Raw genomic sequence first — 459,249 nt, 5'->3', positions numbered from 1 at the left:
TTTTTCATGTGTCGAATTTTATCGAAAAATCAGGGTAAGCGACAACATTAAAATATCCCGTATTTACAGCGCATTACGATAATGTGTCGGGAATGGCATAAGCATTCAACAATTGAGTATTTGGGGTGAGGGTGCTGAATCTTTAATATTTTTCATGTTTTGATCCGAGTCACTGATCCCCGCACATGAAAATCGCTTTCCTTCCCGCCAGCCTCGCATTGTCCGCGGCCACGCTGATCGCTTCCGTTCCCGCCTTCGCGCAATCCGCGCCGCAGACGATCCTGATCGGTCTCGCCGCGCCGCTCACCGGCCCGTCCGCGCGGATCGGCAAGGACCTGCAGAACGGCGCGCAGCTCGCGATCGACGACGCGAACGCGAAGCATCCGAGCATCGGCGGCAAGCCGGTCGTCTACAAGCTCGTCGCGGCCGACGATCAATCCGACCCGCGCACGGCCGTCGCGGTCGCGCAGCAACTGGTCGACCAGCACGTGATCGGCGTCGTCGGTCACTGGAACACGGGCTGCAGCGTGCCGGCGTCGCGCGTCTATCGCGATGCGGGCATCCCGCAGATCGCACCGGCATCCACCGGCCACCAATACACGCAGCAGGGCTATGCGACGGCGTTTCGCATCATGGGTCACGACGATGCGGGCGGCAACTTCACCGGCGCCTACGCGGTGAAGACGCTGAAGGCGAAGCGCATCGCGGTGATCGACGATCGCACGTCGTTCGGCGCGGGGCTGGCCGACCAGTTCATCAAGGGCGTGCAGGCGAACGGCGGCGCGATCGTCGACCGCCAGTACGTGAACGACAAGACGACCGACTTCAGCGGCGTGCTGACCGCGATCAAGGGCAAGCGCGCGGATCTCGTGTTCTTCGGCGGGCTCGACGCGCAGGCCGCACCGATCGCGCGCCGGATGCGCCAGCTCGGCGTGAACGCGCCGCTGCTCGGCGCGGGCGGCTTCGTGAGCCAGACCTTCCTGTCGCTCGCGGGCAAGGACGGCGACGGCGTGACGGCGCTCGAACCGGGCCTGCCGCTCGACCGGATGCCGGGCGGCAAGGCGTTCGATACGCAGTACCGCACGCGCTTTCACGCGCCGATCGAACTGCACGCGCCGTTCGCGTACGACGCGGCCGCCACGCTGATCGCGGCCGCGCAGAAAGCCGGCACGACGCAGCCGGCCAAGCTGGTCGCGGCCGTGCGCGCGATCGACCGGCCCGGCGTGACCGGCAAGATCGCGTTCGACAACGAAGGCAACCTGAAGGACCCGGCGTTCACGATCTACCAGGTGCGCGGCGGCAAGTGGAGCGTCGTCGACGTACTTGGCGGCGCGCACGCCGCAACCAAATAAACGACGGAGACGAACCCCATGACCGACACGACCCATGCATCCGCCGCGGCACCCGAGGACACGCGCCTCGGCATCCTCGCGCGGCGCCGCATCGAAGCGGAAATCATCAAGCCCATCTACGAGATCATGAAGCGCGAATTCGGCGTCGAACGCGCGCAGGCCGTGATCGCGGAAGCCGTGCGCGGCGCGGCCGTCGACGCGGGCCGCACGTTCGCCGCGCAGGAGCCGGACGGCACGAGCGTGCAGTCGTTCATCGCGCTGCAGGTGCTGTGGGAGAAGGACGATGCGCTCGACGTCGAGGTGCGGCGCGCGGACGACGCGCACTACGACTACGACGTGCACCGCTGCAGCTACGCGGAGATGTATCACGCGATGGGGCTCGGCGAAATCGGCCACCTGCTGAGCTGCGCGCGCGACAGCTACTTCATCGAGGGCTACGACCCGCGCATCGCACTGACGCGCACGAGCACGATCATGCGGGGCGGCAAGCGCTGCGATTTTCGTTATGCGCTGCAGGCTGCGCCGCGCGACGACGCCCCGGAGGCCGGCCATGCGTGAGGACCTCGCGGTTGCGCCGCGCGTCGACGGCGCACGCCTGTGGGCGTCGCTCGAACGGATGGCGCTGATCGGCGCGACGCCGAAGGGCGGCGTCTGCCGTCTCGCGCTGACCGACCTCGACCGCGAGTCGCGCGACCTGTTCGTGCAGTGGGCGCGCGACGCCGGCTGCACGGTGCGCGTGGATCAAATGGGCAACGTGTTCGCGCGCCGCGCGGGCCGCAATCCCGATGCCGCGCCGGTGATGACGGGCTCGCACGCCGATTCGCAACCGACGGGCGGCCGTTACGACGGCATCTACGGCGTGCTCGGCGGCCTCGAAGTCGTGCGCGCGCTGAACGACGCCGGCATCGAGACCGAACGCCCGATCGACGTCGTGATCTGGACCAACGAGGAAGGTTCGCGTTTTGCGCCGGCGATGATCTCGGCCGGCGTGTTCTCCGGCGTCTATACGCTCGAATACGGGCTGTCGCGTACTGACGGCGCAGGCAGGACGATCGGCGAGGAACTCGCGCGGATCGGCTACGCGGGCGCCGAGCCGGTCGGCGGCTATCCGGTGCATGCCGCGTACGAGCTGCATATCGAGCAGGGTGCGATTCTCGAACGCGCGGGCAAGACGATCGGCGTCGTGACGGCCGGGCAGGGGCAGCGCTGGTACGAGGTGACGCTGACGGGCGTCGACGCGCACGCGGGCACGACGCCGATGGAATTCCGGCGCGACACGTTGGTCGGCGCCGCGCGGATGATCGAATTCGTCGACGCGCTCGGTCGTCGCCATGCACCGCACGCACGCGCGACGGTCGGGATGATCGAGGCGCGGCCGAATTCGCGCAACACGGTGCCGGGCGGCTGCTTCTTCACGGTCGAATTCCGCCATCCCGACGATGCGGTGCTCGACGAACTCGATGCGGCGCTGCGTGCGGAACTGGCGCGCGTGGCGGCCGACGCCGGCCTCGGCGCGCAGATCGAGCAGATCTTCAAGTATCCGCCGGTGCCGTTCGCGCCGGGCTGCATCGACGCGGTGCGCGACGCGGCGCAGGCACTCGGGCTATCGCACATGGACATCGTGTCCGGCGCGGGCCACGACGCGTGCTACGTCGCGCGCGTCGCGCCGGCCGGCATGATCTTCGTGCCGTGCGTCGACGGGCTGAGCCACAACGAGGCCGAGGCGATCACGCCGGAATGGTCGGCGGCGGGTGCCGACGTCCTGCTGCGCGCGGTGCTGCAAAGCGCGCAGGAGCCGGGCGCGTGACGGGCGCGGCTTACTTGCCGGCCTTGCGCCGCGCCATGTAAGCGAGGTAGGCGACGATCTGGTCGAGTTCCCGGTCGCTCAGTTGATCGGACGGGAACGCAGGCATCACGCGGCCCGGCCAGTCGCGCACCGATGCCGGGTTGCGGATGTAGCGGCGCAGCGCGGCGGGCTGGAAGTAGTCGACCGGATTCATCGGCGTGTTCAGGTCGGGCCCGGTCTGGCTGCTGCCCGCGCCGTCGATGCGGTGGCACGCGAGGCATTGCGTGACGAACAGCCGCTGGCCAGCGCGGGCCGGATCGTGCGCGGGCAGTGCCGGATCGACGCCGAGCGACGGCCAGCGCGCGAGCGGCGACGATTCGATCGTGATGCGCACGATCTGATACGGCCACTGCTCGCCGCGCACCGACGACGCGTCCGGCCCGAGCCACACCAGGTAGAACGGCCCCGCGCTGACCTGCTTGCCCGGCAGCGTCGGCCACGGGTGCGCGGGATCCTCGATCGCGAGCCACGCGACGGCGCCGGCCGGTGCGCGACGGCGCGCGAGATTCAGCGGCAGTTGCGCGGCGAAGCCGTCGGCCGCGCGGGTTTCGAGCACGCCGTCCGCCGGCAGAGGCGTGTCGCCGAGCAGGGCGGCGAACGGCACCGCGCGGAACGTCATCGGCCGGCCGTACGCGATGTCGCGCGGCACGTGGATGTCCGTCGCATCGGGGCGCGCGAGCAGCGCCTGGCGCGTCAGGACCCGTGGCGTGCCGTCAGTCTCGAGTGCGAGCGAGCCCTGCGCGGACGCACGCGTTGCGATCAGGCACACCGTCAGCAGCAACAGCGAAAACCACGGGCGCTTCAGCATTCGTTCTCCGGGAAGGGGTGTTGGATGGGGCGTTCCAGCGGCGGCCACGCGCGAGCGCCGCGGCCGATGGAACGAATCGGGCGACAGTCTATCCGGTACGCGCGGTGCTGGCGACTTCGGTACGGGGCAGGGGCGGCCGCGCGCGTGGCGGGCCTGCGACAGCCGGCCCGGTTACGACACGGCCGAAGGGATGCGAAATCGCATTGCGCGATTCGGGCCGTGGCGCAAACGTACGGGTTGATCGCGTTGATCCGGATCGATCTGCGTCGTCGTCAATGCGCTGAACACTGCGCGTCGGCCTTCGGTAAAGGCGTTTCGCGCGCCGTGTCGAAATCGGCTTCGCGCGTCCCGGACGGTGTCAGCGACACGAAATGCATCGTCCCGCTGCGTGCCGGGAATCCGGCGATACCGGTCGAACCCCACGGAATCGGCGAGCGCTGCACGGCGCTCACCGACATTCCGGTTGGCGAAAGCGCGAGCGTCAGCAGGCGCCCGTCGCGGGTCGGCACATACGCATGCGTGCCGTCGACGCCGATTCCGGACTCGCGCACCGACGCCGGCAGGCAGTCGAGCGTGGCGAGGCGACGGCCGTCCGGGTCGAGCAGCATCGCGACGCCGCGATTGTCCGCCGTGGTCGTGACGACGATGAAGCGGTCGATCTCCGGCACGTAGGCGGACGAATACACGTAGTACTGGATCGCGTCGTTCAGCGGCCCGAGCTTCTCCAGTTTCGCCGTGACCGGATCGAACATCGCGTACTCGAGCCCCGCGTCCGTGCTGCCTTCGATGTATTTCTGCCAGACCAGCAGCGCGCGGTGCGGCGAGCCCGCGACCACGGGCCACCACTCGCGGCGGTGCGGCGCGACCGACACATGGTTCAACACGCGCCCCTCGGCATCGTAGGTCTTCAGGTAGACGCCGTTGCCGGTGCCGAGGTTGTCGACGCCGCCGCCGTCGATCCAGTCGGCGGAGTAGAACACGACGAACCGTTCGCCGACCGCGGCGACGTGCCCCGAGTGACCGCCCGCTTCGACGTCGTTCGGGTAGGGCTTGACCGGTTTCAGGTCGCGCCGATAGATGCCGTATCGCTGGCTGACCACTTGCGGCGTGTTCCAGCCGTCCTCGAACGTGACGAAGATGTCGCCGCGCGGGTTCTGCGCGATCGACACGGGTTCCTGCGCCTCCGGGCGGCTGATGAACGTATGGACGCGCAGCAGCCGCGGCTTGCCCGGCAGCCATTCGCCGACGTACACGTCATGCGGCCAGTTGCCGTTGCGCAGCGCGCCGCGCGGCACGATGCCCGAGCTGCTGAAGAAGACCCAGCGCCGGCCGTTGCCGGTGTCGGCCACGCCGATCCCGTGCATGAAGCGCCGCGGATCGCCGCTTTCCTGCGGCGACGCGGGCGCCTGCACGGTGACGGTATGCACGACCGGCGCGCCGCCGAACGTGCGCGACGGCGCCGCGACGGCGCAGCACGCGCCGCAGAGCGCGGACGCGACGCGCCACGCGGCGGCGCGCCGGACCGCGTTCGAGCGCATGGCGGCGGCTTGCGCCACCAACGGCTGCCGCATCACTCGACGGTGACCGATTTCGCGAGGTTGCGCGGCTTGTCGACGTCGGCGCCGCGCGCACAGCCGACGTGATAGGCCAGCAGCTGCAGCGGGATCACGTTGACGATCGGCGCCAGCGCGTCGCCGGATTCGCGCACGCGGATCAGGTGCGTGTCGCGGTCGGCGTCGATCTCGAGATGGTGGCCCGCGAGCACGTAAAGCCGCCCGCCGCGTGCGCGCACCTCGGCCATGTTGGACTTCAGCTTCTGGAACAGGCGATCGTCCGGCGCGATCGTGACGACCGGCATCGCGCTCGTGACGAGTGCGAGCGGCCCATGCTTCAGTTCGCCGGCCGGATAGCCTTCCGCGTGGATGTACGACACCTCCTTGAGCTTCAGTGCGCCTTCGAGCGCGATCGGGTAATGAATGCCACGCCCGAGGAACAGCGCGTTCTCGGTACGCGCGAACTTCGTGGCCCAGCCCATGATCTGCGTTTCCAGCGCGAGCGCGTGGCCGATGCGGTCCGGCAGTTCGTGCAGCTTCTTCAGGTGCATCGCGACGTGCGCGGGATCGAGCCGGCCGCGCTGTTGCGCGAGCGTCAGCGTCAGCAGGAACAGCGCGACGAGCTGCGTCGTGAACGCCTTGGTCGACGCGACGCCGAGCTCGATGCCGGCGCGCGTCAGGAAGCAGAGCGGTGCGGTGCGTGCGATCGTGCTGGTCGCCACATTGCAGATTGCCATCGACAGTTCCTGGCCCATCCCGCGCGCGCGTTCGATCGCGCCGATCGTATCGGCGGTTTCGCCGGACTGCGAAATGCCGACGACCAGCGTGCGCGGATCGGGCACGGTGTCGCGATAGCGGTATTCGCTCGCGATCTCGACCTGCGCGGGGATGCCCGCGATGCCCTCGAGCCAGTATTTCGCAGTCAGGCCCGCGTAATAGCTGGTGCCGCAACCGAGCAGCAGCACGCTCCGGGTCTTCGACAGCATCGCGCGCGTGCTGTCGTTGCCGCCGAACAGCGCGGGTGAGATCGTGTCGATCCCGTCGATCGTGCTGGCGATCGCCTTCGGCTGCTCGAAGATCTCCTTCTGCATGAAGTGCTGGTACGGGCCGAGCGCGGCATCGCCGTCGCGCGCCTTCACTTCGCACAGCGGGCGCTGCGCTTCGCGCCCGAGCGCGTCGACCACGCCGATGCGTTCCGGCGTGATCAGCGCGACGTCGCCGTCCTCCAGGTAGACGAAGCGGTCGGTCAGGTCGCCGAGCGCCGCGCAGTCGGACGCGAGATAGTTCTGGTCCGCGCCGATGCCGATCACGAGCGGCGAGCCGGCGCGCGCGGCGACCAGCCGCTGCGGCTCGCGCGCGCTGAGCACGGCGATCGCATACGCGCCGCGCAGCCGCTTGACCGCGCGAATGACCGCGTCGAACAGGTCGTCGCGATACACGCTGTGGATCAGGTGCGCGATCACCTCGGTATCGGTCTCGCCACGAAACGCATAGCCGCGCTGCTGCAGCTCGGCTCGCAATTCGTCATGGTTCTCGATGATCCCGTTGTGCACGACCGCGATCGTGTCGCCCGACATGATCGGGTGCGCGTTCCGTTCCGACGGTGCACCGTGCGTCGCCCAGCGCGTGTGCGCGATGCAGGTCTGCGCTTCGAGACCGAGCGTCAGCACGCGGTCCTGCAGGTCGGCCACGCGTCGCAGCGTGCGTTCGCTGCGCAGGCGGCCGTCGCGCTGCACCGCGATGCCGCACGAATCGTAGCCGCGATACTCGAGCCGGCTCAGTGCATTGACCAGTTGCGGCACCTGATTGTTCAGGCCGCTTGCTCCGACGATTCCGCACATGATTCACCTCGTTGACGGGAAGTTGCCGGCCGGCGCGCAACGCGCGCCAGCGCGATTTCAGGAGCGGCGCCGCGTCGCGCGGCATGCATCCCGCGCGACGCGGCCCGTCTCCGGTGACCTACTCGCGGGGCTGCGGCCCCGCATGCGCGACCCATTCGATGCCCGAAATCGAGCCGTTCGCATCGTGCGATGCGACGAGGATGCGGGTCGTGCGCCGCGCGCCGCGGCGGCGGGCGCCCGACAGCGCGTTCGGTGGCACCGAGCGCATCTTCACGCTGGCCGAGCGTCGCAGCATCTTCGATGCGCGCAGCCGGTACGCGAGCGGATGCACGACACGCCCCGCGATCAGCCAGGTGACGATGGTGCCGGCGATCAGCGCGATGCTCGTCACGTAGAACACGATCTGTTCGATCGGCATCTCGGCCTGGTTGAACGGCAGCAGGTAGCGGTAGGTGTAAATGCAGATCGATGCCCACACACCGCCGACCAGCGCGGGCCGCACGAGGCGGAACCAGACGACCAGCACGGACCCGACGATGACGCCGCGCTCGGCGATCATGTCGCGCGGCGCGCGCAGGGAAAGGTCAATAATCGGCGCGTTCTTCATGTTGAATGCCTCGGTCGGGGCTGACCCATACGGCGCGCTTGCCGCGGCCCCGCAGTACGACAGCGGGCAGGGCGACGACGGTGGTGATCATGCTGATCAGCCAGAAGGCGACGGGGTACCAGACGGTGTCAAGGAAATACATCAGGAGTTTTTCGTCGTAACGACGATCGATCATGCTGCCGATGATCAGCTGCAGGATGCAGGTTGCGACCAGCAGCATCCCGTGCCAGTGCGGCACCACGGACACATGCCAGTCGGGCGGAAGCGGGTAGACGACGTCCACGAGCGCGAGCAGCAGGATGAACGACATCGAGTACGCCCACGCGATGCCGATCAGGTACTCGGCGAACAGCGGCCACATCATCATCTGGGTCGGCCGCGCGAGCGTGCCCGCGTACTTGAGCAGCACCTGGATGCCGCCCTTCGCCCAGCGCAGCCGCTGCCGGTAGAGGCCCTTCAGCGTCTCGGGCATCAGGATCCAGCTGAGCGCGTGCGGCTCGTACACCACGCGCCAGTCGCGGCACTGCAGCTTCCAGCTGATGTCGATGTCCTCGGTCAGCATGTCCGAGCTCCAGTAGCCGACGTCGGCAAGCGCGGTCTTGCGGAACATCGTGACGACGCCCGACACCGTGAAGATGCGGCCGTACACCTGCTGCGTGCGCTTGATCAGCCCGACGATCGACGAGAACTCGCCGACCTGCATGCGGCCGAGCAGCGACGTGCGCGTGCGGATGCGCGGGTTGCCGGTGACCGCGCCGACGCCCGGGTCGGTCAGGAAATGCTCGAGCATCCAGCCGATCGCGTCGTGCGCGAGCAGCGAATCGCCGTCGATGCACAGCAGGTATTCCGCATTCGATACCGCTGCGGCCGTGGTGAGCCCGACCGCCTTGCCTTCGTTGCGCGCGTGATGGATCACGAGCAGCCGCGGGATCTCGACGGCCAGCGCGTTGAGGATCTCGCCGGTGCGGTCCTTGCTGCCGTCGTTGACCGCGATGATGTCGTAGTTGGGGTAGTTCATCGCGTTTAGGTGGCTGATCACGCTGCGCGCGTTCGCCGCTTCGTTGAAGCACGGCACGACGATCGAGATCTTCGGGATGCCGCTCGACGCGATGGTGCGCGTCGACAGCTCGCGGCCTTCCTCGAGCAGGAAGTAGTGCACGACGCCGCCGATCATCCACAGATACGACATGAAGAACGGATAGTAGAAGACGAAGTCCTGCAGGCGCTGGATGATGCTGTGGGTGGTCATGGCGTCTTGGTCCCTTGTGCATGTTGCATCTGCATCAGCGCGTTGATCGAGGTCGGGTCGAGGCGGGACTTCAGCGACATCACGTCGCGCATCGCGTCGAGATCCGGCTGGCCGTTCAGGAAGTTGTCCGGGTAGTAGCCGAAATTCACCGCGCCCTTGCTGCGCAGCCGGCGCATCTGCGCGAGCAGCGTGCTGGCGGGCACGTCCTTGTGCGCGTGCCAGTCGTACGACTGCAGCTCGAACACGGTGCGCTGCATTCCGCGCTGCTTCGCGCTGACGGCACGCACGAGCTGGTCCAGCCATCCGTCGGGATCCTTCGCCTGCTCCATGTACGGCATCGCCATCAGCGCGACGTAGTCGTAGGTGGTGAGGAAATCGTCGTAGTTCTGCGCGTACCATGCTTCCGACTCGGGCTTCAGCACCGGCAGCGCGAAGATGTTGCGCGCGGTCAGCACGTCGCCCACGTTCTGGTGGGCCAGCACGATCTGTTCGAGCTGGCGGGTCAGGTCGATCAGGTAGCGCGACTTCTGGCGCGTCCAGCGCTTCATCAGGTCGGGACTCTCGCGGATCTTGCCGACGTCGGCCGGCAGCCCCCACTGCGAATAGGTGCGCAGCGCATGCTGGCTCGCGTCCTCGTAGTCGTCGAGCACCGCGTCGTCGCTGAACAGGATGCCGCTGAACGACGCGTGCTTGCTGAGATCCTCGTAGATCTGCTGGATCATCAGCCGCGCATCCGGATCGAACGGGCTCAGCCGGAACACGCGCGTGCCGTTCTCGCGGGCCGGCGCGCCGCCGTAGGCGCTCACCGCCTCGAGCCCGCGATGCTTGTCGGCCGGCGGGCGGAACGCGAGCACGGGCATCCACGCATACACCTGCACGTTGGAGCGCGTGTTGAGCTGCCACGCGGCGCGCGAGAACAGGTCGGCGCGCATCGGCAGGTGCCGGTTCGGGAAATACACCGATTCGGCGACGCCGGTGCCTTTCGGGTCCGCATACGCCTGCAGGTACACCGATTTCGGCTGCATCCGGTAGATGCGCTCGATCAGCTTGCCGAGATTCGCCTCCTGCCGCGCGGGATCCGGATCGTAGACCTGGTCGAGGTCGACCTGCACGGTGCGCTCGGGCACGTCGACGTCGCCGCGGTTGGAGGCCGGCTCGCGCATCGAGCGCTCGAACCCGCCGATGTCGACGTCGTACATCATCAGAATCCGCCGCAGCCGGTCCAGCGGCACGTCCGGCGTATTCGGGCCGGCATCGAGGCTGAACTGGATGTCCATGCCGAGCGACGTCGATATCTTGCGCACGGGCTGGTTTTCCGCGCCGTATGGCCACACCATTGAGCGTGCGACGATGCCGGTGCGTTCGCGGATCTGCCGCACGCATGTCTGCAGGTCGTTGTGCACGCGCGTTTCGAATTCGGCGTCGGTTTCATAGCGCTTCTCGTCCTGCAGGTAGAGGTGCGACGTGGTCGCCGGCAACTCGTTGCCTTGCGGATTCGCGACCGCGCCGTGATGGAGGTTGTGGGTGTGGCACCCGAGCTCGACGAGGTGCGACTGGCCGAGCTTCTGTACCTCGTCCCACGACATGAAGTAGTCGCGCGGCACCTGAATCTTGTCGCTGATGCGGATCGGCGCATCCAGCGGCGCATCGATCCACGCGGTGACGATGCCCATCACGGCCGGATACTTGAAGCGCTCGAGCAGCGGCAGCACTTTCGTGTAGTGGCTGCGGTAGCCGTCATCGAACGTGAGGAGCACTGAGCGCGGCGGCAGCGGCTTGCCGCCGTGCCGCGACTCCTCGATCTGCTTGACCGTGATGGTGTGGTAGTTGTTGGTCTGCAGCCACGAGAAGATCGCGGTCAGCGTGCCGGTATCGACCGCGAACGGGTCGACCATTGCCGCCGCGGACGCGAACGACGCCATCAGGTTGTCGCGCACGTCGTGCATGCAGATCACGCGAAACGTCTTGCCGTCGGCTGGATCGGACGGCGGCAGCAGGTCGATCATCTTGGCATTGGTCACGCCCGGGAACAGCGAGCAGGCGGCAAACGTGCCGAGGCATCCGCACATGAAGGTCCGTCTGTTTTGCATGGCCCGATCTCCTTGCTAGAAAGGCAGGTTGACCGACAGGAAGCCGGTTTCGGAGCGCTCGCGCTGGCCGTCGTAAGCGTGGCTGCTCACCTCGACGCCATAGCTCAGCGTGATGTCGTGCTTGAATGTCCATGCATGCTCGAGGCGCGCGCTCCACAGCGGGCTGGAGCCGAAGCCGCGCTCGTTGTACACGCCGCCGGACACCGACACGCGCTGTTGCAGCGACATGTCGCCCTTCTTCCACAGCGTCAGCTGGTGCATGACCGTTGCCGCGGCCGCGTAGTCGCGCCCCGGGCTGAAGTACGGCGCATTCTGCCGCGTGTTGCTGTCGGTGCCGAGTTCCAGCGATACGTTGACGAGCTGCTTGGCTGACGTGTACACGCGCTGCGTGGCGGTCGCCGCGATCTCCTGGTGCAGGTTCGAATCGCTGTAGCGGCTCACGCCATAGCTCAGCTTGATCTCGCGACGGTCGTTCTGGCGATACACGACCGAGACGTTCGCGGAGCGGCCCCAGATGTGCGCGGCATACGCCTTCCACGGCAGCGAGTTGTCGTTGCTGTCGACCGCGCCGGTGACCGTCCAGTAGTCGTTCAGTGCATACGCGATCGACCCGCGGCCGCCGGTTCGGCCGTCCGTGCCGAGCGAGCGCGTGACTTCGCCCTGCACCGTGAGCGGCCCGTGCCGGTAGTCGCCGCCGATGCCCGTGCGGGTGCGGCTGATGTTGCCGGCGTCGGTTTGCGCATAGCCGAAGAACGTATGCGAGAACACGCGCCAGTTGTCGCCGAACGGTTGCGAATACACATAGCTGTCCGACGTGAAGCTGTTGTCGGCCAGTGCGCTGTTGCCGTGCTCGTAGCTCAGGTCGGTCGTGAACACCGGGCTGCGGTACGCCTTGTAGTCGCGCTTGAAGCTGCGCACCGCGCCGCTGTCGGGGAACGTGTTGTCCAGGGTCTGGTCGACGTTCTTCGCGGTTGCATAGTCGTCTGCCGTGAGCGATGCGCGGCCGAGCCCGGCGAGCATCTCGACGCTGTCCGGGTGGTCGGTCAGCGACGCGTGATACATGGCGATCGCCTGGCGTGGATGCGACTGACCCGACACCGCGTCGGCGTGCGCCGCACGGACCTCCGCGTTGAACGGCACCTCTTTCTCGAGCTGTTCGAGCGCGGTGATCCCTTCGTCGACGTGACCCGTGAGGATCAGGTACTGCGCGCGCAGCCGGTAGTAGCGCAGATAGTCGCTTTGTTCCGGGCCCCAGGTACTCACCTGTTGCGCCGGCGGCAGCGACTTGCCCATCTCGTCGAGCACCTGCTTCGCTTCCGGTGCGCGTCCCTGGTCGACGTACGACCAGAACAGTCCTTCGCGCAGTTCGATCGGCCGCGTGCGCGCGCCATACTGGAAGCCGCGGGTCGCGCGGTCCGACGGCGACGCGGTCGCCTGCGTCAGCGCGCGCTGGTACACAGTGTTCGCCTTGCCCGGTTCGCTCAGGTACAGGTACGCGTCACCGACGGCCGCCAGCGCGTCGATCGAGATTTCCGCGTCGGGCGGAATCGTCTCGAACGTCGCGACGGCCTTCTTCATGTCGCCGCGTGCCGCGTAGGCGACCGTCCGGTCGCCCGCAAGCGCCGTCCTGACCGGCGAATACTCGGGCGTCACCGGCATCCGCTTGTCGAGGTCGTCGGCCGCGAGCAGTGCGCTGTCGATCCCGTCGAAGCGGTCGGCACTCGTCATCGAGCGCGACTTGTCGCGCCCGCCGCGCACCTGCTGCCGAATCGACAGTTCTTCCAGTTGCGCGATGTCGACGGCCGAGAACGCGTCGGGTCGCGCCTTCGCTTCGTCGAGCGCCTTGATCGCACCGCCGCTCGCGGCGAGGCCGAACACGTCGTTGCGCACGGTCGCGACGTCGGCGGTACGGAGGTTCGGTGCCTGGGCATTCGGCGTCTCGACGTCAGGCGTTTGTGAGGTTTGCGTCGGCGCGCCGGGCGTCTGCGCATTCGGCGTCGGGGTGGGCGGTGGTTGCGCGCCCGGCGCCTGGGTCACGGGCGCTGCCGGGTTCGGCATCGGCGTGCCCGATGCCTGCGCGGTTTGCGTCCGGCTGCTCGGTGGCGCGGTAGTCTCGGCCTGGGCGGCTTGCGGCGGGGTGGACGATGACGGTGCGACCGGCGTTGATGCGTGTGATGGCTGCGGGTCCGAGCGCTGGGCAGTCTGCATCGGAGCGGCTGAAGCCGTTGCGGCGGGTGTCGACGTTTCTGGAGCGGCGATGTCCGACGCCAGGGCAATCTGTATCGGCGCGTTCGAAGTCTGCGCGACCGGCGTCGGTGTATTCAGCGATTGAGCAGCGGCAGCCTGATCGTTCGGTTGAGGCGGGTCCGGCTCCACTACCACCGTCGTCGGCAGATTCGGCGGCTGCGGGTTCGAAGCCTGGGCGATCTGCATCGACGCATCCGAAGCCCGCGCGATCGGCGTCGGCGCATTGGGCGGCCCGGTGGTGGCGTTCTGGGCGATCTGCATCGATGCGCCCGTTGGCTGCATGCCGGGCGGCAGCGCATTCGTCGCACCGTTGGTCCCGGCGATTTCGCTGGCGCCGCCCGGTTCCGCATCGCCTTCGACGGAGAAGCACGGGCCGGACGCGACGAGCAGCAACAGCAGTGGCGCATGCAGGAGGATCCGCCGATTGGGCGGAGCGACGGTGGTGCATTGTTGTTTCCGATTGTTGGCCACGGTGTGTCCTCACTCTGAAACGATCACAACGGTTGCACGCCCGACGACGCTCGCTGCTGACCGCCGCTGCGCAGGGCCGCGAGGCCCGGATGCATCCGGCTGGCTCAAAGGCGATTGCGGATCGCTTGTCCAAGCAATGCGCGCGATTCGCTGTTCTTCGGGTCGATGGCGAGCGCTCGGCTCGCGTTATGCTCCACGCAGTGCCACTCGTCGATCTGGGCACACGAGCGCGCCTTGGCGAGTGCGCGCGCACCTTCCAGGTCGTTGCGCGTGACGCTGGCGGCCTGCAAGTGCGCCGTACCGGCGAGATACGACTGCGGCCGCAGCGTCGGCGCGGAGGCCGGATGGTTTCTCGTGCGTGCCAGCGCCTGTGTGCGTGACGACCGGTGCGCGTCGCCCGGACGCGCAGCGCGCCCGTGGGCCGGTGCGGCATGCGCGCTGGCCGCGAGCGTCGTGGACGGCACTTGCGCGGGGCGCGTGCGTGTCGCGGCGGCGCGGGCGGTCGGCGGGGGCGGTGCGTCAGGCTCGGCCGCGGCCGAGACGGCGGGCGTTGCCGACGCAGCCGATGTAACCGGCGCGACCTGCATGACCGGAGCGACCGGAGCCACTTGCGCCACCTGCGCGACTGTCGTCGCCGCCTCGGCAGACGCCGATGCGCCGAATGTGTCAGCGGTCGCGGTCACGATCGCCTTGTGGTATTTCCCGACGGCGGTGCGGATCACACCCGCAATGTCGTGCGTCACGCTTGCATGACCGACTCCCGGGGCGCGCTCGACGTACGCGAAGGCACCGAAGATCACGGCAAATGCAATGATGCTGAGTGCCGCGCTCTTTCCCGGGCCCCAGGAGGGTTTCGGCTGACGGATGGGCGAGCCGTCCGGTCGTTCTGCACGAGTCATTCAATCCTCCTGGATGAGTTGGATTGCTGCGCATAACGCGTTCCCGCACGCCGTCGGCACGCGGATTCGACTGACGTTCACCACCGCAACTGCGTGGTGAGTGCACCTGTTTCGACGACCGCGAACTGGGTGGCCCCCTGATAGGTCCCTTCGACCCGGTAACTCGCATCGGGCACGCTGAACAGACAGCGCGGCCCCGTTGCCTTGAATTCGACGAGCACGCGGCCATGCCGTCGCAGCCGCACCTGCACGTTCGACAGCGGTTGCCCGTTCGCGCCCGATACGAACGAGACGCCGAGGTTGTACGGGCGGCCGTCGGGGGGAAGTGGCGCCGTGCCGTCGATCCGCGCGTCGCCGCAGATGTACGAAATTACGTATCGCCCAGGGCTGGCGTCGGACGCAGGCGGCTGGGTCGGGTTCTGGGGCTGGGCTCCGGCATTGAAACAGAGCGCGGATACGGCGATGCCGAGGAGCGGGCGAGCGTGCTGCTTGAACGAGGAAGACATTGCAACCTCCATCCGGAATCAATGACAGCGCATTTATTCCGAGTCGAAATTCGCGGTGTTTTTTTGCGACACGCTATTGATACACGAGGGGTTTTGAACAAACAACCACGTGTGGACGGAATGGAACGGAATTTAAAGGTCTTATTTAAGTAGGATTTGGACGTATTCGTATGATTCGGTTAGCGCTGAACAAAGTCGATATTGCCGAATATGAAGATTGTTCAGCGGTAGTGATGACCCACGGAGATTTTACAACGTAAGAGGTCGCGAAATTCGTACCGAAAAATAACGACTGTTAAAAGGAAGTTTTGCCTCTGGATGCGAGGAATTACGATGGGGTTCGGCGTATGGGTTGGAGAAATCGAAAAACAGGGTGCGACGTTTTTGGCGTCGATCGGCATCGAATGAAAATCGAAACTTTTAATTTGTTCTGTAACAGGGTATTTCTGCCGTCTGAATCGGCAGATTATTCAGGGCCGTGCTGGATTCGGCAGAAAAATACGGCGCGGACTCGCAAACGTTTGGCAGTTGCTTGCGATTGATCGAGCGTGCGATACACGAATCGATTATGGAGCGGAAGCGAAGAATGCGCTTTTGCAGAAAAGCATCGAGTGCCGGCGCGACTGCGGTTTCATCCGCATCGCGCGCCGGGGGATCGTAGGTGAGCAGGTGATGCGTGAGGCCGCGTTACCGGCTGCCGCCGACGCTGCGGCGCGCGATGCGCACGGCCGGCGCGATCGGCTGGTCGGTTGCGATCGTGCCGTCGGCGGCGGCGCGCGGCCGGTTCATGATGTAGGTCCACAGCTGTTCGGCCGCGAGCCCGCGCTTGCGTGCCGACCGGTAAAGACGAATCTCGAGTTCGGTGATCCAGTCCGCCGAGCCCGCGCGGACCAGCGCACCGTCCGCGAGCTCCTTCGCGACACAGCTTTCCGGCAGCCAGCCGATCCCGTGTCCGGCCACGACCATGCCCTTCAGCGCCTCGGACATGTGGGTCTCGAAGCACCGGTGCAGCGCATACGATTCGGACGCGTTCAGCAGCAGCATCTCGACCACGTTGCCGAGGAATGCCCCCGACGAATACGCGAGCAACGGCAGCGGCGCGTCCGGCGTGCCCGGCAGTGCGAATGCCGGCTTGCCGTGCGCATCGGGGGTCGACACCGGCAGGATCCGTTCGACGCCGAGCGTGACGAACGGGAAGTGATTCGGGTCGAGCACGATCGGCAGCTGCGGATGGTGATAGCCGAGCAGCAGGTCGCATTCACCTTCGACGAGCTGCTGCACGCCTTCGGGCACGTTCACCGCATTGACGCGCGCGGTCACGTGGCCGACCTCGCCGTTCAGTTGCTTGAGCCATTCGGGAAACAGCGTGAACACGAGCGTATGCGCGACCGCGAAGCGCACGACCTGGTCGCTGGCCGCGAACTGGTCGTAACCGTTCACGAGGTTGCGTGCCGCATACATGCTGCGCAGGATGTCCGCGGCCAGCCCGCGGAACATCTGCCCGGCGGGCGTCAGCGCGATCGGGTTGATGCTGCGGTCGACCAGCTTCGCGTCCATCCACGTTTCGAGCGCGGCGATTCGTCTGCTGAATGCCGACTGCGTGAGGTGCCGGTGCCGCGCGGCCCGGGAAAAGCTCTTGGTATCCGCCAGGCTCAGGAAATCTTCCAGCCACTTTGCTTCCATGTCGATCTTCGCTTTTTATAGTCGGGCGCCACCGGTGCGGCGGCGCCGTTTCGCTGCACGAACCTTCTAGCCTACCGTGCCTCGTGCGCGCGCAGCCGATGTTTTTTTTCGATCGGTGTCAGTCGAAATATGCATGAGCATTGTCGGCGGCATTACGGCTGCATAAGTTTGAGGCGCCGGACCCGGCTAACCGGTTAGTTCATCGCGTCGAACGACGGTGTGCCGCAGACGGTACTTCCCCAGGGCCGGCCGCGCGGTTGGCGTGGCTGGCCCGCCTTTCCCTGTCGCGCGGTGCGACGGTCCGGGGTGGTGCCATCCCGGCCCGGAAACGCCAGGCGGCAGCCCGGACGACCCGTGCGGGGGCACGGTTCGACGTCACGCGCGGGGCCGGCGCGGGCACGCATTTGGTGCGGTGCAGATTGCACATGCGTGACACGCGGGAGAACTATGTTGGACAGGTGCGGCATCGATGCCGCGTGACGGGCCGTCGCTGCACCGTCGTGGTGCGGCATGGCGCGCGGGTGTGCGTCGTATCGCACAAAAAGGGGGGAATCGAGCGGATACGGCAAGGCACGTTCCTTGCGAAGCAGTGATTACGCCGGTCCGGCATGCGCAATGCCGGGGAGAACGATGGAGAACAATTCGATGAAACCGTTCGATGAAATGTTGCAATCCGGCGACATGGTCAGAGCGCCTTATGCGCGCCTGAAGCAGTGGCTCGACACGCAGAACCCCGCGAGCCTCGCCCAGAAGGCCCACGATGCGGAGGGCGTGTTCCGCAAGACGGGCATCACGTTCGCCGTTTACGGCGACGCGCAGGCCGCCGAGCGGCTGATTCCGTTCGATATCGTGCCGCGCATCATCTCGGGCGCCGAATGGAGCCGGCTGTCGCTCGGCATCGAGCAGCGGGTGATGGCGCTCAACGCGTTCCTCGACGACATCTACCACCGCCAGGAAATCGTGCGCGCGGGCATCGTGCCGAAGCACCTGATCGCGCACAACGAAGCGTTTATCCCGGAGATGATCGATTTCCGGCCGCCCGGTAACGTTTACACGCACATCATCGGCGTCGACATCGTGCGCACCGGCGAAAACGAGTTCTACGTGCTGGAGGACAACGCGCGCACGCCGTCGGGCGTGTCGTACATGCTGGAAAACCGCGAGACGATGATGCAGCTCTTTCCGGAGCTGTTCCAGAAGGTCAAGGTGCGCCCGGTCGAGACCTATCCGCAGATGCTGCGGCAGTCGCTCGCGGCCGTGTGCCCGCCGGGCGGCAACGCCGACAACCCGACGATCGCCGTGCTCACGCCGGGCATCCACAATTCCGCGTACTACGAACATTCGTTCCTGGCCGACCAGATGGGCGTGCACCTCGTCGAGGGCAGCGACCTGCAGGTGATCGACGGCCGCGTCGCGATGCGCACCACCGAAGGCTTCCGGGCGATCGACGTGCTGTACCGCCGCGTCGACGACGCGTTCCTCGATCCGCTCACGTTCCGGCCCGATTCGGTGCTCGGCGTGGCCGGGATCATGGACGTCTACCGCGCGGGCAACATCACGATTGCGAACGCGCCGGGCACCGGCATCGCCGACGACAAGGCGATCTACTCGTACATGCCGGAGATCGTCGAGTTCTACACGGGCCGCAAGGCGCTGCTGGAGAACGTGCCGACCTGGCGCTGCGGCGAGGCCGACAGCCTGAAATACGTGCTCGACCATCTCGACGAACTGGTCGTGAAGGAAGTGCACGGCTCGGGCGGCTACGGGATGCTGGTCGGGCCGTGCGCATCGAAGGCGGAACTCGAGGCGTTCGCCGCGAAGCTGCGCGCGCGGCCCGCGAACTACATCGCGCAACCCACGCTGGCGTTGTCCACGACGCCGATCCTGACCGAAGCCGGCCTGGCGCCGCGCCACGTCGACCTGCGGCCGTTCGTGCTGGTGTCGGACCGGATCCGCATCACGCCGGGCGGGCTCACGCGCGTCGCGCTGAAGGAAGGATCGCTCGTCGTCAACTCGAGCCAGGGCGGCGGCACCAAGGACACCTGGGTGCTGGCCGACTGAGCCGGACACGACCGCGCGCGCCGCAGCCGGTGCGCGAACCGAACGAAGACGGAGTGGACACGAGATGCTTCTGGGACGAACTGCGAGCGGTCTCTACTGGATGTACCGCTATATCGAGCGCGCGGAGAACATCGCGCGCATCGTCGATGCCGGGCTGCGGATGGCGCTCACGCGCACGTCCGACGCACCGGCCGAATGGTCGTCGGTGCTGGTCAGCTCGGGCGCGGACGAAGGCTATCGTCAGAAGTACGACGCGTATGCCGCCGATACCGTGACCGACTACCTGCTGCGCGACCGCGACAACCCGTCGAGCGTGCTGTCGTGCATCGAGGCCGCACGCTCGAATGCGCGGATGGTGCGCACGGCCCTCACGCGCGAGGCGTGGGAGAGCGTGAACGGCGCGTGGCTCGCGCTGTGCCGCGCGTTCGCGCAGCCGGTGCCGGAGAGTGCGCTGCCGGCGGTGCTCGACGAGGTGAAGCGCGAAACCGCGCTGATCCTCGGCAGCTTCTACAGCACGATGCTGCGCAACGAGATCTTCGATTTCGCGCAGATCGGCGCGTTCGTCGAGCGGGCCGACAACACCGCGCGCATCATCGACGTGAAATACCACCTGCTGCTGCCGTCGGTGTCGCACGTCGGCACCATCCTCGACAACTACCAGTGGGAAACGATCCTGCGCTGCGTGGCCGCGCACCGGTCGTATCGCTGGGTGTACGACGTGCAGTACAAGCCGATGAACATCGCCGACTACCTGATCCTGAACGGCCGCATGCCGCGTTCGCTGCGCTATTGCTACGGGCGGGTCGTGTCGAGCCTGAACCTGCTCGCGAAGGATTACGGCGTGACACATCCGTGTCACGACACGGCCACGAAGATCCTGCAGATGCTGTCCGACACCTCGGTCGAGCGGATCTTCAAGAGCGGCCTGCACGAGTTCCTGACCGACTTCATCGGCCGCAACAACAGCCTCGGGATCGACATCGCCCAGGCCTACAACTTCGACTGAGACTTGCCATGCGACTCGCCATCCGACACATTTCGCGTTATCAGTTCGACGATCAAGCAACCCATGCGCTGCAACGGCTGCGGCTGCGCCCGCAATCGGGCCCCGGGCAGACGGTGCGCGCATGGCAGGTCACGATCGACGGCGTCGAGCCGACGCTGTCGTATGCGGACGGGTTCGGCAACCGGATCGACCTCGTGCGCCACGACCGCGGCGCGAAGCACGAGATCGTCGTCGTCGCGGCCGGCGTCGTCGAGACGCAGGACCGCGCGGGCATTCTCGGCAACCCCGAGGGCTATGCGCCGCCGTGGATCTTCGAACGCGAGACCGAGCTCACCAAAGCCGGCGACACCGTGCGCGAACTCACGCAGGCGCTGCCGATCGAGCCGCACAGCCTCGATGCGCTGCACTGGCTGATGACGGAGGTGCACGGCCGCATCGCGTACGCACCGAACCTGGCCGATGCGCCGGTCGATGCCGAAACCGCGCTGCAAAGCGGCGAGGGCACGAGCCGCGACCATGCGCATGCGTTCATCGCGGCCGCGCGTGCGCTGAAGGTTCCGGCGCGCTACATCTCGGGCTACGTGCTCGCCGACAGCGCGATGCAGCGCATCGCCGACGCGAAGCAGAGCGCAAGCGGCGGCGACGAGGAGGAAGCGCTGGCGCTGCAAAGCGGCGACGGCATGCAGCAGGCGCTCGGCGCGTCGCATGCCGCGCAGTCGCAGGGCTTGCCGCAAGCGGCGCTCGGCGTGCAGCCGCAGGCCATCGCGCTGATGCAGCAGCCGGCCGGCCACGCGTGGGCCGAGGCGTATGTCGAAGGGCTCGGCTGGGTCGGCTTCGATCCGTTCATGAACCGCTGCCCGGACGAGCGCTACGTGCGCATCGCGGTCGGTCTCGACCATCGCGACGCGCAGCCGGTGACGGGGCTCGGCGCGCGCGCCGTGGGCGTCGAGATCAGCGTCGTGCAGTCGCCGGAACTCGTCTGACCCGACCCTTCGCCGAACCCGCCGTGCCGTGCCGCCGCATCGACGGCGACGCGGCGCGCGGCCGGCCCAACCCGAACCGAGCGGCTCTCCCATGCCCATCCACGTCGCGCTGCATCACACCACCCGCTACCGCTACGACCGGCCGGTCAACCTCGGCCCGCAGATCGTGCGGTTGCGGCCTGCGCCGCACTGCCGGACGCCGATCGTCGCGTATTCGATGACGGTCGAGCCCGCGCAGCACTTCATCAACTGGCAGCAGGACCCGTTCTCGAACTATCTCGCGCGGCTCGTGTTTCCCGAGCGTACCGAGCACTTCGAGATCACGATCGATCTGGTCGCCGAAATGTCGGTGTACAACCCGTTCGACTTCTTTCTCGAAGCCAGCGCGGAGCAATACCCGTTCAGCTATGACGATGCGCTGAAGACCGAACTCGCGCCGTATCTCGTGTGCGATCCGCAGACGAGCGCGGCGCCGCGCTTTCGCGCGTATGTCGACGGCGTCGATCGCACGCCGGCCGGTACCGTGAATTTCCTGGTCGCGCTGAACCAGCAGCTGCAGCGCGACATCGGCTATCTCGTGCGGATGGAGCCCGGCGTGCAAACGCCCGAGCAGACGCTCGAGCTTGCGTCCGGGTCGTGCCGCGACAGCGCATGGCTGCTCGTGCAGCTGTGTCGGCATCTCGGCATCGCCGCGCGCTTCGTGTCCGGCTACCTGATCCAGCTCACGCCCGACGTGAAGGCGCTAGACGGGCCGAGCGGCACGGCGGTCGACTTCACCGACCTGCATGCGTGGTGCGAGGTCTACCTGCCGGGCGCGGGCTGGATCGGCTTCGACCCGACGTCGGGCTTGCTGGCCGGCGAAGGGCATATCCCGCTCGCGTGCACGCCGCAGCCGACCAGCGCCGCGCCGGTCGAAGGGCTGATCGACGAGTGCGAAGTCACGTTCGAGCACGAGATGGCGGTGACGCGCGTGTACGAATCGCCGCGCGTGACGAAGCCGTATACCGAGTTGCAATGGGATGCCGTGCGCTCGCTCGGCGCGCAGGTCGACGGCGCGCTGACGGCCGGCGACGTGCGGCTGACCCAGGGCGGCGAGCCGACCTTCGTGTCGATCGACGATCGCGATGGCGCCGAGTGGAACACCGATGCGCTCGGCCCGACCAAGCGCGGCTACGCGACCGAACTCGTGCAGCGGCTGCGCGCCGAATACGGCGAGGGCGGCTTCCTGCATTTCGGGCAGGGCAAGTGGTATCCCGGCGAGCAGTTGCCGCGCTGGGCACTGTCGATCTTCTGGCGCGCCGACGGCCAGCCCGTGTGGCACGACCCGTCGCTGTTTGCCGACGAGCGCGAGCCGTCCGCCTTCACGACCGACGACGCGAAGCGCTTCATCGACGCGCTGGCCGCGCGCCTCGGCCTGACCGATGAATTCGTGCGGCCCGGCTACGAGGACGTGTGGTACTACCTGTGGCGCGAGCGCCGGCTGCCCGTCAACGTCGATCCGTTCGACTCGCGGCTCGACGACGAGCTCGAACGCGCGCGGCTGCGCAAGGTGTTCGACCAGCAGCTCGACAGCGTGGTCGGCTACGTGCTGCCGATCAAGCGCACGGACGACGTGCCGGGCCGCGATCGGCCGGGCCTCGACGGCCCGCGCTGGCAGACGGGCCCGTGGTTCTTCCGCGACGAACGGATGTACCTCGTGCCCGGCGATTCGCCGATGGGCTATCGGCTGCCGCTCGATTCGCTGCCGTGGGTTGGCAGCGCCGACTTTCCGTTCCTGGTCGAACGCGATCCGTTCGCGCCGCGCGACGCGCTGCCGGACGCGGCCGCGTTCCGTGCGCGCCATGCGGGCCCCGCCGACGCGCCGCGCTATCTGGCCGGCGTGCATCGCGAAGCGCCCGCGCATACGGTCATGCAGTTGCGCAACGACGGCGCGACCGCCGGCGGGCCGCATACGCACGCCGCTCAGGACCCGCACCGCCGCCCAGAGCGCTTCGAATCGGCCGCGTGGATCACGCGCACCGCGCTGTGTGCCGAAGTGCGCAACGGCATCCTGTACCTGTTCATGCCGCCGCTGGCCGCGCTCGAAGATTATCTCGACCTGCTCGCCGCGATCGAGCTGACCGCGCGTTCGCTCGGCGTGAAGCTCGTCCTCGAAGGCTATCCGCCGCCGCGCGACGCGCGCCTCAAGCTGCTGCAGGTCACGCCCGATCCGGGCGTGATCGAGGTGAACATCCATCCGGCCAGAAGCTTCGACGAACTCGTCGACCAGACCGAATTCCTGTACGACGCCGCGTGGCAGTCGCGGCTTTCCAGCGAAAAGTTCATGGTCGACGGCCGGCACGTCGGCACGGGCGGCGGCAACCACTTCGTGCTCGGCGGCGCGACACCGGCCGACAGCCCGTTCCTGCGTCGCCCGGACCTGCTCGCGAGCCTGATCGCTTACTGGCACAACCATCCGTCACTCTCGTATCTGTTCTCCGGGCTGTTCATCGGTCCGACCAGCCAGGCACCGCGCGTCGACGAGGCGCGCAACGACCAGCTCTACGAACTCGACATCGCGTTCGCGGAAATCCAGCGCAACAAGCTGCTGTACGGGCAGGACATGCCGCCGTGGCTCGTCGACCGCGTGCTGCGCAACCTGCTGATCGACGTGTCCGGTAACACGCACCGCAGCGAATTCTGCATCGACAAGCTGTATTCGCCCGATTCGCCGACCGGGCGGCTCGGCCTGCTCGAGCTGCGCGCGTTCGAGATGCCGCCGCATGCGCGAATGAGCGTCGTGCAACAACTGCTGCTGCGCGCGCTGGTCGCCCGCTTCTGGGCCGCGCCGTACACGACGCCGCTCACGCGCTGGGGCACTGCGCTGCACGATCGCTTCATGCTGCCCGCGTTCCTGAAGATGGATTTCGATGACGTGCTGGCCGAGCTGTGCGACGCCGGTTTCGGGTTCGAGCCGGCCTGGTTCGCACCGCACTTCGAATTCCGCTTCCCGCTGTTCGGCCAGATCGCGGTGAACGGGATGCAGCTGTCGCTGCGCGGCGCGCTGGAGCCGTGGCACGTGATGGGCGAGGAGGGCGCGCCCGGCGGCACGGTGCGCTACGTCGATTCGTCGCTCGAACGGCTCGAAGTGCGCGTGACCGGGCTGAACGACAACCGGCACGTCGTGACCGTCAACGGCCGCGCGCTGCCGCTGCAGCCGACCGGCACCGTCGGCGAATACGTGGCGGGCGTGCGCTACAAGGCGTGGGCGCCGCCGTCGGCGCTGCATCCGACCATCGGCGTGCATGCGCCGCTCACGTTCGACATCGTCGATACGTGGCTGCAGCGCTCGCTCGGCGGTTGCCGGTATCACGTCGCGCATCCGGGCGGGCGCAACTATGCGACGTTTCCGGTCAATGCCTACGAAGCCGAGAGCCGCCGGCTCGCGCGCTTCGTCGCGATGGGGCATACCCCGGGGCGGATGGCGGTATCGGCCGCCGCGCCGAGCCGCGAGTTCCCGTTCACGCTCGACCTGCGGCGGCCCTGATCTCCGGATGAAAGGACGGAACACGATGCGCGGTTCTCGACCTCCCGGCGGGTCGGCCGAAGGCGGCCTCGCCGGAATGCTAGGATGCGGGCAGATCGCGGCTGCCCGCCGCGCGCGCCGCAACCGGCCGCCGGTGCGGCGGCGCGCGTGCGCTGCCGCACCCTGACGACGGAACGATATCGACCGTGCCGCCCATTCACCCCGACGATCTCGCCGACGCCGACGCGATGCCCACGCTCTTCGATACCGGCGCGCAGCCGGACGCCGCGGAACTGGCCGCCGCGCTCGCGGCGCCGGCCGCCGCCGGCCGCTACGACGAACTGCGCGGCAGCGCCGCCGGCCTGAACGCGCCGCCGCTCGCAGCTGCGTGGCGCAGCTTCTTCACGTCGATCGGCAGCGACGGCGTGGCCGACCTCGATCGCCGCGCCGACGCGCTGCAGCGGCGCATGCGCGAGAACGGCCTGTTCTACCAGCTGCACGAGCAACGCGCGGGCGACGGCGCGGCCGGGCCATGGTCGCTCGACCTGCTGCCGCTGATCGTCACGCCCGAGGACTGGGTCGCGATCGAGCGCGGCGTGCTGCAGCGCGTGCGGCTGCTGAACGCGACGATGGCCGACCTGTACGGGCCGCAGACGATCCTGCAGCGCGGGCTGCTGCCGCCTGCGCTCGTCACCGGGCACCCGGGCTACCTGCGCGCGATGCGCGGCGCACGCGTGCCGGGCGATACGTGGCTGCATGTCGTCGCGTTCGATCTCGCACGCGGTCCCGACGGCCAATGGCGGATCGTGGCGCAGCACACGCAGGGCGCGGCCGGCCTGGGCTACCTGCTCGAAAACCGCCTGATCGTCTCGCGGCTCTTTCCGCGCGGCTTCCGCGGGCTGCGCGTGCAGCGGCTCGCGTCCGCGTACCGGTCGCTGCTGCAGAGCATGCAGGCGTTGAGCCCGGCCCGCAAGAACTCGCGGATCGTGCTGCTGACGCCGGGGCCGCACAGCGCGACGTACTTCGAGCATGCGTATCTCGCACGCTACCTTGGCCTCACGCTGGTCGAGGGCGGTGACCTCACCGCGCGCGACAACCGCGTTTTCCTGAAGACGCTGCGCGGGCTCGAACCCGTGCACGGCATCCTGCGGCGCGTCGACGATGCGTGGCTCGATCCGCTCGAACTGCGGCCCGATTCGCTGCTCGGCGTGCCGGGGCTGCTGCAGGCCGTGCGCGCGGGCAACGTGCTGCTCGCGAACGCGCCGGGCTCGGGCTTCCTCGAATCGCCGGGCGTGCTCGCCTTCATGCCGCGCCTCGCGGAAGGGTTGCTCGGCGAAACACTGACGCTGCCCGCCGTGCATTCGTGGTGGTGCGGCGAGGCGGCCGCGTGCGACGACGCGCTGCCGCAGCTCGCGCGCAGCATCGTGAAGCCGTCGTATCCGCCCGACGTGCAGGCCGGCGGCGCGTTCGACCCGGTGATCGGCGCGCGGCTCACGCCGGCACAGCTGGCCGAGTGGCGCGCGCGGATTCTGGCGCGGCCCGAGCATTACACGGTGCAAGCCGACCTGCCGCTGTCGCAGGCGCCTACCTGGCCGGGGAACGGCGCCCCCGACGGCCACGGCGGCGCGCGCATCGTGCCGAAGCCGCTGCTGCTGCGCGTGTTCGCGCTCGCCGACGGCGCGCAGCGCTGGCGGCTCCTGCCGGGCGGCCTGTCGCGGGTCGGCACGCGCGACACGCTGTTCAACGCACCGATGCCGCGCGGTGGCAGCACCGTCGATACGTGGGTGATGACCGAAGGCATCGTCGATTCGACGACGCTGCTGCAGACCCATCTCGGCCCCGACGATCTCGTCGAGCGCCCGCGCGCGATCGCGAGCCGCGCGGCCGAGAACCTGTTCTGGCTCGGCCGCTACACCGAGCGCGCGACCAACCTGATGCGTCTCGCGCGCGCCGCACTCGAACGGCTGCGTGGCGAGGACGATGTCGACAGCCCCGCGCACCTGGAGCTGATCGACACGCTGTGCCGCGACACCGGGCTGATCGCGCCCGACGCGCCGAACGCCGTCGATGCGCCGCGTGCGTTCCAGCATGCGCTCGCGACGTCGCTGACGCGCGGCGCGGACCGCACGTCGGGCATCGCGTCCTGCCTGTTCGGGATGCGCGGCGCCGCCGCCGCGATCCGCGAGCGGCTGTCGAGCGAGCAGTGGCGGCTGATCGACGACGCGACGCAACTGTTTGCCGACAGCGCCGACCATCCGGAAGCCGAGGAGCAGATCGGCAACGAGGCGCTGCAGCTGCTCGAGCGTCTGGGGTTGCTGCTCGGCGCGATCACCGGCGCGCAGACCGACAACATGACGCGCGACGACGGCTGGCGGCTACTGTCGATCGGCCGGCAGATCGACCGGCTGGACTTCCTGTGCAGCGTGCTGAAGTTCGCGTTCGAGGAGGGCGCCGTGCAGCGCCAGGACGGCTTCGAGCTCGTGCTGGAGCTGTTCGACAGCACGATCACGTTCCGCTCGCGGTTCCAGCGCGGCTTCGACGTCGCGCCGCTGCTGTCGCTCACCGTGCTCGATACCGACAACCCGCGCTCGCTCGGCTGGGTCGTGCAGGCGCTGCGCGGCCGGCTGACGAAGGTCGAGCGCAGCGAAGGCTATGCGCTGTCCGAGCTGGCCGAGACGATTCCGGACGTCCCGGCGTGGTCGCTGCACGAACTGTGCGAAACCGACGACGACGGCCGGCACGACAAGCTGCTCGACGCGCTCGACGCGACCGAGAAGGCCGTGTGGGATCTGTCGAACCGGATCGGCGAGCGCTATTTCAGCCACGTGCGCGAGGCGGGCAGGACGCTATGGTGACGACGAAAAACGCGGCGAAGACGCGGCCCGCGCCCGGTCCGGGCAGCGCGAAGCCGGCAGCGCCGACCACGCCTGCGACACCGGCCACGTCGACCGCGCCGACTACGTCTGCGGCACCAGCCGCGCCGACCATGCCGACCACGCCCGGGACACCGACCACGCTGACTACGCCGGCTGCCGTCGCGCCCGGCCGCCTGCTGCGCGTCACGCACGACACCGAATACCGTTACGCAGCGCGCGTCGAATCCGCGCAGCACCAGGCGCGACTGCAGCCGCTCGCGACGCCGCGCCAGCAGGTGCTGTCGTTCGCGCTCGACATCGAGCCCGCGCCGGCCGCGGTCGGTACCGAGATCGATGCGTTCGGCAACGCGCGCGCGTCGTTCGCGCTGAATCAGCCACACGACGCGTTGCTCGTGCGCAGCCGCAGCACGGTGCGCGTGAGTCCGCCCGTGTGGTCGCAGGGTGCCCGCGGCGCGCCGCCGCCCGCGATCGCGAACCCCGACGTGCAGCACGCAACGGCGTGGGAAGCGGTGCGCGACCGCCTGCGGTTTCGCGCGGGGCAGCCGTACGATGCGGCGAGCGAATTCGTGTTCGCGTCGCAGCATGTGGCGTGCGATCCCGAGCTGGCCGCCTATGCGGCCGCGAGCTTCACGCCGCAGCGGCCGCTCGTGCAGGCCGCGTGGGACCTGATGCGGCGGATCCACGCCGATTTCGCATACACACCGAACAGCACCGACATCTCGACGACGGCGCTCGATGCGTTGCGGTTGCGCAAGGGCGTCTGCCAGGATTTCGCGCACGTGATGATCGGCGCGCTGCGCTCGCTCGGGCTGGCCGCGCGCTACGTGAGCGGCTATCTGCTGACACAGCCGCCGCCCGGCCAGCCGCGGCTGATCGGCGCGGACGCGTCGCATGCATGGGTCGACGTGTACGACCCCGCATGGCCGGAAGACGGCGGCTGGCTGCAGCTCGACCCGACCAACGACCGCGCCCCGGGCGACGACTACGTGATGTTGTCGATCGGCCGCGACTATGCGGACGTGACGCCGCTGCGCGGCGTGATCCGCGGCGGCGGTGCGGATCAGGAATTGAAGGTCGGCGTGACGGTGGAGCCGCTCGATGCGCCGTCAGGTAGCGCGGCGTGATCGGGCCGGGGGCCGGTCCGTTCGCCGGCCGTTTAAGTCTTCGTTAATTCTGCCTGCCTAGCATGGTGATGCCGGCGAACGGACCGGATCCCGGCCCGGCGCCGGCGGCATGCGCGGGTGCGTCGACGTCACGGCGCCGCGTCGTCGCGCGTCGCCATCCCCTTGCAACGGCGGCAGACATGATCAAGCACTTCGACTACACGCTCGGCAACGAGACGATTGCGCTTTGCGCGAGCTTCGGCGCGGGCCCGGCGCTTCGCCGCGTGCTCGTGAGCCGCGCCGATTCGATGGAGACGCTGGTGGTGCTCGACGCGCGCGGCCTGTCGGGCCTGCTGAAGGTGGCGACCGAACAGCCGGAAGGATTGCTCGACGATGCGATCCGCAAGGTCGGCGACGAACAGCTCGTCGAACGGGCGATCCGCGGCCGGACGATCGTCGAAGCCGCGCTTTGAGCGGGCGGCGCGTGCCGGCCGGCAGGGCCGGTTGCAGCGAGCTGCGGTGCGTCGTGTTGCGTAGGGTTGCTTACGCGGCGAACCGGTCCGTCGCGGCGAGCAGCGCTTTCAGGATGCCCGGTTCGTTGTACGCGTGGCCGGCGTCCGCCACGATCTCGAACGTCGCGTCGGGCCATGCTTGCGCGAGATCCCACGCGGTGCGTGCAGGCGTCGCGACGTCGTAGCGGCCCTGCACGATCACGCCCGGAATGCCCGCGAGGCGATGTGCGTCGCGCAGTAGCTGGCCTTCGTCGACGAACCCGCGATTCACGAAGTAGTGGTTTTCGATCCGCGCGAACGCGAGCGCGTAGTGGCCGTCGGCGAAGCGCGCGGCCAGTGCCGGATCGGGCAGCAGCGTGATCGTGCGGCCTTCCCAGATGCTCCATGCGCGCGCGGCTTCGAGCTTCGCGGCTTCGTCGTCGCCCGTCAGCCGGCGATGGTACGCGGCCATCAGGTCGCCGCGCTCGGCTTGCGGAATCGGCGCGAGGAATTCCTCCCACAGGTCCGGGAACAGCCACGACGCGCCTTCCTGGTAGTACCACAGCAATTCCGCGCGACGCATCGTGAAGATGCCGCGCACGACGAGCGCGCTTACGCGTTGCGGGTGTGTCTCCGCGTAGGCGAGCGCGAGTGCGCTGCCCCACGAGCCGCCGAATACGAGCCATTGTTGCGCGCCCACCATCTCGCGCAACCGCTCGATGTCGGCCACCAGGTCCCATGTCGTGTTGTTGTCGAGGCTCGCATGCGGCGTCGAGCGCCCGCAGCCGCGCTGGTCGAACAGCAGGATGTCGTAACGCTCGGGATCGAACAGGCGGCGATGGTCGGGGCTGCAGCCCGCGCCCGGGCCGCCGTGCAGGAACACCGCGGGCTTGCCGGACGGGTTGCCGCAGCGCTCCCAGTAGATGCGATGGCCGTCGCCGGTATCGAGGTGGCCGTGGGCGTAGGGTTCGATCGATGGGTACACAGGCAGGCTCCGGGTGAGGGTCGGCAGGAGGGCGGACGAGGCACGGGCCGGTGCGCGGGCGGAATACGGCAGCGCCGGTATCGCGGATATTGCGGCGCCGCAAAATTCGTTGTGTTGGCATCGGACCGGCCGCCGCCGGACAAGGCTTGTCATTATGCCCATTCAATCCGCTCATTGCGCGCCGATCAGCGCGGGCGGCGCGGCCCGGTGTTCCGGGGCGCATGGGCAGCGGAATTTTTTAAGCAATTTCATTTCGATATTTTTCAGACAAAATCCCGGCGGCATATCGGTGCGCCGTTCGCGGGCGCCGGCCATCGCATCGTCCCTCCACCGTGCCAACGGAATCCAGATGATGAACCATCGCGTCACGCAGTTGACCGGGTTGCGCGCCGTCGCGGTCACGATGGTCGTCGTCGGCCATGCGGAGCATGTGCTGCCGGGCGGCTATACCGGCTGGTTCGCGCCGCTGCGGCTGATCGCCGACGGCCGGCTCGGCGTGCTGATCTTCTTCGTCCTCAGCGGCTTCCTGATCACCAACGTGCTGCGCGCGGAGTTCGCGCGCACCGGCGGCATTGCGCTGACGTCGTTCTACGTGCGTCGCGCGCTGCGGATCTGGCCGGCCTGCTACGTGTATCTCGCGACCGTCGGCATCCTTGCCGTCGCCGGCTGGCTCGACGTCGAGCGCCGCCAGTGGCTGTATGCGGCGCTGCATCTGTGGAACTACTCGGCGTGGTTCGGGCTGGCCGGCGACAACGTGCTGCATCCGGACGGCGCGTGGTATCTCGGCCATTTCTGGTCGCTCGCGCTCGAGGAGCAGTTCTATTGGTTCTGGCCGCTGCTGTTCGTGTACGGCGCCCGCCGTCGCGGCACGCGCTGGCTGGCCGCACTGATCCTGGGCGTGCCGCTGGTACGCGCGCTCACGTATTTCGTCGCACCGGCGCTGCGCGGGCAGCTCGGGATGATGCTGCACACGGGTGTCGATCCGATCCTGATCGGCTGCTACGCGGCGCTCAACCGCGAACGGCTCGAAGCCTGGATCCGCTCGTGGCGCGGCGAGACGCGCATCGTGACGGTGCTCGTCTTCATCGTGCTGTTCGGGATGCCGCTTGCCGAACATCGGCTCGGCGGCTTCTGGAATGCAACCTACGGTGTGACGCTCGAGGCTGCGCTGATCGCGATCGTGATCGTCGTGCTGAATTTCCGCGCGGACTTCTGGTGCGCGCGCTGGCTGCGGGCCACGCCGGTCGTGTTCGTCGGCACGATCTCGTTCAGCCTCTATCTGTGGCAGCAGCCGTTCGCAAACCCGGCGCTGCCGGTCGCGCATGCGTTCCCGCTCGGCATCGTGTGGGCGCTGCTGGCCGCGACAGCCAGCTACTTCCTGATTGAAAAACCGTTCCTGCGGCTGAAGGATCGCTACACCGCGCGCGAGGCGCGACGCGTCCGTGATGACGCGCTGCGCGGGCCGGCGACGCCGGAGTACCTCGAGACCAACGCGGTCAAATAGGATGGACTCGAGAACCGTCCGACCGGACTACCGTCGCCGTGCACATCGGCTATCATCCCCAGGCCGAATTATTTGAAATTGCCGGATGACCCGGGCTGCATCGCGACGCCGGCGACCGACTGGATCGATTCGATAAGGGAGACACGTTTCATGCTGAAAAACTGGCGGCAGTTCTTGCCGAAGATCGGGCAAAGCATGAAGGACATCAAGGAACTGAGTCCGTTGACGATCGACGGCTACCGGATGCTGCACCAGGCCGGCGCGGAAACCGGCAACCTGGATGCGAAGACGCGTGAGCTGATTGCGCTGGCCGTTGCAGTCACGACGCGATGCGACAGTTGCATCGCGAATCACGTGAAGAAGGCGATCGAGCTGGGCGTATCGAAAGCGGAGTTGACGGAGGCGCTGGGCGTTGCGGTGGCGATGAATGCCGGCGCGGCGCTGGCGTTTTCCGGGCGGGTGATGGATGCGTACAACGACTTGTCGGACGCGCGCTGACGCAACACGTTATTTCATCGCCGAACGCGGATACCAGAAGGTCCGGAACATATCGATCCCGTACGACTTGCCGTCGTACCTGACGATCGTGCGTGCGGTTCGCTTGCCCGTGTCCGAATAGTTGCCGTCCTCGCGCTGCGTCTGCGTGATGTGGGCCGCGATCGACAGGTCGGCGAAGCCATGGCTCGAGGTTTTCTCGACCGCGATCGTCATCTTCGCCTCTTCGCTGCGCGCATCGCCCGCGCCGGCGCCGCAGGCCGCGCCCTCGACACTGACCCAGCCGTACAGGTTGGTGCCGAACACCGGGCGGATGCGATTGCCTTCACGGACCCACAGCGTCAGCGCTTCGCTGGCGTCGGCATCGGGACAGCTCGCCCCGCGCGCGCTGCTCGTGAACACCACGCCGAACGCGCGCACGTCGGGAGACAGCCGGTACGGCGCCGTGTCGATGCGATAGCTATGCTCGCCGATTTCCGTCGCCGCATCCTCTTCGACCACCGAACGTTCGGCCGCAACGACCTTGCTGCCCTCGACCAGCGCGACGACCTGCAGCTTTTTGCTGTCGTCCGGGTTCTTGCTCCTGGGCAGCGAATCGAACGCGGCAGCCACGATCGTCGTCTCCGGCGCGTTCGGCATCGCCTTGCACGCCGATGCGATGACGAGCCGGTTCGTGTCGCGCGCGGCGAGGCGCGCGTTCGCGATGCCGGCCCAGCGGGCGATCGCGACGACGGTCGCGTCGCCGCACGGCTGAGCGTCGGCGGCATGAACGACGGGCGCGGCGGCCAGCGCCAGAAGCGCAACGAAGCGGAGGAGGGGCATGGTCATGATGGAAAAAAAGGCCCTTGCGGGCCTTTGTCGACGAAGCGGCGAGCTTACCGCGTCAGCGCCGTAAAACCGTCCAGCAAGCGCTCGACGTCGGCCGCTTCAATCGCGCCCATCGTCGAGATGCGGAACAGCTCCTTCGACAGCCCGCCTTGCCCCGCGTAGATCACGAAGCCACGGGCCTTCAGGCCGTCATGCAGCGTCTCGTACGTGGTGCCCTGCGGCAGCCGGTACGCGCGCAGCACGACCGACGACGCGCCTTCCGGCAGCACGAGCGGCATCCCGCGCGCGGCGAGGCCGGCCTGGGCCTGATCGGCGAGCGCCTTGTAGTGCGCATGGCGCGCACGCCAGCCGCCGGCTTCGTCGAACTCGCGCAGCGCCTCGACGAGCGCGTAGTACGCGTGCACGGACGGCGTGAACGGCGTGTTGCGCTGGTCCTGCAGCTTCGCGAGACGGCCGAGGTCGAGGTAGTACGTGCGGCTCGCGGCCTTCGCGAGCGCGCTGCGGCGCACGATCACGAACGCGGCACCCGGCACGCCGTGCAGGCACTTGTTCGCGGTCGCGGCAACCGCGTCGATCACGCCGCCGGCGAAGTCGATCGCTTCCGCGCCGAAGCTGCTGACGCCGTCGACGAGCAGCTTCACGCCGCGTGCGCGGCACACCTCGGCGATCGCGCCGAGGTCGTTCAGGCGGCCCGTCGTCGTTTCATGATGAATCACCGCGACGTGCGAATAACCGCCCGCGTCGAGGCGCGCGGCGAGCTGGGCGAGATCGGGTGCCTGCATCCATTCGTGCTTCAGCACGTCGTGCGCGATCCCGTACTGCGTCGCGATCTGCGCGATGCGCTCGCCGTACACGCCGTTCTCGATCACGAGCAGCTTGCCGTCCTGCGGCACGAGCGCCGCGATCATGCTTTCGACAGCGGCGGTGCCCGAGCCCGTCATCAGCACGGCGGCCCATTCGGCGGGGTCGAGCTCGTACGCGGCGACGAGGCGCGCACGCGCTTCATCCTGCAGATCGAAGAATTCGCTTTCGCGATGGCACAGGTCGGTTTGCAGCAGGCTACGGCGCACGCGTTCGGTCAGCGTTACCGGGCCGGGGTTCAGCAGCAGCATCAAAGCGCTCCTTCGGCGTGGGCTTGTGCCTGCGCGGCGCCGATATGCCGCATCAGGCGAGTCTTGACCTCGACCGGCGTGACGGTCGGGCGGGGCAGGCCGTCGGGCACGCCCGTACGGATCGCGAGCCGCACGAACCGCGTGCCGTCGGCCGGTTGCGGCGCGTCGAGCGCCGCATCGAGCACGTCGAGCGTGTCGCCTTCGACGGCCGACGCATAGCCGCACGCGGCGGCGACGCCCGCGAACGACACATGCTGCGACACGGTCGCCTGGCCGCCCGTCGATTCGTGCGCGCCGTTGTCGAGCAGCACGTGCGTGAGGTTGGCCGGGCCGTAGGTGCCGAGCGTCGCGAACACGCCCATTCGCATCAGCGCGGCGCCGTCGCCGTCGACGGCCACCACGTGCAGGTCGGGGCGCGCGAGCGCGAGGCCGAGCGCGAGCGGCGTCACGCAGCCCATCGAGCCGACCATGTACAGCTGGTTCGGGCGGTCGTCGAGCGCATAGAGTTCGCGGCCGCAGAAGCCGGTGGACGCGAGCACGACGGTCGAGTCGACCGGTGTGTGCGCGATCACGCGCTGCAGCGCGTCGTGGCGGGTCGGCCACGCGGCGGGCGCTTCGGCACGCGCCGCCGACTGCGCGGCGACATGCGCGCGCGGCGTCGCCGCCGGGTTCGCCTTCAGCTCATACGGCGCGACGCTGCCTTTCTGCATCACGAGCGCGTACGGGCGGCCCGTTGCGTCCATGTGCGCGATCGCGCGGTCGAGCGCCGGGCCGACCTGTTCGGGGTCGGTCGGGAACGTCTCCCACGGGATCTCCATCGTGTCGAGCATCGCCGGCGTGATCGGCCCCATCAGTGCGTGCTGCGGCTCGTCGGATACGCCCGGCTGGCCGCGCCACGTGACGATCAGCAGCTGCGGCAGCCGGAACGTCCAGGTCAGCGACGTGAGCGGGCTCACCGCGTTACCGAGCCCGGAGTTCTGCATCATCGCGATCCCGCGCTTGCCGCCGAGCGTCGCGCCCGCGATCAGCGCGACCGCGTCGCCTTCGTTGGCGGCCGACAGGTAGTGCAGCGTCGGGTCCTGCAGCACGTAGTTGATGAACGGCGTCAGGTACGAGCAGGGCACGCCGGCGTACCAGTCGAAGCCGCGTTCGCGTGCGGCCTCGACGAACTGGGCCGCTTCGATCATCGTGCGCTCCCGTTGCCGGCGCCCGGCTCGGACAGCGGCGTCTGGCCGTGCGCGAAGTCGCCTGCGCGGCGGAAGTCTTCCAGGTCGTTGACGCCGCGCCAGTGGCCGTGCACGTACTGCACCTCGATCTTCTCGCCGGCGGCGATCAGTTCGTTGAGCAGCGACGGGATGTCGAGCGTGTCGAAATCGGGGCGCGCCTGCAGCGTCGCAAGCATGGCCTTCAGGCGGTCGACGCCTGCACCGCGCACGTTCAGCAGGCCGATCCAGCGGCCGTGCGGCGTGCCCGCGGCGACGTCGCTCGACACGCGTTGCAGGTAGGTTTTCTGGCCGAACAGGCCGCGATCGTCCGCCGCCGAGCACAGCGCGAAATCGCGTACGCTCTGGTTGGTTTCCGTCAGCGACGAATCGACCACCACGCTGAACTCGGCCTCGCTCTCCGCGAGGTCGCGCACGATGTAGCTGCGGAACAGCAGGTCGCCGTACGAGATCACGGTGTCGCCGGTCAGGCGTTCGGCCGCGCATGCGAGCGACGCGAGTTCGCCCGTCTGCGCATGACGTTCGTTGACCACGAGCTTGATGCCCGACGTGTCGATCGCGTCGGCGCGATAGCCGCCAACCACGGTGATGTCGTTCACGCCGTGCGTCTTGAAGCCGTCGACGAGCCAGCGCAGCAGCGGCTTGCCGGCGACCGGCAGCATGACCTTCGGCTTGTCTTCGGTCACGGCTTCGAGGCCCTTGCCGCGGCTCGCGGCGAGCACGATCGCGGCGTTCGACGCGCGCGACGACGACGACAGGTAGATACGCTCGGCGGCCGAGTACTCGTCGGCGTCCTGCAGGCGGAAGATCTCGTTGACCGATGCAACGCGGTCCTCGACGTTGATCAGCGTTTCGCTCTCGTGGATCTCGCGCGCGGTCGCCTGCATCGCGGATGCCGATGCGCGGATCAGGTGGTTCGCCCAGATCACGGTGCTGATGCCGGCCTGGCGGAACACGTCGGTCGGCGTGCTGTAGTACTTGGTCGGCACGATTACGAGCGGCGCCTTGCCGCTCCATTCGCGCGCGAACTGCAGGATCTCGTCCGGGCGCGACAGCTTGCTGTGGATCAGGATCGCGTCGGCGCCGGCTTCCGCGTACGCGTTCGCGCGGCGCAGCGCCTCGTCCATCCCCCAGCCCGCGATCAGCGCTTCGACACGCGCGACGATCGAGAAGTCGGGATCGGTCTGCGAATCCTTGCCGGCCTTGATCTTGCCGCAGAACTCGTCGATTTCCGCGAGCGGCTGGCGCTCGCCGCCGATGAAGCTGTTGGTCTTCGGGAACTGCTTGTCCTCGATACAGACGCCGGCGATGCCGCGCTGTTCGAGCTTCTTCACGAGGCGGCGCACGTTGTTGAAGTTGCCGTAGCCGGTGTCGCCGTCGAGCAGGATGGGCAGGTCGCTTGCGTCGGCCATGAACTCGAGCACGTCGACGACCTGGGTCCAGCTCGCTTCGTTGTTGTCGCGTACGCCGAACTGCGCGGAGATCGCGAGGCCCGAGGCCCAGATCCCCTTGAAGCCGGCTTCGCGGACGATCCGCGCGGACAGGCCGTTGTGCGCTTCCATCAGGAATTCGAGGTCGCTGCTGACGAGCATGCGGCGCAGGCGTGCGCTGCGCGATTCGGTGAAGTTGGGTTCGCGTGCGTTCATCGTGCGGCTCCTGCGGTCATACGTTGAATCAGGGGAAGAATCTCTTGCGTGGCGCGTGCCACGTCGTTCGGGAAGTCGATCTCGATCCACGGCGAACCCGTGACATCGGCGACGTCGAACGAATGGCCGCCTTCGAGCAGCAGGTCGCGCACGGCTTCCTCGTGCGGCATGTTCGCGCGGCCGCTGTCGACGTAGCCCGCGACGATCGTCGCGAGGCGGCGCGCGGTGCCTTCGGTGAAGCGGAAGAAGCCGACCGATTCGCCGATCGTGTCGTAGTCGAGGTCGACCGCGAGCTGCTTGCGCAGCTCGACCGGCACGCCGTTCTTCAGGCACAGCTTGACAGGCTCGTCGCCGGCTTCGAAGTCGCGATCGATCAGCAGGCGGTCGACCGCGCGATCGGCATCGGCCACCAGCGCGTGCAGGATGTTCTCGTCGTACAGCACGTCGGCGTCCATCAGCAGCACGTCGCCGCCGCGCGTCATCGCCTCGGCGACGGTGTGCACGGTCAGCACGCTGCCGAGGTCGTAGCGGTCGTTGATCACGATCTCGGCCTGGCGGCCGAGGCGCTTCAGTTCCTGCTCGACCTTCTCGTGCTGGAAGCCGAGCCCGAGCACGATTTCGTCGACGCCCGCGGCATCGAGCACGCGCAGATGGCGCTCGAGCAGCGACACGTCGTCGAAGCGCAGCAGGCACTTCGGGAATTGCGCCTCGGGCGGTTGTTGCAGGCGCAAGCCGAGGCCTGCCGCAAGAATGATGGCTCGCATGGGTTCTCCAACCAAAAAGCCGGCGGATCTGAACGATCAGTCGGCGAGCGGCTGCGGCGCACGGCGCCGCTGCCAGTTTCTTTCACTGAAATGCAGATAGAGCAGGCCGGGCAGGCCGAGCGCGAGTTCGCGCGCGCGCTTCGCGAGCGACAGCGCGAGCGCCGCGTCGGGCGGCAGGCCGACCAGCGGCGCGAGCAGCAGGTAACCGCCTTCCTGTGCACCGAGCGAGCCCGGGATCGCGAACGCCGCACCGCGGATCGCCTGGCCGACGCTCTCGAGCAGCAGCGCGTCGAGCCAGCTGACCGGGTGCCCGAGGAAGTGCAGCGCGAGCCACACTTCGGCGGTGCCGACGATCCAGCCGATAAGGCTCAATGCGAAGGTCTTCGCGACCTTCGCGCGATCGCGGTACAGCGCGCCGACCGCGTCGTCGATCGCGTCCGCGCGGGTCGCCAGCGACGACCAGTCGCGCGGGCCGAGCAGCTTCGACGCGAGACGCATCCCGCGGCCGAACAGCCCGCGCCGCTGCGCCGCGTAGAACGCCACGGCGAGGGCGCCGAGCACGCCGGTGGCGATCAGCGCCGGCGTGCGCAGGTGAGCGACCGACTCGTGCGTCGCATAGAGACTGAACGTGGCGATGCCGATCAGCGCGAACGCCATCTGCGCGAGCGCCTGCATCGTCGTGCTGACGGTGACCGCGGCGGCCGCATCGGCCATCCGCGTGCCGCGCTGCGCGAGGTGGCGCACCATCAGCACGGGGCCGCCGATCTGCCCGGCGGGCAGCAGGCTGTTCACCGATTCGCCGACCCAGCGCGCGCGCAGCGCGTTGCCGAACTCGGCGCCCGGCTGGCCGCGGCGGAACATCACGGAGATCGCCAGCGCGTCGATCACGAGCGGCACGACGTGGAATGCCGCGACGAGCGCGAGGCCCCAGCCGGCCGCGAGGAACGTCGACGCGACCGCGCCAACGCCCTGCCAAGCGAGCAGGGCGACGAAGAGTGCCGTTCCGAGTGACAGCAGGATCAGGCCGGCGCGTGTCATGACCCGGTCGACCGCCGCGTGGCCAGCTGCTTGAACACCTGGCGGAAACCGAAATAGGCGATCGCGTCCTTCATGTTCGAGATGAAGCGCTTCCACGGTCGCATGCCGGGGTTGGTCACGTATTCGAACGTGAGCGACACGCGCGTCTCGTTCTGGCGGAGCGGCGTGATGCGATGGCGCAGCTTGTCGCCGTCGAACAGCACGATGCCGCCGTCGGCGATCTGCACGGAGCCCGGTTCGTCGGGCACGTCCGGGTTGCGCGTATGCAGCTCGTAGTCGAGCCGGCACGACGATTCGTCGATCACGCCGATCAGCAGCGTGTAGCGGCGGCCGTCGTAGTACGACGTGTCGTAGTGCCAGCCGATGTGGTCGCCCGGCTTGGTGTAGTAGTACAGCGCGTACGCGTGCGGATCGTCGTCCGGCGACAGCATCAGCTTGTCGCCCGTGACCTTCTCGAGGAAGCTGAGCAGCGCCTTCGAGCGGTACAGTTCCGCGATGTACGGCGCCTGCTCGTCGATCGTGTGCCGGCTCACGCTGCCGCCCTGCTTGTGGCCGGGCAGGTAATTGCGGTTCAGGCCGGGCTGCATCGCGCGCGCGGCAGCTGCGAGTTTCGCGTGTGCGTCGGACGGCAGGAACGTGTCCAGATACAGGAACGAACCCTGGCGCGTGTAGTCGCCGCGCAGGTGGTCGAGGTCGAGACGGCCGACACAGTCGGCCACGGTGCGATCGGGATCGGCCGCTGCGCGTGCAGGCGCGGGGCGTGCCGGGCTCAGCACGGAGTCGTCGCGCGTGCTAGAAGTCATTTGGAAGCCTGGATTTCGGTTGAATTCTGCGGAAGGTTGCCGCGGCGCACGATGCGCCACCAGTCGATCACGACCCATGCGGCGAACAGCGGGGCGCCGATCGATGCCGCGAGCAGGAACGGCTGGACGCCGTCGACGAGCGTCACGATCGGCAGCAGGTACAGCACGTCTTCCGTTTCAAAGCCGCCGGCGAATGCCTGCTTGGTGCCGGCCTTGCCGGCGAACGATTCGATCCGCATGCGCAGGAAGAAGATCAGCGCGACGGCCGCGCCGGCCACCGCACCGAGCAGCACCGGCGACGCGGCCATCTGGCCGCCCTGGGCGACGATGCCGAGCCCCATGCTGACGAACAGCGCGATCGTGACGAGCGCGTCGGCCGCGAGGTCGTAAAAGTGGCCGATCTTGCTGGACTTGCCGCTGATGCGCGCGAGCTCGCCGTCGGTGTGGTCGACGAAGTTCGACAGCACGATCAGGAATGCGCCTGCATTGCTCCAGCCGAAGCCGCCTTGCGCGAGGCACCAGGCACCGGCGAGGCCAATCAGCAGACGAACGGTAGTGAGGTGATTCGGGGTGACCGGCGTGTCGACGAGCGGTCGGACGAGCGAACGCGCCAGCCGTGCATCCCAGGTGCGTGGCAGGGGTGGCTCCGAACGTGTGGCAGTTTTTCTTTGGTCCATCGGCGAAATATATACGGAATTGTAATTTGTTGCTTTTTATTCGATCAATGTCCTGACATACGAGAGTGTTACCGCGTAATCCTGACATCGGCCGGTTGCGAACCGGATGCGCGAAACGGCGCGCGCGCATGCGGGCCATACCTGATCCAGTGTGGTTCGCGTGGCGCGACTGTCAAGGACGGATGGGCCTGTGACGCGCGCTCGGCGGCGATTCGCACTTGCATGGGCGGCGGCGGCGAACGTGCGCGGCTTGATATGCATCAGGCCTGAAAAAGCGGCGTCGGGCGACAATTGGCCGCGGCGATTACGCGACGGCCATCGCCGCTCGATTGCACGTCGTCAGGCGTTCAATCCGGAAAGCTATCGGTCGATTGATTGTCAGTCGGTTGTAATTAATGGTCGCAAAATCGGCCGTTTTCTTTCGCGTGCCTTTCGGGTGCATTCGGTTCGTTCACATTGCGACTCGCGCAACGGGGCCAAAACCGATGCGTCGATCGATGCACGCGCGGCTCGGCACCACGCATTGCCTGTCACAGAACGGTCGTTCGATACGCGTGCATTCAGCAAGTATCTTTTGCATTCAGCGGACATTTCGCGGTGGTGGCCTCTGCGATACTCCGATCGTGCCTGTGGTGCCGGCCGCTCCTCGCGGCCCCAAGGGCTTCTCGTCGCTCAGGAGACACCCCCCGCGACGTCAACGACAGATCAAAGCGTCAGATATACAGCCATGTCTTCTTCACGCATCCTTGCTCCCGCCCTGCGTTCGCTCGTCCGCACCGCCGACGAAGCCGCCGCGCTGATCCGTCCCGGCATGACCGTCGCCATGAGCGGCTTCACCGGCTCGGGCTACCCGAAGGCCGTGCCGTCCGCGCTCGCCGCCCACATCGACGCGGCCCACGCGCGCGGCGAAGACTTCCGGATCAACGTGCTGACCGGTGCGTCGACCGCGCCGGAACTCGACGGCGCGCTCGCGCGCACCAACGGCATCTCGATGCGCCTGCCGTACCAGTCCGACCCGACGCTGCGCGACAAGATCAACGCCGGCGAAGTCGACTACCAGGACGTCCACCTGAGTCACGTCGCGCAATACGCATGGTTCGGCCTGTACGGCGAGCTCGACGTCGCGATCGTCGAAGTCGCGGGCATCCGCGAGGACGGGCTGCTGATTCCGTCCGCGTCGATCGGCAACAACAAGACGTGGCTCGAGCAGGCGAAGCACGTGATCCTCGAGGTCAACTCGCGCCAGCCGCTCGGCCTCGACGGGATGCACGACGTTTATTACGGCACCGCGCTGCCGCCGCACCGCAAGCCGATTCCGCTGACGAAAAGCGACGACCGGATCGGCGAGCCGTACCTGCGCTGCCCGGCCGACAAGATCGTCGCGATCGTCGAGACCGACGCGCCGGATCGCAGCAACGCGTTCTCCGCGCCGGACGCCACGTCGAAGCAGATCGCGCTGCAACTGATCGACTTCCTGCGCCACGAAGTCAAGCGCGGCCGCCTGCCGGAAAACCTGCTGCCGCTGCAGTCGGGCGTTGGCAACATCACGAACGCGGTGCTCGCGGAACTGAGCTCGGCCGGCTTCTCGAACCTGACCGCGTACACCGAAGTGATCCAGGACGGCATGCTCGACCTGCTCGACGACGGCACGCTGAGCTTCGCGTCGGCCACGGCGCTGTCGCTGAGCCCGGCCGCCGTGCAGCGTTTCGCCGACGAGATTGCGACGTTCCGCGAGAAGATCCTGCTGCGTCCGCAGGAGATCAGCAACCATCCGGAACTCGTGCGCCGCCTCGGCTGCATCGCGATGAACGGGATGATCGAGGCCGACATCTACGGCAACGTGAACTCCACGCACGTGATGGGCACGAAGATCCAGAACGGCATCGGCGGCTCGGGCGACTTCGCGCGCAACGGCTACCTGTCGTGCTTCATGTCGGCCAGCACCGCGAAGGGCGGGGCGATTTCGCGGATCGTGCCGATGGCGAGCCACGTCGACCATACCGAGCACGACGTCGCGGTGGTCGTCACCGAGCAGGGTCTCGCCGACCTGCGCGGCCTGTCGCCGAAGCAGCGCGCGCGCAAGGTCATCGCGACCTGCGCGCACCCCGATTACCGGCCGATGCTCGAGGATTACTTCGAGCGCGCGTCGCGCGAGAGCTTCGGCAAGCACACGCCGCACCTGCTCGCCGAAGCGCTGTCGTGGCACGAACGCTACGTGCGCACCGGGACGATGAAGGCCTGACGAGTCGGCCTGCGACGGGCGCGCGCCGCGCGTGCGCCCGTCGTGTCGTCAATCCAGCGCCGCGTGCGCGACGTCGACGCTCGCCGTTTTCTGCGGCGGGCGGATCAGCAGCAACAGCGGGATCATCAGCAGCGTCGCGACGAACATCAGCTTGAAGTCGTTCAGGTAAGCGATCATCGTGGCCTGCTGGTTGATCGTGCGGTCGAGCAGCGCAATGTCGAGATGGCTGCCGGCCATCGCCTGCACGGCCGGGTTGAACGGCGTGATGTGGGTCGCGAGGTCGGCATGCGCGACCTGCGTGTTGCGCGTCATCAGCGTCTGCACGATCGAGATGCCGATGCTGCTGCCGATGTTGCGCATCAGGCTGTAGGTGGCCGTGCCGTCCGCGCGCAGCTCGGGCTGCAGCGTCGAGAACGACAGCGCGCTTAGCGGCACGAACACGAGCCCCAGCCCGAAGCCCTGGACCACGCCCGGCCACACGATGTCCGCCTCGGACAGCACGATCGTGTACTGCATCATCTGCCATAGCGCGAGCGCGGAAATCGCCAGCCCCGCGAGCAACAGCATCCGCGCATCCACGTATTTCAGCAATCGTCCTACGAACAGCATCGCGATCATCGTGCCCGCGCCGCTCGGCGCGGTGACGAGGCCCGTCGTCGCGACGGGATAGCCCATCAGGTTCTGCAGCATCGGCGGCAACAGCGCGCGCGTCGCATACAGCACCGCGCCGACGACGAAGATGAACAGCGTGCCGGTCGCGAAGTTCGGGTCGCGCAGCAGCTCCGACTTGAAGAACGACGCCTTGCCGACGGTCGCCGTATGCACGAGGAAGAACGCGAAGCTGAGCGCCGCGACGAGCGCTTCGATGCGGATCTCGTACGAGCCGAACCAGTCGAGCTGTTCGCCGCGGTCGAGCATCGCCTGGAATGCGCCGATCGCGAGTGCCAGCGTCGCGAAGCCGAACGCGTCGAATTTCACGTGCGGGCGCGGCGCGCGCGCGGGCAGGAAGGTCAGCACGCCGGCGAGCGCGAACGCGCCGATCGGCACGTTGATGAAGAACACCCAGCGCCAGTTGTAGCTGTCGGTCAGCCAGCCGCCGAGCGTCGGGCCGAGGATCGGGCCGACCATCACGCCCATCCCCCAGATCGCCATCGCCTGGCCCTGCTTCTCGCGCGGGTTGATGTCGAGCAGGATCGATTGCGACAGCGGCACCAGCGCGGCGCCGAACACGCCCTGCAGCAGCCGCGCGCCGACGATCTGCACGAGCGACTCGGACAGCCCGCACAGCGCGGACGCGACCGTGAAGCCCGCGATCGAGATCGTCAGCAGCCGCTTCATGCTGAGGCGGTCGGACAGCCAGCCGGTCAGCGGCGTCGCGATCGCCGCGGCGACGATGTAGGAGGTCAGCACCCAGGTGATCTCGTCCTGCGACGCGGACAGCGTGCCCTGCATGTGCGGCAGCGCGACGTTCGCGATCGTGCTGTCGAGCGTCTGGATCAGCGTCGCGAGCATGATCGACAGGGTCAGCATCGGCCGATTGAGGGCGGGCGGCGAGGCGGGGGCGTCGGCGGCGGGATTCAAGCGGGTGTCTCCGTGAGGCGGTCGCCGTGGGCGGCGATCCGGTATGCGTCGAATTATGAGCACGCTTATTATATCCGTGCTCATTGCCTCGTCGAGCGGCGGGCCGATGGCGGCTTGACCCTATAATCGGCGCATGGACAAGACTTACGAGAACCGGATCGGCTACCTGATTTCCGATGTAGCCCGCCTGCAAGGACGCCTGTTCGACCGGCGCGCGAAGCGCCTCGGGCTGACGCGCGCGCAAAGTCGCGTGCTCGCGTACCTGACGTGGAAGGGCGAGATGAATCAGGCGCGGCTCGCGGAATGGCTCGAGATCACGCCGATCTCGCTGACCCGGTTGCTCGACCGGATGGAAAGCTGCGGCTGGATCGAACGGATCGCGAATGACGACGATCGCCGCGCGTTCGTGATCCGGCTGACCGACAAGTCGCGCGACATCTTTCCGCAGATGCTGGAAGTGGGCGACACCGTCACCGACGACGGGCTGCGGGGCTTCACGCGCGACGAGCGCGATATGCTGGTGCACCTGCTCGGGCGCGTGCGCCAGAACCTGATCGACAGCGGTGGCGAATGATGCGGGCACCGGTGCGGGCCGCGGAATCGACTCGAATCGGCCGAGTGGCCGTGGCGACGACGAGGTGACCCCGCGGCCCGATTCGGCGCGATTCCGTGGGCCCGACGCTGCCAGCGTCGATGCGCAGCGCTAGCGGCCCGACATCGCCAGCGCGAACGCCGCCAGATAAAGCCCCGCCCCGAACACCAGATGCGTGACGATGCTGCGCCGGCGCGCGACGCCCGGCTGCGGCGTACGCGATGCGGCGACGCCGAACCCGAACGCCGGCTGCATCACGAAGAACGGCGCGGCGACGCTCGCGAGGCCCGCGACGAGCGCGGGCACGGGCGTCGGCGCGCCGATCCATTCCGTTCCCGCAATCGCGACAGGCAGCGCGGCGAACGCGATGCCGATCGCGTAATGCGCGGCCCAGCCGAGCAACCGCTCGCCCGGCACCGCCGATGCGCTGACGATCGACGCATGCCGGAACCGCCCACGCGTCATGTGGCCGAGCCAGCGGCCGACCAGCGCGTAGTCGAGCGACGGAATCCCGAATACCCTGCGCCGCAGCAGCGCCCACAGGTCCAGCATGAGCGTCGCGCCCGTGCCGATCAGCACGATGCGCAACAGAAAGTCGAGTGAGGTCATTGCGCGTCTCCGGGGCGAACGGCCGCGGCGGCGCGGCGTAACGGGGCGGGGGCGCGAGTCTGGATGCAGGGCGGTATCGGCGGGGTCATGGCGGTCAGGGCTTGTCTCGAAGGATGCGAACGGCTATCTTGCAACTTCAAGTTCACTTTAGGTCAAGCATGAGCCGTCTGGACATCGCCGACGTCGCGCGTCGCTCGGGATTGCCCGCATCGACGCTGCGCTATTACGAAGAGAAGGGATTGATCGTGCCGAACGGCCGTCACGGGCTGCGGCGTCAATACGACGAGGCGGTGCTGGAGCGCCTCGCGCTGATCGCGCTCGGCCGCGAGGCCGGGTTTTCGCTCGACGACATCCTCGCGATGTTCGGCGCGGACGGCCGTCCCGCGATCGATCGCGCGAAGCTCGACGACAAGGCCGACGAGCTCGACCGCACGATCCGCCGGCTCGGCGCGGTGCGCGATGCGTTGCGGCACGCGGCTGCATGCCCGGCGCCGAGCCATCTCGAGTGTCCGTCGTTCCGCAAGCTGCTGCGCATCGCGGCGCACCGGCATCCGGCGCGCCGCACGAAGACGGAAGGCGCATAGGCGGCGTGCGGGCCACGCCGCTCGAGCGTGCGCCGCTGGCTGGCCGCGCCGCAGCGGCCTAACGACCCGAACGCATCATCCCGCGTAATACACGCGGCATTCCATCTCGCGGCCGCGCACGATGCGCTTGCCGACGAGCGCGCCGAGCGTTTCGGTGACGACGGTCCGCTGGTGCTCGCATTGCAACGCATCGTAGAAGTAGAGCGTGACCCAGTCCGCCGTGCGGCAGGATTCCTGCGGGCGGATAGGATACGGACACAGCGCGGTGAAATGCCAGCCGCCTTTCGTCATGTGCATCACGGGCGGCGACACGCTGACGTCCGCGTTCAGGCGGCGCGTCACGAGCATCGGCAGGATGCCGGCGGCCGCCTTGTTGCGGTACAGGCGGTCGATGTAGAGCAGCAGCTCGACAGGCGGTTCCGTGCCGGGGGCAGCATTGCGCGCGTGGCCTTGCCAGCGTCGGCGCCGGCTCAGCACGTCGTCGAGCGCCGCGCGGATGCCGGCCGCGCGACGCGGGCCGACGCCTCCAATCGCTTCGAGCTGGCCGCTGCGGGCCGCGCGTTCGAGATCCTCGAGCGTATCGATATGCAACTGGTCGTGGATCCGCAGCGCGAGCGCGTGACCGATGCCCGGCACGGCTTCGAACGCGGACGCGCGTTCGGCGTCGCCGCGCAGCCGATCGAGGAGGCGCCAGCGCCCGGTCACCAGCAGTTCGGCGATCGCCTGCGCGACGCCCGTGCCGACCTCGGGCAGCGCGCCGAGCGCATCGACGCCGCCCGTGTCGAACCGTGTGCGGATGTCGCCGTCGATCGACTCGATCGTGTCGGCCGACGTGCGATAGGCGGCCACCCGGTACGGATTCGCACCCTGGTCGGCAAGCAGCTGCGCGGCTTCGCGCAGGCAGGCCGCGATCTGCCGGTTTTCCTCGTGCGTCTGGCTAACGGTCGTCTGCATGGTGCGGGACCCGGGGAAGCGCAAACGGAATGGACACGGCGGGCAACGCGCCGGTCGACGTTTCATTTCAGCACATTGTCGCGGCAAGCGACGAACAAAACTTGATGCGCATCAATGGCAAACGTTGTACATGCGGGAACCGGGCCGCGCGCGTTCGTGCCGGGATGCGGCACGAACGCGCGACGGGTCATGCTTCGAGGAACGACTGTGCGCCCTCGGCCTCGGCGGCCGTGCGCAGCGTGGCGAGCGCGCGTTTCTCGATCTGCCGCACGCGTTCGCGCGACATCCCCGCATCCTGCGCGATCGCGTCGTAGGTATCGGGCTCGGTGCCGCCGAGACCGAAGCGCCGGCGCAGCACGTCGGCCTCGGCCGGCGTGACCGACCGGAGCAGCGACGTCACGCATTCACGCATGCGCGTGTCTGCCAGACGCTCGAACGGGCTCGCCGAAGCCTGATCCTCGATCAGGTCGACGAGGCCGGTGTCCGTGTCGGGCAGCGGCGTGTCGAGCGACAGCGGCTCGGCAGGCAGCGCGAGCACCGCACGCAGCTTGTCCTCGGCCAGCCCGGTTTCGGCCGCGAGTTCGGCCGGCGTCGCGCGGCGGCCCGTGCGCTGGCGGAAGCGCAATGCATGCCGCTGCACGCGCTGGTACTGGTCGCCGACGTGCACGGGCACGCGGATCGTGCGCGAGCGGTCGGCGACCGCGCGCGTGACCGCCTGCCGGATCCACCAGGTCGCGTAGGTCGAGAACTTGAAGCCGCGCCGGTATTCGAACTTCTCGATCGCGCGCATCAGGCCGAGGCAGCCGTCCTGGACCAGGTCGGGCAGGTCGACGCCGCGGTTCATGTATTTGCGCGCGATCGACAGCACGAGCCGCAGGTTCGCCTCGAGCATCGCACGCGTGCCGCCATGCACTTTCTGCTGGCCGTCGCTCAGCGCGGCGCCGAGCGCACGCCGCGCAACCGTGTCGAAGCATGCGGCGTCGGTGCCGGCGGCTGCATCCGCGGCGGCGTTGACCGGCGCGGTTGCGAGCGCGCGCGCGACGCGGGTCGCGTCGTCGACGGCCGGTGCAACCCACGCGAGCGAACCGAGCAGCGCGGCCAGGTGATTGCGCGCGTCGCGGTAGTCCGCCGAGCGGCAGCCCTGCGCGTGCAATGCGCCGCGCACGGCCGCGACCGCATCCTGCAGCGTGTCGTAGCGGACCGGCACGGGCGTATCGCGTTCGCGATCGTCGACGTCATCGCCTGCGTCGTCGGCCGCGCCGGTTGCACCCGTTCCGCCATGGCGCGCGAGCAGCGCATCGACGGCCGCCGGATAGCCGGCGAGCGCATGCAGGATCTGATGGCGGCCCGTTTCGATTTCGCGGGCGAGCACGATTTCGTCTTCGCGCTTGAGCAGCGGCACCGCCTGGATGCGCCGCGTGTAGAGCGCGAGCGGATCGGTCGATGCGCTCGCGCCGCGGGCGAGTTCGCCGAGCAGCGCGCGGCCCTCGTCGAGCGCGTCGCGATCGACGTCGACCGGTGCCGCGCCCGCGAACGGCGCCGGCGCGGCCGGCTCGTCGAGCACGGCGATGCCGATGTCCGCGAGCGCGGCGCGCACGACGTCCAGCGCGTCGGGGCTGTCGCTTTCCGGCGGCAGCGCGTCGACGAGGTCGGCGTGCGTCAGATAACCCTGTTCGCCGGCAAGCGCCAGCAGCTGGATGATCGGATCGAGGGGCGTGTCCGCCCGAAGCGTGGGGCGTGGCGTAGTCATGTCGGTGGCGGCGCGAGCCGCGTTCCTGTGTGAGCGGGCCGAGGTCCGCGGGTTTCAGGCCGCCGGGGGCCGCGAACGCCCGTCCGCGCCGGCCAGCCTGACTAGGTTCAAGTTGAGGGCATTTGCGCCAACTTCAACGCCGGTGCGGCGAACGCTCAAGCACGCGGCATGCCCGCAGCGGATCCGGCACCCTTTTCGAGGCCGGAAACAAAAAGTAACCGATCAAACCCGCGGAAATATGCGGGGGACGTAAGCTAGAGTCAGGCGCGCGCCCATGCGGCGATGCGCGGATTCCTGCGGAGTATGAAATGAACCCGATTCCCGCCGCGAAGCCTGCCGTCATGGCGCTGGCCGTGCTCGCGCTGAGCGGCTGCTATTACTACCCGGGCCCTTACGGCTATGCGCCGTATTACGCACCCGTGCCGGCTACGGTGACGCAGCGCGAGACGCCGGTTGCACCGGCAAGCGCCGCGCCGGCCGTTCCGCCGCCGGCGGACGACTACTACGCACCGGACCCGGTGTACGTCGCGCCGGCCTACGTGCCGTACCCGGCCTACTATCCCGCGTACTACCCGGGCTGGTACGGGCCGCCCGTCACGATCGGCCTCGGCTTCTGGGGGCATTGGGGTGGCGGATACCGGGGCGGATACGGGGGGCGCCGTCCGTGGGGCGGCGGACATTGGGGCGGTGGCCATCGACATTGACCGGCGCGCGGCGGCACCGCGCGGGAGAGCATCATGAGCAACACGATCATTCGAAGTTTGTGCGTCGTCCTGTTCGGCATCGCTGCCGTGCCGAGCATCGCCGACGCGCAGAGCAGCGCTTACACGAACTCGGGCGCCGAGCTCTTTGCCGGGCCGGCACCCGATTATCCGGTCGTCGCGCAGCTTCCGCCCGGCACCGCGCTGGAGGTGTTCGGCTGCCTGAGCGACTACTCGTGGTGCGACGTTGCGCTGCCGGGCGTGCGCGGCTGGATCGACGCGGAGCAACTCGACTATCCGTATCAGGGCAATTACGTGCCGATGCTCGAATACGGCGCGATCATCGGCGTGCCGATCACCGGGTTCGCGATCGGTGCTTACTGGGATCGCCACTACCGCAACCGGCCGTGGTTTCATGATCGCGATCGCTGGGAACATCGTCCGGAGCCAAGGGTAGGCCCCGGCGGGAGGCCGCCCGGACAGTGGCATCCGCAGCCGGGCGGGCCGGTTCAGCGCGCACCGGGTGGCGCGCCGCCGGCCGAGCATGATGCACGACCGTCGGCCACGCGCGGTGGCTGGAACGGCCCGAACCGCGCGCCGGCGCCGCAGGCCGCACCCGCGCCGATGCCCGGAGCGGTCGGCAATGCCCGTCAGCCGGCGCCACAGCAGCCCGCGCCGAACGGTGCGGCCCGGATGATGGAGCCGCCGATGCATCAGGGCGGCGGCGGTTACGGCGCACGGCCGCAAGGCGGCGGAAACGGCGGCGGGGACCACGGCGGGAGCCATGGCGGCGGCGGTGGCGGGGGTGGTGGCAACGACGAATTCCGCCGTTGACTGACGGCGACGACGGCGCAGCCGCGACCCCGGCCGGCGCCGGACGAAAAAAAAGCCGCTCCGGAGAGCGGCTTCGCGTGCCGGGGGGGCTGCGTCAGTCGTCGAGCAGTGACAGGTCGCGCACGGCACCCTTGTCGGCCGACATCACCAGCTTCGCATAGGCCTTCAGCGCCGCTGACACTTTGCGCGGACGCGGTTGCGCCGGCTTCCAGCCCTTCGCGTTCTGCTCTTCGCGGCGGCGTGCCAGTTCGTCGTCCGACACCAGCACGTCGATCGTGCGGTTCGGGATGTCGATGCGGATCTTGTCGCCGTCGCGCACGAGGCCGATCGCGCCGCCCGCTGCCGCTTCCGGCGAGCAGTGACCGATCGAGAGGCCCGACGTGCCGCCCGAGAAGCGACCGTCGGTCAGCAGCGCGCATGCCTTGCCGAGGCCCTTCGACTTGATGTAGCTCGTCGGGTACAGCATTTCCTGCATGCCCGGGCCGCCCTTCGGGCCTTCGTAGCGCACGATCACCACGTCGCCGGCCTTGACCTTGTCGTTCAGGATGTTCTCGACTGCTTCGTCCTGCGATTCGGTCACGTGGGCCGAGCCTTCGAACACGAGGATGCTTTCATCGACGCCGGCCGTCTTCACCACACAGCCGTCGAGCGCGATGTTGCCGGTCAGCACGGCCAGGCCGCCTTCTTTCGAAAACGCATGCTCGTACGAGCGGATGCAGCCTTCGGCGCGGTCCAGGTCGAGGCTCGGCCAGCGCGTGTCCTGGCTGAACGCGACCTGCGTCGGGATCCCGGCCGGGCCGGCCAGGTAGAACTGGCGGACCGCTTCGTCTTCGGTGCGGACGATGTCCCACTGTTCGAGCGCGTCCTTCAGCGTCGGCGCGTGCACGGTCGGCACGTCGGTATGCAGCTTGCCGGCGCGCTCGAGTTCGCCGAGGATCGCCATGATGCCGCCGGCGCGGTGCACATCCTCGATGTGGTACTTGTTCGTGTTCGGCGCGACCTTGCACAGCTGCGGCACGATGCGCGACATGCGATCGATGTCCTTCATCGTGAAGTCGATGCCGGCTTCCTGCGCGATCGCCAGCAGGTGCAGGATCGTGTTGGTCGAGCCGCCCATCGCGATGTCGAGCGTCATCGCATTCTCGAACGCCTTGAAGCCGACCGAGCGCGGCAGCACGCGCATGTCGTCCTGTTCGTAGTGCTGGCGGGTCAGCTCGACGATGCGGCGGCCGGCGCGCTTGAACAGCTGCTCGCGATCGGCGTGGGTCGCGACGACCGTGCCGTTGCCGGGCAGCGACAGGCCGAGCGCTTCGGTCAGGCAGTTCATCGAGTTCGCGGTGAACATGCCCGAGCACGAACCGCAGGTCGGGCAGGCCGAGCGTTCGACTTCGGCGACGTCGGCATCCGAATACGACTGGTCGGCCGCGATCACCATCGCGTCGACGAGGTCGAGCTTCTTCAGTTCGACGGTCTTGGTGACCGGGTTCGCGAGACGCGTCTTGCCGGCTTCCATCGGGCCGCCCGACACGAAGATCACCGGAATGTTGAGGCGCATCGCGGCCATCAGCATCCCCGGCGTGATCTTGTCGCAGTTCGAGATGCAGACCATCGCGTCCGCGCAGTGCGCGTTCACCATGTATTCGACCGAGTCGGCGATGATGTCGCGGCTCGGCAGCGAATAGAGCATGCCGTCATGGCCCATCGCGATGCCGTCGTCGACCGCGATCGTGTTGAATTCCTTCGCGACGCCGCCGGCGGCTTCGATCTCGCGCGCGACGAGCTGGCCGAGATCCTTCAGGTGCACGTGCCCGGGCACGAACTGCGTGAACGAGTTGACGACCGCGATGATCGGCTTCGAGAAATCGTCGTCTTTCATGCCGGTGGCGCGCCACAGCGAGCGCGCACCTGCCATGTTGCGGCCGGCGGTGGAGGTTTTGGAACGGTATGTGGGCATTGTGATGGCTGAAGAAATATCGCGGAAAAGGGTGGAGGCACGGGAATAAAGGCCTCTCGCGCGCCCGTGCGAACAACCTCTTGAGCTGCGCCCTGGGCAAACTGGGCGATTATCCCACAGCCGATGGGCGTGCGGCGCCCGCGGGAGCGGGCGCGCGGCGCAGGCGGTGCGCCGGGCGGGGGAGCGGAGGCGGGCGCAGGACCTCGCCGGCCGAACCGGACGGCGGCTTCATCGTCAGTCCTGCCGGCGATGACGTCGCGTCCGGTGATCGCGCGTCAGTCGAGCAGCGTCAGGATTTCGTCGTACAGCGCCTTCGGAATCCGCACGCCGTGCGCGATGCTGCGCGCGCGGGCGTCGAAGCGTCGCTGCGACGGCAGCCGCGCGCCTTGCCCGGTGATCGACGCGAACATCCGCTCGCCGCGCGCGAGGCCCGCGTCGAGCTCGTCGCCGAGGAACACCTTCGGATCGAACGCGATCACGAGTTCGCCATGGCACGGCGTCGCGCCGACGCCTTCGTCGAAGTCCATCGACTCCTGGCTCGTCAGGTCGCCGATCAGCGCGCCGCCGAGCAGCTCGACCATCGCCGCGAGCGCCGAGCCCTTGTGGCCGCCGAACGTGCGCATCGCGCCCTGCAGCGCGGCCTTCGGATCGGTGGTGGGCTGACCGTCGGCATCGATCGCCCAGTGCGGCGGAATCGCCTTGCCCTGTTTCGCGTGCAGCTCGATGTCGCCGCGCGCGATCGCGCTCGTCGCGAAGTCGAACACGAACGACACGCCGCCCGGGCGCGGCCACGCGAACGCGATCGGGTTGGTGCCGAACACCGGCTCGCGACCGCCTTCCGGCGCGACCCAGCTGTGGCTCGGGTTCATCGCGATGCCGACGAGCCCCTCGGCGGCAATTGCCTCGACCTCGGGCCACAGCGCCGAGAAGTGGTAGCAGTGGTTGATCGCCATCGCGGCGATCCCGTGCTGCTTCGCCATCTCGACGAGCACCGGCAGGCCGGTTTCGAAGCTCAGCAGCGAGAAGCCGCGATGCGCGTCGACCGCGACGATCGACGACGACAGCCGGCGCAGCGTCGGCACGGCCTGCGGATCGACCTTGCCTTGCTTCAGCGAGCGCACGCACACGAGCAACCGGTACACGCCGTGCGAATGGCACTCGTCGCGCTGGCCCTGTGTGATCACGCGGGCGATCGCCTGCGCGTGCGCATCGGACATCCCGTGGTGCGTCAGCACCCGCAGCGCGAGCGCGTGGACTTCATCGAGCGACAGGACGACTTCGGCGAGCGGCTCAGACATCGCGCGCTTCCCGCGGCGCGGGCACGCCGTCGATGCGCTGCGGCACGTTCAACGGGTTGCCGTTGCGGATCGCGTCGGGCAGCAGTGCGTCCGGCACGTCCTGGTACGACACGGGGCGCAGGAAACGCTCGATCGCGCGTGCGCCGACCGAGGTCGTGCGCGTGTCGGACGTGGCCGGGAACGGGCCGCCGTGGACCATCGCATGACCGACCTCGACACCGGTGCCGAAGCCGTTGACGAGAATGCGGCCGGCCTTGCGCTCCAGCGTCGGGCGCAGCGCGGCGAACAGCGTCGCGTCGCCGTCGGCGAGATGCGCGGCGATCGTCAGCTGGCCTTCGAGCGACTTCAGCACGCGATGCAGCGTGTCGGCGTCCGGGCAGCGCACGATCAGCGACGCGGGGCCGAACACTTCGTCGCGCAGTTCGGGATGCGCGATGAACGCATCCGCGGACGTCGCGAACAGCGCCGCGCGCGCCTGGTAGCGGCCGCCTTCGACGCCTTCGGCCAGCAGTTCGACCGCACCGTGTGCACGCAGTGCGGCAACGCCTTGCGCATAGCTCGCGTGGATGTGCGGCGTCAGCATCGTCTGGGCGGCGGTGGCGCGCACGGCCGTGGCCGCCGCGGCTTCGAACGCGCGCAGCGCGGGGCCGTCGATCGCGAGCACGAGGCCCGGGTTCGTGCAGAACTGGCCGGCGCCGAGCGCGAGCGAGGCGACGAACTGCGGCGCGATCGTGTCGTGGCGCGCGTCGAGCGCGGCCGGGAACAGCAGCACCGGGTTGATCGAGCTCATTTCCGCATAGACCGGAATCGGCTCGTGGCGCGCGGCCGCGATGTTCATCAGCGCGACGCCGCCGCGGCGCGAGCCGGTGAAGCCGACGGCCTTGATGCGCGCATCAGCGACGAGCGCCTGGCCGATTTCGCGCGACGCGTCGAACAGCAGCGAGAACACGCCGGCCGGCAGCCCGCATTCACGCACGGCCTGCTGGATCGCGCGGCCGACGAGCTCGGACGTGCCCGGGTGCGCGGAGTGCGCCTTGACGATCACCGGGCAGCCGGCCGCGAGTGCCGATGCGGTATCGCCGCCCGCGACCGAGAACGCGAGCGGGAAGTTCGATGCGCCGAACACGGCGACCGGCCCGATCGCGACGTTGCGCAGCCGCAGGTCGACGCGCGGCAGCGGCTTGCGGTCCGGGCGTGCCGGGTCGATGCGCGCATCGACGTAACCGCCGTCGCGCACGAGCGACGCGAACAGTGCAAGCTGGCCGACCGTGCGGCCGCGTTCGCCTTCGACGCGTGCGCGCGGCAGGCCGGTTTCGGTGACGCAGCGCTCGATGAGAGCGTCGCCGAGCGCCATGATGTTGCGGCCGATCGCATCGAGAAACGCGGCGCGTTGCTCGGGACTCGTTTCGCGGTACGTATCGAATGCTTCGTCGGCGAGCGCGCAGGCCGTCTCCAGGTCGTGCAGGCTCGCGCCGCCGAACGCGGGTTCGAGCGGTTCGCCGGTCGCGGCGGCGATCGCGTGAAGGGTGCCGTTTTGTCCGGCGCTGGCCGACTGGCCGATCAGGAGCTGACCTGTGAGTTGCATGGTTTCTTCCTCGGAAAATGCGGGGCCGGGCGTGGTGCGCCCGGCCGGAGTGGCAAGGGGAAAACGGGGGCGTCAGCCTTCGTCGTCTTCGAGCTGCAGCTTGTCGGAACGGATGCCGGTGTTGGCGCCCCAGTAGTAGATGACGAGCGCGACGGCCGCGACGACGACCGTGTCGTACGGATGGGCGAGCTGGCCCGTGCCGCCGAAGCCGCCGAAATACGACAGCACGATCATGGCCGCGTAGAACGCGATCAGCCACGCGGACGAACGCACCTGCTCGGCGAGGCTCAGGTGCGCGGTCGGCACCCAGCGGCGGCAGGCGAGATAGATCACGAACATCACGATCTGCAGGCCGAGCAGCCAGGACACCGTGCTCCAGCCCGACCAGTAGACGATCAGCGCGGCAATCACGAACGACGCGGGGCCGGTGATGCCGAACGCAACCGCGCGGAACGGCCGCGGCAGGTCGGGCGCGGTGCGGCGCAGCGCGGCGACCGACACGGGCGCGACCGCATAGCTCAGCACGAGCGCGGCCGACACGATGTTGATCAGTGCCTCCCACGACGGGAACGGCATCGTCCAGAAGATCGCGAGGCCGAACGTGAGCCACAGGCCCGCGCGCGGGATGCCCGACGCTTCGTCGACGCGCGTGAAGACCTTGAAGAACGTGCCCGTCTTCGCCCAGCCGTAGACGACACGCGGCGTCGCGTTCATGTAGATGTTGCCGCAGCCGCTCGGCGAGATCATCGCGTCGGCGACGACCATCACCGCGAGCCAGCCCACCCCGAGCGCGAGCGCGATGTCGCGGTACGGCAGCGAGAATGCCTTGCTGACGTCATGCCAGCCGGCGGCCAGCATGTCGGTCGGGATGCTGCCGATGAACGCGAGCTGCAGCAGCACGTAGATCAGCGTCGACAGCAGGATCGACAGGATCAGTGCGATCGGGATCGTGCGCTGCGGATTGCGCACTTCGCTCGCGACCGACACGATCGGCGTGAGGCCGAGGTACGCGAAGATGATGCCGCCCGCGGACACGGCCATCTCGATGCCCGGCATGCCGAACGGCGCGAAGCCGTGCGCGGTCAGATTGGCGGGCTTGAAGAACGTGAACAGCACCGCGATCACCGACAGCGGCACGATGAACTTGAAGACGCTGATGATGTTGTTCGCCTTCGCGAACGTCTTCACGCTCGAATAGTTCAGGTAAAAGAAGAAGCACAGCAGCGCGGCCTGCAGGAGCCAGCCGATCGTCGTCGGGTCGCTCGATCCGGCCTTGGTCAGGCTGGGGAACCAGGCGGCCGCGTACTGGCGCGCGGCGACCACTTCGATCGCGATCAGGCTCGAGAACGCGATTAGCGTGATGAAGCCCATCAGGTAGCCGAGCAGCGGGCCGTGCGAGAACACCGGGTAGCGGACCACGCCGCCCGCGCGCGGCAGCGCGGCGCCGAGCTCGCAATAGACGATGCCGAGCAGCAGCACCGAGAAGCCGCCGAGCAGCCACGAGAAGATGCCGGCCGGGCCGGCGATCGTCGACACGTGACTCGCGGCGAACAGCCACCCGGAACCGAAAATCGCACCGAGACCGATGAACGTCAGGTCGGTCAGCGACAGCTGTTTCTTGAATTTGCCGTGACCGCCGTCAGCGGGCACGGAACGGGAAAGCGGGACGGACGGGTGTGTGTTGCCTTGACCTGGCATGGGTTTGTCTCCTGGGAAATATCGGGGCAGGTGTGGCTTGCGCCGCGCTCCGACGGAGCAGCGGCGCACACCTGCCGGCCGGCGTGCGTCCGGTTCGAACGCCCGGGGCGGGCCGGGTACCGTTCATGCGCAGCGCGGGCTGGCGTTGCAGCGAACGGACCCGTGCGGGCCATGCCGGACCGGAAGTGGCGACACGACGGGGGGAAGCCGCTGCATCGCCGGGGGGAAACCGGTCAGCGGTTCACCCGGTTCGGTTCGGCGCGGTGCGCGGCGTCGAAGGCGATGGCAGCGCCCGGTGCGAACCGGTTGCTGATGGCGGGAAAAACTCCGCTCCGCTGGATGGCGTTTCGGCTCACTGCAATCTCCTGCTTCGTATCGGCCGACGACAGGCGCGTCGAGGTGCAACCAGTATCGCCGTGCAAACACCCATCACGCTTGAGCCGTATCGCGGAGCAAAATGACGAAATCGGCACAGTGCCAGGAAGGGCCGCGAACGGCATTCCGCGCTATGCCGATTTCGTCGCCGTCCTCATCGAAAAGCCACAAGCGGACGGACGCGCGACGGAGGAAGCTATGCTCCTTTCCCCACTTCGGACGGCTCATGATGAAGCGCATCCAGATCATCGATTCGCACACGGGCGGCGAACCCACGCGGCTCGTCGTGTCCGGTTTCCCCTCGCTCGGCAACGGCACGATGGCCGAGCGCCGTGACGTGCTCGCACGCGAGCACGATCGCTACCGCACCGCGTGCATTCTCGAGCCGCGCGGCAGCGACGTGCTGGTCGGCGCGCTGCTGTGCGAGCCGGTGTCGCCGGAAGCCGCGGCGGGCGTGATCTTCTTCAACAACAGCGGTTATCTCGGGATGTGCGGGCACGGCACGATCGGCCTCGTGCGCACGCTGCATCACATGGGCCGCATCGAGCCGGGCGTGCACCTGATCGAAACGCCGGTCGGCACCGTCGAGGCGACGCTGCATGACGACCTGTCGGTCAGCGTGCGCAACGTGCTCGCATATCGCCATGCGCAGGCCGTCGCCGTCGACGTGCCGGGTTACGGCCCGGTGAAGGGCGACATCGCGTGGGGCGGCAACTGGTTTTTCCTGATCAGCGACCACGGCCAGCGCGTGGCCGGCGACAACGTCGCGGCGCTGACCGCCTATTCATCCGCGGTGCGCGAAGGGCTCGAACGCGCGGGCATCACCGGCGCGAACGGCGGCGAGATCGACCATATCGAACTGTTCGCGGACGATCCCGAACACGACAGCCGCAGCTTCGTGCTGTGCCCGGGGCATGCCTACGACCGTTCGCCGTGCGGCACCGGCACGAGCGCGAAGCTCGCGTGCCTCGCGGCCGACGGCAAGCTCGAGCCGGGTGTCGTGTGGCGGCAGGCCAGTGTGATCGGCAGCGTGTTCCAGGCGAGCTATGCGCAAGTCGACGGCGGCATCGTGCCGACGATCCGCGGCAGCGCGCACCTGAGCGCGGAAGCGACGCTGTTGATCGAGGAAGACGATCCGTTCGGCTGGGGCATCGTGTCGTGAGCGAGACCAGGACCGACGTCGTCGTGATCGGCGCCGGCATCGTCGGCGCGGCATGTGCGCATGAACTCGCGCAGCGCGGGCTGCGCGTGCTCGTCGTCGACGACGCGAGCGGCGGCGCGACCGGCGCCGGCATGGGGCACCTCGTCGCGATGGACGACAACGCGGCGGAGCTCGCGTTGAGCCATTACTCGATCGAGCTGTGGCGCGCGCTCTCCGGCGAGATGCCGGAAGGCTGCGCGTACCGCAACTGCGGCACGCTGTGGCTCGCGGCGGATGCCCACGAGATGGACCTCGCGCGCACCAAGCAGGCGACGCTTGCCGCGCACGGCGTCGCGGGCGAGCTGATCGACGCGACAACGCTCGCGCAGCTGGAACCGATGCTGCGCGCCGGTCTCGGCGGCGCGCTGAAGATTCCCGGCGATTCGATTCTCTATGCGCCCGTCGCCGCGAGCTGGCTGTTGCAGCGCGCGCCGGGCATTACGTTGCGGCGCGATCGCGCGGTGGCGGTCGACGGCCCGAGCGTGACGCTCGCGAGCGGCGACACGCTGCGCGCGGAACGCGTCGTCGTCGCGAACGGCATCGCCGCGCGCACGCTGTTGCCCGAACTGCCGCTGCGCCCGAAGAAGGGCCATTTGCTGATCACCGACCGTTATCCGGGCCAGGTGTCGCACCAGCTCGTCGAGCTCGGCTATGCGGCGAGCGCGCATGCGAGCGACGGCACGTCGGTCGCGTTCAACGTGCAACCGCGGCCCACGGGCCAGTTGCTGATCGGCTCGTCGCGCCAGTTCGACACCGAGGACGCGCGCATCGAGCCGCCGGTGCTCGCGCGCATGCTGCGCCGCGCGGTCGCCTATCTGCCCGATTTGGCCGAGCTGAACGGGATTCGTTCGTGGACGGGATTCCGTTCCGCGAGCCCCGACGGCCTGCCGCTGCTCGGCGAACACCCGGCGCGGCCGGGCGTATGGCTCGCGGTCGGGCACGAAGGGCTCGGCGTGACGACTGCGCCGGGCAGCGCGCGGCTCGTTGCCGCGCTGATGACCGGCGAACGGCCGCCCATCGACATCGAACCGTATTTGCCGGGACGTTTCCTGACGACGTCCCCCGTAGCCGGAGCGCTGACATGAAACGACCCCCACGCTCACTTTGTTCGCTGCCCCCCGCGGGGGCGGTCAGCCCCCTTGGGGCGGCCCGGCGGAGGCTGACATGATCATTCATCTGGACGGCCGCGCGCTGACGGTGGCCGACGGTGCAACCGTCGCGGCCGCCGTCGCGGCGAGCGGCGACGACACGACGCGCGTGTCGTGCACGGGTGCGGCGCGCGCGCCGTTTTGCGGTATGGGCATCTGCCAGGAGTGCAGGATGACGATCGACGGCCGCCGTCGTCTGGCATGCCAGACGCTGTGCCGCGACGGGATGCGGGTGGAGCGCACGCGATGAAACAGGAACGACTGAGCGTCGACGTCGCGATCGTCGGCGCGGGCCCGGCCGGGCTGTCGGCTGCACGGGCCGCCGCACGAAGCGGCGCAACGATCGCGATCGTCGACGACAACCCGCGTGCGGGCGGGCAGATCTGGCGCCAGCCGGCGGCCGCGACGCCGGTGCCGGCCGCCGCGGAACGCCTGGCCGTGCTGCGTCAGCCGAACGTCACGCATCTCGCGGCCACGCGCATCGTCGCGGAAACACAGCCGGGCACGCTGCTGCTCGAGGATGACGAGCGCGGGTTCCTGCTGGAATTTCGCACGCTGATCGTGTGCTGCGGCGCCCGCGAGCTGCTATTGCCGTTCCCGGGCTGGACGCTGCCGGGCGTCACCGGCGCGGGCGGCCTGCAGGCGCTGATCAAGTACGGCCTCGACGTGCGTGGGCAGCGCACGGTGATCGCCGGCAGCGGTCCGCTGCTGCTCGCGAGCGCGGCGACGGCCCGCCAGGCCGGCGCGCAGGTGTCGCACGTGCTCGAACAGGCGGCGTGGCGCGATGTCGCCGGCTTCGGCGCGGGGCTGTGGCGCTGGCCGTCGAAGCTCGCGCAGGCCGCGAAGCTCGTCACGACTGCCTACCGGCCCGATGCGCATGTGGTCGAGGCGTTCGGCGACAAGCGGCTCGAACGCGTGCGGATCCGGCAGGGCGAGCGCGAGTTCGAGGTCGACTGCGACCGGCTCGCGTGCGGCTTCGGCCTCGTGCCGAACACCGTGCTGCCGAGCCATCTCGGCTGCCGGATCGAGAACGGCGCGGTGGCGGTCGACGCGCACCAGCGCACGAGCCGCGACGGGTATTTCGCGGCGGGCGAGTGCACCGGTGTCGGCGGCAGCGAACTGGCGATGATCGAAGGCGAAATCGCTGGCTACGCGGCCACCGGACAGACGGCGCCGCTGGCCGCGCTGGTCGCGCTGCGCGCGCACTGGCAGGCATTCGCGGATGCGGTGCGTGAGCGCTTCGCGATCCGCGAGCCGATTCGCCGGCTCGCGCGGCCCGATACGCTGCTGTGCCGTTGCGAGGACGTGCGTTTCGACGCGGTCGCAGACGCGGTCGCGCCGGTGCCGGGCTGGACGGCCGCAAAACTGCAGACGCGCTGCGGGATGGGCGCGTGCCAGGGCCGTGTGTGCGGCGCGGCCGCGCAGGCGCTGTTCGGCTGGACGCCGCCGGTGCCGCGCACGCCGCTGGTGCCCGCGCGGGTCGGCACGCTGATGCTGGACGACACGGCGCCCTGCGACGGCGCCTGACGCGCCGCGCCGAAGCGGCCCGGCCCGGTTCGCGCCGGGCCGCTTCGGCGCTCACTCCACCTTCACTTTCTCCCATCCGCCCACCTGCGGCGCCGCACAGGCTCGCAGACACTCGATCGCGGCGGCCACGGCCGCGCGATTCGCGCTGTCCGGATGCCAGTACATCGACACCGCGCCCTGGCCCTCGACCTGCATCGGCAGGATGCGGATCGCGTTCAATTGCTCGAAGCGCCGCGCGGCACGATGCGACGCGACGCCGAGCAGGTCGGTGTTGTTCAGCAGCGTGAGGTTCAGGATCGACGAATTCGATTCGACGCAGTGCGGCGGCTGCACGCGGCCGGCGGCCGTCAGCGCGACCTGTAGCGCGGTGTGCACCGGCGTGCCGGACGGCCAGACGATCCACGAGTACGCGAGCACCGCGTCCCAGCCGAGGGATGCCGTGCCGACGAGCGGGTGATCGGGCCGCGCGACGAACACCACCGGATCGACATACAGCGCCTCGGCGTGCAGGTGCGGATCGACGGACGCGGACCCCGAGCGGCCGACCACGATGTCCAACTCGCCGCGCGCGAGCTGCGGCATCAGCTGGTTCATCGTGCTTTCGGCGAGCCGCACCTGCGCGCGCGGCATCTGCTTCAGCAGCTGCGACACCGCGAGCGGCACCGTATCGGCGGCCGCGACGCCCGACGTGCCGATCGTCACGAGGCCGCTGCCGCCTTCGCGCAGGGCGGCCATGTCGTCGCGCGCGACGTCGAGCTGCGCCTCCACGCGGCGCGCGTGTTCGATCAGCGCATCGCCGTAGGGCGTCGGCCGCAGGCCGCGCGCGTGCCGCTCGAACAGCGGCAGCCCGACATCCTCCTCCAGTTCCTTCAGCCATTTCGACAGCGCGGGCTGCGTGGTCGCGAGCGCCGCCGCCGACTGGCTCAGGTTGCCCGTGCTGGCAAGGCTCAGCAGCACTTGCAGGTGCCGCAATCGCAGCCGGTGGGTCCAGTCCATCGCATGCTCCGTATCGGATGGTATATCCGAAATCATATGGATTAGATGATTTCGCCATTTTACCGGGTATGCCTGCGTCGAATATAAATTCGTTAACGGACTGAAGCACCCGGTCCCCGACCTGACACAGCGCCGAACGCGATCGGCCGCCCCAAGGAGACATCATGACCAGCCGACACCCGGATACGTCGCGCGCCGCCTACTACGCACGCATCGCTGAACAGCGCCTCGCGCCGCTGTGGGAATCGCTGCACAACCTCGTGCCGAAAACCCCCCAGCCGGCCGCGCAGGCCGCGATCTGGAAATACGCGCAGGTGCGCGACCTGGTCATGCAGGCCGGCAGCGTGATCAGCGCGGAAGAGGCCGTGCGTCGCGTGCTGGTGCTCGAGAACCCGGGGCTGCCCGGCAAGTCGAGCATGACGCCGAGCCTGTACGCGGGCCTGCAACTGATCCTGCCGGGTGAGATCGCGCCGAGCCATCGGCATACGCAGTCGGCACTGCGCTTCATCGTCGAAGGCAAGGGCGCGTGGACCGCGGTGAACGGCGAGCGCACGACGATGCATCCGGGTGACTTCATCATCACGCCGTCGTGGGCGTGGCACGACCACGGCAACCCGTCGGTGGAAGACGGCGGCGAGCCGGTCGTGTGGCTCGATGGGCTCGACATTCCACTGGTCGCGAATCTCGATGCGGGCTTCGCGGAGAACTATCCGGAAGCCGAGCAGCCCGTCAGTCGCGTGGAAGGCGACAGCTTCGCGCGCTTCGGTCACAACATGGTGCCGGTGCGGCATCGCGTGAGCGACCCGACGTCGCCGGTGTTCAGCTATCCGTACGCGCGCACTCGCGAGGCGCTCGACGCGCTGTACCGCAACGGCGAGCTCGACGCATGGGACGGCGTGAAGCTGCGCTACGTGAATCCCACGACGGGCGGCTGGCCGATGCCGACCATTGCCACCTTCATGCAGTTCCTGCCGGCGGGCTTCGATGGCCGCACGTATCGCAGCACCGACGCGACGATCTATTGCGTCGTCGAAGGCAGCGGCACCGCGCACATCGGCGCCGACACGTTCGCGTTCGAGCCGCACGACATCTTCGTCGCGCCGTCGTGGGCGCCGGTACGGCTGTCGGCCTCGTCCGACGCCGTGCTGTTCAGTTATTCCGACCGGCCCGTGCTGTCCGCGCTGAACCTGCTGCGCGAAGCGCGCGACTGACGCCGCCGGTTTCCCCGCTTTCCCCGATTCGTCCGGTGCGCCGTCGCTGCGGCGCGCGTTCCTTCTTTCATGCCTACGCTGGAGCCGTTCATGACTTACGTTTTCCCGCCCGAAGCGCCGGTGGCGCTTTCCGTCGCCGGTAGCGACGCCCGCTTCGCGGTCCGCCGCGTGTACTGCGTCGGCCGCAACTACGCGGCCCATGCGCGCGAAATGGGCTTCGATCCCGATCGCGAACCGCCGTTCTTCTTCTGCAAGCCGGCCGATTCGATCGTGCCGGTCGCATACGGCGAAACGCTCGATCTCGAGTACCCGACGCAGACGCAGAACTACCACTACGAAGCCGAGCTCGTCGCGGTGATCGGCAAGGGCGGCGCGGACATCCCGCTCGAGCGCGCGCTCGAGCACGTGTGGGGCTATGCGGTCGGCCTCGACATGACGCGCCGCGACCTGCAGATGAAGATGCGCGAAATGGGCCGGCCGTGGGAAATCGGCAAGGCATTCGACCGTTCGGCACCGATCGGGCCCGTGCATCCGGCAAGCGAAGTCGGCCATTTCGAGCAGGCCGGCCTGTGGCTGACCGTCAACAACGCGACGAAGCAGAAGAGCGACGTGTCGCACCTGATCTGGTCGGTCGCGGAAACGGTCGCCGACCTGTCGAAGTTCTTCCGCCTCGAACCGGGTGACGTGATCTTCACCGGCACCCCCGAGGGCGTCGGCGCGGTGGTCAAGGGCGACGTGATGAAGGTCGGCGTCGAGCGTCTCGGCGAACTGGCCGTGCGCGTGGTCTGACGCGCGTTCGTCGATTTCCTCGAAAGGTCACATCGTGCAACTGCATAGCTTTTTCAACAGTTCGACATCCTATCGGGTGCGCATCGCGCTCGCGCTGAAAGGACTGCCGTACGACACGCTGCCCGTGAACATCCGCACGGGCGAGCACCGCGAGGCCGGCTACGTCGCACAGGTGAATCCGTCGGCGTCGGTGCCGGCGCTGGTCGACGGCGATTTCCGTCTCGGCCAGTCGCTCGCGATCATCGACTACCTCGACCAGATTCATCCGGAGCCGCGGCTGATTCCGCTCGAACCGCGGCACCGCGCGCGCGTGCTGGAACTTGCGACGCTGATCGCATGCGACATCCACCCGATCAACAACCTGCGCGTGCTGCGCTACCTCGACAGCGAACTGCAGGTCACGCCGCAGCAGAAGAGCGCGTGGTACCGGCACTGGGTCGCGGAAGGGATGGCCGGCGTCGAGCGGCTGCTCGCGCGTGCGGACACCGGTCCGTGGTGCTTCGGCGATGCGCCGACGCTCGCCGACGTGTGCCTCGTGCCGCAGGTCGCGAACGCGCTGCGGATGGATTGCGACCTGAGCGCGTATCCGCGCAGCCTGGCGATTTATGAACATGCTCGGCGCGAGCCGGCATTCGACGCGGCGCAGCCGCAGCGGCAACCGGACTACGTCGCGTAACACGAAGCAGGAGACAGACATGGACGAGACCAACAACACCGGCCGACGCGTACTCGTGATCGGCGGCGGCATCGGCGGGCTGGCGACGGCGCTGGCGCTCGCGCGTCAGGGCATTCGCGTGAAGCTGCTCGAGCAGGCCGCGCAAATCGGCGAGATCGGCGCGGGCATCCAGCTCGCCGCGAACGCGTTCAACGCACTCGACGCGCTGGGCGTCGGCGAGGCCGCGCGCGGCCGGGCGGTGTTCACCGACCGGTTGCAACTGATGGACGCGGTCGATGCGCGGGAAGTCGCGTGCATCGATACGGGCGCTGCGTATCGCGAACGCTTCGGCAACCCGTACGCGGTGATCCATCGCGCGGACATTCATCTGTCGATCTACGAAGCGGTCAAGGGTCATCCGCTGATCGAGTTTCGGACCAGCACGCAGGTGTGCGGGTTCGAGCAGGACGACAACGGCGTGACCGTGATCGACCAGCATGGCGAGCGCTATCGCGCCGACGCGGTGATCGGCTGCGATGGCGTGAAGTCCGCGATCCGGCAGGCGCTGATCGGCGATGCGCATCGCGTGACGGGGCATGTCGTGTACCGCGCGGTCGTCGACGTCGACAACATGCCGAAGGATCTGCAGATCAATGCGCCGGTCGTCTGGGCCGGCCCGCATTGCCATCTCGTCCATTACCCGCTGCGCGGCGGACGGCAATACAACCTCGTCGTCACGTTCCATAGCCGCGAGCAGGAAACGTGGGGCGTGCGCGACGGCAGCAAGGAGGAAGTGCTGTCGTACTTCGACGGCATCCATCCGCTGCCGAAGCAGATGCTCGACCGGCCGACGTCGTGGAAGCGCTGGGCCACCGCCGACCGTGACCCGGTCGAGCGCTGGAGCACGGGCCGCGCGACGGTGCTGGGCGACGCCGCGCATCCGATGACGCAATACATCGCGCAGGGCGCGTGCCAGGCTCTCGAGGACGCGGTGACGCTCGGCGCGGCGGTCGCGCAGACCGATGGCAACTTCGAGGCTGCGTTCGCGCTGTACGAGCGCGTGCGGATTCCGCGCACCGCGCGCGTGCTCTATTCGGCGCGCGAAATGGGGCGCATCTATCACGCGAAGGGCGTCGAGCGTCAGGTGCGCAATGCGCTGTGGGTCGGCCGCACGCAGGCGCAGTTCTACGACGCGCTCGAGTGGCTGCACGGCTGGCGCGCGGAGGATTGCCTGAAGACCGTCGCCTGACGCGCTTCAGCCCGAATCCGGCGGCGCGCATTCCAACGACATCACGCGCGACCGCCTTCATGGAGGAGACACCATCATGACCGACAAGCTTTCCATCGACGTCAGCGAATGGATCGACCGGCATCGCGTTGCGCCGTTTCAGGCCGCGATTGTCGTGCTGTGCTTCCTGATCGTCGCGATCGACGGTTTCGACACGGCATCGATCGGCTTCATCGCGCCCGTCATTCGCGCGGAATGGGGCCTGTCGCCCGCGCAGCTCGCGCCGGTATTCGGCGCGGGGCTCGCCGGGCTGATGGCCGGCGCACTCGTGTTCGGGCCGTTCGGCGACCGGTTCGGCCGCAAGCGCCTGCTGCTCGCCTGTGTCGCGTGCTTCGGCATCGCCAGCGCCGCGTCGGCGAGCGCGGGCGGCCTGACCGAGCTGATCGCGTGGCGCTTCGTGACGGGCCTCGGGCTCGGCGGCGCGATGCCGAACGCGATCACGCTGACGTCGGAGTACTGCCCCGCGCGGCGCCGCTCGCTGCTCGTGACGACGATGTTTTGCGGCTTCACGATCGGCTCCGCGCTCGGCGGGCTCGCGGCCGCGTCGCTGATCGAGCACGACGGCTGGCGCGCGGTGCTCGTCGTCGGCGGGGCCGCGCCGCTGCTGCTCCTGCCCGTGCTGACATGGCGGCTGCCGGAATCGGTGCGCTACCTCGTCAACACCGGCGCGGCGCGCGAGCGGATCGCGGCGATGCTTGCGCGGATCGCACCGGACCCGCATCTCACACACGCGTCGTTCATCGCGCCGCGCGGCAAGCCGGCCGGGTCGCCGCTCGGCCGCCTGTTCGGCGCCGACCTGCTGCGCGGCACGCTGCTGCTGTGGCTCACTTTCTTCATGAGCCTGCTCGTCATCTACCTGCTGTCGAGCTGGCTGCCGACGCTGTTGCGCACGACCGGCGCGACGCTGCAGACGGCCGCGCGTGTGACCGCGATGTTCCAGGTCGGCGGCACGCTCGGCGCGATCGTGCTCGGCTGGCTGATGGACCGTTTCGATCCGCATCGCGTGCTCGCCTGCAGCTATGCGGCGGCGGGCGTGTTCGTCGCGGCGATCGGCGTGCTGGCCGCGTCGCCGGACAGCGCGGCGCTGGCGGTGTTCGCGGCCGGTTTCTGCGTGTCGGGCTCGCAGGTCGGCGCGAATGCGCTGTCGGCCGCGTTCTACCCGACCGAATGCCGGACCACGGGCGTGAGCTGGGCGAACGGGATCGGTCGCGGCGGATCGGTCGTCGGCTCGATGGCGGGCGGGGCGATGCTCTCGATGGGGCTGCCGTTGCCGACCGCGTTTGCGTTCGTCGCGGTGCCGTGCGGGATCGCGGGGATCGCGGTGCTGGTGCTCGGCGTGGTGCGGGCCGCTGCGAAGCGGACGGCGGCAGCCGATGCGATTGCCGGCGAGCAGGCATAGCGGAGGCAGGGATGGGGGCGCCGATGGCGCCTTCTGATGGCACCAGCCGAAAGTTCGAATCGATATTATATAAATTGATATAATATCGATTCGTTAATCGTCTGCCGTCGCCCTCATGAACCCCGATTCTTCCGCCGGGCTGCCCGAGCCCGACCAGATGCGCGCAGCCGCCGAATCGGCGTGCGCGCTGCTCAAGGTGCTGTCCAATCCCGACCGGCTGTTGCTGCTGTGCGAACTGTCGCAGGGTGAACGCTGCGTCAGCGATCTCGAGACGCGGCTGGATATCCGCCAGCCGACGCTGTCGCAACAGCTCGGCGTGTTACGGGACCACGCGCTGGTCCGCACGCGCCGCGACGGCAAGAACATCCACTATTCGCTCGACAGCCCGGCCGCGATCGCGGTGATGGGCGTGCTGTATGAACAGTTCTGCGGCCCGGCCGCGAAGGGGACGCGCGATGCAGCTTGATGCGCTTCATTTCACGCCGTGGCTGTCGCTCGCGGGTGGCGTGCTGATCGGGCTCTCCGCCGCGTGGCTCGTTGCGTTCAACGGACGGATCGCCGGGATCAGCGGCATCGTCGGCGGCCTGTTGACCGCTGGTGCCGCGGAGCGCGACTGGCGTGCCGCATTCGTCGCCGGGTTGATCGCCGCGCCGCTGATGATGCGTATCGCCGGTGGCGGCGTGATGCCGCAGGTCGATGCAGGCTGGGGCGAATTGCTGGCGGCCGGGCTGCTGGTCGGGATCGGCACGCGGTATGCGGGCGGATGCACGAGCGGCCACGGGGTGTGCGGGCTGTCGCGCGGCGCATCGCGGTCGATCGTCGCGACGGCGGTTTTCATGGTCGCGGGCTTCGCGACCGTATTCGTGCGGCGGCACGTGCTGGGAGGCTGACATGCAGGCAGGATTCGCGTTTCTGGCCGGGCTGCTGTTCGGCGTCGGACTCATCGTGTCGGGGATGGCCAACCCGCAGAAGGTGCTCGGTTTTCTCGACCTGGCAGGCCGTTGGGATCCGTCGCTCTCGTTCGTGATGGCCGGCGCGATCGGCGTCGCGGTGTTGGCATTCGCATGGGCGAAGCGCCGGACGCGGTCGTGGCTCGGTCTGCCGATGCAGTGGCCGGCCGCGCGGACGATCACCGTGCGCCTCGTTGTCGGGAGCGCCGTGTTCGGCGTCGGCTGGGGGCTTGCCGGGTTCTGCCCGGGGCCGGCGATCGTGTCGATCGGATTCGGGTCGCTCAAGGGCATCGCGTTCGTCGTGGCGATGCTGGTCGGGATGGCGTTGTTCGAGTGGATCGAGCGTTCGCGACGCGCCCGATAGCCGGCGATGCGCCGTATGCGGCGAAGCGGGATGGCCGCGGCGTCCGGATCGGTGGAAGGCGAACACGGTGACCGGGCCGTGCCGAATGCACCGATCGGCAATAGGGTGAACCCGTCGCGATACCGGAGACGCGGCGAGCGGCCACGTCAGCGTTGCTCGCGCACCTGCCGCTCGCCGAATATCTGCGCGGACAACCGGCGCAGGATCGCGTGCCATCCTGCGAACCGGCCTGAGCGGCCCGCAGGTTCCACAACGGTCGTGCTGACCGCCCCCCCGCAGCTGGCAGACAACACCACGTGACCGGGCATCTCGATCGTCTGGCATTCGCCTTCATCGAGCACGCGGCGAATGAATTGCGGCGCATCAGGCAGCCAGTCGAGCCCGCCGTGACGCAACGTGACTGCGAGCGCGCCGTCCAGCACGATGATCTGGCTGCCCTTGTCGAACCACGCAAAGTGGCTTTGCCCGGCATCGAGCCGGATGTCTTGCGTCCGCATGGCGAGTTCCTTTCCCGGTTGCACGGCCCGCGACGGCGAGGCGACGGCGTGCAATCAGGTTAGGGAAACGCGTGCGGGCACGACAGATTCAGGGGCCGGGAATCTGTTGCGGTGCAGGCGCGGATGTCGCACCGCTGTATCGGTGGGTTTCCCCCGAATCTGTATCTGGCGTGCACCCAGGCGCGCGGGCACGATGGCCCGCATGACGCCCATCACCGACCCGTCCCGCCCGCTTTTGCCGATGGCCGGCGAGCCGCTTTACGAACGGCTCGCCGAGCATTACCGCCGCATCATCGCGGCCGGCACGCTGGCACCCGGCGACCGGATGCCGTCGGTGCGCGCGTTCATGGCGCGGCACGGCGTGAGCCTGTCGACTGCGATCCAGGCGTTCCGGCGGCTCGAGGATACCGGCTGGTGCGAAGCAAAGCCGCGCTCGGGCTATTTCGTGCGGCGGCGCGCAGCGGCCGCGCTTGGCACGCTGCCGGAAAGCGACGGGCCGCCGCTGAGCGTCGAGCCGCCGTTCGCGGGCCTGCACGAACGCGTGTCGCGCGTGATCGATCGCGCGAACGCGACGCCCGAGGCGCTGAATCTTGGCGGCGCGTCCGCGCTGGCGACGCTGTATCCGTCCGAGCGCCTGCAGGCGCTGGCGATCCGGCTGCTGCGGCGCAAGCCGACGCTGCTGACCGACGCGGGGCCGGTCGGCGGTTCGCCCGAATTCCGGCAGACGATGGCCAAGCGCGCGCTGTCTTACGGCGTGACCGTGTCGCCGGACGACGTGGTGTCGACGAGCGGCGGCGTCGATGCCGTGAATCTCGCGCTGCGTGCGGTGGCGCGCCCCGGCGACACGATCGCGATCGAATCGCCGGCTTTTTTCGGCTTGATCCAGCTGCTCGAAAGCCTCGGCCTGCGCGCGCTCGAGATTCCGGCGAGCCCGACGACGGGGCTGTCGATCGAGGCGCTCGACGTGGCGCTGACCGCGTACCCTGACATTCGCGCCGTGGTCGTCGTGCCGAACCTGCAGAACCCGCTCGGCAGCGTGATGCCCGACGAACGCAAGGCCGCGCTGGTCGCGCTGTGCTCGCGCCACGGGGTCGCCGTGATCGAGGACGAGCCGTATCGCGAGCTCGTCGAAGCGCCGCACGCGGTGAAGCCCGTGAAGGCATGGGACCGCGACGGCACGGTGATCTACTGCCCGTCGTTCAACAAGGTGCTGGCGCCCGGGATGCGGCTCGGCTGGATGAGCGCAGGCCGTTGGCATGCGCGCGTGAAGATGCTCAAGTTCGCGCACAGCCGCCACAACGCCGCGTTGCTGCAGGCCGTCGCGGCCGAATTCGTCGGCTCGGGTGCGTTCGATCGCCACCTGCACCGGTTTCGCGAGCAGCTTCGCGTGCAGCGCGATGTAACGATCGACGCGATCGCGCGCCACTTTCCGGCCGGTACACGGATGAACCGGCCGCCGGGCGGCATGCTGCTGTGGATCGCGCTGCCGGACGGCGTGCGCTCCGAAGCGCTGTTCGATGCGGCGCTGGCGCGCGGGGTAAGGATCGCGCCCGGCTCGATCTTCTCGAATTCCGATCGCTTCGACGCGTATATCCGGCTTGCCTGCACGCGGGTGTTCGACACGACGCACGAGGCGGCGATCGAAACGCTCGGCCAGTTGATACGCGACGCGGCAGCCGCAGCGTAAGCGGGCGGGCTGTCAGCCAGGGTGGCGCGATTCCTGCCGGGCCCGGCTGTCGTGACGGGGGCACGGGCCGACCGGTCCGGCAAGTTGCCTTCACGTTGGCCGGCCGCCGTGCCACGATGCGCCGACGATACGATTTCGGCGATTTCATCGGCCGACCGTGTGCGTGGCGAGGTGCTGACGGATCAGCGACAGGTAGCGATCGCCGACCGAGAAGTCGCGTGCGACACGCGGCCGTGCCGCCTGGCGCAGCGTGGCCGGCGCGCTCATGCCCAGGTACCGGCATACCGCCGACGGAAAGGGCTTCCGCGTATGCCCGAGCTGGCGTGCCGCGCGCTCGATGCGGGCGTCGCCGACCTGCGCACGCAGCCATGCCAGCACTTGGCGATCGGTGTCGTTGACGATACGGACCAGATGTTCCATCGCGCACCTCACTGTTCATAAATACAGTACTGTAAATATAACCAGTATGTGAGGCGGCCGCAAGCGGGCGCGCATGCGCCTGGCCGTTCGGCCAGGGTCAGCGCGCCGGCGCGGCGGTCCGGGTGATCCGGGCGGCGGGCACCGCGGGGGCGGCGAGATGCGCGTAGCGCGCGTCGGTCAGCGTGCCGAGGAACGCGACGATGTCGTCGATTTCCGCGTCGGTCAGCGCGGGCGGCGTGCCCGGCCGGCGGTTCATCGGCGTCGAATTGACGTTGATGTTGCCGCGATAGGCGGCCGGCACGTCGTCGAACGTTTTGGCGCCGTGATACCAGTAGCCCGGGTCGGTCGAGCGCGTGTTGTAGAACGCGACTGCGTCGCGCAGCGTCGTGAACACGCCGTTGTGCATGAACGTCTGCTTGACCGCGACGTTGCGCAGCCCCGGCGTGCGCAGGTAGCCGCACCATTGCGTCGGTTCGGGCCAGCGCAGCCGCGTCGCGGTGTCGCACAGGCCGTTGTCGAAATGGCGCGGATCGCGGTTCGCGGGCAGCGCACGGTTGCGCGGCACCGCGATCGCGTCGTAGCCGAAATCGGTGAAGAGCGAGCGCTCCGGCCGGCTCGACGTCTCCGCCAGCGTATGGCAGCTCATGCAGTTGCCCTTGTCGGGATTCCGGAACAGCGCAAGACCGCGCATCTCGGCCGGCGCGAGCGGCTTGCGCGTGCGCAGGAACGCATCGAAGCGCGACGTGAACGGCGCCATTTCGTCGCTCTGCAGATAGGCCTCGACGGCCGAGCCCAGCGCGCGCACCAGTTGCTCGGGATCGCGCCGCACCGCCGCGCCGAAGCGCGCGGCGAGATCGGGTGCGAGTTCGGTCGCGTCGACCTTGCGCAGCAGCGCGGCCGGCGACCGGTTGTTCATCTCGTTCGGATCGAACAGCGGCCCGCGGATCTGCTCGGCGAGCGTATCCGCGCGGCCGTCGCTGAAGAGTCCGCCGAACGGCGACGGCGCGGGCGCGTCGTCGTCCTGGTAGAAGTGGCGGCGCGGCACGTAGCGCACATAGAGCAGCGACGGCGCGTTGCGCTGGCTGAAGCGCCCGGGGCGGCTGCCTTCCGGCACACCGGGCCCGGCGAGCGAGGCCGCCGACAGCGTCGGCGCGAACGCGCGCCCCGGATCGTGGCAGCCCGCGCACGACATCCCGCGCGGCTCGGACAGCCGGGGATCGAAGAAGATCCGGCGGCCGAGCGCGACGAGCGTCGGGTCGGGCGCGAAGCGGGCGGTCGCCGCGTCGACCTTGCCGGTCACCTGCGGCGTGCCGTTGCCGATCGTGTCGACGACGCGCGACGGCGGCGCGCCGGGGAGTAGAGTCGTGGCGGACGGCGCCGCGTGAGCGGTGAGCGCCGCGCCGGCCAGCATGGCCGCGGCAAGGGCGCGTACCGTCCGGCCGCAGCCGGCCACCGAACCCGAAGCGGAAACCAGGCTCGCGGCAGCCGCCGCCACCGAAACCGGCCGCCTCCGCGATCCGGCCATCCGTCGCCGGCGGCCGGTCGAACCCGGCAAGCGCGTCAAACCGTCATTCAATCGAACTTCGTCGCTCACGGCGCGATGAACCCCGTCTTGTCGCATGCGAGCGTCGTGCCCGACTGGTTACACGACGCGAGCAGCTTGCCCGCCGCCGAATACGCATGGAACACCCAGCCCGTCGCCGGCGCCGCGCGCCGCTCCATGATCAGGAACCCGAAGCTGTTGTTGTGCGACAGGCGCTCGATCACGGCGCCCGGGGCGGGCGTCAGGTTGGCCGGGAACGGATCGGGCAGCGCGACGTCGAGGTTGTCGCCGCCGTTGCCGGACACGATTGTCGCCGGATGTCCTGACGAGAAGTTGATCGCCTGGAAGTCGTGCACGTGCCCGTGCAGCGCGACGTGGATGCCGGGCGGGTAGTACGCCTGCGCGTTCAGGCTCGACATCACCGATTGCAGCGCGAGGTTGCCCGGCGCGGGCGTGCTGCCGGCGATCGGCGCGAACGCGAGGATCGGATGGTGGTTCGTGAAGATCGTCGTCGACATGCCGGCCTTCGATGCGAGCAATGCGACCGTCTGAAACTGCTTCTGGTAGATGCGGAATTGCGCGTCGGTCGTCTTCAGCGGATTGCGACCGACCTTCGCGGTGTCGAACACGATCACCTGCGTGCCACCGCCGAGCGACACCGCATAGGGATCCGCGTAGTTCGCGTCGTTGTCGTTGGCCGGATCGTCGCACGAACGGGCCGCCGAATACGGGCGTGTATCGAGGAAGCGGTACCAGCCCTGGCCGGCCCGCGCGCATTCCTCGTGGTTGCCGCGCACGACCACCCAAGGCGCCTTCGCGAACAGCGGTGCGGCCGGGCGGAACAGGTCGGCCTGCCACGTATCCCAGCCGTAGCCCCACGGGCTGTCCTTGCAGCCGGCGATGTCGGGCGGGCACGCGTTCTCGCGGTAGTGATAGTCGCCGACGTGCAGCACCAGGTCCGGCGACAGCTTCGCGACGCTTGCCGCGATCGTGTCGAACGGCCAGACCGTCGCGTCGTTGCACGCCTGCCATGCGTTGTCGGCCTTCTTCATCCGGCAGCCGGTGTCGGCGATGATCGCGATGCGCTGCGGTTGCGCTTTCGGCAACGGCAGTGCGCGACCGGCGACGCTCGCCATCTGCGCATCGGCCGGCAGCGTCGCTTCGCAGACCGATACCGGGAAGCTCGACGGCTTCGAGTCGGCCGGGTCGCTGGCGGTCGGCCGCTGCGCGATGGTTGCAGCGCCGGCTCGCAGCGTCATGCGCGACAGCTTGCCGTCGACGGACAGTTGCGGACACAGTGGATCGCTCGCGGACGCGGGGGTGTAGTTCGTGATCACGCGCGCGATCGCCTGGTTCGCATCGCCGATCTCGACCCACGCGGCCTGGACGTTGATCGCGGCGCTGGCCGGATCGGCGGGCGAATCGATGTGATTCGAACAGGCGGAGAGTGCCGCGAGGGCAACAAGCGGAGCGCAGCGCACGAACCGCGCGCGCAGGAGGAATCGTCGCATGGGAGGCACCGTAGGAAAGCCGTCAACGATACGCAGCACGAATGTAAGAAATATGAAAAGCGGGGTGCGGCAGGCTGCCGGCGCGTGGGGCGTGCCGCGGTCGCGGCCTTGACCTCAAGCCGGCTTGAAGCAGCATAGTCCGGATCACGGTCAACGAGGCAGACAAAAGGGGCATCGGCAATGGAAGGCAAGCTGGCAAACGAAGCGCAGTCCGCGTTGTGGAATGGCCCGTCGGGGCTTGCATGGGTCGATGCGCAGACGCCGCTCGACCGGATGTTCGAACCGTTCGAGACCTTGCTCGCGGAGGCGGCGGTGGCGGCGTCCGCACGCAGCGTGCTCGACGTCGGCTGCGGCACCGGCGCGGTGACGCTCGCGATCGCACGGCGGCTCGGCGAGCACGCGCGCTGCACGGGTGTCGATATCTCGGCGCGGATGATCGCCGCCGCGCAGGCGCGCGCCGAACGCGGCGGCCTTGGGGCCGGTTTCGTGCGTGCCGATGCGCAGACTCATGCATTCGCGCCCGGGCGTTTCGACCTGATCGTTTCGCGTTTCGGCGTGATGTTCTTCGACGAGCCGGTTCGCGCTTTCGCGAACCTGCGGCATGCGGCGCGCGCGAACGCGCAACTGCGATTCGTCGCGTGGCGCGGCGCGGCCGACAATCCGTTCATGACGACGGCCGAGCGTGCCGCGGAGCCATTGCTGCCGAACCTGCCGGCACGGCAGCCGGGTGCGCCCGGGCAATTCGCGTTCGGCGACCGGCAGCGGATCGTGTCGGTGTTGTCGGACAGCGGCTGGGCCGACATCGAGATCGAGCCGATCGACCGGGCGTGTGCGTTGCCGGCGCCCGCACTGGACGACTACATCACGCGCCTGGGGCCGGTCGGGCTCGCGCTTCGGCAGGCCGACGACGCGACGCGTCTGCGCGTGATCGATACGGTTCGCGCCGCGTTCGAGCGCTACGTGCAGGGCACGGACGTGCGTTTCGATGCGGCGTGCTGGCTCGTCACCGCGCGTGCGCCGGCTGCATGACGCTTCGGGAGAAGGGCGGCTGCCCGATCGTCGTCACGCGTGTTGCCGGTCGCGTGCGATGAAGCGGGGCGGTGCAGCGGGCCACTATCAGCGGCGCCTGGCGCGCAACATCAGCCACGCGCAGCCGGCCGCAACGAGCACGAGCCCGAGCAGCACCGCCTCGACGCCGAGCGCGAAACCCCGCGGCATCTCGCCGCTGTTCGGCACGGGCGCCAGGTTGGCGGTTATCACGATGGCGCCGCCGGCCAGCAGCGCGATGCAGACGATCCAGTAGAGCTTGCCGCGCGCCGCGGCAGTGCGAATCCGCCACAGCGCGAGACTGACGCCGCCAAGGTAAAGCACCGCGAGCGTGGCGAGTGCGAAGAGGTCGCCGGTGCGATCGTGCAGGAGGCCGCTCATCGTGCGGCTCCGTCGAGCGTCACGCGCTGGCGTGACGGGGTGAGGACGACGTAGCGTTTCATTTGGACTCTGTCGCGTGTTCCGGCTCGCGACCCGGTAGATCTGCTGTTGTTGAAGCAGTCTGCCGCGATCAGCAGGACAAACACGATCAATGTTGTGACTGCAAGCATGTAGGACCAGTTGAAATACGGAGCGCTCGATCGCCGGCCCGTGGAGAACAGCGTACCAAACACGAACGCGACGCCAATGGCGCCGAATGCTGGCAGAACGATTCGCGGCTTGAATGTCATTCGGAGCAGAAGCCAGGATTCCGGCATGGCTGGCATCCAGTCGTGCGTGCAACGAAGCGAGGCGCTGCCCGGCCGCGTATGTCGTGCGCCGGACCCTGATACGGCGTGCGCCGAGTGTACCGCGGTGTCCGGGGTGCACGCAGGATCATGCGGGGATCAACGTGTCGGATCGGGGTTTTCCCGATCGGCGCGTGCACGCGATGGCTAACGCGACGTACGACGACTGCATGTCGAACGCCCGCTCGACGGGGCTGAGCGGCCGTCGCACGATCGACTGCATCAGGTGGGCCCGGCAGGGGGCGTGACAACCCTGATGAAAATTTATTTTTTTCCTGCCGGTAGATTGTGTAAATTGATTTTCATCTACCTTGCAAAACCATTCGCATGACGCCACTCGTGTCGCACGATGCCAGTCAGGACGAATCCGCGATCGCGGAGCGCATCGCCTCGGCGATGCCGCGGATGACGCCGATCCACCGCCGGATGGGCGAGTTCGTGCTGGCGAACCCGTTTCGCGCGGCGACGATGCGGATCGACGAGCTTGCGCAGGCGGTGAACGCATCGATCGCGACCGCGAACCGCTTCGCGAAGGCGCTCGGCTTCGACGGCTATCCGGCGATGCGCGCGGCGCTCGTGCGCGGCTTCGAGGCGACGCTCGGCCCGGTCGAGCGGCTGCGTTCCGCGCAGGAGCTGGAGCAGGAGCAGGAACAGGGCGTGCGCGGCGCCGCGTGGATCGACGCGGTGTTCGACCAGGCCGTCACGAACATCGAGAACACGCGCGCGCTGCTGGATGCGGCCGACGTCGAGGCGGCCGTCGAGGCGATCGTCGGCGCGCGGCGCGTGCTGATCCTCGGCGCCGGGTCGAGCGCGTTTCTCACCGGGCTGATGGAGCATGGATTGTCGGTATGTCACGACAACGTGCAGTCGCTCGCGCTGCTCGGCGGTCCTTCGCACGCGGCGCGGCGCTTGTATACGGCCGATGCGCGCGATCTCGTGATCGCGCTCGCGTTTCCGCGCTACGTGACGGACACGATCGAGCTCGCCCGCCGTGCGGCGGCGCGTGGCGCGCGCGTGCTCGGCATCACCGACGGGCCCGATTCGCCGCTCGCGCCGATCGCGTCGCTGAAGCTGTACGTGAAGGCTGAACGACGTTTCGCGGCCACGTCGGAAGCGGCCGTGCTGACGATGATCGAGGCGCTGATCGACGCGGTCGCGCTGCGCACGCACCGGTCCGCGAAGTCCGCCGCCGAAATGACCGAATTCCTGTTGCCGTGGCTGATCCAGCCGATCCAGCCGCAAGCGGCGCTGCCGGCCGCCAACCCTTCTTCCCCCGGGCCGAAAAAATCATGACTTCACCCGCGATCGTCGCGATACATGGCGGTGCAGGCACGATCCTGCGCAATGCGATGGATACCGACACCGAACGCCAGTACCGCGCCGAGCTGACCGCGATCCTGCAGGCCGCGCAGCAGGTGCTCGCCGACGGCGGCAGCGCGCTCGACGCCGTCACCGTCGCAGTGCGGATGCTGGAGGACTGTCCGCTGTTCAACGCCGGGCGCGGCGCCGTCTATACGGCCGAAGGCAGGCACGAACTCGACGCGGCGGTGATGGACGGCACGACGCTCGCGGCGGGCGCGATCTGCTGCGCGACGCGGGTGCGCAATCCGGTCCTCGCCGCGCGGCGCGTGATGGAGGCGAGCGAGCACGTGCTGTTCGCCGGCGCGGGCGCCGACGCGTTCGCGGCCGCGCAGGGGCTCGAACTCGCCGAGCCCGGCTACTTCGACACCGAGGCGCGCCATGCGCAGTGGCTCAAGGCGCGCGCGGCGGCCGGCATGATGCTGGATCACGATGCCGCGACCTTCGCGTTCGGCGCCGGGCAGCCGGCCGAGCCGCTCGATCCCGATCGCAAGCACGGCACGGTCGGCGCGGTTGCGTGCGACCTCAATGGCCATGTCGCGGCGGCGACGTCGACCGGCGGCATCACGAACAAGCAGCCCGGGCGCGTCGGCGATTCGCCGATCATCGGTGCCGGCTGCTACGCGGACGACGCGACGTGCGCGGTTTCCGCGACGGGCACCGGCGAGATGTTCATCCGGCTCGCGAGCGCGCATGACGTGGCCGCGCAGATCGCGTATCGCGGCGTGTCGCTCGCCGACGCCGCGCACGACGTCGTGATGAACAAGCTGCCGCGCCTCGCCGGCCGCGGCGGAATCATCGCGGTCGACGCGCACGGCAACGTCGCGATGCCGTTCAACACGGAAGGGATGTATCGCGGCTACGCGCGCGTCGGCGAGACGCCCGTGGTCGGCATCTACCGCGACGATGCGGCCTGATTCCGGATCGCACGAGGAGAGCTTCGCATGACTTCGAGCCGAAACCCGTCCGCGCTGGTGCTGCCGGAACAGCGCGTCGTCGCCGTTGATGACCTGTCGGTGATGTTCCGGCGAGAACACGCGACGTTCGACGCGGTGCGCAACGTGTCGTTTCACGTCGATCGCGGCGAAACGCTCGCGATCGTCGGCGAGTCGGGCTCCGGCAAGTCGGTCACGTCGCTCGCGCTGATGCGACTCGTCGAGCACGGCGGCGGCGAGATCACGAGCGGCCGGATCGCCTTGCGGCGCCGCGGCGGCGCGCTCGTCGACCTCGCGCAGGCGAGCGCGGCGACGATGCGCGGCATCCGCGGCGCGGATATCGCGATGATCTTCCAGGAGCCGATGACGTCGCTGAACCCGGTGTTTACGGTCGGCGACCAGATCAGCGAGGCGATCGCGCTGCACCAGTCGAAGCACGCGGCCGAAGCGCGCGCGGAAGCGTTGCGGCTGCTCGATCTGGTGCGCATCCCGGAGGCGCGCCGCGTGTTCGCGCGCTATCCGCACCAGCTGTCCGGCGGGATGCGGCAGCGCGTGATGATCGCGATGGCGCTGTCGTGCCGGCCCGCGCTGCTGATCGCCGACGAACCGACGACCGCGCTCGACGTGACGATCCAGGCGCAGATCCTGCAGCTGATCCGCGGCCTGCAGGACGAAATGAACATGGGCGTGATCTTCATCACGCACGACATGGGCGTGGTTGCCGAGGTGGCCGACCGCGTGCTCGTGATGTATCGCGGCGAGAAGGTCGAGGAGGGCGCGTCCGAGCGCATTTTCGCGACGCCTGTGCATCCCTACACGCATGCGCTGCTCGCGGCCGTGCCGCGACTCGGGTCGATGCAGGGTACCGATACGCCAGAGAAATTCCCGCTGCTGAAGGTAGACGGCACGAGTGCGCCCGCGCCCGCGCCGGCGGCTGCCGCGAACGACGCGGCCGCAGCCGCAGTCGACAGGCAGCCGCCCGTCGATCCCGCCGCGCCGCCGATTTTGCGCGTGCGCGATCTGGTCACGCGGTTTCCGGTCAAGAGCGGTGTGTTCGGCCGCGTGTCGCAATACGTGCATGCGGTCGAGCGCGTGAGCTTCGAGCTGCGCGCGGGCGAGACGCTCGCACTCGTCGGCGAATCGGGCTGCGGCAAGTCGACGACCGGCCGCTCGCTGCTGCGCCTCGTCGAATCGCAGAGCGGGTCGATCGAATTCGACGGCCGCGACATCAGCGCGCTGAAGGGCGCGGACCTGCAGGCGCTGCGCCGGAACATCCAGTTCATCTTCCAGGATCCCTTCGCGTCGCTGAACCCGCGCCTGACGGTCGGTTTCTCGATCATGGAGCCGCTGCTCGTGCACGGCGTCGCGAGCGGCCGCGAAGCGCAGGCGCGGGTCGACTGGCTGCTCGACAAGGTCAGCCTGCCGCCGGAGGCCGCGCGCCGCTATCCGCACGAATTCTCGGGCGGCCAGCGCCAGCGGATCGCCATCGCGCGCGCGCTCGCGCTGAACCCGAAGGTCGTGATCGCCGATGAATCGGTGTCGGCGCTCGACGTGTCGGTGCAGGCGCAGATCGTCAACCTGATGCTCGACCTGCAGCGCGAGCTCGGCGTCGCGTATCTGTTCATCTCGCACGACATGGCCGTCGTCGAGCGCGTCAGCCATCGCGTCGCGGTGATGTATCTCGGCCAGATCGTCGAGATCGGCCCGCGCCGCGCGGTGTTCGAGGCGCCGCAGCATCCGTACACGAAGAAGCTGATGAGCGCGGTGCCGGTGGCCGACCCCGCGCGCCGGCATGCGCCGCGCCAGCTCGCGGCGGACGAGATCCCGAGCCCGATCCGCGCGGCCGGCGACGAGCCGACGGTCGCGCCGCTCGTCGCGGTCGGCCCCGATCACTACGTCGCGACGCATCGCGTCGGCGGCGCGTATTGACCGGGCGGCGAGGCGCATATGGACTGCAGCTGCGCACGCGCCAGGCAACGGCGTCACTACCCGGAGCGGATGCAGTCGCGCCGCGATTTCCACCACGCGTTACCGAATCATCCACAGGAGCCAGACAAAATGAACAAGCCGCATTCGTTCCCGATGTTCCGTCCGCGCGCGTTGTTCGCTGCGGGGGCAGGCGCGCTCGCGCTGTCGGTCGCGGCGCCCGCGTTCGCGCAGCAGAACGTCGTGGTCGCCGTGTACTCGACCTTCACGACGATGGACCCGTACGACGCGAACGATACGGTGTCGCAAGCCGTCGTCAAGTCGTTTTACGAAGGGCTGTTCGGCTTCGACAAGGACATGAAGCTCGTCAACGTGCTCGCGACGAGCTACCAGGCGTCGCCCGACGCGAAGGTCTATACGGTCAAGCTGCGCGAGGGTGTGAAGTTCCAGGACGGCACCGACTTCAACGCCGCCGCCGTGAAGGCGAACTTCGACCGCGTGACCGACCCGGCGAACAAGCTGAAGCGTTACGGGCTGTTCCGCGTGATCGAGAAGACCGAGGTGGTCGATCCGATGACGGTGAAGTTCACGCTGCGCGAGCCGTTCTCCGCGTTCATCAACACGCTCGCACACCCGTCGGCGGTGATGATTTCGCCGGCCGCGCTGAAGAAGTGGGGGCACGACGTGTCGCTGCATCCGGTCGGCACGGGCCCGTTCGAGTTCGTCGAATGGAAGCAGACCGACGACATGAAGGTGAAGAAGTTTGCCGGCTACTGGAAGAAGGGCTATCCGAAGGTCGATTCGATCGACTGGAAGCCGGTGGTCGACAACAATACGCGCGCCGCGCTGCTCAAGACCGGTGAGGCGGATTTCGCCTTCACCATTCCGTTCGAGCAGGCCGCCGACCTGAAGAGCAACCCGAAGGTCGAGCTGATCGAGCGGTCGTCGATCATCCAGCGCTATATCTCGCTGAACACGCAGAAGAAGCCGTTCGACAATCCGAAGGTGCGCGAAGCGCTGAACTACGCGGTCAACAAGGAAGCGCTCGCGAAGGTCGTGTTCGCCGGCTATGCGACTCCGCAGACGGGCGTCGCGCCGGTCGGCGTCGAGTACGCGACGAAGCTCGGGCCTTGGCCGTACGATCCGGCGAAGGCGCGCGCGTTGCTGAAGGAGGCCGGTTACCCGAACGGCTTCGAATCGACGCTCTGGTCCGCGTACAACCATTCGACGGCGCAGAAGCTGATCCAGTTCGTCCAGCAGCAGCTCGCGCAGGTCGGCGTGAAGGTGCAGGTGCAGGCGCTCGAGGCCGGCGAGCGGGTCGCGAAGGTCGAGAGCGCGCCGGATCCGGCGACGGCACCGGTGCGGATGTACTACAGCGGCTGGTCGGCATCGACGGGTGAGGCGAACTGGGCGCTGACGCCGCTGCTCGCGTCGGCGTCGCTGCCGCCGAAGCTCTACAACACCGCGTACTACAAGAGCGCGGCAGTCGACGACGATCTCGCGAAGGCGCTCGAGACGACCGACAACACGAAGAAAGCCGCGCTGTACGCCGACGCGCAGAAGCAGGTGTGGGCCGACGCGCCGTGGATTTTCCTGGTGCAGGAGAAGATCGTCTATGCGCGCAGCAAGCGCCTGCACGGCATGTACGTGATGCCGGACGGTTCGTTCAACTTCGACGAAATCTCGGTGAAATGACGGCGGTTCGCCCACCACGCGGTGCCGGCGGCGCACGCTGCCGGCACGCTGATTCGATCGGTGCCCCATGCTGAATTTTCTCGTCAAACGCCTGTTCGGCCTGCTGCCCACGCTCGCGATCGTCGCGGTGCTGGTGTTCCTGTTCGTGCACCTGCTGCCGGGCGACCCGGCGCGGCTCGCGGCGGGCCCCGAAGCGGACGATGCGACGGTCGCGCTGGTGCGCGCCGATCTCGGGCTCGACCGGCCGCTGCCCGCGCAGTTCGCGAACTTCTTCGTGAAGATCGCGCACGGCGATTTCGGGACGTCGACGCGCAGCAAGCGGCCGGTGTCGACCGAGATCGGCGAGCGCTTCATGCCGACGCTGCTGCTCACGCTCGTCAGCATGGTGTGGGCGACGCTGTTCGGGATGGCGATCGGGATCGCGTCAGCGGTGTGGCGCAACCGCTGGCCCGACCGCCTCGGGATGACGATCGCGGTGTCGGGCATCTCGTTTCCGGCGTTCGCGCTCGGCATGCTGCTGATGGAAATCTTCTCGGTGAAGCTCGGCTGGTTGCCCGTCGTGCCGGACGGCACGTGGAAGAGTTACGTGCTGCCGTCGCTGACGCTCGGCGCCGCGGTCGCGGCCGTGATGGCGCGCTTCACGCGCGCGTCGTTCGTCGAGGTACTCAACGAGGACTTCGTGCGCACCGCGCGCGCGAAGGGCGTGCACGAGCCGACGGTCGTGCTCAAGCACTGCTTGCGCAACGCGATGATCCCGGTCGTCACGATGATGGGGCTGCAGTTCGGCTTCCTGCTCGGCGGCTCGATCGTCGTCGAGGCCGTGTTCAACTGGCCGGGGCTCGGGCGCCTGCTGGTCGACGCGGTGACGATGCGCGACTACCCGGTGATCCAGGCGATCGTGCTGCTGTTCTCGCTCGAATTCATCCTGATCAACCTGGCCGTCGACGTGCTGTACGCGGTCATCAACCCGACCATCCGGTTCAAGTGAGAGTGAGGCGCGCATGAACGCGACTGTCCAGCCCGCGGCGTCGGCCGCATCGAGCGCGATCCGCACGCCGTGGCGCGAATTCTGGCGCAAGTTCCGCAAGCAGACCGTCGCGCTGGCCGCGGGCGGTTTCGTGCTGGCGCTCGTCGTGCTCGCGTTCGTCGGCCCGCACATCGTGCCGTTCGATCCGGAGAACTATTTCGACTACGACGCGCTGAACTCGGGGCCGTCGGCCGTGCACTGGTTCGGCGTCGACGCGCTCGGTCGCGACATCTTCAGCCGGATCATCGCCGGCACGCGCATCTCGCTCGCGGCCGGCTTCTTCTCGGTCGCGCTCGGCGCGATCATCGGCACCTTCTTCGGGCTGCTCGCCGGCTACTACGAAGGCTGGTGGGACCGCATCACGATGCGCGTGGCCGACGTGCTGTTCGCGTTCCCGGGGATCCTGCTCGCGATCGGCGTGGTCGCCATTCTCGGCAACGGGATGATCAACGTGATCTGCGCGGTTGCGATCTTCAGCATTCCGGCGTTCGCGCGGCTCGTGCGCGGCAACACGCTGATGCTCAAGCACATGACCTACGTCGAGGCCGCGCGCAGCATCGGCGCGTCGGACTGGACGATCATCATGCGGCACATCCTGCCGGGCACCGTGTCGTCGGTCGTCGTCTACTTCACGATGCGGATCGGCACGTCGATCATCACGGCCGCGAGCCTGTCGTTCCTCGGGCTCGGCGCGCAGCCGCCCACGCCGGAGTGGGGCGCGATGCTCAACGAGGCGCGCGCGGACATGGTGACCGCGCCGCACGTCGCCATCTTCCCGAGCCTCGCGATCTTCCTGACGGTGCTCGCGTTCAACCTGCTCGGCGACGGGCTGCGCGACGCGCTCGACCCGAAGCTGGAGCGGCGCTGATGCGTGCCGTACCCACGTGGGCCGCGACGCTGCCGGCCGGGCCGCGCGGCACGATCGCCGACGTGCCGGGCGTGACGGTCGGCCATGCGACGCTCGATGCCGGCAACGTGCAGACGGGCGTCACCGTCGTGAAGCCGCACCCGGGCGACCTGTACCGCAGCAAGGTGCCGGCCGGCGCGGCCGTGATCAACGGCTTCGGCAAGAGCATCGGGCTCGTGCAGGTCGACGAACTCGGCACGCTCGATACGCCGATCGCGCTGACCAATACGTTCGGGGTCGGCGCGGTCGCGCAGGCACAGATTCGCGCGGCGGTCGCGGAGAATCCGCGCATCGGCCGCGACTGGTCGACCGTCAATCCGCTCGTGTTCGAATGCAATGACGGCTATCTGAACGATATCCAGGCGTTCGCGGTGACGGCCGCGCATTACGACGATGCATGCCGCACGGCCGCGCGCGACTTCGCGCGCGGTGCGGTGGGCGCCGGGCGCGGGATGTCGTGTTTCGACCTGAAGGGCGGGATCGGCTCCGCATCGCGCGTGGCCGTCGCAGCGGTCCGGCCGTATACGGTCGGCGCGCTGGTGCTCGCGAATTTCGGCCGGCTGCCGATGCTGACGCTCGGCGGCGTGCCGCTCGGGCGCCTCGTCGCGCAGCGGCGTGCGGACGAGGCCGCGCATGCGACACCCGTAGCGGCGCCCGAGCAAGGCTCGATCATCCTGCTGCTCGCGACCGATGCGCCGCTCGACGCGCGGCAACTGTCGCGGCTCGCACGCCGCGCGGGCGCGGGGCTGGCGCGCACCGGTTCGGTCTACGGGCACGGCAGCGGCGACATCGCGCTCGCGTTCTCGACCGCATACACGATCGCGCACGACGCATCGACCGTCGCAGTGCCGGCCCTCGTGGCCGATGCGGCGCTCGATCCGCTGTTCATGGCCGCGGCCGAAAGCGTCGAGCACGCGATCGCCGATGCGCTGCTGCAGGCCGTGACCGTTGCCGGGCGCGACGGCCACGTGCGGCAGTCGCTGCGCGACGCGGTGCCCGATCTCGAACGCCTGTTCAACGAAGACAACGAAGGACGTTTTACCCAGTCATGAAGATCCTGATCTCGACCGACATCGAAGGCGTCGCCGGCGTGTTTGCCGTCGAGCAGACGCGTGCCGGCAATCCGGAATACGAACGCGCGCGGCGCTGGATGACCGCCGAGGCGAACGCGGCGATCGAAGGCGCGTTCGCGGGCGGCGCGCAGGCCGTCTGGGTCAACGACTCGCACGGCGGCTTTCGCAATCTGCTGCCCGACGGGCTCGACGCGCGCACGCGCGTCGTGCTCGGCAAGCCGCGCACGCTCGGGATGATGGCGGGCCTCGAACAGCACCCCGATCTCGTGTTCATGATCGGCTTTCACGCGAAATCGCAGACGCGCGGCGTGCTCGCGCACACGATCAACAGCTTCGCGTTCACGCAGGTGTGGCTGAACGGCATCGAGCTCGGCGAAGCCGGGCTGTACGGCGCACTGGCGCGCGAATACGGCGCGCATGTCGCGCTGGCGTCGGGTGACGACGTGTTCGCCGCGGAAACGCGGCCGCTGTTTCCGGACGCGCGTTTCGAGACGGTCAAGACGGCCGGCGGCGCATCGAGCGGCGATACGCTCACACCGGCCGCCTCCTGTGCGCGCCTTGCGACCGCCGCACGCGAAACGGTCGCGCACGCGCTGTCGTCCGGCTGGCGTGCCGGCGCGCATCGGCCCGTGCCGGCCGCTTGCACGCTGCGCGTGCAGACGGCCGCGCTCGCCGATCTGTTCTGCGTGCTGCCGTCGCTCGAGCGCGTCGATGCGGTGACGCTGCGCTTCGACGGACCGTCGGTCGAGCACGTGGTGCGCACGCTGAACAGCCTGTCGGCAATGTCCTTCATGCTGCGGTGATGGGTGCCGACCGGATGCCGCCCGTACGCGACGCGTCATGCACGGTTAGCCGCCGTGGCCAGCAGGAACGACTCCAGCGCGGCGACCAGCGCGAGCGGGGTTTCGTTCATCGGGTAGTGGCCGGCGTTGCGCAGCACGTCGACGGTGGCGAGCGGGTAGCGCCGCAGGTAGGTACGCGCCATGAGCGTCGCGTCGAATGCCGGGTCGTGCTCGCCGATCAGCACCTTCACCGGATGGTGGCCCGCGATCTCGTCGCTGAAATCCGTGTCGGCCCACGCGCGGAAGTACGCGCCGAACGCGTGCGGCGACGAACAGGATGCCGAATACGCGGCTTTCCACTCGACCCAGGCGGCCGGCAGCCGGCCGCCGGTGCTGCGATCGATGATGGTCCGGCGATCGGCGAGATGATCGGCGGCGCGTTCGAATAGCGCGCGCCGCGCGGCGTCGAACGGCAGGCCGCCGCACGGTACCGGCGCGACCGGCACCAGCGCGCGCACCCGCTCGGGCGCCACGGCGGCGACTTTCTCGATCGCCATGCCGCCCATCGAGTGGCCGACGAGGCTGAACGTATTCCACCCAAGCGCGTCGGCGAGCGCGAGCGTGTCGGCGGCGATCTCGGCGATTGAGTACGTGCCGTGCGCGTCGCGCATGCGGCCGTAGCCGCGGTAGTCCATGAACACATAGGTGAAGTGCTCGCGCGACAGCCACGCTTCGACGGGCTCGAACGCGCGTGCGTCGCCGAACCAGCCGTGCAGCACGAGAACAGGGTGGGGGCCGTCCCCCACGCGGTGAAACGTATTCGGCATGTCCGCTCCAGGTAAGTCGCAATCCGGCCGATTCGGCCGTCGGGTCGTGCGGCCGTCCGGCCGCGCAAGCATGGAGCGGATCGTAGATCGAGCGAAGGCGACCCGCCTTCGATATCGGGTCATTCACGATGGAATTCGGGCCTTGAGAAATACATTGCTGGATCCGTACGAAAACATTCCCCGTAGCGTGGTCGTGACCGCCAACGACTATGCGGCGGGCACGACGTTTCCCGAACACGCGCACGGGCGCGGGCAGTTCGCGTTCGCGTCGCGCGGCACGATCAGCGTGTCGACGCCGCACGGTCGCTGGCTGGTGCCGCCGCAGCGGGCGTGCTGGGTGCCGGCCGGCGTGCGGCACGAAATGACGATGACCGGGCCGGTCACGATGCTCAACACGTTCGTGTCGGGCGCCGCCGCGCAGGCCGCGGAGCTGCCGGACCAGTGCGGCGTGTACGGGGTATCGCCGCTGCTGCGGCAACTGATCGACGACGCGATCGACCTGCCGGCGCTATACGACGTCGACGGCCGGGCGGGCAAGCTGATGGATCTGCTGGTCGCGGAAATCGCGACGATGCCGCGTCTGTCGCTGCACGCTCCGCTGCCGGCCGACGCGCGCCTCGCGAAGGTCTGCCGGCATCTGTTCGCGTCGCCGTCGATCGCGGCCGACCTCGACCAGGTGGCGACAGATGCGGGCGTGAGCCGGCGCACGTTCACGCGGCTGTTTCGCGCGGAGACCGGCGTGAGTTTTGCCGCATGGCGTCAGCAGGTCTGCATGCTCGCGGCGATTACCCGCCTGAGCGACGGGCAGCCGGTGACGCGCGTCGCGTTCGATCTCGGGTATGCGAGCGCGAGCGCCTTTACCTCCGCGTTTCGCCGCATCCTCGGCGATACGCCGAGCCGCTATCTGGAGGTTCGCCGCTAGCCGAAATGGATGCGACGGAGGGCGTTGCGCTGGTTCGCCGGTCGCAGACGAAAAAAACGCGTCTGCCGGATTCGGTCAGACGCGCTTAAAGGCACTCGGTCAAAAAAATGCGCGAACAGCCGGTCGGCGGTGTCGCGCATGCTCGATGAAATTGTTGCCTCTCCCGATTCAATTCTGGCGGGTCGCTGCGGATAGCAGAGCATACGCCGCATAACGCTCGAACGATATTGCTTGCGCCCGGCAATTCATGTGCTTGCGCAGCATGCGTTTCAATCGCGCGTTCGATGTCGGGGTCGGAAGTCGTCAACCTTGGGCGTCGGCAATCCTGGCCGGACATGCTGCGGGACAGCATCGAATGTTGGCGCCGCCAAACGAAAACCGCCGCATGACGCGATGCCTGTTGGTATCGCGCCACACGGCGGCTCGCGGCGAAGCCGGCCTGCGCCGGCTCAGGCATCACACGTCGAAGAACACGGTTTCGTCCGGCCCCTGCATGCGGATGTCGAAGCGGTACACGACGGGCCGGCCCGGCTGCGCGTCGCGCTTCGCGACGAGCGTCGCGCGGCGCTCGGCCGGCACCACGTTCAGCACCGGATCGGCTGCGTTCGCGGCGGTTTCGTCGTCGAAATACACGCGGGTGAACGCGTGGGTCAGGATCCCGCGCATCATCACGGTCACGTTGATGTGCGGCGCGTCGTCCGCGGCGATGCGGCCTGGCTTCACCGTCTCGACGACAAAGCGGTACTGCGCATCGGTGCCCGTGCCGACGCGCGCGAAGCCCGTGAAGCCGGACTTCGCGATGTCGTCGCGCGACGCGGGATAGCGGCCCGCGCTGTCCACCTGCGTGAATTCGAGCACCGCATCGCTGACGACGTTGCCGTCGCCGTCGAACACCTGCCCGACCAGCAGCACGTGCTCGCCTTCGGCGTCCGGTGCGGCGATCGTCGGCGTGAACAGGCTCTTCAGGTCGTAGTCGTATTGCTGCGGGCACAGGCCGTACGCGAAGTACGGGCCGACCGTCTGCGAAGGGGTTTGCTTCAGCGTCGTCATGGTTCAGCGCTCCATCGGGGTGGCGTCGCGGCCGCGCAGCACGATGTCGAATTCGTAGCCGAGCGCATAGCCTTCTTCGGTGATGTCCATCGAGAAGCGCGAGATCAGGCGATCACGCGCGGCTTCCGGCGTGCCCTGGAAGATCGGGTCGTACGCGAGCAGCGGGTCGCCGGGGAAGTACATCTGCGTGACGAGGCGCGAGCCGAAGTAGTCGCCGAACAGCGAGAAGTGGATGTGATTCGGGCGCCACGCGTTCGGATGGTTGCCCCACGGGTATGCGCCGGGCTTGATCGTCAGGAAGCGGTAGCGGCCTTCGGCGTCGGTCATGCAGCGGCCCGCGCCGAGGAAGTTCGGGTCGAGCGGCGCGTCGTGCTGGTCGACCTTGTGCACGTAGCGGCCGGCGGCGTTCGCCTGCCACACCTCGACGAGCGTGTTGCGCACGGGCTTGCCGCCTTCGTCGAGCACGCGGCCGGTGACGACCATGCGCTCGCCGAGCGGCTCGCCGTTCTTCACGGCGTTCCTGGTCAGGTCGTGGTCGAGCGCGCCGAGATCTTCGGCGCCGTAGACGGGCGCGTACTGGTCGCGCAGCTTTTCCTTCAGCGGGATCAGCGGGCGGGTCGGGCCGCGCTTCACCGACGAACGGTACTCGGGGTGGACATAGGCCGGATGCGACGGCCAATCGCGCGGCGTGAGGATCGTGGGGGAATCCATCGGGCGTCTCCTGGTAGGTATTTCGCGAAGTGGATGGCAGGACTTTAGCTAATCCGGAAAGTTATGCAAAATGACCTTTTTTCGCAAATCGCATAACCGTTCGTTATGTTCGCCCGCGCCAATGGAAATCTGATGGACGCCGCCGCCGCGGAGCGCGGACAGGCGCTGCGGCGGCTCGCCAGCAAGGCGGCGCTGCATGCGGAGTCGTCGCCCGCGTCGCTCGGGCAGAAGCAAGGCACGGCCCCGCTGATCGCGAAACGGATCGGGGAGCCGACCGGATTCGACGTGCCGCGGCGTCATGCGTGATCCCGCGTCGAACGCTTGGGCCTTGCCGGAAAGTTATGCAAAATGGCATTTCATCGACACTCGCATAACTGTCCGTTATGAATAATCGTATCGCCGACGGCCGCGTCAAATTCCGGCATCTGCAATGTTTTCTCGCGGTCGCGCAGCTGGGCGGCGTGCAGAAGGCGGCCGAAAGCCTGTCGATCACGCAGCCGGCCGTGTCGAAGACGATCGCCGAACTGGAGTCGATCCTCGGCGTGAAGCTGTTCGAACGGGGGCGGCACGGCGCGCAGCCGACCCGCGAAGCGCAGTTGTTCATCCCGCATGCGAACGCGTGCGTGCTGGCGCTGCGGCAGGGCGTCGGGCTGCTCGCCCGCGAGGGCGGGGCCGCTGCCGCGACGCTCGAGATCGGCATGCTGCCGACGGTTGCGGCATCACTCGCGCCCGCGCTGATGAAGGCGCTGGCGGCGCGCTGGCCGCGCGTCGTCGTGCGGATCGCAACGGCCGCGAATACCGAACTGCTGGAGCGCCTGAAGGCGGGCACGATCGAATGCGCGATCGGGCGCCTGTCGGAGCCGGAGCGGATGATCGGGCTCGCGTTCGAGCAGTTGTACAACGAGCCGCTGGTCGCAGTCGTGCGCGCCGGGCACCCGCTGCTCGCCAGCGCCGCGCCGGCCGCCGAGCTCGCGCGCTATCCGGTCGTGCTGCCGCCGTTCGGCACGCTGATCCGCCAGTCGGCCGAGCAACTGCTCGGTGCCTGCGGCGCGCCGCCGCTGGATTCGTTCATCGAGGTGCTGTCGGTGTCGGTCGCGCGTGCGCTCGCGCTCGAGAACGACGCCGTGTGGTTCGTGCCGCTCTATGCGGCCGAATACGACCTGTCGGCCGGTGCGCTTGCGCGCCTGCCGCTGCCGTCCGCTGGCACCGACGAGCCGGTCGGACTCGTGCTGCGCACCGATGCGCAACCGTCACCCGTCGCGCGCACGCTGATCGACGCGGTGCGCGAAATTGCGCAGGCGCGGTTCGGCGATGCGCGCGCGCGCCGCGCGCCGCGCGGCACCCGCAAGCCGGCTCGCGGCGATCGTTGAGATGCGGGAAGGGCCGCCGGGCCTGGTGCCGTCCGGCTGCCGCCCGCCTGCCGGCATGGGCCGCCACTTGCTGGCCATTCGGTCAGTAGCCGACGTCGTCTTGCTTGGCATATCGTATCGTTTTTGGTACGATTCATGGCGGAGTGATGGCGAGACAGCAGATTCAGATTACGCTCGGCGTGCGGTTCTTCCGCACGGCGCGCGGCAACGAGCCGGTGCGCGAATGGCTCAAGGCACTCGAGCCGATTGAGCGAAGGGTGATCGGCGAAGAGATCAAGACCGTTCAACTGGGCTGGCCGCTCGGCATGCCGCTGGTCCGGAAGCTGTCGAAGGATCTGTGGGAAATCCGCGTGTCGTTGCCGCGGCGAAGCGCGCGCGTGCTGTTCACGGTCGTCGGCGACACGATGGTCCTGCTGCACGCGTTCTTCAAGCAGTCGCAGGCCACGCCGTCCGATGATCTCGACGTCACTGTCGCGCGGCTGAAAGCGCTGATGCGCACCATCTGAATTCCCCGGTTGCACCGGCGCACACCGTCGCCGATGTCCAGCCGGCAACGCCATGCATTGGAGTACCTCATGACGACCACGAACAACCCGCATATCGGCAGCGACTTCGACACCTTCCTCGAAGACGACGGCCATCTCGAAGCGGCCACCGCCACCGCGATCAAGCGCGTGATCGCGTGGCAGATCGGGCAGGAAATGAAGGCGCAGCACATCACGAAAACCGCGATGGCCGCGCGGATGAAAACCAGCCGCGCCGCGCTCAACCGGCTACTCGACGAAACCGACACGAGCCTCACGCTCGCGACACTCGCGAGCGCGGCCACCGCACTCGGCAAGCGGCTCAGCTTCGAGCTGGTATCGGCCTGACGCACCTGTCGAAACGGTGTGCGGCCGGTTCGCGGTTGGCCGGCCCATCCCGGCGAGCGCGCGCATGTGCGTCCGTGCACGGGTGCCCACGCCGGCACCCGCAACTGCCCTCGATCATGTGCGCTGCCCGGCCATCCGCAGATAAAGCAGCGCCCCGCCCGCGAGCAGCAGCGGGCACAGCAAATACCATCCCGTCGTCAGGAACAGCCCGGCGACGGCCACCAGCGAAATCCACGCGCAGCGATGCGCGATGCCGCCGCGCGGCAGCAGTTTCAGCGCGGCGGCCGCGCCGAGCCCGTACACCATCACGAAGCAACCGGACGTGACCAGCACGAGCGGCTTCGGCCCGACGTCCGAGATCGTCGTCGCGGCCAGTGCGACGGCCGCGAGCACCGCGATCACGCCGAGGCTGCGGCGTGGCACGCCGCCGACCTGGCTGCCTTGCGCGAGCCATGCGGGCAGTGCGCCGTCGCGCCCGAGCGCCGCGCCGAGCTTGGCCGCACCCGCGAAATACGCATTCATCGTGCCGAGCGTGAGTAGCAGCGCGGCCGCGGCTGCCAGCACCTGTGCGTGACCGCCGATGCCGCCCGCGATTAGTTCGGCAAGCGGCGCACCCGACGCGCCGGCCGACGGCCCGAGCACCGTCACGCTCGCGACCGCGACCGACAGATACAGGAGCCCGACGACGACCACCGCGATGCCGGCCGAACGCGGCATGTCGTGCGCGGGCCGGCGGAATTCGGCGGCGAGGTGCGTGATTGCTTCCCAGCCCGCGAAGCTCCAGACGAGCAGCGCCGCAGCCTGACCGACCGCGAGCCAGCCGTGCGGCGCGAACGGATGCAGGTTCGCAGTGCGCGCATGCGGCGCGGACGCGAGCACGGCGGCCAGCAGCAGCGTGACGAGCAGCGCCGACAACACGAGCTGCATGCGGCCCGATACCGTGACGCCGAACGCATTCGCGGCCGACACCGTTGCGATCAGCGCGGCGGCCGTGACGACGATCGTCGTGTGCCCGCCTCCCGTGACCGCCGCGACGTATGCGCCGCCGAACATCGCGGCAGCCGGCGCGCCGGCCGGCACCGCGAAATAGAAACACCAGCCGACGATCGCCGCGGCCTTCGGCCCGAATGCGCGCCGTGCGTAGGTCGATACGCCGCCCGCGTCCGGGTAGCGCGCGCCGAGCGCGGCGAAGGTGGCCGCGAGCGGCCCCGACAGCACGACCAGCGCGGCCCACGCGAGCAGCGAGGCCGGGCCCGCGACCTCGGCGGCGAGCGCGGGCAACGCAATGACGCCGGTGCCGAGCACCGCGCCGATATACAGCGCGGCGCCCTGGAAAATCGTCAGCGAGCCCGCGTGATGAACGGCAGGCGAATCGGCATGCGAGGACATGAAAGGCAGTCTCCGGAAGGAGTGTTCTGCGCGCGGTCGTGCGCGCGATGAATCGGTCGATGCTACCCGAACGCGCGCGCCGATGCCGCGCGGCGTTCAGTAGTCCGCGACGGGCCGCGTGTCAGCCGCTGTCAGTAGCGGCGCGCGAGTCGCAGGCGCGCATCCTCGCGCGCGGCGGGCGGCAGGTCAGCGGCGTAGTGGAACGTGCCCGACACGAGCGACGCGACGGGCACGCCATCGCGGAACAGCACGCGATTGCCCGCCAGCGCGGGCACCTTGTCGCCGGGCAGCAGCGTGCCGGCGAGGTTCAGCGGATCGGCGCCCGTCACGCACACGTACTGGCCGTCGCCCGGTTGGCGACGCAGTTCGCGCAGGATCGGGATCGCTTCCGGCAGCGCGAACTGCTCGCCCGCGAGCCCGGCGACGAAGTGCCCGCCGCGAATCTCGCCGCGCGCTTCGAGGCGCTGCATGACGCGCACGAGTTCGCGCCAGCTCGGCAGCCAGTCGGCTTCGCGTTCGAGCAGCCGCCAGAACACCACCCCATAGCGGCGTAGCAGCGTCCACGCGATATGTTCGAGCGCATCGGGATTGGTCGCGGTCGCACCGCGTTGCGGCGCCGGCGCATCGTCCGGCGGCGCCACGCGTTGCACCAGCGCCCAGCGGCCGGCGTCGTCCATTCCACCGATCAGCGCACCGCCGCGCCGCGTGCGCGGCGCATACGTCGCGCTGCGCTTGACCGCGGGTTTCAGCAGCGCGCGCAGGCCCGCGAAGCTGTCCGCATTCACGAGGCCGGCAGACACGAGTTCGCCGAGCGCCTGTTCGAGCTCGACGGGCAGCATGTGCAGTTCGTCGAGCAGTGCATCGAAGAACATCGCGCCATGTGCGGCGAGTGCATCGCGCACTTGCGTCGCGCGCGCGGACAGCGCCGGTTGGGCGTCCGGGTCGCGCAGCGCCTGCCATGCGCCCAGGTGGCGGCGCGGCAGCAGCACGACCGGCGTCGTTTTCACGGGCGTGCCGGCCGCGCGCGCCGGTGCGCCGATGCGGGTCCAGACGAGCTTGCCCGAGCGGCACAGCTCGTCGAGGCCGCCGGCCGTGTAGTCGGTCAGCCGCGCGGGCAGCAGCGCGTCTTCCCATGCGCTCGCCGCGGCCTCGTAGCCTTCGAGCTGTTCGACGACGGCCGCGAGCGCGTCGCGGCCGGTGCCGCGCGTGTCGGGTGTCAGGTGCTGCCAGTGGAACAGGAAGCGCATGAAATCGGCGCGCTCGACCGGCTCGATCTCGCGGCGCAGCCGCTTCACTGTATAGCGATGAATGCGCGCGAGCAGGTGGCGTTCGCACCATTCGTCGGTCGTCGCGCCCGGCGTGAAGCGGCCACGCATCAGATAGCCTTCGCGTTCCAGTGCAGCGAGCGCCGTCGCGATCGCCGCAGGCGGCAGGCCGAGCGGCTGCGCGATGGCGTCGAGCGTCAGCGGCCCGAAGCCGGTGAGTCGCGCGCGGATCACATCGACGAGCGCGGCGTCGGCTTCCCACGGCTGCGCGCACGCGGCCGGCACCTTCCGCGCGGGGGCCACGCGTGCGTCGGGATGCAGCGCGCGCATGCAGACCAGCCGTTCGACCGGCACCCACAAGGCCGCACCGTCCGGCGTGACGAGTTGCGTCGCGCGGCGGCGTTCGGCCAGTTCCGCGAGCCGTTCGGGCCAGCCTTCGTGCTGGTGCGCTTCGCTGTCGGCGACGCACGCGAGCGTGAGCAGCGCGTCGTGCATTTCGTCGGCATCGCGCACGAGTGGCCACGCTTCGTCGCGCACCGCGTCGATCGCGTCCGCGTCGAGCGCGCCGAGATCGTCGGCCGATTCGGGATCGCTCCAGCGGCGCGATTGCACGGCCTGCGTGCGGCGCTCCTCGAGTGGCGCGTCGTCGAGGAACGCATAGGGTTTCGCGTTCAGGATCTCGGCCGCGAGCGGCGACGGCGCGGGCAGGTCGCGCGCGACGAGTTCGATCGCGCCGCTTTCGATCCGGCGCAGCAGTGCGAGCCAGCCGTCGGTGTCCATCGCGTCGTGCAGGCAATCGTCGAGCGTCTGGTCGACGAGCGGGTGATGCGGTATCTCGCGTTCGCCGACGATGTTCTCGAGGCACGCGACCTGATCCGGGAACACGGTCGCGAGCAGATCCTCGCTCTTCATCCGCTGCAGTTGCGGCGCGGTGCGGCGGCCGCCGGTGAAGCGCGGCAGCGCGAGCGCGGTCGTCGCGTTCCAGCGCCAGCGCACGCCGAACATCGGCGCGTCCAGCAGCGCCTGGATCAGCACGTGCTCGGCACTGGCCGAGCGCAGGTAGCGCCACACGTCGTCGAGCGCGAAGCTGTGCGCGAGCGACAGCGAAAGAATGATGGCGTCGTCAGTCGCGGCGGCCTGCAGCTCGAAATTGAAGTTGCGGCAGAAGCGCTTGCGCAGCGCGAGCCCCCACGCGCGGTTGATGCGGCTGCCGAACGGCGAATGGATCACCAGCTGCGTGCCGCCCGACTCGTCGAAGAAACGCTCCATCACGAGCGTGTCCTGCGTCGGCAGCGCGCCGAGTGCCGCACGCGTGCGCGCGAGGTAGTCGGCGATCTGGCTGGCTGCGTCCGGCGCCAGATGGAGATCGTCGACGAGCCAGCGCAGCGCCGGCGCGAGACGGCTTTCGGTCGGGCCGATCGCGGTGCAGTCGAGATCGCCTCGCGAGTCGGCCACAACTTCGGCCGCCTTTTTCGACTTGCCGCGTGTGCCGGTCGTTCCGGGCGCGTCGCTGCCCGCGCGCGTGCGCCCACCGGCTTCCACCTGCCGGTCGTCATCGGCGAACAGCCCGTCGAGCCGCGCGCGCAGCCGGCCGACCGCCGCCGACAGCTCGTCGCTGCGCCCGGGCGCCTCGCCGAGCCAGAACGGAATGCTCGGCGACTGGCCCTGCGCGTCCTCGACGCGCACGCGGCCCGTTTCCACGCGAATGATCCGGTACGACTGGTTGCCCAGTTGGAACACGTCGCCGGCCAGGCTCTCGATCGCGAAATCCTCGTTGACGGTGCCGACCTGGATGCCCTGCGGTTCGAGCAGCACCGCGTAGTCGGCCATGTCGGGGATCGTGCCGCCCGACGTCGTCGCGGTCATCATCGCGTTGCGGCGCCCGCGCACCGTGCCGCCGACCACGTCGCGATGCAGGTATGCGCCACGCACGCCGCGGCGGCTCGTGAAGCCTTCGGTGAGCATTTTCAGCACGTCGTCGAAGCGTTCGCGCGGCAGGCGTGCGTACGGCGCGGCGTGCGTGAAGCGCGTGTATAACGCGTCCTCCTGCCATTCCTTGCAGGCGACCTCGGCGACGATCTGTTGCGCGAGCACGTCGAGCGGCGCTTCGGGAATCCGCAATGCGTCGAGCTCGCCGCGTTGCACGCAATCGAGCAGCGCCGCGCATTCGACGAGCTCGTCGCGCGACAGCGGGAACAGCCGGCCCTTCGGCACGCCGCCGACGTGGTGCCCCGAACGGCCGACGCGCTGCAGGAACGGTGCGATCCCGCGCGGCGAACCGACCTGGCAGACGAGATCGACGTCGCCGATGTCGATGCCGAGTTCGAGCGACGCGGTCGCGACGAGCAGCTTCAGGTCGCCACGTTTCAGCCGCTGTTCCGCTTCGAAGCGGTGCTCTTTCGCGAGACTGCCGTGGTGCGCGGCGATCGCGTCCTTGCCGAGGCGATCGGCGAGATGGCGCGCCATGCGTTCCGCGGTGCGCCGCGTGTTGACGAACACGAGCGTCGTGCGATGCGCGGCCGCGAGCGCGGCGATCCGGTCGTACACCTGTTCCCACACATCGGTTGCCATCACCGGTTCGAGCGGCACGTTCGGCAGTTCGAGTGCAAGGTCGCGTTCGCGCGTATGGCCGGTGTCGACGATCGTGCAGTCGCGCGGTGCATCGGCCGGGCCGCCGACCAGGAAGCGGGCGACCGCGTCGATCGGCTTTTGCGTCGCCGACAACCCGATGCGCGGCAACGCGCGGCCCGCCAGCGCGTCGAGGCGTTCGAGCGACAGCGCGAGATGGCTGCCGCGCTTGGACGATGCGAGCGCGTGGATCTCGTCGACGATCACCGAACGCACGCTCGACAGCATTTGCCGCCCCGACGTCGACGACAGCAGCACGTACAGCGACTCGGGCGTCGTCACGAGGATGTGCGGCGCGCGCTTGCGCAGCGCGGCACGCTCGGCCTGCGTGGTATCGCCGGTGCGCACGGCGGTGCGGATCGCCGGCACCGGCAGCCCGAGCTGCGCGAGCGATTCGGCGATGCCGGCGAGCGGCGCGTCGAGGTTCACGTGGATGTCGTTCGACAGCGCCTTCAGCGGCGAGACATAGACGACGAGCGTGGCGTCGGGCAGCGCGCCGTCGTGCGCGAGCGCGTCGCGTACGAGTTCGTCGAGCGCGCACAGGAACCCGGTAAGCGTCTTGCCGGAGCCGGTCGGCGCGGCGACGAGCGTCGAGCGGCCGGCCTTGATGTGCGGCCACGCGAGTGCCTGCGCACCGGTCGGTGCGGCGAACGTGCGGCGGAACCACGCGGCGACGGCCGGGTGGAACACGTCGAGTGCACGGGCGGCAGGGCGGGTAGCGGTGACGTCCATCGGAGCGTTGAAATGGGGTGCGAGCGCGCGAACGGAGTGCGTATCGATCGAAGCGTCAGTGTGCCAGACGTCGCGTTTGCGTGCCGGGCATGCGTGGCGACGATTCACCTCGAGATGAGGGCTCGCACCGCACTTTCAACAAACGGAAAGTTGCGTGCGATTCGGCACGCCGATGCCGTGCCGAATCGCAAACAAATGCAACTAAACGCGATGCAGCCAGCCGAGCCAGTGTTCGAGCAGCGGCGCGCGTGAACACAGCGACTGCGCGAGCCACAGCGTGCCGCCCCATGCGGCGCCCACGACGATCAGGTCGCAATGCCCGCTCTTCCACAGATTGAGCGAATGACGCCGCCAGATCCATGGGACGCCGAGCGGGTTCGGCCAGTCGGCCAGCAGGTGCATCACGCCGCCGCATGCGAAGCCGAACAGCGGCGCGGCCCACAGGGGATGCGGATGATGGATGAGCCCGTGCCATCCGAGCGCGAGCAGGGCGACCCAGCCGATACCCCAGTGCGTGATGGTGCGATGCGTGACCCACAGGCGGCGCTTGCGGCGCCACCAGGCGACCTCGAGCCAGTCGGGCGCGGTGCCGCCCGCGACGCCCGCCGCGAATGCGGCGAACAGGCCTGTATGCCACGGCCCGGTGGCGCCGGTTTGTGCGACGAGAACGGCGGCGGCAACGCCGGCTGCGAAGCCGGTCGCATGATGCGCATTGTGTGATGCCATAGGGAGCAAGACGAAGAAACGTGAAGCAGCGTGTGAACGAAACAGTGAGGCTGCGCGAAAGCGGGGCGCTATCTTCGCAGATCGGCCCGTGCCGCGGGAGGGGCGTTTGCAGATTTTTTTGCACGCGCTGCGGGGCATGCCGCGCGGTTTGCAACTTTCGGTTTTTGCGGGGTGCGTGATGACGGGTGGCGAGGGTCATGTCGACCGACCTGCATGCAGGTTGCGGCGCCGCGACGTGACCCGGCGCACGCACTCGGCGCGCCGCGATCGACCACACCCGATTCGGATCGATTCGTAGCTTTCGATGGTTTTGTCCGTCGAATACCGCATTGCACTACGAAACCGCCATATGGCCGGCGCTGCGCGAGCGGCTATAAGCGGATCAGGTGCTTTTCCTGCCTGAAGAAGACCCATATGGGGGACCTGCAATGACTTCACTGAATCGTTTCAAATCATCCGCCGCCGTGCTCGCGACGGTGGCCGGCATCGGCTTCCTGCCGAACGCAACCGCTTATGCGAAAGGGCCGCAGCCGGCGGTCCTGACGAGTTCGGCGGTCGCGGTGGCCGACAAGTACAGCGCGGATGCCGCGGAGCAGATCTTCAAGGCGGGCGGCAACGCGATCGACGCGGCCGTTGCGATCGCGTTCACGCTCGCCGTCACGTACCCGGAAGCCGGCAACATCGGCGGCGGCGGCTTCATGACCATCTACAAGGACGGCAAGCCGTACTTTCTCGATTACCGCGAAAGCGCGCCGCTGGCCGCGACGAAGGACATGTACCTCGACAAGGACGGCAACGTCGTCAAGGACCTGAGCCTGTACGGCCCGCGCGCGGCCGGCGTGCCGGGCACGGTGTCGGGCATGTGGGAAGCGCAGAGGCGCTTCGGCAAGCTGAAGTGGAAGCAGGTGCTCGCGCCGGCGATCCACTATGCGCGCGACGGCTTCGTCGTCGATGAACAGCTTGCGCAGCGCGGCGTCGACGCGTCGAAGGAGTTCGGCGGCAAGACCAACTTCGACAAGTACTTCTCGACGATGAAGGCCGGCGCAAACTTCAGGCAACCCGATCTCGCCGACGTGCTCACGCGGATCGCGAACGACGGCGCGAACGGCTTCTACAAGGGCAAGACGGCCCGGCTGATCGCCGCGTCGATGAAGACCGGTGACGGCAACGGGCTGATCACCACCCAGGATCTCACGCAGTACCGTGCGGTGTGGCGCCAGCCGGTGCAGGCGAAGTGGAACGGTTATGACGTGATCACCGCGCCGCCTCCGAGCTCGGGTGGCATCGGCCTCGTACAGCTGCTGAAGATGAAGGCGGATCTCAAGCAGGAATTCGAAGGCGTGAAGCTCAACTCGCCGCAATACATCCACCTGGTCGCGGAAATCGAGAAGCGCGTGTTCGCCGATCGCGCGCAATATCTCGGCGACCCGGACTTCTACAAGGTGCCGGTCGCGCAGTTGACCGACGACGCGTATATCGCGAAGCGCGCAGCCGAAGTGAGCCCGACGCAGATCGCCGACACGAAGAGCGTGCAGCCAGGCCTCGGCACGTCGATGCCGGAGAAGGCCGAAACGACGCACTTCTCGGTCGTCGACAAGTGGGGCAACGCAGTGTCGAACACGTACACGATCAACGGCTATTTCGGTTCCGGCGTGATCGCCGACGGCACCGGCATCGTGCTGAACGACGAGATGGACGACTTCTCCGCGAAGCCGGGCGTCGCGAACATGTTCGGCGTGGTCGGCAGCGACGCGAACGCGATCGAGCCGAAGAAGCGACCGCTGTCGTCGATGTCGCCGACGATCATGACGAAGGACGGCAAGGTGTCGCTCGTGATCGGCACGCCGGGCGGCTCGCGGATCTTCACGTCGATCTTCCAGGTGATCAACAACATCTACGACTTCAGGATGCCGTTGAAGGAGGCCGTCGGCGCGATGCGTTTCCACCATCAGCTGCTGCCGCCGAACACGATCTTCTGGGAGCCGTACCAGCCGATCGAAGGCGAACTCGCGAAGCAGCTCGAAGCGCGCGGCTACGCGCTGAAGGGGCAGGACTTCAGCGGCGACATCCAGGTGCTCAAGATCGACGGCAGGACGCCGGAAGCGATGGCCGATCCGCGCGGGCGCGGCGTCACGCGGATCATTCGGTGACGTCGGGTGACGCGTGCGCGTTCGCAACTGCGGCTGCGCACGCGGTGCCGCGCTTGGCGCGTGCGATGCAGGGCGCTCGGACGGTGGCCCGGATGAATCCGGCGATCCGGCCCGTCACGGCATCGGGCGCATCCTCGAAGCAATAATGCCCGACGCCCGCCAGCCGCTCGACGCTCGCCGACGGAAACAGCGCAGTGAAGAGCGGCAGGAAATGTCTGGCGCCGAGCGTCCGATCGGCGTCTCCCCAGATCGCCCGGCGGGCTCCTCGGGGCGGGTGCGGACAGCGGCTGCCTGCAGGCGCCGCTGCTGGATCCGACGTGGTTCCATCGGGCCCGGGATGCCGGCGGCGACCTGCTGCTGTCGGGGCGGACCAACGTGTCGGCGAAGGTGAAAAACGTGTGGGAGCCCGTATTTACCGTCGGCGCGAGCTACCAGGTCACACGGCGGTTCTGGATCGCGGGAATGGTCGCCGACATCCCGCTGCGCACGAAGATCACGCTCCACATCAGCCAGCCGAACCGCACGCTGGCGTCGAATAGAATACGTTCGAGACCTATCCGCGAACCCGGTGCTGGCGAGCGTGCTGCTCGGGTTTTGCTTCTGACGGGTCGTTCGGCCCCTTTTTCATCAATTTGACCCGCGACACTGGGATAATGGGGGAGTTTGGCTGCGTCAACCGAAGGAAGGAGGCCCCATGGGCGACAACGATACCCGCACCGAGACCGGCAACCTCACCGATATGGAATCGCTCGAGGCGCGCCAGCGCCGTTTCGAGGAAGATCTTGTCGACGCATACGACGAAGAACTCGAGATGGAGCTGGACGACCGTCGTTTCGACGACGGTGACGATCTGCTGTTCTCGCAGGAACGCCGTGAAGCGCGCAAGCAGTATTTCCGCGAGCTGTTCCGGCTGCAGGGCGAGCTCGTGAAGCTGCAGGACTGGGTCGTGAGCACGGGGCACCGGCTCGTCGTGATTTTCGAAGGTCGCGATGCAGCAGGCAAGGGCGGCGCGATCAAGCGCATCACGCAGCGACTGAACCCGCGCGTGTGCCGCGTGGCGGCATTGCCCGCGCCGAGCAACCGCGAGCGCACGCAATGGTATTTCCAGCGTTATGTCGCGCATCTGCCGGCCGGCGGCGAGATCGTACTGTTCGATCGCAGCTGGTACAACCGCGCGGGTGTCGAGCGCGTGATGAATTTCTGCACCGACGACGAATACGAGGAGTTTTTCCGTTCGGTGCCGGAGTTCGAGAAGATGCTCGCGCGCAGCGGGATCCAGATCGTCAAGTATTGGTTCTCGATCACCGACCATGAGCAGGAGCTGCGCTTCCAGAGCCGGATCGAGGATCCGCTGAAGCAGTGGAAGCTGAGCCCGATGGATCTGGAGAGCCGCCGCCGCTGGGAGGCCTATACGGCCGCGAAGGAGGAGATGCTGCTGCGCACGCATATCCCCGAGGCGCCGTGGTGGGTCGTGCAGGCGGTCGACAAGAAGCGCGCGCGCCTGAACTGCATCCACCATCTGCTGAACCAGGTGCCGTATCACGACGTGCCGCGCCCGACGATCGACTTGCCGCAACGCGAGCATCACGAGGACTACATTCGTCGTCCGACGCCGGACGACATGATCGTGCCGGACGTGTATTGAGCGGTTCAGGTTCGGTTCGGGCCGACCGGCTCGGTCAAACGGGCGCGCCGCGCAACGCGGCGCGCGTCAATCCCGGATCAGGAACGCGGCGCGGTCGCGCCCGGCGATCCATGCGGGCGCGCGGCCACGCCCGCTTCAGGTCGCGCCCGTCGCCGGATCGCGGTATTTCGCGCCGATCGTGAACAGCTTCGCGCGCTCGCTGTAACCCTGCCCGAAGACTTCCCGCGCGGTCAGCGCGTCGTTCGTCACCAACTGGCGTACCTGCACCCGTACCGCATCGCGTTCGCGGCGCCGGGCCACCCGGAGTCGTCGATCGAGTTCTGCAAGCCGGCTTGCAGTTTTTGCAGTTGCATGCGTCCGATATCCCCGTAGCCGAGTGCCGTGTCCTGGTGGCGCATGACGCACTGCGTATGTGTACACCCGGCGCTGGGGTGCCGCCTGCGTCGGCTTTGCCCGGCCTGAACGTTGCGGTGCGCGTCGCCGGGAATGCGGGGAGATTACGAGTCGGCGCGCGGTTTTTCTATGGGACGCATCTGAATTTTCGCAGGAATCCGTGTGAACGCGTGATGCCCGGCGGGCGCGATATCGCGTTTGTCACAGGTCGGGGAAGCCCGAGCGGCCCTGCGTCAGATCGAACAACTCGGCCTTCGCGGCCGCCTCGGCGGTTTCCGGCAGCTTGATCACGAGCTTCACCGTCATCCCGTAAGCACTGTCCACCAGTTCGTAACCCGCCTGTTCGATCCAGCGGCGTACGCGCGCCTCGTCGGGATAGCCGAGTTCAATCGCGAACCGGGTCTGGCGAATGCGTTCGACGCGCTCCGCGTCGAGCAGCGCCGATGCGATCGCATCCGTGTAGGCGCGCACCAGGCCGCCCGCGCCGAGCTTCACGCCGCCGTAGTAGCGGACGACCGCGCCGAGCACGCCGTCGAGGTCGTGATGCCGCAGCACTTCGAGGATCGGCCGGCCGGCGGTGCCTGACGGCTCGCCGTCGTCCGACATCCCCGACTGTCCGCCCGCGAGCAGTGCCCAGCACACGTGGGTGGCCGTCGGATGCTCGTCGCGCAGGCGCTGCAGGGCCTGCATCGCGGCATCGCGGTCGTCGACGGGGATGGCAAACGCGATGAAGCGGCTCTTGCGGATCTCGAGTTCCCGGGTGTAGAGGGTGGCAAGCGAATAAGTCATGTTCCGGGAAACGGTGAATGTATAAAAATCAAGGAGATAGGTTCTCCTGTGCGACGCGCTGTCGATGGTCTGAGGCGCATGCCGGGATCGTGTTCGGCACGGTGCCTGAACGAGACGCGCAGCGGGTCACGACGGAATTTTACAGTGGTGCGCGTCGAGGGATTCGACGCGGTCGTCCCGCCGGCGGCCCCGCCGCGGGTAAACGCGCGCGACGAACGGTTTGCGTGTGCACGTTTCTCACCGCCATGACAGACCTGGCCATCGGGCAGCGAGAGCGGCGGGTCTTCAGTCGATCAGATAGATCCGGTTGACGATGGATCGACGATCGCTGCGTGCGTATTCGGACGTGCGAAGCAAAGCGATGCCGGTACTTCCAGGGCGGACCGATACGGGAATCCGGGGGGGAGGCGGTCCGGGCAAAGCGCGCCGGGCGGCGGGAGCGGAGCGCGCGGCATCGTGCGCAGCGGATGGTGTCGCGATCACATGCGCAATCGATCCCCAACAGGCGCGGATCACGGCGCATCTACCGATGCAACGCACGAGTGTAGGCGATTCGCGATGTGTTGCGTAGCCAAGAGACGCAGAACATTATGTTCTCGCCGGTCGAACGTCGGAGCGTCATTCCATGCGCTAGACTCGTCCGGGTCAATGCATGCCGCCGGTCGCGCGATATGGCTCGATCCGATCGTGAATGACGGACGGCATGCCCGTGCACCCTGTATCGCGCGGGAGCCGCGCAAAGCCCATTCATGTTGATTCGGATGGCGAAGTAATAGAGAAGGTCGTTCATGTTCGGAAAGCGTTTGTTTGTCCCGGGTTTGCTGATGATTGCGCATGTGCCGGTCGCTTGGGCGCAGAGCAGCGTCACGTTGTTCGGCGCGCTCGACGTGGGACTGAGCTACGTCAGCAACGAAGGCGGCCACGGCACGGCGAAGTTCGACGACGGGATCTATACGCCGAGCCTGATCGGCTTGCGCGGCAGCGAAGACATCGGCGCCGGCTCGCGGGTGATTTTCCAGCTGGTCAGCCAGATTTCGCCGGGTACCGGTGCGACGATCGGCAATGGCCTGTTCGCGCGTACTGCGTACGTCGGCCTGCAGAACGACCGGTTGGGCACGCTGACGCTCGGCAATCAGTATGAATTCATGGCCGAGACGCTGTTCTTCAGCGGCACGGATGCGGCGGCCGATGTCGCCGGACTGTACAACCTGCGCAACGGTCCGTTCCAGAAGCTCGCGCTGCCAGGCAACCCGACCGGCGCGTTCGACTGGGACCGGATGGCAGGCAGCCAGCGGGTGGCGAACGCCGTCAAGTATGTGAGTCCTGTCGTCGGCGGATTGAAGGCGGGCGCACTTTATGCGTTCGGCGGCGTACCGGGCTCGATCGGGGCCGGCAATACGGTGAGCGCCAGTCTCGATTATGAGGCCGGGCCGTTCGGCGCCGCCGCCGCATACACCAACGAGAAATACGGCGCACAGCCCGGCTCCGCCGCGACGAGCGTGCGCAACTGGGGCGCGGGTGCGCACTACCGGATCGGGCCGGCGAACCTGAGCGCGCTGGTGACGACCGTTCACAACGCGGCGTCTGGCGGTTCGGTGTGGATGACCGAGTGGGGCGGCACCTGGCAGCTTGCCGGTCCCGTCCGGATCGGCGCGGACTACATCTATATGAAGGGCAATGCGGCGCTCGACAACAACCACGCGCAGCAGGTCACGGCGACGGTGCAATACACGTTGTCGAAGCGCACGATGGTGTACGCGACCAGTGTGTGGCAGCGGGCCAGCAGCGGTGCCCAGGCGCGGATCAACGGCGTGCTGGATCCGGACGGCGCATCGTCCGGCGCGAACCAGGCCATTGCCCGCATCGGCATTCATACGCTTTTCTAGCGATTCTCGACGCGCGCGGGCGGTATCGGCAGTGTTGCTCGTGCAGCGCAAACGCTGCAGGGGGTGATACCGGGATCGGCCGGAACCGGCCGGAACGGCCAACCGGAGGCTTGCTGTTTGATGCAGATGCTCCCTGACCTCGAGGCATGGGCGATTTTCGCGCACGTGCTCGAAACCGGTTCTTTCGCCAGGGCCGCGGAAGCGCTCGACCTCTCGCAGCCGACTGTGTCGAAAGCCATTTCCCGACTCGAGCGGCGGCTCGGCACGCCGCTCCTGTATCGGAACTCGCGCCAGGTTTCGCTCACGCCGGCCGGCGAAATCGCCAAATCGCGCGCGATGCGCATTCTCAGCGAGGGCGCGGCGGCGGAGACCGAGGCGTCGTCGCAAGCGATGGAACCGCGCGGACTGGTGCGCATTGCCGCGCCGATGTCGTTCGCCAGCCGGCATGTCGCGCCGTTGATCCCGGCCTTTCTCGAACGCTATCCGGAGGTGGAGATCGATCTTTCCGTCACCGACCGGATCGTCGATGTCGTGGCCGGCGGGTTCGACGTGGCGGTGCTCATCGCGGAACTCGCCGATTCGTCGTTGCGGGCACGCCGGCTCTGCACGGTGAGCTACCCGCTGGTGGCTTCGCCGGCCTATCTGAAACGATGGGGGCGACCGACGCATCCCCGCGACCTGGCGCGGCATGCGTGTCTCGTCTACACGGGGTTGGCGACCCCCGAACTATGGCAATTCCGTCATGCGAGCGGAGACGCCGTCGCGATCACGGTGCGCGGCACCATTCGCAGCAACAGCGCCGACGTGATCGTGCCCGCGCTGCTGGCCGGCCGGGGCGTCGCGTTGCAACCTGAGTTCGTCGTCCGGGACGCGCTGCAGCGAGGCGAACTGGTGGACGTATTGCCCGATTGGCGGATCGATCGGGTCGCCGTGAATCTCGTGACGCCGCCGAGCAACCTGCGCCCGGTACGCGTGACCGCGTTCCTGGACTATCTGGCGGAGCGTCTCGCAGCCGCGCCGTGGGCGAGGGCCGGCGTCTGACGGGCTGCCGGCGCGCAACGATTGAAAAACGGAATCCATGCGTTGCCGAAAGCCGCGTTGTTCACCGCTGCAGTAGGGGCGACGACGGGGCGAGCGGCGAGATGTCGGCGCGGCGTGCAGGGGCGCATTGCGCGCAGTCGTTGCCGCGCCGCCACAGCGTGTTGGCCGGCCGGCGCGGTCGTGCGGTACGAACGGAAGATCAGGCGAGGCGAGACAGTTTGAAGACTTCCGCGCGCTCGACATTCTTCACGCCATTCGCGTGGAAATTCAGAATGTGTTCGCCTTGTGTGTGATGTTTTTCACGCAGCGCGGGATTCGCCCAATGCTCCACGAAAACGAACCGGCGTGGATCTTCGCTATCGACATGCACCTCATAGCGAAGATTGCCTTCTTCGTTTTGCGACGGGGCAGCAAGGGCGATCAGGTCTTCGCGCAATTGCGCTTCCTGTCCCTCCTTGGCGTACAGCACGGCTACGATATGGAGGTCGTTCATGTTCTGCTCCGGTGATCGGTGTTGCGGGCGGATTCGGTCGAACGAATTATAGTGAGCCGGCTTGATGCGATGCGCGAACATTGCGTTCCGTATCCGGAAACACCCGGCGCCCGGTGTCGCGCGCCGTGCCGACACGCGACCGGCCGCGATGGCGTCGACAGCGTGGCGTCGTTCAGGTCTTCGTCAACGCGCGGGAGTTGCGTGCGTTGCGAAACACGAGTTGCGCGATCGGTTGCAGCGGCGCGAGAGCCGCCTCGCGTGCCTTCACGATCAGGTCGTGATGGGGCGACTTGCTGCACACCGGGTCGGTGAGGCTTGCATCGCCCGTCATCAGGTACGCCTGGCACCGGCATCCGCCGAAATCCTTTTTCTTCTCGTCGCACGACCTGCACGGTTCGGGCATCCAGGCGTCGCCGCGGAAGCGGTTGAAGCCGGACGACTCGTACCAGATGTGTCGCAGGCCATGGTCGCGCACGTTCGGAAATGCGATCGGCAGTTGCCGCGCGCCGTGGCATGGCAACGCGGTGCCGTCCGGCGTGACGATCAGGAACAGGCTGCCCCAGCCGCTCATGCAGGGCTTCGGCCGCTCCTCGTAATAGTCGGGCGTGACGAAGATCAGCCGGCACGGGTTGTTCGCGGCCGCGAGCCTTGCCCGATATTCGTTCGTGATGCGCTCCGCGCGCTCGAGCTGCGCACGGGTGGGCAGCAGCGCCTGACGATTCAGGTAGGCCCAGCCGTAATACTGGCACGTCGCGAGCTCGACGTAATCCGCGTCGAGTGCGATGCACAGCTCGATGATCCGGTCGATGTCGTCGATGTTGTGCCGGTGCGTGACGAAGTTCAGCACCATCGGATAGCCGTGCGCCTTGACCGCGCGCGCCATCGCGAGCTTCTGTGCGAATGCCTTTTCCGATCCGGCCAGCGCGTTGTTGACCGTCGCGTCGCTCGCCTGGAAGCTTATCTGGATGTGATCGAGGCCGGCGCGGCGAAACTCGACGATCCGCTGCTCGGTCAGGCCGATGCCCGACGTGATCAGGTTCGTGTAGTAGCCGAGGCGGCGCGCCTCGCCGATCAGGGCGGCAAGATCCTGACGGACGAGTGGCTCGCCGCCCGAGAAACCGATCTGCACGGCGCCCATCTCGCGCGCTTCGGCCATGACCCTGAACCACTGTTTCGTGTCGAGCTCCGCGCCCTGACGCGAGAAATCGAGCGGGTTCGAGCAGTACGGACACTGCAGCGGGCACCGGTACGTGAGTTCGGCCAGCAGCCACAGCGGCAGGCCGATCGCGGGTTGCGCCGCGTCGGGCGTCACCGGTTCACGCGAGTTCGATCCAGTGTTCGGCACAAGCGGTCTCCATGAAACCTTCGACGTCCACACCAAGTTCGGGCACGCCGGGAAATTGCCGTTCGAGATGCGCAACGATGTTCGCGACGGTGCGGGTGCCATCGATCAGCCCGCCGATCGCACTCGCGCTATCGTTGAATTTGACCATGCCTTCCGGGTACAGCAGCACATGCGCGTTCTGAGCGGGCTCGAACTGAAAGCGAAAGCCCGGCCGCCAGCGCGGCACGCGATTCCGGTCGAAATTCATAGCGCGAGTCCCTTGTGCCAGACGGGCTGGTCGGTGACGGTGTGATAAGGCGGCCGATGCAGTTCGTAGGCCATCGACATCGCGTCGAGCATCGTCCACAGAACGTCGAGCTTGAACTGCAGGATCTCCAGCATCCGCTGCTGGCTGTCGTAGGTCGTGTAATGCTGCAGCGTGATGTCGAGCCCGTGCTCGACGTCGCGGCGCGCCTGGCCGAGGCGCGTGCGGAAATACGCATAGCCGTCCGGATCGATCCACGGGTAATGGCGCGGCCAGGCGTCGAGGCGCGACTGATGGATCTGCGGCGCAAACAACTCGGTGAGCGAACTGCTCGCCGCTTCCTGCCAGCTCGCGCGGCGTGCGAAATTCACGTAGGCATCCACCGCGAAACGCACGCCGGGAAGCACGCGCTCCTGCGAGCGCAACTGCGCGGGGTCGAGCCCGACCGCTTCGCCGAGCCGCAACCATGCTTCGATGCCGCCTGCTTCGCCGGTGGTCCCGTCATGATCGATCAGGCGCTGGACCCATTGGCGGCGCACCTCGCGGTCCGGGCAGTTCGCGAGGATCGCCGCGTCCTTCAGCGGAATGTTGACCTGATAGTAGAAGCGGTTCGCGACCCAGCCCTGGATCTGTTCCCGGGTCGCGCGGCCTTCAGCCATCGCGACGTGGTACGGGTGGTGGATGTGATAAAAGGCGCCCTTGGCGCGCAGCGCCTGCTCGAACTGGGCCGGAGTGAGAGCGGATTGGCTCATCGACGGTTCCATGACGTTGGGGGACGGGCGGCGTAGCGCAGTCGACATCTGCGATCGCGATGCGCGTCGCGGCAGTGTGACGGCGGAGCCATGCGTTTTTTATAGCACGATGTCCATCCCGTCGAATGCGACCTCGATACCGCGCCGCCGCAATTCCGCGCGTTCGGGCGCGCGTTCGTCGAGGATCGGGTTGGTGTTGTTGACGTGAATCAACACCTTGCGCGGCCCCGGCACCCGGGCGAGCACGTCCAGCATGCCGCCGGGACCGTTCAGCGCGAGATGACCCATTTCGCGGCCGGTACGTACGCCGACGCCGCGCCGCCGCATCTCGTCGTCGTCCCACAGCGTGCCGTCCACGAGCACGCAGTCCGCGCCGTTCATTTGTTGCAGCAGCGCGTCATCCACCGTGCCCAGCCCCGGCGCATAGAACAGCGTGCCGCCGCTGCGGCGATCCTCGACGAGCAGGCCGATGTTGTCGCCGGGATGCGGATCGGAACGGTGCGGCGAGTAGGGCGGCGCCGCACTGTGCAACGGCAGCGGCGTGAAGCGCAGGTTCGGGCATGCCGGTACGGTGAAGCTGGCGCCGAGCGCGATGCGATTCCAGACCAGGCCGCCGTTCCAGTGCTGGAGCATGTTGAACAGCGGAAAGCCGGTGGTCAGGTCCTGGTGGACCATGTCGGTGCACCACAGCTGCAGCGGACAGCCTTCGCGCAGGCTGAGCAGGCCGGCGGTATGGTCGATCTGGCTGTCCATCAGCACGACCGCGCCGATACCGGTGTCGCGCGGCGCGCGTCCCGGTTGCAGCGACGGGAAATCCTGCAGTTGGGCACGGATGTCGGGGGACGCGTTGCACAGCACCCAGCTCGTGCCGTCGTCGGACAGTGCGATCGACGACTGGGTACGGGCCCGCGCGTCGACCGTGCCGGCGCGAAAACCCGCGCAGTTCGCGCAGTTGCAGTTCCATTGCGGAAAGCCGCCGCCCGCGGCGGATCCGAGGATATGTATGCGCATGGCTCTCCGGGGTGCGAAGCAAAGAAAAAGCCCCGGCAGACCGAGGCTTTCCTTTCAGGATGGCGTGGCCGAATCAGCGATTCGACACGTACATCGTGATTTCGAAACCGAGACGCAGATCAGTGTAGGCAGGTTTGGTCCACATAGGAGAACTCCTTTGCAATGACGACTGACGACGAAGCGCGCCCACAGTCCTGCCGGGATGTCCTGCTCATGACCATCGACGACGAGACCGCGCTGCGGTTTCACCACGCTATCACTTCGTGCGGGGGGCTGGCACCAGATCCGGTAAATCGCACGCTCCCATCCTACCCGAACGGGCAGGATGAGCAAGTCAAAACGGGAATGGATAGTGTTCCCGATCTTCATTCGCATCCTGGCCGCGCGCGGATTACGGTCGCCTGGTCGGCAATCCGCGTGGCGCGTCCCGATTCGCCGTTCCCGAGTGGGGCCGGCGCCGCATCATTCGTCGCGGGAATCGTCGCCACGCGTGCGGGCGTGCGGGCGTCGGGCGCTGGGCGCTGGGCCGCCCGACGCCCGGCATTGCCGGACCGATCGTTCAGCTACCCTGCAGCCGGATATCGCGCGACGACGCGCCCACATACACCGTCCCGCCCGGCACGACCTGCCAGCCGTTGCGAGACGTATCCCACACGCTCTGCATCCGCGGCGATACGGTCACGTGGACGTGCCGCGCCTCGCCCGGGTTCAGCCGGATCTTCTCCCAGCCGACCAGCCGCTTCGGCGGTTCGTCCTTGTACGGCACGCCGAGATAGACCTGCGGCGTTTCCGCGCCGGCGACGCGGCCGTCATTGCGCACGGTAAACGCGACGCTCAGCGAGCCGTCCCGCTGCCGCGACACCGACAGCCCCGAATACGCGAAGTGCGTGTACGACAGCCCGTAGCCGAACTCGAACATCGGCTTGATGTTGCGCGCGTCGTACCAGCGGTAGCCCATGTTCAGCTGCTCCGCGTAGACGGGATCGTTCAGCATCGGTGTTTCTACCGATACGTACGATTTTTCTTCGACCCGATTGCGCGGCACGGGAAAAAGACGGTCATCGTTCCCGGTTGCATGGATGAAGCGGTGTAAGAAGTACCTGCGCGCGAGCGTTCCGGCGCGGTACAGGCGCCGCTGCGGGTGAAGGGCCGCGCGCCTGCGTGATGCGGCTCGTTGCGCGCGCATCGAAACGGACCTGGCCGGATTCCGGCCGCCGCGGGGGGCGGCCGGGCAGCCTGGCCCGTGCGCTAGCCGCGCCGCGCGACGGGGTTGCCGGGTAGCGGAACGCCGGCGCGATAGACGACGGTCGCGAGCGCGGCGGCGACCGCGGCCTCGGCTACCAGCACGGCGGCGGCCGCGCCGAGTTCGGCGAAGTACTTCGCGAGCACGGGCACCAGCACGATGTTCAGGATGCCGGACGACATCAGGATCCGCGTGAATGCCGACTTCATCCCGAGCGGCAGCATGGTCTGCACGCCGAACAGGTCGGTCATGCCGGCCATGAACGGAATGAATGCCATCCAGCGCAGCACCTGGACCGTGGGCTCGTACGACGGGCCGTACAGGATGCGTACGGCGAGCGGTGCGCCGAAGAAGATCGCGAGCGAGATGCCGAGCACCATCGCGACCTGCACGACGAACAGCTTGCGCAGGAACGAGAACGCGTCGTTGCGCGCATGCCGCATCAGGTAGCTGATGCGCGGATAGGTGGCGGCCTTCAGCGGCTGCAACAGGCTGAGCGCCGCGCGGATCAGCTTGTCGCCGGCGGCGAAGTAGCCGGCCGCGACGTTGCCCGATACGAAGCCGAGCAGCACGGTGTTGGTCGACGCATAGAACGCGATCGACGTCGACGCGAGAAACACCTGCCAGCCGCCTTTCAGCGATTCGGCGATGTCGGCGACACCGACGCGCACGAAGTCGATTTCCCGATTGAAATACAGGTAGACGGCCAGCGCGATCGCGGACAGCGTCGGCACGGCGGCGTTGACGATCATCGCGCGGTCGATGTCCGCCGGGCTGTGCACGAGCGCGAACATCGCGGGCAGGCTCAGGATGCGGCCGATGAACAGGATCACGCTCAGTGCGCGCAGCTTCTCCATGCCCTGGAAGTACCAGCCCGGCGTGAACGCCACGCCGGCCACCATCCCGAAACCGATCAGCAGCAGGTCGCGGTCTTCGCCGAAGCGCTTGACCAGCAAGGTCAGCACGACCAGTACGCCGAAGCAGATCACCGCGATGCCGATCTGCGCGTACAGGGTTGCCCAGAAGATGCGCGAGCGTTCGGTGCGGTTGTCGCGGGCGAGCGCGATGCGCGGCGTCGCGGTCAGGTCGAAGCTGTAGCTCGTGCAGTTGGTGAGGTAGGCGATGACCGCGAGCGAGAACGCGAGCTGCCCGTAGCCTTCCGGCCCCAGTGCGTGCGTCAGCAACGGTGCGATCAGCAGCGGCACCGCGTACATCGAAATCTGCAACGTCAGCAGCAGCAGGAAGTTCTTCTTGAGGTTTGACATTCGCTCGGTCGGCGCCGTGGGTGTCGCATGGCGGCGGCGTGCGGGCCGCCGTGCGCTCGCGCGGCCGGTCGGCGCTGACCCGGCTGCGTGGGTTCGCGGCCCGTTCCGGCGGGCGCCGGTTGCGTCCGGCGATGCCGGGCACGGCCACATCGTATGGCGGCCATGATACGGACCGCGCGCGGCGCCTGTGTTCGCGAGCCTACCGTTCGCGGATTCCGTGCATGCGTGCGGCGCGAATCGCGACACGGCGCGCGTCGTTGTATCGCCGCAGTGACGAATGCATTTGTAAGCTGGCGCACGGAAGGACGCTCGGACCGAATGATCTAATCGAGCGCACTGTTCGGGTTCGGGCGGAAACGGGCTTGACGCAGGCTCGGGCCGGCGACTCTGAGCGGGGGCAGGAGAACGCATGGCGAAGGGCGAGCGGGCCGCGCAGGGGCGCGGCGGAAGTCCGTTGCCGGAAGGCCGTGCGTTCGTCGAGCAGTTGCATGATCGTGGCGTCGCCGATTCCGGTGGGGCCGCCGGGATGCGTGTCCGCATCCGATAACAAATACCGATCCGAGGAGTACCGATTGAAGCCGATAACGTTCGGCAGCTGCGTGGGGTGGCTGCACGAAGGACAGACGACACAAGGCGTGATCCTGTGCGAATCGCTCGGTCACGAGGCTTCGTGGACGCACAAGCTCATGCGGGCGATCGCGGAGCGGCTGGTCCGCGAGGGCATCACGGTACTGCGGTTCAACTATCCGTGCACCGGCGATTCGGCAGGCGACGATCGCGACGCCAATCGGCATGTCGCGTGCATCGCCAGCATTCACGACGCGATCGACCTGCTGCGCGACGAAGTCGGCATAACGGGACTCACGCTCGTCGGGATCCGGGCGGGCGCGCTGTTCGCGATGCTGGCCGCCGCGGGCATGGGGCCGCGCTCGTGGCCGCGCGTCGATGCGCTGGTGGCGCTGGCGCCGGTGGTGCGCGGCCGTGCCTACCTGCGCGAGCTGTCGTTCGTGCATCGCCAGTGGCTTGACACCACGTCGCCCGCGATCCGCATCGCGCATCGCGACGAACCGTGCATGAACGTGCTCGGGCATCGCTTTCCCGCCGATTTCGTCGATGCGCTGAAGGCGGTCGATCTCTGCGACGTCGTGCGCGATGCGCCGACCTTGCCGGGCGCGATGTTGCTGATCCAGCCCGACCCGGGCGACGGGCCGGCGTTGCGCGACGCGCTGCTCGCGCGCGGCGTGGAGGTGACGAGCGATCCGTTCCGAGAATGGCCGGCGACGATGCTGGACGGCACGCGTTCGCGCCTGCCGCTCGCGGCGATCGACACGCTCGCGAACTGGATCGTCGCGCGCGCGCCGCGTACGCCGGCTGGTGCCGAACCGCGGTTGCGGGTGGACCCGGCATGGAACGGCGAATCGGCCGTTGCGCTCGACATGGGCGACATGACCGAGCAGGTCGTCGCGGTCGGTCCGGACCGGCTGGTCGGCGTGCTGTGCCGTCCCGCCGATACGCGGCCGGCGAGTCCGGTCGGCACGGCGGTCGTGATCGCGAACACGTCGACCAATCCGCGCAGCGGCGAAGGGCGCTTCAGCGTGCGCCTCGCCCGCACGCTGGCGCGCGTCGGCGTGACGACGCTGCGGATCGACGTGCATGGCGTCGGCGATAGCGGGCCCGCCGCGCTGGACGACCAGTCGGGCGTCGTGTATTCGGCGCAGTCGAGCGACGACGTGGCGGCCGCCGCGGACTGGCTGCGCGCGCTCGGGCACCCGGAGGTGGTCGCGGCGGGCATCTGTTCCGGTGCGTACGCGGCGCTGCATGCGGCCGTGAAGACGCCGTCGCTCGGCGGCGTGATCGCGATCAATCTCGCGCGCTTCGTGTGGCCGGCCGGACTCACGCTCGAGGCGGTGCAGAGGCAGCGGAACAACTCGGTGCGCGGCTACTGGCTGTCGGTGCGCGACTGGCAGAAGTGGAAGCGGCTCATGCGGGAGCGCCGCGACCTGCGGCCGATCGTGCGCGCGGTGGCCGCGAACGTGATCGCGCGAGTCAGCGTGCCGGTCAAGAACGTCGCCGCGCGCGTCGGCTGGACGCCGCGCATCGACACGCCGCGCGGCGTGATGCACGAACTCGCGCAGCGCAACGTGTGGACGATGCTGGTGTACGGCGCACTCGATCCCGGCATCGACGACGTGCGGCGTCACTTCGGCGCGATCGAGCGCGCGTTCCGGTGCTCGCGTCACGTGCGGCTGCATCTGAAGCCGCAGGTCGACCATGCGGTGTACGGCACGGTCGGCACGGACATCGTGATCGGGCTGTGCATGCAGGCGCTGGGTCGCGACTCGGCCTGGCCGGTCGCGCGCGTCGCCGATCCGGCCACGCCCGACCCGGCCGCGCGATCGTACGCGAAGGTGTCGGTCGGTCGGTCGTGACAGGGGCCGTGTCGCGCGCGCTGGCGCGTCTGGGTGCGGTCCCCGTTTCATATGAAGATCGGCGTTCGGTGGGGTCGCTCACAGACGCGCCGATCGGCGTGGTGTCCAATCCCGTATCGGCGCGTGCACGGTCATGCCGGGGCATGACCGGCCGCACCGTGTCAGTCCGGATCGCCCGGCTGCGCATAGGGCGACTTCGCGTACGGCGACGTGTACAGCATGCCGGCATGCCAAAGGTCGTCCGTGGAGGCATTGGCCACTTGCGGGCGGTGCGGCCGGCTCGGCACGAGCGGCCGGCGCAGCGTGCCTCGGGCGCGCGATTCGAGTGACTCGGGTGATGCGGCGGTGCTCGCGGCGGGCAACGCAGCGGAAGGTGCCGCGACTTCGGATGCAGCCGCGGCTGGCTCCGCGGCCGCACTGGCCACGGCGGTCTGCGCAGAACGTTGGAGCGGCATCGGTGCGAGCGGCGTCGACGACGCGAAGACCGGCGCGCCGGCCGGCGTGGCGGGCCACGTCTGCGCAGCGGCGGCGCCGGCAAGGCCGGCCGACACGATGCAGACGAGCGACGAAAGCGACAAAGGGCAGTTCATGACGAATCGTACGGAGTGACGTGCGGTGAAGAGGGAGGCGCGGCACCGCAATGCGAGCCGCGCCGGCAAGCGTAATGCCGGAATCCGCCGCGTTCGGCGGGTTACCGCACAGTTTCGGAAGGGCACCATGGCAATCACCACGCAACAGGAATCGACGGTCGGGACGCTGCAGCCACGCACGGCCGGCACCGGTCGCGCGCCGTGGCTGTCGCGCATGGCGATCGTGGCGGCCGCGTGCGCGTTGAGCGCATGTGCGCTGTCGCCGGGCATGTCGTACCGGGCGCCGGCCGACCGCGATGCGAATGCGCGCGTGAGCGCCGACGCATCGGGATCGGGCGGCCTCGACGGCGTGCAGAACGTGTCGAGCCAGGATCTGATCGAAATCACGCCGGCGTTCGTCGCGCAGCAGCATGCGGGCCAGCCGGCCAATGTCGACGCGGAACTCCGCCAGTTGTTCGGCAAGCCGAAGCCGTACGCGATCGGCCCCGGCGACGTGCTCGGCATCGTCGTCTGGGATCACCCCGAACTGAACCTGCCGACGACGCAGACGACGGGCGGCGGCGACGGCGTCGGGGCCAGCTCGGTCGCGACGGGCTACACGGTCGACGCGAACGGCAACGTGCAGTTCGCGTATGCGGGCCTCGTGCAGGTGGCGGGGTTGACCGAGGCGCAGGCGCGCGCGCTGCTGACGAAGCGGCTCGGCGAATACGTGCGCAAGCCGCAGATCGCGCTGCGCGTGCAGACCTACCGCAGCAAGCGCGTCTATCTCGACGGCGAGGTGCGCACGCCGGGTCTGCAGATCGTCAACGACATGCCGATGACGCTGCCCGAGGCGATCGACCGCGCGGGCGGTTTCACCACGACGGCCGACCGTTCTCAGGTAGCGGTGACGCGCGGCGACAAGACCGTGAACGTGAGCCTGCCCGCGCTGATCGCCGCGGGCGTGAACCCGTCGAACATCCTGCTGCGCGACGGCGATCTCGTGCGTGTGCGCGCGGCGAGCGACGCGAAGGTGTTCGTGCTCGGCGAGGTTTCGCGGCCGGCGACGCTGACGCTGACCGATGGCCGGATGAGCCTCGGCGAAGCGCTCGGCGACACGGGCGGCGTGAGCCAGTACACGTCGGACGCGCGCCAGGTGTTCGTCGTGCGCCGCGGCCCGGACAACCGTCCGCGGGTGTACCACCTCGACGGCAGCTCGCCCGCGTCGTTCGCGCTGGCCGACCAGTTCCCGCTCGAGCGGCGCGACGTCGTGTTCGTCGATGCGTCGTCGCTGGTGCGCTGGAGCCGCGTCGTCAACCTGCTGATTCCATCGTCCGCGCAGGGTGCGTTGACGGCGAAGGCCATTTCGCCGTGACCCTGATGCCGGATTTCGTGACCGCGACCGCGCGTCGCGCCCTACGGGACTGATGCCGTATGACTTCTTCGACCCTGCCTGACCCGCACGACGCGCGTGCCCTGCGGCCGTCCTATCCGGTGCGCCGCTACTGGGGCATGCTGTACGGTGGAAGGCGCCTGATTCTTTGCACGGCGCTCGCGGGTGCGCTCGCCGGCGCCGTGTATGCGCTGTGCGCGGCCCCCGTCTACCGGACCGACATCCTGTTCCAGGTCGAGCAGAGTCCGACCGATTCGAAGCCGACGTCGCCGCCCGGCGATCCGTCGTCGGTGTTCGACCTGAAGACGGACGCATCGACCGAGATCGAGGTGCTGAAGTCACGCGCGGTGCTGGACCGCGCGATCGACAACACCAATCTCGCTGTCGACGCGCGGCCGCATTACCTGCCGCTGATCGGCTGGCGCTTCGTGAAAGCGGCCGACGGGTTGTCGTCGCCGCTGCCGGGTGGCTACGTGTACGGCGCCGAGCGCATCGACGTGCCGACCTTCGACGTGCCGAAGCGCCTGCTCGGCAAGCGCTTCGCGCTGACCGTCGGCGACGACGGCGCCTATACGCTGCAGCGCACGGGCCTGCTCGGCCGCAGCGGTCCGCCCTGGCAGGGCCGCATCGGCCAGCCGCTGCACGTCGAGACGCCGCAGGGGCCGCTCGACCTGTTCGTGCGCGGCGTGGCCGGCCAGCCCGGCGCACGCTTCGACCTGACGCGCTACAGCGACGAGGAGGCGACCGTCTGGCTGCAGAAGAACGCGCTGATCTCCGAGCGAGGCAAGCAGTCGAACATGATCGGCGTGACGCTCGACGGCATCGATCCGGTGCACGACAGCCGCGTGTTGAACGCGATCGGCGACGCGTACCTGGCGCAGAACACGCAGCGCAAGTCCGAGGCAGCCGACAAGCTGATCCGCTTCATGGATACCCAGCTGCCGCAGCTGAGGGCGCAACTCGAAAAGGCGGAAAACCGCTTCAACGCGTTCCGTGCGTCGCACGGCACGGTCAATACGAGCGACGAGGCGCTGGCGTTGCGCCAGCAGTCGGTCGACATCGAGACGCGCGTGCAGACGCTGCAGCAGCGGCGCGAGGAGTTGCTGACGCGCTTCATGCCGAAGCATCCGGCCGTGGTGGCCGTCGACGCGCAGCTCGCCGACGCGCAGCGTTCGCTCGACTCGACGCGCAAGCAGATCCAGCAGTTGCCGACCGTCGAGCAAGGCGTGCTGCAGCTGCAGCGCGATGTGGCCGTCGATACCGCGCTGTACACGAACCTGCTGAACACGCGCCAGCAGATGATCCTCGCGCGGGCCAGCAAGACCGGCACCGTGCGGATCGTCGATACGGCGAAGGTCGCCGAGCAGCCGATCGGCCCGCACCGCGGGGTTGCGGTGATCGGCCTGCTGCTGATCGGGCTGCTGGCCGGCGTCGCCACCGTAATCGTCCGGCAGCGGGTTGCCGGCACGATCGGCGACGCCGAGCAAATCGAATGGACGACCGGGCTGCCCGTGTTCGCGACGGTGCCGCACAGCCCGGTCGCGGCACAAGCCGAGCCGCGCGCGAAAGCCGGGCGGCCCGACACGCGCAGGCCGATGCCGCCGGTCGCCGCGCAGGACGCCGCGCTCGAGAGCCTGCGCAATTTCCGCGCGGCACTGCAGCTGTCGATGCCGGACGCGTCGAACCCCGTCGTGCTGATCTCCGGGCCGACGACGGGCGTCGGCAAGTCGTTCGTCGCAGCGAATATCGCGTCGCTCGTCGGCGCCGCGAAACGGCGGGTCCTGCTGATCGATGCCGACCTGCGCAAGGGTTCGCTGCACAAGCGGTTCCGCTACAGCCGCGCGCCGGGCCTGTCGGACGTGGTGGCGGGCACCCACGGGCTTGCCGAGGCGATCAAGCGCGGCGTTGCGCCGGGGCTCGATTTCATCGCGATGGGCAGCGTCGTGCCCGATCCGGGCGAACTGCTGCTGCAGCCCGCGCTCGCCGAACTGATCGAGCAGGTCGCGGCGCGCTACGACATGGTCGTGATCGACGGCCCGCCGTTGCTGCCGGTGGCCGATGCGCTGGTGCTCGGGCGCCTGGCGGCAACCGTGTTCCTCGTCGCGCGCAGCGGCGTGACGACGCTGGCGGAACTCGACGAAAGCGCGCGCCGGCTCGAACACGCGCACATCGAGGTGCGCGGCGTGATCCTGAACGACTACCAGGGCGCGCCGGGGCGGTACGACTACGGCTATACCGATGCGAACACGCATCAGGCTGCCTCCGGGTATACGGGGGGGATGGCGCCTCGGCAACGGGTGGAACGCGCGTCATGAAGCGAACAGCGGGCGGCGCCGGGCCCGGGCCGCGGCCGCGCCAGGCGACGGTGCGCGGGATGGGGCGCATGCGCGGTGTCGCGGGCGGTTACGCGGGCTACTGGTGGGAGGACCCGGCACGCCTCGTGCCGATGTTCATCCTGCCGTTGTACGGGATGCTGTCGCTCGGCCTGGTGGGTGGCCAGAAGTCGATTGCGCGGATCTATTTCGACGGGTACTACGCGTTCGCCGGCGCGCTGTTCCTGATGGTGGTGATGGCGGCGGCCTGGCTCGCGACCACCGAAGCGCGCACGCGGCGGGAGCCGCCGGAAAGCCCGGTCGAGGTGCCGCCGCGCGTGCTCGATTTCCTGTTCACGCTTGCGCTGTTCGGCAACCTCGTGATGATGAGCGGGATCATCGCGCATCCGGTGCTGTTGCTCGAGTTCCTGCATGGCCAGGCCAACGCGTACGACATGCTCGAGCAGATCGGCCGCGTCACCGGCTTGAGTTCGTTCACGCAGGCCACCGCGCCGTTCGTCGCGCTCTACTTCTACGTGTTCAGGACGCCGGTGAAGGGCCTGAACCGCTACAAGGTCTACATGGCCGTGCTCGCGGTGCTGACGCTGCTGCGCAGCTTCCTCTTCGCGGAGCGGCTCGCGTTGATCGAGATGGTGATGCCGCTCGCCCTCATGGTCGTGCGGTTCCGGCTGCGCGGTCGGTATGGGTGGCTGCTGACGCTCGGGCCGTACGCGGCGATCCCGCTGTTGTTCGGGCTGTTTATCGCGAACGAGTACAACCGCTCGTGGGAAGCCTATTACGTCAACGTCTACGACAACATCTTCGACTTCGCGCTCGAACGGCTCGGCCTCTACTATTCGACGTCACTGAACAACGGCGCCGGGATGCTGGCCGTGCTCGGCTGGGGCCAGGGCCATCCGATGTTCACGTTCGACTGGCTGATGCGGTTTCCGGTGATCGGTGCGACGTTCCAGCCGTGGTTCGATTCAAGCGACAGTTTCAACCTGTTTCTGAACAGCTATGCGGACCCGGAATTCAACAATCCGTCGGGCATCTTCGTGCACTTCTACGAGTGGGGCTGGTTCGGGTTGTTCAACGCGGCCGTGCTGGGCTGGCTGCTTGGCCGCAGCTATGCGGGCTGGCGCAGCGGAAACGGGTTCTGGTGCTGCGCGCACGCGGTGCTCTACGTGTCGCTGATGGAGATCATGCGCACGCCGAACCTGTTCAGCGGACGCAACTTCCTGCCGATCGTGCTACCGATCATCGTGTTCCAGTGGTTCGCGACGCGCCCGGCAAGCACGGCGCCGTCCGCCGACCGGCCGCGTCCGGCCGCCGGACGTGCGCGGTAGGAACGAGGGCGTGCAACGGCGGGGCTGCCCGACCGACCTTCGACCGACCTCGGCTGACCATGAAACTCACGCGGTGCGTGTTCGCACTGCCGTGGCGCGCCCAGGCCAGGACGGGAAACCCGCCATGCGCGCGAGCCCCGACCGCAACGTGACCCGATAGACGACCATCGGGATCGCGACGCCCGCCAGCGTGCCGAGCACGAGGTGTGCCGCGAGACTGGTGATGCCGACACGCGTCAGCACGATGCGCACGGCAGCCATCGCGAAGATGTGGGTCAGGTAGATCGGCATCGATGCGCAACCGATCGCGGCGAGCCACGCCGCGCGTGCCGGCTGTGACGCGTACCGGTGCGCGAGTTGCAGCGCCAGCGCGATACCGGCGAACGCGGCGGGAAGCGCCCAGACACTCGTCGCGCTACCGAAGCCATGAGCGAACACGACCGCGGCGACGAACGCCGTGGCCGTTGTGGCCAATGCGGTCGGTCCGCTGTTGCGTGCGAGCCAGGCGGGCAACGGCTGCGACGCAATGACGCCGGCCACGAAGAACGGTCCGTTCATCAGCGTGATCGACAGGATGCCAAACTGTGTCACCGAACCGAGCACCAGGCCGAGCGCCGCGCCTCCGGCGAGCCAGGCGCGCGCGCGCGCCGGCATCGGCACATGCGTCGCGTCAGGCATGGCCGTCGCGAATGCGCGGATGCCGAGCATGCAGAGCATCAGTGCATAGAGGAACCAGAACTGCGCGAACGGCCGCCAGCCGATTGCCAGCAAGTCGTTCAGCGTAAACGGATGATTGGTGCCGTGAGACGCCATCGCGATCTGCACGGCGCCCTGCACGATCGACCACAGCAGGTACGGATACACGATCGTCCGCACCTTCGACCACAAGTACCCGTGTGGCGCGCGCCGCAGCGAACTGCAGACGTGCAGGCCGGACAGAAAGAAGAACAACGGCATGTGGAACGTATAGATCACGTAGTCGCTCCACGCGAGCGCGGTATCGGCCGCGCCTGCCGGCACGAGGTCGGCAGAAACGACTCCGCGCAGCACATGCCCGTAGACGACAAGAATGATTCCCGCGCCGCGGGCGACATCGAGGCTGGTTTCGCGTGCAGTCATGACGAAGGGGCGGCGGGCCCGTCAGGAGCCGCACCGCCGAGATAGGGACAGTCGTTCCACTCTATGGAGGGCCGACGCGCAAGACAGTGCGGTGGGGGACAGTTGGCCGCCGGACCGCGCGACGCGATGCGCTACAGCGCGTCGAATATTTCCGTCATCAGTTGCGCGCTTCTGCTCCAGCGAAACTTCTCCGCGTGCACGCTTCCCTTGCGTTTGAGCTCGGCCCTGAGCTCGGCCGAGTCCAGCATGGTCCGCAATTTCTGCGCGATGTCGTCCTGCGAATACGGATCGCAGTACAGCGCGGCATCGGCACAGACTTCCGGCAGTGCCGCGGACTTCCCGACCACCGTCGGGCAGCCATATCGCATCGCCTCGAGCGGCGGGATGCCGAAGCCTTCGTAGATCGACGGGTAAAGGAAGCACGCGGCGTTCTGGTACAGCGCCTTCAATTGCTCGTCGCTGATATAGCCGACGTACTTGACGTTCGGTTCCGCTGCCGACATGGGGGCCTGCTTGCCGAACACGGTGGTGTTCCGCATCCCGACGATGACGAGGTCGACCGACGGATCGTCGATCTGCCGAAACGCGGCGATCAGTCGTCCGAAGTTCTTGGTCGGGTTCATGCTGCTGACGGCGAGCACGAATCGATCCGGCGTCAGCGCATGTTCGTCGAGCACGCTCGCGTCCGGTTCCAGCGCGTCGAGATGATCCGCACCGAGCGGCACGACGCTGATTTTTTCCCGGGACACGCCGCAGTGGTGCGCGAGGCGATCCCGCGAGAAGCAGGAATTGGTCAGCACGCAAACGGAGGTTCGTGCCAGGATCCAGAACATGATCCGATACCAGACCCGAAACGGCCGGGAGAAGTGGGCGGGCGTATCGAACACGGCCGCGTCGTGCATGTAGACGATCTGGCTGCCGATGAAAATGGACGCGGTATTGCTGAGGTTGACGATGCGGCCGCGCCGGGCGAACAGCGGGAGCACCAGCTGCTCCCAGATCACGCCCTTGTAGAAACCGACCTTGACCGTCGTCGCGCCGCTCACCGCAACGCCGGGCTGCGGCGGCACGAGGACGGTCACCGGATCGTGAGGCCGGCACTTGATCAGCGCGGCGATCAGCTCGCGCGCGACGCGTTGCACGCCGGTCGTTTTCTGGGTGGTGAACCGGCCGTTGTATACGAGTTTTTTCGGCTTTTTGAACACTGGCATGTCAATGATCGAGTATCGGGGTGTCGGAATCAGGCCTTGACGTGATCCGCGGTTGCGGGCTCGAAGTCGAGCGCGTCGGCGCGCGGATCGTCGGTATCCAGGCCGTAAAGGGCGTGCCATTGCCGGAAGATCGCGTTCATCGAGAACCGCTGAAGGGCCAGTTGCCGGGCCGCCGCGCCCATTTGCTCCCGAAGCGGCCGATCGTCGCGCAGCAGGGTCAGGTAGCCGGCCATCTCGTCGGCACTCGACGCGACGTATCCGGTCACGCCGTGAATCACTACGTCGCGGTTGCCGACGACATCCGTCACCACGGCGGGTATGCCGGCAACCTGCGCTTCGATCAGCGCGACCGGCATGCCTTCCCAGCGAGAGGTCTGGACGTAGATGTCCAGTTCCGACGTGAGCGTCAGCGCACGTGCGCGTGTCACCCAGCCGCTGCAGACGATGGCCTGACGCTGGCGGGGATCGAGGATCTCGGCGGGGTTGCCGCCGATCCACACGAATTCGATGTCGGCGCCATGGAGCTTGTCGGCCAGCCGCACGAACGCTTCATGGTTCTTCTGGAACGACGCCCGGGCGCTCATCCCGATCACGACCTTGCGATCGTCACGCGTTCGACGGGGCGGGATCTCGGCCACATGAACGCCGTTTTCCACCAGTACCGCCGATCTCGCCCGGACCTTGCCGTTGATCTCGCCGAGTTCGCTGCGCGAGCACGCTACGATGGTTCCTCCGATGCGCGCCGCGATTCGCTCGAAGATCAGGTAGGCGAACTGCTTCATGCGCGATACGTCGCAGCGGAGGAACGACAACCCGTGCGGCGAGTAGAGAACGGTTGCGTTCGGGGCGGCGATCCGCGCGGCGATCCGTCCCAGTACACCCGCCTTCGACGAATGCAGGTGAATCGCGGTCGGTGCGCAGTCGCGCAGGTGCCTGACCAGCGCGAGCAGGCTCCGAAAGTCCTGTTTGACGCTGACCTCGCGAACCATGTCGACGTAGACGAGTTTCACGTCGGGCCGGAACAGCGTCGAAAAACCGGTCGGGGTTTCCGGCCGGATCGAGTGCAGGACCGTCACGTCGACGCCGGTTGCCGCAGCGTGGTTGGCGAGCGGGGTCAGCATCGAAAGCACGCCGCCGCCAAACGCTTCGGCAATATGAACGATCTTTTCCGTGGTCATCATTGGGTCTATCGATTCGATCGCGCCTGTCATCGCCCATCGTGACGATGGGTAGCGGGCGAATCGGGTGGTCGCGACATCCGGTTCATTGAGCTATGCACTCCTAATTGATGAATGAATGCCGGTCGTGACCATTGGATCCCCGCTGTCATGGTCGCGCGTGCGATCCGGCTAGGCAGCCGGTTTGTCGCCGTCGGTGCGATATCGGGTCGACTCTGCAAGAGGCGAAGAACGCGATGCAGCGACCGGAATCGACGCCGCGCGCTACGTGCCGGTTCGACGCTACCGAACCTCAGATGCCGGCGTCCGACCACGACGACTGGAGACCTGGCAACTGCGAAGTCTTGTCAGTGCGCGTGAATCCACTGGTCCGGATCATTGTGCAGCGCCCGCCCGATCCACTGGGTGCGATGGCTTACCGAAGCCGCCGGAAGTCCCGGCGCGACCGGCTATCGAGCGCCGGCTCGCTGTGCGGCTGACTTGCGCATGCGCGCGAGCGGATTGGAGAGATAGCGAATCGCGTGGTTGCTGAGCGTCGACGAGGGCAGCAGGCATGCGAGCGACAGCGCGGCAACGGCCACTTTCTTGGCAGGACGCCAGAACGGATTGCGCAGCACGGTATGCCAGTAGCGTCCGGATTCGTACAGGAACCAGCGCCAGCGCCGTGCGAGCGGCGCGTGATACAGCGTGCTTGCGAAGCGGGCCTTCTCGATCGCGAAGTCGAGCGGCGCGATCGGCAGCGCTTCGTGCAGTCGCGTGCCGGCCAGCATGCGCAGTATCGACCAGCGGCGTTCGGCCTTAAGCGCGCCCGTGGCCGCGTCTTCCGAATTGGTGAGCGCGAGGGCCGGCGCGTTGCCGGCCGAGTCGTCGGCCTCTTTCGCATCCAACTGCTGATGCACGCGATAGCCGCCGAGCGTTGCGTCGATCATGTGCACGGCGCCGAGCAACGCGATCCCGTAGATCGCATAGAAATCGGCACCATGCAGGTTGTCCGGCGTGACGGGCACCGGAAAGATGCGTTTGAGCGCGTCGACCCGATACGCGTTGCCCGATGCGGGCGGAGACGGGTACAGCCAGCCCGCGCGCAACAGCCAGCCGCAATCGGTGTCGACGGCCGACTGCGGCACGCTCGCGCCGGTCAACGCACCGTCCCGCGCGATCACGTCGAGCCGGAAATGGACCTTCACGAAGTCGCCGGACGCGAACGCGGCCAGCACGCGGGCCGCGGCGTCGGCATAGAGCAGGTCGTCCGCGTCGAGCAGGATCACGTAGCGCGTCGCGACATGCTCGAGCGCGCGGTTGTACGCGGCGACCTGGCCGCGATTTTCCTGGAACACCGCCGTCACGCGCTCGCCGTACGAGCGAATGATGTCGCGCGAATCGTCGGTGGAACCGTCGTCGACGATCAGGACCCGCACGCCGTTCGCACGCTGCGCGAGCGCCGATTCGATCGCGTCGCGCAGGTACTCGCCGTGGTTGTAGTTGCAGATTGCGATGGTCAGGTCGGTCATGAACGGGGGCTGGACGAGCGAAGAGCGGGCGATCCGGAGGACCGGCGTCGCGTGTGGTGCGCCGGCCGGTGCGATACACGTCGGCCCGCGGCACTGGACAGGGCGCCGCCGCTGGCTTGCGCCGCTGCCGGAGCACGGCCGCGTCGTATGGTGGCGATGATACGCATCGTCAATCGGCACTCGGTTCGCGAGCGTACCGTTCGGCGATTTGCTCGCGGGCGTGCGACGCGTCGTCGAACGGCACCTCGAACAGCGCCTCGCATCGCGGGGCGCAGGCACGATGCATTGGTCTGCTGACGCACCGAAGCCCCGCCGGATCGAATGATCTAATCGGACGGTTCGCGTCGTTCGCTCCGGCCGCGCCGCGGGCGTGCGCAGACTGGCGCGCGTGATGTCATCCCAGGGAAACGATTCGAGATGCGTAGATCGCAACGCCCGTTCCGCGCGTGCGCGGTGATTGCAGGCATGTGCATGGCAGGCGTGCTGTCGTGGCAGGCGTTCGCCGTGGCAGCGTCCGGCACGCCGGCACCGGGCGCGCTGCATGCGAACGTACCGGACGCGTACGTTCGTCCCGCTCCCGACGCGGCCGACCAGGCCGACGCGCTGCAACGCACGCTGGACGCACTGCAGCCGGGCCAGCGACTGGTATTCGCGCCGGGCCGGTATGTCGTCGGTCGGTCGCTGATCGTGCGGCAGCCGCATGTCGTGCTGTCGGGCTACGGCGCGACGCTGATCGCGACCGTCCCGGACGACCAGACGATCGAGATGCGCGGCGACGGCACGACGATCGTCGGGTTCCGGCTCACGGGAACCGGCACGGCGCGCCTCACGACGCCGGGTTCGACGAAGGTCGAGGTGACGGGGCGCGGCGTGCAGGTGCTCGACAACGTGATCGACGGCGGCGCCGGCGCCGGCATCTTCGTGTTCGGCGGCGCGGATGTCGCGATCGTCGGCAACGACGTGCTGGCGACGCTCGCGGACGGCATTCACATGACCCACGGTGCGCACAACGTGCTCGTGCAGGGCAATGTCGTGCGCGGCACGGGCGACGACATGATTGCCGTCGTGAGCTACCGGTCGGAACGCGTATTGACACGCAATGTGCTGATTACCGGCAACTCGCTCGAAGGCAACCCGTGGGGGCGCGGCATCACGGTGGTCGGCGGCGCGGACGTCACCATCGCGAACAACATCGTGCGCAACGTGCAGGTCAGCTCGGGGATTCTCGTCGCGCAGGAGGACAGCAACGGGACATCCGGCGCGTCCGACATCCGCATCGAGCACAACGTGATCGCGGAGATCCAGACCGCGACGGGCCGGACCGACGTGCGTCCGGTCACGCAGCAGGCGGCGATCGAGGTCAGCACCTGGTCGGGGGCGGTGACGCGCGTGACCGTGACCGGCAACCGCGTGTCGAACGCGCGATTCGACGGCATTCGCTTGTGGGGAAACGTGTCCGGTGTGCGGCTCGCGGACAACCGGCTGTCGGGCATCGGCGGCATGCCGGTGCGGGTCGGTCCCCGGCAGGACTGCACGAGCGGCCGGCCATCGCGGCCATCGGCGGCCCAGTTGAAAGGGGCGTCGTGTACGGCGGCGCGTCAGTCGCTGTCGACCGAGCCCGACGCGGTCGGCGCGGATACGTCGTTGCTGCCGCGCGTGCGCGAGACCGTCAGGCAGGCGCGCTGGTCGCAGCGCGGCATCGATTGAAATGGTGTCACGCGGTGTCGCACGGGCCGCGCGCCGCCTGCGAATCAAGGCGAGCGCACCGCCGCGAGCGGCGCGCACCTATCGAACGACGTCGCGTTGCGCCGCTTCCTGTTGCGGCTCGCCGGGTTCGCGTGGAGCGAGCGGTGCGCCTGACGGCCGCGGTCGCGCTTGCGCCGTCTCGACGACCGGACGTCCGTATTGATCGTCGAACCGGACGATATCGTCTTCGCCGAGATAGTCGCCCGACTGCACCTCGATGATCTCGAGCGGAATCCGGCCGGGGTTCTCGAGACGATGGACCTCGCCGACCGCGATGTAGGTCGATTCGTTCTCGCTGAGCAGGAACGTTTCGTGGCCGCGCGTGACCTTCGCGGTGCCACGCACGACGATCCAGTGCTCGGCACGGTGATAGTGCATCTGCAGAGACAACTGCTTGCCGGGTTCGACGACGATCCGCTTCACCTGGAACCGCTCGCCGAGATCGATCGAGTCGTAATGCCCCCACGGCCGCTGCACCTTGCGGTGCTCGCTCGCCTGCGGCCGACGGTCGGTTTTCAGCCGCGCGACGATGTTCTTCACGCGTTGCACATCGTGCTTGTTCGCGACCAGTACCGCATCGGGCGTCTCGATCACGACGACGTCCTTCATCCCGACGCACGCGATGAGCCGGCCCTCCGAGCGCACCAGGCTGTCCTGCGTATCCTCGAACACGATCGGGCCGCGCGCGACGTTGCCCTGGTCATCCTTCGGCATGATTTCCCAGATCGCATCCCAGGTGCCGACGTCCGACCAGCCGGCAGACAGCGGCACCACGATGCCTTCGATGCCGAGTTCGCTGTGTTGTGCGAGGCGCTCCATCACCGCGTAGTCGATCGAGTCGGACGGACATGCGTCGAAGGCCGTCGCGTCGACCCGGAAGAACGGATCCTCGGCGATACCCGCGCGCCACGCGGTGTCGCAGGCGGCATGGATGTCGGGCGCGAGCGCGCGGATCGCCTTCAGCCAGATCGATGCGCGCGTGACGAAGATCCCGCTGTTCCACCAGTAGTCGCCCGAATGCAGGTAGCGCTCGGCGAGCGCGGCATTCGGCTTCTCGACGAAACGCCCGATCGTGTAGCCGCCCTGGCCGCCGAGGCGGCCCGCGCGCGGTTCGCCGACTTGAATGTAGCCGTAGCCGGTTTCGGCGCGGCGCGGCAGCACGCCGAGCGTGACGATCGCGCCTTCCTGCGCGTAGCGTGCCGCGCGCCCGATTGCTTCCTGGAACGCGGCGATGTCGCCGATCACGTGGTCGGCCGGCATGACCGCGAGCACGGGATCGTCGGTGAGCGCGCTGGCGTCGAGCGCGGCGAGTGTGAGCGCCGGTGCGGTATTGCGTGCAGCCGGTTCGAGCAGGATGCGGGCTGGTGCTGCGCGGCCGACCACTTGTGCGGCGCTCATGATTCGATGCTGTTCGCCGCATACCAGCAGCAGCGTGTCCCCGAGCGACGCGTTCGCGATGCCGTTCAGGCGGCGCGCAGTCGCCGACAGCGGCGATTCGTTCGAGGTCAGCTCGATCAGCTGCTTCGGATACTGCTCGCGCGACAGCGGCCAGAGCCGCGTGCCCGAGCCGCCGGCGAGAATGACGGGCAGGATGCGGGGCAAGTCGGGTTCGGGAACCGGACGAAGGGTGGCGGTCATCGATTGGCTCCGGTATCGGCGGGCAGCCGGGTGTGCATGCGGCCGTCGGCGCGTACGTCGTCGTTTCGCGACCGGGGCGTCGAGACGGCCCGGGACAACAGCTGCCTGAGCGCGCCGGCGGCACGGTCTGTCGGCCGGACGAGCCCGATGAACGGTGCGCCCTGTTCGAGATACGGTCCGTAGGCCTTGCGGAATCCAAAGCGTTTGTAGAAGGCCTGCCGCTGCGCGGGAACGTGCGTGCGCACCGACGTGTCGGGCCAGGCGGCCTGCGCGGCCGTGAGCGCGCGCTCGATCAGCTGCTCGAGGGTGCGGTCGTCGCGGCATGCCTCGCTCGTCAGTACCTTGTCGATCACGATGTCCGGATCGACGTCGTCGCCGGGCAGGACGCGCGCGTATGCGACGACTTCCGCGGTGTCGCCGGTGAGCAATCGTGCGTACACGTGCAGCGCGTGCGCATCCTTGCCGTCGATGTCGAGATGCGTGTGCGCATCCTCGACCACCAGCACGGCGTTGCGCGCGCGCAGGATTGCGTAGAGATCGACGGCGCTCAGATGTGCGAATTCACAACAATGCCATTCCATGATGCGGTCCTCGTGTGAAGCCTTCAGCATGCCGCGCGACACGGACGCGTTCGTTTCGTGCGGTGCGGCGATGATCATGATGCGGATGCGTCGCGCGCCGGTCTGTTCGAAAGCGTACTCACGCTCCGGTTTCGGCTCGTGGTTCGCGCGCCGCGAGCGGCGCAATGTGCGGTAGCACACACCGGCCGCACCCGGGCATTCCCATAATTGACACGTCCCGACGGCCCGCCGCGAAATGTGAAACGCCGGCCACCGGCAGCGCATGAGACTGAACAACGGGGAGCAGCACTTGATGAGCGGGATCGTTCACGACGGGCGGGTCGTGCAGGGCGGTGCCGGGCACGCACGATCGGCCGCGGTTCGCGTGCCGACGTGTGCCGCATCGTCGAGACCACGTGCGGTGCGTGCGTTCTGCATTCGGACGCCATCGTTTCGGCGCAACCGTTAACGCGCGCATAGTTGCTGTGTCGTTGCGTGAGTTCGTTACGGCGTTGTAACGAACGCCCGGCGCGCGTGCGCTCGCATGTGTCATGCTGACGCCGCGCCACGCGGACGATTATCGACCGACGACACGGGCTGCCCGGTGTTTCTGCGGGATTCCGGCGAAAATCGCGTGCAATGGGCGGCACCGATCTTGCGGAAAAGTAGTATTTGCCACTGATTGAACGGGAATGGCCGTGAATAATCAAATCTGAGTCGCTAAACGCGCACCGCCCCGGGCGGGGGGGGACGTAATCGGCTGAATCGATGTTTATCTTTTGGTAACAAGACGGTCTCGAAACGGGATGTAAATTCAGGAGCGGATGAAATGAGGTTGCCATCTCGACAGCGGGTCGGCGGTCATCCGGTTCAGCAGTGGGCGCGACTGTCGGGTACGACGCGACGCAAATGCGAACGGAATGTTCGTTTGCCGACGTGCGTCGCCTGACGGCGCGTCGCATCAAAGCGGGAACGCCGTGGCTCCCGCGGCCGCGCGTTCCCTTCGAGTTCGATGACAACGAGGCCGGATGACATTCGGCTCGACCTCCGGGGGCTCTCGCCATGTGCGGTTTCGATCTTCGCCAAAGCTGCGCGAACGCAGCGCGGACAGGTGGCCATGCGCCGCCGCCCGTGGCGCACGCGAACGGGTCGCGGAGTGGAGAAAGTGATGGTTCGTTATGACTATGCCAATCGCGCGCGATAAGAGCGCCGGCGGGGGGAGGACTGGCGGGCAGCGTCCTCTGATCTACTGGACCCAGTCGCCGTCGGTGATGCTTCGCAAGGAACTCGCGCGACGCGACTGGAAAGTGGCGATCGTCGCGCACGCCAGCGAGCTGCGCGACACCTCCGGCGAAATCACCTGCGGCATTCTCGACCTGAGCGGTGGCCACGCCGACGCGATCGGCAGCATCGCGTCCACCTGCGCGTCGATGCGTGATGTCGTGTGGGTCGCGCTCGTCGAGACCGGCCAGACTGCCTCCCCGAACGTGCGCGCACTGTTGCGCGACTATTGCTTCGACTACATCACGTTGCCCGCGTCGCATCAGCGGATCGCCGATACCGTCGGCCACGCGTACGGCATGGAATGCCTGTTCGCGCGCGATCGCGAACGGCTCGAATCGCAGGAGAACGGCATCGTCGGCACCTGCAGCGCGATGCTGCGGCTGTTCGATACAGTGCGGCGCTTCGCGCGCACCGACGCACCGGTGTTCGTGTTCGGCGAGACGGGAACCGGCAAGGAGCTGACGGCCGTCGCGATCCATCGTCATTCGGAACGGCGCAACGGCCCGTTCGTCGCGGTCAACTGCGGCGCGATTCCGCCACACCTGCTGCAATCGGAACTGTTCGGCTACGAGCGCGGCGCGTTTACTGGCGCGAACGCGCGCAAGATCGGCTACGTCGAGGCCGCGAACGGCGGCACGCTGCTGCTCGATGAAATCGGCGACCTGCCGCACGAGAGCCAGGCGAGCCTGCTGCGCTTCCTGCAGGAGCGCGCGATCCATCGTCTCGGCGGCAGCAATCCGGTGCCGGTCGACGTGCGGATCGTCTCCGCGACGCACGTCGACCTGCGCGAAGCGATGGAAGAAGGGCGGTTTCGCGCGGATCTGTTCCACCGGCTCTGCGTGATGCGCATCGACCAGCCGCCGCTGCGCGCGCGCGGCAAGGACATCGAACTGCTTGCGGACCACATGCTCGAGCGCTTTCGCGGCGACGCGCGCCATCGCGTGCGCGGCTTCTCGACGGACGCGATTACCGCGCTCTACAAGCATGACTGGCCGGGCAATGTGCGCGAACTGATCAACCGTGTGCGCCGCGCCGTCGTGATGACGGAAGGGCGCCTGATTACCGCACAGGACCTCGAACTCGAATATTGTCTCGACGCGGCGTCGCCGTCTGTCGCGGACATCCGCAAGTCGATCGAGCGCGAAGCGATCGAGACTGCGTTGCTGCGCACCCGCGGGCGCGTCGCGGCTTCCGCGCGCGAGCTCGGCGTGTCGCGCGCGACGCTCTATCGCTGGATGGAGGCGTACGGGATCGAGCGGCCGAGAGGGACCGGCTCGTCCGACTGACGCGCGCGGCCTGCGGCCGTGCGTGCCGTATCGGCCGCGTCAGACAGCCGGCGTCGCGCGCACGGTTCGCGCCGCGTTGACCGCGCGGATGTCGACCGTCGGCGGCGTGCCCGCGCCGGAATGTGCGCCCGCGTGTTCCAGCGGCACGAGCGCGACGCGTGCGGGCGTACCGGGCGCGAGATGGAACCAGTCGTCGCGCGGCACGAAGCCCGGCGCGTCGATCTGCACGTGACGCGCGACATGACGCGTGTCGATGTCGACGTGCCAGGTGTCGCCGGTGCGCGACACGCATGCCTCGATCCCGGGTTCGCGGCGCGCGAACACGGCCGGATGCGTGCGGGACGGAAAGTAGAACGCCTGTGACAGCAGCGTGCCGTCCTCGGAGCGCAGCGTCGCGACGACGGTGTCGTGCTCGCACGGCCCGAAGCGATACGCGTAGGTCCAGTCAAAGAAGCGGCCGAGCAATTCGGCCGAGCCGAGCCGCACCGCGTCGTGTGCGGCGATCCGGACCGGACCGCCGGCCCGCGCGACCGGCGTGCGGCCGTCGCGCAGCGCGAGCAGCTCGACGGCGGCCGACAGCGGCACCGCGCGTTCGTTGATCACGTGCACGTCGAGCCCGTTCAGACCTTCGTCGACCACCAGGACCTGCACCGGCTGAAGCACCTGGCGCAGCGCATACCACGCCGATTTCGGCCGATGCGCCGCATCGATCAAGCCCCATCCGGCGCCCGGCATCACGTCCTGGAACTGCCAGACGAGCGCGCCGGCGCAGCGCGAGCCGGCGCGCCGCCATTCGGAGAGGGTGTCCCGCATCAGGTCGGCAATCGCCGCGCGCGACAGCTCGAAATAGCGCGACGGGTCTTCGCGCCGCAAGTGCTCGGGCACCACCTCGTACAGCGTGCGCAGATAGTGGTCGCGAATGTCGTCAAAATCCCACGACGCGCCGGGGTCGCGCGGCACCGCCGCCTTCCAGCGCGGCTCGTGGACACCCGGCCAGCCGAGGTCGGCCAGCGTTGCATCGCACGGCACGTTCGCGAACGCGAGGCATTCGCTCGCGAAACGCACGTCGGCGCGGCGCGCGTCGCCGAGCGGGCGCAGATACGCGCCGACGCCGTAGTAGTGCGACACGCGCTCGCGCGGCGTGAACGGCAGCGTTCCGCCGCCGGGCGAATCGGGGACGTAGGGGACATCCGGCCGTCGGGCCGCCGCGTGGCCAGCGAGCCGGTCTGCCGTCAGTTCGAGGAAGCGCTGCTTTGGCCCGAGCCCCGACATCGCCGCCTGCTGCGCGATCTCGCTGCCGCCGCACAGCACCGCGAGCGACGGCGATGCCCGGTGCCGCGTGAGGAACTGTTCGGCTTCGCGGTCGACGGCGTCCGCGAACGCGCGATCGTCGAGCGCGTAGTCGAAGTTCGCGAACATGAAATCCTGCCAGACCAGCAGCCCGAGCCGGTCGCACCAGGCGTGGAATGCGTCGGCCTCGTAGGTCATCGTGCCGCCGACGCGAATCATGTTGAAGCCGGCGTCGCGCGCCTGCCCGAGCAGGCGGCCATAGGTCGCGTCGTCCGCGTGCAGCGCGAGCGGCGCGGCACTGCTCCAGCATGCACCGCGCGAGAACACCGGCACACCGTTCACGCGCAGCCCGAACCCGTTACCGTCGGCGCCGGTGTCCTGCTCGATCGTGCGGAAACCCGTCACGCCGAGCGGCCGCCGGTCGGCGCCGGTGTGCAGCGCGATCTCGTAGAGCACCGGCTCGCCGTGTGTGTGCGGCCACCAGCGGCGCACGTTGGGCACCGCGACGGTGGCGTGCAGGCGATCGGCGCCGCTGCGTTCGAGCGTCGCGTGGTGCTCGCCGCACGACAGCCGGGCCGCGAACGTGTCGGACAGCGGCGCGGCGAACGCGAGTTCCGCGTCGAGCCAACCGGTGTCGCCGTCGACGCGTGCATGCAGGTCGCAATGAACCAGAACGGGGCCGTCGGCCGGGTCGAGCACGTCGACGGGCCGCCACGGACCGGTCGGCACGCAGCGCGGAAACCAGCCCGGCATGTGTCCGAGCAGCGACGTGCGCACGGTGCGCAGCGTCGCCGGTTCCGCAAGCCGCGTGCGCCAGCGGGCGCGGCGCGGTGCGCGCGCGTCGCGCAGGTGCGGCGCGAGTGCGCGAAAGCAGACGGTCAACCGGTGTGTGCCGTCGAGCGACACGGGAACGTCGTGCGCGACGAACATGCTGTCCGAGTGCAGGATCGGCGTGTCGTCGAGCCAGGCGTCGGCGAGCGTCGCGAGGCCGTGAAACCGCAGCATGCGCGGTCCGTGTCCGTGCAGTTCGACGCGATACCAGTGGTCGCGCTCGTCGAGCGAAGCCGTATCGTCGGGCCGGCCGGCCAGCACGAGCGCCTGCGCGACCGTGCCGGGCACGGGCGCCGCGATCCAGCCGGCAGCGCCGGGGAGCTCGCGCGGCTCGCGCGCGGCGCCCGCCGCCGTTGCGAGCATCGACCACGCGAGCGCCGCGGGCGCGCGCGTCACCGCATCAGCGGCACGGGTGCCGCGTCGATGCGAACGGGGGTCGCGTGCTGCCGCGACGACGTGATCTGCCGTGCGCAGTCGACGAGATCGGAATAAGCCGCTTCGATCGCTTCGAGCGTCCCGTCGCCGCGTTCTTCCTTGCCGCGCGCGCAGGCCCGCGCGAGCCGGAATTCCAGCACCATCGCCTCGGACGCAATGCGATCGCACGCGGTGCGGAGTTCGGCGAACGGGCCGACGCAGCCGCTTGCCTGCAGCCAGCGCGTGTAGTGGCCGAACAGTTCGAAGTTCGCGCCGAGTTGCCGTACCGAATTGAACGAGTACGCGTGGAAGCGTTCGAGCGGTGAATCGGCGAGCGATTTCGCATCGATCTGCAACTGGCGCCGGAACGCCGAGACCGGATTGACGACCGGCAGGCGCCGCAAGTGATGCTGCAGCGCGGCGAGCGACGCTTCGCACAGCGCGCGCTCGTCGAGCGGCGCGAAACGTCGCTTCGCGCACTCCACATAGGGCGGCAGCGGCATCGGCGAGCTGCCGCCGACGAGGCCGTCGTAGTCGAAATCCTCGGCCACGTAATAGCTGCTGTTGTGGAAGTAGCCGATCTGGTGTCGTACCCGATCGATCGCGTCGATGCCGATCGTCGTCTTCGTATGTTGTGTGCGGTAGCTGCTGCCGCGCGTGTCGGGCAGGTACCACGCGTCGACCTCGACGATCATCAGGTGACCGCGCGCGACCTGCGTCTCGATGTGCTGGTCGAGCGATTCGTAGATCGAGTGTTCCTGCACGACGATTCCGTAGAGCCGCTCCAGTTCGTCGTGCGGAAACTTGAAGAACGTGAACTGGTCGCCCTCGAAATCGAGCGCGATCGTAAACGGCAGCGCCGCATACGGATTGAGGCCCCACCACCTGAGCACCTCGAGCCACATGTCGACGTAACAGTTGGTCTGTTTCCAGACCATTTCCTGGCTGTGCAGCGGGTGTGGCCGGTAGTGGCGTGCGCGGTGGCGCACGTCGTCGAACGACACGTCCTCGCCGTCGCGGGACACGAAGTTCATCGCGTGCTCCACAGCACGTCGCGGACTTCGCGCGGCCACGCGTCGATGTCGAGGCCGTGGTGGCGGAACAGCGCGAGCGTCAGCCGTTCGAGGCCGAAGCCGACGCAGCCCGTGTGCGCGACGTCGCCCGTCGCGGTGCGGATGTCCCACAGCAGCCCGAAGTGATCCATGTGGTAGTTGAAGCTCAGGCACGCGGTCTGCCGGTCGTCGTGCTCGATCGGGATCAGCAGCTCGAACTTCAGGTTCTGCTCGCGCTGGCTGTTCGCGACGATCTTGCCGCCGCGCCCGAAGAACGGATCGTTCGCGAGATCGATCGTGTTCGGCAGGCGCAGCGCGTCGATCATCCGCGTGCCGCGCTCCATCCAGGTCTCGCGGAACGCGACGATTTGCTCGGGCGTGCCGATCCGGACGTACTCGCGCATCCGGAACAGCTGCATGCGGGTCGGGTCGAGCGACGGCTCGTGACGGAAGCAGTACGAGAACACGTCGACGATCCGGCCGTCGCCGGGCAGCGCACCCGCGCGCGCGACGACCGGGTAGACCGGATAGCAGGCGGCCGGCGTCATCACGACGTAGGTCGGCTTCTGGTCCTCGGTCCAGTCCTCGCCGCGGTCGAGGCACTGCAGCAGGCGCTGGTGGCGCCGTTCGTCGCCGCCGAACGCATGCACGCTGCCCGCGAGCTGCGGGAAGCTCTTCATGTATTCGCTGCGCTCGAACTCGGTCCGGCTCATCGCCGGCGGGAACCGCAGCACGTCGGCCTGCTGGTCGGCACCGAGCCGCGTGACGAAGGCATCGAGCGCTTCCACGACGCGCTCGAACCGCTCGCTGCGGCCGAACAGGCCCTGGATGCCGGTCGACACCAGCAGGCCCGCATCGATCAGCGCGTCGCGCAGCGGATTGACGCCCGCGCGGTCGAGCGGCGCGTCGGACGGCGCGGGGGCGGTGGAAGCGGTGGAAGGCACGGGCAGGCGATCGTTCACGAGTGTTTCTCCAGCGTCGCGGGACGCAGTGCGAGCAGCAGGCTCGAGGTATTGGCGGCGATGCGGTCGTTGCTGATCATCAGCGGCGCCGCGTGCAGGTCGCGAAGGTGGCGGCCGATGCTGAACGGCGTGCCGTGCTTGTAGCCGGCCATCCCGCAGATCATCATCGCCTGCTGCACGACCTCGAGCGCCGTCGACGACACATAGGTCTTCAGTGTGTTGATTTCGGCGGCCCAGGCCATGCCGGCCGACCACGAACGGGACGACGCGCGCGCGTACAGGCGCAGCACGTTGTCGACGCGTGCCTGCATCGCCTGCATCAGCGCGAGCGATTCGGCGATGCGTCGCGACGCCGGCGACGGCGCACCATCGCTCTGGCGTGCCTGCGCGCGGAAGAACTGATGTGCACGATGGAATGCGTCACCGGCGACCCCGATCCATACCGCGGCCCACAGGATGTGCGAAACCGGCACCATCGTCTGTTCGGCGATCTGCGCGAACGGCACCGGCAGGCATTGCACGGTCGCGCCCTGCGCGTCGAGCACGAAGCCGTTGCTGCACGTGCCGCGCATGCCCAGCGTGTCCCATTCGCCGCGGCGCGTGAGCGTATAGCCGTCGCGCAGCAGCGTGACGAGCACCTGCTCGGACGCGGGCGCGTCGGCGTCGCGGCGCGCGGTCGCGAGGATGCCGTCCGCGTAGTCGCCGTACGAGATCGTCGGTGCGGCCTTGTGCAGCCGGAATTCGCCGCCGTTGCTTTCGAGCGCGCACTGGCTCGCACGCAGGTTGCCGCCGACGCCGTCTTCCGACGTCGCCGACGCGAGCAGCCACTGGTGCCGCACGAGCTGCTGCAGGAACAGCCGGTGCCAGCCCTGGTCGGCCGCGTGATCGACGATGCAGGCAACCTGGATCTGGTGCATCGCGAACACCATTGCCGACGACGCACAGGCCTGGCCGAGGATCGAGCATGCGGAGACGACGTCCGCGAGTGACGCGCCGGCGCCGCCGAGCGGGGTCGGGACCATCGCGCCAAGCAGGCGGCGTGCCCGCATCGCCTCGATCGCCTCGACGGGGCAGCGCGCGTCGCGATCGACCGCGTCCGCGTGCTGCGCGGCGATCTGGGCGACGGCGTGCGCGGCCTCGTCGAGCCGATGCGCTTCGCCGTCGGCCGCGAGTTCGGGAAGCAGCGTGCTCATGCCGAATGCTCGGCGCGTTGCAGGGTGGCGATCGTGTCCGCGAGCGCGTCGATGCTGCGGAACAGGTTGCGGTTCAGCATCTCGTCGGGAATCTCGATGTTGAACTGCTTCTCGATCGCGAGCATCAGCTGGATCGTGTCGAGCGACGAGAGGCCTGCTTCGTAAAGGTCGTCCCCGTCACCGATCGAATCGATCGCTGCTTCGAGATGGGCGACGTGCTTGAGGATGGTTCTGATTGCGTTTTTCACGTGCTGCTCCGGCATGCGTGGTGTCGTCCGCTCGGGCGAACGCGCGCAGCGCGCTGACGTCCCCCCGGCAGTCCGGCATCAGTAGACCATTCGCAGGCACGGCGTTCTGTTCGCCACCCTACAATCTGCTGACCCCGGTCGCACGCGCACGCCGACCTGCCGCGCGAATCACGCACGCGCCGCGGCCGTCACGCCCGAGTCTGTCGCCAGGATGCGCTTCATCTCGTCGCGCACGATCGCGCGGCAGCCGCACGACAGCTTCTCGAGGCCGCCGAGATCGGCCAGCTCGATCGAACTCCGGTACTGGCGGATCAGGCCGAGCTTCTGGATTTCCCCGGCCGCATCCGTGACCGTTTCGCGCCGTACGCCGAGCATCTGCGCGAGCATGCTGTGGGTGACCTGGATCTCGATGCTGCGCGAACGATCGTACGCGAGCAGGAACCATCTGCATAACTGATGTTTGAGCACGTGATGACGACTGCAGAAGGTGATCTGCGATACCTGCGCCATCAGCAGCCGCACGCTGACGAACACCAGATGGCGAATGACGGGTGACGCGTCGAAGGCCGTGGCGAATATGCGCCGGTCGAGCCGATAGACGAAGCCGTCGCGGCATGCGATGGCGCGGCAGGGCATCCGGCCGCTGCCGCCGATCACGTCGTCGCACACGATGCTCTCGCTGCCGATCTGCGCGACTTCCAGCGTCATGCCGGCGGACGACACGTACTGCAGCGAAATCGCGGTCGTGACGGGCAGGTAGACGGCGGCCAGCATTTCGCCGGGTTCGCACAGCACTTGCCCGGATTTCAGGTGAACGAGTTGCAGGTTGGCGATCAGCATCGCGCGTTGGTCGCGGTCGAGGGCCGCGAGAAACCGGTTGGCGTCGAAGCTGTGGGAAAGCTCGATCATGCCGGTCGCGTGGGCGACGGCGTCATTGGCCTGGTGGGTCACGGCGCATCCTCGTAGGGTGGCGATCGCACATCGCGCGACGCGCGTGCGGATTCGTGGTCGTCGGAATTCGTATGCCGATGGCGGGAAACAGGCTAGCACGCAATTGAATTTTAATAATCTCGCATTACGTCACTTCACAAAGTTTGACGATCGGGTGTGAATGAAAACGTTATGTGAATTTGAAGTTCCGGTTTTTTTGTGAATTAAGAACCATGAATGGATTGTGGGGGCGATGATTGGACGTCGATCGGGAATCAATCGGGCGACGCTGATCATCGTGCCGGAAAAATATAGAAGACATTGAACATTATTTGACAATCGAGATATTGAATTTTTATTTATCAATAAAATCAATGTGTTGCATGAGATGTGTGCGGTCGACTACAAATCTGAAAATTAACCTCGCGATTCAGATTTGAGACAGTTCCAAGCGACCATTCGGGATGCGGGGCGCGCGCTGGACGTAATGTGGGACGTCACGGAAACGATTGAAAACAAGTCGTAAGTATTTGAACGATAAGACTGCGCGCGTCGGCGTGGACGGTGCTGCGCGGCATGCGGGCATTGATCTGGTGAATCCCTCGCTGTGACCGCTGCGCCGGGGTGTCCGGAAATGAGACGCTTTTTTCCGTTTTGCGGCCGGTTATTCGGTGATCTAAATCGGATGTGGTTCACATATTAAGGATGAGCGGGTATTGGCACGTAAATCGCTTGTTCGTGCCGGCGTGTCGAAACGGGACGACCGATTCGATCCGGCGGCGAGCAGCCGAAGGTCGATCGGATTCAGGGTTGTGGCCGCAACCCGCGTTGTCGTCCGGATGCGCATCGCGATAACGAGTTCCGCTGACGCGGCTGCACGCGGCAGGGACGATAAAAGGGATACAGACATGCTTCATCTTCACTCGAGCTACTCGGCGAATGCCATCCTCGCTGCCCTCCCGGAGGACAGCATCCGTGCGATCGCACCGCACCTCGAGCTGGTCAGGATCAAGGCTGGCATGCTCGACAGGGTCGGCGAACCGATGCGTCATCTGCACTTCCCGACGACCGCCATGATGTCGGTGCAGCACCTCATGGAGGATGGTGCGATGGTCGAGGTGGCGGTGGTCGGCCGCGAAGGCGTGGTTGGCCTCGCGACGCTGGTCGGCGGCGCCGCGGTGTCGAACCGGGTCGAAGTCCGCATCGGCGGGACGGCCTATCGCGTACCGACCTGCGTGATGCGCTCGGAATTCGAACGATCGCCCGCGACTTACCGGCTGCTGCTGAACTGCTGCCAGGCGACCATGGCGCAGATCTCGCGCAGCGCGCTGTGCAACCGGCATCACTCGGTCAGCGACCAGTTGAGCCGCTGGCTGCTGCTCGCGCATGACCGGATCGACGGCGACGAGCTGGCCGTCACGCAGCAGACGATCGCCAACATGCTCGGCGTGCGCCGCGAGGGCGTGACGGAAGCGGCCGGCCATCTGCAGGACGCCGGGTTGATCCGGCAGCGCCGCGGCCGCATCACCGTGCTCGATCGCGACGGTCTCGAACGGCAGGCGTGCGAATGCTACGACCTGATTCGCGCGGACTATCGCCGGCTGCTCGGTTCGCGCGAGGTCGCGAGGCCGATGCCGGTGCGGCCGCGGCTGCCGGAGATGCATGGCGGGTTCCCCGCGCACGGTGCGTGACGATGCATGCGATGTCGGGTGGAACGAATGCGATGCGACGTGCCGCGCTTGCCGCGACTGACGCCGCGCTCGTGCTGGCGGGCGCGCTCGCGGCACAGGCCGCGATGGGGCTCGCGTGGCATCAATTGTCCGATGCGCAGCGCGGCGCGATCGCATTGCTGTGCGTGCTGACCGTCGCGCTGTTGCCGCGCAGCGCGCGCGTGGTGCGTGGCCGTGCGTCGACGCACGGCGGCGGACCGGCGTTGACGCGCACGGTGGTGGCCGTCATGTGCGCGAGCACGCTGACGGTGGCCGGCACGATGTCGATCATGAACCGCGGCGGCACGGTCACGACGCGCTGGATCGCGCGCACGGTGCTGTCCGGCGATGCGGCGCTGCTGCTCGGCAGGCTGGCGTGGTGCGCGCTCGCGCTGTCGCGCGGCGACCTGCGCGCGCAGCAGCGGCGGGTCGCCGTCGTCGGCGCGACCGCGTACGGACGCGTGGCGATCGAACGGATGCAGCTCGAGCCGGGTGGCGCGTTCGCGGCTGCCTGCGTATTCGACGACGCCGCGCCGGCCGCGGCCGCGGCGGATGGCATCGGCGGCGTGCCGGTGATCGACGATTGGGGCGCGCTGCGGCGCATGATTCGCGGCGGCGAGATCGATGAAGTATGGCTCACGCTGCCGATGTCGCACGAGTGGCGCATCCAGCGCATCGTGCGCGAGTTGCGCGACGAGTTCGTCGAGCTGCGGCTGTTGCCGGACGTGCGGCAGATGGCGGTCGTCGAGCGTTCGGCGACCGACGTGCTCGGCATGCCGGCGATCAACCTCGCGACCACGCCGCGCTCCGCGCCGGAGCTATGGGCGAAGTTCGCGTTCGACCGGCTGTTCGCGGTCGTCGTGCTGATCCCGCTGCTGCCGCTGCTGACGGTGCTGGCGATCGCGGTGAAGCTGTCGTCGCCGGGGCCCGTCTTGTTCAGGCAGCGCCGCAAGGGCGCCGACGGGCGCGAGTTCCAGATCCTCAAGTTCAGGACGATGCGCGCGCATCGCGCACAGCCGGGCGTCGTGCGGCAGGCCTCGCGCAACGATGCGCGCATCACGCCGGTCGGTGCGTTCCTGCGGCGCACGTCGCTCGACGAGCTGCCGCAGTTCTTCAACGTGCTGTTCGGCCAGATGTCGGTGGTCGGGCCACGTCCCCATGCGATCGAGCATGACGACTTCTATCGGCAACTGATCGACTGCTACATGTATCGCTATCGCGTGCGGCCGGGGATCACGGGCTGGGCGCAGGTGAACGGTTATCGCGGCGAGACGCGCAAGGTCGAGGCGATGGCCGCGCGCGTGAAGTTCGACCTGTTCTACATGCAGAACTGGAGCTTCTGGTTCGACATGAAGATCATCCTGATGACGATCGTGCGTGGCTTCATCGGCCGCAACGCATTTTAATGATTAGGAAAACGAAGTATGGCGAGCCGGCGTTTGAAAGGAGCCGGACGCTCGAAACGAATCCGATGCAATTCGCGACGACGGTTCCGATACCGTGCTTCAGCTATCCGCCGGCGGCTGTCCGGCCGCCGGCAACGCAGCGGGCGTGACGGCGGGGTGGACGTCGGGCGCGGCTTGCGCGCTCGAGGGCTGCACGGCGTGCTGGATCGTCGGCACGACCATCGTCGGGAACAGGGCCGCAAGGGCCACCCAGATCACGACGCCGAACACCATGACGTTCTCCCGGAAAGCGGCGAACCTGCCGCACATGGTTTCAATCTATGACGCAACTTTGTGCAGGGGATTGATCGACCTCAACGGCGGCTGCGTCAGACGAAAGCCGGCTGCGTCGCGCTTTCGCGTCCGTCCCCCGTTTTCGCGCGCCCGGTGCGGCCGCTGAAGCCGGTCAACACATGCGTGTTCAATGGGTTTATGCTGCGTCGAATGCGTCCGGCGCTTCTTGCGTCCGGGCGAGCATCCGGGCGTGGCGGGCCGGCTGTGCCGACCCGCCACGCACCGGCGCGACACCCGCGCGCCGCATGCCTCATTGCGTGGGAACCCGGAACAGGAGAGACGGCGATGGCGCTCGACCAACAGCAACGGCAGACGCTGCAGCGGCGGCTGACTGACAGCGAGCAGGCGCTGCGCGCGGATATCCGCACGAGCGAGGACCAGCGCGCGTCGGAGTCCTATGCCGATCTCGCCGGCGCCGCGCCGGACGAGGGTGACGAGGCGAACGCCGATCTGTTCGTCGACATGGATCACGCATTGATCGGAATGAAGCTGGCCGAACTGAGGGCGATCGGGCGCGCGCAGCAGCGCATGCGCGACGGCAGCTACGGCGAGTGCATCGATTGCGATGCGCCGGTCGGCTACGAGCGGCTGCTCGCACGGCCGAGCGCCGAGCGCTGCACGCATTGCCAGTCGATATACGAGCGTCGCTACGCAACGACGCCGCGCGCATCGCTCTGACGTCGGCGCCGGGGCCGCGCCACCGGCACGGCCCGACAGCGCGACGCGGGTAGTCGGCGCAGGATGACCAACGGGCGCCTGTCGCCGTCGACATGCGGTGCCGGGCGGGCAGACGCCGTCGCGCCAGCGCACGGCGCCATCCACGTGGAAGGGAGCCACGCCGATCATGCCGATCCACAATGCCGAGTGCGCGGCCGTGTTCGCCGAAATCGCCGACATGCTTGAGATCCAGGGCGCCAACCCGTTCCGGGTGCGCGCATATCGCAACGCCGCCCGTACCATTGCCGACTACGGGCGCGATATTCCCGCGATGATCGCGAGCGGCGGCGATCCCGGCCAGATTCCGTCGATCGGAACCGATCTCGCGTCGAAGCTGCGCGAGATCGCCGCCACCGGAACCTGCGAACTGCAGCAAACGCTGCGCCACGCATTGCCGGGTGCGATCGTCGAACTGCTCGACGTGCCGGGGCTCGGCGCGAAACGCGTGAAGGCGCTGCACGATGCACTGCACGTCGATTCGCTCGAGCAGCTCCGCGCCGAAGCGAAGAGTGGGCACGTGCGGGCGCTGCCGGGATTCGGCGCGAGAACCGAAGCGCATCTGCTCGATGCGATCGACGACCGCCTGCAGCGTGAGCCGCAGCGCTTCCTGTTGCCGGACGCCGCGCGATCGCTGCTGCCGTTGCTCGAACGGCTGCGTGAGGTCGCTGGTGTCGGCGAAGCGGTGCCGGCCGGGAGCTTTCGCCGCTGCCGCGAGACGGTGGGCGATCTCGACATCCTCGTCACCGCGAAGGATCCGGCCGCGGTGGCCGACGCGTTCGTCGCGTACGACGAGGTCGCGCGCGTGCTCGCGAACGGCAAGACGCGCTCGAGCGTCGTGCTCGGCAACGGGCTGCAGGTCGACCTGCGGGTGGTCGACGCCGACGCGTTCGGCGCGGCGCTCGTCTATTTCACGGGCTCGAAGGCGCACAACATCACGTTGCGCCGGATCGCGCAGGCCGGCGGGCTGAAGATCAACGAATACGGCGTGTTCCGCGGCGACGAGCGGATCGCGGGCGCGACGGAGGCATCCGTCTACGAGGCGATCGGCTTGCACTGGGTGCCGCCCGAACTGCGCGAGGATCGCGGCGAGATCGACGCGTCGCGCGCCGGCACGCTGCCGGCCCTGGTCGAACGCAAGCACGTTCATGGCGACCTGCACGCGCATACCGACGCGTCGGCCGGTCGCGACAGCCTGCGCGCGATGGTGGACGCGGCACGCGCGCGGGGGCTCGCGTACCTGGCCGTCACGGACCGGATGCCGGAGGCAGGCGGCACCGACTGGCTCGTGCGGCAGATCGACGAGATCGACCGCATCAATGCATCGTTTGACAATTTCGTGCTGCTGAAGGGCGTCGAGGCCGGCATTCGCGCGGACGGCAGCCTCGATGTGCCTGACGAGGTGCTCGGCCGGCTCGACCTCGTCGTCGGCGCGGTGCGCGACGGCTTCGACCTGCCGGGCGATGCGCAGACCGAACGGATGCTGCGCGCGATGGACCATCCGTATTTCACGATCCTTGCGCATCCGACCGGCCGGCTGCTCGGCACACGCGACGCATGCGAACTCGACGTGCCGCGCGTGATTGCCCGGGCCGCCGCGCGCCACTGCTTCGTCGAACTCGACGGCGACCCGCGACGGCTCGACCTGCCGGACGTCTGGTGCCGCGCGGCCGCGAAGGCCGGCGTCGCGGTGGCGATCGGCTCGGACGCGCAGTGCGCGAGCGACCTCGACCACCTGACATACGGCATCGGCCAGGCGCGGCGCGGCTGGCTGACGCGGCACGACGTGCTGAACACGCGCACGCTCGCGCAACTGCGGCCGTTGCTCGCGCGCACGATGGGCGCGAGCGGCGCGCCGAAGCGCGGCCGACCGAAGGGGGCGTGACGGCACCCGGCGACGCGCTGCCGAGGCGCTGTGCGGCGGCGTCAGGTCAGCACGTCTTCGGCCGGTACGTACGGCAGGCCGAGCGCCAGCGCGACGGCTTCATACGTGATGTGCCCGTCGCATACGTTCAACCCCGCGCGCAGATGCGGATCGTCGGCCATCGCACGTTTCCAGCCCTTGTCGGCGAGCGCGAGCGCATGCCCGAGCGTCGCGTTGTTCAATGCGAACGTCGACGTGCGCGCGACCGCGCCGGGCATGTTCGCGACGCAGTAGTGCACGACGCCGTCGACGACAAAGGTCGGCTGCGCGTGGGTCGTCGCATGCGATGTCTCGAAGCAGCCACCCTGGTCGATCGCGACGTCGACGACGACGGCGCCCGTGCGCATCGTCGCGATCATGTCGCGCGTGACGAGCCGCGGCGCCGACGCGCCGGGCACGAGCACGGCGCCGATCACGACATCGGCGTCGCGCACGGCTTCGCCGACCGTGTGCGCGTTCGAGCAGACGGTCGCGATCCGGTTCGCGAACACCAGGTCGAGCTGGCGCAGCCGGCCCACGTTGGTGTCGAGCACCGTGACGCGCGCGCCGAGACCGACCGCCATCTGCAGCGCGCCGGTCCCCACGACGCCCGCGCCGAGCACGACGACGTGCGCGGCCGGCACGCCGGGCACGCCGGCCATCAGCAGGCCGCGGCCGCCGCGCGGGCTTTCGAGGTGCGTCGCCGCAACCTGGATCGACATGCGTCCGGCAACTTCGCTCATCGGCGCGAGCAGCGGCAAGCCGCCGCCGGCGCCCGTCACGGTTTCATAGGCGATGCAGACCGCGCCTGACTTCACGAGCGCGGCCGCCTGCTCGGGATCGGGCGCGAGGTGCAGGTAGGTATAGAGGATCTGCCCGCGCCGCAGCATCGCGCACTCGGTCGACTGCGGCTCCTTGACCTTGATGATCATGTCGGCGCGCGCGAAGATCTCGCTCGCGTCGTCGCACAGTGCCGCGCCGGCGGCCGTGTAGTCGTCGTCGAGCAGACCGATCGCGGTGCCCGCGCCGCGCTGCACCAGCACGCGGTGGCCATGCCGCGTGAGTTCGTGTGCGCCGGCCGGCGTGAGCCCGACGCGGTATTCGTGATTCTTGATCTCCTTCGGCACACCGATCAGCATGAGTCGTCTCCATGGGTATTCGTCATCGTTGTCGTGCATGCGCGCGCTGCGATCGTCCGACCGTGCGTGCCGGCGAACGGCACGTGCGCGCCGGTTGCACGTGCACGTATCGATGGCCGTATCGGAATAAAAGGGTAGCGATGCGCGGAGGGAAGTCAAGCGGCGGCCGCGCGCGACGGGCGCGGGCACTGCACCGCAGCATGCGCGATGGCGCATTGCGACCGGACGTCGCAATGCATGTGGCGCGCGGTTTGGGTATCGTCTTGCGTGGCGCGAAACGGGGCCGCGCGCCGGAATCGTTCCGGCAAGACCACGACACGACAACATAACGAGACAAGGAATCTTACCGACATGACCGGCGCGTATTTCAGCGTGCCGACGCTTTGCGCGATCGCACTCGTTCACGTCTACTGGGCGTTCGGCGGGCGGCGCGGCAAGCGTGCGGCCATTCCGGAGCAGAACGGCGTGCCGCTGTTGCGGCCGACCAGGTGCGGCACGCTCGGCGTCGCCGCGGCACTGCTGGCCGGTGCATGTGCGGTGGCGTCGCGCGCCGGCTGGCTGTGGCCGAACCTGTATCCGGCCGCCATCGCGTTCGTGGTCGTTGCGCTCGCATTGATCTTCGCGGTGCGGGCGGTCGGTGATTTCCGCTACGTCGGCTTCTTCAAGCGGGTTCGCGGGTCGCGCTTCGCGCGAATGGACAGCCTGTGCTACTCGCCACTGTGCGCGGCGCTGGCGATATCGATCGCCTCGATGCTGTGGCCGGGCTGAGCGGCAAGCGGGATCCGGCCAGCCGCAGCGCCGGGAGCGGCTCCGGTGCGCGCGTCGCGATGCCGTGACGTAAAGCCCCGACCGGGGCGGCGCGCGGGACGGGACGCTCGCGACGGCAGCGCGAATCCGGGGCGGACGAGCGGCCGCCCCGTGGACCGACGACGCACACGCGCCGCGGCTCTTGCGTATTCCGGGGTGACGCTTTTCCGATTATTGCGGTTTCCGATGCAATGAATTGCATTGAACCCTTTGGAAATGGAACCGGTTCCATCTATAATTCGCGGCACTCGTCGCCAGGCCCCCGAATGAGGGTCGTGCACGTTGCGCTTGCCGTCGGCTGGCGCGGCGTCTAAGTTGAATCAGGGCCATGGCAGTGCTGGGCAGGTGCGGGCCGAAAGGCTGCATTTGTCTGACGATCAGACCCGCGAAGAGGTTGAGCCGCGCAGCGCCGGAACCGGCGCGACCACGGCTGCATGACGGCGCCGGCGCGCAGTGCGCGGCCGGCGCCCGCATCGAGAGTGCTCGCAATACCGCTAGAACAGGACGGCCGGCCGCGTGCGGCATGGCTATCGTGCCGGCCACGCCGCGTCCGGAATGCGCGTGCCCGATCACGCTCCCCAACGATCAACATCCGACCATGTCCACGCCACCCGACAAACCCAATTCGCGTCGCCGCTTCCTGCGCACGTCGGTCGCGCTCGTGCCGATCGCGACGGTCGCCGGTTGCGACCTGCGCTCGTCGTCATCGTCCGCCACCACGGCCGGCAATGCCTCCACCGCGTCGGCCGGCGCCGAACGCGCGCCGTACAAGCCGACCTTCTTCGATGCGAAGGAGTGGGCGTTCGTCCAGGCCGCCGTCGACCGGTTGATCCCGGCCGACGCCGAAGGCCCCGGCGCGCTCGAATCCGGCGTGCCCGAATTCATCGACCGCCAGATGGAAACCCCGTACGCGCATGGCGCGACGTGGTACATGCAGGGGCCGTTCCAGCAGGGCGTGCCCGAGCTGGGCTACCAGCTCAAGCTGGTGCCGCGCGACATCTACCGGCTCGGCATCGCGGCGGTCAACCGCTATTGCGAAAAGGCCCACGGCAAGGCATTCGCCGATCTCGACGCGCCGACCCGCGACACCGTGCTCGGCGCGCTGGAGAAAGGCGCCGCGCAGATCGACGACGTGCCGGACGGCGTGTTCTTCGGCCAGTTGCTGCAGAACACGCGCGAAGGCTATTTCTGCGATCCGGTGCATGGCGGCAATCACGACATGGCCGCGTGGAAGATGATCGGCTTTCCGGGCGCGCGCGCCGACTTCATGGATTTCGTCAACCAGAACGGCAAGCCCTATCCGTATGGCCCCGTCTCGATCAACGGGGAGCGCACCTGATGGCCGCAGAAAAGAAGCCGCATGTCGATGCGGTAATCGTCGGCTTCGGCTGGACCGGCGCGATTCTCGCGAAGGAACTGACCGAAGCGGGCTTGAACGTCGTCGCGCTCGAGCGCGGCGAGTATCGCGACACCTATCCGGACGGCGCGTATCCGAACACGATCGACGAGCTGACCTACAACATCCGCAAGAAGCTGTTCCTCGACCTGTCGAAGACGACCGTGTCGATCCGCCACGGCGTGCAGGACACCGCGCTGCCGTACCGGCAGCTCGCGGCGTTCCTGCCGGGCGAGGGTGTCGGCGGCGCGGGGCTGCACTGGTCGGGCGTGCACTTCCGGATCACGCCGGAAGAGCTGCGCCTGCGCAGCCACTACGAAGAGCGCTACGGCAAGAAGTTCATCCCCGCAGGGATGACGATCCAGGACACGGGCGTCACGTACGACGAGCTCGAGCCGTATTTCGACTTCGCGGAGAAGGTGTTCGGCACGTCGGGCCAGGCGTACAAGGTCGGCGGCAAGGTGGTCGGCGACGGCAACGTGTTCGAGGCGAACCGCAGCGACAACTTCCCGCTGCCCGCGCAGCTCAATACGTATTCGGCGCAGCGCTTCTCCGATGCCGCGAAGTCGCTCGGGCTGCATCCGTACCGGCTGCCGTCGGCGAACACGTCGGGGCCGTACACGAACCCGTACGGCGTGCAGATGGGGCCGTGCAACTTCTGCGGCTACTGCAGCGGCTACGCGTGCTACATGTACTCGAAGGCGTCGCCGAACCTGAACATCCTGCCCGCGCTGAAGCAGGTGCCGAACTTCGAGCTGCGCTCGAAGTGCCACGTGCTGCGCGTGGACCTCGACGACACGAAGAAGCGCGCGACGGGCGTCACCTACGTCGACCCGGCCGGCCGTGAAGTGCACCAGCCGGCCGATCTCGTGATCGTCGCCGCGTTCCAGTATCACAACGTGCACCTGCTGCTGCTGTCGGGCATCGGCAAGCCTTACGACCCGATCTCGGGCGAAGGCGTGGTGGGCCGCAATTTCGCGTACCAGAACCTGTCGACGATCAAGGCGTTCTTCGACAAGGACACGTATACGAACCCGTTCATCGGCGCGGGCGGCAACGGCGTCGCGGTGGACGACTTCAACGCGGACAACTTCGACCACGGCCCGCTCGGCTTCGTCGGCGGCTCGCCGCTGTGGGTGAACCAGGCCGGCGTGAAGCCGATCAGCGGCATCGCGACGCCGCCGGGCACACCGCAGTGGGGCTCGGCGTGGAAGAAGGCCGTGAAGGACAACTACGCGCACACGATCTCGATGGACGCGCACGGCACGAACATGTCATATCGCGACGTATACCTCGACCTCGATCCGACCTATCGCGATTCGTACGGCCAGCCGCTGCTGCGGATGACGTTCGACTGGAAGGACAACGACATCAAGATGGCGCAGTACGTGACCGGGCAGATGAAGAAGATCGCGGAGGCGATGGGGCCGAAGGCGATCGGCGTGTCGACGCGCGAGTTCGGCAAGCACTTCGATTCGCGTGCGTACCAGACGACTCACCTGGTCGGCGGCGCGATCATGGGCACCGATCCGAAGACGAGCGTGCTGAACCGCTACCTGCAGTGCTGGGACGTGCACAACGTGTTCGTGATGGGCGCGTCGGCGCTGCCGCAGGGCATCGGCTACAACCCGACCGGGATCATCGCGGCGCTGGCCTACTGGTCGGCACGTGCGATCCGCGAGCAATACCTGAAAAATCCCGCCCCGCTGGTGACCGTATGAAGAGGACAGTGAACCCCCACAACGCCGCGCGCCGTCTTTCCCCATTGCGGCGCGCACTGGCGACCGGTGCGGCATGGGCCGCGTTCGGCTTCGCGGGCACGGCGGCGTTCGCGCAACCGGCAGCGCCCGCGGCGGTGTCCGCCGCGGCTGCTGCACCCGTCGCCCAATCCGCCGACGCGAACCTGATCAAGCGAGGCGAATACCTTGCGCGGGCAGGCGACTGCATCGCGTGCCACACCGCGAGCGGCGGCAAGCCGTTCGCGGGCGGCCTGAAGTTCGACACGCCGATCGGCGGCATCTACTCGACGAACATCACGCCGGACCCGAAGACGGGCCTCGGCGGCTGGACGTATGAGGACTTCACCCGCGCGGTGCGCGAGGGCGTGCGCAAGAACGGCGACACGATGTATCCGGCGATGCCGTTCCCGTCGTATTCGCGGCTGACCGACGACGACATGAAGGCGCTGTACGCGTACTTCATGCACGGCGTCGCGCCGGTCGAGCACGAGAACCGCAAGGTGGACATCGTGTGGCCGCTGTCGATGCGCTGGCCGCTGACGTTCTGGCGCATGCTGTTCGCACCGTCGCCGAAGCCGTTCGACGCGGCACCGTACACCGATCCGGTGGTCGCGCGCGGCGCGTATCTCGTGCAGGGTCTCGGCCATTGCGGCGCGTGCCACACGCCGCGCGCGGTGACGATGCAGGAGCGCGCGCTGACCGACGCGGGCGGCCTCGACTTCCTGGCCGGCGGCGCGGCGATCGACGGCTGGGTGCCGACCAGCCTGCGCGGCGAGCCGCGCACCGGGTTCGGCACGTGGAACGAAACCGAGATCGTGCAGTTCCTGAAGACCGGCCGCACGCTGCGCACGGCCGCGTTCGGCGGGATGACGGACGTGGTCGGCCACAGCATGCAGCACATGAGCGACGACGATCTCACGGCGATCGCACGCTACCTGAAGACGCTGCCGCCAAAGGTGCAGGGCGAGACACCGTACGCGTACGACGCGACGGCCGCGCACGCGCTGCAGACCGGCGACGCGAGCAAGCCGGGCGCGGCGGTCTATCGCGACAACTGCATGGCCTGCCACCGTAGCGACGGCCACGGCTACACGCGGGTGTTCCCGGCGCTCGCCGGCAACCCGGTCCTGCAGGGCGACGATCCGACTTCGGTGATCCACGTCGTGCTGTCGGGCAGCGCGCTGAAGGGCACGCACACCGCGCCGTCGACCTTCACGATGCCGCCGTTCGGCTGGCGCCTGTCGGACCAGGAAGTCGCGGACGTGTCGAACTTCGTGCGCACGAGCTGGGGCAATACGGGCGCGGCGATCACGGCCGCGCAGGTCGCGAAGGTGCGCAAGAGCGTGCCGTCGACGCGGCCGGAGCCGCCGCCGGGCGCGCGGTTCCCGCAAGCGTCGCGCTGACCCACGCGGCGGGGCATCCGGCCCCGCCCACCTGCTCCGCCTCGCGGCGCCGGTCGGCCCGCGGGGCGCGTTCCGCCCGACCGAGGTTGCACCCCGCAATGGCGCGCCACCCGCGTGAATTTTTCGCGGTGGCGCGCCATTTTTTCGCCTCATCCCTTATCCTTCCATTCTTGAACCTTACTAAATCGTTACAAGAACTCGGGAGGGGGGATGCCTCATGACGTCAGCCTGATTGCGTTGCTCGCGGCCGGTTTCGGTCTCGCGATGATCTTCGGTTACTTCGCGTCGCTGCTGAAAATGCCGCCGCTCGTCGGCTATCTGCTCGCCGGGATCGTGATCGGCCCCGGCACGCCCGGTTTCGTCGGCGACCTGTCGCTCGCGCAGCAGCTCGCCGAAGTCGGCGTGATGTTACTGATGTTCGGCGTCGGCCTGCATTTCTCGCTCGGCGATCTCCTCGCGGTGCGCAAGATCGCGCTGCCGGGCGCCATCGTCCAGATTACCGTCGCGACGCTGCTCGGCGGCGGGCTCGCGCTCACGTGGGGCTGGAGCCTCGGCGCGGCGCTCGTGTTCGGGCTCGCGCTGTCGGTCGCGAGCACGGTCGTGCTGTTGCGGGCGCTCGAGGGGCGCGGGCTCGTCGAGACGGTCAACGGGCGCATCGCGGTCGGCTGGCTGGTCGTCGAGGATCTCGTGATGGTGCTCGTGCTGGTGCTGCTGCCGCCCGTCGCGGGGCTGCTCGGCGGCACGCCGCCCGGCGACGCGCACGCGGCCGGCGGCAGCGTGTGGGGCACGCTCGGCGTCACGATGCTGAAGGTCGCCGCGTTCATCGCGCTGATGCTCGTGGTCGGCAAGCGCGTGTTTCCGCGCATCCTGTGGCTCGTCGCGCGCACCGGCTCGCGCGAGCTGTTCACGCTGTGCATGATCGCGGCGGCGGTCGGCATCGCGTTCGGTGCGGCGAAGCTGTTCGACGTGTCGTTCGCGCTCGGCGCGTTCTTCGCCGGGATGATGATGCGCGAGTCGGAGTTCAGCCGGCGCGCGGCCGACGAGACACTGCCGCTGCGCGACGCGTTCTCGGTGCTGTTCTTCATCTCGGTCGGGATGCTGTTCGACCCGAAGGTGCTGCTCGACGAGCCGCTGCACGTGATCGAGGTCGCGGCGATCGTGCTGGTCGGCAAGACGCTCGCCGCGGTCGCGCTCGTGATCGCGTTCCGATATCCGCTGAATACCGCGCTGACGGTCGGCGCGGGCCTGGCGCAGATCGGCGAGTTCTCGTTCATCCTCGCGGGCCTCGGCCGGGCGCTCGGGCTGCTGTCGGCCGAGGGGCAGAGCCTGATTCTCGCGGTCGCGCTGATCTCGATCGCGATGAACACGCTGCTGTTCGCGATGATCGATCCGGCGCTCGTGTGGATCCGCAAGCATTCGGCGTTCGCGCGCAAGCTCGAGGCGCGCGACGATCCGCTCGCCGCGCTGCCGATGTCGACGCCGCAGACACACCTGACCGGGCAGGTTGTGATCGTCGGCTACGGCAAGGTCGGCACGCGGATCGCGCATGCGCTGGACGAGCGCGGGATCGCGTATGTGGTCGTCGAGCAGAACCGCGAACTCGTCGAGAAGCTGCGCGCGGACGGCATCGCTGCCGTGTCGGGCGACGCGATCGAGCCGGTCGTGCTGGTGCAGGCGCATATCGCGCGCGCCGGGATGCTGGTCGTCACGCTGCCGGACGTGTTCGACGTGCGGCAGATCGTCGAGATTTCGCGCACGCTGAATCCGGCGCTGGAGGTGGTGCTGTGCACGAACAGCGGCGACGAGGCCGCGCTGCTGTCGAGCGAGGGCGTCGGCACCGTGTTCATGGGCGAGAGCGAACTTGCCCGCGGGATGACCGAGCACGTGCTCGGCAGGATGGTGAGGCCGGTGGCGGCTGCGCACGCGCATTGACGGTCGCGCGGCCGGGTTCGCGCGGAGAGCGGGAGTGCGCCGGCCGTCGAAAGGGCGCGTGCGAGGAACGCTATGTAGCGAATAGTCGACCGGTTCGTCGCGCGCAGTGCGCGGTAGTCCCCGGCGGCTTTAGCCTGCCGCCACCTTCGTTTTTACGGCCGCGCCGGATTGCGCGGCCGTTTTCACAGGTGCCGCGGCCGTCTCCGCGGCGGCCGCCTTCGGTTGCACCGCGGCCTTCGGCGCGGCGACCGTCTTCTGCGGCGCCGTCTTGACCGGCGCATTCTGAGCCGGCTCGACCGGTGCGTCGGGCGGCACGCCGAGCAACTGCAGCGAGCCGCTCGTGACCGACGAGAACACCGGGCCGGCCACCGTGCCGCCGTAGTAGCCCTTGCCGCGCGGCTCGTCGATCATCACCGCGACGATCAGGCGCGGGTTGCTCATCGGCGCCATCCCCGCGAACAGCGCGCGGTACTTGCCCTTCGCATAGGTTGCGCCGACCTGCTTGCGCGCCGTGCCCGTCTTGCCGCCGATCCGGTAGCCGTCGACGCGCGCGCGGCGCCCCGTGCCGCCTTCCCCGACCGCCGACTCGAGCATCGCGCGGATCGCCGCCGCGGTTTGCGGCGACGTCACGCGGTGGCCGCGATGCGCGTCGATCGTCTGCTGGTCGGTGCCGTTCTTCAGCAGCGACACCGGGTGCAACGTGCCGTCGCCTGCATAGGCCGTGTAGGTCTGCGCGATCTGCAGCAGCGACATCGACAGCCCGTAGCCGTACGCCATCGTCGCCTGCTCGATCGGCCGCCAGCGCTTGTAGCCGCGCAGCCGGCCCGACGCGACGCCCGGGAACGTCAGTTCCGGCGCGCGGCCGATCCCGTACTCCTGGTATTTGTTCCAGATCGTTTCGGCGGGCAGGTTCAGTGCCAGCTTCGCGAGCGCGACGTTGCTCGACTTCTGCAGGGCCTGCGAGACGGTCAGCGAGCCGTGGTTCGACGTGTCGTGGATCACGGCCGGGCCGATCTTGTAGGTGCCCGGCGACGTGTTGATGATCGTGTTCGGCGTGACCTTGCGCTCGTCGATCGACAGCGCGACGACGAGCGGCTTGATCGTCGAGCCGGGCTCGAACGTGTCGATCACCGCACGGTTGCGCAGCTGCTGGCCGGTGAGGCGCGCACGGTCGTTCGGGTCGAAGGTCGGGTAGTTCGCGAGGGCGAGGATCTCGCCGTTCTGCGCGTCGAGCACGACGACGCTGCCGGCCAGCGCGTTGTTCTCGAGCACGGCGGCCTTGAGCTGGCTGAACGCGAGCTGCTGGATCCGGCGGTCGATCGTCAGCTCGATCGTCGCGCCGTGCTGCGCGGGGACGAGCGGGCGCGTATCGGACACGATGCGCCCGAGCCGGTCGCGGATCACCTCGCGCTGCCCGGACGTGCCCGACAGCCGCGCGTTCGCCGCGAGTTCGACGCCTTCCTGGCCCTTGTCCTCGACGTTGGTGAAACCGACCACGTGCGCGGCCGATTCGCCTTCCGGATAGAAGCGCTTCGAATCGGCGATCTGCGTGATGCCGTCGATCTCGAGCTTGTCGAGCCGGCTCGCGGTCTCGGCGTCGATCTGCCGCTTGAGCAGCACGAACGTACGGTCGTTGCGCAGGCGGCGCTTCACTTCCACGAGCGGCATGTCGAGCAGCTTCGCGAGCTGCGGATAGTCGATCTCGGCGACCTGTTTCGGGTTCGCCCAGATTTCATAGGTCGACAGGCTGACCGCGAGCATCGCGCCGTTGCGATCGACGATGCGCCCGCGCATCGCGTCGAGCTCGATCGTGCGCTGGTAGCGTTTCTGGCCTTGCCCGACATAGAAATCCTGGTTCGCGACCTGCACCCAGAAGGCGCGCCCGATCAGCGCGGCGAAGCCGAGTGACACCATGATCACGACCAGTTTCGAGCGCCACATCGGCAGGCGCGACGTGAGTATCGGATGCTTGGTCGCGGCGGCGTAGGGATCGGCGGGGTGGGTCTTCTTTTTCACGCTCATGCAAGGGCCGGGTCGGGCCGCCGGACGGCGGCAAGTCAGTCTGAATAATGTGATTGTAATAAATGAGTAAACATCATGTGGGGAAAGTGTGTTTCGGCCCTGTAAAAGACGCGCAGGTTCGACCGGGCGGGAGCGGAAAAACGGAAGGGGGCTGGAACGGCGGTGCGGCGTCGTTCGCCGTCGGCGACGGCATCGCGATGGCCGGACGGAGCGTCACCGGCGGCGCGCTGTAATTATCCCGACCCCGATTATTTTCGGGGCCATAAAATGAAAAGCGCCTCGAGAGAGGCGCCCTTATTGCTGAATATCGAAATTAATATCGCTAAAACTGGAATAAACCCGAAAACCGCAGAGGATTACCGTCAAAAAAACCTATCGATCGACGGAAATAAATTCGTGGTATTCCGGCTCCACCGTGCAATCATCGACCGCCTGAAGCCGCCATGCGCCGTCGGGATGCGCGCCGGCGAGCACCGCGTCGCCCTGTTCGCGTCGCGTCGCGTTGAACGACAGGCCCTTCAACTGGCACACGGCGCGACCGCCGTCGGCCGCGCAGAGGGCCATTGCGCCTTCTACGTCCCGGACCTTGCCCCAGGTCGGAAGATCGATGCCCTGGTGTGCCTCGCGTGACCACAGCCCCTCGTCGGTATCGACCCACAGCACCGCGAAGGCGTGGCGGGTTGCCGATTCGCTGCCATTAATCCGAATAGTGAGGCGCATTGGCTCGTCTCCTGAAGAAAATGACACATTCGACCGTTTTGGTTTGAATAGTCTAGATAGACTGGTGTGAAACGCAAGTGATAAACCGCAATAAACCCGGATTGAGTCTATTGGCGTTTCCGATGAAACGACGTCTGATGATACGTAACGATTCTGGCGGCGCGCGCAAACGCAGGCTGCAGCGCGATCCGCTTGTCGCGACCGCGCGTCGACGCGGCCCGGACATGCGATGACTTGCCGAGGGCGCGTCGATCTGTCGCGCCGAAGCGCCGGCCCGACGCGCGCCGGCGGTCCTGCCACGCACGCTCCCGCTGAATGCTGCCGCCCGCATGTTTCAACGATTTGACCGCGGCCCGCACGACACACTCCGACATTCGCGTACAAATTCACACACTTTCACGAAACTTTCGGGACAGACTTGCGGGCGATCGGGCCCCACACTGGGAATTTCCCGATCCTGCGCCGCGGACGCCCGTCCGTGGCGGGCTGCCGCCGCCTCGTGCGAGCGACGCGATCGACGCGATCGCGGGCCGCAAGCCCGATCGGGACCGCCGGGGCCAGCGTCGGCCCCGGCCCGGCCGATAGCCGTGCGCAGCCCCGCAACCGCGGCAGTCGCGCCGTCCGGCCGATTCTTCGAAGGAGACTATCGTGCTGATCTGGAAAACCGCGTTGTCGCTGAACTGGCGCACGAGCCTCGTGTCGCCGGCCAGCGCACCCGTCGCGGCGGCCAACGTCGGGCGGCTGGTGCTGACCGGTGCCACCGGCTTCATCGGCAGCACCGTGCTGACGGCGCTCGTCAACGCAGGATTGCTCGAGCGCATCGTGTGTGTCGTGCGTGCCGAGAATCGCGGCCACGCCGTCGCGCGGCTGCGCGAAGCGGCACTGCGTGCCGGGCTTGCGCCGTACTGGGCGTCGCGCCTCGGCGACGCGAACGTGATCGTCGGCGCGCTCGGCGACGTGTGGCAGGGCGCCGAGGCGCCGCGTCTCGCCGGCGCGACGCACGTGATCCACTGCGCGGGCCATGCGTCGCCGGCCGACGGTGCGCACCTGCAGGCGGACATCGCCGATTCGCTGCGCTTTGCCGAGCGGTTCGCGCACGCGCTGCGGCTGCAACGTTTCGTGTACGTCGGCACCGCGTATGCGCATGCGGGCCGCGGCGGGATCGTGCAGGAAGAGGCGGCCGGGGTGGCGGCGAGCGCGGCGGCACATGACGATGACGGGCTGCCCGGCGCGGTGCTTGCGGCGGGCTACCTGCACGCGAAGGCGGAAACGGAACAGCGCCTGCGCGGACTCGGGCTGCCGCTCGTCGTCGTGCGTCCGTCGCACGTCGTCGGTCACACTGTGCTCGGCACGCGGCCCGCGCCGAACTCGTTCTGGATGTTCCGCCTTGCGCACGCGGCGCGCCGCTTCACTGCGCGGCCGATGACGCGCATCGACATCGTGTCGGTCGACGACGTCGCGCGCGCGACGATGCTGCTGGCCGTGAAGCCGACGCTGATGCACGACGTGTACCACGTGTCGGCGGGCGACGAGGCGCCGCAGGTCGCGCAGATCGTGCGCGCGATGGACGATGCGGCCGGCATGACGGGCGCACCGCGTTACGCGGCATGTGCGCCGGCCGAACTGCCGCTCGTGGTGCGTGACGTGCTCGGGCGGCCCGACCCGGCGCTCGAACGTGTGATCGGCCGGGCGCTGCAGCGTTGCGCGGAGTTCGCGACGGTCGATCGCGTGTTCGACAACCGCCGCGTGCGCGACGAAATCGATTTCGAGCCGCTGCCGTTCGTCGATTACGTCGAGGAATGCATGCGTACCTCGCGCGGCGTCGCAGTGACCGAGCTGATGCGCGGCGCGCTGCACTGACCGCCCGCGCGATCCGGGGCCTGCCGGTTCAGGTTCGCCGCCGCTCGCCGCCGTCCGGCGGCGGCAGGCGCTAGGACGCGCTGCCGAGCTCGATCAGCCGATCGAGCGCGCGGTAGATGTCGTCCAGGCCGTCCTGGCCGAAACGCGCTTCGAGCTGGCGGTACTGCTCGTCGATGCGCGGGCCGATTTCCGTCACCAGCTTCTTGCTTTGCGGCGTCAGGCTCACCAGCAGCCGGCGCTGATCCTCCTGCGCGCGCGTGCGCGTGATCAGGCCGTCGCGTTCCATCCGTTCCAGCACGCCCGTGAGACTCGGGCTCAGGATGCAGCAGCGGCGCGCGATCTGGCCCGCTTCGAGCGCCTGCGCCGGCTCGCCGTCGAGCACGCGGATGATCCGCCATTGCTGTTCGGTCAGCGCGAATTCCTTGAGAATGGGGCGGAACAGGCCCATCAGCGTTTCGCGGGCCTCGAGCAGCAGCATGGCCAGGTTGCGATGGTCGAGCGTACGGTTCATCGGGGTGGGGAATGGACGGGGACGCATCAATCTTAACAGCCGATGGTGATGAATTTCGTGTATCAGGGTAATCGAGGTTGCGAGCGTCCGATTGTTTACTTAAGATGTTAACTATTGACGATGCGCCGCGACGCGCGGCAGGGGAATGACGCATGGAGCTGTCTTGCATGACCGCCGCGGCGCCGCCGTTGCCGGTCGCCATCGGTACCGTGTACGGTGCGCTGCTCAACGAGCGTGCGGCGCTCGACGCGCTCGGCGATGCCGTGAACGCACCGCCTTATGGCCGGCCGCCGCAGGCGCCGATCCTTTATATCAAGCCGGCCAACACGCATGCGGCCGACGGCGCCGCCGTCGTGGTGCCGGCGGGCGTCGACGCGCTGGAGATCGGCGCATCGGTGGCCGTCGTGTTCGCCCGGCGCGCGACCCGCGTGCCGGCCGCGCAGGCGCTCGACTACGTGCACGGCTTCACGCTCGCGAGCGACGTGTCGGTGCCGCATCCCGATTACTACCGTCCGGCCGTGCGCTGCAAGTGCCGCGATGGTTTCTGCCCGCTGGGCCCGGCCATCGTGCCGGCCGCCGCGCTTGGCGATGCCGACACGATCGGCCTGACCGTGCGGATCGACGGCGAGGTGGTGGTGTCCGCGTCAACCGCCACGCTGATTCGCCCGGTACGCGAACTGATCGCCGACGTGACGGCTTTCATGTCGTTCGACGCGGGCGACGTGCTGTTGCTCGGTGTCGCGGGCGGCGCACCGTGCGCCCGTGCGGGCAGCACGATCGAGATTTCGGCCGCCGGCATCGGCACGTTGCGGCATACGCTGATTGCGGAGGAAGCACGATGAAGACGGCGCGCGTGATCTACAACGGCGCACTGCATGCGGCCGAACCGGCCGGCGACGGCATGATCCGTCTCGATACGGGGCGGGTTGTCGCCGAGGACGTGGTGACCTGGCTGCCGCCCGTCGCGCCGCGCACGACGTTCGCGCTCGGCCTCAACTACGCGGACCACGCGAAGGAACTCGCGTTCAAGGCGCCGAGCGAGCCGCTGATCTTCCTGAAGGGGCCGAACACGTTCATCGGCCACCGGTCGCGCACCGTGCGCCCGGCGGATGCGACGCACATGCACTACGAGTGCGAGCTGGCCGTCGTGATCGGCCGCCCCGCGCGCAACGTGAGCCGTGCGCAGGCGCTCGACCACGTGGCCGGCTATACGGTCGCGAACGACTACGCGATCCGCGACTATCTCGAGAACTACTACCGCCCGAACCTGCGCGTGAAGAATCGCGACACCTGCACGCCGCTCGGGCCGTGGTTCGTGAGCCGCGACGAGATCGGCGACGCAGGCGACCTGACGCTGCGCACGACGGTGAACGGCCAGGAGACGCAGCGCGGCAGCACGCGCGACATGATCTTCGACGTGCCGGCGCTGATCGAGCACATCAGCAGCTTCATGACGCTGTCGCCGGGCGACCTGATCTTGACCGGCACGCCCGAAGGGCTGGCGGACACGAAGCCGGGCGACGAGGTCGTGACCGAAATCGAAGGGATCGGCCGGCTCGTGAACACGATCGTCGGCGAAGCAGACTACTATCGCGCCGGCTAAGCCCGTCGCCCAAGGAAGGAGAGCACATGACCATCAAGCACTGGATCGACGGCCGCGAAGTCGAGAGCCGCGAGACCTTCACGACGCTGAACCCCGCGACGGGCGACGTGATCACCGACGTCGCGTCGGCCGGCGAGGCCGAAGTCGACGCGGCCGTGCGTGCGGCGAAGGAAGCGTTCCCGAAATGGGCGAACACGCCCGCGAAGGAGCGCGCGAAGCTGATGCGCAAGCTCGGCGAGCTGATCGAGAAGAACGTGCCGATGCTCGCCGCGCTCGAGACGCAGGACACCGGCTTGCCGATCGCACAGACGAGCAAGCAGCTGATTCCGCGCGCGTCCGAGAACTTCAATTTCTTCGCGGAAGTGTGCGTGCAGATGAACGGCCGCACCTATCCGGTCGACGACCAGATGCTGAACTACACGCTGTACCAGCCGGTCGGCGTGTGCGCGCTGGTGTCGCCGTGGAACGTGCCGTTCATGACCGCGACGTGGAAGACCGCGCCGTGTCTCGCGCTCGGCAACACGGCCGTGCTGAAGATGTCGGAGCTGTCGCCGCTGACGGCCGACCAGCTCGGCCGGCTCGCACTCGAAGCCGGCATCCCGCCGGGCGTGCTGAACGTCGTGCAGGGCTACGGCGCGACCGCCGGCGACGCGCTCGTGCGCCATCCGGACGTGCGCGCGGTGTCGTTCACGGGCGGCACGGTCACGGGCAAGCGGATCATGGAACGCGCTGGCCTGAAGAAGTATTCGATGGAGCTCGGCGGCAAGTCGCCGGTGCTGATTTTCGACGATGCCGATTTCGACCGCGCGCTCGACGCGTCGCTGTTCACGATCTTCTCGATCAACGGCGAGCGTTGTACCGCGGGCTCGCGGATCTTCGTGCAGCGCACGATCTACGATCGCTTCGTGCAGGAATTCGCGCGCCGCGCGAACAACCTGGTGGTCGGCGATCCGGCCGATCCGGGCACGAATCTCGGCGCGATGATCACGCGCCAGCACTGGGAGAAGGTGACGGGCTATATCCGCATCGGCGAGCAGGAGGGCGCGCGCGTGGTCGCGGGTGGCGCGGACAAGCCGGCAGGGCTGCCAGACCATCTGCGCAACGGCAACTTCGTGCGCCCGACCGTGTTTGCCGACGTCGACAACCGGATGCGCATCGCGCAGGAAGAGATTTTCGGGCCGGTCGCGTGCCTGATTCCGTTCGAGGACGAGGAAGAAGGGCTGCGGCTCGCGAACGACACGTCCTACGGGCTCGCGTCGTACATCTGGACGCAGGACGTCGGCAAGGTGCATCGTCTGGCACGCGGCATCGAGGCCGGAATGGTGTTCGTGAACAGCCAGAACGTGCGCGACCTGCGCCAGCCGTTCGGCGGCGTGAAGGAGTCGGGCACCGGACGCGAAGGCGGCGAATACAGCTTCGAGGTGTTCGCGGAGATCAAGAACGTGTGCATCTCGATGGGTTCGCATCACATTCCCCGCTGGGGCGTGTAACGGGCGGGTCGCTTCGCCGCCAGCAAGAACGAACGATACGGAGACTTGAACGATGGGCAAACTGTCCCTCGCCGCGAAGATCACGCACGTGCCGTCGATGTACCTGTCGGAATTGCCCGGCAGGCATCACGGCTGCCGTGAAGCGGCGATCCGCGGCCATCAGCTGATCGGCGAGCGCTGCCGCGCGCTCGGCGTCGACACGATCGTCGTGTCGGACGTGCACTGGCTCGTCAATGCCGGCTATCACGTGAACTGCAATGCGCGGTTCGCGGGCACCTACACGAGCAACGAGCTGCCGCATTTCATCCGCGACATGGAGTACGCGTATCCGGGCAACCCGGCGCTCGGCAGGCTGATCGCCGAGACGGCCAGCGAACGCGGCATTGCGACGCGCGCGCACGAGATCGACAGCCTGGAACTCGAATACGGCACGCTCGTGCCGATGCGCTACATGAACGGCGACCAGCACTTCAAGGTCGTGTCGATCGCGGGCTGGTGCATGTGGCACACGCTCGACGAGAGCCGGCGCTTCGGCGAAGCGCTGCTCGAAGCGATCGAAAAAAGCGATTCGAACGTCGCGTTTCTCGCGAGCGGTTCGCTGTCGCACCGCTTCAACGACAACGGCAGCCCCGAGGAATCGATCCACCAGATCAGCCGCGAATTCTTCCGGCAGGTCGACCTGCGCGTGGTCGAGCTGTGGAAGCAGGGCGATTTCAAGACCTTCTGCGCGATGCTGCCCGAGTACAACACGCATTGTCACGGCGAAGGCGGCATGCACGACACGGCGATGCTGCTCGGCCTGCTCGGCTGGGATCGCTACAACAAGCCGGTCGAGATCGTCACCGATTATTTCGCGAGCTCGGGCACCGGGCAGATCAACGCGATCTTCCCGCTCGCCTGAGCGTCGCATCAACTATCCGGAGCGTTGCCATGCCACACATCGTCGTCGAATACACCGCGAACATCCGCGACGACGCGCGCATTCCCGCGCTGCTGCGCACCATCAACGCGACGCTGATCGCGCAGGGCGGCGTGTTTCCGACGGGCGGCATCCGCTCGCGCGCGATCGAGCTGCAGGATTACTGCGTCGCCGACGGCACGGAGGACGACGCATTCGTCCACGTGACGCTGAAGATCGGCTCGGGCCGCACCGATGCGCAGAAGAAGGCCGCGTGCGACGCGCTGTTCGACGCGATCAAGGCGCATTTCGCCGAGCTTTATGCGAAACGCTACCTTGCGCTGTCGATGGAGCTGACCGAGTTCAGCGAAAGCGGCTCGTACAAGCACAACAACATTCACGCCCGCTACAAGCGGGCCGGCTGAACCCCATTCCCGATCCGACCATGCTCGAACCCGCTCTCATCGACCAGCTCGCGCAGCGTCTGCACGACGCCGAACGCGAGCGCAAGCAGATCCGCCAGATCTCGCTCGACCATCCCGACATCACGATCGACGACGCGTATGCGATCCAGCGCGCGTGGGTGACCCTCAAGCTCGCGGAAGGCCGCACGCTGAAGGGGCACAAGATCGGCCTCACGTCGAAGGCGATGCAGAACACGTCGCAGATCGACGAGCCCGATTACGGCGCGCTGCTCGACGACATGTTCTTTGCCGACGGCGGCACGATCCCGACCGGGCGCTTCATCGTGCCGCGCGTCGAGGTCGAACTCGCGTTCGTGCTCGGCAAGCGGCTCTCGGGCCCGAACTGCACGATCTTCGACGTGTACGACGCGGTCGATTACGTCGTGCCGGCGCTCGAGATCATCGACGCGCGCAGCCAGTCGATCGACCCCGATACGAAACGGCCGCGCAAGGTGTTCGACACGATCGCCGACAACGCGGCGAACGCGGGCGTCGTGATCGGCGGGCGGCCGGTGCGGCCGCAGGACGTCGACCTGCGCTGGGTCGCGGCGATCATGTCGCGCAACGGCGTGGTCGAGGAAACGGGCGTCGCGGCCGGCGTGCTGAACCATCCGGCCAATGGCGTCGCGTGGCTCGCCAACCGGCTGGCGCGTTTCGACGTCGCGCTGGAACCGGGACAGATCGTGCTCGGCGGCTCGTTTACGCGGCCGTGCGCGGCGCGGCCGGGCGACACGTTCAGCGTGGATTACGGCCCGCTCGGGACGATCCAGTGCTACTTCGAGTGAGGTGAGTGAACAATGCAGATTCCGTCGAATGTGTTCAAGGCCGCGCTCGCGCGCGGCGACGCGCAGGTCGGGCTGTGGCTCGGTCTGGCGAATCCGTATAGCGCCGAAGTCGTTGCAGGCGCCGGTTTCGACTGGCTGCTGATCGACGGCGAACATGCGCCGAACACGGTGCCGACGATCCTCGCGCAGTTGCAGGCGATCGCGCCGTATCCGTCGCATCCGGTCGTGCGCGTGCCGTGGAACGACGCGGTGATCGTCAAGCAGGTGCTCGATCTCGGCGTGCAGACGCTGCTCGTGCCGATGGTGCAGAGCGCCGACGAAGCGCGCGCGGCGGTGGCTGCGACGCGTTATCCGCCGCACGGGATGCGCGGCGTTGGCAGTGCGCTGGCGCGTGCATCACGGTGGAATCGGGTGGGCGACTACCTGCATCGTGCGAACGACGAGATGGCCGTGCTCGTGCAGGTCGAGACACGGGCCGGGCTCGATGCGATCGATGCGATTGCGCGCGTGGAAGGTGTTGATGGTGTATTCATCGGGCCGGCTGACCTGGCCGCCGATCTCGGGCATCTCGGCAACCCCGGGCATCCGGACGTGCAGGCTGCGATCGATGGTGCGATCCGCTCGATCAAGGCGGCGGGGAAGGCGCCGGGGATTCTGAGCGCGGACGAAGCGGCCGCGCGGCGCTATCTGGAAGCGGGCGCGCTGTTCGTCGCGGTCGGGGTCGATACGACGCTGCTCGCGAGAAGTGCGGAGCGGCTGGCGGCGCAGTTCAAGGGGAAGGGCGGTGAGGTGGTGAAGAAGGGGGATGGGACGTATTGAACGAACGGACCGCTATATAAAGGGCGATATCAAATTTCGTTTATTGCGATTTTCGTTTGTTTCGAATAAAATCGCGTCATCCAGAACCCCGTTTGGAGCGCGCGATGCCTCACACCACGATGACCGAAACGATCTTGCCCGTCGAGCGCGAGATGCGGGCGGCTGTCGAAGGGCAGCGTGCGCTTGCTGCGTACCTGGCAACGCGAACGGATATACAGCGTATCCAGATCTTCGACGACGAAAATCGCGCGCATCAGGTCGAACTTCCGACCTCCGCGCTGCGTCTGCTGGTCGATATCCTCGCCGAGCTGGCCGATGGCAATGCGGTCAAGGTCGTGCCGGTCCATGCGGAACTGACGACGCAGGAAGCAGCCGATCTGCTCAATGTCTCTCGTCCGCACCTGATTAAGCTGCTGGAATCGAATGCATTGCCTCACCACAAGACTGGCAAGCATCGCCGCATACGATTTTCCGATCTGATGCGCTACAAGACGGAACGCGATCAGGCGAGCGCAGACGCAATGGAAGAATTGAGCCGGCAGGCGCAGAAGCTTGGGATGGGCTACGAATGACGAGTTCGCCATTCACGGCGGTCTATGATGCGTGCGTGCTTTATCCCGCTCCGCTACGCGATTTCCTGATGTGGCTTGCGTTGAGCGGCTGCTTCAGGGCCCGCTGGAGCAGCCGGATTCATGACGAGTGGAAGCGGAATCTGCTGCGAAACCGGGCCGACCTGACCGCTGCGCAACTCGACTGGACAGCAAGCCTGATGGATCGTGCAATACCCGATGCGCTAGTGACCGGATACGAAACGTTGATCGACGGGCTGACGCTGCCGGATCCGGGTGATCGACACGTGCTTGCTGCTGCGATCCGCTGCAACGCCAGTGTGATCGTAACGTTCAATCAAAAAGATTTTCCCGACGAGGTGTTGTCGATCTATGGTGTCGAAGCACAGCACCCGGATGTGTTTGCCGATAATCTTTTCGATCTCGAGCCGGCCGCGGTTGTCACTGCAGCCCGACGACAGCGCGAAACACTGAAGTATCCGCCAATGTTGGTGGATCATTATCTCGAGATCCTGCAGCGTCTGGGCATGGTTCAGACCTGCAAGGCCCTCGAAGCCTATCGGACGATCATCTGATTTGCCCTGGATACGGCAAGCCGGTTCGAGTTTCTTGCCCGGCGCAGGTTGTCACCGCGCATCGTTCTTCGATTTGCTCCCGTCTTCCATATATTTCCCCGGCGTCGTCCCCAACGCTCGCCGAAACATGTCGATGAACGCGCTCACGTTGTCGTACCCGAGATCGAGCGCGATCGTCGTCACCGGTACGTCATCGGCAATTCTCTCCAGCGCCCGTAACAGCCTGGCCTGCTGACGCCACTGCGCGAACGTCCGCCCCGTCTCGGCGACGAAGCGGCGGCTCATCGTCCGCGCACTGATGCCGGCCCATTCGGCCCATTCCTCCAGCCGCCGGTTGTCCGCGAGATCCGCGGCTAGCGCATCGGTGATCTTCACGAGCCGCGGGTCCTGCGGCCGGACCAGCCCCAGCGCCTCGACCTCCGATGCCGCGATTTCATCGAGGATCACGTCGACGATCCGCGTCTGCGCGGCATCCAGTTCCGAATCGCCCCAGCTGGCCGCGCGCTGCACGGCTTCGCGCAGCAGCGGCGTTGTGCGGATCGCGCGCGGGGTATCCGGCAGCGCCGCGCAGCGCGCTTCGGCGACGAACGCCGACCAACCGGAAATCGGCCCGAACGAATGCAACGAATGCCGGCAATGTGGCGGAATCCAGATCGCATGGATCGCCGGCACGACCCAGTCCTGGTCGTCGAGGCCGATCGTCAGCAACCCGCTCAGCGCGCCGACGAGTTGGCCGCGTGCATGCGCATGCGGCGGCGTGATGCGCGGGTCGCGTTGCGACAGCACGGCGGCGACCACGAACGGGCCATCGTCGGACGTAATGAATCGGGTGGGCAGGAGCGGATCGGACATGGCCGGATATCGGTATCGAATGGCAGTTATACCGGATATCGGCCGACTTCGTACGCCTACACTGCGTCTATCGATGACAACCGGAGTACGACGCGATGCGAGCTGAACAGATGCTTCCCGACCATGCCGACCGGATTGAAGCCGACGGAACGACGATCCGCAAGGGCACCGTCGGCGCGTTCCTGGTCAACGCACGGGTGCTGACAGACCCGAACGCAATATCCGCCGACCGGGCGCGCGCGGAGGCCGACGCGATCGACGCGTTGCCCGCGCTGCGGGCGCTCGGCCTGTTCGACGTACTGGAAGTGCGCGATCCGGCACTGCGCGCGTGGCTCGACGCACGCTGATGCGCACCGGAACCGTCGATCGAGATCCCCGAATCAAGGAGTCACCATGAAAGCAGCAGTCGTGACGGGCGCCGGCGAGCGTCCCGTTCATATGGAATTCGATGCGCCGCGCGCAATGCCGGGCCACAGCCTGATCGACGTGACGGCGTCCGCACTGAGCCGGATCGCACAGGCACGTGCGTCCGGCAAGCACTACTCGTCGGACGCACGCTATCCGTTCGTCGTCGGCGTCGACGGCGTTGGCCGCCTCGACGATGGTCAACGTGTCTACTTCTTCGGTGCGCCTGCGCCGTTCGGCGCGATGGCCGAACGCACGATCGCGCCCGATACGCAATGCGTGCCGCTGCCGGATACGCTCGACGACGTCACGGCCGCGGCGATCGCGATTCCCGGGATGTCGTCGTGGGCGGCGCTGAGCGAACGCGCGCGGCTCGTCGCGGGCGAGACGGTGCTCGTCAATGGCGCGACGGGTACGTCGGGGCGGCTGGCGGTGCAGATCGCGAAGCATCTCGGCGCCGCGAAGGTGATCGCGACAGGCCGCAACGCGGCTGCGCTGCAGGCTTTGCTGAATGCCGGTGCGGATGCCGTCGTGTCGTTGCAGCAGGACGATGAGCATCTGGCGCGTGCGCTCGAACCGCATTTCCGCGCGGGCGTGGACGTCGTGCTCGATTATCTGTGGGGCGCCAGCGCGCAGACGCTGCTGGTGGCAGCCGCGAAGGCGACCCCCGATGGCCGTCGGCTGCGTTTCGTGCAGATCGGCTCGATCGGCGGCGCGGACGTGCTGTTGCCGGGGGCCGTGCTGCGGGCGACTGCAATTGAACTGATGGGTAGCGGCATCGGCAGCGTGTCGCTGCCGCGCTTGCTGGCGTCGGTGCGAGGCGTGTTCGACGCGGCCGGGCCGGCGGGTCTTTCGATCGACACGCGCACGGTGCCGTTGTCGAACGTCGGTGAACACTGGAGCGATGCGAACAGTCTCGTGCGTCCGGTGTTCACGATGCACGGCGCGTGAGCGGCGATCGCAATACGGCGGGCCGGATGCGGCGTGACGGTTGAACTGCGCGGCGGCGGTTGGCATGTCTGCCGTCATGCCGCCGCACGTGGCGTGGAAAGGAGGGCGGGCGGTCGACCGACCGCTGCCGCCCGCGGGCTCGGGCATCAGAACCGCTGCTGAATCCCCGCCGTGACACCGACCTGCGTCGTGCCGTAGCCCGCGAAATCGCGCGACACGCCGACCTTCTGGTCGTGCTTCGCGATTGCGAACGCACCGGCCGCGTACAGCACCGTGCGCTTCGACAGCGCGTAGTTCGCGCGCACCGACACCAGCGTCGGATCGGCATCGCTGCCGCCCTTGATGTTCTGGTGATAGACGGCCGCGATCATCGAGAACGTCGGCGTGAACTGGTACGACCCGCCGAGCCAGACCATGTCGCTCAACTGGTTCGCGGCGCTCGTGTGATACGTGCGTCGATAGTTGCGATAGCCGGCCATCGTCTTCAGGTTGCCGAAGTCGTAGCTCAGGCCCGCGTGGATGCCCTGGATATAGTTGACGGTATCGGCCGGCGTGACGCTGTCGGCCGCGCCGTTTTGCCGGTCGAACGTGACAACCGCCGCGAACGGGCCTTTCTCGTAGCCGAGCGCGAAGTCGTACTTCGAGCTGGTCTTGACGCTGCCCGGCACGTTGCCGAAGCCGTACAGCGCGCCGAACTTGAAGCCGCCGAACTCGCCGTCGTAGCGCACGGCGTTCGACGAACGCGTGAAGAGGCCGTCCTTGCGGCCGCCGGTCGCCATCGACGACGTTGCCCACGAGTAGTTCTGCGCGTAACCCATCGGGTCGAACGGCAGCATGTAGTCGTACGTGACGGTGAAGTTGCGGCCGAGCGACAGCTCGCCCCATTTGCCTTTCAGGCCGATCGTCGCGCGGCGCGCGAAGATCGAATCGGGACCGTCGTCGGACGCGCCGTTCGCGAGATCGATCCCGCTTTCGAGACGGAACACGGCCTTCAGCCCGCCGCCGAGATCCTCGACGCCGCGCAAGCCCCAGCGCGACGTGTTCTTGTTGCCGGATTTCAGCTTGAACGAATCGCCACCCTGCGGCGCCGCATGGTTCGTGTATTCGATGCCGGCATCCATGATCCCGTACATCGTGACCGACGACTGCGCGTGCGCGGCGCCTGCCGCAAGGCTGGCGACGGCGGCCGATCCGGTCAGGACGGCGGTGCGAAGGGAACGTTCTGCGCGTGACTTCATTGACGGTGTCTCCATGGTTTTTGTGGATGGGTGAAACGGATACGGATACGCGGCGCGCAGCAGCCCGCGGCGGGCGCCGGGAAGCGCCTGCCGACCGTGGGTCGGAACGGGATGTGCGCGGGACAGGCGCGAACTACGCGCTGGATGCATGCGCGGCGGCGCGTGGGCCGCCGCGCCCGGGTCAGCCCGCTTTCGCGAACGCCCAGCAGTCGATGGTCGGGAATTCGATCCAGTGCTTGCCGGCCGCACGCGGCACGTGGCCGAACGCGCGCAGGCGCATCTCGCCGCAATGGAACAGGTATTCCCAGCGGTCGCCGAGATACATCGACGTGACGAGGTCGGCCTGCAGCCGGTTCGCGCCAGGGCCGTCGGCGACCTGTACGCGTTCGAGGCGGATCACGGCCTGCGCATCCTGCCCCGGCGCGAACGTGTCGCGGGCCAGCGCCTGCAGTTCCCAGCCGTCGCCGGCAAGCGTCACGCGCTCGCCGTCGACGGCCGCGACGCGCGCGTCGATGCGGTTGTTGCTGCCCATGAACTCGGCCGTGTACAGCGAGCGCGGTGCACCGTACAGCTCGGCCGGCGTGCCTTCCTGCTCGATGCGGCCGTTGCGCAGCAGCAGGATGCGGTCGGACATCGCCATCGCCTCGGTCTGGTCATGTGTCACGCACAGGGCCGACAGCCCGAGCGACACGATCAGCTCGCGCAGCCACGCACGCGCTTCCTCGCGCAGCTTCGCGTCGAGGTTCGACAGCGGCTCGTCGAGGAGGATCACCGGCGGGTTGTAGACGAGCGCGCGCGCGATCGCGACACGCTGCTGCTGGCCGCCCGACAGCTGGTGCGGAAAGCGTTCGGCGAGGTGGCCGAGGCCGAGCTGGTCGAGCGCGGTCTGCACGCGGCGCTTCTGTTCGGCCGGCGCGACGCGGCGCAGCTTCAGCCCGTAACCGACGTTGTCGGCGACGGTGCGGTGCGGCCACAGCGCGTACGACTGGAACACGAGGCCGAGCGAACGCTGTTCGACGGGCAGGTCGACGCGCTGCGCGCCGTCGAAGAACACGCGGTCGTCGAGCTGGATGCGCCCGTCGGACGGCTGCTCGAGGCCGGCCACCGCGCGCAGCAGCGTGGTCTTGCCGCTGCCCGACGCGCCGAGCAGGCACACGACTTCGCCGGCCTTCAGTTCGAACGACACGCCCTTGAGGATCGGGTTGGCGCCGTAGCTGAGATGCAGGTCGTCGACGATGAGCTTATCCATGAAGTTTCACTCCGAAGCGCAGGGCCACGCCGAGACCGGCGCCGACCATCGCGATGTTGATGACAGAGAGCGCGGCGACCTGGTCGACGGCGCCGGTCGCCCACAGCGACACGAGCAGCGCGCCGATCACTTCGGTGCCGGGCGACAGCAGATAGACGGCGGTCGAGTATTCGCGCTCGAAGATCATGAAGATCAGGAGCCACGCGGCGAGCAGGCCGAAGCGCACGAGCGGCAGCGTCACGTCGAGCGACACGCGGCTGCGCGTCGCGCCGACGCTGCGGCCGGCTTCCTCGAGCTCCGGGCCGACCTGCAGCAGCGCGCTCTGGATCAGCCGCATCCCGTACGCGAGCCACACGACCGTGTACGCGATCCAGATGCTCCACATCGAGTTCTTCAGCTCGCGCAGGCCCGGCACGAACAGGAAGATCCACAGGAACGCGAGACCGGCGAGCAGGCCCGGCACCGCGCGCGGCAGCAGCACGAGGTAGTCGAGCAGCCTGGTCGCCCAGTCGTGGCGGCGATGGCCGGCGAACGCGACGAGCGAGTAGAAGCCGATCGCGAGCGCGCCGCCGATCACGCCGATGCCGAGCGTGTTGACGATCGCGCGCACCAGGTTGTCCTGCTCGAACAGCTCGATGAAGTTCGACAGCGTCAGTACTTCGGCGAGCGCCACGCCTTCGCCCCAGTTGGTCACGAACGCGCGCAGCACGATGCCCGAGATCGGCACGATCACGGTCAGCATCAGCCACAGCCCGACGATCGCGAGCGCGACCCAGCGCCACACGCCGAGCGGCAGCACCGTCGCGCGGCCGGCCTTGCCCTTCACGGTGACGAAGCGGTTCGCGGTCTTCAGCAGACGCCGCTGCAGCAGCACGAGCGGGAACGTGATCGCGACGATGCACACCGCGACCGCGGCCATCAGGTGGTATGACGGCACGCCGAGCTTGTTGGTCAGCTTGTACAGGTAGGTCGCGAGCACGAGATGGCCTTCCGGATCGCCGAGCACGAGCGGCAGCCCGAACACCTCGAAGCCGAGGAAGAACACGAGCACGCCGGCGAACAGCAGCGCGGGCATCGTCATCGGCAGGCTCACGTCGAGCGCGACTCGGAACGGCCGGGCCCCCGTCACGCGGGCGGCTTCCTCGACGTCCGAGCCGAGGTTGCGCAGCGCGGCCGACGAGTACAGGTACACGTGAGGCACGTGCGTGAGGCCGACGATCAGCGTGATCGCGAAGATCGAGTAGACGTTCCAGGGTACGTTCTGCACCCCGAACAGTCCCTTGAACCACACCGAGTAGAAACCGACCGGGCCGGCCGCGACCACGTAGCCGAACGCGAGCACCATCGGCGACACGAACACGGGCGTGAGCAGCAGCGGCTCGAGCCAGCGGCGGCCGGGCAGGTCGGTGCGCACCATCAGGAACGCGAGGATGCCGCCGAGCGGGATCGAAATGAACAGCATCCCGCCGGCGATGATGAACGAGTTCTTCACGGCCGCCCAGAAGTCCGGGTCGGTGAAGACGAAGCGGAAGCCCTCGATGCCGAGCGTCTTGTTCGCGTCGAAGAACGGCGCGGACAGCAGGCTCTGGAACAGGATGAAGCCGAGCGGCAGCGCGACCGCGACGGTGAGCACCGCGACGACGATCCAGCGCAGCATGCCGGCGAGCGGCTGCAGGCCGTTGGCCGGCAGCGCGGGAATCGCGCCGCCTTGGCCGGTGGTGGGCGGAACGGCCGGCGCCGTTCCGCGTGTGCTGGTTGAAAGCATGAGTTCACCCCTGCGGCCATCCGGATGGCCGCCTCTAGGAAGTCGGTAAGGGGAAGGGGCCGCCCGCGCGACGTGCGGCGGGCGGCCTATGGTCAGCCGATCAGCGACTCAGCGGCTCAGCGCTTGATCGACTGCTGCCATTGCTTCAGGAAAGCGAGGCGCTTCTGCTGGTCGAGATAGACGAGCAGGCCGGTGCCGATCTGGATCGGCTTCAGCGAATCGCCCAGTTCCTTCGTGAGGCTCGCGGCCGACGTTTCGCCCGTCACGTCCGCGCGGATCGCGTACAGGTTCGCCTGGTTCGCGATCAGCGTCTGGCCGCGCTTCGACAGCAGGTAGTCGACCCACAGCTTCGCGGCGTTCGGGTTCTTCGCCTTCTTCGACACGGTGGCGAGGCGGCTCACGACCTGCGTGTAGTCCTTCGGAAACACGTAGCCGATGGACTTGTCCTTCTTGGCCTTTGCGTACGCATACGAACCGATGATGTTGTAGCCGATCAGGTTCTCGCCCGACGAGATCCGCTCCATCATCGCGCCGGTGCTCGACTGCAGCTTCGGGCCGGTCGCGCCGATCGCCTTCACGAGCTCCCACGTGACCTTCTCGTTCACGTGCGCGTCCTGCGTCAGGTAGTTGAAGCCGACACCCGATTTCTCGATGTCGTAGGTCGTGACCTTGCCCTTGAACTTGTCGGCCTGCGTCGTGAGCAGCTTGATCAGGTCGGCGCGCGTCTTCGGCACCTCGTTCTCGGGGATCAGGCGCTTGTTGTAGACGATCGCGAGCGGCTCGAACGTCGTGCCGTACGCCTGCTTCTGGTATTGCGCCCAGTGCGGCACGTTGGCGCTTTCGGGCGAATCGTACGATGCCATCAAGCCGTCGTTGACGAGCTTGACCTGCAGGTCCATCGCCGAGCTCCACAGCACGTCGGCGCTGGTGCTGCTGGCCGCGTTCTCGCTGATGTAGCGGTTGTACAGCTCGGTGCTGTTCATATCGTTGTACTCGACCTTCACGCCGTACAGGCTTTCGAAGTCCTTGATCAGCGGGCGCACGAGGCCCGTGTCGGTCGTCGAGTAGACGATCAGCTTGCCTTCCTGCTTCGCGGCGTCCACCACACCCTGGTAGTTACCCGGATACCCGGCCGGAACCTGCGCGGCGGCGCCGCCGGCTGCGGTGCCCAGGACGATCGCCAGCGCGGCGGCGAGGTGCTTCGGTGCAAACGGCATGTCTTCCTCCAGTTACGCTTCTGTGTTGTTCGAGTGACGCGGATGTTAATTGCGAAGCACTTTCAGCCTGCTTTCATTTCGGTTCACAATAGCGTCCTTTGTGTCATGGATTTCCCGAGGTCCCCATGCGTGTGCTGCTCGTAGAAGACAACCCGAACCTGGCGCAGTCGCTGAACGACGCGCTGAGCGCCGCGCGCTTCGCGGTCGATCACATGGCGGACGGGGAGGCGGCGGATCACGTGCTGCGCACGCAGGACTACGCGCTGGTGATCCTCGATCTCGGGTTGCCGAAGCTCGACGGGCTCGAGGTGCTGCGGCGGCTGCGCGCGCGCCGCAATCCGGTGCCGGTGCTGATCCTCACCGCGCACGGCTCGGTGGAGGACCGCGTGAAGGGGCTCGATCTCGGGGCCGACGATTATCTCGCGAAGCCGTTCGAGCTGACCGAGCTGGAGGCGCGCGCCCGTGCGCTGATCCGGCGCAGCCTCGGCCACGAGCATTCGCTGGTCGAATGCGGGCCGCTGTCGTACGACAGCGTCGACCGCAGCTTCCGTCTCGCCGGCGAACCGCTGTCGCTCACGCCGCGCGAGCGTTCGGTGCTGGAGGTGCTGATCCTGCGCAATGGCCGCGCGATCAACAAGGAGACGCTGTCGGAGAAGATCTTCGGGCTCGACGAGTCGGTCAACGCCGATGCGATCGAGATCTACGTGTACCGGCTGCGCAAGAAGCTGGAGAACACCGGCATCGCGATCGTCACGCTGCGGGGGCTCGGGTATCTGCTCGAAGCGAAGGCGCTGGCATGACCTGCCGCCCGAACCTGCGCACGCAAGTCGCGCTGTGGCTGCTGCTGCCGCTGCTCGGCCTGCTCGCGCTCGACTCGTGGCTCACGTACCAGCGCGCGATGAGCGCCGCGCACGTCGCGTTCGACCGCACGCTGTCGTCGTCGCTGAAGTCGATCCGCGAAGGCGTGCGGCTCAACGAGGGCGAGATCGAGATCGACCTGCCGTATCTCGCGCTCGAGATGTTCGAGTCGGGCGACGGCGGCAAGATCTACTACCTGATCCGCGAGGACAACGGTCACACGATCACGGGCTATCCGGACCTGCCGCTGCCGCAGGGCGACGGCGCGCTATTCGCCACGCGCTACTACGACGTCGTCTATCGCGGCGAGCAACTGCGCATGGCCGCGCTGCGCGTGCCGGTGCACGACGTGCCGACCGCGCAGACGCGCATCGTGTGGGTCATGGTTGGCGAGACGATCGAGGCGCGCCAGGCGCTCGCGCGCGAGATCCTGATGGGCTCGCTGCTGCAGGAGGGGCTGCTGGTCGTGCTCGCGCTCGGGATCGTGTGGCTCGGCGTCGGGCGCGGGCTGCGGCCGCTGAACCGGCTGTCGGCGACGGTCGCCGCGCGCAGCGACGGCGATCCGACGCCGCTCGACACCGGCGGCATGCCGAGCGAGCTTGCGCCGCTCGTCGAGTCGATCAATCAGTACATTGGCCGCACGCAGCGGATGCAGGTCGCGCGGCGGCGCTTCTTCGCGGATGCGGCCCATCAGCTGAAGACGCCGCTCGCTGCCGTGCAGGCCGGCGTCGAGCTGGCATTGCGGCCCGACGAGCAGCCGCGCGTGAACGTGCATCTGCGGCGCGTGAACGGCGCAGTGCGGCAGGCCGCGAAGATCGTCCAGCAGCTGCTGTCGCTGTCGCGGCTCGATTCGGACAGCGGCCATGCGGTCGCGCACCAGCCGGTCGCGCTGCACCGGCTCGCGCGCAGCGTGACGCTCGACTGGTCGCCGGTCGCGCGCTCGCGCGACATCGACCTGGGATTCGAGCACGAGGCCGATGTCGACGTGCTCGGGCAGGCGGACCTGCTCGGCGAAATGATCGGCAACCTGGTCGACAACGCGATCCGCTACGCGGGCGACCGCGCGGTGATCACGGTGCGCGTGTCGCGCGACGGTGAGCATGCGCGGCTCGACGTGATCGACAACGGGCCGGGCATTCCGGCCGGCGAGCGCGACGCGGTGTTCGAGCGCTTCCATCGCGGCAGCAAGACGCAGACGGTCGAAGGCACCGGGCTCGGGCTGTCGATCGTGCGCGAGATCGCGCGCGTGCATCTGGGCAGCGTGGTGCTCGCCGATGCGGCGGGCGGCGGGTTGATCGTGACGGTGACGCTGCCGACCGTGCGGGTGGCGCAGTAGCGCTCGCTCGCGGTGGCGGCAAGCGCGGCAGGCGCCGCGCCCGCCGCGTCGTTCAATCGCCGAATCCGATCTCCGCTTCGACCGCTTGCCCGACCTCGAGCCACGCGCCCGCCCCTTCGACGACGATCGCGTTGATGCCGAACGTCAGCGCGTCTTCGTAGTTCGGGTTCGCACGATAGGTCTGCATCGTGTCGGTCGGCTCGTGCGGCCAGTCCGGGTTCGGCGCGCCGGTCACCTGGTCGATCGTCGGCATCGGGCAGCGCGTGCACAGCTTCACGAGGCGCAGCCGCACGGGCGTCGCGCCTTCGGCGTCGAGATGTTCGACGAAATCCTCTTCGTACGCCTCGAGATCCGACACGACGATGTTCGGGCGGAAGCGGTTCATCGGGATCGCCGGCGCGCCTTTCGCGACGAGCTTCGCATTCAGGTCGTCGAGCGACGACTGGCCGATCACGAGCAACGGATAGCCGTCCGCGAACTGCGTGTGCGTGTCGATGTCGCCGGTCCACTTGCGGTTGCAGCCGCGGCGCGCATCCGCGCCGAAGCGCGCGAGCTTCGTGGGCGTGCCGAGGAATTCGGTGAGCCATGCGGCCGTTTCGGCGCCCGTGTCGATCGCGTCGACGGTGTCGCGCCAGACGGTCGCGGCCATCTTCGGCGTAGCGGGCGTCGCGTCGCCGTCGAGCGGGGTACGGAGCTCGCGCATGCCCGGCGCGTTCAGCACGAGCGCGTCGCTGTCGAGCGCGGTGCGGATCAGCGCGAGGCGCGGGTGCGTGCGCTGCGTGATCATCATCCCGTCGGGGGTGGTGATCAGCCAGTGGCGATCGTACGCGAGGCCCGTTTCGAGCAGCTGCGCGCGCGACAGCGCGATGCCGGCGCAGGACTTGATCGGGTAGACGAAGAGTTCGGAGATGGCTGGCATGACGCTGGCTGCAGGCGGGATGGACGAACCGCGATTGTGCCAGATCATGCGCAAGCCGTTTGGGCGGTTGCGCGCCGCCGCGCGGTCGGTCACGCCAGCGGAAAGCCCAGGTCGAAGGTCGTGCGCACGTCGAGCGGCTGGCGCAGCAGCCCGGCCTTCAGGTAGAAGTCTGCGGTGCGCTGCTGCCCGGCGATCACGGCCGCGTCGATCGGTTGCCAGCGCGTGTTGCGGCGCTCGAACTGCAGCTTCGCGGCCGCTGGCGGGATGCCGATGATGCGCGCGAGCGCCGCGGAATATGCGTCGGCGTGCCGGTACGACCAGACCTGCGCGCGCACGACACGTTGCAGGAAGTCGTGCAGCACGTCGCGCTTCGATGCGAGCGCGGCGTCGGTCGCCGCGACGTAGCTGAGGCCCGACCACAGGCCGCGGCCGTTGACCAGCACGCGCGCGCGGCCGCTCGTTTCCGCGAGTGCGGTATAGGGTTCCCACGTCGCCCATGCGTCGATCGATCCGGTTGCGAGCGCAAGCATCGTGTCGGCCGGCGGCAGGAAGCGGAACGACACGGCGTCCGGCGGCAGGCCGGCCGCGTCGAGTGCCTTCAGCGTGACGAAATGGCCGATCGAGCCGCGCGTGGTGCCGATGCGCTTGCCTTTCAGGTCGGTCGCGTCTTTCAGCGTCGCGTCGGGCCGCACGAGCACGGCGGTGCCGTACGGGTCGGAACGGTTCGCGCCGATCACCTTGATGCGGGCGCCCGACGCGAGCGCGAAGATCACCGGCGCGTCGCCGATCGGCCCGCAATCGACAGCTGCCGCGTTCAGCGCTTCGGCCAGCGGCGCGGCGGCCGGGAACTCGGTCCACGCGATGTCGTACGCGAGGCCGTTCAGTTCGCCGGCGGCTTCGAGCAGCGCGCGCAGCCCGCCTTTCTGGTCGCCGGCACGCAGCAGCGGGCGCGCGCCCGCTTGCGCGTGCAGCGCGGCCGGCGCCAGGGTGACGGCGGCGAGGGCGCTGGCCTGCGCGAGGAAGTGGCGTCGGGTCGGATTCATCGTGAAGTGGGTTCGGTCGGAAAATGGGTTCGGGAATTCAGTGCGGCAGTCCGGCCTGCACGTCGCGCACGGGTTCGGCGTCCACACGCAGCAGCAGCGCGGTCAGCGGATCGACGTTCGCGGCGGCAGCCGACGGTCGCGCGACAGCATCCGCGCGGCACAGCAGGTCGTCGGCCGACCAGCCCGCGCTGCCCGGCAACGCCCGTGCCCGCAGCCAGCCGCGCCGGTCGGCGAGCAGTTGCGTGCCGCCGAACGCGTCGGGCGGCACGCCCGCGATCGTCGCGAACGCTTGCCAGGCATCGGGCGTCGATGCGACGCAGTTCGCGCGTGTGCCGGTTGCCGGTGGCGCGGTCGTCGCGCCCGCGGTGACGAGCAGCGTCTGCCAGCGCGGGTCTTCTTGCGGCGGCGTGCCGCCCGGCGCGAGCGCGACGATGCGCACGCGCTGGCCTTCGCGCCAGCGGGCGAGCGGTTGCGGCGCGGCGCTGCCGCAGCGCACGTCGAGCGCCGGCAGCGGGACGGGCACGGGCCACGCGCCTTCGGCCTGCGCGCCGCTGCCGGCCGACAACGCTTTCAGGTAGTCGAGCACGGCCCAGGTGTCGGCGGTGTCGAGCGTCGCTGCATAGCCTGGCATCGACGGCGCCCCGTGCGCGTCGCGCGTGCCGTGCTGCACGCGCCAGTACAGCTCGCCGTCGAGCCGGCGGGCGAGCAGCGCGCCCGCGAAGGTCGGCGGCCAATGCGCGAGCGTCGCCGCGAGCGGCCCTTCGCCGCGGCCATCCGCGCCATGACAGGCCGCGCAATGCTGCGCATACAGGTGCGCGCCATGCATCACGTTCGCCACGGCAAACGGCGCGGGACTGCGCTGGAAACTCGTCGGCACCGCCGGCGCGAGCCACTGCGATGCCGGCGGCCACGGCGCGAACCACGCAGCGGCCAGCGCGGCGATCGCCGACACCGCACGCCACTTGCGCGAAGCGATCGCGACGCAGCCCAGCGCCACGGCGAGCGCGGTCGCGGCCACCGCGACCGCGAGCTGTCGCGTGAGCCCCGCGTCGATGCGCAGCGTTTCGAGCGCGATCCGGTGCGCCCACGGCCACGCGGCCTGCCCGTCCGCGTCGCCGGTCAGGCCGGCCGCATGCAGCACGCGCGCCAGCGCGACCTGCGCGCGATACAGAAGTTGCAGGAACAGCAGCGCCCAGTCGGCGAACGGCGGCGCGTTCATCGACTCGGCCGTTGCCGCGAACCGGCAATCCCGTGAACGACACCACGCATCTACCAGCTCGCATCGAGTCCGAGATGCCGCAGCGCTTCATGGCGCAGCTCGGCGAGACGCGGGTCGCCGCGATGGCGCGGATAGGGCAGGTCGACGTGCAGTTCCGCGACGATGCGTGCGGGACGCGGCCCGAACACGATTACGCGCTGCGCGAGAAACAGCGCTTCCTCGACATCGTGCGTGACGAGCAGCGATGAAAACCCGTCGCGCTGCCACAGCGCGGTCAGTTCGGCCTGCATCGTGAGCCGCGTCAGCGAATCGAGCTTGCCGAGCGGCTCGTCGAGGATCAGGAGGCGCGGATCGTTGACCAGCGCGCGGGCGAGTGCGACACGCTGCGCCATCCCGCCCGACAACTGATGCGGAAACACGTTTGCGAATTCCTGCAGCCCGACGCGCGCGAGCGCATCGTCGACGCGATGCTGCGCGGTGCGCGCCACGCCGCGTGCTTCGAGGCCGAGTGCGACGTTCGCGCGCACGCGGCGCCACGGATAGAGCGTCGGATCCTGGAACACGACGATGCGTGACGGATCGGGCCGCTCGATCGGCGCGCCGTCCTGCGCGATCGTGCCCTGCGACGCGGCTTCGAGGCCGGCAACGAGCCGCAGCAGCGTCGATTTTCCGCAGCCGCTCGGGCCGAGCAGCGCGACGAATTCGCCGGCCGCGACCGACAGCGTGACGTCGTCGAGCACCGGCAGCGGGCCGCCGGGGCCGTCGAACGCATGGCTCACGCGACGAATGTCGATGCGCGCGCCGCGCGGCGCCGCCGCGTTGGGCGCGGCGGGCGGCGTGGCGACGGACGGTTCGAGAACGGCGGCGCTTACCATTTGACGGTTCCTTTCTGCCAGGCGAGCACACGGTCGCGCACCGCGAACAGCAGCGCGATCAGCCCGGAAAACAGCAGCGCCATCACGATCAGCGCCGCATACATGTTCACGTACGATGCCCAGCCCTGCGCCCAGCTCAGGTACCAGCCGAGCCCCGACTTGACGCCCATCATCTCGGCGACGACGAGCACCGTGAACGACGCGCTCAGCCCCATGAAGATGCCGACGAACACGTGCGGCAGCGCGGCCGGAATGGCGACGCGCAACACGAGGAAGCGCGCGTTCGCGCCGAGCGTGCGTGCGACGTCGTAGTACTGCCGGTTCACGCTCGCGACGCCCGACCACGTCAGCACCGCGACCGGGAAGCCGGTCGACAGCGCGATCAGGAACGCGGCGGCCGAGTAGCTGGTCGGGAAGAAATAGAAGGTGAGCGGCAGCAGCGCGGTGGCCGGCACGGGGCCGAGCACGCGCAGCACCGGATGCACCCAGTAGCCGATGCGGCGCGACCAGCCGATCGATACGCCGACCGCGAACCCGACCGCGACGCCGTATGCGAACCCGAGCGCGAGCAGCTTCAGCGTATTGCCGGCGCTGCCGACGAGGCGCGGCCAGTCGTCGACGTAGACCTCGATCAGCGCCTGCGGCGGCGCGAAGAACGGCGTCGGCAGCCAGCCGGTCTTGGCGGTGACGATTTCCCACACGGCCAGCACGAGCGGCAGCGCGACGAGCCATGGGCCGGCCGGCCGCACGCGGGCGAGCCGCGCGCGGGTGGCCGGCACGCGATGGCCGAGCGTCGCGGCGGCCAGCAGCAGCGCGGCGATCGCCCATGCGGCGGTGCCGAACGTGTCGGTGTACGCCCAGTCGGTGAAGCCGACGACGCGGTTCGGCCACAGGTGCGTGACCGCGCCGAGTGCGGCCCATGCGAGCGCGGCAACGACGCCGGTGGGCCAGGTGCGTGCGCGGCGGGCTTCGGCAGCTAGCGTCGCGTCGCAGGCCGTGCACGCGATGCGGGGCGACGAAGCCGTGGCGGTTCCGGTGCCGGCTGCGACCGGTGCGGTGCGCGTGGGGGACACGTGTTCGAGCGTCGACATCGCGTCACCCCAGCACGTTCGCATAGACCTGCTGCGCGAAGCGCTGCGGGTCGGTGCTCTTCTTCAGCACGCTGATGCGGCGGAAATCGTCCGCATAGAACGCGATTTCCTGCTGCAGGTCGACGTTGGTCGGGTGGTGCGTGTAGGTCAGCGTCGCGTACAGCTTGCGCAGGTCTTCCGGGCTGATCTTCGGCGAATACTTCGCGAACGCCTTCGCGGCTTCGTTCGGGTTGTCGTGCGTGTACTCGGTGGCCTGCACGATCGAGCGCGCGAGCGCGGCGGCGGCCGGCCGGTCGTTGCGCACGAGCTCGCCGCGCGCGCCGATCACGCAGCACACCTTGCGCGCGTATTCGCCGGACAGGTTCGTCGCGAGTTCCGTATACGCGCCGTTGCTGCGTTTCTCGAGCAGGTAGAGGTTCGGGTCGCCATCGGCGATGGCCTGGATCTCGCCCTTGTCGACCGCGACGCCGAGCAGGTCGGCCGGATACTGCCGCCACGTGATGTCGCGCTCGGGATCGATGCCGTTCTTCGCGAGCAGGATCGAGAAGAAATGCTTGCCGGGCGCGGCGAGGTCGCTGACGCCGACCGTCTTGCCCTTCAGCGCCTGCAGCGTCGTGACGCCGGCCGTCTTCGAGCCGAGCAGCCGCACGCAGCCGCCGTGCGAGCTGCCGATGATCTTCACGTCGAAGCCGGCTTCGAGCGGCTTCAGCCAGCGGTGGATCATCCCGACCGCCGCGTCGGCCTTGCCGGTCGCGATCGATTCGAGCAGCTGGTCGGTCGACCCGCTGTAGTTGATCAGCTCGACCTTCAGCCCGTTCTTCTCGAAGAAGCCGTGCTCCTGCGCGACGACGATCGGCGTCAGGCAGAACGCGTTCTGGTTCCACGCGAACGTCAGCTTCTTCAGCGGTGGCGCGGACCAGGCCTTGCGGCCGAGCGTGATCGCCGGCGCGGCGAGCGCGGCGGCGCCGGCCGCGCGCAGCAGCCGGCGGCGTGTGGGGTCTTGCGCGCCGGTCGGCGCGGGTGCGGTGGTATCGGTCATGCGGTGGTCTCCGGTTCCGGTCGTGCGGAAGGGCGCTCAGTCGAGCAGGTCGGGTTCGTCGGCGACGACGCGTGCGAACAGGCTGTCGAACGCATGCAACGCGCCGTCGGGGCCGCCGATCTGACCGTGCGTGTGTTGCGCGGTCGCGTGATCGATCGGTTGCGGCGTGCCGGCCGCTTCGGCCAGCAACTGCGTGTGCGCGACGTTGTCGAGCGCGATGTACCACCACGCGGCGGCCTCGACCGTCGGGCCGGCTGTCAGGATCCCGTGGTTCTTCAGGATCACGCCCTTGTGCGTGCTGCCGTCGGGCTTCGCGAGCGTGTGTGCGATCCGCGCACCTTCGCTCGTATCGACGACCATCCCGGTGAAGTCGTCGAACAGTGCATGGTCCTCGTAGAACACGCATGCGTCCTGCGTCAGCGGGTCGAGCGGGCGGCCGAGCGTCGACCACGCCTTGCCGTAGGTCGAATGCGTATGCGCGGCGGCGACGACGTGCGGATGCGCGTCGTGGATCGCCGCATGGATCGCGAATGCGGCCTTGTTCAGCGGCCGGCTGCCGATCGCGGTTTCGCCGCGCGCGTTGACGAGCAGCAGGTCGGACACCTTGATCTGCGAGAAATGCACGCCGAGCGGATTCACCCAGAAGTGGTCGGGCAGCTCCGGATCGCGCGCGGTGATGTGGCCGGCGAGCCCCGACGCGAAGCCGAAGCGCGCGAACAGGCGAAACGCGGCCGCGAGGCGCTCCTGCCGGTGGCGGCGTTCGACGGCGACGTCGAAGCGCGGCGCGGGCGGATCGAACCAGAAATGCTGGCGCGGCGTGTCGGCGAGCGCGAGGCCCGACGCGGTGCGCGTGGGCGACGCAGAAGACAGGACGGCGGACATGGCATGCGTCTCCGTTGGCGTCAGGCTGCGCGGCGCGCCGCGTCGCGTGCCGCGACGGCGCTACGCACGCGCGGAATCAGTTCGCGGCCGAAGTCGATCGCGTCTTCGAGCGGATCGAAGCCGCGGATCAGGAACGTCGTCACGCCGAGGTCGTAGTAGTCGAGCAGCGCATCGGCGACCTGTTCGGGCGTGCCGACCAGCGCGGTCGAATTCGAGCGCGCCCCCGTGAGCGTTGCGATCTCGGTCCACAGCCGCTTGTCGACCCGCGCGCCGCGCTCGGCCGCGGCGAGCAGGCGCCGCGCGCCTTCGCTCTGCTGCGGGCCGCCGGTGCCGAGGCCGGCCGCTTCGCGCAGCCGGCGCGTGTCGTCGAGGATCCGGTGCGCGCGCGCCCACGCTTCGTCCTCGGTCGCCGCGAGGATCGGCCGGAACGATACCGAGAAGCGCACCTGCCGGCCGTGCTTCGCGGCTTCGGCACGCACGCGCGTCGTCAGGTCGCGCACCTGGTCGAGCGATTCGCCCCACAGCGCATAGACGTCCGCGTGCTTGCCGGCGACTTCCAGCGCCGCTTCCGAGGCGCCGCCGAAGTAGATCGGCACGTGCGGCCGCTGGAACGGCTTCACCTCCGAAAAGCCCTGCGTGAAGCGGTAGTGCGCGCCATCGTGATCGAACGGCTGCGCTTCGGTCCAGATGCGCCGCAGGATGCCGAGGTATTCGTCGGTGCGGGCATAGCGCGCATCGTGATCGAGGAAATCGCCGTCGCGCTGTTGTTCGCTGTCCGAGCCGCCGGAGATGAAGTGGACGGCAAGGCGGCCACGGCTGAACTGGTCGAGCGTCGCGATCTGCCGCGCGGCGAGCGTCGGCGCGGTGAAGCCCGGACGATGCGCGAGCATGAAATGGATGCGCTCGGTCGCGGCGGCGGCGAACGCGATCGTCAGCGTCGCCGACGCGCCGGTCGAGTGATGCGGCACGAGGATCCGGTCGAAACCGGCCGTTTCGTGTGCGCGGGCGAAGTCACGCACATAGTCGGGATCGACGACGGGGCCGACAGGCGGATGGATTTCCGACTGCTTCTGGCTCTGGATCATGCCGATGAATTCGACGCTCATCTGGGTCTCCGGTACAGGGGCGGCCCGGCGCGGCCAGAGACGGCCGGCGGGGACGGGAATGGAGCGCAGATTACCGCCGGGATCATGCGGAACGGAAATAATCAATCCCGATTTGAATATCAGATTTGCATGGTTTGGACCGCTATGCGTTGCGCATACGCTGTGCGCTTCCGATCGAATCGGGACGGCGCCGGCTGCGTGTCGTACGGGGCTTCGGCGCCGGGCAGAAACCGAAGCGGCATGCGGTCCGGCATTGGCGGCGACGCGAGCCCGCGAATCCGCAGCCGATCGTCGCCGGCTTCACGTGGCGCCGCGCCCGTCGCCGATCGATCGCCGTGTCGGCCTTACCCGATACTCGTTACCCAGTCATCCAGGAAATCCGCACCGATGTCCGCCAGCCTTGCTGCTTCCTCGCCGCTCCCGCCGCAGTCGTCGCTGCGCCACCTGCCTGCCGACGATGCACGCGTCGCCGCGCTGCTCGAGCGTCTCGCGCCCGAACTCGCCGCCGACGCGGCCCGCAACGACGTCGACGGCCGTTTCCCGCACGAGAACTTCGCACGGCTGCAGCGCGCGGGGCTGATCGCGCAGGTCGTGCCGCGCGAGCAGGGCGGCGCAGGGGCGACGCTCGCCCAGGCGAGCCGGATCGTGGCGTCGGTCGCGCGCGCCGATCCCGCGACCGCGCTGGTGCTGACGATGACGTATCTGCAGCATCGTGCGCTCGGCCGCGCGGACAATCGCTGGCCCGCGCGTGTGCGGCGTGCCGTGTTCGACAGCGCCGTTGCAGAAGGTGCGCTGATCAATGCGCTGCGCGTCGAGCCGGCGCTCGGTTCGCCGTCGCGCGGCGGCCTGCCCGAAACGATTGCGCGTCGCGACGGCGACGGTTGGCGGCTGTCCGGCCACAAGCTGTATAGCACCGGCATTCCGGCGTTGCGCTGGCTGGCCGTGTGGGCCCGCACCGACGAGCCCGAGCCGCGCGTCGGCGTGTTCCTCGTGCGGCGCGAGCGTGATACGGACGACGATGCGCGCATCCTCGTGATCGAAAGCTGGGATCACCTCGGCCTGCGCGCATCGGGCAGCCACGAGGTCGTGTTCGACGATGTGCCGCTGCCCGCCGATCATGCGGTGGACGTGCGCGCGCCCGATGCATGGGCCATGTCGGCCGCGAGTCATGCGGATGTCGACGCACAGGCCGACCAGCAGGCGTGGATGGTCGCGCTGCTCGGCAGTCTTTACGATGCGGTGGCGCGCGCGTCGCGCGACTGGCTGCTCGAGTTCGCGACGACGCGCGCGCCGAGCGGGCTCGGCGCGCCGCTCGCGACGCTGCCGCGCGTGCAGGAGGCCGTCGGCGAGATCGAAGGCTGGCTGCACGCGAACCGCGTGCTGCTCGACGAGCACATCGCGCGCACCGATGCGGGCGACGCGCCGACGGTGACGACGAGCGGCCTCGTCAAGCGAACCGTGACGGAGCACGCGATCCGTACCGTCGAGCACGCGCTGAAGCTGTCCGGCAATCACGGGCTGAGCCGCCGCAATCCGCTCGAACGCCACTATCGCGACGTGCTGTGCAGCCGCGTGCATACGCCGCAGGACGATGCGATCGCTGTCGCCGCCGGGCGAGCGGCGCTCGAGGCGGCGGCGCGCAGCGCGACCGCGCAGGCGGAGGCGCGCGATGCGCCCGGTTCCGGTCGAAACGATGCGTGAGCGGTGCGGGATGACGGTCGATACGAACGCGAGCGGGGCGACGCGTTGCCGGCGCCGCCGGTCGCACTCACGCGGCTTCGTCGTGCGCGGCAGCATCCGCAGGCAGCGCGAACGCGGTGCGCGCATGCGCGCCCACGGCTGCGAGCGGCGCCGCGAAGCGCGCCGCATCCTGCCGGTGCAGCAACCACAGATCGATCTGCGGCTTGAAATCGGCGAGCGGCACGATGTCGACCGCGTCGCGCAGCGGGCTGCCTTCGACGAGCGGCAGCGGCATCAGCCCGATGCCGAAGCCGTTCGCGACGCTCTGCAATTGCAGGTCGCGGCCGTAGGTGTCGAGCGTGACCGGCATCGGCAGCCCCTGCGCGTCGAGCGCGCGGCGCAGGCCCGCGCGAAAGCCGCAGCCGTCGGGATTGAGCACCCAGCCGCGCGCATGGCAGTCGGCGAGCCGGTAGCTGCGGCGCGGCCAGTCGCCCTTGCGGCCGACCGCGACGAGCCGGGTGGCCAGCAGCCGCTCGCCCTCGACCTGCGGCGGCAGCACCATCTCGCGGGCGAGAAACACGAGCGCCGCGTCGAGCTCGCGGCGCGCGACGCGCTCGACGAGCATGCCGCCCCAGGCGGTCGTGACCTGTGTGGTAAGCGCGGGCCATTGCGCGGCGAGCTGCGCGATCAGGCCGGGCAGCATCAACTCGCCGAGCCCCTGCGTGAGGCCGACGCGGAATTCGCCGGCGGGCGGCCGCTCGCCGGCCGTCAGCTCGCGCAGCGCGTCGACTTCGCGCAGGATCGCCCGGCATTGCTCGAACACCTGCAGGCCGATGTCGGTCGGGCGCGGCGGCTTGGTGTTGCGGTCGAGCAGTGTCACGCCGAGCGCTTCCTCGAGATTCTGCACGCGCCGCGTGATCGCGGGCTGCGTCATCCCGAGCTCGGCCGCGGCCTGGCTCAGGGTGTGGCAGCGGACGACCGCTGCAAAAGCGTCGATATCGCTAATTTTCATGTTTGTTCTGCATGGTCTTTCAGGTGCATCATGACGATTCATCATATTCGGCATCATATTCGAGGAGCCCGCCAATGAGTACGCTTTCGTTGCATCAGACGCCGCTGCGTCCGTTCGTCGACGGGCTGGACGCGCTGCTTGCGTCCGGCGCGAACGAGGCGCGCATCCTCGACGAGGGCGGCGCGCTGCTCGCGGCCCTCGTCGCGCACGACGACTGGCTGCCCGACGCGTTCGCGCAGCCGGATCCCGAGCGTTACCGCCAGTACCTGCTGCATCTCGATCCCGACGAGCGGTTCTCCGTCGTCAGCTTCGTGTGGGGGCCGGGCCAGACGACGCCGATCCACAACCACACGGTGTGGGGGCTGATCGGGATGCTGCGCGGAGGCGAGTTGTCGCAGCCGTACAGGTTCGATGCAACCGGCAAGCCGGTGCCGGCGGGCGACGCGGTAAGGCTGCAGCCGGGCGAGGTCGAGGCCGTGTCGCCGCGCATCGGCGACGTCCATCGCGTGACCAACGCCTTCGTCGACCAGGTATCGATCAGCATCCACGTGTACGGCGCGAACATCGGCAAGGTCGAGCGGGCGGTGTTCCTGGACGACGGCACCGTGAAGCCGTTCGTGTCCGGCTATTCGAATGCGTGACCGAATGCACGATGCCGCGTGCCGTTGGCACGGCCCGTTGCGGGCGCGCGCCGGCACGCCCAAGATTCATCCGTTTGCCGTTTGCTTTCTTCACCGACTTCAACAGAATCCGACAGAGACACCGTGACGCAATCCGCCGAATCCACTTTCCGTTTTCCCGTCGCGTCGTACCAGGACGTACGCGCGCGCCTGCTGGCCCGTGACGAGCTCGCGCTGATCGACGTGCGCGAGGAAGATCCGTATGCGCAGGGCCATCCGCTGTGGGCCGCCAACTTTCCGCTGTCGAAGCTCGAACTCGATGCGTGGACGCGAATTCCGCGCCGCGACACGCCGATCGTCGTGTTCGGTGAAGCCGGCGGCGAGGATCTCGCACCGCGCGCGGCCGCGAAGCTCGCGCAGCTCGGCTATAGCGACGTGCGGCTGCTCGACGGCGGCCTCGCGGGCTGGCTCGCCGCGGGCGGCGAACTGTTCATCGACGTGAACGTGCCGAGCAAGTCGTTCGGCGAATGGGTCGAGGCCGAGCGCCATACGCCGTCGCTGTCCGCGCAGGAGGTGCAGGCGCTGATCGACGCAAAGGCCGACGTCGTGATCGTCGACGCGCGCCGGTTCGACGAATACCAGACGATGAACATCCCGACGTCGACGAGCGTGCCGGGCGCGGAGCTCGTGCTGCGCGTGCGCGCGCTCGCGCCGAACCCGGCGACGCGGGTGGTGGTGAACTGCGCGGGCCGCACGCGCAGCATCATCGGCACGCAGTCGCTGATCAACGCCGGGCTGCCGAACCCGGTCGCCGCGCTGCGCAACGGCACGATCGGCTGGACGCTGGCCGGCCAGACACTCGAGCGTGGCGCGGCGCGACGCTTTCCGGACGACATCGACACCGCGCAGCGGGGCGCGGCCCGCCGTGCCGCGCGCGCGGTGGCCGAGCGCGCCGGCGTGCCGCGCATCGCGCTCGCGGACGTCGCCGCGCTCGACGAGCCGGGCCGCACGCTGTACCGCTTCGACGTGCGCACGCCGGAGGAATACGAGGCCGGCCATCTGCCGGGCTTCCTGAGCACGCCGGGCGGCCAGCTCGTGCAGGAGACCGACCATCACGCGGCCGTGCGCGGCGCGCGGATCGTGCTGGCCGACGACGACGGCGTGCGCGCGGACATGACCGCGTCCTGGCTCGCGCAGATGGGCTGGGACGTGCGCGTCGTCGAACCGGCCGGCCCGGAGGCGTTCACCGGGCGCGGCCAGCCGCCGCGCGACGTGCCGGCGACGCCGCAGGTGACCGACGTGTCGCCCGCGACGCTCGCGGGCTGGCTGAAGGAAGCGGCTGCGGGCGAGCTCGCAATCGTCGACGTGACGACCAGCGCGAACTATGTCAAGCGCCATATCCCGGGCGCATGGTTCGTCGTGCGCGCACAGTTGCGCGACGCGCTCGCCGCGATCCCGCCGGCCAAGCGCTATGTGTTCACGTGCGGATCGAGCCTGCTTGCGCGGTTCGCGGCGGACGACGCACGCGCGTTGCTGCCGGCTGACGCGGCGCTCGCGGTGCTGACGGGCGGCACGGCAGCGTGGATCGACGCCGGGCTGCCGCTCGAGCACGGCGAGACGCGCCTCGCCTCGCCGCGCGTCGACCGCTACCGGCGCCCGTATGAAGGCACCGACAACGCGGCCGCGGCGATGCAGGCGTATCTCGACTGGGAATACGGGCTGGTTGACCAGCTGAAGCGGGACGGCACGCACCACTTCCGCGTGATCTGACCGCGCTGACCACGACGATGCAACCGGTGCACGGCACGGCACGACGCGCGCCGCGCCCGGTTGCCGCTCGGTCAGCGCGTTCAGCGCATTTCAGCGCCTGAACGTATCGACGGCCGTGCGGCCGGCCGCCGGATCGTCGGTGAAGAAGCCGTCGATGCCCGCGCGCAGGTACGCCTGGATCTCGCGCACCGAGCCTGCGGTGTTGCGCGTGTCCGGCGTGCCGCCGTCCTTCAGCGACGCGGGCAGGAAGTTGTTCTCCGGGCGGAACGTGTACGGATGCACGACGAGGCCGGCCGTGCGCGCGGCGCGATCCGGCCGTCGCCGGCAGCCGGCGCGCCGGATGCACTAAACTTGCGGGACTTTTGCATCGCCGCGCCGGGCCGCCACCCGCCCGCGCACGACGATGCGGCGACTCGCGGGCCGGCGCGGGCGCCCGGCGTCCGTGGGCGTCCGGGGCCCGCGCCGGCCGATTTTTACCGACCCATGACTGCTCATACCGATTCCGCCTACCTGCTCGGCGACCTGCTGAAGAACGTTTCCCGCTCCTTCTACCTGACGCTGCGCGTGCTGCCCGACGGCATGCGCGATCCGGTCGGCCTGGCCTACCTGCTCGCGCGCGCGGCCGATACGATCGCCGACACGGCGCTGGTCGCGCCCGATCGCCGCGCGGCGCTGTTGACCGACTTGCGCGACGAGGTCGAGCGGCTCGGCGACGGCGCGGCGCTGTCGCGCTCGCTCGAGGACGTGACGCGGATGCAGACGGATTCGCACGAGCACGTGCTGCTCGGCTCGATGCAGCCGATGCTCGCGCTGCTGCGCGCGCAGCCGGACGCGGACCGCGCATCGATCCGCAAGGTCGTCGCGACGCTGACGTCGGGGATGGAATTCGATTTGCGCACGTTTCCCGACGAACAGTCGGGGCAGGTCGCGTCGCTGCCGAACCGGGACATGCTCGATCGCTACACGTATCTGGTCGCCGGCTGTGTCGGCGAATTCTGGACCGACATGACCGGCGCGCACACGAAGGCCGCGCGCGGCTGGGACTTGCCGGACATGCGCGAGAAGGGCATCCGCTTCGGCAAGGCGCTGCAGATGACCAACATCCTGCGCGACTGTGCGAAGGACCTGCGGATCGGCCGCTGCTACTTGCCGGACGACGTGCTGGCCGCGCACCGCGTCGGTGTCGCCGACCTGATGTCGCCCGATGCGTCGGCGCGTGCGCGCGGCGTGCTGTTCGACCTGCTGCGCGTGGCGCTCGATCAATATCGCGATGCGTGCCGATACACGCTGGCGATTCCGCGCCGCTTCGTGCGGCTGCGGCTCGCGTGCCTGTGGCCGATCATGATCGGCCTCGAAACGCTGGAACTGCTGGCCGGCCACGACGCCTGGCTCGATCCGGCCCGGCCGGCGAAGGTGCCGCGCAAGCGAATCTACCGGATCATGGCGTCGTCGCTCGCGCTCGTCGGTTCGAACGCGGCGATCCGTGCGCGGATGAACGCGCTCGTCGATGCGGTGAACGCGCGGATCGCGCAGCCTGCATCTCGTTGAATGTCGCCGGCGCGATGCGCCGGCATCTTCCCTCGGCCCGCGTTCGCCGGGCTGCTCCCGTCCGATTTCCCCCACACGAACTGAAACGTTTTCACGATTTCGTTTTCCGAAACGTGGGTGTCATGAATGTCAGCGATCCTGCGCGGCGGCGTGAATCGCGGCAGCCAGCTGCGGTCGCGCATTTGTAAGCGGGTTGTTGCCGAGGGCGTCTGACGACATGGGTCGGTCTCGATGCACCAGTAAAAATGTAAAGCTAGGGTTTTCACCGGGAAATGCCGGAGAGGCCCGTCGCGTAAGCGTTTTCAGGTGTTATGTAACCGTTTGGTGAACCCGTGCGTTGCGTCGATCATACGATGACCGACTGTGCGTATTGGGAAACGATTGGTAATCCGTCAGAATCGCACCGGCATGTACTCGCACATGTGCATAAAACCACACCAGAAAAGAAATCATTCTTTGAGGACGGAGAATCAATGAAAAAGCGCGTCGCTTTCGCCATGACGGCAGTGGGTCTCGCAGCCGCTACCGCAGCCCACGCCCAGAGCAGCGTGACCCTGTACGGTATCGTCGATAACGCTATCGCCTACCAGAACAACTCGTCGGCAACCGGCGCGACCACGGGTGGTCACTCGAAGGTGCAGATGGCTACCGGCATTTGGGCAGGCAGCCGCTTCGGCCTGAAGGGCAGCGAAGACCTCGGCGGCGGCACGAAGGCGATCTTCCAGTTGGAAGCCGGCTTCAACGCGAACAACGGCACGTCGCAATGGACGAACGGCATCTTCACGCGTCAGGCATGGGTCGGTATGACCAACCAGACGTACGGTACGCTGACGGCCGGCCGCCAGTACACCGCGTACTACACGCTGCTGTCGCCGTACAGCCCGACGACCTGGCTGACCGGTTACTACGGCGCGCACCCGGGTGATATCGACTCGCTGGATACCAGCTACCGCGCGAACAACTCGCTCGTCTACATGTCGCCGAAGTTCTACGGCGTCACGGTCGGCGGTTCGTACTCGTTCGGCGGTGTCGCAGGCAGCACGAACCGCGGCTCGACGTGGAGCGCGGCGATCCAGTACCTGAACGGCCCGGCAGGCATCGCGGTCGGCTACCAGAAGGTCAACAACGCGACGCTCGGCGGCGGTGTCTGGGGCGCGAACTCGACGGTCCAGAACGGCCTCGACGCCAGCGGCAACGGTGCGGAACCGGCCGTGTCGTCGATCAACAACGGCTACAAGTTCGCACAATCGCAGCAGCGCGTGGCTGTGACGGCTGGCTATCAATTCACGCCGGCATGGGATGTGTCGGTGTCGTACTCGAACGTCCAGTACGTCCCGGGCACGCTGTCGGGCTTCAAGAACACGGCAATCTTCAACACGGCAGGCGCCGTGCTGCACTGGAAGGCAGCGCCGCAGTGGGACTTCGCAGCAGGCTACTCGTACACGGCGGCAACGCAGTCGAACGGCATCTCCAGCTCGGCCAAGTACCACCAGGTCACGCTGTCGCAGTACTACAGCCTGTCGAAGCGCACGGGCCTGTACGCAGTTGAGGCTTACCAGCACGCGAGCGGCAACACGCTGACCCCGACGGGTGGCATCGTCGCAGCGACGACGTCGACCGGCGACGGCGTGGGCGCAGGTTCGAAGCAGAACCAGATCGCTGCCGGCGTCGGCATGATCCACCGCTTCTGATGTCGCGCGGCGCGCGAGCGCCGCTCACGGCATGCGGTATGAAAGAACCGGCCTTCGGGCCGGTTTTTTTCATGGCGGGCGCGCTGCATGCGTCTTTCCGGTTTCGGCACCGGTCAAGCCTGTCTTTCGCGTGCCGGCGCGGCCGTCCCGGTCACCGGGGCGAATCGTCCGACCAGGTCCCCGCCAGCGCCTGGAACAGCGCTGCCGTATCGGCAAGCCGGTCGGCCTGCGCGCGCGCGCGGTCGAGCGCGGTCTGCAGTGCTTGCCGCTGCGCGTCGAGCAGCGCGAACGTGCTGATTCCGCCTGCCGCGTAACGATCGCCGGCAATCGCGTCGGCTGCGGCCGCTTCCCGTGCGGCCGTGTCTCGCGCCTCCAGCGCCGTCGCATCGTGTTCGACCGCGCGCATCGCGTCGGCGACCTGCTGAAGCGCCAGCAGCACGGTTTCCCGATAGCTTGCGAACGCGGCGTCGTACGCAGCTTCGGCCGCGCGTTTCTTCGCGCGCAGCTCGCCGCCATGAAAGAGCGGCTGCGTCAGGCCGAGGCCCACGTTCCACACATTCAGCCCGCTCACGATATCCGCGATGCGCGTGCGTTCCGAACCGATCCCCGCCGAAATCGAAAAACGCGGATACAGGTTCGCGGTCGCCACGCCGACGTTCGCGCTCGCCTGGTGCAGCACGGCCTCTGCCGCGCGGATATCGGGGCGTTCGCGTGCGAGCGTGGACGGCAGCGCGACCGGCACCGTGCGCGGCAGCGCGAGCGCGTCGAGCGTGAGGTCGGGCAGCACGGCGTCGGACGGCGGCGCGCCCAGCAGGATCGCGAGCCGATGGCCGGCCTGCGCGAAGCGAGCTGCGAGCGGCGGCAGCGACGCCTGCGTCTGCGCGAGCAGCGTGCGCTGCGCATGCACGTCGGCCCGCGATACGCCACCCGCCGCGAAACGCGCTTCGACGATGCGCAACTGCTGCGCCTGCGCGTCGACGAGCTGCTGCGTGAGCGCGACCTGCTGCGCGAGCGACGCGCGCAGGATCGCGGTCGCGACGACGTTGCCGGCGAGCGTCAGGCGCGCGGCGTCGAGCGTGTATGCCTGATAGTCGACCTGGGCGCGCAGCGCCTCGAGCGCGCGCCGGTTGCCGCCGAACACGTCGAGCGCGTACGACACGTTCACCGACGCGTCATACAGCGTGAACGGCCCGGGCTTCGGCAGGTTGGCGGGCAGCCCGAACGTGGCGATGTCGACCTTCTCGCGGGTGGCGGACAGGTTCGCGTCGACACGCGGCAGCATCGTCGCGCCGGCTTCGGCCGCATGGTTCTGTCGCGCTTCGTCGAGCCGCGCGCGGGCCTCGGCGAGCGTCGGGCTGTTGCGCCATGCGGTGTCGACCAGCCGGTCCAGCGGTTCGGAGCCGAACTGCGTCCACCAGCGTTGCAGCGTGTGCGCGGCCGTTGCGAAGGTCTGCGCGTCGCCGGCCGGGCGGCCGGCGGCCACCGTCGTCGCGGGTGCCTCATCGCGCGTGTAGTGCTGCGTGGCCGGCGCGTCCGGCGTGCGGAAGTCCGGCCCGACCGCGCATCCGGCGAGGAGCGCAGCGGCGGCCAGCGCGCTGGCGCGGGCAGCGCGGGAGGTGCGGGAGGTGCGACACAGGGCCGGTTTCATCGCAGGGCCCCTAGTCGAGCGTGCGCCGGTAGAAGCGCAGCGCGACGCCCATCACGACGACGGTGAACAGCGCGACGGGCCATACGGACGGCCACAGGTCGGCCCAGCCGTTGCCTTTCAGCAGGATGCCGCGCACGAGGCGGTTGAAGTAGGTGAGCGGCAGCAGGTTGCCGATGAACTGCGCCCACTTTGGCATCCCGGCGAACGGGAACATGAAGCCCGACAGCAGGATGTTCGGCAGGAAGTAGAACACCGCGAGCTGCATCGCCTGCAACTGGTTCTGCGCGAGCGACGACAGCGTGATGCCGACCGTCAGGTTCGCGGCGATGAACAGCAGCGCGGACAGGTAGATCGCGAACACGCCGCCGACGAACGGTACCTGGAACACGTAGCGCGCAGCGACGAGAATGATCGACACCTGGATCAGCCCGATGAACACGTACGGGACGATCTTGCCCGTCATCACCTCGAGCGGCCGCACGGGTGTCGCGAGCAGGTTCTCCATCGTGCCGCGCTCGCGTTCGCGGGTGATCGCGAGGCCCGTCATCATCACCATCGTCATCGTCAGGATCACGCCCATCAGGCCTGGCACGACGTTGTACTGGGTGATGCCTTCGGGGTTGTACAGGCGGTGCAGCACGACGTCGAACGCGGCCGGGCGGCCGTTCAGGTGCGCCAGCGGCCCCGTCAGGTCCTTGTCGGCGACCGGCTGCACGAGGCCCGGCAGCGCGCCGATCGCCGACGCGGTCGCGACGGGATCGGTCGCGTCCGCCTCCACGAGCAGTGACGGACGCTCGCCGCGCAGCAGCCGCTTCGAGAAATCGGCCGGCACGCTCAGCACGAACTGGACGTCGCCGCGGGCGAGCGCATGCCGGCCGGCCGCTTCGTCGGGCAGCGTCTCGACGATGTCGAAGTACGCGGAATTGCGCATGGCGGCGATGAAGCTGCGTGCGAACGGGCTCGAATCGGCGACGATCACCGCGGTCGGCAGGTGCTTCGGATCGGTGTTGATCGCGAAGCCGAACAGCGCGAGCTGGATGATCGGCACGCCGACGATCATCGCGAACGTCACGCGATCGCGGCGCAGCTGCAGGAATTCCTTCAGCACGATGCTCCACCAGCGTGCGACCGAGAACGCGCCGCGCAGGTTCGCCCTCGTACTCATGACGTCGCTCCGCCGGCGGGGCCGGGTGCGCGGCCCATCATGTAGATGAACACGTCCTCGAGCCCCGTGTCGATCGGCGTGACCTGCAGCGATGCGTGGCCGCAGACCTGCGCGAGCGTCGCGTCGAGCAGCGCGCGATCGCGGCCGCTCACGTGCAGCACCGAGCCGAACACGACCGTCTGGTCGATGCCCGGCAGCGTGCGCAAGCGCGCGGACAGTTCCGCCAGGTGTTCGCCGGCGACTGCGCGGGTCGACAGGTGCTGCGACGCGACGATCTCCGCCGAGGTGCCCTGCGCGAGCAGTTCGCCGTACGCGATGTACGCGAGCTTGTGGCAGCGCTCGGCTTCGTCCATGTAGTGCGTGCTGACGAGTACCGAGATCCCTTGCGCGGCCAGCCGGTGCAGTTCTTCCCAGAAGTCGCGGCGCGCGGCCGGATCGACGCCGGCGGTCGGTTCGTCGAGCAGCAGCAGTTCCGGCTCGTGCAGCATGCAGGCGGCGAGCGCGAGGCGCTGCTTCCAGCCGCCGGACAGCGCGCCCGTGAGCTGGTCCGCCCGGCTCGCCAGGCCGAGCCCGTCGAGCGCGCGCGCGACGGCCGCGCGGCGATCGGGCATGCCGTACACGCGCGCGACGAAATCGAGGTTCTCGCGGATCGACAGATCGTCCCAGTACGAGAAGCGCTGCGTCATGTAGCCGACCCGCCGCTTGATCTGCGCGCTGTCGCGCACGATGTCGTAGCCGAGGCAGGTGCCGCTGCCCGAGTCGGGCGTGAGCAGGCCGCACATCATCCGGATCGACGTGGTCTTGCCGCTGCCGTTCGGCCCGAGAAAGCCGAAGATCTCGCCGCGCGCGACGCGCAGCGAGACGTCCTTCACGACGTGCTTGTCGCCGAAGCGCTTGTTCAGGCGGTCGACGTCGATCGCGTACGGAGCCGGCGGCACGTTCATCGCAGCCTCACGGCGACGGGCTGGCCCGGGTGCAGCTTCGGCGCGTCGGCGAGCGCGGGGCGCGCCTCGACCATGAACACGAGCTTGGTCCGGCTCTCGTTGCTGTAGATCACGGGCGGCGTGTACTCGGCCTCGCGCGATACGTAGGTGATGCGCGCGGGCACGTCGGCCGCGCAGCCGTCGCAGTGGATCGCGATCGCTCGCCCCGGGGCGAGCGACGCAATGGCGGCCTCCGGCACGAAGAAGCGCACCTTCAGGTTCTGCGTCGGCAGCATCTGCACGACCGGATTGCCGGCCTGCACCCATTCGCCGACGCGGTATAGCGTGTCGTACACGCGCCCGGCGGCAGGCGCGGCGACGCGCTTTTGATCGAGCTTCCATTCGGCAGCGGCTAGCGCCGCCTGCGCGGCATCGACCTGCGCGGCCTGCGCGGCGACCTGTTGCCCGCGGCCCGGCAAACGCGCGACCTCGACCTGGTGCTGCAACTCGCGCATCTGGGCGGCGGTGGTTTGCCCGGACGTACGCGAATCGTCGAGCTGCTGCTTCGACAGGCCGCCGGCCGCGTACTGGCGTTCGTCGCGCGCGAGTTGCGCGGCGGCCCGCGCGGCCTGTGCGGTGGCCTGCGCGAGTTGCGCCTGCGTGACCGCGACTTCCGGCGGGCGCTTGCCGGTCTGCAGGTCGGCAAGCTGCGCGCGTGCGGCCGCGAGCTGATGTTGCGCCTGCTCCAGCGCGGCCGTTTCGCTGACCGCCTCGAGCGCGAACACCGGCGTACCGGCCGCGACGGCCTGGCCGCGTTCGACCGACAGTTGCGTCAGCGTGCCCGCCTGCGACGACGACAGGTACACGAATTCGCCTTCGACATAGCCCTGGTAGGTCGCGCCTTCGTGCGCCGGCCGTCCGCAGCCGGCGAGCAGCGCGACGGCGACGCTGGCGGCCAGCGCCAGCGCCAGCGGAAGCGCGCGGGTCGCGCTCACGACGGCCTCCGTGGCGAGCGTGCGCGCGCATCCGGCGCGGCGGCGGGCGGCTGCATGCCGGAGTCGAGCAGCGCGCGGACGTGGCGATGCAGCACGTCGCGATCGATCGGCGGCAGGCCGCGCGCGCTTTGCCACAGCTTCGCGGTCGCGAGCGGCAGCATCACGAGCGCGATGATCGAATGGAACAGGAACGCGGGTTCGAGCGCGGGATTCAGCGTGCCGGCCTGCTGTGCGGCGCGGATGCGCTCGGCAAAGCGCCCGACATGCTCGAGCGGAATGCGCCGGACCATCCGCTCGCGGAGCAGGCCACCCTCGTGGACGATCTCGCGCAGCCAGATCGACGGCAGCCAGGGCATGCGATGCGTGACGTCGAAGAAGCGGTCGACGAGTTCGGCGACGAGCGCGAACGGATCGCTTTCGATCTGCGGAGCGGTCGGCCGCCACACGAACGCGATGACCTGCGCGAGCCGCTCCTCGACGATCGCGTCGAGCAGCTGCTCGCGATTCGTGAAGTAGTAGTGGACCATCGCCGACGTGACGCCGGCCGCCGTGGCGATCTGCGCGACCGTCGTCGCGGCGATGCCGCGCTCGGCGAACAACTGGATCGCGACGTCGAGCATGTGGTCGCGCAGGTCGAAATCCTCCACCGACGGGCGGCGCCCGCGCGGCCTGGCGACGGTGGATTTCGCGTTCATGGAAACGACGCTAATTGATGAGTTAGTTAATTTCAAGGAAGGGTTTTCGCGCGCGTTGATCGCGATCAGGCGCGCGTCGAATGGCGGTGCGGACGAACGGGGCGGCGGCGCCGCGAAGGGCCGGGTTCCGGCGGTGGCGTGTAGGGAGCGGCTAATGAGGAAACCGCGGAGGGGAACCGGCCGAAACCGGTGAGGAATCTGCATCGACCCGGCGGGGTTGCCGGTCGCGCAGCACGGGCGCGTGCCCGGCCCGGCACGCGTTCCTGAAGCGGGGTCACTGATCGAGCGGCGACTTCAGCGGATCGTGCTCGCCTGTCAGCCCGAACACGACGAGTTGCGCGGGCTCGGTCGCGCTCGCATTGCGCGACACCTGATGGCGCGAGCCGGGCGGCTCGTACCAGCCTTCGCCGGCGCGATAGCGGCGTACCGGGCCGCCGTTCACCTGCGACAGCACTTCGCCTTTCGACACGACCGCGAACACCGAGCCGAGGTGCCGGTGCGCTTCGGACGCCTGGCCGGGCGCATAGTCGACGGTCGCGACGACGGCGAGCTTGCCGGGCGCTTCGGGCACCGCCTGTTGCATGATCGCGTGCACGGTGTCGCCGGCATCGTGCGCATGGGCGGCGGCCGGCAGCGCGGCGCCGAGCGCGAGCGTCGTGCACAGAAGCGCGCGGCGGAGCCTGGAGCGGGAGGGCATCATCGTCGTCTCCTTACTCGGGCATCTTGCGGAACGCGATCGCGAAGCGGTTCCACGTGTTGATCGTCGCGATCAGCATCGACAGTTCGAACAGCTCGGTGTCGCTGAAGTGCGGCTTCACGGCTTCCCAGACGGCATCGGGCACGTGGTTGTCGGCGACCAGCGTCAGCGCTTCGGTCCACTCCAGCGCCGCGCGCTCGCGGTTGGTAAAGAACGGCGTTTCGCGCCAGACGACGACCGTCGCCAGGCGTCGCTCGGTTTCGCCGCCGTTGCGCGCATCGGTCGTGTGCATGTCGACGCAGAACGCGCAGCCGTTGATCTGCGACGCGCGCAGCCGGACGAGTTCGGCGAGCGGCTTCTCGATCGAGCTCTTCGCGAGGAATTCCTCGGCGTTGCGCATTACCTTGATCGCGTTCGGGCTGGCGGTATAGAAGTTCATGCGAGGTTGCATGGCAGGTCCTTTTTCAGTTGGTAGCGCTCGGTGGCGCGACAGGACCCACTTTAAGCGTGTCACTGGTCTGCTTGAATGGCCAATTCCCGGAAAATTCAGGTAACCAGTGGCGGGTCGCCGAGGCGGTCCGAACCCAGCAGGACGGCCAGCTTCGCGAGCGCGGTGTCGATGCGCAGCGCGTCGATCCCGCCATAGCCGAACAGCAGCCCGGGGCGGACCGGCGCGCTGACGTGGAACGCCGAGATCCCGTACAGGCCGATGTCGTGCGTGCGGGCGGCCCGGACCAGCGCGGCTTCGTCCAGCCCCGGCCTCAGGTGCGCGGCGAGGTGGATGCCGGCAGTCGGCACGATCGCGTCGAACCACGGCGCGAGCCCGCCGCGCAGGTGCGCGACCAGCATCGTGCGGCGCGCGTCGTAGTGCTTCTGCACGCGACGCAGGTGCCGCGCGAAATCGCCTTCGAGCATGAAGCGCGCGAGCGCCGCCTGCGTCAGCGTGCAGGTGTGCCAGTCGACGATCTGCTTCGCCTTGGCGAGCGCGCCGCGCAGCGCGCGCGGCGGAATCGCGAAGCCGATCCGCAGTTCGGGAAAGATCGTCTTCGAGAACGTGCCGACGTAGGCGACGAGGCCCGTGCGGTCGAGGCTCTTCAGCGATTCCACCGGCCGGCCTTCGAAGCGGAACTCGCCGTCGTAGTCGTCTTCGATGATCACCGCGCGGCGCCGCTGCGCCCATTCGAGCAGCGCGACGCGCCGGTCGAGCGTCATCGGCATCCCGAGCGGGAACTGGTGCGACGGCGTCACGTAGACGAGGCGCGCGTCGTCGGGCAGCCGCTCGGTGACGAGGCCGTGCGCGTCGACCGGCACGCCGATCACCGTCGCGCCGAGCGAGGCGAACGCCGCGCGCGCGGGCGGATAGCCGGGATCCTCGACCGCGACGACGTCGCCCGGCCGCACGAGCACGCGCGCGAGCAGGTCGAGCGCCTGTTGCGCGCCCTGTGTGACGAGCACGTCGTCCCAGCCGCATGCAACCGCGCGGCTGAACGCGACGTAGCGGGCGATCGCGCCGCGCAGCTGCGGATCGCCGGCCGGGTCGTGGTACTGGCCGGGGCCGCGTGCCTGCTGGCGCAGCGCGTGATGCAGGCAGCGCCGCCACGCATCGAACGGGAACAGCGTCTTGTCGGTCACGCCGCCGCGGAAGTCGAAGCCGGGCGAATCCTGCGGCGTCGGCATGGCGAGCGCGTCGGGCAGGTCGTCCCACAGTGCGCGCGCATTGACGGCATCGATGCGCGGCGTGTCCTCGACGAGCGACGGTGCCGACGCGGCCGCCGCATGCGGAACCCGGGCGAGACCGTCGGCGACGAAGGTGCCGTCGCCCGCGCGGGTGGTCAGGTAGCCCTCGGCGACGAGGCGCTCGAATGCGTCGAGCGTCGTCTTGCGCGACACGCCGAGCTGCTTCGCGAGGTCGCGCGTCGACGGCAGCCGGGCGCCGCCCTCGAGCCGCCCGTCGACGATTGCGGTGCGCAACTGCCGGAAGATTTGCCCGGTCAGGTCGTGACGGCCTTCGATGCGGATCGCGATATCCATCGCAGTGGTTACCTCGAATGCGGGGATTTGATGTCGATCAGCATACCGGAAGTCCATGGCCGGATCGGCGCTCGGGCACGAGCGGGCGGCGTCGTTCAGCCAGGGAACGCGCGTCGCGTCGACGAAACAGGAAACGGCGGCGAGCAAGGCCCGCCGGATGCGGCAGATGGCACTGCACGCGGCACGCTGCGCCGCCCCGGCCGGCACGCCATGCGCCCGATGCCGGCAGCGCCATTCGATTGCACCGCCACCCGCCGCTGCCTTACGATCCACCACACCCCCAGACCGGAGCGCCCTCATGCTGTCCGAAGACGAACTCGCGCTGCTCGATGCGATCCGCGCCACCGGCAGCCTGTCGCGGGCGGCCGCGCGGCTCGGCAAGGCGCCGTCGACCGTGTCGCACGCCGCGCGGCAGCTCGAAACGCGCTTCGACGCGCTGCTGTTCGACCGACGCGGCTACCGGCTGCAGCTCACGCCGGCCGGCCAGTTGCTGACCGAGGAGGCGTCGCGGCTCGCGCTGGACGTCGCGCGGCTCACGCAGCGCGTGCGGCAGGTCGCGAGCGGCTGGGAGGACCGGCTGTGGATCGTCAGCGACGAGGTGCTCGAGTTCGACACGCTGCTGCCGGTCGTCCGCGCGTTCGATGCGCTCGATTCGGGCGTATCGCTGCGCTTCACGCACGAAGTGCTCGGCGGCACCTGGGAAGCGCTGCGCGACGGTCGCGCGGATCTGGTCGTCGGCGCGACCAACGAGCCGCCGGCGATTCCAGGCTTCAAGTGGTTCGAGCTCGGCGCGATGGAATGGGTGTTCGCGGTCGCGCCGCGCCATCCGCTTGCGTCGGCGAGCGAGCGGCTGACCCGGGACGCGATCGGCGCGCATCGCGCGGTCGTCGTCGCCGATTCGTCGCGGCGCTCGGTCGGCCGTGCGTACGGGCTGCTCGGCGGACAGGCGGTGCTCGCGGTGCCGTCGATGCGCGCGAAGATCCTCGCGCAGCGCGACGGGCTCGGCGTCGGCTGGGTGCCGCGCCGGCGGGTCACGTCGTTGCTCGCGCGCGGCGACCTCGTGGAGAAGGAAACGGCCGATCCACGTGAACCGAACGTGTTGTACGTCGCGTGGCGTGGCGACCGTGACGGCCGCGCGCTGCAATGGTGGCTGGAGCAACTGCGCGAACCGCGGCTCGCGCAGCGCCTGCTCGACGGGATCGACGTGGCGGGCTGAGTGCGCCAGGCGGGCACGCGCGGAAGCGGCCCCGGCAGACATGTTCGAAGATTTCGAACATGTCTGCCGCGCCCGTCGTACGGCAAGGCCGGGCGCCGCGCGCATCCTGTGTTCACGGTCAACTCACCGGTTCACAGGAGAACATCATGCAACGCTTCGAAGGAAAAACGGTACTCGTCACGGGCGGCAACAGCGGCATCGGCCTGGCGGCCGCACGGGCATTCGCGGCCGAAGGCGCGCGGGTCATCATCACCGGTCGCGACGCGCAGACGCTCGACGCCGCGCGCGAAGCACTTGGCGACGGCGCGCTCGCGATCCGCAACGAGGCCGGCAGCGTCGCGTCGGCGCGGGCGCTGGCAGACGCGATCGCGGCATCCGGCGCGCGGCTCGACGCCGTGTTCATCAATGCGGGCGTCGCGAAACTCGCACCGTTCGCGGATATCGACGAGGCGTTGTGGGACCTCGTGTTCAACACCAACGTGAAGGGCGCGTACTTCCAGATCCAGGCGCTGGTGCCGTTGCTGAACCGCGGCGCGTCGATCGTCATCAACGGCTCGATCAACGCGCACATCGGGATGCCGGGTTCGTCCGTGTATGCGGCGAGCAAGGCGGCCGTCAATTCGTTCGCGAAGACGCTGTCGACGGAATTGCTGCCGCACGGCGTGCGGGTGAACGTGGTGAGCCCCGGACCGGTCCAGACGCCGCTGTACGGCAAGCTCGGGCTCGATGCGGCGACGCTCGACGAGACGGCTGAAAAGATCAAGGGCCTCGTGCCGATCGGCCGGTTCGGCACGCCGGATGAAATCGCGTCGACGGTGCTGCACCTGAGCGCGCCCGAGTCCGCGTTCATCGTCGGCGCGGAAATCATCGCGTCGGGCGGGATGGGGTTGCTTTGAGCGTGAAACCGGCAGGGGACCACCGCTTGACGCGACGTCGGGCGATTGCCCTGCCGGTATCACCTGGCTAGCGCGACGGGCAGGCGTTACGGGCCTCGTCGGCCTGCCCGCGCGCATCGAGTTGCGTCACCGTCAGCCCGGAGAACGTCGCGCTGCCTTGCTCGGCGAACACGGCGACGCGATCCGCATCGAGCGGCGGAAAGATCAGGTCCGTCAGCGCCACGCGGCCGCCGTTCGCGAACACTTCGACCGAACCGCGATCGACGACGATTTCAAGCTGCAGCCGGCCGTGCTCGAGCGGCAGGTCGACGATGTGTTCGCGGCTGAACGTGCCGGCGAAGTTCATTGCGCCGGAGCGGGAGCGGTCGAGTGTCAGCGTCCGTTTCGCCGTGTCGTACACAATCCGGGTGCCGATCGCGCCGTCCGCCGATCTGCGGACGATCAAACCCGCGCGGGCCGCGCGTTGCGGCGCAAGCGTCACCGTGATGCGCTGGACGGTGCCGCGCGTGGCGGCCGACAGCTCGCGCGTGGCGGACTCGACGCGCTGGTCGCCTTCATGCACGGCGGGCCGCCCATCCGCCCACGCGTCGAACGCGGCGGCCGGCGTCACGACGAGCGTCGGTTCGCCGCCGATCGTCTTCAGCGCGAACGCGCGCGGCAACGTCGTCGCGCCGCGCCAGGGCGCCGTCGGCGCTGCCGCCGCGTAGTCCCAGTTGCTCATCCATGCAATCGCGACCGGGCGCGCGCCGGGGGCACCGGAGAACGTGCCGGCGGCATAAAAGTCGGCGCCATGATCGACCCAGCGGAATTGCGCGGGATCGGAACCAGCCGGTGCAACGCGATCGGGGACGAACCGGCGGCCGTCGAAGTCGCCGACGAAATACATCGCACCGGAACCGCCGGCGATCGACCACGGATTGACGTTGACGATCATCACCCACTTGAGGTGCCGCGGATCGTCGTCGACGGGCAGCGGCACGAGGTCGGGCATCTCCCACAGCGCGCCCGCATGCGGCACGTCCGGCAGCGTGAAGTCGCTCAGGAACGCCCAGTGAATCAGGTCGTCGGACCGGTAGAGCTTCACGACCTGCGCGTCGGCGACGACGGTCGTCATTAGCCAGTAGCGCCCCGGCGCGTACCACGACACCTTCGGGTCGCGGAACTGCTTCGATTCCGGATCGAGCGTGAGCACGGGATTGTGCGCATAGGGCTGCCAGGTCGCGCCGTGGTCGAGGCTGTACGCAAGCGACTGCGCCTGCGTGCCGGGTGCGTGACCGGAACCGGCCTTGTAGACGCTCGTATATAGCGCGACGAGCGGCGTCTTGCCCGGTGCGCCGAGACCGGAAGTGTTGTGCGTGTCGGCGACGATCGAGCCGGAGAAGATTTCCTCGGTCGCGTTCGCGCGCATCGCGACCGGCTGCTCGCGCCAGTGGACGAGATCGGTGCTGGTCGCATGACCCCACGACATGTTGCCCCAGTCCTGGCCGAGCGGGTTGTACTGGTAGAACAGGTGATATTGGCCGTTTTCGTAAACGAGACCGTTCGGATCGTTCATCCAGTTGCGTTGTGGCGTGTAATGCAGCGCGGGTCGCCATTGTGGCGTACCGCCCGCGGGCGGCACGCCGCACGTCGCGGCGGTGGCGTGCAGGGTGGCCGCCCACACGAGCAGCAGCCCGGCGAGCCGGAAGGAAAAGCGGGAAAACGTCGATCTCATGCGGGGGCCCGTGCTCCGCTGCGCGAAGCGGGAAAGAAGGGCGCATGCCGCGTACAGCGGCGACATGCGCGGTCTGCGGAACAAAAAGCGGCGGGCGCACACGCGACACGCGCGATGGACGCCCGCCGAACCGGCTGGCTACGCGGCCGCCGCCGTTACGGTCGGGTGCCGGCGCCGCCGTCGTTGTGACCGGCGCCCGTCGCGGGCAGGTTCGACGGGATGTCGCCGTACCCGCCGAGACCACCGCGTCCGTAGGCGCGGTCGACCGCCGTCGACGTGCCGTTGATGCCGACCTTCACCGTCGGCGCGAGCGTGCCGCCGCGACGCGGGCCGATCGCATCGATGAACGACTCGACGAGCCCGCCCGGCATCACGTAGTGCGAATACGACTGGAACTCGCGCGGGTTCTGGTTCGGGTCCTGCGAATACGGCGCACCGGCCGGCGCGGAGAAGTCGGTCGGGTTGCCGAGCACGAGCCCGCTGCCGCCGTTCAACGGCTGGAAGTCGCTGCGGATGCCGTTGCCGACGAAACCGTAGACGCCGTCCGGCCCGTCCACGCCCGCGGCCATCGTCGTGCGGTGGCTGATCGTGAACAGGTAGTACTTGCCGTCCTTCAGATAGATCTGCGGGCGTTCGGTCTGGTCGTCGACGCAATTCGCCGACAGGATCGGCGGCAGGAACTTCCACTCGGTCAGTTGCGGGTTCGTCGCGACCGCCAGGCCGACATTGGCCTTTTGATACACTGCGCCCGAGTTCATCACGGCGTTGAGGTCTTCCTTGTACGGGTCGTTCGGCGCATAGCCGAGGTCGGCCCCGGTGCAGGTCCGGGCGCCGCGCTGGCCGCCCGTATTGCCTTCGAACACCATGTAGGTCTTGCCCGGATGGGCGGGATCGGTGAACACGAACGGATCGCGGAACGAGAAGTAGGTGTTTTGCTGGCCGGTCTGGTAGTAGTTGCCGTCCGGCTGCAGCAGCGCCTTGTGATCGTCGAAGCCGCTGAACCAGACGTGCTTGTCGTCGGCATGGATGTGGCCGTCGGCGCGCGTGATGATTGCCTGCGGCGGCGTGATGTCGGCGCCGCCCGGTGCCGAGCGGTTGAACGACGTCGCGGTGTAGTAGAGGCTGACGTTGTCGCCCTGCGTGAGGCGCGCCGAGCCCGACCATTCGGCGTTGTTGGTCATCGGCGACGTGCCGAACACCTTCACGCTCGCTCCGTCCGGGAACAGATGGCCGCCCCAGGTCCAGCCGCCGTTCGCGGGCCGCTGCGAGGCGGGAATGCCGGCGCGGCGATAGAAGAAGCCGATGCGCGCATGGACGTGACGATCGTCGAACGTGTAGCCCGCATGCGGGTCGGCGGTCAGCGAGAAGATCACTTCCCAGCCCTTGTAGCTGAGCTGGTTCGCGCGCAGGTCCGCCAGCGGCCAGGTATCCCAGACCCAGACGTTCGGGTTGATCAGCGGGAAATCCTGCGGGATGTCCGGCATCGTCAGCGCTTGCGGCAGCGAGTTCCGGTCGGCGCCGGCCGTGTGCGACTGCGCGACGATCTGGCGGATGTCCGCACGGGTCCAGCGCATCGTGAAGTTGCTTTCGGGGTCATATGCCTGCTGCGTGTGTGGCGTGGGCGCGGGCGCGCCGGCGGTCTGCCCGTGCGCAACGGACGCGAAGGCGGCAAGTGCGGCGCCAGCGAACAGCAAACGTTTGGCCGCGGTCGTGCGGCAAAAAGGAAAATAGGTCATGTCGGCGTAGTTTCCGTTGACGGTGAAAGAGAGCGGCTGACGGCGGTATCGACATCCAAACCGGTTTGGATGCTATTTCAAACCGGTTTGGACGTCAAAAGATAAATATTTGACGGTAATAACTACCATTCGGAAATAATTGCCGCACAAGCGGCCTGGCCGAATGGCATGCACAACGCGAGGAGCGACGTGAAGGTGAATCTGAAGGCGCTGTCGGATGCGCTCGGGCTGTCGCGCACGACGGTCAGCCGTGCGCTGAACGGCTATGACGACGTGAGCGAGGCGACCCGGGAACGCGTGATGAAGGTCGCGCGCGAACTCGGCTATGTCGCGGATCCGACCGCGCGCCGGCTGGCGACCGGGCGGGCCGATGCGATCGGCATCGTGTATCCGTTCGGCGCAGGCGATCTCGGCGATCCGCGTTTCGGCGAGGTCGTTGCGGGCATCACGGAGCGGCTCGCCGAGCGCAATCTCGACTTCTTCATCGCGTCGGCGCGGCCGAACGCCGAGCTGGACACGTATCGGCGGCTCGTCGACGGCAAGCTCGTCGACGGGCTGATCGTCGCACGCACGCTGGTCGACGATCCGCGCCTCGCGTACCTGCGCTCGAGTGCGTTTCCGTACGTCGCCTATGGCCGCACGCAAGCCGCCGAGCCTTACGCGTGGTTCGATTTCGACAACGAGGCCGGCGCATGCGATGCCGTGCGGCGCCTGATCGGCTTTGGCCATCGACGCATCGCGATGATCAGCGCGCCGCTGTCGCTCAATTTCGCGATGCAGCGTCGCGCCGGCTATCTCGCCGCGCTGCGCGAAGCCGGCATCGAACCTGATCCGGCGCTGCTGGTCGAGTGTCCGTTCACGCGCGACGGCGGGCAGCAGGGCGCGCAGGCACTGCTCGCGCGGGCCGAGCGGCCGACGGCGCTGCTGGTCGACAACAATATCGCCGGCGGCGGCGCGTTTCGGGCGCTGGCCGACAGCGGGCTGCGCCTGGGCCGCGACATCTCGTTGATCGTCTATGACGGCGTGCCGCCCGACGTCGCGCATCCGCATCGCGTGACGGCGGTGGTGCAGCCGACCGGACACGCATCGGGGCGTGCGCTGGCGGACCTGATGCTGGGGCTGCTCGCGGACGGCGTGCACGGCCATCGACTCGAGCTGCCGGTGATCGAGGCCGGCGATACTGATGGGCCGCTGCACGGCTAGCCGATGGGGTGGCGCGAGTGGGGCGCGCTCGGCAACGGACGTTGCGGGACGCGCGCCCGCGGCAAAAGCCATGATGGCGGCAGGGCTGAATGCCTCGTCGCTAGACGACCGGTCTAATCCGCGGATATCATCCGACCTCGAGAATGAAATATGACGCCGTGCTTGCCGTGCGCGACCCGTACGCGAAAATGCCATATCGCGCTGCGATGCTGGTCGTGCCGCAGACGCCGTCGTTTTTTTCGGCGCACATCTAGACGACTGGTCTAATAGAGTTGGACAGCATTTTCGGTACGTAAGCGGCACGTTGACGCGCGATAGCTGACTAACCGGCAGGCGCGCCGTCGTCCGGCACGCGGCGGGCGTCATGCTGGCCGCCGTACGACGCGGCCCCGTTCCCCCATTTCGAAGGAGTGTCCGATCATGAAGATTCTGGTTGTCCTGACTTCGCACGACACGCTCGGCGACACCGGCAAGAAAACCGGCTTCTGGCTCGAGGAACTGGCCGCGCCGTACTACGCGTTCAAGGATGCGGGCGTCGAGCTGACGCTCGCGTCGCCAAAAGGCGGCCAGCCGCCGCTCGACCCGAAAAGCAGCGATCCGGCCGCGCAGACCGACGCGACACGCCGCTTCGACGCCGATTCGGCGGCCAAGGCCGATCTCGCGGCCACGCGCAAGCTGGCCGACGTGTCGATCGACGATTACGACGCGGTGTTCTATCCGGGTGGCCATGGCCCGCTGTGGGATCTCGCCGAGGATCTGCATTCGATCGGCCTGATCGAGCGCGCGCTGTCGGCCGGCAAGCCGGTCGCGGCCGTGTGCCATGCGCCGGGCGTGCTGCGCCACGTGAAGGACCCGAAAACCGGCGAGTCGGTTGTGCGCGGCAAGCGTGTGACGGGCTTCACCAACAGCGAGGAAGCGGCCGTCGAGCTGACGGAAGTGGTGCCGTTCCTCGTCGAGGACATGCTGAAGACCAACGGTGCGCAGTTCGAGCGCAGTGCCGACTGGGTACCGCATGTCGTCACCGACGGGCTGCTGATCACGGGGCAGAACCCCGCATCGTCGGAGCCCGCGGCCGAGGCGCTGCTCGCGCAGCTCGGCCGCCGGTAAGCCGGCCCGGCCGTCGCCGTCGTCGGGCGCAGCCGGCCCGACGACAATCCATATCGTTCCACCGTGCGCACCGCACGGTGGAACATCCAGTCGTTTCGCAGAACCAAGCAAAGGAGTCGTGGATGTCTGCCCTGTTCGAACCGTTCAAACTCAAGGATGTCACGCTGCGCAACCGCATTGCGGTGCCGCCGATGTGCCAGTACGTCGCCGAAGACGGCGTCGTCAACGACTGGCATCACGTGCATCTGGCCGGCATCGCGCGCGGCGGCGCGGGCCTCGTGATCGCGGAGGCGACGGCCGTGTCGCCGGAAGGCCGCATCACGCCGGGCTGCGCCGGGCTGTGGACCGATGCGCAGGCCGAGGCGTTCGCGCCGTCGGTCGCGGCGATCAAGGCGGCCGGCTCGGTGCCCGGCATCCAGATCGCGCATGCGGGCCGCAAGGCGAGCGCGAACCGCCCGTGGGAAGGCGACGACCACATCGCCGACGGCGATCCGCACGGCTGGCAGACCATCGCACCGTCGGCCGTGCCGTTCGGCGCGCACCTGCCGAAGACGCCGCGTGCGATGACGCACGACGACATCGCACGCGTGCAGGCCGACTTCGTGGCGTCGGCGAAGCGCGCCCGCGACCTCGGCTTCGAATGGCTCGAACTGCACTTTGCGCACGGCTATCTCGGCCAGAGCTTCTTCTCGGTGCATTCGAACCAGCGCGACGACGAATACGGCGGTTCGGCCGAAAACCGCGGCCGTTTCCTCGTCGACACGCTGAAGGCCGTCCGCCAGGTCTGGCCGGAGCACCTGCCGCTGACCGCGCGTCTCGGCGTGATCGAATACGACGGCCGCGACGAAGAGACGCTCGCCGAATCGATCGCGCTCACGCAGCGGATGAAGCAGGAAGGGCTCGACATGCTGAGCGTGTCGGTCGGCTTCTCGACGCCTGACGCGCGGATTCCGTGGGGCCCGGCGTTCCTCGCGCCGATCGCTGAACGTGTGCGCCGCGAGGCCGGCTTGCCGGTGTCGTCCGCATGGGGCATCGACACCCCGCAACTGGCGAACCGCGTCGTCGCCGAAGAGCAGCTCGACCTCGTGATGGTCGGCCGCGCGCATCTTGCCGATCCGCACTGGCCGTACTACGCGGCCAAGCAGCTCGGCGTCGAGCGTCCGTCGTGGACGCTGCCCGCGCCGTACGCGCACTGGCTCGAACGCTATCGCATCGCCGACAAGGTGGCCTGAGCGCGCGCTGCATCGCGCGGCGCCGCGGCGTTCACGGCACGCATTTGACGATGCTTGGCACTGCGTGCGCATGCCGTTGCGGCGGCGATGGATAGAATGGCGGTTCGTACAGGTCTTCGGCCTGCGCGAACCGCCATTTTTTCATTTCGACCGAGGTGCCATGCACGCACATGTCCCGCCGTCCCACGATCCCGCCGCGCGGCCGCGCGCGCAGCAGATCGCCCGCGCCGTGCTGTATGCGGCGCTGCTGGTGCTCGCGCTGTGGGTGATCCGCGATTTCCTGCCCGCCATCGCGTGGGCATGCGTGATCGCCATCACGATGTGGCCGTTGCTGAGACGCTTCGAATCGGACCGCTGGTTTCGCGACCGGCCGACCCTGATCGCGACCGTCATCACCGCGGGGATTTCGCTGCTGGTCGTGTTGCCGGTGGCGATCGCGCTGGGCCAGGCGATCTCGCAGGAGCACGACCTGAGCATCTGGCTGCACACGATCCAGGACAACGGCATTCCGCTGCCGGACGTCGTCGGCCGGCTGCCTTACGGCGCCGCGCAGATCACCGAATGGTGGCAGGCCAATCTCGGTCATCCGCTGCATGCAGGCACGGCGATGCATGGCGCGAGCGGCGAGAAGTTCATCGCGTTCGGCCGGCAGTTCGGCACCAAGCTCGCACATGCGCTGTTCGAGTTCGGCTTCATGCTGGTCACGCTGTTCGTGATCCTGCGCGCGGGCCACAAGCTGTCGGGCGCGTTGCTGGAAGGCGCGCGGCGCGCGTTCGGCCGCGGCGGGGCCGATCTGATCGAGCGGATGGTCGAGGCCGTGTACGGCACGGTGACGGGGCTCGTCGTGGTCGGGCTCGGCGAAGGCGCGATTCTCGGTGTCGGGTATGCGCTGGCTGGGGTGCCGCATGCGGCGCTGCTCGGACTCGTCACGGCGGTTGCCGCGATGCTGCCGTTCTGCGCGCCGATCGTGTTCTGCGGTGCGGCGCTCTGGCTGTTCGTGCAGGGCGCGACCGTGTGGGCCGTCGTGGTGCTGGTGCTCGGCTTCGTGGTCGTGTTCGTCGCCGAGCATTTCGTGCGGCCGGTGCTGATCGGCAGCTCGACCCGCTTGCCGTTCCTGCTCGTGCTGTTCGGCATCCTCGGCGGTGCCGAGACGTTCGGGCTGATCGGGCTGTTCGTCGGCCCGGCGCTGATGACGGTGCTGACGATGCTGTGGACCGAATGGGTCGCTTGACGATGCCGACCGTTGCGCCGATTCGTCACATCGGCGCAACGGCATCGACGCGTGTGCGAGCCCGCGCGGTGCCGCAACGATTCGCGACGATCGGGCGCGCGCCGGACTGCGTCGGGCGGGGCGTCGGACACAAGTCTCTACATTTCTTTTCGATCCGGACCCAAAGGTCTAGTAGCATGGGGCTTTCGATCACGCCGGCATGGCGCAGCAGATTTCACCCAGCATGCGATTGATTTCGATGTCCCGCCCCGCAGCGACGCTCTCCCTGGCCGCCAGCTGCCTGATGCTGCACGGCTGCGCGTGGTTCGACTCGTGGCTGCCGTTCTCGTATTCGCGCACGCCGCTGGCGAGGGCCGCGTCGCGACACGGCGCGACGCGCGCCGACGTCGTCCGCGCCGGCGGCAACCCGCGCAGCGTGTGGATGGTCCGCAACGGCAGCGGCGTCTGCTACAACTACTTCATCGAGCACGGCAACGATCACCGCACTTTCTTCGTCGTGTTCGACAACGCCGGTGCCGTCACGCAACACGGCTTCGATACCTGCATGGACGCCGACCGCAAGGGCACGCTCCAGCCGGCCAAGGCCGCTTCCCGATAGGGCGGCGGCGCTCCGACGCTCCTGGCGTGCCGGTCAGCGGGCCATCAAGCGATCGTGTCGAGCACGCCGCCGTCGGCGCGCAGCGCGGCGCCCGTCGTCGCCGAAGCCTGCGGCGAACACACGTACACCACCAGATTCGCGATTTCCTCCGGTTGCGCCGGCCGCTGGATGATCGACGTCGCGCGCTCGCTGCGCACGAAATCCACCGCGACGTCATCGATGCTGCGGCCCGTTTCGTCGGCCGTCGCCTTCAGCATCGCCCGCACGCCTTCCGACATCGTCGGCCCCGGCAGCACCGAATTGACCGTCACGTTGGTCCCGGCCGCGAGTTTCGCGAGACCGCGCGCGATTGCCAGCTGCGCGGTTTTCGTGAACCCGTAGTGAATCATGTCGACCGGGATGTTCAGGCCCGATTCCGACGAAATGAACACGATGCGGCCCGTGTTGCGTGCCAGCATGCCCGTCAGGTAATGCCGCGCCAGGCGCACGCCGGACATCACGTTCATCTGGAAGTAATGCGCCCATTCGTCGTCGTCGATGTCGAAGAATCCCTTCAGCCCGTAGATGCCCGCATTGTTGACGAGGATGTCAGCTTCCGGCGTATGTTGCGTGACGCGGGCGACGCCGGCGGCGTCGGACAGGTCGGCGGCGACGCCGTCGACGTCCGCGTCGGGCACCGCGCTGCGCAGCAGCGCGCGCGCCGACTCGACCGACTTGTCGCTGCGTCCGTTGACGACGACGCGTGCACCCGCGCGTGCGAGCCCTTCGGCGATTGCCAGCCCGATGCCGGCGGTGGAGGCGGTGACGACCGCGGTCTTGCCTGTCAGATCGATGAGCATGAGCGTACCGGTTGGAAGAGGGAACGGAACCCGCCGCGTTCGCCGCGGCGGCCGGAATTCAAAGCTTAGGCGATCCGGCCGCGCCGCGCCGCGTCGGGTCGCGGTTGCATCGCGCCGCGCAGTCTTGTACGGTGTGCGTTCGTCGTCCGATCCGGGAGCCCGTCGCGTGAGCCGTTCCGCCAACACCTTCGCTGTGCCGTCGCCGTTCTGGCGCGACGCCGCGCTGCCGTTCATCGAGGCGCGCACCGTCGACGACGGGCGGACGATCTGCTACGCGAAGCACACGCACGACACGTTTTCGCTCGGCGCGATCGTCGGCGGCACGAGCACCTACCTGAACGGCGCGACGAAGGCGCATGTCGGGCGCGGCGTGCTCGTGATCATCGATCCGGAGCAGGTGCATGCGTGCAATCCGTACGGCCCCGACGCATGGGCTTACCGGATGGTCTATGTGGACGTGCCGTGGCTCGCGCGGCTGCAGCATTCGCTCGGGCGCGACCCGAACAGCGATTTTCACGGGTTTTCGCCGAAGTTGACGGAGCGGCGCGACCTGTTCGCGCAGTTCGGCGGCTTTTACCGCGCGCTCGTGGCACCCGGCGTCGATCCGCTCGGCAAGGAGAGCGCGGCGGTCGAATTCTTCACACGGCTGCACGGCGCGCTCGATCGCGAGTTGCCCGACGCGGCGCGGCGCGGGGCCGACAATGCAAAGCTCGCGCGCGCGGCCGACTACATCGCCGCGCATTGCCGTCAGGCCGTCACGCTCGATGCGATCTGCGCGGCCGCCGACTTGTCGCCGTCCTACCTGATCCGCGCGTTCAACGCCCGTTACGGGATGACGCCGCACGCGTTCCTGATCGACCGTCGTGTGCAGTATGGCCGCGCGGAGTTGCGCCGAGGCCGGCCGATCGCCGACGTCGCGCTCGATGCGGGCTTTGCGGATCAGGCGCATTTCCAGCGCGCGTTCCGGCGCATCGCGGCCGCCACGCCGGGGCAATATCGAAGCGCCGCGAGCTGAGCGGCGAAACGGTGGGTCGGTGCCGCACACCGCACACCGCACACCGCACACCGCACACCGCACACCGCACACCGCACACCGCACACCGCACACCGCACACCGCACACCGCACACCGCACACCGCACACCGCATGACCGCATGACCGCATGACCGCATGACCGCATGACCGGCCGCCGGCGGCACCTGCCGCAACAATGCGCGTCACAGCGACGACACTAGACGTCGAGCAGATAAAGCGCGCTGCCCGCGAGCAGCAGCGCCATCGCCCGGTTGAACAGCCGCATCCGCCGCGCATTCGCGAGCCGGTGCCGCAGCGACGCACCCGCATACGCCCAGCACGCAATCGACGCAAAGCAGATCACCAGATACAGCGCCGCGAATTGCCACACCTGCGCGCGGTCGCCGTCGGCCGCATACGCGCCCATCGCGGCCACGCACGCGAGCCACGCCTTCGGATTCAGCCATTGCATCGCCGCGCCGGCCGCCGCCGACGGGCCGGCTGCGTTCGACGCATCCGGATCGGCTGACAACCGGCCGTCGTCGAGCGCGAGACGCAGCGCGAGGTAGAGCAGGAACGCGATCCCCGACCATTGGGTGGCCGTCGTCAGCATCGGCCAGCGCGCGAGCGCCGCGTGCAGCCCGAGGCCGATCAGCAGGAACAGCGCGACGAAGCCGAGCGTCGCGCCGGCCGCATAGCGCAGGCTGGCGCCGAGACCGTGGCGCGCGCCCGCGCTGAGCGCGACGATATTGACGGGACCGGGCGTGATCGACGACGCGAGCGCGAACGCGGCCATTGAAACCAGCATGCTCATCAGGAGCCTCCATGCGAATGTCAAAGTCGCATCGAGACTAAAGAAGCCGGCCGTATCCGTATTGAAGAAAACTGCCCTCGGCGGCGTGGCCGCCGTCAGTGCAACGCGCGCGGCGCGTGCGCCGGCTGCAGCGCGTGCGGGTCGGTCGCATCGGCCGTGCGCGGCGGGCCGCTGCTGCACGGTTGCGTCGACACTGAAAAGCCGAACGTATTGATGCCGTCCGCGCATGCGACGAACACGCTGCCGCCGTGCATCTCCGCGACGGCCTTGACGATCGACAGTCCGAGCCCGTGGTTCTCCTTGCTGTTCGCGCGTGCTTCCTCGAGCCGGTAGAAGCGCTCGAACACGTGCGAACGCTGCACCGGGTCGATCGGCTCGCCGGGGTTCGCGACCGATACGTCGACGAGCGTGTCGCGGCGCGTGATCGTCACATTCAGCGTCGCGCCGGGCGCCGAATGCTGGATCGCGTTGATCAGCAGGTTCGTCATCGCGCGGCGGAACAGCGACGGATCGACTGCCGCGCGCGCGTCGCCGTGCAGTTCGGCGCGCAGCCGCGCTTCGTCGAGCGGAATCTCGAGGAAGTCGAGCATGCGCCGCACTTCGTCGGCGAGCGACACGTCCTTGAGGTCGGTCGCGCGTTCGCCGCGATCGCTGCGCGACAGGAACAGCATGTCGTTGATGATCACGCGCAGCCGCTCGAACTCCTCGAGATTCGACTGCAGCGTCTGGCGCATCCGGTCGACCGAGCGGTCGCGGCTCGTCAGCGCGACCTGGGTCTGCCCGATCAGGATGCTGATCGGCGTGCGCAGCTCGTGCGCGACGTCCGCATTGAACGCCTCGAGTCGCGCATAGGTCTGCTGGATGCGCTCGAGCGCGCCGTTGAACGACGCGGCGAGATCGCGCAGTTCGGTCGGCAGCGCGTCGGTCTGCAGCCGCTGGCGGCGATTGGTGGCGCTGACGGCCGCCGCGTCCTGCGACAGCCGTTCGAGCGGCGCGAGCCCGAAGCGCGCGACCGCGCGGCTCAGCAGCAGCGTGATGACGGTGGCGATCGCGATCAGTGCGGCGAGCGTCCACACGAAACGGCGCAGCATCCGCTGCGTGCGCTCGCACGACGACGCGACGATCAGCGTCAGGTCGGGGCGCTCGCCGCTGCCCGCGATCGGGACGGTCTTCGTCATCACGTCGTAGCTGCTGTGGTTGAGCGCGTACTGCTGAAACGAACCGAACGGTTCGCCGACGGGTACGCCGTCGATCGGATGACCGAAGCGGAAGTCGGCATCGGGGCTGACGACCCGGTAGCGCGTCGAGCCGTCGGGCGGTTCGAGGTCGGCGAGCTTTTCCTGCATCAGGCGGCCGCGCGCGGCGGTGGTCGCGTGCGACACGATCATCTGCGCGACCTTGGCACGCGTATCGATCGTCGCGCGCAGCTCGGCGAACAGCTGGCGCTCCATCATCACGAACAGCCCGCAGCCGACCAGCGTGAACACGAGCAGCGACACGATGCCGAACATCGCCGACAGCCGCAGGGTGATCGAGCGTTTCATGGGTGCCGCTCCGCGTCGCCTTCCTCGCGGGCCTCGAGCACGTAGCCCATCCCGCGGATCGTGTGCAGCAGCTTCTCCGCGAACGGGCCGTCGAGCTTCGCGCGCAGCCGCTTGATCGCCGTCTCGACGACGTTCGCGTTGCTGTCGAAGTTCACGTCCCACACGAGCTCGGCGATCGTGGTTTTCGACAGCACCTCGCCGCTGCGCCGCGCGAGCACGCCGAGCAGCTGGAATTCCTGCGCGGTCAGGTCGAGGCGCGTGCCGTCGCGGGTCGCGCGCCGGCCGATCAGGTCGACGCGCAGGTCGCCGATCGAGATCAGCGTCGATTCCTGCACGCGCGCGCGGCGCGTCAGCGCACGCAGCCGCTCGATCAGCTCGAGGAACGAGAAGGGCTTGGTCAGGTAGTCGTCGGCGCCACCGCGCAGCCCGCGCACGCGGTCGTCCACGCGGTCGCGCGCGGTCAGCATGATGACGGGCGTCTGCTTCTGCGCGCGCAACGCGCGCAGCACGCCGAAGCCGTCGAGCTTCGGCAGCATCACGTCGAGCACGACCACGTCGTAGTCGAATTCGACGGCCTTCCACGCACCGTCCTCGCCGTCGAGCGCGGTATCGACGACCCAGCCTTCCTCGGTCAGGCCGCTCTTCAGGTATTCGACGACTTTCGGTTCGTCTTCGACGATCAGGACTTTCATAGGCTCGTTTGCGTAACCGGGTTAGGGGCCGATGCTCGCGGCGGGCTGTGGGCCGGCCGCCGCGACGTCGGTCGGCGCGGTGCCGCCCGTCGCACCGCCGTCCCAGCCGCCGCCGAGCGCCTTCGCGAGAAACACGACGAGCGCCGCGCGCTGGCCCTGGATCTGCACGGCCTGGCGCTCGCTCGTCAGCAACTGCTGCTGGGCCGTCAGGACGTCGATGAACGGCGTCAGGCCGCCCGCGTAGCGGTCCTGCGCGAGCGACACGAGCTTGCGCGCGTCGTCGACGGCGGCAGCAGCCTGCTGCGCGGCCTGCGCCAGCACCGACAGGCCCGTCACCGCATTCTGCACCTCCTGGAACGCGGTAAGCACGGTCTGCCGGTAGTTGGCCTGGGCGGCCACGTAGCCGGCCTGCGCGAAATCGACGCCGGCCTTCAGCTTGCCGCCTTCGAACAGCGGCTGGCTGACCGACGCGCCGACCGACCACAGCAGCGCCGGCACGGTGAACAGGCCCGAGAAGCGCGTCGCATCCCAGCCGATATCGGGCGACAGCGCGATGCGCGGGAAATACGCGGCGCGCGCGACGCCGATCTGCGCGTTCGCGGCGGCCATCGCGCGCTCGGCCGACGCGACGTCGGGCCGCCGCTGCAGCAGGTCGCTCGGCATCCCGGTCGGCAGCGCGGGCGCGTTGATCTGCACCACGCGCGGCGGCAGCGAGAAGGCGGGGGCCGGCGTGCCGACCAGCGTCGCGATCGCGGTCTCGACCTGCGCGCGCTGCTGGATCAGCAACTGCGCCTGCGTGCGCGTCGCGTCGAGCTGCGCGCGTTGCTGCAGCAGGTCGAGGCCCGATACGGCGCCGAGATCGTGGCGCGCGCTCACGTAGTCGAGGGCCTTCTGCTGCAGGTCGATCGAGCGCTTGACGACATCGATCTCGGTGTCGAGCTCGCGCAGCGCGAAGTAGCTCGACGCGAGATCGGCGGTGAGCACCAGGCGCGCGTTCGCGAAATCGTCGCGCGCCTGCTCGGAGCCGGCCTGCGCGGATTCGACGCTGCGCCGCACGCGGCCGAACAGGTCGAGTTCATAGCTGACGCTCGCGCCGACCTGGACGTCGTTCTGCACCGTCGACATGCTCTGCGTCGCGTAGTTGGTCTGCGGCCGGTCGGCGGAGATCTTGAAGCGCTGGCCGCTCGCGTTCAGGCCGACGGCCGGATACTGCGCGGACGCGACCGACGCGAGCGTCGCCTTCGCCTGGTCGTAGCGCGCGGCGACGGCCTTGAGGTTCTGGTTGTTGCGCAGCGCGTCGGCCTCCAGCGCGTCGAGCTGCGCATCGCCGAACGCGGTCCACCAGGCCGGATCGAGCGGCGCATGTGCCGGCGCGGCCGGGTGCCAGTACGCGTCGGCCGGGTCGAGCCGCCACGCGGTCGGCGTATCGACGGCGGGTCGCCGGTAGTCGGGGCCGACCGTGCAGCCGGCGAGGGCCGCGACCGCGACGACGGCCGCGATCGCCGCCGGGCGCAGGCGGGCGCGCATCGCGCTCACGACTCCGCTCCCGCGGCAGCGGATGCCGGCTTCACGACCGGCGGCGCCTGCACGACGACCGTGTCGCCGGTCGCGAGCGCGTCGCTCGGGTTCGCGACGAGGCGGTCGTTCGGCGTGAGCGGGCCGTCGACTTCGAGTGTCTGCCCGATCGTGCGTACGACCGTCACCGCCTTCAGGCGCACGTGGCCGTTCGCGTCGACGGTCGCGACCGTTGGCCCTTCGGCGCGGAACAGCAGCGTGTTGGCCGGAATCTGCAGGCGGCCGACCGGCAGCATCGGCAGCGTTGCCTGCACGTAGGCGCCGGGCAGCAGCCGGCCGTCCGGGTTCGGCAGCGTGATCTCGATCTGCAGCGAACGCGTCGCGACGTCGATCGCTTCCGACGTGCGCGTGATCGTGCCGTCGAAGGTCTGGCCGGGCAGCTCGGTCTGCGCGACGCTCACGTGCTGGCCGACCTTCATCTGCTGCGCGTATGCCTGCGGCACCTGCACGTACAGGCGCAGCCGGTCGGCCTGCACGACCGTGAACAGCGAGCGGCCCGCGTTGCCGGAGTTGACGAGATCGCCGACGTCGACGTTGCGCTGCGTGACGATCCCGTCGATCGGCGCGACGATGCGCTGGAAACCCTTCAGTTCGGTGAGCCGGCGCATGTTCGCGTCGGCCGCGGCGAGGTTCGCGGTGCCCTGGTTGAACGCGCCTTGCCGGTCGTCGAGCTCCTGCTGCGATACCGCATCGCGCTGGCGCAGCTGCTGCGCGCGCTCGAACGACGTCTTCGCGAGCGCGAGCGCGGCCTGCGCCTGCTGGCGCTGCGCGGTGGCTTGCGCGAGTTCCTGGTTCAGCTCGGGCGTGTCGAGTTCGGCGAGCAACTGCCCCTGCTTCACGTGTGCGCCGATATCGGCCTGCCAGCGCAGCACGTAGCCGCTCGCGCGCGCGTAGATCGGCGCCTCGACGAAGCCGCGCAGCGTGCCGGGCAGCGTCAGCTTGCCGCCGGTGGCCGCGTCGACCGGATGCACGACGTTCACGTACTGGCGCGTGTTCTGTGCGGCCACGGCGTCGAGCCGGTTGCGGTTCAGCACGTTGACGACGATCGTGCGGGCGGCGCCCGCGGCCAGCAGCACGCCGATCACGATCAGCACGATCCGCCCGCGCCGCGCCACCGACGTGCGGGTCGGCAGGTGCATGCCGTGTTCGTCCACCTGGATGCCGACGGAGCTGTGATGTTTCTCTTCCATGAATTGACCGGGTCTATGGGCTAGGGGCGAAAGTCAGTGGCCGGCCTGGCGTGCGCGCCGGCGGGCCAGCCGCGCATGCACGCCGCCGAACACGAGCGGCACGAACAGCAGCGTCGAAACGGTGGCGAACAGCAGGCCGCCGATCACCGCGCGGCCGAGCGGCGCATTCTGCTCGGCGCCTTCGCCGAGACCGAGCGCCATCGGCACCATCCCGATGATCATCGCGAGCGCCGTCATCAGCACCGGGCGGATCCGCGTCGCGCCGGCCTCCAGCGCGGCCGTGAGCGGCGGCGCGCCGGCCGCGAGGCGCTGGCGCGCGAACGACACGACCAGGATGCTGTTCGCGGTCGCGACGCCCACCGTCATGATCGCGCCCGTCAGCGCGGGCACGCTCAGGTGCGTGCCGGTGATGAACAGCATCCACGCGATGCCGGCGAGCGCGGCCGGCATCGCGCTGATGATGATCAGCGGGTCGAGCCACGACTGGAAATTGACGACGATCAGCAGGTAGACGAGCACGATCGCCATCGCGACGCCCGCGCCGAGGCCGAGGTACGACGTGCGCATCGTCTCGACCTGGCCGCGCATCGTCAGGTCGGTGCCGCGCGGCAGCGTCGGGCGCGCGTCGGACACGATCCGGTCGATCTCGCCCGCGACCGCGCCGAGATCGCGGCCCTCGACGCTCACGTACAGGTCGATCGCCGGGCGGATGTTGTAGTGCGTGATCACGGCCGGGCTCGAGACGGTATGCACCTGCACGAGGTTGCCGAGCAGTTGCAGCGGCATGCCGGTGCGGCCGCTCGCGGACACCGGCGTGCCGAGCAGGTCGTCGATCGACGAGATGTTGTATTGCGGGGTCTGGATCTGCAGCGGGTACTGGACGCCCGTGCGCGGGCTGATCCAGAACGACGGTGTCGTCTGCGAACTGCCGGACAGCGAGATCAGCATGTTCTGCGCGACGTTCTGCGCGGAGAGGCTGAGCTGCTGCATGCGCGTACGGTCCATGTCGGCCACCAGGGTCGGTTCGTCGTTGCGCTGCAGCACGTGCACGTCGACGGCGCCGGGGATTTGCCTGATCTTCTTCATCAGGCTGCTTGCGATAGCCATGTTACTCGCGAGATCGTTGCCGAGCACCTGCAGGTCGATCGCGGCCGGCTGACCGAAGTTGAGGATCTGCGTGATGATGTCCGACGGCTGGAAGAAGAATTCGACGCCGGGGAAGCGCTGCGGCAGCAGCGTGCGCAGCGCCTGTACATAGTGCTGGGTCGCACGGTGGCCCGGCTTCAGCGCGATCAGCAGTTCGCCGTCGAGCGTGCCGATCGTGCCGCTGTTGCTGTACGAGAGGTTGATGCCGCTCACCGGCAGCCCGAGGTTGTCGACGATCGCACCGAGCTCGTCGGGCGGCACGGCTTCGCGGATCACGCGCTCGACCTGGTCGGCGAGGCGCGCGGTTTCCTCGATCCGGTAGCCGGTCGGCGCGCGCATGTGCAGCCGGATGTTGCCGGAATCGGCGTTCGGGAAGAAGTCGCGGCCGAGCACGAACACGAGGCCGGTCGACAGCACGCAGAAGCCGAGGAAGCAGGTCGCGTAGAAGCGGCGGCGCACCAGCAGGATGCTGAGCAGCACGATGTACCACGCACGCAGCCGCTCGAACGCATCGTTGAACGCATGATGGATGCGCGCGAAGCGCGACGTCGAATGGTCGGGGCCGGTGCTGGCCTGTTGCGGGCGGAACAGCAGCATCGCGAGCGTCGGCACGAGCGTGCGCGACAGCACGTACGACGCGAGCATCGCGAACACCACCGCCTCGGCGAGCGGCACGAACAGGAAGCGTGCGACACCCGTCAGGAAGAACATCGGCACGAACACGATGCAGATGCACAGTGTCGACACGAACGCCGGCACCGCGATCTCGCCCGCGCCTTCGAGAATCGCGTCGTGCAGGCTGGTGCCGAGGTGCAAGTGTCGCTCGATGTTCTCGATCGTGACGGTCGCGTCGTCGACCAGGATCCCCACTGCGAGCGCGAGCCCGCCGAGCGTCATGATGTTGATGGTCTCGCCGAGCGCCGACAGCGCGATCAGCGACGTGAAGATCGACAGCGGAATCGAGATCGCGATGATCAGCGTGCTGCGCCAGTTGCCGAGGAACAGCAGGATCATCATCGCGGTCAGCACGGCGGCGATCAGCGCCTCGTGGATCACGCCCTGCACGGCGGCGTTGACGAACACCGACTGGTCGAACAGCGGCGTGATCGTGAGCCCTTCGGGCAGCGTCGGGATCACCTTCGGCAGCAGCGCCTTCAGGTCCGACACGACCTTCAGCGTCGACGCATCGCCGGTCTTCAGGATCGACATCAACACGCCGCGCTGGCCGTTCTGGCGCACGACGTTGGTCTGCGGCGCGAAGCCGTCGCGCACCGACGCGACTTCGCGCAGGTAGGTTGTCGCACCGTTGACGGTCTGGATCGGCAGGTTGCCGATGTCGGCGATCGTGTCGGCCGACGCGTTCGTGTCGATCCGGTATTCGGTCTGGCCCATTTTCGCGGTGCCGGTCGGCAGCACCAGGTTCTGCGCGTTGACCGCGGTGACGATGTCGGCGGGCGTGAGGCCCTTCGCGAGCAGCGCCTGCGGGTCGAGATCGATCGCGACGACGCGCGTGCGGCCGCCGTACGGGAACGGGATCTGCGCACCCGGGATCGTGATCAGTTGCGGGCGCAGGAAGTTGAGCGCGATGTCGGCGAGCGACTGTTCGCTGAGCGTCTTGCTCGACAGCCCGAGCTGGATCACCGGAATGCTCGATGCCGAATAGGTGATCACGAGCGGCGGCGTCGCGCCCTGCGGCATCTGCCGCACGATCGCCTGCGCGGACGAGACCGTCTGCGCGATCGCGGTCTGCACGTTCGCGCCGGGCTGCAGGAACACCTTCACGACCGCGATGCCGGGCAGCGAGGTCGACTCGATGTGCTGGATGTTGTTGACGGTCGTCGTCAGGATCCGTTCATGGACGGCCGTGATGCGGTTGGTCATCTCCGACGCGGAGAAGCCGTTGTAATTCCAGATCACGCTGATGACGGGAATGTTGACCGCCGGCAGGACGTCGACAGGCGTGCGCATCAGCGCAAGCGGGGTGGCCAGCACGATCATGATGGCCATCACGATGAACGTGTAGGGGCGCCTGAGCGCAAGATTGACGATCCACATGGAGGCAGCGGGACAGGCGGTGATCAGGCGTCGGTGTAGGGAACCCGAATGATAGGCGTCGGGGCTGAACGGGTTACTGACGTGAAACTGGCGGAACGGTCAGGTTGGGGTGGGCGGCGACCGGACGATTCATCGGATCAAACGCGCGCGTGCGGGCGCCCGGCAACGGCTGCCGCACCGGACGCGCATGCCGCATCGACGGCGGTTCCGTGCATCGGACGTCGCTCAGATCTGTTCCATCCCGACCCGCGCCAGCGCGGCCAGATCGACGACCTCGATCTGGTTGTACGCGAGCCGCAGCACGCCGAGTTTCTCGAGCTGCTGCAGCGCCTGGTTGATCCGCTGCCGCGACACGCCGACGAGCATCCCCAGTTCCTCCTGCGAGATCGCGAGCGACGGGCCGGTGTCTGGATACAGGTCGGGGTTGAACAGTTGCGCGAGCGCCTGCGCGACGCGCGCGTCGACATCGAGCAGCCGGCTGTTCTGGATCGACGCGATGAATTCGCCCATCCGGTTGTTCAGCTGGTGGATCACGAAGCGCGTGAACGGCAGGCTCGTGTCGAGCAGCGCATGGAACGTGTCGACCGGCACGAACAGCACGGTCGAACGCTGGACCGCGACGACTTCATACTTGCGCAGCTCGCGCTTGATCACGCTGCCTTCGCCGAACCAGCCGCCCGACGGCACGCCGGAAAACGTGCAGCCGCGCCCCGACGCGTTGAAGATCGCCAGCTTCAGCAGCCCGCGATGCACGCCGATCCAGTATTCGGACGGCGCGAGCCGCTGCGCGATCACGTCGCCGGCTTCGCGCCGTTCGGCGCGCGACTGCGCGAGCACGAGCGCCTGGTGTTCCGGCGCGAGCGCGCGGAACCACGCGCACTGGCCGAACAGCGCGGACAGTGGCGGCAACGGGCCCGGTTCGAACGGCGGGTCGGCCGGCAGGTTGGCCGAGGTAGCGGCCGCGTCGGGCGGCGCAACGAGGTGGTCGTGCATGGGTGCGGGTTTGCGAGGATAGGGATAACGCGCAGCGCTCGAAAGGCACTCTGTCGCTTCGATGACAGACGGCTCACAATAGCGCCCGTTAGGCTGTCGACAATTGAACCACATCAAAACGAATCGGGGTGCGTGCACTCCGGCTGGATACGAGACCGGAGCGCGCCGCGGCGTCGGCGCACACGCCGGTCGACAGAAAACGGGAGACAGGATCATGACGCAGATGTTCGAGGCCGGACTCGGCCGCCGCGACGCCAACTACGTGCCGCTCACCCCGATCGACTTCCTGGTCCGCGCGGCCGAAGTCTACGGCGAGCGCCTCGCGATCGTGCACGGCGGCGTGCGGCGTACGTGGGGCGAGACCTACCAGCGGGCCAGGCAGCTGGCGAGCGCGCTCGCGCAGGCCGGCGTCGCGCGCGGCGAGACGGTCGCCGCGCTGCTGCCGAACATCCCGGCGATGGTCGAGGCGCACTTCGGCGTGCCGATGGCCGGCGCCGTGCTCAACACGATCAACACGCGGCTCGACATCTCGTCGGTGCTGTTCATGCTGCGTCACGGCGAAGCGAAGGTGCTGATCGTCGACACCGAATACGCGGAGCTCGCGCATCGCGCGGCGCTCGAAGTGCCGGGCCTGAAGATCGTCAGCGTCGCCGACGCGATGCCGGCCGATCCCGCGCGCTTCGCGGGCGCGACCGACTATGAAGCGTTCGTCGCGGGCGGCGACCCCGACTACGCGTGGACGCTGCCCGCCGACGAATGGGATGCGATCGCGCTGAACTATACGTCCGGCACGACGGGCGACCCGAAGGGCGTCGTCTATCACCATCGCGGCGCGTATCTCGCGGCGATCAGCAACATCCTCGAATGGGACATGCCGAAGCACGCGGTGTATCTGTGGACGCTGCCGATGTTCCACTGCAACGGCTGGTGCTTCCCGTGGGCCGTCGCGGCGCGCGCGGGGGTGAACGTCTGCCTGCGCAAGTTCGACGCGAAGACGGTGTTCGACCTGATCCGCCGCGAACGCATCACGCATTACTGCGGCGCGCCGATCGTGCAGAGCGCGATCGCGAACGCGCCGGCCGAGTTCCGCGAAGGCATCGATCACACGGTGCACGCGATGGTCGCCGGTGCCGCACCCGCGCCGGCCGTGATCGCGAAGATGAAGGAGATCGGCTTCGACCTGCTGCACGTGTATGGGCTGACCGAGGTCTACGGCCCGGCGACCGTGTGCGCGAAGCAGGCGCACTGGGACGAATTGCCCGACGACGAGCGCGCGCGGCTCAATGCGCGGCAGGGCGTGCGCTATCACCTGGAAGCGGGCGCGACGGTGCTCGACCCGGACACGATGGCGCCGGTGCCGGCCGACGGCGAGACGCTCGGCGAGATCATGTTCCGCGGCAACATCTGCATGAAGGGCTACCTGAAGAACCCGAAGGCGACCGACGAAGCGTTCCACGGCGGCTGGTTCCATACCGGCGATCTCGGCGTGCTGACGCCGGACGGTTATATCCGCATCAAGGATCGCCGCAAGGACATCATCATTTCCGGCGGCGAGAACATCTCGAGCATCGAGGTCGAGGATGCGCTGTACCGGCATCCGGCCGTCGCGGTCGCGGCCGTGGTCGCGATGCCCGACCCGAAGTGGGGCGAGGTGCCGTGCGCGTTCGTCGAGCTGCGCGAAGGCGCGAGCGCGACCGAGGAGGAGATCGTCGCGCACTGCAAGCAGCTGCTCGCGGGTTTCAAGGTGCCGAAGGCGGTGCGTTTCGGCGAGCTGCCGAAGACGTCGACCGGCAAGATCCAGAAATTCCAGCTGCGCAACGCGGTCGGATCGGACAAGGCGATCGATCTGGCGGGGGACAAGAAGTAAACGCGGCGTGGCTTGCCGTGCGCTTCAAGGCACGACGAGCCACGCAATCACCAGATACCGCCCGACCTTCGCGATCGTCACGATCGCGAGGAAGGTCGGCAGCGGCTCGCGCAGCACGCCGGCGATCATCGTCAGCGGATCGCCGATCACCGGCGCCCAGCTCAGCAGCAGCGACCAGCGGCCGTAGCGCGCATACCAGCGCTCGGCGCGCGCGAGCGCGGCCGGCTTGACCGGAAACCAGCGGCGCTCGCGGAAGTGCTCGATGCCGCGGCCGAGCGCCCAGTTGATCGCGGCGCCGGCGACATTGCCGACGCTCGCGACCAGCAGCAGCGCCCACCCGGGCTCGCGTCCGGCGAGCAGCAGGCCGGCGAGCACGGCTTCGGACTGGAGCGGCAACAGGGTCGCGGCGACCATCGACACGGCGAACAGGCCGCCGTAGGTGAGCAGTTCGGACATCGCGCGATTGTACTGGCCGCGCGTCGGCCGATACGGGTCACGCGGCGTCGGCGGTGCCGAACAGCAGGTGCGAGATCATCGACTTGTCGACCGGTTCGTCGTTGAGCGTGCTGGCGAGCAGTTCGCCCGCGAGCTGCTGCGGCGAGAACACCATGTCCGGCTTCAGCAGCCGCAGCCGCTCCAGGTTGCGCGGGTGGTTCACGAGCGCGACCGTGCGCACGGTCGGCGCGATCTCGCGGATCGCCAGGATGATGAACGCGTTCTCGGCGTCGTCGGAGCGCAGCGCGAGCACCGCGCGGGCCGTGGCCGCGCTGGCGCTGTCCAGCACCGCGTGGTCGGTGGCGTCGCCGACGATCAGGTCGGTCGTGCCCGGATAGTTGTGTTCGACGCCGGCCGGCACGATGACGGTCACGGCATAGCCGCGCTTGCGCAGCCCGTCGTGCACGGCGTGCGCGACGGGCGTCCCGCCGACGATCAGGAAATGATGCTTGCGGATCACGTTCGACAGGCCTCCCTTGACGATCCGTTTGAGATTGCCGCCGATCACGGGTCCGACGACCGCGCTGATCGACGTCGCGAACACCGTGATGCCGAGCACGATCACCGATGCGGTAAACAGGCGCGCGGTGGGTGCGTGCGGAACGATGTCGCCGTAGCCGACGGTCGACATCGACACGATCGAGAAGTAGACGGCGGTGGCGAGGTCGTGGACCGGCGGCGTGAATTCGTCGCCGAGATACAGCACGCCGAAGGTCGCGTAGATCAGCAGCGACACGATGCTGAGCAACGCGAACAGGCTGCTCGCCGCGACGCTCGCGCGGTCGAAGTGCCGCCAGTAGTAGATCAGCGCGACCACCAGCACGGCCGTGTACATGAACACGGCATGGCTGCGGTAGCCGCCGAGGATGCTGATCGTAGCGGCCGCGACCAGCAGCAGGATCGATAGCACCCAGGCGACGCGGGCGCGCAGCACGATGCCGACGGCCATCGTCGCGAGGCCGGCCGCGACGACGACCTGCGGCAGCACGACGAGCCCCGCGTTGTCGACGAGATCGAGCGCATCGGCGAGCCACGCATGATGTGCGCCGAGGTTCGCATGGGCGACGACGGGCCGCAGCACCATCAGTGCATCGAGCGCGAGGAGGAGAGCGAGATACCAGTGCAGGCCGATCGGCGCGAACAGGCGCCGCAGGCGGGTAGTGACGTGCTTCATGCAATTGTCCGACGAGCCGGGCATGTCCAACGAACCAGCCGCTACCCTAAAGCATTCGGCGCGCGCGTGCTTTTTCGAGGGGCCGGGCGGCGGGCGCCACGGCACCCGCGCACGCGGCCGCTCAGTTCCAGCCGACCATGATCGCGCCCATCCCGACCAGCAGCCCGCCCGTCACGCGGTTCATCGCGCGCATCCGCGCCGGCCGCTGCAGCGCCCGGCTCAGCCGGTGCGAGAACAGCGCCATCGACGCGACGCCGCCCGCGAACAGCAGCGCGAACGTCGTCGCGAGCAGCAGGAACTGCGCGTTCAGGCTCCACTCGGCGTTCGGAATGATGAATTGCGGAAAGAACGACGGAAAGAACAGCAGCGTCTTCGGATTCAGGCCGGACGTCGCGACGCCGCGCCAGAACAGCGCGCGTCCGGTGTCGGCGTCGCTGTCCGTCGATGCGGCCGGCGCGTTCGCCGGCGCGCGGTTGAGCCATTGCTTGCAGCCGAGCCACACGAGGTACGCGGCGCCGGCCCAGCGCAGCACGGTCAGCGCGTGTTCGTTGAGGTGGACCAGCGAATTCAGGCACAGCGCGGTCAGCGCGAGTTGCAGCAGCACGGCGAGCGTGCCGCCCCACACGCACGGCAGCGCGCGGCGCCAGCCGGTGCGCAGTGCCTGGTTCATGGTGAGGAGGTTGACGGGGCCGGGGGCGTAGATGAGGACGGCGGACGCAGCGAGGAACGACAGATAAAGCCTGAACGACATGACGGGAGGTGCGGAAACGGAGGATCAGGCGCCGGCCCGTGCAACCGGATAGGCGCGCGGGAGGCGGGACACTGCATGCCTGCGGGTCCGGCGCCGCAACTCGTGATTGCGGCCAGGCGTCCCGGTGCGAAGGGGGTGTCGCGGGGAGCGTGCCGGACAACAGGCATGGAGAAAATGTATCAAGCGGGCCGGTTAAAAGGCTTCCTGTTTTCCAGCAAAACAAACCCGAAACCGGAATCTTGTTCAGATAGAATGCGGGTTTTCAGTAGAAGATTTTTTTCGTCATGGCTACCCGCGAACGCACGCCGAAAACCCTCGACAACCAGGACCGCAAGATCCTTGGTGCACTGCAAAAAAATGCGCGTCTGTCGAACGCCGAACTGGCCGAACAGATCGGCATGTCGACCACCGCATGCTGGAACCGCACGCGGCAACTCGAAGTCGACGGCTACATCGACGGCTACGTCGCGCTCGTCAACCAGCGCATGCTTGGCTACGCGGACATCGTGATCCTCGAAGTCACGCTCGATCGCCACGAGGACGACGCGCTCGCGCGTTTCGGCGCCGAACTTGCGGCGCTGCCCGAAGTGCTCGAGGCATACCTGGTATCGGGCGAATACGACTACTGGATCAAGGTCGCGGTGGACGGCACGGCCGGCTACGAGCGTTTCCTGCGCGAGAAGCTCTACAAGATTACGAGCATCCGCCACAGCCGCTCGATGTTCGCGCTGCGGTGCATGAAGGACGTGCCGTCGATTCAGGTGTAAGGGGGGCGGCGGCGGGCCATGCATCGTCGTTGCGACGAGGCAGATGGCTGCGCTGAAGAAACGTGGCGAGCGGGTTGCGGCGCCGAGTGCGCGCGGCCCGGAGCCGGATCCGGACGGGAAATACGCGCAGGGTGGGAAAACGGATGAATCTTCCGTGGCGATCCGGCGCGATCTGAAGCGATCGCGCACTGCTCGAGCCGCAGTCGGGCGCACCGATCGGCGGCGGTCGAACCCGCGCCGACGCGGTCAGACGCCGGCATCCGCGCACATTGCTCACTTCGCAGTGACCGCATTCAACCAGGGCCATTCGGCCCCTTTTTATGTCATCCGCCGGGCATTCCGATGCCGAACGCGGCGGCCTTTCGGCGCGCGTCCGGGCAAGCGGATCAGGCCGGTCATGGTGCCGCCGGCCGGCGGACAGTCGCGGCGCTTAGCGCGGCAGGCGTGCGTGCGCTTCAGCGATGACTGCGCAGTTCTCGAGGTGGAGTGCCCAGGCTTCTGCGATCAGTTCGCCGACACGTGCGAGCCAGCCAGCGGATTCGGTGGAACGGTTCGAGACATTGGACGTTTGCATGACGAAGCCCATATAGGCGGTGAGTTAGGGATAACCCTAATCATAAAGAAACTTCACCGGGTTGTGAAATGCGATTTCGTTATATGAGAATTACTGACAATTTATGTTGCTGCCGCGCAACATGACGCGCGGCCGCGCTCGATTGTCCGTGGCGGACAGGCGCGACGAGGCCGTGGCGGGCACGGCCTCGCGTTGAGGGGGCAGACAGGAAAGTCAGGCGGGAGAAGGGGCGCGGCAGCGGGGTGACGATTACCCGCCGATCCACCCGAACCGCCAGGACAGTCGGCGCGTCGCGGCGAGCAGCGTGTGCGCGAGTTCGCTGTCCGGCCCGCGCGGGAAGCCGCGCGACGAGCCGATGATCGCGATCACGAGCCGGATGCTGCCGGTGTGATCGAACACGGGCGCGGCGATTGTCCCGATGCCCGGCACCGGCGCGTCGAACGCGAAATCGAGTTGGTGCGCGCGGATCGTGGCGAGGCGCGTGCGGAACGCGTCGTCGATCCGGGGCGTGCCGCCGGCCAGGCGCACCGGCTCGTCGGCCAGCAGCCCGGCCAGCACGTCGTCGGACATGCCGGCCGCGAAGATCCGCCCGATCGCTGTATTCACGAGCGACATCACTGTGCCGACCTGCAGGCTCACGTGCTGCGGCCGCGCCGATTCCTCGAGGCGGATCACGGTCGGCCCGAGCGGCCCGAGCGTCGCGGCGGCCACGCTCATGTCGGTCGCGCCGGCCAGCGCGACGATTTCGGCTTCCGCATCGCGGGTCGGCGACACGCGCTGCATCGCGATCAGCCCGAGCGCCTGGCTGAGCGGCCCGCCGCCGAAGCAGCCCGCGTCGTCGCGGCTCAGCAGGCCGATCTTCTGCAGGCTCACCAGATGCGGAAACGCCTTCGCGGCCGGCATGCCGGCCGCTGCGGCGAGGTCGCGCAACGGCAGCGCGCGGCCGGCCGAGACGAGCGCGAGCAGCAGTTCGCCCGTGCTGTCGAGCGCATTGATGCCGCGCTGCGCCTTCGCGTCGTCGGCGAGCGCGGGCGGCATGCGCTGCATGGCCGGGGGCGCGGCCGGCGCGGCCGGCGGCGCGTCGCGTCCGGCGTCGAGCGACGCGGTGGCCTGCCGCGCCGCATCGCGCAGCGCCGTCGCGATCGGGCCGTCCCAGCCGACGTCGATCGACCCGGTCGAACCGATTACCGTCAATGCGAGTTGCAGGCTGCCGTCCGCGTCCAGCACCGGTACGCACATCGCGCTGACGCCGGGGCTCGGCCGGTCGACGCCGCGCTCGATCCCGCGCGCGCGGATCGCCTCGCGTTCGAGCTGCCACGCGCGGGCATCGGGTGCCGGCTGGTCGCCTTCCGCGCCCGCGAGCGTGTCGCCGGCGCCGGCCTGGCTGGCCGCCATCGCGTCGAGGTGCGCGGGATCGCCGAACGCGCGGAACACGCGGCCGGTCGCCGTCGTGTCGAGCGACATCACCGACCCGACGTGCAGGTTCACGTGCAGCGGATAGCCGCCGTGCTCGATCCGCACGATCGTCGGCCCGAGCGCGCCCGGCACCGACAGCGCGACGCTCAGGCCGACCGCTTCCGCGAGCCGCGCCGCGTGCGGCAGCGCCGCGCGATAGGCCGGCTGGCGTTCGATCGACATCAGCCCGAGCCGCAGCGACAGCGGCCCCGGCTCGTAGTTGCCGGTGAGCGCGTCGCGTTTCACGAGCGCGAGCCGCGTCAGGCTGACGAGATAAGTGTGTGCCTGCGCGCTCGACAGGTCGGCCGCGGCCGCCAGCTCCGACAGGCCGAGCGGCTTGCGCCGGCGCGCGAGCGCGTCGAGCAGCCGGCCGCCGACCTCGACGCTCTGGATCCCGCGCTGCGCCTTGGGCGGCGCGTCGTCTGCGCTGACTTCGTGGTTCTGCACGCGATGATTCTTCCGATGACGAAACCCCGCATGGTATCCGACGCCATTTCTCGCGCCAGCCCGCAGGTTTACCCGTATTAAACAATAGCAAGCGACTTTGTCATTGACAAATAATCGGCGCGGGAAGATGATCCGTTCACTCCCCTCAACACATGGCTCGCAGCCACGGAACGCAACATGGCCAAAGCATTCGCCTCCCAAGCCGATCTGGAAGAGAAGAAAGTCACCTGGACGAAGCTGTCCGAGAACGCGTACGCCTACACCGCCGAAGGCGACCCGAACTCGGGCGTGATCATCGGCGACGACAGCGTGCTGATCGTCGACACGACCGCGACGCCCGCGATGGCGCAGGACCTGATCGCGAAGATCCGCAGCGTGACCGACAAGCCGATCAAGCACGTGGTGCTGTCGCACTACCACGCGGTGCGCGTGCTGGGCGCGTCCGCGTATTTCGAAGAAGGCGCGCAGCACGTGATCGCGAGCCGCGGCACGTACGAGATGATCGTCGAGCGCGGCGAGGCCGACATGAAGTCGGAGATCGAGCGCTTCCCGCGCCTGTTCGCGGGCGTCGAGACGGTGCCGGGCCTGACCTGGCCGACGCTCGTGTTCGAGCGCGAGATCACGCTGTTCCTCGGCAAGCTCGAAGTGAAGGTCATGCACGTCGGCTCGGGCCACACGAAGGGCGACACGATCGTGTGGCTGCCGTCGCAGAAGGTGCTGTTCTCGGGCGACCTGGTCGAATACGACGCCGCCTGCTATTGCGGCGACGCGCAGCTCGAACAGTGGCCGGCCACGCTCGAGGCGCTGCGCGCGCTCGGCGCGGACAAGCTCGTGCCGGGCCGTGGCCCCGCACTGCTGAATCCGGCCGAAGTGAACAAGGGCCTCGATTACACGAAGGATTTCGTCACGACGCTGCTCGCGCAGGGCCGCAAGGCCGTCGAGCGCCAGCTCGACCTGAAGGCATCGATGGCACTCACGCGCGAAGCGATGGATCCGAAGTTCGGCCACGTGTTCATCTACGAGCACTGTTTGCCGTTCGACGTGTCGCGCGCCTTCGACGAGGCGAGCGGCATCACGCATCCGCGCATCTGGACCGCGCAGCGCGACAAGGAAATGTGGGACGCGCTGCAGGACTGAGCGGCTCACGGCGGCGGGGCGTCCGGGCGGACGTCCCGCCGTTTTGCTGAAGGCGCCTGACCGGCGGCGGCATTGCGCCGCGGTTCAGGGAGCCGACATCCGATCTCACAAGAAAGCAGGGCGCACGTACGCCCTCGGAGACTGCTGCGCGCTCGATTCGCGTGGCCCGTTTGGAGAGAGACATGCCCCAATCGCTTCCCGCCGAAGCGACGATCGCGCACGCGAGCGTTTCGGCGTCGACTTCCGCATCCGAATCCGCGCCGGTGTCCGATGCCGGCGACGCGCTGCTGTTCCGCAAGATCGCGTGGCGGATCGTGCCGTTCCTGTTCCTCTGCTACGTCGTGTCGTTTCTCGACCGCATCAACATCGGCTTCGCGCAACTGCAGATGAAGCACGATCTCGGCTTCAGCGATGCGATGTACGGCCTCGGCGCCGCGGTGTTCTACGTCGGCTACGTGTTCTGCGAGGTGCCGAGCAACATGCTGCTCGCGCGCTTCGGCGCGCGCCGCACGTTCACCCGGATCATGCTGCTGTGGGGCATCGCGTCGACCGGGATGATGTTCGTGTCGCAGCCGTCGCATTTCTACGTGCTGCGCTTCCTGCTCGGCGTGTTCGAGGCCGGCTTCTTCCCCGGCATCGTGCTGTACCTGACCTACTGGTTTCCCGCGAACCGCCGTGCGGCCGCGATCTCGGTGTTCTTCGCGGGCGTCGCGGTCGCGGGCGTGCTCGGCGGCCTGATGTCGGGCTGGATCATGCGCGACATGAGCGGCGTGCTCGGGTTGCACGGCTGGCAGTGGATGTTCGCGATCGAAGGCGCGCCGGCGATCGTGCTCGCGTTCCTTGCGTTCACGTATCTGGTCGACCGTCCGCAGGACGCCGCGTGGCTCACGTCCGATGAAAAGGCGCGCGTCGCCGCACTGTGCGCGGACGGCCGCGGGCACGGCGCCGCGCATGGCGCGCACGACGGGCGCAGCCTGGCGGCCGCGCTCGCGAACCCGCGCGTCTACCTGTTCGCGTTCATCTATTTCTCGCTGACCTGCGCATCGCTGACGCTCAATTTCTGGATGCCGCTGATGATCCGCGACTTCGGCGTGACCGACGTCGTGGCCGTGAGCCTTTACACCGTCGTGCCGAACGCGGTCGGCGCGGTGGGGCTGATCCTGATCGCGCGCCGCTCGGACCGCACCGGCGAGCGCCGCAAGCACTTCGCGTGCTGCACGATCGGCGGCGGGCTCGCGCTGGCGGCGCTGACGCTGCACCTGCACAGCTTCGCGGCGATGCTCGCGTGCCTGTCGATCGCGGCGACGCTGATCTTCGCCGCGCTGCCGATCTTCTGGGCCGTGCCGACCCGCTACCTGTCGGGCAACGCGGCCGCCGCCGGGATCGCGCTGATCAGCAGCATTGGGATCACGAGCGGCATCGTCAGCCCGTGGGTCATCGGGATGATCCGCACGCGCACCGGCAGCATGGATCTCGCGGTGTACCTGCTGGCCGCGCTGCTTGCGGTGAGCGGCGCGGCGCTGCTGCTCGGCGTGAAGGGCGAGCCCGCGCGGCACGATTGAGTCACGGCCGGGCGCTGCCGGCGGGCGGCGGCGACCGGCGTTGCGGTCCTGTCCGCCCCGCAATCGCACCCATCGAGGAGACGATCGATGTCAGCCCATCTTCAAGCGGACGCCGCGCATGCCGTCGCGTCCGGTTCCCGCACGTCGGACGACGCGCTGTACCGCCGCATCGGCGCGCGGATCGTGCCGTTCCTGTTCATCTGCTACATCGTGTCGATCCTCGACCGCAGCAACATCGGCTTTGCGCAGTTGCAGATGCGGCAGGATCTCGGCCTGACCGATGCGATGTACAGCCTCGGCGCGGTGCTGTTCTTCGTCGGCTACGTGCTGTTCGAGGTGCCGAGCAACGCGCTGCTGCGCCGCTTCGGCGCGCGCCGGACCTTCGCGCGGATCATGTTCCTGTGGGGCGCGGTGTCGGTCGCGATGATCACCGTCGACAGCGCGAAGCATTTCTACGTGCTGCGCTTCCTGCTCGGGCTGTTCGAAGCCGGCTTCTTCCCGGGCGTCGTGTTCTACCTGACGTACTGGTATCCGGCGCGCCGGCGCGCTTCGGTGCTGTCGATCTTCTACGCGGGCGTCGCGGTGGCCGGGATGGTCGGCGGGCTGCTGTCGGGCTGGCTGATGCGCGGGATGTCGGGCGTGCTCGGGCTGCACGGCTGGCAATGGATGTTCGCGATCGAGGGTGCGCCCGCGATCCTGCTCGGCGTGATCGCGTGGTTCTGGCTGTGCGACCGCCCCGAGCACGCGCGCTGGCTGTCCGACGACGACCGGCAACGGCTCGCGGCCGACCTGGCCGCCGATCGCGCGGACGCGCCCGCGCATGCGGCCGGCTCGTTGCAGCAGGTGCTGGCCGAGCCGCACACCTACCTGTTCGCGTTCATCTATTTCTCGCTGACGACCGCGCTGCTGATGCTGTTGTTCTGGATGCCGCTGATGATTCGCGAATTCGGCATTCACGACGTCGTGCAGATCAGCCTGCTGTCGATCGTGCCGAACGCGATCGGCGCGGCCGGCCTGCTCGCGATCGCGCGACGCTCCGACCGCAAGCGCGAACGGCGCCGGCACTTCGCCGCGTGCGCGTTCGGCGGCGCGGTGGCGCTCGCGTTGCTGACGCTGCACCTGCCGAGCATCGTCGCGATGATGGCGCTGCTGTCGATCGCGGCGATGCTGATCTTCGCCGCGCATCCGGTGTTCTGGGCCGTGCCGTCCGCGTATTTCTCCGGCGCCGGCGCGGCGGGCGGGATCGCGCTGATCAGCAGCATCGGCGTATCGAGCGGGATGATCACGCCGTGGATCGTCGGGGTGATCCGCACCCGCACCGGCAGCATGGACTCGGCGATGCTGATGATCGCGGGATTGCTGGCCGCGTGCGCGGTCGCGATGCTGCTGGGCGTGCGCGCCACGCCGCGCGACGCGGTGCAGTCGCCGCGGTGATGGATCCATGTATCCGTATTGATGACGGATCGACGCGCCACGCGCACGGCGGCGAGCGCGGCTAGGCGCGATAGACCTCGATCCGGTTGCGGCCGAGTTCCTTCGCGACGTACAGCGCCTTGTCGGCGCGCGACAGCGACTGGTACGCGCCGAAGTCCGAGGTCCGCATCGCGTCGATGCCGATACTGACGGTCAGTGCGAGCCGCTGATCCTCGTGCACGAGCTGCGTGTCGGCTGCGCGCTGCTGCACGCGCAGCGCGAGCGCGAACGCCGCGTCGATCCCGGATCTCGGCAGCACGATCGCGAATTCCTCGCCGCCGATGCGCCCGACGATGCCGTCCGGCCCGATCTCCGCGCGCAGCAGCCGCGCGAAATGCCGGAGCGCGCGATCGCCGAGCGGATGTCCCCAGCGGTCGTTCAGCGCCTTGAAGTGATCGAGGTCGAGCATCAGCACCGCGGCGTCCTGGCCGGTCGCGCGCACGCAGCGCAACGCGGCTTCGCTTTGCCGCATGAACGCGTGGCGGTTGGACAGCTCGGTCAGATGGTCGGTCGTCGCCATCCGGTGCAGTTCGGTCTCGATGTGCTTGCGCTCGGTCGCATCCGTGATGAAGCCATGCCATATCGTGCCGCCGTCCGGCGTGCGTTGCGGGCGCGCGTCGCCTTCGCGCCATCGCATGCCCTGGTCGGGCAGCAGCACCCGATATTCGAGCCGCCAGGGCGCCAGTCGCGCCGACGACGCTTGCAGCGACTCGCGGTAGGCGGCCAGGTCGGCCGGATGGATCCGGGTTTCGATCGCATCCGCGTCGCCGGCGATCTGCTCGGGCGTCAGTTCGTAGATGTCGCGTGCGCCGGCGCTCGCATACGAAAAGAATCGTCGACCGTCGGCCGTCTGCCGCAGCTGGAACACGAGGCCGGGAACCTGGTCGGTCAGGTTCGTGACGAGCGTGGCGGCGTCGCGCAGCCGGCCGGCGAGCTCGCGCAGCGCGGTGATGTCCGTGGTCGTGCCCACCATGCGCAGCGCGCGCCCGTTGCGGTCGCGGGTGATGACCTTGCCGCGGCTGCAGATCCATTTGTACGTGCCGTTCTTGCAGCGGATGCGGTGCTCGACCGCATAGCTGTCGGTCCGGCTTTCGAAGTGCGCGAGCATCGCGGCCTTCACGTCGGCGACATCGTCCGGGTGCAGCCGGTCGTACGCATCCTCGATCCGGCTCGTCAGCTCATGCGGCGCGTAGCCGAGCAACGCTTTCCAGGCCGCCGAGTAATGGATCTCGCCGGTTTCCACGTTGCGATCCCACACGCCCGTGCCGCTTTCGGTCAGCGCCAGTGTGGTCAGCGCGCTGCGTTCCTCGACGGCGCCGAGCCGTTCGTGCAGCGCGGCTTGCGCGTTCGCGCGACCGATCGCGCGTTCCGCCAGCGTCGCCAGGTCGTGCAGGAAAGTTCGTTGCGCGGCATCGAGCGTCAGGCCCGTGCTGCCGACGACGCACAGTGCGCCAATGGCAGCGCCGTCGGGTGCGATCAGGTCGCACGCCGCGACGACATGCAATGCATCGAGCAGCGGATTGGCTGCAACGGGCGTGACGAATCGTCGGTCGGCAGTCGGTACGCGTTCGACCGGCGGCGGGAAGAACTCGGCGGGAAGCGTGGCGGGCAACCTGCCGTCGGATGCCAGCACGCGTTGCGCGCCGGCTTCAGCGTGCGCGACGAACGCACCGGCCGTGCCGAAATGCGCGCGGGCGAGATGGCACACGGTCGCCAGCTCGGGCAACGGCACAAGCGCCGGTCGATGGTCGGCGGGGGCGCGAGAGGAGCCGGGCGTGTCGCCGGTCCCGGTGGTGAACATTCGGAACCGCATGGTCGAATTCCGCGACGGTCGATTGCGCCGATGATCGGACAAATGCCGGGTGGGCGCTGCTTCGGGGGCTGCAATCGGAGAGCTTATCGTCGCGAGAAATGCGTGGCAAGCGGGTCGAAACCGGCGTTGGGTCTGACGAAACGAGGTGGCCGGAATGCGTCGCGGCGTTGACGACGACCGGCGCACTCCGGCGCGATCAACAGTGTTCGACAGGATGCTTCGATTCGACGGCGTCGCGCCCGAGGCAGCCCGGGCGCGACGCGGATCCGGCTCGACTAGCGTGCAGCCGCATAGCGCGGCGCTGGCGAGTCCGTCGACAGGTGCGGCGCCATCGTGCGGCGCGCGGCCTCGTATGCATCCCATTCGTCAGCCGCGTGCAACGACGGAATCGTCACGAGTTCGCCGCGCTCGAAGCCGATGAGCGCCGCGTCGACGAGGTCCGACGCCGACATCACGATTTCCTTCGGCAGGTGTTCGAGCGGCAGGCCGCCGGTCTGCCAGAAGTCGGTGGCCGTCGCGCCGGGCAGCACGGCCTGCACCTGCACGCCGTGGTTGGCGAGTTCGTGATGCAGCGACTGACTGAACGCGAGCACGAACGCCTTGCTGCCGCCATAAACGCCATTGAGCGTTTCCGGCGACAGCGCGACGATCGACGAGATATTGATCACGGCGCCGCGGCCGCGTGCGACGAAGCCGGGCACGGCTGCATAGGTCAGGCGCGTGAGCGCGGTCACGTTCAGGTCGATCATGCGCGTCATCGCGTCGACGTCGCTGTCGAGCAGCGGCGCGTGGGTGCCGACGCCCGCGTTGTTCACGAGCAGCGTGATGCTCGCGTCCTGCTTCAGCTTCGCCTCGACGGCGGCGAGCGCCGCGCGGTCGTTGAGGTCCGCGCCGACGATCTCGACGCTGCGCTGCGTGTCGTTCGTGATGCGCTCGGCGAGGGCGATCAGCCGGTCGCGGTTGCGCGCGACCAGGATCAGGTCGTAGCCGCGGCGCGCGAGCCGGTCGGCATAGATCGCGCCGATGCCGGACGATGCGCCGGTAATGACGGCGGTACCGCGATGTGCTTCAGTCATGATGTCGCTCCGTGTCGAGGAAAGGGTGAGTGCGTGAAAGCATTGTGGCTTCGAAACGCAGCGACACAAATGACGTAGATGGGTATGATTTCGGACATCGGGCCGATGGCCGGTCCCGGCACCGGAGACACGCATGCACCGTATCGGCTTTCTGATCAGCGACGGCTTCCAGATCATGGCGCTCGCCGCGCAGTCGGTGTTCGAGTACGCGAACATGGGCGCGGGCGAGCCGTTCTACGTGATGGCCAACTATTCCGTCGACGGCGGCGACGTGCGCTCGTCGCTCGGGCTGTCGGTCGCCACGCAGGCGTTGCGCGGGCGGATCGACGTCGATACGTGGATCGTCGCGGGCGTGAACGATCCGCTCGCGTCGCCGGCGCCGGCCGGCGTGGTCGCGTTCCTGCGCCGCGCGAACGTGCGCGCGCGGCGAGTCGCGGGCATCTGCACCGGCGCATTCGTGCTCGCCGAGGCCGGGCTGCTCGCGCAGCGCCGCGCGACGACGCACTGGGCGTACGGCCGCGACATGCAGAAGCATTTTCCGGACATCCGTGTCGAGGAAGACCGGATCTACATCGTCGACGGTCCGATCTGGACGTCGGCCGGGATGACGGCCGGCCTTGATCTCGCGCTCGCGATGGTGGAAAAGGATCTCGGCGCGGACGCCGCGCGCTCGGTCGCGCACAAGCTCGTGATGCACCAGCGCCGCGCGGGCGGGCAGTCACAGCATTCGGAAATGCTGGACCTCGCGCCGAAATCGGACCGGATCCAGAATGCGCTGAACTATGCGCGGCAGAACCTCGGCCGAGCCTTGACGGTCGACGAACTGGCCGACGCCGTCCACCTGAGCCCGCGCCAGTTCAGCCGCGTGTTCACGCTCGAAACCGGGCAGTCGCCGGCGAAGGCGATCGAGCGGCTGCGGCTCGAGGCCGCGCGGCTGATGATCGAGCAGAGCCGGCATTCGCTCGACGTGATCGCGAAAGAGAACGGCTTTCGCGACCGGCGCCACCTGCGCGACGCGTTCGTGCGCGGCTTCGGCGTGCCGCCGCAGGCGATCCGGCGCGACGCGCGCGCGGACGAGCGCGAAATGGCCTGATGGCGGCCGTGGTCGGCCGTTCAGCGCGTGACGAACGGCGCCGCGTCGTGCGGCGCCATGCGCGCATGCTTCCGCTGACGCAGCAGCGCGACGCGGCAATTCTCGCGCGCGGTCTCGCGGCCGTCGTCGTCGAGCAGCACCAGGTCGCCACGCATCACGTTGAGCGTGATCACGTCGTCACCGGGCGCGCCGAGTGTTTCCGGCGTGTGCACCGAGCCGGCCGGTTCGAGCACCGTCGAGCCGGCCTGCGCGACCCAGTCGTACTCGCGGTAGCGCCACGCACCCTGCAGCGTATGAACAAACACCTCGCCGTCGTGACGATGGCGCGGCAGCGTGCCGCCGGCCGGCATCTTCAGCAGCGCGGTCAGCGTGTCTTCCGCCGCATTGATATGCAGATACTTGATCGCGAGCCCCGGCAGGTCGGCACTCATCGGCAGCCACGGCAGCGCGTCGCCGGGCAGGCACGAAATCGGCGGCAGGTCGGTGGAGAGCGGGGCGGAGGGCGGCGTCATGGCGGGAAGCGGAGCGGAAACGGGAAGTCCGCATTATCGCAGAGCAGGTCGGGCAGCCGAACGGGTTCGGCTCATGTTCGGCCTCGGGCGACTGTCCGCATGCTCGGCGCGTCCGGATATATACAGTTAAACTGTAAAGGTTTGCTGTAGATATGCTATCGTGAATTCATGAACACGCCATCGTCGTCCCCCGAAGCGCCGCGCCTGGCCGGTCTCGCCGGCGAACTCCGCATCTCGGTCAGCAAGCTGATGCGGCGGATGCGGGAGCAATCCCACCCGAACGACCTCACGTCCTCGCAGAAATCGGTGCTGCTGCGGCTCGACCGCGACGGCCCGGCGACCGTCTCCGGGCTCGCGCGTGCGGAAAGCGTGCGGCCGCAGTCGATGCGCATGACGGTGGCGACGCTGGAATCGATGGGCGCCGTCAGCGGCGCGCCCGATCCAACCGACGGCCGGCAGACGCTGATCGCGCTCACGCCCGCCTTCCGCACGCGGCTGCAGGCCAACCGCGCGGCCAAGGACGACTGGCTGTTCCGCGCGCTGCACGCGCAGTTGTCGACGCAGGAGCAGGCCGAACTCGCGTCGGCCGTGCAGCTGCTGCAGCGGCTCGCGGAATTCCAGGACGCGGTGCGCCCGTGACCCCGATCGATCCGCCCGGCGGGAGCAACGCGCGAACGTGAACATCCTGCATCTCGTGTCGTACTTCTTCGGCGGCGTCTTTCTGGCAAACGCCGTCCCGCACCTCGTCAGCGGGCTGCGCGGCGAGCCGTTCCAGACGCCGTTCGCGAATCCGCCCGGTCGCGGGCTGTCGTCGTCCACCGTGAACGTCGTGTGGGGCGTCGTCAATCTCGCGATCGGTTATGTGCTGCTGCGCCGGGTCGGTGCTTTCGACCTGGCGCGCACGGCCGACGCGGCCGCGCTCGGGCTCGGCGTGCTGGCGATCGGCCTGTTCCTCGCGCGGCACTTCGGCGCGCTGCACGGCGGCAACGCCCCGGAGCGGCCATGAACGTGCCGGCCGCGGGCGTGTTCCGCTCGCTTCGCAGCTTCAACTACCGCGTCTGGGCGGCCGGTGCGCTGGTGTCCAACGTCGGTACGTGGATCCAGCGCACCGCACAGGACTGGCTGGTGCTCACGCAACTGACGCACCACGACGCGTCGGCGGTCGGGATCGTGATGTCGCTGCAGTTCGGCCCGCAGCTCCTGTTGCTGCCGTGGACGGGCTACGCGGCCGACCGCTTCAACCAGCGCCGGCTGCTGATGACGACGCAGGCGCTGATGGGTGGCCTCGCGCTCGCGTTGGGGGTGCTGACCGTCACCGGCGTCGTGCAGCTGTGGCACGTCTATCTGTTCGCGTTCCTGTTCGGCTGCGCATCGGCGTTCGATGCGCCGGTGCGGCAGACCTTCGTCGCGGAACTGGTCGGCGACCGCGAGCTCGCGAACGCGGTCGCGCTCAATTCGACGTCGTTCAATGCGGCGCGGATGATCGGGCCCGCGGCGGCCGGCTTCATCATCGCGTCGGTCGGCACGGGCTGGGCGTTCCTGCTCAACGGCATCAGCTTCGTCGCGGTGCTCGCGTCGCTGTCGCTGCTGCGCACCGACGAACTGCGCGAGAACGGGCGTGCCGGCCGTACGCGGGGAAGCCTGCTCGACGGCTTTCGCTACGTGTGGCATCGCCCGGACCTGACGGCGACGCTCGCGATGCTGTTCCTGATCGGCACGTTCGGCCTGAACTTCCCGCTGTTCATCTCGACGATGGCGGCCGGCGTATTCCACGTCGACGCGCGCGGCTTCGGCATCCTGTCGTCGATGATGGCGGTCGGCACGATCACGGGCGCGCTGCTCGCGGCGCGCCGCGAACGGCCGCTGTTCCGGCATTTGTGGATCGGCGCCGCGGTGTTCGGCGTGGGCTGCACACTTGGCGCGATCGCGCCGGGCTACTGGCTGTTCGCGGCCGCGCTCGTGCTGACCGGGATCGCCGCGATGACGTTCACCACGTCGACCAATGCACTGATGCAACTGTCGACCGAGCCGGCGATGCGCGGACGCGTGATGGCACTGCGCCTCGCGGTCGCGTTCGGCGGCACGCCGATCGGCGCGCCGGTCGCGGGCTGGGTCGCGAACCACCTCGGCCCGCGCTGGGCGCTCGGCGTCGGCGCGGCATCGGGATTCGCGGCTGCGCTGGTCGCCGTGTACTTCATGATGCAGATGCGGCGCCAGCCGCAGCCCGGCGGCACCGACGAAGCCTGAGCCCGGCTACGCGTCACCGTCGCCGCCGCCCGGCCGCGCCGCCGCATGCGCGGCTTCGAGGCACGACTGGAACAGCAGCGCCGCCCGCGACGGCCGCGGCGAGCGCCGCAACAGGCTCACGAACCGGCACCGGTAGTTGAACCGGTGCGGCGCGATCGGCTGCATCAATCCCTTGTTTTCGAAGCTCTCCGCGTAATGGTCGGGCAGGAAGCCGAGATAGCGGCCGGACAGGATCAGCGTCGCGATCGACTCCTGGTCCGACGCCGTCGCGCTGCGCGTGAGCTTCGCCCGATGGCTCAGCTCCATGTTCGGCGAATGGAAGCCGAGCCCGGCGAACGCGTGGCTGCGGATCGTCGTCCACGTGAGCTTGCCGTGCGGCGCGTCGAAGAGCGGATGCTGGCGGCCGCAGTACAGCAGCATCCGTTCGTCGAACAGTTCCGCATACACGAGGCTGCCCGAGCTGCGGTGCGCGGGAATGATCCCGACCTGATAGCTGCCGTCGATGATCCCGCGCTCGACCTCGTTGATCGACGCGACATGCAGGTTCAGCGCGACGTCGGGTGCCTCGTCCGCGAACTGGCGGATCGCGTCGCCGAGTCGCGCATTCGGGTTGGTGGCCGTCTTGTCGAATACCGCGACGTGCAGTTCTCCGCCCATTTTGTCGTGAATGCCGTCGATCCTGCTGCGAAATGCCTCCATCGATGCGAGCAACCGCAACGTTTCCTCGTACACCGTCTGCCCCTCGGCAGTCAGCGTGAAGCCCGCGCGGCCGCGCCGGCACAGCACGAGGCCGAGGCGCGTTTCCAGATCCTTCACGTGCCGGCTGATCGTCGAGATGCCGATATTCAGCTCCAGCTCGGCCGCCGCCATCCCGCCGCACTGCACGACGCCCTTGAAGACCCGCAGCAGGCGCAGATCCATGTCGCTGAGCTGCCCGAGCAGCGCGCGGCTCTTCGGTTTCTTTGCTTGCATAGTTGCGCAAGTGAACATTGATATTGCGATATTCAAAAGACTAATTGGCCTCCCGACAATGCGCAACATCATCACAAGAAGGAGGGGCGCGCTGCGCCGACCGACATGACCGATACGACCATCGCCAAGCAGCAGGACGAGACGAACCTCCGCACCGACGCCGCGTGGCTCGACGCCCACTGGATGCCGTTCACGGCGAACCGCCAGTTCAAGTCCGACCCGCGCATGATCGTGTCGGCCAAGGATGCGTATTACACGGATGGCGAAGGCCGCAAGATCTTCGACGGCCTGTCGGGCCTGTGGTGCACGGGCCTCGGTCACGGCCGCACCGAGATCACGGCAGCCGTGAGCCGCCAGGTCGCGCAGCTCGACTACGCGCCGGCGTTCCAGTTCGGCCACCCGAAATCGTTCGAGCTCGCGAACAAGATCAAGGACCTGACGCCGGCCGGCCTCGACTACGTGTTCTTCACCGGCTCGGGCTCGGAAGCGGCCGACACGTCGCTGAAGATGGCCCGCGCGTATTGGCGCGCCAAGGGCAAGGGCACGAAGACGCGCCTGATCGGTCGCGAGAAGGGCTATCACGGCGTGAACTTCGGCGGCATCTCGGTCGGCGGGATCGGGCCGAACCGCAAGCTGTTCGGCCAGGGCATCGACGCCGACTTCCTGCCGCACACGCAACTCGCTGAAAACAAGTTCTCGCGCGGGATGCCCGAGCACGGCGCCGACCTGGCCGACCGCCTGCTCGACCTGATCGCGCTGCACGACGCATCGAACATCGCGGCCGTGATCGTCGAGCCGTTCTCCGGCTCGGCGGGCGTGGTCGTGCCGCCGAAGGGCTATCTGAAGCGCCTGCGCGACATCTGTACCGCGCACGACATCCTGCTGATTTTCGACGAAGTCATCACGGGCTTCGGCCGGGCCGGCGCGATGACGGGCGCCGACGCGTTCGGCGTCACGCCGGACATCATGAACTTCGCGAAACAGGTGACGAACGGCGTGCAGCCGCTCGGCGGCGTGATCGCGACGAAGGAAATCTACGACACGTTCATGGCCGTGGGCGGCCCCGAGTACATGCTCGAGTTCCCGCACGGCTACACGTATTCGGCGCACCCGGTCGCGTGCGCGGCCGGCGTCGCGGCGCTCGACCTGCTCGTGAAGGAAGACGCGGTGGCCCGCGTGCGCGATCTCGCGCCGCATTTCGAGGCGGCCGTGCACGGGCTGAAGGGCCAGCGCCATATCACGGACATCCGAAACTACGGGCTGGCTGCCGGCCTGACGATCGCGGCGCTGCCGGGCGAGCCGGCACGGCGCCCGTACGAGATCGCGATGCGCTGCTGGGCGAAGGGCTTCTACGTGCGCTACGGCGGCGACACGATCCAGCTCGCGCCGCCGTTCATCGCCGAAAAGCGCGAGATCGACAATCTCGTGAACGCGCTGTCCGACGCGCTGAACGAAGTGGACTGAGCCGCGGCCCGTTCCCAGCGATAACCGAATTCACGAAAGAGCCTCAACGATGAAACACGACAGCAATGTGACCTCCACCATCGGCCACCTGATCGACGGCAAGCGCGTCGACGGCGGCAGCCGCGTCCAGCCGGTGTTCGACCCGGCCACCGGCGAATCGGACAAGAGCGTCGCGCTCGCCGACAAGCTGACCGTCGAAGCCGCGATCGCGTCCGCACAGGCCGCGTTCCCGGCGTGGCGCAACACGCCGCCGCTGAAGCGCGCACGCGTGATGAGCCGCTTCAAGACGCTGCTCGAGGAGCATGCGGACGAACTGTGTGCGCTGATCACCGCCGAGCACGGCAAGGTGCTCGCCGACGCGATGGGCGAGCTGCAGCGCGGGATCGAGAACGTGGAATACGCGACCTACGTGCCCGAGCTGCTGAAGGGCGAGCACAGCAAGAACGTCGGCCCCGCGATCGATTCGTGGAGCGAGTTCCAGGCGCTCGGCGTCGCCGCCGGCATCACGCCGTTCAACTTCCCGGTGATGGTGCCGCTGTGGATGTGGCCGATGGCGGTCGCGTGCGGCAACACGTTCGTGCTGAAGCCGTCCGAGCGCACGCCGTCGTCGACGCTGCGCATGGCCGAGCTCGCGCTCGAGGCCGGCCTGCCGCCGGGTGTGCTGAACGTCGTGAACGGCGACAAGGAAGCGGTCGACACGATCCTGACCGACCCGCGCGTGAAGGCGGTGAGCTTCGTCGGCTCGACGCCGATCGCCGAATACATCTACTCGACCGGCTGCGCGCACGGCAAGCGCGTGCAGGCGCTCGGCGGCGCGAAGAACTTCGCGGTCGTGATGCCCGACGCCGACATCGGCAACGCAGTGAACGCGCTGATGGGTGCCGCGTACGGTTCGTGCGGCGAACGCTGCATGGCGATCCCGCTGGTCGTCGCGATCGGTGACGAAACGGGCGACAAGGTGGTCGAAGGCCTGAAGGCCGAGATCGCGAAGATGAAGGTCGGCCCGGGCAACGGCGCCGGCGTCGACATGGGGCCGCTCGTCACGCAGCAGCATTTCGAGAAGGTGACGAGCTTCGTCGAGGCGGGCGTGGAAGCGGGCGCGACGCTCGTCGTCGATGGCCGCAGCGTGAAGGTCGACGGCCACGACGGCGGCTACTACCTCGGCCCGTGCCTGTTCGACAATGTGAAGCCGGGCATGCCGATCTATCAGCACGAGATCTTCGGGCCGGTGCTCGGCGTGATCCGCCTGAAGTCGCTCGACGAGGCGATGGCGCTGATCGACGCGCACGAATACGGCAACGGCACGTGCCTGTTCACGCGCGACGGTGAAGCCGCGCGCTACTTCGGCGACAACATCCAGATCGGCATGGTCGGCATCAACGTGCCGCTGCCGGTGCCGGTCGCGTATCACTCGTTCGGCGGCTGGAAGCGCTCGCTGTTCGGCGACCTGCACGCGTACGGCCCGGATGCGGTGCGGTTCTACACGAAGCGCAAGACGATCACGCAGCGCTGGCCGTCGGCCGGTGTGCGCGAAGGGACCGTGTTCAGCTTCCCGTCGAATCGCTGATACCGCTGCTGCGGTCCGGCTGCATGCACCGCCGGCAGGCGGGCGCGGCCATGCGGCCGGCGTGCAACTGCACAGGCCCGCCCCGATCGACGATCGGGGCGGGTTTTTTTACGCGCGCGGCGGCTGCGCCGGCGCTGAAGGCGGGGAAGGAACGCTTACGGCGCGATCACGTGCCACACGTTCTTGAAGTTGTCGCCGTTGCGGTCGCCCTGTTTCATGTCCTTCGAGAAGAAGTACATCGGCTTGCCCTTGTAGGCCCATTGCGGGCTGCCGTCGTCGCGCTTGACGATCGTGTAGGGGCCGGCCGGACCGTCGGTCGCGCTGGCCTTGTACGGCGGCCAGAGGGATTCGCATTGGCCCGTGCATGCGCTGGTGCCGGTGTTGGGCTTGTCCATGTCGAACGTATAGACGGTCATCCCGTTCGCGGCGACCAGCGCGCCGTTTTCGACTTTGGTGATCGAGCCTTGAGCCGAGGCCGAAACGGACGCCATGGCGAGCAGGGCGGAACTGACGAGCAGCACGGCTTTCATGGGTACCTCCTGGTAATCCGGTGGGCGGCGTAACCGCGTGCACGGCCGGGCGTGCGCACGATTGCGGGGAATGGTGCCGGAACGCGGCGTGATGGCCGCCGGTGCGAGCGACGCGAGGTCGAATGGCGGCGAAACGGGCGCGCTTCATTCAACATAGGCGGTTTTTGGGCGGGCTGCGAGAAGAACGGGGGGCGTATCGGCGGTGCGTAGGTCGCACGCAACGGCGCGTCGGTATTTCACATCCGTCCCCGCACCCGCGTGAACCGGCACGGCATGCGCGGCCGTGTGTCAGCGCCGCGCGCGATTGGTCAGCGCGACGCCCGCGATCACGAGTGCGCCGCCGGCGAGCATCGATCCCGACAACGGCTCGCCGAGCAGCGCGACCGACAGCAGCACGCCGAACACCGGCACCAGGTTGGTGAACACGGCGGCGCGCGCCGGACCGATCTCGCGGATGCCTTGCGAATACCAGACGAACGCAACCACCGTGCCGATCGCGCCGAGATAGATCATCGACGCGACGGCCTGCCACGTGAGCGGCGCGCCACCGCCCGCGTGCGGGCCAAACAGGTGCGCGACGATCAGCAGCGCGAGGCCCCACAGCGTCGCGTAAGTCGTGGCGGCCAGCGGCGACAGTCCGTCGAGTGCGCGGCGCCCGATCACGGTATAGGCCGCCCAGCTCAGCACTGCGCACAGCATGGCACGCTCGCCGGCACCGAACGTATCGCCGAGGTCGGTCAGTACCCGCAGCAATTGGCCGCGGCTGATCACGACCAGCGCGCCGACCAGCGCGACCGCGATGCCGGCCCAGCGCGCGGGCGACAGGCGTTCGCGCACGACGACGGACAGCAGCACGGCGGTCGCCACAGGATTCAGCGCGACGAACAACGCGGTTCGTCCGGCCGGCATGCGCGCGAGCGCCGCGAAAAAGCACACGTTGTACAGAAAGATGCCGGTCGCGCCGAGCGCGAAAGTTGTCGCGACCTGGCGGCCGCTCAGCTTCGGCAGCCCGCCTTCGAGTTTCCACGTCAGTGCCGTCAGCAGCAGCGCGGCGATCGCGAAGCGGCCCGTCGCGGCGCCGGTCGTGGACATCGACGCGGCGAGGATCCGGCCCGCGATGAAGGTGCCGCCCCAGAACAGCGCGACGAGCGTGAGCTTCACGTAGATGGCCGCATGCGGCCGGGCGGCGAAGATGCCGGCGGAGGGGGCTGGAACGTTCAGATGCGGTGGTTTCCGAAAGGGCGCTGCGGCGATGTGTGCGTGATCGCGTGGCGAACGGCGCCGGTCCGCGCGACGGGCGGATTCAGGCCGTTCGACGGCGGTTGCTAGGGCTGTTGCCGTCGAGTTGGTACCGCTGCCGGGCCGTCAGCGAAACGCCGGCGCGGCCGCGAGCGCCGTCAGCACGGCCGGCATCGCGAGCGCGGCGGCGATCGTCTGGAATGCGGTGATGCCGGCCATCAGCGGTGCGTCGCCGCCGAGCTGGCGCGCCATGATGTATGACGAGGACGACGTCGGCAGCGCCTGGAACAGCAGCGCGATGGTCAGCGCGGCATCGCCGAGCCCGAACAGGCGGCCGGCCGCGAGCGTGACGAGCGGCATCGCCATGAATTTGAACGCCGACGCGATGCACATCGGCTGCAGCCATCCGCGCGCCGCGTCGAACCTCAGCGCCGCGCCCACGCACAGCAGGCCAAGCGGCATCGACGCCGCGCCGAGCGCACGCACCGCCGGTTCGACGGCGGCCGGAAACGCGATCCCGCCGGCCTGCATCGCGATCCCGAGCGCGCAGCCGACGACGAGCGGATTCGACAGGATCTGGCGCGCGAGCGCCCATGCGCCGAGCCGCGTCTCGCCGTAGCGCGCGAACACCAGCACGCACATCAGGTTCACGGTCGGCACGATCGCCGCGACGCACACGGCCGCGAGCGCGATCCCGTGCGCGCCGAACAGTCCGGCGGCGAGGGCCGTGCCGACATAGTTGTTGAAGCGCACCGCGCCCTGGAACACCGACGTGAACCCGGCGCCGTCGACCTGCACGAAGCGGCGGACCAGCAGAACAAGCGCCGCGACGAGCACGGTCGAACCGACCAGCGCCGCCGCGAGCGGTAAAACGGGCAACGCGTGCAGCCGCGCATTCGCGAGACTGTCCGCGAACAGCGCGGGCAGCAGCACGAAGTAGCACAGCCGCTCGGCGTGCGGCCAGAACGCATCGGCGATGAAGCCCGTGCGCCGCAGGCCGTGGCCGAACGTGACCAGCAGCGCGACCGGCGCGAGCGCGAGCAGGATCGGGCCGATCATCGGCGCGCCTTCAGGCCGGCGAAGCAGCGGAGCGAAGCGGGAATCCAGCCGGCGGGCAACATGGCGGCACGCAATCGAAAAAGTGACGATGCCGCCAAGTTAACACGCGGATGCAGCAGGAATAATTGTTAATTATCGGGTGTTCAATGAGAAATTCTCATCGATGACGCGGTGACTTCAGCCGCCAGCGCACGCGCGAAACGTTCGGCCGGGCGCGACTGGTGTTCGAGCAGCACGACCGCGCGGCCCATCTGCGGCTGGCCGAACGGCAAGCGCGTGACGGGTGGCAGGCGCGCGAGCGTCGAGTCGGGGAGGGCGACGATCGCCGCGCCGAGCCCGCGCGCGACCATGCGTGCGATCGTCTCCGCGCTGTCGAGCACCATCTCTTCGCGCACCCGGACGCCGATGCGGCGCAGTTCGGCGGCGATCATCCGGCCGGCCCACGCCTGCGCGTCGAAGCGGATGAACGGCAGCGCTTCGAGCAGCGTGCCTGCGTCGCGCTCCGCATATTCCGGCGGCGCGAGCAGCCAGAAGCGATCTTCGTAGAGCGTGGTCCACGTCAGCTCGGCGGGATGCGGGCGCACCGGGCGCGTCGTGATCGCCGCGTCGAGTTCGCCGGCCGCGACGCGGTTCGCCAGTTCGGCCGACATGCCGGCCGATACGTGCACGCGCAACGACGGATGCGCATCGCGCAGCGCGAGCAGCGCATCGGGCACCGGGCCGGACAGCGCGGTCTGGATCGCGCCGATCCGCAGGCGGCCGACGAGCTTCTTCTCGTCGCTCAGCGCATCGGGAATCCGGTCGACCATCGCGAGCACCTGCTCGGCCTGCGCGACGAGGATGTTGCCGGCTTCCGTGAGCACCGGCTGGCGGCGCGAACGGTCGAACAGCTGGACGTTGTATTCGCTTTCGAGCGTCTTGATCTGCAGGCTCACGGCAGACTGCGTGAGCCCGATCGCTTCGCCGGCGCGAGCGAAGGTCCGGTATCGGGCGATCGCGACCAGCGTTCTGAATGCGCGTAGTGACATGGACTCGATCATAGGGGCCGGGCGGCGCCGGCAGGCGGATTGCGCGATGCCCGAGGCGGTGCATGGACGGCATGCCGGGCGGGGCACTCACGACCGCCGTAGCGGACGCGCGCGGCCGGTCGGCTGGCGGACATCATGCCCGTGCACGCGGAAACGGGCAACCGCGACATCGCCCGCATGCGGCGGTATGCGCGGGCGGTCGGTGCGCGGCGGTCGGTGCGGGTTTTCGTGAATGGTGCCGGGCCGGGGACGCGCGCATATCTGCCGACGCGGGATGGATCGCCGTCGTGCAGGCCGTGCGTTTCCGTTCCCGTTTCCATTGCCAATTTCGTTTCATCGATGCGTCGGGGCGACGCAGGCAGTCGCGTTCGTCCCGCCCGTACGCGGAGGTAACGACGATGCCCGACGACCCCGGTGAGGTTGCGCGCGCCAGCTATCGCGCCTATGCCGACAAGGACCGTGACGCGATCGAGGCGCTGATCGCACCGGATTTCCATTTCACCAGCCCGTTCGACAACCGGCTCGACCGCGACGCGTATCTGGCACGCTGCTGGCCGAACAGCGCGATGCTCGCCGGTTTCGACTTCGTCGACGTCGCCGTGCACGGCGAATACGTGTACGTCGTGTACGAAGCCGAAACGACCGCCGGCAGGCGGTTCCGGAACGCGGAGCGATTGCGGGTCCGCGACGGCCAGCTGGTCGAGGCCGAGGTGTATTTCGGCTGGTACGTGCCGCATCAGGCGCCCGACGGCGGGTTCGTCGAAGCGGGGCGCTGACCGGTCACGGGCGGCCGCCCGTCACACCCAGAGCCGGTACATCCAGAACGATTCGTCTTCGGTGAAGCGCCGCACGAATTCGGTCGGCGAGAAGCCCGTGATGCGCCGTGTCGCGCGGCTCAGGTGCGCCTGGTCGGCGAAGCCCTCGTCCAGGGCGAGCGCGGCCCAGTCGACCGGCTGCCCGGCGTCCTGCCGGTCCCGCGCGGCGAAGAACACGCCTTCGGTGCGCACCAGCGCCTGCCAGTCGCGCAACGAGCGTCCGCTGTACGACTTGATGCGCCGTTCGACCTGACGCGGGCTGTGCGTGTGCCGCCATTCCCGCGCTTTGGACGCGAGACGCCCGACCCAGCTGCGCCCTGCGTCGCGCAGCGACGACAGCGGCGATACCCTGCCGCGCAACGCGTGCCAGCGCGGTGCGAGGTGCCGGTCGAGCGCAGCCAGCGCGGCCTCGTCGTGCTCGGCATCGGCCAGCGCATCGAGCAGCGGCCGCCAGCTGTCGTCGAGGCACGCATGCGCATCGACGAAGGTGTCGTGGATCGTCGGCAGCGCGATGCCGAACAGCGCGCGCGCCGCATCGGCATGCAGGCAGACGATGCCGCCTCGTCCGCTCGTCGGCGCCCAGCTCGCGAGCGGCGTCGACTGGCTGCCCGACAGCGTCGCCGATGCGCCGAACGGACGCCACACGGGGCCTTCGCTCGTGCGCTGGACGAGCCCCACGTCGAAGCCGCGATACCACGACAGGCAGACGATCGGCGACGCGGGGAAATGCGTGAGCCGCTGCGCGTCGCTCAACATGCAGCCGCGCGTGTCGCGGCTGATGATCGCGACGACCGCGCCTTGCAGCGCGGCCGGCGGCGGATACAGCCGTGTGTGCGGCTGCCGGCCGTCGCACGGCACGCGAGGGGCGCGCGCGAGCGGATCGGGACACGGCGGCAAAGTCGGAGACGGACCGGAGGGCATGACGCCGGAGTATAGGGACCGGCGTCGCACGTGTCGATGTCGTTTGCGTTCAAGACCGGCGGCGGGACGCCATGGAAAATCCGGTGCATGAACTCGCGATCCTCTTCCCGATGCCCATTCCATGCGGAGGCCGCCGTGGCGGCGCCCGTGCTTCACCCGCCCGGCGTATGGCCGCCGGGGCCGCGTGCCGGCCTGACGGGGTGGCAACTGCTGCGTGCGATGTCGCGCGACCTGCCGGGCACGCTCGCGGGCTGGCAGCGTGCGCATGGCGACGTCGTGCACCTGCGCATGTGGCCCGAACATGCGGTGGTCGTGACCGATCCGGCGCTCGTGCGCGAGTTGCTGGTCACGCATCACGATGCGTTCGTGCGCTGGGAGCGTGGGATCCGCGTGTTCTCACAGGTGCACGGACGCAGCGTGCTGATCGCGGAGGGCGATGCATGGCGCGACAAGCGGCACGCGCTGCAGCCGAACTTCATGCCGAAACCGGTGCAGGCGTTCGTTCCGGCGATTGCCGCGACGGCCGGTCATGCGCTTGCGCAGTGGCCCGCGCGCGACGCGCACTGGCCGGTCGAGAGCGCGCTGACGTCACTGGCGATGGACGTGATCATGCGCACGATGTTCTCGGATGCGATCGGGGCAGACGCGCGCATCGCCGAAGAGGCCGTGCGCGCGGTGAGCGCGGCGGCGAATGCCGAGTTCTACCAGCCGGCGAGCGCGCCGGACTGGATGCCGTGGAAGCGCGGCAAGGCGAGGGCGCTGGCGGTGCTGAACGGGCTGATCGACCGGCAGTTGCATGCGCGTCTCGACCTGCCGGCGCACGGCTGGCCGGACGATCTGCTGTCGCGCCTGTTGCGGCTGCACCGTGCCGACGCGTACGCGTGGCCGCTGCGGGCAGTGCACGACGAATGCATGACGGCGTTCCTCGCCGGCCACGAGACGGCCGCGGCCACGCTGACCTGGTGGGCCTGGAACATGGCTGCGAATCCGGCCGCGCAGGCCGCCGCGCGCGACGAGGTCGTGCGCTTGCTGGCCGGCCGTGCGCCGACCGCCGACACGCGCCCCGCGTTGCGCTACCTGACACAGACGCTCGAGGAAACGATGCGCCTGTATCCGGCGGCGCCGATCCTGATCAGCCGTCGCGCGTTGCGGCCGGTCGTGCTGGGCCCTTGGCAGTTTCCCGCGCGGACGCTGTTCATGTTGCCGGTGCAACTCATGCATCACGACGCGCGATGGTTTCCGGAGCCGGATGCGTTCCGGCCCGAGCGCTTCGCCGCCGATGCGCCGACGCTTCCACGCGGCGCGTACATGCCGTTCGGCACGGGGCCGCGCGTGTGCCTCGGGCAGCATCTGGCGATGACGGAGATGACGGTTGTGGCCGCGATGATCCTGCAGCGGCTCGTGCTGGCGGTGCCGCCGGGTACGCCGCCGCCGCGACCGGTGCTGAACGTGACGCTGCGGCCGGAGCAGCCGTTGCATCTGGCGATCGCGCCGACGGGGCTGACGGCCGTTACGGTCTCCGCATGACGGGGCATGAGCGTTCGATTCGACCCGACCTGCATCGCGCGAGCGGCTGCTGGTCGCGCGATGCGGTGTCATCGAATCGTCGGAATGTGAATGCGTGCCGGCAGCGGCTTCCGGCGCCACTGGCGCGGCATCGCGCAGCACCTATGCTTGAAGGGCCCAGGCCGGGCGGAGCCCAAGGAGGATGATGATGCGCATGCTTCTCAACATACGAATCCCTCACGAGCCGTTCAACACGCTGGTGCGTGACGGCAGCGTCGGCGACGTGATCTCGCGAATACTCGAAGCGGTCAAGCCGGAGGCCGTGTATTTCACGGAGCAGAGCGGCGGGCGCGGCGCGGTCGTGATCGTCAATCTGGATGACCCGTCGCAGGTCCCTGCGCTCGCGGAGCCGTGGTTCCTGATGTTGAATGCGGACTGCGAGTTCCGGGTGGTGATGCTGCCGGAAGATCTCCGGAACGCCGGGCTCGCGCAACTCGGCGCAAAGTGGAAGTAGCAGGAAGCTGCGCATGACCGTGCCCCGCCCGACAACCGGGCGGGAGGCGCGGCGTTCGTGTGCCGACTATCGCGCAGACTGCGACGGCTCGACGTTTGCCGCTTGCCTGCCTTTCGGTCGCAACAGCAACAGCAGGCCGCTCAGTGCCGCCGCGCCAAGGAAAACGAACAAGCACCGCTCGTTCCACGCGTTCAGGCTGTCGGATGCCGCGCCGCCGGCACTCCCGGCCGCGGCGCCGGCTTCCAGCAGCAGCGTGAAGACGGCCGGCACTGGCGCCGAGCCGAGGTACGCCAGGAACGCGAACTGCAGCCGGCCTCGGGTCAGGATCGACCAGACGTCCTTTCCCATCAGGCAGGCGACCAGCACCACGGGCGGCACGAGCACGATCGACGCGGCGCTGATGGCACACAGAAGCAACCAGCCGAGTCCCATGAGCGGAACGAGCGACATGAATCGGGATTCCTGTTACGCGGCAGTGTGGTTGTCGACGGAACGTTCGTGACCACTTCACCGGATGACCACGGCGCGAGGCGATTCACGAATAGTGCCCGATTTCGCGCCCGTTGCCATCCGTCCTGATCGATGCGGTCATCCGGCCACATCTTCCCCCAGTGCCTGGATGAACCGCGAAAACAGCTCCGGCTGCGACGAAATCCCGAGCTTCGCATACAGATGACGCCGATGCACCTTCACCGTCTCCGGTGATATCGCCAGCCGTTCCGCGATCGCCTTCGACGAATTGCCGCGCAGCACCATCCTGGCGATCGACATCTCGCGATCGGTCAGCAGGCCCGCGCCGAACCGTGCGAGCGCCTGCTCGACGCGCGCGCCGAGATCGTCGTCGGGCGTCGCGCGCGCGGCATCGCCCACCAGCCGCCAGTGTTGCCGGATCGCCGCGAGCACCCACGGCATCGCGGCCGTCAGCTTGCCGAGCGGCTCGACGTCGAAGCGCGCGGCCGCGCCGAGCGACAAAGACAGCAGCAAGTCGGGGCTCGGCCGCAGCAGGATCTGGATTTCGTCGTCGCCGACCGCGTCGCGGAAGTAGCTCAGGAAATACTCGCTCTGCCGGAACAGGTCGGGCGCGACTTCCTCGAGCCGGTAGCAGCCGTCGGCGAGCCCGTCGTGCGCGGCCTGCAGGAACGGGTCGAGCAGATATAACCCGTTGAGGTAAAGCGGCACCGGCGACGCGCTGTCGCTGCCGCCCGTGTCGTATTCGTCGAGCACGAGCGGCACGCCGTCGCGGCCGATCGCGGTCGCGAGCGCGTTGTCGAACGGCACCATTTCATTGAGCAGCAGCACCAGGAAACGCCAGAAGCGCGGCTGGCCGAGATGATCGATTGCGCGGCCAAGCGCCTGGTGCATCGCGATTTCGGAGAAGAGACGATCCATACCACCACCGGAGGGCGTAACACGAAGGGGGAATAGCGGTCCTGAATTTGGCTTCCTAGACTGCCACGCAATCAATCGGGCCCGAGTATGGGTGTTCAAAAAAAGGCAGCATAGGAGCAACAGGAGAACGAAATGGCGATGATGTCGGAATCGACGGGCACGCTGCAAGCGACGCCTGCCACGGAAGACGCGCCGCGCGCGTTGTCGCAGACGCTCAGCGTGCGCGACGCGGTGATGATCACCGTGTCGGGCGTGACCCCCGCAAGCTCGATCTTCGTGATCGCGCCGTTCGCGATCCAGCAGGCCGGCAGCGGTGCGGTGCTGTCGTTCCTGCTCGGCGGCGTGCTGGCGTTGGCGTTTGCGCTCTGCTATGCGGAACTCAGTGCCGCGCATCGCAGCGCGGGCGGCGAATACGTGATGGCCAAGCGCGTGTTCGGCACGCTGCCCGGCTACCTGACCTTCATCGCGGTGCTCGCGGTCAGCGTGTTCATTCCGGCCGTGCTCGCGAGCGGCGCCGCGCCGTACCTGAACAACGCGCTCGGGACGCATTTCAGCAACCAGTCGGTCGCGCTGACGATCGTACTGCTCAGCTATGTGCTGGGGATGCTGAACATCAAGACGAACGCGTGGATCACGGGCGCGTTCCTCGTCGTCGAGATCGGCGTGCTGATGCTGATCGCGGGGCTCGGTTTCGGCTCACCGCATCGCGGCGCGGAGGTGCTGGTCGCGCCGGTCGTCGCGAGCGGCACGGCGCTGGTGCCGGCCACGCTCGCGGCGATCGTGCCCGCGATCGGCACGGCGATCTTCTGCTACAACGGCTTCGGCTCTGCCGCGTATCTCGCGGAAGATTTGCGCGGCGGCAACCGCAACGTCGCGAAGGCAGTGATCTATTCTTTGCTGGTGATCCTCGTCGTCGAGCTGATTCCGCTCACCGCGATCGTGCTCGGCGCACCGTCGCTGACGGAACTGACGAAAAGCGCCGACCCGATCGGCTATGTCGTGCGTTCGCTGAGCAACCCGGCGGTGTCGCGCGTGGTCAGCGGCGGGATCTTCCTGTCGGTGTTCAACGCGATCATCGCGATCGTGATCACGATGGGGCGCCTGCTGTACAGCAGCGGCCGGCACGCGCTCTGGTCGCGCACCTGCAACCGCGCGTTCTCGACGATCCATCCGCGCTTCGAATCGCCGTGGCTCGCGACGCTCGCGCTGGCGGTGCCGTCGTCGGGGCTGGTGTTCGTGTCGAGCCTCGACGACCTGACCGCGTTCACGGTCGACCTGCTGCTGCTGATCTATCTCGTCGTCGGGCTGGCCGCGCTCGCGAGCCGGTTCGTGCGCCGCGACGTCGAGCATCACTACCGGATGCCGCTGTGGCCCGTGACGCCGCTCGTCGCGGTCGCGGGCGCCGCGTACACGCTCTACACGACGCTGGCGACGGCGACGAAACCGACCGACCTGATCATCATCGGCGGGCTGCTGGTCGCCGCACTTGTGATGTACCTGATCTGGGCGCGCCACAGCGACGCGTTCCGCTCGCTCTGACCATACCGAAACACCGAACCATTGAAAGACAGGAGGAATTGCATCATGCGCACGAGGGATCTCGGCATCCGCATCGGACTCGGCACACCGGGCCGCTTCAACGCGATCACGGACGTACCGGGCGTGCGGGTCGGACATTGCACGCTGAACGTCGAGAACGGCGACGCATCGGTCCGCACCGGCGTCACCGTCATCGAGCCGCGCGCAGGCGCCGCGCACGATGCGCCGTGCTTCGCGGGCGTTCACGTGCTGAACGGCAACGGCGATGCGACGGGGCTCGAATGGATCCGCGAAGCCGGCCTGCTGACGACGCCGATCGCCTATACGAACACGCACAGCGTCGGCGCGGTGCGCGATGCGCTCGTCGCGAACGAACGCGAGGCGGCGGCCGGGCGCGTGTACTGGTGCATGCCGGTCGTGATGGAAACCTACGACGGCCTGCTCAACGACATCTGGGGGCAGCACGTGAGTGCCGCGCACGTGCAGCGGGCGCTGGCCTCCGCGCAGCCGGGGCCGGTCGCCGAAGGCGGCGTGGGCGGTGGCACGGGCATGATCTGCCATGAGTTCAAGGGCGGCATCGGCAGCGCGTCGCGGGTGGTCGCGGCCGACGCGGGCGGCTGGACCGTCGGCGCGCTGGTGCAGGCCAACTACGGCGTGCGGGAGATGCTGCGCGTGGCCGGCTACCCGGTCGGCGAAGTGCTGCGACACGTGCATTCGCCATTCCGCGCGCCCGCTGCGCAGGGCGAGGCGGGGATGGGCTCGATCGTCGTCACGATCGCGACCGACGCGCCGCTGCTGCCGCATCAGTGCACGCGTCTCGCGCAGCGCGCGAGCGTCGGGCTGGCCCGCGTCGGCGGCGGCACCGAGGATTCGAGCGGTGACATCTTCCTGGCGTTTGCAACCGGTAACGGCGGCCTGCCGGCCGCGAACTACGGCAGCAAGGGCGCGCCGACGACCGACGTGAAGATGGTGAACAACGATCATATCTCCGCGCTGTTCGTCGCGGCGGCGGAAGCGGTGGAGGAGGCGATCGTGAATGCGCTGGTCGCGGGCGGCGACGTCGAATCGCGCGGCGCGCGGGTCGAAGGGCTCGGGCAGGCGCGCTTGCTGGATGCGTTGCGCGAAGTGGGATGGCGGCCGGGGCGTGGCGCCTGAAACGGCATGTGCCGCTTCAAACGAAGCGGCGTGGCGGGCAGTGTGGTTGCGGCGATCGGCCGGCTCGCCGTGCACGTGCGCGCGCGCACGAAATGCGTGCGATGCGCGCGCGGCGGGCCTGGTCGTGACGACGCGGCGTCATGCTCAGCTGCCGAAGTAGACGTTGCAGAAGCTGACGGGGCCGACGCATGCGTTCGGATCTTCCTGCTTCGATTGCGCACGATCGACGCGGCCTGCGGCCTGGACGGCTTCGGCGCGGTTCGCCGGTTGCTGCGCGAGATCGGCCGGTGCCGGCTGGGCGTGTGCGACAGCGGCGGTGAGCGACAGGGCAACGAGGGCGAGGTGCAGCGGCTTCATTTTGGTTTCTCCTGGGTCAGTGCCAGTCTCGCTGGCAGTGAGGAAACTATAGGCTCGCACTGCTTAAAGATTAATCACCGCGGGTGCAGAGATTATTTCCAATCGGAACAAGGATTACGTTGCGCACGCATCGATCGCCATCGATCGCCGCCGACCGTCAATGACGGTGCCGGTTGAACGGCGCGTCCTTGTCCAGCAGCGCGCTGCGGATGAAGTGCAGGCAGCCGACGATACGCTGCATGCGATGACGCGCCTCGGGCACCGCGTACCACGCGTGCAGCGTGTGCTGCGCGGCGCGAATTGCCAGATTCACCGATTTCAGCGTGCGTGCGTGGTGGCCCTGGGTGGGATCGTCGAAGAAGCGCGGCAGCTCATGCAGCACCGCATCGATCGAAGCGGTCCAGTGCAGCGTCTGAGGCGGTTTCGATTCGCTGAACGCGTCGAGTTCGTCGCGCAGGTCGATCACCGCATGGCCGACTTCGAGCGTCGACAGCATCCAGCGCAGCGCATCGCGATGCTGTCGCGTGCGCTTGACGAGCAGCGTGCGCAACTGCGCCATCAGGTCGTGCGTGCTCGACTGGAAGCGCGCCGCGAGGCCCTCGCGCGCGCCTTCGCAGGCAAGCGTGACCTGGCGGCGCAGGTCGTGCGCGATGCGACCCGTGAGCCACGGCATGTGGGTCGGAAACACCACGGCGAACACAATCGAGCACGCGAGCATCGCGATGACGACGGCGAAACCGTTGTTGATCAGCACCTCGGGCGTATATGAAATCGCGTTGTCGGGGCCCGCGAGCAGGCAGAAGAACACCGCGAAGCCGATTCCGTAGCCGGACAGGCCCGGGCGCATCGCGAGAAACGCGCCGAGGCCGAGCACCGGCGCGAGTGCCGCGCACAGCAGCGGCAAGCCGTCGATGTTCGGATACACGTAGCACAGGAACACATAGCCGACGGCCGTCGCGAATGCCGCGCCGACGGCCATCTGCGCGACGAACTTCGGCGCGCGCGGCGAGGTCGAGCTCAGTGCGCACGCGATGGCAGTGGCGATCACGGCGAGCGAGCCGCTCGGCCATTCCGACGCGATCCAGAACGCGCTCATCGCGCCGACGGCCACGAGCGTGCGCAGGAACGCGAAGCCGACGAAGAACGAATTGGTCTTCACCGCGTAGTGCGTGACCGAGCGTTCGAATGCGTGATCGTCCCGGTCGAGCGACGCATAAGTGTCGGCGTAGCCGAGATACTCGCCGATGAAGCGATACATCAGTTCGATCGCGGTGTCGAAGTCGAGCAGGCCGCCGGCCGCGTGATCCTCGATCTCGCGGCGCGACGCGCGTGCGGCCTTCGGCAACGCGCTGTGAAAGCGGCGCAGTTCTAGCAGCGCGCCGGTGGTCGACGCGATCCCGCGCTGCCGCTCGTCGTGCAACGCGGTGACCCGCTGCGCGAGCGCATCGATGTGCGGTGCAAGTGCGTCGAGCACCGCGTCCGACCGGTTCGCGCGCAGGCGCTTGACGAGCTGGTGCAGCGCATGCAGGCGCGTGCACGCGTTCATGAACTCGCTGTTCAGGCGCGCGAGCCGGCGGCTGCGCGCGCGAATGTGCGGATCCTCGAACGAGGCGAACGCGCGGTTGGCTTCGAAGCCGACGATCTCGTCGACGAAGTCGGCAAAGCGCCGTTCGAAATCGCCGCGCGCGAGGTCGCCCGACAGCGTGCCGGCCGCGAATGCGGCGAACTTCACATGGCGGGCGGTCAGCGAGCGCATCAGCGCCTTCGCGGAGCTGAGCGGCAGGATCAGCGCGCTGACCGCGCCGGAGCAGGCGATGCCCAGCGCGACTTCGGCGGCGCGCGTGAGCGCCGACTGGAACAGCGTCTGCGGCGTCATCACCGCCGGCAGGCCGATCAGCGCGGCCGTGTAGCCGGCGAGCACGAACCCGTACCAGCGGAAGTGCCGGTTGCGCACCGCGAGCGCGATGCAGCCGCCGATCCACAGCGTGATGCCGGCCATGTACAACTCCGGCTGCTGCGCGAACAGGCCGCCGAGCGCGAGCGCGGCGACCAGGCCGGCGGCCGTGCCGAGCACGCGATAGAAGCTCTTCGCGAATACCATCCCCGACAGCGGCTGCATCAGCACGAACACGGTCGTCATCGCCGTACGCGGCTGCGACATCTCGAGCCGCATCGCGATGCCCATCGCGAGCAGCGCGGCGAGCACCGTCTTGGCGAGGTGCAGCCAGATCAGCCCGTCGCTCGTGGCCCAGTCGCGCGCCGCGTCGCCGAGTGGATCGAGCCAGGTTCTCCATCGTGGCGGTTCGATGGAAGGTCGCTCGATCGCAGGTTGTGGCTTCATGAAAATGAGGGGGCGCGTGCGGGGCCGCGGCGCGTCCGGACGGGTCCGTTCGACTGTTGAGGCGCCGATTGTAGGAGCGCGGCGCACGGGCATTAACACAGCTGCGGGGAAACGATAGTTGCAGGCCGCGTAACAATCTGTCGCATCCGCTGGAGGAAAATAGCGGCTCCGCTACAGGTGGCTCACAAGAATGGATACCCTACAAAATATGCGGGTGTTTACGCGTGTCGTCGAGACGGGCAGTTTCACCGCTGCCGCGCAATCGCTGAATTCGACGACCGGCGCGATGTCGCGCGCGGTGTCGGAACTCGAGGCGCGCCTGCGCACTCGTCTGATGAATCGCTCGACGCGCCGTCTCGCGCTGACGTCGGCCGGCGAAAGCTATCTGCGGCGTTGCCGGCAGATCCTCGCCGACGTCGACCGCGCGGAAGAAGAGGCGAGCTGCGCGCACGAGCGGCCGGCCGGCGTGCTGCGCATGCACAGCTTCGCGAGCGTCGGCCATCACTACGTGATGCCCGCGCTGACGGGCTATCACACGCAGTATCCCGACGTGTCGATCGAGCTGTCGCTGTCGCAGCGCATGCCCGACCTGTTCGACGGCACGAGCGACATGGCGGTCGTGACCGCGTCGTCGCTGCCCGATTCGGAGCTCGTGTCGCACCTGCTCGGCTCGACCTTCAGCATCCTGTGCGCGTCGCCCGACTACGTGAAGCGGCACGGCGCGCCGGTGCGCCCGCAGGATCTCGCCGCGCACGCGTGCCTGACGCTGTGCACGCCGGCCTTCCCGACCCACGAATGGGTGCTCGAAGGGGCCGAGGGCGTCGAGCAGATCCACGTCGCCGGGCCGGTGCAGACCAATACCGCCGAATCGCTCGCGCTTGCGATCCGCGACGGGATCGGGATCGGCATGCTGCCGCTGTATTCGGCGATCGACGCGCTGCACGACGGCACGCTGGTGCGCGTGCTGCCGGGGCACATCCTGCAGAAGATGAACGTGTATGCGCTGTATCCGTCGCGCCGTTTCGTCGATGCGAAGGTGCGCACCTGGGTCGAGATGCTGCGTGCGCAGGTACCGGGCATGATCGCGCGCGACGTCGAGATGCTGAACGCGATCGACCGCGAACCGCAGGCCGCCTGAACGCAGGCCCCCCGGGCCATGCACGGTCCGGCGGGGCAGACAATTCAGACAATTCGATACGATCCGGCCGCAACACGCGCGCCGCCCGCGGAACGTGATCGATCCGGGCGGCGCGCGCCGTCATGTCGTCACAGCGCGGGCTTCGCGGCCGCGCCGGATTCGGTCGAGGGCGCACCGGCCGGGCCATACGCGGCTTGCGCGGCCTGATGCGCCGCGACGCGCTTCGCGTCCAGTCGCGCCTGCGCGGCGAGGATGTCTTCGGGATAGTTGCCCACTTCACCGCGCGCCGGGTTGTAGCCGACCGACTCCAGCTCGGCCAGTTCCTGCAGCACCTGCGCACGCGTGACGGGCGCTTGGGCCGACTGGGCGAACGACAGGGCCGGTGCGGCAAGCAGGACGGCAGCGGCGGCGGTAACGACGAGCGATTTCACGATGTTCTCCTGGGGACGGGGTAGATGGCCGGTTCGACGATCGAGGTTCGATCCGAACCGTCGACGTCAGTCTATGCAGCGCGCGTCGTCGCAAAAACCCCGATTCCAGGCAGGCAGCTTTCCAGATGGCACAACATTGGCGCGCGTCGCCTGCATCGACCGAACCCGTCTGCAACGACAGGTTCACGGCCGGCGGGCGACGCGCCGTCAAGCGGATCAGAACCGCGTGCGCATGCCGATCGTGCCGACGATCTGGTTCGCGGTGCTCGATGCGCCACCCGACGTGTTGATGAACGCCTGGTAGCCGCGGCCCGAGGCGTGCTGGTACATCGCCTCCGCGTACAGGTCGGTGCGGCGCGACAGCTTGTACACGGCCTGCAGGTCGACCTGGTGCCACTTCGGATCGGTGCCGTGCTTGCTGTCGGGGTTCGACACGCTGGCGTCCGTGTACACGTAGGCTGCGCCGAGGCTGACGGCCGGCGTCACCGCATAGCGGACGTTCACGTCATAGTTGTTGAATGCGACCTGGCCGGTGGAGCCGAACGAGCCCGAGTTGTCGTACTGCGAGCGCGTATAGACGAAGCCGACGGTCGCCGGACCGAACACGTAGCTGACACCGCCGCCGTACGAGCGCATGCGGTCCGCGCCGACCGACCAGCCGCCCTGGCTCACGCTCTTCGCTTCGGCCACATCGGTCGCGCCGGGGCTCGCGCTGGTCGAGCCCTTCGTGCCGTTCATCTGCAGGTACGCGCCGGCCAGCTTCAGCGGGCCGTTCGTGTAGCTCGCCGCGACGCTGTACGCGCGGTTGCCGGCGAAGTTCGTCGAGTTCGAGAAGCCGTACAGCGCGCCGACCTTGAAGCCCGCGATCGTGTCGCTCGTGTACTTGACCGCGTTGTTGATTCGCACCGAGTGGTTCAGGTTGTCGTTGTCGAACGGATGCGCGAAGCCCGTATCGCCGAAGTCGCCGGCCGTCGCGGACAGCGGCGCGACGAAGTCGACCATCGTGTCGTACTGGCGGCCGAGCGTCAGCGTGCCATAGCCGGCGCTGCTCAGGCCGACATACGCGTGGCGGCCGAACAGCTTGCCGTCCTGGCCGAGCGCGCCGTTGTTGGTGTTGAAGCCGTTCTCGAGCACGAACAGTGCCTTCAGGCCGCCACCGAGATCCTCGCTACCGCGCAGGCCGAAGCGGCTGCCGTTGATCGTGCCGGTGGCCATGCGCCACAGCGGGCCGCCACCCGCATTGTTGGTGTAGGCGATGCCGGCATCGATCAGGCCGTACAGCGTGACCGAGCTCTGGGCGTGCGCGAGCGGGGCGAACAGTGCAGCCGTGCATGCAGCGGCAACCATGGTTTTTTTCATCTAACAGCTCCTGCGTGTGGGATGGTCGATCGAAGTTCGGCGCAAGTGTAGGGGGGCGTCCGCCTGATTCCGGCGGTCGGCGGGCGAGTGCACCATTGCGAGTCGCGCAAGAGTGCGTCACACGGCGTTCACAAACCGGTGCGGCGGCCGAATGGCGCGCGTTTTCGCCGGCGCTGCGGCGCGTGATGCGGGGTTGCCGCGCATGCGGTGTCGCGCATTGACAACACGCACGCCGCCGGCGCGGGAGTTGATCGCCGCCCCGCGCGCGTGGAGAATGAGCAGACCAATGCCGAGACCCGGAGACACCCGATGACCAAGCGTCGCCGTCCGTCCTTCAGTGCCGCGCTGTGCTACCGCAACCCGAAAGCCGCGCTGGCGTGGCTGGAACACGCTTTCGGCTTCGAGCGCTCGATCGTCGTCACCACGCCGGAAGGCGACATCGCGCATGCCGAAATGACATTCGGCGACGGGCTCGTCATGATCGGCGGCGCGTGGGCCGACTTCATCGCGTCGCCGGAAGACACCGGCGACCGGAACACGCAGAACGTCCATGTGCATCTTCCCGACGACGCGGACATCGATGCGCATTGCGAACGCGCGCGGGCGGCCGGCGCGGAGATCCTGCAGGCGCCGGCGGACCAGTTCTACGGCGATCGCATGTATCGCGCCCGCGATCCCGGCCGGCATGTGTGGACGTTCGGCAAGCACGTGCGCGACGTGACGAACGACGAGATGCGCGCCGCGACCAGCCTGACGATCGAAGATTTCGAGTAAGGACGGCACGCATCGCCCGGGCCGGTTTTTCCCACCACGCGGCGCGTTGGCGCCGCCTGACGCCAGGACCCACATGAACCTGTTCAATGCACGCCTGCGCGGTCGCGACGGGCTGTTCACAATCGGCGTCGATGCCGGCAAGATCGCGCGGATCGACGCGCAAACCGCGCCGGTCGTACCGGTTGGCGCCGCCGACGTCGACGCGGGCGGTCGCCTCGCGATCCCGCCGCTCGTCGAACCGCATATCCATCTCGATGCCGTGCTCACGGCCGGCGAGCCGGCCTGGAACATGAGCGGCACGCTGTTCGAGGGGATCGAGCGCTGGTCCGAGCGCAAGGCGACGATCACGCACGCGGACACGAAGACGCGCGCGCATGCGGCGATCGGCATGCTGCGCGATCACGGCATCCAGCACGTGCGCACCCACGTCGACGTCACCGATCCGACGCTGGCCGCGCTGAAGGCGATGCTCGAGGTGAAGGACGAGGCACGCGGGCTGATCGACCTGCAGATCGTCGCATTTCCGCAGGAGGGCATCGAGTCGTTCGACGGCGGGCGGGCGCTGATGGAGCAGGCGATCGACCTCGGCGCGGATGTCGTCGGCGGGATTCCGCATTTCGAGAACACGCGCGAGCAGGGCGTCAGCTCGATCCGCTTCCTGATGGAGCTGGCGGAGCGCACCGGCTGCCTCGTCGACGTGCACTGCGACGAGACCGACGATCCGCACTCGCGTTTTCTGGAGGTGCTCGCGGAAGAAGCCCGCGTGCGCGGCATGGGCGCACGCGTGACGGCGAGCCACACGACCGCGATGGGCTCGTACGACAACGCGTATTGCTCGAAGCTGTTCCGGCTGCTCAAGCGCGCGGGACTGAACTTCATCTCGTGCCCGACCGAGAGCATCCACCTGCAGGGGCGTTTCGATACGTTTCCGAAGCGGCGCGGCGTCACGCGCGTCGCGGAGCTCGACCGCGCGGGCCTGAACGTGTGTTTCGGACAGGATTCGATCAAGGACCCGTGGTACCCGCTCGGCAACGGCAACATCCTGCGTGTGCTCGATGCCGGGCTTCATATCTGTCACATGATGGGCTACCAGGATCTGCAGCGCTGCCTCGATTTCGTGACCGATCACAGCGCGACGACGATGCATCTCGGCGACGGCTACGGGATCGCGGTCGGCCGTCCGGCGAACCTGGTCGTGCTCGACGCGGAGAGCGACTACGAAGCGGTGCGCCGCCAGGCGAAGGCGACGCTGTCGGTTCGCCACGGGAAGGTCATCATGCGACGGGAGCCCGAGCGCGTCACGTATCCGGATTGACCCAGGCCGAGCCGGCGGCGGCACGCACCGTCTTGGGTCGCCTTCACCTGTATATTCGAAAAATGCATGAGTTGATCAGAAAAATACGTTTGTCTCATGATAGGTCGAAGCCTACGATGCGGTCCTGACACCGGCGCGCGGGGTGCGCGCCGTCTTTTCGATCCTCGTTCGCCGACCGCATGCGCCTCGATCTCCCGTCCGCTCCCGCGTCTTCTCCCGTTGCCGCCAGCCCGTTCGCGCGGATCGCCGCCGTCACGATCCTGACCGGTGTCGGCGCGGGCCTCGGCGGCATGCTGCTCGCGCTGCTGCTGCATGCGATCCAGCATGTGGCCTATGGCTACAGCCTGGGGCAGGTCGTCGGCACCGAGAGCTTCCTCACCGGCGTGACCCGGGCCGACCCGCTGCGCAGGCTCGCGGTGCTCGTCGTCTGCGGGCTCGTCGCGGGCGGCGGCTGGTGGGCGCTTTACCGGTATGGCCGGCCGCTCGTCAGCATTCGCCGGGCAGTGCGCGCGGCCGATCCGCGGATGCCGTTTGTCAGCACGACGGTTCATGCGCTGCTGCAGATCGTTACCGTCGCGCTCGGTTCGCCGCTCGGCCGCGAAGTCGCGCCGCGCGAGATCGGCTCGCTGCTCGCCGGCCGGCTCGCGCACCGCGCGGGGCTCACGCCCGCCGACTGCCGGCTGATGGTTGCGTGCGGCGCGGGCGCCGGCCTCGCGGCCGTCTACAACGTGCCGCTCGGCGGCGCCGTGTTCGTGCTCGAAGTGTTGCTCGGCACGTTCGAGTTGCGCGCACTGGTGGTGGCGGTCGTCACGTCGGCGATCGCGGCGGCAGTCGCATGGTTCGGTCTCGGCAACGAACACCAGTACACGGTGCCGGCGTTCGCGCTGAGCACGCCGCTCGTCGTGTGGTCGATCGTCTGCGGGCCGCTGTTCGGCCTGGCCGCCTACGGCTTCGTGCGGCTCACGACCCGCGCGCGGGCGGATGCGCCGAAGGGCCGGCTGCTGCCCGTGCTCGCGCTGGTCAATTTCGCGGTGGTCGGCGTGCTCGCGATGCGGTTTCCGCAACTGCTCGGCAACGGCAAGGGGCCCGCGTCGCTCGGATTCGACGGTACGCTGACGATCGGTCTGGCGGCGACGCTGCTCGTGCTGAAGGTGCTGATCGAGGCGGGCAGCCTGCGCGCAGGCGCCGAAGGCGGGCTGCTGACGCCGGGTCTGGCGAACGGCGCGCTGCTCGGCGTCGTGCTCGGCGGGCTGTGGAGTCTCGTGTGGCCGGGCGCGTCGATCGGCGGATGCGCGCTCGTCGGTGCGACCGCGTTTCTCGCTGCGTCGATGCAGATGCCGATCACGGCCGTCGTGCTGCTGCTCGAATTCACGCGTGCGAATCACGACAGCCTCGTGCCGATGCTGCTGGCCGTGACCGGCTCGCTCGTCGCATATCGGTTCGCGCAGCAACTGGCGGAACGGCGGGTGAAGGCGAGCGCGATCGTCAGCACGCCGGCCACGGCAACGCGCTAGCGCGCGCCGCCATCCTTCATCTGCGCAGGCGGCGCACCGGCCGCCCGCCGTCGTTTTCCTGCCCGTTTCCCCGTCGGTTCGTCCCCCGTATCGCTGCCCGATCGTGCTGTCGGACACGCCGAAGCGCGTGTGCCGGTTCTGTGCAAGAATCCGCGCGTTTGCGCGCCACCCAACAACGAACCACACGCGCGCGGATGTCCCTATCAGGAAACGAGGAGCTCAAGTTGATTCAGCGTATTTCCCGCTTTTTCACGCAGGTGGTCCACCGCGTGCTGCCCGACCCGTTGATTTTCGCGATCCTGCTGACGATCGTGACGTTCGCGCTCGCGTTCGGCCTTACGCCGAATACGCCGGTGCAACTCACGACGATGTGGGGTTCCGGCTTCTGGAACCTGCTCGCGTTCTCCATGCAAATGGTGATGATTCTCGTCACCGGCCACGCGCTCGCGAGTTCGCCGCCCGTGCGGCGCCTGCTCGTTGCGCTCGCAAGCACTGCGCGCACGCCGGGGCAGGGCGTGATGCTCGTCGCGTTCGTCGGCGCGCTCGCCTGTGCGATCAACTGGGGCTTCGGTCTCGTGCTCGGCGCGATGCTCGCGCGCGAGGTCGCGCGCCGCGTGGCCGGCAGCGACTACCGGCTGCTCGTCGCATCCGCGTACATGGGCTTCCTGAGCTGGCATGGCGGGTTGTCGGGTTCGGTCCCGCTCGTCGCCGCGACGAAGGGCAATCCGATGGAAAAGACCATCGGGCTGATTCCGGTGTCGCACACGATCTTCACCGGCTACAACGCGTTCATCACGATCGGGCTGATCGTGATGCTGCCGTTTCTCGCGCGGATGATGATGCCGAAGCCCGGCGACGTCGTCAGCGTCGATCCGGCGCTGCTTGCCGAACCGCCGAGCGTCGAGCGCCAGCTCGGGCCCGATGCGACGTTCGCCGAACGGCTGGAAGAGAGCCGCGCGCTGGCGGTTTTCGTCGCGGCGCTGTGTGCGGCGTTCCTCGTGCTGCGTTTCGTGCAGAAGGGTTTCGCGCTCGACATCGACACCGTGAACCTCGCGTTCCTCGCGGCCGGCATCCTGCTGCACCGTACGCCGATGGCCTATGCGCGCGCGGTGGCCGGCGCGGCGCGCGGCGCGTCGGGGATCATGATCCAGTTTCCGTTTTATGCGGGCATCCAGGCGCTGATGGATCACTCGGGGCTCGCGGGCGTGATCACGAAATGGTTCGTCGACATCGCGAACGTGCACACCTTCCCGCTGCTCGCGTTCCTCAGCTCGGCCGTGATCAATTTCGCGGTGCCGTCGGGCGGCGGCCACTGGGTTGTGCAGGGCCCGTTCGTGATGCCGGCCGCGCAGGCGCTCGGCGCCGATCTCGGCAAGGCCGCGATGGCGATTGCGTATGGCGAGGCGTGGACCAACATGGCGCAGCCGTTCTGGGCGCTGCCCGCGCTCGCGATCGCCGGGCTCGGCGTGCGCGACATCATGGGGTACTGCGTGACGACGCTGCTGTTTTCCGGCGTGGTGTTCGTCGCGGGGATGTATCTGTTCTGATCGGGCGTGGTGCGATGCGGGCGGGCACGCCCACCGCATCGCACCGTTCGGACCGGCTCCGCCGTGGAACGGTTGACCACTGGCGGGCCGACAGGGGTGCGCAAGCGTCGCCGCAACCGCCGCCCGAAGATCGCCATCGGCGCCGCGATCGTGCAGAATCGAAACCCCGATTCCCGCCGACCGATGCCGCATGACCGATCCGAATGAACCGTCCGCCCGCCGCACGTATGCGGCCTTCGCACAGCGTTATGCCGATATCGCACCGACCAAGGCGCACAACGCGCTCTACGAGCGGCCGGCGACGCTGGCGCTGCTCGGCGACGTCAGTGGCCTGACGGTGCTCGACGCCGGCTGCGGGCCCGGCATCTGCAGCGAGCACCTCGCGCGCCACGGTGCGACCGTACACGCGTTCGACATCACGCCCGAGATGGTCTCGCTCGCGAAAACACGCTGCGCCGGGCTTGCCGTCGATGTCACTGAGGGCGATCTCGCGGCGCCGCTCGACTGGCTCCCTGATCACGCGTTCGACAAGATCCTGTGTTCGCTCGCGTTCGACTACGTGCGCGATCTCGCACCGACGCTGCGCGAATTCAGGCGCGTCGCGCGGCCGGGCGCGACGCTGGTGTTCTCGATGGCGCACCCGATGCGCGACTGGATGGACGAGCGCACGCGCGGGGACGGCACGTACTTCGATACGTGCCGTTTCGGCTTCCACTGGTCGGGCTTTGGCGAACCGAAACCCTATGTCGAGGCGTGGCGCCGGCCACTTGCCGAGATCCTGAACGCGCTCGCCGACGCCGGCTGGCGGCTCGACCGGTTCGTCGAACCGACGCCGCTGCGCGAGATGAAGGCCGTGTCGGAGCGGCTCCATGCGGAGCTGTCGCTGGCGCCGGCCTTCCTTTGCATCCGCGCGCGCCGCTGACGCGCACGTCGGGCAGTCGAGCGCCGGTCGTCAGCGTGTCGGCTCGTCGGTGAGCGTGCCGAGAAACGCTTCGATATCCTCGATGTCCTGCGCGGTCATCGCGGGCTTGTCGCCGGGCTTGCGGTCGAACGGCGCATCGGTCACGTCGACGTTCGCGCGGTACTTCGGCGGAACGTCGTCGTACTCGTCGACCTTGCCGTCCGCGCCGCGCGAATAGAACTTCTGCGGCGAGATGCTGCGCTCGTTGTAGAACGCCATCACCTGGTCGAGCGTATGGAACACGCCGTTGTGGAAGAACACATGACGCGTCGCCGAGTTACGCAGCGTGGGCGTCAGGAACATCGCGCAATACTGCGTCTGGTCCTTCAGGTCGTCGCGGAACGGGCCGCACACGCCGAGATCGTAGAACGCCGGGTTGCGGTTCTGCGCGAGCGCCTGGTTGCGCGGTGCGCCGAGCGCCTCGTACTGGAAGTCGGTAAACATCGGCGGCAGGCCGTCCTTGCCGGGCTTCGACAGGTGGCAGCCGGCGCAATTCGCCTTGTCCGGATCGTTGAAGAGCCGCAGCCCGTGCAGCTCCGCCTGCGTGAGGCGTGCGCGGCCCTCGAGCCAGCGGTCGTACTTGCTGTTGTACGGATGGAACGACGGGTCCTCGACCTGATACCGCGCGATCGCGAACATCGCTTCCGACACCGCGAGCTGCGGACTGTCGAACACGCGCGCGCCGAACAGCTGCTCGAAGCGCGCGCGATGCGACGACTGCGCGAGCTTGTGCGCGACGTCGTCGATGCTCGCATTCGCCATTTCTACGGGGTTCAGCAGCGGCCCGAACGCCTGCTGCTGCAGCGTATCGGCGCGGCCGTCCCAGAACATCCCGCCCTGCGGCACGAGCTGCGGCGCAGCCGACGTGCCGGCCACCTTCTGCGCCTTGACGACACCGGCCGCCGACGCGGCCTGCTGCGCGACGCTCGGCGCGGCGTCGTTTTCGCCCGCATCGGGGCCGATGCTGAAGTTCGGTTGCCGGTACAGGTACATCAGCGACGGCGGCGGGCGGTAGCCCTGCTGCGTCATCGCGAGGCCACCCGGCTGCACGTCGAGCCCGTTCGGCGGCCCGTACGCATGATCGGGGCTGTGACACGACGCGCACGACTGCTTGCCGGATGCCGACAGCGACGGATCGGCGAACAGCGCCCGCCCGAGCTGTGCGACCGCGGACAGCGGCTGCGCGGCCGGGCGCTGCAGCACGACCGGATGCGGATTCGCGCCGGTCCAGTCGGCAACGACGTCGCCGATTGCTGCCGGCGTGCGCGCCGGAAACGCGATCGCGAACGCGCCGTAGCCGAGCACGGCGGTGCCGAACACGTACGCCGCGCGGCGCAGCACGCGGGCAGGGGAACGCGGCGCGGCGGCGCCGGATGCGTCGGGAGACGGGTACGCGGGACGGGCTGTCATGCTGGCGGTCGGAACTCGGGCACCGCGCAAAGCGGCGCATTGAACGGAAACGGCCGGCGCACGATGCGCCGGCCTGCTGCTGCCTGCTGCTAGTTGTTACGCCATGCCGGTCAGATCGCCGGCGCCGCGCTCAACTCGGTGCCTAGCGTCGGATCGAGATACAGCGGCGCCGTATTCGGCTTCGACGAGAAGTCGAACAGCCCGCGCAGGTCGCCTGCCGTCGCATCGAACGAACCACCGCCGATGCGCTGGCTGCCGAGCCAGTTGTCCTCGATGAAGCGCACGACGGACGCCTGGTCGATCATCGTGTGGTCGACGTAGTTCTGCTTCGCGTACGGCGAGATCACGACCAGCGGGATGCGCACACCCGGACCGCAGCGGCCGTTCACGGTGCCGCCGTTCACGCCGGTGGTGCCGCCCGAGCCGCACGCGCCGTTGCCGTTCACCTGGTCGACCGCGTCGGACGACGCGCGGGTCGGTGCCGTGTACGCGTGGTCGTACCAGCCGTCCGAGTCGTCATAGGTGACGATCACGGCCGTGTTCTGCCAGTCGGGCTGCTGCTGCAGGAAGTTGACGACCTTCGTCACGAACGCCTGCTCGTCGAGCGGATCCGAATAGCCCGCGTGCGCGTCCTGCGCGGCGGGCGCCTTCAGGAAGCTGACCGACGGGAAGTTGCCGGCCTTCACGGCCGCGAAGAAATCGTCGGTGTCGTACTGGTGGTTCGCCGGCTCGGCCGTCTTGCCGTCGGCTGCGAGGCTCGAACCGATCGCCGCGACTGCGCTCGGGCGCGTGTGCTGCGGGTTCGCGGTCGACGCGTAGTACTGGAACCAGTTGTGGTGCGGGATGTAGTCGGTCGTCGCTGCGTTCACGGCGGTGGCGACGGTGCTGCGGTTGCAGCCGGTCGTGCCGTTGCCGTTGGTCGTCGACAGGTTGAAGCCGCCCATGAAGCCGCCCCACGTGATCTTCGCGCCGTTCAGCAGGTCGCCGATGTTCTTGCCGCTCATCATCGCCTGGTCGGTCGTGCTCGAGCACACGTCGAAGCCCGGGTCGACGTCGTTGATCATCGTGAAGCCGCCCTGGCCGTCGTTGATGTAGTACGAGGTGGCGGCGAGCGTCGACGGCTGCTTCGACGTCTTGACGATCTGCATCCCGTTGGTCTGGCCCGACACGACGTTCAGCGCACCCGGCGTCGACGGGCCGTAGACCGTCGTATACGCGTTGTCGCTCATCGCGAAGCGCTGTGCGTAGTTCCACAGCGCGGTGACGGTGTTGCCGTCGAAGAAGCCCATTACCTGGCCCTTCGTGCCGAATGCGCCGGCGCCGCCGGACGAGCCCTTGCCGGTGTATTTCGGGAACAGGTCGGCGAGGCCGTTGTCCTCGGCCTGTTGCTCGGCCGTGTACGCATGGTTCTGGTCGGCCGTCGCGGCTTGCGTGCGGTCGAGGCGGAACGGGTTCGCGGCATCGGTGCCGTTGGCCGTGTTCGTGAAGTTCGGGTTCGCGGTGAGCAGCGTGCCGCTCAGCCCGTTGACCGACGGCGTGCCGGACTTCGCAGTGAATGCCGGTTCGCCCGACGGGTTCGACGCATTCGGGTAGGTACCGAAATAGTGGTCGAACGACACGTTTTCGCCGTAGATCACGACGACGTGCTTGATCGGCGTGGCGGTCTGCAGCGCATCCTGCGACGACACGGCGGGCGTCGACGTGGGATCGTCGCTGCCGCCGCAGGCGAACAGCGCAAGCGCCGCGCCGGCGCAGGCGGTGACGAGCAAGGCTTGACGAAACATCGGGAAACTCCAGGTAGGTTTTCGATGGTGGAAGTCGGCCCCGTCGTCGTGTCGGTTCGGCACGGAGCTCGAGAAAGCACCGGCATTGAAACAGCCCGGCATGAAGATCTGGGGGCGGAGCGGTTTCGCGACGGTTGCGCTGCGGTATCGATTTCATTACGGCGCGGCGCACGGCGAAAGAAAGCGGAAAGGGGCGGCGCGCATGCAACTTTTGCGACGCATTCGGCGGCGCATCCGGTCACGGCCGCGAATGCCACGCGGGGCGGCCGACAGCGCGCGGCGGGGCCGGTCGCGGGTGAGCTCGCATCGCCGCCCGTTTTTGACAACCGGGTGACGCATTCATACGATGTATGGCCCGCGGCGACGATTTCGCGTTGCCGGCCGTCAGCGAGTATTCAGCGTGCCGATCCCCGTTCTGTTTGCCGTTCTGTGTGCCGCCTTCCTGCATGCGTCATGGAACGCGCTCGTGCGCAGCAGCGGCGACCGGCTGCGCTCGGCCACGGTGCTGCAGATCGCGATCGGGCTGTTCGCGCTGCTGTTCCTGCCGGCTGCCGCGCCGATCGCGCCCGCGAGCTGGGCGTGCGTCGTCGCGTCGGCGCTGATCCACGTGGTCTATACGCTGCTGCTGGTGCGGGCATACGAGCACGGCGACCTGACCGTCGCCTATCCGGTTGCGCGCGGCACCGCGCCGCTGCTGGTCACGCTGGGCGCGGCGGCGTTCGCAGGCGAGCGCCTGAGCACGGGCGCACAATGCGGGCTCGTGCTGATCTGCGCCGGCATCATGGCGATCGGGCTGGAGCGCGGGCGCGGCGCGCGACACCGGATGACGCAGGTGTTGCCGACCGCGTTCGCGACCGGCGTGTCGATTGCCGCGTACAGCGTGGTCGACGGGATTGGCGTGCGGGAAAGCGGCAGCACGATAGGCTATACCGCATGGATGTTCGTGCTGACCGCTCTGCTGATGGCCGCGTACTACCGGCTGCGCGCGGGGCCGCTGAGGGTGACGCAGGATGTCGGCGCAACCGCGAAGGCCGCGTGCGGCGGCGTGTTCGCGGCGCTTGCGTACGGGATCGTGATCTGGGCGATGGATCGCGCGCCGATGGGCCCGGTGTCGGCGCTGCGCGAAACGAGCGTGGTGTTCGCGGCGTTGATCGCGCGCGGGTATCTCGGCGAGCGGCTGACGCCGCGTCGCGCCGGCGGATGCCTGATGATTGCTTGCGGGGCGTTGCTGATCAGCGCGTTCGAAGCGGTGCACTGAATCCGGCTGCCGAACGCGCTGCCCGGCAGGGCGCGCGGTAGCGCGTCAGCTTTCCACCGGCATCGCACTCGTGCACTTGATCTCGTCGAGGCACACGCTCGAATGCACGCCGCTCACGCCGGGAATGCGCATCAGCGTTTCGAGCAGGAACCTGGACAGTCCCTTCAGGTCGTGCGCGACGACCTTCAGCACGTAGTCGATGTCGCCGGTCACGGAAAAACATTCCTGGATCTGCGCGAGATCCGACACCAGTTTCTGGAACTTCGACAGGTCGCGGATATGCCCGCGCTCCATCGTCACGTGCACGAACGCGGTGACGCCGAACCCGAGCGTATCGGGGCACAGACGGGTTTCGTAACGGCGGATCGCGCCGATCTCTTCCAGCCGGCGGTGGCGCCGCAGCGTCTGCGCAGGCGACAGGCCGACGGCCTTCGCCAGGTCGAGGTTCGACGCGCGGCCGTTCTCCTGCAGCACCGACAGCAAGTGGCGATCGATGCGATCGAGAACCGGTTCAGGCATTTTTGTTTCCTCATCTGTCTCCTGGATGCAATCTTATCTCATAATGTAGGGTTTGCATGAGCGGGTTACGCAACCCGATTTCGCTGTCCCGACGCTAAACTGACGCCGGATTTTCGTGTGCGCCCGCAGCAATGCGGCGCGGCGGCAGTCGGCGGCCGGTCTGGCGGGCCTGCCGACAGGAATCGGGCGTCGCCACGCGAAGATTGCAGTCCCCAACCCGGTGGCTCCACGAACGGTCGCCGGCACAGCAAAACAGCGCCCGGCACACCGAGGCGCGCCGCACCGCTTCCGGCGGAGGCGGACAGAGTGGAGAAGACATGGTTTCTGGAAACGAGAAGGACGGCCTGAAGCGGGGGCTGAAGAACCGGCACATCCAGCTGATCGCCCTCGGCGGCGCGCTCGGCACGGGGCTGTTCCTCGGCATCGCGCAGACGATCAAGATGGCCGGCCCGTCCGTGCTGCTCGGCTACGCGGTGGCCGGCGTCGTCGCGTTCTTCATCATGCGCCAGCTCGGCGAGATGGTCGTCGACGAGCCCGTCGCCGGCTCGTTCAGCTATTTCGCCGACAAGTACGTCGGCCACTTCACCGGCTTCCTGTCCGGCTGGAACTACTGGGTGCTGTACATCCTCGTGAGCATGGCCGAGCTGTCGGCCGTCGGGATCTACGTGCAGTACTGGTGGCCGGGCGTGCCGACCTGGGTGTCGGCGCTGGTGTTCTTCGTCGCGATCAACCTCCTCAACCTGGCGAGCGTGAAGTCGTACGGCGAGACGGAATTCTGGTTCTCGATCATCAAGGTCGCCGCGATCGTCGGGATGATCGGCTTCGGCGGCTGGCTGCTCGCGAGCGGCCATGCGGGGCCGGAAGCGAGCGTCGCGAACCTGTGGCAGCACGGCGGCTTCTTCCCGAACGGCGTGTCGGGGCTCGTGATGTCGATGGCGGCGATCATGTTCTCGTTCGGCGGGCTGGAGCTGATCGGCATCACCGCGGCCGAGGCCGATGATCCGAAACACAGCATTCCGCGCGCGACCAACCAGGTGATCTACCGGATCCTGATTTTCTACATCGGCGCGCTCGCCGTGCTGCTGTCGCTGTATCCGTGGGAAAAGGTCGTCACCGGCGGCAGCCCGTTCGTGCTGATCTTCCACGCGCTCAGCAGCAACCTGGTCGCGAACGTGCTGAACGTGGTCGTGCTGACGGCGGCGCTGTCGGTCTACAACAGCGGCGTGTACAGCAACAGCCGGATGCTGTTCGGCCTCGCGAAGCAGGGCAACGCGCCGAAGGTGCTGTGCTCGGTGAACAAGCGCGGCATTCCGCTCGCCGCGCTCGGCGCGTCGGCGCTCGCGACCGGCCTGTGCGTGCTGGTCAACTACTTCATGCCGGGCAAGGCGTTCGAGGTGCTGATGGGCCTCGTCGTGTCGGCGCTGATCATCAACTGGGCGATGATCACCCTGATCCACCTGAAGTTCCGCCAGGCCAAGCGCATCGCCGGGGAGCAGACTTCCTTCCGCAGTCTGGGCTATCCTTTCACGAATTACCTGTGCCTGGCGTTCATGGCCGGCATTCTCGTCGTGATGTACCTGACGCCGGATCTCCGCCTGTCGGTGTACCTGATCCCCGTATGGCTCGCGGTGCTCGCGATCGGGTATCGCTTCCGTCAGAAGAATGCAGGCTACGCGGTGCGCGACGGCGCGTCCGTGCGCTGACCCAGGCCAGAACCGATCATTCTTCCAAACGAGACCGACATAGCCATGTTCGAACACATTGACGCGTACCCGGGCGACCCGATCCTGACGCTCAACGAGAACTTCCAGAAAGACCCGCGCGATCAGAAGGTCAACCTGAGCATCGGCATCTATTTCGACGCCGAAGGCCGGATTCCCGTGATGGGTGCCGTGCGCGAAGCCGAAACCGCGCTGCAGCGGGACCTCGGCCCGAAGCCCTACCTGCCGATGGTCGGTCTCGCCGCGTATCGCGACGCCGTGCAGGCGCTCGTGTTCGGCGCCGATCACCCGGCGCGTGCGGCCGGCCGCATCGCGACCGTGCAGACGCTCGGCGGCTCGGGCGCGCTGAAGGTGGGCGCCGATTTCCTGAAGCGCTACTTCCCGGACGCGCAGGTGTGGCTCAGCGATCCGAGCTGGGAAAACCACCGCTTCATCTTCGAGCGTGCCGGCTTCACGGTGAACACCTACCCGTACTACGACGAAGCGACGGGCGGCCTGAAGTTCGACGCGATGCTCGCGGCGATCGACGCGCTGCCGGCACGCAGCATCGTGCTGCTGCACGCGTGCTGCCATAACCCGACGGGCGTCGATCTCGACCAAGGCCAGTGGGAGAAGCTGATCGACGTGATCGAGGCGCGCGGGCTGCTGCCGTTCGTCGACATGGCGTACCAGGGCTTCGGCGCCGGCCTCGACGCGGACGCGTTCGCGGTGCGCGAACTGGCCCGCCGCGGCGTGCCGGCGCTCGTCGCGAACTCGTTCTCGAAGAACTTCTCGCTGTACGGCGAGCGCGTCGGCGGCCTGAGCGTCGTCTGCGAGGATGCGGCCGCGGCCGACCGCGTGCTCGGCCAGCTGGCCGGCGCGGTGCGTTCGAACTACAGCAACCCGCAAACCTACGGCGCGAAGGTCGTGGCAACCGTGCTCAACACGCCCGAGCTGCGCAAGCAGTGGGAAGAAGAGCTCGCCGCGATGTGCCGCCGCATCGCGCGGATGCGCCAGTCGATCCATGACGGCCTGCGCGACCACGTCAGCGGCGAAGCACTGACGCGCTACGTGAAGCAGCGCGGGATGTTCACGTACACGGGCCTGACCGAATCGCAGGTCGAAGCGCTGCGTGAAGTGCACGGCGTGTACGTCCTGCGTTCGGGCCGGATGTGCGTCGCGGGCCTGAATGATTCGAACGTCGGCATCGTCGCGGATGCGATCGGCAAGGTGCTGAAGAGCGGCGTCTGAGCGGCCCGCCCCGGGCGCCCGATCGCATCGCCGGAACCGGCTGTCTCCCTGGTGGGGGGCAGCCGGTTTTTTCTTGCGCGGCGTCGGCGCAGCGGTACGATGGGGGATCGAACCCACGACGAAGGAGTGGCATGGCTATTCGAATCGTACGGCTCGGCACGCCGCGTGCTGCCGGCGAGGGCCTGAGGATCGGCACGGTGCGGCGGCCGCCGCGCGGGGTACCGAAAGCGGAGTTCGCATCGCGCAACTACTATGATGTGTGGCTGCCGACGCTGTCGCCGAGCCCCGAGCTCGTCGCGCAGGCGCTGGCCGTCGAGACCGACGCGCAATGGCGTGCGTTCACGCGCCACTTCCGCGCGGAGATGGCGCACGGCGACGCGTCGAAAGTGCTGGACCTGCTGGCGGCGCTGTCGGCGACGACCGCGTTTTCGATCGGCTGCTATTGCGAGGACGAGCACCGCTGCCATCGCAGCGTGCTGCGCGAGTTGCTGGCGGAGCGCGGCGCGGCGATCGCCGCGGACGCGGGCTGAACACCCGCCCGCGGTGCGATCGCGGCGTCGCATCGTGCAATGCAGCGAACCGCTTGACGTGGGTCAAGCGCGCGGCGGTGCATGCCACTATGCTCATGTCATGGGAGCGTCTCCACGATGACAGGCGGACAGATGCAGATTGCCTTTCCACCGGAACCGCCCGAATATTGCGCACGCGATCTCGTCGTTGCGTTTTCGGCGCTGGTCGACGGCCGCTGCGTGCAGTGCGCGATCACGGCCGAAGCGCTGGAAGACCATTTCGGCGCGCCGTCGCTGCTCGAACGTGACCTGCTGGGCGCGTTCGAAGCGCACCGGTCGGCGATCGAGGCGATGGCACGACGGATGCTCGACGAAATCGGCGGCCGGCCGGTGTTGTTGCACAGCGGGCATTTCCGGCTCGACGACTGACACCCCAGGAGGGGCGCATGACACTGCAGGGCACTATTCATGAGCGCGACTGGTCGGTCGAGGTCGAGACGCGGGCATGCGAATCGGGCGAGTTCCGCTGCCGCGTGTCGGTCGAGCACGGCACCGGGCCGGCGCGCTTCCACCACACGTTCGAGCACAGTCATGCGTACCCGACCGAGCACGAGGCGGCGATCGAAGGGCTGCGGGCCGGGATGACGTGGATCGAAATGAAGGCGTCGCAGATATTCAGCGTGTGAACGGCCTCGCGCCGGCGGATGCGCGAATGCAATGCCCGCAGCGGTCGCGGCGCGCGACACGCGTGCCGCCGGATGGCGGTACGGGCGGATCAGGGAATCAGGGGACAGGCAGCGCGGTCGACGAGCGGGCAACCCCGTCAGGAGGAACGACATGGGCGTGGGCATGCAGATCGTCTGCGTCGGATTCGCGGGGTCCGCCGCACTCGAAGCGGAAGCGGGCGCGCAGCTGGTGCGGCTCGAACGATTCCGCGCACGGCTCGACGATTGCCATCTGGCGATCGAGTCGCGCACGACCGTCGACGGCGGCCGGACCTACGACGTGCGGCTGGAGCTGGTCATGCACGGGCACGCGCCGGCAGCGCTGCCGTGCTTCACCGGCGACGACGTGAACGAGATGCTGCACCGCGCGTTCGCGCTGGCGGAACAGGCGCTGTCCGTGTCGCAGGCGGGCAAGCCTGCCGTGCTCGCGATGCGTGCGGTCGCGGCGGGCGATGCCGCGCGCTGACGCATGCCGTGCCGCGCGTCAGACCCGCGCGAGCGCCGGTGCGTCGATGATCCGTACGCGCTTGCCGCGCGTTTCGACCAGCGATTCCCGATGGAACCGCGAGAACATCCGGCTGACGGTCTCGAGCTTCATCCCGAGATAGCAGCCGATTTCCTCGCGCGTCATCCGCAGGTTGAATTCCGATGCCGAATAGCCGCGCGCCTCGAAGCGCGACGACAGGTTCAGCAGGAAATGCGCGACACGCTGCTCGGCCGACATGGTGCCGAGCAACAGCATCTGGCTCGATTCCCGGACGATCTCGCTGCTCAGCATCTGGTAGAGAAAATGCTGCATCGACTTCATTTCGCGGCACGCCGCCTCGAGCGCGCCGAACGGGATGATGCAGACGACGCTGTCCTCGAGCGCGATCGCGTCGCAGCAGTGCTGGCCGCCGCCGATACCGTCCATCCCGAGCGTTTCGCCGGCGATCTGGAACCCCGTCACGTGCTCGCGGCCGTCGCGATGCATCATCACCGTCTTGAACGAGCCCGCGCGCACCGCGTAGATGCTGTGGAACGGATCATCGGTGCGGAACAGCGCGTCGCCCTGCCGAACCTGGCGGGTCGAGCAGATGATCGCGTCGAGCCGGCCGTACTCGGCCGGCGTCAGGTGCGGCGGCAGGCACATCGAGCGCATCGAGCAGACCGAGCAGCGCGCGGCAGGTTGCTTCGCGGCGTCGGTGCGCGCGACCGCACGAAGCGGCATCGTGGGCCTAGGCGCGACGGCCGGGTCGGCGGCGCAGGCGGTGGCAGTAGACATGAGTCACTCCGGCTCGGTCAGGGGTGCTGCGCGCGAGCGTGCACCAGGGATTCGATGACGCGGCACGCGGCGTCGAATTCGGCGGTCTTGTCGAAGAAATAGTCGGCTCCGGCCGTCGCGCATGCCTCTCTGAATGCCGGCGCCGAATGGTTCGTCAGCACGATCGTGACGATGCGCGGCGCGGCCTTCGACAGCATCCCGATCAGGTCGAGACCGCTGCCGTCCGCGAGCCGCAGGTCGACGATCACGACATCCGCGTGGCTGCTGCGGATGTGCGCCAATGCGTCCTGGCCGTCTTCCGCCTCGCCGACGACCACGACGCCGCGGATCGCGCCGACGAGCAGCGCGATCCGTTGCCGGACGGCAATGGCGTGATCGACGAGAAACACCCTGAGCGCGGCGGCGGAGGACAGGCTGGCATTCATGCCGGCAGTATCGTGTTGTGCCGCCAAAAATGAAATCGGCCGAATTGGAAGTTCGTGTAGGCCGCTTCGCCGCGTTGTAGGGTGTTTCCTACAACGCGTACGGGGAAGTGGAGGCGCCCCGGGCGGGGGTGCCGGACGCGCGGCGCGCAGCCGGCGGATGCCCGCGCCGGCCGTCGCCGCCGCCGAATCAGCCAGCCCGGCGCGCGTCCAGCGCGTCGCGCGCCGTGCGGCACGCGGCCAGATCCCACGCGGCGCAGCCGACGCTCTTGAACAGCAGCGGCCCGCTGCGCTCGAATGCGCCGCGCAGCACGTCGGCGAGCGACGCGACGCGCTGCCAGTCGACCTGAGCGACGATCAGGTCGCCGGCCTCGTGGCGCGCGCCAGCCAGATCGTCGACGACGAGCCGGCTATGGCGCACGGTGTCGGCGTCGATCTCGGCGGCGTCCGCGGTGAACGCGCCGACCCCGACCACCAGGCGGCCTTCGCGCGCCGCTTCGCGATAGACGGGCGTGCGGCTCGTGGTCAGCGTGACGACGACATCGATCGCATCGGGAATCGCGTCGCCGTCGAGCGGCGCGAGCCGCGGCGCCTGCGCACGGTGCGCGGCGCAGAACGCGGCCGCACCGTCGGCGCTCGTGCCGCGCACATGCAGGCGCGCGTCCGGAAAGATCGCCGCGAGCGCTTCCGCGTGATTGGCCGCCTGCTTGCCGGTGCCGATCAGCAGGATGTCGCGCGGCGCGGCGCCGTGCAGTGCCTGGATGCCGAGCGCGGTGATGGCCGCCGTGCGGCGGCCCGTGACCGTCGGGCCGTCGAGCACGAAGCGCATCTCGCCCGTCGTTGCGTCGTACGCGCTCACCTGGCCGAGGATCGTCGGCAGACCGAGTGCGCCGTTGCCGGGGCACACGTTCACGAGCTTGTGGCTCGCCAGGTCGCGCGCGCTCGACGGCATCGACAGCATCACGCCGCCCGCCTGCAGCGGCACGACCAGCCGTTCAGGGCTGACGATCTCGCCCGCCGCGTATTCGGCGACGGTGCGCCTGAGCGTGGCGAGCAGCGCCGGGTAGTCGAGCAGCGCGGCCGTTTCGGTCGCATCGAAAGCGGGAATCCGGGAAAGGGCGGTCATCGTGTTCGTCGGTTGCGTCGCTGGGCGTGGACGGCGAGCGCATGCCGCGCTCGCCACGGAGGCTGCAAGGTACAGCATGGACAGCCCGTCTGGATCGAATTTATACCAATTTATGCCGCCTCTGCAACCGGGAAAAGTCAGCAGACGGCCGTTTTTGGTTCTAATATCCGTCCAGATGGGTCGCCGTGCCGGTCGGTGCCGGGCCGCTCCGGTATAGTGCGAACCCATTCCACTTCCACGTCCTTGACCGGGCAGGAGCCCCAGATGATGACCGCGCGTCCCGAATCACTCGAAGCCGGTTTCCGGCCGCTGCAGATCTACGAGCAGGTCGCCGAGAAGATCCGCGACGAGATCCGCGCGGGGCGCTATGCGGCCGATTCGCGGCTGCCGTCGGAACGCGAACTCGCGGCGCTGTTCCAGGTCGGCCGACCGGCCGTGCGCGAGGCGCTCGGCGCGTTGCAGAACGAAGGCCTCGTGTTCACGAAGCGCAATTCGGGCACCTACGTCGTGCCGGCGCCGCTCGACGTGCTCGCGCAGCGCGGCGACACCCAGAGTGCGTCCGACGCCGACTTCAGCCCGACGTCGACGCTCGACGTGCGGCTCATTCTCGAGCCCGCGATCGCGCGCCTCGCGGCCGCGCACGGCCGCGCCGACCCCGTCGCCGAAGGCTATCTCGCGCAGATGGAAACGGTCACCGATGTCGACGATCCGCATCAGCGCGCGCTTTGGAACGAGAGCGACCGGTTGTTCCACCGGCAACTCGCGCTGATGACCGGCGATGCGCTGATCGTGAAGATCGCGGACGAAGTCGCGAGGACGATGGACCAGCCGCTGTGGAAGCGGCTGAAGGACGACGGGATCTACGACGCGGGCCGGATCCGGCTCTACGTGTCGGAGCACCGTCTGATCTACGAGGCGATCGTGTCCGGCGACGCCGATGCGGCCGCGTTCTATGTGGAGCAGCACATTCTCCGCGTGCGGCGCGACATCGCGCCGAAGTAAGGCACAGCCATCAGATCATTCTGGTCTTGAAATTGACCAAAATTCCTAGGATTATTTTGAAATCGCTTGCATAGCGACCACGTGTGTCCTACATTGGTTTCACACTAAACCAATCAGGAGACACCATGCGACACTTCGTTACCGCGCTCTCGGTGGCCGTTGCCGCCGGCGCGCTGACTTCCGCGCACGCGCAGGAAGTCGTGATGATCGGCCATTCGGCGCCGCTGACCGGCCCGCAGGCCGCCAACGGCAAGGACAACGAAAACGGTGCGCGGCTCGCTGTTGACGAGCTCAACAAGGCGGGTGTGAAGGTCGCCGGCAAGACCGTCACGTTCAAGCTGGTGTCCGATGACGACCAGGCCGATCCGAAGGCGGGCGTGCAGGTCGCACAGAACCTGGTCGACAAGGGTATCGTCGCGGTGCTCGGGCCGTACAACTCGGGCGTCGCGATTCCCGCCTCGCGCGTGTATTCCACCGCCGGCGTGCCGATGCTGCCGGTCGCGTCGAATCCGGCGCTCACGCGGCAGGGCTTCAAGAATATCTTCCGGATCGGCGCGAGCGACGAACAGCTCGGCGGCACGATGGCGACCTTCGCCGCCAAGACACTGAACGCGAAAACCGCCGCGGTCATCGACGATCGCACCGCATACGGGCAGGGCGTCGCCGAGCAGTTCATGAACGTCGCGAAGGCGAACGGGATCAAGATCGTCGACCAGGAATACACGAGCTCGTCGGCCACCGATTTCCTCGGCATTCTTACCAAGATCAAGGCCAGCAATCCCGACGTGATCTTCCTTGGCGGCTATGCGGCGCAGGGCGCGCCGATGGCGAAGCAGATGAAGCAGCGCGGGTTGCGCGCGAAGCTGCTCGGCGGCGACGGCATCTGCTCGGCCGACATGGGCAAGGTCGCGGGCGAAGCGGCTTCGATCGTCTACTGCGCGCAGGGCGGCGTCGCGCTCGAGAAGACGCCGGCCGGCCGGGAATTCCTGAAGAAGTATCACGACAGCTATCACACGGATCCGCAGGTCTACGGCGTCAACTACTACGACGGCATGAAACTGCTCGCCGACGCGATGGTCAAGGCCGGCACGACCACCGACAAGGCGAAGCTGATCGCGCAGCTGGCGAAGTCGAACTATGCGGGCGTCGCCGGCACCTACTCGTTCGACGAGCGCGGCGACCTGAAGGGCGCGCCGACGACCGTCTACGTGATCCGCAACGGCCTGCCCGAGCCGTACGCGAAGTAACCGTCACCGGACGGCGGCCGCACCGCCGTCCCTCGTCTTCACGCTTCAGAGTTCCCATGAAAATTTCCCGATCCCTTTCCACCGTCGAAGTCCATACCGGCGGCGAAGCGTTCCGCATCGTCACGAGCGGGCTCCCGCGCCTGCCGGGCGACACGATCGTCCAGCGCCGCGCGTGGCTCAAGGAGAATGCCGACGAGATCCGCCGCGCGCTGATGTTCGAACCGCGCGGCCACGCCGACATGTACGGCGGCTACCTGACCGAACCGGTGTCACCGAACGCCGATTTCGGCGTGATCTTCGTGCACAACGAAGGCTACAGCGACCATTGCGGGCATGGCGTGATCGCGCTGTCGACCGCGGCGGTCGAACTCGGCTGGGTGCAGCGCACGGTGCCGGAAACGCGGGTCGGCATCGACGCGCCGTGCGGCTTCATCGAAGCATTCGTGAAATGGGACGGCGAGCACGCGGGGCCGGTGCGCTTCGTCAACGTGCCGTCGTTCATCTGGCAGCGCGACGTGTCGGTCGACACGCCGTCGTTCGGCACCGTGACCGGCGACATCGCGTACGGCGGCGCGTTCTACTTCTACGTCGACGGCGCGCCGTTCGACCTGCCGGTGCGCGAATCGGCGGTGGAAAAGCTGATCCGCTTCGGCGCGGAAGTGAAGGCCGCCGCGAACGTGAAGTATCCGGTCGTGCATCCGGAGATTCCGGAAATCAACCATATCTACGGCACGATCATCGCGAACGCGCCGCGCCATCCGGGCTCGACGCAGGCGAACTGCTGCGTGTTCGCGGATCGCGAGGTCGATCGCTCGCCGACCGGCTCCGGCACCGGCGGCCGCGTCGCGCAGCTCTACCAGCGCGGGCTGCTCGCGGCCGGCGACACGCTCGTCAACGAATCGATCGTCGGCACGGTGTTCAAGGGGCGCGTGCTGCGCGAAACGACGGTCGGCGACATCCCGGCCGTGATCCCGGAAGTGGAGGGCAGCGCGCACATCTGCGGATTCGCGAACTGGATCGTCGACGAGCGCGATCCGCTGACCTACGGCTTTCTCGTGCGCTGACCGTCGGCGCACGGCTCCCCCGTTGTACCAGGCTTGGCGCGCGCTCCCGTTGCGGGGCGCGCGCTTTTTTTGCGCGTAGGCGAGCGCGGCCGGACGTCGTTCGTGCGTGCACCGGACAGCCAGCAGTCGGTGTGCCGCGCGAGTTTTGGTACGATGCAGCCTTTCCAGCAGATCCCCCACCCGCGTGAATCGCCGAAACGTGTCGTCAGTGCGTGACCTCTGTGCCAAATGGGTCGCGCGCGCCCAACCCGTCGCGGCCGCTGCCGCCGTGCCCGTCAAGCGTGTCCTGGCCAGCGCCTGGCACCATCTCCGCCATCCGACGCGCCGCAGCGTGCTGCTCGCGGCCGCCGCCGTGCCGGCGCTGTTCGCGCTGTACGTGGTCGTGCTGATTCCGTTCACGCCAGGCATCGGCGACATCCGCAAGGCGCGCGTCGACCAGCCCGCGCAGGTGCTGTCCGCCGACGGCAAGCTGCTGGCGGAATTCAAGCCGTCGAACCGCGAGTGGGTGCCGCTCAAGCAGATTTCGCCGCACATGGTCGACGCGCTGATCGCGACCGAGGACCATCGCTTCTACGAGCATCATGGCCTCGACTGGAAGCGCACGGCGTCGGCCGCGCTTCACACGTTCTCGGGCGACCGCCAGGGCGGCTCGACGATCACGCAGCAGCTCGCGCGCAACCTGTATCCGGACGAGATCGGCCGCGCGCCGACGCTCACGCGCAAGGTGAAGGAGGCGATCACCGCGCTGAAGATCGAGGCCATCTACAGCAAGGACCAGATCCTCGAGACTTACCTGAACACGGTGCCGTTCCTGTACAACGCGTACGGTGTCGAGATGGCCGCGCGCACCTACTTCGACAAGTCCGCCGACGAGCTCGACGTGCTCGACAGCGCGACGCTCGTCGGGATGCTGAAGGGCAACAGCTACTACAACCCGGTGCTGAACCCCGAGCGCGCGCTGCAGCGCCGCAACACGGTGCTCGGCCAGATGGTGAAGTACGGCAAGCTGTCGCCCGCGCAATTCGCGCAACTGCAGCGCCGGCCGCTGCGCATCGACTTCGAGCGCCAGAAGGAGCCGCCCGGGCCCGCCCCGCACTTCGCGCAGCAGCTGCGCAAGTGGCTGATCGGCTGGGCCGACCGCAACGACTACAACATCTACTCCGACGGGCTGATCGTGCGTACCACGATCGATTCGCGGCTGCAGCAGATGGCGACCCAGGCGCTGACGCTGCAGGCGAACCAGTTGCAGGGGATCGCGAACAACGCATGGAGCGGCCGCGACGGCTGCGGCACCGACAACGAGGTGTTCCGCACCTTCATGCGCGAGTCGCCCGAGTACAAGGCCGCGCAGGATGCCGGCAAGAACGATGCGGCCGCGATGAAGCAGCTCGCCGCTGATCGCGGCTTCCTGCGCGCGCTGTGCAAGACGAAGACCGACGTGCAGGCCGGTTTCATCGCGATCGATCCGCGCGACGGGCAGATCCGCGCGTGGGTCGGCAGCCGCGACTTCACCAACGAGCCGTTCGATCACGTCGCGCAGGCACGGCGTCAGCCGGGTTCGACCTTCAAGCCGTTCGTCTATGGCGTCGCGTTCGCGAACGGGATGAAGCCGGACGACACGTTCGTCGACCAGGCGGTCGAGATCCCGATGAAGGGCGGCGAGGTGTGGCGGCCGAACGACGACGTGCCGCCGTCGGGCAAGCCGATGACGCTGCGCGACGCGGTCGCGCTGTCGCGCAACCGGATCACCGCGCAGGTGATGGAGAAAGTCGGGCCGGCGGCCGTGGCGCGGCTCGCGCGCGACATGGGCGTGCGCGAAAGCCCGCTCGAGCGCGTGCCGTCGCTCGCGCTCGGCACGAGCCCGGTGACGCTGAAGGAGATGGTCGCGTCGTACGCGACGATCGCGAACGGCGGGCTTTACGTCGAGCCGCAGATGGTGACGCGCATCGAGAATCGCCAGGGCGCCGTGCTCGCCGAATACGCGTCGGCGCCGCCCGAGCGCGCGCTCGACGCCGAAACCGACAAGACGCTGCTCGACGTGATGCGCGACGTCGTGACGCGCGGCACCGGCGGCAGCATTCGCACGCGCTTCGGGATTCGCGGCGACGTGGCCGGCAAGACCGGTACGACGCAGGACAACGCCGACGGCTGGTTCATCCTGATGCAGCCCGGCCTCGTCGCCGGCGCGTGGGTCGGCTTCGACGACGGCCGCGTGACGCTGCGCAGCGACTACTGGGGGCAGGGTGCGCACAGCGCGCTGCCGATCGTCGGCGACTTTTTCCAGCGCGCGCAGCGCGCACGGATCGTCGACGCGAAGATGAAATTCGATACCGAGCCGTCGCCGGGCTGGTTCGCGTCGGTGCGCGAACGCGTGACGGACCTGTTCGACGGATGGTTCAGGCCCGAGCCGAAGAAGGCGCCGGTGTCCGTCAGGACGCAGCGTATCGAGCGTCAGCCCGAGGCCGACGCGGAGGCGGCGTCGGCCGCTTCCGCGGCATCGGCGCCCGCTGCGGCATCCGGCGGCATCGTCGAGGAGTGGGTCCCGGCGTCCGAGGTTGCTGCGTCGGCCGCGGCGCTGTCGGCGGGGGCGTCGCAACCGCAGCCCGCGCAGCCGCCGGCAACGGGCGGCGGCAGTGCGGGCCTTGGCGCCGCGCCGGCTGTCGCGCCTTCGGCCACGCCGGCCCCGGCCCCGGCCCCGGCCCCGGTCTCACCCGACTCGAGCAGCGGTTCGGAGTAAGCAGCGGTTCAGAATTCGCGCGAAGCTGCCGTAATCAAGTTGTCACGACAGCTCGCGCGATCGCTCCGCGCTTTTCCGATGCGGCATCCCACCGACTATGTCGCGCTCGCGCGCGACGATCTCGCCGCCGGCGTCCCGCTCGGCTTCGATCTCTACGATGCCGACGGCGCCGCGCTGCTGCCAGCCGGCACGACACTGCGCGATGCCGCGCAGCATGCTTTCCTGTTCGACCATTTCCGGCCGGTACGCCGGCGCGATGACGCTGCAACCGATCCGCACGTGCACGGCGCGCCGGCGCCCGCCACGCGCATGGACTTGTCGGCGGGCGCCGCGATCGGCATCCGCCGGCGGGTCGGCGCGACGCGCGCGCTGCAACGCTGCCGGCTGATCGGCAGCGCTGCGTCGGGTGCGCTGTTCGTCGAGCCGCAGCCGGCGGCCGTGCTCGATTTCGCGCGCGGGGACGACATCGAAGCGGTCGCGATCGGCCGTGCCGCGGTGTTCCGTTTCGGCGCGACGATCGAGTCGGTGCAGGCGCCGGGCGCCGCGCCGTTCATGATCCTGTCGCCGCCCGGCTTCGTCGACCGGCTGCGCACGCGTGCGGAGCCGCGCGTGCCGGTGCGGATCGCCGCCTGCTGCACCGCCGGCGCGGACGGGGTGGAAGTCATCGGGATGGTGCACGACATCAGCCTGAGCGGGCTGTCGCTTGCCGCCGACCGGCCGATCGCGGCGACCGGCGAGCCGCTACGCGTGCTGCTGCCGTATGCGCTGGGCGAACGCGTCGAGCGGTTGGTGCTCGATGCCACGGTGCGGGCCACCCATGCCGATCCGGCGGCGTCGGCGCTGACGCTTCATCACGCGGCGTTCGGCGCAACCAGTGCCGACGACCTGGTGCGCCTCAAGGCGCTGCTGTTCGACCGGCTGATGGCGTCGGCGGATTCCGATCACCTGCGCTGACACGCGGCCGCAGCGCGCCGGGGGCCGGGCCGTGCGGCATTTCGCGCATGAACGCCGATAATCATCGGACGAATAGGCTTATTCCCGTCCGATTGTCCGGTTTGGGTCAACAGTGAATTCGTGATTTAAGTATTTACCCTGATGGCGGTGCCTCCTAGACTTCTACTCATGCGCAACGACTACCGAGTCCGAAGCGCCTGACAAAACAATCTGGAGGTAACGCATCATGAAATCGCTGATCAAGGCAGTTGCACTGGCCGCTCTGGTGGCCGCACCGGTCGTGTCGTTCGCTCAATCGAACCAGCAGCCGCTGACGCGCGCGCAAGTGCGCGCCGAGCTGGCCCAGCTCGAAAAGGCCGGTTACAACCCGAACGACTGGATGAACTACCCGGAAAACATCCAGGCCGCCCAGGCGAAGATCGCTGCCGCGCAGAACACCGGCGCGCAAGCTGACGCAACGGGCTACGGCGCGAACCCGGTCGCGACGTCGCAGGCGGGGCAGCGCGTGGTCGTGCCGGCCGCTGCCGACCGTTCGTCGCTGTACTTCGGTCACTAAGCCGGCACGCACCCGCGACGGGTGTCCCGGTAGTCGCTTCCCCGAAACCCGCGCACGACATACGTGCGCGGGTTTTTCATTGGTGCGGCCTCGAACGAGAAGCGGCGCGCGCGGTGCGGCCGATCGGCATCACGATCCGGCGCCCGCGTGGCGGGCACGGCTCGCGAGCACGGCACCGACACCGCCGAGGATCGCGGCCGACGCGAGCGCGAGCCGCCATGTCGGCTGTTCCGACAAGAACAGCACGGCGCCGCACGCGGCGATCGGCGGCACGGACAACTGGACCGCCGCGGCGCGCATCGCCGTCAGGTGTCGCAGCGCGGCATACCAGATCACGTAACCGATGCCCGACGTCAGTGCGCCGGAAAGCACGGCGAGCGCGGCGCCGGCCGGTGTCAGGTGGATGCGGGCGACGAGCGCGGCGCTCAACGCGAGTGCCATTGGCGCGGCCCGCAGGAAATTGCCAGCGGTCGCGGCGACCGGATCGGCCGGTCGACGGCCCCGTATCGAATAGATTCCCCACGCGACGCCGGCGGCCGTCATCAGTGCAGCGCCGCTCGGCGACGGTGCGGCCAGCCCCGGCGATACGAGATACAGCAATCCGCCCAGCGCGGCGCCGAATCCGGCCCAGCCCGCGGGGGCGAACCGTTCGCCGGCGCGCCATCCTGCCGCGAACATCGTCAGCTGCACCGCGCCGAACAGGATCAGCGCGCCGGTTGCGGCGCTGACGGTCAGGTACGCAAACGAGAAGCACGCGACATACGCGAACAGCATCGCCGCCGCGGGCCAGTCTGCGGGCTGGGCGGGCCGCCGCGCACCCGCGCGCGCGACGATCGCGAGCATCAGCGCGCCCGACACGAGGCGCAGGCTGCCGAAGCTGGCCGCATCGATCCGTCCGGCCTGCAGGGCGAGCCGGCACAGCAGCGAATTCGATGCAAACGCAAGCATCGCGACCGACGTCAGCGCGACGACGCGCACGCCCGGCCGCACGTGCGACTCGAATGCGGAGGCGGGCGGGCGCATCGCGGGCCTCACGCGTGGCCGGCGACGATCAGCACGGCCGCGCCGAACAGCGCGACGCCGAGCGGCGCGGTGAGTTGCCGCCCCCACACGGCGTTCTTTTCGACGGCCATCAGCGCGGCGAGCGACAGCATCCAGCCGAGACTGCCGGCACCGACGACGAACATCAGCAGCATCAGCGCCCAGCAGCACCCGACGCAGAAGAGTCCATGACTGGCGCCCAGCGCGAACGCGTTCCGCAACGGCGTGCGGCCGCGCCAGCGGCCGATCACGAAACCGAGAGGCGTGCGGCAACGGTCGAGACAGCGCGCCTTCAACCCGCTGAACTGAAACGCGCCGGCGAGCGCGAATACGGCCGCGCCGATCAGCCAGCCGCGCCACGCCAGCGCCGGCACGTGCGCGACGCCCGTCAGCAGCAGCGTGTGCAGGCCGTGTGCGACGAGCCCGAAGCCGCTCCAGGCGGCCACGTAACCGAGGCCGACGAGTGCGAGCAGCCATGCCCGGTCGGGGCGGCCCGATACGACGCGCGCGAACGTGTCGAACAGCGACAGCGTCGTCGGCAGCATCATCGCGAGGATCATCAGCGTCCAGGCCGCCGCGTCGAACACGGCCGGCAGCCACCACGCACCGCCCGGCAGCGCGCGGCACAGCGTGCTGAACGGCAGGGACGACGTGTCGTCGCCGTGCGCGAGATAGCGTCCGTACGGGCTGCGCGTCCACGCCCACAGCGTGACCCATGCGAACCCGACGAGACTCGCGAGCACGAGCGGAAACAGGCGCCGGTGCAACCGCGCGGCCATGATCGTTCAGGCGCGATCGCGATTCAGGCGTCGAACAGGAACGTGCTCTGCAGCGCGTTGTGATCCTTCAGATCGACGTCGATGCCGATCGCCGCGTTCTTCGACCGGTAGACGGGTGCCTTGCCGACGAACACGGGCGCGCCGGGCACCGTCGAGAACACGGTGTCGGTCAGCGTGGTCTGCGCGCCGCTCGGACCGAGATACGGCTCGAGTTCCGCGTGGTAGTCGGTGCCGATCGACAGCGTGCCGCGGGCGCCGACGACATCGAACCTGATCGGCGCACGCTCGATCGACACCACCTTGCCGATCAGTTTCGCGAGCTCGGCGATCGGACCGCCGGCCTGGCCCGTATAGACCTTGAGCAGCGCCTGCTCCTGCGCATCGGACGCCGTGTCGCTGACGTAGATCGCGGCCGTCCAGTTGCCTTGCAGGATGTTGCCCGGCACGCGACACACCGCGGCGATCGTGTTGCCGCCGACGTCGACGCCGTCGACGGTGCCCTTGTCGACATGCCATGCGACGATGGTGTCGCACACGCCGAAATCCGGATCCTCGCCGATCCAGCACGGGCACAGTACGCGACAGTTGCAGACCTCGAGCAGACGGCCTTCCAGGTGGTAGCTCATGATTTCCTCCAGATGAGCGATGGCGCTTGCGCGTTGTGCTGGGCGGAGGAAACCGGCTGACGACACGTCATGCCCGCTCGGCGTCGCGAACGCGAAATGCGCTGAGGATTGCTGCGGAAGCGAAGACGGGATGCGTGCAATAGCGCGAGCCTGAAACGGCGTACCAATTTCCCAGTGTAGGCGTGAGGGGCCGATATGCAAGGCGCCGGCTGACAACCATCCGCGCGTGCGCTAGCATCGCGGACGGTGTTGCCGCGCGCCGAGGCGCGGCAGGGCAACCGGCACCGGGTTCCACGACTTCAACGAACAACAAACCAGGAGCATCCATGCGTGTCTTGACCGGTCTGCTGTGCTCGCTGGCGCTGGCGGCGAACGTTGCCCACGCGCAGGCGAATTGTGCGGACGCGAAGGATCAGGCGGCGATGACGGTGTGTGCCGACCGCGCGTACAAGAAATCCGACGCGGAGCTGAACCGCACCTACCAGGCCGTTACTGCACGCCTGCGCGATGCCAGGCCGCTCGCCGAGAAGCTCGTGAATGCGCAGCGCGCGTGGATCGCCTACCGCGATGCCGAATGCAATTTCTCCAGCGCGAACGCCGAGGGCGGCAGCGTGTATCCGATGGTCGTGTCGACCTGCCTCGACGATCTGACCAAGACCCGCAACGAGACGCTGAAGGGTTACCTGTCCTGCGAGGAAGGCGATCTCGCGTGCCCGGTGCCCGCCAAGTAACCGCCGTACCTCGTTCAACCGGCCGCGGGTCGCGTGGCCGGCGCAGGCCGCCGGTTTCGGCGGCTAGACGTCGTCCGTTTCGTCGAGCAGCTTGTGTCGCATCGCGTAACGGACCAGCGCGGCTTCGTGCGGCATCTGCATCTTTTCCAGGATCCGCGTCTTGTAGGTGCTGACCGTCTTCGCGCTCACGCACAGCGCCTGCGCGATCTCGGTCAGCGTCTGCCCGGCGGCGATGCGCCGGAATACGTCGAATTCGCGATCGGACAGCCGCTGGTGCGGCAGCGTCTCGGCCGGCTCGTTCAGGCTCTGCGCGAACTGCTCGGCCATCGCGAGGCTCACGTAGACGCCGCCCGACGCGACCTTGGTGACCGCGCCGACCAGCTCGGCGCTCGCGCTTTCCTTCGTCAGATAGCCCGACGCGCCCGCGCGGAACGCGCGCACCGCGTATTGCTGTTCCGCGTGCATCGTCAGCACGAGCACGCGCAGCGCGGGCTTCTCGTCCTTGATCTGCTTGATCAGCTCGACGCCGTTGCGGCCCGGCATCGACAGGTCGAGTACCAGCACCTGCGCGGGTGTCGAACGAACCAGCGCGATCGTCGACGGGCCGTCGCACGCTTCGCCGGCCACTTCGAAACCGGTGGCATTCTGGAGAATGTGCCGCAGACCGTCGCGCACGAGCGTATGGTCGTCGGCGATGAGCACCTTGATCATGTGAGGGTGGTTTCCTGTTGAACGGTACTGAGCGGAAACGCGACGGTGATCGAGAAGCCGCGCGCGAGCGCGGTGTCGATCGTCACGGTGCCGCCCAGCATGTGTGCGCGTTCGCGAATGCCGATCAGGCCGAACGATTTGTCCTCGTGGGCCTGACCGCCCGGCGCCGCGCCGCGGCCGTTGTCCGCGACGCGCAACACGCAGAAGCCTTCCTCGACGTCGAGCCGCAGCGCGACGCGCGTCGCATCCGCATGCCGCGCGACGTTCGTCAGCGCTTCCTGGACGATGCGGAACAGCGTGGTCGCGCCGGCGCTGGTGAACGTGAGGCCACCTGTTTCGATGTGGCGTTCGACATCGATTCCGTAGCGGTTCGTGAAATCGTTCGCGAGCCACTCGATCGCCGGCACGAGGCCGAGATCGTCGAGCATCACGGGGCGCAGGTCGGCCGCGATGCGCCGTACCGACGCGACGGTCGTGTCGATCAGCCGGCGCATGCCCTGCAGGTGCGACAGCGTGTCGTCGCCGGGTTGCGCGTGGCCCGGCGCACGCAGTTGCTGCTCGACGACCGACAGGTCCATCTTCAGCGCGGTGAGTTGCTGGCCGAGATCGTCGTGCAGTTCGCGCGCGATACGGGTTTTCTCTTCCTCGCGCACGTTCTGCAGGTTCGCCGACAGTTCGCGCAGTTCCTCGCGCGACTGCTTCAGCGCATTCTCGGCGCGCTGCCGCTCGGTGATGTCGCGCAGCATGACCGTATAGAGCTTGCCCGACGCATCGCGGATCTGCGAAATCGATGCCTCGATCGGGAATTCCTCGCCATTGCCGCGCAGCCCGAACAGCACGCGCTGCCGCCCCATCTGCCGCTCGGAAACGCCGGTCACGCCGAACTGGTCGACGTGCTTCGCGTGCGCGGCGCGGAACCGCTCGGGGATGAAGCGTGACAGCGGCGCGCCGATCGCCTCCATTGCGGATACGCCGAACACCTGCTCGGCCATCGGGTTGAAGATCACGACCGTCTGCTTCTCGTCGATCGTGATGATTGCCTCCATCGACGAACGGATGATGCCCATCATCCGCGCCTCGTTGAGGATGCCGCGGCTGCTGGCGCCGGCATCGGCGCCACCGGCGCGGCCGCGCAGCAGGGCATGGACGAGCACCGCGAACGCGAACGACGCGATCAGCCCCGCGGCGAGCACCGTGCCCGCCGCGCGCTGCGCGCCGGTCGCGCTCGGCCGGCCGTCGGCGGAATAGGCGAGCATCAGCACGGTGCCGCCGAAATTCAGCTGGTCGGTGCGCCGCATCAGGTCGGGCGATGCCGACGCTTCGTCGGTCGTCGTCTCGGCGCTCGCGATCGGGTGCGGATCGTCGCCGGCAGTCAGCCGCAGGTCGAGCCCGCGTTCCGCGTCGAGCGCGCGCTCGACCAGGCGATTCGGACTGACTTCCGCGAACAGCATTCCGTCGGCGCCGGCTTCACGGGCGCCGGTTGGGGCGATGCCCGCGCGCGCTGACGCAGTCGCGGGCAGGAACAGCGTGAGGATGCGCGTATCGCGGGACGTATCGTCGTCGGCCGGATGGATGCCGAGGGCGACGTCGCCGTTGCGCAGCGCGTGCGCCAGCGGCGCGGCATCCGACGCGCCGAAGTGCACGCCGGCCGGGCTCGACGACGGCGCGCTGAGCGTCGCGACCGCGAGCGGGCCGGCCGGCAGCGGCGCCGCGCCGGCGAGTGCGCCGCGCGTGGCAGGCGGCAAGGGGGCATAACCGATCTGCCTGACCGGCAAACGGCCGCTGTCGAGATCGAGCGTCTCGGCATACCGGCGCCATTGTTCGGGCGTCATCCGGGGCGCGAGCATGAAGGCGCCGCGCGCGCTCTCGAGCACGGCGACGCCGGCTTGCAGTTCGTGGCGCAGCATCGCCGTCACGTGCGTCGTGCGTCGTTCGAAGCGCGTATGGACGGCGCCTTGCCACTGCTCGCGCACGAGCAGTGCGACGCCGAGCGACAGCGCCGCGCCGGCGAATAGCGTAACGACGCCGGCCGCGAGCGGCTGGCGTAACATGGTCTGGATGCGCGTGGGCCCTCGGGCGTCACGCGACGGGGTTCCACTGGCGGTCATTCGATGGCCATTCTGGTGTCGGGGCCGCCCGTGGCACTCGGGCAGCGCGGCAAAACCGGGAAAAACTCGCACCGGCCGCGTGCGATGTCTATTTTAAAGATGAAATTGTGCGCGTTTTACGCGCTTTTTGTAATAGGGTCAGCTGAAAATGCAGCGGCCGGGCGACGGAGCGGGCGTGCCGGCCGCGCTTGACGCGCATCAAGCGACGCGTCGGCACGTGGGGCAGACTGTTCGGGAGGCGAGCCGGCATCGGGCCGGCTTGCGATGACGGGCCGCCGTTGCGCGACGCGCGACGCGTGCCCGGTCGGAGGGCGGACCATGTACAAGCGGATTTTCGTCGGGCTCGACGGTAGCCCAAGTGCGCGTCTGGCGCTGAACGAGGCGATCCGGATCGCGGCGGCATCCGGCGGCGAGGTGACATGCGCATATGTCGTCGAGCACCGGCCGCAACTCGTCGACGTCGATGCGGGCTTTGCGGCCGAACGGGATGGCGACGCGGCGGCAACCGACGCGGTAACGCCGGTGCTCGACGACGCGAAAGCCGTGCTTGCGCAGCAGCATGTGCCGGGCACAGTGCGCGCGCTCGATGCGTACGGCGAAGACGTCGCCGCGGTGCTGATGCGCACGGCGGCCGAAGCCGGTGCCGACCTGATCGTGATGGGCACGAGCGGGCGCCACGGGCTGCGCCGGCTGCTGCTCGGCAGTGTCGCGGAATCGCTGCTGCGCGCGGCCGACCGGCCGGTGCTGCTGGTGCGGCACGACGAGCCTGCCGCAGCGGCGACCGCGTGACGGGCCACGTGCGGCGCTGATGCCGGCGCCGCGGCGGGCAGGGAAGTGCGGCGCGCGCCTGGCGTGAGCGCCTGCGGGATGGCGCGCCGGCTGCGCTGAACGACATCGTGCGCGTTCGCGCGACGGCTTTGACGCCCGCCAGCGGGGGCGGCCAGTTGCGCCGTGGCCCGCACTTCTGGCAGCATCGCCCCGTGTTCGCTTCATCGTCGCGCGCCGCGTGTGCGCGCGCTCCAGTCGCCGCCCGCATGGCCGCGGCGATCGACGCAGCGGCACGCGACGGCACCCGAGCGCGTTTGCCCTCGGCAGGGCCGACCGTCGCGTGCCCGGTTCAATACTTCACCGACGTCATCCGCCATGCCGATCTCCGCCGCCGACCTGATTCGCCAGTTCGATTTGCAGCCGCATCCCGAGGGCGGCTATTTCCGGGAAACCTACCGCGCAACCGACTCGGTCGTGCGCCCGGCCGACGGCGCGGCGCGCGCGGCGTCCACCGCGATCTACTACCTGTTGTGCGACGGCGCGTATTCGTCGTGGCACCGGATCCGTTCGGACGAGGTCTGGCATTTCTACGCGGGCGATCCGCTCGAGGTGTGGGTGCTCGACGAGCACGACGGACTGACGATCCACCGGCTCGGCAATCCGCTCACGCATCCGGGCACCGTGTTCCAGGCGGTCGTGCCGGCCGGACGCTGGTTCGGCGCGCGCTGCGCGTCGCCGGAGCAGGTCGCGCTCGTCGGCTGCACGGTTGCGCCGGGCTTCGAGTTTGCGGAATTCGAGCTTGCGGACGCGGCGGCGCTGGCCGGCGCCTTCCCCGAATATGCGGAATACATCGCGGGGCTCGCGCAGCGTCCGCGGACGTGAGCGTGCCGGCCGCGCTGCCGGCCGTCCCGAGCCGCCAGCGACGGTGCCCGTTCCGCGCGAGCTTGGTCAAACCCGTTTAGAATGCCGGTGATGCAGGGTCTGCTGCGGACGTGCCGCGGCGATCGCTGCCAGCCGTATCGGCGGCCGCCCCGTCGCACGGTCCGCATGTCTTCCAGGAGCGCCGTCGTGTGGCACTTTCCCATTGCGATTCCCTCGTCGCTCGGCCCGTGGGCCGTGTTCGCCAGCGTGTTGATCACGCAGCTCGGTGTGCCGGTGCCGGCCGTGCCGATGCTGATCCTCGGCGGTACGATGGCGGCGATGGGGCAGGCGTCCTGGGCGAGCATGTTCGCGGCGGCGATCGGCGCGACGATGCTGGCCGATTCGATGTGGTTCTTCATGGGCCGCACGCGTGGTCGGCGCTTGCTGAACGGGCTCGTGCGCTTCTCGCTGTCGCTCGATACGACGCTGCGCTTCGCGCGTAACGTGTTCGAAAGATACGGCGCACCGCTGCTCGTCCTCTCCAAATTCCTGCCGGGCCTCGGCCTCGTATCGGCGCCGCTGCTCGGCACGACCGCGATCGGCATCGGCGTGTTTCTGTTCTGGGATCTGGCCGGCGCATCGTTGTGGGCTGCGTTCTGGCTGATCGGCGGCGCAGCCGTGCATGACCAGATCGTCCAGTTCGTGCTGTGGGTGCGCGCGAGCGGCGGCACGATCCTCGATGCGTTCCTCGCGATCTTCATCACGTTCCTGCTGTACCGCTGGGTGCGCCGCGTGCAGTTCCGCCGCTATCTTGCGCAGGTGCGGATCTCGCCGCCGCAGCTGGTCGAGATGATGACGTCGAACGAACCGCCGCTGATCTTCGATGCGCGTCCGCGCGCGATCCGCGAGCGCGAGCCGTTCCGGATTGCCGGTGCGGTACCGGTCGATCTCGATTCGCCGGACCTGCTCGATCCGGAGGTGCTGAAGCGGCCGATCGTCGTGTATTGCGTGTGCCCGAACGAGGCGACCGCGAAGCGCCTGATCGCGAAGATGCAGCGCAAGAAGATGCTCCACCACATCAAGGCGCTGAAGGGCGGCCTCGATGCGTGGGAGAAGCACGGCTATCCGGTCGAACCGCTGCCGGCCGATCTGGATGCGTCGCGGTATTTCGTGCGGCCTGAACACGCGGCGCTGAAAGGCGAATATACGGTGCGCGCGACGCTGTCCAAATAAATCGCGCGCCTGGCGCGCCTATCCGAATTTCCGTCACCGATTTTCACGCGCTCGATCCCGCGCGAAAATCGGCTGGCGCGAAACGTCTGATGTTTCTTATAATCCCGCCTGCATATTGCGTGCGCTTGATTGCGCACCTTCGACGCGCATTCGTTCGCGCCGAAAGCGATTGATCCCGTTGTCGCCTGCCACGCGCACAGCCGCGTCGGACGGGCCGCGCGGGCGTATTCCGTGAAAGGCCCGATCCGTTTTCCGGATTGTTCCGGGAAATGTCGATAATCCGCGGCGATTCCAATCGGAGTAACGCATTATCCGTATCGTTTTTCATCCGGAAAACGGCGGCGGGGAGTTTCGTTTTCGGTTTGCCGGTAACGGCATGAACGGTCGCGCATTGACATCGACAATGACGGCGGCCCGTGCGCGGCTGCCAGGAGACGGACTTGAAACAACCAGAAGACCAGCTGCACCGCGGGCTGGAAGAGCGGCACATCAACCTCATGGCGCTTGGCGCGACGATCGGCGTCGGCCTATTCCTCGGCTCCGCCACCGCGATTCGCACCGCCGGCCCGGCCATCCTGCTGACCTACCTGCTGGGCGGCATCGCGATTTTCCTGATCATGCGCGCGCTCGGCGAAATGGCGATCACCAATCCGGTCGCCGGCGCATTCAGCCGCTATGCACGCGACTACCTTGGCCCGCTCGCGGGCTACCTGACCGGCTGGACCTACTGGTTCGTGTGGATCGTCACCTGCATGGCGGAAATCACCGCGGTCGGCGTCTACATGCACATGTGGTTCCCCGGCGTGCCGAACTGGATCTGGGCGCTCGCCGCGCTCACGGCGATGGGCGCGGTGAACTTCATCGCGGTCAAGCTGTACGGCGAATTCGAGTTCTGGTTCGCGCTGATCAAGATCGTCACGATCGTGCTGATGATCATCGGCGGCGGCCTGATGATCGCGTTCGGCATCGGCAACGGTGGCGTCGCGACCGGCATCTCGAACCTGTGGGCGCACGGCGGCTTCATGCCGAACGGCCTCGACGGCGTGATCGGCGCGCTGCCGATCGTGATGTTCGCGTATCTCGGTGTCGAGATGCTCGGTCTCACGGCCGGCGAGGCGCGCAACCCGGAGAAGTCGCTGACGAAGGCGGTGAACTCGGTGTTCTGGCGCGTGCTGATCTTCTACATCGGCGCGCTGTTCGTGATCATGTCGCTCTACCCGTGGGACCAGATCGGCACGCAGGGCAGCCCGTTCGTGATGACGTTCTCGCGGCTCGGGATCCCGGCCGCCGCCGGCATCATCAACTTCGTCGTGCTGACCGCGGCGCTGTCGTCGTGCAACAGCGGCCTGTTCAGCACCGCGCGGATGCTGTACAACCTCGCGCAGCAAGGCCAGGCGCCGAGCCAGCTCGGCCGCGTGAACCGCAATGGCGTGCCGGTGTACGGCGTGGCCCTGTCGGTCGCGCTGCTGCTGATCGGCGTGTTGCTCAACTACCTCGCGCCGCAGCACGTGTTCACGTGGCTGACGTCGGTGTCGACGTTCGGCGCGATCTGGACGTGGTGCGTGATCCTGGTCGCACAGATGCGCTTTCGCCGCACGCTGTCGGCCGACCAGGTCGCGCGCCTGCCGATCCGCGTCCCGTTCTATCCGCTCGGCTCGTTCATCGCGCTCGGGTTTCTCGCGCTGGTCGTCGTGCTGATGGCGTTCACACCCGACACGCGCGTCGCGCTCGTGATCGGGCCGGTGTGGATCGTGCTGCTCGGCATCGCGTACGCGGTGTTCTATGCGAACCGCGCGGCCGCCCCTGCGTCGACGAAGTCGTAAGCGAACCGGCCGAAGACGGCCGTGCCGCGTGCCGGAAACGCGCACGCGGTGCATCGCGGCCCGCACGGGGATTGATCCGGATCATGCAGGTGCGGGCCGGACGTCATATGCTGTTTGAATCGCCTGTCCGCGCTTCGTGCGGCCATCCGCCGATCCCCGCGATCGCACCGGCCGTCCGTCCGCCGCGTGCCGCCTCCGCGCGAAGCTTCGGTCGTCGTTTCGCGACGACGCGCCCGCAAGGAGACCTTCGCCATGCAATCTGCCCCGTCCATCCCGCCGCTCGCCCGGATCGCGCTGGCCGTCGATTCCACGCCGGAATCGCTGTCCGCCGCGCGCTACGCACGCACGCTGCTGCGCCCCGGCATGCAGGTGCGCATCGTCTGCGCGATCGACAATCCGCGCCTCGTGCTGCCCGACATCCCGCGCATCGATGCGCTGCTGACGTCGGCGCGCGAGGACATGGCGCGCGAAGCGCAGGCGGTGCTCGACCGGACCGCCGCGCTGTTCGCCGACAGCGGCGCGGCGGTCGAGCAGGTGATCGTCGATACGTCGGTCACGGGCGGGACGGTGGCCAATGCACTCGCGAACGAAACGTCGACCTGGCATGCCGACGCGCTGGTGGTCGGCGCCAATCCGCATCACGGGCTGCTGCGGCTCGTCGAAGGTGCGATGTCCGATACGCTGGCCGCGCGCGCACGCTGCGCGCTGCTGATCGTGCCCGCCGACTATGCGCGACCCTCGGAAGGCCCGCTGCAACGCCTGATGTTTGCGGTCGACGGTAGCGAGCCGTCATTGCATGCGGCGCGCATCGGGCTCGGCCTCGCGGCCCCGACGACGCTGCTGTACGCGGCCTATGTCGTTGATCGCGCGGTTCGTCTGACGGATTTCGTGCCGGTGCGCGCACTCGAGGATGCGTATCGCGCGGAGGGCGAGGAGGCGCTGGCGCGGATCGGCCCGCTATTCCATGCAACCGGCAACCCGACCAAGCGCGGCATCGTCGAGACGCGCGCGACCAGCGACGACGTCGCCCACGCGTTGATGCGCGACGCGGTGCACTGGCATGCGGAACTCCTGGTGGTCGGCACGCACGGCCGGCGCGGCATCGCCGCGTGGCTGATCGGCAGCGTCGCGCGTCGCATCGCCCATCTCGCGCAGGTGCCGGTGCTGCTCGTGCGCGGCGCGACGTAAAGATCGCATCGCCGTGCAGGCGATCCGAGTTTTCATTGACCTGAATCAGAGACGTCAGGCGCGTTGCGTGACACAGTGGCGCCGCGTGCGGCGTGGCGGATCGTCGGTCGCCCGTGCGCGACGGCGTGCAACGATGCCATTCGACAGCCGCGCTCGAGCGCGCGTGCGGCACCGTTTCGATTCAACCGATTTCCGGAGCCGTGCCATGCATCGCGTGGCACGCGATCCGGTCGAGCACTCTCAGGCACGAGGGTAGGCAGCCGGCGGCTGCCTTGGACGACGGACGGGGCGCATGTCACCCCGTCCGCTTTCCTGGCCCCGTGCGGTCTTCTTTCCTCGCAGGATTGTCTTGGTTGTGGTCGCCGTGCGGAACGGCGCAGGTTGGCACGCGATGCGCTGGCTCGCACCGCAGACGCTGTCGGACGGGCGTCGCAGTCGCGCCGCGGCTCCCCGTGCCGCGGCGGCTGCGTGCGCCGTCAGGCGCCGTGTAATGCCCGCAGGTCGTGCCGGTGGCGGGCGCTCCGGCAGGCACGTGCACGGCGGCGTACGGCATGTGGGCGTCCGCGTCCGCCCGGTGCGCGATCGCGCAGACGCGGCCAGCCGGGGCGCGTCTTGCGGCGCGGTGCCGCAACGACCGGTGCGGCATCGACGCGCGCGCAGAGTGCGGCGGCGAATCGCTGCAGCGCGAGCACCGAGCCCGCGACGCTCTGGTATTTCTCACGGCCGATCTGCCCGTCGAGCGTGACGAGCAAGCCGGACTCACGCGCGAGCGCGAGCAATCCGTCGAGATCCTCCGGCTGGCGAATGCCGGCCGACACGGCGGGAGCGGATTGCGCGCGTGCGCGCCGCTGTCCGTCTCGGGTCGGGAAGTTGCGATGTGCCACCATGGTTGGTCTCCTGCACCGGACCCCGCGTGCCGGCTCGATGGCCGGCTGGGCGATGACCCGTCATGAACGCCTGGTTCATGACGTCAGTATCGGTCGGGCATGGCGCGCTGCCAATCGGCGCGGGCTGAAGTCGCTGTCAGGCATTGCGCGCGGCCTATCGGAATCCGCTGACACGCGAGGGCGAGGATCGGCTGCGGCGGCCCATTCCCGGCGGGAACGCGTGCCACGCCGGGCGTCGCGAACCGATCCATTCCGACTGACGAATGGCATTGCTTGACGCAGGTTTTCGGACGGTCTAAGTTTCCCACTGCAGCGACGTCGCGCGACGTTTCACCGTCCGCGTGAGCGTCGGTGTCGCGCCTCCGGGGGGCGTGGCAATGCTTCCAGTCGTTCGCGGGCCGTGTGCGCCGCGAATCTGTGTGCGGACCGATTCGTCGACGAATCGCCGCGGCGGCACGCAAGGTGCCGTTGATCGCGCGCAAACATGCTTCGGCGCATCGTACGCCGCGCAGCCGTCCAGTCTCTAAGCTTCCGGTAGCGTCATCTTTTCCTTTCGTTCCTCGACCGTCAGGAGCCCGTCGATGTCACAGGACAATTTGCTCGATTCACTCAAGGAAGTCGCCGCACAACGTGCGATCGGCGCCGACCAGTTGCGCACGATGCTCGATGACGAAGTGCGTGCGCTGTCGTCCGATGCGCGCGTGCACGACTACATCCACGTGTTCGCGATTCGCCACCTGCGAGAGCGGATGCGAAGGCAGGACGAACTCGACGGCGACGCGCCGGGCGGGGCGTCGCATCGCGAGCACGACGAAGCCGCTACGAGCCGCCGTTTGTGACGGACCGTCGCCGCTGCCGGCGCGGCGCGAGCTGCGGCGTCAGCGGCGACCCTTCTGGCCGCCGCACGAAACCGTCCTGACAACGTCCTTACGGTTGTCGACGCGTTTCGTCATACGTTTCATCGAATTGTCACGACGACCTCAAGTAAGCTGCGCGAATGCCGTTTACCCGGTGAATTCGTCCACCGGGCGTTCGCGCTCTCTTACCGAGTCGTCACCATGTTCTCGTCCATTCGCACCCGCATCCTTGCCGCGTGCGTCGCCATCGTCGTATTCGCGCTCGCCGCCACCACGCTGATCAATTACTTCATCGCGCATTCGTACAACGACGACGCGATCGACCGCAACCTGACATCCGTCGCGAGCGGCCACGTGGTCGGCATCGGCGACTGGGTCGCGACCCGGAGCCGGATGATCGCGTCGCTGCAAGACGCCGCGCTGTCGCCCGATCCGCTGCCGGTGTTCAAGCAGATGGCTGCGGCCGGCGGCTTCACGAACGTCTACGCGGGCTACGCGGACAAGGTATTCCATTTCTCCGATCCGACCGGCATCCCGCCCGACTACGACCCGACCGGCCGGCCGTGGTACAAGCAGGCCGCGCAGGCCGGCAAGCCGGTCGTCACGCCGCCGTACGTCGACGCGGGCACCGGCAACCTGGTCGTCACGTTTGCGGTGCCGATCCTGCGCGACGGCGCGCTCAAGGGGGTCGTCGCCGCGGACGTCGCGATGGACAGCGTGATCGCGAACGTGAAGTCGATCCGCCCGACGCCCGCGAGCTTCGGGATGTTGATCGACAGCAGCGGCCACGTCGTCGCGCATCCGGACGCGAAGCTCACGTTGAAGCCGGTCGCCGACGTGTCGCCGGACCTCGGCGGGACGAGCGCCGCGTCGCTGGCGGCCGCCACCGCGCCGGTCGAAGTGCACGTCGGCGGCGACGCGAAGCTGGTGCGCGCGCAAGCCGTGCCGGGCACCGACTGGTATGCGCTGGTCCTGCTCGACAAATCCGAAGCGACGGCCGGGATGCGCTCGCTGCTGACCGCGTCGCTGATCACACTGGTGGTGATCGTCGGCGTCGCGTCGCTGATCGTCGGCGCGATCACCACGACCGCGTTCCGCCGCCTGTCGCAGGTGCGTCAGGCGATGGCGTCGATCGGCTCGGGCACGGGCGACCTGACGCAGCGCCTGCCGGCCGCAGGCCGCGACGAGGTGGCCGATATCGCGCGCTCGTTCAACAGCTTCGTCGACAAGCTGAACGACGTGATGCGCCAGATCCGCGATGCGAGCGAATCGGTGCGCACCGCCGCGAACGAAATCGCCGCCGGCAACCAGGACCTGTCGTCGCGCACCGAATCGGCGGCGGCGAGCCTCGAGGAAACGGCCGCGTCGATGGAAGAGATCACCGCGACCGTCGGCCAGTCGGCCGCGGCTGCGGGCCAGGCCGACGAACGGGCGGCCGCGGCGTCGCGGATCGCGTCGCACGGCGGTGTGGTCGTGTCGGACGTCGTGTCGACGATGGAGAAGATCGAGGAAGCGTCGGGCCGGATCGGCGACATCATCGGCGTGATCGACGGGATCGCGTTCCAGACCAACATCCTCGCGCTGAACGCGGCCGTCGAAGCGGCGCGCGCGGGCGAGCAGGGCCGCGGTTTCGCGGTCGTCGCGCAGGAAGTGCGCAGTCTCGCGCAGCGCAGCGCGCAGGCGGCGCGCGAGGTGAAGGTGCTGGTCGAGTCGACGGTCGCGAGCGTATCGGCCGGGTCGGGGCAGGTGCGCCAGGCCGGCGACACGATGCGCGAGATCGTGTCGAACGTCGCCAACGTGACGACGATCATTTCCGAGATCACCCACGCGGCGAACGAACAGACGCGCGGCATTCAGGAGGTGAATCGCGCGGTCACGCAGCTCGACGAAATGGTCCAGCAGAACGCGGCGCTGGTCGAACAGTCGACTGCCGCTGCGACCGCGCTGCAGACGCAGGCGAACGCGCTGGCGACGACGGTCGGGCAGTTCAAGGTCGCATGACCGGTGTCGGGTGACGCGGCCGGCGTTCGCCGGTCCGCCCCCCGTGATGCTCGCGGCGGCGGCGCTCAGGCCTGGCCGCTGTCGCGCATCAGCGCGAGCCGGTTGTAGAGCGTCTTCAGGCTGATGCCGAGCGCTTTCGCGGCTTGCGGCTTGTTGCCGTCGAAGTGCTGCAGCGTCGCCGCGATGAAGCGCTGCTGCGCGTGGTGCAGCGTCGCGCCGAGCGGCAGCGCCATCGCGTCGTCCGACGTGTGGTCGGGCAGCATCGTCTGCTTCGGCAGCGTGACGTCGATGCCTTCGTCCGCGAGGATATACGCGCGCTCGATCGTGTTGTACAGCTCGCGCACGTTGCCGGGCCACGAATACGCGCGCAGCGCCGCGATCGCGGCATCGGTCAGCCGCTTGTGCGAGCGGTGCCGCGCGTTGAGCGTGTCGACGAATTCCTGCGCGATCGCCTCGACGTCGCCGTTGCGCTGGCGCAGCGGCGGCACGTACAGCGCGAACGCGGCGAGCCGGTAGAACAGGTCCTCGCGCAGCCGGCCATCGCGCACGGCTTCGGCCGGATTGTGGCGCGTCGCCGACACGATGCGCACGTCGAGCGGAATCGGCTCGGTGCCGCCGACCCGCACGATCGTGTTCGATTCGAGCGCCCGCAGCAGCTTCACCTGCAACGACGCGGGCATTTCCGCGATCTCGTCGAGCAGCAGCGTGCCGCCGCACGCGGCCTCGAAGAAACCCTCGCGCTGCGCGATCGCGCCGGTGAAGCTGCCTTTCTCGTGACCGAACAATTGCGCCTCGGCGATGTCGGGCGGAATCGCGCCGCAGTTGACGGGCACGAACGGCCCGTCGCGGCGTTCGCTGAGGTCGTGCAGCCGGCGCGCGACGATATCCTTGCCGACCCCGCTTTCGCCGGCAATCATCACGCTGGCGCGGGTCGGAGCGATTTTCTCGATACGGCCGAGCAGCGTGCGCATCGCCGCGGAGCGGCCGGACAGCCGGCGCAGGTCGGCGCGTGGCTTCGGACGGTTGGCAGAATCACCCATAGGCATTAGCGGGCCGTTTTGAAAATCGGCATCGCGCATTTCCACGGTTGCAATATTTATCATCGACAGCGAAACGGCATGAAAGGTGCCGCAGTATAGAAATTTCCAATGTGCGGGGTGAGGCTGCAAGGAAGACTCGATCGCGGCCCCGCGCGGTCGATGCGCAGCAGCCGACACGGTTCATCGTTGCCTTTTTACAGACAACCAATGAAAAATCGAAAGGCAAGTGAAATCGCATTCCCCGGCACGGCAGTGGATGACTGAGCGGCACGACGGTGCCCGTCATGCGCACGGGCGCCGCCGTGCGTCGCGCGCCGGGCACGCGCGTTGCTTGGGTCAGCAGGCTCGCCCGGCACGCTCGGCGACCTGCCGACCGCCAGGCGGCATGCCGTCGAACGACGCTAGCCGGGGCGATGCAAGGACACGATGAGGACCTTTACCCGTGGGCTGTTATGGCAGGGCGCATGGGTCGTGCTGACCGTCGCGCTGGCGTCTGCGCTGCAGGCGTGGGCGATTCACGTCGTCGGCGCGTACGAACCGTTTGCGCCGCTGCCTTTTTATGCCGGTGTCGCTGCCGCGGCGTGGCTGACGTCGTTCGGCGGCGGCCTGGCCGCGACTGCCGCGAGCGTGGCCGTGATCGGCGCGTGGTGGTGGCGCGATGCGCCGATGTCCGTGCTGCTCGTCCAGGCCGGCGCATTCGTCGCGATCAGCTTCGTCGAATGCGTGCTCGTGACGGCCGTGAAGCCGCTGCTTGCCAACGACCGGATGCGCGACGCCATCGATGTCGAAGAGGATGACCCACGCGCGCCGCGACACGAACCGGCACCCGCGCCGGGCTCGCCCGACGACAGCCTGCTGCGCCGCGTGGTCGATGCATCGCCCGACGCGATCATCGGCGTCGATGCCGCACGGCGGATCACGAGCTGGAACCCGGCGGCGCGGCGGATCTTCGGCATCGACGCGGCGGCGGTGATCGGGCACGACGTCACGACGCTGATCGCGCCGCGCTGGCTGCGGCTGCATCCGGTTCCCGCGTCGTTCGCGAACGTGCGGGCGAGCGCCGGCGCGCTCGACATCCTGTGCGTGCGAACCGACGGCGGCTGCTTTCGCGCGACCTTCTCGGCGTCGCCGATCGTCGACGCGCACGGCAACTGCACCGGCGTGTCGATGACGCTGCGCGAGGCGCACGAACGCCGCCGCGACGAACGGCGCGACCTGCGTTCGTTGCGCGGCGCGCACGACGCACGCGTGCAGGCCGACGAGTCGAACCGCTTGAAGGACGAACTGCTGGCCACCGTGTCGCATGAATTGCGCACGCCGCTGAACGTCATCTACGGCTGGGTCGAGGTGCTGCGCAACGGCAACGGCCAGGGATTCTCGCACCAGGCGATCGACGCGATCGATCGCAGCGCGCGGTCGCTGTCGCACATGGTCGGCGACCTGCTCGATGCGTCGTCGCTCGCGACCGGCCGGATGCGCATCGAACGCGTACCGGTCGACCTCGTGCGGGTCGTGCGCGAGGCTGTGCGCGAACTCGGCACGACCGCGGAGGCGAACAACCTCGTGCTGACGACGGAGTGCGCGCTGTCCAACTGCGTGATCTCCGCGGACGGCGAGCGCCTGCGCCAGGTGCTGTCGAACCTGCTGTCGAACGCGATCAAGTTCACGCCGCCGGGCGGCCGCATCACGGTGTCGCTGACCCGGGCCGGCGCGCGTGTACGGCTGTCGGTCGCCGACACGGGCCAGGGCATTTCTGCGGAACGCCTGCCGCACCTGTTCGACACGTTCAACCGGCCGGAAGGCGCATCCGCGTCGCCGAAGCGCGGCCTCGGGCTCGGCCTGTCGATCGTGCGCAACATCGTGCGGCTGCACGGCGGCGAGGTTGCGGCGACGAGCCAAGGCGCCGGGCGCGGCACGACCGTGACGGTCATGCTGCCGGTGGACTGGGGCGCCGACGATCCGAACGGTCACCCGGTGCGGCCGAGCGGCGCGTCGACCGCGGTCGCGCTCGACGGCCAGCGCGTGCTGGTGGTGGACGACGACGCGACGTCGCGCGCAAGCCTTGCGGCGGCGCTCGAGACGCTGGGCGCGCAGGTCTCGACCGCGCAATCGGGGCACGATGCGCTCGACGCGGTCGCGCAGCAGCACCCGAGTGTCGTGCTGTCCGATCTCGCGATGCCGGACGGCGACGGGTACTGGCTGCTGGACCGCATCCGGCATCTGCCGAACGGCCGCAAGCACCTGCCCGTCGTCGCGGTGACCGCGCATGCGGGCAAGGCGGACCGGCGCCGTGTGATGGCCGCCGGCTTCGATGCGTACCTGTGCAAGCCGGTCGACATGCCGACGCTGGCTGGCGTGATCGTCGACGTGTCGCACGACGACGCGACGAAAGGTGGAACCGGACGGCGCCACTGACGCGCGGGCAAGCGCCGGCCCGATCCGTCGACAGATACGGAGACCCGGATGAAATCGAACGGCACGAACCGGAACCCGCACCGCACCGCCACGTTCACCGGCACCGTGTGCTTGCTGGTATCGGGCGTGCTCACGGTATCCGGCGCACCGGCATTCGTGCCGGCGCAGGCGCCGCCTGCTTCGTCCGTTCTGGTCGAACCAGGCGTCGTGCGGCCCGGCGCGACCGCCGACGAGGCGGACATGACGCGGCGGCCGACCGGCATCGACGCCGAGTTCGTCGACAAGGCGGGCATCATCGGCAAGACGGAACTGCAGGCGAGCCAGCTCGCGCTCGATCGGTCGTCGAATCCGGACGTGAAGGCATTCGCGCGTCGGATGGTCGACGATCACGGCCGCATTGCCGGCGAACTGCGCCGGCTCGGCGCGGAAAAGGGCGTGCCCGTGCAGGCGCGGATGCTCGTCGATCCGGCGGTGACGGTGCTGCGAACCATGCATGGCCGCGCGTTCGACCAGGGTTACATCGCGTTGGCGGGGCCGCATGCGCAGGAGGGCGCGATCCGGCTCTACGAAGCCGAGGCCCGCACCGGGCGCGACCCGCAGCTCCGCGCGTTCGCAGCCGGCACGCTGACGATGTTGAGGAGGCACCTGAGCGCCGCGCGCGAACTTGCGAATGCGATCGCGGCCGCGCACTGATCCGCACGGCGAGCCGGTGCGTCAGTGCCGCGTGTCGTTCTCCGGGCCATCAGGCGACGCCTCGCAAGGCGGCGAGTCGAACGCCGTTTCGCCTTCCTCGATCAGCCAGTACGGCGACGAGCCGTAGTACGCGTGCAGCGCCTCGGCCCATGCGGGATCCGCTATCACAGGCCAGCGATCGTTCTCGAAACCCGGCGCCGCGCGCACATGCCCGGTCGGCACCGGCAGCACGAAGCAGCGGCGCTCGACATCGAGCGTCAGCACGTTCCACGGCACCGCGAGCAGCTGGTCATCGAGTCCCGGAAAACCGCTCGACGCCACGACCGCGTACGCGATCCGGCCGGAGCGGACGTCGAGCATGACGTGGGTGACCTTGCCGATAGCGTCGCCGTCTAACGTCAGCACGGGTTCGCCTTCCAGCGTGCGGGCGGCCATCACGCCGGGCCCCGGCCCGCCGGCCGAGCGGCCGCCGTCGCCGACCATGCGCGTATGCATGCGCGCATGGTCGGTACGTTGTCATCGCAAGTTCCTGGTCGAAGCGGCGCGGCGCATACGACGCGACGCGCGAGCGCACTGGTGAGGGGGTAAGTCAGCGGCGGCGCGGCAACGATACGTCCTCGAGCGTATTGGCCAGCTCGTCGCGTGCCGGGCCGCCTGCGCGTGTCGCGATGTCGCCCAGCGATACGATGCCGACGATCTGCCGCGTGCCGTCGAGCACCGGCATCCGGTGCAACTGCACGTCGGCCATCCGCTGCTGCACATCGCCGACACCGTCGTCCTCCACGCACCACTGCACGGGCGCGGAGGCGACCGCCTTGACCGGGGTGTCGGGGGAATGCCCGTGCGACAGTGCGCGCACCGCAAGGTCGCGGTCCGTCACGATCGCGACGAGTTCGGTGCCGTCGCAGACCGGCAGCACGCCGATGTCGAAGCGCTGCATCAATGCGGCCGCATGGCGAATCGTGTCGGTCGGCGCGACGCACACCACGTCGCGCGACATGATCTCGTTGACGCGATACATGAACGCCTCCTTCGTGAGCGAGACGATCCGGGAGCAGGACGCGTGCCGCGTTCGGTCGGCACACATCGGGCCTGACGCGGCCGGGCCACGGAGAAATTTGCCAGCCGTTTTGTACATCCTCCACGGCGGCAGCCGGGGCGGGGCCGCAAGCGACGGTCAGTGGCCGACGCCCGTCATCACGACGATTGCCAGGACCAGCGCGCTCTCGATCGCGGCCAGCGCCGCGACGCCGACAGCGCCGCTGACTTCGTGCCATGCACGTTCCATGCGTTTCATCAGTTGACTCCGGTTTTCGCCGGCCCGGCGCTACGCTGCCGCGTATCGCTGACCCGGATGCCGCCGTCAGCCGTGATCGCGGGGCGGTGGCGGGGCGTCGGGCGCGCGCCGTTCGCGTTCGCCGGACGGCTTGGTGGGGTCGATGCGGGTCGCGCCGCCGACGGCGGGCGGATCGCTGGCCGGAAACGTCTCCTCGAGCCCTTCGTCGATGCGTTCCTCCGTCTTGTCTTTGGACGGCGGGCGCGACGCGGCGAGCGGGAGTACACCGGCGGCCGGTATCACGGCGTCGCGGCGGCCGGTGGCGTAAACGGACATGGTCGAACCTCCTTATGGGTAACGACGGGAGCAAGCGTCGTACCGCGCGGTGTCGGTGACATGGCGCTTGCAGCCGTCGAGCCAGCCGGGCCGGCGGACGCATGGCCCGCCCGCCGCCGGCGTGGACGAGAAGACAGCGTGATGAAGGAACCCAGAAAAAGGATACGTTACGACGCGAACGTATGCGGCGGTGATTTCAGCCATGGGCGCGAGCGGTTCGATCCAGGGAAGCGTGAATCGCTGGCTTGTCGGCCCGAGCGTGCATGTTCGACGGGATGGACGAGGTCCGTGAACGGAACCGTACTGCCTGCGCGGGCCGCCCCACGGGCGCGGGTTACGCCATCCGCGCCGTCCGGTCCGTTCGCGCTCGCGGTGCAGTTCGCCGCGGCAGGTGCACGATGTGGCGGCTGACGACGCATGACCGGTCGCGCGGTTGCACAGACGCTCGGGCACGCTGCTTGCGCGCGGTCGCCGCGTCAATCGACACGCGCGAGCCGACGCGCTGGAGCGACATGAACCCCCGATCCATCCTGCACCGCCCCGAACCGACCCCCGACGTCGATCCCGACCCGACCCTGCCCGAGCACGACGATCCGGTCGATCCGCCCGTGCCACCGGGCCCGCCCCGGGGTGATCCGCCGTTGCAGCCGCCGCCGATCCGGATGCGGAAGCCGGGCGGGTGCAGCGAAACGCAGTCGGCCGCGCGATTACTGACAGGAGGACCATCATGGACATTCACGTGCAATCGCCGGACAAGCGCGCGATCGCTCAGGTGCTGGGCCGCTATTTCGAATCGCGTTCGTTGCGCTATCACATCGAGGAGTTGCCGGGCGGCGTGCTGCATATCGGCTTTCGCGCCAGCGGCCGCCCGGTCGCCGTCACCGTGTCGTTCGACGACTCCGCATACGACACCTACACGCACTGGGACGCAAGCCAGAAGCAGCTTGCGCTCGGGCGGCTCGCGGACGGCTTCTCGCGCATGATGTCGACGCGCAGTCCGGCCGCACTCGCCGGCGACTATCACATCGAGCGTTTCTGATTCCGCAACCATTCGTCGTCTCGTGCCGGAATCCGGCAAAGTGCCCGTGCTCAACGGGCGCTTTGCGGCTTCGCGCGTGTCGCGTAGGATGTTCACTAATTCAGCGCACGCTACGTTCGCGACGTCGACTGCCTGCCGTGGCAGTCGAACCGACGCGACGCGCTTTCCCTCAGGTTCGTTTCGCGCAACCGACGGAGACCGCCTTGATGACCGTTGCTCGCCCGTTGCTGTCACCCGGCACACGCCGGTTCGTATCCGGCCTGTCGGCCTTCGCCGCGTTGGCGGCGGCCGGCGCACGCGACGCGTCGGCCCAGACGCCTTCGCCGCTCGGCGAATGGCAATACTCGGCGGGTGTGCCACTGCAGAAGCTGTTCAATCCGACCGTCCCCACGTGGCAGGTCAGCGTCGGCGCCGCGATGACGCTGCAGCCGCGCTATGCGGGCTCGGATCGCTATCGCGTGATGGGTGGCCCGAATTTCGACCTGCGCTATCGCGACCTGTTCTTCTTGTCGACGGGCGAGGGGCTCGGCGCGAACGTGCTGCGCGGGCCGAACTGGCGTGTGAGCATGTCGGTCGGCTATGACCTCGGGCGCCGCTCGGCCGACGATCTCGGCCACCTGAACGGCGTCGACAACATCAACGCCGCGCCGGTGATGAAGCTCGCGGCCGATTACGTGATCTCGAAGGATTTCCCGCTCGTGCTGCGCGCGGATGTCCGGCGCAGCATCGGCGGCTCGAACGGCTGGGTCGGCGACTTCTCCGCCTACATGCCGCTGCCGGGCAGCAACGAGAACTTCTTCTGGTTCGCCGGCCCGACGGTATCGTTCGCCGATTCGCGCTACATGAACAGCTGGTTCGGCGTGAACCCGGGTGCGTCCGCGCGTTCCGGGTTGCCGACCTATTCGTCGGGCGCGGGGATGAAGTCGTTCGGCGCCGGCGTGACGATGGTCTGGTTCGTCAACAAGCACTGGTTCGTGACGATGGACGGTGCGATCGAACAGCTCGTCGGCCGCGCGGCGCGCAGCCCGATCACGCAGCAGACGACGAACGGCGTGTTCGACATGTCGGTGAATTATCAGTTCTGATCGGGGCCGGTGCGGCCTACCGGCCGGCGCTGCCGCGTGCGGCATTTCTCGGCACATTTGATATGATTCGAACCTGTACAAACGTACAGTGATCGATTCTCGTGACGCCTGCATCGCCGACGCCCCCGGCGTTTTACTACCTGACCAATTTCGAACGTGCGCTAGCCTGGCTCGGCGAGCGTTACGACGACCTGCTCGACGAGCGCGAACACGCATTTTTGCGGGATTTCGCGCGGCTGCCGCAGGCGGCGCGCGCGTTGCTCGTGCGGATGCTGATGCGCAACGGGTGCGATTTCCGCGCGAGCAAGCTCGTGTACGACGAAATCGGCGGCACGCTCGACGCGGCCGCGCCGCTCGTCGAACTCGGCTGGGTCGATCAGGCGCCCGCGCTCACGCTCGACGAGCTGTTCGCGCTGTCGACCAAGGCCGACCTGCTGACTATGTTCCCGTCGCTCGCCGCGCACGCCGGCGAGCGCAAGCCCGAATGGCTCGAACGGTTGCGGCCCGCACACGACGTTGCGCAAGCGCTCGACGCATGGGGCGAGCAGGCCGGCGATCGCGTGCTGCGCGTGACGGTTGGCGCGCTATGCGACCGGCTGCGGCTGATGTTCTTCGGCAATCTCCATCAGGACTGGAGCGAATTCGTGCTCGCCGATCTCGGCGTGTTCCAGTACGAAAGCGTGCCGTTCGCGCCGTCGTCGCGCGCGTTCCAGCAGCGCGCCGACGTCGATGCGTATCTTGCGCTGCAGACCTGCCGCGAAGCGCTGGACGCATGGCCGGACGACCTGCCGTTCGACGAACTGCTGCGCGCGATCGACGCGGTGGGCTGCGCGCAGCCGTGGCTCGCGACGCGCCGCGCGAAGCTGCTGTTCACGCTCGGGCAGACCTGCGAGCGCCGCGCCGACTGGGCCGCCGCGCTCGACGCGTATGCGCGCAGCGCGTGGCCGGGCAGCCGTCATCGGCGTATTCGCGTGCTCGAGCGCGGTGGACGCGACGACGACGCGCTCGCGCTGGCACTCGATGCGCGCGGCGGCTTCGAAAGCGACGAGGAGCGTCAGCGCGTCGAGCGGATGCTGCCGCGCTTGCAGCGCCGTCTCGGGCAGCGAGTCGAACGTGCCACCGCCGCGCCAGGCGTGCCGCGCGAAACGCTCGTGCTCGTGCGGCCCGCAGCGTTCGTCAGCGTCGAATTCGCCGTGCGCGACCATCTTGCGCAGCCCGGCGCGCCGGTTCATTACGTCGAGAACACGCTGATCAATTCGCTGTTCGGACTGCTGTGCTGGGAGCCCGTGTTCGCGGCCGTGCCCGGCGCGTTCTTTCACCCGTTCCAGCGCGGCCCGGCCGACCTGCACGCGCCCGATTTCGCGCTACGCCGCACGGATGCGTTCGCTGCCTGTTTCGCGCAACTCGACTCGGGCGCGTATCGCGACACGATCCGCCGCCACTACGCGACGAAGGCGGGGCTGCAGTCGCCGTTCGTGTTCTGGGGCGTGCTGACCGACGAACTGCTCGACGAGGCGCTGGCATGCCTGCCGGCCGAGCATCTGCGGCTGTGGTTCACGCGCCTGCTCGCGGATATTCGCAGCAACCGCTCGGGGCTGCCCGATCTCGTCCGGTTCTGGCCCGGCGAGCGTCGCTACGAGCTGATCGAGGTGAAGGGCCCCGGCGACCGGCTGCAGGACAACCAGACGCGCTGGCTCGCGTATTGCGTCGCGCACGGCATTCCGGTGCGCGTGGTCGATGTCGAATGGGCAGGCGCGAACGTCGAGCAGGCCGAAGCGGCGGGGCTGTCCGCATGAGCTATGTCGTCGCGGTGCGGGCGATGTGCGAGTTCACCGCGCGACGCGGCGATCTCGACCTGCGTTTCACGCCCGCGCCGACCGCGCTCGAAGGCATCGCGGGCCACGGCGCCGTTACCTCGAATCGCGGCGCGCGCTACGAGACCGAGATCGCGCTGACCGGCACGTGGGGCACGCTCACCGTGCGCGGGCGCGCCGACGGCTACGATCCGGTCGCGAACCGGCTCGAGGAAATCAAGACCTATCGCGGCAGCCTCGACGCGATGCCGGCCAATCACCGCGCGCTGCACTGGGCGCAGGCGAAGATCTATGCACATCTGATGTGCGACGCGCGCGCCCTCACGGAAATCGACGTCGCGCTCGTGTACTTCGACATCGTGTCCGAGCGCGAGACCGTGCTGACGGAAACGCTGGGCGCGAGCGCGCTCGCCGCATTCTTCGCCGAACAGTGCGCATGCTTCGTCGGCTGGGCCGAGCGCGAGACCGCACATCGCACGGCCCGCGACGCCGCGCTGCGTGCGCTGACGTTTCCGCACGGGCAGTTCCGCAGCGGGCAGCGCGAGCTGGCGGTTTCCGTGTATCGGGCGGCGCGCGACGAGCGCTGCCTGATGGCGCAGGCGCCGACCGGCATCGGCAAGACGCTCGGCACGGTCTTCCCGCTGCTGAAGGCGTGCGGCGAGGGCGAGCTCGATCATGTGTTCTTCCTGACCGCGAAGACGCCCGGACGCGCGCTCGCGCTCGAAGCGGCCACCACGCTCGGCGCCGGCACGCCGGCGCTGCCGCTGCGCGTGCTGGAGCTCGTCGCGCGCGACAAGGCGTGCGAGCATCCGGACAGCGCGTGTCACGGCGAATCGTGCCCGCTCGCGCAAGGCTTCTACGACCGGCTGCCGGCCGCGCGCGACGCGGCGATCGGCGCCGGGCTGCTCGATCGGGAGACCGTCCGTACGGCCGCGCTCGCGCACGACGTCTGCCCGTACTACCTCGCACAGGAACTCGCGCGCTGGTCCGACATGGTGATCGGCGACTACAACTACTACTACGACGGCAGCGCGATGCTGCACACGCTCGCGCAGCAGAATCAGTGGCGCGTCGGCGTGCTCGTCGACGAGGCGCACAACCTGCTCGATCGCGCGCGCAAGATGTACAGCGCATCGCTCGACCCGTTCGCATTCGCCGCCGCGCGCGAGGCCGCGCCGGCGGCGTTGCGCAAGGCGTTCGACCGGCTCGCGCGCGCGTGGGGCACGGTCAATCGAGCGCAGGCCGAGCGCTACGCGGCCTACCCGGAGATTCCGGGCCCGATCGTGTCGGCCGTGCAGAACCTGGTCGCGGCGATCGGCGAACACCTGACCGATGCACCGCGCGCGAACGGCGACGCGCTGCTGCGCTTTCATTTCGAGGCGATCCAGTTCGGCGTGCTCGCCGACGCATTCGACAGCGCGTCGATCTTCGATGCGACGCTGCACGGCGAGCCGCTGCCGCGCCAGTCGGGGCTCGACGGCGTCGCGCCGGCCGGCCGCCGGCGCCGTATCCAGTCGACGCTGTGCGTGCGCAACGTGATTCCAGCCGGCTTTCTCGCGCCGCGCTACGAAGCCGCGCGCGCGACCGTGCTGTTTTCCGGCACGCTGAGCCCGTTCCATTTCTATCGCGACACGCTGGGGCTGCCAGGCGATACGGGCTGGCTCGACGTCGACGGGCCGTTCCGTGCCGAGCAGCTGACCGTGCGCGTCGCGAGCCACGTATCGACGCGCTGGCGCGACCGCGATCGCTCGCTCGAACCGATCGCGGACCTGATCGCCGCGCAGTACGCGACGCGACCCGGCAACTACCTCGGTTTTCTCAGCAGCTTCGATTATCTCGGACGCGTCGTCGCGCTGATGCAGACGCGCCATCCGGACGTGCCGGTGTGGGCACAGGCCCCCGGCATGGCCGAAAGCGAGCGCGATGCCTTTCTCGCACGCTTCGACGCGGGCGGGCGCGGTGTCGGCTTCGCGGTGCTGGGTGGTGCGTTCTCGGAGGGCGTGGACCTGGTCGGCGAGCGGCTGATCGGCGCGTTCATCGCGACGCTCGGGCTGCCGCAGGTCAACGACGTCAACGAGCAGATGCGGCGCGCGATGGACGTGCGCTTCGGCAACGGGTACGACTACATGTATCTGTATCCGGGCTTGCAGAAGGTCGTGCAGGCGGCCGGGCGGGTGATTCGCACCGAACACGACGAGGGCGTCGTGCATCTGATCGACGATCGTTACCGGCGGCGGGAAGTGCGCGATCTGCTGCCGAGGTGGTGGCGGATCGGGTGATGGCGACGTGCCGGACGGGCTGCCGGCGAGGGCATGACGCGTGTGTGCGCAGCGCTACAGCACGTTGAGCATCGCGAGCGCGGTTTCCTGCAGATGCGGCAGCACGCGGCGCACGGCCGCGTCCGTCGTCTCCGTGCCGATCGGCATGTTCGTGCTCAACGCGGCGACGACTTCGCCATGACGGTTCTTCAGCGGCACCGCGATGCCGCGCACGCCGACCTGCAGTTGCTGTTCGATCACCGCGAAACCGGCGTCGCGCGCGTGGTCGACCTGTTCGAGCAGGCGCGGCTTGTTGGTGATCGTGTGCGGCGTGAATGGCGCGAGCTCGGTATCGTCGAGCCACGCGCGGACGGCCTCGCGGTCCGGGTGATGCGCGAGCAGCACGACACCGGGCGACGTCAGCGGCGCCGGCACGCGTGCGCCCAGCACGAAGCCCGTCGTCATCACGCGCGACACGCCGTTGCGTGCGATGAACACGAGTTCCCAGCCGTCGAGCACGCTGACGTAGGCCGATTCGTTCAGCGACGCGCTCAGTTGCTGCAGATAGGGCTGGACCGTGCGCGGCAGGCGCGCGGAATCGAAGTACGACCAGCCGACCCGCAACACGCGCGGCGTGAGGCCGTACAGCTTGCCGTCGGTGTACACGTAGCCGAGCGATTCGAGCGTCAGCAGGTAGCGCCGTGCGGCCGTGCGCGTGAGGCCGGTGCGGGCGGCGGCCTGGGTGGGCGTCATCCGCGCGTGCTGGCTGTCGAACGCCTCGAGGATCATCAGGCCTTTTTCGAGGCCGGCAATCCAGTCGCGTCGGTCGAGGTCGGGCTTTTTCATCGTCGGTGGCGCAGCAGTGGGTGCGCGGTATTCGCGCGGGAATGGGCGATTATCGCGCGATTCGGCAGGCAACACGACGTGCCGAGGTCGTGAGCTAGCCGTTGGGCCAGCTTTGCGGGATAGCACCGAAGATAAACACTAAGTGATGTATATCCATGGAGGTTCATATGCAGGTTGCAAAGTGGGGCAATAGCTTGGCGGTCCGCCTTCCAGCCAGCGTGGTCGATGCACTGGAGCTCCGAGAAGGGGACGATATCGAAATTGTGGTCGACGCCCCTCGCGTTTTCGCGGTAAGTCGCAAGCCGCGCCCCGACGAGTTGCTGCAGCGGCTGAGGCGTTTCAGGGGCAAGCTGCCCGCCGATTTCAAGTTCAGCCGAGACGACGCAAATGAGCGTGATTGAGTCGGCGAAATCGTTCGTCGACAGCAATGTCGTGCTTTATCTGCTGTCCGAGGACGAAACCAAGGCCAACCGTTCGGAGGCGCTGTTCCTTCAGCGGCCGACCATTAGCGTCCAGGTACTGAACGAAGTTGCCAGCGTTTGCAGCCGCAAATTGCGGATGCCGTGGAGCGACGTGGGGCAGTTTTTGGAGCCGATCCGGCGTTTGTGCGAAGTCGTGCCGATCACGGTCGACACACATGATCTGGCGCGAAGGTTGGCGGAGCGGCACGGCTTGTCCTTCTACGATGCCTGCATCGTGGCAACTGCTTCGATCGAGGGTTGCGAATACTTGTACACCGAGGCCATGCACGACGGCTTGCGCGTGGAGGGCGGTCCAGTGTTGCGAAATCCATTTATCTGAGCGCCGATGAGGCGGGACACGCTGCTGAGCAATCGCGCAAGCGTGCCGGCGGTGTGTAAGCGCCTCGACCACATGGGCGTGGACAATGTCGACGGCGTGGAAGGGGAATGAAGGCGAGGGCAGAGGCCGATACGAGCCGGACCGCGGCCGATGGCTGAAGACGGACCGGCGCGCGTCGCCGCCGCCGATCGAACGTGAAAAGCGGGAGAGTCGGATGCGGCGCGAACGTTACGCGCGCCGCATCCGGAAGACCGTTACTCGCCGGTCGTCCACTCGACGTTCGCGCCGACCGAACGCAGGTTTTCGACGAAATGCGGATGCGCGCGGCGGATCGGCAGCGCGTTCATGATTTCCGAGCGGCCTTCGATGCTCGCGGCCACCATCAGCAGCGCGATCGCGACGCGGATGATGTACGGGCTTTCGACGCGTGCCGGTGTCAGTTGCAGCCCGCCGAACGTGATCAACCGGTGCGGATCGGACAGCAGCACGTGCGCGCCGAATTTCGACAGCTCGCCGGACCAGCCGAGCGCGCCGTCGTAGACCTTGTTCCAGAACATCGCGCTGCCTTCCGCGCGCACGCCGAGCGCGATGAAGATCGGCAGCAGGTCGACCGGCAGGTACGGCCACGGTGCGGCTTCGACCTTGGTCAGGATGTTCTGCGTGAACGGCCGGCGCACGCGCAGCGGGCCATCGCGTTCCGCGCGGGACCAGCCGTCGCGGTGCGTGACGGTCACGCCGAACTTCGCGAACGTGCGGTCGATCAGCGGGAAATGCTCCGGCGACGAATTGCGCACCGTGATGTCGCCGCCCGTGATCGCGCCCAGCGCAAGGAACGTCGCGATTTCATGGAAATCCTCGGCGAAGCGGAATTCGCCGCCGCCGAGGCGCGCGCCGCCGGTCACGCAGAGGCGCGACGTGCCGATGCCCTCGATCGCGACGCCGATCATCGCGAGGAACTGGCAGAACTCCTGCACGTGCGGCTCGGATGCCGCGTTCATCAGCGTGGACGTGCCGCTCGCTACCGTCGCGCACAGCGCGAAGTTCTCGGTGGTCGTCACCGACGCGTAGTCGAGCCAGTGATCGTTGGCCGTCAGCGGGCCATCGGCACGGACGATCAGCGAATCCGGCGTGCGCTGGATGTGCGCGCCGAAGCGCTCGAACACTTCGACGTGCGGATCGATTTCGCGCACGCCCAGCGTGCAGCCCTTCACGTCGTTCTCGAGGCGCGCGACACCGAAGCGTGCGAGCAGCGGCGGAATCAGCATGATCGACGAGCGCATCGCTTCGGGCAGCCGGTGGACGGCAGGATCGAATTTCGTGTTGCGATGGTGGAGTTCGAGAATGCCCGTTGCGAAGTCGACCGACACGTCGCTGCCGAGCGTGCGGAAGATGTCGAGGATCTTGCGCACGTCGGTGATGTCCGGCACGCCGACGAGGCGCAGCGGCTGATCGGTCAACAGGGTGGCGCACAGGATCGGCAGGACGGCGTTCTTGTTCGCGGACGGCTTGATGTCCCCGCGCAGCGGGGTGCCGCCGTGGACGATGAGATTCGACATGATATGGGGGCGTATCGGTGACTGACGTAGGCCCATATGATGCCATTGGTCGGCGGGCGGCGTGGAATGTTCAGAGGGGAAAAAGGGCTTCTGCGCTCGGGATTGACGGTGTTTGACGTTGAGCGGGGGCGGGGCCGGTCCGGCTGACCGAGGAGGGCAGCCGTTGCGAAAATGGCCGGCCGCGGCGTGCGCGCCGGCCTCGCGCTCATCGCGTCATTGCGCTGCCCGCATCCGCGCGGCGACGACCAGCGAGATCAGGCAGCCGACCGCGAGATAACCGGCGACGAGGTGCCACGAGCCGCCGGCCATGCTGACCAGCGCCACCGCGATGAACGGCGTGAACCCGCCGCCGACGACGCTCGCGAACTGGTAGCCGACGCCCGCGCCGCTATAGCGGTATTCGGCGCCGAACAGCTCGGTGAAGAGTGGCTGCTGGACGCTCACGACCATGTCGTGCGCGGCATTCGCGAGCAGGATCGAGAAGACCACGATCCACACGATCGACCGCGACTCGAGCGCGATGAAGAACGGCACTGCGGACACGAGGCCGATCAGCGCGCCGATCAGGTAGATGCGGCGCAGGCCGAAGCGGTCCGCCAGCCACGCGAAGCACGGGATCGTCACGCAGCTCACCGCGCCGACCAGCAGGCCGATGTTCAGGAACACGTCGCGCGACAGGCCGAGGTTCGACGTCGAATAGCTGAGCGCGAACGCGGTGACGATATACATCGTGAACAGCTCGGCGAGCCGCAGCGCAACGATCAGCAGGAACGCCTTCGGATGGCGCGTCAGTGCTTCCAGCACCGGCAGGCGCAGCTTGCGGTTGCCATGCTCGACCTTCTCGACGAATTCCTGCGACTCGTCCATGCTCTTGCGGACCCACAGCCCGATCAGCACCAGCACGATGCTGAACACGAACGGCAGGCGCCAGCCCCACGACTTGAACGCGGCCTCGCCGAGCGTATGGCTCAGGATCGACACGATCCCCGTGGCCAGCACGAGCCCGACGCCGTAGCCGACCTGCACGCCGCTGCTGTAGAACGCCTTCTTCTGTTTAGGTGCGCTCTCGACGGCCATCAGCGCCGCGCCGCCCCATTCGCCGCCGACCGCGAAGCCCTGGATCGCCCGCATCAGCACCAGCAGCACGGGCGCCCACCAGCCGATCGTCGCGAAGCCCGGCAGCAGGCCGATCGCGACGGTCGACAGCCCCATCAGCATCACGGTCAGCACCAGCATCCGCTTGCGGCCGAGCCGGTCGCCGTAATGGCCGAACACGATGCCGCCGAGCGGCCGGAACAGGAAGCCGACGCCGAAGGTCGCGAAGGCCGCGAGCGTGCCCATCGTCGGGCTGATTTTGGGGAAGAACTCGGAATTGAATACGAGCGCGGCGACGATCCCGTACAGCAGGAAGTCGTACCAGTCGACGACGGCGCCGACGAAGCTGCCGACCGCGGCCTTGCGGGCCTGGCTGCGCGCACGGGCGCCGGCGGCGGCGTCGAGGGTGTCGAAGGTTGGGGTCATGGCGAAGTCTCCTGGCACGGCGCATCGTGGAATCGTGGCGGCGCCGCGTCCGATGCTGCATTGAAGTCGATGGGTGAACGGAGAATAGGGCGCGCGCCGCACGACGGCAATTGGCCGATCGGTCAAAGTGCGCGATTATCGTTCGAATGTGTGCGATTATCGAACGCTTCCCGGGTTTGCACTAGGCGATGCACGAATATCCCGTTCGGCCAGGGTGTGCCGCCGTGAACGATTTGGTTAAAATCTGGACCATCAAAACCTCGCCCGATCCGGGTGGATGTCCGGCCGTCGCATCGGCCGGGCGTGCCGCACGCGCCGGGCGCCATCCCCATCGACCGCATGCCCCCGGAGACTGGAATGCCCGGCAATTCCCACCCCCTGTCCAGCGATACGCCGCCCGTCGCCGATCCGGCCGACAATCCGCTCGGGATGGCCGGCCTCGAATTCGTGGAGTTCGCGGCACCGGTGCCGGACGCGCTGGCGCAACGCTTCGAGCAGCTCGGGTTCAAGGCGATCGCCCGCCACGTCAGCAAGAACGTCACGCTGTACCGGCAAGGGCAGATGCAGTTCCTGATCAACGCCGAGCCCGAATCGTTCGCTGCACGCTATGCGGAGGAATACGGGATGGGCGTCTGCGCGATCGGCCTGCGCGTGGCCAGCGCGCGGCGCGCGTTCGAACGTGCGATCGAGCTCGGCGCGTGGGCATTCGAGGGTGAGCGGATCGGCGTCGGCGAGTTGAAGATCCCCGCGATCCAGGGCATCGGCGATTCGCACCTGTATTTCGTCGACCGTTGGCGCGGGCGGGGCGGCCAGCGCGGCGGCGTCGGCGACATCTCGATCTTCGACATCGATTTCCGGCCGATCGACATCGCGACCGCGCATGCCGACCTCGATTGCGTGGGCACGGGCCTGCAGCAGGTGGATCACTTCACGCAGACGGTCGGCGCGGGGCGCATGCGCGAGTGGCTCGACTTCTACCACGACCTGCTGCACTTCCGCGAAATCCACGAGATCGACGCGCACTGGCATGTGTCGGAAGAATCGCGCGTGATGGTGTCGCCGTGCGGCGCGGTGCGGATTCCGGTCTACGAGGAAGGCACGCGACGCACCGAGCTGATGCACGCATATCTGCCGGACCATCCGGGCGAAGGCGTGCAGCACGTCGCGCTCGCGACCGACGACATCCTGGCGAGCGTCGATGCGCTGCGCGCGAACGGCGTTGAATTCATCGAGCCACCCGCACGCTATTACGACGAGGTCGACGCGCGGCTGCCGGGGCACGGCGTCGATCTCGACGCGCTGCGCCGCCGCGCGGTGCTGGTCGACGGCGAGATCGGCAGCGACGGCGTGCCGCGCCTGTTCTTCCAGACTTTCGTCAAGCGCCGGCCCGGCGAGATCTTCTTCGAGATCGTGCAGCGCCAGGGGCACCACGGGTTCGGTGAAGGGAATCTCGCGGCGCTCGCCCGCGCCCGCGACGCCGGCTGAGCGACAGCCGCAGCGACTGCGTCGCGCTCAGGCGCCGCCCGTCACATGCCCACGGCCGGCATGCGGTTCGGCGCCGGGTCGTTCGGCTCCTTGAGCACGCAAGCGGTGCCGCCCGGGGTGTACATCGACACGACGCAGCGGTTGCACGACGTGCAGCCCGACTGCGCGAGCCGGCCGTCGCGCAGCCCGTTCACGAAGCCCGGCTCGAACACGAGCGCGCGAGCGAGCGCCACCGCGTCGAACCCTTCGCGCATCGCCAGGGCGACGTTCTCGCGCGAACGCACGCCGCCGAGATAGGCGAGCGGCATCCGGACGGCCGCACGCACTTTCTTCGAATGCTCGAGGAAATACATCTCGCGAAACGCGCCCATCTTCGGCTCGGTGAGCTTCTGCAACGCCATCGCGGTGCGCACGATCGCGTTGTCGGCGTTCGCACGCGCATCGCCGGGCAGCGGGCTGCCGAACAGCTGCCACACCGATTCGACATTCATCCCGCCGCTCAGCACGAGCAGGTGCGCGCCCTCGGCTTCGAGCCGCCGCGCGATCTCGCACGCGTCGTCGGCGGTCCCGCCGCCGCGCACGCCTTCGGTCACGCCGATCTTGCAGATCACGGCGAGATCGCGGCCGACCGCGTCGAGCACGCGGCGCAGCACCTCGACGGGGAACGCCGCGCGGCGCGCCGCATCGCCGCCGTACGCGTCGCGGCGGCGGTTGTACAGCGGCGACAGGAACTGGCTCAGCAGATAGCCGTGCCCCATGTGGATCTCGACCGCGTCGAAGCCCGCGTCGTGCGCATGGCGTGCCGCACGTGCGAATTCGTCGGCGATGACGGTCATCTGGTCGCGCGTCATCGCCTGCTTCAGAAAGCGGCCGCTCATCACGCCGACCTTGTTGAAACCGCCCGATGCGCTCAACGGCCGTTTCGTCGACAGCGACGGCAGGAACGTGAAGCAGCCGCCGTGCGTGATCTGCGCGGACGCCGCCGCGCCGTGGCGATGGACCGCGTCGGTGAGCGCACGAAATTGCCGGACCGTCGGTGCATCGAGCTGCGCCTGGTCGACGAAGGTGCGGCCATCGTCGCTGACCGCGCAGTACGCGACGGTCGTCAGCGCGGCGCCGCCTGCGGCGATGCGCTCATGAAACCCGACGAGCGCACGCGACGGCACGCCGTTCGGCGTCATCCCTTCGTTGGTTGCGGACTTGATCAGGCGGTTGCGCAGCGTCAGCGGGCCGATCTGCAGCGGGCTGAACGCGGTATCGAGGGCGGCGGGTTCCATGTCGGGCAGGCGTCGGAAATGGGTACGGCGACCATTGTGCGGAGTCGGCGCGGGGCCGCATCGTCCGCGTGGATGACCCGCTCCGATGGCCGCGAGCCCGTCGCCTATTCGGCCGCGCCCAGCTTGCGGGCCTGGCGGCGCATCCCGTCGAAGATCGCATCGGCCACGTCCGCCGGGAAATCCGCCGGAATGCGCGACGCGACGTCGGTGATCACCGGTTCGGTGCGTGCCGCCACGGCGGCCATCGCCGCGCGCACGTTGTCTTCGGTCAGGCCGACGCGGCTGCCCTGCGCGATCCAGTGACGCGGCTGGATGTCGCCGATCACGTAATGGCGATTCTTCCCGCACACGGCCATCGCGAGCCGTGCGCGCCGCGGCGGCAGCTGGTTGCGTCGCGTACCGATGATCGGATGCGCGGACAGCACGTCGTACAGCGGCGTGCTGCGATACGTGTTGCCCGGCAGGTGCGCGATGCTGAAATTCTTCGCGTGGCCGTCGATGGCCGCGAGCACCCAGAACACGAGCTGCGTGACGAAGAAGTTCATCCGGTCCTGCACGGCGTCGGCGGAATTCGCGAGGATGGCCATGATCGTCGCGATGCCGGGGCCGCCGTCGGATTCGTATTTCGCGCCCGACGGCGTGCCGGTCGCCTGGCACATGTCCTCCTGCGGCAGCCGCAGGAGCCACGTGCCGTCGCGGGAAGGCCGGCGGTCGAAGCGCTCGACGATCAGCGTCTTCTGGTCGTCGAACCGGCCGATGTCGCACGCCGCGACCGGCAGGCCGTACGCGGCGACGATCTGCGCGCACAGCCACTCATTCTCGACCGACGTCCGCATGTCGGCCTGCATGTTCCCGACGCGCCCCAGCGGCAGCTTGAAGATATGCGTGGTCGGCGTGCTGCCCGACGGCAGCAGCCAGCGGTTGCCGCGGCGCAGCAGCGCGGTCTTTTCCTGCGCGCCGGCGATCGACAGGCGCAACTCGCCGTCGGGCTCCGCATGGCCGGGCAGCGGCGCGGCGGTCGCGTGACGCAGCACGTCGGCCACCGCTGCATCGTCGAGCGCGGTGCCGTCGATGGCTTCCAGGTCGACCGGCGTTTCGTCGGGCGGCAGCAGCTGCAGCGCACCCACGCAATCGCGGCCGATCGACGCGAGCAGCTCGAATGGCGCCGTCGACCCGAGCCGGTAGCGCTGCGCGATGCGACGGCGGATCGGCTGGCTGTCGGGCAGCAGGTTGTCGAAGTAGTCGGCGACGATCGCGCCCTGGTGCGGCTGGTTGCCGGGCGTGAACGGCAGGGACAGCGACAGCGGACGCCCCTGCGGATCGTCGATCCACGCCGGCAGGTAGACGAGGCGTTCGACGCCGCGCCGGACTTCCCAGTATCCGACCGGGATGCCGTTCATCCACAGGTCGAGGCGGTCGTGGCGGGGGCGGCGGGCCATCGTCACCAGTCCTCCCGCTTGGTGCCCCGAGGCTTGCCGGGGTGGGGCGCGGCAGGCTGTTTCCGCGCGACGGCCGACGGGGCCTTCGCCGCGGGCGGCGAGCTGGCCGGCGTAGCGGGCGCGCGCCGGCGCGTGGCCGGCACGCGCCTGGTCGAAACAGGTGCGGCGACGTCTGGCAGCGAGGCGTCGTCCGGCGTGCCCGGCTCGAGCGTCAGGCGGACACCGAGCACGTTCAGCACCTTGAAGAGCCGGTCGATGCTGACCGCGGACGGATTGGCTTCGAGTTGCGCGTACGACTGCTGCGTGACGCCGAGACGTGCGGCGAGCTGAGCCTGCGTCAGCCCCGCCGACTTCCGGAAGCCGACGAGGATCGGGCGCAACTGGCTCAAGGTCTGGACAGGGAATGCCATGGGCTCTCCGCGAAATGACAGGCGATCGCTTGTAATCGAGAAATACAGTCTATAGTATGTATCGACAAAATACAAACCCAAGACTGTATTCTATAAAAACAAACGATAGCCTGTCAGGCGGAAACGCGCAGGCCGGCGCAAGGACGCGTGCGCCGCGCCGTCGGTCAGCCGGACCTCATGCGGCCCGCAGTGGGCTCGCCTGCGCGGCGCGCGCGCTTTCCGGGTCGTCGTCGCCGAGCGGGATGAACGCCATGATCTCCAGGTCGTGCCCCGACAGCGCCGGCAGCCGGAACGGGCTCGACAGCACGTTCAGCCGGCGCACGCCGAGCTCGCGCAGGATCTGCGACCCGATCCCCGTCACGCGGCCGTCGCGGCGCGCATGGCCGGCCGGCATCCGCATCGCGTCGCCGCGCATGTCGCAGTCGAGCAGCACCGCGACACCACAGCCGGCCGCATCGATCCGCTGCAGCGCCGCGTGCAGCGGCCACGAATGCGCGGATGGCTCCGCGTCGAGCAGGTCGAGCAGCGAATGGCATTCGTGCACGCGCGTCAGCACGGGCGTCGCCGGATCGGGCTCGCCGCGTACCAGCGCGAGATGCGGCGCGCCGTGCACGGTGTCGCGATACTCGATCGCGCGGAACCGGCCCCACGGCGTGTGCAGGGGCCGTTCGCCGACGCGTTCGACGAGCGATTCGTGCTCGCGGCGGTAATGGATCAGGTCCGCGATCGTGCCGATCTTCAGCCCGTGATGCGCGGCGAATGCCTTCAGCTCGGGCAGCCGCGCCATCGTGCCGTCGTCGTTCATCACCTCGCAGATCACCGACGCGGGCGTGAGCCCGGCGAGCGCCGCGAGATCGCAGCCGGCCTCGGTGTGCCCCGCGCGTACCAGCACGCCGCCCGGGCGCGCGGCGATCGGAAACACGTGGCCGGGCTGCACGAGATCGTCGGGGCGCGCGCCTGCACGGACCGCCGCACGGATGGTCCGAGCGCGATCGGCCGCCGAAATGCCGGTCGTCACGCCTTCGGCCGCCTCGATGCTGACGGTGAACGCGGTACCGAACGGCGTGCCGTTGTGATCGGCCATCGGCGGCAGGCGCAGATGCTCGCAGCGCTCGGCGGTCAGCGTCAGGCAGATCAGCCCGCGCCCGAAGCGCGCCATGAAGTTGATCGCTTCGGGCGTCACGTGATCGGCCGCGATCACGAGATCGCCTTCGTTTTCGCGATCCTCTTCGTCGACGAGCAGCACCATCCGTCCCGCGCGGAGTTCGTCGACGATTTCCAGCGTACTGGCGAGCGTCATCGCGCCTCCGCCGTGTCGAACGCGTGGCGCAGCGCATCGGCGCCGAAAGTCAGCACGCGGTCAGCCGCGTCGACCGCGCCGAGCATGCTCGCGAAGCCGTGCAGCTGGCCCGGCCAGCGCACGAGCGACACCGGCGTGCCAGCTTGCGCGAGACGCAGCGCAAACGCTTCGGCCTCGTCGCGCAGCGGGTCGAATTCCGCACTGACGATGGTGGCCGGCGCCACGCCCGACAGGTCCTGGACGGCGAGCGGGCTCGCGAGCGGCGATGCGCGATCGGCGCCGTCGTCGAAATACTGGCGCTTGAACCAGCGCATCGCGTCCGCCGTCAGGAAATAGCCGTCGCCGAGCGATTCGTACGACGGATGCTCGGTCGCGCAATCGACGACCGGATACAGCAGCAACTGGTGCGCGATCGCGATGCCCGAACCGCGCAACTGCAGCGCGGCGACCGCGGCCAGGTTGCCGCCCGCGCTGTCGCCGGCCACGGCGATCGCACCGGCACGCGCGCCGAGATCGCGCGCACTGGCCGCGGCCCAGCGCACGGCGTCGCATGCGTCGTGCGCGGCCGCCGGGAAGCGCGCTTCGGGCGCGAGCCGGTAATCGACTGACAGCACGAGCGTGCGCGCCCGCCTGGCGAGGCTGCGGCACAGGTTCGCGTGCGAGTCGATCCCGCACGCGACGAAGCCGCCGCCGTGAAAGAACACGGTCAGCGGCAACGGCCCGTCGGCGGCCGGTCGATACAGTCGTGCGGATAACTGACGACCCGCTGCGGGGATCTGCCAGTCTTCTTCGGCGGCGATCGCGTCGCCGGGCGCGAAGGCGCCGCCCGCGGCGACGATCGCCCGGTAGGCGGGAACGGTCAGCTGATCGAAATCGAGCGCGGGCGCTTGGGCGAGCGCGGCGAGCAGCGCCTGCGCCTGAGGGTCGAGTGGCATTGGAACTCCTGTCTGAATCGGATGCGGTCTGAATCAGGTAAACCCGTGTCGCGGTTTTCCCTGAGTCCGCGCCGGACGCTTGCCGGCACGGCCTGACGGGCATTCCAGCGCAGCGGGCAGGGCGCCACATCATCCGATTGGACGATGGTTCGCGCGCCCGGATGGCCAAAGCTCATCATTCAGTGAATGTCCCGATGACGCCGGAATTAAGACGCGTCTTAATCATGGCGGCGCGATGACTCGCACCGAACACAAGTTGCATGGAGGATGGAGCGTGCTGATGGAGACGAGATGGGCCCCGCAAGAGAGCCAGTCAACGAGCGAGGAGGCCGACATCGGCGTCGCTGATTTCAGCGAGCTGATGGCGCGCATCTACCAGGGACCGATGGAAACGCCGCCGTGGGCGGGCGCGCTCGAACTGGTTCGCCGGCTGCTGCAGGCCAACTATGTGACGCTGATCCTGCGCGCGGCCGCGAGCGACCGTCGCGCGCCGCTGTCCGTCCATGCGTCGGAATTCGGCCCGGTCGTGCCGGGCGACGGCGAGGCGTCGTACAACAACTACTACTATTCGCTCGACCCGTTCGTCGGCCTGCCGGCCGATCGGGTGGTCACGGTCGACGACGTGTTCGGCGATACGGGCTGGCTGTCGAGCGAACTGTACAAGCAGTTCCTGAAGCCGCAGGACGTGCGCTACATCCTGGGCGCGGACCTGCGCACGTCGTCGGGCGTCGAGTGCCGGTTCCGCGTGTGCCGCAACCATGCGTCGAAGCAGTTCTCCGCACGCGACAAGGCGATCTGCGCGCTGCTGCTGCCGCACCTGAAGCGTGCGGTCGAGCTGCATTCGCGGCTCGACACGGCCGAGGTCGAACGGTCGATCTACGCGAACGCGATCAACCGGATGCAGATCGGCACGATCACGCTCGACGAGAACGGTACCCTCATCGACATGAACAGCGTCGCCGACGAGATCCTGAAGCAGAACAACGGTCTGACGATTGCGCGCGGCACGATCGAGGCGACCGATGCGCAGGAGAACCGCACGCTCAAGCGGCTGATCCGCCACGCGGTGATGGGGCACCATGGCACGGCCGCGGCGATCGTCGAGGCGATGCCGATCACGCGCGGCTTCGACAAGCCGCGCCTCGGGCTGCTGGTGCGCACCGTGCTGCTGTCCGACTGGTCGGAGGACAACAAGCGCCGACCGGCCGTCACGTTGTTCCTGCGCGATCCCGACCGCAAGCCGCAGGGCGCACAGGAAATCATCCGCAAGCTGTTCGACCTGACGCCCGCCGAGACGTCGCTCGCGCTGCTGCTGACGAACGGGCTGACGCTCGAGGAGGCGGCGGAGGAGTCCGGGATCAGCAAGAACACGGCGCGCACGCACCTGCGGGCGATCTTCTCGAAGACGGGCGTGACGCGCCAGGCGACGCTCGTGCGAATCCTGCTCGGGAGCGTGGTGCCGCTGGGCTGATCGGGGGGGGGCCTATGTCCTTCGTCAAGCGTTAGGGGCTGACTTGGGTTGGTAAATGGTGCCGCCGCATCGATATCGAGCGCATTCGTCTGGCGATACATCGAATGCGGTCGACGTGTGCGTGACGGCGATCACGGCATCATGAACAAGAGGCTCGCGCGGTGCGAGCCTCTTTTGTTTCGTGCGCAGCCGATGGTGCGTATCGGCGATACGCGAATGCGCCGACGTGCGCCGACACCGGACGCTCGACATGATCGCGCGCCCATTGCCTGGCCATTTATTTGAGCAGCGCGAGCAGCTCGTCCAGCGATTGACGGCAGGCCGCGGCGTCGGGCTTGTCGGCGCGCAACGCGGCAAGCGCCCGGTCGATTGCCTTGTCGATCACATGCCAGTCAGCCGCCGAGCGCGGTTTCAGCGACGGCTCCGCGTCGTCCCATTTCGTCTCGAGATCCTTGATGCGGGTTTTCGCGCCGGCGAGATTGCCTGCGTCGACGAGCTTCCGGGTATCGGTCACGATGCTGCGGAACGCGGACAGGTCGCCCAGCTTCGCGACGGTTGCCGCGTACGCGGGCGAGATGAGCATCGTCGAGACGGGGCCTGCGGAGAGTGCCGCGACGACGGCGACGAGGATCAGTTTTCGAGCGTGCATTTCATTTCCTTTGGGTAGCGGGACGGAGGTGTGCAACGGGGCAAGGCAACGCGGCGCTCACCGAACGCGCGCTGGTCGGTTGGCGAGCGTCGTGCAGGCGACCAGCAGGACGATCGACGTCAGGAACACCGCGCTCGTCGTCGCCGCGCCCAGCCCGATGCCGCCGTATTCGCGGGCCTGGGACAGGAAATCACCGAGCGACGCACCGAGCGGGCGCGTGAGGATGTAGGCGAGCCAGAACGCGAGCACACGATTCACACCGATTCGCATCGAGACGGCCACCAGCGCGATCGCCGCGCCGAACGAAACGATGCCGAGCCGGAACCCGAGGCCGAGTGCTTCGGTGGCCAGATCGCCGGCGGCCGTGCCCAGCGCGAACGTCAGCAGGATCGCGGCCCAGTAGAACGCTTCGCGGCGCGTCGTGACGATCGTCTCGATCGACAAGGTCCGCTCGCTGCGATACCAGGCTGCGAACAAGGTCGCGAGCGCGACGGCGAAGCAGGCGGTGCTTGCGTACAGGCTGACGCCCAGCCCGTCGGTCAGCGCGTCGGTGATCTGCGTGCCGACGATGCTGACCAGCACCACGTTGAGCCAGTACAGCCACGGCACGCAGGTCTTGGCCCGGAACTGGAACACGAGCGCGCAGACGAGCAGCAAGGCCATCAACGTGTCGGTGACCGGCACGCCGAGGCCGGCGCGGACGGCGAGATAGTCGGCGCCGGTTTCACCGACGGTCGTCGACAGGATCTTGATGATCCAGAAGACCGCCGTGACGGCGGGCACCTTGTTCAGCATGGACGTCGATACGGCGGGCGGGCGCGGATTCACGGATCGCTCCTTGAAGAGGCGCCGTCATGCGGAGCGGCGCTTGTCAGGGACCTCGGTCGAGGACTGGGCGCCACTATGCCGGTTGGATTCTTAACGGATGCTTATCGGGTGGGGCGATTCGGGATCGAGTAGCAAGCGGTGGGAGGGCGGGTGCCGATCGGGAGGGGACGCGTTCGGAATTTCCCGGTTGGCCGGGATGAGCGGATGCAATACGCCGGCGGGAAAGGCGAGGACGCGCGTCGCATTCGGAAATGACGAAGCTCGCGCGTCGAATCTCAACATTATAGAAATAATGTCAAATTTGACGCAATGATGAATTGGATATTTAACGGTTTACGTTATATTATTAACGAAAATTCTCGACCCAATCCACCATGTCCGACCTTGCCGCCGACGAACCCCGCCTGATCGCCGAAATCGATCGCCTCAAGGTCGACTTCCCGAAAACCCGCGAGCTGTACCGCGAAGTCTGCGCATTGATGTTCTTCCGTTTCGGCATCACGCCCACCGCAAACCGCCTGTACCAGCTGGTACGCAAGGGGAGCATGAGCACGCCGACGGCCGTGCTCGGCGAGTTCTGGGCCGAGTTGCGGGAGAAGAGCCGCGTTCGCATCGAGCATCCGGATTTGCCGGCCGATCTGCAGGCCGCCGCGGGTGAGCTGGTTGCCGCGTTGTGGAGCAGGTCGAGCACCGACGCCGCCACCGCCCTCGATGCGCTGCGTGCGGAAGTCGAAGCCGAGCGCGCCGCGGCGAAAGCAGAAGTCGTCGCACTGCAAGCCGAACTGTCCCGGACAGAAACCGCGCTCGAGCAACGCACGGTCGCGTTGCTGGCCGCACAGGTGCGTATCCAGGAGCTCGAGCAGGCGAGGGCGGCGGACGCGGCATCGCGCCGCGCGCTGGAAGCCGACGTCGAGCGGCTGAAGGCCGACAATGCGGACGCCGACCGTGCGCTGGCGCAGGCCCGCGCCGATTTCTCGTCACAACTCGACCGGCTGCGCGACGACGCTGGCCGGGCCGAGGAGCGCTTGCGCGCATCGGAAAAGCGGGCGCTTCAGGAAATCGACCGCGAACGGCTTGCCGCTACGCGGCTGCAGAAGGAACTCGACACGACCACCGCGCGTGCCGAGCAGCGCGACGCGCAGCACCGCAAGGATCTCGCGGCACTACAAGCGCAACTGGCCGACACGCAGCATCGCTGCGGGATGCTCGAAGGCCAGCTCGACGGCGCCCGCGCGGCCAATGCCGCGTATGTCGGCGAGCTCGACGCGTTGCGTACCGAGCGTGCGTCGCGCGCACCCGTGCGCAGGACACCGGGTCGACCGGCCGGCGGCGGCCTGCGCGCGGCGAAGCCGGTTGCCAGGAAGCGCATTCCGAAGCCTGCGTGACGCGGGCGCCACGCAGCGACGACAACGTGCCCGCGACGCGGCGCGATTCAGGTAAAGTGCCGCTCAACTTGCCGGCTCGACGTTACTAGACGACCGGTCTAATCGTTGCTAAGATACGCCATCATGAATGCATCTTCAGGCGCGGAAGTTCGCCAGCACATCCTGAATATCGCGAAGCCGATCATGCTCCACAAGGGGTTTTCGGCGGTCGGTCTGAACGAGATTCTCGCCGCGGCGGGCATCCCGAAGGGCTCGTTCTACCATTATTTCGGCTCGAAGGAGGCGTTCGGCGAAGCCCTGCTCGAATCGTATTTCGAAGGCTATCTCGAACATCTCGACAAGCTGCTCAAGCATCAGGCCGGCACGGGCGCGCAGCGCCTGATGACGTACTGGGGCAACTGGCTGCACACGCAATGCGCGGACGATCCGGAAGGCAAGTGCCTCGCGGTGAAGCTCGGCGCGGAAGTCTCCGACCTGTCGGAGGCGATGCGCGCGGTCCTGCGGCGCGGCACCAGCCAGATCATCGAGCGGCTCGCGGGCGGCATCGAGGCCGGGCTGGCCGACGGTTCGCTGCGCGGCGTCGCCGATCCGGCGCACACGGCGGCGATCCTTTACGAGCTGTGGCTTGGCGCAACGCTGCTGGAGAAGATTCACCGCAACCGCAAACCGCTCGAACGCGCGATGCTCGAAACGCTGCGGATGCTGAACCTGCCGCCCGTCGCGCCAGACGGAGCGCAGCTGTAACCCGGGCGCGCGCAGGCGCGCCTTGTTTTTATGTGAGCGCTAGACGACTGGTCTACTTTTGCCGAAGTCCGATTGCCGAAGTCCGATTGCTTTACCCGCGCGCCCGCGGCTGCAGCGGCCGGTCCGCCGGCACGGCCGCAGGCATCCCGCAGGCATCCGTATCACGGTTGTTCCGCATTGATCCGATCGTGCTCGTTGCACGTTTGTCCCTGTTGACGGAGGTTCCCATGCCGCAAAGCAAGGCAGCAAACCACAGAGTCATCCTGAACGCGCGCCCGGTCGGCGCGCCCACCCCGAACGATTTTCGTACCGAAACCGGCGACGTGCCGGTGCCCGGTGCCGGCCAGGTGCTGTTACGCACCGTGTGGCTGTCGCTCGATCCGTACATGCGCGGCCGGATGAGCGACACGCCGTCGTATGCGCCGCCGGTCGCGCTCGGCGACGTGATGGTCGGCGGCACCGTCAGCCGCGTCGTGACGTCGAACCTGCCCGCGTATCGCGAGGGCGACCTGGTCGTCGCGGGCGGCGGCTGGCAGGACTATTCGCTGTCCGACGGCAGCGATCTCATTCCGCTCGGCCGCGATTTCGCGCATCCATCGCATGCGCTCGGCGTGCTCGGCATGCCGGGGTTCACCGCGTACACCGGACTACTGAAGATCGGCGAGCCGAAGGCCGGCGAAACCGTGGTCGTAGCCGCCGCGAGCGGGGCGGTCGGCGCGGTGGTCGGCCAGATCGCGAAGCTGAAGGGCTGCCGGGTGGTCGGCGTCGCGGGTGGCGCCGACAAGGTCGCGTACGTGCAAGACACGCTCGGCTTCGACGCCTGCGTCGATCACCGCGATCCGCAGTTTGCCGTCAAGCTGAAGGAAGCCTGCCCGAACGGCATCGACGTCTACTTCGAGAACGTCGGCGGCGCCGTGTTCGATGCGGTGTGGCCGCTGCTCAACGAGCATGCGCGCGTGCCGGTGTGCGGGCTGATCGCGCACTACAACGACACCGCGCTGCCGGCCGGCCCCGATCGCCTGCCGCTGCTGATGGCGACGATCCTGCGCAAGCGCATCCGGATGCAGGGTTTCATCATTCTCGATCACTATGCAACTGGTTACGCGCCGTTTCTGGCGGAAATGAGCGAGTGGGTCGCGCAAGGCAAGGTGAAGGCGCTCGAGGATGTGATCCCCGATCTGGCCGACGCGCCGACTGCGCTGATCGGCTTGCTCGCCGGCAAGAATTTCGGCAAGGTCGTCGTACGCGTGGGCCCGGACGTACTGGCCTGACGCGAGCAAACCGGCTGCCGGCCCGCGTCCTGTGGCGCGGGCCGGCAGCCTCATTTCCCGTTTCGAAAGGAGTGAAGACATGGCGCTTTATGTGATGGCCTCGGTGTTTCCGAAACCCGAACACGCGCAGGCCGTCGAGGCCGAATTGCGGAGCATGGTGGCGGCATCCCGCGCCGAACCCGGCAACCGCCGCTACGACCTGTTCCGCGAGCAGGACGGCTCGTCGGCGCTGCACCTGTTCGAAATCTACGACGACCAGGCCGCGTTCGACGCACACCTCGCCAGCCCGTACTTCACCGCGTTCGGCATCAAGTCGGCCGACTGGTTCGCTGCACCGCCGGTCATCAAGGTGCTGTCGGGCATCGACGCGGCCGAATAAGCCCGCGCTTTACCACCGTCACGGCTCGCCCCCACCCGGGCCGTGCGGCAGCCGCTGCGCATCGCGCGGCGGCGATGACAACACGGCGCGCCGGTCGCGCTGCTTCCCCAATACACCGGCCCCGGAGGCTGAATGGTCACCCTCAATATCAACGGCGAGAACCGCACGGTCGACGCTCCCGACGACATGCCCCTGCTGTGGGTCCTGCGCGACGTCGTCGGCCTGACCGGCACGAAGTTCGGCTGCGGGATCGCGCAATGCGGCGCGTGCACCGTGCATCTCGACGGCGTGGCCGCGCGCTCGTGCGTGCTGCCGGTCGCGGCCGTCGCGGGCCGCAAGATCACGACGATCGAGGCCGTCGGCGCGACGCCGGCCGGCCAGAAGGTTCAGGAAGCCTGGCGCGAACTCGACGTCGTCCAGTGCGGCTACTGCCAGTCGGGGCAAGTGATGGCGGCCACCGCGCTGATCGCCTCGAACCCGCACCCGAGCGACGCCGACATCGACGCGGCAATGGCCGGCAACATCTGCCGCTGCGGCACCTACAACCGGATTCGCGCGGCGGTCAAGCACGCCGCGAAGGGAGGCTGAGATGAAACAACCCCCACGCTCACTTTGTTCGCTGCCCCCCGTGGGGGCGGTCAGCCTCATTGAGGCGGCTCTGCGGAGGCTGACATGTCGCGAGGACTGATCGAAGCAGGTCGGGCCGGCGCAGGCGTGTCGCGCCGTTCGTTCCTCCGGTTCGGCGTGTCGCTCGGCGCAGCCGCGGGCGGCGGCTTGCTGCTCGGCTTCAGCATGCCGGCCGCCGGCGATGACGCACGGCGCACGGTGATCGGCGGCGATGCGAACGAAAGCGCGCGCGCCGGCGTATTCGCGCCGAACGCGTTCGTGCAGATCGACCGCAGCGGCAAGGTCACGCTGGTGATGCCGAAGGCGGAGATGGGGCAGGGTGTCTACACGGCGCTGCCGATGTTGATCGCCGAGGAACTCGAGGTGCCGCTGTCGAGCGTGACGCTCAACCATGCGCCGCCGAACGAGAAGCTGTTTTTCGATCCACTGCTCGGCGGACAGCTGACGGGCGGCTCGACGTCGGTGCGCTACGCGTGGGAGCCGATGCGCCGGGCCGGCGCGATCGCGCGGACGCTGCTGGTGTCGGCGGCCGCGAAGCAATGGAACGTCGATCCGGCCACGTGCCGGGCCGAAAACGGCGAAGTGCAGCACCCGCCGAGCGGCCGGCGCGCGTCGTACGGGCAGCTCGCCGATGCTGCCGCGAAGCTGCCGGTGCCGAAGGACGTCGCACTGAAGAAGCCGGCTGATTTCAAGCTGGTCGGCAAGCCGGTGAAGCGCCTCGATTCGCCGGAAAAGGTCGACGGCACCGCGCAGTTCGGGCTCGACGTGCGCGTGCCCGGCATGCTGTACGCGGTGATCGTAAACAGCCCGGTGTTCGGCGGCACGGTCGCGAGCGTCGACGATACGGCCGCGAAGAAGATTCCCGGCGTGCGCCAGGTGGTGCGCGTCGACAACGCGGTCGCGGTGGTCGGCGATCACACGTGGGCCGCGAAGCGCGGCGCGTCGGCGCTCGTCGTCAAATGGAACGAAGGCGCGAACGCGAAGGTGTCGACGAAGGACATCGTCGCCGATCTCGCGCACGCCGCCGCGAACGGCAAGGGCGCCGTCGCGCGCAAGGACGGCGACGTCGGCAAGGCGTTCGCGAGCGCGAAGACGCGCGTCGACGCCGTCTACGAACAACCGTTCCTCGCGCACGCGACGATGGAACCCGTGAACTGCACGGTGCACGTGCGCCCCGACGGTTGCGAAGTCTGGCTCGGCACGCAGGTGCCGACGCGCGTGCGCGACATCGTGCAACGGATCACGGCTTTCCCGCCCGAGCGGATCGTCGTGCACAACCACCTGCTCGGCGGCGGCTTCGGCCGGCGCCTCGAGGCGGACATGGCGGCGCAAGCGGTGAAGGTCGGCAGGCAGGTGAACGCGCCGGTGAAGGTCATGTGGACGCGCGAGGAAGACATCCAGCACGACATGTATCGCCCGTACTACTACGACAAGATCTCGGCCGGCCTCGACGCGAACGGCAAGCCCGTAGCATGGCAGCACCGGATCGTCGGCTCGTCGATCATGGCGCGCTTTGCGCCGCCCGCCTTCCAGAACGGCATCGATCCCGATGCGGTCGAGGTGTCGGCCGAGCTGCCGTACGACCTGCCGAACCAGCTCGTCGACTACGTGCGCCAGGAACCGCGCCACGTGCCGACGGCGTTCTGGCGCGGCGTCGGGGCGACGCGCGGCACGTTCGTGGTCGAGAGCTTCATCGACGAGCTCGCCGCGCAGGCCAGGATCGATCCCGTCCAGTATCGCCGTGCGCTGCTCGACAAGACGCCGCGGGCGCGCAACGTGCTGGACGTCGCGACCAAGGCGGCCGGGTGGGGCTCGCCGCTGCCGAAGGGGCAAGGGCGCGGCGTATCGGTGATGCACGCGTTCGGCAGCTTCTTCTCGATCGTCATCGACGTCGCGGTGGAAGACGGCGAGGTGCAGGTCAAGCGCGCCGTGTGCGCGGTCGACTGCGGGATGGCCGTGAATCCGAGCACGATCGACGCGCAGGTGCAGGGCGGCATCATCTTCGGGATCACGGGTGCGCTGTATGGCGAGATCACGATCGAGGACGGCCGCGTTGTGCAGAGCAACTTCACGGACTACCGGATGATGCGCATCAACGAGACGCCGCCGATCGAGGTTCACCTCGTCAAAAGCGGCGAAGCGCCGGGCGGGATCGGCGAACCGGGCACCGCCGCGACCGCGGCGGCACTGTCGAACGCGATCTTCGCGGCGACCGGCACGCGGCTGCGCAAGCTGCCGGTCGGCAGCCAGCTGAAGACGGCCTGAGGGGAGGAACGAACCATGCGAAACCTCACCCTGAACACCGTGAATCGCGCCGCACGCACGCTCGGTGCATCGCTGCTCGCGCTGTCCGCGCTGATGGCCGGCACGGCGGCGCACGCCGCGCAAACGGCGCCGGCCGACAGCGCGCTGGTCGCACGCGGCGCGTATCTCGCGAAAGCGGGCGACTGCGTCGCGTGCCACACCGCGCCGCGCGGCACGCCGTTCGCCGGCGGCCTGAAGATGGTCACGCCGATGGGCGCGATCTACACGACCAACATCACGCCCGACCCGGAAACGGGTATCGGCGGCTATACGGAAGCCGAGTTTGCGGGCGCGCTGCGCGCGGGCGTCGCGAAGGACGGCCATCACCTGTATCCGGCGATGCCTTATCCGTCGTACGCGAAGCTGCGCGACGACGACGTGAAGGCGCTGTACGCGTACTTCATGCACGGCGTCGAGCCGGTGAAGCAGGCGAACCGTGCGTCCGACATTCCGTGGCCGCTCAACATGCGCTGGCCGCTGGCGCTGTGGAATGCGGTATTCCTCGACACGACGCCGTACACCGACAAGTCGGCCAAGGATGCGATGTGGAACCGCGGCGCGTACCTGGTGCAGGGGCTCGGGCATTGCGGGTCGTGCCATACGCCGCGCGGCGTCGGCTTCCAGGAGAAGGCGCTGGACGAAGGCGGCGCGGCGTTCCTGTCGGGCGCGCCGATCGACAGCTGGTTCGCGTCGAACCTGACCGGCGAGCCCAATACGGGGCTCGGTCGCTGGAACGAGGCGGATGTCGCGCAGTTCCTGAAGACGGGCGCAAACCAGCATGCAACCGCGTTCGGCTCGATGGTCAGCGTGATCAACCACAGCACGCAGGCGTTGACCGACGACGATCTGGCGGCGATTTCGCGCTACCTGAAATCGTTGCCGGCGGCGGGCGGCACGGGCGCGCCGCCTTACCGCTATGATCCGAAGGCGACGCAGGTCTCGCTGGGCCGGCCGGCGAACGATCCGGGCGCAAAGGTGTATAACGCTTACTGCCTGCATTGCCACGGCGCGGACGGTCGCGGCTACGCGCCGCTGCTCGCGCCGCTCGCCGGCAATCCGAACGTGCTCGAGGCCGATGCGTCGTCGCTGATCAACGTGACGCTGAACGGCAGCGAGTCGCTCGTGATCGGCGGCGTGCCGTCCGCGTATCCGATGCCGGCGTTCGCGAACCAGCTGAACGACCGGCAGATCGCCGACGTGCTGACGTTCATGCGCGCCGGCTGGAACAACGGCGCGCCGGCCGTGCAGGCGGCGGACGTCGCGAAACTCCGCAACGCGACGGCGGCCGCGCGCTGAGCGCGACCGAACATGGCGGATGACGATGGGCGCGCGTGCCGCGTGCCTGTCGTCGAACGCCGCCGGGTGCATCGCGCCCGGCGGCACGGCTCTTTCTGCAACCGGCGCGCGGCCGTTCGCGGCAGCGCGCGTTTTATCGACGCAAACCTGGGGTGTCTGGATGGCTAACGTGACTTATACGGATACGCAACTGCTGATCGACGGCGAGTGGGTCGACGCCGCGAGCGGCAGGACGATCGACGTCGTGAACCCGGCGACGGGCAAGGCGATCGGCAAGGTGGCCCACGCGGGCATCGCCGATCTCGATCGCGCGCTGGCTGCCGCGCAGCGCGGTTTCGAAGCATGGCGCAAGGTGCCGGCGCACGAGCGCGCGGCGACGATGCGCAAGGCGGCCGCGCTGGTGCGCGAGCGCGCCGACGCGATCGCGCAGCTGATGACGCAGGAGCAGGGCAAGCCGCTGACGGAAGCACGGGTCGAAGTGCTGTCGGCGGCCGACATCATCGAATGGTTCGCGGACGAAGGCCGTCGCGTGTACGGCCGGATCGTGCCGCCGCGCAACCTCGGCGCGCAGCAGACCGTCGTGAAGGAGCCGGTCGGTCCGGTCGCGGCGTTCACGCCGTGGAATTTCCCGGTCAACCAGGTCGTGCGCAAGCTGAGCGCCGCGCTCGCCACCGGCTGTTCGTTCCTCGTGAAGGCGCCGGAAGAAACCCCGGCATCGCCGGCCGCGCTGCTGCGCGCGTTCGTCGACGCGGGCGTGCCGGCCGGCGTGATCGGTCTCGTGTATGGCGATCCGGCTGAAATCTCGTCGTACCTGATTCCGCATCCGGTGATCCGCAAGGTGACGTTCACGGGCTCGACGCCGGTCGGCAAGCAGCTCGCCGCGCTCGCGGGCCAGCACATGAAGCGCGCGACGATGGAACTGGGCGGCCACGCGCCGGTGATCGTCGCCGAGGATGCGGACGTCGCGCTGGCGGTGAAGGCCGCCGGTGGCGCGAAGTTCCGCAACGCGGGCCAGGTGTGCATTTCGCCGACGCGTTTCCTCGTGCACAACAGCATCCGCGACGAATTCACGCGTGCGCTGGTCCAGCATGCTGAGGGGCTGAAGGTCGGCAACGGCCTCGAGGAAGGCACGACGCTCGGCGCGCTGGCGAACCCGCGCCGGCTGACCGCGATGGCGTCGGTCGTCGACAACGCGCGCAAGGTTGGCGCGAGCATCGAAACCGGCGGCGAACGGATCGGCTCGGAAGGCAACTTCTTCGCGCCGACCGTGATCGCGAACGTGCCGCTCGAAGCGGACGTGTTCAACAACGAGCCGTTCGGCCCGGTCGCGGCGATCCGCGGTTTCGACAAGCTCGAGGACGCGATTGCCGAAGCGAACCGTCTGCCGTTCGGGCTGGCCGGCTACGCGTTCACACGTTCGTTCGCGAACGTGCACCTGCTGACGCAGCGCCTCGAAGTCGGGATGCTGTGGATCAACCAGCCCGCGACGCCGTGGCCGGAAATGCCGTTCGGCGGCGTGAAGGATTCGGGTTACGGGTCGGAAGGCGGGCCGGAAGCGCTGGAGCCGTATCTCGTCACGAAGTCGGTGACGGTGATGGCGGTCTGACGCAGGATCGACCGCGTGCATGCCGCCGTTTGCGCGGCACGCGTGTTGTTACGGGCCGGGCGTTCTGCCCGGCCCTGTTTTTTCCGTTTCGTTTGGTAGCGGTATGGCGGCGCCGGCATCGTGCGGTGTCGTGATGCGTCGTCCCTGAAATCCAGGCGATCCGGAGATGCCTGCGTCGATCGGTTCAACCACGCCCGGCAATGACGGTCGCTCCAATCGAGCATGGGCACACGACGCACGGTAGCGAACGTGCGACACGCCTTCCTGCGTCGAGCTACGGCACACGCGGCCCCCGCCGCTCAATGCCGGCTGCTGCCGCGATAGCTTTCCACTTCCGCGTCGTACGCCGCAAGAAATGCCTTGCCGAACACCGACGCGAAATCGTCTTCGATCGCGAACACCGTGTCGCGATGGGTCGCGGCATAACGATCCCACATCCTCGCCTTGTAGAGCGCGGGCACGCGCTTCTCGTACCAGCGCATCGCATCGTCGCGCTCGCGCAGCCGTTGCGGCGAAAAGCGCGTCAGCAGGTCCATCAGCGCGGCGCGCATGCCGGCGACCATGCCGATCTGGTGCGCGTGCAGATCCTGGAACGCGTCGCTGACCGCGCTCTGCGGCGACATGAAGCCTGGCAGCGGCAGTCCGAACATCTGGCGCAGCACGGCGCCACCGTCCGGCAGCAGCTTCAGCGGGTTGTTCTCGCGATCGAGCAGCATCGTCATGTGCGCCTTCACCTCCCGCTTCAGGATGCTGCGCGACGACAGCAGCTCGACCGTGCCGTTCGCGAACAGCGCCAGCAATTGCCCGGCGATGTATAGCTGTTCGGCCGACCACTGATGCGATGCGGCGGCCGTATCGAGCCCCGCGCCTTCGAAGAACGCGGTCAGTAATTCATCAGGGGTCGGCGGTGCCGGCGCGCGGGCCGCCTGCGGCGCCGGCTCGTCGGCCGGCCGGGTATCGGCGCGCCCGGCCGCCGGTTGCACGCGCACGTGCTGCGTCCACTCGGGCGCGTGGTCGGCCTGCGTCGCGGACGGCGCGGCGCGCTCGGCAGCGCCGCTGCGTTCGTCGGATGAAGGCGAACCCGATACGCCGAGATCGGACGACGACTGCGCGAACAGGTCGAGCGGATCGATCGACAGCTGATTCAGGTCGCGCTGCGATGGCGCGGAGGGCGCGGCCGTCGCAGCGCGGCTCGCCGGCTGCGGCGCCGCCGTGCGTGCCGGGCCCGACCGAACGTCGACGCCCGACTCCTTGCCGCGCGGGACGAAGCGATTCTGCAGCAGCCCCCACAGCCGGTTGCCGGCGCCTTTCGTCTCGCCGTGAGACCGCGCGGCAGCCGCCGGGCCGCACCGCAGGTCGGCGCTTGCGCCGGAATCGGAGGTCATGTCGACGACCGGCGCGCCGGTTCCGTCGTCACGTTCGGCCCGCAGCACGTACGGCCCGATGCGGATGATGTCGCCGCTATGGAGCGGGCGCTCCTGCGCATAGCCGACCGGCTCGCGGTTCACCTCGATCGTCGACACGCTGCTCAGGTTCTTCAGCAGGCACGCGTCGTCGCCAACCTGCAGCAGGGCCTGCAGCCGCGAAATCTGCCGGGTGTCGTCGCGCAGCACGAGATGATTGTCGGTCGCCCGGCCGATGGTGCCGCCGGGCGGGTGGAACACGACAGCGTCGTAGGAGTCGTTTCCGACCGGCTCGCCGGCATGTTCGATCACGATCAGTTGCATGTCATACGTTGCTCGGTGGATGAAGCGCTCGCCGGGAAACCGGTTCGTTCAGGATGACGACGCATGTCTGCGGCGCGCGAACTCGAACGCGGGCCCCCAGATCGGATGCCCCTTCTCGGCAGGGGACAAGTCGAAGCGCGGGTTGAGGTCGAGAATCTTCGAGAACTCGGCGCGGCACTGCGCGATGCGGTTCGTCACGCAGTAGCTGAACGCGAGCAGTTTGTGTGAGGCAACCTGCGTGTCGGTGTCGGCTCCGTCGATCTCCTTCGCGCGGCTCAGGATCGCGATCGTGCGGCCGTAGTCGCCGGCGCCATACGCCGCGCGCGCGCTGTCGACCGCGGCGCGCGCCGCCGACTGCGTCGGAGACGTGCTGCACCCGCCGATTCCCAGCCACAAGGCGCCGAGAAGAATCGCGATCGATGACCGGGCTTTCATTCCGAAATGAAGAATTTGCGTAATTGGAAGGTGACGCACAAGCGCTGTTGGATTCTAGTGCCAATCATGCCGATCGATGCCGTCGTTACGTTTTGTTTCATTTGCCAAATTGCGTTCGAGTTAGCGCTCAAATCAATTCCGGGTTTTTGACTTGTTAATCCATAAAATCACTTCTATAGTTCGCTGTGCTTTTGGGATTCGTCAGTTGTTTGGCCGGGGCTCGTCAATGGCCGGAAAAACGGGCCGTCCGTTCGTGCCACGCAAACAGCCTGGCACGACCCACGGGGCGCGAACCTCCAACCGCCGGCGGCCGGCCAGCTTGCGTTGCACGTCCGTTCGGCAAGTGTCCCTGCAATAGAACCGGGCTGCCACCGCGAGCCGGTCGGATTAACACGTCTTCTCGAAATGACCTAAATAAATTCAATTTCCCGTCACTTCCCCAATTTGGATCGCGGCATGCAATTGGCGATTTGACCCGGCTTTTTACAAGAATAAATTGCCGGATGTAATTTCAGCGGAAGGGTATGCGAGTCACATAATTACCGGTCAATTAATTGTCCCTTTTTAATCCGGAGCTCCGATTTCGCGTGAGGAAATCGGCGGGGGGATTATTGGGCTGCGAGGGTGAAATATGCGATGGCGGTCGAGCGGGTTCATCGTATTGGGGTGTGTATTGCTGTTGCCCGGATGCGGCGCGACCGAGCGTGCGGCCGCGGTGCCGTATGCGATCACGGTCGACGTTGCGCCGGACGTCAACCTCGACGTCAACCGCAAGCCTGCGCCGATCGTGCTGAAGGTGTTCCAGCTTCGCGCGGCGTCGACGTTCGATGGCGCGGACTTCTTCTCGCTCCAGGACAAGCCCGGGAACGTCCTCGGCGCGGACCTGCTCGGCACCGACCGCATGATCCTGCGGCCCGGCGAGTCGCGCACGCTGCACTACAGCGGCAATGTCGAGGCCGGTGCGATCGGCGTGGTCGCCGAGTACCGCATGCTCGAAAAGAATCGCTGGCGCCTGACGGTGCCGTTGCCGCGCGCGAAACCGCTCAATCTCTACAAGTTCTGGCAGACGTCGCCCGGCGAGCTGAAGCTGTCGATCGCGGTCAGGAACGGCGGTCTCGCGCTGAACGACGCGCGGGGGCGCCCATGACGGAACCGACGATGTCCGCGACACCGGTCGCCGCACTGCGCCAGCGCGTGGTGTGGACCGAAGGAATGTTCCTGCGGCCGCAGCATTTCCAGCAGCTCGAACGGCACTGGGAACGCTACGTCGCGCTGCGCTGCCTGCCACTGCAAGGGTTCTACTGGGGCTTCGACACGCTCGAACTCGACCGCGAGCAGCTCGCGCTCGGCAAGGTCGCGCTGCGCGCGGCGGCGGGCGTGATGCGCGACGGCACGCCGTTCGACCTGTCGCATCCCGACGATCTGCCCGAGCCGCTCGACGTGCCGACCGATGCGAAGGACCAGCTCGTCGTGCTCGCGCTGCCGCTGTGGCGCGGCGGCGGCGAGGAGATGTCGTTCGACGCAGGCGGCAACGGTCGCGGCAACGGCAACGTGGACGTCGCGCGCTACGTCGTGCGCGAGTACGAAGTGGCCGATGCGAACGCGGTCGCGCTCGGCCCGGCATTGCTGCAGACGGGACGCCTGAACGTCAGGCTGATGCTCGACACCCAGCTGACCGGTGACTGGCATGCGCTCGGCGTCGCGCGGATCGTCGAGCGGCGCACCGATGCGCGGCTGCTCGTCGACGGCGGCTATATTCCGCCACGCCTGGTCGCACAGCGCGATGCCGCGCTGCTGGCGTACACGCGCGAGCTGCACGGACTGCTCACGCAGCGCAGCGACGCGCTTGCCGAACGATTGTCGGAACCGGGGCGCGGCGGTGTGTCGGAAGTCGCTGACTTCCTGCTGCTGCAGCTCGTGAACCGCTATCTGGCGCTGACCTGGCATGCGCAGCAGGACGTCGCGACCCATCCGGAGGCGCTGTTCCGCGACTGGCTGAAGCTCGCGTGCGATCTCAGCACGTTCACGGCGGCGGGCCGGCGCCCGCAGTCGCTCGCGGTCTACGTGCACGACGACCTGCGCACGAGCTTCGCCGAACTGATGACGGAGTTGCGCCGGTCGCTGTCGACGGTGCTGGAGCAAAACGCGATCCAGATCGAGTTGCGCGACGCGGGCAACGGCATCCGGGTCGCGACGCTCGCCGATCCCGCGCTGCGCGACACGGCCGGCTTCGTGCTCGCGGTGCGCGCGGACGTGCCGGCCGACAGCCTGCGCACGCGGTTTCCCGCGCAGGCGAAACTCGGCCCGGTCGAGCGGATCCGTGACCTGGTGCAGCTGCAGCTGCCGGGCATCACGATGCGCCAGTTGCCGGTCGCGCCGCGGCAGATCCCGTATCACGCGGGCCATACGTACTTCGAGATCGACAAGGGCAGTGACCTGTGGAAGCAGCTGGCGCGCTCCGGCGGTCTCGCATTTCATTTCGCAGGCGAATTCCCGGGGCTCTCGATGGAGTTCTGGGCGATACGCGGGTGACGGAGGGGCAGCGCGATGAATTCTTCCTCCGATTCGATTTCTGCCGGCGCCGGCGGATTCGTGCCGCCGAATCCGGGCGGCATGCATCCGGCGGCAGCGTCCGGTGCCGCCGGGCCGACAGCCACGCAGCCGCGGCCCGGTCGCTGGGCCGCGAGCGGCACGAACCCGCTCGTCGCGGCCGCGAACCCGCTGCTCAACCTCGTGCCGCAGATCCGCTCGACCGTCCATCATCCGAATCCGGCGTGGCTGCGCGAGCATCTCGTCGTCGAGATCCGCCAGTTCGAGGCACGCGCGCAGGAGGCCGGCGTGCCGTCGGAGGCGATCATCGGCGCGCGCTACGGCCTGTGCACGGCGCTCGACGAAGCGGCCGCGCTGACCCCGTGGGGCGGCAGCGTGTGGTCGTCGCACAGCCTGCTCGTGTCGTTCCACAACGAAACCTGGGGCGGCGAGAAGTTCTTCCACCTGCTCGAGCGCCTGTCGCAGCAACCGCGCCAGCATCTCGACCTGCTGGAGCTGCTGTATTTCTGTCTCGCGCTCGGGTTCGAGGGCCGTTATCGCGTGCTCGACAACGGCCACGCGCAACTCGATGCGCTGCGCCGCCAGCTCGCGCAGACAATCCGCTCGGTGCGTGGCGAATTCGATCCCGCGCTGTCGCCGCACTGGCGCGACGTCGTCTCGCGCGACGTCGCGCGCCGTTTCGTCGTGCCGCTGTGGGTCTGCGTGGCGCTCGCGCTGCTGATCGGCTTCGGCGTGTTCGTCGGGCTGCGCATCGCGCTCGCCGGGCATTCGGACCAGCTGTTCACATCGATCGACGCGCTGCACGTGCCGAAACTGCAGCCCGCGCAGGCGCCGCCGCGCCCGGCGCCGGTGCCGCGCATCGCGCAGTTCCTTGCGCCGCAAATCGCCGCCGGCCTGGTGTCGGTGCGCGACGACGCCGATCGCAGCGTGATCGTGCTGCGCGGCGACGGGCTGTTCAAGTCCGGCTCGACGTCGGTGATCGACCGTTACACGCCGGTGCTCGCGCGCGTCGCGGATGCACTGAACCAGGTGCCCGGCAACGTGCGCGTGACCGGCTATACCGACGATACGCCCGTGCATACGGCGCGTTTCGCGTCGAACTGGGACCTGTCGCGCGAACGGGCGGAGGCCGTGCGCAGCATGATCGCCGCGCGGCTCGGTCATCCGGAGCGGCTCGCGGCGGAAGGGCGCGGCACGCTCGACCCGGTCGCGCCGAACGACTCGCCCACGAACCGCGCGCTGAACCGGCGTGTCGAGATCACGCTGCTGCCGGCACCCGGCAACGCCGCAGCCGGCGCGACGCAGGGGGCCAACTGACATGAACCAGGCTGTCGCGCGTTTGGTCCGGCCGTTGCCGTCGCGGGAGATCTGGACCTTCGCCGGTCTCGTCCTGCTGGCGTGCTTCGTGTGGCTCGCCGGCCCGCTGTTCGCGTTCGCCGAGGTCCGGCCGCTCGAGAGCGGCTGGGCGCGCGGCGGGACGATCGCGGTCCTGTTCGTCGCGTGGGGCGCGCGCGTGGCATGGCGAAGCTGGCACGCGAGCCGCCTCAACGCGCAGTTGCTGAACCAGTTGCGCGCAGCCGCACCCGGGCCGGCCACCGCCGACGATCCGGCGAAGGCGCAGCTCGACGAACTGCGCAGCCGCTTCGACGAGGCCGCGACGCTGCTGAAGAAAGTCCGCTTCGGGCAAGCCGAGACCGCGCGCAGCGGCCTCGCGCACTGGTTCGACCGGATGTCGCGCCAGTATCTGTACCAGCTCCCGTGGTATGTGTTCATCGGTGCGCCGGGTTCGGGCAAGACGACCGCGCTCGTCAATTCCGGGCTCAGTTTTCCGCTCGCCGAGCAGTTCGGCCGCGCGGCGATTCGCGGCGTCGGCGGCACCCGGCACTGCGACTGGTGGTTCACGAACGACGCAGTGCTGATCGACACGGCCGGCCGCTATACGACCCACGAAGGTAACCGCGCGCTCGACGAAGCCGAGTGGAAGGGCTTCGTCGAATTGCTGAAGAAGTACCGGACGCGCCAGCCGCTGAACGGCGCGATGCTGACGATCAGCGTTGCCGATCTGGTCGGTGCGTCGGAAGCCGAGCGTACGCAGCATGCGATGGTGCTGCGCAAGCGGCTGCTCGAATTGCGCGCCCAGCTCGGCATCCGTTTTCCCGTCTACCTGCTCGTGACGAAGGCCGACCTGCTGGCCGGCTTCGCCGAGTATTTCGGCGCTTTCGGCCGCGCGGAATGCGCGCAGGTGTGGGGTTTCACGTTCCCGCTCGCGCAGTGCGAGGCGCCGGGCTTCGATCTGCGTGCCGCGTTCGACCGCGAATACCGGCTGCTGCACCAGCGGCTGAACGACGGGCTTCCCGAACTGCTCGCCGCGCAGACCGACGCGCGCCAGCGCGAGATGGCGTACCTGCTGCCGCAGCAGGTCGCCGACCTGCAGGACCTGCTCGGCCAGTTCGTCGCCGAAGTGTTTTCCGTGTCGAGCTTCGAGCCGATGCCGATGCTGCGCGGCGTGTACCTGACGAGCGGCACGCAGGAGGGCACCGCGTTCGACCGCGTGATGAGCGGCATCAAGCGCTTCCTGAAGATCGAGGGCGTGCCGCCGGTCGCGCAGGTCGGCTCGAGCGGGCGCAGCTTCTTCCTGAAGTCGCTGCTGCAGGAGCACATCTTCCGCGAGGCCGCGCTCGCCGGCAGCGACCTGCGCTGGCATCAGAAGCGGCGCGTGCTGCAGATCACCGGCTATGTGCTGCTCGCGGTCGTGAGCGTGGCCGTGCTGGCCGCATGGCTGCGCAGCTACTCGAACAATCGCGCGTATCTCGACCGGATCGCACAGCGCGTGCCCGCCGTCGATACGCAGATCGCCGGCGCGAAATTCTCGGATGCGGCCGACATCGCACGGCTGCTGCCGGTGCTCGACGCGCTCGGCGGGCTCGCGAATGCCGGCGGTGTCGACCGGTCGCATCCGCCGCTCGCGTACCGCTGGGGGCTGTTCCAGGGCGAGAAGATCGACGAGGCCGTCGACGCCGTGTACCGGCGCGCGCTCGACGACGTGCTGCTGCCGCTCGCCGCGCGCCGGATGGAGGCCGCGCTGCGCGACGCGCGGCCCGACGAAACCGAATACGCGTATGCGGCGCTGAAGGCCTACCTGATGCTGTACGACAGCGCGCACTACGATCCGGCGTTCGTGCAGGCCGTCGTCGATCTGGAAATGGAGCGCGCGTTGCCGCCCGATTTCTCGCCGGCCGAACGCTCGGCGCTGCGTGCGCATCTCGCCGCACTGTTCGGCAACCGGGTGGCGGTGTCGCCGTATCCGATGAACGAGCGGCTCGTGGCCGACGTGCGCGACCGGCTGCGCCAGGTGCCGTTCTCGCAGCGGCTGTATCGCCAGCTCACGCATACGCTGCGGCCGGCGACCTCGGCGTTCGACTTCGGCGTCGCGCGCGCGGTGGGCCCGGATGCGTCGCTGGTATTCCGCCGCCAGAGTGGCAAGCCGTTGTCGGAAGGCGTGCCGGGCCTCTACACGCGCAACGGCTATCGCAACGTGTTCTCGCCGCGCCTGGCCGGCGAGGTCGACGCGTACGGGCGCGAGGAGGTGTGGGTGCTGAACCTCGGGCTGTCCGAGATTCCCGGGCCGAACGACGCCGCCGCGTGGGCGCGCGACATCCGCCAGTTGTACCTGAACGACTACCTGAAGATCTGGGACGACTATCTCGCCGACCTCAAGCTGCAGCGCACGGCGACGCTCGCACAGAGCATCCAGGTTGCGCGTGCGCTGTCTTCGGCGGATTCGCCGCTCACCCGGTTGATGGTTGCGCTCGCGCGCGACACGGCGCTCGGCAATGCGCCGGGCGGCGCGCGCCATCTCGCGTCGCGCGCCCAGGACAAGGTCGACGAGGCGCGCAGTTCGTTGTCGCAGATCTTCGCGGGGCAGGGCGCGAGCGACGCGAATCCGTCCGCGGCGGTACCCGCGAGCCCCGAGCAGGTGGTCGACAGCCACTTCGCCGGGCTGCGCGCGTTCGCGCCGGGCAGCGGCGACCAGGCCCAGGCGTTCGACGCGGTGCTGAAGTCGATCGACGCGCTCTATACGTACCTGACGGCCACCGACGACGCGCTGCGCAGCGGCGCGCAAGCGCCGCCGTCCGATGCGCCCGCGCGGCTGCGCGCGCAGGCCGGGCGGCTGCCCACGCCGTTCCGCGAAGTGCTCGACGACCTGTCGAACGTCGCGAACGGCAGCGTCGCGACCGTCGAGCAACGCAGCGTCGCACAGCGGGCCGGCGCGAACGTCGGGGATTTCTGCCGGCAGGCGATCGCGGGCCGCTATCCGTTCGCGCGCGGCTCGGCGCGTGACGTCGCACCGGCGGATTTTGCGCAGATGTTCGCGCCGGGCGGGCTGATGGACGATTTCTTCCAGAAGAACCTGCAGTCGATCGTCGATACGACGTCGCACCCGTGGCGCTTCGCGAACCGCAATGCGGATGCCGATCCGGCGGCGGCCGCGATGCTCGCGTCGTTCGAGAAGGCCGCCGTGATCCGCGACGTCTATTTCGGCGGCGGTGCGCGCACGGCGCAGTTGAAGGTGCAGATCCAGACGCTCGAGATGGACCCGTCGATCCCGGAGATGGTGCTCGACGTCGACGGCCAGGTCGTCCGCTATGCGCACGGCCCGCTCGTGCAGAGCGCGGTGGACTGGCCGGGCCCGCGCGGCAGCAACCAGGTGCGGCTGCAGGTGGCGGGGCCGGCCGGCGCGACCGACGGCTTTACGACCGATGGGCCGTGGGCGCTGCACCGGCTGTTCGACCGCGCGGCGGTGTCGGCCGGGCGCGGCTCGGACCGGATGCTCGCGCGCTTCACGGTCGACGGCAAACCGCTCGTGCTGCAGGTGAATGCGGGCAGTGTCCGCAACCCGTTCAGGCTGCCCCAGATGGAGTCCTTTACATGCCCTCCGAAGCAATGAGTCGCATCCCGCTGCGCGCGCGCGCCGATGGCGACGCCCCGGCCTGGTACGGGAAGATTCCCGGCGCCGGCGACTTCGTGAACAGCCGGCTGCCGCATGCGCTCGTACTTTGGTGGGAACGCTGGCTCCAGCAGGGGATGGCCGCGATGCGCCAGCGCGGCGCGGACGAGATCGCGCGCCACTACACCGTCGCGCCGGTCTGGAATTTCCTGATCCCGGCGGGCGCCGGTGCGTCGTGCGTGCAGCCGGGCTGTCTCGCGCCGAGCTGCGACCGCGTCGGGCGTTATTACCCGGTGATCGCCACGCTGCCGATGCCGGCGGCCGATTACTGGAACGGGCTGCCGGACGCCGCGGACCCGTTCTACTGGCAGATCGGCCATGCGCTGCTCGATGCGATCCGGCATGCGCGCGCGCCGGTCGATCTCGAGCAGACGCTCGACCGCGTGCGGCTCGCGCCGGGCGCCGAGCCGCCGGCGGAGGTCGTCGACGGAAGGCCGGCGACGCTGCCGGAGCGGCCGGCGCTCGCGGCGTGGCCCGGGCTGTCCGGCTATTTCGATCCGCACGGCGGGACAAGCTTCTGGTGGACCAATCGTGCCGACGGATCGCCGCTGCGCACCCATGCGCATACGGGCACACCCGACAACGCGCTGTTCCTGACGCTGTTCGGCGGCGGCTAGTGGCTAGTGGCTAGCGGTCGGCGGCGGGCAACGCGGGCCACACGGAGGCGGTATCGCGAGGTAGACATGAAGGACCCTTTATCGAGAGACAACGAGCACGACACGGCGACCCGTGGCGACCCGCCCGAATTCACGGTGCGGCCGCTGCCGCTCGGTCATCGCCTGGGCGAGCTGCAGCTCGACGAGGTGCTGGGGATCGGCGGTTTCGGCATCGTCTATCGCGCGTTCGACCGCACGTTGCGGCGCGCGGTCGCGATCAAGGAATACATGCCGTCGATGCTCGCGACGCGCGGCGGCGACTACACGGTGTCGCTGCGCTCCGAGCGGTTCGCGCAGGCGTTCGACGCGGGACGCGGCGCGTTCCTCAACGAGGCGCGCCTGCTCGCGCAATTCGATCATCCGGGGCTCGTCAAGGTGCTGCATTTCTGGGAGAGCCACGGCACCGCGTACATGGTGATGCCGTTCTACGAAGGGCGCACGCTCAAGCAACTGCTCGACGGCGGTACGCGGATGAGCGAGACGCAATTGCGCAACATCGTCGGCGCGCTGCTCGGCGCGCTCGATACGCTGCATCGCGCGCAGTGCTTCCATCGCGACGTCGCGCTCGACAACGTGCTGATCCGCCCGAACGGCAGCGCGATCCTGCTCGACTTCGGCGCGGCGCGCAAACGGATCGGCGATCTCGTCGACGACGGCGCGATGATGATCAAGCCCGGCTACGCACCGATCGAGCAGTACACCGACGACCCCGCGTTCAGCCAGGGGCCGTGGACGGATCTCTATGCGCTCGGCGCGGTGATGCACGCGTTGATCACGGGCGAATTGCCGCCGGCGGCCGTCGTGCGCAGCATCCAGGACACGTACCGGCCGCTTGCGTCGCGCGAGTGGCCGGCCGGTGAGGTGTACAGCCCGGCGTTCCTGGCGGCAATCGATCACGCGCTGCAGTTGCGGATCCCGGATCGGCCGGAGTCGGTCGCGGCGTTCGCGGCGGAACTCGGGTTGCGGGAGGTCGAGCGGACGGGGGGCGGGTATGGCTCGGTCGTCGCGGCGCCGGCGACCGAGGCGGGGGGCGGTGGGGAAGGGAAGGCGGATGCTGGTGCTTCTGCTGCGGCGTCGGTCGGTGCAGGCGGGACGGCGTCCGGCGAGGCAACACCGGATGTGCGGTCGTCGGAGCCTGAACGGCCGGAAAGCCGGTCGAGCCCACCGGATACGCTGTCCGCCTCATCCGCGGTGTCTGGCGACGGGCCCGAAGTCAGCGCGTCTACGGCGTCGAAGGCGGCGGTGGGAGGTGCCGCGATCGCGGGCGCTGGAGCGGCGGCGTCATCCGGGGCGTCTGCGTCGCACGCGTCGCCGCCATCCGCGAAAACCGGCCGGTCCGATGGACTCGAAGGTGATGTGGATCGCGCCAAGGACGCGTCGCAGGATGAGCCGTCAGCGTCGAAGACCGAAGCGGATGACGATGCCACCATCCGATCGGCAAGCGCTGGGGCCGACATCGGACAGCGGGGCGCGACGGGTATCGGGAACCTGACCGGAACGGCAGGGCCGATTGCTGGTGCTGGTGCTGGTGCTGGTGCTGGTGGTACCTCCACGTCGACGTCCTCGCCGGGCGCATCACCTTCGGCCCGCACCCCGCGCCGCCCGTCGTTGATCACGGCGGGCAACCGGCGCACGCAGACCTACGTGGGTGGCGCACTGGCTGCGTTGATCGTTATCGGCATTGCCACGACCTATCTGTCGCGACCCGCGCGAGTCGCCGGCGAATCGGAAACCGGCGCAAGCCAGCCGCAGGCCGGCATGGCGTCCTCGGCCAGCGCACCGGAGGCTACGCTCGCGCAGCATGGCCCGACGCCGATCGTCGTGCCGCCGTCGAGCCTGCCGGCCGGATCGTCCGCGCAGGTGCCGCCGCCATCGCTGGCCGCCGCGCCAGCCAGCGCGCCCGCCGTCGAGGCCACCGTCACCGCGCCGCAGGTCGCGACGACCGCCACGGACGTTGCAGGCGCCACGTCGTCGCAAGCCGGCTCGAGCTCGGCCATCGCGCCGGCCGGCAGCCTCGACGCGTCGGAGCGCGTCGTCAACGTGCCGCCGTCAGAGGCCGCTGCATCGCCGTCGACCACACACACGCCCGTACCGGCACCGCCGTCGCCGTCCGACGCCGACATGGCCGTCGCCGCGGTCAACGCGCCGGCTGCCGAGCAGCGCCCGCCGAAGCAGGAAACCGTCCAGGTGCGCTTCAACGTGCGCCCGTGGGGCGATGTGTACGTGAACGGCGCACGGCGCGGCGCGAGCCCGCCGCTGCGCTCGGTGTCGCTGACACCGGGCGTCTATCAGATCGAGATCCGCAACGGCTCGCTGCCGCCGTTGCACCGCACCGTGGCGATCGACTTCGGCAGCAAACCGGTCAGCATCGACTATGCATTCGAATGACGTCAGCCAGGCGGCGCTGGCCGCCGCCGCGTTGTCCTCGCCGTCACCCGGCCTGCCGGTGGCGTCGCCGCGCGCCGACCTGATCGGCCGGCTGCTCGCGGACGTCGCGCCCGGCACGCCGTGCGGCGCGAACCTCGAATACGACGCCGACTTCCTGCAGCTTCAGGAGCGGGCGACGCCGCGCGCCGAGCAGCAGTACGGCGACACCGTGATCCCGGCCGAAACACCCGACTGGCGCGCGGTCGAGCGCCTCGCGCTCGCGCTGACCGAGCGTACGAAGGACCTGCGCGTCGTCGCGTATCTCGCGCGCAGCTGGACCGAACAGCACGGCATTCCCGGCTACGCGGACGCGCTCGCGGTCGTCGCGGGCCTGCTCGAGCGCGGCTGGGACGACCTTCATCCTCGCCTCGACGCCGACGGCGAGCCGGACCCGACACGGCGGATGAACGCGCTCGCCGATGTCGCCGGTGCGCACGAGTGTGCGCGTGCGGCACGGCGCCAGCCGCTGTTCGATGGCGGCCCGAGCGTGCGCGATGCCGAACGCGCGCTCGACGGCCGCGACGAAGCGGGTGGCCCGGCAGCAGGCAGCCGCGACGGCCTGGTCGCGGCACTGTCGAGTGCGCGTGACGACGGCCGCGTGCCGATCGAGGCGGTGCGCGCCGCGCTGCACGCGCTGGACGCGATCCGTGCGCACGTGACGGACCGGCTCGGCAGCGAATGGGCGCCCGATGCGAGCGACACGGAGAAAGCGTTGCAACGCATCGTGTGCGAAGTGCCGGTTCCGGAGCCCGCACCGGCGGCGCAGCCGGCCCCACCGGACGGTTCGATTCCGGCAACGCCGGCTGCGTCCGGCGCCGCGCAAGCCGTCCCTGCGCCGGCCGTTGTGCCGAACGGGCACGCATGGCGCGATGCTGAGGTCACGAGCCGCGACGACGTGCGGCTCGGCCTCGACAAGATGTGCCGGTATTTCGAACTACACGAGCCGAGTCATCCGGCGCCGCTGCTGTTGCGGCGCGCGCAGCGGCTGCTCGCGCTCGACTTCTACGAAATCATCCGGGATCTCGCCCCGGAGAGCCTGGCGAAGCTGGACCTGCTGAGCGGCGAGCGAAGCGAATGAGGCGGGCCGCCGCGCGGCGGCGACGTGCAGCGCAATCTGATCGATGTGAAGGAGTGGACGATGACGGACAGAACCAAGGCGGCGGGCAGCGGACAGAAGTTCATCGCGCGCAATCGGGCGCCGCGCGTGCAGATCGAGTACGACGTCGAGACCTACGGCGCCGAGCGCAAGGTGCAGCTGCCGTTCGTGATGGGCGTCATCGCGGACCTAGCGGGCAAGCGCGCCGAGCCGCTGCCGGATTTGCCCGAGCGCAAGTTCCTCGAGATCGACGTCGACAACTTCGACGAGCGGATGAAATCGGTCGCGCCGCGCGTCGCATTCCAGGTGCCGAACACGCTGACGGGCGAAGGGATGCTCAGCGTCGACGTGACGTTCGAGCAGATCGACGATTTCTCGCCGGCGGCGATCGCGCGCAACGTCGACGCGCTGCGCCGGCTGCTGGACGCGCGCACTGAGCTGTCGAACCTGCTGTCCTACATGGACGGCAAGCATGGCGCCGAACAGCTGATCGAGCGCGCGATCAACGATCCCGACCTGCTGAAGATGCTGGTGCGCGAACCGCGCGCCGATGCGACCGAACCGGAGGCCCGCGATGAATGACCCCGCCCAGTCCCGCGCCGACGCACGCGACGCCGCGCTGCCGGCCGCCGCGCACGGCGAGTTCGCCGCGCTGCTGCAGAAGGAGTTCAAGCCGAAGACCGCCGAGGCGCGCGAGTCGGTCGAGCGCGCGGTGCGCACGCTCGCGCAGCAGGCGCTCGAACATACGGTCGGCATGACGACCGACGCATACGGCAGCGTGAAGCAGATCATCGCGGAGATCGACCGCAAGCTGTCCGAGCAGATCAACCAGATCCTGCATCACGACGACTTCCAGACGCTCGAAGGCGCATGGCGCGGCCTGCATTACCTTGTCACGCACACCGAGACCGACGAGCTGCTGAAGATCAAGGCGTTGCCGGCGTCGCGCCACGAGGTCGCGCGGATGCTCAAGCGCTACAAGGGCGTCGCGTGGGATCAGAGCCCGCTGTTCCGCAAGATCTACGAGGAGGAGTACGGGCAGTTCGGCGGCGAGCCGTTCGGCTGCCTCGTCGGCGACTTCTACTTCAATCACAGCCCGCCGGACGTCGAGATGCTCGGCGAGCTGTCGAAGATCGCGGCGGCTGCGCACGCGCCGTTCATTGCGGGCGCGTCGCCGGAGCTGATGCAGATGGATTCGTGGCAGGAGCTGTCGAATCCGCGCGACCTCACGAAGATCTTCCAGAACACCGAATACGCGGCGTGGCGCAGCCTGCGGCAGTCGGAGGATTCGCGCTACGTCGGCCTCGCGATGCCGCGTTTTCTCGCGCGGCTGCCGTACGGCGCGCGCACCAATCCGGTCGACGAATTCGACTTCGAGGAAGACACCGACGCCGCGAATCACGACCGCTACACGTGGGCGAATTCCGCTTACGCGATGGCCGCCAACATCAACCGCTCGTTCAAGCAGTACGGCTGGTGCTCGTCGATCCGCGGCGTCGAGTCGGGCGGAGCGGTCGAAGGGCTGCCGAGTCACACGTTCCCGACCGACGACGGCGGCGTCGACCAGAAATGCCCGACCGAGATCGCGATCAGCGACCGCCGCGAGGCCGAGCTCGCGAAAAACGGCTTCATGCCGTTCGTGCACCGGAAGAACTCGGACTTCGCGGCGTTCATCGGTGCGCAGTCGCTGTACCAGCCGGCCGAGTATCACGACCCCGACGCGACCGCGAACGCGCGGCTGTCCGGCCGCCTGCCTTACCTGTTCGCGTGCTGTCGGTTCGCGCACTACCTGAAATGCATCGTGCGCGACAAGATCGGCTCGTTCCGCGAGCGCGACGACATGGAGCGCTGGCTGAACGACTGGATCATGAACTACGTCGACGGTGACCCCGTGAACTCGTCGCAGGAAACCAAGGCGCGCAAGCCGCTGGCGGCTGCCCAGGTGGTGGTCGACGAGGTCGAGGACAACCCCGGCTACTACACGTCGAAATTCTTCCTGAGGCCGCACTACCAGCTCGAAGGGCTCACCGTATCGCTGCGGCTCATCTCGCGGCTGCCGTCCGCGAAGGCGGCGAACGAGTGAGCGGCAAGCGCCATTCGATACGGCACTCAACCCGGCATTCAACCTGATTTCGCACTGAAACGGAGACGGCAATGGGCGTGGCAATGTTTATGAAGGTGGACGGCGTGACCGGCGAATCGGCGGACGCGCAGCACAAGGGCTGGACCGACATCGAATCGTTCACGTGGGGCGCGAGCCAGCCGGGCGCGATGGCGAGCGGCAGCGGCGGCAACGCGGGCAAGGCGAGCTTCAACGATCTCGTCGTGGCCGCGTACATGGACAAGGGGGCGCCCGCGATCGTCAAGAACTGCGCGAGCGGCAAGCACTTGCCGAAGGTCGAGATCTCCGCGTGCAAGACCGGCGGCTCGCAGGTCGAGTTCATGCGGGTCACGCTGCAGGAAGTGCTCGTCACGTCCGCGCAGGTCGCGGGCATCGATCCCGGCGACGCGGCCGACCGGCTGATGATGCACTACGGCTTCCAGGCCGCGAAGGTGAAGAAGCAATACTGGCAGCAGAACGACAACGGCGGCAAGGGCGCCGAGGTGTCGGTCGGCTGGAACATCAAGGAAAACACCGAGATGTGACGGCGGACCGATGACGATGGACGACCCGGACACCCGCGATGGCCGGCATGGCGGCATGCGCGACCGGCTGCAGCCCGCGCTGCTCGACCGGCTGACCGACGACGCGCCGCGGCGCACGACCGACCTGCCCGGCGCGCAATGGATCGGCGCCGAGCGCCTGCGTGCAGCCGTGCTGCGCGATCTCGCGTGGCTGCTCAACACGCGCAACGCCGAGGACGGCTTCGTCGACTGGGCGGCGTTCGCGCATGCGCAGGCGTCGGTGCTCAACTACGGGATGCGGCCGCTCGTCGGCAAGCCGATGTCGGGCGTCGAACGAATGTCGGTCGAGGCGTCGATTCGCGACGCGATCGTTCGCTTCGAGCCGCGCATCGCGCCCGACAGCGTCGAGGTGCGCAGCATCGCCGATGCGCCGGGCGGTCGCGCCGGCGAACGGCGTCACAACGTGCTGCTGTTCGAGATCCGCGGCACGCTGTGGTCGATCCCGCATCCGGTCGAATTCGTGCTGCGCTCCGATCTCGACCTGGAGACGGGCGCGATGTCGCTGCAGTCGAGGGCGGGGAGCTGACACGATGGATACGCGCCTGCTCGACTACTACAACCGCGAACTCGCGTATCTGCGCGAGCTCGGCGGCGAATTCGCGCAGCAGTTCCCGAAGGTCGCCGCGCGGCTGCGGCTGCACGAATCGGGGCCACCCGATCCGTACGTCGAACGGCTGCTCGAAGGCTTCAGCTTCCTCACCGCGCGCGTGCAGCTGAAGATGGATGCCGAGTTTCCGCGCTTCACGCAGGCGCTGCTCGATGCCGTGTATCCGGGCTATCTCGCGCCGTTGCCGTCGATGGCGATCGTGCGGTTCGCGCCGATGCTGAACGAGGGCAGCCTCGCACAGGGCTGGCGGCTGCCGGCTGGCACCGCGTTGCGCGCGCGGCCGGCCGCGTCCGAGCAGACCGCGTGCGAATTCCGCACCGCGCACGACCTGACGCTGTGGCCGCTCGAACTGACCGAGGCGACCGTCACCGGTGCGCCGTCGTGGCTGCCGCGCGGGGTCGTGCCGGCGCGCCAGGACGTGCGCGGGGCGCTGCGCATCCGGCTGAAGGCACGCGGCGGTGCCAAACTCTCGCAACTGCCGCTCGAGCGCCTGACCTTTCATCTCGCGGGCCCCGAGCGCGACGCGCTGCACCTGCTCGAACTGATCGCCGCGCATGCGCTCGGCGTCGTGTGCCACGATCCGGGGCAGGCGCCGCGCTGGCTGCACACGCTCGACGCCGACGCAATCGTCCACGAGGGTTTCGATCCGGCGCAGGCGATCCTGCCCGATGAGGGGCGCAGCTTCCACGGCTACCGGCTACTGCGCGAGTATTTCGCGTTTCCGGCACGCTTCCTGTTCTTCAGCATCAGCGGGCTGCGCGCCGCGCTCACGCGCGCCACCGGCGACGAGTGCGAGCTGACCGTGCTGTTCGACCGCGCCGACGCGGCGCTCGAAGCGGCCGTCGATGCGCGGCATCTGGCACTGAACTGCACGCCGGCCGTGAACCTGTTCGCCCGCCGCGGCGACCGCATTCCGTTGCAGCCGGGCGCGCGCGAGCATCATGTCGTCGTCGACCGCAGCCGGCCGCTCGACCATGAGGTCTATGCCGTGCAGCGGCTCGCGAGCGTGCAGCGCGACGACGGCCAGTCGCGCGAATTCCGGCCGTTTCACGCATCGTTCGCGCGCGACGACGGCAACTATGGTGCGTACTACACGGTGCGGCGCGAGCCCCGGCTGGTGTCCGCACAGGCACGCGCGAACGGCACGCGCACTGGCTACGTCGGCAGCGAAACCTACGTGTCGCTGGTCGACAGCCAGTGCGCGCCGTACGACGAGACGATGCGCTACCTGTCCGTCGACACGCTGTGTACCAACCGCGATCTCGTGCTGCTGCAGCCGCCGGGCGACGCGAACACATTCACGCTGCGCATCTCGGCGCCCGTCGAGCGCATCGTCGCGATTCGTGGCCCGTCGCGGCCGCGTCCGCCGATCGCCGATACGCAGTCGGCCTGGCGGCTGATCCGCCATCTCGGGCTGGCCCGCCAGACGATGACCGATCTCGACGACGACGAAGGCGCGCATGCGCTGCGCGAACTGCTCGGCCTGCATGCCGATCCGGCCGATGCTGCGATGCGCCGGCAGATCGACGGCGTGCGGCGCGTCGCATTCTCGCCCGTGTTCCGGCGGCTGCCGGCGCTCGGGCCGCTGATGTTCGGACGCGGCGTGCAGGTCGACGTGACCGTGGACGACCATGCGTTCTCCGGCGACAGCCCGTTCCTGCTCGGCGCGGTGCTCGAACAGTTCTTCGCGCGTCACGTCTCGATCAACGCGTTCGCCGAATGCGTGCTGACCAGCACGCAGCGCGGCACGCTCGCGCACTGGCCGGCGCGTATCGGCAGGCGGCCCGCGATATGACGCACGGTACGCCGTCCGGCGCTCAGCCGGCTACCGAAACCGCACGCCGCGATGCGTGGTGGGCGCGGCTGCGTGCCGCACCGCACGGCTACGACCTGTTTCAGGCTTTGCGCTGGCTCGACGCGCTGTCACCGGGCCGCGCACCGCTCGGCCATGCCGCGCGTCCGCGCGACGAACCCGTGCGGCTCGGGCAGCAGCCGTCGCTCGCGTTCGCGGCGTCGATGCTGGCCCGTGTATCCGACGATGACGGTGGCGCTGCGCGGCCGCGCATCGCGATCCACGGTTTCGGGTTGTTCGGGCCGAACGGGCCGCTGCCGACTCACTTGACCGAATACGCACACGAGCGCGCGGCGCAGCACGACGACCCGACCTTCGCCGCGTTCGCGGACCTGTTCCACCACCGGCTGATCCTGCTGTTCTACCGTGCATGGGCCGACGCACAGCCGACCGTGAGCCTCGATCGCCCGGAACGCGCGCGGTTCGACGGCTATGTCGCGAGCCTGATCGGTCGGGCGGCACACGGCGACAAGCCCGCCGCGCAAGCCGGCGCCGACACGCTCGCGCCGCATGCGCGCTATTTCCACGCGGGCCATCTCGTGCGGCATACGCGCAACCCGGAAGGGCTCGTGCAGATCCTGCGCCGGCATTTCGGTGTCGAGGCCCGCATCGTCGAGCACGTGCCGCAGTGGGTCGCGATCGAACGGTCGCAGCGCTGCACGATCCGCGCGACGCGGCCGACCTTGCGCGTCGGCGCCGTCGCGCTCGGCGTCGCGGTGCGCGATGCGCAGTCGCACTTCCGGATCGTGCTCGGCCCGCTATCGCTCGACGCGTACCGCCGCTTCCTGCCGGGCGGTCCGCATGCCCGGCAGCTTGCGCAATGGGTGCGCGAATACGTCGGCATCGAGTTCGACTGGGACGTACGGCTTGAACTGGCGGCCGACGCGGTGCCGGCGATCGCGCTTGGCGCGCCGCAGGGCCTCGGCCGCACCGCGTGGCTCGGGCAGCGGCTCGAAGCGGGGCCCGCACGCGATCTCGTCGTCCGTTACGACGCGCGCCGTGGCGGTCCGCCGGGTAGCGGCGCCGCCCTTCATCGCAAAACCGCCTAAACGGGAACCGTCATGTCCGATATCGGCCGCGTCAACCTGTTCGGAAAACTGAATCCGCTCCTCTACGAGACACTCGAGCAGGCGACCGGATTCTGCCGGCTGCGCGGTAATCCGTACGTCGAACTCGCGCACTGGTTCAAGCAGATCCTGCAGCGGCCCGATGGCGACCTGCAGCGCGTGCTGCACCGTTTCGGGATCGACGAGGCCGCCATCGAGCGCGGGCTCGTCGCCGCGCTCGACCGGCTGCCGCGCGGCGCGGGATCGGTGTCGGACCTGTCCGCGCACATCGATGACGCGGTCGAGCGCGCGTGGGTCTATGCCACCTTGAAATACGACGCGACACGGATTCGCGGCGCGGTCCTGCTGCTCGCGATCCTGAAGACGCCGCAACTGCGCAACGTGCTGTATGCGATCGCGCGCGAGTTCGAGCACATCGTGCCCGACGTGCTGGCCGACGAACTCGAAGCGATCGTCGACGGGTCAGCCGAGGCGCAACCGGCCGCGAACGCTGATGCGGGCGCCGGCTCAGGCGACGCCGCGATGCGCGGTGCGGCGGCCGTGAAAGGCTCGGCTCTGGCGCGCTTTGCCGTCGACCTGACCGCCCGCGCGCGGGCTGGCGAAATCGATCCCGTCGTCGGGCGCGACGCCGAGATTCGCCAGATCCTCGACATCCTGCTGCGGCGCCGGCAGAACAACCCGCTGCTGGTCGGTGAGGCCGGCGTCGGCAAGACAGCCGTCGCGGAAGGCTTCGCGTTGCGGATCGCCGCCGGCGACGTGCCGCCGTCGCTGCGCGACGTCGCGCTGTACCTGCTCGACATCGGGCTGCTGCAGGCCGGCGCGAGCGTGAAGGGCGAGTTCGAGAGCCGGCTGCGCGGCGTGATCGACGAAGCGATGTCGTCCGAGCGGCCGGCGATCCTGTTCGTCGACGAAGTGCATACGCTCGTCGGCGCGGGCGGGGCGGCCGGCACCGGCGACGCCGCGAACCTGCTGAAACCCGCGCTCGCGCGCGGCCTGCTGCGCACGATCGGCGCGACCACCTGGTCTGAGTACAAGCAGTACATCGAAAAGGACCCCGCGCTGACCCGGCGCTTCCAGCTCGTGCACGTGCTCGAGCCCGACGAGGCCGCCGCGGTGACGATGCTGCGCGGCCTGGCCGCGAAGCTCGAGGCCCACCACCGCGTGCTGGTGCTCGACGACGCGCTGCATGCCGCGGTGACGCTGTCGCACCGGTATATCCCCGCGAGGCAGCTGCCGGACAAGGCGATCAGCCTGCTCGACACCGCCTGCTCGCGCGTCGCCGTCAGCCAGCACGCGGTGCCTGCGCCGATCGAGGACGCGCGCCGACGCATCGACGGCCTGCGGGTCGAGCGCGAACGGATCGGGCGCGAGTGTGCGCTCGGCAGCGGCGACAGCACGCGGCGCGACGCGATCGATGCCGAGGTTGCCGCCACGCAGGCGGAACTCGACCGGCTCGACACGCGCTGGCAGACCGAGCGCGACGCGTTGACCTCGATCGTCGAATCGCGCGCCGCGCTGCTCGACGACGAACCGACGCACGAACGCTCCGCCGGCGCGCGCGCCGACCTGCAGGCGCGCCTGGCCGCCGCGCATCAGGCACTGGCCGACCTGCAGGGCGACGCACCGCTCGTGCTGCCCGCCGTCGACACGCATGCGGTCGCGGCCGTCGTCGCCGACTGGACCGGCATCCCGCTCGGCCGGATGGTGCGCGACGAAACGCAGGCCGTGCTGAAGCTCGCAGAGACGCTCGGCGAACGCGTCGTCGGCCAGCGACATGCGGTCGAGCTAGTCGCCGAACGCATCCAGACCGCGCGCGCGAAGCTCGACGACCCGACCAAGCCGCACGGCGTGTTCCTGCTGTGCGGGCCGTCCGGCGTCGGCAAGACCGAGACCGCGCTGGCGCTGGCCGACACGCTGTACGGCGGCGAGCGCAACGCGATCACGATCAACATGAGCGAGTTCCAGGAGGCGCACACGGTATCGACGCTGAAGGGTGCGCCGCCCGGCTATGTCGGCTACGGACAGGGCGGGGTGCTCACCGAGGCCGTGCGGCGTCGGCCGTACAGCGTCGTGCTGCTCGACGAGATCGAGAAGGCGCACCGCGACGTGCACGAGATTTTCTTACAGGTGTTCGACAAGGGCTGGATGGAAGATGGCGAAGGGCGCGACATCGACTTCCGGCATACCGTGATCCTGCTGACCTCGAACGTCGGCGCCGATTGCGTGATGCAGCTGTGCCGCGACCCCGAGCGTCTGCCTGACGTGCAGACGCTCGCCGATGCGCTGCGCGCGCCGCTGCTCGAGGTGTTCCCGGCCGCGCTGCTCGGCCGGCTGACTGTCGTGCCGTACTACCCGCTGACCGATGCGACGCTCGCGCGCATCGTCGAACTGCAGTTGCGGCGCTTCGAGAAACGGATCGACCTGCATCACGGTATCCGGCTGCGCTGCACCGACGCGGCGACCGCGCTGATCGTCGAGCGCTGCCGGACGATCGAATCCGGCGGCCGCATGGTCGACGCAATCCTCACGCATACCGTGATGCCGCGGATCGGCCGCGCGATCCTCGAGGCCACGCTCGAAGGTCGCGCACTGGCGGCAATCGAGGTGAGTGCGGCCGGCGGCGAATTCGCTTACCGGTTCGACGAGGAGAGCACGACGTGAATCGCGTATTCACACTCGACAGCCCGCACGGCGACGACTTGACGTTCCACACGCTCGACGGCTGCGAGGCACTCGGCCAGTTGTTCGAATTCCGGATCGAGGCGCTCGCCGACAGTCACAGCCTGTCGCTGAAGGACCTGCTCGGCAAGCCCGTGACGGTCCGCATCGAACAGCAGGACCTGTCGACGCGCTACCTGAACGGGATCGTCGCGCGGGCGTCGCTCGCCGGCCGGCGAGCGGAGCGGCACTACGGTTACGAGCTGGTGGTGCGGCCGTGGCTGTGGCTCGCGACGCGCCGCTCCGACTGCCGGATCTTCCAGAACCGCACCGTGCCCGACATCGTGCAGGAAGTGCTGGCGCCTTACGGTTTCCCCATCGAGAACAAGCTGACCGAAGCGTATGTGCCGCGCGAATACTGCGTGCAGTACAACGAGACCGACACTGCATTCGTGACGCGGCTGATGGAGTTCGAGGGCATCTATTTCCATTTCAGGCACGCGGCGGACCATCACACGCTCGTGCTGAGCGACGCGATGTCGTCGCACGTCGCGTTGCCCGGTTACGAAACGATCCCGTACATCGCACCGGATCGAACCGCGATCGCCGATGAGGAACACATCGACGGCTGGCTGCCCGCGCAGGAGGTTAGCGTCGGCAAGCATCAGACCACCGACTACGACTATACGAAGCCGCGCGCCGATCTTTCATCGCAGAAGGTCGATCCGCGCGGCCACGACCACGACAGCTTCGCGTCGTTCGAATGGCCGGGCGGGTATCGCGACGATACGCCCGGTGCGCACTACAGCCGCGTGCGGCTCGAGGAGCAGCAGGCCGAGCACGAGCGTGCGAGCGCCGATACCGACGTGCGCGGCGTCGCGCCCGGTTATGTGTTCACGCTCGAGCATTGCCCGCGCGCCGATCAGAATCGCGAGTACCTGATCGTGCGGTGTCGGTACCGTTTTCAGGAGAACGCGTATGCGAGCGACCAGGGCGCGGAGGCAGTCGTGCATCGGACCATAATGCTCGTGCAGCCGTCGAGCCTGCCTTTCCGGTCGCCCCGCGACACGCCGCGGCCGCGGACCAGCGGTCCGCAGACGGCCACCGTCGTCGGGCCGCCCGGCGAGGAGATCTGGACCGATCAGTACGGGCGCGTGAAGCTGCAGTTTCGCTGGGACCGGTATGGGCAGAGCAATCAGGATTCGTCGTGCTGGGTGCGCGTGTCGAGCCCGTGGGCCGGCGGCGGCTTCGGGGGCGTGCAGATTCCGCGGGTCGGCGATGAGGTCGTGGTCGATTTCCTGAACGGCGATCCGGATGAGCCGATCGTCACCGGGCGCGTATTCAACGGCGAAAAGATGCCGCCGTGGGGGTTGCCGGGCAGCGCGACGCAAAGCGGGCTGCTGTCCCGGTCGTCGCCGGGCGGGACGACCGACCATGCGAACGCGTTCCGGTTCGAGGACAAGAAGGGCGCCGAGCAGCTGTGGATGCATGCGGAGCGGAATTTCGATGCGGAGACCGAACTCGATCATTCGCTTTCCGTCGGTAACAACCATACGCATACGGTCGGCAACGACGAGACGATGCAGGTGAACCACAACCGGCAACGGAGTGTGGGGCAGAACGAGACGGTGAATATCGGCCAGCATCGCGTGGCGCAGGTCGGCGGGAACGAGACCCATGCGGTGGCGGGAAATCGCACGCGTTCGGTCGGACAGAACGAAACCGTGACGATCTCCGCCAATCGCGACGCGACCATCGGCGGTACGCACAGCGAGACGGTCGCGAAAGGCAAGACCGAAACCATCGGCGAAGGCAAGACGCTGAACGTCGGACAGATGTATCAGACGACGTCGCAGGACATGACGACGTTGGTTGCGTCGTCGCACACCGAGGAAATCGGTGCGAGGACGTCGACGATTGCGAAAGCGCATACGCTCACGGTCGGTGGAGAACACACCGTCAACGTTGGCGCGAACCACACGACGAACGTGCAGCATCAGGTGCTCGTCGCGGCCGGCGACCAACTGATGCTCATGTGCGGTGCATCGAGCATCCTGATGAAGCGCGACGGCACGATCGCGATCCAGGGCATCAACGTGACGTCGACCGGTACGGAAAGCCATAGCGTGAACGGCAAGACGGTGACATCGTCGGCGACGGGCGAGCACACCGTCGAAGGCACGATCCTGAAACTGAATCCATGACGGAGGGCCGCACGAATGCAGAACTGGCAGCCGACCAATCCGGTGGAGCGCAGGTTCATGGATGCGCATTCGGACTGGATGAGTTTCGCGCAGGAGCGTGATGCGCGCGTGATGATCTGGCAGACCGACGAGACGGATGCGCAGCTCGTGCGGCTGTATTTCCAGGTTCAGGATGAAACGTCGTGTGCGGTGCGGACGATGCGTGCGCCGTTCGTCGATCAATCGAGTTATGCAAAGGCGCTGACGGACGAACTCATTGCGTTCTACGACAGCCGGCGCGAGGCATCCAGTGCGCATGGCGTGTGCGCGGATTGGCACGCGCCGCACGACGACCGCAAGAATCCGGTGCTGTATCTGCTCACGATTGCCGGCAGCCTGATGCAACACCATCCGGATGTGTTTCCGTCGATGGTGTTCGTGCTGAAGCCCGTGAAAGTGCGGGATGACGTGGCATGGGTGCGATGGCTGGACGGGGTGTTGTCGAGCGTCGCCATGGCGCCGAACCTGGGCGAGCGTGTGCGCTTCGTCGTGCCATGCACGGACGTTGCGCCTTTCGCGCCGCTGATGCAACGACATCGGGCCGCGGTGCGTGTCGTGCAGGCTCGATATTCGATGGCGAGCGTGCCGCGCGAACTGCTGGCGGAATCGGGCGAGCGCGGTTCGAGCGGCGAATTCCGGCGGCAGTTCGTGATGCTGACCGAGACGATCGAGGGCGGCAATCCTTCCCGGCTGGAGGAACTGCGCGCGGCGGCACTCGAGGTCGCGGAGCGTGAGCAGTGGTTCGATCAGTGTGTCGTCGTGCATCTGATTGCGGGGGCCGCGTATCTGAAATGGCGCGATCGGGAGCGTGCGATCGAGGCTTACCAGCGCGCCGCCAGCAGCGGTATGCGCGCAGTCGAGGCGGGGCATCCGGCGGGGCACAAGCTCGTTGCGAACGGATTGTTCGGCGAGGCGAGCGTGCATTTGACCCATAAGGACTATGCGCACTCGGCGTATTGCTATGAGCGTGCGGCGGCGTCGACTGCGGCGGCGAACGACGGCCTGATGACGGTCGAGGCGTGGCGGATGAGCGCCGTGTGCTGGGAGCGAGCAGGGGCGCGCGAGCATGCGCTGGAGGCCGGATTCAATGCGCTTGATGCAGGCTTGATGATCGACGAGCCGATGCGGGCGAACAGTAATCTGCCGCTCGTCGTCGAGTGGATGACTTCGCAGATCGGTGCAATGGACCGGCGGCGCAATGCGCTCAGCGAGAAAGTCGCGGCGTTGCGCGGCGGACGCTGAGCGGGGAGGGCGACGTGGGGCTGCTGGCCGTCAAGCACCTGGATCCCGTCGTTGGAATCGACGTTCATTCGGTACTCGTCGCGCCGAGCCCGACACCGGTGTTTCTGCCGCATCCCCATGTCGGATTCATGCTCGATCTGCGGGAGTATGTCGAGGCGGCGAAGGGCGTCGTTGGCAGCATCGCGATGGCGCTTGTGCAGGAGAAGGTCGGCACGTATCTCGAGGATCATCCGGATGTCGTGAAGAAGCTCGACGCTGCGGCCTCGTTCGCTTCCGGAAAGCTCACCGATATCCAGGACAACGCGATCGTCGCCGAGGGACTGAAACTCGAGCAGCAAGCGGCGGCGCTCCAGAGCGGCATTGGAAACGCGATAGGCGTGGGCGTCGGAATGGGCGGTGCCGCAGGCCGGCCGATATTCGTGAACGGGTTGATGCGGGCCACGGTCGGCACACATTCATATCACGTGCCGGGGCTGCATTTCCCGCTCGGGGAGTCGTTTGCGCCGCCGCCAGAGCCGGATCCGATTCCATCAGACGACGCCGAATCATTTATGGGGAGCAGGACGGTGCTCGCCAACAACGATCCGATGTCGTTCATGGCGCTGCCGGCGTTGAGCTGCTGGTCGGTCGGCATGGAGCCGCCAGGGCACAACAGCGCGCATACGGAGCGGACCTATCCGTCGATGCCGAGCTCGGTGATGCTGCCGATTCCGGCAGGCAGGCCGGTGATGGTGGGGGGGCCGCCGGTGCTGAATATGGTCGCGGCGGCGAAGGGGCTGTTCAAGGCGTTTCAGGGATCGAAGTGGGCGAAGTCGCTGGCGGACAAGCTGAATTTGAAGTCGGGTTTCTTGCGGTGCAAGGTGTTGCATGCGGAGCCGGTGGACGCCATTACGGGCGACGTGGTTGTACAGCAACACGACTTCACGGTCGCCGGCCGTCTGCCACTGGTGTGGGGCCGCCATTTCACGAGCCGGCACACACGACGAGGCACGGTTGGCGCGGGCTGGCAAACACCCGCCGATATCCGTCTCGAATTGATTCGGCACGCGGGCCGCATAGGGGTGGCTGCCTATTTCCCGGATCACGCAACGACATTCGACGAAATTCCTGGTTCCGGCGGGTGGCCGGCTCGCGTGCACGACTGGCAGCACGGACACGCGTTGTACCGTCGGGGCGACCAACTGGTCCTGCGCACGCGTGCCGGGATCGAGCATGAGTTTGCCGGTCCAGCATGCTGGCAACAAGCAACGGACATGCTCGAGGACGGCGCGACCTTGACGCTTCCGGTCACGCGGATGGCCGACCTCAACGGGAATGCGTGGGTCTTCGAGCGCGGACCGGAAGAAGGTCTCGTGCGCCTCATCGAGTGCAAGGGTGCGGCGGCGAGCGGGCGCGCCATCGAGTGCGAGTCGGGGGCAAGAGGCGCGGCTCGCGGCAACGCAAACCTGCTGACCGCGCTGACGCTCATCGACGCCGACGGCCATGCACATCCGTTGGTTCGCTACGAGCATGATCGGTACGGCAACCTGATCACCGCGTTCGATGCGATGGGCCAACCACTTCGCTTCGCGTATGCCGACAGTCACCGGATGGCGCGCCACACAAACGCGCGGGGGATCGCCTTTTACTACAGTCACCGACGATATCCAGACGGGGTTTGGCGAGTCGATCACGCGTGGGGCGACAACGGCATATTCGACTACCACTTTGCCTATGACATCGGTCATGGCGAAACGCGGATCACCGATTCCTTGGGGTACACGACGACGCTTCAAACCGACGATCGTGACATGCCCGTTGCGAGAATCGATCCACTGGGTGGTGTGTGGAGTTACCGCTATGACGCACAGGGACGGACAAGTACCGAAACCGACCCGGCCGGGCGTACCACAACCTGGAAATACGATATCCACGGCAATCTGCTCGCGAGAACGCTGCCTGACGGGAGCGTGGTCCGCGCGGAGTACGACGCGACGCACCACCCCGTGCAGGTGACTGATTCGGGGGGCAGACAATGGCGTTGCAAATGGGATGAATGTGGCAACCTGCTCGAACGGACACTCCCGTCGCAAGTCAGCTTCTACTCCGAATACAACCGCCACGGTCAGATGATCGCCCATACGAAGCCAGGCAGTGTGACGACGCACTTCGCCTACGATCGCGATGGCAATCTCGCCGAGGTGGTCGATGTGCTTGGCCAACGTACCCGATATATGCACGATGCACGGGGCAACTGTATTGAGACTGTCAACGCATTGGGGCAGGTGAGTACCTATGCATACGATCGCAATGGCAACCTCACGCGAGCAATTGAACCCGGTGAACGGGAAATTTTTTGCAGCTACGACGCCGACGGCAATCTCGTTCGGTACCGGGATCCCGGCGGTCTCGTCACGCAACTCGAGTATTCGCCGTTGGGCAAGATTGCGAAATGGCTGGCGCCGGACGGGACCGCGGTCGAACACCGATACGACACCGAGGGGCAGCTTGTCGGCGTGGTCAACGAGCGCGGCGAGATTTATCAGCTGAAGCGCGATGCGTTGGGACGGATCGTGGAGGAGGTGGATTATTGGGGCCAGCCGCTGCGATACGAATACGGTGCAACCGGGGACGTGCGTCGTAGCATCGACCCGCTGGGACAGGCTGTCGACTATGAAACGGACTTGCTCGGGCGGATCCTGCGAAAGCGAGTCCCCGATCCACGTCAGCTTGATGGCATCCGTACCGAGATCTTCTCCTACGATCGTAATGGCAATCTGATCACCGCGGAAAATCCCGACAGCCGCGTCGAACTGAAATACGACGTGGCCGGTCGCGTCATCGAAGAAAGGCAGGGCGAGCGGTTCGTGATCAGCAAGATCCATGATGCGATCGGCCGTCTCAGCGAACGACGGACCCGGTTGACCGCCGGTCGCGAGATCATCACTCACACGGTTCGCTACGAGTATGACGCGCTCGGTGCAGTCAGTTCGATCCGGCTGGACGACGCGGCGGCGATCACGTTCGAACGCGACGCGCTCGGTCAAATTCGAGTCGAGCACCTTAGTGCCGAATTGCGTCGCGAATTGTCATACACGTCGGAGGGGGCGCTGGCCAGACAAGCGCTGTTTTCCGATACCGGCCCGTTGTTCTCCCGGGAATACTCGTACGATGCAAACGGCGAACTGCTGGAAACGCACGACTCGCGCCTGGGTATTGAGCGCTATCAGTACGATCCGGTGGGCAAGCTCACCGCTCACCTCGATCCGGCAGGCAAGCTTCATCGCTTCCTCTATGACGCCACCGGTGACCTGCTGAAAACCAGCGTCCGCCACGGAGACAGGCATCGGACTGACGCATGGATCCGGGAAGGTGAGTACGACGGCTGCTATTACGCATTTGACCGCGTGGGCAACTTGATCCGCAAACAGGGCGCCGACCAAGATCTGACGTTGAGATGGGATGCGTCCGGGCAACTGATCGAAACGACGTCGCTGCGACCGGTGCTCGCCGGTGCGGAGGCCCACAACGTCAGCATTCACGTCATATACGCATACGACGCATTCCGACGGCGCGTACGCAAGACTGCGCACGTCACCGTGGAGAAGAAGGACTCGGCAGGCATCTGCGACAAGGCCAGCACGTCGTCCTATATTTCCCACTTTTTTTGGGACGCAGATACGCTGACTGCCGAATACGCCTGCGACGCCGGCGGAGGAGACTCGCGTCTGCGCAATCCGGGCGCGGCGGCAGGGCCGACACGCTTGCAAAAGAGTCGTACGACCGAAGCGACGGTTTTTCGCGGTGGGCGCGAGTGGTTCTACTATCCGGAAACGTTTCAGGCTCTGGCTGTCGGATATTCCCGCTGTCCGCAGGGAGACGACCTCACTTTCCCGATGACAAACGAAGAGCAAGTCAGGACCTCCGTGCCGGCGGGAGCGTCAGATCCCGCCTCGGAACCGATACCGTCAATGCCTGCGCTTTCAGGGAAACGCGTGTTTTTCTTCGAGAACGATTTAAACTCGGCGCCCGTGCGGATGCATGACGATTGCGGCCGTGTGACCTGGGAGACGCATTATGGACCACTAGGAAAAGCCGCAGGTACTGAAGCGAACCTGATCAAGCAACCGATCAGGCTTCAAGGTCAGATTTTTGACTGGGAGTCAGGTCTTGCTTATAACAGGCACAGATATTTTGATTTTGGCGCCGGCATCTTCATAAGCCAGGATCCGATCGGCCTGGACGGCGGAATAAATCCCTACCAATACGCGCCAAATATATTTAGATGGACCGATCCGACAGGATTGAAGAAGATCCCGCGCAAGCGTGAGGAATGGGTCAATGGTGTACGCGCGACAATTGTCGTGGGCAGTGGAACGCCTCAAACCTATGGCAGCGGGACGTCCGGGCATGCGGAGCAGGACGCACTTCTTGACAATATCCTCGACATGGAGGATCAGGATGTCATATTGAAAGATATTGAGGGGGACTACCGCAGCAAAGATAAAGGGAATTGGGTCGATCCGGTTACGATCTGCACCAAGCGTTGCAGAAGCGAGATGTTCTGGGCGGCGCATATCGGAAATGTCGCCTCACTGACATTCCCAATGGTTGTCGCGAAAAAATTTGTTCGGCCAGTGACAATTCATCGCGGGCATTTCGAACACTTGGCCAATGAAATGGAAAACCTTAAAACCAGTTCAAAGAAGCAATGGGAAGCCATAACGGAATGTGAACAGGGTCAATGCAACCATCATTGACGACTTTCACCTCAACGCCACTGATCTGGCGTCTTCACGAGCGCCAGCTGGTTCGTGGACGCATGCCAGAACGGTCGTTCAACGAGATTTTCTGAATGTCGAGCGAAACCAAAACCATTGAAGGGGCATCGGCGGCAATACGACACTGGGCAGTTTCAACCATGCTTGATCAACGAATAGCTCGAGCATGTCGGCAGGCACCGTCGCAGCGCCAGCGATGCTCCGATCCGATTCAGCGGAGTACCCGAGATGACTCCGGAGATAGTGTTCAGGGGCTCGAAGAACAGCGACACCTTGAAAGTAGCCGCCTTCGACCGCGGACAAACCACCGATCCTTATGGCTGGATACGATGTCATGGCCATACGCGCTTTCCTTCGCGGCCCCAAGGCTGAACCAATTCTTGCCGGTGTCATGCTGGACACCGCGGTAACCTGGGACCAGGCCATTCTTTGCGATGGACGGGAGTCGGATTCCGTGTGTTACGTGGTATGCGAACCCACCCGGATACTGAACCGGCGACGTCAGGCGCCTGTGCAATGGCTTCACGGGCATATCTCTTGAGCAATGTCTTGGTCAATGAAAGGGACCCATGCGGCTCAGACGACGGCTTTGCGGCAGTCACATTCGCAGGTCGTTCCTTTCCTGGGTCAAGGCCGATTCTAACCGAGCACGTCAAAATCGCGACTCGACTTGCTCGTGATATTGATGTCTGGAGTGGGCCGGAAGCTTGCGGCAAGAAGTGCTCGATTCATTTACCTCATTTGACATAACGTGAATTATCGAAATTTTATGTGTAGGTCCCAAGTTCAGATGTCGCGTTTCCGCTAAATAAAAATGTCGTGTTTTGGCCTGTAGGTTGATCGCCGACACCTCACAGGGAGCGCCGGCGATGAACGCGACTGGGACGATCACCATGACGATGCGTGAAGTGGATCGGCTGAAGGTCATTGAGGCAGTGGCCGAGTGCCGGCTCAAGCCCGGTCAGGCAGCCGACCGGCTGAGTTTGAGCGTGCGGCAAGTTGAGCGGCTCGTGTTGCGCTATCGCGCAGCCGGCGTGGCCGGATTGGTGTCGGGCAAGCGTGGGCGCCCGAGCAATCACCAGTTGCCTGCTGGCAAGGCGCAGCGGGCGCTGGCGTTGATCCGCGAGCGTTACACGGATTTTGGACCAACGCTGGCCTGCGAGAAGCTGCGCGCATGCCACGGCATTCGGGTGTCCAAGGAAACGGTCAGGAAGCTGATGACGGACGCTGGATTGTAGATGCCGCGCAAAACTCCAAGCACCTGCTCCCCAAAAAAGAAACCCGACCAAGGCCGGGTCTTGTTGTTGCGTTTAGCTTACGACAAGTGCCGGAATTGGGCTGCGCCCACGATGGTCCGCTCGAATTCGGCAATTACTACTTGGCTCGAACATCAGAACCCAGAATTCGTAGGCACTGTTCGGTGATTTGCCCCATACCGTCAGCACGCCACTGCTGCATAGCCATCCGCGTTCAAAACCATTCCAGGCAAATCGAATGTGAGGTTTTGTTACGTTCATATGTCAACCCGTGAAGTAGTGCTGATCAATTTGAAAAGGCCCGGCACGAGGCAAGCTCATGTTACCGCTTTTTCCGTTTGAAACGGCCCTTGCTGTCACGTGCCGACGTGCGCCGCATTGTGATGCGCCATGATTCCTCCCGTCGAGTTGTCAATCGATCCGGGCAAGGCGCGATCAGCTGGTCGCCATTGGTAGTCGGCGACCTTGTTCGCACCGCACCCTCCGTCGCTTTGCCCTTCCCTGTTCGTCGCGCAGTCGAATGATCCGTTTCCAGCAATTCGTTCCCGTCGAGGAATGGCCAACGGATTCGCGGAGCACGAATACCCGCACACTTCGCCGCTGGCAGACATGCGCGTAGCGAGTGCCACGGCACACAAGCAAGGTTGCCCTCAATCGCGCGATCACGGAGTGCTGGCGTCACGTTGCAGGCCCATCTCGATGCATACTCAAACCGATAACGCACCAGCCCTTTCCATCCAGATAGCTCGCCTTCCACTGCTTCATCACAGGCAGAATAAATTAATTTAGTTAGCCGAATTATAGAATTAGATATCCGACTCCCTATCACTCAATTAGAGAGATTCAATTGGCTTGTTTCACGTCGAAACCATTACATTTCGTCGGCATTTCCCCCTCAGCCAAGGAACCTCATCGATATGTCATACACCGGGAATCGCTTTTTTCAGAGCATGATTGCCGCAGCTTGCGTTGCATTGGCCTCTTCTTCCCATGCCGTCGAACTGACGCGCGACAACGGTTCGCCCGTCGGCGACAACCAGAATTCCCAGACGGCCGGACCGAACGGTCCGACGCTGCTGCAGGACTCGCATCTCATCGAAAAACTCCAGCGCTTCGATCGCGAACGCATCCCCGAACGTGTCGTGCACGCCCGCGGCACCGGCGCATTCGGCGAATTCGTGCCGAGCGCCGACCTCAGCGATCTGACGACGGCCAAGGTCTTCACGCCCGGCACGAAGACGCCCGTGTTCGTCCGCTTCTCGACCGTGATGGGTTATCGCGGCTCGCCCGAGCAGGCGCGCGATCCGCGCGGCTTCGCCGTGAAGTTCTATACCGAACAAGGCAACTGGGATCTGGTCGGGATCAACCTGCCGATCTTCTTCATCCGCGATGCAATCAAGTTCCCTGACTTCGTGCATGCGAACAAGCCGAGCGCCGTCACGGGCGTACAAGACGCGAACCTCGCGTTCGACTTCTTCGCGCATGCGCCCGAGGCGACCAGCATGCTGACCCTGCTATACACGACCGAGGGCATGCCCGATTCGTACCGGCACATGGATGGCTACGGCGTACACGCGTTCAAGTTCGTCAACGCCGACGGCAAGTACACGTACGTGAAGTTCCACTGGAAGAGCCAGCAAGGGATGCACGGGCTTCGCCCGAAGGACATTGCGGGTTCGATCGGCGCCGACTGGAACCTGATGACGAACGACCTGTATGGCGCGCTGAAGGCCGGTAACGCGCCGAAGTGGGATCTTTATATTCAGGTGCTGAAGCCGTCCGAACTCGACGCGTTCGACTTCAACCCGCTCGACGATACGAAGGTGTGGGCCGGCATTCCCGAACGCAAGGTCGGCACGCTGACGCTGAACCGCGTGCCGGACAACTACTTCGAGTCGACCGAGGAATCCGCCTTTGCACCATCGCGGATGGTACCCGGCATCGAGCCGTCGGAAGACCGGATGCTGCAGGGCCGGATGTTCTCGTACGCGGATACGCAGATGTACCGCCTCGGCGCGAACTTCAACCAGTTGCCGATCAATCGTCCGCGCGTGGCCGTCACGAACAACAACCAGGACGGCGCGATGAACTTCGGCGACCGCAAGGGTGAAGTGAACTACGAGCCGTCGACGCTGAACGAACTCGCGCAGAACCCGCGTTACAAGTCGGTCCAGACGCCGCTTGCCGGCACGACGCAACAGGCCGCGATCCGCAAGACGCTGAACTTCCGGCAAGCGGGCGAGTATTACCGGATGCTGTCCGTGCAAGAACGGCAGGACCTGGTGACCGCGCTGTCGGGCGACCTGAGCCACGTGACGAACGACGCGAGCAAGTACGCGATGCTGTCGTACTTCTACAAGGCAGACGCAGACTACGGCACGCGCCTCGCGCGTGCGACGCATGCCGACCCGTCCCGTGTGAAGTCGCTCGCCGACAAGCTCGTCGAGAACTGATCGGGCGATAGCGCGAAGGCTGCACGCGCGGCCTTCGCGTCCCACCCTACCTGATTGCGCCGCGCGGCCATGCGTGGCGCGCATCGCAGATGAAGAATCGACTCCGAACCGCCCTCTCCCGTACGCTCGCGATCGCGGGCGCCGTCGTGCTCGCGGCCTGCGCACCGCTCGCACCGCCCGCAGCCGTTCCCCACCCCGACGCGCACGCCGATCTGCACCAATACGACGATGCGTGGTTTGCCGCCGCGCGTCTCGGCCGCATCGATATCCTGCAGTCGCTCGTCGACGCGCATTACCCGATCGACACGACGACGCGCGAAGGCTATACCGCGGTCATCCTCGCAGCCTACCGCGACCAGCCCGCGACGCTCGACTATCTGCTGCGCAACGGTGCCGACCCATGCATCGGCGATCGTCACGGCAACACGGCACTGATGGGGGCGCTGTTCAAGGGAGAGATTGCGATCGCGAAGCGGCTGGCCGATACACACTGCCCGATCGACCAGACCAATTACGCCGGCGAAACGGCACTGTCCTTCGCCGCGCTGTTCGGCCGGCTCGACATGCTGCCGGTGCTCGTCGCACATGGCGCGAATCCGGATCACCTCGATGCACTCGGCCGCACGGCGCTGCAGAACGCCATCCTGCAAGGCAACGACGCTGCGGTTGGCGCGCTCGAGAAAGTCGGCGCGACGCCGAATGCGGATGTGACGTTGCGGTTGAGGCCATAAATACCCGGGCGCATCGGCCCGGGTACTCGTTGCAACCGCGATGACCTACCAGTTCGAATCGACCGGAGACGGACCGTCGGCATGCTCGCCGAGGTAGTTTCGCAGGTGCTCGACAAAGCACGCGACCTTTGCCGACAGATTCAGCCGTTCCGGATACACCACGTAGATGTCGGCGGGCGGCGTGTCGAAGTCGCTCAGTACTTGCACCAGCCGGCCGCTCCGCAAGTATTTGGCAATGTCCCATTCAGCGCGCATCAATATGCCGTGCCCTTCCAGCGCCCAGTTCAGCGCGACCTCCCCGTCGTTGGTGCTCAGTTTGCCGTGCACCTTGACCGTCTCGGTGCGGCCGCCGCGGGTCAGGCGCCAGTTGCCGTAGGCGGCATCGTTCTGCCGCAGCACGATGCACTGATGGTGCGTCAGATCGTGTGGGTGAGCCGGTTGACCGGCATCCCGCAGATACGCCGGCGACGACACCAGCAAGCGGCGATTGGACGCGATTTTCTTCGCGATGAGACGCGAGTCCGGCATCTCGCCAAAACGCACGGATAAATCGATGCTTTCGTCCGGCAGGCTGACGGGCCGGTCAGTGAGATGCAGTTGCACCTCGACGTCGGGATAAGCCTGGCTGAACACCGGGATCGACGGCCCGATATAGGATCGACCGAATCCCAACGGCGCATTGACGCGCAACAACCCTTTCGGCGCTTCGCGGGTGCTGGACACCAGACGCTCCATGTCGTCGATGTCGCTCAGGATGCGCCGCGCGTTCGCGAAATAGACCTCGCCTTCACTGGTCAGGCTGATGCGCCGGGTCGTGCGATTCAGGAGGCGCACCCCCAGACGATCCTCCATGGCCGACAGCCGGCGCGAGACCGCCGGCGGGGTCAGGTTCAATTCGCGCGCAGTCGCCGCCAAGCTCCCCTGTTTCACCAGCAAGCAAAAGAAGCCCAGCTCCGAGTCCGTATTCATTCGTGAATTTTTTGCAATGATGAATTAAGTCCAGGTCGATTCTCACGAAATTCTATCGGATTAACCTTCGCCCTGCGTCACCGAAGCGCTCGCCTGAAGGCTTCCGGGAGACGGCGTCGAGGCTGCATCAGACGGCCCGGACATCGATTGGTCATTGGATAACGGAGACATTCCATGGACATGGAACTTGAAAAGCGCACGTTGCGAAGGGTGAGCTGGCGTATCGTGCCTTTCATCATGCTGCTGTACTTCGTCGCGTACATCGACCGGGTCAATCTCGGCTTCGCCGCGCTGACGATGAAAACGGACCTGGGCTTCAGCGCATCGATACTCGGCCTCGGAGCCGGCATCTTCTTCTGGGGCTACTTCATTTGCGAAGTGCCCTCCAACGTCATCCTGCACAAGGTCGGCGCGCGGTTGTGGATTGCGCGCGTCATGGTTACGTGGGGCATCGTTTCCGCGTGCATGGCCTTCATCACGGGACCGACGAGCTTCTACCTCATCCGTTTTCTTCTGGGGGCGGCGGAAGCCGGGTTCTTCCCCGGCATCATCCTGTATCTCGGCTACTGGTTCCCAGCGCGCCGCCGTGCCGGCGTCGTGGCGCTGTTCATGGCCGCCGCGCCGATCTCCACGGCGCTCGGGTCGCCGCTGTCGGCGGCGTTGCTCGAAATGAACGGCGTGATGGGCCTGCACGGCTGGCAGTGGCTGTTCGTGATCGAAGCCGTGCCGGCGGTCATCCTGGGTTTCGTCGTCCTGTTCTTCATGACCGACCGCCCCGAACAGGCCAAATGGCTGAAAGAGGACGAGCGCAACTGGCTCGTCGGCGTCATGAATCAGGAAGCCGCCAGCCGGGCGACCACGGCCAGGCACGGCATCGTCAGCGGCCTGGCGAATCCGCGTGTGCTTGCCCTGTCGCTGATCTACTTCGGTACGTCGGCCGGCCTGTACACCCTCGGCATCTGGGCACCGCAGATCATCGGGCATCTCGGCGTGTCGTCGATGACGGTCGGCCTGCTCAACGCGATTCCGCCGATCGTGTCGGTCGTTGCGATGGTCGTCTGGTCACGCCACTCCGACCGCACCGGCGAACGCACGTGGCACGTCGTGCTGGCCTGCGTGGCGGCGATCGTCGGTCTGGTGGTTGCCGCGCTCTCCCATAGCGTGGTCGGACTGATCGCGTCCCTCACGCTGGTCAACATCGGGATCAGCTGCGCCAAGCCGCCGCTCTGGACCATGCCGACGACGTTCCTCTCCGGTGCCGCGGCCGCGACCGGCATCGCCACCATCAATTCGATCGGCAACCTCGGCGGCTTCGTCGGGCCGGCCATGATCGGATGGATCAAGGACCAGACCGGCAGCTTCGCGGGCGGACTCTGTTTCGTCGCCGGCCTGCTGGTGCTCTCCGTCGTACTCACGCTGTCGCTGGCCCGTTCGCAGCGCTCGGCGATGACGCGCGGCAATGCCGCCGCGCACTGAACTCACATGCTCGTCCCCCACTCAATACGTTGCTAGAGGAATGCAAAATGGACAAGGAAGCAGCCATTCAGTCCGTGACGGACACCATGGCGAAATTTACGGCCTATATCGGCAAGCGCCTGCCCAAGGACGTGACGGCGAAGCTCGCGGAGCTGCGCACGCTTGAAACCAATCCGCTTGCGAAGTCGATCTACGATTCGATGGACAGCAATCAGGACGCGGCCGACAAGCTGAACCGCCCGAGTTGCCAGGACACCGGCGTCATCCAGTATTTCGTCGAGGCCGGCGCCCATTTTCCGCTGCTGGGCGAACTGGAAGAGATCCTGCGCGACGCGACCGCCGGCGCGACGCAAATGGGCCCGCTGCGCCACAACGCCGTCGAAACGTTCGACGAGAAGAACACCGGCACGAACACCGGCACCCAGATTCCCTGGCTCGACTGGCGCATCGTTCCGGAACAAGACAGCTGCACCATCGACGTCTACATGGCCGGTGGCGGCTGCACCCTGCCCGGCGCGGCCAAGGTCCTGATGCCCGGACAGGGCTACGAAGGCGTGGCGGAGTTCGTGATGGACGTCATCACGGAACGCGGCGTCAATGCATGCCCGCCGCTGCTCGTCGGGGTCGGCGTGTCGACCTCGGTCGAAACGGCCGCCCGCCTCTCCAAGCTGGCGATCCTGCGCCCGGTCGACTCGAAGAGCGACAATCCGCGCGCCGCCCTGATGGAGGATCTGCTCGAGCAAGGGCTCAACGAAATCGGCATCGGGCCGCAAGGCCTGACCGGCAACAACAGCGTGATGGGCGTCAATATCGAGTCGTCGGCACGCCACCCGTCGACCATCGGCGTCGCCGTCAACACCGGTTGCTGGGCGCATCGACGCGGCAAGATCCGCATCAATGCCGACCTGTCCTATGAAATCCTGTCCCACGAAGGAGTGGTGCTGTGAAAAAGATTCTGACCACCCCCATCAAGAGCGAAGATCTCGAAGATCTCAACATCGGCGACGTCGTCTATCTGACCGGCCGCCTCGTCACGTGCCGGGACGTCGCGCATCGACGGCTGATCGAACAGGGTCGACAACTCCCGGTCGACCTCGAAGGCGGCGCGATCTTCCATGCGGGCCCGATCGTGCGCAAGAAGGACGACGGCAGCTTCGAAATGGTTTCCATCGGTCCGACGACCAGCATGCGCATGGAAAAATTCGAACGCCAGTTCATCGCGCAAACCGGGGTCAAGCTGATTGTCGGCAAGGGCGGCATGGGCCCGGAAACGGCGGCGGGTTGCCAGGAACACAAGGCCGTCCACGCGATCTTCCCCGGCGGCTGCGCGGTGCTGGCCGCCACGCTGGTCGAGGAAATCGAAGGCGCGGAATGGCAGGATCTGGGCATGCCGGAAACGTTGTGGATCAACCGCGTCAAGGTGTTCGGTCCGCTGATCATCTCGATCGACACCAAGGGTAACAACCTGATCCAGCAGAACAAGGTCGCCTTCAACGAAAAGAAGAAGCCGGTTCTCGACAGGATCAGCCAGCAGCTCAGCTTCATCAAGTAAGTGCCCGCAGGCCGGCCGGGGGTGTCGCTCCCGGCCGGCCTGCGCGTTGCCCCGCACGCGTCCGCCCAACCCACGCGCCGCCAGGCGTTCCGGATCGTCCGGGCGTCCACGCTGGCGCGTCTTCTCCGGTGTTTTCCGCTGATCCGTGCGGGTGCCGGCGCCGCAATCAACTTGCCGGCGCGTAGGTCACGCCGCCGATCGTCATCGCGGGTCGTCCGTTGACGGCCGTGAAGATCGCCTCCCACAGATCGCGGCCATTCAGGCCCGGAATCCTGATCGCCATCCCGGCCCGGCCATCGGCCAGCGGCAGCAGCATCTGCCAGACGGGTTTGCCGCTATCGTCGCAGTTGCGCATGACGATGTAGCCCGGCAGGTCCGGCAGCCGGTTCACGCTGGCCTGCAGCACACCCGCGTGAGTCATGGAGCGAATCGTGTCGGCGGACTCGTTGTTCACCTGCCATTGCGTGCCCATGCGGGCCGTCCAGGCCGTATCGAGTTCGGGCAGATTGGCGGCGAGTTGCTGATAGACGGGCGCCGTCAGCGCGTCATAGCCGGCATTGTCGGCCATGCGTACCATCAGGTAGCGGCAGGTATTGCCCGTTTGATCCGGGTCGGGCACGACGGCGAACGCGAAGCCGGGCCCGCTGCCGCTCGCGCTCCACCACCAGCCGTCACTGCCGTACCGGAACGGGCTTTGAGGATGCGATGCCCAGCCAGTGTCGGTCCAGACGTCCAGCGTGAGCGTGTTCGTGTCAAGGCCCACCCGCAAGACCGAGTCGCAACTGGCGTAGATGCCGGCCGCGTCGCCCGGTGCGGGGGCCGTAGCCGGCGGAGCCGGCGACACGCTGATCTTCGCGGGCAGCGCGGCGATCGTGCCGTCCTCCACCAGTGCGCGCAGCAGGACCTCTTCGGCGAGCGCCGCCGGCGTGTATCCCCCGTAACCGGAGACCATCAGCGCCATCTGCGCACCGGGCAACACGAAGAGCGAGCTCGAGAACGTGGTGTCGCCGTTCTTCTGCCACGCGGCGACTCCCACGCGCTGCAGCGCCCTTTCCGCACCGGTATCCCAGCCCAGCCCCCACGGGTAGGCGGACGTCGGATTGATCTTCACGCCGACGATCTGCGTCTGATCCAGCGCCATGCCGGCAATGCCCGCCGCCGACGCGATCCGCGTCCCTTGGTACATGCCCTGCGCGAGCAGCATCTGCGAGAACTTCATCATGTCGCCCGGCGTCGAGCTGATGCCGCCCGCGGCATAGGCGTTGACGTACTCGGGTGTCGCATACCACTTGCCGTCCAGCCGCGCGTTCGGCGGCACGCCGGGCGCCTGCGCGGCACCGGGGAAGCCGGAACGCGTCATGCCGAGCGGGTCAAAGATGTTTTGCTGCACGAATGCCGGAAAGCTCAACCGTGTGACGGCCAGGACCACCTGCTCGAACAGCGTGAAGCCATCGTTGCAGTACACGGCAAGCTCGCCGGGCGGATGCTTCAGGTGCGCGTTCCCGAGCGCCGCAAAGGTGTCGTCCGCGTAACCGGACAGCGGTGCGAGCGAGAGGAAGTTGTGGGAATTGTTGCCGGGCAGCCCGGATGAATGCGAAAGCAAATGACGGGTCGTGATGTTCGCGTATTGCGGGGAAAGCATCGAAAACCCCGGCACGTACTCGACGATGGGCGTATCGAGCCCGATCAGGTTCCGATCCTGAAGGATCACCGCCGCGAGCGCGGCAAAGACCTTGCTGACCGATGCGATGTTGAACGGTGTCTCGACGGTGGCGCGCGTGCCGGCTGCCGAGATCACGCCAAACGCCTGTTGCCACACGATGACGTCGTTCTTGAGCAGCGCGATCGAGATGGCGGGTACGCCTTGCGCGACGAACGTCGCGATCGCTTGCTGGCCCCACGCGATGGTCTGCCCGTAGCGGTTGTCGATACTGCCACCACATCCTGGCAGCAGCGCCGCGAGCACCCCCGCTCCTGCGCAGCCGAGGAACTGGCGACGACGCAGGCTCGCCGGCCCGCCGTCGCCGTCGCCACGATTCGGAACCTGCCGATCGTCGAGCATCGAGCGCTTCACGCGGGTCATGACGCTCGCTGGCACTGCCATCCGGAAGCAGCCATCGTCTCGACGTTATTCACGGTCGTCATGCTGATTTCGAACAGATCGCGGCCCGGCATGACCGGTACCCTGACGGTCATGCCGCAGCGGTCGTCGGCCAGCGGCTTCAACAGCTGGTAGTTGGTGTGGGTGCCGCCGTCGGTACTGTAGGCGAATACGACATAACCCGGCAACGCGCCGAGGCTGCCCAGCGAGACGCGCAGCATGCCGGCGGACAACACCGACTGCGCCGACTCGTTGATCACGTTCCACGTCGAGTTCACGCGCGCCTGCCATGCGCTGTCGAGCGCCGGCAACGCCTGGAGCTGCTGTCCATACGGCGTGACGCGGAACACATAGCCCGAGCCGTCGACGACACGCTTGGTCAGATACCGATTGCTCAGCGCGTTGCCCGCATCGTCCGTGCCCGGCAGGATATCGAACCGGTACGACACGGTATCGCCTTCGCACCACCACCAGCCGTCGCTGCGGTACACGTATGGCGCGGCACCGGGGCCGACCGACACCCACGCGGTGCCGTTCCATTTCGTCAACGACAGACTGCCGTCCGCATTCACGGCAACTTGCATCGGCGTCGATTCGTTGCCGTAAACGCCGCTGACCGCGGACACGTCCGGCGACGCAGCCGCCGGCGGCGCACCGGTATTCACCCGCGCCGGCGCGCCGGCGATGCTGCCGTCCTCCTGCAACGCCTGCAGCAGGATCGCGGGGGCGATGCTGGCCGCGTCGTAGCCCGTGCTGCCGGTGATCATCAGCGCCATTTGCGCAGCCGGCAGCACGTAGAAATGGCTCGAAAAGAACTGCGTGCCGCCGCTCTTGTACGCCCCCGCGGCGCCGGCGGCGCGCAGGACCGGATCGTCGACGTCGTCCCAGCCCAGGCCAAACGCATACGCGTAGCCGAGCCGGGTCGACTTGATCTGCCACCGGTCGGTCTGGTCCGTCAGCATGTCGGCGATCCCCGCCGCCGACGCGATGCGTTGCCCCTGGAACAGGCCGTTGCCGATGAACAGTTGCGCGAGGTTCATCATGTCGAGCGGCGTCGTCGACAGGCCTCCCGTTGCATACGGATTCGAGAATTCCTGTCCGTACTGGGTGCCGTTCGCGTAGGCCAGCGCGAACTGGCCGCTGGTCGGCACGCTGGTCAGAAAGCCTGAATGCGTCATGTTCAGCGGCGCGAGGATGTTGCGCTGAACGAAATCCGTGAAGCTCAGCCCCGTGACTGCCGTGACCACGAGTTCGAATAGCGTGAAGCCGTCGTTGCAGTACACCGCGAACTGGCCCGGCGGATGATTCAGGTGCTCGTTGGCGAGCACCTTCTGCGCGGTCTCCGCATAGCCTGCAACCGGCGCATACGTGAACATGTTGTCGACGTTCTGGCCGGGCAGCCCGGACGAATGTGACAGCAGATGACGCGACGTGATCTGGGCGTACTCCGGCGACAACATCGAGAACGACGGCAGGTAGCGGACGATCGGCGCGTCGAGATCGATCAGCCCGCGATCCTGCAGGATCACGCCGGCCAGCGCCGCGATCACCTTGGTGACCGAACCGATGTTGTAGCGCGTCGTCGGCGTGGCGGCCACCGCCGGGCTGACCGAGGCATTCCCGAACGCCTGTGCCCACACCACCTGGTTGCCCTTGAGCAACGCGACGGAGATGCCGGCGAGGCTTTGCGGTCGGGCATCGAGCGCGGCCTGGATCGTCTGCTGCCCTGCGGCGATGGTTGCGCCATACGTCGATTGCTGAATCGTGTCCGCGCCGCCGCATCCCGGCAGCACCGCGGACAACAATCCCGCGCCCGCATATTCGAGGAATTGCCGGCGGCCGACGCTGGACGGTGCCGTGTCGCGGCGCGGGTGATGTGGATCGCGTGTGTGGGTCATATCGTCGTCTCAGGAAACCTGCTGTTCTGCCCGTCGCGCGTCGCGCGTGGTCAGGGAACTGCCGTCCGGGCTCCAGCCGGGCGGCCGGATCAGGTAATTGATCGCGGTGGGCACGCTCCCCGCCTTCGCGAGATCGCGCGCGATGTTGCCCCACTCGTAAAACGCGATCCTGAACGGATTGTCGGTGCCGATGCTCGACGTCAGGCCGTAGTGCGGCGTGAATCGCTCGGGCGTGTAAGACCGGAACAGCCGATCCCAGAGCATCGTGGTGCCGGCGTAGTTGGTATCCAGATACTCGAAATCGCTGCCGTGATGGACGCGATGCTGCGACGGCGTATTCAGCAGCGCCTCGAACCAGCGCGGCATCTTGCCGATCGCCTCGGTATGAATCCAGAACTGGTAGATCAGGCTCACCGACTGCATGAACAGGATCATCTTCGGATGGAACCCGACCCACGGCATCCACGCCCAGAACAGGAACGAGCCGGTGATCGTGCCCGTCCATGTCTGGCGCAGCGATACCGACAGGTTGTATTGTTCCGACGAATGATGAACCGAATGCGAGGCCCAGAACCAGCGCACCTCGTGACTCAGGCGGTGAAACCAGTAATAGCTGAAATCGTCCGCGAAGAAGCACAGCACCCACGCCCACCAGACGTTCGTTGGGATCGTGAAGATCCGGTGCTCGTACACCCAGCTCAGCACCGCCAGCACCAGGCCGCCGGTCAGGACACTGGCGACGAATGCGCCGATTGCGAGCGCGATGTTCGCCAGCGTATCGCGGGTCCGGTACAGCGACCTGCCAAGCACCGCCGCGAGCACGACTTCCACCACGATCAGCACCGCGAAGGCCGGGAACGCGGCCATCATGATATTGGGCAGATTTTGCATGACCGTTGCGCTCCAGGCCGGCGGGCAATGACGGCGACGCCATTGCCGTTCAAGGTTCGACCGCGATTTGCCGGTCGGCTCATGCGCAAGGTGAACGCGATTCAAGGTGCAGGCACGGCACCCTGTCGCGATGCAATCAGAAAGGACTACGCCCCGAAAAAGATCGGCCGCACGCGGACCGATCGGTGCTTGCGCGGCGCAGGTCGTGCCTGTGCCGTACCGACTCGATCGAACGTGCGGCCCGAACCGTGGGTTGGTCTCCCCGGTTATCCAGGCCTTCTTCTACACCCCGCGCCACTGTTTTTTTACGATTGCCAGCAGGTGCGAAGGTACTGCACCCGATTCGTTTGGGAAATACCGCATATGCAGTAGTTGCCTTGCCGGCCGCTGTCACGAACGCGTCACGCTCGGGTGTCGGCGCACGCGGGCACGATGCGGTCAGGCCGACGCGTCGATCAGGGCCTGCATTTCGTGCGGGTCGAGCGGCTTGTGCATGACGCGGAAGCCGCTCGACGAAGCGGCATGGATGCCCTCCGGCGACGTATCGCCGGTAATGATGATGGCCGGTATCTCGCGCTCGATGGACCGGAACACCGTGTGGACGACATCCGCACCGGTAACGTGCCCGGCCAGCCTGAAATCGGTCACGACCATGTCCAGTTCGGCGCGATGGGGGGTGGCAAGCTCGATCGCGCGCTCCAGCGATTGCGCGGCGATTACCGTGTGGCCCCAGGTTTGAAGCAGCGTTTGCATGCCGGCCAGCACGTCGCGATCGTCGTCGACGACGAGAATGGTTCTACCGCTGCGCTCGCGCCCGGCGTCCTGGCCACTGCCCGGCTGATGCGCGCCGGCCTCGCGCGACCGTGCATGGTCGGCCATCGCCAGCCGCACCGAGAACAGCGAGCCGCGGCCCGCCGTCGAACGCACCTGGACGCCGGCATTGATCAGCACGGCGGTGCGCTGCACGATCGCGAGCCCGAGGCCCAGCCCCTGCTCCCGGTCACGCGCCGCATTGCCGATCTGGTAAAACTCCCGAAAGATATTCGGCAGTTGATCGGCTTCGATGCCGATGCCGGTATCGAAGACCTGGATGTCGACGTCGGTGCCGCGCCGCCGGCAGGCCAGCAGGATGCCGCCGCGCGGCGTATAGCGCACCGCGTTCGACAACACGTTCGACAGGATCGTGTGCAGCAACACCGCGTCGGTTTCCAGCCAGATCGAGGTCGGCCGGATCCTGAGCGTCAATCCTTTGGCCTGCGCGGCCTGCCGAAACTGATTGTCGAGCGCATCGAGTTCCTGCTGCAGCGGAAAGCGGCGCGGTTCGACATCGATCACACCCGCATCCAGCCGGGAAATGTCCAGCAACACGTTCAGCAATTGCGACATGCCCTTCAACGCGGTCCGCAGCCGTTCGGCAATATCGGCGAGCGCGGTTCCGTCGACGGTCGGTGCCCGTGCCATCGCGCGCAGCGTCGCGATGTACAGGCCCAGCGCATGCGTCGGCTGGCGCAGGTCATGGCTGGCGGCGGCCAGGAATTGCGATTTGCTGCGATTGGCGAGTTCCGCGCGTTCCTTTTCCTCGGTCAGTTGCCGGATCAGGTCGACGTTCTCGAAGCGTAGCGACACGGCGTCGCGAACGGTACGCTGCAGCGTCCGGCTGAAGGCGAGATTGACCGCGAGCAGGAACAGCGACAGGAATCCGAGCACCGAAAACAGCGCGCTGCCATACATGAACGACCGGATCGCGAACGGCAGCACGGTCGGCAATGCGTAGGCCACGTAGGTCGGCCACCACGACGACAGCGACGCCACCGAGCCGCCGGTCATGCCGGCCAGCACGATACAGATCAGGGCCGTCACGATCGTGTTGTCCGGTGAAAAGAACAGCACGCCCATGGCCCCCCACAGGCAGCCGGACAAGCCCGCGAACACCAGGTATTTGCGCGCGCGGCGCCTGGCCGTCCCGGCAGGGTGTTCGCCCGCGCGGCGATCGCGCCAGACCATGACCGTGCGGATGGCGGTCAGCACGCAGATCGCCGCGGCCCACCCGAGCAGTGCGTGCCGCGACACCTCGTTCCACAACAGAAAGGTGGTCAGGCTGACCACGGCGATGTTGCCGAACAGGATCGGCGGCGACTGCCGGTACAGCGTATTCACCAGCTCCAGCTGCACGTGGGCACGATGTTCTTGCGCTATCCTTTTTGCCATTTCAGAATTGCGTAGCGGATCCGGCGTTGGACTGGTCGGGCGTCGATCTCGCCCGCCGCGTGACACGTCGCAACGGGGTTGCATCGTATTGTCGCAAAGGATTGCACTTCCGGGTGCCCCGGGAGAAGGCGAAAGAAAAATGAAAAAGATCGTGCTTGCCGAAGACCACGCCATTATTCGCGACGGGCTGAAGCTGCTGCTGAAGACGCGGGCAAACTGGACCGTGGTGGGGGAAACCGGCGACGGCCGGATGGTCGAGCCGCTGGTGCGCGAGACGCAGGCCGACTTGCTGTTGCTCGATCTCGATCTACCCGGCTTCCCCGGTCTCGACCTGGCGAAGCGCATCAAGGCGCAATCGCCGCAGACCAGGATCCTCGTCGTCACGGGCAATCAGAACCCGGCCACGGTCCGGGCGGCCGTGGCCATCGGCGTCGACGGATACATGCTCAAGCACGAAGATGGCGACGAGCTGCTGCGTGCCGTTTCGCTGGTGCTGTCGGGTATCCGCTATGTCAGCGATTCGCTCGCCCATGTCCTCGCGAACACCGGCGGCAGTACCGTGCCACCGGTCACGGCGCGAGAGAAGGAGATCCTCGTGCTGATCGCCAACGGACATTCCAGCAAGGACATCGCCATCAAGCTGAATCTCAGCGTGCTGACGGTGCGCAAGCATCGACAGAACCTGATGTCGAAGCTGTCGTTGCACAACGTTGCCGAAGTGATCGCGTATGCGCTGCGCGACGGCCTGACCGTGCTGCCGCTTTCCGACGATGTCAGCGCCGAGGCAATACTGCGTTGACGCCCCGGCCGCCCGTCGCCACTTGCCGACACATCCCGACCTGCCCGACGTCCGTCACCCGACGATGACCTGCTGCCCGACATCGATCGCACCCGGATTGCCCGCCAGGTTCCCGTTGAGCTGCAGGATCTCGTTGAGCGCGACGTTGATGCGCTGACCGTCCGACATCCGCTGCTGTTCGTCGGGCGGTACATGCGCCGCGGCAAGCAGCGATCCTTCGTGACGTTCGGCGATCGTCCACAACGCATCTCCGGGTGCCACATTTACCGTCAGCGGCGTCGCGCTCGGCGAACTCGTCTGAGGTTGCGACGGTTGCGCCGGCTGCGCACCAGGTGTCGACGATGCGGACGGCGTCGCGGACGCGTTCGGCTGCGCCGGCGGTGTCGTCGCACCGGGCGACGGTGAGAGCGGTGCGTTCGACGATGCGTTCGGCGTCGGCGTCGCGGAGCTCGAACTCGAAGGCTGCGGCAACGGACCGGACGGCTTATTCTTCTCGTCCTGCAGGAACAAGCGATAGGCCACGTTGTTGCCTTCCTCAACAGACGGATAGCCAAGCGTCGAGAGGAATCGGTCGAATTCCCCGTGATCGGCCGGCGGCACCTGGATGCCGACGAGGATCGAGCTGTAGTCCGCGCCCTGGTTGCGGTAGTGGAACAGGCTGATGTTCCAGTCCGGCGCCATCGACGACAGGAACTTCATCAGCGCGCCCGGCCGTTCCGGGAATTCGAAGCGGAACAGGCGTTCGTCGTGCGCGAGCGGCGAACGGCCGCCGACCATGTAGCGGATATGCTCCTTCGACAGCTCGTCGTGGGTCAGGTCGACGGTCCTGAAGCCGTTCGACTCGAAGTTCGCGGCGATCTCGGCAGACTCATCGCGCCGCTTGATCTGCACGCCGACGAAGAGGTGCGCGAACTGCGCATCGGCGATCCGGTAGTTGAACTCGGTCACGTTGCGATCGGCGACCAGCGCGCAGAAGCGCTTGAAGCTGCCGCGTTCCTCCGGAATCGTGACCGCGAACACGGCTTCGCGCGCCTCGCCAACTTCGGCCCGCTCCGCGACGAAGCGCATCCGGTCGAAGTTCATGTTCGCGCCCGACGTGACCGCGACGAGCGTCTGGTTCTCGATGCCTTCGCGCTCGGCATAACGCTTCGCGCCCGCGACCGCGAGCGCGCCGGCCGGTTCGAGCACGCTGCGGGTATCCTGGAACACGTCCTTGATCGCCGCGCACAGTGCGTCCGTGTCGACCGTCACGACGCCGTCCAGGTATTCAGCGCACAGCCTGAAGGTTTCCTCGCCGACCAGCTTCACCGCGGTACCGTCCGAGAACAGGCCGACCTCGGTCAGCTCGATGCGCCGGCCGGCCGCGAGCGACTGTGCCATCGCGCACGAATCCTCGGTCTGCACGCCGATCACCTTGATCTCCGGACGCACCGCCTTGACGTAGGTTGCGATGCCCGACGCCAGGCTGCCGCCGCCGATCGGCACGAAGATCGCGTGGATCGGGCCCTGGTGCTGGCGCAGGATCTCCATCGCGACCGTGCCCTGGCCGGCGATCACGTACGGATCGTCGAACGGGTGGACGAAGGTGAGATCGCGCTCGGCCTGCAGCCTGACCGCGTGCTGGTACGCGTCGCTGTACGACTCGCCCGCCTGGATCACCTCGACGCTCGGGCCGCCGTGCGCGCGCACCGCGTCGACCTTCACTTGTGGCGTCGTGACGGGCACCACGATCACGGCCTTCACGCCCATGCGCGCGGCCGAAAACGCGACGCCCTGCGCGTGGTTGCCGGCCGACGCGGTGATCACGCCGCGCGCGAGCGCGTCGGCCGGAATGTGCGCCATCTTGTTGTATGCGCCGCGCAGCTTGAACGAGAACACCGGCTGGTTGTCCTCGCGCTTCAGATAGACCGGGTTCCCCAGCCGGGCCGACAGATTGCGTGCGGGCTCGAGTGCGGTTTCGCGCACGACGTCGTACACGCGAGCGGTGAGAATCTTTTTGACGTAGTCGATCTGCGTAAAGCCTTGCACGCCCGAGTGGGGGTAAGCATCGACTGGACTTCGATATGAGGACACGGTCATTTCCTTCCGAGAGCGGGATTGATCGCCCTGCTGCGGAAATGAAAAACCCGCCTCAGGGGCGGGTTATCGTCATTGCGTCATGAACCGGATGCGCGCTAACCCACCATTCGAAGAATGGTGCGAATAATCAGCGCGATGGCGAGTGCTTGGCGGTTCATGCCTTGAAGCATCACCGATTGCCATTGCGGTTGTCAACTTGTTTCGAACGAACGCGATCGAGCATCGATCTCGATTCGCGGGCCAGAAATCGAGCGCCAGCTTGCCGCCGCCCTGCGTGCCGGACACGCAGACATCGGGTTCTTGCCCTCGGTACACACTGCTTCGCCGAGCACGCATTCGCGATGCGCCTGGACCGATGCGGCGGCCAAGCGTTCGAGGTACACGTTCGCGATGGCGGCTTCATGCCGCGCCGCTTCGATCGAAACGCCCCTGCATCGAAACCCTGCGATTCCAGCCGATTTCGCAGAGGACCTTTCCTGTGCAGCGCCTTAATCGACGGTCGCACGATCTCCAATAATGGCCGTTCGATCCGTCGGCCCGCGCGCCGGCGCGACCCACCGGCGATCGGGCCGGAGACCAACGATAAAAAATCCTATGCATTCCTATCAAATCAGCCGGCCTGCCGGCGTGCCGCGTGCCATCCGCCGTGGCCGCCGGACCGGCGCGCTCCCGGGGACCGTGATTGCCGCCTGCGCGGCCGCCTTCATCCCGTGCGCCGCGCACGCGCAGAGCAGCGTCACCCTCTACGGCCTGATCGATACCTCGATCACCTACGCCACCAGCCAGCGCACGCAAGGCGCCGGTTCGCCGGGCAGCGGCAGCGTCGCGCTGACGAGCGGCGCATTGAACGCGTCGCGGTGGGGGCTGCGCGGTCGCGAGGATCTCGGCGGCGGCACGGCGGCGGTCTTCGCGCTCGAAAACGGCTTCTCGGGCACGACCGGCAAGCTGTCGCAGAAAGGCGTCGACATGTTCGGCCGTCAGGCGTGGATCGGCGTGAGCTCGCGCACGGCCGGCACGCTCACGTTCGGCCGCCAGTACGACCTGATCCTCGATTTCGTGACCCCGCTCGGCGCGTCGGGGCCCGGCTGGGGCGGCAACCTCGCGGTGCACCCGTACGACAACGACGACTCGAACCGCAACCTGCGCATCAACCACGCGGTGAAGTACACGAGCCCGACGGTCCGCGGACTGACGTTCGGCGCGTTGTACGCGTTCTCCAACACGGCCGGCGCATTCTCCAACAACGCCGTGTGGAGCGCGGGGCTCGGCTATGAGAACGGGCCGCTGAAGCTCGGCGCCGGCTACCTGAAGATCAGCCGCGACCGCAATGCGCCGAACCCGGACGGCGCGCTGAGCACGGTCGACGGCTCGGCGACGATCACGGGCGGCAACCAGCAGATCTGGGCCGTGGCCGGCCGCTATGCGTTCGGCCCGCACTCGGTCGGCGCCGCGTGGTCGCACTCGGCCACCGACGGCGTGACCGGCGTGCTCCAGGGCAGCGGCATCACGCCGTTGAAGGGCGAATCGCTGGTGTTCGACAACTTCACCGTCGACGGCCGCTACTTCGTCACACGGGCGTTCAGCCTGTCCGCCGCGTACACGTACACGATGGGCCGCTTCGATACGCGCACCGGCCAGACGCGCCCGAAATGGAACCACGTCGTCGCGCAGGCCGACTATGCGTTCTCGAAACGCACGGACGCGTATCTCGAAGGCGTCTATCAAAGCGTGAGCGGCGGCAACGGCAATCCCGCGTTCAACGCAACCGTCTGGACGCTGACGCCGTCGGCCAACAGCAACCAGGTCGTCGTCGCGCTGGGCTTGCGGCACAAATTCTGACGCTTCCGCGGCGCACAACGCGCCCGCACCGGAAGCGTGCATCGACGCGCATCCTGCGGCGCTCGCGCAAGCAAGAATGCGTCCTGGCCCGTTCCCGCGTGAAATCGACGGAGAAACTGGTCACGCTGTGACATTTTTCCTAACCTAGTTACAGCGGCGCCGTGATTCGGCGTTCCGGTCGAAACAGTCTTTCATATGACACATCGCCGGCTGACGAAAGCGCGTCGCAGCGTGCACGGAAGCCGGCACTTTCGTGCCATCGCGCCGGACAGGTGACGTGGCAGTTCGCGCGCACCACGCTTTTCATGCAGTCAACTGCAGGAGATGCACGATGAGCAAGACGACGCGGTTTGCGGTCATGGCAGCCTTCGCGCTGCTGGCGGGTTGCCACCACGCGGCGAAAACGCCCGAGAATGCCGGCATGGCACCGACGCCCTCGAGCGAGACGGTCGCCACGGTGACGGCCGACGATCTCAACAATCCGAACAGCCCGCTCGCGAAGCGCAGCGTCTACTTCGATTTCGACCAGTACTCCGTGAAGCCGGAATACCAGACGCTGCTGCAGGCGCACGCCGACTACCTGCGCAGTCATCCGTCGCGCCGCGTGCTGATCCAGGGCAACACCGACGAACGCGGGACGTCCGAATACAACCTCGCGCTCGGCCAACGCCGCTCGCAAGCCGTGATGAGCGCGCTTGAAACGCTGGGCGTGCAGGCCTCGCAACTCGAGGCTGTCAGCCTCGGCAAGGAAAAGCCGGTCGCGACCGGCCACGACGAAGATTCGTGGGCGCAGAACCGTCGCGCCGATCTCGTCTATCGTTGATCGAACGCCGCGCTGCGGCGGCGTCCGCTCCGTGCCGCGTCCGGCGACTTCAGGTGAAGTCCCGGTCAAGCACAGGCAGCCGGGGCTTCATGCGCATTCGCTCGAGGTTCGGCGCCGCCGTTCGAGCCGCCGATGCAGCCAGTGAGACATCACCGCGGACGTCACGATCGAATCGAGCGTGGCGATCGCGTTGATGTCGCCGACCTTGTCGGCGCTCATCAGATACGCGCAAAGCAGCACGTATCCGGTCATCGCCCCGCCGCCCACCACCATCCCCAGCAACACGAACCAGCGCCGCCGGAGACGCGTGCCGATCGCGCCCATGATGCCGCCCGCGGCCGTCGCCGGCAGGAAATAGCCGAACAGGAACGACGCGAACAAGATCATCGGCACCATCTCGGCGCTGACTTTCAGCACGTCCAGCGACGGGCCGCCGATCAACGACCACGCGACCAGCATGACGAGCGGCCACACGAGCGCCGCGACCAGCGGTCCGCCGACGGCAAACGACAGGCAGCCGAGCACGACGGGACGGGACGGACGCGACGGTTTGCGCGGCGGGCGCTCGGCAATGGCACGCATGGCTGTTTTATCGGAACCGGAACGGCGGCGTGCCGGAGTGTACCAAGCCGCCGCGCCATGCAGCCGATCCGGCACCCTCGCGCGCGCCGACATGCAAAAACCTGGAATAAACCACTGCCCCGAAACGTTTCGTCATCGCGTGGTCGTCCGGTTCGTACGAACCGGCTTGTCCCGCGACCTGCGCACCGAAAGGGGAATGAAATGAAATCGGCAAGATTGGCCGCGGCGCTGATCGCGGCGCTGATGCTGGTGATGTCGGCAGGATGTACGTCGTCGGGCAGTGGCGTGTCGCCAGGGTCCGGCATGAGCCGCTACGGCGGCGCGGGCGGCAGCGGAGGGGGTAGTGGTGGCGGTGGTGGCGGCGGCTACTGACGCGCCGCAACCAAAGGGCGGGCGAGGCATCGCACGCACGCGCGGCCGGAAACCGGCCGCATCGCGCGCGACGCCCCGCCCTGCCATCCGACTTAACGCATCGCCTTCACGTCAGCCGGCGTGACGCTCGCGGGCTGGCCGCCCCACGTCGCGCGCAGGTAGTTCGCGAGCTGTGCGAGCTCGTCGTCGCTCAGCGTATGCGCGAAACCCGGCATCGGCTGCAGGTTTTCGAAGCCCGCGAACTTCTGCTCGTCGATGCCGTCGAGCATCGCGACCATCAGGTTGCGCGGGTCGCCCTGGCGTAGCGTCGAATTACCGTTCATCGGCACCGCCACGTGCGGCTTGCCCTCGCCGTTGAAGCCGTGACAGCCCGCACACACCGCTAGATACACCGAGCGGCCGGCCGCGAGTTGCGCGGCGTCGGCCGACACCGGCTTCACCGGCTGCGGCGCGGGCGGCGTATCGCCGAGCAGGTACACCGCCAGCGCGCGCAGGTCGTCCTTCGCCAGGTACTGCGTGCTCAGGTGCACGACCGGATACATTTCACCGAATGCCGAGCCTTGCGGCGCGATGCCGACGCCGAAGAACGTCTGCAGGTCGGCGCCGGTCCAGCCGCGCGCGGCCAGGCCGGCCGGCGTGATGTCCGGCGCAGCCACGCGGCCGAGCGCGGCACCCGCGAACGGCTTCGCGCTGTCCAGCTGGCCCGTGAACGCGCGCGGCGTGTGGCATTCCGCGCAGTGGCCAAGCGCGCCCGCAAGATAGCGGCCGCGCTGCCAGTCCGCGGACTGGCCGCTCGACGCGTCGGGCAGGCTGTCCTTCAGGAACACCATGTCCCAGAAGACCATGCCGAAGCGCAGGTTGTACGGGAACTTCAGCGCGTGCGCGCGGTTTTCCTGTGCGACCGGCTTCACCGTCATCAGGTACGCGTACATCGCGTCGGCGTCAGCGCGCGTGAGCTGCCGGTACGACGTGTACGGCATCGACGGATACAGCCGCTTGCCCGGCGCCTTGCCGTCGTGCAGCGCGGCATAGAAGTCGTCGGCGCTCCAGCTGCCGATCCCGTGATCCTTGTCGGGCGTGATGTTCGAGCCGTAGAACGTGCCGAACGGCGATTCGAGCGGTGCGCCGCCGGCGAACGGCGCGCCATCCCTGGCGGTGTGGCACGCCGCGCAGTCGGCGGCCTTGACGAGATAGCGGCCGCGCGCGACCTGGTCGGCACCGGGCGCGCCGGATGCGGCGCTCGAGGCCGGCGCGTCATGGCCGCCGCAGGCGGCGAGCAGCAGCGCACCGGCGGCCGCGAGCGCGGGCAAGCCAGCGGCCCGCACGACACGATGGGCGAATGTGCGTTTCATGCGGCGTCCTTCACGAGTCCCGGCGTCGTCAAAATCACGTCCTTGACGGCTTCGTAGTAGCGGACATAACCCGTGCAGCGGCAGATGTGCGCGTTCAGCGCGTCGGTGATCGTGCGCTCGACGTCGGCCTTCGCGATCGGCTCGCGCTTCAGGCGCTCGATCAGCACGGTCGCCGCGTTGACGAAACCCGGCGTGCAATAGCCGCACTGGAAGCTGAAGTGCTCGAGGAACTTCTGCTGGACCGGCGACAGCTCGACCACCTCGCCCGCGTCGTTGCGCTTCGCGTGCCCTTCGATCGTACGGATCGAGCGGCCGTGGAAGAAATGCGCGCCGGTGATGCAGGTCCGCATTTCCTCGCTCGTGCCGTCCGGCTTGTCGACGATCACGACGCATGCGTGGCAGATACCCTGCCCGCAGCCGAGCCGCGAACCGGTGAGGCCGGCGTACTCGTGCAGGAACTCGATCATCATCAGCCCCTCGGGCACCTGCATCGGGCCGACGGACTTGCCGTTGATGTTGACCGACAGCGGTTTCTGCTGGAACCGGACGAGCGGACGCTCGACGGCTGCCGGCGCGGCAGCGGGTGCCGCGGGGGCAGCGGGTGCAGATGCCGCTGCGGCCGAAGCCGCGTTCGGCGCAGCCGCGACGGCGCTCGCGGCCGACGCGGCGGTTTGGGCGGTCGTCATGCGAGCACCTCCTGAATCTTTTGCGGGGTCACCGGCAAATCGGTGAAACGATGGCCGATCGCGTGCGCGATGCCGTTCACGATCGCGCCGACGACGGGGATCATCACCACTTCGGCGACGCCCTTCGGCGGGTCGGTCTCGGACAGCGGCGGCAGGATGTCGCCCGTCTGCGACCACACGGCAACGTCGGTCGCGCGCGGCAGCTGGTAGCGGTTGAAGTTCCACGTGCCGTTGCCGGGGCCGTCTTCGTACAGCGGCAGGTACTCGTGCAGCGCATGGCCGATGCCCATCGCGAGGCCGCCCTGCAGCTGGCCCGATACGAGCTGCGGCGAGATCTGGTTGCCGCACTCCATGATCGAGTGGTGCGTCAGCAGCTCGACCTTGCCGGTCGCTTCGTGCACGGCCAGCTCGACGAGCGTGCCGACCGCCGTGTAATACGTGACAGCCGCGTTGTTGCGGCTCGTCGGCGGGATGAACACGCGCTTGCGGTCCAGCACGCGATAGCCGTTCGCGGTCGGCGCCAGCGTGCCGCGCAGCGCGGTCGCACCGGCCGGCGCGACGGTGCCCGGCACCGGGCCGTCGGCGTCGCCCGTCTTCGGCGCGCCGACCCGCAGCGACAGCCCGTCGATCGGCAAGCGTTCGACCGCCCCGCCCACTTCGAACTCGGCGTCGGTCCATTGCCAGCGGTTGAACACGTGCACGACGGCGCCGGTCGGCAGGCCGAGCGCATGCGCCTGCTTCGCGAGCTGCTCGAACGTCAGCGGCTCGAGGCCGTCGGCAGTCAGCTTGCCGTCGACCCAGCGCGCGTCCTCGAAGCGAATCGTGTACGGCGCGGCCTGGCCGCCGCCGAGGCCGCGCGTCCAGATCGACATCGCGGCCGGCCACAGCCCGTAGCGGAACACGGCGCGCGCGGCTTCGCGCGTGCTGTGCGTGAAGTAGTACGCGGAGTTGGTCGCGCTCGACGGCGACGCATAGCCCGGTGACCAGCGCGGATTTGCGCTCAGCCGATCCTGGTCGGCCTGCGACATCAGGTACGGATCGCCGCTCGTCTCGACCGGCAGGTCGGGCCATTCGGTCACGGCGACGCGCACCTCGGTCGCCGCGCGGCCGAGCCATTTTGCGACCGCGACGGCCTGCGACGTCGACATCCCGGTGCCGATCTCGGCCGCCGTGTGCTGCAGCGACACCTTGCCGTGCTCGTCGAACTCGACCTTCGCGAACGATGCCTCCGCGCCCGTGCCGAAATCCTTCTGCACGCACGCGAAGCCGACACCGTAGCGCTTGCCCGGGTTCGCGGCCTCGAATTCAGCCTTGCGCGCGGCCCGGCGCGTCCACAGCGGGTGCTGCTTCGCGCGTTCCAGCACTTCGTCGACGCGCAGCGCGCCGGCCGGAATCGCGCCCTGCGTGTTCTTCATCCCCGAGCGCAATGCGTTGCGCAGCCGGAAATCGATCGGGTCGAGGTTCAGCTGCGCGGCGATTTCGTCGACCGCCATCTCGGTCGCGGCCATGCTCTGCAGCGTGCCGTAGCCGCGCGCCGAGCCAGCGTCGATCGCGCGCGATGCGATCGCGACTGCCGCGAGGTCGCTCTTCGGGAAGTAGTAGATCGATTGCGCGGCCGTCGCGCCGACCATCGCCACCGACGGCGAGAAGTTCGAGCGCCCGCCGCCGTTCGCCTCGAAGTCGCCCTTGAACGACTGCAGGAGGCCCGTGTTGCGATCGACCGCGATCCGGTAATGCATCTTGAACGCGTGCCGCTTCAGCGACGTCTGGAACTGCTCGTAGCGGTCGTTCGCGAACCGCACCGGGCGGCCGTCCGCGTACAGCGCGCAGACGAGGCCGTAGAACGGCACGTTGCAGTGATCCTTCGAGCCGTAGCCGACCGTGTAGCACGGATGCACGAACAGCTTCTTCACCGGGAAGCGGCATTTCGCGACCATCGCCGCCGCGTTCTCCGCCACTTCGAGCGGCGACTGGGTCGGCACGACGAGGTGCAGCGACTGCGTCGCGGCGTCGTACCAGCAGTTCGCGTTGTCGGGTTCGAGCGCGGCCGTGTCGACCGACTGCGTGTTGTACTCGCGGTCGAACACGAGCCAGTCGGCCGATGGACGATCGAGTTCGGCGGCGATCTGGCCGGCCAGGAACATCCCCTGCTCGTCGAGCTTGCCGTGCTCCTTGCCGTCCGGCCATACCGGCAGGTGCTTGCGCATCATGCTCGGGAAGATCGGCGCGTCCTTCAGGCTCGAATAGACATCGTCGTCGTAGGCCGTCTTGCCGCCCACCCGCACGTAGCGGAACGTGCCCCACGGATCGCGCTCGAGCGGGCCCGTGACCGCGCCGTAGCGGATCACGTCGTCGCGGAACTTGAGCGCGTTCTTCGCGAAGCGGAAGCGCGCGAAGTCGTGGTAGATCAGGATCGCGACCGCATGGCCGAGATACGCGGGCGTCTTGCCGGCCGGCAACAGCATGTCGTCGCCGTAGAACGTCGGGAACGCGACGCCGTCGCGCGCGAGATCGTCGGCCGTGACCACGCGGTCCGGTTTCAGCTCGTCGCCGAGCAGCGACAGGTCGAAGCCTTCGTAGGTGCGGTCGGCCTGCGTGGCGCGCAGGATCAGCGCGTGCGACTGCTGCTGCGGCCAGTGCGGCATGTCAGCCGCGCGCACGTCGCGGGCGAATACTTTCGAGCCCGTGACCTTCGCGATGCCGTCGATGCGGAATTGGGGGATGCCGGTGACGCTATCCCATTTGACGGGGGTGAGGAGTTTTTCTTCGAAGAGCGCCGCGAATGCGCGGCTGCCGATGGGCGCGACGTAGACCGCGACGCCCGCCAGCACGCTGGCTTTCAGAAAACCCCGCCGTGACAGGCCGTGGTTTTTCATGTGGGGGAACCTCCTGATGCGGCTCGGACGGCGATCGGGTGTCGCGGCGTTCGGAGCGGCGCGCATTCTGGCATTGTTTTAGATATATCGCCTATAGTATTTCTCGCATGAAATACTTATTGAATTTCTTATAACGTGATTCAGACGGGCTGCGGCGCCCGGTCGCGGGCGGCTGCGTGCGTGGTTGCGTGGCGTCGGATCGATCGCCTTGGCCGCATCGATCGGCGTCGGCCGGTCGCGAGCACGTCGACCGGCAACGTGCGGCGCGCAGCGGAAACCGGTCTCCGGCCGGCGGTCCGAGATCGTCCCGCTGGCAACGATCCTGCCCCCGCGTCCGCGAATCCGCAAGGCGCACGCCGCCGTGGTTTACGACTACGCGTCGCCCCTAGGGTGGCACGCGCGGCCCATGTTTCATGGTAAGGTCATGCGCATCCGGCTCGCCGGTCATCCCGCCACGTGCCGTGCGGGGCCGCCAGCGATGAGTCGACATCGTGTCGAGGTCAAAAAGCCATGGCAGTCAAGGCACGCCTCCTGAATTCCGTTCTCGCCACTCCCCCCTGCGGCAATCACCGCGTGACGGCCGCGCTGCGCCCGTCGATGCTCGTCACACTGTTCGAGGACGTGCGCCCGATGGCGCTGTCCGGCGTCGCGAGCGCATTCGTCGCGGCGATCGCGTTGATCCGGCTGCAACAACTGTGGTGTCTCGCCTGGCTCGTCGTCGACGTCGGCCTGCTGGCCGCGCGGCTCGCGATCGCGCGTGCGTATGCGGTGCAGCGCGACGCCGGCGACGATCGCGTCGAGTACTGGGCGCTGCGCTATGCGCCCGTGTCGCTCGCCGCGTGCTTCGTGCTCGGTCTCGGCGTGATGGGCTGCGTGCAGGCGACCGACATCGAGCTCGGCACGCTGTCGGTGATGGTTGCGGGCGGCGTGTTCGGCGGCATCGCGTCGCGCAATTCGGCGCTGCCGCGGCTCGCGATGACGCAGGTCACGCTCGGCGTGCTGCCAATCGGCATCGGCGCGCTGCTGGTCAACCGGCCGGGCGGATGGTTGCTCGTGCCGCCGCTCGCGATCTATCTCGCGGCGATGCGCACGGTCGTCGAACGCCACTACCGCGTGCTGGTCGCGCTGATCGCCGCGCGCCAGCGCAACGCCGAACTCGTCGCGCGCTTCGACGCGGCCCTGACCTACATGCCGCACGGCCTGTGCATGATCGACGGCGACGGCCGCGTGATCGTCGCGAACCGGCGCACCGCGCAGCTGTTCGGCTCGCTGCGCGAGATCATGCTGGACACGCCGCTGCCCGATGTCATCGCGGCGCTCAGTGCGAACGCGATGGCCGATCCGCACAATGCCGGCCTGGCCGCGCAGTGCGCCGGCTGGCTGAACGGCGACGAATCCACGCCCTTCGACATCACGCTCGACGACGGCCGCGAGCTCGAACTGACGCGCCACCGCGTGCCGGACGGCAACGCGGTGATCATCGTCGAGGACGTCACGACGCGCCGCCGGACCGAGCAGCACATCCGGTATCTCGCGCGACACGACGCGCTGACGGGTTTGCCGAACCGCCACGAGCTGCATGCCGAGCTCAAGCGGATGCTCGCGCATCGGCCGCGCATGCCGAGCCCCGCGCTCGCCGTCATGTATCTCGACCTCGACGGCTTCAAGTCGATCAACGACCGGTTCGGCCACCAGGCCGGCGATGAAGTGCTCACGCAGGTCGCCGAGCGGCTCGGCAAGACGCTGCCGCACGGCAAGCTCGCGGCGCGCGTCGGCGGCGACGAGTTCGTCGTCGCAGTCGACGACACGACGGTGCAAGCGTGCTCGGGCCTCGCCGCGCGGATCATCCGGCAGATCTCGGCACCGTACACGCTGTCGATCGGCGCGACCGTCAGCTTCGGGATCAGCATCGGCATCGCGCTCGACGACGGGCACGGCTCGCCCGACGAACTGATCCGGCAGGCCGACAGCGCGCTGTACGACGCGAAGTCGGCTGGCAAGGGGATCTACCGCTTCTATTCGGCCGGAAGCCGCCCCGTCGCACCAGTCACCGCGAGCTGAGGCCGCGCGTATTTCAACGCCGGCCGCCGCGCTTCACGCCCCCTCCCGCGATTCATTTCCGAAACCCTTTGCGTGGTTCGATGCGGGCGCGCGTGTCGCCGCATCCGCCCATGTCACGTGACGTGTTCCGTAACATCGGCCCGCGCCGCACAGCACATTCGCCGCAGAAGCCCGCAAGATCGACGCGGCACGCGGCATTTCAGGACTGGCACCTTTATTGCTCCTTGACTCTGAAACAGGTTGTCACGGAGGCCTCACATGAATACCGTCGAAGTCCTCAGCCGTACCGACACGATCGATCAACTGGACGTGATCGACGGCGCATCGCTGATCCGGCGAATCGTGTCCGTGCGCCGCCCACCCGCCGCGCGCGAAGCCGCGTGCGTCGATCACCCGCCGCTGACGCTGTACGGCGCGTTTCGCCAGGGCGTCGCCGATCACGCGGCGCGGCGCGCCAATCCGTATCGCGCCGGCAGCCGTTTCTGGGCACTGTGGGAAGAAGGCCGTATCGAGGCTGAAACGTCGGGCCGTTGAAGCGATGGCACGCGTCGGCCCTGCTGCGGCAAGGGGCTGACGCGAACCACGGCGTACGCAGGAACACGGCTCGCGCGCCGGCATGCGTTTCAGCGCTGCAACATCGCGCGTGGCTGCTCGCATCGGGATTGCCACGCGTTCGCGTACAGGCGGTTGACGGCGCGCGGCATCGCCCGCCCCCCCGCGCACCGCGCGGCGGTCGTTTCCCGATAAGATGGCAGATTCCGTTCATCGAACGATGCCACCTATGACCGCTGCCTCCTCACACCGAAATCCCATCCACTGCGAAATCGATCTCGATGCGCCCGGCAAGCATGCGGGCTACCTGCGCCTGCCGCATTCCGTGCATCGCTCCGCCTACGGCTGGCTGCCGATCCCGATCGCGTCGATCCGCAACGGCGACGGCCCGGTCGCGCTCGTGATGGCCGGCAACCACGGCGACGAATACGAAGGCCAGATCATCGTGTCGCAACTGATGCGCGAGATCGACCCGGAGATGGTCAGCGGGCAACTGATCCTGCTGCCGATGGCGAATTTCCCCGCGGCCGATGCCGGCTTGCGCGTGTCGCCGCTTGACGAAGGCAACCTGAACCGCAGCTTTCCCGGCGACCCGACTGGCACGCCGACGCCGATGATCGCCCACTACATCGAGCATGCGCTGCTGTCGCGCGCGCAGTACCTGGTCGACTTGCATTCCGGCGGCAGCTCGCTGCTGTACCAGGGCGGCAACATGCTTGCGATCGACCCGCTCGACGACGACGAGGCCGCGAAGCTCAACGGGCTGCTCGTTGCATTCGGATTGCCGAACGCGCTGCTGCACGCGCCGAACCCGGTGCATTCGGCATCGGCCGCGCGCCGGCAAGGCGCGATCTCGATCGTGACCGAACTCGGCGGCGCCGGCATGGCCGATCCTTCGCTGATCCGGCTCGGCCGCCACGGGCTGCTGCACTACCTCGGCCATATCGGCCTGCTGCACGGCGCGCTCGTGCCCGACGCGCCGCCGACCGTCACGCGTTTCCTGCGCGTCGACGGCGATCGTCATTTCGTCTATGCGTACGAACGCGGGCTGTATGAGCCGCTCGTCGAGCTCGGCGACCAGGTGAAGGCCGGGCAGCCGGCCGCGTGGGTGCACTTCCCCGATACGCCGCTGCGCGAACCGGTGCTGCATCGATTCAAGGGCGACGGTGAGGTGGTGTGCAAGCGCGTGCCGGCGCAGGTGCAGCGTGGGGATTGTTTGTTTCAGTTGGCGGAAGCGTCGACGCCGGCGCGGGTCATCGGGTGACGCGCCCGATTGAATCGTTCAGGAATCCACGAATATGAAATGCCCTGCCTGCGGCCGTGCCGAACTGATTCGAGACACACGCGATATTCCGTACACTTTTCAGCGCGAATCCACCATCATCCCGCGCATAACGGGCGACTTCTGTCCGGCATGCGGGGAAGAGGTGCTCGATATCGAAAATGCGAGTCGTCTTGGCGATGCGGTGACACGGTTCGCTACGCAGGCGACCGAAACGCACGTCATGGTTCGATGGGATGAACCACTGCTCACATGACGCAGCATGACCGCTATCGACCCTAAGCGGTCATCTGGGTCGGCGCCGCAGTAATGGCCGCCTCAAAACGCAAGCGGCCATTCGCTCGATCAGCCCAATGTATCCAGTTGCGCTGCGCCGATCTACTGGTGTGCGATTGTTTCGCCGCCAGGAGCCGGCTTACATGGCGACCAAGTATCGGCGGCTTTGCCGATGGAAAACGCACGGCGCCCTCGTGCGGCGATCTTGTACGGTATCTGCACGCACTCCTGAACCTGCGAGACCAACTGACGAGCGTTCGAATCCCAAGCGAAGCGACGGCTTGCTTCACGCCCGAGTTCGCGGTATGCCCAGAAGAAATAGCTACTTGCCCGCAGCGTCATCCCGACCGTGTCGATTTGTGGAAAGAGCATATAACCGTCGTCCTTGTTTACAACGCTCGAGTTTTCCCCGTAAAACATGGTGAGGAAGCAAGAGGCATCGTTAATCGACTCTTCGCATTTCTGACTATTCAGTGCGGCTTTGTACTTTAGTTGGTCCCAAGCAAGCTTGATATACCAGATTTGAATCGGCCTTTCATTGGCGGGCGCGGCATCACGTCGAATTTCCCCACGCATCACCGGATTGAACCACTCAGATGTGTTATAGCCCCTCTTGATGCCGCTCCGAGCCGGATTACAAACGTCGGCCAGCTTTCGTAGATTGTAAACGGAAAGCGTTTGGCCTTCTTTAGCCAGTGCTTCTCTCACTCGACACAGCGATGTCAGTTCTCCGGCTGGATCCTGTTCACCATCGACAACAATGATATTAGGTACCCCGCGACGGACCAGGCTATATAGACCAAGGTTGTCTTCACTGCCGCCATCGCTCAAGTGGATGGGCTTTTCCGACAACTGCGGTAGGTTGATATCCTTTCCCCATGTTGCAGCGCCAGGCACTACGAGATTTGCGAGATGTAGCAAACGTTCGTTGTCTGATCCGACTGTCGCCCCCTGCGCGTCCATGAATGCCGCAGAAAGGCGAACTGCTGTCAAGATATCTACTGGCATTTGTCCACGGGTAAAGCCAGTCACGTCGCTACCGTACGAGAACGGCGTCATCTCGAAGATCGTTTGCGGTGTTGGGTCCAGCGTGGCCTTTCCGGTTTTTGCGTTAAGAATCCACAGCGGAACTGAGTCACCCTCCTGTGTGTATTCCTGCAACTGCGCGATTGACGTCAACCGATCTCCCGGAGCCCTCTTCCAATCGTATTCAATTTCGACTCCGCGAGAATCAAGATTCAATGCAGGCCGCGGCATAGGATTCGCCCCCCACACTCGTTCGACTCCTTCCTCGTACCAAGCCCCAATCGTCTCGTGGTCGCCGCCCCAAAATCGGGTTGCCCGCCCGAGTAACTTCAACGTGCGGCGTAATGTTAGGGTATCTTCGAGGCTTTTTCGCTGCGGGTCTCCTGTAATCGTAGAAGGCCGCTCGACAAAAAGGTTTGGAAATCTTGCGAGATAGGCTTGCCATCTGTAAGGATCACCCGGCAGATAGTGAACGGAGTTGTCCGCCCCACAAATATTCCGAAGCCGTCTGTCCGCAGCGTGAGCTTGCGATGTCGCAATTGCTTGTAAGGGAACCTGTCCCGGACCTCCGTTTGCCAGCCAAGCCGGAAAACAGTCAGCGAATATGGCACGATAGTCACGGCCCTCAGAAGCGGCTGCAAAGCGGTGCGTGAAATACCAATAAGCCGCGTAACCGCCGCCTGAAACCGAAGAGACGATTTCAATGTGTTCAAGCAGGTGCGCATCGTTAAGTCCCTGTAGCACCCCGTGAGCGAAATATCCCGCCCTCGTTCCTCCACCAGATAGCGCTAGGCCGATTTGGGGAGCCGCCTTGTCCGGGTGTTCGAAGGAAAAGAATGATGCGCGCTGTTCAGGGCTTGCAATGGATAACGGGGGCGGGCAGAAGCGTTCTGGAGAAGTGCCGCTCTGACACGCGGCAAAACTGGAACGAAAGACAACAAGACCAATGAGGCATAGCAGGTCCCACTTCATAGCAATCTCCTCCCGTCGGATCGGTCCCGCGCACCGTATATCAAGTTAGCTTAAGTTTTGCAGCTTAACGAGGTTAGATATGGAGAATAAAGACGCCGATTTGCTGCTTACCGCACAGACACTATCGTGAACTGGACTGGCTGCCTCCCGGAGCGAAACGGACGCGCGAATGTCCCAGCTAAGCGGCAACTGACTGGCGCTTCATGGCCGAACGCGGCCGGCCGCCGCTCGGTGACGCACGACCGGCGCATCTCGACCCGGCTGAGTCATCTAGTTGGCCTGGCCGGTGACGGCTGCTTTCGAATTACGACCGATGCTCGTCCTTGACGATACCGATACCGTCTGACACCGGAATAGTATCCGGCCCAACAGGAAGCGTATTCGGCTGCCCACTATTTCCGATAGCGGCGAGCACTTCGCCCATAGACAGTTTCTTGGGGCGCGTCCCATCGGGATAGACGCGCTGGTAGATTGCTTGATTCTGTGGCGTCTTGCCAGCGAAGATGATTTTCCACTCTTGTGCGTTCTGACCGCACGTGTGGATAACGTTTTCGACTGCCTTACGGTAGCGCTTGCCGATCATCTTCCGATCATTGGCTTCGACGCTTTCCCACTTGCCCAGCCCAGCTTCGCAAAAGATGTCCTGGACTTGGAATTCGTCTTGCGCCATTCCCCACCCAGTGAAAGTGCGCTGCGCCATTTTCTCAACATAGGCGTTGATCTTGATGTCGCGCTGCTCGGAATCCTCTTCGGTTTCCAGATCACGTTCAATTAGACGCACGATATATTCCTCGAACGTCTTCTTGTCGGTCAGGGCTTTGTCGAGCCCATCACGCATCAACAACTCAGGTATTTGAACCGTCACTGCGACCATCTCTGTTCTCCGTCGATAGGATGAGTTCATCATAATGCAGTCGTCAGGTGTTATCAATAGCTATCATATTGTTTTGCTTTCTTTTTTAAAACAATAAAATCCTTGCTTAGGCAAGGACCTCGCAGTGCTTCTTCGTCAGGCTGCACCACGACTTCTTGCTGTGTTGGTTTGACTCCTTTCAGATAGCAAGCGACGCTGGATGGTCCGTGCCGCCAGTCGAGTGATTGTCTCTTCCTGGCCGTCTGGAGCCCAATGCACTTGGCAGTAGCCGACCCGAACCTGACTTTCGCTTTGGAGAAAACGTAGCGGCTGCTTCCGGAGAAAAACGGCCCTCCGCTTCGGACCTCGCACGACAAGTCACCCTCGCATCGGCGATCAGGGAGCGCCGTGATCTTGACGATCCGGCGCACCTTCGCCGAAGCGGTGAGCAGATGAATCGGCTTCACCGGTCGCATCGCTCGTCGCCTTGGCGAAGCAACCGCGGCTATGCTGTCTCTGACGGACGCAGTTCTCGCAACTTCCGCGCAAGGGATGGACGCCCGGCCTTCACCAATCCATCTGCGACCATGTCAAGAATGGAGATCCTTGATAGCAGATGGTCCACGGCTTCCCACGTAAGGGTCTCGCCCAACGTCGAGGTGGTGTTGGCCAGGAGCCCTTCGTGGTGTTCGCCTAACACTTGATCCCTTCCCAAATAGTAGAGCGTCTGTATTTCCGCGAATTCTTGTACTGTTAGCAGTGCGGAGATCGATTCAAAAAGCCGTTTGCGGCGTAACCCCTGTTCTTTGTATTTCTCGAAATCGCGATCAAAGTAATCCAATCCGAGGCCATCGCCTCCGTCGGTTTCCGGCTTGCTAGCCACCCAAAGCCGCATGGCCTCGATTGCTTTCTCATCACTGATATACTTAAGGCCTGTTTCCTTTCCGATCAAGGCCGCGAGGGGCCGCGATTGCCGGATCGAATCTATGGCATCGGAAAACTTACGGCCGCTTAGACCGTATTGCTTCATGACCTGAACTTTCTTCTCGAGGAAGCTCTCATCATTCCACGCTGATTGATCTCCCATGAAAATCGCGATAGCTTCGAGATCTTTGCGTGAACAATGCGAAGTATGCGTCCCCGTCAGCCGCTCCTCTACAATGTCTTGAACACGGTGTTTAAGGCATTGAAGGATCTCGCTGAGGTTCCCGATACTGTTGCGCACATGTTGGAGATTAATAACAGCAACATCGGACAAGCTAATTTGACCATCCCTATTAAGCGCGTAGCGAAGCTCTTGACCGTCATCGTCTACGGCCGCCAAGCTTCTAACAAATGGCTCAAGGTCGGAAACGGTTTTTCTCAACGATGCGTCTCCGAGGGCGGCATTGGGGCCGACCCCTGCGGATTGCAGATGTTGCCAATGACCATCAATGTCGTGATTAACTGGAAAGCCTTGGGTAAGCATCCCTGACTTGTGCAGGCGGTCAATTGCATATTTCAGCGACAGTTCAAGACCGTGCCGGCAGTTATAAAGTATGGGCATAGCCAACGTATCGCGGCTGCCAATCAAGCGCTTGTCAATAACGGCGCTTGCGAGTTCAAGCGCTGCCTCAAGATAGCCGTCAACATAATTTTCAGCGTCACCTTGGATACCTACACAGGCATTCCATTCCCCATCGTAAATCGTCTCAAAAAAGGGATCCAGCGCCTTTGAGGTGGCACCAACGTTGTCTTCTTTTTTCATATAGATTTTGCCGAGGCGATCAGTCGCCCGCCAGTATGCCAACACACCGCGGTAACGTCACCTGGTTCTCAAGCGACTCAGCCCCGATGACCTTGAAGGTCTGCCTCCAAAGGCGGAACCGACGCGGGATGTTCGGAGTCGCCCTACTGCCGAATGTTGCTTGTTTGCCGGTGCCGGAAGGATCGGATTCGAAGTAGCACTCCCGCCCGAACTGCGTCGTGCTCTAGCCACATTGCCCACATATCAACCGAACGATCGCCGACAACTCCGGAGTTGGTGCCTGTACCCGTGGTACGCGCCGTTCGCTGCCTATGGATACAGGGACCGAAAAAGCAGCGTTCAGCTTCCAGGAGCGAATGGCCGATTGCCGGGTATAGTGTTGAAAAACTCTTCCGTCAGGTGCCCGGGCAAGTTTTCGGGAGTCGTCTTACCCCTAGCCGATGCTCACGGGCGGCTTGTAGAGCGATCTGAGAGGCTGATTTTTCTCGGCGCGGTGCGCCCGCGGGCAGAAGTGAGTTTTTCAACACTATCCGGGTACAGCCGACGCTTGAACGTCAGGGAAACAAAATGCGCGAACGCCCCCTCATGGCCGCCTGCCGCCCGACGCGGTCGGCCGTAGCCGACCCTTCGCGGTCGCTCGCCGTTATAAACGGCGAGCGACCGATCTCAAGACTCACAACGGACAGTCCTTCGTTATCGGAATCACAACAAATCTCCACCCACTGAGTAATTTTTTCATGATTCAATTCTGCTGAACGCGTGTAAGCATTGGCCCAATAAGCCCCATCACAGCAGCCTGATTTGTTTCAAAATACCAAGTAGCAAATATCTGAAAAAGAACCTTATGCACGTGAGATTCGCTCTCGTTAGGAAGTGCATCTGCAATATGGTCTATCACTCTTTGCGTGGCCGCCTTACACGCCCTCCGCTGGTCGCCGCCTGCTTCAGCCGGGATCTCACCTATGTCCTGCTGCCGAACTTGAAGGTGATGGTTGTTGAAGTGATCGCGAATGCGCCGCTGAGCGTTCGCAGCACCGTCCCGCAAAAATTGCACGACCCCGACTTCCGATGTCCACGGAAGGTACTGAATTGAGTTCTCGTGCTGTTGAAACTCAGCCAGCAGCGCATGTTTATTTTCTCTGCGCCACGAAGCGACGTTTTCCGTCTTGACGTCGTTATCAAGCAAGGCAACCGAAGTAGTACGTGGCGGTAGAAGTGCCCGACTCCGAGCAAGAAAACGTACAACACTTATGAAGGGGCCAATTGGCACAACATGAACCGTTGGAAATAGCGAAGCGTGGTCCCGGAATCTGGCACTTATGCAATGGCGAACCAGTATCTCTGTAGCGTACAATGCTGACTCGTCCTCTACATAAATCACGTGATCTGGAGCACGCTCTTCATCATAAGCGATATTCCCAAGAGCATATGTCGGGTAACACCCCTTCACGGTTGTCACAGCCCCATCATTTGCCTCTAGAAAAATAATCTGGTGTTGCTGAACACGCTTCAAAAGGGTGACGGAATGAGTTGAAAATATCACCGTAAGTCGCTTCTGACCCGCCATTGATTCTAAATAGTTCAGCAATTCAATCTGTGCCCGTGGGTGCAGCGCGAGTTCAAGTTCGTCAATAAGAACGAGAGAATTGTTCGGGCAATGCATCAGTTCCCGGATCAACTTTAAAATACACAATTCTCCTAAGCTAAGATTTTTCTCCGATACGTATTTTGCGCCCGGGGCTGGCTTTGATTGAAGTACAAAGGCCGAATTTCCTCCTCCGCGCGTAAGGTTTATCGTCTTAAGGGCATCAAACTTGGTCGTCCCTAAAATCCGATTGGCGGCTTCTCGCAATTCATGAGGCGCCTGTGCTACGCGTCTAACGTTAAAATCTTCAGGGCGAGGTGTAATGCGATCAGCAGTCGCCCCAATATAAAAAACCGAAGGATAGCCGAACTCTGAAAGCAGGCGGTTATTCGAGCGAGGTCGAGGAACCCATCGCTCCCCCCCATATGCATAGGTTACCTGACGTCCGTTGACCAAATAGATGATTTCCGCTCCGTCAAAATTATCAAGGGAGGTTGAAAATTGCGAGGCTCGAAAGTGATGCGCAAACGCGTTTCCCTGCCCAATGCGCCGTAAACATGCAAGAACTGAGGTTTTTCCAGCCCCGTTCGCACCCGCCAGAAGGTGCACTCCCGGTCCAGGTACATCGAAGGTCAACTCCCGGATGTGTTTCAAATTCCGTATGGTGATCTTGTTCGGCATCGTATTTTGCTCTTCTCAATTGGCGAACCCCACCGCCCATGTTGCATCCGCTACTTAGAGCGCAACCTATGCTGTGGCATTGGATTATTGCAGGATCTATCAAGGTCGTGGGTGTAACACTGTAAGCGAGACCGTCGATCCACAATTGATGACATCTGACGCGCCAGACGATCTGGTAGCTTCGATCCCGTCACGAACGTCGGCTTTTCTGTGCGGAGCGATCGCTCAAATGGCAGCGCAAGCGCGGCCGCGAATGGCTGAATCCACCGTCGGAAGGCGAAGATCGCGCCGGAGCCGGGGGCGCTAGTAAACTCGACCGACCAAAGCAACTTTGCACCCGACTCATGACCTCCACGAATCAGTCTGGCGCCGCCTGCTCGCTAAACCACGCGATCGATTCGATCAGCGCTCTTAGATCAGCAGGAACCTCTCCAGCTCTAAATGCCGCAGCAACTTGCAAGGCTGACACTGAGATCTTCACAGTCCTCTGCAGTTCAGTGTTTAGCCGGGCAAATACCTCCTTACCCGGCGCCAGCGCACAGCGGCCCTCGAGCGTGGCCCACTTCTTCTCTAGCTCTGCGAGTACCTGCCCCATGACGGTTGCGTTGTCCACGCCCGATTTAATGTCTCGGGCGTAATCGACGGCACGCGCCTGCAACTGACCAAACAGTTTTTGACGTGTTTCATCAAGTGCGAGAGCCAAGATTGCGTCGATATCCGGAACATCCAACTCCGGCTTTCCTGTACGCTGCGCTTGTTCCTTCAGTCTTGCACCAACAGCACGTCCGATCGCCGCAGAATTAAGCAAGTAGTTTTCGATTTCCTTTCGAGCATGCACATGGGAAGCGAACCCATTCTTTTCCAGGCGTTTAAGAACAGCGTCAATTTCTTCCTGCGTTCTGTAATCACGGTCTAGAACCACCGATCTCAATACTCGACTGCCAACGGCTGCATCTATGCCCTCAGCCAAGTCGATCGCTCTCGCTGGGTTAAATCCCTCCATCATCATCACAGCGAAATCTGAACGATTTGCCACCCTGTGGAAACCGAGTACTCGGGCAAACACGCACAAAATCTGTGTGTCGTGCCCTTCTACAAACAAGACGCGCTTTGTCTTAGCCAATTGTGTCAATGTGGGATTCAAGTTGGATCCCAACGCACCGAACAGATATTTGAGCTGCCCGATGTCTGCAACGCGCTTCGCGCTCTGACGCTCTTTGCTAATTGCAAGTAGGCTTGTCGGTTCGCATTCAGCAATCATTTCTGTTGAATGCGTTGCGATGAGAATGTCCGGGCCGAGATCTCGAAGGAGAGAGATGAGCTGTCGTTGCAGATCAGAATGAAGATAAATGTCAGGCTCGTCAATCACCAGCAACGATGCGTACTTTGCCTTCAGAATCTGGGTCAGCATTTGACACCAAACCTGAAAGCCATAGCCCGTCCAACATAGTTCTCGCGGTGTTCTTCCTTCCGGGCAAAACATCACTAGATGCTCGCCATTGAATTCTGGTGCCTGGATATCCATCCCGGGCCACGTTTTTTGTACGGTATCTCTAAACTCGTCAAATCCTTCTGGGTAGTGAAACCAAACGTTTCGGAAATTGCGTGACGCTGTGGCGGTTAGAAGCGCTAAGCGCGCTGCTTCCTTTTTGAAAAGTTTTTCGTGCTGATCGACAGGACCGAGTACCGGAACGAAGCCTATCTCAACATCGAATGCTTCCTTAAAGTTGCGAGGTTGTCGGACTGGCTGCTTCGTCGTCTCAGCAATCAGAATACATGCCCCTTGTGACGGGAAGTGCAGGATGAGCCGATTCGCATTTGACAGACGGAACTCGACTCTGGCGGGGCGGCTATCGTCGTACTCGTAGAAAATGTTCTCTGCCGCAATAGGTAGACCTTCGATGCTAATCGGATAGGCCCACCCAACATATCCCGGAACGTCAACCGGCACTGGCGCCTTTGCCCTAGCCCGGCGAAGGCCCTCCGACAAGATGCGAAGGGAGCCAATTATCGTCGATTTGCCGGCGTTGTTCGGTCCGACAAGGACATTGAAGTCTTCGATCGCTACTGAAAAGTTGTTAAACGCCTTGTAGCGAGAGAAACGAATGCTCGTAATACGATGTCGTGGCATGTTGATCAGTCCCCGAGTAACCGCCTCTTATAATTGGCTCGATTCTACATAGGTCCGGTGGCAGTGGTCTCGGCAGGACGTGTAGAAATCGCGTCATCCTCCGAAAACAGTCGTTCGACCGCGATGCTGCTGTGCGGTATCGAAGAACTGCGACAACCAACGAACTTGACGCATTATTCACTGGCGAACGGCCCTTGGCGGGATAGAAGCAGTCGCACGAACATCCATTTGACAGTCCGGTTGAGTGTCGCGTCTTGGCCGATTGCTGCCAAGGCTGATAGCCCCCGATCGCTTCACTCCCCCCACCCCACTCCCCCTGCAACCCTTCTGACCTCCCCCGCGAAATCCTTATCGAAATTGCTTCGTTCGCCTTCGTCGGCCGTGCGGCTAACGTGTTGAAAACGGCGGCGGCACGCCGGATGCATCGCAAGATGCACAGCGACCGCCGCCATCACGACAACTGCGTCGCGATAACGGAACAGACCGGACTGGCCCCGTGCCCGAGCCCCGCCAGGAACGTCCGCATCGCGCGCCCTTCGCGATGCCCATGGCCACGAACGACCGCATCATCGACACGACGCCGCTCGACGTCCGCGCCCAGCCGCTGATCGACGCGCTGATCGACGAATACGCGACGCGCTACGACGCGTACCGCCCCGACAGTCGCGCATCCGCGCGCGACGAACTCACGCGCTATCCGGCCGAGCTGTTCGCGCCGCCCGAAGGCGCGTTCGTGCTGCTGCTGCGCGACGGCGAGACGATCGGCGGCGGCGCGTTCAAGCGCTACGACGCGCAGACCGCCGAACTCAAACGCATCTGGACCCGCACCGACCTGCGCCGCCAGGGACTCGCGCGCGTCATCGTCGACGCACTCGAACTGCGCGCCGCGCAGCAGGGCTATCGACGCGTGTACCTGACCACCGGCTTTCGCCAGCCCGAAGCGTGGGCGCTGTACGACCGCACCGGCTATACGCGGCTGTTCGATTCGTCGATCGATCCGGAAGCGTATTTCCACCTGCGCTTCGGCAAGGATCTCGTCGAACCGTCTCGCACGTCGACGCTCGCCGATCTGTGGGCGCCGCTGCCCGAAGCGGTGCTGCCGCGCTGAACCCGCCGCCTGATCCGAATCCGTTCACGACAACACGACAACACGACAACAACAGGACGCATCCATGCAACGAGCCGTACCCTTCACACCGCGTGCGATCCGCACGCTGGCCGCCGCGCTGATCGGCGTGACCGCACTCGCCGCGGCCGCCGCGACCTTCGACCTGAGCCCCGAGCAGCGCAGCCGCCCGCGCGGCACGACCGATGCGGCCGTCGAACGCGCGGTGCCCGCATCGTTCAAGTTCGCCGAAGCCGGCACGCTGACGATCGGCATCGCGCCGAGCCTGCCGCCGATCAGCTCGTATGCGACCGACGCGCGCACGGTGATCGGCTTCGACGCGGACGTCGGCCAGCTCGTGTCCGACAGCCTCGGCCGCAAACTGAAGATCGTCCCGCTCGCGTGGGCCGACTGGCCGCTCGCGCTCGAATCGGGGAAAGTCGACGCGGTGATCTCGAACGTCACCGTCACCGAGGAGCGCAAGCAGAAGTTCGATTTCTCGACCTACCGCAAGGACCAGGTCGGCTTCTACGTCCGCAACGACAGCAAGATCCAGTCGATCCGCGAGCCGAAGGACGTCGCGGGGCTGCGCATCGTGACCGACGCCGGCACCAACCAGGAAAAAATCCTGCTCGCGTGGGACCGCGAGAACGTCGCGCACGGCCTCAAGCCCGTGCAGGTGCAGTACTACGACGACCAGGCGATGCGGATCGTCGCGGTGCAGTCGGGCCGCGCGGATGCCGTGTTCAGCGTGAACTCGGTGCTCGCGTACCAGAGCGCGCAGCAAGGCAAGACGCGGCTCGTCGGCGCGATCAGCGGCGGCTGGCCGCGCACGGCCGACATCGCGATCGCGACGCGCCGCGGCAGCGGGCTCGCCGATCCGCTGACAGTCGCGCTGAACGGGTTGATCCGGAACGGACGCTACCAGCAGATCCTCGATCGCTGGAGCCTCGCGTCCGAAGCGCTCGACCAGTCGCGCACCAATCCGCCCGGCTTGCCGAAGAGCTGAGCGCCGCCCCTTCACGCGTTGCGCAGGAGCGCCGAACACCATGTCTTATTCGCTTTCATTGCTGGACAAGAGCCCGATCGCCGACGGCACGAACGCCGTCGACGCGCTGCGCTTCACGACGACCCTCGCGCAGCGCGCCGAACAGCTCGGCTACGAGCGCTTCTGGGTCGCCGAGCATCACGGCGCGCCGAGCTTCGCGAGCTCCGCGCCCGAAATCGTCGTCGCGCACCTGCTCGCGCACACGTCGCGCATCCGCGTTGGTTCGGGCGGCGTGATGCTGCAGCACTACAGCCCGTTCAAGGTCGCCGAGTCGTTCAAGCTGCTCGCCGCGCTCGGGCCGGGCCGGGTCGATCTCGGCATCGGCAAGGCGCCCGGCGGGCTGCCGCTGACTACCCGCGCGCTGCAATGGTTTCACGACAAGGCGAAAAAGCCCGACTTCGCAGGCCAGCTCGCGGAGCTCGACGCCTTCCTCGGCTGGGGCGTCGCCGAAGATCATCCGCTCGCCGGCGCGGTCGCGATGCCGGTGCCGCCGCACGCGCCCGAACGGATCATGCTCGGCGGCTCGCCCGACAGCGGCGCGCTCGCCGCGCGCAACGGCTGGCGCTTCTGCTACGCGGGGCATTTCAACGGCGACGACGCGAACCTCGAGCGCTCGCTGGCCGCGTACCGCGACGCAGGCGGCACACGTCCGCTCGTCGCGCTGTACGCGATCGCCGCGCCGACCCGCGACGAGGCCGAACGACTGATCGGGCCGCTGAAGATCTTCAAGCTGCAGTTCGCCGGCGGCCAGAGCTTCAACCTCGCCAGCGCGCAGGCCGCCGCCGAATTTGCGCGGCAAAGCGGCGCGTCCGACTACCGGATCGACGAGCTGCGCCCGACCGTGCTGGCCGATACGCCCGACCGCGTGCACCGCGCACTCGACGCGCTGAGCCGGCGGCTCGACATCGACGCGTTCGTGATCGACTCGCCGGTGACCGACTACGCGGCGCGGCTCGCGTCGGCCGAATGGCTCGGCGGCGCACTGTCGATCACCCCCGTGCAGGCGGCCCGCGCGGCCGAACGCGCCCTTTCCCCCGACCAGAACGCGTAACGCTCCCATGACGACCCGACGATCGATTCCCTTCGGCCTGATGCTGCAAGGCGCAGGCAGCCACATGAACGCCTGGCGGCACCCGAGCAACCCGCCGGACGCGAGCATCAACCTCGACTTCGCGATCGGCATCGCGCGCAAGGCGGAAGCCGCCGGCATCGCGTTCGCGTTCGTCGCGGACGGCCTCTATATCAACGAGAAGTCGATCCCGCACTTCCTGAATCGCTTCGAGCCGCTGACCGTGCTGTCGGCGCTCGCGGTCGCGACGAAGAAAATCGGCCTCGCGGGCACGATCTCGACGTCGTACAGCGAGCCGTTCACGGTCGCGCGCCAGCTCGCGTCGCTCGACGCGATCAGCGCCGGGCGCGCGGGCTGGAACGTCGTGACGACGCCGCTCGAAGGCACCGCGAAGAATTTCGGCAAGGCGCATCCCGAGCACGCGCTGCGCTACGAGATCGCGGATGAATACCTGGAAGTCGTGCAGGGGCTGTGGGACAGCTGGGACGACGACGCGTTCGTGCGCGATCGCGCGACCGGCCGCTTCTTCGATCACGACAAGCTCCATACGCTCGACCACCACGGCCGCTTCTTCCAGGTTGCCGGCCCACTGAACATCCAGCGCTCGCCGCAAGGACAGCCGGTGATCTTCCAGGCCGGCTCGTCCGACACGGGCATCGGGCTCGCGGGCAAGTATGCGGACGCGGTGTTCACGCACTCGCCGTCACTCGACGAAACGGCCGCGTTCACGCGGCGCGTGAAGCAAAGCGCGGTCGAGCACGGGCGCCAGCCCGGCGACGTGAAGATCTTCCCCGGCATCGGGCCGATCGTCGGCCGCACGGCCGCCGAGGCGGAAGACAAATACCAGGCGATTCGCGACCTGCTGACGATCGACGAGGCGCTCGCGTATCTCGGCCGCTATTTCGATCACCACGATTTCACGCAATACGCGCTCGACGCGCCGTTCCCCGAGCTCGGCGACATCGGCCGCAACAGCTTCCGCTCGACCACCGACCGGATCAAGGCCGACGCGCAACGCCAGCACCTGACGCTGCGCGAGACGGCGCTCGCCGTGGCGACGCCGCGTCCGAACTTCATCGGCACGGCCGAGCACGTCGCCGACGAACTGATCCGCTGGCACGACGCCGGGGCTGGCGACGGCTTCATCCTCGGCTTCGCGGTGCAGGCACAAGGCGTCGACGACTTCGTCGAACTCGTGATTCCGGTGCTCGAGGCGCGCGGCCGCTACAGCCGCGACCTGCCGGGCAGCACGCTGCGCGACCACCTCGGTCTGCCGCGCAAGGCCAGCCGCCATGCGGCGCCCGACGCGCTTCAACAACAGGACGACGCGGCCGAAGCGCACGCGTAACGCCGCCGCGCCGCCGCGCGCGGCGCTTCCGACCGACTCGATCGAGGACTTTCACCGACATGAGCGACACGACCCATCTCGGCGGCGCGCTGCCGCCGCTCTCTTCCCCCGGCATCCGCGACGCCGGCACGCGCCTGCGGATCGTGCCGGCCCGCCACCGCTCGCGCACGGCCGGCACCGTGCTCGCGCTCGTGCTGATCGCGCTCGCGCTGCATTCGATCCTCGGTAATCCGCAATGGGGCTGGCCGGTGTTCGCCGAATGGTTCCTGTCGCCGCCGGTGCTGTCCGGGCTCGCGCGCACGCTGGTGCTGACGCTGCTCGGAGCGGTGTTCGGCTTCGCGCTCGGCGCGTTCGTCGCGCTGGCCCGGCTGTCGCGCTCGCGCGTGCTCGCCGCGAGCGCGTGGACCTTCGTGTGGCTGTTCCGGTCGATTCCGCTGATCGTGCTGCTGCTGATCCTCAACAACCTCGGCTACCTGTACGAACACGTGCAGCTCGGCGTGCCGTTCACCGACATCGTGTGGTTCGACACGCCGACCACCGAACTGATCAGCCCGTTCCTCGCGGCCGTGCTCGGCCTCACGCTGAACCACGCGGCATTTTCCGCAGAAGTGATCCGCGGCGGCATTCTCGCGGTCGACCAGGGCCAGCTCGAAGCAGCGGCCGCGCTCGGCCTGCCGCGCGGCCGGCAGACCGCTCGGATCGTGCTGCCGCAAGCGATGCGCGCGATCCTGCCGACCGCGTTCAACGACCTGATCACGCTCGCGAAAGGCACGTCGATGGTGTACGTGCTCGCGATGCCGGAGCTGTTCTACACGGTGCAGGTGATCTATCGCCGCAATCTCGAAGTGATTCCGCTGTTGATGGTTGCGACCGTCTGGTACCTGATCATCCTGACCGTGCTGTCCGCGATCCAGGTGCAGGTCGAGCGCCACTATGCGCGCGGGGCGCTGCGCAACCCGCCGCCGTCCGCGCTGACGTTCGTGCTTGCGCGCGTCGGTGCGCTGTGGCGGCGTGCGACGGCGCGCCACGCGGCGGCCGCCACGGCCCACGACGAAACCTCTATTGCGCCGATGCCGCGCGCCGGCGGCGAAGTGGCCGTGCATAACGTGTCGAAGCAGTTCGGCATGCAGCGCGTGCTCGACAACGTGTCATTCGTCGCGCCGCGCGGCAGCGTGACGGTGATCGTCGGGCCGTCCGGCTCCGGCAAGTCGACGCTGCTGCGCACGATCAATCACCTCGAACGCGTCGACGACGGCTTCATCGACATCGACGGCGAGCTGATCGGCTATCGGCGCGACGGCGACGTGCTCCACGAGCTGAAGGAGCGCGACGTGCTGAAGCGGCGCACGGCGGTCGGCATGGTGTTCCAGAACTTCAACCTGTTTCCGCACCTGACGGTGCTCGAGAACCTGATCGAGGCGCCGGTCGCCGTCGCGGGCGTCACGCGCTCTGCCGCCGAGCGCAGCGCGCGCGCGCTGCTCGCGCGCGTCGGCCTCGCCGACAAGGCCGACGCGTACCCGCGCCAGCTCTCCGGCGGCCAGCAGCAGCGCGTCGCGATCGCGCGGGCCCTTGCGTTGCGCCCGAAGGTGCTGCTGTTCGACGAACCGACGTCGGCGCTCGATCCCGAACTGGTCAACGAGGTGCTCGACGTGATCAAGGAACTCGCGCGCTCGGGCACCACGCTCGTGATCGTCACGCACGAGATCGGCTTCGCGCGCGAAGTCGCGGACCACGTGCTGTTCATGGAGCGCGGCCGCGTCGTCGAGTCGGGGCCGCCCGCCGTCGTGCTCGACGCGCCGGCCCACCCGCGCACGCGCGCGTTCCTGTCGCGGGTGCTGTGATACGCACCGCTGCCCGTCTGCAAGGTAACCCACGATGATCGATCGACGCCAGTTCATGACGGCCGCGCTGGCGGCCGCATCCGGCCTGCGCTGGCACGCAGCCGATGCCGCCGCCGCGACGGCGGACCTCGACCCGCGCCAGGCCGGCCGGATCCGCGCATCGCACGACGATGCGGCGATTCGCGCAGCAAGCGGCTACCGCTGGGTGCGCGACGGCGCGTTCACGGTCGCGATCTCGCCGCATGCGCCGCCCGTGTCGACCTACGCGACCGATGCGCGCACCGTGGTCGGCGCCGATCCCGACTATGCGCAACTCGTCGCCGACGCGCTCGGCCGCACGCTCGCGCTGGTGCCGATCGCGTGGGCCGACTGGCCGCTCGGCCTCACGTCCGGCAAGTACGACGCGGTGATCTCGAACGTCGGCGTGACCGAGAAGCGCAAGGAGAAGTACGATTTCACGACCTACCGGCTCGGGCTGCACGGCTTCTACGTGCGCACCGCGAGCCCGATCGTGAAGATCGCCGAACCGCAGGACACCGCGGGCCTGCGCATCATCACGGGCGCCGGCACGAGCCAGGAACGCATCCTGCTCGAATGGAGCCGGCGCAATGTCGCGCAGGGGCTGAAGGCGACCGAGCTGCTCTATTTCGACGACGATGCGGCGGCGCGCGTCGCGCTGCTGTCGGGCCGCGCCGATGCCGAGCTGAACCCGAACGCGTCGCTGGCTTACGCCGCCGCGCGCGACGGCAAGATCCGCCGGGTCGGTGTCGTCAACGCGGGCTGGCCGGCGAATGCGGATGTCGCGATCGCGACGCGTCGCGGCAGCGGGCTCGCGCCGGCGCTGACGCTCGCGACCAACACGCTGATCGGCAACGGCCGCTACGGGCAGGCGCTTGCGCGCTGGGGGTTGCAGAGCGAGGCGGTCGCGCACGCGGAGACCAATCCGCCCGGGTTGCCGTCGTTCTGACTTGAGGCATGGACGCAGCGCTGCGTCCCTGCACGAAACGACATCGCCCCGGCATGCCACGAGAGCAATGCCGGGGCGAACCGAACGATCGACCGACGTCGCCTACGCCGTCACCGCCGCGCGATACCGGTCGAGTTCCGCGACATGCGCGTGGATCGCCGGAATCAGCTTGCGCCCGTAATCCAGCGCATCGTCGAGCGGATCGAAGCCGCGAATCAGGAACATCGATACGCCGAGCCGGTAGTACTCACCGAGCGCGCGTGCGACCTGTTCGGGCGTGCCGACGAGCGCGGTCGAATTCCAGCGCGCGCCGGTCAGGTTCGCGACGCCCATCCACAGCCGCTCGTCGAGCACGTCGCCCTGCGCGGCCGCGGCCAGCAGCCGCCGCGAACCCGCATTCTGCGGCGCATGGCCGTCGATCGGCTGGCCGTTCGCGCGCCGCGCGGCTCGCACGCGCTCGCGGATCGCCTCGGCCTTCTCCCACGCGGCGGCTTCGTTGTCCGCGACGATCGGCCGGAACGACACGCTGATGCGCGGTGCGCGTCCGAACGGCGCGGCGGCAGCGCGCACGCGTGCAATCTGCTCGCGCACCGAGGCGAGCGGCTCGCCCCAGGTCATGTAGACGTCCGCGTGCTGCCCGGCGACGGCGAGTGCCGCCGGCGACGAGCCGCCGAAATAAATCGGCACGTGCGGCCGCTGCGCGCCTTTCACGAGCGGCGACGCACCGCGCAGCCGGTAGAACGCGCCGTCGTGATCGACCGGCGCGTCGGCCAGCCAGATGCGTTTGAGCACGTCGAGATACTCGCCAGTGCGACGATAGCGCGCGTCGTGCGGCACAAAGTCGCCATCGCGCTGCAGGTCGGTATCGTCGCCGCCCGACACGACGTTCAGCGCGAGCCTGCCGCCGCTGAATACATCGAGCGTCGCGATCTGCCGCGCGGCGGCCGACGGCACGATCACGCCCGGCCGATGCGCGAGCAGGAGGCGAATGCGTTCGGTCGCGGCGGCCGCGAACGACGCGACGATAAAACCGTCCGCCGCGTTGCTGAAATGGCCGACCAGGATCTGGTCGAATCCCGCGGCTTCGTGCGCTTGCGCGAAGCGCCGCACGTAGTCGGGCTGGACGGCGGCGCCGCCCGGGACGTCGACCTCCGCGCCGGGTGTCGCGGTGATCATGCCGATGATGGCGACAGGCATGTCGGGCTGTCCTTGTGGTTGTGGATCGGAACTGGCGGGCGCCGCCGCGCGCTCACTGCGCGGCGGCCGTCTTTTGCGCGGGCGCCGCAAACGCGCCCGCATACGAGCGGTCGAGCAGCTTCGCCGTGTCGTACGCGGCCGGAATCACGCCGGCCTTGTGCAGGAAATCGGCGGTGTTCTGCGCGTCCTTCGCTGCCGTGTCGTCGACCGGGCCCACGCGCTGGTGCGCGTTGTTGAGCCAGCGGTACGCGACATCCGGCTCGAGCTTCGCGCGCTTGGCCCACAGGTCCGCGTACTCGCGTGGATGGCTGTCGACCCATTGGCGCGCGGCCACCACGCGCTTCAGGAAATCGGTGATCTCCGCGCGCCTGGCCGTAGCCGCCTGTTCGTTCGCCGCGACGAAGCTCAACGCGGGCATCAGCCCCTGCGCAGTCGTCACGGGCCGCGCGCCCTGCCGCAGCGCGAGCGTGCTGACGAACGGCTCCCACAACGACACGGCATCGACCGAGCCGTTCGCGAGCGCGTTGGTCGCATCGATCGGCATCAGGTAGGCGTACTTGACCGAATCCGCGCGCAGGCCGGCATGCTCGAGCGCGCGCAGCACGAGCTGCTGGCTCCACGCGCCGCGCCACACGGCAATGGTCTTGCCCTGCAGGTCGGCGACGGTGCGCACCGTCGAGTTCTTCGGCACGAGGATCGCGACGCCGTCGAGGCTCTGCCGCGACACCGCGACGACCTTGACCGGCGCGCCGCGCGCGGCCAGCGTGAGCAGCGCGGAATCGCCGAGGAAGCCGAGGTCGATCGCGTTGCCGTTCAGGCTTTCGGCGACGGGTGCAGCGGCCTGGAAGTGCTTCCACTCGATCGTGTAAGGCAGGTCCTTCAGCACGCCGGACGCCTCCATCGACGCCTGGATGTTGAAGTAGTTCTGTTCACCGACGCGCAGCGTGACGGTGTCTTTAGCGATGCCCGGTTGCGCGGCGAGCGCGAGCAGCAGCGCCGTGACGATTCGGTTTAACAACGTGATCTCCCCGGAGGTTGGCGGGCGGCCGCGCGACGGCGGCGCCCGGTTGTCCGCCGTGCTCGACGGAGGGCGGACGGGATGGAACCGGTGAAGATACGTCGATCCGCTTCATGAGACAAACGCAATATTCTGCTATGCAAAGATGCAAATATTTTATGGAATGGCCACCCCGAAACGATCCCCTCCGCCAGACTTCGCCGCCTGTCGTTCGAATGATTCCTCGATACATATTTCGTGCGCGAAATACATTCCGGACTATATTTCGCATACGAAATAACTAACCGGAACGAGGACCGCCATGACGTCAGAACCGATCGAGTTTTCCGCCGCCGACGGCTACCCGCTGCGCGGCACGCTGTGGTCGCCGGAGGCGACGCCGCGTGCGCTGGTGCTGATTCATCCGGCCACGGCGGTGCCGGAGCGGCTGTATGCGGGCTTCGCACGCTTCCTGACCGAGCGCGGCTTCGCGGCGCTGACCTACAACTATCGCGGCATCGGCGCGTCGCGGCCCGCGAGGTTGAGCGCGTTGCAGGCGCGCATGCGCGACTGGGTCGAACTCGACGTCGGCGCCGCAATCGCGTGGGCGCGGCAGGCCTGCGACGGGCTGCCGCTGCTGGCGGTCGGACATAGCGTCGGCGGGCACGCGATCGGGCTGTCCGCGGGCACCGCGCATTTGCGCGCGGCCGTGCTCGTCGCCGCGCATGCGGGCAGCACGCGGCTGATCTCCCGCGCGGCGGAGCGGCTGAAGGTGCGGCTGATCCTGCGCGTGCTCGGCCCGCTCGCGTCCGCGCTGCTCGGCTACGTGCCCGGCAAGCGGCTCGGGCTTGGCGAGGACCTTCCCGCCGGGGTGTTCAGCGAATGGAGCCGCTGGACCACGCTGCCGCGCTACTTCTTCGACGATCCGACGCTCGGCGCCGCCGAGCGTTTCGGGAAGCAGCAGTTGCCGATCCTCGCGCTCGGTTTCGACGACGATCCGTGGGCGAACCCGCCCGCGATCGACCTGCTGGTAAGCTACCTGACCCGGGCGGCCGTCGAACGCCGCCAGATCGATCCGCACGCGGCGGGCAGCGGGCCGGTCGGGCACATGGGCTTCTTCCGCAGCCGGCCCGGCACGGTGCTGTGGCCCGCCGTCGCCGACTGGCTCGCGCAGGCGCTCGACGCGCCGCGCGATGCGGGTCGCCCATCCCTTTCCATTGCTGCCGGGAACCAAGCTTGAGCGAAGACCGACGACTGTTTTTCCTGTTGAACATCGGCCAGCGGCGCGTGCAGCGCTGGGTCGACCGCCAGGCCGAGACCGATGCGCGCGCAAGCGCCGCGCAGGCCGGCGTGCTGTTCTGCCTCGCGAAGCAGGACGGCGCACTGATCGGTGAAGTCGGCGCGGCACTGCAACTCGCGCCGTCCGCGATGACGGGGCTCGCCGACCGGATGGCGAAGGCCGGCCTGCTCGCGCGTCACGCCGATTCGGACGACGGCCGCGCGACGCGCCTGTTCCTGACCGACGCAGGTCAGGCCGCGCTCAAGCGCGCGCGCGTGCTGCTGCGCGAGTTGAACTGCAAGCTGTGCGACGGGTTTTCCGACGCCGAGCTCGACGTCGTCGCGCGCTGGCTGCACGCGTTGCAGGACCGCTTTCCGGCGGAGCGCTGAACGGCGCCGACTACGCGCCGCATCAACCGCATCAACCGCATCAACCGCATCAACCGCATCAACCGCATCAACCGCAACAGGCAGCGTTGCAGCGAAAACGATGCGACGCCACGCGACCGCCGCAATCGAAACCGATTGCGATTCGTGTTTTCGCTTCCTTTTTCGCGCCTGTGCAGCGGCAAATTTTGCGGTCCGCGCGCACCGCTTCGGCAACGGTTTCCGGCTACGCACTGTTACAAAAAATTGCCTGCCGCACCGCATACCAATCGCCTACATTGCAATCCACTTCGACGCATTCGTCATATACATGGACTGGCCTTCCCGTCGGGTCCGCATCGCCGAACCCGTCCGACAAGCAATGAAAACGAAGAGGAGTCTTAACCGACGTGCTGGCGGCCTCCAGCACATGCGGATTGCGATGACTGAAGCGGCCTCCTGAACGTCACGCCCCGACGCGCTGCACGGCATCCGTTGCCGCCGCGTACCGGTGCGCGTTGCGTCGCCGTGCCGCCATGCCATCACCGCCGCACGTCAACGAGGAGCAGTCAATGCGACGCACGATCGTGTCCCACTTGCTTGTTACCCGCCTGTCCGCCGCGATGGCGCTGGCCGCCGCCGCGGCAGCCCATGCCGATCCCGTGGTCGTGTCCGGCCCGAGCCCGTTCGCCGCGTGCACCATCGGCGGCCCCGGTACGAACTACGTGAACGCCGAGGTCGAACCATGGCTGTCGGTCAACCCGGCGAATCCGACGAACATGATCGCCGTGTGGCAGCAGGACCGCTGGTCGAACGGCGGCGCCCATGGGCTCGTCGCCGGCTATACGTTCGACGGCGGCGCAACCTGGGCACGCACGCCGCAGCCGTTCAGCGCATGCGCGCCGGGCGGGCTCAAATACGAGCGTGCATCCGATCCATGGGTATCGTTCGGGCCGGACGGCACCGCGTATTCGGTGTCGATCTCGTTCAACCAGTCGAACAACAGCAACGCCGTCGCCGCATCGATATCGACCGACGGCGGACAGACTTGGAGCAGCCCGGCCGTGCTGATCGCGAACGACGAGCCGACGACGCAGTTCTTCAACGACAAGGAGTCAGTCACGGCGAACCCGGTGAAGGCCGGCACCGCCTATGCGGTGTGGGACCGCCTCGAGCTGCCGAACGGCAACCCGTACGCGAACCTGCACACGCAGGCATTCCGCGGGCCGACGTTCTTCTCCAGGACGATCGACGGCGGCAAGACGTGGAGCCGCGCGAGGGTCATCGTCAACGTGCCGTCGCGTCAGCAGACGATCGGCAACCAGATCGTCGTCGATCCGAAGACGAGCACGCTCTACAACTTCTTCGACCTGATCCAGCCGCCGTTCAGCAAGGCGGCCGGCAAGGTCGCGTTCATCAAGTCGACCGACGACGGGGCGACCTGGACGAAGCCGCAAGTGATCGCCGGGCTGCAGACAGTCGGCGTGACCGATCCGAACACCGGTGAACCGGTGCGCACCGGCGACATCATCCCGGAGCCCGCGATCGATCCCGCGTCGGGGCAGCTCTACGTCGTGTGGCAGGACAGCCGCTTCAACGGCGGCAAGTACGACGAGATCGCGTTGTCGACGTCGAAGGACGGCGGCGCGAGCTGGAGCGTGCCGCTGCAGGTGAACACGCCCACCGGGCGCCCGGCGTTCAATCCGTCGGTGCGCGTCGACAATGCCGGTTCGGTGATGGTCAACTACTACGACTTCCGCGACCTGCAGGCCAACAACACGACGACGCTGCCCACCGGCTTCTGGCGCAAGATCTCGCACGACGGCGGCGCCACGTTCGCCGACGAACGGCGGGTCGGCGGCCCGTTCGACATGAAGCTCGCACCCAACGCCGAGGGCTTCTTCATCGGCGATTACCAGGGGCTCGACGTGCAGCCGTCGTCGTCGTTCCACCCGCTGTTCGTCCAGACCAACCCGGGCAACCTGACGAACCGCACCGACGTGTTCTTCGCGCCGTGATGCGCGCATAAGCCAGGCGCCGCCGCGACGTCGGCCGTCGCGGCGGCATGCCGTCCTGCGCGGCGCCTCGCCCAAGGCCCGCTGCACGTCACTTTTTACCGCTCCTTCGCCCCTTTCCTGCGCCCGCCGTCCGCCTCGACGGCTATTTCGCCAATCCGACAGAAACCTTACGGTAGGCTCCGGAACAGCTTGGAATTCGAAATGATATAACATATCATTTCGCGTGCTCGTCCGCCGGCGTGCCGTTTTCTCCCGGTGACCGGGCTACGCCCGAGGCATGTTCCAGTGGGTCATTGGGCGCCGCGAATGCAACAATATATCGTATCGATCGACGATCCGCATGCCTCGTTTTCCGACTCCATTCCAATCGATTCCAACCGATTCACCGACCATGCGCGACCTCCCTCGTCTACCGCTTCGCCCGCTCTCACCCGTTTCGCTGATGCTGCTTGCCGCCGTCGCGCACGCGCAGGCCGATGCGCCCACCGCGTCGAATCCCGCGCCATCCGTGCCGCTTGCGCCGATCTTCGTGACCGCGAACCCGCTCGGCGACACCGCGCTGATCGCGCCGACCGCGCAACTGTCCGGCGACGCGCTGACGCGCCGCCAGGCCGATTCGCTCGGCGAGACGCTCAACGGCCTGCCCGGCGTGTCGACCACCACCTACGGGCCGATGGTCGGCCGCCCTATCATCCGCGGGATGGACGGCGACCGGATCCGGCTGCTGCAGAACGGCGTCGCCGCATACGACGCATCGTCGCTGTCGTACGACCATGCGGTGCCGCAGGATCCGCTGTCGATCGAGCGCGTCGAGATCGTCCGCGGGCCGGCCGCGCTGCTGTACGGCGGCAATGCAGTGGGCGGCGTCGTCAACACGATCGACAACCGGATTCCGCGCGAAGCGATCGAAGGCGTGACGGGCGCGCTCGACGCGCGCTACGGCGGCGCGAACTCGGTACGCGCGGGCGCGGCACAGGTCGAAGGCGGCAACGGCCGCTTCGCGTTTCACGTCGACGCGTTCGACCGCGAGGCGAGCAAGCTGCGGATTCCCGGCTATGCGCGCAGCAGCGCGCAACGCGCGATCGACGGCCCCGACACGCCGCAGCCGTACGGCAACGTGCCGAACAGCGACGGCCGCGTACACGGCGGCGCGCTCGGCGCGTCATACACGTGGGCGGACGGCTTCGCCGGCCTGTCGTACAGCGGCTATGAATCGAACTACGGCTCCGTCGCGGAAGACGACGTCCGCCTGCGGATGCGCCAGGAACGCCTCGCGCTCGCGTCCGAGGTGCGCAACCTGAGCGGGCCATTCACGAAGCTGAAATTCGATTTCGCGTACACCGACTATCGCCACAAGGAAGTCGACAACGGCGAGACGGCGACCACGTTCCGCAATCGCGGCTACGAAGCGCGCATCGAGGCGCGGCATCGCAAGATCGGCCCGTTCGAAGGCGCGATCGGCGTGCAGTTCGGCCAGAACACGTTCTCTGCGCTCGGCGACGAGATGCTCGTGCCGTCCACGCGCACGAACAGCGTCGCGCTGTTCGGGCTCGAGGAATGGCAGGTCAATACCGCGCTGAAGCTGAGCCTGGGCGGGCGCTTCGAACACGTGAAGGTCGATCCCGATCCGGCCGGCGTCGAGAAATTCGCAGGCGCGCAGCCGCGCGACTTCAATGCCGGCAGCGTATCGGCCGGCGCGCTGTTCTCGCTGACGCCCGTGTGGTCGGTCGCGGCGAACGTCGCGTACACGGAACGCGCGCCGACCTTCTACGAGCTGTACTCGAACGGCCCGCACGACGCGACCGGCCAGTTCCTGATCGGCAACCCGAACGCGTCGAAGGAAAAAGCCGTGTCGACCGACCTGTCGCTGCGCTATGCGAGCGGCCCGAACCGCGGCAGCGTCGGCGTGTTCTACAACCGCTTCTCGAATTACCTGACCGAGTACAACACGGGCCGCGTCGTGGGCGACGACGGCGAGCCGGTCGCGCCCGGCACCGACGCTGCGCTCAACGAAGCGATCTATCGCGGCGTGCGCGCGGAGTTCTACGGCGTCGAGCTTGACGGCAAGTGGCGCGCGTTCTCGCGGCGCGGTCACACGGTCGACCTGGAACTGACCGCCGACTACACGCATGCCCGCAACGTCGACACCGGCCAGCCGCTGCCGCGCATCGCCCCGCTGCGCACGACGCTCTCAGCCGACTACGGCTACGGCCCGTTCGGCGCACGCGCGCAGGTCACGCACGCGTGGTCGCAGCACCGCGTGCCGGACAACGACGTGTCGACGGACGGCTACACGTCGCTCGGCGTGATGCTGACGTATAAGTTTCGGGTCGGCGCGACGCACTGGCTCGCGTACCTGCGCGGCGACAACCTGACGAACCAGGAGATCCGCTATGCGACCTCGGTCGTGCGCGGCTTCGCGCCGGAAGGCGGCCGCAGCGTGATGGCCGGCCTGCGCACGACGTTCTGACCGTCGCACGGCCCGCGGCGCCGGCCGAGGGCCGCGGGCCGATTCGGCCGGGCGAAATCGGCCGAATCGGGAGGTCGTTTTCCGCGGGCGAATCGCGGCACCCGGCCGTCCGGACGTAAATTCGCGATTCACCCGTAAATCAAACACATCATAATCAGACGATTTTAGAAACTGACCCGAATTTATTAATCCCCGGTAAAGAGCGATTTTCAATTTCGCGTATGAACGCGAGAATCATCGGTGATCGACGGCCTTTTTCCCAAGTCAAAAGTACCCACCCGACCGGGCTTCCAGCGAAAAAAATCAAAATCAGGGTTTTCGAAGGGTAAAGAAATATTCGGGATGCCCGTTAATGACGGCACGAGCCCGTATCGGGTCGAACAATAAAACCCCTTGGCCAACCACTCGCACAGAGGCACATCGTGAAAATCGCCAGAATATCCATCAAGGCAAAACTGCTTGGCGGCTTCGGTTTGCTCGCAGCGGTCGTCGTGATCGTATCGGGCATGGCACTGAAGGCGCTGTCCGATACGAATGACGAGTTTTCCCGGTACATGAACGGCATCAACGCGCGCGCGAACCTGTCCGCGCAAATCCGCACGGCGGTCGACCGGCGCGCGATCGCCGCGCGCAACCTGGTGCTCGTGACCACGCCTGCCGACATCGAGCTCGAACTGGCCGACGTGCAGCAGGCGCACAAGGACGTGCAGGACCGGCTCGCGAAACTGAAGGACATGATGGCGAATGCCACCGACACGACCGATCGCGCGCGTGAACTGGTCGGCGAGATCGTGCGTGTCGAAGCGAGCTACGGGCCTGTCGCGCTGAACATCGTCGGGCTCGCGCAGGCCGGCAAGAAGGACGAGGCGACCGCCGACATCGACAATCGCTGCCGTCCGTTGCTCGCGCAACTGGTGCGCGCAACCAATGCGTACGCAACCTATACGCACGAGCGCGAAGTCGCGATCGCGCAGGCATTCGCCGACCGCTACGCGGCCGAGCGCAACCTGCTGCTGGCGATCTGCCTGATCGCGATCGTGCTCGCGGCGGGTGGCGGCCTGTGGCTGACGCGCAAGATCACGGTGCCGATCGTCGCGGCGGTCGACGTCGCGCGCACGGTGGCCGACGGCGATCTCGGCAGCCGCATCAGCGTGAGCGGCAACGACGAAACGCGCGACCTGCTCGACGCGCTGCGCACGATGAACACGCGGCTGATCGACATCGTCGGCCGCGTGCGCGATTCGTCGAACAGCATCGCGCACGCGGTAGGCGAAATCGCGTCGGGCAACCTCGACCTGAGCCAGCGCACCGAGGAGCAGGCGGCGTCGCTGCAGGAAACCGCCGCGACGATGGAGGAATTCACGTCGACAGTACGCCTGAATGCTGAAAACGCGCAGCAGGCGAGCACGCTCGCCGCGAATGCGTCGGACGTCGCGCAACGCGGCAGCTCGGTGGTCGGCCGCGTCGTCGATACGATGACCGAGATCGGCCACAGCTCGTCGAAGATCGCGGACATCACCGGGATCATCGAAGGCATCGCGTTCCAGACCAACATCCTCGCGCTGAACGCGGCCGTCGAGGCCGCTCGCGCGGGCGAACAGGGCCGCGGCTTCGCGGTCGTCGCGAGCGAGGTGCGCAGTCTCGCGCAGCGTTCGTCGACCGCCGCGAAGGAAATCAAGGAACTGATCTCCGCGTCGGTGCAGACGATCCGGGACGGCTCGGCACTCGCGGGCGAAGCCGGCAAGACGATGGCCGACGTGACGCAGGCCGTCGCGCGCGTGACGGACATCATGGGCGAGATCGCGGCCGCATCGGCCGAACAAAGCCGCGGCATCGACCAGGTGAACCTGACGATCACGCAGATGGACGAGACGACTCAGCAGAACGCCGCGCTCGTCGAACAAGCCGCGGCCGCGTCGAAATCGCTCGAGGCGCAAGGCCGCGAGCTGTCGGAGACGGTGTCCGCGTTCCGGATGCCGGCCGGCCAGCACGCGTCGACGCCGGGACGCACGCATGCGACCGAGGGCACGTCTCACTGGCAGGCCGCTACCGCGTAACGCGGAACCCGATGCGCGGCCGCGCGACAGTCGGCCCGGCTGCGCATCGCTGCATGCTTCGTGCGGCGATTGCTGCGCGCGCGAAGCTGAAGCGGCACGCAACACGCATCGTGTGCTCGCGTCACCCGCGCGAACAGCCCGCGCACAGCGTGTGTCGATCGACTACGCCCCGTTCGCGTCGCGCGATGCACTGTCGATCGACGCTACACATGCGCACGAATACGATCGATCGCCGCCGCCTGCAACACCCCTTCTCCCGTCGTCCACTTACCATTGCGCACACGGCCTTTGCTCACGTGTGCAAATTCCGGTCCCGCTCGCGCGACGCCAGGCGCAACGTGCATTGCATGCCGCGTGCAGGCCCGTTGATCGCGGTCATGCACTTTTAAATCAGCCGAATGACGAGTATGCTTAAAAAAGCACTCCACGGTCGAACGGCGAATCGCGTGCCCTGATTCCCGTCCGCTCGTATCGCGGCCCCATCGCGCCTCGCGCCGATGGCGGCGTCCGCCTCACGCCCTGGCCGCACGAACCTTCCCCAACCATTCGCAGGAGAGCTGGTGAGCCGACTCGTCGTCGTATCCAATCGCATTGCAGATCCCCGTAAAGCCGCGGCCGGCGGGCTTGCCGTGGCCGTGAAAGACAGCCTGCAGGAATCAGGCGGCGTCTGGTTCGGCTGGAGCGGCAGGCTGCGCGGCGACGGCGAACGTCCCGCGCACGGCGACGACGTGCAGATCCAGAACGTCGGCGGCATTCATCTCGCGACGATCGATCTCGATCCGCAGGATTACGATGCGTACTACCTCGGCTACTCGAACAACGTGCTGTGGCCGGTGTTCCATTACCGGCTCGATCTCGCGCAGTTCGACCGACGCTTCGCGGACGGCTACCGACGCGTGAACCAGCTGTTCGCGCGCAAGCTGAATACGCTGCTGCGTCCGGACGACACCATCTGGGTACACGACTACCAGCTGATTCCGCTCGCCGCCGAGTTGCGTGCGATGGGCTGCACGAATCCGATCGGCTTCTTCCTGCACATTCCGATGCCGCCGCCGCCGATCATGGCCGCGATTCCGGAGCACGAGTGGCTGATGCGCTCGCTGTTCGCGTACGACCTGGTCGGCTTCCAGACCGAATCCGACCTGCTTCACTTCGAGCACTACGTCGAGGCGGAAGCGGGCGCCGCACGGCTGCCGGACGGCCGCCTGCGCGCGTTCGGCCGCACGCTGTCGGCCGGCGCATTCCCGATCGGCATCAACGTCGACGAATTCGCGGCGCTCGCGGAGAATCGCGACGGCATCGAAATGTTCGAGCGCATGCGCGACGAGTATTCGCGCCGCCAGCTGCTCGTCGGCGTCGACCGGCTCGACTACACGAAGGGGCTGCCGCAGCGCGTGCATGCGTTCCGTCAGTTGCTCGAACAGTATCCGGAGAACCGCGACCGCGCGACGCTGATCCAGATCGCCGCGCCGAGCCGCGAGGATCTCGGCGCGTATGACGATCTACGGCGCGAGATGGACAGCCTGTGCGGCGCGATCAACGGCGACTACGGCGAACTCGAATGGATGCCGATGCGCTACATTCACCGCACCGTCGCGCGCAAGCGCTTGCCGGGCCTGTATCGCGCGAGCCGCGTCGCGCTCGTCACGCCGCTGCGCGACGGGATGAACCTGGTGGCGAAGGAGTTTCTCGCCGCGCAGGACGAGACCGACCCGGGCGTGCTCGTGCTGTCGCGCTTTGCGGGCGCGGCCGAGCAACTGAAGTCCGCGCTGCTGGTGAATCCGTACGACACGCAGGGCACTGCCCAGGCGATCCAGCGCGCCCTCACGATGCCGCTGGAGGAACGCCGCCAGCGCCATGACGCGCTGATGGCGGTCGTGCGCAAGACCGACGTGCACTGGTGGCGCACGCGTTTTCTCGACGCGCTCGCCGAAGCGGCCGAAGTCGCCGCCGCGACCGAGTCCTGACGCGCTCACACACCGGTCATCTCGCGGTCGAGCACCGCACCGTTCACGTCCTGCACCGCCACCGCGATCGGAATGCCTTCGCGCATGCTCTCGGTCACCACGCAATACGCATCGAACCCGTGGAGCATGCGCGTCGCCGCCGCGAGATCGGCCCACGCCTTGCCGACCGACAGCGTCACGGCCATCGCGCCGACCCGCACCCTCCCCGCATCGTTCTGCACCATGTCGACGTCGATATGCGCGGTGACCGGCTGTGGATCGACGCGCTGTTTCTCGAGCGCGAACAGCAGGCTCGCCGCGAGGCAGCTTGCGACCGCGGCGGCCAGCAGCCGGACCGGGTTCGGGCCGTGGCCGGCACCGAGCGGCGGCGGTTCGTCGGTCAGCACCGGCGCCAGATCGGTACCGGCGAACGTGACCTCGAAACTGAAGCGCGCGTGCTGCGCGACATCGACCGATACGTGAGCCTCGCTCATGGCGACTCCGTGACTGGAAAAAGGAAGGAACGGGAGGCCGGCGCAACGCGGCGCCGGCGAGCGTGAGTCGCAGCCCCGGCGCGACGCGATCGTGGCCGCCCGCGGGCTGCGCGCGAGATCCGCGCTTCAGCGCTCGGGTTCGCGCGGCGGCCCGTACGCGACGAAATCGCGCTCGACCGACGACGCCTGCTCCGGCGCATTCGCGCCCGCGCTCGGCCCGCGCTCGGCAGCGGACGATACGGATGGCGCGGAAGTGGATTCGATACGCCCGGCGATCAGCGCCTGCAACGCGTCGCGTTCGAGCACCTCGCACGCGAGCAGCCGTTGCGCGATGCGCTCGAGCGCATCGCGACGCTCACCGAGCGTGGCCGCGACGCGCGCATGCGCGTCGGTGAGCAGCGTATGGACCTCGTCGTCGATCACGCGCGCGGTGTGCTCGCTGCAGCGGCCATCGCTCGCATGCCATGCGCCCGGTATGCCGGTGCGCGCATCGCCGTCATCGAAGGTCGCGAGCCCGATCTTCTCGCTCATCCCGTATTGCATGACCATGTGGCGCGCCATCGCGGTCGCGCGTTCGAGATCGTTCTGCGCGCCCGTCGAGACGTCTTCGAACACGAGTTCTTCCGCAACGCGCCCGCCGAGCAGCGCATCGATGCGATCGAGCAGCTCGCTGCGGCGCAGGACATAGCGATCCTCGGTCGGCACCTGCTGCGTGTAGCCGAGCGCGGCCACGCCGCGCGGAATGATCGACACCTTCTTCACCGGATCGCAATGCGCGCGGCTTTCCGCGACGAGCGCATGGCCGGCCTCGTGATACGCAATCGTCAGCTTTTCCTGCGCGTTCATGACCCGGCTCTTGCGTTCGAGGCCCGTCAGCGCGCGGTCGATTGCCTCGTCGAAGTCTTCCATCGCGATCGCCGGCTTGCCGAGTTCGGCCGCATGCAGCGCGGCCTCGTTCACGACGTTCGCGAGATCGGCGCCGACGAAGCCCGGCGTGCGCGATGCAAGTTCGCCGAGGTCGACGTCGGCGCCGAGCTTCACGCGCTTCACATGCACGCCGAGAATCTGGCGGCGGCCGTTCACGTCGGGCCGGTCGATCGCGATGTGACGGTCGAAGCGGCCCGGGCGCAGCAGCGCCGGATCGAGAATTTCCGGCCGGTTGGTCGCGGCCATGATGATCACGCCGGAGCCGGCCTGGAAGCCGTCCATCTCGACGAGCAACTGGTTGAGTGTCTGCTCGCGCTCGTCGTTGCCCGACATCGGGCCGACGCCGCGCACCTTGCCGAGCGCGTCGAGCTCGTCGACGAACACGATGCACGGCGCCTTCTGCTGCGCCTGTTCGAACAGGTCGCGCACGCGCGCCGCGCCGACGCCGACGAACATCTCGACGAACGCCGAGCCGCTGATCGAGAAGAACGGCACGGCCGCCTCGCCGGCCACCGCGCGCGCGAGCAGCGTCTTGCCGGTGCCCGGCGCGCCGACGACGAGCACGCCCTTCGGGATCTTGCCGCCGAGCCGCTGGTAGCGATCGGGGTTGCGCAGGAACGCGACGAGTTGCTGCAGTTCGGCTTTCGCTTCGTCGATGCCCGCGATGTCGTCGAACGTGATGCCGGTTTCCTGCTGCACGTACACGCGCGCGCGGCTCTTGCCCATCCCGGTGAAGTCCTGCAGCCCGCCCCGCTTGCGCAGCATCAGGTTCCAGATGAACACGAACGCGACGAGCGGCACCAGCCACGACGCGAGCGACGCGATCCAGCCAGTGTCGGACGCACCGTGAAAACGGATGCTGGCGGCGCTCAAGGCGTCGATCAGCTGCGGGTCGGTCACGCGGTTGGTCGTGAAGCGCGGCGGCGCGCCGGCCAGCCTCACCGCCTCGACTTCGGACGCCGGCAGCATCGTGCCGGCCTGCGGCATCTTCAGCGTGCCCGTAATCGACGTGGCGCCGATCTCGAGATCGTCGACGAGTTGCGCCGCGACGAGCCGGTGGAAGTCGCTGTATGCGATCACCGTCGACGTCGGACGCAGCATCAGCAACTGCGCGGCGAACAGCACGAAGAAGCCCGCCGCGATCAGCAATCCTGCGTAGTCGAATTTCCTGTCCATGGCATCGGGCCGGCCGCGCGTACGTCGACGCGCGCGCTTACGCGTGCACGCGCGCCCGCCCGGCGCGCGACATCGGCAGCCACGCGCAAACGGAATGAATCCGCCCCATCGTCGCCTCGTTTCGTCGCATGAATGACACCGCGAAGGCGCCGCCAGGCGACCTTCGCCCGGACAACACGTCGTCACGCGCCGCCCATGATTCAAGTCTAGTTCGCGCGCAGGCGTCGCGCATCGTCCGACAAATACCTTTCAACGATGCTGCCTGCCGCGTTATAGTCGCCTTCGTGACATTTTTGTGACAGCCGATCTTCCCCCGCCCGGGCGCGAGGCCGGCTGTTGCGTCCCGTCCAGTCCCGCGTCGCGGCAGGCTGTGCGACGCTGCCGCGCATCGAACGACCACCGCCCATTCGAGGAGCACACGACGTGAACGACACCCCCGATCGCCCCGACGACCTTCCCGCCGATCCTGACCGCCGCCGTGTGCTCGGCGGCCTCGCCGCGCTCGGCGCGGGCGTCGCGCTCAGCGGCTGCGAAACCACGCCGGGCAGCGCGCCGCGCGCCGCCGCCGACCTGCGGCTCGACGAAGCGTTGCGCCGGCAGGTGCGCCACATCGTCGTGATCTATGCGGAGAACCGCAGCTTCACGAACCTGTACGGCGACTTCCCGGGCGTGCGCTATCCGCTGAGCGAGGTGCGGCCCGAGCATGCGCAGCAGCTCGATCGCGACGGCAAGACGCCGCTGCCGACGCTGCCGAAGATCTGGGGCGGGCTCGTGCCGCAAGCGCAGGAAGTGGATGGCAAGCGCTACGCGATCGCCGAGCGCGACATCGACACGCTGCCGAACGCGCCGTTCCGGATCGCCGATGCGCAAGGCAAGCCGCTGCCGAACGGCGTGATCACGCGCGACCTGTGGCACCGCTTCTACCAGAACCAGATGCAGATCGCCGCGGGCCGCAACAACCAGTTCGCCGCGTGGGCCGACTCGGGCGGCCTCGTGATGGGCCATTACCGCAACTCCGCCGACACGCTGCGGCTGTGGAACCTCGCGCGGCAATACACGCTGTGCGACAACTTCTTCATGGCGGCCTTCGGTGGTTCGTGGCTCAACCACATGTTCCTGATTTCCGCGCAGCCGCCAATGTACCCGGACGCGCACAAGCATCCGCACGCGGCCAAGCTGCTGTCGAAGGTCGACGGCGACGATCCGGCCGGCACGCGGCTGACGCCCGCCGCCGATTCGCCGGCGTCCGCGCTCGAGGGTCCGCCGAAGTTCGCGGTCGACGGCCCGCTGACGCCCGACGGCTACGGCGTCAACACGATGGCGCCGCCGTACCAACCGAGCTACGTGCCGCCGCCCGACCCGGGCAACGCCGCGTATGCGGATCCAGCGGACCATCGCGTCATCCCGCCGCAAGGCTATGCGACGATCGGCGACCGCCTGTCGGAGAAAAACGTCGACTGGGCGTGGTACAGCGGCGCGTGGCAGTATGCGCTCGAGCACCGCGATACGGGCATGGTTCCCGATTTCCAGTACCACCACCAGCCGTTCAACTACTTCGTGAACTACGCGCCGGGCACCGAAGCGCGCCGCAAGCACCTGCGCGACGCGGGCCTCGGCGACGAGCCGTCGACCAACCACTTCATCGCCGACATCGACGCGGGCCGCCTGCCTGCCGTCGCGTTCTACAAGCCGCAGGGCAACCTGAACATGCACGCGGGTTATGCCGACGTCGAATCGGGCGATCGCCACATCGCGAACGTGATCGAGCACATCCGGCGCGGCCCGCAGTGGGCGAACACCGTGATCGTGATGACACACGACGAGAACGGCGGCTGGTGGGATCACGTCGCGCCGCCGGTCGGCGACCGCTGGGGCCCCGGCTCGCGGATTCCGGCACTCGTGATCGCGCCGTTCGCGAAGAAGGGCTACGTCGATCACACGCTGTACGACACCAACTCGATCCTGCGCTTCATCAGCCGCGTGCACGGGCTCGCGCCGCTCGACGGCGTCGCCGCGCGCGACAAGGCGTTCGCGTCGCGCGGCGCGACGCCGCCGGGTGACCTGACGAACGCGCTCGATCTCCGCTGACGACCGGCCGACCGGCACCCCGCTATAACGGCGCCGCCCCGGTGCAACGCAGTTGCCCGGGGCGGCGTCGTTATCCCGCCGGCGCTGCGCTATGCGGCGCTACGCAACGCGTCGCTCGCCGTATGGGCGGCGTGGCGGCCGGCCTGCCGGCCGAAGAACGTTGCGTCGGCCAGCGACAATCCCGAGCTGTACCCGGCGCCCCAGCGCGGCAGCCCGCAGGTCGTGCGGCCGGCCGCGTAGAGGCCCGGCACCGGCGCGCGCGCCGCGTCGAGCACCTGCCCGGTCGGCAGCGTATCGAGCCCGCCGAGCGTGAAATGCGGGTAGAACGCGTAGTCGATCCGGCAATCGAGCGCGACGAACGGCGGCTCGATCAGCGGCTTCAGCCACTTCTTCGCCTTGTGGAACAGCGGATCGGCGCCTTCGGCCGCATGACGGTTGTAGACGTCGACGGTCGCCGTCAGCGTGCCGGCCGGCATCCGCAGGTCGCGCTCGACTTCCTCCCACGTCTCGCCCGCCGCCGCGATGCCGATCCGCGCGATCGCGGGCGGCTCCTGGTAGGTCGCCTGGTCGACCAGCAGGTAGATCCGGTCGTCGGCCTGGTGGAACGCGTGATGGCCGGTACGGCCGTGATAGCCGTCCTCGTTGATGAAGCGCTGGCCGCGCGCGTTCACGAAGATCCCGTGGATCAGCGACTCGGGCGCGTAGAACGGCAGGCTGACGAAGCCCTGGTCCATGTGGATCGTCGCGCCGCCGGCGCTCTGGCCGAGCAGGATGCCCGAGCCGTCGTCGCCGGGGCTGCCGATCGGTTCGTCCGAACGCAGGAACTGCGGCGCGTGCCGGCGCACCATCTCGCGGTTCATCGCGAAACCGCCCGCGCACAGGATCACCGCGCGGCGCGCCCGCACGAATGCCGTCTCGCCGTAGGCGCGCAGCACGGCGCCGCGCACCGCGCCGGCATCGTCGACGATCAGCGCCAGTGCGCGCGTGTCGTAGCGCGTCGCGACGCCGAGCGCCTGCACGCGCTCGGCCAGCACGCGCATCAACAACTGCCCGCCGCCCCAGCCCGTCCATTGCGGCGTATGACCGCGCGGGCACGGCTTGGCGACCTCGCTGAACGGCCAGGCTTCCTCGCTGCCCGACCAGATCAGGCAGTCGTCGGTTTCCGGTTCCACGATCCGCTCGGCGATGAAGGTGTTCTTGTACGTGAGGCCCTGTGCGACGAGCCAGTCGTGGTGCGCGAGGCTCTCGTTCGCATAGAGGCGCACCTTCGCCTCGTCGGCGTCGCGGCCGCCCGCGAGCATCAGGTAGCGATACAGGTCCTCGGTGTCGTCGCTGAAGCCGGCCTGCCGCTGTGCGGGCGTGCCGCCGCTGCCGCCGAGATAGATCTCGCCGCCGGACAGCGCGCTCGTGCCGCCGTAGCTCGACGCGCGCTCGACGATCAGCGTGTCGGCGCCGGCGCTCGCGGCTTCGATCGCCGCGCATGCGCCGGACGCGCCGAAGCCGACGATCACGACATCATGTTCGGCGTCCCAGCGATGCACGTCGCGGACGTTCAGGGGGCGGGTCAAAGCGTATTCGGATGACATGGGCAATGGGTCGGCGTGAAGGGAATCGGTGAAAGGCGGCGGTCGCGGCGCAGCACCGCCCGGACCGTCGACCTTGCTGATACGGATGCGAGCGCGCGCGGCGCGCCTGCAAGCCGCGCGTCGTGGCGCGAGTACGAGGAGTCGAGCGACGTGACACCGGATCGGCAGCGCGATCCGGCCGACCTGCAGCGATTGCGCGACCGCCTGCGTGCAGGCCGTCCATACGCCGTCGCGCCACGCCGGTTTTCGGCAGGCACGGCGCGCGGCCGCGCCGGCGTCACATGCCGCGCATCGCGGCGAAACCGAAGTGCGCAGGATCGATCGGCACGCAACCGGTCGGCAGGCCGTTCGGGTCGACCGAGCGGCATTGCAGGATGCCGGCCGCATACGGTGGCGACGGGACCTGATCGGCTCCATATCGCGCCATTGCCATGGCCGCGAACGTGCCCATCGCCAATACGCACAGCTTGCGAGTCGTCAGTCTCATGATCGTCGTCCCCTCCGGTTGGCCGCTGTCGCGGTTCGCTTCCGGCGCACTGGCCACAGGCAGCGGCACCGGATGACTGCACGTTAGCCAGCGCCGGGCCGCCGGCCATCGTCCATTTCGACTAGGGGCAAACGCGATGCGGGCTGCGTGCGCCGTGCCGCGTTGCAGCATCGCTGCACCACCGGGTCGTCGCGCGAATCCGGAAAGCACCTGTCGCGGCCTGTTGCGATTGGCCATGCGATCGTCGGACGAATGGCGCCTACCCGCCGCTGCATCGCAGCATCGGACGATGCGCAGCCGTCGATCCCCGTGTTTTCCCCGATCCTTGCCCTGCTCCGTATGGATGATGAGGATCGATCGGTCCGATGCGAACCTGCGCGTCGACGTCGCAATGCCGCCGCGTCCGCACTCGCGACGCGGCCGACCCTTTCCGTTCCACCACGGGAGCACTGCATGACCGATTCGAATCCCCGCCACGCGCTGTACGAACTTGCGTGTCGCTACGCGCAAGCCGTCGACCGGCGCGACTGGCCGCGCCTCGCCACCCTCTTCACCGCCGACGCGCAACTCGACGGCCCCGGTTTCCGCTTCGACGACCGCGACGCGATCGTCGCCGGCATGAGCGTGATCGAGCGCTACGAGACGACCCAGCATCACGTGCACAACCAGCTCGTCACGCTCGACGGCGACGCGGCCGAGGTCGAGACCTACGGCGTCGCGTGCCACGTCTATGTGCGCGACGGCGTGAAGCGCAAGCTCGACTGGGGGCTGCGCTACCGCGACCGCTGCGTGTTCGACGGCGGCACGTGGCGCTTCGCCGCGCGCACGCTGCACGTCGACTGGTCGCAAGACCTGCCGCTGGAGGGCTGAACGATGCGACCGCCCCTTCCCCTCGCCGGCCGCACCGCGCTCGTCACCGGTGGCGCAGGCGGCATCGGCGCGGCCTGCGCGCACGCGCTCGTCGCCGATGGCGCGGCCGTGGTGCTGATGGGCCGCCGCCGCGACGCGCTCGAACGCACGCAGCGGCAGCTGACCGACGCGGTGCCCGGCAGCCGCGTCGCGATTCACGCCGGCGACGCCTGCGACGAAGCCGACCTGCAGGCCGCGCTGGACACCGCGTGGGCGCTCGACGGCCGTCTCGACATCGTCGTGCCGACGGTCGGCGGCGCCGGGTTCCGGCCGCTGCTGCTGCACGACGCCGACAGTTTCCGCGCGGAACTCGAGCTGAACCTGCACAGCGCGTTCGCCGCGATCCGTCATGCCGCGCCGCGGCTCGCCGACAGCGGCGGCGGCGCGATCGTCTGCATCTCGTCGACCGCCGCGCAGATCAATTTCCGCTGGCTGACCGCGTACTGCACCGCGAAGGCCGCGCTCGAAGCGCTCGTGCGCGGCGCGGCCGAGGAACTGGCCGGCGCGAGGATCCGCGTGAACGCGGTGCGCCCTGGCCTCACGCGCTCCGAAGCGACCGCGCCGATGTTCGACAACCGCGCGCTGGTCGACAGCTTTCTCGAACAGATCCCGCTCGGCACGCTCGGTGAACCCGAAGCGATCGCGCACGCGGTGCGCTATCTCGCTGGCCCGGAGTCGGGCTGGGTGACCGGCCAGAGCTTCGCGGTCGACGGCGGCCACGAGTTGCGCACCAACCCGCGCGTCGACGACACCATCGCGCAGATCTACGGCGCGGCCGCGCTCGACGCGGTCAAGGCCGGCCGTGCGCCGGGCGCCGCATGAGCACTCGCCTTCCTTCAACCTCAACGGAGATCGATCGAACATGAATCGAGTCGCAAACAAGGTCGCGCTGATCACCGGCGCGGCGAGTGGTGTCGGCCGCGCGGATGCGCTGCTGCTCGCCGCCGAAGGCGCCCGCGTGGTGCTCACCGACATCGATGAGGACGCGGGCCGCGCACTGGCGCGCGAGATCGGCGACACCGCGCTGTTCGTGCATCAGGACATCGCCGACGAAGACGGCTGGCGGCACGCGATCGCGTCGACGCTCGAGCGCTTCGGCCGCCTCGACGTGCTCGTCAACAACGCGGCGATCTGCCCGGTCGGCTCGATCGAGGACACGAGCCTCGACACGTGGCGGCGCGTGCTGCGCGTGAACGCGGACGGCTACTTTCTCGGCTGCAAGTACGCGATCGGAGCAATGAAGCACAACGACACGCCGGGCTCGATCGTGATGATGTCGTCGGTCGCCGCGCTGGGCGGGCTGCCGATGATGTGCGCATACACCGGCTCGAAAGGCGCGGTGACGGCGCTCGCACGCAGCGTCGCCGTGCACTGCAAGCGCAGCGGCTACCGGATCCGCTGCAACTCGATCCATCCGGACGGTATCTGGACGCCGATGACGCAGGCATTGATGCCCGGCCTCGATCCGGCCGAGCTCGGCATCGGCAACGATCCGATGGCGCGCATGTGCGATCCGCAGGACGTTGCGAATCTCGTGCTGTTCCTCGCATCCGACGAATCGCGCTTCGTGAACGGTGCGGAGCTGCGGATCGACAACGCACAACTCGTTGCGTCGCTGTGACGCGGCGCTGCACTTTCCTGTTCAAAGGAGTGAATCGATGATTTCATTCACCGGCAAGACCGTGCTGGTCACCGGCGGCGGCGCGGGCATCGGCCGCGCGTGCGCGGAAGCGTTCGGCGCGGCAGGCGCGCGCGTGGCCGTGGCCGAACTCGACCCCGCGCGCGCACTCGACGTGCGCCGGGCGCTCGAAGCCGCGGGCGTCGACGCGCTGGTCGGCACCGTCGACGTCACGCGCAGCGACGAGATCAACGCGTTCGCGCGGACGCTCGACGCGCGCTTCGGCGGCCTCGACGTGCTCGTCAACAACGTGGGCGATTTCCTGCAGATCGCGAAACCGTTCGACGACTACACCGACGACGACATCGCGCGACTGTTCGACGTGAACCTGCGCCAGGTGTTCATCGTCACGCGCGCGATGCTGCCGTTGCTGCGCAAGCGCGGCTCGGGCAGCAGCATCGTCGGCGTATCGTCGATCGAAGGCTTTCGCGCGATACCGAACTGCACCGTCTATGCATCGTTCAAGGCCGCGCTGACCGGCTTCACGAAAAGCCTCGCGCTCGAACTCGGGCCGGCCGGCATCCGCGTGAACCAGATCGCACCGGAGACCACCGAGACGCCGCAGGTGCCGGTCAGCGCGATGGTCGCTGCCGAGCATCGCGACCACATCCCGCGCTGGATTCCGCTCGGGCGCTTCGGCGCGGCCGGCGATATCGCAGGCGCCGCGCTGTTCCTCGCGAGCCCGCTCGCCGCGTGGGTCACCGGCACGACGCTGCACGTGGACGGCGGCGCGCTCGCGGCGGCCGGCTGGTATCGCGACCCGAACGGTTTCTGGACCAACATGCCGGTGGTCACCGGCAACGGCTTCAATTTCTGAGCAGCGTGCCGAACGGCAGCCGCGCCTCGGTGCGGCTTCGTCCGTTCGATCGTCGGTTCAATTCAAGCGGCGCAGCGGCGCCACCAGCGGAGACACCATGAAAATCCTGATCATCGGCGGTACCGGCCTCATCGGCGGCCATGCCGCATTGCATCTGCGCGCGCAAGGCAACGACGTGACGCTCGCCGCGCGCAAGTCGCCCGCGCCGGACAGCGCGCTCGCGCAATTCGACGTGCTGCTGCGCGACTACGTCGCCGGCAACTTCACGCGCGACGATCTCGCGCCGTTCGACGCGGTCGTGTTCGCGGCCGGCAACGACATTCGCCACCTGCCGCCCGGCACGGACGAGGCTGCGCACTGGGAGCGCGCGAACGTCGACGCGGTGCCGCGCTTCTTCGCACTCGCACGCGACGCGGGCGTGAAGCGCGCGGTGCTGGTCGGCAGTTTCTATCCGCAGGTCGCGCCGGCGCTCGTCGACACCGTGCCGTACGTGCGCTCGCGCCATCTCGCGGACGAACGCGTGCGCGCGCTCGCGTCGCCGTCGTTCGCGGTGTGCAGCGTGAATGCGCCGTTCGTGGTCGGCTCGGTGCCGGGGCTGCGCAACGAGATGTTCGCCGCGTACACGGGCTATGCGCAGGGCAAGCTCGCCGGGCTGCCAGTGTACGGGCCGGCCGGCGGCAGCAACTTCATCTCGACGCAATCACTGTCCGAAGCGATCTGGGGCGCGCTGCAGCGCGGCGAGTCCGGCAAGGCCTATCTCGTCGGCGACGAGAACCTGAGCTTCGCCGACTACTTCGCGGCGTTCTTCCGCGCGGCCGGCAATCCGCAGACGGTGCCGGCGCTCGACCAGGAGCATCCGCTGCTGCCGGACATCGCGATCTATACGGGGCGCGGCAACGTCGTGTCGTACGAACCCGATCCGGCCGATATCGCGCTGCTGCGCTACCGGCGCGGCGACGTGCAACGCGCGGTGAACGAAGTGGTCGCGCAGTGCGGCGCGTGAGCGCACGGCCGGCGCAGCATGCGCAACGCTGAAACGAAAATGTCCCGCCGCCGGCGCTGCACGCCGGCGGCGGGACATTCGTGTGCTCAGTCGCGACTTCGTTACGTCGATGCGACCCGTCAGCCGCCGATGCGCTGCTCGATCTTCTTCATCGTGTCGGTCATTTCGGCCGGCAGCCGCAGCTTCAGCGTATCGAACAGCGCCGCATGCAGCTTCAGCTCCTCGCGCCATTCGTCCGCGTTCATCGACGTGACCGCATCGAACTGTTCGCGCGTGAAGTCGAGCCCGTCCCAGTGCAGGTCGTCATAGGCCGGCGACACGCCGAACGCATGGTCGCCGCCGCCGCCGTTGCCCTCGAGGCGATCGAGCATCCACTTCAGCACGCGCATGTTCTCGCCGAAACCCGGCCACACGAACTTGCCGTTCGCGTCCTTGCGGAACCAGTTCACGCAGTAGATCTTCGGCAGCGTCGCGCCCGCGCCTTCGAGCTGCTTGCCGAGCTTCAGCCAGTGCGCGAAATAATCGCTCACGTTGTAGCCGCAGAACGGCAGCATCGCGAACGGGTCGCGGCGCACGATACCCTGCTGGCCGACCGCCGCGGCGGTCGTCTCCGAGCCCATCGTCGCGGCCATGTACACGCCTTCGACCCAGTCGCGCGCTTCGGTCACGAGCGGCACCGTCGTCGAGCGGCGGCCGCCGAAGATGAACGCGTCGATCGGCACGCCGGCCGGATCCTCCCAGTCCGCGTCTATCGACGGGCACTGCGACGCCGGCGCCGTGAAGCGCGAGTTCGGATGCGCGGCCTTGCGGCCGGTTTCCTTGCCGATCTCCGGCGTCCACGGGTTGCCCTGCCAGTCGGTCAGCTTCGCGGGCGGCGTGTCGGTCAGCCCTTCCCACCACACGTCGCCGTCTTCCGTCAGCGCGACGTTCGTGAAGATCACGTTCTCCTTCAGCGTCGCGATCGCGTTCGGGTTGGTCTTCACGCCGGTGCCCGGCGCGACGCCGAAGAAGCCGGCTTCCGGGTTGATCGCATACAGGCGGCCGTCGCGGCCCGGCTTCAGCCACGCAATGTCGTCGCCGATCGTCGTGACCTGCCAGCCGTCGAAGCCCTGCGGCGGAATCAGCATCGCGAAGTTGGTCTTGCCGCACGCGGACGGGAACGCCGCCGCGACGTGATACTTCTTGCCGGCCGGCGACGTCACGCCGAGGATCAGCATGTGTTCGGCGAGCCAGCCCTGGTCGCGGCCCATCGTCGACGCGATGCGCAGCGCGAAGCACTTCTTGCCGAGCAGCGCGTTGCCGCCGTAGCCGGAGCCGAAACTCCAGATTTCGCGCGTCTCGGGGAAATGCACGATGTACTTGACCGGGTTGCACGGCCACGGCACGTCCTGCTGGCCCGCTGCGAGCGGATGGCCGACGCTGTGCACGCACGGCACGAACTCGCCGTCCTCGCCGAGCACGTCGTACACGTCGCGGCCCATGCGCGTCATGATCCGCATGTTCACGGCCACGTACGGGCTGTCGGACAGCTCGACGCCGACGTGCGCGATCGGCGAGCCGAGCGGGCCCATCGAGAACGGCACGACGTACAGCGTGCGGCCGCGCATCGAACCGCGGAACAGGCCGTTGAGCGTCTCGCGCATTTCAGCGGGCTCGATCCAGTTGTTGGTCGGGCCGACGTCGTCGCGCGAGGCCGCGCAGATGAACGTGCGATCCTCGACGCGCGCGACGTCCGACGGATCGGATTGCGCGAGATACGAGTTCGGGCGCTTCGCCGGGTTCAGGCGCGTGAGCGTGCCCTGGTCGACCATCGCCTGGCACAGCGCGTCGTATTCTTCCTGCGAACCGTCACACCACACGACGCGCTCGGGCTCCGTGAGCGCCGCGATGCGCGACACCCAGTCGATCAGCTTGCGATGTTTGACGAACGCCGGCGGAGCGATCAGCGGGCCGTGTGTTGCTTCGGCCAAAGTGTTTTGCGACATGAGGATGTCTCCAGATTATTGGGCGGGGATGGGGGATGCGGGGCGAGCCCGCGAGATGGGGTATGCGATTGGAGCGCAGGGTGCGGCGGCGCGCAGGACGGGACGCGCGAGCGGAGCGCGCGTCGATGCCGCGATGCGTGCGAGAGAAGGTGAAGTCTCGTTAGAGGGTGCGAACGCGAGTTTCGCCATGCAAGCAACCTGCCATACAACTCCATTCCGGCCAGCATACCATCGCCGATATCGAGCGGGCGTTGCGTTGCAACAAGAAACAACTGTGACGGTGGGCCGGCACGCCGGTTGCCCGCGGGTCCGTTTCACGGCGCCAGCGCGTGCGCTTTGGGGACGAAACGGCCGGGATGTCCGCCCGGCAAGGGTTTCGCACGAGCGGCAATTTCAGCCTGCCGCTCGCGCGCGCTGCGAACGTGAGCGCGGGGCGCGCGAATTCACGTTTTCGATATTCAGGCAAACCCCGAATTAGGTTGCGTACACAAACATCTGCTCAAGCACGCAACACGCCCCCCCCGCTCAAAACGGCGCGCCCGGCAATCCGGGGTAATACGCGCCCGCCGCCATCCCGCCGTCGACGGAGAGCTCGGCGCCGTTGCAGTACGACGCTTCGTCGCTCGCGAGGAACAGCGTCGCGCGCGCGATTTCGTCGGGCAGGCCGACGCGCTGCAGCGGCACGTGCGTGTAGTGCTTGTTGACTTCGTCGAGCGGCGCGCCGGTCGGATTCGACATCGCGGTGTTCACGCCGCCCGGATGGATCGAATTCACGCGTACGCCCTGGTGGCCGAGTTCGAGCGCCGCGACCTTCGTCAGCCCGCGCACGCCCCATTTGCTCGACACGTAGGCGGCCAGCGCATTCACGCCGCGCAGCCCGTCGACCGACGAGATGTTGACGATCGACCCGCTCCGTTGCGCGATCATCCGCGGCGCGATCGTGTGGATGCCGACGAATGTGCCGACGAGATTGATCGACACCGCGCGCTCGAAATCGCGTTTCGACAACTCGGTGATCGCGCCGAACATCAGCACCGCCGCGTTGTTGACGAGCACGTCGATGCGGCCGAACTGCTCGACGGTCGCGTCGGCGACGCGCGCCCAGTTCGCTTCGTCGGCCACGTCGAGCCGCATGAAGCGCGCCGCGTCGCCGAGCTCGCGCGCGAGCGCTTCGCCTTCCGCATCGAGCACGTCGCCGATCACGACGCGCGCGCCCTCTTCGACGAACAGCCTGCACGTCGCCGCCCCCATCCCGCGCGCGCCGCCCGTGACGATCGCTACTTTTCCTTCCAGTCGACCCATGTCGTCCTCTCTTCGATGCTTTCCGATTCCGGTTTGCCGGCCGCGACGCGCTGAGTGCACGTGCATGCCGGCCCTCGATTGGCGATGCCGCGATGTGTTACGCCGCGCCCGCCGTTAGCCCCAATACGCCTGCCCGCCGTCGAGCGGCAGCGTCGCGCCTGTCAGGTACGCGGCGTCGCGGCTCGCGAGAAACACGATCGCGCGCCCGATGTCCTGCTCGCAGTCGCCGACGCGGCCGAGCGGAATCGTGCGGAAGAACGCGGCGGCTTCGTCCGGGTTCGCATCGACCCAGCCCTTCAGCCCCGGCGACAGCGCATGCGGCGCGACCGCGTTCACGCGGATGCCGTCGGCGCCCCATTCGCAGGCGGCCGCACGCGTGAGCGCGCGAATCGCTTCCTTGGTCGCCGCGTAGGCGCCATAACCGGATGTGTCCCAGCGCACCGCGGCCGACGACGCGAAATTGACGATCACGCCGTCGCCCTTCAGGTGCGGATGGCATGCGCGCATCATCCGCAGCGTCGCAATCGGACCCGATTCGAGGCCCGCGAAAAAGTCCGCGTCGCTCACGTCGAGCAGCCGGCCGAGCGGCACGACCTGCGCGTTGTTGATCAGGATCTGCACGCCGCGGAAGCGCTCGACGACGGCATCGACGCACCGCGCGATCTGCGCGGCGTCCATCACGTCGCATACGAACGGCTCCGCGACACCGCCGCGCGCGCGGATCGCTTCGCAGGTCGCGACCAGCTTGTCGCGCGTGCGGCCGACCACGGCGACCTGTGCGCCTTCGGACGCGAGCGCCTGCGCGACGCCTTGCCCGACGCCCTGCCCCGCGCCCGTCACGAGCGCAACCTTGCCTTCGAGAATGCCCATGTGTGCTCCTCAGGCGACGATCGCCGGATGGGCCTGCACGGGCCCGCCCAGCAATTCGCGATACGACGGCGGCTGCTTGCCGTCGAGATCCGCGATGCCGTACTGCAGCGCGGCTTCCGCGCCGACCAGCACCTGCCCCGACAGCGCCATGCGCTGCGGGTCCGCGTGGATCGCATGAATCACGCGACCGGTGAATTCCGGGCTCTCGGCGACGAGCGAGAATTCCTTGTACAGGTCCGGATGCTCGTCCCACACGCGCGTCGTGCGTTCGGTGCGCAGCGGCCCCATCCAGATCGACACGGCCGCGACGTCGAACGGCTTCAGGTCGACGGCCATGTCCTTCGCGAACTTGTCGACGCCGGACTTCTGCGCGCCGTACGCGGCACCGTGCATGTAGCAGCTCGCGCCGAACGACGACGTGAACGCGATCAGCCCGCTGCGACGCTTCGCCATCAGCGGCGCCGCGTGCCAGCTCGCGACGTAGGCCGAACGCAGCCCGACGTCGAGAATGTTCACGAGGTCGAGCGACTTCTCCCAGAACGGGCCCGGCAGGATCAGCTGGTCGTGCAGGTAAGTCGCGTTGTTGACGAGGATGTCGAGCCGGCCGCTGTCGCGCTCGACGCGCTCGAACAGCGCCTTCACCTGCGCGTCGTCCGCGTGGTCGCACGCGACCGCGATCCCGCGGCCGCCGAGCGCGTCGATCCCGCGCGCAGTCTCGTGAATCGTGCCGGGCAGCGGCGCGTCGCCGTCGTTCTGCGAACGGCCCGTCACGTAGACGGTCATGCCGGCCGCGCCGAGCGCGCGCGCGATGCCCTTGCCCGCGCCGCGCGACGCGCCCGTCACGACGGCAACCGGCGCCTCGTGGTTCTGTGTCATGTTCGATGTCTCCTGGGGAAGGTTCTCAACCGGCGTGGCTGGTGTGCGTCACGCGGCCGGCGGCTGCGCGCCGGCGAACAGCACGCCCGGCGCTTCGCCGTCGTAACGGGCGGACAGCGTCGACGTGACGACGCAGCGCGTGGCCGCGATCTTCCATTCGCCGTCGACCTTCCGGTATTCGTCGTCATAGGTCGCGCCGAGCTGCGTGAGCGTGCGCGCATTGGTGTCGAGCATCTGGTAATGCAGGCCCCACGTGCCGCGCGCATGCGTGTCGTCGAGCACAGTGATGTCGGGATTCACGCCGTGGTGCATCTCGACGATGTGCGGATGGCAGCCGAGCCGCTCGAACACGTCGACAAGCGCGTCGCGATGGTCGAACGTGCCGATCCGGCCGTAGTCGATGTGCACGGTGCCGGGTGCGAAGCAGTCGCGCATCCCTTGCGGGTCCTTCCGGTCGCAGCACGTGAAATAGCGCGCCTTCAGGCGGCGGATCGCGTCGGCGTCCTCGAGCCTGCGCACGCGCACTTCCATTCGTTCGATCGGGGTCATGCCGTCTCCTTGGTCTCGTGTGCGCGGATCGAAGCCGCGTCGACGCCACGTTACAGGCGCACGAGATGCCGGCCATCACCTGTTTGGATGAACCCGATGGTCCGTATCGGCAGGGGTGAACGCAGCCGTCGCGGCGTTCGTCCGATCAGACGATGTCACGCGGGCGGCTTCGTTCCTACCATCGAACGACACCACCACGAGATACGGCGATGGACGAGACGACCCGCACGCTCTACGAATACGAGCAGATCCGCCAGCTGAAGTACCGGTATTTCCGCGCGATCGACACGCACGACTGGTCGCTGCTCGAACAATGTCTGACCGAGGACTGCGAAGTGCGGCTGCAAGGCGGACGCTATGCGTACGACGGCCGCGACGCGTTCGTGTCAAGCCTGCGCGCGCTGATCGGCAAGCCGACCTTCCTGACGATGCATCACGGCCATCACCCCGAGCTCACGCTGGTGTCCGCCGATCACGCGTGCGGCGTGTGGTTTCTCGAGGATCACGCGATCAATCTCGAGGACAACTACCTGGTGCACGGCACCGCGTTCTACGACGACCAGTACGTGAAGCGCGACGGCGTGTGGCGCATTCACGCGACACGTCACGAGCGCCTGTTCGAAACCGTCACGTCGCCGATTCCGCCGTCGTTCACGCTGACCGCGAACCGCTTCGCACCGGGCGCACACGACGCGGCCGCTTCGGTCGAGGCGACCGATCCGGCCATCAACGCTTCCTGAAACCCGGCGGCAATGCCGCCGATCCCGTCATTTCCCCCTGGAGCCGGAGCAATGGAAAAAGTCATTTACGTGTTGTGGCGCGATGCGCAGGCCGCACCCGAGCCGTGGAGCCGCAGCGTGCGCGCGCAGCTTGCCGACAAGCTGCTGTCGCTCGGCGCGCACGGCGTGCAGGTGAACGTCGCCGACGCCGATGTCGCGCCGGCCGCCGGCCTGAAGCAGACCAACACGCACCCGGGCATCGACGGAATCGTCGCGGTGTGGGTCGACAGCGCGAACCCGATGTTCCGTCAGCCGTTCGACGACGCGGTGCGCGCGGTCGTCCCGCACATGGCCGCGTATCTCGTCACCGAGTCGCAGCCGATTCCGAACACGCGTTTTCCGGCGCGAGCCGGCGAGCGCACGAGCGGCTTCTCGCAGCTCGCGTTCCTGAAGCGCCCGCCGCGCCTCTCACACGAAGCATGGCTCGACGTGTGGCACGGACATCACACACGCGTCGCGATCGATACGCAGGACAATTTCCTGTACGTGCAGAACGTGGTCGTGCGCGCGCTCACGCATGCTGCGCCCGGCTATGACGCAATCGTCGAGGAATGCTTCCCGGCCGCGGCGATGACCGATCCGTACGCGTTCTTCGATGCGGTCGGCGACGAAGAGAAGTTCCAGCGCAACGTGGCCGAGATGATGGACAGCTGCGGACGCTTCATCGATTTCGACAAGATCGACGTGGTGCCGACGAGCCAGTACGTCGTGAAGGCGGTGCGTGGCTGACGCGCGGCGATCGCGCGGATGAAAAAAAACGCCAACCCGTGATGACGGGTTGGCGTTCTGCTTCGATTACGACGGCGCTCAGAACTGGTTCATCGTGTTGTCCTTGCCCGCCGCCTTCAGTGCTGCTTCGCCGCTGAAGTATTCCTTGTGGTCGTCGCCGATATCCGAGCCGGACATGTTCTGGTGCTTGACGCACGCGATGCCCTGACGGATTTCCTTGCGCTGCACGCCGGCCACGTAACCGAGCATGCCCTGGTCGCCGAAGTATTCCTTCGCGAGGTTGTCGGTCGACAGGGCGGCCGTGTGGTACGTCGGCAGCGTGATCAGGTGGTGGAAGATGCCTGCTTCACGCGACGCATCGGCCTGGAACGTGCGGATCTTCTCGTCGGCGAGCTTGGCGAGTTCGGTCTCGTCGTACTCGACGCTCATCAGCTGCGCACGGTCGTATGCCGACACGTCCTTGCCCGCGGCCTTCATCGTGTCAAACGCCTGCTGACGGAAGTTCAGCGTCCAGTTGAACGACGGGCTGTTGTTGTACACCAGCTTCGCGTTCGGGATGACCTTGCGGATTTCGCTGACCATGCCGCCGATCTGCGCGATGTGCGGCTTTTCGGTTTCGATCCACAGCAAGTCGGCGCCGTTCTGCAGCGACGTGATGCAATCGAGCACGCAACGTGCTTCGCCCGTGCCGGCGCGGAACTGGAACAGGTTGCTCGGCAGGCGCTTCGGACGCAGCAGCTTGCCGTCGCGCTTGATGATGACGTCGCCGTTGCCCAGCTGGTCGGCCGACAGCTCTTCGCAGTCGAGGAACGCATTGTATTGGTCGCCCAGGTCGCCCGGCGCGTTGGTCACGGCGATCTGCTTGGTCAGGCCGGCGCCGAGCGAGTCGGTACGGGCGACGATGATGCCGTCGTCCACGCCCAGCTCCAGGAACGCGTAGCGGATCGCGCGGATCTTCGCGAGGAAGTCCTCGTGCGGCACGGTGACCTTGCCGTCCTGGTGGCCGCACTGCTTCTCGTCGGACACCTGGTTCTCGATCTGGATGCAGCAGGCGCCTGCCTCGATGAACTGCTTGGCCAGCAGGTAGGTTGCTTCGGCGTTGCCGAAACCGGCGTCGATGTCGGCGATGATCGGCACGACGTGCGTGACGTGGTTGTCGATCTTTTCCTGGATCGCAGCCTTCGCAGCGGCGTCCTTGGCCGTATCGAGCTCGCGGAACAGGCCGCCGAGTTCACGGGCGTCGGCCTGGCGCAGGAACGTGTACAGCTCGCGGATCAGCGCGCTGACCGAGGTCTTTTCGTGCATCGACTGGTCCGGCAGCGGGCCGAACTCCGAGCGCAGCGCGGCGACCATCCAGCCCGACAGGTACAGGTAGCGGCGCTCGGTGCTGTTGAAGTGCTTCTTGATGGAGATCATCTTCTGCTGGCCGATGAAGCCGTGCCAGCAACCCAGCGACTGCGTGTACTTGGCCGGGTCGGCATCGTACGCGGCCATGTCGGCGCGCATGATCTTCGCGGTGTACTTCGCGATGTCGAGGCCCGTCTTGAACTTGTTCTGGGCACGCATGCGGGCGGCATACTCGGGGCTGATGGCATTCCACGCGCTGCCGTGGTTTTCCTTCAAGCCAGCCACTGCCTTGATGTCGTCTTGATATTGGGACATGTCAATCTCCTGGGAACGAAGCGCATTTGAGTAAAGGGTTCAGCGTGCCCGCTCCGTGTGACGAAGCGAACTGCATGGACTCAATAGTAACGCCGCGCGACGTGCCGCCGACCAACTCTTATATAAGACATAAGATATAAATTTTCCTTGTTTTTCAATGGGATAGAAACGCGTTTTTGCGATGCAAAACAGGTTTTCAAGCGGCGGGAAGGCGACGCGGCGGGAATTCGATGCGCATTTCGCGATATGAAACGTCCTTTCGGCTGTTGGTGGGAGGACAGGCACGACAATCCATGCTTCGGCCTTTTGCCATCCGCATGACAAAACGTCTATACTTGGACAATATATCGACAGCGAGCCGACACGCTCGCTCCGCGCGCACCACGATGCGCCCCCTCCTGCCCGGAACGACATGAGCGACTACCCCGTTTTCGACGCGCTGTGCGACCTGCTGAATACCTCCGGCGCGCGGTTCCGCGTGCTGGATCACCCGGCCGAAGGCAAATCCGACGTGATCGCCGCGATTCGCGGCACCCGCCCCGAACAGGGCGCGAAGGCGATGCTCTGCACGTTCAAGGACGGCGGCGACGCCACCGCGCTCGCGGTGATCCCCGGCCACCTGAAGATCGATTTCCGCAAGGTCGCCGACGCGGTCGGCCGCCGCAAGGCGACGCTCGCGCCGCCCGAGCTCGCAGCCACGGTCACGCGCTGCGTGATGGGCGCCGTGCCGCCGTTCGTGTTCGACGCGAACGTGACGCTCGTCGTCGATCCCGCGCTGGTCGAACGCAACGACGAAATCGCGTTCAACGCGGGCCGCCTCGACCGCTCGGTCGTGCTCGACGCGTCCGACTATGTGCGGATCGCCCGGCCGCTGCTGGCCGACATCACGCGGCCGGAAACGACCGACGCCCCTGCGCTCGAGGCCAACTGATGACCCCGCCCCGCCAAACACTCCAGTCGGAACAGGCGTCGCTGATCGAGCAGGTGCAGCGCATCGCCGAAGGGCTCGGCGCGATGTTCGCGCCGTTCACCGAGGTCGTCGTGCACGACCTGCGCACGCCGGAGCACGCGATCCTCTCGATCCACAACAATCTGTCCGGCCGCGCGGTCGGCGATCCGGCAACCGAGCTCGGGCTCGCCCGCATCGCGGACGACGACTTCCCGCAGGTGCTCGCCAACTACGCGAACCGCTTCGCCGACGGCCGCACCGCAAAAAGCACGTCGATCGGCATCAAGGATTCGGCCGGCCGCTATGTGGCCGCGCTGTGCCTGAACGCGGACGTCACGCTGTTCCGCGGCTTCCAGGGGATGCTGAACCAGTTCTGCAGCACGGAAGGCGAACCGGTCGCCGAAACGCTCGATCCAGCCGGCGCGGACGCGATCCGGCAACGCATCGATGCGTTCGCGACGCGCCTCGCGACCACGCCGCGCGAGCTGAAGACCGACCAGCGCCGCGAGCTGATGCAGGCGCTGAAGGCCGACGGTTTCCTCGAGGTGCGCCGCGCGATGGAAATCGTGTCGCAGCACCTCGGCGTATCGCGCGCCACCGTATACAACGATGCGAAATGATGCGTGATGCGGACGCGTGCCCGTGGCGCGCCCCGCCTCCCTGTTGACTGACCCTTCCGACGAGCGACTCATGAACACTCCGACCCTCCCCACCTACGACGACGTCGCGGCCGCCGCGACCCGGCTTGAAGGCCACGCGCACCGCACGCCCGTGATGACGTCGCGGACGATCGACGCAGCGTTCGGCGCGCAGGTGTTCTTCAAGTGCGAGAACCTGCAGCGCATGGGTGCGTTCAAGTTCCGCGGCGCGTTCAACGCGCTGTCGCGCTTCGACGCGACGCAGCGCCGCCACGGCGTCGTCGCGTTCTCGTCCGGCAACCATGCGCAGGCGATCGCACTGTCGGCGCGCATCCTCGACATTCCGGCGACGATCGTGATGCCGCAGGATGCGCCGGCCGCGAAGATGGCCGCGACGCGCGGCTACGGCGGCAACGTCGTGACCTACGACCGCTATACCGAGGACCGCGAGCAGATCGGCCGCGACCTCGCTGACCAGCACGGGCTCACGCTGATCCCGCCGTACGATCACGCGGACGTGATCGCGGGCCAGGGCACGGCGGCAAAGGAACTGTTCGACGAAGTCGGGCCGCTCGACGCGGTGTTCACGCCGCTCGGCGGCGGCGGCCTGCTGTCGGGCACGGCACTCGCGACGCGCGCGCTGTCGCCGCACGCGAAGCTGTACGGCGTCGAACCGGAAGCCGGCAACGACGGCCAGCAATCGTTCCGGTCCGGGTCGATCGTCCACATCGATACGCCGCGCACGATCGCCGACGGCGCGCAGACGCAGCACCTCGGCAACCTGACGTTCCCGATCCTGCGGCGCGACGTCGACGACATCCTGACCGCGACCGACGCGGAACTGGTCGACTGCATGCGGTTCTTCGCGACCCGTATGAAGATTGTCGTCGAGCCGACCGGCTGCCTGTCGTTCGCGGCCGCGCGCCGGATGAAGGACGCGTTGAAGGGCAAGCGTGTCGGCATCGTGATCAGCGGCGGCAACGTCGACCTCGAGAATTTCTGCGCGCTGGTATCAGCCCCGGCATGACCGTCGCGCTGCGCGGGTGACGGCATGAACCACCCGTCATCCGCACACGGCGACGCCTTCACGCCGCGTTAAGTTTCGCGCCCTAGACTGATTAGGTTGTCCCGTAGTCAGTCGTGAAGAAGGAGTCGCCATGAACACGCACGCGATCGTCGCCGCCGCCCTCGCGGCAGCATCCCTTTCGGCGTTCGCTCAACCGGGCGTTACGTCAGCCGGTTTTCCCGCCGCACCGCCGCGCGACCATGTCGCGCAGGCTCCTCACCATGCGCCTGCCGGCTTCGTGCTCGCGAAGATCGATCAGAACAATACGCCGCCCGATCGCGGCGGCGACCCGAGCGGCCGCACGCACGGCGGCACGCATATGTGACCTGGCGTGAGCCGGCCGTGTCGGTCGGCCGGCCCGCGTCACAATGACGGCAGCGACGGATCGCGCGCGGCGAGGATGTCCGCGGTGCGCCGCTGCAGCGCGCCGTCGAGCGTCTCCGGCTGCGGAATCAGCCAGTAGCGCCCGTCGCGGATGCCGTCGAACACCCGCGCAGCGAATGCGTCGGGCGTGAGTCCGTGCGCGTTCAGCATTGCGCGCATCGTATCGACGAAGCCCTGCACCTCGGGCCGGTCGTGCGCAGCGCCGAACGGGTCGTTGAAAATGCCCGACTGCACGGGGCCCGGCGCAAGCAGCGACACGCCGACCGGCGCACCGAGCATTTTCAGCTCGCCGTACAGCGATTCGGTCAGCGCGACCACCGCGAATTTCGTCGCCGAGTACGGCGACATCAGCGGGCTCGGCAGGAACCCGCCGACCGACGCGGTATTGACGATGCGCGCCGGCAGGTTGCGTGCGAGCATCCGCGGTACGAAGCTGCGGATCCCGTTCAGTACGCCATGCACGTTGATCGCGAAACTGCGCTCGAACCGTTCCGGCGTGATTTCCCAACTGAAGCCGGTCGCCATCACCCCCGCGTTGTTGAACAGCAGGTCGACGCCGCCGAAGCGTTGCCATGCGGCGTCGGCCAGCGCGTCGACGGCTTCCGGACGGCTGACGTCGGTCGGCACGCACAGCACGTCAGTGTCGAGCGTCGCGGCGAACGCGTCGAGCTTTGCCGGGTCGAGGTCGGCCAGCACGACACGCATGCCGAGCGCGGCCGCGTGGCGCGCAAGCCCGCTACCGATGCCGCTGGCCGCGCCGGTAATCACGGCGGTGCCGCCGTCGAAGCGAATCGAATGCGTCATGTCAGTGTCCTGTCGGGTCGATGTGGGGATGCGCATACGCGGGAATCGCGGGCGGCGGCAACGGCGTGCGGCCGTCGAGCGAGCGCACCGCGAGCCCCTGCGACAGCGGGAAATGCAGGCTGTGCGTGACGAGGCCGGTGCGCTCGCGTGCCGGCAGGCTGCACAGCGCGAGCGCGGTTTCCGCGAGATACGCGACGTCCTCGGTCGGATAGCCTTCGGGGATGTAGCGGGCCGCGCCCGGCGTGCGGATCGCGGTGCTCGGCGCGACCAGGTTCACCGCGATGCCGTCGGCTTCGAGTTCGGCCGCGAGCCCTTGGGTGAAGCGCGACAAAGCGGCCTTGACCGCCGCGTAGACGGTCGCACCGCCCGCGCGCGAGAAATCGTCGAACGGCCGCAGCGGTGCGAGCGCGGTGACCGACCCGACGTTGACGATCCAGCCGGCGCCGCGCGCGCGCATCAGCGGAATCGCGGCCTGGGTCAGTGCGAACGGAATGCGCAGATAGTGCTCGATCGTCGTGTCGAACATCGCCATCGGCATCGCGTCGACGCATGCGTAATCGGCCACGCCCGCGTTGTTCACGAGGATGTCGAGGCCGCCGGCCGCCTGGGCCGCGCGCGCGACGAGCGCATCGCGCTCGGCAGGGTTCGACAGGTCGGCCGCCAGTGCGATCGCGCGGCCGCCGGCCTGTTCGATCAGCGCGACGGTTTCGGCGAGCGTGCCGGCGGTCGTCGCCGATTGCGTGAGGCTGCGCGCCGTCACGACGACGGTCGCGCCTTCGGACGCGAGGCGCTGCGCGATCGCGCGGCCGATGCCGCGGCTCGCGCCCGTCACGAGCGCGCATTTGCCCGCGAGCGTCGCGGTTCGGGTGTCGGTCATGATGTCTCCGGTGAGTGATGGGGTCGGTGCAGTTCGTGCGGCTTCAACCCGCGATATCCGCAACGTGCAGCACGAACTTGGTTTTCGCGTCGCCCGTTTGAACGAGGTCGAGTGCGCGCGCCGCCTGTTCGAGCGGGAAACTGTCGAAGCGCGGCACGCGCAACGCGCGCCGGCCGAGCCGTTCGGCGATCGATGCGAGCGTGGCGCCGCTCGGCATCCGGCTGTAGGTCATCGCGGTGCGCAGGCCGCGCCGCGCGGCTTCGGCCGCCGTCGAGGCCAGCCGCTCCGCCTCGCCGGCCGCGAGCGTCATGACGTTCACGAGCGTGCCGCCCGGTGCGAGCAGGTCGAGGGCGGCGGGCAGCGTGTCGCCGCCGACCGCGTCGAGCACGACGTCGACGCCGCCGGGCGCCCACGCCCGCACGGCCGCCGCGATGTCCTGCGCGCGATAGTCGATGCTCGCCGCCGCGCCGAGCGATTCGACGGTCGCGCGGTTGCGGGCCGAGCAGGTCGCCGCGACGCGCGCGCCGGCCTGTGCGGCAAGCTGGATCGCGAACGTGCCGACCGCGCCCGCGCCGCCATGCACGAGTACGGTCTGCCCCGCACGCAGCCCGCCGTCGTCGAACAGGCCGGCCCACGCGGCCAGCGCGGGCGTCGGCGTGGCCGCCGCTTCCGCGAAGCCGACCGCGTCGGGCAGGCGCACGACCGAGTCGTGGCGCACCGCGACGTATTCCGCATACGCGCCCCAGCGCCCCGCACCGACGTCGGTCTGCGCAAACACGCGCATCCCGGGCGCGAAGCCTTCGACGCCGTCGCCGACCGCCTCGACCACACCGGCCGCGTCGAAGCCGATCACGAACGGAAACGTGATCTGCATGAACGCGCCGAGATAGCCTTCGCGGCATTTCCAGTCGGCGGGATTGACGCCCGCGTATGCAACGCGGATCAGCACGTCGCCGTGGCCCGGCTTCGGGGCGGGAACGTCGGCCAGTCGCAGTGCGTCGGAATGCCCGACGCGGTCGATCAGCAGGGCTCGCATGATGATGTCTCCAGTGTTGTCGTTTGCATTGCGGCGGATTGCATGCGCGCCGCGTGTCACGCCGCCGTGTCGGCCAGCAGGCTCGACGCGAGCGGACAGAACGCGTGCGAGATCGCATCCACCGTCCAGTCGGGGCTTTCGGCGTCGAACCGGCGGTCGACCCAGCCCCAGTGATACGGATGCAGCAGGTATTCGCCGAGCAGATCGTCGACGCGCGCGAATTCCTGTTGCCATACGTGGGTCCACGCGCCCGGCGTCGCGATCCGGCTCAGCCGCCAGTTGCGGATGCCGGGCATGAACGCCGGCATGCGCAGCAACTCGCGCTCGAGGTCGCGCACCTGAGCCTCGTTGGCCGCCGGCCGTACGCGCAGCATCAGCGTGCGCCATACGCCGTCGCGCAGCGCCGGTTCGCGCAGGCCGCCGCCGATCGCGCGGCACGCGGCGCCGTCGATCCGCACGACGCCAGGCAGGCGGGCCAGCATGTTGAAATCCGTCTCGTCATCGGTCGCGCGTTCGTCGCGCAGCACGTCGAGCGTGTAGTCGCCCGCGCCCCAGCAACCGTCCAGATTGCGCGCGAGCGCGACGCGGGTCGCGCCGGGCAGCGTGTGTGCGGCGTCGCGCAATGCACGTTCGATCGCACCGGCATCGGCGCTAGCCGAAACGAATACCTGGGCCGTGTCATGCCGCATGGTCGACCTCCGTCAGCGCGGGCAGCGGCGCGTCGGCATCCGTCATCACGTGGCGGCGACGGGCGTCGCACAGCGCGTCGACGGCCATCCAGAACGCGACGACGTCGCCATCGGTCAGCGCGCGCATCCGGTAGTACGACGGCGCATCGGCGACCTGCCACGTCAGCCACAGCGTGCTCGGCTGCCCCGGCACCGCGATGGGCGGCGACACCCAGCGGCCGGCGGCCGTCAGTCCGCGCGCCGCGTGGCCCGGCAAATAGCGGTCGCGCAGCAGTGCCAGCACGTCGGGAATGCGCTCGGGCGCGAGGGTGATTTCATCTACGATCTGGATCATGCGCGGGTCGTCCCGGAGGGTTCGTGGCGGAATGCAACGCCGGCCGCCTACGCCGTTCCGGCGAGGCCGAAAGCGGCCGGCGTGGATAGCATTCTTGCGTGGCGGTGCCCGGCGAACCCCTATCGGGCCGCTCACCGGCCCCTGTCGCAACGATCAAATCGGGAGAGACATGAAACAGCGCGCATTACCGGCACGCGGCCGCGTGCTGCCGGGTCTCGGCGCACGCCTGCTCGACGAGCTGACGCGCAGCGGCGCGCCGCCGGCGCAACCGCCTGCGCCGCCTGCCGTTGCTGCTGCGACGACGACGCCCGGCGGCTTCGTCGCGCTGTATCGCGACGCGATCGAGCGGCTCGAAGCACAGGTCGCGCGCGGCAACGGCCATCCGCCGATGCGCAAGCAGGAAGTCGACCTGCTGTGCCGCTGCCTGCTCAGTTGCGCGACGCTCGCCGACGCGATCCGCTGCGCGGCCGAGTTCTGCGAGATGCTGATGCCGCGCGCAGGCGTGCTGTCGCTCGCGGTGCGTGACGGACGCGCGACGTTCCGGATGGATTCGCTGCGCCGCACGCGCAGCCCGGCCGCGTGCCTCGTCGACTTGACGGGGCTGTTCTGCTATCTGCAGCTGTTCGGCTGGCTGATCGGGCAGCCGCTGCGGCCGGACGAAGTCTGGCTCGGCCATCCGTGCCGCGACGACGCGATGCCGCTGCTCGGGCTGTTCAACGCACCGGTCGCCGTCGGCCGCAAGACCTACGGCTTCGCGTTCGACGCGGCGCGGCTCGATGCCCGCGTGATCCGGCAGCCGGGCGAGCTCGACGCGTTCCTGGTCGATTTTCCGTTTCGTCTGATCGATGCGGCGCCGGCCGTCGTGTCATGGGCGCAGCAGGTGCGCGGATTTCTGGACGCGGCGCTCGCGCGCGAGCAGACGCTGCCGACGCTCGCGGCCCTGGCGGCGTGGCTCGGCGTCAGCGAGGCGACGTTGCGGCGGCGGCTGGCGGCCGAAGGCAGCGGCTATCACGCGTTGCGCGAGCAGTGTCTCACCGACGTCGCGCGGCGCTGCCTGCACGAGTCGGACTGGCCGGTCGCGCGGATTGCCGCGCATCTCGGCTTCGGTGGCGAGGAAGCATTTCGGCGTGCATTCCTGCGGTGGACGGGCATGGCGCCGAGCCGGTTCAGGCGCGCTTGCAGCACCGCCGACAGCGCGTTTCGTCAGACTGAAAACGGCGCTCGCATGCCCGAATCGAAACAATTTTGAAATAATTCGTCGAACAATGACGTTTTTTTGCATCTCCGCTCGCCCCGGCGATTGACGCGCCGGAGCGCTCGCCATTAGGCTTGCGCGCTGATGGTTCCCCGGAAGGGGATCAAAAGGGAACGCAGGAGAGGCAGCGCCTCGAATCTGCGGCTGCCCCCGCAACTGTAAGCGGCGAATCCGCGCCACCGCACGCCACTGGGAAACCGGGAAGGCCGGCGCGGATGATGACCCGCGAGCCAGGAGACCTGCCATCGACCCGAGGTCCAAGCAGCCGCACCGGGCGGGGTGTCCCGATGCGCCAAGCACCGCCGTTGGCGGTCGCCCCGTTGCA

The 459,249-nt window shown here is 67.8% G+C and carries 389 protein-coding genes, 6 pseudogenes and 1 riboswitch (1 of these 396 cut by a window edge); of the genes and pseudogenes, 209 read left to right on the top strand and 186 right to left on the bottom strand.

Annotated features, from left to right (window positions below):
• Window positions 1-8, bottom strand: partial view of a LysR substrate-binding domain-containing protein gene (locus GEM_RS22380; RefSeq protein ID WP_014899678.1) — the 5' end (the start) only. Its footprint begins 886 nt before the window's first position; only the first 8 of its 894 coding nucleotides appear in the window; it begins with the start codon at window positions 6-8; its stop codon lies beyond the left edge, outside the window.
• Window positions 9-185: 177 nt separating this feature from the next.
• On the opposite strand from GEM_RS22380, the gene GEM_RS22375 reads away from it, so the two are divergent.
• The 3 genes from GEM_RS22375 to GEM_RS22365 are packed head-to-tail and all read left to right on the top strand — an operon-like array spanning window position 186 to window position 3,159.
• Window positions 186-1,352: a branched-chain amino acid ABC transporter substrate-binding protein gene (locus GEM_RS22375; protein WP_014899677.1), complete on the top strand. Its 1,167-nt coding sequence runs from the start codon at window positions 186-188 to the stop codon at window positions 1,350-1,352.
• An 18-nt stretch (window positions 1,353-1,370) separates the two neighbouring features.
• Window positions 1,371-1,910, top strand: a complete 540-nt coding sequence (locus tag GEM_RS22370; protein ID WP_014899676.1) for an L-2-amino-thiazoline-4-carboxylic acid hydrolase — start codon at window positions 1,371-1,373, stop codon at window positions 1,908-1,910.
• Entirely contained in the window at window positions 1,903-3,159 is a 1,257-nt protein-coding gene (locus GEM_RS22365; RefSeq protein WP_014899675.1) for a Zn-dependent hydrolase, read from the top strand. The genes GEM_RS22370 and GEM_RS22365 overlap by 8 nt, the downstream gene beginning before the upstream one ends.
• Before the next feature lie 10 nt (window positions 3,160-3,169).
• Here GEM_RS22365 and GEM_RS22360 read toward each other — a convergent pair whose 3' ends face one another.
• The 10 genes from GEM_RS22360 to GEM_RS22315 form a co-directional block, all read right to left on the bottom strand.
• Entirely contained in the window at window positions 3,170-4,006 is an 837-nt protein-coding gene (locus GEM_RS22360; RefSeq protein WP_014899674.1) for a c-type cytochrome, read from the bottom strand.
• A gap of 272 nt (window positions 4,007-4,278) precedes the next feature.
• Complete coding sequence (locus tag GEM_RS22355; protein ID WP_051138036.1) at window positions 4,279-5,544, bottom strand: hypothetical protein; 1,266 nt, start codon at window positions 5,542-5,544, stop codon at window positions 4,279-4,281.
• 32 nt (window positions 5,545-5,576) lie between these two features.
• A complete protein-coding gene (gene glmS / locus GEM_RS22350; protein ID WP_014899672.1) occupies window positions 5,577-7,400 on the bottom strand; it encodes a glutamine--fructose-6-phosphate transaminase (isomerizing) in 1,824 nt (607 codons plus the stop codon).
• A 118-nt stretch (window positions 7,401-7,518) separates the two neighbouring features.
• The gene (locus GEM_RS22345; protein WP_014899671.1) at window positions 7,519-8,007 is read right to left on the bottom strand and encodes a hypothetical protein; all 489 of its coding nucleotides are present in this window, start codon (window positions 8,005-8,007) and stop codon (window positions 7,519-7,521) included.
• Window positions 7,985-9,256 (bottom strand): poly-beta-1,6-N-acetyl-D-glucosamine synthase, encoded by a 1,272-nt coding sequence (pgaC, locus tag GEM_RS22340; RefSeq protein WP_014899670.1) that lies wholly within the window; start codon window positions 9,254-9,256, stop codon window positions 7,985-7,987. Before pgaC ends, GEM_RS22345 begins: the two co-directional genes overlap by 23 nt.
• Window positions 9,253-11,346, bottom strand: a complete 2,094-nt coding sequence (gene pgaB, locus GEM_RS22335; protein ID WP_014899669.1) for a poly-beta-1,6-N-acetyl-D-glucosamine N-deacetylase PgaB — start codon at window positions 11,344-11,346, stop codon at window positions 9,253-9,255. The genes pgaC and pgaB overlap by 4 nt, the downstream gene beginning before the upstream one ends.
• Before the next feature lie 15 nt (window positions 11,347-11,361).
• Entirely contained in the window at window positions 11,362-14,064 is a 2,703-nt protein-coding gene (gene pgaA, locus GEM_RS22330; protein WP_014899668.1) for a poly-beta-1,6 N-acetyl-D-glucosamine export porin PgaA, read from the bottom strand.
• Between the two features lie 104 nt (window positions 14,065-14,168).
• Entirely contained in the window at window positions 14,169-14,963 is a 795-nt protein-coding gene (locus tag GEM_RS22325) for a hypothetical protein (RefSeq protein WP_014899667.1), read from the bottom strand.
• 77 nt (window positions 14,964-15,040) lie between these two features.
• Complete coding sequence (locus GEM_RS22320) at window positions 15,041-15,469, bottom strand: hypothetical protein (RefSeq protein WP_014899666.1); 429 nt, start codon at window positions 15,467-15,469, stop codon at window positions 15,041-15,043.
• Between the two features lie 687 nt (window positions 15,470-16,156).
• Window positions 16,157-17,152, bottom strand: a complete 996-nt coding sequence (locus GEM_RS22315; RefSeq protein WP_014899665.1) for a LysR substrate-binding domain-containing protein — start codon at window positions 17,150-17,152, stop codon at window positions 16,157-16,159.
• A gap of 645 nt (window positions 17,153-17,797) precedes the next feature.
• Here GEM_RS22315 and GEM_RS22310 point away from each other — a divergent pair.
• The 7 genes from GEM_RS22310 (at window position 17,798) to GEM_RS22280 (ending at window position 29,159) form a co-directional block, all read left to right on the top strand.
• Window positions 17,798-19,213 carry a circularly permuted type 2 ATP-grasp protein gene (locus tag GEM_RS22310; protein ID WP_014899664.1) on the top strand — a complete coding sequence of 472 codons (1,416 nt, stop codon included), beginning with the start codon at window positions 17,798-17,800 and terminating at the stop codon, window positions 19,211-19,213.
• 64 nt (window positions 19,214-19,277) lie between these two features.
• A complete protein-coding gene (locus tag GEM_RS22305; protein WP_014899663.1) occupies window positions 19,278-20,219 on the top strand; it encodes an alpha-E domain-containing protein in 942 nt (313 codons plus the stop codon).
• Between the two features lie 8 nt (window positions 20,220-20,227).
• Complete coding sequence (locus tag GEM_RS22300) at window positions 20,228-21,202, top strand: transglutaminase family protein (protein ID WP_014899662.1); 975 nt, start codon at window positions 20,228-20,230, stop codon at window positions 21,200-21,202.
• Window positions 21,203-21,293: 91 nt separating this feature from the next.
• Window positions 21,294-24,728: a DUF2126 domain-containing protein gene (locus tag GEM_RS22295; protein ID WP_014899661.1), complete on the top strand. Its 3,435-nt coding sequence runs from the start codon at window positions 21,294-21,296 to the stop codon at window positions 24,726-24,728.
• 227 nt (window positions 24,729-24,955) lie between these two features.
• Window positions 24,956-27,562, top strand: a complete 2,607-nt coding sequence (locus GEM_RS22290; protein WP_051138035.1) for a circularly permuted type 2 ATP-grasp protein — start codon at window positions 24,956-24,958, stop codon at window positions 27,560-27,562.
• Window positions 27,556-28,707, top strand: coding sequence for a transglutaminase family protein (locus GEM_RS22285; RefSeq protein WP_014899659.1), 1,152 nt, complete (start codon window positions 27,556-27,558; stop codon window positions 28,705-28,707). The genes GEM_RS22290 and GEM_RS22285 overlap by 7 nt, the downstream gene beginning before the upstream one ends.
• Window positions 28,708-28,886: 179 nt before the next feature.
• Complete coding sequence (locus tag GEM_RS22280; RefSeq protein ID WP_014899658.1) at window positions 28,887-29,159, top strand: hypothetical protein; 273 nt, start codon at window positions 28,887-28,889, stop codon at window positions 29,157-29,159.
• Between the two features lie 70 nt (window positions 29,160-29,229).
• Here the strand turns inward: GEM_RS22280 and pip are convergent, their stop codons facing one another.
• Complete coding sequence (pip, locus tag GEM_RS22275; RefSeq protein WP_014899657.1) at window positions 29,230-30,162, bottom strand: prolyl aminopeptidase; 933 nt, start codon at window positions 30,160-30,162, stop codon at window positions 29,230-29,232.
• Between the two features lie 171 nt (window positions 30,163-30,333).
• On the bottom strand, window positions 30,334-30,477 hold the full coding sequence (locus GEM_RS31945; protein ID WP_187293277.1) for a hypothetical protein: 144 nt from the start codon (window positions 30,475-30,477) through the stop codon (window positions 30,334-30,336).
• A 37-nt stretch (window positions 30,478-30,514) separates the two neighbouring features.
• Between GEM_RS31945 and GEM_RS22270 the strand changes: the two genes are divergently transcribed.
• Together GEM_RS22270 and GEM_RS22265 are read left to right on the top strand one after the other, a co-directional pair.
• The gene (locus GEM_RS22270) at window positions 30,515-31,666 is read left to right on the top strand and encodes an acyltransferase family protein (RefSeq protein WP_041490974.1); all 1,152 of its coding nucleotides are present in this window, start codon (window positions 30,515-30,517) and stop codon (window positions 31,664-31,666) included.
• Window positions 31,667-31,819: 153 nt separating this feature from the next.
• On the top strand, window positions 31,820-32,164 hold the full coding sequence (locus GEM_RS22265) for a carboxymuconolactone decarboxylase family protein (protein ID WP_041490973.1): 345 nt from the start codon (window positions 31,820-31,822) through the stop codon (window positions 32,162-32,164).
• 9 nt (window positions 32,165-32,173) lie between these two features.
• Here GEM_RS22265 and GEM_RS22260 read toward each other — a convergent pair whose 3' ends face one another.
• The 8 genes from GEM_RS22260 to GEM_RS22225 are packed head-to-tail and all read right to left on the bottom strand — an operon-like array spanning window position 32,174 to window position 40,252.
• Window positions 32,174-32,983, bottom strand: coding sequence for a hypothetical protein (locus tag GEM_RS22260; RefSeq protein WP_041490972.1), 810 nt, complete (start codon window positions 32,981-32,983; stop codon window positions 32,174-32,176).
• A 53-nt stretch (window positions 32,984-33,036) separates the two neighbouring features.
• Window positions 33,037-34,101, bottom strand: coding sequence for a 2-aminoethylphosphonate aminotransferase (locus GEM_RS22255; RefSeq protein WP_014899653.1), 1,065 nt, complete (start codon window positions 34,099-34,101; stop codon window positions 33,037-33,039).
• Window positions 34,101-35,288: a phosphonopyruvate decarboxylase gene (gene aepY / locus GEM_RS22250; protein WP_014899652.1), complete on the bottom strand. Its 1,188-nt coding sequence runs from the start codon at window positions 35,286-35,288 to the stop codon at window positions 34,101-34,103. The genes GEM_RS22255 and aepY overlap by 1 nt, the downstream gene beginning before the upstream one ends.
• On the bottom strand, window positions 35,285-36,970 hold the full coding sequence (aepX, locus tag GEM_RS22245) for a phosphoenolpyruvate mutase (RefSeq protein ID WP_014899651.1): 1,686 nt from the start codon (window positions 36,968-36,970) through the stop codon (window positions 35,285-35,287). Before aepX ends, aepY begins: the two co-directional genes overlap by 4 nt.
• Window positions 36,967-37,734: an NTP transferase domain-containing protein gene (locus GEM_RS22240; protein ID WP_014899650.1), complete on the bottom strand. Its 768-nt coding sequence runs from the start codon at window positions 37,732-37,734 to the stop codon at window positions 36,967-36,969. Before GEM_RS22240 ends, aepX begins: the two co-directional genes overlap by 4 nt.
• Before the next feature lie 36 nt (window positions 37,735-37,770).
• Window positions 37,771-38,772, bottom strand: a complete 1,002-nt coding sequence (locus GEM_RS22235) for an HpnL family protein (protein WP_014899649.1) — start codon at window positions 38,770-38,772, stop codon at window positions 37,771-37,773.
• Window positions 38,769-39,575, bottom strand: coding sequence for a 2OG-Fe(II) oxygenase (locus GEM_RS22230; RefSeq protein WP_014899648.1), 807 nt, complete (start codon window positions 39,573-39,575; stop codon window positions 38,769-38,771). Before GEM_RS22230 ends, GEM_RS22235 begins: the two co-directional genes overlap by 4 nt.
• Window positions 39,572-40,252 (bottom strand): CDP-alcohol phosphatidyltransferase family protein, encoded by a 681-nt coding sequence (locus GEM_RS22225; protein WP_014899647.1) that lies wholly within the window; start codon window positions 40,250-40,252, stop codon window positions 39,572-39,574. The genes GEM_RS22230 and GEM_RS22225 overlap by 4 nt, the downstream gene beginning before the upstream one ends.
• Before the next feature lie 727 nt (window positions 40,253-40,979).
• Here GEM_RS22225 and GEM_RS22220 point away from each other — a divergent pair.
• Entirely contained in the window at window positions 40,980-42,494 is a 1,515-nt protein-coding gene (locus tag GEM_RS22220; RefSeq protein ID WP_014899646.1) for an acetyl-CoA hydrolase/transferase family protein, read from the top strand.
• A 48-nt stretch (window positions 42,495-42,542) separates the two neighbouring features.
• On the opposite strand, the gene GEM_RS22215 is transcribed toward GEM_RS22220, so the two are convergent.
• Entirely contained in the window at window positions 42,543-44,075 is a 1,533-nt protein-coding gene (locus tag GEM_RS22215; RefSeq protein ID WP_014899645.1) for a DHA2 family efflux MFS transporter permease subunit, read from the bottom strand.
• A 133-nt stretch (window positions 44,076-44,208) separates the two neighbouring features.
• Here GEM_RS22215 and GEM_RS22210 point away from each other — a divergent pair, with 133 nt between their 5' ends.
• On the top strand, window positions 44,209-44,649 hold the full coding sequence (locus GEM_RS22210) for a MarR family winged helix-turn-helix transcriptional regulator (protein WP_014899644.1): 441 nt from the start codon (window positions 44,209-44,211) through the stop codon (window positions 44,647-44,649).
• A gap of 129 nt (window positions 44,650-44,778) precedes the next feature.
• On the opposite strand, the gene GEM_RS22205 is transcribed toward GEM_RS22210, so the two are convergent.
• The gene (locus tag GEM_RS22205) at window positions 44,779-45,276 is read right to left on the bottom strand and encodes a DUF2938 domain-containing protein (protein WP_014899643.1); all 498 of its coding nucleotides are present in this window, start codon (window positions 45,274-45,276) and stop codon (window positions 44,779-44,781) included.
• Between the two features lie 158 nt (window positions 45,277-45,434).
• On the opposite strand from GEM_RS22205, the gene GEM_RS22200 reads away from it, so the two are divergent.
• Window positions 45,435-45,860, top strand: coding sequence for a helix-turn-helix domain-containing protein (locus tag GEM_RS22200; RefSeq protein ID WP_014899642.1), 426 nt, complete (start codon window positions 45,435-45,437; stop codon window positions 45,858-45,860).
• 75 nt (window positions 45,861-45,935) lie between these two features.
• On the opposite strand, the gene GEM_RS22195 is transcribed toward GEM_RS22200, so the two are convergent.
• Entirely contained in the window at window positions 45,936-46,814 is an 879-nt protein-coding gene (locus GEM_RS22195; protein WP_014899641.1) for a helix-hairpin-helix domain-containing protein, read from the bottom strand.
• Window positions 46,815-47,001: 187 nt separating this feature from the next.
• On the bottom strand, window positions 47,002-48,564 hold the full coding sequence (locus GEM_RS22190) for a sigma-70 family RNA polymerase sigma factor (RefSeq protein WP_014899640.1): 1,563 nt from the start codon (window positions 48,562-48,564) through the stop codon (window positions 47,002-47,004).
• A 308-nt stretch (window positions 48,565-48,872) separates the two neighbouring features.
• Here GEM_RS22190 and GEM_RS22185 point away from each other — a divergent pair, with 308 nt between their 5' ends.
• Entirely contained in the window at window positions 48,873-49,268 is a 396-nt protein-coding gene (locus GEM_RS22185; RefSeq protein WP_014899639.1) for a hypothetical protein, read from the top strand.
• Between the two features lie 33 nt (window positions 49,269-49,301).
• Complete coding sequence (locus tag GEM_RS22180; protein WP_014899638.1) at window positions 49,302-50,099, top strand: SH3 domain-containing protein; 798 nt, start codon at window positions 49,302-49,304, stop codon at window positions 50,097-50,099.
• A 94-nt stretch (window positions 50,100-50,193) separates the two neighbouring features.
• On the opposite strand, the gene ilvD is transcribed toward GEM_RS22180, so the two are convergent.
• From ilvD to GEM_RS32325, 5 genes are all read right to left on the bottom strand, one after another.
• Window positions 50,194-52,053, bottom strand: a complete 1,860-nt coding sequence (gene ilvD, locus GEM_RS22175; protein WP_041490791.1) for a dihydroxy-acid dehydratase — start codon at window positions 52,051-52,053, stop codon at window positions 50,194-50,196.
• 275 nt (window positions 52,054-52,328) lie between these two features.
• Window positions 52,329-53,351, bottom strand: a complete 1,023-nt coding sequence (locus GEM_RS22170; protein ID WP_014899636.1) for an Ldh family oxidoreductase — start codon at window positions 53,349-53,351, stop codon at window positions 52,329-52,331.
• The gene (locus GEM_RS22165) at window positions 53,344-54,936 is read right to left on the bottom strand and encodes an aldehyde dehydrogenase (NADP(+)) (protein ID WP_014899635.1); all 1,593 of its coding nucleotides are present in this window, start codon (window positions 54,934-54,936) and stop codon (window positions 53,344-53,346) included. The genes GEM_RS22170 and GEM_RS22165 overlap by 8 nt, the downstream gene beginning before the upstream one ends.
• Before the next feature lie 72 nt (window positions 54,937-55,008).
• On the bottom strand, window positions 55,009-56,634 hold the full coding sequence (locus GEM_RS22160; protein ID WP_014899634.1) for an APC family permease: 1,626 nt from the start codon (window positions 56,632-56,634) through the stop codon (window positions 55,009-55,011).
• Window positions 56,635-56,867: 233 nt separating this feature from the next.
• Entirely contained in the window at window positions 56,868-56,990 is a 123-nt protein-coding gene (locus GEM_RS32325; RefSeq protein ID WP_272148450.1) for a hypothetical protein, read from the bottom strand.
• A gap of 248 nt (window positions 56,991-57,238) precedes the next feature.
• Between GEM_RS32325 and GEM_RS22155 the strand changes: the two genes are divergently transcribed.
• The 4 genes from GEM_RS22155 to GEM_RS22140 all read left to right on the top strand — a co-directional run bounded on the left by GEM_RS22155 (window position 57,239) and on the right by GEM_RS22140 (window position 60,885).
• Entirely contained in the window at window positions 57,239-58,171 is a 933-nt protein-coding gene (locus GEM_RS22155; RefSeq protein WP_085963800.1) for a 4-hydroxyproline epimerase, read from the top strand.
• Window positions 58,168-59,295 carry an NAD(P)/FAD-dependent oxidoreductase gene (locus tag GEM_RS22150; RefSeq protein WP_014899632.1) on the top strand — a complete coding sequence of 376 codons (1,128 nt, stop codon included), beginning with the start codon at window positions 58,168-58,170 and terminating at the stop codon, window positions 59,293-59,295. Before GEM_RS22155 ends, GEM_RS22150 begins: the two co-directional genes overlap by 4 nt.
• 79 nt (window positions 59,296-59,374) lie before the next feature.
• The gene (locus GEM_RS22145; RefSeq protein ID WP_011658575.1) at window positions 59,375-59,608 is read left to right on the top strand and encodes a 2Fe-2S iron-sulfur cluster-binding protein; all 234 of its coding nucleotides are present in this window, start codon (window positions 59,375-59,377) and stop codon (window positions 59,606-59,608) included.
• Window positions 59,605-60,885 (top strand): NAD(P)/FAD-dependent oxidoreductase, encoded by a 1,281-nt coding sequence (locus GEM_RS22140; RefSeq protein ID WP_014899631.1) that lies wholly within the window; start codon window positions 59,605-59,607, stop codon window positions 60,883-60,885. Before GEM_RS22145 ends, GEM_RS22140 begins: the two co-directional genes overlap by 4 nt.
• A 51-nt stretch (window positions 60,886-60,936) precedes the next feature.
• Here GEM_RS22140 and GEM_RS22135 read toward each other — a convergent pair whose 3' ends face one another.
• Complete coding sequence (locus tag GEM_RS22135) at window positions 60,937-61,881, bottom strand: LysR family transcriptional regulator (protein ID WP_014899630.1); 945 nt, start codon at window positions 61,879-61,881, stop codon at window positions 60,937-60,939.
• A gap of 164 nt (window positions 61,882-62,045) precedes the next feature.
• On the opposite strand from GEM_RS22135, the gene gtdA reads away from it, so the two are divergent.
• From gtdA to GEM_RS22095, 8 genes are all read left to right on the top strand, one after another.
• A complete protein-coding gene (gtdA, locus tag GEM_RS22130) occupies window positions 62,046-63,092 on the top strand; it encodes a gentisate 1,2-dioxygenase (RefSeq protein WP_014899629.1) in 1,047 nt (348 codons plus the stop codon).
• 90 nt (window positions 63,093-63,182) lie between these two features.
• Complete coding sequence (locus tag GEM_RS22125; protein ID WP_014899628.1) at window positions 63,183-63,881, top strand: fumarylacetoacetate hydrolase family protein; 699 nt, start codon at window positions 63,183-63,185, stop codon at window positions 63,879-63,881.
• Between the two features lie 34 nt (window positions 63,882-63,915).
• Complete coding sequence (gene maiA / locus GEM_RS22120) at window positions 63,916-64,557, top strand: maleylacetoacetate isomerase (RefSeq protein WP_014899627.1); 642 nt, start codon at window positions 63,916-63,918, stop codon at window positions 64,555-64,557.
• Between the two features lie 19 nt (window positions 64,558-64,576).
• A complete protein-coding gene (locus GEM_RS22115) occupies window positions 64,577-65,785 on the top strand; it encodes a 3-hydroxybenzoate 6-monooxygenase (RefSeq protein WP_014899626.1) in 1,209 nt (402 codons plus the stop codon).
• A gap of 76 nt (window positions 65,786-65,861) precedes the next feature.
• Window positions 65,862-67,223 (top strand): MFS transporter, encoded by a 1,362-nt coding sequence (locus GEM_RS22110; RefSeq protein WP_014899625.1) that lies wholly within the window; start codon window positions 65,862-65,864, stop codon window positions 67,221-67,223.
• 115 nt (window positions 67,224-67,338) lie between these two features.
• Window positions 67,339-67,689 carry an ArsR/SmtB family transcription factor gene (locus GEM_RS22105; protein ID WP_014899624.1) on the top strand — a complete coding sequence of 117 codons (351 nt, stop codon included), beginning with the start codon at window positions 67,339-67,341 and terminating at the stop codon, window positions 67,687-67,689.
• The gene (locus GEM_RS22100; RefSeq protein WP_014899623.1) at window positions 67,679-68,113 is read left to right on the top strand and encodes a YeeE/YedE family protein; all 435 of its coding nucleotides are present in this window, start codon (window positions 67,679-67,681) and stop codon (window positions 68,111-68,113) included. The genes GEM_RS22105 and GEM_RS22100 overlap by 11 nt, the downstream gene beginning before the upstream one ends.
• Before the next feature lies 1 nt (window position 68,114).
• Entirely contained in the window at window positions 68,115-68,537 is a 423-nt protein-coding gene (locus GEM_RS22095; protein ID WP_014899622.1) for a DUF6691 family protein, read from the top strand.
• Between the two features lie 146 nt (window positions 68,538-68,683).
• On the opposite strand, the gene GEM_RS22090 is transcribed toward GEM_RS22095, so the two are convergent.
• A complete protein-coding gene (locus tag GEM_RS22090) occupies window positions 68,684-69,034 on the bottom strand; it encodes a hypothetical protein (RefSeq protein WP_014899621.1) in 351 nt (116 codons plus the stop codon).
• 202 nt (window positions 69,035-69,236) lie between these two features.
• Between GEM_RS22090 and GEM_RS22085 the strand changes: the two genes are divergently transcribed.
• On the top strand, window positions 69,237-70,721 hold the full coding sequence (locus GEM_RS22085; protein ID WP_187293276.1) for a PLP-dependent aminotransferase family protein: 1,485 nt from the start codon (window positions 69,237-69,239) through the stop codon (window positions 70,719-70,721).
• 144 nt (window positions 70,722-70,865) lie between these two features.
• Here the strand turns inward: GEM_RS22085 and GEM_RS22080 are convergent, their stop codons facing one another.
• From GEM_RS22080 to GEM_RS22070, 3 genes are all read right to left on the bottom strand, one after another.
• Window positions 70,866-71,141, bottom strand: coding sequence for a hypothetical protein (locus GEM_RS22080; RefSeq protein WP_014899619.1), 276 nt, complete (start codon window positions 71,139-71,141; stop codon window positions 70,866-70,868).
• Between the two features lie 97 nt (window positions 71,142-71,238).
• Window positions 71,239-72,552 (bottom strand): cytochrome-c peroxidase, encoded by a 1,314-nt coding sequence (locus GEM_RS22075; protein WP_014899618.1) that lies wholly within the window; start codon window positions 72,550-72,552, stop codon window positions 71,239-71,241.
• Window positions 72,553-72,731: 179 nt separating this feature from the next.
• Window positions 72,732-74,195 (bottom strand): metallophosphoesterase family protein, encoded by a 1,464-nt coding sequence (locus GEM_RS22070; protein ID WP_014899617.1) that lies wholly within the window; start codon window positions 74,193-74,195, stop codon window positions 72,732-72,734.
• 180 nt (window positions 74,196-74,375) lie between these two features.
• On the opposite strand from GEM_RS22070, the gene GEM_RS22065 reads away from it, so the two are divergent.
• Window positions 74,376-75,224 carry a class I SAM-dependent methyltransferase gene (locus GEM_RS22065; RefSeq protein ID WP_014899616.1) on the top strand — a complete coding sequence of 283 codons (849 nt, stop codon included), beginning with the start codon at window positions 74,376-74,378 and terminating at the stop codon, window positions 75,222-75,224.
• Window positions 75,225-75,311: 87 nt separating this feature from the next.
• Here GEM_RS22065 and GEM_RS22060 read toward each other — a convergent pair whose 3' ends face one another.
• Together GEM_RS22060 and GEM_RS22055 are read right to left on the bottom strand one after the other, a co-directional pair.
• On the bottom strand, window positions 75,312-75,623 hold the full coding sequence (locus GEM_RS22060) for a hypothetical protein (RefSeq protein ID WP_014899615.1): 312 nt from the start codon (window positions 75,621-75,623) through the stop codon (window positions 75,312-75,314).
• Window positions 75,620-75,940 carry a hypothetical protein gene (locus GEM_RS22055; RefSeq protein WP_014899614.1) on the bottom strand — a complete coding sequence of 107 codons (321 nt, stop codon included), beginning with the start codon at window positions 75,938-75,940 and terminating at the stop codon, window positions 75,620-75,622. The genes GEM_RS22060 and GEM_RS22055 overlap by 4 nt, the downstream gene beginning before the upstream one ends.
• Window positions 75,941-76,297: 357 nt before the next feature.
• Here GEM_RS22055 and GEM_RS22050 point away from each other — a divergent pair, with 357 nt between their 5' ends.
• From GEM_RS22050 to GEM_RS22015, 8 genes are all read left to right on the top strand, one after another.
• Window positions 76,298-77,263 carry a MurR/RpiR family transcriptional regulator gene (locus GEM_RS22050; protein WP_014899613.1) on the top strand — a complete coding sequence of 322 codons (966 nt, stop codon included), beginning with the start codon at window positions 76,298-76,300 and terminating at the stop codon, window positions 77,261-77,263.
• Window positions 77,260-78,246, top strand: a complete 987-nt coding sequence (locus GEM_RS22045) for an isoaspartyl peptidase/L-asparaginase family protein (RefSeq protein ID WP_014899612.1) — start codon at window positions 77,260-77,262, stop codon at window positions 78,244-78,246. The genes GEM_RS22050 and GEM_RS22045 overlap by 4 nt, the downstream gene beginning before the upstream one ends.
• Before the next feature lie 27 nt (window positions 78,247-78,273).
• Entirely contained in the window at window positions 78,274-80,193 is a 1,920-nt protein-coding gene (locus GEM_RS22040; protein ID WP_014899611.1) for a dipeptide ABC transporter ATP-binding protein, read from the top strand.
• A 129-nt stretch (window positions 80,194-80,322) separates the two neighbouring features.
• Entirely contained in the window at window positions 80,323-81,885 is a 1,563-nt protein-coding gene (gene gsiB / locus GEM_RS22035) for a glutathione ABC transporter substrate-binding protein GsiB (protein WP_014899610.1), read from the top strand.
• 67 nt (window positions 81,886-81,952) lie between these two features.
• Window positions 81,953-82,873 carry a glutathione ABC transporter permease GsiC gene (gsiC, locus tag GEM_RS22030; protein WP_014899609.1) on the top strand — a complete coding sequence of 307 codons (921 nt, stop codon included), beginning with the start codon at window positions 81,953-81,955 and terminating at the stop codon, window positions 82,871-82,873.
• 13 nt (window positions 82,874-82,886) lie between these two features.
• Window positions 82,887-83,780: a glutathione ABC transporter permease GsiD gene (gsiD, locus tag GEM_RS22025; RefSeq protein ID WP_014899608.1), complete on the top strand. Its 894-nt coding sequence runs from the start codon at window positions 82,887-82,889 to the stop codon at window positions 83,778-83,780.
• Window positions 83,780-84,871 carry a P1 family peptidase gene (locus tag GEM_RS22020; protein WP_014899607.1) on the top strand — a complete coding sequence of 364 codons (1,092 nt, stop codon included), beginning with the start codon at window positions 83,780-83,782 and terminating at the stop codon, window positions 84,869-84,871. Before gsiD ends, GEM_RS22020 begins: the two co-directional genes overlap by 1 nt.
• Window positions 84,868-85,695 carry a M55 family metallopeptidase gene (locus GEM_RS22015; RefSeq protein WP_014899606.1) on the top strand — a complete coding sequence of 276 codons (828 nt, stop codon included), beginning with the start codon at window positions 84,868-84,870 and terminating at the stop codon, window positions 85,693-85,695. Before GEM_RS22020 ends, GEM_RS22015 begins: the two co-directional genes overlap by 4 nt.
• A gap of 35 nt (window positions 85,696-85,730) precedes the next feature.
• Here GEM_RS22015 and GEM_RS22010 read toward each other — a convergent pair whose 3' ends face one another.
• Window positions 85,731-86,501 (bottom strand): alpha/beta fold hydrolase, encoded by a 771-nt coding sequence (locus tag GEM_RS22010; RefSeq protein WP_014899605.1) that lies wholly within the window; start codon window positions 86,499-86,501, stop codon window positions 85,731-85,733.
• A gap of 142 nt (window positions 86,502-86,643) precedes the next feature.
• Here GEM_RS22010 and GEM_RS22005 point away from each other — a divergent pair, with 142 nt between their 5' ends.
• On the top strand, window positions 86,644-87,423 hold the full coding sequence (locus GEM_RS22005; RefSeq protein ID WP_014899604.1) for an AraC family transcriptional regulator: 780 nt from the start codon (window positions 86,644-86,646) through the stop codon (window positions 87,421-87,423).
• A gap of 456 nt (window positions 87,424-87,879) precedes the next feature.
• On the opposite strand, the gene pcaG is transcribed toward GEM_RS22005, so the two are convergent.
• Window positions 87,880-88,473, bottom strand: a complete 594-nt coding sequence (pcaG, locus tag GEM_RS22000; protein WP_014899603.1) for a protocatechuate 3,4-dioxygenase subunit alpha — start codon at window positions 88,471-88,473, stop codon at window positions 87,880-87,882.
• Between the two features lie 3 nt (window positions 88,474-88,476).
• Window positions 88,477-89,184: a protocatechuate 3,4-dioxygenase subunit beta gene (pcaH, locus tag GEM_RS21995; protein WP_014899602.1), complete on the bottom strand. Its 708-nt coding sequence runs from the start codon at window positions 89,182-89,184 to the stop codon at window positions 88,477-88,479.
• A gap of 117 nt (window positions 89,185-89,301) precedes the next feature.
• Between pcaH and GEM_RS30405 the strand changes: the two are divergent.
• The 4 genes and pseudogenes from GEM_RS30405 to GEM_RS21980 all read left to right on the top strand — a co-directional run.
• A pseudogene (locus tag GEM_RS30405) lies at window positions 89,302-89,490 on the top strand (transcriptional regulator); the annotation flags it as partial.
• A 77-nt stretch (window positions 89,491-89,567) separates the two neighbouring features.
• Window positions 89,568-90,554 (top strand): pca operon transcription factor PcaQ, encoded by a 987-nt coding sequence (gene pcaQ / locus GEM_RS21990; RefSeq protein ID WP_014899600.1) that lies wholly within the window; start codon window positions 89,568-89,570, stop codon window positions 90,552-90,554.
• A gap of 146 nt (window positions 90,555-90,700) precedes the next feature.
• Window positions 90,701-91,060, top strand: coding sequence for a type II toxin-antitoxin system RelE/ParE family toxin (locus GEM_RS21985; protein WP_014899599.1), 360 nt, complete (start codon window positions 90,701-90,703; stop codon window positions 91,058-91,060).
• Between the two features lie 69 nt (window positions 91,061-91,129).
• Entirely contained in the window at window positions 91,130-91,426 is a 297-nt protein-coding gene (locus GEM_RS21980) for an XRE family transcriptional regulator (RefSeq protein WP_014899598.1), read from the top strand.
• A 114-nt stretch (window positions 91,427-91,540) separates the two neighbouring features.
• On the opposite strand, the gene GEM_RS21975 is transcribed toward GEM_RS21980, so the two are convergent.
• From GEM_RS21975 to GEM_RS21965, 3 genes are all read right to left on the bottom strand, one after another.
• Window positions 91,541-92,815, bottom strand: a complete 1,275-nt coding sequence (locus tag GEM_RS21975) for an APC family permease (RefSeq protein ID WP_014899597.1) — start codon at window positions 92,813-92,815, stop codon at window positions 91,541-91,543.
• Window positions 92,816-92,946: 131 nt separating this feature from the next.
• Window positions 92,947-97,440 (bottom strand): DEAD/DEAH box helicase, encoded by a 4,494-nt coding sequence (locus tag GEM_RS21970; protein WP_014899596.1) that lies wholly within the window; start codon window positions 97,438-97,440, stop codon window positions 92,947-92,949.
• Between the two features lie 201 nt (window positions 97,441-97,641).
• Complete coding sequence (locus tag GEM_RS21965) at window positions 97,642-98,166, bottom strand: metal-dependent hydrolase (RefSeq protein ID WP_014899595.1); 525 nt, start codon at window positions 98,164-98,166, stop codon at window positions 97,642-97,644.
• A 428-nt stretch (window positions 98,167-98,594) separates the two neighbouring features.
• Between GEM_RS21965 and ggt the strand changes: the two genes are divergently transcribed.
• Window positions 98,595-100,316 carry a gamma-glutamyltransferase gene (gene ggt / locus GEM_RS21960; RefSeq protein WP_014899594.1) on the top strand — a complete coding sequence of 574 codons (1,722 nt, stop codon included), beginning with the start codon at window positions 98,595-98,597 and terminating at the stop codon, window positions 100,314-100,316.
• Between the two features lie 694 nt (window positions 100,317-101,010).
• Window positions 101,011-101,961 (top strand): polyphosphate kinase 2, encoded by a 951-nt coding sequence (gene ppk2 / locus GEM_RS21955; protein ID WP_014899593.1) that lies wholly within the window; start codon window positions 101,011-101,013, stop codon window positions 101,959-101,961.
• A gap of 66 nt (window positions 101,962-102,027) precedes the next feature.
• Here the strand turns inward: ppk2 and GEM_RS32530 are convergent.
• Together GEM_RS32530 and GEM_RS21945 are read right to left on the bottom strand one after the other, a co-directional pair.
• Window positions 102,028-102,314, bottom strand: a pseudogene (locus GEM_RS32530) (H-NS family nucleoid-associated regulatory protein).
• 241 nt (window positions 102,315-102,555) lie between these two features.
• Entirely contained in the window at window positions 102,556-103,143 is a 588-nt protein-coding gene (locus GEM_RS21945; RefSeq protein WP_014899591.1) for an IMPACT family protein, read from the bottom strand.
• Between the two features lie 788 nt (window positions 103,144-103,931).
• Between GEM_RS21945 and GEM_RS21940 the strand changes: the two genes are divergently transcribed.
• A complete protein-coding gene (locus GEM_RS21940; protein WP_014899590.1) occupies window positions 103,932-105,029 on the top strand; it encodes a porin in 1,098 nt (365 codons plus the stop codon).
• A gap of 120 nt (window positions 105,030-105,149) precedes the next feature.
• A complete protein-coding gene (locus tag GEM_RS21935; RefSeq protein ID WP_014899589.1) occupies window positions 105,150-106,070 on the top strand; it encodes a LysR family transcriptional regulator in 921 nt (306 codons plus the stop codon).
• A 199-nt stretch (window positions 106,071-106,269) separates the two neighbouring features.
• Here the strand turns inward: GEM_RS21935 and GEM_RS30390 are convergent, their stop codons facing one another.
• The 8 genes and pseudogenes from GEM_RS30390 to GEM_RS21900 form a co-directional block, all read right to left on the bottom strand.
• Window positions 106,270-106,563 carry a putative quinol monooxygenase gene (locus GEM_RS30390; RefSeq protein ID WP_014899588.1) on the bottom strand — a complete coding sequence of 98 codons (294 nt, stop codon included), beginning with the start codon at window positions 106,561-106,563 and terminating at the stop codon, window positions 106,270-106,272.
• Window positions 106,564-106,735: 172 nt separating this feature from the next.
• A complete protein-coding gene (gene pqqE / locus GEM_RS21925; RefSeq protein ID WP_014899587.1) occupies window positions 106,736-107,908 on the bottom strand; it encodes a pyrroloquinoline quinone biosynthesis protein PqqE in 1,173 nt (390 codons plus the stop codon).
• Window positions 107,880-108,155, bottom strand: coding sequence for a pyrroloquinoline quinone biosynthesis peptide chaperone PqqD (gene pqqD / locus GEM_RS21920; protein WP_014899586.1), 276 nt, complete (start codon window positions 108,153-108,155; stop codon window positions 107,880-107,882). Before pqqD ends, pqqE begins: the two co-directional genes overlap by 29 nt.
• Window positions 108,152-108,904, bottom strand: coding sequence for a pyrroloquinoline-quinone synthase PqqC (gene pqqC, locus GEM_RS21915; protein WP_014899585.1), 753 nt, complete (start codon window positions 108,902-108,904; stop codon window positions 108,152-108,154). Before pqqC ends, pqqD begins: the two co-directional genes overlap by 4 nt.
• A 99-nt stretch (window positions 108,905-109,003) precedes the next feature.
• Window positions 109,004-109,915, bottom strand: a complete 912-nt coding sequence (gene pqqB / locus GEM_RS21910) for a pyrroloquinoline quinone biosynthesis protein PqqB (protein WP_014899584.1) — start codon at window positions 109,913-109,915, stop codon at window positions 109,004-109,006.
• A 73-nt stretch (window positions 109,916-109,988) separates the two neighbouring features.
• Window positions 109,989-110,060, bottom strand: a complete 72-nt coding sequence (gene pqqA / locus GEM_RS30385) for a pyrroloquinoline quinone precursor peptide PqqA (RefSeq protein WP_080599499.1) — start codon at window positions 110,058-110,060, stop codon at window positions 109,989-109,991.
• Between the two features lie 414 nt (window positions 110,061-110,474).
• Window positions 110,475-110,903: pseudogene (locus GEM_RS21905) on the bottom strand (fibronectin type III-like domain-contianing protein); the annotation flags it as partial.
• 260 nt (window positions 110,904-111,163) lie between these two features.
• A complete protein-coding gene (locus GEM_RS21900) occupies window positions 111,164-112,423 on the bottom strand; it encodes an oligosaccharide flippase family protein (protein WP_014899582.1) in 1,260 nt (419 codons plus the stop codon).
• 409 nt (window positions 112,424-112,832) lie between these two features.
• Between GEM_RS21900 and GEM_RS31940 the strand changes: the two genes are divergently transcribed.
• On the top strand, window positions 112,833-112,970 hold the full coding sequence (locus GEM_RS31940) for a hypothetical protein (RefSeq protein WP_014899581.1): 138 nt from the start codon (window positions 112,833-112,835) through the stop codon (window positions 112,968-112,970).
• A gap of 25 nt (window positions 112,971-112,995) precedes the next feature.
• A complete protein-coding gene (locus GEM_RS21895) occupies window positions 112,996-114,852 on the top strand; it encodes a serine aminopeptidase domain-containing protein (RefSeq protein WP_014899580.1) in 1,857 nt (618 codons plus the stop codon).
• Window positions 114,853-115,013: 161 nt separating this feature from the next.
• Here GEM_RS21895 and GEM_RS21890 read toward each other — a convergent pair whose 3' ends face one another.
• Window positions 115,014-115,442: a hypothetical protein gene (locus GEM_RS21890; RefSeq protein ID WP_014899579.1), complete on the bottom strand. Its 429-nt coding sequence runs from the start codon at window positions 115,440-115,442 to the stop codon at window positions 115,014-115,016.
• A gap of 127 nt (window positions 115,443-115,569) precedes the next feature.
• Between GEM_RS21890 and GEM_RS21885 the strand changes: the two genes are divergently transcribed.
• Genes GEM_RS21885 through GEM_RS21875 form a run of 3 tightly spaced genes read left to right on the top strand, consistent with a single transcriptional unit; the run spans window position 115,570 to window position 120,475 of the window.
• Window positions 115,570-116,796: a polysaccharide biosynthesis/export family protein gene (locus GEM_RS21885; protein WP_014899578.1), complete on the top strand. Its 1,227-nt coding sequence runs from the start codon at window positions 115,570-115,572 to the stop codon at window positions 116,794-116,796.
• A 59-nt stretch (window positions 116,797-116,855) separates the two neighbouring features.
• Complete coding sequence (locus GEM_RS21880) at window positions 116,856-119,129, top strand: polysaccharide biosynthesis tyrosine autokinase (RefSeq protein ID WP_014899577.1); 2,274 nt, start codon at window positions 116,856-116,858, stop codon at window positions 119,127-119,129.
• Entirely contained in the window at window positions 119,126-120,475 is a 1,350-nt protein-coding gene (locus tag GEM_RS21875) for an oligosaccharide repeat unit polymerase (protein WP_014899576.1), read from the top strand. The genes GEM_RS21880 and GEM_RS21875 overlap by 4 nt, the downstream gene beginning before the upstream one ends.
• Before the next feature lie 66 nt (window positions 120,476-120,541).
• Here GEM_RS21875 and GEM_RS21870 read toward each other — a convergent pair whose 3' ends face one another.
• From GEM_RS21870 to GEM_RS21855, 4 genes are all read right to left on the bottom strand, one after another.
• Window positions 120,542-121,594, bottom strand: a complete 1,053-nt coding sequence (locus GEM_RS21870) for an acyltransferase family protein (RefSeq protein WP_014899575.1) — start codon at window positions 121,592-121,594, stop codon at window positions 120,542-120,544.
• A gap of 131 nt (window positions 121,595-121,725) precedes the next feature.
• Window positions 121,726-122,805, bottom strand: coding sequence for a glycosyltransferase family 4 protein (locus GEM_RS21865; RefSeq protein WP_014899574.1), 1,080 nt, complete (start codon window positions 122,803-122,805; stop codon window positions 121,726-121,728).
• Window positions 122,806-122,834: 29 nt separating this feature from the next.
• The gene (locus tag GEM_RS21860) at window positions 122,835-123,983 is read right to left on the bottom strand and encodes a glycosyltransferase (protein WP_041490970.1); all 1,149 of its coding nucleotides are present in this window, start codon (window positions 123,981-123,983) and stop codon (window positions 122,835-122,837) included.
• Between the two features lie 449 nt (window positions 123,984-124,432).
• A complete protein-coding gene (locus GEM_RS21855; protein ID WP_014899572.1) occupies window positions 124,433-125,494 on the bottom strand; it encodes a glycosyltransferase family 2 protein in 1,062 nt (353 codons plus the stop codon).
• Window positions 125,495-125,911: 417 nt separating this feature from the next.
• Here GEM_RS21855 and GEM_RS21850 point away from each other — a divergent pair, with 417 nt between their 5' ends.
• Window positions 125,912-127,201 carry a right-handed parallel beta-helix repeat-containing protein gene (locus tag GEM_RS21850; protein ID WP_041490787.1) on the top strand — a complete coding sequence of 430 codons (1,290 nt, stop codon included), beginning with the start codon at window positions 125,912-125,914 and terminating at the stop codon, window positions 127,199-127,201.
• Between the two features lie 78 nt (window positions 127,202-127,279).
• Here GEM_RS21850 and GEM_RS21845 read toward each other — a convergent pair whose 3' ends face one another.
• Together GEM_RS21845 and GEM_RS21840 are read right to left on the bottom strand one after the other, a co-directional pair.
• On the bottom strand, window positions 127,280-128,878 hold the full coding sequence (locus GEM_RS21845; protein WP_014899570.1) for a mannose-1-phosphate guanylyltransferase/mannose-6-phosphate isomerase: 1,599 nt from the start codon (window positions 128,876-128,878) through the stop codon (window positions 127,280-127,282).
• Entirely contained in the window at window positions 128,875-129,489 is a 615-nt protein-coding gene (locus GEM_RS21840) for a drug:proton antiporter (RefSeq protein WP_420358933.1), read from the bottom strand. Before GEM_RS21840 ends, GEM_RS21845 begins: the two co-directional genes overlap by 4 nt.
• Window positions 129,490-130,616: 1,127 nt before the next feature.
• On the opposite strand from GEM_RS21840, the gene GEM_RS21835 reads away from it, so the two are divergent.
• The gene (locus GEM_RS21835; protein WP_041490786.1) at window positions 130,617-132,008 is read left to right on the top strand and encodes a sigma-54 dependent transcriptional regulator; all 1,392 of its coding nucleotides are present in this window, start codon (window positions 130,617-130,619) and stop codon (window positions 132,006-132,008) included.
• Between the two features lie 39 nt (window positions 132,009-132,047).
• Here the strand turns inward: GEM_RS21835 and GEM_RS21830 are convergent, their stop codons facing one another.
• The 6 genes from GEM_RS21830 to GEM_RS21805 all read right to left on the bottom strand — a co-directional run bounded on the left by GEM_RS21830 (window position 132,048) and on the right by GEM_RS21805 (window position 138,949).
• Entirely contained in the window at window positions 132,048-134,525 is a 2,478-nt protein-coding gene (locus tag GEM_RS21830) for a glycosyl hydrolase 2 galactose-binding domain-containing protein (protein WP_014899567.1), read from the bottom strand.
• Window positions 134,522-135,577: a DUF1839 family protein gene (locus tag GEM_RS21825; RefSeq protein WP_014899566.1), complete on the bottom strand. Its 1,056-nt coding sequence runs from the start codon at window positions 135,575-135,577 to the stop codon at window positions 134,522-134,524. Before GEM_RS21825 ends, GEM_RS21830 begins: the two co-directional genes overlap by 4 nt.
• Complete coding sequence (locus tag GEM_RS21820) at window positions 135,574-136,557, bottom strand: amino acid--[acyl-carrier-protein] ligase (protein WP_014899565.1); 984 nt, start codon at window positions 136,555-136,557, stop codon at window positions 135,574-135,576. Before GEM_RS21820 ends, GEM_RS21825 begins: the two co-directional genes overlap by 4 nt.
• Window positions 136,554-137,750, bottom strand: coding sequence for an acyl-CoA dehydrogenase family protein (locus GEM_RS21815; RefSeq protein WP_014899564.1), 1,197 nt, complete (start codon window positions 137,748-137,750; stop codon window positions 136,554-136,556). Before GEM_RS21815 ends, GEM_RS21820 begins: the two co-directional genes overlap by 4 nt.
• Window positions 137,747-137,998 (bottom strand): acyl carrier protein, encoded by a 252-nt coding sequence (locus GEM_RS21810; protein ID WP_014899563.1) that lies wholly within the window; start codon window positions 137,996-137,998, stop codon window positions 137,747-137,749. Before GEM_RS21810 ends, GEM_RS21815 begins: the two co-directional genes overlap by 4 nt.
• Window positions 137,999-138,166: 168 nt before the next feature.
• Window positions 138,167-138,949 carry a Crp/Fnr family transcriptional regulator gene (locus GEM_RS21805; protein ID WP_014899562.1) on the bottom strand — a complete coding sequence of 261 codons (783 nt, stop codon included), beginning with the start codon at window positions 138,947-138,949 and terminating at the stop codon, window positions 138,167-138,169.
• Between the two features lie 887 nt (window positions 138,950-139,836).
• Here GEM_RS21805 and GEM_RS21800 point away from each other — a divergent pair.
• Window positions 139,837-140,619, top strand: a complete 783-nt coding sequence (locus GEM_RS21800) for a Crp/Fnr family transcriptional regulator (RefSeq protein WP_014899561.1) — start codon at window positions 139,837-139,839, stop codon at window positions 140,617-140,619.
• A gap of 32 nt (window positions 140,620-140,651) precedes the next feature.
• A complete protein-coding gene (locus GEM_RS21795) occupies window positions 140,652-142,043 on the top strand; it encodes an undecaprenyl-phosphate glucose phosphotransferase (protein ID WP_014899560.1) in 1,392 nt (463 codons plus the stop codon).
• A 99-nt stretch (window positions 142,044-142,142) separates the two neighbouring features.
• Here the strand turns inward: GEM_RS21795 and GEM_RS31935 are convergent, their stop codons facing one another.
• Entirely contained in the window at window positions 142,143-142,316 is a 174-nt protein-coding gene (locus tag GEM_RS31935) for a hypothetical protein (protein ID WP_014899559.1), read from the bottom strand.
• Window positions 142,317-142,661: 345 nt separating this feature from the next.
• Between GEM_RS31935 and GEM_RS21785 the strand changes: the two genes are divergently transcribed.
• Window positions 142,662-143,054, top strand: coding sequence for a TraR/DksA family transcriptional regulator (locus tag GEM_RS21785; protein WP_014899558.1), 393 nt, complete (start codon window positions 142,662-142,664; stop codon window positions 143,052-143,054).
• Between the two features lie 166 nt (window positions 143,055-143,220).
• Window positions 143,221-144,975, top strand: coding sequence for a DNA polymerase/3'-5' exonuclease PolX (polX, locus tag GEM_RS21780; RefSeq protein ID WP_014899557.1), 1,755 nt, complete (start codon window positions 143,221-143,223; stop codon window positions 144,973-144,975).
• Between the two features lie 41 nt (window positions 144,976-145,016).
• Here polX and ald read toward each other — a convergent pair whose 3' ends face one another.
• The gene (gene ald / locus GEM_RS21775; protein ID WP_014899556.1) at window positions 145,017-146,132 is read right to left on the bottom strand and encodes an alanine dehydrogenase; all 1,116 of its coding nucleotides are present in this window, start codon (window positions 146,130-146,132) and stop codon (window positions 145,017-145,019) included.
• Between the two features lie 351 nt (window positions 146,133-146,483).
• On the opposite strand from ald, the gene GEM_RS21770 reads away from it, so the two are divergent.
• From GEM_RS21770 to GEM_RS21750, 5 genes are all read left to right on the top strand, one after another.
• Entirely contained in the window at window positions 146,484-146,900 is a 417-nt protein-coding gene (locus GEM_RS21770; RefSeq protein ID WP_014899555.1) for a DUF3995 domain-containing protein, read from the top strand.
• A 637-nt stretch (window positions 146,901-147,537) separates the two neighbouring features.
• Entirely contained in the window at window positions 147,538-148,278 is a 741-nt protein-coding gene (locus tag GEM_RS21765; RefSeq protein WP_014899554.1) for a gluconate 2-dehydrogenase subunit 3 family protein, read from the top strand.
• Entirely contained in the window at window positions 148,278-150,056 is a 1,779-nt protein-coding gene (locus GEM_RS21760; RefSeq protein WP_014899553.1) for a GMC family oxidoreductase, read from the top strand. Before GEM_RS21765 ends, GEM_RS21760 begins: the two co-directional genes overlap by 1 nt.
• The gene (locus tag GEM_RS21755; RefSeq protein ID WP_014899552.1) at window positions 150,053-151,477 is read left to right on the top strand and encodes a c-type cytochrome; all 1,425 of its coding nucleotides are present in this window, start codon (window positions 150,053-150,055) and stop codon (window positions 151,475-151,477) included. Before GEM_RS21760 ends, GEM_RS21755 begins: the two co-directional genes overlap by 4 nt.
• Window positions 151,478-151,687: 210 nt before the next feature.
• Window positions 151,688-153,409 carry a cation:proton antiporter gene (locus GEM_RS21750; protein ID WP_014899551.1) on the top strand — a complete coding sequence of 574 codons (1,722 nt, stop codon included), beginning with the start codon at window positions 151,688-151,690 and terminating at the stop codon, window positions 153,407-153,409.
• 129 nt (window positions 153,410-153,538) lie between these two features.
• Here the strand turns inward: GEM_RS21750 and GEM_RS21745 are convergent, their stop codons facing one another.
• Window positions 153,539-155,431 (bottom strand): peptidoglycan D,D-transpeptidase FtsI family protein, encoded by a 1,893-nt coding sequence (locus GEM_RS21745; protein WP_014899550.1) that lies wholly within the window; start codon window positions 155,429-155,431, stop codon window positions 153,539-153,541.
• A 62-nt stretch (window positions 155,432-155,493) separates the two neighbouring features.
• On the opposite strand from GEM_RS21745, the gene GEM_RS31930 reads away from it, so the two are divergent.
• Window positions 155,494-155,664, top strand: coding sequence for a hypothetical protein (locus GEM_RS31930; protein WP_187293275.1), 171 nt, complete (start codon window positions 155,494-155,496; stop codon window positions 155,662-155,664).
• A gap of 139 nt (window positions 155,665-155,803) precedes the next feature.
• Here the strand turns inward: GEM_RS31930 and GEM_RS21740 are convergent, their stop codons facing one another.
• Window positions 155,804-156,151, bottom strand: a complete 348-nt coding sequence (locus GEM_RS21740; RefSeq protein WP_014899549.1) for a DUF3564 family protein — start codon at window positions 156,149-156,151, stop codon at window positions 155,804-155,806.
• A 648-nt stretch (window positions 156,152-156,799) separates the two neighbouring features.
• Between GEM_RS21740 and GEM_RS21730 the strand changes: the two genes are divergently transcribed.
• Window positions 156,800-158,011 carry an SDR family oxidoreductase gene (locus GEM_RS21730; protein WP_014899548.1) on the top strand — a complete coding sequence of 404 codons (1,212 nt, stop codon included), beginning with the start codon at window positions 156,800-156,802 and terminating at the stop codon, window positions 158,009-158,011.
• Between the two features lie 70 nt (window positions 158,012-158,081).
• Here GEM_RS21730 and hpaR read toward each other — a convergent pair whose 3' ends face one another.
• On the bottom strand, window positions 158,082-158,522 hold the full coding sequence (hpaR, locus tag GEM_RS21725) for a homoprotocatechuate degradation operon regulator HpaR (protein WP_041490783.1): 441 nt from the start codon (window positions 158,520-158,522) through the stop codon (window positions 158,082-158,084).
• 152 nt (window positions 158,523-158,674) lie between these two features.
• On the opposite strand from hpaR, the gene GEM_RS21720 reads away from it, so the two are divergent.
• The 9 genes from GEM_RS21720 (at window position 158,675) to GEM_RS21680 (ending at window position 165,725) form a co-directional block, all read left to right on the top strand.
• Window positions 158,675-159,364 carry a fumarylacetoacetate hydrolase family protein gene (locus GEM_RS21720; protein ID WP_041490782.1) on the top strand — a complete coding sequence of 230 codons (690 nt, stop codon included), beginning with the start codon at window positions 158,675-158,677 and terminating at the stop codon, window positions 159,362-159,364.
• The gene (locus GEM_RS21715; protein WP_014899545.1) at window positions 159,361-160,125 is read left to right on the top strand and encodes a fumarylacetoacetate hydrolase family protein; all 765 of its coding nucleotides are present in this window, start codon (window positions 159,361-159,363) and stop codon (window positions 160,123-160,125) included. Before GEM_RS21720 ends, GEM_RS21715 begins: the two co-directional genes overlap by 4 nt.
• 26 nt (window positions 160,126-160,151) lie before the next feature.
• Window positions 160,152-161,615, top strand: a complete 1,464-nt coding sequence (hpaE, locus tag GEM_RS21710; RefSeq protein WP_014899544.1) for a 5-carboxymethyl-2-hydroxymuconate semialdehyde dehydrogenase — start codon at window positions 160,152-160,154, stop codon at window positions 161,613-161,615.
• 52 nt (window positions 161,616-161,667) lie between these two features.
• Complete coding sequence (gene hpaD / locus GEM_RS21705) at window positions 161,668-162,516, top strand: 3,4-dihydroxyphenylacetate 2,3-dioxygenase (protein ID WP_014899543.1); 849 nt, start codon at window positions 161,668-161,670, stop codon at window positions 162,514-162,516.
• Between the two features lie 29 nt (window positions 162,517-162,545).
• Complete coding sequence (locus GEM_RS21700; protein WP_014899542.1) at window positions 162,546-162,938, top strand: 5-carboxymethyl-2-hydroxymuconate Delta-isomerase; 393 nt, start codon at window positions 162,546-162,548, stop codon at window positions 162,936-162,938.
• 20 nt (window positions 162,939-162,958) lie between these two features.
• A complete protein-coding gene (gene hpaH, locus GEM_RS21695; protein ID WP_014899541.1) occupies window positions 162,959-163,762 on the top strand; it encodes a 2-oxo-hept-4-ene-1,7-dioate hydratase in 804 nt (267 codons plus the stop codon).
• Window positions 163,763-163,774: 12 nt separating this feature from the next.
• Window positions 163,775-164,581 (top strand): 4-hydroxy-2-oxoheptanedioate aldolase, encoded by an 807-nt coding sequence (hpaI, locus tag GEM_RS21690; RefSeq protein WP_014899540.1) that lies wholly within the window; start codon window positions 163,775-163,777, stop codon window positions 164,579-164,581.
• 104 nt (window positions 164,582-164,685) lie between these two features.
• The gene (locus GEM_RS21685; RefSeq protein ID WP_014899539.1) at window positions 164,686-165,153 is read left to right on the top strand and encodes a helix-turn-helix domain-containing protein; all 468 of its coding nucleotides are present in this window, start codon (window positions 164,686-164,688) and stop codon (window positions 165,151-165,153) included.
• Window positions 165,150-165,725, top strand: coding sequence for a PIN domain-containing protein (locus GEM_RS21680; protein WP_014899538.1), 576 nt, complete (start codon window positions 165,150-165,152; stop codon window positions 165,723-165,725). The genes GEM_RS21685 and GEM_RS21680 overlap by 4 nt, the downstream gene beginning before the upstream one ends.
• A gap of 51 nt (window positions 165,726-165,776) precedes the next feature.
• Here GEM_RS21680 and GEM_RS21675 read toward each other — a convergent pair whose 3' ends face one another.
• Complete coding sequence (locus GEM_RS21675; protein WP_014899537.1) at window positions 165,777-166,577, bottom strand: AraC family transcriptional regulator; 801 nt, start codon at window positions 166,575-166,577, stop codon at window positions 165,777-165,779.
• 95 nt (window positions 166,578-166,672) lie between these two features.
• On the opposite strand from GEM_RS21675, the gene GEM_RS21670 reads away from it, so the two are divergent.
• Window positions 166,673-166,924 (top strand): hypothetical protein, encoded by a 252-nt coding sequence (locus GEM_RS21670; RefSeq protein ID WP_014899536.1) that lies wholly within the window; start codon window positions 166,673-166,675, stop codon window positions 166,922-166,924.
• Between the two features lie 46 nt (window positions 166,925-166,970).
• Entirely contained in the window at window positions 166,971-167,933 is a 963-nt protein-coding gene (locus GEM_RS21665) for a quinone oxidoreductase family protein (RefSeq protein ID WP_014899535.1), read from the top strand.
• Window positions 167,934-168,079: 146 nt separating this feature from the next.
• On the opposite strand, the gene GEM_RS21660 is transcribed toward GEM_RS21665, so the two are convergent.
• From GEM_RS21660 to GEM_RS21645, 4 genes are all read right to left on the bottom strand, one after another.
• Complete coding sequence (locus GEM_RS21660; RefSeq protein ID WP_014899534.1) at window positions 168,080-169,171, bottom strand: porin; 1,092 nt, start codon at window positions 169,169-169,171, stop codon at window positions 168,080-168,082.
• Window positions 169,172-169,352: 181 nt separating this feature from the next.
• The gene (locus GEM_RS21655; RefSeq protein ID WP_014899533.1) at window positions 169,353-170,420 is read right to left on the bottom strand and encodes an ABC transporter ATP-binding protein; all 1,068 of its coding nucleotides are present in this window, start codon (window positions 170,418-170,420) and stop codon (window positions 169,353-169,355) included.
• Window positions 170,413-172,185: an ABC transporter permease gene (locus GEM_RS21650; protein ID WP_014899532.1), complete on the bottom strand. Its 1,773-nt coding sequence runs from the start codon at window positions 172,183-172,185 to the stop codon at window positions 170,413-170,415. The genes GEM_RS21655 and GEM_RS21650 overlap by 8 nt, the downstream gene beginning before the upstream one ends.
• Window positions 172,186-172,301: 116 nt before the next feature.
• A complete protein-coding gene (locus tag GEM_RS21645; protein ID WP_014899531.1) occupies window positions 172,302-173,402 on the bottom strand; it encodes an ABC transporter substrate-binding protein in 1,101 nt (366 codons plus the stop codon).
• Window positions 173,403-173,527: 125 nt separating this feature from the next.
• Between GEM_RS21645 and GEM_RS21640 the strand changes: the two genes are divergently transcribed.
• The gene (locus tag GEM_RS21640; RefSeq protein ID WP_014899530.1) at window positions 173,528-174,202 is read left to right on the top strand and encodes a response regulator; all 675 of its coding nucleotides are present in this window, start codon (window positions 173,528-173,530) and stop codon (window positions 174,200-174,202) included.
• On the top strand, window positions 174,199-175,596 hold the full coding sequence (locus GEM_RS21635) for a sensor histidine kinase (RefSeq protein WP_014899529.1): 1,398 nt from the start codon (window positions 174,199-174,201) through the stop codon (window positions 175,594-175,596). Before GEM_RS21640 ends, GEM_RS21635 begins: the two co-directional genes overlap by 4 nt.
• A gap of 52 nt (window positions 175,597-175,648) precedes the next feature.
• On the opposite strand, the gene GEM_RS21630 is transcribed toward GEM_RS21635, so the two are convergent.
• The 8 genes from GEM_RS21630 to GEM_RS21595 all read right to left on the bottom strand — a co-directional run bounded on the left by GEM_RS21630 (window position 175,649) and on the right by GEM_RS21595 (window position 183,770).
• Entirely contained in the window at window positions 175,649-176,515 is an 867-nt protein-coding gene (locus GEM_RS21630; protein ID WP_014899528.1) for an MOSC domain-containing protein, read from the bottom strand.
• Window positions 176,516-176,604: 89 nt separating this feature from the next.
• Window positions 176,605-177,558: an ABC transporter substrate-binding protein gene (locus tag GEM_RS21625; RefSeq protein ID WP_014899527.1), complete on the bottom strand. Its 954-nt coding sequence runs from the start codon at window positions 177,556-177,558 to the stop codon at window positions 176,605-176,607.
• Window positions 177,559-177,595: 37 nt separating this feature from the next.
• On the bottom strand, window positions 177,596-178,777 hold the full coding sequence (locus GEM_RS21620) for a c-type cytochrome (protein WP_014899526.1): 1,182 nt from the start codon (window positions 178,775-178,777) through the stop codon (window positions 177,596-177,598).
• Window positions 178,778-178,827: 50 nt separating this feature from the next.
• A complete protein-coding gene (locus GEM_RS21615; protein ID WP_014899525.1) occupies window positions 178,828-179,652 on the bottom strand; it encodes an ABC transporter ATP-binding protein in 825 nt (274 codons plus the stop codon).
• Window positions 179,646-180,743 carry an ABC transporter permease gene (locus tag GEM_RS21610; RefSeq protein WP_014899524.1) on the bottom strand — a complete coding sequence of 366 codons (1,098 nt, stop codon included), beginning with the start codon at window positions 180,741-180,743 and terminating at the stop codon, window positions 179,646-179,648. Before GEM_RS21610 ends, GEM_RS21615 begins: the two co-directional genes overlap by 7 nt.
• A gap of 4 nt (window positions 180,744-180,747) precedes the next feature.
• Window positions 180,748-181,782 (bottom strand): ABC transporter substrate-binding protein, encoded by a 1,035-nt coding sequence (locus tag GEM_RS21605; protein WP_014899523.1) that lies wholly within the window; start codon window positions 181,780-181,782, stop codon window positions 180,748-180,750.
• 36 nt (window positions 181,783-181,818) lie between these two features.
• Window positions 181,819-182,664, bottom strand: a complete 846-nt coding sequence (locus tag GEM_RS21600; protein ID WP_014899522.1) for a class II aldolase/adducin family protein — start codon at window positions 182,662-182,664, stop codon at window positions 181,819-181,821.
• Between the two features lie 20 nt (window positions 182,665-182,684).
• Window positions 182,685-183,770: an LLM class flavin-dependent oxidoreductase gene (locus GEM_RS21595; protein ID WP_014899521.1), complete on the bottom strand. Its 1,086-nt coding sequence runs from the start codon at window positions 183,768-183,770 to the stop codon at window positions 182,685-182,687.
• Between the two features lie 387 nt (window positions 183,771-184,157).
• On the opposite strand from GEM_RS21595, the gene GEM_RS21590 reads away from it, so the two are divergent.
• Window positions 184,158-185,471 carry an acyl-CoA dehydrogenase family protein gene (locus GEM_RS21590; RefSeq protein ID WP_014899520.1) on the top strand — a complete coding sequence of 438 codons (1,314 nt, stop codon included), beginning with the start codon at window positions 184,158-184,160 and terminating at the stop codon, window positions 185,469-185,471.
• A gap of 67 nt (window positions 185,472-185,538) precedes the next feature.
• On the opposite strand, the gene GEM_RS21585 is transcribed toward GEM_RS21590, so the two are convergent.
• Window positions 185,539-186,462, bottom strand: a complete 924-nt coding sequence (locus GEM_RS21585) for a LysR family transcriptional regulator (protein ID WP_014899519.1) — start codon at window positions 186,460-186,462, stop codon at window positions 185,539-185,541.
• Window positions 186,463-186,536: 74 nt separating this feature from the next.
• Here GEM_RS21585 and GEM_RS21580 point away from each other — a divergent pair, with 74 nt between their 5' ends.
• Together GEM_RS21580 and GEM_RS21575 are read left to right on the top strand one after the other, a co-directional pair.
• A complete protein-coding gene (locus GEM_RS21580; protein WP_014899518.1) occupies window positions 186,537-187,103 on the top strand; it encodes a cysteine dioxygenase in 567 nt (188 codons plus the stop codon).
• A gap of 123 nt (window positions 187,104-187,226) precedes the next feature.
• Window positions 187,227-188,852 carry a rhodanese-related sulfurtransferase gene (locus GEM_RS21575; protein WP_014899517.1) on the top strand — a complete coding sequence of 542 codons (1,626 nt, stop codon included), beginning with the start codon at window positions 187,227-187,229 and terminating at the stop codon, window positions 188,850-188,852.
• A 90-nt stretch (window positions 188,853-188,942) separates the two neighbouring features.
• Here GEM_RS21575 and GEM_RS21570 read toward each other — a convergent pair.
• A pseudogene (locus GEM_RS21570) lies at window positions 188,943-189,161 on the bottom strand (glycerophosphodiester phosphodiesterase family protein); the annotation flags it as partial.
• A gap of 174 nt (window positions 189,162-189,335) precedes the next feature.
• On the opposite strand from GEM_RS21570, the gene GEM_RS21565 reads away from it, so the two are divergent.
• On the top strand, window positions 189,336-190,400 hold the full coding sequence (locus tag GEM_RS21565; protein ID WP_014899515.1) for a phytoene/squalene synthase family protein: 1,065 nt from the start codon (window positions 189,336-189,338) through the stop codon (window positions 190,398-190,400).
• A 473-nt stretch (window positions 190,401-190,873) separates the two neighbouring features.
• Window positions 190,874-192,091 (top strand): porin, encoded by a 1,218-nt coding sequence (locus GEM_RS21560; RefSeq protein ID WP_014899513.1) that lies wholly within the window; start codon window positions 190,874-190,876, stop codon window positions 192,089-192,091.
• 151 nt (window positions 192,092-192,242) lie between these two features.
• On the opposite strand, the gene GEM_RS21555 is transcribed toward GEM_RS21560, so the two are convergent.
• From GEM_RS21555 to GEM_RS21520, 8 genes are all read right to left on the bottom strand, one after another.
• Entirely contained in the window at window positions 192,243-193,739 is a 1,497-nt protein-coding gene (locus GEM_RS21555; protein WP_014899512.1) for an efflux transporter outer membrane subunit, read from the bottom strand.
• A gap of 10 nt (window positions 193,740-193,749) precedes the next feature.
• Entirely contained in the window at window positions 193,750-194,904 is a 1,155-nt protein-coding gene (locus tag GEM_RS21550) for an ABC transporter permease (RefSeq protein ID WP_014899511.1), read from the bottom strand.
• Window positions 194,901-195,848 carry an ABC transporter ATP-binding protein gene (locus GEM_RS21545; protein ID WP_014899510.1) on the bottom strand — a complete coding sequence of 316 codons (948 nt, stop codon included), beginning with the start codon at window positions 195,846-195,848 and terminating at the stop codon, window positions 194,901-194,903. The genes GEM_RS21550 and GEM_RS21545 overlap by 4 nt, the downstream gene beginning before the upstream one ends.
• A complete protein-coding gene (locus GEM_RS21540; protein ID WP_014899509.1) occupies window positions 195,845-196,822 on the bottom strand; it encodes an HlyD family secretion protein in 978 nt (325 codons plus the stop codon). Before GEM_RS21540 ends, GEM_RS21545 begins: the two co-directional genes overlap by 4 nt.
• Window positions 196,819-197,517 carry a TetR/AcrR family transcriptional regulator gene (locus GEM_RS21535; RefSeq protein ID WP_014899508.1) on the bottom strand — a complete coding sequence of 233 codons (699 nt, stop codon included), beginning with the start codon at window positions 197,515-197,517 and terminating at the stop codon, window positions 196,819-196,821. Before GEM_RS21535 ends, GEM_RS21540 begins: the two co-directional genes overlap by 4 nt.
• Before the next feature lie 274 nt (window positions 197,518-197,791).
• Entirely contained in the window at window positions 197,792-198,217 is a 426-nt protein-coding gene (locus GEM_RS21530) for a cupin domain-containing protein (protein WP_014899507.1), read from the bottom strand.
• 10 nt (window positions 198,218-198,227) lie between these two features.
• Entirely contained in the window at window positions 198,228-198,665 is a 438-nt protein-coding gene (locus GEM_RS21525) for a carboxymuconolactone decarboxylase family protein (protein WP_014899506.1), read from the bottom strand.
• A gap of 95 nt (window positions 198,666-198,760) precedes the next feature.
• On the bottom strand, window positions 198,761-200,245 hold the full coding sequence (locus tag GEM_RS21520) for a PLP-dependent aminotransferase family protein (RefSeq protein WP_014899505.1): 1,485 nt from the start codon (window positions 200,243-200,245) through the stop codon (window positions 198,761-198,763).
• Between the two features lie 298 nt (window positions 200,246-200,543).
• Here GEM_RS21520 and GEM_RS21515 point away from each other — a divergent pair, with 298 nt between their 5' ends.
• Window positions 200,544-201,461, top strand: coding sequence for a LysR family transcriptional regulator (locus GEM_RS21515; protein WP_014899504.1), 918 nt, complete (start codon window positions 200,544-200,546; stop codon window positions 201,459-201,461).
• Window positions 201,462-201,607: 146 nt separating this feature from the next.
• On the top strand, window positions 201,608-202,357 hold the full coding sequence (locus tag GEM_RS21510) for an SDR family oxidoreductase (RefSeq protein WP_014899503.1): 750 nt from the start codon (window positions 201,608-201,610) through the stop codon (window positions 202,355-202,357).
• A 67-nt stretch (window positions 202,358-202,424) separates the two neighbouring features.
• Here GEM_RS21510 and GEM_RS21505 read toward each other — a convergent pair whose 3' ends face one another.
• Together GEM_RS21505 and GEM_RS21500 are read right to left on the bottom strand one after the other, a co-directional pair.
• Window positions 202,425-204,071: a glycoside hydrolase family 32 protein gene (locus tag GEM_RS21505; protein WP_041490781.1), complete on the bottom strand. Its 1,647-nt coding sequence runs from the start codon at window positions 204,069-204,071 to the stop codon at window positions 202,425-202,427.
• Window positions 204,072-204,226: 155 nt separating this feature from the next.
• Window positions 204,227-205,807 carry a glycoside hydrolase family 68 protein gene (locus GEM_RS21500; RefSeq protein ID WP_014899501.1) on the bottom strand — a complete coding sequence of 527 codons (1,581 nt, stop codon included), beginning with the start codon at window positions 205,805-205,807 and terminating at the stop codon, window positions 204,227-204,229.
• A 168-nt stretch (window positions 205,808-205,975) separates the two neighbouring features.
• Here GEM_RS21500 and GEM_RS21495 point away from each other — a divergent pair, with 168 nt between their 5' ends.
• From GEM_RS21495 to GEM_RS21475, 5 genes are all read left to right on the top strand, one after another.
• Window positions 205,976-207,010 carry a substrate-binding domain-containing protein gene (locus GEM_RS21495; RefSeq protein ID WP_014899500.1) on the top strand — a complete coding sequence of 345 codons (1,035 nt, stop codon included), beginning with the start codon at window positions 205,976-205,978 and terminating at the stop codon, window positions 207,008-207,010.
• A gap of 420 nt (window positions 207,011-207,430) precedes the next feature.
• Window positions 207,431-208,117 (top strand): type 1 glutamine amidotransferase domain-containing protein, encoded by a 687-nt coding sequence (locus GEM_RS21490; RefSeq protein WP_014899499.1) that lies wholly within the window; start codon window positions 207,431-207,433, stop codon window positions 208,115-208,117.
• A 122-nt stretch (window positions 208,118-208,239) separates the two neighbouring features.
• Window positions 208,240-209,349: an NADH:flavin oxidoreductase/NADH oxidase gene (locus GEM_RS21485; protein ID WP_014899498.1), complete on the top strand. Its 1,110-nt coding sequence runs from the start codon at window positions 208,240-208,242 to the stop codon at window positions 209,347-209,349.
• Window positions 209,350-209,509: 160 nt separating this feature from the next.
• Complete coding sequence (locus tag GEM_RS21480; RefSeq protein ID WP_014899497.1) at window positions 209,510-210,580, top strand: AI-2E family transporter; 1,071 nt, start codon at window positions 209,510-209,512, stop codon at window positions 210,578-210,580.
• Window positions 210,581-210,803: 223 nt separating this feature from the next.
• The gene (locus GEM_RS21475; protein ID WP_014899496.1) at window positions 210,804-211,178 is read left to right on the top strand and encodes a hypothetical protein; all 375 of its coding nucleotides are present in this window, start codon (window positions 210,804-210,806) and stop codon (window positions 211,176-211,178) included.
• 44 nt (window positions 211,179-211,222) lie between these two features.
• Here GEM_RS21475 and GEM_RS21470 read toward each other — a convergent pair whose 3' ends face one another.
• Complete coding sequence (locus GEM_RS21470) at window positions 211,223-212,017, bottom strand: SDR family NAD(P)-dependent oxidoreductase (protein ID WP_014899495.1); 795 nt, start codon at window positions 212,015-212,017, stop codon at window positions 211,223-211,225.
• 166 nt (window positions 212,018-212,183) lie between these two features.
• Between GEM_RS21470 and GEM_RS21465 the strand changes: the two genes are divergently transcribed.
• On the top strand, window positions 212,184-213,032 hold the full coding sequence (locus GEM_RS21465; RefSeq protein ID WP_014899494.1) for an AraC family transcriptional regulator: 849 nt from the start codon (window positions 212,184-212,186) through the stop codon (window positions 213,030-213,032).
• A gap of 216 nt (window positions 213,033-213,248) precedes the next feature.
• Here GEM_RS21465 and GEM_RS21460 read toward each other — a convergent pair whose 3' ends face one another.
• The 7 genes from GEM_RS21460 to GEM_RS21430 form a co-directional block, all read right to left on the bottom strand.
• Window positions 213,249-213,845 carry a LysE family translocator gene (locus tag GEM_RS21460; protein WP_014899493.1) on the bottom strand — a complete coding sequence of 199 codons (597 nt, stop codon included), beginning with the start codon at window positions 213,843-213,845 and terminating at the stop codon, window positions 213,249-213,251.
• A 95-nt stretch (window positions 213,846-213,940) separates the two neighbouring features.
• Window positions 213,941-215,389, bottom strand: coding sequence for a heavy metal sensor histidine kinase (locus GEM_RS21455; protein ID WP_014899492.1), 1,449 nt, complete (start codon window positions 215,387-215,389; stop codon window positions 213,941-213,943).
• Window positions 215,386-216,081: a heavy metal response regulator transcription factor gene (locus GEM_RS21450; protein WP_014899491.1), complete on the bottom strand. Its 696-nt coding sequence runs from the start codon at window positions 216,079-216,081 to the stop codon at window positions 215,386-215,388. Before GEM_RS21450 ends, GEM_RS21455 begins: the two co-directional genes overlap by 4 nt.
• A gap of 21 nt (window positions 216,082-216,102) precedes the next feature.
• Window positions 216,103-217,608, bottom strand: a complete 1,506-nt coding sequence (locus GEM_RS21445) for an efflux transporter outer membrane subunit (RefSeq protein ID WP_014899490.1) — start codon at window positions 217,606-217,608, stop codon at window positions 216,103-216,105.
• A gap of 5 nt (window positions 217,609-217,613) precedes the next feature.
• Window positions 217,614-218,846, bottom strand: coding sequence for an efflux RND transporter periplasmic adaptor subunit (locus GEM_RS21440; RefSeq protein WP_014899489.1), 1,233 nt, complete (start codon window positions 218,844-218,846; stop codon window positions 217,614-217,616).
• 33 nt (window positions 218,847-218,879) lie between these two features.
• Entirely contained in the window at window positions 218,880-222,047 is a 3,168-nt protein-coding gene (locus GEM_RS21435; RefSeq protein ID WP_014899488.1) for an efflux RND transporter permease subunit, read from the bottom strand.
• Between the two features lie 225 nt (window positions 222,048-222,272).
• Window positions 222,273-223,040: a Crp/Fnr family transcriptional regulator gene (locus tag GEM_RS21430; protein ID WP_014899487.1), complete on the bottom strand. Its 768-nt coding sequence runs from the start codon at window positions 223,038-223,040 to the stop codon at window positions 222,273-222,275.
• Window positions 223,041-223,254: 214 nt separating this feature from the next.
• Between GEM_RS21430 and GEM_RS21425 the strand changes: the two genes are divergently transcribed.
• A complete protein-coding gene (locus GEM_RS21425) occupies window positions 223,255-224,907 on the top strand; it encodes an acyl-CoA synthetase (RefSeq protein ID WP_014899486.1) in 1,653 nt (550 codons plus the stop codon).
• 24 nt (window positions 224,908-224,931) lie between these two features.
• On the opposite strand, the gene GEM_RS21420 is transcribed toward GEM_RS21425, so the two are convergent.
• From GEM_RS21420 to GEM_RS21410, 3 genes are all read right to left on the bottom strand, one after another.
• A complete protein-coding gene (locus tag GEM_RS21420; protein WP_014899485.1) occupies window positions 224,932-225,363 on the bottom strand; it encodes a YqaA family protein in 432 nt (143 codons plus the stop codon).
• Window positions 225,364-225,400: 37 nt separating this feature from the next.
• Window positions 225,401-226,576 (bottom strand): voltage-gated potassium channel protein, encoded by a 1,176-nt coding sequence (gene kch, locus GEM_RS21415; protein WP_014899484.1) that lies wholly within the window; start codon window positions 226,574-226,576, stop codon window positions 225,401-225,403.
• Window positions 226,577-226,697: 121 nt separating this feature from the next.
• The gene (locus GEM_RS21410; RefSeq protein WP_014899483.1) at window positions 226,698-227,327 is read right to left on the bottom strand and encodes a LysE family translocator; all 630 of its coding nucleotides are present in this window, start codon (window positions 227,325-227,327) and stop codon (window positions 226,698-226,700) included.
• 284 nt (window positions 227,328-227,611) lie between these two features.
• Here GEM_RS21410 and GEM_RS21405 point away from each other — a divergent pair, with 284 nt between their 5' ends.
• Window positions 227,612-228,094 (top strand): Lrp/AsnC family transcriptional regulator, encoded by a 483-nt coding sequence (locus GEM_RS21405; RefSeq protein ID WP_014899482.1) that lies wholly within the window; start codon window positions 227,612-227,614, stop codon window positions 228,092-228,094.
• A gap of 430 nt (window positions 228,095-228,524) precedes the next feature.
• On the opposite strand, the gene GEM_RS31925 is transcribed toward GEM_RS21405, so the two are convergent.
• Both GEM_RS31925 and GEM_RS21400 read right to left on the bottom strand, forming a co-directional pair.
• A complete protein-coding gene (locus GEM_RS31925; RefSeq protein ID WP_187293287.1) occupies window positions 228,525-228,668 on the bottom strand; it encodes a hypothetical protein in 144 nt (47 codons plus the stop codon).
• A 249-nt stretch (window positions 228,669-228,917) separates the two neighbouring features.
• The gene (locus GEM_RS21400; protein ID WP_014899480.1) at window positions 228,918-230,570 is read right to left on the bottom strand and encodes an IclR family transcriptional regulator; all 1,653 of its coding nucleotides are present in this window, start codon (window positions 230,568-230,570) and stop codon (window positions 228,918-228,920) included.
• A 177-nt stretch (window positions 230,571-230,747) separates the two neighbouring features.
• Between GEM_RS21400 and GEM_RS21395 the strand changes: the two genes are divergently transcribed.
• The 3 genes from GEM_RS21395 to GEM_RS21385 all read left to right on the top strand — a co-directional run bounded on the left by GEM_RS21395 (window position 230,748) and on the right by GEM_RS21385 (window position 234,703).
• Window positions 230,748-231,707 carry an MBL fold metallo-hydrolase gene (locus GEM_RS21395; RefSeq protein WP_014899479.1) on the top strand — a complete coding sequence of 320 codons (960 nt, stop codon included), beginning with the start codon at window positions 230,748-230,750 and terminating at the stop codon, window positions 231,705-231,707.
• A 182-nt stretch (window positions 231,708-231,889) separates the two neighbouring features.
• A complete protein-coding gene (locus GEM_RS21390; RefSeq protein WP_014899478.1) occupies window positions 231,890-233,269 on the top strand; it encodes an MFS transporter in 1,380 nt (459 codons plus the stop codon).
• 87 nt (window positions 233,270-233,356) lie between these two features.
• Window positions 233,357-234,703 (top strand): MFS transporter, encoded by a 1,347-nt coding sequence (locus tag GEM_RS21385; protein WP_014899477.1) that lies wholly within the window; start codon window positions 233,357-233,359, stop codon window positions 234,701-234,703.
• Between the two features lie 61 nt (window positions 234,704-234,764).
• On the opposite strand, the gene GEM_RS21380 is transcribed toward GEM_RS21385, so the two are convergent.
• Both GEM_RS21380 and GEM_RS21375 read right to left on the bottom strand, forming a co-directional pair.
• Window positions 234,765-236,555 carry a sensor domain-containing diguanylate cyclase gene (locus GEM_RS21380; RefSeq protein WP_014899476.1) on the bottom strand — a complete coding sequence of 597 codons (1,791 nt, stop codon included), beginning with the start codon at window positions 236,553-236,555 and terminating at the stop codon, window positions 234,765-234,767.
• A gap of 275 nt (window positions 236,556-236,830) precedes the next feature.
• The gene (locus tag GEM_RS21375) at window positions 236,831-237,631 is read right to left on the bottom strand and encodes an SDR family NAD(P)-dependent oxidoreductase (protein WP_014899475.1); all 801 of its coding nucleotides are present in this window, start codon (window positions 237,629-237,631) and stop codon (window positions 236,831-236,833) included.
• 133 nt (window positions 237,632-237,764) lie between these two features.
• On the opposite strand from GEM_RS21375, the gene GEM_RS21370 reads away from it, so the two are divergent.
• Window positions 237,765-238,724, top strand: coding sequence for a GlxA family transcriptional regulator (locus GEM_RS21370; protein WP_014899474.1), 960 nt, complete (start codon window positions 237,765-237,767; stop codon window positions 238,722-238,724).
• Between the two features lie 20 nt (window positions 238,725-238,744).
• On the opposite strand, the gene GEM_RS21365 is transcribed toward GEM_RS21370, so the two are convergent.
• Window positions 238,745-239,236 carry a 2,4'-dihydroxyacetophenone dioxygenase family protein gene (locus GEM_RS21365; RefSeq protein WP_014899473.1) on the bottom strand — a complete coding sequence of 164 codons (492 nt, stop codon included), beginning with the start codon at window positions 239,234-239,236 and terminating at the stop codon, window positions 238,745-238,747.
• Window positions 239,237-239,404: 168 nt separating this feature from the next.
• On the opposite strand from GEM_RS21365, the gene GEM_RS21360 reads away from it, so the two are divergent.
• From GEM_RS21360 to GEM_RS21350, 3 genes are read left to right on the top strand one after another with little or no spacing between them, the layout of a single operon-like run.
• Window positions 239,405-239,875 (top strand): MarR family winged helix-turn-helix transcriptional regulator, encoded by a 471-nt coding sequence (locus GEM_RS21360; RefSeq protein ID WP_014899472.1) that lies wholly within the window; start codon window positions 239,405-239,407, stop codon window positions 239,873-239,875.
• Window positions 239,876-239,912: 37 nt separating this feature from the next.
• The gene (locus tag GEM_RS21355) at window positions 239,913-240,242 is read left to right on the top strand and encodes a hypothetical protein (protein ID WP_014899471.1); all 330 of its coding nucleotides are present in this window, start codon (window positions 239,913-239,915) and stop codon (window positions 240,240-240,242) included.
• The gene (locus GEM_RS21350; protein ID WP_014899470.1) at window positions 240,239-241,483 is read left to right on the top strand and encodes an MFS transporter; all 1,245 of its coding nucleotides are present in this window, start codon (window positions 240,239-240,241) and stop codon (window positions 241,481-241,483) included. The genes GEM_RS21355 and GEM_RS21350 overlap by 4 nt, the downstream gene beginning before the upstream one ends.
• A 6-nt stretch (window positions 241,484-241,489) precedes the next feature.
• Here the strand turns inward: GEM_RS21350 and GEM_RS21345 are convergent, their stop codons facing one another.
• Window positions 241,490-242,455 carry a LysR family transcriptional regulator gene (locus tag GEM_RS21345; protein ID WP_014899469.1) on the bottom strand — a complete coding sequence of 322 codons (966 nt, stop codon included), beginning with the start codon at window positions 242,453-242,455 and terminating at the stop codon, window positions 241,490-241,492.
• Window positions 242,456-242,560: 105 nt separating this feature from the next.
• Here GEM_RS21345 and GEM_RS21340 point away from each other — a divergent pair, with 105 nt between their 5' ends.
• On the top strand, window positions 242,561-243,919 hold the full coding sequence (locus tag GEM_RS21340; RefSeq protein ID WP_014899468.1) for an aspartate aminotransferase family protein: 1,359 nt from the start codon (window positions 242,561-242,563) through the stop codon (window positions 243,917-243,919).
• Window positions 243,920-243,968: 49 nt separating this feature from the next.
• Window positions 243,969-245,486: a CoA-acylating methylmalonate-semialdehyde dehydrogenase gene (locus GEM_RS21335; protein ID WP_014899467.1), complete on the top strand. Its 1,518-nt coding sequence runs from the start codon at window positions 243,969-243,971 to the stop codon at window positions 245,484-245,486.
• A gap of 155 nt (window positions 245,487-245,641) precedes the next feature.
• On the opposite strand, the gene GEM_RS21330 is transcribed toward GEM_RS21335, so the two are convergent.
• From GEM_RS21330 to GEM_RS21315, 4 genes are all read right to left on the bottom strand, one after another.
• Window positions 245,642-246,016, bottom strand: coding sequence for a hypothetical protein (locus tag GEM_RS21330; protein ID WP_014899466.1), 375 nt, complete (start codon window positions 246,014-246,016; stop codon window positions 245,642-245,644).
• Between the two features lie 288 nt (window positions 246,017-246,304).
• Complete coding sequence (locus GEM_RS21325; protein ID WP_041490780.1) at window positions 246,305-247,237, bottom strand: DMT family transporter; 933 nt, start codon at window positions 247,235-247,237, stop codon at window positions 246,305-246,307.
• A gap of 144 nt (window positions 247,238-247,381) precedes the next feature.
• A complete protein-coding gene (locus GEM_RS21320) occupies window positions 247,382-248,314 on the bottom strand; it encodes an AEC family transporter (protein ID WP_014899464.1) in 933 nt (310 codons plus the stop codon).
• A gap of 143 nt (window positions 248,315-248,457) precedes the next feature.
• Window positions 248,458-249,342, bottom strand: a complete 885-nt coding sequence (locus tag GEM_RS21315; RefSeq protein WP_041490965.1) for a LysR family transcriptional regulator — start codon at window positions 249,340-249,342, stop codon at window positions 248,458-248,460.
• 398 nt (window positions 249,343-249,740) lie between these two features.
• Between GEM_RS21315 and GEM_RS21310 the strand changes: the two genes are divergently transcribed.
• Window positions 249,741-250,118: a nuclear transport factor 2 family protein gene (locus GEM_RS21310; protein ID WP_014899462.1), complete on the top strand. Its 378-nt coding sequence runs from the start codon at window positions 249,741-249,743 to the stop codon at window positions 250,116-250,118.
• A 21-nt stretch (window positions 250,119-250,139) separates the two neighbouring features.
• Here the strand turns inward: GEM_RS21310 and GEM_RS21305 are convergent, their stop codons facing one another.
• A complete protein-coding gene (locus GEM_RS21305) occupies window positions 250,140-251,078 on the bottom strand; it encodes an AraC family transcriptional regulator (protein ID WP_014899461.1) in 939 nt (312 codons plus the stop codon).
• An 87-nt stretch (window positions 251,079-251,165) separates the two neighbouring features.
• Between GEM_RS21305 and GEM_RS21300 the strand changes: the two genes are divergently transcribed.
• Together GEM_RS21300 and GEM_RS21295 are read left to right on the top strand one after the other, a co-directional pair.
• Window positions 251,166-252,605 (top strand): cytochrome P450, encoded by a 1,440-nt coding sequence (locus GEM_RS21300; RefSeq protein WP_041490779.1) that lies wholly within the window; start codon window positions 251,166-251,168, stop codon window positions 252,603-252,605.
• Between the two features lie 187 nt (window positions 252,606-252,792).
• Window positions 252,793-253,098: a hypothetical protein gene (locus tag GEM_RS21295; RefSeq protein ID WP_014899459.1), complete on the top strand. Its 306-nt coding sequence runs from the start codon at window positions 252,793-252,795 to the stop codon at window positions 253,096-253,098.
• A gap of 66 nt (window positions 253,099-253,164) precedes the next feature.
• On the opposite strand, the gene GEM_RS21290 is transcribed toward GEM_RS21295, so the two are convergent.
• Together GEM_RS21290 and GEM_RS21285 are read right to left on the bottom strand one after the other, a co-directional pair.
• Window positions 253,165-253,548 carry a hypothetical protein gene (locus GEM_RS21290; RefSeq protein WP_014899458.1) on the bottom strand — a complete coding sequence of 128 codons (384 nt, stop codon included), beginning with the start codon at window positions 253,546-253,548 and terminating at the stop codon, window positions 253,165-253,167.
• 138 nt (window positions 253,549-253,686) lie between these two features.
• Complete coding sequence (locus GEM_RS21285; protein WP_014899457.1) at window positions 253,687-254,487, bottom strand: helix-turn-helix transcriptional regulator; 801 nt, start codon at window positions 254,485-254,487, stop codon at window positions 253,687-253,689.
• 132 nt (window positions 254,488-254,619) lie between these two features.
• On the opposite strand from GEM_RS21285, the gene GEM_RS21280 reads away from it, so the two are divergent.
• Both GEM_RS21280 and GEM_RS21275 read left to right on the top strand, forming a co-directional pair.
• Window positions 254,620-256,026: an APC family permease gene (locus GEM_RS21280; protein ID WP_014899456.1), complete on the top strand. Its 1,407-nt coding sequence runs from the start codon at window positions 254,620-254,622 to the stop codon at window positions 256,024-256,026.
• 45 nt (window positions 256,027-256,071) lie between these two features.
• A complete protein-coding gene (locus GEM_RS21275; protein WP_014899455.1) occupies window positions 256,072-257,181 on the top strand; it encodes a P1 family peptidase in 1,110 nt (369 codons plus the stop codon).
• A gap of 144 nt (window positions 257,182-257,325) precedes the next feature.
• On the opposite strand, the gene GEM_RS21270 is transcribed toward GEM_RS21275, so the two are convergent.
• A complete protein-coding gene (locus GEM_RS21270) occupies window positions 257,326-257,538 on the bottom strand; it encodes a hypothetical protein (protein ID WP_014899454.1) in 213 nt (70 codons plus the stop codon).
• A 157-nt stretch (window positions 257,539-257,695) separates the two neighbouring features.
• Window positions 257,696-259,879 carry an FUSC family protein gene (locus tag GEM_RS21265; protein ID WP_014899453.1) on the bottom strand — a complete coding sequence of 728 codons (2,184 nt, stop codon included), beginning with the start codon at window positions 259,877-259,879 and terminating at the stop codon, window positions 257,696-257,698.
• A 190-nt stretch (window positions 259,880-260,069) separates the two neighbouring features.
• Between GEM_RS21265 and GEM_RS21260 the strand changes: the two genes are divergently transcribed.
• The gene (locus GEM_RS21260) at window positions 260,070-261,017 is read left to right on the top strand and encodes a LysR family transcriptional regulator (RefSeq protein ID WP_014899452.1); all 948 of its coding nucleotides are present in this window, start codon (window positions 260,070-260,072) and stop codon (window positions 261,015-261,017) included.
• A gap of 128 nt (window positions 261,018-261,145) precedes the next feature.
• Here the strand turns inward: GEM_RS21260 and GEM_RS21255 are convergent, their stop codons facing one another.
• Both GEM_RS21255 and GEM_RS21250 read right to left on the bottom strand, forming a co-directional pair.
• A complete protein-coding gene (locus GEM_RS21255; protein WP_014899451.1) occupies window positions 261,146-261,448 on the bottom strand; it encodes a DUF4148 domain-containing protein in 303 nt (100 codons plus the stop codon).
• A 216-nt stretch (window positions 261,449-261,664) separates the two neighbouring features.
• Window positions 261,665-262,807: a porin gene (locus GEM_RS21250; protein ID WP_014899450.1), complete on the bottom strand. Its 1,143-nt coding sequence runs from the start codon at window positions 262,805-262,807 to the stop codon at window positions 261,665-261,667.
• Window positions 262,808-263,116: 309 nt separating this feature from the next.
• Here GEM_RS21250 and GEM_RS21245 point away from each other — a divergent pair, with 309 nt between their 5' ends.
• The 5 genes from GEM_RS21245 to GEM_RS21225 all read left to right on the top strand — a co-directional run bounded on the left by GEM_RS21245 (window position 263,117) and on the right by GEM_RS21225 (window position 268,879).
• Window positions 263,117-263,581: a VOC family protein gene (locus GEM_RS21245; RefSeq protein WP_014899449.1), complete on the top strand. Its 465-nt coding sequence runs from the start codon at window positions 263,117-263,119 to the stop codon at window positions 263,579-263,581.
• A gap of 73 nt (window positions 263,582-263,654) precedes the next feature.
• Entirely contained in the window at window positions 263,655-264,896 is a 1,242-nt protein-coding gene (gene codA / locus GEM_RS21240) for a cytosine deaminase (RefSeq protein ID WP_014899448.1), read from the top strand.
• 179 nt (window positions 264,897-265,075) lie between these two features.
• A complete protein-coding gene (locus GEM_RS21235; RefSeq protein ID WP_014899447.1) occupies window positions 265,076-266,410 on the top strand; it encodes a chloride channel protein in 1,335 nt (444 codons plus the stop codon).
• Between the two features lie 224 nt (window positions 266,411-266,634).
• Window positions 266,635-267,957 (top strand): TIGR00366 family protein, encoded by a 1,323-nt coding sequence (locus GEM_RS21230; protein ID WP_014899446.1) that lies wholly within the window; start codon window positions 266,635-266,637, stop codon window positions 267,955-267,957.
• A gap of 190 nt (window positions 267,958-268,147) precedes the next feature.
• Window positions 268,148-268,879: a class I SAM-dependent methyltransferase gene (locus GEM_RS21225; protein WP_014899445.1), complete on the top strand. Its 732-nt coding sequence runs from the start codon at window positions 268,148-268,150 to the stop codon at window positions 268,877-268,879.
• A 30-nt stretch (window positions 268,880-268,909) separates the two neighbouring features.
• On the opposite strand, the gene GEM_RS21220 is transcribed toward GEM_RS21225, so the two are convergent.
• Window positions 268,910-270,328 carry a cytochrome-c peroxidase gene (locus GEM_RS21220; RefSeq protein ID WP_014899444.1) on the bottom strand — a complete coding sequence of 473 codons (1,419 nt, stop codon included), beginning with the start codon at window positions 270,326-270,328 and terminating at the stop codon, window positions 268,910-268,912.
• Window positions 270,329-270,438: 110 nt separating this feature from the next.
• Window positions 270,439-272,112 carry a phospholipase C gene (locus tag GEM_RS21215; protein WP_014899443.1) on the bottom strand — a complete coding sequence of 558 codons (1,674 nt, stop codon included), beginning with the start codon at window positions 272,110-272,112 and terminating at the stop codon, window positions 270,439-270,441.
• Window positions 272,113-272,458: 346 nt separating this feature from the next.
• On the opposite strand from GEM_RS21215, the gene GEM_RS21210 reads away from it, so the two are divergent.
• Window positions 272,459-273,370 (top strand): EamA family transporter, encoded by a 912-nt coding sequence (locus GEM_RS21210; RefSeq protein ID WP_014899442.1) that lies wholly within the window; start codon window positions 272,459-272,461, stop codon window positions 273,368-273,370.
• 45 nt (window positions 273,371-273,415) lie between these two features.
• Here the strand turns inward: GEM_RS21210 and GEM_RS21205 are convergent, their stop codons facing one another.
• Window positions 273,416-273,889: an Lrp/AsnC family transcriptional regulator gene (locus tag GEM_RS21205; RefSeq protein ID WP_014899441.1), complete on the bottom strand. Its 474-nt coding sequence runs from the start codon at window positions 273,887-273,889 to the stop codon at window positions 273,416-273,418.
• A 317-nt stretch (window positions 273,890-274,206) separates the two neighbouring features.
• Here GEM_RS21205 and GEM_RS21200 point away from each other — a divergent pair, with 317 nt between their 5' ends.
• The 6 genes from GEM_RS21200 (at window position 274,207) to GEM_RS21175 (ending at window position 278,540) form a co-directional block, all read left to right on the top strand.
• Window positions 274,207-275,592: an amino acid permease gene (locus GEM_RS21200; protein WP_014899440.1), complete on the top strand. Its 1,386-nt coding sequence runs from the start codon at window positions 274,207-274,209 to the stop codon at window positions 275,590-275,592.
• A 45-nt stretch (window positions 275,593-275,637) separates the two neighbouring features.
• Entirely contained in the window at window positions 275,638-276,840 is a 1,203-nt protein-coding gene (locus GEM_RS21195; protein WP_014899439.1) for an amino acid aminotransferase, read from the top strand.
• 131 nt (window positions 276,841-276,971) lie between these two features.
• Complete coding sequence (locus tag GEM_RS21190) at window positions 276,972-277,370, top strand: DUF488 domain-containing protein (protein ID WP_014899438.1); 399 nt, start codon at window positions 276,972-276,974, stop codon at window positions 277,368-277,370.
• A 117-nt stretch (window positions 277,371-277,487) separates the two neighbouring features.
• On the top strand, window positions 277,488-277,778 hold the full coding sequence (locus GEM_RS21185) for a DUF1488 domain-containing protein (protein ID WP_014899437.1): 291 nt from the start codon (window positions 277,488-277,490) through the stop codon (window positions 277,776-277,778).
• A 17-nt stretch (window positions 277,779-277,795) separates the two neighbouring features.
• On the top strand, window positions 277,796-278,035 hold the full coding sequence (locus tag GEM_RS21180; RefSeq protein ID WP_014899436.1) for a hypothetical protein: 240 nt from the start codon (window positions 277,796-277,798) through the stop codon (window positions 278,033-278,035).
• Window positions 278,036-278,186: 151 nt separating this feature from the next.
• Window positions 278,187-278,540, top strand: coding sequence for a hypothetical protein (locus tag GEM_RS21175; protein ID WP_014899435.1), 354 nt, complete (start codon window positions 278,187-278,189; stop codon window positions 278,538-278,540).
• Window positions 278,541-278,558: 18 nt separating this feature from the next.
• Here GEM_RS21175 and GEM_RS21170 read toward each other — a convergent pair whose 3' ends face one another.
• The 3 genes from GEM_RS21170 to lhpI form a co-directional block, all read right to left on the bottom strand.
• Entirely contained in the window at window positions 278,559-279,338 is a 780-nt protein-coding gene (locus GEM_RS21170; RefSeq protein ID WP_014899434.1) for a helix-turn-helix domain-containing protein, read from the bottom strand.
• Window positions 279,339-279,355: 17 nt separating this feature from the next.
• The gene (locus GEM_RS21165; protein WP_014899433.1) at window positions 279,356-279,763 is read right to left on the bottom strand and encodes a response regulator transcription factor; all 408 of its coding nucleotides are present in this window, start codon (window positions 279,761-279,763) and stop codon (window positions 279,356-279,358) included.
• Window positions 279,764-279,950: 187 nt separating this feature from the next.
• Window positions 279,951-280,886: a bifunctional Delta(1)-pyrroline-2-carboxylate/Delta(1)-piperideine-2-carboxylate reductase gene (gene lhpI / locus GEM_RS21160; protein ID WP_014899432.1), complete on the bottom strand. Its 936-nt coding sequence runs from the start codon at window positions 280,884-280,886 to the stop codon at window positions 279,951-279,953.
• 264 nt (window positions 280,887-281,150) lie between these two features.
• Between lhpI and GEM_RS21155 the strand changes: the two genes are divergently transcribed.
• From GEM_RS21155 to GEM_RS21130, 6 genes are all read left to right on the top strand, one after another.
• Window positions 281,151-281,888, top strand: a complete 738-nt coding sequence (locus GEM_RS21155; RefSeq protein WP_014899431.1) for a FadR/GntR family transcriptional regulator — start codon at window positions 281,151-281,153, stop codon at window positions 281,886-281,888.
• Between the two features lie 125 nt (window positions 281,889-282,013).
• Entirely contained in the window at window positions 282,014-283,135 is a 1,122-nt protein-coding gene (locus GEM_RS21150; RefSeq protein WP_014899430.1) for a branched-chain amino acid ABC transporter substrate-binding protein, read from the top strand.
• A gap of 56 nt (window positions 283,136-283,191) precedes the next feature.
• On the top strand, window positions 283,192-284,199 hold the full coding sequence (gene lhpH, locus GEM_RS21145) for a trans-3-hydroxy-L-proline dehydratase (protein WP_014899429.1): 1,008 nt from the start codon (window positions 283,192-283,194) through the stop codon (window positions 284,197-284,199).
• A 199-nt stretch (window positions 284,200-284,398) separates the two neighbouring features.
• Entirely contained in the window at window positions 284,399-286,936 is a 2,538-nt protein-coding gene (locus tag GEM_RS21140; RefSeq protein WP_080599458.1) for a penicillin-binding protein 1A, read from the top strand.
• Window positions 286,937-287,014: 78 nt separating this feature from the next.
• Window positions 287,015-287,890: a PilZ domain-containing protein gene (locus tag GEM_RS21135; protein ID WP_014899427.1), complete on the top strand. Its 876-nt coding sequence runs from the start codon at window positions 287,015-287,017 to the stop codon at window positions 287,888-287,890.
• A gap of 226 nt (window positions 287,891-288,116) precedes the next feature.
• Window positions 288,117-288,446 carry a DUF4148 domain-containing protein gene (locus GEM_RS21130; RefSeq protein ID WP_014899426.1) on the top strand — a complete coding sequence of 110 codons (330 nt, stop codon included), beginning with the start codon at window positions 288,117-288,119 and terminating at the stop codon, window positions 288,444-288,446.
• Window positions 288,447-288,575: 129 nt separating this feature from the next.
• On the opposite strand, the gene GEM_RS21125 is transcribed toward GEM_RS21130, so the two are convergent.
• From GEM_RS21125 to GEM_RS21115, 3 genes are read right to left on the bottom strand one after another with little or no spacing between them, the layout of a single operon-like run.
• Entirely contained in the window at window positions 288,576-289,469 is an 894-nt protein-coding gene (locus GEM_RS21125) for a DMT family transporter (protein WP_014899425.1), read from the bottom strand.
• 8 nt (window positions 289,470-289,477) lie between these two features.
• The gene (locus tag GEM_RS21120) at window positions 289,478-290,266 is read right to left on the bottom strand and encodes a DUF2182 domain-containing protein (protein WP_014899424.1); all 789 of its coding nucleotides are present in this window, start codon (window positions 290,264-290,266) and stop codon (window positions 289,478-289,480) included.
• Window positions 290,267-290,289: 23 nt separating this feature from the next.
• Window positions 290,290-290,892 carry a DUF1326 domain-containing protein gene (locus GEM_RS21115; RefSeq protein ID WP_014899423.1) on the bottom strand — a complete coding sequence of 201 codons (603 nt, stop codon included), beginning with the start codon at window positions 290,890-290,892 and terminating at the stop codon, window positions 290,290-290,292.
• Between the two features lie 326 nt (window positions 290,893-291,218).
• Here GEM_RS21115 and GEM_RS21110 point away from each other — a divergent pair, with 326 nt between their 5' ends.
• Window positions 291,219-291,623, top strand: a complete 405-nt coding sequence (locus GEM_RS21110; protein WP_014899422.1) for a lysozyme inhibitor LprI family protein — start codon at window positions 291,219-291,221, stop codon at window positions 291,621-291,623.
• Window positions 291,624-291,686: 63 nt separating this feature from the next.
• On the opposite strand, the gene GEM_RS21105 is transcribed toward GEM_RS21110, so the two are convergent.
• Window positions 291,687-292,334 (bottom strand): response regulator transcription factor, encoded by a 648-nt coding sequence (locus GEM_RS21105; RefSeq protein ID WP_006755659.1) that lies wholly within the window; start codon window positions 292,332-292,334, stop codon window positions 291,687-291,689.
• Window positions 292,331-294,442 carry a PAS domain-containing sensor histidine kinase gene (locus tag GEM_RS21100; protein ID WP_041490777.1) on the bottom strand — a complete coding sequence of 704 codons (2,112 nt, stop codon included), beginning with the start codon at window positions 294,440-294,442 and terminating at the stop codon, window positions 292,331-292,333. The genes GEM_RS21105 and GEM_RS21100 overlap by 4 nt, the downstream gene beginning before the upstream one ends.
• Window positions 294,443-294,760: 318 nt before the next feature.
• Here GEM_RS21100 and GEM_RS21095 point away from each other — a divergent pair, with 318 nt between their 5' ends.
• The 5 genes from GEM_RS21095 (at window position 294,761) to GEM_RS21075 (ending at window position 300,315) form a co-directional block, all read left to right on the top strand.
• On the top strand, window positions 294,761-295,231 hold the full coding sequence (locus tag GEM_RS21095; RefSeq protein WP_014899420.1) for a universal stress protein: 471 nt from the start codon (window positions 294,761-294,763) through the stop codon (window positions 295,229-295,231).
• Between the two features lie 354 nt (window positions 295,232-295,585).
• Complete coding sequence (locus GEM_RS21090; RefSeq protein WP_014899419.1) at window positions 295,586-296,092, top strand: cupin domain-containing protein; 507 nt, start codon at window positions 295,586-295,588, stop codon at window positions 296,090-296,092.
• A gap of 186 nt (window positions 296,093-296,278) precedes the next feature.
• On the top strand, window positions 296,279-297,304 hold the full coding sequence (locus GEM_RS21085) for a rhodanese-like domain-containing protein (protein ID WP_014899418.1): 1,026 nt from the start codon (window positions 296,279-296,281) through the stop codon (window positions 297,302-297,304).
• Window positions 297,305-297,744: 440 nt separating this feature from the next.
• Window positions 297,745-299,127, top strand: a complete 1,383-nt coding sequence (locus GEM_RS21080; RefSeq protein ID WP_014899417.1) for an amino acid permease — start codon at window positions 297,745-297,747, stop codon at window positions 299,125-299,127.
• A 252-nt stretch (window positions 299,128-299,379) separates the two neighbouring features.
• Entirely contained in the window at window positions 299,380-300,315 is a 936-nt protein-coding gene (locus GEM_RS21075; RefSeq protein ID WP_014899416.1) for a universal stress protein, read from the top strand.
• A 476-nt stretch (window positions 300,316-300,791) separates the two neighbouring features.
• Here the strand turns inward: GEM_RS21075 and GEM_RS21070 are convergent, their stop codons facing one another.
• The gene (locus tag GEM_RS21070) at window positions 300,792-301,199 is read right to left on the bottom strand and encodes a hypothetical protein (protein WP_041490963.1); all 408 of its coding nucleotides are present in this window, start codon (window positions 301,197-301,199) and stop codon (window positions 300,792-300,794) included.
• A gap of 584 nt (window positions 301,200-301,783) precedes the next feature.
• On the opposite strand from GEM_RS21070, the gene GEM_RS21065 reads away from it, so the two are divergent.
• The gene (locus GEM_RS21065) at window positions 301,784-302,041 is read left to right on the top strand and encodes a DUF3562 domain-containing protein (protein ID WP_014899414.1); all 258 of its coding nucleotides are present in this window, start codon (window positions 301,784-301,786) and stop codon (window positions 302,039-302,041) included.
• Between the two features lie 219 nt (window positions 302,042-302,260).
• Window positions 302,261-304,060 (top strand): methyl-accepting chemotaxis protein, encoded by a 1,800-nt coding sequence (locus tag GEM_RS21060; RefSeq protein WP_014899413.1) that lies wholly within the window; start codon window positions 302,261-302,263, stop codon window positions 304,058-304,060.
• 65 nt (window positions 304,061-304,125) lie between these two features.
• Here GEM_RS21060 and GEM_RS21055 read toward each other — a convergent pair whose 3' ends face one another.
• Window positions 304,126-305,163, bottom strand: coding sequence for a sigma-54 interaction domain-containing protein (locus GEM_RS21055; RefSeq protein ID WP_014899412.1), 1,038 nt, complete (start codon window positions 305,161-305,163; stop codon window positions 304,126-304,128).
• Between the two features lie 363 nt (window positions 305,164-305,526).
• Here GEM_RS21055 and GEM_RS21050 point away from each other — a divergent pair, with 363 nt between their 5' ends.
• Together GEM_RS21050 and GEM_RS21045 are read left to right on the top strand one after the other, a co-directional pair.
• Window positions 305,527-307,515 carry a hybrid sensor histidine kinase/response regulator gene (locus GEM_RS21050; RefSeq protein ID WP_014899411.1) on the top strand — a complete coding sequence of 663 codons (1,989 nt, stop codon included), beginning with the start codon at window positions 305,527-305,529 and terminating at the stop codon, window positions 307,513-307,515.
• 48 nt (window positions 307,516-307,563) lie between these two features.
• Window positions 307,564-308,208, top strand: a complete 645-nt coding sequence (locus GEM_RS21045) for a DUF4142 domain-containing protein (protein WP_014899410.1) — start codon at window positions 307,564-307,566, stop codon at window positions 308,206-308,208.
• Window positions 308,209-308,229: 21 nt separating this feature from the next.
• On the opposite strand, the gene GEM_RS21040 is transcribed toward GEM_RS21045, so the two are convergent.
• The 3 genes from GEM_RS21040 to GEM_RS21030 all read right to left on the bottom strand — a co-directional run bounded on the left by GEM_RS21040 (window position 308,230) and on the right by GEM_RS21030 (window position 309,820).
• The gene (locus GEM_RS21040; RefSeq protein WP_014899409.1) at window positions 308,230-308,703 is read right to left on the bottom strand and encodes a PRC-barrel domain-containing protein; all 474 of its coding nucleotides are present in this window, start codon (window positions 308,701-308,703) and stop codon (window positions 308,230-308,232) included.
• Window positions 308,704-308,797: 94 nt separating this feature from the next.
• Complete coding sequence (locus GEM_RS21035; protein ID WP_014899408.1) at window positions 308,798-309,229, bottom strand: CBS domain-containing protein; 432 nt, start codon at window positions 309,227-309,229, stop codon at window positions 308,798-308,800.
• Between the two features lie 342 nt (window positions 309,230-309,571).
• The gene (locus GEM_RS21030) at window positions 309,572-309,820 is read right to left on the bottom strand and encodes a hypothetical protein (protein WP_014899406.1); all 249 of its coding nucleotides are present in this window, start codon (window positions 309,818-309,820) and stop codon (window positions 309,572-309,574) included.
• 727 nt (window positions 309,821-310,547) lie between these two features.
• Between GEM_RS21030 and GEM_RS21025 the strand changes: the two genes are divergently transcribed.
• The 4 genes from GEM_RS21025 (at window position 310,548) to GEM_RS21010 (ending at window position 316,037) form a co-directional block, all read left to right on the top strand.
• Window positions 310,548-310,859, top strand: coding sequence for a hypothetical protein (locus tag GEM_RS21025; protein ID WP_014899404.1), 312 nt, complete (start codon window positions 310,548-310,550; stop codon window positions 310,857-310,859).
• 206 nt (window positions 310,860-311,065) lie between these two features.
• Complete coding sequence (locus GEM_RS21020; protein ID WP_014899403.1) at window positions 311,066-311,944, top strand: MipA/OmpV family protein; 879 nt, start codon at window positions 311,066-311,068, stop codon at window positions 311,942-311,944.
• 101 nt (window positions 311,945-312,045) lie between these two features.
• On the top strand, window positions 312,046-313,740 hold the full coding sequence (locus GEM_RS21015; RefSeq protein WP_014899402.1) for a VRR-NUC domain-containing protein: 1,695 nt from the start codon (window positions 312,046-312,048) through the stop codon (window positions 313,738-313,740).
• Window positions 313,737-316,037, top strand: coding sequence for an ATP-dependent DNA helicase (locus GEM_RS21010; protein ID WP_014899401.1), 2,301 nt, complete (start codon window positions 313,737-313,739; stop codon window positions 316,035-316,037). The genes GEM_RS21015 and GEM_RS21010 overlap by 4 nt, the downstream gene beginning before the upstream one ends.
• Window positions 316,038-316,091: 54 nt before the next feature.
• Here the strand turns inward: GEM_RS21010 and GEM_RS21005 are convergent, their stop codons facing one another.
• The gene (locus tag GEM_RS21005) at window positions 316,092-316,862 is read right to left on the bottom strand and encodes an IclR family transcriptional regulator domain-containing protein (protein WP_014899400.1); all 771 of its coding nucleotides are present in this window, start codon (window positions 316,860-316,862) and stop codon (window positions 316,092-316,094) included.
• Between the two features lie 167 nt (window positions 316,863-317,029).
• Here GEM_RS21005 and GEM_RS21000 point away from each other — a divergent pair, with 167 nt between their 5' ends.
• Window positions 317,030-317,263, top strand: coding sequence for an AbrB/MazE/SpoVT family DNA-binding domain-containing protein (locus GEM_RS21000; protein ID WP_014899399.1), 234 nt, complete (start codon window positions 317,030-317,032; stop codon window positions 317,261-317,263).
• Window positions 317,250-317,663, top strand: coding sequence for a PIN domain-containing protein (locus tag GEM_RS20995; protein ID WP_014899398.1), 414 nt, complete (start codon window positions 317,250-317,252; stop codon window positions 317,661-317,663). The genes GEM_RS21000 and GEM_RS20995 overlap by 14 nt, the downstream gene beginning before the upstream one ends.
• A gap of 254 nt (window positions 317,664-317,917) precedes the next feature.
• On the opposite strand, the gene GEM_RS20990 is transcribed toward GEM_RS20995, so the two are convergent.
• On the bottom strand, window positions 317,918-319,219 hold the full coding sequence (locus GEM_RS20990; protein ID WP_014899396.1) for a UDP-N-acetylglucosamine 1-carboxyvinyltransferase: 1,302 nt from the start codon (window positions 319,217-319,219) through the stop codon (window positions 317,918-317,920).
• A gap of 213 nt (window positions 319,220-319,432) precedes the next feature.
• Window positions 319,433-320,740 carry a shikimate transporter gene (shiA, locus tag GEM_RS20985; RefSeq protein WP_014899395.1) on the bottom strand — a complete coding sequence of 436 codons (1,308 nt, stop codon included), beginning with the start codon at window positions 320,738-320,740 and terminating at the stop codon, window positions 319,433-319,435.
• 357 nt (window positions 320,741-321,097) lie between these two features.
• Between shiA and GEM_RS20980 the strand changes: the two genes are divergently transcribed.
• Window positions 321,098-322,225: a 4-hydroxyphenylpyruvate dioxygenase family protein gene (locus tag GEM_RS20980; RefSeq protein WP_014899394.1), complete on the top strand. Its 1,128-nt coding sequence runs from the start codon at window positions 321,098-321,100 to the stop codon at window positions 322,223-322,225.
• A 41-nt stretch (window positions 322,226-322,266) separates the two neighbouring features.
• Here the strand turns inward: GEM_RS20980 and GEM_RS20975 are convergent, their stop codons facing one another.
• From GEM_RS20975 to GEM_RS20955, 5 genes are all read right to left on the bottom strand, one after another.
• On the bottom strand, window positions 322,267-323,502 hold the full coding sequence (locus GEM_RS20975) for an NADH:flavin oxidoreductase (protein ID WP_014899393.1): 1,236 nt from the start codon (window positions 323,500-323,502) through the stop codon (window positions 322,267-322,269).
• Window positions 323,503-323,606: 104 nt separating this feature from the next.
• On the bottom strand, window positions 323,607-324,941 hold the full coding sequence (locus tag GEM_RS20970; protein ID WP_014899392.1) for a type II toxin-antitoxin system HipA family toxin: 1,335 nt from the start codon (window positions 324,939-324,941) through the stop codon (window positions 323,607-323,609).
• A gap of 2 nt (window positions 324,942-324,943) precedes the next feature.
• A complete protein-coding gene (locus GEM_RS20965; protein WP_014899391.1) occupies window positions 324,944-325,351 on the bottom strand; it encodes a helix-turn-helix transcriptional regulator in 408 nt (135 codons plus the stop codon).
• A gap of 175 nt (window positions 325,352-325,526) precedes the next feature.
• Window positions 325,527-326,651 carry a bifunctional 3,4-dihydroxy-2-butanone-4-phosphate synthase/GTP cyclohydrolase II gene (ribBA, locus tag GEM_RS20960; protein ID WP_014899390.1) on the bottom strand — a complete coding sequence of 375 codons (1,125 nt, stop codon included), beginning with the start codon at window positions 326,649-326,651 and terminating at the stop codon, window positions 325,527-325,529.
• Window positions 326,648-327,586, bottom strand: a complete 939-nt coding sequence (locus tag GEM_RS20955; RefSeq protein WP_014899389.1) for an alpha/beta hydrolase — start codon at window positions 327,584-327,586, stop codon at window positions 326,648-326,650. Before GEM_RS20955 ends, ribBA begins: the two co-directional genes overlap by 4 nt.
• 280 nt (window positions 327,587-327,866) lie before the next feature.
• Between GEM_RS20955 and GEM_RS20950 the strand changes: the two genes are divergently transcribed.
• Window positions 327,867-329,057, top strand: coding sequence for a helix-turn-helix transcriptional regulator (locus tag GEM_RS20950; RefSeq protein ID WP_014899388.1), 1,191 nt, complete (start codon window positions 327,867-327,869; stop codon window positions 329,055-329,057).
• A 277-nt stretch (window positions 329,058-329,334) separates the two neighbouring features.
• Here GEM_RS20950 and GEM_RS20945 read toward each other — a convergent pair whose 3' ends face one another.
• Window positions 329,335-329,706 (bottom strand): hypothetical protein, encoded by a 372-nt coding sequence (locus GEM_RS20945; protein WP_014899387.1) that lies wholly within the window; start codon window positions 329,704-329,706, stop codon window positions 329,335-329,337.
• Between the two features lie 57 nt (window positions 329,707-329,763).
• On the bottom strand, window positions 329,764-330,501 hold the full coding sequence (locus tag GEM_RS20940; protein ID WP_041490776.1) for a membrane protein: 738 nt from the start codon (window positions 330,499-330,501) through the stop codon (window positions 329,764-329,766).
• A 407-nt stretch (window positions 330,502-330,908) separates the two neighbouring features.
• Here GEM_RS20940 and GEM_RS20935 point away from each other — a divergent pair, with 407 nt between their 5' ends.
• The 8 genes from GEM_RS20935 to GEM_RS20900 all read left to right on the top strand — a co-directional run bounded on the left by GEM_RS20935 (window position 330,909) and on the right by GEM_RS20900 (window position 340,146).
• On the top strand, window positions 330,909-331,919 hold the full coding sequence (locus GEM_RS20935; protein ID WP_014899385.1) for a DNA-binding protein: 1,011 nt from the start codon (window positions 330,909-330,911) through the stop codon (window positions 331,917-331,919).
• A gap of 123 nt (window positions 331,920-332,042) precedes the next feature.
• On the top strand, window positions 332,043-332,663 hold the full coding sequence (locus GEM_RS20930) for a TetR/AcrR family transcriptional regulator (RefSeq protein ID WP_014899384.1): 621 nt from the start codon (window positions 332,043-332,045) through the stop codon (window positions 332,661-332,663).
• Window positions 332,664-332,890: 227 nt separating this feature from the next.
• On the top strand, window positions 332,891-333,934 hold the full coding sequence (locus GEM_RS20925; protein WP_014899383.1) for an NADP-dependent oxidoreductase: 1,044 nt from the start codon (window positions 332,891-332,893) through the stop codon (window positions 333,932-333,934).
• Between the two features lie 79 nt (window positions 333,935-334,013).
• The gene (locus GEM_RS20920) at window positions 334,014-334,313 is read left to right on the top strand and encodes a putative quinol monooxygenase (RefSeq protein ID WP_014899382.1); all 300 of its coding nucleotides are present in this window, start codon (window positions 334,014-334,016) and stop codon (window positions 334,311-334,313) included.
• Between the two features lie 132 nt (window positions 334,314-334,445).
• Window positions 334,446-334,901: a (2Fe-2S)-binding protein gene (locus GEM_RS20915; protein ID WP_014899381.1), complete on the top strand. Its 456-nt coding sequence runs from the start codon at window positions 334,446-334,448 to the stop codon at window positions 334,899-334,901.
• A gap of 84 nt (window positions 334,902-334,985) precedes the next feature.
• Entirely contained in the window at window positions 334,986-337,205 is a 2,220-nt protein-coding gene (locus tag GEM_RS20910) for a xanthine dehydrogenase family protein molybdopterin-binding subunit (RefSeq protein WP_014899380.1), read from the top strand.
• A gap of 15 nt (window positions 337,206-337,220) precedes the next feature.
• Complete coding sequence (locus GEM_RS20905) at window positions 337,221-338,540, top strand: c-type cytochrome (RefSeq protein ID WP_014899379.1); 1,320 nt, start codon at window positions 337,221-337,223, stop codon at window positions 338,538-338,540.
• A gap of 160 nt (window positions 338,541-338,700) precedes the next feature.
• Window positions 338,701-340,146: an NAD-dependent succinate-semialdehyde dehydrogenase gene (locus tag GEM_RS20900; protein ID WP_041490775.1), complete on the top strand. Its 1,446-nt coding sequence runs from the start codon at window positions 338,701-338,703 to the stop codon at window positions 340,144-340,146.
• A gap of 299 nt (window positions 340,147-340,445) precedes the next feature.
• Here GEM_RS20900 and tagH read toward each other — a convergent pair whose 3' ends face one another.
• Together tagH and GEM_RS20890 are read right to left on the bottom strand one after the other, a co-directional pair.
• On the bottom strand, window positions 340,446-341,873 hold the full coding sequence (tagH, locus tag GEM_RS20895) for a type VI secretion system-associated FHA domain protein TagH (protein WP_014899377.1): 1,428 nt from the start codon (window positions 341,871-341,873) through the stop codon (window positions 340,446-340,448).
• A 48-nt stretch (window positions 341,874-341,921) separates the two neighbouring features.
• A complete protein-coding gene (locus GEM_RS20890; RefSeq protein WP_014899376.1) occupies window positions 341,922-342,308 on the bottom strand; it encodes a TssQ family T6SS-associated lipoprotein in 387 nt (128 codons plus the stop codon).
• Between the two features lie 631 nt (window positions 342,309-342,939).
• On the opposite strand from GEM_RS20890, the gene tssJ reads away from it, so the two are divergent.
• The 20 genes and pseudogenes from tssJ (at window position 342,940) to GEM_RS20790 (ending at window position 375,599) form a co-directional block, all read left to right on the top strand.
• Window positions 342,940-343,455, top strand: coding sequence for a type VI secretion system lipoprotein TssJ (tssJ, locus tag GEM_RS20885; RefSeq protein ID WP_014899375.1), 516 nt, complete (start codon window positions 342,940-342,942; stop codon window positions 343,453-343,455).
• Window positions 343,452-344,840 (top strand): type VI secretion system baseplate subunit TssK, encoded by a 1,389-nt coding sequence (tssK, locus tag GEM_RS20880; RefSeq protein ID WP_014899374.1) that lies wholly within the window; start codon window positions 343,452-343,454, stop codon window positions 344,838-344,840. Before tssJ ends, tssK begins: the two co-directional genes overlap by 4 nt.
• A gap of 15 nt (window positions 344,841-344,855) precedes the next feature.
• Window positions 344,856-346,175, top strand: coding sequence for a DotU family type VI secretion system protein (locus tag GEM_RS20875; protein ID WP_014899373.1), 1,320 nt, complete (start codon window positions 344,856-344,858; stop codon window positions 346,173-346,175).
• Window position 346,176: 1 nt separating this feature from the next.
• Window positions 346,177-349,806, top strand: coding sequence for a type VI secretion system membrane subunit TssM (gene tssM, locus GEM_RS20870; RefSeq protein WP_014899372.1), 3,630 nt, complete (start codon window positions 346,177-346,179; stop codon window positions 349,804-349,806).
• Window positions 349,788-350,483: a type VI secretion system-associated protein TagF gene (tagF, locus tag GEM_RS20865; RefSeq protein ID WP_014899371.1), complete on the top strand. Its 696-nt coding sequence runs from the start codon at window positions 349,788-349,790 to the stop codon at window positions 350,481-350,483. The genes tssM and tagF overlap by 19 nt, the downstream gene beginning before the upstream one ends.
• A 66-nt stretch (window positions 350,484-350,549) precedes the next feature.
• Window positions 350,550-352,910, top strand: a complete 2,361-nt coding sequence (locus GEM_RS20860) for a serine/threonine-protein kinase (RefSeq protein WP_014899370.1) — start codon at window positions 350,550-350,552, stop codon at window positions 352,908-352,910.
• On the top strand, window positions 352,897-354,027 hold the full coding sequence (tssA, locus tag GEM_RS20855) for a type VI secretion system protein TssA (protein ID WP_014899369.1): 1,131 nt from the start codon (window positions 352,897-352,899) through the stop codon (window positions 354,025-354,027). The genes GEM_RS20860 and tssA overlap by 14 nt, the downstream gene beginning before the upstream one ends.
• Before the next feature lie 60 nt (window positions 354,028-354,087).
• Window positions 354,088-354,627, top strand: coding sequence for a type VI secretion system contractile sheath small subunit (gene tssB, locus GEM_RS20850; protein WP_014899368.1), 540 nt, complete (start codon window positions 354,088-354,090; stop codon window positions 354,625-354,627).
• On the top strand, window positions 354,620-356,128 hold the full coding sequence (tssC, locus tag GEM_RS20845) for a type VI secretion system contractile sheath large subunit (RefSeq protein ID WP_014899367.1): 1,509 nt from the start codon (window positions 354,620-354,622) through the stop codon (window positions 356,126-356,128). The genes tssB and tssC overlap by 8 nt, the downstream gene beginning before the upstream one ends.
• Window positions 356,129-356,199: 71 nt before the next feature.
• Complete coding sequence (locus GEM_RS20840; RefSeq protein WP_014899366.1) at window positions 356,200-356,691, top strand: Hcp family type VI secretion system effector; 492 nt, start codon at window positions 356,200-356,202, stop codon at window positions 356,689-356,691.
• 16 nt (window positions 356,692-356,707) lie between these two features.
• On the top strand, window positions 356,708-357,256 hold the full coding sequence (gene tssE, locus GEM_RS20835) for a type VI secretion system baseplate subunit TssE (protein ID WP_014899365.1): 549 nt from the start codon (window positions 356,708-356,710) through the stop codon (window positions 357,254-357,256).
• A gap of 4 nt (window positions 357,257-357,260) precedes the next feature.
• Entirely contained in the window at window positions 357,261-359,132 is a 1,872-nt protein-coding gene (gene tssF, locus GEM_RS20830; protein ID WP_014899364.1) for a type VI secretion system baseplate subunit TssF, read from the top strand.
• On the top strand, window positions 359,129-360,238 hold the full coding sequence (gene tssG / locus GEM_RS20825; RefSeq protein WP_014899363.1) for a type VI secretion system baseplate subunit TssG: 1,110 nt from the start codon (window positions 359,129-359,131) through the stop codon (window positions 360,236-360,238). The genes tssF and tssG overlap by 4 nt, the downstream gene beginning before the upstream one ends.
• 12 nt (window positions 360,239-360,250) lie before the next feature.
• A complete protein-coding gene (gene tssH / locus GEM_RS20820) occupies window positions 360,251-362,917 on the top strand; it encodes a type VI secretion system ATPase TssH (RefSeq protein ID WP_014899362.1) in 2,667 nt (888 codons plus the stop codon).
• Window positions 362,914-365,118: a type VI secretion system tip protein VgrG gene (tssI, locus tag GEM_RS20815; protein WP_014899361.1), complete on the top strand. Its 2,205-nt coding sequence runs from the start codon at window positions 362,914-362,916 to the stop codon at window positions 365,116-365,118. Before tssH ends, tssI begins: the two co-directional genes overlap by 4 nt.
• Before the next feature lie 15 nt (window positions 365,119-365,133).
• Window positions 365,134-366,399 carry a hypothetical protein gene (locus tag GEM_RS20810; RefSeq protein ID WP_014899360.1) on the top strand — a complete coding sequence of 422 codons (1,266 nt, stop codon included), beginning with the start codon at window positions 365,134-365,136 and terminating at the stop codon, window positions 366,397-366,399.
• Window positions 366,400-366,413: 14 nt separating this feature from the next.
• Complete coding sequence (locus tag GEM_RS20805) at window positions 366,414-371,138, top strand: RHS repeat-associated core domain-containing protein (protein WP_014899359.1); 4,725 nt, start codon at window positions 366,414-366,416, stop codon at window positions 371,136-371,138.
• Window positions 371,139-372,028: 890 nt separating this feature from the next.
• A pseudogene (locus tag GEM_RS20800) lies at window positions 372,029-372,394 on the top strand (helix-turn-helix domain-containing protein); the annotation flags it as partial.
• A gap of 938 nt (window positions 372,395-373,332) precedes the next feature.
• The gene (locus tag GEM_RS20795) at window positions 373,333-374,868 is read left to right on the top strand and encodes a catalase (protein ID WP_014899357.1); all 1,536 of its coding nucleotides are present in this window, start codon (window positions 373,333-373,335) and stop codon (window positions 374,866-374,868) included.
• Window positions 374,869-374,957: 89 nt separating this feature from the next.
• The gene (locus GEM_RS20790; protein WP_014899356.1) at window positions 374,958-375,599 is read left to right on the top strand and encodes an ankyrin repeat domain-containing protein; all 642 of its coding nucleotides are present in this window, start codon (window positions 374,958-374,960) and stop codon (window positions 375,597-375,599) included.
• A gap of 45 nt (window positions 375,600-375,644) precedes the next feature.
• Here the strand turns inward: GEM_RS20790 and GEM_RS20785 are convergent, their stop codons facing one another.
• The gene (locus tag GEM_RS20785) at window positions 375,645-376,568 is read right to left on the bottom strand and encodes a LysR family transcriptional regulator (protein WP_014899355.1); all 924 of its coding nucleotides are present in this window, start codon (window positions 376,566-376,568) and stop codon (window positions 375,645-375,647) included.
• Window positions 376,569-376,742: 174 nt separating this feature from the next.
• Here GEM_RS20785 and GEM_RS20780 point away from each other — a divergent pair, with 174 nt between their 5' ends.
• The 3 genes from GEM_RS20780 to ttdB are packed head-to-tail and all read left to right on the top strand — an operon-like array spanning window position 376,743 to window position 379,596.
• Window positions 376,743-378,044: an MFS transporter gene (locus GEM_RS20780; protein WP_014899354.1), complete on the top strand. Its 1,302-nt coding sequence runs from the start codon at window positions 376,743-376,745 to the stop codon at window positions 378,042-378,044.
• A 47-nt stretch (window positions 378,045-378,091) separates the two neighbouring features.
• A complete protein-coding gene (gene ttdA, locus GEM_RS20775) occupies window positions 378,092-378,991 on the top strand; it encodes a L(+)-tartrate dehydratase subunit alpha (protein ID WP_014899353.1) in 900 nt (299 codons plus the stop codon).
• Window positions 378,988-379,596 carry a L(+)-tartrate dehydratase subunit beta gene (gene ttdB / locus GEM_RS20770; protein WP_014899352.1) on the top strand — a complete coding sequence of 203 codons (609 nt, stop codon included), beginning with the start codon at window positions 378,988-378,990 and terminating at the stop codon, window positions 379,594-379,596. The genes ttdA and ttdB overlap by 4 nt, the downstream gene beginning before the upstream one ends.
• A gap of 166 nt (window positions 379,597-379,762) precedes the next feature.
• Here ttdB and GEM_RS20765 read toward each other — a convergent pair whose 3' ends face one another.
• From GEM_RS20765 to GEM_RS20750, 4 genes are all read right to left on the bottom strand, one after another.
• Entirely contained in the window at window positions 379,763-381,658 is a 1,896-nt protein-coding gene (locus GEM_RS20765; RefSeq protein WP_080599507.1) for a serine hydrolase domain-containing protein, read from the bottom strand.
• Between the two features lie 17 nt (window positions 381,659-381,675).
• A complete protein-coding gene (locus tag GEM_RS20760; RefSeq protein ID WP_014899350.1) occupies window positions 381,676-383,595 on the bottom strand; it encodes a serine hydrolase domain-containing protein in 1,920 nt (639 codons plus the stop codon).
• A gap of 9 nt (window positions 383,596-383,604) precedes the next feature.
• Window positions 383,605-384,486, bottom strand: coding sequence for a sterol desaturase family protein (locus GEM_RS20755; protein WP_014899349.1), 882 nt, complete (start codon window positions 384,484-384,486; stop codon window positions 383,605-383,607).
• A 438-nt stretch (window positions 384,487-384,924) separates the two neighbouring features.
• On the bottom strand, window positions 384,925-386,778 hold the full coding sequence (locus tag GEM_RS20750) for a hybrid sensor histidine kinase/response regulator (RefSeq protein WP_272148446.1): 1,854 nt from the start codon (window positions 386,776-386,778) through the stop codon (window positions 384,925-384,927).
• 55 nt (window positions 386,779-386,833) lie between these two features.
• Between GEM_RS20750 and GEM_RS20745 the strand changes: the two genes are divergently transcribed.
• On the top strand, window positions 386,834-387,493 hold the full coding sequence (locus GEM_RS20745; RefSeq protein ID WP_014899347.1) for a response regulator: 660 nt from the start codon (window positions 386,834-386,836) through the stop codon (window positions 387,491-387,493).
• A gap of 54 nt (window positions 387,494-387,547) precedes the next feature.
• Here GEM_RS20745 and GEM_RS32315 read toward each other — a convergent pair whose 3' ends face one another.
• On the bottom strand, window positions 387,548-388,015 hold the full coding sequence (locus tag GEM_RS32315; RefSeq protein ID WP_272148453.1) for an LWXIA domain-containing protein: 468 nt from the start codon (window positions 388,013-388,015) through the stop codon (window positions 387,548-387,550).
• Window positions 387,995-389,572 (bottom strand): annotated as a pseudogene (gene ilvA / locus GEM_RS20740) (threonine ammonia-lyase, biosynthetic); the annotation flags it as partial. The pseudogene ilvA and the gene GEM_RS32315, both read right to left, overlap by 21 nt.
• A 594-nt stretch (window positions 389,573-390,166) precedes the next feature.
• On the opposite strand from ilvA, the gene GEM_RS20735 reads away from it, so the two are divergent.
• Entirely contained in the window at window positions 390,167-391,411 is a 1,245-nt protein-coding gene (locus GEM_RS20735; RefSeq protein WP_014899345.1) for a porin, read from the top strand.
• Between the two features lie 331 nt (window positions 391,412-391,742).
• On the top strand, window positions 391,743-392,234 hold the full coding sequence (gene pal, locus GEM_RS20730) for a peptidoglycan-associated lipoprotein Pal (protein ID WP_014899344.1): 492 nt from the start codon (window positions 391,743-391,745) through the stop codon (window positions 392,232-392,234).
• Window positions 392,235-392,321: 87 nt separating this feature from the next.
• Here pal and GEM_RS20725 read toward each other — a convergent pair whose 3' ends face one another.
• Window positions 392,322-392,909, bottom strand: coding sequence for a hypothetical protein (locus tag GEM_RS20725; protein ID WP_272148445.1), 588 nt, complete (start codon window positions 392,907-392,909; stop codon window positions 392,322-392,324).
• 108 nt (window positions 392,910-393,017) lie between these two features.
• Here GEM_RS20725 and GEM_RS31920 point away from each other — a divergent pair, with 108 nt between their 5' ends.
• Window positions 393,018-393,188 carry a hypothetical protein gene (locus GEM_RS31920; RefSeq protein ID WP_014899342.1) on the top strand — a complete coding sequence of 57 codons (171 nt, stop codon included), beginning with the start codon at window positions 393,018-393,020 and terminating at the stop codon, window positions 393,186-393,188.
• A 92-nt stretch (window positions 393,189-393,280) separates the two neighbouring features.
• Here GEM_RS31920 and GEM_RS20720 read toward each other — a convergent pair whose 3' ends face one another.
• Genes GEM_RS20720 through GEM_RS20710 form a run of 3 tightly spaced genes read right to left on the bottom strand, consistent with a single transcriptional unit; the run spans window position 393,281 to window position 398,102 of the window.
• The gene (locus GEM_RS20720; RefSeq protein WP_014899341.1) at window positions 393,281-394,540 is read right to left on the bottom strand and encodes a cytochrome c; all 1,260 of its coding nucleotides are present in this window, start codon (window positions 394,538-394,540) and stop codon (window positions 393,281-393,283) included.
• Entirely contained in the window at window positions 394,537-395,226 is a 690-nt protein-coding gene (locus GEM_RS20715; protein ID WP_014899340.1) for a (2Fe-2S)-binding protein, read from the bottom strand. Before GEM_RS20715 ends, GEM_RS20720 begins: the two co-directional genes overlap by 4 nt.
• A complete protein-coding gene (locus GEM_RS20710; RefSeq protein ID WP_014899339.1) occupies window positions 395,223-398,102 on the bottom strand; it encodes a xanthine dehydrogenase family protein molybdopterin-binding subunit in 2,880 nt (959 codons plus the stop codon). Before GEM_RS20710 ends, GEM_RS20715 begins: the two co-directional genes overlap by 4 nt.
• 510 nt (window positions 398,103-398,612) lie before the next feature.
• On the opposite strand from GEM_RS20710, the gene GEM_RS20705 reads away from it, so the two are divergent.
• From GEM_RS20705 to GEM_RS30350, 4 genes are all read left to right on the top strand, one after another.
• Window positions 398,613-400,163 (top strand): sensor domain-containing diguanylate cyclase, encoded by a 1,551-nt coding sequence (locus GEM_RS20705; RefSeq protein ID WP_014899338.1) that lies wholly within the window; start codon window positions 398,613-398,615, stop codon window positions 400,161-400,163.
• A 258-nt stretch (window positions 400,164-400,421) separates the two neighbouring features.
• Complete coding sequence (locus GEM_RS20700; RefSeq protein ID WP_014899337.1) at window positions 400,422-400,697, top strand: hypothetical protein; 276 nt, start codon at window positions 400,422-400,424, stop codon at window positions 400,695-400,697.
• Between the two features lie 247 nt (window positions 400,698-400,944).
• On the top strand, window positions 400,945-401,979 hold the full coding sequence (locus GEM_RS20695; protein WP_014899336.1) for a succinylglutamate desuccinylase/aspartoacylase domain-containing protein: 1,035 nt from the start codon (window positions 400,945-400,947) through the stop codon (window positions 401,977-401,979).
• 34 nt (window positions 401,980-402,013) lie between these two features.
• A complete protein-coding gene (locus GEM_RS30350; RefSeq protein WP_014899335.1) occupies window positions 402,014-402,253 on the top strand; it encodes a type II toxin-antitoxin system MqsA family antitoxin in 240 nt (79 codons plus the stop codon).
• A gap of 122 nt (window positions 402,254-402,375) precedes the next feature.
• Here the strand turns inward: GEM_RS30350 and GEM_RS30345 are convergent, their stop codons facing one another.
• From GEM_RS30345 to GEM_RS20675, 6 genes are all read right to left on the bottom strand, one after another.
• Window positions 402,376-404,271, bottom strand: coding sequence for a patatin-like phospholipase family protein (locus GEM_RS30345; RefSeq protein WP_014899334.1), 1,896 nt, complete (start codon window positions 404,269-404,271; stop codon window positions 402,376-402,378).
• 304 nt (window positions 404,272-404,575) lie between these two features.
• Window positions 404,576-405,145, bottom strand: coding sequence for a hypothetical protein (locus GEM_RS20690; RefSeq protein ID WP_014899333.1), 570 nt, complete (start codon window positions 405,143-405,145; stop codon window positions 404,576-404,578).
• Between the two features lie 53 nt (window positions 405,146-405,198).
• Window positions 405,199-405,600, bottom strand: a complete 402-nt coding sequence (locus tag GEM_RS31460) for a hypothetical protein (protein ID WP_148283877.1) — start codon at window positions 405,598-405,600, stop codon at window positions 405,199-405,201.
• Window positions 405,601-405,629: 29 nt separating this feature from the next.
• Window positions 405,630-406,871 (bottom strand): hypothetical protein, encoded by a 1,242-nt coding sequence (locus tag GEM_RS31455; protein WP_148283876.1) that lies wholly within the window; start codon window positions 406,869-406,871, stop codon window positions 405,630-405,632.
• 742 nt (window positions 406,872-407,613) lie between these two features.
• The gene (locus tag GEM_RS30340; protein WP_014899330.1) at window positions 407,614-409,137 is read right to left on the bottom strand and encodes an AAA family ATPase; all 1,524 of its coding nucleotides are present in this window, start codon (window positions 409,135-409,137) and stop codon (window positions 407,614-407,616) included.
• 358 nt (window positions 409,138-409,495) lie between these two features.
• Complete coding sequence (locus GEM_RS20675) at window positions 409,496-411,268, bottom strand: ATP-dependent nuclease (RefSeq protein ID WP_014899329.1); 1,773 nt, start codon at window positions 411,266-411,268, stop codon at window positions 409,496-409,498.
• A gap of 547 nt (window positions 411,269-411,815) precedes the next feature.
• Between GEM_RS20675 and GEM_RS20670 the strand changes: the two genes are divergently transcribed.
• The 6 genes from GEM_RS20670 (at window position 411,816) to GEM_RS20640 (ending at window position 418,646) form a co-directional block, all read left to right on the top strand.
• Window positions 411,816-412,376, top strand: a complete 561-nt coding sequence (locus tag GEM_RS20670) for a GNAT family N-acetyltransferase (protein WP_041490772.1) — start codon at window positions 411,816-411,818, stop codon at window positions 412,374-412,376.
• A 64-nt stretch (window positions 412,377-412,440) separates the two neighbouring features.
• Window positions 412,441-413,382, top strand: a complete 942-nt coding sequence (locus tag GEM_RS20665) for an ABC transporter substrate-binding protein (RefSeq protein WP_014899327.1) — start codon at window positions 412,441-412,443, stop codon at window positions 413,380-413,382.
• Between the two features lie 40 nt (window positions 413,383-413,422).
• On the top strand, window positions 413,423-414,472 hold the full coding sequence (locus GEM_RS20660) for an LLM class flavin-dependent oxidoreductase (protein WP_014899326.1): 1,050 nt from the start codon (window positions 413,423-413,425) through the stop codon (window positions 414,470-414,472).
• Window positions 414,473-414,479: 7 nt separating this feature from the next.
• Window positions 414,480-415,838 (top strand): LLM class flavin-dependent oxidoreductase, encoded by a 1,359-nt coding sequence (locus GEM_RS20655; protein WP_014899325.1) that lies wholly within the window; start codon window positions 414,480-414,482, stop codon window positions 415,836-415,838.
• 59 nt (window positions 415,839-415,897) lie between these two features.
• The gene (locus GEM_RS30335; protein WP_014899324.1) at window positions 415,898-417,679 is read left to right on the top strand and encodes an amino acid ABC transporter permease/ATP-binding protein; all 1,782 of its coding nucleotides are present in this window, start codon (window positions 415,898-415,900) and stop codon (window positions 417,677-417,679) included.
• Between the two features lie 34 nt (window positions 417,680-417,713).
• Entirely contained in the window at window positions 417,714-418,646 is a 933-nt protein-coding gene (locus GEM_RS20640) for an ABC transporter substrate-binding protein (protein WP_014899323.1), read from the top strand.
• Window positions 418,647-418,748: 102 nt separating this feature from the next.
• Here GEM_RS20640 and GEM_RS20635 read toward each other — a convergent pair whose 3' ends face one another.
• Both GEM_RS20635 and GEM_RS20630 read right to left on the bottom strand, forming a co-directional pair.
• Window positions 418,749-419,843 carry an LLM class flavin-dependent oxidoreductase gene (locus GEM_RS20635; protein WP_014899322.1) on the bottom strand — a complete coding sequence of 365 codons (1,095 nt, stop codon included), beginning with the start codon at window positions 419,841-419,843 and terminating at the stop codon, window positions 418,749-418,751.
• Window positions 419,844-419,895: 52 nt separating this feature from the next.
• Complete coding sequence (locus tag GEM_RS20630; protein ID WP_014899321.1) at window positions 419,896-420,861, bottom strand: ABC transporter substrate-binding protein; 966 nt, start codon at window positions 420,859-420,861, stop codon at window positions 419,896-419,898.
• Between the two features lie 301 nt (window positions 420,862-421,162).
• Here GEM_RS20630 and GEM_RS20625 point away from each other — a divergent pair, with 301 nt between their 5' ends.
• From GEM_RS20625 to otsA, 6 genes are all read left to right on the top strand, one after another.
• Window positions 421,163-422,080, top strand: coding sequence for a serine aminopeptidase domain-containing protein (locus tag GEM_RS20625; protein ID WP_014899320.1), 918 nt, complete (start codon window positions 421,163-421,165; stop codon window positions 422,078-422,080).
• Window positions 422,077-422,508: a MarR family winged helix-turn-helix transcriptional regulator gene (locus GEM_RS20620; protein WP_014899319.1), complete on the top strand. Its 432-nt coding sequence runs from the start codon at window positions 422,077-422,079 to the stop codon at window positions 422,506-422,508. Before GEM_RS20625 ends, GEM_RS20620 begins: the two co-directional genes overlap by 4 nt.
• A gap of 548 nt (window positions 422,509-423,056) precedes the next feature.
• On the top strand, window positions 423,057-424,502 hold the full coding sequence (locus tag GEM_RS20615; protein WP_014899318.1) for a sialidase family protein: 1,446 nt from the start codon (window positions 423,057-423,059) through the stop codon (window positions 424,500-424,502).
• 442 nt (window positions 424,503-424,944) lie between these two features.
• On the top strand, window positions 424,945-426,972 hold the full coding sequence (locus GEM_RS20610; RefSeq protein ID WP_041490771.1) for a TonB-dependent receptor: 2,028 nt from the start codon (window positions 424,945-424,947) through the stop codon (window positions 426,970-426,972).
• Between the two features lie 422 nt (window positions 426,973-427,394).
• Window positions 427,395-429,029 carry a methyl-accepting chemotaxis protein gene (locus GEM_RS20605; RefSeq protein WP_014899316.1) on the top strand — a complete coding sequence of 545 codons (1,635 nt, stop codon included), beginning with the start codon at window positions 427,395-427,397 and terminating at the stop codon, window positions 429,027-429,029.
• Between the two features lie 560 nt (window positions 429,030-429,589).
• Window positions 429,590-430,996 (top strand): alpha,alpha-trehalose-phosphate synthase (UDP-forming), encoded by a 1,407-nt coding sequence (otsA, locus tag GEM_RS20600; protein ID WP_014899315.1) that lies wholly within the window; start codon window positions 429,590-429,592, stop codon window positions 430,994-430,996.
• Between the two features lie 5 nt (window positions 430,997-431,001).
• Here the strand turns inward: otsA and GEM_RS20595 are convergent, their stop codons facing one another.
• Both GEM_RS20595 and ftsH read right to left on the bottom strand, forming a co-directional pair.
• On the bottom strand, window positions 431,002-431,469 hold the full coding sequence (locus GEM_RS20595; protein ID WP_014899314.1) for an OsmC family protein: 468 nt from the start codon (window positions 431,467-431,469) through the stop codon (window positions 431,002-431,004).
• A gap of 126 nt (window positions 431,470-431,595) precedes the next feature.
• Window positions 431,596-433,572, bottom strand: a complete 1,977-nt coding sequence (ftsH, locus tag GEM_RS20590; RefSeq protein ID WP_014899313.1) for an ATP-dependent zinc metalloprotease FtsH — start codon at window positions 433,570-433,572, stop codon at window positions 431,596-431,598.
• A 423-nt stretch (window positions 433,573-433,995) separates the two neighbouring features.
• Here ftsH and GEM_RS20585 point away from each other — a divergent pair, with 423 nt between their 5' ends.
• Window positions 433,996-435,660, top strand: a complete 1,665-nt coding sequence (locus GEM_RS20585; RefSeq protein WP_014899312.1) for an acid phosphatase — start codon at window positions 433,996-433,998, stop codon at window positions 435,658-435,660.
• An 89-nt stretch (window positions 435,661-435,749) separates the two neighbouring features.
• Here GEM_RS20585 and GEM_RS20580 read toward each other — a convergent pair whose 3' ends face one another.
• Window positions 435,750-437,246, bottom strand: a complete 1,497-nt coding sequence (locus tag GEM_RS20580; protein ID WP_014899311.1) for an FAD-dependent oxidoreductase — start codon at window positions 437,244-437,246, stop codon at window positions 435,750-435,752.
• Window positions 437,247-437,523: 277 nt separating this feature from the next.
• Window positions 437,524-437,970 (bottom strand): hypothetical protein, encoded by a 447-nt coding sequence (locus tag GEM_RS32310; protein WP_272148444.1) that lies wholly within the window; start codon window positions 437,968-437,970, stop codon window positions 437,524-437,526.
• A gap of 216 nt (window positions 437,971-438,186) precedes the next feature.
• On the opposite strand from GEM_RS32310, the gene GEM_RS20570 reads away from it, so the two are divergent.
• The 5 genes from GEM_RS20570 to GEM_RS20550 all read left to right on the top strand — a co-directional run bounded on the left by GEM_RS20570 (window position 438,187) and on the right by GEM_RS20550 (window position 442,140).
• Window positions 438,187-438,603: a nuclear transport factor 2 family protein gene (locus GEM_RS20570; RefSeq protein ID WP_014899309.1), complete on the top strand. Its 417-nt coding sequence runs from the start codon at window positions 438,187-438,189 to the stop codon at window positions 438,601-438,603.
• A gap of 3 nt (window positions 438,604-438,606) precedes the next feature.
• Entirely contained in the window at window positions 438,607-439,464 is an 858-nt protein-coding gene (locus GEM_RS20565; protein WP_014899308.1) for an SDR family NAD(P)-dependent oxidoreductase, read from the top strand.
• 40 nt (window positions 439,465-439,504) lie between these two features.
• Window positions 439,505-440,263: an SDR family oxidoreductase gene (locus tag GEM_RS20560; RefSeq protein WP_014899307.1), complete on the top strand. Its 759-nt coding sequence runs from the start codon at window positions 439,505-439,507 to the stop codon at window positions 440,261-440,263.
• Window positions 440,264-440,300: 37 nt separating this feature from the next.
• Complete coding sequence (locus GEM_RS20555; protein WP_014899306.1) at window positions 440,301-441,137, top strand: SDR family NAD(P)-dependent oxidoreductase; 837 nt, start codon at window positions 440,301-440,303, stop codon at window positions 441,135-441,137.
• 97 nt (window positions 441,138-441,234) lie between these two features.
• A complete protein-coding gene (locus tag GEM_RS20550) occupies window positions 441,235-442,140 on the top strand; it encodes an NAD-dependent epimerase/dehydratase family protein (protein ID WP_014899305.1) in 906 nt (301 codons plus the stop codon).
• A gap of 119 nt (window positions 442,141-442,259) precedes the next feature.
• Here the strand turns inward: GEM_RS20550 and GEM_RS20545 are convergent, their stop codons facing one another.
• The 5 genes from GEM_RS20545 to GEM_RS20525 form a co-directional block, all read right to left on the bottom strand.
• On the bottom strand, window positions 442,260-444,125 hold the full coding sequence (locus GEM_RS20545) for a phosphoenolpyruvate carboxykinase (GTP) (protein WP_014899304.1): 1,866 nt from the start codon (window positions 444,123-444,125) through the stop codon (window positions 442,260-442,262).
• Between the two features lie 525 nt (window positions 444,126-444,650).
• The gene (locus GEM_RS20540) at window positions 444,651-445,427 is read right to left on the bottom strand and encodes a glucose 1-dehydrogenase (protein ID WP_014899303.1); all 777 of its coding nucleotides are present in this window, start codon (window positions 445,425-445,427) and stop codon (window positions 444,651-444,653) included.
• A 114-nt stretch (window positions 445,428-445,541) separates the two neighbouring features.
• A complete protein-coding gene (locus GEM_RS20535) occupies window positions 445,542-446,297 on the bottom strand; it encodes an SDR family NAD(P)-dependent oxidoreductase (RefSeq protein WP_014899302.1) in 756 nt (251 codons plus the stop codon).
• Between the two features lie 9 nt (window positions 446,298-446,306).
• Complete coding sequence (locus GEM_RS20530; protein WP_014899301.1) at window positions 446,307-447,173, bottom strand: SDR family NAD(P)-dependent oxidoreductase; 867 nt, start codon at window positions 447,171-447,173, stop codon at window positions 446,307-446,309.
• A gap of 48 nt (window positions 447,174-447,221) precedes the next feature.
• Window positions 447,222-447,722 (bottom strand): nuclear transport factor 2 family protein, encoded by a 501-nt coding sequence (locus tag GEM_RS20525; protein WP_014899300.1) that lies wholly within the window; start codon window positions 447,720-447,722, stop codon window positions 447,222-447,224.
• 209 nt (window positions 447,723-447,931) lie between these two features.
• Here GEM_RS20525 and GEM_RS20520 point away from each other — a divergent pair, with 209 nt between their 5' ends.
• The gene (locus GEM_RS20520; RefSeq protein ID WP_014899299.1) at window positions 447,932-448,462 is read left to right on the top strand and encodes a nuclear transport factor 2 family protein; all 531 of its coding nucleotides are present in this window, start codon (window positions 447,932-447,934) and stop codon (window positions 448,460-448,462) included.
• A 51-nt stretch (window positions 448,463-448,513) separates the two neighbouring features.
• On the top strand, window positions 448,514-449,230 hold the full coding sequence (locus GEM_RS20515) for an EthD domain-containing protein (RefSeq protein WP_014899298.1): 717 nt from the start codon (window positions 448,514-448,516) through the stop codon (window positions 449,228-449,230).
• Between the two features lie 78 nt (window positions 449,231-449,308).
• Here GEM_RS20515 and GEM_RS20510 read toward each other — a convergent pair whose 3' ends face one another.
• On the bottom strand, window positions 449,309-450,892 hold the full coding sequence (locus GEM_RS20510; RefSeq protein WP_014899297.1) for an isocitrate lyase: 1,584 nt from the start codon (window positions 450,890-450,892) through the stop codon (window positions 449,309-449,311).
• 412 nt (window positions 450,893-451,304) lie between these two features.
• On the opposite strand from GEM_RS20510, the gene GEM_RS20505 reads away from it, so the two are divergent.
• The 4 genes from GEM_RS20505 to GEM_RS20490 all read left to right on the top strand — a co-directional run bounded on the left by GEM_RS20505 (window position 451,305) and on the right by GEM_RS20490 (window position 453,870).
• Window positions 451,305-451,823, top strand: coding sequence for a YbaK/prolyl-tRNA synthetase associated domain-containing protein (locus tag GEM_RS20505; RefSeq protein ID WP_014899296.1), 519 nt, complete (start codon window positions 451,305-451,307; stop codon window positions 451,821-451,823).
• On the top strand, window positions 451,823-452,461 hold the full coding sequence (locus tag GEM_RS20500; protein ID WP_014899295.1) for a helix-turn-helix transcriptional regulator: 639 nt from the start codon (window positions 451,823-451,825) through the stop codon (window positions 452,459-452,461). The genes GEM_RS20505 and GEM_RS20500 overlap by 1 nt, the downstream gene beginning before the upstream one ends.
• A 70-nt stretch (window positions 452,462-452,531) precedes the next feature.
• Window positions 452,532-453,506 (top strand): threo-3-hydroxy-L-aspartate ammonia-lyase, encoded by a 975-nt coding sequence (locus GEM_RS20495; protein WP_014899294.1) that lies wholly within the window; start codon window positions 452,532-452,534, stop codon window positions 453,504-453,506.
• Window positions 453,507-453,636: 130 nt separating this feature from the next.
• Window positions 453,637-453,870 carry a hypothetical protein gene (locus GEM_RS20490; protein WP_014899293.1) on the top strand — a complete coding sequence of 78 codons (234 nt, stop codon included), beginning with the start codon at window positions 453,637-453,639 and terminating at the stop codon, window positions 453,868-453,870.
• A gap of 38 nt (window positions 453,871-453,908) precedes the next feature.
• Here the strand turns inward: GEM_RS20490 and GEM_RS20485 are convergent, their stop codons facing one another.
• The 5 genes from GEM_RS20485 to GEM_RS20465 are packed head-to-tail and all read right to left on the bottom strand — an operon-like array spanning window position 453,909 to window position 457,669.
• Window positions 453,909-454,733, bottom strand: coding sequence for an SDR family NAD(P)-dependent oxidoreductase (locus tag GEM_RS20485; RefSeq protein WP_014899292.1), 825 nt, complete (start codon window positions 454,731-454,733; stop codon window positions 453,909-453,911).
• Between the two features lies 1 nt (window position 454,734).
• A complete protein-coding gene (locus GEM_RS20480) occupies window positions 454,735-455,610 on the bottom strand; it encodes an SDR family NAD(P)-dependent oxidoreductase (protein WP_014899291.1) in 876 nt (291 codons plus the stop codon).
• Between the two features lie 43 nt (window positions 455,611-455,653).
• Window positions 455,654-456,646: an NADP-dependent oxidoreductase gene (locus GEM_RS20475; RefSeq protein WP_014899290.1), complete on the bottom strand. Its 993-nt coding sequence runs from the start codon at window positions 456,644-456,646 to the stop codon at window positions 455,654-455,656.
• A gap of 56 nt (window positions 456,647-456,702) precedes the next feature.
• Window positions 456,703-457,335 (bottom strand): Dabb family protein, encoded by a 633-nt coding sequence (locus tag GEM_RS20470; protein ID WP_014899289.1) that lies wholly within the window; start codon window positions 457,333-457,335, stop codon window positions 456,703-456,705.
• Window positions 457,325-457,669: a hypothetical protein gene (locus GEM_RS20465; protein WP_014899288.1), complete on the bottom strand. Its 345-nt coding sequence runs from the start codon at window positions 457,667-457,669 to the stop codon at window positions 457,325-457,327. Before GEM_RS20465 ends, GEM_RS20470 begins: the two co-directional genes overlap by 11 nt.
• Before the next feature lie 169 nt (window positions 457,670-457,838).
• Here GEM_RS20465 and GEM_RS20460 point away from each other — a divergent pair, with 169 nt between their 5' ends.
• Entirely contained in the window at window positions 457,839-458,918 is a 1,080-nt protein-coding gene (locus GEM_RS20460; RefSeq protein WP_014899287.1) for a helix-turn-helix domain-containing protein, read from the top strand.
• Window positions 458,919-458,992: 74 nt separating this feature from the next.
• Window positions 458,993-459,186: riboswitch (cobalamin riboswitch) on the top strand.
• Window positions 459,187-459,249 lie beyond the last annotated feature (63 nt).

Origin of the sequence: Burkholderia cepacia GG4 (assembly GCF_000292915.1) — a bacterium.
In the GTDB taxonomy this organism is placed as follows: Bacteria; Pseudomonadota; Gammaproteobacteria; order Burkholderiales; family Burkholderiaceae; genus Burkholderia; species Burkholderia cepacia_D.
The sequence above is the reverse complement of the archived record's forward strand: the minus strand, read 5'-3'. Positions and strand labels throughout refer to the sequence as shown.

Excerpts from the sequence above, each read along its gene's own strand:
- GEM_RS22375 (WP_014899677.1), top strand. The coding sequence starts at position 186 with ATGAAAATCGCTTTCCTTCCCGCCAGCCTCGCATTGTCCGCGGCCACG.
- GEM_RS22370 (WP_014899676.1), top strand. The coding sequence starts at position 1,371 with ATGACCGACACGACCCATGCATCCGCCGCGGCACCCGAGGACACGCGC.
- GEM_RS22365 (WP_014899675.1), top strand. The coding sequence starts at position 1,903 with ATGCGTGAGGACCTCGCGGTTGCGCCGCGCGTCGACGGCGCACGCCTG.
- GEM_RS22360 (WP_014899674.1), bottom strand. The coding sequence starts at position 4,006 with ATGCTGAAGCGCCCGTGGTTTTCGCTGTTGCTGCTGACGGTGTGCCTG.
- GEM_RS22355 (WP_051138036.1), bottom strand. The coding sequence starts at position 5,544 with ATGCGCTCGAACGCGGTCCGGCGCGCCGCCGCGTGGCGCGTCGCGTCC.
- glmS (WP_014899672.1), bottom strand. The coding sequence starts at position 7,400 with ATGTGCGGAATCGTCGGAGCAAGCGGCCTGAACAATCAGGTGCCGCAA.
- GEM_RS22345 (WP_014899671.1), bottom strand. The coding sequence starts at position 8,007 with ATGAAGAACGCGCCGATTATTGACCTTTCCCTGCGCGCGCCGCGCGAC.
- pgaC (WP_014899670.1), bottom strand. The coding sequence starts at position 9,256 with ATGACCACCCACAGCATCATCCAGCGCCTGCAGGACTTCGTCTTCTAC.
- pgaB (WP_014899669.1), bottom strand. The coding sequence starts at position 11,346 with ATGCAAAACAGACGGACCTTCATGTGCGGATGCCTCGGCACGTTTGCC.
- GEM_RS22325 (WP_014899667.1), bottom strand. The coding sequence starts at position 14,963 with ATGACTCGTGCAGAACGACCGGACGGCTCGCCCATCCGTCAGCCGAAA.
- GEM_RS22320 (WP_014899666.1), bottom strand. The coding sequence starts at position 15,469 with ATGTCTTCCTCGTTCAAGCAGCACGCTCGCCCGCTCCTCGGCATCGCC.
- GEM_RS22315 (WP_014899665.1), bottom strand. The coding sequence starts at position 17,152 with ATGGAAGCAAAGTGGCTGGAAGATTTCCTGAGCCTGGCGGATACCAAG.
- GEM_RS22310 (WP_014899664.1), top strand. The coding sequence starts at position 17,798 with ATGAAACCGTTCGATGAAATGTTGCAATCCGGCGACATGGTCAGAGCG.
- GEM_RS22305 (WP_014899663.1), top strand. The coding sequence starts at position 19,278 with ATGCTTCTGGGACGAACTGCGAGCGGTCTCTACTGGATGTACCGCTAT.
- GEM_RS22300 (WP_014899662.1), top strand. The coding sequence starts at position 20,228 with ATGCGACTCGCCATCCGACACATTTCGCGTTATCAGTTCGACGATCAA.
- GEM_RS22295 (WP_014899661.1), top strand. The coding sequence starts at position 21,294 with ATGCCCATCCACGTCGCGCTGCATCACACCACCCGCTACCGCTACGAC.
- GEM_RS22290 (WP_051138035.1), top strand. The coding sequence starts at position 24,956 with ATGCCCACGCTCTTCGATACCGGCGCGCAGCCGGACGCCGCGGAACTG.
- GEM_RS22285 (WP_014899659.1), top strand. The coding sequence starts at position 27,556 with ATGGTGACGACGAAAAACGCGGCGAAGACGCGGCCCGCGCCCGGTCCG.
- GEM_RS22280 (WP_014899658.1), top strand. The coding sequence starts at position 28,887 with ATGATCAAGCACTTCGACTACACGCTCGGCAACGAGACGATTGCGCTT.
- GEM_RS31945 (WP_187293277.1), bottom strand. The coding sequence starts at position 30,477 with ATGGCCGGCGCCCGCGAACGGCGCACCGATATGCCGCCGGGATTTTGT.
- GEM_RS22270 (WP_041490974.1), top strand. The coding sequence starts at position 30,515 with ATGAACCATCGCGTCACGCAGTTGACCGGGTTGCGCGCCGTCGCGGTC.
- GEM_RS22260 (WP_041490972.1), bottom strand. The coding sequence starts at position 32,983 with ATGCCCCTCCTCCGCTTCGTTGCGCTTCTGGCGCTGGCCGCCGCGCCC.
- GEM_RS22255 (WP_014899653.1), bottom strand. The coding sequence starts at position 34,101 with ATGCTGCTGCTGAACCCCGGCCCGGTAACGCTGACCGAACGCGTGCGC.
- aepY (WP_014899652.1), bottom strand. The coding sequence starts at position 35,288 with ATGATCGAAGCGGCCCAGTTCGTCGAGGCCGCACGCGAACGCGGCTTC.
- aepX (WP_014899651.1), bottom strand. The coding sequence starts at position 36,970 with ATGAACGCACGCGAACCCAACTTCACCGAATCGCGCAGCGCACGCCTG.
- GEM_RS22240 (WP_014899650.1), bottom strand. The coding sequence starts at position 37,734 with ATGCGAGCCATCATTCTTGCGGCAGGCCTCGGCTTGCGCCTGCAACAA.
- GEM_RS22235 (WP_014899649.1), bottom strand. The coding sequence starts at position 38,772 with ATGACACGCGCCGGCCTGATCCTGCTGTCACTCGGAACGGCACTCTTC.
- GEM_RS22230 (WP_014899648.1), bottom strand. The coding sequence starts at position 39,575 with ATGACTTCTAGCACGCGCGACGACTCCGTGCTGAGCCCGGCACGCCCC.
- GEM_RS22225 (WP_014899647.1), bottom strand. The coding sequence starts at position 40,252 with ATGGACCAAAGAAAAACTGCCACACGTTCGGAGCCACCCCTGCCACGC.
- GEM_RS22220 (WP_014899646.1), top strand. The coding sequence starts at position 40,980 with ATGTCTTCTTCACGCATCCTTGCTCCCGCCCTGCGTTCGCTCGTCCGC.
- GEM_RS22210 (WP_014899644.1), top strand. The coding sequence starts at position 44,209 with ATGGACAAGACTTACGAGAACCGGATCGGCTACCTGATTTCCGATGTA.
- GEM_RS22205 (WP_014899643.1), bottom strand. The coding sequence starts at position 45,276 with ATGACCTCACTCGACTTTCTGTTGCGCATCGTGCTGATCGGCACGGGC.
- GEM_RS22200 (WP_014899642.1), top strand. The coding sequence starts at position 45,435 with ATGAGCCGTCTGGACATCGCCGACGTCGCGCGTCGCTCGGGATTGCCC.
- GEM_RS22195 (WP_014899641.1), bottom strand. The coding sequence starts at position 46,814 with ATGCAGACGACCGTTAGCCAGACGCACGAGGAAAACCGGCAGATCGCG.
- GEM_RS22190 (WP_014899640.1), bottom strand. The coding sequence starts at position 48,564 with ATGACTACGCCACGCCCCACGCTTCGGGCGGACACGCCCCTCGATCCG.
- GEM_RS22185 (WP_014899639.1), top strand. The coding sequence starts at position 48,873 with ATGAACCCGATTCCCGCCGCGAAGCCTGCCGTCATGGCGCTGGCCGTG.
- GEM_RS22180 (WP_014899638.1), top strand. The coding sequence starts at position 49,302 with ATGAGCAACACGATCATTCGAAGTTTGTGCGTCGTCCTGTTCGGCATC.
- ilvD (WP_041490791.1), bottom strand. The coding sequence starts at position 52,053 with ATGCCCACATACCGTTCCAAAACCTCCACCGCCGGCCGCAACATGGCA.
- GEM_RS22170 (WP_014899636.1), bottom strand. The coding sequence starts at position 53,351 with ATGTCTGAGCCGCTCGCCGAAGTCGTCCTGTCGCTCGATGAAGTCCAC.
- GEM_RS22165 (WP_014899635.1), bottom strand. The coding sequence starts at position 54,936 with ATGCAACTCACAGGTCAGCTCCTGATCGGCCAGTCGGCCAGCGCCGGA.
- GEM_RS22160 (WP_014899634.1), bottom strand. The coding sequence starts at position 56,634 with ATGCCAGGTCAAGGCAACACACACCCGTCCGTCCCGCTTTCCCGTTCC.
- GEM_RS22155 (WP_085963800.1), top strand. The coding sequence starts at position 57,239 with ATGAAGCGCATCCAGATCATCGATTCGCACACGGGCGGCGAACCCACG.
- GEM_RS22145 (WP_011658575.1), top strand. The coding sequence starts at position 59,375 with ATGATCATTCATCTGGACGGCCGCGCGCTGACGGTGGCCGACGGTGCA.
- GEM_RS22140 (WP_014899631.1), top strand. The coding sequence starts at position 59,605 with ATGAAACAGGAACGACTGAGCGTCGACGTCGCGATCGTCGGCGCGGGC.
- GEM_RS22135 (WP_014899630.1), bottom strand. The coding sequence starts at position 61,881 with ATGGACTGGACCCACCGGCTGCGATTGCGGCACCTGCAAGTGCTGCTG.
- gtdA (WP_014899629.1), top strand. The coding sequence starts at position 62,046 with ATGACCAGCCGACACCCGGATACGTCGCGCGCCGCCTACTACGCACGC.
- GEM_RS22125 (WP_014899628.1), top strand. The coding sequence starts at position 63,183 with ATGACTTACGTTTTCCCGCCCGAAGCGCCGGTGGCGCTTTCCGTCGCC.
- GEM_RS22115 (WP_014899626.1), top strand. The coding sequence starts at position 64,577 with ATGGACGAGACCAACAACACCGGCCGACGCGTACTCGTGATCGGCGGC.
- GEM_RS22110 (WP_014899625.1), top strand. The coding sequence starts at position 65,862 with ATGACCGACAAGCTTTCCATCGACGTCAGCGAATGGATCGACCGGCAT.
- GEM_RS22105 (WP_014899624.1), top strand. The coding sequence starts at position 67,339 with ATGAACCCCGATTCTTCCGCCGGGCTGCCCGAGCCCGACCAGATGCGC.
- GEM_RS22100 (WP_014899623.1), top strand. The coding sequence starts at position 67,679 with ATGCAGCTTGATGCGCTTCATTTCACGCCGTGGCTGTCGCTCGCGGGT.
- GEM_RS22095 (WP_014899622.1), top strand. The coding sequence starts at position 68,115 with ATGCAGGCAGGATTCGCGTTTCTGGCCGGGCTGCTGTTCGGCGTCGGA.
- GEM_RS22090 (WP_014899621.1), bottom strand. The coding sequence starts at position 69,034 with ATGCGGACGCAAGACATCCGGCTCGATGCCGGGCAAAGCCACTTTGCG.
- GEM_RS22085 (WP_187293276.1), top strand. The coding sequence starts at position 69,237 with ATGACGCCCATCACCGACCCGTCCCGCCCGCTTTTGCCGATGGCCGGC.
- GEM_RS22080 (WP_014899619.1), bottom strand. The coding sequence starts at position 71,141 with ATGGAACATCTGGTCCGTATCGTCAACGACACCGATCGCCAAGTGCTG.
- GEM_RS22075 (WP_014899618.1), bottom strand. The coding sequence starts at position 72,552 with ATGCTGGCCGGCGCGGCGCTCACCGCTCACGCGGCGCCGTCCGCCACG.
- GEM_RS22070 (WP_014899617.1), bottom strand. The coding sequence starts at position 74,195 with ATGCGACGATTCCTCCTGCGCGCGCGGTTCGTGCGCTGCGCTCCGCTT.
- GEM_RS22065 (WP_014899616.1), top strand. The coding sequence starts at position 74,376 with ATGGAAGGCAAGCTGGCAAACGAAGCGCAGTCCGCGTTGTGGAATGGC.
- GEM_RS22060 (WP_014899615.1), bottom strand. The coding sequence starts at position 75,623 with ATGAGCGGCCTCCTGCACGATCGCACCGGCGACCTCTTCGCACTCGCC.
- GEM_RS22055 (WP_014899614.1), bottom strand. The coding sequence starts at position 75,940 with ATGCCGGAATCCTGGCTTCTGCTCCGAATGACATTCAAGCCGCGAATC.
- GEM_RS22050 (WP_014899613.1), top strand. The coding sequence starts at position 76,298 with ATGACGCCACTCGTGTCGCACGATGCCAGTCAGGACGAATCCGCGATC.
- GEM_RS22045 (WP_014899612.1), top strand. The coding sequence starts at position 77,260 with ATGACTTCACCCGCGATCGTCGCGATACATGGCGGTGCAGGCACGATC.
- GEM_RS22040 (WP_014899611.1), top strand. The coding sequence starts at position 78,274 with ATGACTTCGAGCCGAAACCCGTCCGCGCTGGTGCTGCCGGAACAGCGC.
- gsiB (WP_014899610.1), top strand. The coding sequence starts at position 80,323 with ATGAACAAGCCGCATTCGTTCCCGATGTTCCGTCCGCGCGCGTTGTTC.
- gsiC (WP_014899609.1), top strand. The coding sequence starts at position 81,953 with ATGCTGAATTTTCTCGTCAAACGCCTGTTCGGCCTGCTGCCCACGCTC.
- gsiD (WP_014899608.1), top strand. The coding sequence starts at position 82,887 with ATGAACGCGACTGTCCAGCCCGCGGCGTCGGCCGCATCGAGCGCGATC.
- GEM_RS22020 (WP_014899607.1), top strand. The coding sequence starts at position 83,780 with ATGCGTGCCGTACCCACGTGGGCCGCGACGCTGCCGGCCGGGCCGCGC.
- GEM_RS22015 (WP_014899606.1), top strand. The coding sequence starts at position 84,868 with ATGAAGATCCTGATCTCGACCGACATCGAAGGCGTCGCCGGCGTGTTT.
- GEM_RS22010 (WP_014899605.1), bottom strand. The coding sequence starts at position 86,501 with ATGCCGAATACGTTTCACCGCGTGGGGGACGGCCCCCACCCTGTTCTC.
- pcaG (WP_014899603.1), bottom strand. The coding sequence starts at position 88,473 with ATGACGACGCTGAAGCAAACCCCTTCGCAGACGGTCGGCCCGTACTTC.
- pcaH (WP_014899602.1), bottom strand. The coding sequence starts at position 89,184 with ATGGATTCCCCCACGATCCTCACGCCGCGCGATTGGCCGTCGCATCCG.
- pcaQ (WP_014899600.1), top strand. The coding sequence starts at position 89,568 with ATGAATAATCGTATCGCCGACGGCCGCGTCAAATTCCGGCATCTGCAA.
- GEM_RS21985 (WP_014899599.1), top strand. The coding sequence starts at position 90,701 with ATGGCGAGACAGCAGATTCAGATTACGCTCGGCGTGCGGTTCTTCCGC.
- GEM_RS21980 (WP_014899598.1), top strand. The coding sequence starts at position 91,130 with ATGACGACCACGAACAACCCGCATATCGGCAGCGACTTCGACACCTTC.
- GEM_RS21975 (WP_014899597.1), bottom strand. The coding sequence starts at position 92,815 with ATGTCCTCGCATGCCGATTCGCCTGCCGTTCATCACGCGGGCTCGCTG.
- GEM_RS21970 (WP_014899596.1), bottom strand. The coding sequence starts at position 97,440 with ATGGACGTCACCGCTACCCGCCCTGCCGCCCGTGCACTCGACGTGTTC.
- GEM_RS21965 (WP_014899595.1), bottom strand. The coding sequence starts at position 98,166 with ATGGCATCACACAATGCGCATCATGCGACCGGCTTCGCAGCCGGCGTT.
- ggt (WP_014899594.1), top strand. The coding sequence starts at position 98,595 with ATGACTTCACTGAATCGTTTCAAATCATCCGCCGCCGTGCTCGCGACG.
- ppk2 (WP_014899593.1), top strand. The coding sequence starts at position 101,011 with ATGGGCGACAACGATACCCGCACCGAGACCGGCAACCTCACCGATATG.
- GEM_RS21945 (WP_014899591.1), bottom strand. The coding sequence starts at position 103,143 with ATGACTTATTCGCTTGCCACCCTCTACACCCGGGAACTCGAGATCCGC.
- GEM_RS21940 (WP_014899590.1), top strand. The coding sequence starts at position 103,932 with ATGTTCGGAAAGCGTTTGTTTGTCCCGGGTTTGCTGATGATTGCGCAT.
- GEM_RS21935 (WP_014899589.1), top strand. The coding sequence starts at position 105,150 with ATGCAGATGCTCCCTGACCTCGAGGCATGGGCGATTTTCGCGCACGTG.
- GEM_RS30390 (WP_014899588.1), bottom strand. The coding sequence starts at position 106,563 with ATGAACGACCTCCATATCGTAGCCGTGCTGTACGCCAAGGAGGGACAG.
- pqqD (WP_014899586.1), bottom strand. The coding sequence starts at position 108,155 with ATGAATTTCGACCGGAATCGCGTGCCGCGCTGGCGGCCGGGCTTTCGC.
- pqqC (WP_014899585.1), bottom strand. The coding sequence starts at position 108,904 with ATGAGCCAATCCGCTCTCACTCCGGCCCAGTTCGAGCAGGCGCTGCGC.
- pqqB (WP_014899584.1), bottom strand. The coding sequence starts at position 109,915 with ATGCGCATACATATCCTCGGATCCGCCGCGGGCGGCGGCTTTCCGCAA.
- GEM_RS21900 (WP_014899582.1), bottom strand. The coding sequence starts at position 112,423 with ATGTCAAACCTCAAGAAGAACTTCCTGCTGCTGCTGACGTTGCAGATT.
- GEM_RS31940 (WP_014899581.1), top strand. The coding sequence starts at position 112,833 with ATGGCGAAGGGCGAGCGGGCCGCGCAGGGGCGCGGCGGAAGTCCGTTG.
- GEM_RS21890 (WP_014899579.1), bottom strand. The coding sequence starts at position 115,442 with ATGAACTGCCCTTTGTCGCTTTCGTCGCTCGTCTGCATCGTGTCGGCC.
- GEM_RS21885 (WP_014899578.1), top strand. The coding sequence starts at position 115,570 with ATGGCAATCACCACGCAACAGGAATCGACGGTCGGGACGCTGCAGCCA.
- GEM_RS21880 (WP_014899577.1), top strand. The coding sequence starts at position 116,856 with ATGACTTCTTCGACCCTGCCTGACCCGCACGACGCGCGTGCCCTGCGG.
- GEM_RS21875 (WP_014899576.1), top strand. The coding sequence starts at position 119,126 with ATGAAGCGAACAGCGGGCGGCGCCGGGCCCGGGCCGCGGCCGCGCCAG.
- GEM_RS21870 (WP_014899575.1), bottom strand. The coding sequence starts at position 121,594 with ATGACTGCACGCGAAACCAGCCTCGATGTCGCCCGCGGCGCGGGAATC.
- GEM_RS21865 (WP_014899574.1), bottom strand. The coding sequence starts at position 122,805 with ATGCCAGTGTTCAAAAAGCCGAAAAAACTCGTATACAACGGCCGGTTC.
- GEM_RS21860 (WP_041490970.1), bottom strand. The coding sequence starts at position 123,983 with ATGACCACGGAAAAGATCGTTCATATTGCCGAAGCGTTTGGCGGCGGC.
- GEM_RS21855 (WP_014899572.1), bottom strand. The coding sequence starts at position 125,494 with ATGACCGACCTGACCATCGCAATCTGCAACTACAACCACGGCGAGTAC.
- GEM_RS21850 (WP_041490787.1), top strand. The coding sequence starts at position 125,912 with ATGCGTAGATCGCAACGCCCGTTCCGCGCGTGCGCGGTGATTGCAGGC.
- GEM_RS21845 (WP_014899570.1), bottom strand. The coding sequence starts at position 128,878 with ATGACCGCCACCCTTCGTCCGGTTCCCGAACCCGACTTGCCCCGCATC.
- GEM_RS21840 (WP_420358933.1), bottom strand. The coding sequence starts at position 129,489 with ATGCTGAAGGCTTCACACGAGGACCGCATCATGGAATGGCATTGTTGT.
- GEM_RS21835 (WP_041490786.1), top strand. The coding sequence starts at position 130,617 with ATGACTATGCCAATCGCGCGCGATAAGAGCGCCGGCGGGGGGAGGACT.
- GEM_RS21825 (WP_014899566.1), bottom strand. The coding sequence starts at position 135,577 with ATGAACTTCGTGTCCCGCGACGGCGAGGACGTGTCGTTCGACGACGTG.
- GEM_RS21815 (WP_014899564.1), bottom strand. The coding sequence starts at position 137,750 with ATGAGCACGCTGCTTCCCGAACTCGCGGCCGACGGCGAAGCGCATCGG.
- GEM_RS21800 (WP_014899561.1), top strand. The coding sequence starts at position 139,837 with ATGCTTCATCTTCACTCGAGCTACTCGGCGAATGCCATCCTCGCTGCC.
- GEM_RS21795 (WP_014899560.1), top strand. The coding sequence starts at position 140,652 with ATGCGACGTGCCGCGCTTGCCGCGACTGACGCCGCGCTCGTGCTGGCG.
- GEM_RS31935 (WP_014899559.1), bottom strand. The coding sequence starts at position 142,316 with ATGGTGTTCGGCGTCGTGATCTGGGTGGCCCTTGCGGCCCTGTTCCCG.
- GEM_RS21785 (WP_014899558.1), top strand. The coding sequence starts at position 142,662 with ATGGCGCTCGACCAACAGCAACGGCAGACGCTGCAGCGGCGGCTGACT.
- polX (WP_014899557.1), top strand. The coding sequence starts at position 143,221 with ATGCCGATCCACAATGCCGAGTGCGCGGCCGTGTTCGCCGAAATCGCC.
- ald (WP_014899556.1), bottom strand. The coding sequence starts at position 146,132 with ATGCTGATCGGTGTGCCGAAGGAGATCAAGAATCACGAATACCGCGTC.
- GEM_RS21770 (WP_014899555.1), top strand. The coding sequence starts at position 146,484 with ATGACCGGCGCGTATTTCAGCGTGCCGACGCTTTGCGCGATCGCACTC.
- GEM_RS21765 (WP_014899554.1), top strand. The coding sequence starts at position 147,538 with ATGTCCACGCCACCCGACAAACCCAATTCGCGTCGCCGCTTCCTGCGC.
- GEM_RS21760 (WP_014899553.1), top strand. The coding sequence starts at position 148,278 with ATGGCCGCAGAAAAGAAGCCGCATGTCGATGCGGTAATCGTCGGCTTC.
- GEM_RS21755 (WP_014899552.1), top strand. The coding sequence starts at position 150,053 with ATGAAGAGGACAGTGAACCCCCACAACGCCGCGCGCCGTCTTTCCCCA.
- GEM_RS21750 (WP_014899551.1), top strand. The coding sequence starts at position 151,688 with ATGCCTCATGACGTCAGCCTGATTGCGTTGCTCGCGGCCGGTTTCGGT.
- GEM_RS21745 (WP_014899550.1), bottom strand. The coding sequence starts at position 155,431 with ATGAGCGTGAAAAAGAAGACCCACCCCGCCGATCCCTACGCCGCCGCG.
- GEM_RS31930 (WP_187293275.1), top strand. The coding sequence starts at position 155,494 with ATGAGTAAACATCATGTGGGGAAAGTGTGTTTCGGCCCTGTAAAAGAC.
- GEM_RS21740 (WP_014899549.1), bottom strand. The coding sequence starts at position 156,151 with ATGCGCCTCACTATTCGGATTAATGGCAGCGAATCGGCAACCCGCCAC.
- hpaR (WP_041490783.1), bottom strand. The coding sequence starts at position 158,522 with ATGAACCGTACGCTCGACCATCGCAACCTGGCCATGCTGCTGCTCGAG.
- GEM_RS21720 (WP_041490782.1), top strand. The coding sequence starts at position 158,675 with ATGGAGCTGTCTTGCATGACCGCCGCGGCGCCGCCGTTGCCGGTCGCC.
- GEM_RS21715 (WP_014899545.1), top strand. The coding sequence starts at position 159,361 with ATGAAGACGGCGCGCGTGATCTACAACGGCGCACTGCATGCGGCCGAA.
- hpaE (WP_014899544.1), top strand. The coding sequence starts at position 160,152 with ATGACCATCAAGCACTGGATCGACGGCCGCGAAGTCGAGAGCCGCGAG.
- hpaD (WP_014899543.1), top strand. The coding sequence starts at position 161,668 with ATGGGCAAACTGTCCCTCGCCGCGAAGATCACGCACGTGCCGTCGATG.
- GEM_RS21700 (WP_014899542.1), top strand. The coding sequence starts at position 162,546 with ATGCCACACATCGTCGTCGAATACACCGCGAACATCCGCGACGACGCG.
- hpaH (WP_014899541.1), top strand. The coding sequence starts at position 162,959 with ATGCTCGAACCCGCTCTCATCGACCAGCTCGCGCAGCGTCTGCACGAC.
- hpaI (WP_014899540.1), top strand. The coding sequence starts at position 163,775 with ATGCAGATTCCGTCGAATGTGTTCAAGGCCGCGCTCGCGCGCGGCGAC.
- GEM_RS21685 (WP_014899539.1), top strand. The coding sequence starts at position 164,686 with ATGCCTCACACCACGATGACCGAAACGATCTTGCCCGTCGAGCGCGAG.
- GEM_RS21680 (WP_014899538.1), top strand. The coding sequence starts at position 165,150 with ATGACGAGTTCGCCATTCACGGCGGTCTATGATGCGTGCGTGCTTTAT.
- GEM_RS21675 (WP_014899537.1), bottom strand. The coding sequence starts at position 166,577 with ATGTCCGATCCGCTCCTGCCCACCCGATTCATTACGTCCGACGATGGC.
- GEM_RS21670 (WP_014899536.1), top strand. The coding sequence starts at position 166,673 with ATGCGAGCTGAACAGATGCTTCCCGACCATGCCGACCGGATTGAAGCC.
- GEM_RS21665 (WP_014899535.1), top strand. The coding sequence starts at position 166,971 with ATGAAAGCAGCAGTCGTGACGGGCGCCGGCGAGCGTCCCGTTCATATG.
- GEM_RS21660 (WP_014899534.1), bottom strand. The coding sequence starts at position 169,171 with ATGAAGTCACGCGCAGAACGTTCCCTTCGCACCGCCGTCCTGACCGGA.
- GEM_RS21655 (WP_014899533.1), bottom strand. The coding sequence starts at position 170,420 with ATGGATAAGCTCATCGTCGACGACCTGCATCTCAGCTACGGCGCCAAC.
- GEM_RS21650 (WP_014899532.1), bottom strand. The coding sequence starts at position 172,185 with ATGCTTTCAACCAGCACACGCGGAACGGCGCCGGCCGTTCCGCCCACC.
- GEM_RS21645 (WP_014899531.1), bottom strand. The coding sequence starts at position 173,402 with ATGCCGTTTGCACCGAAGCACCTCGCCGCCGCGCTGGCGATCGTCCTG.
- GEM_RS21640 (WP_014899530.1), top strand. The coding sequence starts at position 173,528 with ATGCGTGTGCTGCTCGTAGAAGACAACCCGAACCTGGCGCAGTCGCTG.
- GEM_RS21635 (WP_014899529.1), top strand. The coding sequence starts at position 174,199 with ATGACCTGCCGCCCGAACCTGCGCACGCAAGTCGCGCTGTGGCTGCTG.
- GEM_RS21630 (WP_014899528.1), bottom strand. The coding sequence starts at position 176,515 with ATGCCAGCCATCTCCGAACTCTTCGTCTACCCGATCAAGTCCTGCGCC.
- GEM_RS21625 (WP_014899527.1), bottom strand. The coding sequence starts at position 177,558 with ATGAATCCGACCCGACGCCACTTCCTCGCGCAGGCCAGCGCCCTCGCC.
- GEM_RS21620 (WP_014899526.1), bottom strand. The coding sequence starts at position 178,777 with ATGAACGCGCCGCCGTTCGCCGACTGGGCGCTGCTGTTCCTGCAACTT.
- GEM_RS21615 (WP_014899525.1), bottom strand. The coding sequence starts at position 179,652 with ATGGTAAGCGCCGCCGTTCTCGAACCGTCCGTCGCCACGCCGCCCGCC.
- GEM_RS21610 (WP_014899524.1), bottom strand. The coding sequence starts at position 180,743 with ATGTCGACGCTCGAACACGTGTCCCCCACGCGCACCGCACCGGTCGCA.
- GEM_RS21605 (WP_014899523.1), bottom strand. The coding sequence starts at position 181,782 with ATGACCGATACCACCGCACCCGCGCCGACCGGCGCGCAAGACCCCACA.
- GEM_RS21600 (WP_014899522.1), bottom strand. The coding sequence starts at position 182,664 with ATGTCCGCCGTCCTGTCTTCTGCGTCGCCCACGCGCACCGCGTCGGGC.
- GEM_RS21595 (WP_014899521.1), bottom strand. The coding sequence starts at position 183,770 with ATGAGCGTCGAATTCATCGGCATGATCCAGAGCCAGAAGCAGTCGGAA.
- GEM_RS21590 (WP_014899520.1), top strand. The coding sequence starts at position 184,158 with ATGTCCGCCAGCCTTGCTGCTTCCTCGCCGCTCCCGCCGCAGTCGTCG.
- GEM_RS21585 (WP_014899519.1), bottom strand. The coding sequence starts at position 186,462 with ATGAAAATTAGCGATATCGACGCTTTTGCAGCGGTCGTCCGCTGCCAC.
- GEM_RS21580 (WP_014899518.1), top strand. The coding sequence starts at position 186,537 with ATGAGTACGCTTTCGTTGCATCAGACGCCGCTGCGTCCGTTCGTCGAC.
- GEM_RS21565 (WP_014899515.1), top strand. The coding sequence starts at position 189,336 with ATGACTGCTCATACCGATTCCGCCTACCTGCTCGGCGACCTGCTGAAG.
- GEM_RS21560 (WP_014899513.1), top strand. The coding sequence starts at position 190,874 with ATGAAAAAGCGCGTCGCTTTCGCCATGACGGCAGTGGGTCTCGCAGCC.
- GEM_RS21555 (WP_014899512.1), bottom strand. The coding sequence starts at position 193,739 with ATGAAACCGGCCCTGTGTCGCACCTCCCGCACCTCCCGCGCTGCCCGC.
- GEM_RS21550 (WP_014899511.1), bottom strand. The coding sequence starts at position 194,904 with ATGAGTACGAGGGCGAACCTGCGCGGCGCGTTCTCGGTCGCACGCTGG.
- GEM_RS21545 (WP_014899510.1), bottom strand. The coding sequence starts at position 195,848 with ATGAACGTGCCGCCGGCTCCGTACGCGATCGACGTCGACCGCCTGAAC.
- GEM_RS21535 (WP_014899508.1), bottom strand. The coding sequence starts at position 197,517 with ATGAACGCGAAATCCACCGTCGCCAGGCCGCGCGGGCGCCGCCCGTCG.
- GEM_RS21530 (WP_014899507.1), bottom strand. The coding sequence starts at position 198,217 with ATGATGCCCTCCCGCTCCAGGCTCCGCCGCGCGCTTCTGTGCACGACG.
- GEM_RS21525 (WP_014899506.1), bottom strand. The coding sequence starts at position 198,665 with ATGCAACCTCGCATGAACTTCTATACCGCCAGCCCGAACGCGATCAAG.
- GEM_RS21520 (WP_014899505.1), bottom strand. The coding sequence starts at position 200,245 with ATGGATATCGCGATCCGCATCGAAGGCCGTCACGACCTGACCGGGCAA.
- GEM_RS21515 (WP_014899504.1), top strand. The coding sequence starts at position 200,544 with ATGCTGTCCGAAGACGAACTCGCGCTGCTCGATGCGATCCGCGCCACC.
- GEM_RS21510 (WP_014899503.1), top strand. The coding sequence starts at position 201,608 with ATGCAACGCTTCGAAGGAAAAACGGTACTCGTCACGGGCGGCAACAGC.
- GEM_RS21505 (WP_041490781.1), bottom strand. The coding sequence starts at position 204,071 with ATGAGATCGACGTTTTCCCGCTTTTCCTTCCGGCTCGCCGGGCTGCTG.
- GEM_RS21500 (WP_014899501.1), bottom strand. The coding sequence starts at position 205,807 with ATGACCTATTTTCCTTTTTGCCGCACGACCGCGGCCAAACGTTTGCTG.
- GEM_RS21495 (WP_014899500.1), top strand. The coding sequence starts at position 205,976 with ATGCACAACGCGAGGAGCGACGTGAAGGTGAATCTGAAGGCGCTGTCG.
- GEM_RS21490 (WP_014899499.1), top strand. The coding sequence starts at position 207,431 with ATGAAGATTCTGGTTGTCCTGACTTCGCACGACACGCTCGGCGACACC.
- GEM_RS21485 (WP_014899498.1), top strand. The coding sequence starts at position 208,240 with ATGTCTGCCCTGTTCGAACCGTTCAAACTCAAGGATGTCACGCTGCGC.
- GEM_RS21480 (WP_014899497.1), top strand. The coding sequence starts at position 209,510 with ATGCACGCACATGTCCCGCCGTCCCACGATCCCGCCGCGCGGCCGCGC.
- GEM_RS21475 (WP_014899496.1), top strand. The coding sequence starts at position 210,804 with ATGCGATTGATTTCGATGTCCCGCCCCGCAGCGACGCTCTCCCTGGCC.
- GEM_RS21470 (WP_014899495.1), bottom strand. The coding sequence starts at position 212,017 with ATGCTCATCGATCTGACAGGCAAGACCGCGGTCGTCACCGCCTCCACC.
- GEM_RS21460 (WP_014899493.1), bottom strand. The coding sequence starts at position 213,845 with ATGAGCATGCTGGTTTCAATGGCCGCGTTCGCGCTCGCGTCGTCGATC.
- GEM_RS21455 (WP_014899492.1), bottom strand. The coding sequence starts at position 215,389 with ATGAAACGCTCGATCACCCTGCGGCTGTCGGCGATGTTCGGCATCGTG.
- GEM_RS21450 (WP_014899491.1), bottom strand. The coding sequence starts at position 216,081 with ATGAAAGTCCTGATCGTCGAAGACGAACCGAAAGTCGTCGAATACCTG.
- GEM_RS21445 (WP_014899490.1), bottom strand. The coding sequence starts at position 217,608 with ATGCGCGCCCGCCTGCGCCCGGCGGCGATCGCGGCCGTCGTCGCGGTC.
- GEM_RS21440 (WP_014899489.1), bottom strand. The coding sequence starts at position 218,846 with ATGGAAGAGAAACATCACAGCTCCGTCGGCATCCAGGTGGACGAACAC.
- GEM_RS21435 (WP_014899488.1), bottom strand. The coding sequence starts at position 222,047 with ATGTGGATCGTCAATCTTGCGCTCAGGCGCCCCTACACGTTCATCGTG.
- GEM_RS21430 (WP_014899487.1), bottom strand. The coding sequence starts at position 223,040 with ATGCACGACCACCTCGTTGCGCCGCCCGACGCGGCCGCTACCTCGGCC.
- GEM_RS21425 (WP_014899486.1), top strand. The coding sequence starts at position 223,255 with ATGACGCAGATGTTCGAGGCCGGACTCGGCCGCCGCGACGCCAACTAC.
- GEM_RS21420 (WP_014899485.1), bottom strand. The coding sequence starts at position 225,363 with ATGTCCGAACTGCTCACCTACGGCGGCCTGTTCGCCGTGTCGATGGTC.
- kch (WP_014899484.1), bottom strand. The coding sequence starts at position 226,576 with ATGAAGCACGTCACTACCCGCCTGCGGCGCCTGTTCGCGCCGATCGGC.
- GEM_RS21410 (WP_014899483.1), bottom strand. The coding sequence starts at position 227,327 with ATGTCGTTCAGGCTTTATCTGTCGTTCCTCGCTGCGTCCGCCGTCCTC.
- GEM_RS21405 (WP_014899482.1), top strand. The coding sequence starts at position 227,612 with ATGGCTACCCGCGAACGCACGCCGAAAACCCTCGACAACCAGGACCGC.
- GEM_RS31925 (WP_187293287.1), bottom strand. The coding sequence starts at position 228,668 with ATGCAAACGTCCAATGTCTCGAACCGTTCCACCGAATCCGCTGGCTGG.
- GEM_RS21395 (WP_014899479.1), top strand. The coding sequence starts at position 230,748 with ATGGCCAAAGCATTCGCCTCCCAAGCCGATCTGGAAGAGAAGAAAGTC.
- GEM_RS21390 (WP_014899478.1), top strand. The coding sequence starts at position 231,890 with ATGCCCCAATCGCTTCCCGCCGAAGCGACGATCGCGCACGCGAGCGTT.
- GEM_RS21385 (WP_014899477.1), top strand. The coding sequence starts at position 233,357 with ATGTCAGCCCATCTTCAAGCGGACGCCGCGCATGCCGTCGCGTCCGGT.
- GEM_RS21380 (WP_014899476.1), bottom strand. The coding sequence starts at position 236,555 with ATGCGGTTCCGAATGTTCACCACCGGGACCGGCGACACGCCCGGCTCC.
- GEM_RS21375 (WP_014899475.1), bottom strand. The coding sequence starts at position 237,631 with ATGACTGAAGCACATCGCGGTACCGCCGTCATTACCGGCGCATCGTCC.
- GEM_RS21370 (WP_014899474.1), top strand. The coding sequence starts at position 237,765 with ATGCACCGTATCGGCTTTCTGATCAGCGACGGCTTCCAGATCATGGCG.
- GEM_RS21365 (WP_014899473.1), bottom strand. The coding sequence starts at position 239,236 with ATGACGCCGCCCTCCGCCCCGCTCTCCACCGACCTGCCGCCGATTTCG.
- GEM_RS21360 (WP_014899472.1), top strand. The coding sequence starts at position 239,405 with ATGAACACGCCATCGTCGTCCCCCGAAGCGCCGCGCCTGGCCGGTCTC.
- GEM_RS21350 (WP_014899470.1), top strand. The coding sequence starts at position 240,239 with ATGAACGTGCCGGCCGCGGGCGTGTTCCGCTCGCTTCGCAGCTTCAAC.
- GEM_RS21345 (WP_014899469.1), bottom strand. The coding sequence starts at position 242,455 with ATGCAAGCAAAGAAACCGAAGAGCCGCGCGCTGCTCGGGCAGCTCAGC.
- GEM_RS21340 (WP_014899468.1), top strand. The coding sequence starts at position 242,561 with ATGACCGATACGACCATCGCCAAGCAGCAGGACGAGACGAACCTCCGC.
- GEM_RS21335 (WP_014899467.1), top strand. The coding sequence starts at position 243,969 with ATGAAACACGACAGCAATGTGACCTCCACCATCGGCCACCTGATCGAC.
- GEM_RS21330 (WP_014899466.1), bottom strand. The coding sequence starts at position 246,016 with ATGAAAGCCGTGCTGCTCGTCAGTTCCGCCCTGCTCGCCATGGCGTCC.
- GEM_RS21320 (WP_014899464.1), bottom strand. The coding sequence starts at position 248,314 with ATGATCGGCCCGATCCTGCTCGCGCTCGCGCCGGTCGCGCTGCTGGTC.
- GEM_RS21315 (WP_041490965.1), bottom strand. The coding sequence starts at position 249,342 with ATGTCACTACGCGCATTCAGAACGCTGGTCGCGATCGCCCGATACCGG.
- GEM_RS21310 (WP_014899462.1), top strand. The coding sequence starts at position 249,741 with ATGCCCGACGACCCCGGTGAGGTTGCGCGCGCCAGCTATCGCGCCTAT.
- GEM_RS21305 (WP_014899461.1), bottom strand. The coding sequence starts at position 251,078 with ATGCCCTCCGGTCCGTCTCCGACTTTGCCGCCGTGTCCCGATCCGCTC.
- GEM_RS21300 (WP_041490779.1), top strand. The coding sequence starts at position 251,166 with ATGAACTCGCGATCCTCTTCCCGATGCCCATTCCATGCGGAGGCCGCC.
- GEM_RS21295 (WP_014899459.1), top strand. The coding sequence starts at position 252,793 with ATGCGCATGCTTCTCAACATACGAATCCCTCACGAGCCGTTCAACACG.
- GEM_RS21290 (WP_014899458.1), bottom strand. The coding sequence starts at position 253,548 with ATGTCGCTCGTTCCGCTCATGGGACTCGGCTGGTTGCTTCTGTGTGCC.
- GEM_RS21285 (WP_014899457.1), bottom strand. The coding sequence starts at position 254,487 with ATGGATCGTCTCTTCTCCGAAATCGCGATGCACCAGGCGCTTGGCCGC.
- GEM_RS21280 (WP_014899456.1), top strand. The coding sequence starts at position 254,620 with ATGGCGATGATGTCGGAATCGACGGGCACGCTGCAAGCGACGCCTGCC.
- GEM_RS21275 (WP_014899455.1), top strand. The coding sequence starts at position 256,072 with ATGCGCACGAGGGATCTCGGCATCCGCATCGGACTCGGCACACCGGGC.
- GEM_RS21270 (WP_014899454.1), bottom strand. The coding sequence starts at position 257,538 with ATGAAGCCGCTGCACCTCGCCCTCGTTGCCCTGTCGCTCACCGCCGCT.
- GEM_RS21265 (WP_014899453.1), bottom strand. The coding sequence starts at position 259,879 with ATGAAGCCACAACCTGCGATCGAGCGACCTTCCATCGAACCGCCACGA.
- GEM_RS21260 (WP_014899452.1), top strand. The coding sequence starts at position 260,070 with ATGGATACCCTACAAAATATGCGGGTGTTTACGCGTGTCGTCGAGACG.
- GEM_RS21250 (WP_014899450.1), bottom strand. The coding sequence starts at position 262,807 with ATGAAAAAAACCATGGTTGCCGCTGCATGCACGGCTGCACTGTTCGCC.
- GEM_RS21245 (WP_014899449.1), top strand. The coding sequence starts at position 263,117 with ATGACCAAGCGTCGCCGTCCGTCCTTCAGTGCCGCGCTGTGCTACCGC.
- codA (WP_014899448.1), top strand. The coding sequence starts at position 263,655 with ATGAACCTGTTCAATGCACGCCTGCGCGGTCGCGACGGGCTGTTCACA.
- GEM_RS21235 (WP_014899447.1), top strand. The coding sequence starts at position 265,076 with ATGCGCCTCGATCTCCCGTCCGCTCCCGCGTCTTCTCCCGTTGCCGCC.
- GEM_RS21225 (WP_014899445.1), top strand. The coding sequence starts at position 268,148 with ATGACCGATCCGAATGAACCGTCCGCCCGCCGCACGTATGCGGCCTTC.
- GEM_RS21220 (WP_014899444.1), bottom strand. The coding sequence starts at position 270,328 with ATGACAGCCCGTCCCGCGTACCCGTCTCCCGACGCATCCGGCGCCGCC.
- GEM_RS21215 (WP_014899443.1), bottom strand. The coding sequence starts at position 272,112 with ATGTTTCGTCAAGCCTTGCTCGTCACCGCCTGCGCCGGCGCGGCGCTT.
- GEM_RS21210 (WP_014899442.1), top strand. The coding sequence starts at position 272,459 with ATGTATGGCCCGCGGCGACGATTTCGCGTTGCCGGCCGTCAGCGAGTA.
- GEM_RS21205 (WP_014899441.1), bottom strand. The coding sequence starts at position 273,889 with ATGCCTGAACCGGTTCTCGATCGCATCGATCGCCACTTGCTGTCGGTG.
- GEM_RS21200 (WP_014899440.1), top strand. The coding sequence starts at position 274,207 with ATGGTTTCTGGAAACGAGAAGGACGGCCTGAAGCGGGGGCTGAAGAAC.
- GEM_RS21195 (WP_014899439.1), top strand. The coding sequence starts at position 275,638 with ATGTTCGAACACATTGACGCGTACCCGGGCGACCCGATCCTGACGCTC.
- GEM_RS21190 (WP_014899438.1), top strand. The coding sequence starts at position 276,972 with ATGGCTATTCGAATCGTACGGCTCGGCACGCCGCGTGCTGCCGGCGAG.
- GEM_RS21185 (WP_014899437.1), top strand. The coding sequence starts at position 277,488 with ATGACAGGCGGACAGATGCAGATTGCCTTTCCACCGGAACCGCCCGAA.
- GEM_RS21180 (WP_014899436.1), top strand. The coding sequence starts at position 277,796 with ATGACACTGCAGGGCACTATTCATGAGCGCGACTGGTCGGTCGAGGTC.
- GEM_RS21175 (WP_014899435.1), top strand. The coding sequence starts at position 278,187 with ATGGGCGTGGGCATGCAGATCGTCTGCGTCGGATTCGCGGGGTCCGCC.
- GEM_RS21170 (WP_014899434.1), bottom strand. The coding sequence starts at position 279,338 with ATGTCTACTGCCACCGCCTGCGCCGCCGACCCGGCCGTCGCGCCTAGG.
- GEM_RS21165 (WP_014899433.1), bottom strand. The coding sequence starts at position 279,763 with ATGAATGCCAGCCTGTCCTCCGCCGCCGCGCTCAGGGTGTTTCTCGTC.
- lhpI (WP_014899432.1), bottom strand. The coding sequence starts at position 280,886 with ATGACCGCCCTTTCCCGGATTCCCGCTTTCGATGCGACCGAAACGGCC.
- GEM_RS21155 (WP_014899431.1), top strand. The coding sequence starts at position 281,151 with ATGATGACCGCGCGTCCCGAATCACTCGAAGCCGGTTTCCGGCCGCTG.
- GEM_RS21150 (WP_014899430.1), top strand. The coding sequence starts at position 282,014 with ATGCGACACTTCGTTACCGCGCTCTCGGTGGCCGTTGCCGCCGGCGCG.
- lhpH (WP_014899429.1), top strand. The coding sequence starts at position 283,192 with ATGAAAATTTCCCGATCCCTTTCCACCGTCGAAGTCCATACCGGCGGC.
- GEM_RS21135 (WP_014899427.1), top strand. The coding sequence starts at position 287,015 with ATGCGGCATCCCACCGACTATGTCGCGCTCGCGCGCGACGATCTCGCC.
- GEM_RS21130 (WP_014899426.1), top strand. The coding sequence starts at position 288,117 with ATGAAATCGCTGATCAAGGCAGTTGCACTGGCCGCTCTGGTGGCCGCA.
- GEM_RS21125 (WP_014899425.1), bottom strand. The coding sequence starts at position 289,469 with ATGCGCCCGCCCGCCTCCGCATTCGAGTCGCACGTGCGGCCGGGCGTG.
- GEM_RS21120 (WP_014899424.1), bottom strand. The coding sequence starts at position 290,266 with ATGGCCGCGCGGTTGCACCGGCGCCTGTTTCCGCTCGTGCTCGCGAGT.
- GEM_RS21115 (WP_014899423.1), bottom strand. The coding sequence starts at position 290,892 with ATGAGCTACCACCTGGAAGGCCGTCTGCTCGAGGTCTGCAACTGTCGC.
- GEM_RS21110 (WP_014899422.1), top strand. The coding sequence starts at position 291,219 with ATGCGTGTCTTGACCGGTCTGCTGTGCTCGCTGGCGCTGGCGGCGAAC.
- GEM_RS21105 (WP_006755659.1), bottom strand. The coding sequence starts at position 292,334 with ATGATCAAGGTGCTCATCGCCGACGACCATACGCTCGTGCGCGACGGT.
- GEM_RS21100 (WP_041490777.1), bottom strand. The coding sequence starts at position 294,442 with ATGACCGCCAGTGGAACCCCGTCGCGTGACGCCCGAGGGCCCACGCGC.
- GEM_RS21095 (WP_014899420.1), top strand. The coding sequence starts at position 294,761 with ATGTACAAGCGGATTTTCGTCGGGCTCGACGGTAGCCCAAGTGCGCGT.
- GEM_RS21090 (WP_014899419.1), top strand. The coding sequence starts at position 295,586 with ATGCCGATCTCCGCCGCCGACCTGATTCGCCAGTTCGATTTGCAGCCG.
- GEM_RS21075 (WP_014899416.1), top strand. The coding sequence starts at position 299,380 with ATGCAATCTGCCCCGTCCATCCCGCCGCTCGCCCGGATCGCGCTGGCC.
- GEM_RS21065 (WP_014899414.1), top strand. The coding sequence starts at position 301,784 with ATGTCACAGGACAATTTGCTCGATTCACTCAAGGAAGTCGCCGCACAA.
- GEM_RS21060 (WP_014899413.1), top strand. The coding sequence starts at position 302,261 with ATGTTCTCGTCCATTCGCACCCGCATCCTTGCCGCGTGCGTCGCCATC.
- GEM_RS21055 (WP_014899412.1), bottom strand. The coding sequence starts at position 305,163 with ATGATAAATATTGCAACCGTGGAAATGCGCGATGCCGATTTTCAAAAC.
- GEM_RS21050 (WP_014899411.1), top strand. The coding sequence starts at position 305,527 with ATGAGGACCTTTACCCGTGGGCTGTTATGGCAGGGCGCATGGGTCGTG.
- GEM_RS21045 (WP_014899410.1), top strand. The coding sequence starts at position 307,564 with ATGAAATCGAACGGCACGAACCGGAACCCGCACCGCACCGCCACGTTC.
- GEM_RS21040 (WP_014899409.1), bottom strand. The coding sequence starts at position 308,703 with ATGCATACGCGCATGGTCGGCGACGGCGGCCGCTCGGCCGGCGGGCCG.
- GEM_RS21035 (WP_014899408.1), bottom strand. The coding sequence starts at position 309,229 with ATGTATCGCGTCAACGAGATCATGTCGCGCGACGTGGTGTGCGTCGCG.
- GEM_RS21030 (WP_014899406.1), bottom strand. The coding sequence starts at position 309,820 with ATGTCCGTTTACGCCACCGGCCGCCGCGACGCCGTGATACCGGCCGCC.
- GEM_RS21025 (WP_014899404.1), top strand. The coding sequence starts at position 310,548 with ATGGACATTCACGTGCAATCGCCGGACAAGCGCGCGATCGCTCAGGTG.
- GEM_RS21020 (WP_014899403.1), top strand. The coding sequence starts at position 311,066 with ATGACCGTTGCTCGCCCGTTGCTGTCACCCGGCACACGCCGGTTCGTA.
- GEM_RS21010 (WP_014899401.1), top strand. The coding sequence starts at position 313,737 with ATGAGCTATGTCGTCGCGGTGCGGGCGATGTGCGAGTTCACCGCGCGA.
- GEM_RS21005 (WP_014899400.1), bottom strand. The coding sequence starts at position 316,862 with ATGAAAAAGCCCGACCTCGACCGACGCGACTGGATTGCCGGCCTCGAA.
- GEM_RS21000 (WP_014899399.1), top strand. The coding sequence starts at position 317,030 with ATGCAGGTTGCAAAGTGGGGCAATAGCTTGGCGGTCCGCCTTCCAGCC.
- GEM_RS20995 (WP_014899398.1), top strand. The coding sequence starts at position 317,250 with ATGAGCGTGATTGAGTCGGCGAAATCGTTCGTCGACAGCAATGTCGTG.
- GEM_RS20990 (WP_014899396.1), bottom strand. The coding sequence starts at position 319,219 with ATGTCGAATCTCATCGTCCACGGCGGCACCCCGCTGCGCGGGGACATC.
- shiA (WP_014899395.1), bottom strand. The coding sequence starts at position 320,740 with ATGACCCCAACCTTCGACACCCTCGACGCCGCCGCCGGCGCCCGTGCG.
- GEM_RS20980 (WP_014899394.1), top strand. The coding sequence starts at position 321,098 with ATGCCCGGCAATTCCCACCCCCTGTCCAGCGATACGCCGCCCGTCGCC.
- GEM_RS20975 (WP_014899393.1), bottom strand. The coding sequence starts at position 323,502 with ATGGAACCCGCCGCCCTCGATACCGCGTTCAGCCCGCTGCAGATCGGC.
- GEM_RS20970 (WP_014899392.1), bottom strand. The coding sequence starts at position 324,941 with ATGGCCCGCCGCCCCCGCCACGACCGCCTCGACCTGTGGATGAACGGC.
- GEM_RS20965 (WP_014899391.1), bottom strand. The coding sequence starts at position 325,351 with ATGGCATTCCCTGTCCAGACCTTGAGCCAGTTGCGCCCGATCCTCGTC.
- ribBA (WP_014899390.1), bottom strand. The coding sequence starts at position 326,651 with ATGACGCTCGCCAGTACGCTGGAAATCGTCGACGAACTCCGCGCGGGA.
- GEM_RS20955 (WP_014899389.1), bottom strand. The coding sequence starts at position 327,586 with ATGCCACTCGACCCTCAGGCGCAGGCGCTGCTCGCCGCGCTCGCCCAA.
- GEM_RS20950 (WP_014899388.1), top strand. The coding sequence starts at position 327,867 with ATGGAGACGAGATGGGCCCCGCAAGAGAGCCAGTCAACGAGCGAGGAG.
- GEM_RS20945 (WP_014899387.1), bottom strand. The coding sequence starts at position 329,706 with ATGCACGCTCGAAAACTGATCCTCGTCGCCGTCGTCGCGGCACTCTCC.
- GEM_RS20940 (WP_041490776.1), bottom strand. The coding sequence starts at position 330,501 with ATGCTGAACAAGGTGCCCGCCGTCACGGCGGTCTTCTGGATCATCAAG.
- GEM_RS20935 (WP_014899385.1), top strand. The coding sequence starts at position 330,909 with ATGTCCGACCTTGCCGCCGACGAACCCCGCCTGATCGCCGAAATCGAT.
- GEM_RS20930 (WP_014899384.1), top strand. The coding sequence starts at position 332,043 with ATGAATGCATCTTCAGGCGCGGAAGTTCGCCAGCACATCCTGAATATC.
- GEM_RS20925 (WP_014899383.1), top strand. The coding sequence starts at position 332,891 with ATGCCGCAAAGCAAGGCAGCAAACCACAGAGTCATCCTGAACGCGCGC.
- GEM_RS20920 (WP_014899382.1), top strand. The coding sequence starts at position 334,014 with ATGGCGCTTTATGTGATGGCCTCGGTGTTTCCGAAACCCGAACACGCG.
- GEM_RS20915 (WP_014899381.1), top strand. The coding sequence starts at position 334,446 with ATGGTCACCCTCAATATCAACGGCGAGAACCGCACGGTCGACGCTCCC.
- GEM_RS20910 (WP_014899380.1), top strand. The coding sequence starts at position 334,986 with ATGTCGCGAGGACTGATCGAAGCAGGTCGGGCCGGCGCAGGCGTGTCG.
- GEM_RS20905 (WP_014899379.1), top strand. The coding sequence starts at position 337,221 with ATGCGAAACCTCACCCTGAACACCGTGAATCGCGCCGCACGCACGCTC.
- GEM_RS20900 (WP_041490775.1), top strand. The coding sequence starts at position 338,701 with ATGGCTAACGTGACTTATACGGATACGCAACTGCTGATCGACGGCGAG.
- tagH (WP_014899377.1), bottom strand. The coding sequence starts at position 341,873 with ATGCAACTGATCGTGATCGAACATGCCGGCGAGCCGGTCGGAAACGAC.
- GEM_RS20890 (WP_014899376.1), bottom strand. The coding sequence starts at position 342,308 with ATGAAAGCCCGGTCATCGATCGCGATTCTTCTCGGCGCCTTGTGGCTG.
- tssJ (WP_014899375.1), top strand. The coding sequence starts at position 342,940 with ATGCGATGGCGGTCGAGCGGGTTCATCGTATTGGGGTGTGTATTGCTG.
- tssK (WP_014899374.1), top strand. The coding sequence starts at position 343,452 with ATGACGGAACCGACGATGTCCGCGACACCGGTCGCCGCACTGCGCCAG.
- GEM_RS20875 (WP_014899373.1), top strand. The coding sequence starts at position 344,856 with ATGAATTCTTCCTCCGATTCGATTTCTGCCGGCGCCGGCGGATTCGTG.
- tssM (WP_014899372.1), top strand. The coding sequence starts at position 346,177 with ATGAACCAGGCTGTCGCGCGTTTGGTCCGGCCGTTGCCGTCGCGGGAG.
- tagF (WP_014899371.1), top strand. The coding sequence starts at position 349,788 with ATGCCCTCCGAAGCAATGAGTCGCATCCCGCTGCGCGCGCGCGCCGAT.
- GEM_RS20860 (WP_014899370.1), top strand. The coding sequence starts at position 350,550 with ATGAAGGACCCTTTATCGAGAGACAACGAGCACGACACGGCGACCCGT.
- tssA (WP_014899369.1), top strand. The coding sequence starts at position 352,897 with ATGCATTCGAATGACGTCAGCCAGGCGGCGCTGGCCGCCGCCGCGTTG.
- tssB (WP_014899368.1), top strand. The coding sequence starts at position 354,088 with ATGACGGACAGAACCAAGGCGGCGGGCAGCGGACAGAAGTTCATCGCG.
- tssC (WP_014899367.1), top strand. The coding sequence starts at position 354,620 with ATGAATGACCCCGCCCAGTCCCGCGCCGACGCACGCGACGCCGCGCTG.
- GEM_RS20840 (WP_014899366.1), top strand. The coding sequence starts at position 356,200 with ATGGGCGTGGCAATGTTTATGAAGGTGGACGGCGTGACCGGCGAATCG.
- tssE (WP_014899365.1), top strand. The coding sequence starts at position 356,708 with ATGGACGACCCGGACACCCGCGATGGCCGGCATGGCGGCATGCGCGAC.
- tssF (WP_014899364.1), top strand. The coding sequence starts at position 357,261 with ATGGATACGCGCCTGCTCGACTACTACAACCGCGAACTCGCGTATCTG.
- tssG (WP_014899363.1), top strand. The coding sequence starts at position 359,129 with ATGACGCACGGTACGCCGTCCGGCGCTCAGCCGGCTACCGAAACCGCA.
- tssH (WP_014899362.1), top strand. The coding sequence starts at position 360,251 with ATGTCCGATATCGGCCGCGTCAACCTGTTCGGAAAACTGAATCCGCTC.
- GEM_RS20810 (WP_014899360.1), top strand. The coding sequence starts at position 365,134 with ATGCAGAACTGGCAGCCGACCAATCCGGTGGAGCGCAGGTTCATGGAT.
- GEM_RS20795 (WP_014899357.1), top strand. The coding sequence starts at position 373,333 with ATGTCATACACCGGGAATCGCTTTTTTCAGAGCATGATTGCCGCAGCT.
- GEM_RS20790 (WP_014899356.1), top strand. The coding sequence starts at position 374,958 with ATGAAGAATCGACTCCGAACCGCCCTCTCCCGTACGCTCGCGATCGCG.
- GEM_RS20785 (WP_014899355.1), bottom strand. The coding sequence starts at position 376,568 with ATGAATACGGACTCGGAGCTGGGCTTCTTTTGCTTGCTGGTGAAACAG.
- GEM_RS20780 (WP_014899354.1), top strand. The coding sequence starts at position 376,743 with ATGGACATGGAACTTGAAAAGCGCACGTTGCGAAGGGTGAGCTGGCGT.
- ttdA (WP_014899353.1), top strand. The coding sequence starts at position 378,092 with ATGGACAAGGAAGCAGCCATTCAGTCCGTGACGGACACCATGGCGAAA.
- GEM_RS20765 (WP_080599507.1), bottom strand. The coding sequence starts at position 381,658 with ATGCTCGACGATCGGCAGGTTCCGAATCGTGGCGACGGCGACGGCGGG.
- GEM_RS20760 (WP_014899350.1), bottom strand. The coding sequence starts at position 383,595 with ATGACCCACACACGCGATCCACATCACCCGCGCCGCGACACGGCACCG.
- GEM_RS20755 (WP_014899349.1), bottom strand. The coding sequence starts at position 384,486 with ATGCAAAATCTGCCCAATATCATGATGGCCGCGTTCCCGGCCTTCGCG.
- GEM_RS20750 (WP_272148446.1), bottom strand. The coding sequence starts at position 386,778 with ATGCAACCCCGTTGCGACGTGTCACGCGGCGGGCGAGATCGACGCCCG.
- GEM_RS20745 (WP_014899347.1), top strand. The coding sequence starts at position 386,834 with ATGAAAAAGATCGTGCTTGCCGAAGACCACGCCATTATTCGCGACGGG.
- GEM_RS20735 (WP_014899345.1), top strand. The coding sequence starts at position 390,167 with ATGCATTCCTATCAAATCAGCCGGCCTGCCGGCGTGCCGCGTGCCATC.
- pal (WP_014899344.1), top strand. The coding sequence starts at position 391,743 with ATGAGCAAGACGACGCGGTTTGCGGTCATGGCAGCCTTCGCGCTGCTG.
- GEM_RS20725 (WP_272148445.1), bottom strand. The coding sequence starts at position 392,909 with ATGTCGGCGCGCGCGAGGGTGCCGGATCGGCTGCATGGCGCGGCGGCT.
- GEM_RS31920 (WP_014899342.1), top strand. The coding sequence starts at position 393,018 with ATGAAATCGGCAAGATTGGCCGCGGCGCTGATCGCGGCGCTGATGCTG.
- GEM_RS20720 (WP_014899341.1), bottom strand. The coding sequence starts at position 394,540 with ATGAAACGCACATTCGCCCATCGTGTCGTGCGGGCCGCTGGCTTGCCC.
- GEM_RS20715 (WP_014899340.1), bottom strand. The coding sequence starts at position 395,226 with ATGACGACCGCCCAAACCGCCGCGTCGGCCGCGAGCGCCGTCGCGGCT.
- GEM_RS20710 (WP_014899339.1), bottom strand. The coding sequence starts at position 398,102 with ATGAAAAACCACGGCCTGTCACGGCGGGGTTTTCTGAAAGCCAGCGTG.
- GEM_RS20705 (WP_014899338.1), top strand. The coding sequence starts at position 398,613 with ATGGCAGTCAAGGCACGCCTCCTGAATTCCGTTCTCGCCACTCCCCCC.
- GEM_RS20700 (WP_014899337.1), top strand. The coding sequence starts at position 400,422 with ATGAATACCGTCGAAGTCCTCAGCCGTACCGACACGATCGATCAACTG.
- GEM_RS20695 (WP_014899336.1), top strand. The coding sequence starts at position 400,945 with ATGACCGCTGCCTCCTCACACCGAAATCCCATCCACTGCGAAATCGAT.
- GEM_RS30350 (WP_014899335.1), top strand. The coding sequence starts at position 402,014 with ATGAAATGCCCTGCCTGCGGCCGTGCCGAACTGATTCGAGACACACGC.
- GEM_RS30345 (WP_014899334.1), bottom strand. The coding sequence starts at position 404,271 with ATGAAGTGGGACCTGCTATGCCTCATTGGTCTTGTTGTCTTTCGTTCC.
- GEM_RS20690 (WP_014899333.1), bottom strand. The coding sequence starts at position 405,145 with ATGGTCGCAGTGACGGTTCAAATACCTGAGTTGTTGATGCGTGATGGG.
- GEM_RS31460 (WP_148283877.1), bottom strand. The coding sequence starts at position 405,600 with ATGCGACCGGTGAAGCCGATTCATCTGCTCACCGCTTCGGCGAAGGTG.
- GEM_RS31455 (WP_148283876.1), bottom strand. The coding sequence starts at position 406,871 with ATGAAAAAAGAAGACAACGTTGGTGCCACCTCAAAGGCGCTGGATCCC.
- GEM_RS30340 (WP_014899330.1), bottom strand. The coding sequence starts at position 409,137 with ATGCCGAACAAGATCACCATACGGAATTTGAAACACATCCGGGAGTTG.
- GEM_RS20675 (WP_014899329.1), bottom strand. The coding sequence starts at position 411,268 with ATGCCACGACATCGTATTACGAGCATTCGTTTCTCTCGCTACAAGGCG.
- GEM_RS20670 (WP_041490772.1), top strand. The coding sequence starts at position 411,816 with ATGGCCACGAACGACCGCATCATCGACACGACGCCGCTCGACGTCCGC.
- GEM_RS20665 (WP_014899327.1), top strand. The coding sequence starts at position 412,441 with ATGCAACGAGCCGTACCCTTCACACCGCGTGCGATCCGCACGCTGGCC.
- GEM_RS20660 (WP_014899326.1), top strand. The coding sequence starts at position 413,423 with ATGTCTTATTCGCTTTCATTGCTGGACAAGAGCCCGATCGCCGACGGC.
- GEM_RS20655 (WP_014899325.1), top strand. The coding sequence starts at position 414,480 with ATGACGACCCGACGATCGATTCCCTTCGGCCTGATGCTGCAAGGCGCA.
- GEM_RS30335 (WP_014899324.1), top strand. The coding sequence starts at position 415,898 with ATGAGCGACACGACCCATCTCGGCGGCGCGCTGCCGCCGCTCTCTTCC.
- GEM_RS20640 (WP_014899323.1), top strand. The coding sequence starts at position 417,714 with ATGATCGATCGACGCCAGTTCATGACGGCCGCGCTGGCGGCCGCATCC.
- GEM_RS20635 (WP_014899322.1), bottom strand. The coding sequence starts at position 419,843 with ATGCCTGTCGCCATCATCGGCATGATCACCGCGACACCCGGCGCGGAG.
- GEM_RS20625 (WP_014899320.1), top strand. The coding sequence starts at position 421,163 with ATGACGTCAGAACCGATCGAGTTTTCCGCCGCCGACGGCTACCCGCTG.
- GEM_RS20615 (WP_014899318.1), top strand. The coding sequence starts at position 423,057 with ATGCGACGCACGATCGTGTCCCACTTGCTTGTTACCCGCCTGTCCGCC.
- GEM_RS20610 (WP_041490771.1), top strand. The coding sequence starts at position 424,945 with ATGCTGCTTGCCGCCGTCGCGCACGCGCAGGCCGATGCGCCCACCGCG.
- GEM_RS20595 (WP_014899314.1), bottom strand. The coding sequence starts at position 431,469 with ATGAGCGAGGCTCACGTATCGGTCGATGTCGCGCAGCACGCGCGCTTC.
- ftsH (WP_014899313.1), bottom strand. The coding sequence starts at position 433,572 with ATGGACAGGAAATTCGACTACGCAGGATTGCTGATCGCGGCGGGCTTC.
- GEM_RS20580 (WP_014899311.1), bottom strand. The coding sequence starts at position 437,246 with ATGTCATCCGAATACGCTTTGACCCGCCCCCTGAACGTCCGCGACGTG.
- GEM_RS32310 (WP_272148444.1), bottom strand. The coding sequence starts at position 437,970 with ATGGCCAATCGCAACAGGCCGCGACAGGTGCTTTCCGGATTCGCGCGA.
- GEM_RS20570 (WP_014899309.1), top strand. The coding sequence starts at position 438,187 with ATGACCGATTCGAATCCCCGCCACGCGCTGTACGAACTTGCGTGTCGC.
- GEM_RS20565 (WP_014899308.1), top strand. The coding sequence starts at position 438,607 with ATGCGACCGCCCCTTCCCCTCGCCGGCCGCACCGCGCTCGTCACCGGT.
- GEM_RS20560 (WP_014899307.1), top strand. The coding sequence starts at position 439,505 with ATGAATCGAGTCGCAAACAAGGTCGCGCTGATCACCGGCGCGGCGAGT.
- GEM_RS20555 (WP_014899306.1), top strand. The coding sequence starts at position 440,301 with ATGATTTCATTCACCGGCAAGACCGTGCTGGTCACCGGCGGCGGCGCG.
- GEM_RS20550 (WP_014899305.1), top strand. The coding sequence starts at position 441,235 with ATGAAAATCCTGATCATCGGCGGTACCGGCCTCATCGGCGGCCATGCC.
- GEM_RS20545 (WP_014899304.1), bottom strand. The coding sequence starts at position 444,125 with ATGTCGCAAAACACTTTGGCCGAAGCAACACACGGCCCGCTGATCGCT.
- GEM_RS20540 (WP_014899303.1), bottom strand. The coding sequence starts at position 445,427 with ATGGGTCGACTGGAAGGAAAAGTAGCGATCGTCACGGGCGGCGCGCGC.
- GEM_RS20535 (WP_014899302.1), bottom strand. The coding sequence starts at position 446,297 with ATGGGCATTCTCGAAGGCAAGGTTGCGCTCGTGACGGGCGCGGGGCAG.
- GEM_RS20530 (WP_014899301.1), bottom strand. The coding sequence starts at position 447,173 with ATGACACAGAACCACGAGGCGCCGGTTGCCGTCGTGACGGGCGCGTCG.
- GEM_RS20525 (WP_014899300.1), bottom strand. The coding sequence starts at position 447,722 with ATGACCCCGATCGAACGAATGGAAGTGCGCGTGCGCAGGCTCGAGGAC.
- GEM_RS20520 (WP_014899299.1), top strand. The coding sequence starts at position 447,932 with ATGGACGAGACGACCCGCACGCTCTACGAATACGAGCAGATCCGCCAG.
- GEM_RS20515 (WP_014899298.1), top strand. The coding sequence starts at position 448,514 with ATGGAAAAAGTCATTTACGTGTTGTGGCGCGATGCGCAGGCCGCACCC.
- GEM_RS20510 (WP_014899297.1), bottom strand. The coding sequence starts at position 450,892 with ATGTCCCAATATCAAGACGACATCAAGGCAGTGGCTGGCTTGAAGGAA.
- GEM_RS20505 (WP_014899296.1), top strand. The coding sequence starts at position 451,305 with ATGAGCGACTACCCCGTTTTCGACGCGCTGTGCGACCTGCTGAATACC.
- GEM_RS20500 (WP_014899295.1), top strand. The coding sequence starts at position 451,823 with ATGACCCCGCCCCGCCAAACACTCCAGTCGGAACAGGCGTCGCTGATC.
- GEM_RS20495 (WP_014899294.1), top strand. The coding sequence starts at position 452,532 with ATGAACACTCCGACCCTCCCCACCTACGACGACGTCGCGGCCGCCGCG.
- GEM_RS20490 (WP_014899293.1), top strand. The coding sequence starts at position 453,637 with ATGAACACGCACGCGATCGTCGCCGCCGCCCTCGCGGCAGCATCCCTT.
- GEM_RS20485 (WP_014899292.1), bottom strand. The coding sequence starts at position 454,733 with ATGACGCATTCGATTCGCTTCGACGGCGGCACCGCCGTGATTACCGGC.
- GEM_RS20480 (WP_014899291.1), bottom strand. The coding sequence starts at position 455,610 with ATGACCGACACCCGAACCGCGACGCTCGCGGGCAAATGCGCGCTCGTG.
- GEM_RS20475 (WP_014899290.1), bottom strand. The coding sequence starts at position 456,646 with ATGCGAGCCCTGCTGATCGACCGCGTCGGGCATTCCGACGCACTGCGA.
- GEM_RS20470 (WP_014899289.1), bottom strand. The coding sequence starts at position 457,335 with ATGCGGCATGACACGGCCCAGGTATTCGTTTCGGCTAGCGCCGATGCC.
- GEM_RS20465 (WP_014899288.1), bottom strand. The coding sequence starts at position 457,669 with ATGATCCAGATCGTAGATGAAATCACCCTCGCGCCCGAGCGCATTCCC.
- GEM_RS20460 (WP_014899287.1), top strand. The coding sequence starts at position 457,839 with ATGAAACAGCGCGCATTACCGGCACGCGGCCGCGTGCTGCCGGGTCTC.